At 68.2% G+C, this 338,845-nt stretch carries 271 protein-coding genes, 7 tRNA genes, 3 pseudogenes and 1 riboswitch (1 of these 282 running past the window's edge); of the genes and pseudogenes, 76 read left to right on the plus strand and 205 right to left on the minus strand.

Translation table 11 applies throughout. From position 1 onward, the window contains the following. The 5 genes from B5F23_RS01105 to ileS all read right to left on the minus strand — a co-directional run. Positions 1-609, minus strand: the 5' portion of a protein-coding gene (locus B5F23_RS01105) for an ABC transporter transmembrane domain-containing protein (RefSeq protein WP_087350606.1). It extends 429 nt beyond the left edge of the window; only the first 609 of its 1,038 coding nucleotides appear in the window; its start codon is at positions 607-609; its stop codon lies beyond the left edge, outside the window. A 326-nt stretch (positions 610-935) separates the two neighbouring features. After that, a complete protein-coding gene (locus B5F23_RS01110; RefSeq protein WP_087350609.1) occupies positions 936-2,240 on the minus strand; it encodes a glycosyltransferase family 2 protein in 1,305 nt (434 codons plus the stop codon). Positions 2,241-2,263: 23 nt separating this feature from the next. Continuing rightward, on the minus strand, positions 2,264-3,286 hold the full coding sequence (locus B5F23_RS01115; protein ID WP_087350612.1) for an RluA family pseudouridine synthase: 1,023 nt from the start codon (positions 3,284-3,286) through the stop codon (positions 2,264-2,266). Between the two features lie 313 nt (positions 3,287-3,599). Next, the gene (lspA, locus tag B5F23_RS01120; protein WP_087350616.1) at positions 3,600-4,130 is read right to left on the minus strand and encodes a signal peptidase II; all 531 of its coding nucleotides are present in this window, start codon (positions 4,128-4,130) and stop codon (positions 3,600-3,602) included. A gap of 3 nt (positions 4,131-4,133) precedes the next feature. Beyond that, positions 4,134-6,911 (minus strand): isoleucine--tRNA ligase, encoded by a 2,778-nt coding sequence (gene ileS, locus B5F23_RS01125; protein WP_241145774.1) that lies wholly within the window; start codon positions 6,909-6,911, stop codon positions 4,134-4,136. A 549-nt stretch (positions 6,912-7,460) separates the two neighbouring features. Between ileS and ftsH the strand changes: the two genes are divergently transcribed. Then, positions 7,461-9,368 (plus strand): ATP-dependent zinc metalloprotease FtsH, encoded by a 1,908-nt coding sequence (gene ftsH, locus B5F23_RS01130; RefSeq protein WP_087350620.1) that lies wholly within the window; start codon positions 7,461-7,463, stop codon positions 9,366-9,368. A gap of 176 nt (positions 9,369-9,544) precedes the next feature. Here ftsH and B5F23_RS01135 read toward each other — a convergent pair whose 3' ends face one another. Further along, positions 9,545-10,363 (minus strand): TrmH family RNA methyltransferase, encoded by an 819-nt coding sequence (locus B5F23_RS01135; protein WP_087350622.1) that lies wholly within the window; start codon positions 10,361-10,363, stop codon positions 9,545-9,547. A 135-nt stretch (positions 10,364-10,498) separates the two neighbouring features. On the opposite strand from B5F23_RS01135, the gene B5F23_RS01140 reads away from it, so the two are divergent. After that, entirely contained in the window at positions 10,499-11,947 is a 1,449-nt protein-coding gene (locus B5F23_RS01140; protein WP_158096084.1) for a L,D-transpeptidase family protein, read from the plus strand. A gap of 51 nt (positions 11,948-11,998) precedes the next feature. Here the strand turns inward: B5F23_RS01140 and ffh are convergent, their stop codons facing one another. The 18 genes from ffh to B5F23_RS01230 form a co-directional block, all read right to left on the minus strand. Further along, positions 11,999-13,381 carry a signal recognition particle protein gene (gene ffh, locus B5F23_RS01145; protein WP_087350627.1) on the minus strand — a complete coding sequence of 461 codons (1,383 nt, stop codon included), beginning with the start codon at positions 13,379-13,381 and terminating at the stop codon, positions 11,999-12,001. Positions 13,382-13,383: 2 nt separating this feature from the next. After that, entirely contained in the window at positions 13,384-14,283 is a 900-nt protein-coding gene (gene ftsY / locus B5F23_RS01150; RefSeq protein ID WP_087350630.1) for a signal recognition particle-docking protein FtsY, read from the minus strand. After that, positions 14,284-17,823, minus strand: a complete 3,540-nt coding sequence (gene smc, locus B5F23_RS01155) for a chromosome segregation protein SMC (protein WP_087350633.1) — start codon at positions 17,821-17,823, stop codon at positions 14,284-14,286. Positions 17,824-17,841: 18 nt separating this feature from the next. Next, positions 17,842-18,570: a ribonuclease III gene (gene rnc / locus B5F23_RS01160; protein ID WP_087350636.1), complete on the minus strand. Its 729-nt coding sequence runs from the start codon at positions 18,568-18,570 to the stop codon at positions 17,842-17,844. Positions 18,571-18,586: 16 nt separating this feature from the next. Then, positions 18,587-18,826, minus strand: coding sequence for an acyl carrier protein (locus B5F23_RS01165; RefSeq protein ID WP_087350641.1), 240 nt, complete (start codon positions 18,824-18,826; stop codon positions 18,587-18,589). Positions 18,827-18,911: 85 nt separating this feature from the next. After that, a complete protein-coding gene (gene plsX / locus B5F23_RS01170; protein WP_087350644.1) occupies positions 18,912-19,901 on the minus strand; it encodes a phosphate acyltransferase PlsX in 990 nt (329 codons plus the stop codon). A gap of 233 nt (positions 19,902-20,134) precedes the next feature. Next, on the minus strand, positions 20,135-20,314 hold the full coding sequence (gene rpmF / locus B5F23_RS01175) for a 50S ribosomal protein L32 (protein ID WP_087350647.1): 180 nt from the start codon (positions 20,312-20,314) through the stop codon (positions 20,135-20,137). Between the two features lie 123 nt (positions 20,315-20,437). Then, positions 20,438-21,034, minus strand: coding sequence for a YceD family protein (locus B5F23_RS01180; protein ID WP_087351358.1), 597 nt, complete (start codon positions 21,032-21,034; stop codon positions 20,438-20,440). Positions 21,035-21,038: 4 nt separating this feature from the next. Further along, a complete protein-coding gene (locus B5F23_RS01185) occupies positions 21,039-21,536 on the minus strand; it encodes an ATPase (RefSeq protein ID WP_087350649.1) in 498 nt (165 codons plus the stop codon). 125 nt (positions 21,537-21,661) lie between these two features. Continuing rightward, complete coding sequence (coaD, locus tag B5F23_RS01190) at positions 21,662-22,171, minus strand: pantetheine-phosphate adenylyltransferase (RefSeq protein WP_087350651.1); 510 nt, start codon at positions 22,169-22,171, stop codon at positions 21,662-21,664. After that, entirely contained in the window at positions 22,161-22,754 is a 594-nt protein-coding gene (gene rsmD / locus B5F23_RS01195; RefSeq protein WP_087350653.1) for a 16S rRNA (guanine(966)-N(2))-methyltransferase RsmD, read from the minus strand. The genes coaD and rsmD overlap by 11 nt, the downstream gene beginning before the upstream one ends. Then, entirely contained in the window at positions 22,751-24,874 is a 2,124-nt protein-coding gene (gene recG / locus B5F23_RS01200) for an ATP-dependent DNA helicase RecG (protein ID WP_241145758.1), read from the minus strand. Before recG ends, rsmD begins: the two co-directional genes overlap by 4 nt. Positions 24,875-24,917: 43 nt before the next feature. After that, positions 24,918-26,585: a DAK2 domain-containing protein gene (locus tag B5F23_RS01205; protein WP_087350660.1), complete on the minus strand. Its 1,668-nt coding sequence runs from the start codon at positions 26,583-26,585 to the stop codon at positions 24,918-24,920. 34 nt (positions 26,586-26,619) lie between these two features. Further along, positions 26,620-26,967 (minus strand): Asp23/Gls24 family envelope stress response protein, encoded by a 348-nt coding sequence (locus B5F23_RS01210; protein ID WP_087350663.1) that lies wholly within the window; start codon positions 26,965-26,967, stop codon positions 26,620-26,622. A gap of 93 nt (positions 26,968-27,060) precedes the next feature. Continuing rightward, positions 27,061-27,762 carry a 2,3,4,5-tetrahydropyridine-2,6-dicarboxylate N-acetyltransferase gene (gene dapD, locus B5F23_RS01215; protein WP_087350666.1) on the minus strand — a complete coding sequence of 234 codons (702 nt, stop codon included), beginning with the start codon at positions 27,760-27,762 and terminating at the stop codon, positions 27,061-27,063. Between the two features lie 373 nt (positions 27,763-28,135). Continuing rightward, a complete protein-coding gene (dapB, locus tag B5F23_RS01220; protein WP_087350669.1) occupies positions 28,136-28,855 on the minus strand; it encodes a 4-hydroxy-tetrahydrodipicolinate reductase in 720 nt (239 codons plus the stop codon). Next, positions 28,848-29,738 (minus strand): 4-hydroxy-tetrahydrodipicolinate synthase, encoded by an 891-nt coding sequence (gene dapA, locus B5F23_RS01225; RefSeq protein WP_206392173.1) that lies wholly within the window; start codon positions 29,736-29,738, stop codon positions 28,848-28,850. The genes dapB and dapA overlap by 8 nt, the downstream gene beginning before the upstream one ends. Positions 29,739-29,799: 61 nt before the next feature. Next, positions 29,800-31,086 (minus strand): diaminopimelate decarboxylase family protein, encoded by a 1,287-nt coding sequence (locus B5F23_RS01230; RefSeq protein ID WP_241145759.1) that lies wholly within the window; start codon positions 31,084-31,086, stop codon positions 29,800-29,802. 5 nt (positions 31,087-31,091) lie between these two features. Then, positions 31,092-31,261, minus strand: a riboswitch (Lysine riboswitch). 73 nt (positions 31,262-31,334) lie between these two features. On the opposite strand from B5F23_RS01230, the gene B5F23_RS01235 reads away from it, so the two are divergent. After that, the gene (locus B5F23_RS01235; RefSeq protein WP_087350672.1) at positions 31,335-32,486 is read left to right on the plus strand and encodes an amidohydrolase; all 1,152 of its coding nucleotides are present in this window, start codon (positions 31,335-31,337) and stop codon (positions 32,484-32,486) included. 398 nt (positions 32,487-32,884) lie between these two features. Further along, a complete protein-coding gene (locus tag B5F23_RS01240) occupies positions 32,885-33,841 on the plus strand; it encodes a hypothetical protein (RefSeq protein ID WP_087350675.1) in 957 nt (318 codons plus the stop codon). 256 nt (positions 33,842-34,097) lie between these two features. Here B5F23_RS01240 and rpmB read toward each other — a convergent pair whose 3' ends face one another. Both rpmB and B5F23_RS01250 read right to left on the minus strand, forming a co-directional pair. After that, a complete protein-coding gene (rpmB, locus tag B5F23_RS01245) occupies positions 34,098-34,286 on the minus strand; it encodes a 50S ribosomal protein L28 (RefSeq protein WP_072371255.1) in 189 nt (62 codons plus the stop codon). Positions 34,287-34,424: 138 nt separating this feature from the next. Further along, a complete protein-coding gene (locus B5F23_RS01250) occupies positions 34,425-35,774 on the minus strand; it encodes a thiamine diphosphokinase (RefSeq protein ID WP_087350680.1) in 1,350 nt (449 codons plus the stop codon). 135 nt (positions 35,775-35,909) lie between these two features. On the opposite strand from B5F23_RS01250, the gene B5F23_RS01255 reads away from it, so the two are divergent. After that, positions 35,910-36,137 carry an FmdB family zinc ribbon protein gene (locus B5F23_RS01255; RefSeq protein WP_087350682.1) on the plus strand — a complete coding sequence of 76 codons (228 nt, stop codon included), beginning with the start codon at positions 35,910-35,912 and terminating at the stop codon, positions 36,135-36,137. Between the two features lie 76 nt (positions 36,138-36,213). On the opposite strand, the gene B5F23_RS01260 is transcribed toward B5F23_RS01255, so the two are convergent. From B5F23_RS01260 to B5F23_RS01275, 4 genes are all read right to left on the minus strand, one after another. Continuing rightward, positions 36,214-38,052: an ABC transporter ATP-binding protein gene (locus B5F23_RS01260; RefSeq protein WP_087350685.1), complete on the minus strand. Its 1,839-nt coding sequence runs from the start codon at positions 38,050-38,052 to the stop codon at positions 36,214-36,216. Continuing rightward, positions 38,045-39,817 carry an ABC transporter ATP-binding protein gene (locus tag B5F23_RS01265; protein ID WP_241145760.1) on the minus strand — a complete coding sequence of 591 codons (1,773 nt, stop codon included), beginning with the start codon at positions 39,815-39,817 and terminating at the stop codon, positions 38,045-38,047. Before B5F23_RS01265 ends, B5F23_RS01260 begins: the two co-directional genes overlap by 8 nt. Beyond that, entirely contained in the window at positions 39,814-40,323 is a 510-nt protein-coding gene (locus B5F23_RS01270) for a MarR family winged helix-turn-helix transcriptional regulator (RefSeq protein WP_087350690.1), read from the minus strand. Before B5F23_RS01270 ends, B5F23_RS01265 begins: the two co-directional genes overlap by 4 nt. A gap of 110 nt (positions 40,324-40,433) precedes the next feature. Next, positions 40,434-40,637 (minus strand): cold-shock protein, encoded by a 204-nt coding sequence (locus B5F23_RS01275; RefSeq protein WP_072371401.1) that lies wholly within the window; start codon positions 40,635-40,637, stop codon positions 40,434-40,436. Positions 40,638-40,837: 200 nt separating this feature from the next. On the opposite strand from B5F23_RS01275, the gene B5F23_RS01280 reads away from it, so the two are divergent. Further along, entirely contained in the window at positions 40,838-41,845 is a 1,008-nt protein-coding gene (locus B5F23_RS01280; RefSeq protein WP_158096085.1) for a glycosyltransferase, read from the plus strand. 9 nt (positions 41,846-41,854) lie between these two features. Here the strand turns inward: B5F23_RS01280 and B5F23_RS01285 are convergent, their stop codons facing one another. The 7 genes from B5F23_RS01285 to B5F23_RS09500 form a co-directional block, all read right to left on the minus strand. After that, complete coding sequence (locus B5F23_RS01285; RefSeq protein WP_143786325.1) at positions 41,855-42,868, minus strand: glycosyltransferase family 2 protein; 1,014 nt, start codon at positions 42,866-42,868, stop codon at positions 41,855-41,857. Next, on the minus strand, positions 42,858-43,886 hold the full coding sequence (locus B5F23_RS01290; RefSeq protein WP_158096086.1) for a glycosyltransferase family 2 protein: 1,029 nt from the start codon (positions 43,884-43,886) through the stop codon (positions 42,858-42,860). Before B5F23_RS01290 ends, B5F23_RS01285 begins: the two co-directional genes overlap by 11 nt. 20 nt (positions 43,887-43,906) lie before the next feature. Further along, positions 43,907-45,646 (minus strand): DUF4012 domain-containing protein, encoded by a 1,740-nt coding sequence (locus B5F23_RS01295; RefSeq protein WP_158096087.1) that lies wholly within the window; start codon positions 45,644-45,646, stop codon positions 43,907-43,909. Between the two features lie 412 nt (positions 45,647-46,058). Beyond that, positions 46,059-47,090, minus strand: coding sequence for an acyltransferase (locus B5F23_RS01300; RefSeq protein ID WP_158096088.1), 1,032 nt, complete (start codon positions 47,088-47,090; stop codon positions 46,059-46,061). Positions 47,091-47,154: 64 nt separating this feature from the next. Beyond that, positions 47,155-49,149 (minus strand): cell wall-binding repeat-containing protein, encoded by a 1,995-nt coding sequence (locus B5F23_RS01305; protein WP_087350707.1) that lies wholly within the window; start codon positions 49,147-49,149, stop codon positions 47,155-47,157. A 9-nt stretch (positions 49,150-49,158) separates the two neighbouring features. Beyond that, positions 49,159-50,871: a cell wall-binding repeat-containing protein gene (locus tag B5F23_RS01310; RefSeq protein ID WP_087350709.1), complete on the minus strand. Its 1,713-nt coding sequence runs from the start codon at positions 50,869-50,871 to the stop codon at positions 49,159-49,161. Between the two features lie 27 nt (positions 50,872-50,898). Further along, the gene (locus B5F23_RS09500; RefSeq protein ID WP_143786327.1) at positions 50,899-51,936 is read right to left on the minus strand and encodes a glycosyltransferase family 2 protein; all 1,038 of its coding nucleotides are present in this window, start codon (positions 51,934-51,936) and stop codon (positions 50,899-50,901) included. Positions 51,937-52,034: 98 nt separating this feature from the next. Here B5F23_RS09500 and B5F23_RS01315 point away from each other — a divergent pair, with 98 nt between their 5' ends. After that, complete coding sequence (locus B5F23_RS01315) at positions 52,035-53,210, plus strand: nucleotide sugar dehydrogenase (RefSeq protein ID WP_087350712.1); 1,176 nt, start codon at positions 52,035-52,037, stop codon at positions 53,208-53,210. Positions 53,211-53,297: 87 nt separating this feature from the next. Here the strand turns inward: B5F23_RS01315 and B5F23_RS01320 are convergent, their stop codons facing one another. Next, positions 53,298-56,300: a DUF4422 domain-containing protein gene (locus B5F23_RS01320; protein WP_087350714.1), complete on the minus strand. Its 3,003-nt coding sequence runs from the start codon at positions 56,298-56,300 to the stop codon at positions 53,298-53,300. Between the two features lie 286 nt (positions 56,301-56,586). Beyond that, positions 56,587-58,545, minus strand: a complete 1,959-nt coding sequence (locus B5F23_RS09505) for a DUF7657 domain-containing protein (RefSeq protein WP_143786328.1) — start codon at positions 58,543-58,545, stop codon at positions 56,587-56,589. A gap of 359 nt (positions 58,546-58,904) precedes the next feature. On the opposite strand from B5F23_RS09505, the gene B5F23_RS01325 reads away from it, so the two are divergent. Next, entirely contained in the window at positions 58,905-59,888 is a 984-nt protein-coding gene (locus B5F23_RS01325) for a glycosyltransferase family 2 protein (RefSeq protein ID WP_087350716.1), read from the plus strand. Positions 59,889-59,898: 10 nt separating this feature from the next. On the opposite strand, the gene B5F23_RS01330 is transcribed toward B5F23_RS01325, so the two are convergent. Beyond that, a complete protein-coding gene (locus B5F23_RS01330; RefSeq protein WP_087350719.1) occupies positions 59,899-60,705 on the minus strand; it encodes a glycosyltransferase family A protein in 807 nt (268 codons plus the stop codon). Between the two features lie 171 nt (positions 60,706-60,876). Between B5F23_RS01330 and B5F23_RS09510 the strand changes: the two genes are divergently transcribed. Then, a complete protein-coding gene (locus tag B5F23_RS09510) occupies positions 60,877-62,106 on the plus strand; it encodes a lipopolysaccharide biosynthesis protein (RefSeq protein ID WP_143786329.1) in 1,230 nt (409 codons plus the stop codon). A 123-nt stretch (positions 62,107-62,229) separates the two neighbouring features. Here B5F23_RS09510 and B5F23_RS01335 read toward each other — a convergent pair whose 3' ends face one another. The 5 genes from B5F23_RS01335 to B5F23_RS01355 form a co-directional block, all read right to left on the minus strand. Next, complete coding sequence (locus B5F23_RS01335; protein WP_158096089.1) at positions 62,230-62,583, minus strand: DUF2304 domain-containing protein; 354 nt, start codon at positions 62,581-62,583, stop codon at positions 62,230-62,232. Positions 62,584-62,595: 12 nt separating this feature from the next. Next, a complete protein-coding gene (locus tag B5F23_RS01340; protein ID WP_087350725.1) occupies positions 62,596-63,321 on the minus strand; it encodes a glycosyltransferase family 2 protein in 726 nt (241 codons plus the stop codon). An 87-nt stretch (positions 63,322-63,408) separates the two neighbouring features. Beyond that, on the minus strand, positions 63,409-64,200 hold the full coding sequence (locus B5F23_RS01345; protein WP_087350728.1) for an ABC transporter ATP-binding protein: 792 nt from the start codon (positions 64,198-64,200) through the stop codon (positions 63,409-63,411). Further along, positions 64,190-64,996: an ABC transporter permease gene (locus B5F23_RS01350; protein WP_087350730.1), complete on the minus strand. Its 807-nt coding sequence runs from the start codon at positions 64,994-64,996 to the stop codon at positions 64,190-64,192. The genes B5F23_RS01345 and B5F23_RS01350 overlap by 11 nt, the downstream gene beginning before the upstream one ends. Positions 64,997-65,291: 295 nt before the next feature. Next, entirely contained in the window at positions 65,292-66,095 is an 804-nt protein-coding gene (locus tag B5F23_RS01355; protein ID WP_158096090.1) for an acyltransferase, read from the minus strand. 283 nt (positions 66,096-66,378) lie between these two features. On the opposite strand from B5F23_RS01355, the pseudogene B5F23_RS09900 reads away from it, so the two are divergent. Together B5F23_RS09900 and B5F23_RS09905 are read left to right on the plus strand one after the other, a co-directional pair. Continuing rightward, positions 66,379-67,376: pseudogene (locus B5F23_RS09900) on the plus strand (CDP-glycerol glycerophosphotransferase family protein); the annotation flags it as partial. A 936-nt stretch (positions 67,377-68,312) separates the two neighbouring features. Then, positions 68,313-69,626, plus strand: a complete 1,314-nt coding sequence (locus B5F23_RS09905; protein ID WP_241145775.1) for a CDP-glycerol glycerophosphotransferase family protein — start codon at positions 68,313-68,315, stop codon at positions 69,624-69,626. Between the two features lie 10 nt (positions 69,627-69,636). On the opposite strand, the gene B5F23_RS01370 is transcribed toward B5F23_RS09905, so the two are convergent. The 9 genes from B5F23_RS01370 to B5F23_RS01410 all read right to left on the minus strand — a co-directional run bounded on the left by B5F23_RS01370 (position 69,637) and on the right by B5F23_RS01410 (position 84,676). Then, on the minus strand, positions 69,637-70,878 hold the full coding sequence (locus tag B5F23_RS01370; RefSeq protein WP_087350740.1) for a DHHW family protein: 1,242 nt from the start codon (positions 70,876-70,878) through the stop codon (positions 69,637-69,639). An 8-nt stretch (positions 70,879-70,886) separates the two neighbouring features. Continuing rightward, entirely contained in the window at positions 70,887-72,164 is a 1,278-nt protein-coding gene (locus B5F23_RS01375) for an MBOAT family O-acyltransferase (RefSeq protein ID WP_158096091.1), read from the minus strand. A gap of 275 nt (positions 72,165-72,439) precedes the next feature. Next, the gene (tagD, locus tag B5F23_RS01380) at positions 72,440-72,883 is read right to left on the minus strand and encodes a glycerol-3-phosphate cytidylyltransferase (RefSeq protein WP_342586912.1); all 444 of its coding nucleotides are present in this window, start codon (positions 72,881-72,883) and stop codon (positions 72,440-72,442) included. 115 nt (positions 72,884-72,998) lie between these two features. Beyond that, on the minus strand, positions 72,999-74,306 hold the full coding sequence (locus B5F23_RS01385) for a CDP-glycerol glycerophosphotransferase family protein (protein WP_087350746.1): 1,308 nt from the start codon (positions 74,304-74,306) through the stop codon (positions 72,999-73,001). Continuing rightward, a complete protein-coding gene (locus tag B5F23_RS01390) occupies positions 74,303-75,475 on the minus strand; it encodes a CDP-glycerol glycerophosphotransferase family protein (RefSeq protein ID WP_087350749.1) in 1,173 nt (390 codons plus the stop codon). Before B5F23_RS01390 ends, B5F23_RS01385 begins: the two co-directional genes overlap by 4 nt. A 113-nt stretch (positions 75,476-75,588) precedes the next feature. Next, on the minus strand, positions 75,589-75,981 hold the full coding sequence (locus B5F23_RS01395; RefSeq protein WP_087350752.1) for a hypothetical protein: 393 nt from the start codon (positions 75,979-75,981) through the stop codon (positions 75,589-75,591). Positions 75,982-76,196: 215 nt separating this feature from the next. Further along, on the minus strand, positions 76,197-79,619 hold the full coding sequence (locus B5F23_RS01400) for an FtsX-like permease family protein (protein WP_087350755.1): 3,423 nt from the start codon (positions 79,617-79,619) through the stop codon (positions 76,197-76,199). 35 nt (positions 79,620-79,654) lie between these two features. Beyond that, a complete protein-coding gene (locus B5F23_RS01405) occupies positions 79,655-82,888 on the minus strand; it encodes an ABC transporter ATP-binding protein/permease (RefSeq protein ID WP_087350758.1) in 3,234 nt (1,077 codons plus the stop codon). A 420-nt stretch (positions 82,889-83,308) separates the two neighbouring features. Further along, complete coding sequence (locus tag B5F23_RS01410; protein ID WP_241145761.1) at positions 83,309-84,676, minus strand: FtsX-like permease family protein; 1,368 nt, start codon at positions 84,674-84,676, stop codon at positions 83,309-83,311. A 323-nt stretch (positions 84,677-84,999) separates the two neighbouring features. On the opposite strand from B5F23_RS01410, the gene B5F23_RS01415 reads away from it, so the two are divergent. Next, complete coding sequence (locus B5F23_RS01415) at positions 85,000-85,647, plus strand: M48 family metallopeptidase (protein ID WP_206392174.1); 648 nt, start codon at positions 85,000-85,002, stop codon at positions 85,645-85,647. 103 nt (positions 85,648-85,750) lie between these two features. On the opposite strand, the gene B5F23_RS01420 is transcribed toward B5F23_RS01415, so the two are convergent. After that, positions 85,751-87,565: a carbon starvation CstA family protein gene (locus B5F23_RS01420; RefSeq protein ID WP_087350768.1), complete on the minus strand. Its 1,815-nt coding sequence runs from the start codon at positions 87,563-87,565 to the stop codon at positions 85,751-85,753. Between the two features lie 226 nt (positions 87,566-87,791). Between B5F23_RS01420 and B5F23_RS01425 the strand changes: the two genes are divergently transcribed. From B5F23_RS01425 to B5F23_RS01440, 4 genes are all read left to right on the plus strand, one after another. Further along, complete coding sequence (locus B5F23_RS01425; protein WP_087350771.1) at positions 87,792-88,487, plus strand: response regulator transcription factor; 696 nt, start codon at positions 87,792-87,794, stop codon at positions 88,485-88,487. Beyond that, positions 88,484-89,530: a sensor histidine kinase gene (locus B5F23_RS01430; protein ID WP_241145762.1), complete on the plus strand. Its 1,047-nt coding sequence runs from the start codon at positions 88,484-88,486 to the stop codon at positions 89,528-89,530. Before B5F23_RS01425 ends, B5F23_RS01430 begins: the two co-directional genes overlap by 4 nt. A 480-nt stretch (positions 89,531-90,010) precedes the next feature. After that, positions 90,011-90,691: an ABC transporter ATP-binding protein gene (locus B5F23_RS01435; protein WP_087350774.1), complete on the plus strand. Its 681-nt coding sequence runs from the start codon at positions 90,011-90,013 to the stop codon at positions 90,689-90,691. Between the two features lie 5 nt (positions 90,692-90,696). Next, positions 90,697-93,636: an ABC transporter permease gene (locus tag B5F23_RS01440; RefSeq protein ID WP_143786331.1), complete on the plus strand. Its 2,940-nt coding sequence runs from the start codon at positions 90,697-90,699 to the stop codon at positions 93,634-93,636. A 74-nt stretch (positions 93,637-93,710) separates the two neighbouring features. Here B5F23_RS01440 and B5F23_RS01445 read toward each other — a convergent pair whose 3' ends face one another. Next, complete coding sequence (locus tag B5F23_RS01445; RefSeq protein WP_087350781.1) at positions 93,711-94,649, minus strand: SPFH domain-containing protein; 939 nt, start codon at positions 94,647-94,649, stop codon at positions 93,711-93,713. 98 nt (positions 94,650-94,747) lie between these two features. On the opposite strand from B5F23_RS01445, the gene B5F23_RS01450 reads away from it, so the two are divergent. The 3 genes from B5F23_RS01450 to B5F23_RS01460 all read left to right on the plus strand — a co-directional run bounded on the left by B5F23_RS01450 (position 94,748) and on the right by B5F23_RS01460 (position 98,091). Continuing rightward, positions 94,748-95,818 carry a hypothetical protein gene (locus B5F23_RS01450; RefSeq protein ID WP_087350786.1) on the plus strand — a complete coding sequence of 357 codons (1,071 nt, stop codon included), beginning with the start codon at positions 94,748-94,750 and terminating at the stop codon, positions 95,816-95,818. 72 nt (positions 95,819-95,890) lie between these two features. Further along, entirely contained in the window at positions 95,891-97,036 is a 1,146-nt protein-coding gene (locus B5F23_RS01455; protein WP_087350789.1) for an aldo/keto reductase, read from the plus strand. Between the two features lie 83 nt (positions 97,037-97,119). After that, the gene (locus B5F23_RS01460; protein ID WP_206392176.1) at positions 97,120-98,091 is read left to right on the plus strand and encodes a hypothetical protein; all 972 of its coding nucleotides are present in this window, start codon (positions 97,120-97,122) and stop codon (positions 98,089-98,091) included. A gap of 210 nt (positions 98,092-98,301) precedes the next feature. Here B5F23_RS01460 and B5F23_RS01465 read toward each other — a convergent pair whose 3' ends face one another. The 3 genes from B5F23_RS01465 to B5F23_RS01475 all read right to left on the minus strand — a co-directional run bounded on the left by B5F23_RS01465 (position 98,302) and on the right by B5F23_RS01475 (position 100,636). Then, a complete protein-coding gene (locus tag B5F23_RS01465; protein ID WP_143786332.1) occupies positions 98,302-99,333 on the minus strand; it encodes a hypothetical protein in 1,032 nt (343 codons plus the stop codon). A gap of 367 nt (positions 99,334-99,700) precedes the next feature. Next, entirely contained in the window at positions 99,701-99,922 is a 222-nt protein-coding gene (locus B5F23_RS01470; protein ID WP_087350795.1) for a helix-turn-helix domain-containing protein, read from the minus strand. 9 nt (positions 99,923-99,931) lie between these two features. Next, positions 99,932-100,636: a DUF2975 domain-containing protein gene (locus tag B5F23_RS01475; protein ID WP_087350797.1), complete on the minus strand. Its 705-nt coding sequence runs from the start codon at positions 100,634-100,636 to the stop codon at positions 99,932-99,934. A gap of 161 nt (positions 100,637-100,797) precedes the next feature. On the opposite strand from B5F23_RS01475, the gene B5F23_RS01480 reads away from it, so the two are divergent. The 4 genes from B5F23_RS01480 to B5F23_RS01495 all read left to right on the plus strand — a co-directional run bounded on the left by B5F23_RS01480 (position 100,798) and on the right by B5F23_RS01495 (position 104,266). After that, positions 100,798-101,376 (plus strand): xanthine phosphoribosyltransferase, encoded by a 579-nt coding sequence (locus B5F23_RS01480; RefSeq protein ID WP_087350800.1) that lies wholly within the window; start codon positions 100,798-100,800, stop codon positions 101,374-101,376. Positions 101,377-101,754: 378 nt separating this feature from the next. Beyond that, entirely contained in the window at positions 101,755-102,078 is a 324-nt protein-coding gene (locus tag B5F23_RS01485) for an ArsR/SmtB family transcription factor (protein WP_087350803.1), read from the plus strand. Between the two features lie 46 nt (positions 102,079-102,124). Further along, positions 102,125-102,343: a cation transporter gene (locus tag B5F23_RS01490; protein WP_087350807.1), complete on the plus strand. Its 219-nt coding sequence runs from the start codon at positions 102,125-102,127 to the stop codon at positions 102,341-102,343. 15 nt (positions 102,344-102,358) lie between these two features. Further along, entirely contained in the window at positions 102,359-104,266 is a 1,908-nt protein-coding gene (locus tag B5F23_RS01495) for a heavy metal translocating P-type ATPase (RefSeq protein WP_087350809.1), read from the plus strand. Positions 104,267-104,850: 584 nt separating this feature from the next. Here the strand turns inward: B5F23_RS01495 and B5F23_RS01500 are convergent. From B5F23_RS01500 to B5F23_RS01525, 6 genes are all read right to left on the minus strand, one after another. Then, positions 104,851-106,341 carry a nicotinate phosphoribosyltransferase gene (locus B5F23_RS01500; RefSeq protein WP_087350812.1) on the minus strand — a complete coding sequence of 497 codons (1,491 nt, stop codon included), beginning with the start codon at positions 106,339-106,341 and terminating at the stop codon, positions 104,851-104,853. 9 nt (positions 106,342-106,350) lie between these two features. Continuing rightward, positions 106,351-106,662 (minus strand): hypothetical protein, encoded by a 312-nt coding sequence (locus tag B5F23_RS01505; protein WP_087350815.1) that lies wholly within the window; start codon positions 106,660-106,662, stop codon positions 106,351-106,353. Positions 106,663-106,692: 30 nt separating this feature from the next. Continuing rightward, complete coding sequence (locus tag B5F23_RS01510) at positions 106,693-107,679, minus strand: radical SAM protein (protein WP_241145763.1); 987 nt, start codon at positions 107,677-107,679, stop codon at positions 106,693-106,695. Further along, a complete protein-coding gene (locus B5F23_RS01515) occupies positions 107,676-108,875 on the minus strand; it encodes a glycosyltransferase family 4 protein (protein WP_087350817.1) in 1,200 nt (399 codons plus the stop codon). Before B5F23_RS01515 ends, B5F23_RS01510 begins: the two co-directional genes overlap by 4 nt. An 835-nt stretch (positions 108,876-109,710) precedes the next feature. After that, positions 109,711-109,786: transfer RNA gene (locus tag B5F23_RS01520), tRNA-Ala, on the minus strand. Between the two features lie 84 nt (positions 109,787-109,870). After that, entirely contained in the window at positions 109,871-110,713 is an 843-nt protein-coding gene (locus B5F23_RS01525) for an ABC transporter ATP-binding protein (protein ID WP_087350821.1), read from the minus strand. A gap of 120 nt (positions 110,714-110,833) precedes the next feature. On the opposite strand from B5F23_RS01525, the gene ilvA reads away from it, so the two are divergent. From ilvA to ilvC, 5 genes are all read left to right on the plus strand, one after another. Then, entirely contained in the window at positions 110,834-112,054 is a 1,221-nt protein-coding gene (ilvA, locus tag B5F23_RS01530; RefSeq protein WP_087350824.1) for a threonine ammonia-lyase, read from the plus strand. A 413-nt stretch (positions 112,055-112,467) separates the two neighbouring features. Further along, entirely contained in the window at positions 112,468-114,135 is a 1,668-nt protein-coding gene (gene ilvD, locus B5F23_RS01535; RefSeq protein WP_087350825.1) for a dihydroxy-acid dehydratase, read from the plus strand. Further along, complete coding sequence (ilvB, locus tag B5F23_RS01540; RefSeq protein WP_087350827.1) at positions 114,132-116,015, plus strand: biosynthetic-type acetolactate synthase large subunit; 1,884 nt, start codon at positions 114,132-114,134, stop codon at positions 116,013-116,015. The genes ilvD and ilvB overlap by 4 nt, the downstream gene beginning before the upstream one ends. Next, positions 116,012-116,491: an acetolactate synthase small subunit gene (ilvN, locus tag B5F23_RS01545; RefSeq protein WP_087350830.1), complete on the plus strand. Its 480-nt coding sequence runs from the start codon at positions 116,012-116,014 to the stop codon at positions 116,489-116,491. The genes ilvB and ilvN overlap by 4 nt, the downstream gene beginning before the upstream one ends. Positions 116,492-116,585: 94 nt before the next feature. Beyond that, positions 116,586-117,581: a ketol-acid reductoisomerase gene (gene ilvC / locus B5F23_RS01550; RefSeq protein WP_087350832.1), complete on the plus strand. Its 996-nt coding sequence runs from the start codon at positions 116,586-116,588 to the stop codon at positions 117,579-117,581. 306 nt (positions 117,582-117,887) lie between these two features. Here ilvC and B5F23_RS01555 read toward each other — a convergent pair whose 3' ends face one another. The 6 genes from B5F23_RS01555 to B5F23_RS01580 form a co-directional block, all read right to left on the minus strand. Next, a complete protein-coding gene (locus tag B5F23_RS01555; protein ID WP_087350835.1) occupies positions 117,888-119,024 on the minus strand; it encodes an acyltransferase family protein in 1,137 nt (378 codons plus the stop codon). Between the two features lie 390 nt (positions 119,025-119,414). Beyond that, a complete protein-coding gene (locus B5F23_RS01560; protein ID WP_087350839.1) occupies positions 119,415-120,782 on the minus strand; it encodes a LuxR C-terminal-related transcriptional regulator in 1,368 nt (455 codons plus the stop codon). Between the two features lie 163 nt (positions 120,783-120,945). Beyond that, positions 120,946-121,311, minus strand: coding sequence for a 50S ribosomal protein L20 (gene rplT, locus B5F23_RS01565; RefSeq protein ID WP_087350842.1), 366 nt, complete (start codon positions 121,309-121,311; stop codon positions 120,946-120,948). Between the two features lie 50 nt (positions 121,312-121,361). Further along, the gene (rpmI, locus tag B5F23_RS01570) at positions 121,362-121,559 is read right to left on the minus strand and encodes a 50S ribosomal protein L35 (RefSeq protein WP_087350845.1); all 198 of its coding nucleotides are present in this window, start codon (positions 121,557-121,559) and stop codon (positions 121,362-121,364) included. Between the two features lies 1 nt (position 121,560). Then, entirely contained in the window at positions 121,561-122,133 is a 573-nt protein-coding gene (gene infC, locus B5F23_RS01575) for a translation initiation factor IF-3 (protein WP_164484252.1), read from the minus strand. Between the two features lie 288 nt (positions 122,134-122,421). Beyond that, positions 122,422-122,940, minus strand: a complete 519-nt coding sequence (locus B5F23_RS01580) for a ferritin (protein WP_087350848.1) — start codon at positions 122,938-122,940, stop codon at positions 122,422-122,424. Between the two features lie 171 nt (positions 122,941-123,111). On the opposite strand from B5F23_RS01580, the gene B5F23_RS01585 reads away from it, so the two are divergent. Further along, positions 123,112-123,196, plus strand: a tRNA-Leu gene (locus B5F23_RS01585). A 43-nt stretch (positions 123,197-123,239) separates the two neighbouring features. Here B5F23_RS01585 and B5F23_RS01590 read toward each other — a convergent pair. The 5 genes from B5F23_RS01590 to B5F23_RS01610 form a co-directional block, all read right to left on the minus strand. Next, complete coding sequence (locus B5F23_RS01590; protein ID WP_087350851.1) at positions 123,240-123,875, minus strand: MBL fold metallo-hydrolase; 636 nt, start codon at positions 123,873-123,875, stop codon at positions 123,240-123,242. A 54-nt stretch (positions 123,876-123,929) separates the two neighbouring features. After that, positions 123,930-126,362, minus strand: coding sequence for a RelA/SpoT family protein (locus B5F23_RS01595; RefSeq protein WP_087350854.1), 2,433 nt, complete (start codon positions 126,360-126,362; stop codon positions 123,930-123,932). Positions 126,363-126,383: 21 nt separating this feature from the next. After that, positions 126,384-129,704 carry a single-stranded-DNA-specific exonuclease RecJ gene (gene recJ, locus B5F23_RS01600; protein WP_087350856.1) on the minus strand — a complete coding sequence of 1,107 codons (3,321 nt, stop codon included), beginning with the start codon at positions 129,702-129,704 and terminating at the stop codon, positions 126,384-126,386. A gap of 171 nt (positions 129,705-129,875) precedes the next feature. Beyond that, a complete protein-coding gene (gene tgt / locus B5F23_RS01605) occupies positions 129,876-131,015 on the minus strand; it encodes a tRNA guanosine(34) transglycosylase Tgt (RefSeq protein WP_087350859.1) in 1,140 nt (379 codons plus the stop codon). A 309-nt stretch (positions 131,016-131,324) separates the two neighbouring features. Further along, positions 131,325-131,597 (minus strand): HPr family phosphocarrier protein, encoded by a 273-nt coding sequence (locus B5F23_RS01610; RefSeq protein ID WP_087350862.1) that lies wholly within the window; start codon positions 131,595-131,597, stop codon positions 131,325-131,327. Positions 131,598-131,814: 217 nt separating this feature from the next. Between B5F23_RS01610 and B5F23_RS01615 the strand changes: the two genes are divergently transcribed. Next, a complete protein-coding gene (locus B5F23_RS01615; RefSeq protein WP_087350865.1) occupies positions 131,815-133,029 on the plus strand; it encodes a hypothetical protein in 1,215 nt (404 codons plus the stop codon). 47 nt (positions 133,030-133,076) lie between these two features. Here the strand turns inward: B5F23_RS01615 and queA are convergent, their stop codons facing one another. The 4 genes from queA to B5F23_RS01635 form a co-directional block, all read right to left on the minus strand. Next, positions 133,077-134,243: a tRNA preQ1(34) S-adenosylmethionine ribosyltransferase-isomerase QueA gene (gene queA, locus B5F23_RS01620; protein WP_087350868.1), complete on the minus strand. Its 1,167-nt coding sequence runs from the start codon at positions 134,241-134,243 to the stop codon at positions 133,077-133,079. A gap of 104 nt (positions 134,244-134,347) precedes the next feature. Beyond that, the gene (locus tag B5F23_RS01625; protein WP_087350871.1) at positions 134,348-135,328 is read right to left on the minus strand and encodes a magnesium transporter CorA family protein; all 981 of its coding nucleotides are present in this window, start codon (positions 135,326-135,328) and stop codon (positions 134,348-134,350) included. A gap of 94 nt (positions 135,329-135,422) precedes the next feature. Further along, positions 135,423-136,019, minus strand: a complete 597-nt coding sequence (locus tag B5F23_RS01630; RefSeq protein WP_087350874.1) for an epoxyqueuosine reductase QueH — start codon at positions 136,017-136,019, stop codon at positions 135,423-135,425. 220 nt (positions 136,020-136,239) lie between these two features. Then, entirely contained in the window at positions 136,240-136,800 is a 561-nt protein-coding gene (locus B5F23_RS01635; protein WP_143786333.1) for a metalloprotease family protein, read from the minus strand. A 70-nt stretch (positions 136,801-136,870) separates the two neighbouring features. On the opposite strand from B5F23_RS01635, the gene B5F23_RS01640 reads away from it, so the two are divergent. Then, positions 136,871-138,895, plus strand: a complete 2,025-nt coding sequence (locus B5F23_RS01640; RefSeq protein WP_087350878.1) for a class I tRNA ligase family protein — start codon at positions 136,871-136,873, stop codon at positions 138,893-138,895. Positions 138,896-139,076: 181 nt separating this feature from the next. Next, positions 139,077-140,570 carry an alpha/beta fold hydrolase gene (locus B5F23_RS09655; RefSeq protein WP_158096092.1) on the plus strand — a complete coding sequence of 498 codons (1,494 nt, stop codon included), beginning with the start codon at positions 139,077-139,079 and terminating at the stop codon, positions 140,568-140,570. Positions 140,571-140,650: 80 nt separating this feature from the next. On the opposite strand, the gene B5F23_RS01650 is transcribed toward B5F23_RS09655, so the two are convergent. Continuing rightward, complete coding sequence (locus B5F23_RS01650; RefSeq protein WP_087350880.1) at positions 140,651-141,181, minus strand: DUF3558 domain-containing protein; 531 nt, start codon at positions 141,179-141,181, stop codon at positions 140,651-140,653. Positions 141,182-141,408: 227 nt separating this feature from the next. On the opposite strand from B5F23_RS01650, the gene B5F23_RS01660 reads away from it, so the two are divergent. Continuing rightward, a complete protein-coding gene (locus tag B5F23_RS01660; RefSeq protein ID WP_143786334.1) occupies positions 141,409-141,891 on the plus strand; it encodes a hypothetical protein in 483 nt (160 codons plus the stop codon). Between the two features lie 431 nt (positions 141,892-142,322). Here the strand turns inward: B5F23_RS01660 and B5F23_RS01665 are convergent, their stop codons facing one another. The 8 genes from B5F23_RS01665 to B5F23_RS01700 form a co-directional block, all read right to left on the minus strand. Then, positions 142,323-143,714, minus strand: coding sequence for a sensor histidine kinase (locus B5F23_RS01665; RefSeq protein ID WP_087350886.1), 1,392 nt, complete (start codon positions 143,712-143,714; stop codon positions 142,323-142,325). Positions 143,715-143,733: 19 nt separating this feature from the next. Further along, positions 143,734-144,414: a response regulator transcription factor gene (locus B5F23_RS01670; protein WP_087350888.1), complete on the minus strand. Its 681-nt coding sequence runs from the start codon at positions 144,412-144,414 to the stop codon at positions 143,734-143,736. A gap of 17 nt (positions 144,415-144,431) precedes the next feature. Beyond that, on the minus strand, positions 144,432-145,133 hold the full coding sequence (locus B5F23_RS01675) for a phosphate signaling complex PhoU family protein (RefSeq protein ID WP_087350891.1): 702 nt from the start codon (positions 145,131-145,133) through the stop codon (positions 144,432-144,434). Further along, positions 145,133-145,927: a phosphate ABC transporter ATP-binding protein PstB gene (gene pstB / locus B5F23_RS01680; protein ID WP_087350894.1), complete on the minus strand. Its 795-nt coding sequence runs from the start codon at positions 145,925-145,927 to the stop codon at positions 145,133-145,135. Before pstB ends, B5F23_RS01675 begins: the two co-directional genes overlap by 1 nt. 11 nt (positions 145,928-145,938) lie before the next feature. Next, a complete protein-coding gene (locus tag B5F23_RS01685) occupies positions 145,939-146,739 on the minus strand; it encodes a phosphate ABC transporter ATP-binding protein (RefSeq protein ID WP_087350897.1) in 801 nt (266 codons plus the stop codon). Continuing rightward, complete coding sequence (gene pstA, locus B5F23_RS01690) at positions 146,736-147,662, minus strand: phosphate ABC transporter permease PstA (RefSeq protein ID WP_087350899.1); 927 nt, start codon at positions 147,660-147,662, stop codon at positions 146,736-146,738. The genes B5F23_RS01685 and pstA overlap by 4 nt, the downstream gene beginning before the upstream one ends. Beyond that, complete coding sequence (gene pstC / locus B5F23_RS01695; RefSeq protein WP_087350902.1) at positions 147,655-148,554, minus strand: phosphate ABC transporter permease subunit PstC; 900 nt, start codon at positions 148,552-148,554, stop codon at positions 147,655-147,657. The genes pstA and pstC overlap by 8 nt, the downstream gene beginning before the upstream one ends. A gap of 81 nt (positions 148,555-148,635) precedes the next feature. Next, positions 148,636-149,589 (minus strand): phosphate ABC transporter substrate-binding protein, encoded by a 954-nt coding sequence (locus tag B5F23_RS01700; protein WP_087350905.1) that lies wholly within the window; start codon positions 149,587-149,589, stop codon positions 148,636-148,638. A 416-nt stretch (positions 149,590-150,005) separates the two neighbouring features. On the opposite strand from B5F23_RS01700, the gene B5F23_RS01705 reads away from it, so the two are divergent. The 5 genes from B5F23_RS01705 (at position 150,006) to B5F23_RS01725 (ending at position 158,501) form a co-directional block, all read left to right on the plus strand. Continuing rightward, positions 150,006-151,820, plus strand: coding sequence for an ABC transporter ATP-binding protein (locus tag B5F23_RS01705; protein ID WP_241145764.1), 1,815 nt, complete (start codon positions 150,006-150,008; stop codon positions 151,818-151,820). Continuing rightward, positions 151,820-153,829 carry an ABC transporter ATP-binding protein gene (locus B5F23_RS01710; RefSeq protein ID WP_087350908.1) on the plus strand — a complete coding sequence of 670 codons (2,010 nt, stop codon included), beginning with the start codon at positions 151,820-151,822 and terminating at the stop codon, positions 153,827-153,829. Before B5F23_RS01705 ends, B5F23_RS01710 begins: the two co-directional genes overlap by 1 nt. A 406-nt stretch (positions 153,830-154,235) precedes the next feature. Then, complete coding sequence (locus B5F23_RS01715; protein ID WP_241145765.1) at positions 154,236-154,733, plus strand: MarR family winged helix-turn-helix transcriptional regulator; 498 nt, start codon at positions 154,236-154,238, stop codon at positions 154,731-154,733. Then, complete coding sequence (locus B5F23_RS01720) at positions 154,730-156,580, plus strand: ABC transporter ATP-binding protein (protein WP_087350910.1); 1,851 nt, start codon at positions 154,730-154,732, stop codon at positions 156,578-156,580. Before B5F23_RS01715 ends, B5F23_RS01720 begins: the two co-directional genes overlap by 4 nt. After that, the gene (locus B5F23_RS01725) at positions 156,573-158,501 is read left to right on the plus strand and encodes an ABC transporter ATP-binding protein (RefSeq protein WP_087350913.1); all 1,929 of its coding nucleotides are present in this window, start codon (positions 156,573-156,575) and stop codon (positions 158,499-158,501) included. Before B5F23_RS01720 ends, B5F23_RS01725 begins: the two co-directional genes overlap by 8 nt. A gap of 136 nt (positions 158,502-158,637) precedes the next feature. Here B5F23_RS01725 and B5F23_RS01730 read toward each other — a convergent pair whose 3' ends face one another. The 3 genes from B5F23_RS01730 to B5F23_RS01740 all read right to left on the minus strand — a co-directional run bounded on the left by B5F23_RS01730 (position 158,638) and on the right by B5F23_RS01740 (position 161,668). After that, positions 158,638-159,228 carry an HdeD family acid-resistance protein gene (locus B5F23_RS01730; RefSeq protein WP_087350916.1) on the minus strand — a complete coding sequence of 197 codons (591 nt, stop codon included), beginning with the start codon at positions 159,226-159,228 and terminating at the stop codon, positions 158,638-158,640. A gap of 154 nt (positions 159,229-159,382) precedes the next feature. Continuing rightward, a complete protein-coding gene (locus tag B5F23_RS01735; protein WP_241145766.1) occupies positions 159,383-160,612 on the minus strand; it encodes a glycoside hydrolase family 3 protein in 1,230 nt (409 codons plus the stop codon). Between the two features lie 6 nt (positions 160,613-160,618). Next, positions 160,619-161,668, minus strand: a complete 1,050-nt coding sequence (locus B5F23_RS01740) for a D-alanine--D-alanine ligase family protein (RefSeq protein WP_087350919.1) — start codon at positions 161,666-161,668, stop codon at positions 160,619-160,621. A 174-nt stretch (positions 161,669-161,842) separates the two neighbouring features. Between B5F23_RS01740 and B5F23_RS09660 the strand changes: the two genes are divergently transcribed. Continuing rightward, positions 161,843-161,998, plus strand: a complete 156-nt coding sequence (locus tag B5F23_RS09660; RefSeq protein WP_158096093.1) for a hypothetical protein — start codon at positions 161,843-161,845, stop codon at positions 161,996-161,998. A 58-nt stretch (positions 161,999-162,056) separates the two neighbouring features. On the opposite strand, the gene B5F23_RS01745 is transcribed toward B5F23_RS09660, so the two are convergent. From B5F23_RS01745 to B5F23_RS01760, 4 genes are read right to left on the minus strand one after another with little or no spacing between them, the layout of a single operon-like run. Then, complete coding sequence (locus tag B5F23_RS01745; RefSeq protein ID WP_087350921.1) at positions 162,057-162,593, minus strand: ECF transporter S component; 537 nt, start codon at positions 162,591-162,593, stop codon at positions 162,057-162,059. Further along, the gene (locus B5F23_RS01750; protein ID WP_143786335.1) at positions 162,590-163,315 is read right to left on the minus strand and encodes an energy-coupling factor transporter transmembrane component T family protein; all 726 of its coding nucleotides are present in this window, start codon (positions 163,313-163,315) and stop codon (positions 162,590-162,592) included. Before B5F23_RS01750 ends, B5F23_RS01745 begins: the two co-directional genes overlap by 4 nt. Continuing rightward, on the minus strand, positions 163,312-164,157 hold the full coding sequence (locus B5F23_RS01755) for an ATP-binding cassette domain-containing protein (protein ID WP_087350923.1): 846 nt from the start codon (positions 164,155-164,157) through the stop codon (positions 163,312-163,314). Before B5F23_RS01755 ends, B5F23_RS01750 begins: the two co-directional genes overlap by 4 nt. Beyond that, on the minus strand, positions 164,148-164,972 hold the full coding sequence (locus B5F23_RS01760; protein WP_158096094.1) for an ATP-binding cassette domain-containing protein: 825 nt from the start codon (positions 164,970-164,972) through the stop codon (positions 164,148-164,150). Before B5F23_RS01760 ends, B5F23_RS01755 begins: the two co-directional genes overlap by 10 nt. 180 nt (positions 164,973-165,152) lie before the next feature. On the opposite strand from B5F23_RS01760, the gene B5F23_RS01765 reads away from it, so the two are divergent. The 4 genes from B5F23_RS01765 (at position 165,153) to B5F23_RS01780 (ending at position 172,307) form a co-directional block, all read left to right on the plus strand. After that, a complete protein-coding gene (locus B5F23_RS01765; protein ID WP_158096095.1) occupies positions 165,153-165,950 on the plus strand; it encodes an FAD binding domain-containing protein in 798 nt (265 codons plus the stop codon). 3 nt (positions 165,951-165,953) lie between these two features. Continuing rightward, entirely contained in the window at positions 165,954-168,734 is a 2,781-nt protein-coding gene (locus B5F23_RS01770) for a molybdopterin-dependent oxidoreductase (protein WP_087350931.1), read from the plus strand. Between the two features lie 82 nt (positions 168,735-168,816). Beyond that, positions 168,817-170,547 carry an ABC transporter ATP-binding protein gene (locus tag B5F23_RS01775; RefSeq protein WP_087350934.1) on the plus strand — a complete coding sequence of 577 codons (1,731 nt, stop codon included), beginning with the start codon at positions 168,817-168,819 and terminating at the stop codon, positions 170,545-170,547. Next, positions 170,544-172,307, plus strand: a complete 1,764-nt coding sequence (locus B5F23_RS01780) for an ABC transporter ATP-binding protein (protein ID WP_087350937.1) — start codon at positions 170,544-170,546, stop codon at positions 172,305-172,307. The genes B5F23_RS01775 and B5F23_RS01780 overlap by 4 nt, the downstream gene beginning before the upstream one ends. 14 nt (positions 172,308-172,321) lie before the next feature. Here B5F23_RS01780 and B5F23_RS01785 read toward each other — a convergent pair whose 3' ends face one another. The 3 genes and pseudogenes from B5F23_RS01785 to B5F23_RS01795 all read right to left on the minus strand — a co-directional run. Beyond that, on the minus strand, positions 172,322-172,519 hold the full coding sequence (locus B5F23_RS01785; RefSeq protein WP_087350939.1) for a hypothetical protein: 198 nt from the start codon (positions 172,517-172,519) through the stop codon (positions 172,322-172,324). Next, positions 172,519-172,869 carry a hypothetical protein gene (locus B5F23_RS01790; protein WP_087350941.1) on the minus strand — a complete coding sequence of 117 codons (351 nt, stop codon included), beginning with the start codon at positions 172,867-172,869 and terminating at the stop codon, positions 172,519-172,521. The genes B5F23_RS01785 and B5F23_RS01790 overlap by 1 nt, the downstream gene beginning before the upstream one ends. Before the next feature lie 51 nt (positions 172,870-172,920). Beyond that, positions 172,921-173,226, minus strand: a pseudogene (locus B5F23_RS01795) (peptide chain release factor-like protein); the annotation flags it as partial. A gap of 156 nt (positions 173,227-173,382) precedes the next feature. On the opposite strand from B5F23_RS01795, the gene B5F23_RS01800 reads away from it, so the two are divergent. Both B5F23_RS01800 and B5F23_RS01805 read left to right on the plus strand, forming a co-directional pair. After that, a complete protein-coding gene (locus B5F23_RS01800) occupies positions 173,383-175,500 on the plus strand; it encodes an LTA synthase family protein (RefSeq protein ID WP_087350944.1) in 2,118 nt (705 codons plus the stop codon). 771 nt (positions 175,501-176,271) lie between these two features. Beyond that, positions 176,272-176,346 (plus strand) — tRNA-Val (locus B5F23_RS01805). A gap of 393 nt (positions 176,347-176,739) precedes the next feature. Here B5F23_RS01805 and B5F23_RS01810 read toward each other — a convergent pair. The 32 genes from B5F23_RS01810 to hisI form a co-directional block, all read right to left on the minus strand. Beyond that, the gene (locus B5F23_RS01810) at positions 176,740-178,104 is read right to left on the minus strand and encodes a lysylphosphatidylglycerol synthase transmembrane domain-containing protein (protein ID WP_087350947.1); all 1,365 of its coding nucleotides are present in this window, start codon (positions 178,102-178,104) and stop codon (positions 176,740-176,742) included. A gap of 100 nt (positions 178,105-178,204) precedes the next feature. After that, on the minus strand, positions 178,205-178,684 hold the full coding sequence (locus tag B5F23_RS01815; protein ID WP_087350950.1) for a YbaK/EbsC family protein: 480 nt from the start codon (positions 178,682-178,684) through the stop codon (positions 178,205-178,207). 38 nt (positions 178,685-178,722) lie between these two features. Then, complete coding sequence (gene mnmA / locus B5F23_RS01820; RefSeq protein ID WP_087350953.1) at positions 178,723-179,811, minus strand: tRNA 2-thiouridine(34) synthase MnmA; 1,089 nt, start codon at positions 179,809-179,811, stop codon at positions 178,723-178,725. 1 nt (position 179,812) lies between these two features. Beyond that, a complete protein-coding gene (locus B5F23_RS01825; RefSeq protein ID WP_087350956.1) occupies positions 179,813-181,039 on the minus strand; it encodes a cysteine desulfurase family protein in 1,227 nt (408 codons plus the stop codon). Then, positions 181,036-182,016 carry a putative ABC transporter permease gene (locus tag B5F23_RS01830; protein WP_087350958.1) on the minus strand — a complete coding sequence of 327 codons (981 nt, stop codon included), beginning with the start codon at positions 182,014-182,016 and terminating at the stop codon, positions 181,036-181,038. Before B5F23_RS01830 ends, B5F23_RS01825 begins: the two co-directional genes overlap by 4 nt. Positions 182,017-182,105: 89 nt before the next feature. Next, a tRNA-Gly gene (locus B5F23_RS01835) sits at positions 182,106-182,181 on the minus strand. Between the two features lie 130 nt (positions 182,182-182,311). Continuing rightward, positions 182,312-182,385: transfer RNA gene (locus B5F23_RS01840), tRNA-Cys, on the minus strand. Positions 182,386-182,424: 39 nt separating this feature from the next. Continuing rightward, positions 182,425-182,500, minus strand: a tRNA-Gly gene (locus B5F23_RS01845). A gap of 81 nt (positions 182,501-182,581) precedes the next feature. Continuing rightward, positions 182,582-183,355, minus strand: coding sequence for an anti-sigma factor antagonist (locus tag B5F23_RS01850; protein ID WP_087350961.1), 774 nt, complete (start codon positions 183,353-183,355; stop codon positions 182,582-182,584). A 29-nt stretch (positions 183,356-183,384) separates the two neighbouring features. Then, positions 183,385-185,640, minus strand: a complete 2,256-nt coding sequence (locus tag B5F23_RS01855; protein WP_087350964.1) for a SpoIIE family protein phosphatase — start codon at positions 185,638-185,640, stop codon at positions 183,385-183,387. Positions 185,641-185,741: 101 nt separating this feature from the next. Continuing rightward, a tRNA-Leu gene (locus B5F23_RS01860) sits at positions 185,742-185,832 on the minus strand. A gap of 187 nt (positions 185,833-186,019) precedes the next feature. Beyond that, positions 186,020-186,271 carry a preprotein translocase subunit SecG gene (gene secG / locus B5F23_RS01865; RefSeq protein ID WP_087350967.1) on the minus strand — a complete coding sequence of 84 codons (252 nt, stop codon included), beginning with the start codon at positions 186,269-186,271 and terminating at the stop codon, positions 186,020-186,022. Positions 186,272-186,383: 112 nt separating this feature from the next. Next, on the minus strand, positions 186,384-187,151 hold the full coding sequence (gene tpiA, locus B5F23_RS01870; RefSeq protein WP_087350970.1) for a triose-phosphate isomerase: 768 nt from the start codon (positions 187,149-187,151) through the stop codon (positions 186,384-186,386). Then, on the minus strand, positions 187,144-188,334 hold the full coding sequence (locus tag B5F23_RS01875; RefSeq protein WP_087350972.1) for a phosphoglycerate kinase: 1,191 nt from the start codon (positions 188,332-188,334) through the stop codon (positions 187,144-187,146). The genes tpiA and B5F23_RS01875 overlap by 8 nt, the downstream gene beginning before the upstream one ends. A gap of 105 nt (positions 188,335-188,439) precedes the next feature. Continuing rightward, entirely contained in the window at positions 188,440-189,465 is a 1,026-nt protein-coding gene (gene gap / locus B5F23_RS01880; protein ID WP_087350975.1) for a type I glyceraldehyde-3-phosphate dehydrogenase, read from the minus strand. Between the two features lie 197 nt (positions 189,466-189,662). Beyond that, the gene (whiA, locus tag B5F23_RS01885; protein ID WP_087350978.1) at positions 189,663-190,598 is read right to left on the minus strand and encodes a DNA-binding protein WhiA; all 936 of its coding nucleotides are present in this window, start codon (positions 190,596-190,598) and stop codon (positions 189,663-189,665) included. 1 nt (position 190,599) lies between these two features. After that, positions 190,600-191,526, minus strand: a complete 927-nt coding sequence (gene rapZ / locus B5F23_RS01890; RefSeq protein WP_087350981.1) for an RNase adapter RapZ — start codon at positions 191,524-191,526, stop codon at positions 190,600-190,602. A gap of 24 nt (positions 191,527-191,550) precedes the next feature. Then, positions 191,551-191,985 (minus strand): PTS sugar transporter subunit IIA, encoded by a 435-nt coding sequence (locus B5F23_RS01895; protein ID WP_206392181.1) that lies wholly within the window; start codon positions 191,983-191,985, stop codon positions 191,551-191,553. Positions 191,986-192,050: 65 nt separating this feature from the next. Further along, positions 192,051-192,950, minus strand: coding sequence for a 1-phosphofructokinase (gene pfkB / locus B5F23_RS01900; protein ID WP_087350987.1), 900 nt, complete (start codon positions 192,948-192,950; stop codon positions 192,051-192,053). Continuing rightward, positions 192,947-193,696, minus strand: coding sequence for a DeoR/GlpR family DNA-binding transcription regulator (locus tag B5F23_RS01905; RefSeq protein WP_087350990.1), 750 nt, complete (start codon positions 193,694-193,696; stop codon positions 192,947-192,949). Before B5F23_RS01905 ends, pfkB begins: the two co-directional genes overlap by 4 nt. Position 193,697: 1 nt before the next feature. Then, positions 193,698-194,783, minus strand: a complete 1,086-nt coding sequence (locus B5F23_RS01910; protein ID WP_087350993.1) for a Gfo/Idh/MocA family protein — start codon at positions 194,781-194,783, stop codon at positions 193,698-193,700. Positions 194,784-195,154: 371 nt separating this feature from the next. Then, on the minus strand, positions 195,155-195,841 hold the full coding sequence (locus tag B5F23_RS01915) for an N-acetylmannosamine-6-phosphate 2-epimerase (RefSeq protein WP_087350996.1): 687 nt from the start codon (positions 195,839-195,841) through the stop codon (positions 195,155-195,157). Positions 195,842-195,886: 45 nt separating this feature from the next. Continuing rightward, a complete protein-coding gene (locus tag B5F23_RS01920) occupies positions 195,887-196,846 on the minus strand; it encodes an ROK family protein (protein WP_087350999.1) in 960 nt (319 codons plus the stop codon). Positions 196,847-196,855: 9 nt separating this feature from the next. Then, positions 196,856-197,779 (minus strand): dihydrodipicolinate synthase family protein, encoded by a 924-nt coding sequence (locus tag B5F23_RS01925; RefSeq protein WP_087351001.1) that lies wholly within the window; start codon positions 197,777-197,779, stop codon positions 196,856-196,858. Positions 197,780-197,927: 148 nt separating this feature from the next. Then, entirely contained in the window at positions 197,928-198,752 is an 825-nt protein-coding gene (locus B5F23_RS01930) for an ABC transporter ATP-binding protein (RefSeq protein ID WP_087351004.1), read from the minus strand. Further along, complete coding sequence (locus tag B5F23_RS01935; RefSeq protein WP_087351007.1) at positions 198,753-200,774, minus strand: dipeptide/oligopeptide/nickel ABC transporter permease/ATP-binding protein; 2,022 nt, start codon at positions 200,772-200,774, stop codon at positions 198,753-198,755. Positions 200,775-200,779: 5 nt separating this feature from the next. Next, on the minus strand, positions 200,780-201,745 hold the full coding sequence (locus B5F23_RS01940) for an ABC transporter permease (RefSeq protein ID WP_087351008.1): 966 nt from the start codon (positions 201,743-201,745) through the stop codon (positions 200,780-200,782). Between the two features lie 127 nt (positions 201,746-201,872). Further along, positions 201,873-203,471, minus strand: a complete 1,599-nt coding sequence (locus tag B5F23_RS01945; protein ID WP_087351011.1) for an ABC transporter substrate-binding protein — start codon at positions 203,469-203,471, stop codon at positions 201,873-201,875. A gap of 278 nt (positions 203,472-203,749) precedes the next feature. Further along, positions 203,750-205,684 (minus strand): excinuclease ABC subunit UvrC, encoded by a 1,935-nt coding sequence (gene uvrC, locus B5F23_RS01950; RefSeq protein ID WP_087351013.1) that lies wholly within the window; start codon positions 205,682-205,684, stop codon positions 203,750-203,752. Beyond that, complete coding sequence (locus tag B5F23_RS01955) at positions 205,681-206,949, minus strand: carboxylate--amine ligase (protein ID WP_087351018.1); 1,269 nt, start codon at positions 206,947-206,949, stop codon at positions 205,681-205,683. Before B5F23_RS01955 ends, uvrC begins: the two co-directional genes overlap by 4 nt. 18 nt (positions 206,950-206,967) lie before the next feature. Beyond that, positions 206,968-207,285, minus strand: a complete 318-nt coding sequence (gene hisE, locus B5F23_RS01960) for a phosphoribosyl-ATP diphosphatase (RefSeq protein WP_087351021.1) — start codon at positions 207,283-207,285, stop codon at positions 206,968-206,970. 38 nt (positions 207,286-207,323) lie between these two features. Next, positions 207,324-207,725 carry a phosphoribosyl-AMP cyclohydrolase gene (gene hisI / locus B5F23_RS01965; RefSeq protein ID WP_087351024.1) on the minus strand — a complete coding sequence of 134 codons (402 nt, stop codon included), beginning with the start codon at positions 207,723-207,725 and terminating at the stop codon, positions 207,324-207,326. A 52-nt stretch (positions 207,726-207,777) separates the two neighbouring features. Here hisI and B5F23_RS01970 point away from each other — a divergent pair, with 52 nt between their 5' ends. After that, the gene (locus B5F23_RS01970) at positions 207,778-209,325 is read left to right on the plus strand and encodes an FAD-binding protein (RefSeq protein WP_087351029.1); all 1,548 of its coding nucleotides are present in this window, start codon (positions 207,778-207,780) and stop codon (positions 209,323-209,325) included. Here the strand turns inward: B5F23_RS01970 and B5F23_RS01975 are convergent. The 8 genes from B5F23_RS01975 to hisG all read right to left on the minus strand — a co-directional run bounded on the left by B5F23_RS01975 (position 209,309) and on the right by hisG (position 217,049). Continuing rightward, positions 209,309-209,707, minus strand: coding sequence for an RNA polymerase sigma factor (locus tag B5F23_RS01975; RefSeq protein ID WP_143786336.1), 399 nt, complete (start codon positions 209,705-209,707; stop codon positions 209,309-209,311). The two genes, B5F23_RS01970 and B5F23_RS01975, sit on opposite strands and share 17 nt — an antisense overlap. Positions 209,708-209,900: 193 nt before the next feature. Then, a complete protein-coding gene (gene hisF, locus B5F23_RS01980; RefSeq protein WP_087351036.1) occupies positions 209,901-210,671 on the minus strand; it encodes an imidazole glycerol phosphate synthase subunit HisF in 771 nt (256 codons plus the stop codon). 198 nt (positions 210,672-210,869) lie between these two features. Next, positions 210,870-211,604, minus strand: a complete 735-nt coding sequence (locus B5F23_RS01985; protein ID WP_087351039.1) for a 1-(5-phosphoribosyl)-5-[(5-phosphoribosylamino)methylideneamino]imidazole-4-carboxamide isomerase — start codon at positions 211,602-211,604, stop codon at positions 210,870-210,872. A 2-nt stretch (positions 211,605-211,606) separates the two neighbouring features. Further along, on the minus strand, positions 211,607-212,254 hold the full coding sequence (gene hisH / locus B5F23_RS01990; protein WP_087351042.1) for an imidazole glycerol phosphate synthase subunit HisH: 648 nt from the start codon (positions 212,252-212,254) through the stop codon (positions 211,607-211,609). Next, entirely contained in the window at positions 212,254-212,841 is a 588-nt protein-coding gene (hisB, locus tag B5F23_RS01995) for an imidazoleglycerol-phosphate dehydratase HisB (RefSeq protein ID WP_087351045.1), read from the minus strand. The genes hisH and hisB overlap by 1 nt, the downstream gene beginning before the upstream one ends. Positions 212,842-212,891: 50 nt before the next feature. Then, positions 212,892-213,995 carry a histidinol-phosphate transaminase gene (gene hisC, locus B5F23_RS02000; protein ID WP_087351048.1) on the minus strand — a complete coding sequence of 368 codons (1,104 nt, stop codon included), beginning with the start codon at positions 213,993-213,995 and terminating at the stop codon, positions 212,892-212,894. A 2-nt stretch (positions 213,996-213,997) separates the two neighbouring features. Next, positions 213,998-215,383, minus strand: coding sequence for a histidinol dehydrogenase (gene hisD / locus B5F23_RS02005; RefSeq protein ID WP_087351052.1), 1,386 nt, complete (start codon positions 215,381-215,383; stop codon positions 213,998-214,000). 1 nt (position 215,384) lies between these two features. Beyond that, on the minus strand, positions 215,385-217,049 hold the full coding sequence (gene hisG, locus B5F23_RS02010) for an ATP phosphoribosyltransferase (protein WP_241145767.1): 1,665 nt from the start codon (positions 217,047-217,049) through the stop codon (positions 215,385-215,387). A gap of 340 nt (positions 217,050-217,389) precedes the next feature. On the opposite strand from hisG, the gene B5F23_RS02015 reads away from it, so the two are divergent. Then, entirely contained in the window at positions 217,390-217,875 is a 486-nt protein-coding gene (locus tag B5F23_RS02015) for a hypothetical protein (RefSeq protein WP_087351058.1), read from the plus strand. A gap of 44 nt (positions 217,876-217,919) precedes the next feature. Here the strand turns inward: B5F23_RS02015 and murJ are convergent, their stop codons facing one another. The 5 genes from murJ to B5F23_RS02040 all read right to left on the minus strand — a co-directional run bounded on the left by murJ (position 217,920) and on the right by B5F23_RS02040 (position 225,157). Then, positions 217,920-219,596, minus strand: a complete 1,677-nt coding sequence (gene murJ / locus B5F23_RS02020) for a murein biosynthesis integral membrane protein MurJ (RefSeq protein ID WP_241145768.1) — start codon at positions 219,594-219,596, stop codon at positions 217,920-217,922. Between the two features lie 322 nt (positions 219,597-219,918). Beyond that, the gene (ybaK, locus tag B5F23_RS02025; RefSeq protein ID WP_087351060.1) at positions 219,919-220,416 is read right to left on the minus strand and encodes a Cys-tRNA(Pro) deacylase; all 498 of its coding nucleotides are present in this window, start codon (positions 220,414-220,416) and stop codon (positions 219,919-219,921) included. A gap of 4 nt (positions 220,417-220,420) precedes the next feature. Next, positions 220,421-223,294 carry an excinuclease ABC subunit UvrA gene (gene uvrA, locus B5F23_RS02030; RefSeq protein ID WP_087351063.1) on the minus strand — a complete coding sequence of 958 codons (2,874 nt, stop codon included), beginning with the start codon at positions 223,292-223,294 and terminating at the stop codon, positions 220,421-220,423. A 305-nt stretch (positions 223,295-223,599) separates the two neighbouring features. Further along, positions 223,600-224,706, minus strand: coding sequence for an MBL fold metallo-hydrolase (locus tag B5F23_RS02035; RefSeq protein ID WP_087351065.1), 1,107 nt, complete (start codon positions 224,704-224,706; stop codon positions 223,600-223,602). Continuing rightward, positions 224,699-225,157: a YhcH/YjgK/YiaL family protein gene (locus B5F23_RS02040; protein WP_087351069.1), complete on the minus strand. Its 459-nt coding sequence runs from the start codon at positions 225,155-225,157 to the stop codon at positions 224,699-224,701. The genes B5F23_RS02035 and B5F23_RS02040 overlap by 8 nt, the downstream gene beginning before the upstream one ends. A gap of 135 nt (positions 225,158-225,292) precedes the next feature. Between B5F23_RS02040 and B5F23_RS02045 the strand changes: the two genes are divergently transcribed. From B5F23_RS02045 to B5F23_RS02060, 4 genes are all read left to right on the plus strand, one after another. After that, positions 225,293-226,174, plus strand: a complete 882-nt coding sequence (locus B5F23_RS02045; protein ID WP_087351072.1) for an Mrp/NBP35 family ATP-binding protein — start codon at positions 225,293-225,295, stop codon at positions 226,172-226,174. Position 226,175: 1 nt separating this feature from the next. Beyond that, the gene (locus B5F23_RS02050; protein WP_087351074.1) at positions 226,176-227,372 is read left to right on the plus strand and encodes an NAD(P)/FAD-dependent oxidoreductase; all 1,197 of its coding nucleotides are present in this window, start codon (positions 226,176-226,178) and stop codon (positions 227,370-227,372) included. A gap of 359 nt (positions 227,373-227,731) precedes the next feature. After that, on the plus strand, positions 227,732-229,420 hold the full coding sequence (locus B5F23_RS02055; RefSeq protein WP_087351077.1) for an NAD(P)/FAD-dependent oxidoreductase: 1,689 nt from the start codon (positions 227,732-227,734) through the stop codon (positions 229,418-229,420). Positions 229,421-229,425: 5 nt separating this feature from the next. Next, complete coding sequence (locus tag B5F23_RS02060; RefSeq protein ID WP_087351080.1) at positions 229,426-229,902, plus strand: GNAT family N-acetyltransferase; 477 nt, start codon at positions 229,426-229,428, stop codon at positions 229,900-229,902. A gap of 16 nt (positions 229,903-229,918) precedes the next feature. Here B5F23_RS02060 and B5F23_RS02065 read toward each other — a convergent pair whose 3' ends face one another. Genes B5F23_RS02065 through uvrB form a run of 3 tightly spaced genes read right to left on the minus strand, consistent with a single transcriptional unit; the run spans position 229,919 to position 233,646 of the window. Continuing rightward, a complete protein-coding gene (locus B5F23_RS02065; protein WP_087351082.1) occupies positions 229,919-230,200 on the minus strand; it encodes a PTS galactitol transporter subunit IIB in 282 nt (93 codons plus the stop codon). Between the two features lies 1 nt (position 230,201). Then, the gene (locus tag B5F23_RS02070; protein WP_087351085.1) at positions 230,202-231,410 is read right to left on the minus strand and encodes an Mbeg1-like protein; all 1,209 of its coding nucleotides are present in this window, start codon (positions 231,408-231,410) and stop codon (positions 230,202-230,204) included. A 10-nt stretch (positions 231,411-231,420) separates the two neighbouring features. Further along, the gene (gene uvrB / locus B5F23_RS02075; RefSeq protein ID WP_446723470.1) at positions 231,421-233,646 is read right to left on the minus strand and encodes an excinuclease ABC subunit UvrB; all 2,226 of its coding nucleotides are present in this window, start codon (positions 233,644-233,646) and stop codon (positions 231,421-231,423) included. A gap of 140 nt (positions 233,647-233,786) precedes the next feature. Between uvrB and B5F23_RS02080 the strand changes: the two genes are divergently transcribed. Then, positions 233,787-236,078 carry a tetratricopeptide repeat protein gene (locus B5F23_RS02080; RefSeq protein WP_143786337.1) on the plus strand — a complete coding sequence of 764 codons (2,292 nt, stop codon included), beginning with the start codon at positions 233,787-233,789 and terminating at the stop codon, positions 236,076-236,078. Here B5F23_RS02080 and B5F23_RS02085 read toward each other — a convergent pair. From B5F23_RS02085 to rpsA, 14 genes are all read right to left on the minus strand, one after another. Beyond that, complete coding sequence (locus B5F23_RS02085) at positions 236,068-236,607, minus strand: lytic transglycosylase domain-containing protein (RefSeq protein ID WP_158096096.1); 540 nt, start codon at positions 236,605-236,607, stop codon at positions 236,068-236,070. The genes B5F23_RS02080 and B5F23_RS02085 overlap by 11 nt on opposite strands. A 97-nt stretch (positions 236,608-236,704) precedes the next feature. After that, the gene (coaE, locus tag B5F23_RS02090) at positions 236,705-237,379 is read right to left on the minus strand and encodes a dephospho-CoA kinase (protein ID WP_087351098.1); all 675 of its coding nucleotides are present in this window, start codon (positions 237,377-237,379) and stop codon (positions 236,705-236,707) included. Between the two features lie 30 nt (positions 237,380-237,409). Continuing rightward, positions 237,410-238,066 carry an ATP-binding cassette domain-containing protein gene (locus B5F23_RS02095; RefSeq protein ID WP_087351101.1) on the minus strand — a complete coding sequence of 219 codons (657 nt, stop codon included), beginning with the start codon at positions 238,064-238,066 and terminating at the stop codon, positions 237,410-237,412. Continuing rightward, complete coding sequence (locus B5F23_RS02100; RefSeq protein WP_087351104.1) at positions 238,063-238,857, minus strand: ABC transporter permease; 795 nt, start codon at positions 238,855-238,857, stop codon at positions 238,063-238,065. Before B5F23_RS02100 ends, B5F23_RS02095 begins: the two co-directional genes overlap by 4 nt. Positions 238,858-238,869: 12 nt before the next feature. Then, entirely contained in the window at positions 238,870-239,910 is a 1,041-nt protein-coding gene (locus B5F23_RS02105) for an ABC transporter substrate-binding protein (protein WP_087351107.1), read from the minus strand. A gap of 82 nt (positions 239,911-239,992) precedes the next feature. Continuing rightward, a complete protein-coding gene (locus B5F23_RS02110; protein ID WP_087351109.1) occupies positions 239,993-240,403 on the minus strand; it encodes a hypothetical protein in 411 nt (136 codons plus the stop codon). 142 nt (positions 240,404-240,545) lie between these two features. Continuing rightward, positions 240,546-241,601, minus strand: a complete 1,056-nt coding sequence (locus B5F23_RS02115) for a M20/M25/M40 family metallo-hydrolase (protein WP_087351112.1) — start codon at positions 241,599-241,601, stop codon at positions 240,546-240,548. Between the two features lie 57 nt (positions 241,602-241,658). Beyond that, positions 241,659-242,909: a peptidase T gene (gene pepT, locus B5F23_RS02120; RefSeq protein WP_087351115.1), complete on the minus strand. Its 1,251-nt coding sequence runs from the start codon at positions 242,907-242,909 to the stop codon at positions 241,659-241,661. 44 nt (positions 242,910-242,953) lie between these two features. After that, complete coding sequence (locus tag B5F23_RS02125; RefSeq protein ID WP_275083200.1) at positions 242,954-244,021, minus strand: ABC transporter ATP-binding protein; 1,068 nt, start codon at positions 244,019-244,021, stop codon at positions 242,954-242,956. A gap of 1 nt (position 244,022) precedes the next feature. After that, complete coding sequence (locus B5F23_RS02130) at positions 244,023-245,102, minus strand: ABC transporter ATP-binding protein (RefSeq protein WP_087351119.1); 1,080 nt, start codon at positions 245,100-245,102, stop codon at positions 244,023-244,025. A 15-nt stretch (positions 245,103-245,117) separates the two neighbouring features. Then, positions 245,118-246,080 carry an ABC transporter permease gene (locus B5F23_RS02135; RefSeq protein WP_087351122.1) on the minus strand — a complete coding sequence of 321 codons (963 nt, stop codon included), beginning with the start codon at positions 246,078-246,080 and terminating at the stop codon, positions 245,118-245,120. After that, complete coding sequence (locus tag B5F23_RS02140) at positions 246,080-247,015, minus strand: ABC transporter permease (RefSeq protein WP_087351124.1); 936 nt, start codon at positions 247,013-247,015, stop codon at positions 246,080-246,082. The genes B5F23_RS02135 and B5F23_RS02140 overlap by 1 nt, the downstream gene beginning before the upstream one ends. Before the next feature lie 96 nt (positions 247,016-247,111). Next, the gene (locus B5F23_RS02145; RefSeq protein ID WP_087351127.1) at positions 247,112-248,755 is read right to left on the minus strand and encodes an ABC transporter substrate-binding protein; all 1,644 of its coding nucleotides are present in this window, start codon (positions 248,753-248,755) and stop codon (positions 247,112-247,114) included. Between the two features lie 201 nt (positions 248,756-248,956). Next, positions 248,957-250,144, minus strand: a complete 1,188-nt coding sequence (rpsA, locus tag B5F23_RS02150) for a 30S ribosomal protein S1 (RefSeq protein WP_087351131.1) — start codon at positions 250,142-250,144, stop codon at positions 248,957-248,959. Positions 250,145-250,409: 265 nt separating this feature from the next. Here rpsA and B5F23_RS02155 point away from each other — a divergent pair, with 265 nt between their 5' ends. Then, a complete protein-coding gene (locus tag B5F23_RS02155; protein ID WP_087351133.1) occupies positions 250,410-251,162 on the plus strand; it encodes an HAD family hydrolase in 753 nt (250 codons plus the stop codon). A 202-nt stretch (positions 251,163-251,364) separates the two neighbouring features. Here the strand turns inward: B5F23_RS02155 and B5F23_RS02160 are convergent, their stop codons facing one another. Further along, on the minus strand, positions 251,365-254,220 hold the full coding sequence (locus tag B5F23_RS02160) for a beta-glucosidase (protein ID WP_087351135.1): 2,856 nt from the start codon (positions 254,218-254,220) through the stop codon (positions 251,365-251,367). A 218-nt stretch (positions 254,221-254,438) separates the two neighbouring features. Between B5F23_RS02160 and B5F23_RS02165 the strand changes: the two genes are divergently transcribed. Both B5F23_RS02165 and B5F23_RS02170 read left to right on the plus strand, forming a co-directional pair. After that, positions 254,439-255,155, plus strand: a complete 717-nt coding sequence (locus B5F23_RS02165) for a LytR/AlgR family response regulator transcription factor (protein ID WP_087351138.1) — start codon at positions 254,439-254,441, stop codon at positions 255,153-255,155. Between the two features lies 1 nt (position 255,156). Beyond that, complete coding sequence (locus B5F23_RS02170) at positions 255,157-256,455, plus strand: ATP-binding protein (protein ID WP_087351141.1); 1,299 nt, start codon at positions 255,157-255,159, stop codon at positions 256,453-256,455. Between the two features lie 161 nt (positions 256,456-256,616). On the opposite strand, the gene B5F23_RS02175 is transcribed toward B5F23_RS02170, so the two are convergent. After that, positions 256,617-258,707, minus strand: coding sequence for a glutamine synthetase III family protein (locus B5F23_RS02175; RefSeq protein WP_087351144.1), 2,091 nt, complete (start codon positions 258,705-258,707; stop codon positions 256,617-256,619). A gap of 470 nt (positions 258,708-259,177) precedes the next feature. Here B5F23_RS02175 and polA point away from each other — a divergent pair, with 470 nt between their 5' ends. Beyond that, the gene (gene polA, locus B5F23_RS02180; RefSeq protein WP_087351147.1) at positions 259,178-261,862 is read left to right on the plus strand and encodes a DNA polymerase I; all 2,685 of its coding nucleotides are present in this window, start codon (positions 259,178-259,180) and stop codon (positions 261,860-261,862) included. Positions 261,863-261,912: 50 nt separating this feature from the next. Continuing rightward, positions 261,913-262,389 (plus strand): ribonuclease HI, encoded by a 477-nt coding sequence (gene rnhA, locus B5F23_RS02185; RefSeq protein ID WP_087351394.1) that lies wholly within the window; start codon positions 261,913-261,915, stop codon positions 262,387-262,389. A 376-nt stretch (positions 262,390-262,765) separates the two neighbouring features. Here rnhA and B5F23_RS02190 read toward each other — a convergent pair whose 3' ends face one another. From B5F23_RS02190 to B5F23_RS02205, 4 genes are all read right to left on the minus strand, one after another. Further along, a complete protein-coding gene (locus tag B5F23_RS02190) occupies positions 262,766-263,275 on the minus strand; it encodes a pyridoxamine 5'-phosphate oxidase family protein (protein ID WP_087351150.1) in 510 nt (169 codons plus the stop codon). A gap of 478 nt (positions 263,276-263,753) precedes the next feature. Continuing rightward, positions 263,754-264,830 (minus strand): ABC transporter ATP-binding protein, encoded by a 1,077-nt coding sequence (locus B5F23_RS02195; protein ID WP_087351153.1) that lies wholly within the window; start codon positions 264,828-264,830, stop codon positions 263,754-263,756. Positions 264,831-264,833: 3 nt separating this feature from the next. Continuing rightward, positions 264,834-266,543, minus strand: a complete 1,710-nt coding sequence (locus tag B5F23_RS02200) for an ABC transporter permease (RefSeq protein ID WP_087351156.1) — start codon at positions 266,541-266,543, stop codon at positions 264,834-264,836. A 116-nt stretch (positions 266,544-266,659) separates the two neighbouring features. Next, positions 266,660-267,802 (minus strand): extracellular solute-binding protein, encoded by a 1,143-nt coding sequence (locus tag B5F23_RS02205; protein ID WP_087351159.1) that lies wholly within the window; start codon positions 267,800-267,802, stop codon positions 266,660-266,662. Positions 267,803-268,032: 230 nt separating this feature from the next. Here B5F23_RS02205 and B5F23_RS02210 point away from each other — a divergent pair, with 230 nt between their 5' ends. Next, positions 268,033-268,347, plus strand: coding sequence for a PadR family transcriptional regulator (locus B5F23_RS02210; protein ID WP_206392183.1), 315 nt, complete (start codon positions 268,033-268,035; stop codon positions 268,345-268,347). Positions 268,348-268,516: 169 nt separating this feature from the next. After that, complete coding sequence (locus tag B5F23_RS02215; protein WP_087351162.1) at positions 268,517-269,449, plus strand: zinc dependent phospholipase C family protein; 933 nt, start codon at positions 268,517-268,519, stop codon at positions 269,447-269,449. 22 nt (positions 269,450-269,471) lie between these two features. Here B5F23_RS02215 and B5F23_RS02220 read toward each other — a convergent pair whose 3' ends face one another. The 4 genes from B5F23_RS02220 to B5F23_RS02235 all read right to left on the minus strand — a co-directional run bounded on the left by B5F23_RS02220 (position 269,472) and on the right by B5F23_RS02235 (position 277,526). After that, the gene (locus tag B5F23_RS02220) at positions 269,472-269,657 is read right to left on the minus strand and encodes a hypothetical protein (protein WP_087351164.1); all 186 of its coding nucleotides are present in this window, start codon (positions 269,655-269,657) and stop codon (positions 269,472-269,474) included. 2 nt (positions 269,658-269,659) lie between these two features. Beyond that, positions 269,660-271,132, minus strand: a complete 1,473-nt coding sequence (locus tag B5F23_RS02225) for a glutamate synthase subunit beta (RefSeq protein ID WP_087351167.1) — start codon at positions 271,130-271,132, stop codon at positions 269,660-269,662. Positions 271,133-271,135: 3 nt separating this feature from the next. After that, entirely contained in the window at positions 271,136-275,731 is a 4,596-nt protein-coding gene (gene gltB, locus B5F23_RS02230) for a glutamate synthase large subunit (protein WP_087351170.1), read from the minus strand. Positions 275,732-276,572: 841 nt separating this feature from the next. Further along, complete coding sequence (locus B5F23_RS02235; protein WP_158096097.1) at positions 276,573-277,526, minus strand: CPBP family intramembrane glutamic endopeptidase; 954 nt, start codon at positions 277,524-277,526, stop codon at positions 276,573-276,575. A 124-nt stretch (positions 277,527-277,650) separates the two neighbouring features. Between B5F23_RS02235 and B5F23_RS02240 the strand changes: the two genes are divergently transcribed. Together B5F23_RS02240 and B5F23_RS02245 are read left to right on the plus strand one after the other, a co-directional pair. Further along, a complete protein-coding gene (locus B5F23_RS02240; protein ID WP_087351176.1) occupies positions 277,651-279,612 on the plus strand; it encodes a BMP family ABC transporter substrate-binding protein in 1,962 nt (653 codons plus the stop codon). A 9-nt stretch (positions 279,613-279,621) separates the two neighbouring features. Then, on the plus strand, positions 279,622-280,263 hold the full coding sequence (locus tag B5F23_RS02245) for a metallophosphoesterase family protein (protein ID WP_087351179.1): 642 nt from the start codon (positions 279,622-279,624) through the stop codon (positions 280,261-280,263). Between the two features lie 34 nt (positions 280,264-280,297). On the opposite strand, the gene B5F23_RS02250 is transcribed toward B5F23_RS02245, so the two are convergent. The 5 genes from B5F23_RS02250 to B5F23_RS02270 all read right to left on the minus strand — a co-directional run bounded on the left by B5F23_RS02250 (position 280,298) and on the right by B5F23_RS02270 (position 286,823). After that, on the minus strand, positions 280,298-282,490 hold the full coding sequence (locus B5F23_RS02250) for an alpha-galactosidase (RefSeq protein ID WP_087351182.1): 2,193 nt from the start codon (positions 282,488-282,490) through the stop codon (positions 280,298-280,300). 161 nt (positions 282,491-282,651) lie between these two features. Continuing rightward, positions 282,652-283,509, minus strand: a complete 858-nt coding sequence (locus B5F23_RS02255) for a carbohydrate ABC transporter permease (protein WP_087351185.1) — start codon at positions 283,507-283,509, stop codon at positions 282,652-282,654. Further along, a complete protein-coding gene (locus B5F23_RS02260; protein ID WP_087351188.1) occupies positions 283,509-284,378 on the minus strand; it encodes a carbohydrate ABC transporter permease in 870 nt (289 codons plus the stop codon). Before B5F23_RS02260 ends, B5F23_RS02255 begins: the two co-directional genes overlap by 1 nt. Positions 284,379-284,390: 12 nt before the next feature. Further along, positions 284,391-285,689, minus strand: coding sequence for an ABC transporter substrate-binding protein (locus B5F23_RS02265; RefSeq protein WP_087351191.1), 1,299 nt, complete (start codon positions 285,687-285,689; stop codon positions 284,391-284,393). Positions 285,690-285,707: 18 nt separating this feature from the next. After that, the gene (locus tag B5F23_RS02270) at positions 285,708-286,823 is read right to left on the minus strand and encodes an ABC transporter ATP-binding protein (protein WP_087351194.1); all 1,116 of its coding nucleotides are present in this window, start codon (positions 286,821-286,823) and stop codon (positions 285,708-285,710) included. A 415-nt stretch (positions 286,824-287,238) separates the two neighbouring features. On the opposite strand from B5F23_RS02270, the gene B5F23_RS02275 reads away from it, so the two are divergent. Continuing rightward, on the plus strand, positions 287,239-288,096 hold the full coding sequence (locus B5F23_RS02275; protein ID WP_087351197.1) for an AraC family transcriptional regulator: 858 nt from the start codon (positions 287,239-287,241) through the stop codon (positions 288,094-288,096). 37 nt (positions 288,097-288,133) lie between these two features. On the opposite strand, the gene B5F23_RS02280 is transcribed toward B5F23_RS02275, so the two are convergent. The 4 genes from B5F23_RS02280 to B5F23_RS02295 form a co-directional block, all read right to left on the minus strand. Next, a complete protein-coding gene (locus B5F23_RS02280) occupies positions 288,134-289,825 on the minus strand; it encodes a glycoside hydrolase family 13 protein (RefSeq protein ID WP_087351200.1) in 1,692 nt (563 codons plus the stop codon). Positions 289,826-289,888: 63 nt separating this feature from the next. Next, positions 289,889-292,150: a glycogen/starch/alpha-glucan phosphorylase gene (locus B5F23_RS02285; protein WP_087351203.1), complete on the minus strand. Its 2,262-nt coding sequence runs from the start codon at positions 292,148-292,150 to the stop codon at positions 289,889-289,891. A 51-nt stretch (positions 292,151-292,201) separates the two neighbouring features. Beyond that, positions 292,202-293,722, minus strand: a complete 1,521-nt coding sequence (gene malQ / locus B5F23_RS02290) for a 4-alpha-glucanotransferase (RefSeq protein ID WP_087351206.1) — start codon at positions 293,720-293,722, stop codon at positions 292,202-292,204. Positions 293,723-293,771: 49 nt separating this feature from the next. Then, positions 293,772-294,776 carry a LacI family DNA-binding transcriptional regulator gene (locus B5F23_RS02295; RefSeq protein ID WP_087351210.1) on the minus strand — a complete coding sequence of 335 codons (1,005 nt, stop codon included), beginning with the start codon at positions 294,774-294,776 and terminating at the stop codon, positions 293,772-293,774. A gap of 760 nt (positions 294,777-295,536) precedes the next feature. On the opposite strand from B5F23_RS02295, the gene B5F23_RS02300 reads away from it, so the two are divergent. After that, the gene (locus tag B5F23_RS02300) at positions 295,537-296,385 is read left to right on the plus strand and encodes a histidinol-phosphatase HisJ family protein (RefSeq protein ID WP_087351213.1); all 849 of its coding nucleotides are present in this window, start codon (positions 295,537-295,539) and stop codon (positions 296,383-296,385) included. A 22-nt stretch (positions 296,386-296,407) separates the two neighbouring features. On the opposite strand, the gene B5F23_RS02305 is transcribed toward B5F23_RS02300, so the two are convergent. From B5F23_RS02305 to B5F23_RS02365, 13 genes are all read right to left on the minus strand, one after another. Beyond that, a complete protein-coding gene (locus B5F23_RS02305; RefSeq protein ID WP_087351216.1) occupies positions 296,408-296,818 on the minus strand; it encodes a hypothetical protein in 411 nt (136 codons plus the stop codon). An 8-nt stretch (positions 296,819-296,826) separates the two neighbouring features. Next, positions 296,827-298,983 carry an NAD-dependent DNA ligase LigA gene (gene ligA, locus B5F23_RS02310; RefSeq protein ID WP_087351219.1) on the minus strand — a complete coding sequence of 719 codons (2,157 nt, stop codon included), beginning with the start codon at positions 298,981-298,983 and terminating at the stop codon, positions 296,827-296,829. A gap of 264 nt (positions 298,984-299,247) precedes the next feature. Next, on the minus strand, positions 299,248-300,714 hold the full coding sequence (locus B5F23_RS02315; protein WP_087351222.1) for a HAMP domain-containing sensor histidine kinase: 1,467 nt from the start codon (positions 300,712-300,714) through the stop codon (positions 299,248-299,250). Next, complete coding sequence (locus B5F23_RS02320; RefSeq protein WP_087351225.1) at positions 300,702-301,409, minus strand: response regulator transcription factor; 708 nt, start codon at positions 301,407-301,409, stop codon at positions 300,702-300,704. The genes B5F23_RS02315 and B5F23_RS02320 overlap by 13 nt, the downstream gene beginning before the upstream one ends. Before the next feature lie 141 nt (positions 301,410-301,550). Continuing rightward, a complete protein-coding gene (locus B5F23_RS02325; protein WP_087351227.1) occupies positions 301,551-301,961 on the minus strand; it encodes a hypothetical protein in 411 nt (136 codons plus the stop codon). Next, positions 301,954-302,790: a lantibiotic ABC transporter permease gene (locus tag B5F23_RS02330; protein ID WP_206392184.1), complete on the minus strand. Its 837-nt coding sequence runs from the start codon at positions 302,788-302,790 to the stop codon at positions 301,954-301,956. Before B5F23_RS02330 ends, B5F23_RS02325 begins: the two co-directional genes overlap by 8 nt. Continuing rightward, entirely contained in the window at positions 302,787-303,617 is an 831-nt protein-coding gene (locus B5F23_RS02335) for a hypothetical protein (protein ID WP_241145771.1), read from the minus strand. The genes B5F23_RS02330 and B5F23_RS02335 overlap by 4 nt, the downstream gene beginning before the upstream one ends. Beyond that, positions 303,614-304,324, minus strand: a complete 711-nt coding sequence (locus B5F23_RS02340; protein ID WP_087351230.1) for a lantibiotic protection ABC transporter ATP-binding protein — start codon at positions 304,322-304,324, stop codon at positions 303,614-303,616. Before B5F23_RS02340 ends, B5F23_RS02335 begins: the two co-directional genes overlap by 4 nt. A 186-nt stretch (positions 304,325-304,510) precedes the next feature. Continuing rightward, positions 304,511-305,737, minus strand: coding sequence for an MFS transporter (locus B5F23_RS02345; protein WP_158096098.1), 1,227 nt, complete (start codon positions 305,735-305,737; stop codon positions 304,511-304,513). A gap of 131 nt (positions 305,738-305,868) precedes the next feature. Then, a complete protein-coding gene (locus tag B5F23_RS02350) occupies positions 305,869-307,005 on the minus strand; it encodes an InlB B-repeat-containing protein (RefSeq protein WP_158096099.1) in 1,137 nt (378 codons plus the stop codon). A gap of 141 nt (positions 307,006-307,146) precedes the next feature. Continuing rightward, positions 307,147-308,703, minus strand: a complete 1,557-nt coding sequence (locus tag B5F23_RS02355; RefSeq protein WP_158096100.1) for an InlB B-repeat-containing protein — start codon at positions 308,701-308,703, stop codon at positions 307,147-307,149. A 433-nt stretch (positions 308,704-309,136) separates the two neighbouring features. Next, the gene (locus B5F23_RS02360) at positions 309,137-311,689 is read right to left on the minus strand and encodes a heavy metal translocating P-type ATPase (protein ID WP_087351241.1); all 2,553 of its coding nucleotides are present in this window, start codon (positions 311,687-311,689) and stop codon (positions 309,137-309,139) included. 82 nt (positions 311,690-311,771) lie between these two features. Next, on the minus strand, positions 311,772-312,077 hold the full coding sequence (locus B5F23_RS02365; protein ID WP_087351244.1) for a metal-sensing transcriptional repressor: 306 nt from the start codon (positions 312,075-312,077) through the stop codon (positions 311,772-311,774). Positions 312,078-312,531: 454 nt separating this feature from the next. On the opposite strand from B5F23_RS02365, the gene B5F23_RS02370 reads away from it, so the two are divergent. Beyond that, entirely contained in the window at positions 312,532-313,101 is a 570-nt protein-coding gene (locus B5F23_RS02370; protein ID WP_087351247.1) for a GNAT family N-acetyltransferase, read from the plus strand. Here the strand turns inward: B5F23_RS02370 and B5F23_RS02375 are convergent. Then, positions 313,098-313,295 carry a hypothetical protein gene (locus B5F23_RS02375; protein ID WP_087351250.1) on the minus strand — a complete coding sequence of 66 codons (198 nt, stop codon included), beginning with the start codon at positions 313,293-313,295 and terminating at the stop codon, positions 313,098-313,100. The two genes, B5F23_RS02370 and B5F23_RS02375, sit on opposite strands and share 4 nt — an antisense overlap. A 175-nt stretch (positions 313,296-313,470) precedes the next feature. Between B5F23_RS02375 and B5F23_RS02380 the strand changes: the two genes are divergently transcribed. The 10 genes and pseudogenes from B5F23_RS02380 (at position 313,471) to pflA (ending at position 328,360) form a co-directional block, all read left to right on the plus strand. After that, positions 313,471-314,706: an iron-containing alcohol dehydrogenase gene (locus B5F23_RS02380; RefSeq protein ID WP_087351253.1), complete on the plus strand. Its 1,236-nt coding sequence runs from the start codon at positions 313,471-313,473 to the stop codon at positions 314,704-314,706. A 559-nt stretch (positions 314,707-315,265) separates the two neighbouring features. Next, positions 315,266-319,795: a SpaA isopeptide-forming pilin-related protein gene (locus tag B5F23_RS02385; RefSeq protein ID WP_143786338.1), complete on the plus strand. Its 4,530-nt coding sequence runs from the start codon at positions 315,266-315,268 to the stop codon at positions 319,793-319,795. A 161-nt stretch (positions 319,796-319,956) separates the two neighbouring features. Beyond that, positions 319,957-320,205 (plus strand): annotated as a pseudogene (locus B5F23_RS02390) (type II toxin-antitoxin system HicB family antitoxin); the annotation flags it as partial. A gap of 143 nt (positions 320,206-320,348) precedes the next feature. Continuing rightward, a complete protein-coding gene (locus B5F23_RS02395; protein ID WP_087351262.1) occupies positions 320,349-320,744 on the plus strand; it encodes a hypothetical protein in 396 nt (131 codons plus the stop codon). Next, positions 320,693-321,331, plus strand: a complete 639-nt coding sequence (locus B5F23_RS02400; protein ID WP_087351265.1) for a DedA family protein — start codon at positions 320,693-320,695, stop codon at positions 321,329-321,331. Before B5F23_RS02395 ends, B5F23_RS02400 begins: the two co-directional genes overlap by 52 nt. 218 nt (positions 321,332-321,549) lie before the next feature. Continuing rightward, a complete protein-coding gene (locus B5F23_RS02405; protein WP_087351268.1) occupies positions 321,550-324,036 on the plus strand; it encodes a glycoside hydrolase family 3 C-terminal domain-containing protein in 2,487 nt (828 codons plus the stop codon). A gap of 33 nt (positions 324,037-324,069) precedes the next feature. Next, entirely contained in the window at positions 324,070-324,630 is a 561-nt protein-coding gene (locus B5F23_RS02410; protein WP_087351270.1) for a GtrA family protein, read from the plus strand. Between the two features lie 326 nt (positions 324,631-324,956). Further along, positions 324,957-327,050 carry a formate C-acetyltransferase gene (pflB, locus tag B5F23_RS02415; protein WP_087351273.1) on the plus strand — a complete coding sequence of 698 codons (2,094 nt, stop codon included), beginning with the start codon at positions 324,957-324,959 and terminating at the stop codon, positions 327,048-327,050. 96 nt (positions 327,051-327,146) lie between these two features. Further along, the gene (grcA3, locus tag B5F23_RS02420) at positions 327,147-327,398 is read left to right on the plus strand and encodes an autonomous glycyl radical cofactor GrcA3 (RefSeq protein ID WP_087351276.1); all 252 of its coding nucleotides are present in this window, start codon (positions 327,147-327,149) and stop codon (positions 327,396-327,398) included. Between the two features lie 152 nt (positions 327,399-327,550). Beyond that, positions 327,551-328,360, plus strand: a complete 810-nt coding sequence (gene pflA, locus B5F23_RS02425) for a pyruvate formate-lyase-activating protein (protein WP_087351406.1) — start codon at positions 327,551-327,553, stop codon at positions 328,358-328,360. Positions 328,361-328,422: 62 nt separating this feature from the next. Here the strand turns inward: pflA and B5F23_RS02430 are convergent, their stop codons facing one another. Together B5F23_RS02430 and B5F23_RS02435 are read right to left on the minus strand one after the other, a co-directional pair. Beyond that, complete coding sequence (locus B5F23_RS02430) at positions 328,423-329,379, minus strand: hypothetical protein (RefSeq protein WP_087351279.1); 957 nt, start codon at positions 329,377-329,379, stop codon at positions 328,423-328,425. A 106-nt stretch (positions 329,380-329,485) separates the two neighbouring features. Next, entirely contained in the window at positions 329,486-330,514 is a 1,029-nt protein-coding gene (locus tag B5F23_RS02435; RefSeq protein WP_087351282.1) for a 3-deoxy-7-phosphoheptulonate synthase, read from the minus strand. A gap of 310 nt (positions 330,515-330,824) precedes the next feature. Between B5F23_RS02435 and B5F23_RS02440 the strand changes: the two genes are divergently transcribed. After that, on the plus strand, positions 330,825-332,282 hold the full coding sequence (locus B5F23_RS02440) for a C69 family dipeptidase (RefSeq protein WP_087351284.1): 1,458 nt from the start codon (positions 330,825-330,827) through the stop codon (positions 332,280-332,282). A gap of 185 nt (positions 332,283-332,467) precedes the next feature. On the opposite strand, the gene B5F23_RS10015 is transcribed toward B5F23_RS02440, so the two are convergent. From B5F23_RS10015 to B5F23_RS02470, 6 genes are all read right to left on the minus strand, one after another. After that, a complete protein-coding gene (locus B5F23_RS10015) occupies positions 332,468-333,082 on the minus strand; it encodes a sugar O-acetyltransferase (RefSeq protein ID WP_087351287.1) in 615 nt (204 codons plus the stop codon). A gap of 79 nt (positions 333,083-333,161) precedes the next feature. After that, positions 333,162-333,950, minus strand: coding sequence for an ADP-ribosylglycohydrolase family protein (locus B5F23_RS02450; RefSeq protein WP_087351290.1), 789 nt, complete (start codon positions 333,948-333,950; stop codon positions 333,162-333,164). Continuing rightward, on the minus strand, positions 333,934-334,689 hold the full coding sequence (locus B5F23_RS02455) for an MBL fold metallo-hydrolase (protein ID WP_087351292.1): 756 nt from the start codon (positions 334,687-334,689) through the stop codon (positions 333,934-333,936). The genes B5F23_RS02450 and B5F23_RS02455 overlap by 17 nt, the downstream gene beginning before the upstream one ends. 49 nt (positions 334,690-334,738) lie before the next feature. Next, positions 334,739-334,966 (minus strand): hypothetical protein, encoded by a 228-nt coding sequence (locus tag B5F23_RS02460; protein WP_087351295.1) that lies wholly within the window; start codon positions 334,964-334,966, stop codon positions 334,739-334,741. Between the two features lie 48 nt (positions 334,967-335,014). Beyond that, complete coding sequence (locus tag B5F23_RS02465; protein ID WP_087351298.1) at positions 335,015-335,341, minus strand: HIRAN domain-containing protein; 327 nt, start codon at positions 335,339-335,341, stop codon at positions 335,015-335,017. A gap of 219 nt (positions 335,342-335,560) precedes the next feature. Beyond that, positions 335,561-336,268, minus strand: a complete 708-nt coding sequence (locus B5F23_RS02470) for a metallophosphoesterase family protein (RefSeq protein WP_087351301.1) — start codon at positions 336,266-336,268, stop codon at positions 335,561-335,563. 485 nt (positions 336,269-336,753) lie between these two features. Between B5F23_RS02470 and B5F23_RS02475 the strand changes: the two genes are divergently transcribed. Continuing rightward, positions 336,754-337,206 carry a helix-turn-helix domain-containing protein gene (locus tag B5F23_RS02475; protein WP_087351304.1) on the plus strand — a complete coding sequence of 151 codons (453 nt, stop codon included), beginning with the start codon at positions 336,754-336,756 and terminating at the stop codon, positions 337,204-337,206. A gap of 2 nt (positions 337,207-337,208) precedes the next feature. On the opposite strand, the gene B5F23_RS02480 is transcribed toward B5F23_RS02475, so the two are convergent. The 3 genes from B5F23_RS02480 to B5F23_RS09665 all read right to left on the minus strand — a co-directional run. Beyond that, positions 337,209-337,577 (minus strand): YccF domain-containing protein, encoded by a 369-nt coding sequence (locus B5F23_RS02480; protein WP_241145772.1) that lies wholly within the window; start codon positions 337,575-337,577, stop codon positions 337,209-337,211. Between the two features lie 118 nt (positions 337,578-337,695). Then, complete coding sequence (locus tag B5F23_RS02485) at positions 337,696-338,340, minus strand: vWA domain-containing protein (protein ID WP_087351307.1); 645 nt, start codon at positions 338,338-338,340, stop codon at positions 337,696-337,698. Between the two features lie 104 nt (positions 338,341-338,444). Further along, on the minus strand, positions 338,445-338,845 hold a 401-nt coding region (locus B5F23_RS09665; protein WP_206392186.1), incomplete at its 5' end, for a hypothetical protein.

Here is a 338,845-nt window from a genome sequence, read left to right on the forward strand (position 1 = left end):
CTCCACCAGGCGGCGGGCCTCGTCGAGCCAGGCCTCGCGCATCGGCATCATCCTCGTCTGCAGCCGGTTCGCGGCACGCGACGGAAGCAGGGAGAGCGGAACGTAGACGAGCGCGCAGAGGGCGAGGACGCCCGCAAGCGTCGGGTCGACGAGCACGGCAAAAACGAGCAGGGCGGCGAGCGAGAGCATCGCACCCGGCACGTACGTGCTCGTGGCCACGACGATGCAGCCGTGCGCGAAGGAAGCCATGTTCACGAGGTTGAGGTAGTGGCCGGCCTCGTGCCGCACGAAGGCGCGCTGCGGCATATGGAGCACGAGGTCGATGGCGCGCTCGGAGGAGTCGACCTCACGCCGCAGGTTGGCGCGCTGGGGCAACCAGCCGGTGAGACCGAAGGTGGCGAGCTGCGCCGCCAGCGAGAGCGCGAGATAGCCGAGAAGCGCAGGCGCGGCCGTGGTCGTGCCCAGCGCCCCGGCGGCAACGTCGCTCACGAGCGAGCCCGCGACGAGCGCCGCGGTCGCCGCGAGCACCGTGCCCAGGGCAGACCCGAGCGCGATGAGCGCGTAGCTCGGCCTCAGCTCGAAGACGGGAAACTGCGTGCGGTGCCTCATGGGCCGCTCCTTTCGACGAGGGAGCCGCGCCCCCGTTTTGGGAGGAGGGGGCGCGACGGCCCAATCGTAGGGTCACGCAACCGCGCCGCAGCTCATGGACGCCGACCGTCCGAAGTGCCGTGACCATCCCGCCGAAATTCCGGCGTAACCGCGCACGCCGTGGCATCGCCCGGGCGTCGCGCACGGTTCTTCTCGCCAATGCGTGCGCCTGGCCCGGGGCACCGGGCGGCCAGCAAAAAGCCCCGAGCCTCGCGCACGGAACCTGGTCCTGGAGCGTGCGTTTGGCTCGGGGCAGAAAAGCCGGCCGGCGGCGAGAAGGGCGCGCCCTACGCGGCGCCGCCTCCCACGACGTCGTCAACGTTGACGGCGATGTCGTGCTTGGTGGGAACCCACTCGACCTTCTTGAACAGGGCGGCCACCGTGATGGGGATGTAGGTCATCATGAAGATCGGGAAGGTGAAGATGTTGGTCACGACGCGCCACCTCTTGCGCGCGTGGATCTTCTTGCGCTCGGAGATGGTGGTGATGACGGCCAGGATGAAGAAGACCACGTACATGGAGGCGAAGGTCATGACGAGCGAGCCCACGCACATGGAGAGCTCGCCCTGGGTGGCGATGAAGCCGTGGCTGAGCGAGCCCACGATGAGGTAGGTGGCGTTCACGAAGAAGGAGAGCAGCGTCAAGATCATGCCGGGCGCCACCGTCATGAGCATGTCGTAGCTCGCGAACTGCCCCTTGGAGATTCCCTTGGCAAGGTCGCGCCCGTAGGAGAAGAACACCTGGTAGAAGCCCTTGGTCCAGCGCATGCGCTGCGTCCAGGACGCCTTGAAGGTCACCGGCTGCTCGTCGAAGAACTCGGCGGGGGCGTAGCCGATCTGCACGTTGTTGGCGCAGCAGAACGTGGAGAACTGGATGTCCTCGGTGAGCGTGTGGAAGTCCCAGCCGTGCATGCCGCGCACGATGCGCTCGGAGACCATCCAGCCCGAGCCGGAGATCGCGCAGCTCGTGCCTACCATCATGCGGGCGTTGTTGAGGAACTTCGCCTCGCGCATGAACCACAGCGCGTAGGCCGAGCTGATCCAGCTCGAGTCGAAGTTCTTGGAGTTGCGATATCCCGTGCAGACGAGGTAGCCCGCGTCGAAGGCCTGGTTCATGACGGAGATGAAGTCCTTGGAGACGAGGTTGTCGGCGTCGAGGACCACGAAGGCCTCGTACCTGTCGCCGTACTCGTTGAGGATGCGGTCGAAGCCGTAGTCGAGCGCCCAGCTCTTGCCGCGGCGCGCGAGGTCGTTTCGGTCCCACACGATGGCGCCGGCCTTCTCGGCCTCCTCGTGGGTGTTGTCCGTGCAGGCGTCGCACACCACGAAGACGTCCATGAGCTCGCGCGGGTAGTCCTGCGCCAGGATCGAGCGCACGAGGTTGCCGATGACGACCTCCTCGTTGTGGGCGGAGATGAAGAACGCGTAGCGGTGCTGCTTCTTGGCCTTGGGCAGCCGCACGGTGCCCTTGAGCATGACGCGCACGATGTAGACGATCTGGTAGAAGTACGCCAGCGTGAAGAACAGCCAGATGATCAGGTTGAAGATGACGATCGGCGTGAGGCCGAGCCTGTTGAACTCCATCAGCGGCATGTTCCTACCCCTTGCGTCGTCGCCTATCCCGAGACGCCGAGCCCGGGGCAGATCCTCTCCCCCACCGCAGTGCGTCCCATAGAGCTTTCCTTCAGTGATTCTAGTACATCAAGCAGGTCTTCCGGCAGGCGGTCGGCAAGCTCTATCGTCTCTCCCGTGGCCGGGTGGTCGAACCTGATGTGCCAGGAGTGCAGGAACTGGCGAGAAAGGCCGAGGTTCTGGCGCTCGTCCCCGCGCCCGTAGAGCTGGTCTCCCACGAGCGGGTGGCCGACGTGGCGCATGTGGACGCGGATCTGGTGCGTGCGCCCCGTGTAGAGGTGGCACTCGACGAGCGTGTATCCGTCGTCGCGCCGGCCCGCCTCAAAGCGCTCGAGCACGCGGAAGGTCGTGATGGCCTCGCGCGCGCCGGGGGAGTCCGAGACGGCCATGCGGATGCGGTCGCGCGTGGAGCGGGCGATGCCCGTCTCGATGGTGCCCTCGTCGTGGGCCACGTAGCCGTGCACGAGCGCCACGTAGCGGCGGTCGAGCACGCGCAGGCGGATGAGGTCCTGCAGCGCCTTCTGGGTGGCGTCGTCCTTGGCGGCCACCATGAGCCCGGTGGTGTCCATGTCCAGCCGGTGCACGATGCCGGGGCGCTCCTCGCCCTGCAGCATGCCGAGGTGAGCGTAGCCGCAATGCGCCACGAGGGCGTTTGCCAGCGTGTCGTCCACGTGCCCGGGGCTCGGGTGGCAGACGAGGCCCGCCTGCTTGGAGAGCACGATGAGGTGCTCGTCCTCGAAGCGGACGTCGAGGTCGATGTAGGGGTTCGGCGCGAGCGGGCCGCCCTGGGGCTGCTCCTCCCCCACGAGCGCGCGCACGCGGTCGCCCAGCAGCACGCGCTCGGACTTGGAGGTTGCGGGCGTCTCGTTGATGGTGACGGCGCCCTCCTCCACGAGCCGCGCGCACGCCGAGCGGCTCGGCATGTCGGGGGCGGAGGCGAGAAACGCGTCGAGCCGCATGCCGTCCGACTCCGGCCCCACGAGCAGGTTCACGATGCGGGAGGGCATGGGGTCGGGCTCCTTTCCTGCGACGGGCGCGCGGTTCTTCTCGGCAGGCTATCGTAGCACGGACGCGGGGCGGGCCGTGCGCTAGCCGCCACGCGGCGGCCCCGCTGCCCCACCTCGCCTTCCCTTGTCCGCACAATTCCGGAATTGTGCGGCCGGCGTGCGGGCACTTGAGCGCAAAGCACCAGTTGAGGTCCTTCTCGCGCTTAGAAAAGCGGGGTTGTCCGGGGCGGATTTCGCACAATTCCGAAATTGTGCGGCGAGCTAGAAGGGCGGCTGACGAGCGGGGCGCCGGGCGAGAAGGGCGACGGTCACGTCAGCTCGCCCGGCGGCCGTCCCCCTCCGCGGCGCGCTCGCGCTCGAGGCGGGAGTCCCAGCGCCACCAGAGCACCACGGCGAGAAGAACCCCGCAGGTCACGAAGATGTCCGCCACGTTGAAGACCGCAAAGTCGAAGAGCGTGGTGTCGAAGAAGTCGGTCACGGCCCCCGCGGCCACGCGGTCGATGGCGTTGCCGACGCCGCCGCCCGCCACGGCGGCGATCGTGAGCGCAAGCGACAGCGGGGCCTCGGGGCGGCGCCACGCAAACCACGCGCCGAAGGCAACCACGGCCGCCGCGATGGCGACGAAGACGGGGCCCGCCCCCTCGCCGAGCGAGAAGGCGGCACCCGTGTTGTAGACGAGCGTGAGGTCCATGACGCCCGGGACGAGCGTCACGGGCTCGCCGGGCGTGAGCGCCGCGCGGGCGGCCGCCTTGCTCAGCTGGTCGAGGGCCACCACCGCGACCAGGACCAGGCCAAACAGGGCGAGCCGCCGCGCACCGGCGCGCTCTGCGCTCCGAGCCGACAAGCGCTATCCCTCCAGCGCGGCCACGGCGTGCGAGCAGCGCTCGCACAGGCCGTCGTCGCCCAGCTCGCGGAAGTTCCAGCAGCGCGGGCACTTCTCGCCGTGGGCGGGCTCGACGGAGCAGGCCAGCTCGTCGCCGGCGACGAGCTCGACCTCGGAGCACACGAAGGGCTCGGCGAGGTCGCAGCCGCACTCGCCCGCGAGCAGCGAGAGGACGCCCTCGGGCGCCGTGAGCGTGGCGCGGGCGGCCTGCGGGGTCTTCTCGGCGAGCGTCCCGTCGGCGATGGCGGTCTCGTAGGCCTTGGTGAAGGCGGCGCGGGCCTCGACCATCGCGTCGTAGGCGGCCAGGTACGGCTCGTAGGCCTCGGCCGTCCAGGGCGCCTGGTACCAGTCGAGAAGGGCCGCGAACTCCTGGCCGTCGCGCAGCGAGGCGGGCAGGTAGCCCATGGCCTCGTCGGTGGTGTAGACGAGGATCGGCTGCAGGTCGTGCACCAGCATCGAGAGGATCTGCGCCCAGACGGTGAGCGCGGAGCGGCGCTCGAAGCCGTTCTTCTCGCCGCAGTAGACGCGGTCCTTGGTGGCGTTGAGATAGCCGTTGGAGAGGTCGCCGATCACGTAGTCGTAGAGGGCGCGGAAGACCACGTTGAAGCGGTAGGACTCGTAGGCGGCGGCCACCTGGTCGTGGACCTGGCACATGCGCGCGAGGGCGAGCTTGTCGTAGGGCAGCAGGTCCTCGTAGGCCACGGCGTCGGTGGCCGGGTCGAACTGGCCCTCGATCTCGCCGAGCAGGAAGCGCAGCGTGTTGCGGAAGCGACGGTAGGCCTCGCCCACGTGGTCGAGGATCTGGCCGTCGCAGGGCACGTCGGTGGAGGTGTCGACCGAGGCCACCCACAGGCGCACGATGTCGGCGCCGCGCGTGTCGCACTCGGCGTTGGGGTCGATCACGTTGCCGAGCGACTTGGACATCTTGCGCCCCTGGCCGTCGAGCGTGAAGCCCTGGGAGACCACGGAGCGGTACGGGGCCTTGCCGTAGGCGCCCACGGACGTCATGAGCGAGCTCATGAACCAGCCGCGGTGCTGGTCGGAGCCCTCGAGGTACATGTCGGCCGGGAACTTGAGGTAGTCGCGGTGGCGGCAGACGGCGGTGTGGGAGACGCCGGAGTCCCACCACACGTCGAGGATGTCGCGGTTGGCCTTGAGGTGGTGACCGCCGCACCTGGGGCAGACGCAGGCGTCGCCGAGGTAGCTCGCCGGGTCGTCGGTGAACCAGCAGTCGGAGCCCTTGGTGCGGAAGAGCTCGATCACGGCGTCGAGCGTGTCGTCGTTCATGACGGTCTCGCCGCAGTCGGCGCAGGTGAAGGCCGGGATGGGCACGCCCCAGTTGCGCTGGCGCGAGATGCACCAGTCCGGGCGCCCCTCGACCATCGATCCGATGCGCTTGACGGCGTGGCTCGGGTAGAAGGCGACGTTCTCGAGCTCGGAGAGCGCCTGCTCGCGCAGGCTGGCGCCGCCAGCGAGCGGCTTGTCCATCGAGACGAACCACTGGCTCGTGGCGCGGAAGATCACCGGCTCCTTGCAGCGCCAGCAGTGCGGGTAGCTGTGGTTGATGTCCTCGTGCAGGATCAGCGTGCCGCGCTCGCGCAGCCACTCGATGATCTTGGGGTTGGCCTCGTTGACCTCCATGCCGGACCACGGGCCGCCGGTGCCCATGCCGTCGCCCACGAAGAAGCGGCCGTCGTCGTCAACGGGCATGACCGTGGGGATGCCAAACTTCTGGCCGGCGAGGTAGTCGTCCACGCCGTGGCCGGGAGCGCAGTGGACGATGCCCGTGCCGTCGTCCAGGGTGACGTAGTCGGCGTAGATGAACTCGCCCGTCTCGCCCTGGTCGCCAAAGATCGGCTGCTTGTAGCGGTTGTGCGCGAGCTGCTCGCCGGTGGCGCGCCAGGGCTCGCCGCCCTCGCCGCGCACGAGCTCGAGCTCGCCGTAGCCGAACTTCTCCACGAGGCGCGCGGCGAGCGCCTCGGCCACGATCTCGGCGTGGCCGTCGTGGACGAGCGCCACGTAGGTGGCCTCGGGGTGCAGGATGACGGCGTCGTCGGCCGGCAGCGTCCAGGGCGTCGTGGTCCAGATGTCCACGAAGAGCCTGCCCGCCCAGGCCTCGAGGCCCTCGGGCACGGTGGTCATCTCGAAGCGCACGAAGATGGCGGGGCTGACCTCGTCGGAGTACTCGATCTCGGCCTCGGCGAGGGCGGTGTGGCAGTGGGAGCACCAGTGGACTGGCTTGGAGCCGCGGTAGATCGCGCCCGCGTCGAAGATGGCCTTGAAGATCTCGATGTCGGTGGCGTCGTAGTCGTTGACGTAGGTGAGGTAGGGGTTGTCCCACTCGCCGAGCACGCCGAGGCGCTTGAAGCCCTGGCGCTGGGTGTCGACCTGCTCGACGGCCATCTTGCGGCACAGCTCGCGGATCTTCTCGGTGGGCAGCTGGTTGAACTTCTCGGTGCCGAGCATGGTCTCCACCTTGTGCTCGATGGGCTGGCCGTGGCAGTCCCAGCCGGGCACGTACGGCGTCTGGAAGCCGCGCATGGACCAGTAGCGGTTGATGATGTCCTTGGAGATCTTGTTCTGCGCGTGACCGAGGTGGATGGGGCCGTTGGCGTACGGGGGGCCGTCGTGCAGCACGAACTTGTCGTGGCCCTCGTTCTTCTTGAGCATGAGCTCGTAGACGCCGGCCTCCTCCCAGGCCGCCAGGCGCTTGGGCTCGTTCTGCGCTAGGCTCGCGCGCATGGGAAAGCCCGTGCTCGGGAGGTTGGTCGTCTTCTTGTACTCGTTCTTCGCCACGCTCGTTCCTCTCTTCTCGTCCACCGGAACGCAAGAAGCGCCCCGCCCCACATGCTGGGACGAAGCGCTTTCCTCAGGCACTTCGCTTGTGAACCACCCAGCGAGCGGATCTCCGCCTTACTCGGCTGGCCTGTCTCGGCGGCCACTCCGGCGACGCCTACTCGCGCGGCGAGAAGGACCTGACCTCGCCGGCTTTGGGGCCGCGGCTCCGGGGTGATCTTCGCCCGGACGCGACCGCGGGCTCCCACCGTCCCCGCTCTCTCTTGGCCGCGCGACCCGGGGTACTCTCCCCTTCATCGCCTGTGGTCAGGATGGTAGCACGTCTGGCCGCGTCGGTCACGTCCCGTTCATCTCCTCCGCGCCCGGGCCGCTCGGCCCGGCCGGCGGGTGGATTCTTTGTGCCGTGCACGCGACGCGCTAATCTTGGGTATCTATGGTCCATGGGCGGAAACGCGACCGCCCGCAGACGATCGAACGAAGGGCAACGAAAACACGATGGACATGAACGACAACAAGCGTCGACGCTCGATGCTGCTCTACATCCTCATCGCGATAGTGGCCTACCTCGTGATCAGCCAGGCGCTCGGCAGCGGACTCACCGCGCAGCGGGTGCAGGAGGTCGGCTACAGCCAGTTTGTGGACATGGTCGAGAAGAACGAGGTCACGGCGGCGCAGACCACGGTCGGCAGCTCCGAGATCACCTTCACGACCGGCGAGGGCGACTCCCAGCAGGTCTACACCACGGTCCAGTGGCCCGGCGCGGAGGAGCAGACGAGCCAGCTGCTCGAGGAGCACGACGTCGACACCACCGCCAGCATCCAGGACACCTCGGGCGACCTGTGGCTCATGATGCTCATCTCCTACGGCCTGCCGATCCTGCTGTTCCTCGGCATCGGCTGGTGGCTCAACCGCCGCATGAAGAAGGCGATGGGCGACGACGGCCCCTCCATGAACTTCGGAGGGGGCGGCTTCGGCATGGGAGGCGGCCTCGGCAAGTCCAACGCCAAGGAGATCAAGGGCGAGGACACCGGCGTCACGTTCAAGGACGTGGCCGGCCAGGACGAGGCCAAGGAGTCGCTCGAGGAGATCGTGAGCTTCCTCAAGAACCCCGAGAAGTACAACGAGATCGGCGCGCGCTGCCCGCGCGGCGCGCTGCTCGTGGGCCCTCCGGGCACCGGCAAGACGCTGCTCGCCAAGGCGGTCGCCGGCGAGGCCGGCGTCACCTTCTTCCAGATCGCCGGCTCGGCCTTCGTCGAGATGTTCGTGGGCCGCGGCGCCGCCAAGGTGCGCGACCTCTTCAAGCAGGCCAACGAGAAGGCTCCCTGCATCATCTTCATCGACGAGATCGACGCCGTGGGCAAGCGCCGCGACGCGAACCTCTCCTCCAACGACGAGCGCGAGCAGACCCTGAACCAGCTGCTCTCCGAGATGGACGGCTTCGACAACCACAAGGGCATCGTCGTGCTCGCGGCCACCAACCGCCCCGAGACGCTCGACCAGGCGCTGCTGCGCCCGGGCCGCTTCGACCGACGCATCCCGGTCGAGCTCCCCGACCTGACGGGTCGCGAGGCCATCCTCAAGATCCACGCCAACGACGTCAAGATGGAGCCCGGCATCGACCTGGGGATCGTGGCGCGCTCCACCCCCGGCGCCTCTGGCGCCGACCTCGCCAACATCATCAACGAGGCCGCCCTGCGCGCGGTGCGCTTCGGGCGCAGGCGCGTGACGCAGGAGGACCTGCTCGAGTCCGTCGACGTGGTCATCGCCGGCGAGAAGAAGAAGTCGACGGTCCTCTCCCAGCACGAGAAGGAGGTCGTGGCCTACCACGAGACCGGCCACGCCATCGTCGCTGCCACGCAGAAGGGCTCCGCGCCCGTCTCCAAGATCACCATCGTTCCGCGCACCTCCGGCGCGCTCGGCTTCACGATGCAGGTCGAGGAGGACGAGCACTTCCTGACCACGCGCCAGGAGGCCAAGGACAAGATCGCCGTCCTGTGCGGCGGCCGCGCCGCGGAGGAGCTCATCTTCGGCGAGATGACCACCGGCGCCTCCAACGACATCGAGAAGGCCACCCAGCTCGCCCGCTCCATGGTCACGCAGTACGGCATGTCCGACCGCTTCGGCATGGTGCAGCTCGGCCAGCCCGCGAGCCGCTACCTCGGCGGCGGCGCGCAGCTCACCTGCTCGGAGGGCACCGCCCAGGAGATCGACGCCGAGGTCCAGGCACTCGTCGAGGAGGGCCACCAGGCGGCGCTCAAGACCCTGCGCGAGAACCGCTTCAAGCTGCACGAGATCGCCCACTACCTCCAGAAGAAGGAGACCATCACGGGCGAGGAGTTCATGAACATCCTCACCCGAGACGACGGCTTCGCGCCCAAGATGCCGACGCCGCCCGCCGAGTAGCGACCGCTGCCCGCGAGTTCCAGGCAAGGGACGCCCGCCCTTCTCCCACGCTCACTGCTTCGCAGAAGTCGCGTGGCGAGAAGGGCGGGCGTCCCTTTCTGCCGCTGAGGCATTGCCGCGCGGCGCCAACATCTTGGGCGCGAAGCCGTCGCACGCCGCCCGGCGCGAGGGGGTGGCTAGCGGAAGAGCTGCCAGAAGGCGACGGCGGAGCTCGCGGCAACGTTGAGGGAGTCGACGCCGCGCCCCATCGGGATGACGACGCTGCGGTCGCACGCCTCGATGGTCCTTCTCGCCAGGCCGGTCCCCTCGGTGCCAAAGACGAGCGCCCGACGCTCCGAGGAGAGCAGGGACGCGTCGTCGAGGGGCACCGCGCCCTCCACGAGCGCCATGGCCATGACGTCGAAGCCGCGGCCTCGCAGCCCGGAGAGGGCCGCGGCGGGCCAGTCGCGCGCGTCGAAGCGCGCCCACGGCACCCTGAAGACCGTCCCCATGGACACGCGCACCGACCTGCGCACGAGGGGGTCGGCGCAGCGCGGCGAGAGCAGGACCGCATCTGCTCCGAGAGCGGCGGCCGAGCGGAAGAGGGCGCCCACGTTGGTCACGTCGACGAGGTCCTCCAGGACGGCGACGCGACGCGCGTGGGCGAGCGCCTCGTCCGGCGTGAGGGGGCGCGGACGGCGCAGGGCCGCGAGCAGGCCGCGCGTCACCTGGTAGCCCACGAGGCGCTTCACCTGCTCGTGCGGGAGGACGTAGGCGGCCACGTCGTCCCCGACGCGCTCGAGAAGCCCCTCCGACGCCCCGAGGTCACGCTCGTCGACCAGCAGCGAGAGGACCTCGAGGCCCGAGTCGAGCGCCACCTCCACGACGAGGCGCGACTCGGCCACGACGACGCCCCTCTCGGCGTCGAGGCGGTTTCTCAGCTGGTGGTCGCTCAGGCGCGCGTACACGTCGAGCCTCGCGTCGTCCAGCGATTCGATCCTCGTGACGAGGGCCATGACCTCTCCCCTCCCGCTTTGTCAGGTGTATCATGCTTGCGTACCCAGCGGCATGCGGGCCGCGCGGCGCGCCGCGCGGCAGGAGACGGCCGCCGCCGAGACTGTTTCGCGAGGTAAGAGTATATGCCCAGCCACATGACAAGCAAGCCCGGCACCTCCGCGCCCAAGCGGGGGCGCAGACGCAGGCTCTGGATCGTGCCCGTCGTCCTCGTGGTGCTTCTCGCCGCGGCGTACCTGGGAGGCGTGGCGGCGTTCAACGTCGTCTTCATGCCCGGCACCACCCTTGACGGCACCGACGTCTCGCTGCGCCCCGTCTCCGAGGTCGCGGCCGAGAAGGGCGCGTCGCTCGACGGGCTCGAGACTCACGTCACCGGAGACGGCCTCGACGTTTTGGTGCGCGCCTCGGACATCGACCTCACCTGCGACGGCGAGGCCTACGCGCGCTCCGCCCTCGCGCAGGTGAACGCCTGGGCGTGGCCCTACGAGATCTTCCAGACGCGACAGCCGAGCGCCGAGGCGGGGGCCACGTTCGACCGCGACAAGCTCGTCGCGCTCATCCAGCCCACGATCGACGAGAGCGCCGCGCTCGCCGCCGAGCAGGGCGGGTCGGGCATCTCCTACAACGCCGAGTCCGGCGCGTTCGAGCTCAACGAGGGCACCGTCGCCCGCCACATCAACGTCGACTCCGTCGTGGACGTCCTCGAGCAGGCGTTCTCCGAGCGCAGGGACGAGGTCGTCATCGGCGAGGAGTGCCTCGACGTGGGCGACTCGCTCACCACCGCGCTCGACACCGCCAACTCCTACCTCGCCGCAACGCTCACCCTCAACCTGGGCGGCTCCCACGCCTACGACGTCACCGCCGAGAAGATCGCGGGCTGGGTCGTGATAGCCGACGACCTGAGCGTCTCGCTCGACACGGCCGCCATCGACGAGTGGGGCCACGGGGAGCTCTCCGACAAGCTCGACACCGTGGGAACCGAGCGCACCTACACCCGCCCCGACGGGAAGGCCTGCACCGTGAACGACGGCGCCGCGGCCTTCGGTCGCAGCACCTACGGCTGGATCATCGACGGCGGCGCGACGGCCGAGCAGGTCGCCGCCGCCATCCAGGCCGGCCAGCCCGCCACCATCGAGATCCCCACCCTCCAGACGGCCGCCGCCGTGGCCGACGGCGGGGCGGACTGGGGGACGCGCTGGATCGACGTGGACATCTCCGAGCAGCAGGCCTACCTCTACGACAACGGCGAGCTCCTCTGGAGCGCCCCGATCACGACGGGCCAGCCCAACCTCGGCAACGACACGCCGAGCGGCGTGTGGTACATCAACAACATGCAGTCGGGAGACATCAACCTCCGCGGGCCCGAGACCGAGGACGGGACCCTCGAGTGGGACAGCCACGTGCAGTTCTGGCTCCCGTTCGTGGGCAACATCGTGGGCTTCCACAACGCCCCCTGGCAGTCCGTCTACGGCGGGCAGATCTACCTCTGGAACGGCAGCCACGGCTGCGTGCGCATGAGCTACGACGACGCTCAGGCCCTCTACGCCGTGGCCAAGGTCGGCGACGCGGTGGTCGTGCACAGCTAGCGCGTGGCGGTCGGGACAGCCTGCCCTGTCCCGACCGCCATACGGACCCCCCTAGAAGGGGAAGCCCCCGCGCCCGCCGCCCATGCCGCGCATCATCTGCTGCATGGCGCGACGGCCCTTCTTGCCGCCGCCCTGGGCGGCGAGGCCGCGCATCTTGCCCATCATCTTGTTCATCTCGTCCCACTGCCTGATGAGCTGGTTGAGCTCCTGGACGGAGCGCCCCGAGCCGGCCGCGATGCGCTTGCGGCGCTGGCCGTTGATGATCTTGGGCCGCGCACGCTCCTCCTTGGTCATCGAGCGAATCATCGCCTCGATGCGCGTGAGCTGGGTGTCATCCATGGCACCGGCGGGGATCTGGCCCATCGCGCGCTCCATGCCAGGAAGCATACCCATGATCTTCTGAAGGCCGCCCATCTTGCGGATCTGCTGCATCTGGGCGAGAAGGTCGTCCATGGTGAAGCCCTCGCGCAGCATCCGCTCCGCGTCGGCCATCTGCTGCTCGTCGGCGACCTTCTGCGCCTGCTCGATGATGCCGACCACGTCGCCCATGCCCAGGATGCGCTTGGCCATGCGGTCGGGGTGGAAGACCTCGAGCGAGTCGGGCTTCTCGCCCATCGAGACGAACTTGATCGGCTTGCCGGTGACCTCGCGCACCGAGAGGGCGCCGCCGCCGCGGGCGTCGCCGTCGAGCTTCGACATGATGACGCCGTCGAAGTCCACGCGGTTTGCGAACTCCGTGACCACGTTGACGATGTCCTGGCCCGTCATGGCGTCGACGACCATGAGGATCTGGTCGGGGCGGACGGCCTTCTTGATGGCCACGGCCTCCTGCATCATCTCCTCGTCGATCTGCAGGCGGCCGGCCGTGTCCACGATCACGATGTCGTTGAGGTGGTCGACGGCCTCGCGCACGGCCCCCTCGGCCACGGCCACGGCGTCACGCCCGTCGCCGCGGAAGACCGAGACGCCGATCTCGCCTCCGAGCGTGGCGAGCTGGTCGGCGGCTGCGGGGCGGTGCGTGTCGCAGGCCGCCAGCAGCGGGCTGTGGCCCTGCTGCTTGAGCAGGTAGGCGAGCTTGGCCGCGGCGGTCGTCTTGCCCGAGCCCTGCAGGCCCACGAGCATGATCACGTTGGGGGTGCGGTTCTGCGCGAGCGTGAGCTTGGAGTCGGTGGAGCCGAGAAGGACCGTGAGCTCGTCGAGGACGATCTTGACGACGTTCTGGGCGGGCGTGAGCGACCCGAGGACGTCCGCGCCGAGGCACTTCTCCTTGCAGCGCGCCACGAAGCTCTTGACGACGCGGTAGTTGACGTCCGCCTCGAGCAGCGCCATGCGGATCTCGCGCATGGCGACGTTGATGTCGTCCTCCGTGAGGCGGCCCTTGCCGCGCAGCTTGTCGAAGGTGTCCTGGAGGCGGTCGGAGAGCGAGTTGAACATGGTCACATCCCTTCGCCCACGAGCGCGCTCGTGAACTCGAGCGCGTCGAAGGTCTGGAGGTCGTCGAGGGTCTCGCCCACGCCGATGCGGTAGATGGGCAGGCCCAGCTGGCTGGATATGGCAAGCGCGATGCCGCCCTTGGCGGTGCCGTCGAGCTTGGTCACGATGAGGCCGTCGAGCTCGAGCGCGTCGTTGAACTCGCGCGCCTGGTTGAGCCCGTTCTGGCCGGTGGTCGCGTCGATGACGAGGACGACCGAGACGGGCAGCTTCGAGCGCCTGCGGGTGACGCTCACCACCTTCGCGAGCTCGCGCATGAGGTCGGAGGAGGTGTGCAGGCGGCCCGCCGTGTCGATGAGCACGAGCCTGGCGTCGCGCCGCTCGGCCTCCTCGACCACGTCGTAGCAGACGCTCGCCGGGTCCGCGCCGCGCTCGCGCGTGATCACGTCGACCCCGGCGCGCTCCCCCCAGACCTCGAGCTGCTCGATGGCCGCGGCTCGGAAGGTGTCCGCGCCGCCGATGACGCACGAGACCCCGTCCTCGCGGGCGCGTCCGGCGAGCTTGCCCACCGTCGTCGTCTTGCCCGCCCCGTTGATGCCCACGAACAGCACGCAGCTCGGGAGGTCGCTGAAGGGGTCGCGCGACGCCGTCGGGAACTCCTCGGCGAGCCGGCGCGCGAGCGCGCCCTTGAGCTGCTCGGCGCGCGTCAGGTTCTCGCGGGCGGCCTGCTCGCGCAGGTCGTCGGTCACGCGCATGGCGACCTCGGCGCCCATGTCGCCCATCACGAGCGTGTCCTCGAGGTCCTCCCAGAAGTCCTCGTCGACCTCGCCGCCCATGTAGAAGATCTCGTTGATGGCCTCGCGCGAGCGCTTGAGGCCCGCCTTCAGGCTGTCGAGAAGGCCCATCTATGCATCAACCACCTTTCCTGTGGCACGGTCAAGGCGCTGGGAGACGACGCGGCTCACGCCGTCGGCCTGCATCGAGACGCCGTAGAGCACGTCCGCCTGCTCCATCGTGCGGCGCTGGTGCGAGATCACGATGAGCTGGGTGGTCTCCTTGAGCTGCTCGATGGCGTCGAGGAGCTTGGAGAGGTTGGAGTCGTCGAGCGCCGCCTCGACCTCGTCGAACACGTAGAACGGCACGGTTCGCACCTTGTAGACGGCAAAGAGCAGCGCGAGCGCGGTGAGCGACTTCTCGCCGCCGCTCATGAGCATCATCTTGGAGATGCGCTTGCCCCTCGGCTGCGCCACGATCTCTATGCCGGTGTCCGCGGGGTTGTCCGGGTCGGTCATCTCGATGTGGGCGCGCCCGCCCGGGAACAGCAGCGAGAAGATCTCCGAGAAGTTCCTGTTCACCTTGTCGAAGACGGTGAGGAAGCGGTTGCGCATCTTCCGGTCGATGGCGGCCGTGATCTTCCTCAGCGAGGCGCGGGCGCCCTCGAGGTCGGCGACCTGCTCGTCGATGTAGTCCGCGCGCTCCTTCAGGCGCAGGTACTCGTCCATCGCGACGGCGTTCACCGGGCCGATCGACTCGATCTGGCGCCTCAGCTCGGCCACGCGCCGCTCTGCGGCGTCGCGGTCCTCGGGCTCGGGGATCTCGAGCGCCTCGTCGAGGACGGCGCCGGTGGCCACGATCGCGTTGATGGCGCCCTCGACCTGCACCTCGAGCCTGCCCAGGTCCACCTTGACCTCGGAGGCGGCGGCGCGGGCGCGCTCGAGCTCCTCCGAGGCCTCGCTCACGGCCTTGCGGGCGTCGCCGATCGTGCGCTTGAGCGAGTCGGAGTCCGCCTCGGCGAGCGAGGCGCGGTCCTTGAGGCGGGCGGCCCACTCGAGGGCGCGCGAGCGGATGGCGTCGTAGCGGTCGTGCAGCGGGTCCACGCGCAGGCGCACGACCTCGAGGGCTCGCGAGCCGCGCTCGGTGGCCACGATGCGGTCGTCGAGCTCCCGCACGCGGCGCTCGAGCTCGGAGGCGCGCGTCTCGAGGTTGGCGCGGCGCTCGCTCGCCATGGCGAGCTCGAGGCGTGCGTCGGAGAGCTCGCGGCTCGCCTTCCCCTGCGCCGCGACCGCCTCCTGGTGCGCGTCGCTCTTCTCGGAGAGCTCGGTGGCGAGGGCGTCGGCGCGCTCTCGGGCCGCGCGCGCGGCGGCGCGGTGGTCCTCGATCTGCTCGCGGGCGGCGGCCGCACGCTCGGCGGACGCCTCGCGACGCTTGGTCACCTGGGCACGCTCCGAGCTCGCGGCGGCGAGCTGGGCCTCGAGGCGGCCGCGCTCCGACTGCGCGGAGGAGAGCTCGGCGGAGAGCCGGGCCACCTCGCCCTTGGCGGAGGCCGCCTCGTCGCGGGCGGAGGCGAGGGCCTCCTCGGCGCGCGCGGCCTCGTCGATCGCGGAGGCGAGGGCCTCCTCGAGCGCCTGCATCCCCTCGGAGAGGGCCCTGATGCGGCGCTTCCTCTCGAGCGCGCCGGCCTCGTTGGAGGGCGCCGTTCCCACGTGCACCCTTCCGTCGGGGAGCACGGCCACGCCGTCCTCGGTCACGAACGTGAGCGCTGGCCATCCCTCGTGGGCGCGAAGCGCGTCCGCCGCGCCGCGCACGAGGCGCACGTCGCCCAGAAGCGCCCCGAGCAGGTCGCGCGCGTCGTCTGCCACCCTGAGGCGGTCGACGAGCGCCGTCCCCGGCGCCCCCTGCGCACCCGCGGCCACGCGGGCCGCGCGGCGCGACACGATCGTCGCCCTGCCGCCCGCGTCCGCGAGCTCGAGGGCGCGCGCGGCCACGCCGGCGGCGGCGTCGGCGTCGGCCACGACGAGGGCGGCGAGGTCGTCGCCGAGCAGCTGCTCGACGAGGGCCTCGATCGCGGGGTCCGCGTCGATGAGGTCGGCGAGGCGGCACTCCACGCGCTCGCCCTCCCCCTCGGCGAGGGCCGCCACGAGCGGGCTCGACTTTTCCACGTCCGCGTCGACGGAGCGCAGCGCGTCCAGGGTGGCGCTCGCCGAGGAGAGCCTGAGGCGCGCCTCGGACTCCGCCTCCCGGGCCGAGGTGAGCTCCGCGGTGCTGCGGTTGATCGAGGCGGCTATCTCGTCGGCACGGGAGCGGGCGCCGACGAGCTCCTCCTCGAGGCGCTCGGCGCGCTCGGTGCGCTCCGCGACGGCCTCCTCGGTCGTGCGGATGGACTCGTCGAGCTGCTCGAGGCGCGAGGCGAACATCTGGTCCTCGACCTCGGCGTTGCCGATCTGGTCCTCGAGCTTGGCGTAGGCGAGCGTCTCGCGGTCCGCCTCGGAGCGCGCGGCCCGCTCCGCCGAGCTCACGCGCGAGAGCTCGGCGTCGAGGGCGCGCCGGTTTGCGACAGCGGCGTGCGACGCGCGCGAGAGCTCCTCGACGCTCTCCCTGAGGTCCGCCTCGCGCACGCGCACGTCGGAGAGGTCCCCGGCGAGGCGCTCGTGCTCCCCCGCCGCGTCGGCGCGCTGCTTCTCCATCGCGGAGAGCTGCATGCGCATGTCCGAGAGCCGCGAGACCATGTTCTTGCCCTTCTCCTCGAGAAGGCGCATGTCGGAGTCCATGCGCCCGAGGAGGTCCTGCATGCGGCGGCGCTGCTCGCCGAGGTCGCCCACGAAGAGGCCCTTCTGCTCGAGCAGCGACTGGAGCTTCTCGAGCTCGCGGCTCTTCTCGCCGTGGCGGTACTGGGCGAGCTCGATCGCGGCGTCCGCCTCGCGGCCCCGGTCGGAGAGGCGGCTGTAGCTCTGCTGGAGCCTGCGCAGGTCGTCGACGGCGAGCTGGACCTCGAGCCCCTTGAGCTCCTCCTCGAGCGCGCGGGCGCGCTGGGCCTTGTCGACCTGCCGCTCGAGCGGACGGAGCTGGCGGGCGAGCTCGCGCGAGAGGACCTTCGCGCGGGCGAGGTTCTCGTCCATCGAGGCGAGCTTGCGCTGGCTGCGCTCCTTGCGGCGACGGTGCTTGGAGATGTCGGCCGCCTCCTCGATGAGCGCACGGCGCTCCTCGGGCCGGCTCGAGAGGATCGAGTCGAGCTTGCCCTGGGAGATGATCGAGTGGGTGTCCTTGCCGAGGCCCGAGTCGTGCAGGATGTCCTGCACGTCCATGAGGCGGCTCGGGGCGCCGTTGATGAGGTACTCCGACTCGCCGGAGCGGTACATCCGGCGCGTGATGCCGACCTCGGCGAAGTCGATGGGCAGGGTGTGGTCGGAGTTGTCGAGCACGAGCGTGACCTCGGCCACGCCCACGGCCCCGCGCGCGGAGGACCCCGAGAAGATGACGTCCTCCATCGCCTGGCCGCGCAGCTGCTTGGCGCTCTGCTCGCCGAGCACCCACAGGATGGCGTCGGAGACGTTTGACTTGCCCGAGCCGTTGGGGCCCACCACCACCGTGAGGCCGGGGTCGAAGGCCATCTGCGTGCGGTCGGCGAACGACTTGAATCCCTTGAGTGTGAGCGACTTGAGGTACAAGGCGCGTCTCCTTGGCGTCTAGTTGGTGGTCCCGGCGCCCTCGAAGTCGCCCGTCTCGGCGTAGCCGAGCCGAACGAGCGCGTCGACGGCGGCGGCGCTCTCGGAGGACTTCTTTGAAGACCCCGACCCGCGGCCGATGCGGCGCCCCTCGACCAGCACCACCGAGGTGAAGGTGGGGTCGTGCGCGGGCCCCTCCTCGGAGACGAGCTTGTACTCGGGGCCGCAGCGCATCTCGCGCTGCGTGACCTCCTGGAGGCGCGACTTGGGGCTGATGGGCTTTCTCGCGAGCGCCGGGGAGACCTCGGGGCCGAGCGTGGCCATCACGAAGGCGTGGGTCACGTCGTAGCCGGCGTCGAGGTACAGCGCGCCCACGAGCGCCTCGTAGACGTTCTCGAGGGCCGAGTGCATGCCGCGCGCCCCCGTGCCGAGCTCGGACTCCCCCATCAGGATGAGGGGGCCCACGCCGAGGCGCTCGGCCACGCTCGAGAGCATCTTTCCCGAGACGAGGCTGATCTTGGCCTGCGTAAGCTCGCCCTCGTCCATGTCGGGGAAGCGCGCGAAGAGGTCGCGCGCCACGATGGCGCCCAGGATGGAGTCCCCGAGGAACTCCAGGCGCTCGTAGGACGCGCTGACCCCCCGCCCCTCGGCGGCCGAGGGATGCGTGAGCGCGGAGACGATGAGCTCGCGCCTCTCAAAGTGGTGGCCGCAGATCCTCTCGGCCTCGGCCACCCGATCGTGCATCTTCAACGAACGCGCCCCCAGCTTAGCGGGCGCCCGCGATGGCGTCGACCACCTGGCCGATCGTGGAGATCGAGGCGACGGCATCGTCGGCGAACGTCATGGAGAACTCGTCCTCGAGGGCGGTGACGAGCTCGAGCAGGTCGAACGAGTCGGCACCGAGCTCCTTCAGGTTGGTCTCCTCGTTGAGCTGGACGTCGGAGCCCAGGGAGAGGGTGTCGTCAACGACCTCGATGACCTTGGCGAGAACTGCGTCGCGGTCCATGATTCCTCCTTGCGTGCGGGGGCGTGCCCCGTCTATCCTGACCATCCTTTTGATTCTACCCCTCCGGGAAGGCGGAGCGGGCGCGCTACTCCGATATCTCGCAGGCGTCCGCGATCCGCTCGACGAGGCGCGCCCTCACCGCCGCGGCGGCCGAGAGCGTGCCCCTGCGAACGGCCTGCGCGCTCGTGGCGCCGTGCCCCTTCACCACCGGGGCGCGCAGGCCGAGCAGGACGGCGCCGCCGTACTCGTCGCCGGACATCTCGGCGGCCAGGGACTTGAGCGAGCCGGAGAGCAGGGCCATGCCGATCTTGTTGGTGAGCGACGCCTCCATCGCGGCCTTGAGGCGCCTGATCACGAACTTGCCGGTGCCCTCGATGGACTTGAGCGCGACGTTGCCGGTGAACCCGTCGGCCACGATCACGTCGAAGGTGCCGGCGAGCAGGTCGGTCCCCTCCGCGTTGCCTGCGAACCCGCAGTCCCCCGCCTCGAGGGCGGCATGGTAGGCGAGCGCCATCTCGGAGCCCTTCGTCTCCTCGGAGCCGTTGCACAGAAGCCCCACCCGCGGGCTCTCGACGCCCAGGACCGCGCGGGAGTAGGCACGACCCATCTGCGCGAACTGGACCATCACGTCGGGCTTGACGTCGGCGTTGGCGCCCATGTCGAGAAAGACCGTGGGACGCCCCGAGATGCCCGGGAACGGCAGGCAGAGGGCCGGGCGCTTGACGCCCTTGATTCGGCCCACGCCGAAGGTCGCCGCGGTGAGCACCGCGCCGGTCGAGCCCGCGGAGAAGAGGCCGTCCGCCTCGCCCGCGCGCACGGCGGAGGCGGCGCGCACGATGCTCGCGTCCTTCTTCCTGCGCACGGCGTTGGCCGGGTGCTCGGACATCTCGATGACCTCGGTCGTCACGAGGGGGCGGGCCCGCTCGTGCGAGGCCGCGAAGGGCTCGACGACGTCGGCCGCCCCGGCCACGAGCACCTCCAGGTCGGCATCGTCGGCGAGCGCCGCGGCGACGCCCTCGAGAAGAACGGCGGGCTCCTTGTCCGCGCCCATGACGTCAACGCAGATCGTGGTCATGCTTCCTCCTTAGCCGGCCGCTCGGGCCGTCGTGTCTGCCTCACCCATTATGACGCAAGGTGCAGCCCGACGCCCTTCTCGCCAGCACGCCCCAGCTCCTCGGCGGCGCACGCCGCTGCGAGGGGCCGTCGGAGGGCGCCGGGCGAGAAGGGCCGTCGGGCCGCCCGGCCCCGGGGCACGAAAAAACGGCCGGTCCCGAGGGGCCGGCCGTGACGCTCAATCCGTCCCGAGGGCTACTCGGTGACGATGACCTCGCGGTCCTTGTAGTGGCCGCAGTTGGGGCACACGTGGTGCGGGAGCTTGGGGGCGCCGCACTGCGGGCACACGGAGCGGGCCGGGGCGGCCAGCTTGCTGTTGGCCGAACGGCGGGTGTGGGTGGCGCTGCGGCCCTTCTTTTGCTTGGGTACTGCCATGTCAAACCTCTCTTGTCACGAACCTACGCCCACCGCTCGCGCACGGAGACGTATAAGTGCCAGAATCATGCAAGGCGATACTATAGCACGCCTCCCAGGAAAGTGCACGCAATCAGCAATTCTTCACTCCGTCGGGCCTGTGGGCGCGTCGTCCTCGTCGCCCCCGCCCGTGAGGTCGAGCCCCGCGAGCGCCGAGAAGGGCGAGGACTCCATGCGCTCACGCTCGCGCTCGGCCTCCAGCTCGGCAGCGTGCCCGCAGTCCTCGACGTTGAGGTTGGCGCCGCAGACCGGGCAGAGGCCGCGGCAGTCCTCGCGGCACAGGACCACGAAGGGCGTCTCCATGACGAGGGCGGCGACGAGGGCCCCGGAGAGGTCGATCGTGCGGTCGGCGGAGACGAGCTCGTAGTCCGCCTCGTCCTCGTCCTCCCCGAGGTTCTCGGGCTCCTCGAAGAGGTAGTACTCGTCGACCTCGGAGGCGACGTCGAACTCGGCGCGCTCGAGGCAGCGGTCGCAGGTCCCGACCACGTGCGCGCGGACGAGCCCTGTCGCTAGGATGCCCTCGCCGGCGTTGGTGAGCACGACGTCGTAGTCGATCCCGCCGGGGAGCTCGAAGTCGTGGTCGCCGAGCGAGTAGGAGTGCTCGTCGACGTGGCCGGCCGCCGACCAGGTGTCACCCGGGTTGGCGAGCCGGTCGTCGATGCAGATGACGATGGGGTCCATCATGCTACCAGGGCACGTTGTTGGTGGTGTTGCGCGGGCCGGAGTTCTCGTCGAGGGTCTGGCGCACGCGCGAGACCGAGCTCGTGAGACTCTTGAGGTTCTCCTCGAGGTGGGCGAGCACCGTGTCGGCGTACTCCTCGGCGTTGTAGCGGGTGTCGCGCTCGTACTGGGCCGCCTGGTCGCGCACGGCGTCGGCCTGCTGCTGGGCGAGGCGCACGATCTCCTGGTCGCCCGCGAGGATCATGGCCTGCTGCTGCGCGTCGGCGATGATGGAGCTGGCCTGCTGCTGCGCGCGGTCGAGGGTCTCCTGCTCCTCCTTGATGATGCGGCGCGCGTCCTGGAACTCCTGCGGGAAGACGCGGCGGATCTCGTCAAGGATCTCGTAGACGTCCTGCGCGTCGACGATCTTCTTCTGGCCGTTGTCCATGAGCGGGGACTTGGCCTCGTTCACGATCTGCTCGAGCTCGTCGACCAAGCTCTCGATTTCCTCACCTGGCTGCATCTATGGTTCCTTTCGCGTGACTCATCGGATGCCTGGTTGCCCCGGCCTCTTGTCAGCATGGTAGCAGATTAAGTGGCTTATCACGAAACGCGTCGTTCTGTCAACGAGAAAGACAGCGCGGGGCCCTAGCGGAAGTGCTCGCGCAGCCGCTCGTCGACGTTCGCCGGCACGAGGATGCTCACGTCCGAGCCCATCGAGGCGATCTCGCGCACTATGGACGACGAGACGTAGCCGTACTGGGGGCTCGACATGACGAATATCGACTCGATGTCGGGCGCGAGGTGGCTGTTGAGGTCGGCCTGCTGGAGCTCGTACTCGAAGTCGGTCATCGCCCTGAGGCCCTTGACCACGCCTCCCGCGCCGAGCTCCTTGCAGAAGTTGACGAGTAGGCCCGTGAAGGGCATGACCTCGATGTCGGGCGGCAGGCCCTCGAGCTCGAGCGCGTCGCGGATCATCTCGACGCGCTCGTCGAGCGTGAAGGCGGTGCCGCGCCCGTGCTTGTTGACCGAGGCGGCCACGGCCACGGTCACCCTGGGAAAGAGCCTGCGCGTGCGGCGGATGACGTCGAGGTGCCCGTAGGTCACCGGGTCGAAGGTCCCGGGAACGACGACGTGGGTGATGAGGTCACTGCTCATGCTGGTCCTCCGAGCTCCGTGCGACGAGAAGGTCGACGGTCGTGATTCCGTGTGTCTTTGACTTGGCGAGAAGGACGCCCTCGCAGGCGAGCCCGCCGGCGTCCGAGGCGTGCTCGTAGACGATGACGGCCCCGTCGGCGAGCTGGCCCGACGTGCGGAGCCCCTCGACGAGCCCCGACACGCGAGGCGCCTCGACGGCGTAGGGCGGGTCGAGGAAGACGACGTCGAAGGGGGCCCCGGGCAGGCCGCGGCCCGCGAGGGCGAAGACGTCGCCCGAGAGGGCCGAGAGCTCCTCGGGGCGCGCGCCGAGCGAGGAGGCGCTGCGGCGGATGCGCTGGACGGCGCGCCGGTCGCGGTCGACGAGGGTCGCGTGCGCCGCGCCGCGCGAGAGCAGCTCGAGCGCCATCGCCCCCGATCCCGCGAAGGCGTCGAGAACCGAGTCCCCCGCGAGGTCGAGCCCGCGCGCGGAGAGGATCATCGAGGCGATCTGCTCGCGCGTGCGGTCGGTCGTCGGGCGCGTCACGCCGCGCCCCTCGGGAGCCTCGATCTGCCTGCCCCGCCACTTTCCCCCGACGATCCTCATGCGTGCTCCAGCTCCTCGAAGTAGCCGCCAAACCTGTCCCGCACCTCGATCGCCATGGCCCGGTGCCCCGGCGCGGCCAGGCGCGGGTCCTCGAGCGCGATCTCGCGGGCGTCGGCGTGGGCCGCCTCGACGAGGTCGCGGTCGGCGTCGAGGTCGGAGATCTCGAGCGAGACCCCGCCGCTCTGGCGGTAGCCGAGCACCTCGCCCTCGCGGCGCAGCCTCAGGTCGAGCTCGGCGAGCTCGAAGCCGTCCGAGGTGGCCTCGAGCGCCGCGAGGCGCTCCCGGGCGCGGCTGTCGCGTCTCGCGGCGCAGCAGAGGTAGACCGTCCCCGCCACGTCGCCGCGGCCGACGCGCCCGCGCAGCTGATGCAGGGTCGCGAGGCCGAAGCGGTCGGCGTCGAGCACGACCATCGCGGTCGCGTTGGGGACGTCGACGCCCACCTCGACGACCGTCGTCGCCACGAGCACCTTGGTCCGCCCCGCGCGGAAGCGCTCCATCGCGAGGTCCTTCTCGCCGGGCGCCATGCGCCCCGTGAGCAGGTCGCAGGCAACGCCCGGGAGGACCTGCGAGCGGAGCTCGGAGAGCGTGGAGGTCGCCGAGCGGACGCGCGAGCCGCTCGAGCGCAGCGCCTCGGGCACGTCCTCGAGCTCGTCGCCCTCGTCGGAGTCGTCGACGAGCGGGCAGATCACGTACGCCTGGCGACCGGCCGCCACGGCCTCGCGGACGGCGCCCCATGCCACGTCCAGGCTGTCGGGCGAGATCACGTGCGTGGACACCCCGGCACCCGCGCGCGGGCGTCGGCGGATGCGGGAGAGGTCGACGTCGCCGTAGACGGACAGCGCGAGCGTCCGCGGGATGGGCGTCGCCGTCATGGCGAGCAGGTCCGCCCCAGGGCCCTTGCGGCGCAGCGCCGCTCGCTGGTCCACGCCAAAGCGGTGCTGCTCGTCAATCACCACGAGCGTGAGCGCGGAGAACTCGAGGCCCTCGGAGAGCAGCGCCGTCGTGCCAAAGACCACCGATACCTCGCCGCGCGCGCAGGCCGCCTCGGTGAGCGCGCGCTCGTCGGCGGGCGTCGCGCCGGTGACGAGCGCCCAGCTCACGTGGGCGGCGTCGAGCACGGGACCGAGCTTCTCGGCGTACTGGCGCGCGAGCACCGAGGTGGGGGCCATCATCGCCGCCTGGGTCCCGGTGTCCGCGACGGCCGCGAGCGCCACGGCGGCCACGGCGGTCTTGCCCGTGCCCACGTCGCCGAGCAGCAGGCGGTTCATCACGCGCGGCGCGGCCATGTCCGAGAGGATCTCGTCCACGCAGGCGCGCTGCTCGTCGGTCAGCGAGAAGGGCAGCGCGGCGAGAAGCGCCTCCACGTGCGGGCCGTCGGCCACGTGGCGGGTCGGCTCCACGCCCGCGAGCTCGATGTTGCGCCGGCAGAGCAGGGCGAGCTGCAGGCAGAGCAGCTCGTCGTAGGCCAGGCGGCGCCGGGCCCGCTCCGCGGAGGCGGGCGAGGCCGGGAAGTGGACCTCGCGCAGGGCCCGGGCGAGCGTCATGAGGCCGTGGCGCGCGGCGAGGGACGCCGGGAGCCAGTCGCACACGTCGCCGGCGTCGGCGAGCGCCGCGGACACGATCCGGCGCATCCACGAGGCGCTCAGGCCCTCCCCCACCGGGTGCACCGGGAGCACGCGCGCGTACCCGCCGGCGTCCCCCGGGGCCCCCACGACCTCGTAGAAGGGGGACCTCATCTGCCTGAAGCCGTAGCCGAAGGTCACCTTCCCGGAGAGCGCCACCACGTCTCCGGCCTTGAGCTGCTCGGCGACCCACGGCTGGCGGAAGAACGACGCAACGAGCACGCCCGTCTGGTCGACGACCCAGACCTCGACCACCTGCATGCGCGGCCGCGGACGCTTGAGGCTCACCTTGTCGACCGTGGCGACGACGGTGGCGTCGGAGCCCACGTCGGCCATCGCGATCGGGGTCACGCGCGTGAAGTCGAGGTAGCGGCTCGGGATGTGGAGCAGGAGGTCGCGCACGCGCCTCACGCCCAGCCGCTCGAGCGCGGCCTCGCGCGCGCCGCGCACGTAGCGCAGCCTCGACACAGAGTCGGAGAGGGCGCAGGTTCTCTGCACCCTCTCCGCGGCACTGGCTATGGTCGGGCGGCGCCCCACGGACCTACTCGATCGAGAAGATCACGGGGTAGAGGGGCTGCTCGCCGCGGTGGGCGTCGACCTCGAGGTCGGGCTGCGCCTCCTCGATGCGCCCGAGAAGGGCCTCGAAGGCCTCGTCGTCCATGTCCTGGCCGGCGAGGATCGTGAGCGAGTCGCCCTCCTCCTCGTCCTGCATCTTGGCGATGAGCTCGAGCGTGACGTCTGCCACCGAGCTGCCCACCACGTCGATGGAGTCGTCCTGGATGCCCATGACGTCGCCGGCGTGGATGGGGCTGCCGTCGGCGGCCTGCGAGTCGCGCACCGCCGTGGTGACCTCGCCGCCGCGCACGCCCTGGATGGCCTCGGTCATGGCCTCGACGTTGTCCTCGAGCGAACCCTGCGGGTCCACGGCGAACATCGCGGAGAAGCCCTGGAGCACGGTCTTGGTGGGGACGACGGCGACCTCGACGCCCTCGCAGGCCGTCGCCGCCGCCTCGGCGGCCATGCGGATGTTGCCGTTGCCGGGGAGCACGATGACCCTCTCGGCGTTGGCGCTCTCGATGGCGGCGAGGATGTCGGCGGTGGAGGGGTTCATGGTCTGTCCCCCGGAGACCACCACGTCGACGCCGAGGGACTTCAGGATCTCCTCCTCGCCGGAGCCCGCGGCCACGGCAACGAAGCCGAGCTCCTTCCTCGGCTCGGGGGCCGCGCCGGCCGCCTCGGCCTGGTCGGCCGCGATCTTGGCGGTGCGGTCGTGGGACTCCATGTCCATGTTGTGGATGAAGACCTCGTAGACCTGGCCGAACTGGAGCATGTACTCGAGCACGCGGTTGGGCTCGTTGGAGTGCACGTGGACCTTGAAGTCGGGGTAGGCGCCGACGATGAGCTCGCAGTCGCCCAGCGTGGCCAGGTAGGCGAGCGACTCGTCCACGTCGAAGGGCTTCTCGGCCTTGAAGAGGAACTCGTTGCAGTAGCGGAACTCCGAGCCCTCCCAGTCGTCGTTGAGCTCGATGGCCACCTTGGCGGAGACGTCGGCCTTGGCGTCGACGGTGGTCTTGAAGTCGGTGAGCTCGCCGGCCTTGCCGTTGGCGGCGTTCACGAAGGCCTCCAGGAACGTGGCGAAGCCAAAGGCCCCGGAGTCGACGACGCCGTTCTCCTTGAGGACGGGCAGCAGCTCGGGCGTGCGCGCGACCGACTCGTAGGCCTCGACCACGAGGGCGTCGAGCATGTCGCGCGTGGAGATCTTGGTCTTCTCGAGCTGGTCGGCCTTGGCCGAGACGTCGCGCAGGACCGTCAGGATCGTCCCCTCGACCGGCTTGCGGACCGCCTTGAAGGCGACCTTCACGCCACGGCGCCACGCGTGGGCGACGTCGGCGGGGGTGGGGTGCTCCTGGTTCTTGGCGTCGCACAGGCCCTCGGCGACGCCGCGCAGGATCTGGCTCGTGATGACGCCGGAGTTGCCGCGCGCGCCCATGAGCGAGCCGTGGGTGATCGCCTTGGCGATGTCGTCGATCGTAGCGTCCACCGGAAGGGCCTGGACCTCGCTCACCACGGTGTTGAGGGTGAGCGACATGTTGGTCCCCGTGTCCCCGTCCGGGACCGGGAAGACGTTGAGCTTGTTGATCTCCTCGGCGCGGTCGGCGACGACCTTCGCGGCAGCGGGGAAGCAGGTGCGGACGACGGTGGAAATCATCTTCGGGTACCTCGGTTCTCTAGCTCTGGGATGCCTAGCGCGCGTTGCGAAGGCCCTCGATGTGCACCTTCACGTCCACGTTGTCGAGCTCGGCGATCTGCCTGAGCAGGAACTTGACGGAGCTCGTGAGGTTGCCGACGACGGAGGCCATGTTGACGCCCTGCTCCACGATCACGTGGAGGTCAACCACGACGCGCCCGCCCGAGGCGGCGACGTCGATGCCCTTCCTCAGCCTGAAGGAGGGCAGCAGGCGGGCGACGCCGGCCTGCTCGTCGATCTCGGCCATCCCGACGACGCCGTAGCACTCGAGCGCGGCGTAGCCGGCGAGGTCGGCGATGCAATCGTTGGACACCCTCAGCGTTCCTGGAACGACACCAGACATGCGGTCTCCTCTCGCTGGCAGGAAAAGCGGTCGAATGTATCCCGTAGATTATAGCGCAGGCGAGAAGGACGGCGCTCGGCGGCCGCCCGGACGCTAGAGCCTGCGCAGGGCGTCGACGAGCCCGGTCTTGGCGTCGGTCTTCTCGTCACGCCGCTTGATGACGCGCGCGGGCACGCCGGCCACCACGGCGCCGGCCGGCACGTCCTCCACGCAGACGGCCCCGGCGGCCACCACGGCGCCCTCCCCCACGCGCACGCCCTCGAGCACGACGGCGTTGGCGCCGATCATGACGCCGTCCTCGACGACGACGGGGACGGCGGACGCCGGCTCGACCACGCCGGCGAGCACGGCGCCGGCGCCCACGTGGCAGTTGGCGCCCACCGTGGCCCGCCCGCCGAGCACGGCGCCCATGTCGATCATGGTGCCCGCGCCCACCACGGCACCGATGTTGACGACGGCGCCCATCATGATCACGGCGTTGTCGCCGATCTCGACCTGGTCGCGGATGATGGCGCCCGGCTCGATGCGGGCGTTCACGCCGCGCAGGTCGAGCAGCGGCACGGCGGAGTTGCGCCGGTCGCACTCCACCACGAGGTCGTCGATCTTGTCGGCCTGCCCGGCGAGCGCCGGTCCGAGCGCTCCCCAGTCGCCGAAGGCCACGCGGTCCGCCGCGCCGAAGACGTGCTCGGCGGACGAGAGGTCCACGCTGCAGCCGTCCTTCTCGCGCACGTAGACCCTGACCGGGGTCTTCTTGGGGGCGTTTGCTATGAAGTCGATGATCTGCTGTGCGTCCATGGGCTGTCCGCTCCCTTCGCCGTTCTCCTGCGCATCGGCCCGTGCCCGAACGACCGGACAGCGGGCCGGAGCCTGCCACGGAAGCGGCGCGATTGGGTGTTTGGGGCTGCGCGCGCTTCTCGCCGGGCGGACATCGCCACAACCCGGCTTCCGTTGGGTGGCATCGCTTATATAACATTCACAATCTGACGCCGCTTCTCGCCCTTTTGCCCGAATCAGGGCCCGATTGGGTGGCATCCTTGATGAAACGGAGCCTCCGATATCAAAGATACCACCCAATCGCCCGCGGTTCGCGCGGGACGGGACCTCGCGCCGGCAGGAGGGGCCCCGGGCGAGGGGGACCTCGGCGGCGCGGCGAGAAGGACCTCGGGTCCTACCCAAACATGAGCTCGTCGAAGCCGTAGAAGCCGGGCGGGCGCGCGAGCAGGCGCTCGGCGCACGACACGGCCCCGGTCACGAAGATCTGGCGGCTCGAAGCGCGGTGCGTGAGGCAGACCTCCTCGTCGGTGCCGAAGAAGTGCACCTCGTGCGTGCCGGCGACCGTGCCGCCGCGCAGCGCGTGCATGCCGATCTCTCCGGCCGGGCGCTCCCCCACGATGCCGGAGCGCCCGTCCACCACGCTCCGCTCCCCGCCCGGGTCGACCGCGGCGAGAAGCGCCTTGGCGGTCCCGGACGGCGCGTCGACCTTCCTGTTGTGGTGCGTCTCCACGATCTCCACGTCCCAGCCGGCGAGCGCCTCGGCCACCATCGCCGTCGCGCGGCGCAGCGCGGCCACGCCGAGCGAGTAGTTGGCCGACCAGACGACGCGGTTCTTCTCGCCGAGGGAGCGCAGGTCCGCGAGCTGGCCCTGCGTCAGGCCCGTCACGCCGCTGACCACGGCCGCGCCCGTGCGCCGCGCGTAGGCCACGACGTGCGGCAGCGCGCCCGGGGCGGAGAAGTCCACGACAAGGTCGGCCGCCGGCGCCGCGGCGTCGAGCTCGGCCACGTCGAGCGCGTCGTAGCCGCCCAGCACGTCGAAGCCGCGGCGCGCCAGCTCCTCCGTGACGAGGCGGCCCATGCGCCCGGCGGCGCCCACCACGATCGCGCTAGCCAAGGAGGCCCACCCCCCTCATGGCCGCGACGAGGCGCGCGCGGCCGGCGTCGGAGATCTTCCACAGCGGCAGGCGGTAGACCTCCTCGATCATGCCCATCTCGGCGAGCGCGCACTTGACGGGGATGGGGTTGACCTCGCAGAAGAGCGCGTGGACGAGCTCGAGGTTCTCGAGCTGCGCCTCGCGGGCAGCCGCCACGTCGCCGGCGAGGAAGTCCGCGCACATCTTGTGGACCGTGGCCGGGGCCACGTCGGCCCACACGGAGATGACGCCGCGCGCGCCGAGGCTCATGAGCGGAACCACGATGTCGTCGTTGCCGGAGAACATACGGAAGTTGTCCGTGAGGTAGCGCGCCGCCATGGTGGCGTACTCGATGGAGCCGGAGGCCTCCTTGATGCCCCACGCGTTGGGGTGGGCGGCCAGGCGCGCGAGGTTTCTCTCGCTGATGGAGCAGCCGGTGCGGCCGGGGATGTTGTAGAGGATGCAGGGGACGTCCACCTGGTCGAGGACCGCGGTGAAGTGGCGGTAGATGCCCTCCTCGTTGGACTTGTTGTAGTAGGGCGTGATGAGCAGGAGGCCGTCCACGCCCAGGCGCACGAGGCCGGCGGCCTTGCGCTGGGACTCGAAGGTGGCGTTGGAGCCCGCGCCGCCGATGACCGGCACGCGCCCGGCCACGCGCTCCACCACGCAGCGCGCGACCTCGAGGTCCTCCTCGTCGGTCATCGTGGAGGACTCGCCGGTCGTGCCGAGCACGAGGATGCCGTCGGTGCCGCTAGCCAGGTGGAAGTCCACGAGCCGCTCGAGCGCGGCGAAGTCGACCGAGCCGTCCGCGCAAAACGGCGTGACGAGCGCGACGATAGATCCGGTGAGGTTGGTCATGTCCATGTTCTTCTCGCTTTCGCTTGACGGGGCTGCTAGCTGGTGCGGGTTGGGGCCTGGCCCCGGCTCAGCGTTTTCGGCGGGCGAGGGAGGAGAAGCGCGGGTCGTCGTCGAGGGTGGCGAAGTAGTCGGCCGGCGTCTCGGCGCGGCGGATCTGCTGGACGGTGCCGTCGCGGCGCAGGAGCAGCTCGGCGGAGCGCAGGGCGCCGTTGTAGTTGTAGCCCATCGAGTGCCCGTGCGCGCCGGCGTCGTGAACGAAGAGCAGGTCGCCGACGTGGCACTCCGGCATCGGGCGGTCGCGGGCGAACTGGTCGCTGTTCTCGCAGAGCCTGCCGACCACGTTGTAGCGGTGGTCGCGCGGCGCGTCCTCGGAGCCCATCACCGTGACGTGGTGGTAGGCGTCGTAGATCGCCGGGCGCATGAGGTTTGCCGCGCAGGCGTCGACGCCCAGGTAGTGGCGGTAGGTCCGCTTCTCGTGGATAACGCGCGTCACGAGGGCGCCGGCCGGCGCGAGCATCCAGCGGCCCAGCTCGGCGAAGACCGCAACGTCCCCCATGCCCGCCGGCACGAGCGTCTCCTCGTACGCGCGCCGCACGCCCTCGCCAATGGCGGCCAGGTCGCAGGGTGTGTCCTCGGGTCGGTAGTCGACCCCGATGCCGCCGGAGAGGTCCACGAAGCCCACGTGGACGCCCAGCTCGCGAGAGGCCTGCGCCGCCAGCTCGAAGAGCAGGCGCGCGAGGCGCGGGTAGTAGTCGTTGACCTGCGTGTTGCTGGCGAGAAACGCGTGGATGCCGAACTCGCGCACCCCCAGGTCGCGCAGCCGCGCGAGGGTCTCCAGGAGCTGCGGCACGGTCATGCCGAACTTGGAGTCCTCGGGGCGCCCGATGATGCCGCTCTCCGCCACGAAGCTCCCGCCTGGGTTCACGCGGCAGCAGACGACCTCGGGCACGCGCCCGCCGAGCGCGCGCAGCAGCGTGTCCACCATGTCCGGGGCGTCGAGGTTGATGATGGCCCCGAGCTCGTCGGCGGCACGCAGGTCCTCCTCCGGCGTGTCGCTCGAGGAGAGCATGACGCGCCGGCCCGTGACGCCGACGGCCTCGGCGAGCATGAGCTCGGGGCCGGTGGCGCAGTCGCAGCCGCAGCCGCACTCGGCCAGGACCGAGACGATCCACGGGTTGGGCGTGGCCTTGACGGCGAAGTACTCCCTGAAGCCGGGGTTCCAGGAGAACGCGGCGTTGAGCTCGGCCGCGCGGCGGCGAATCTCGGCCTCGTCGTACAGGTAGAAGGGGGTGGGGTGCTCGGCCGCGATGGCCTCGAGACGCTCGCGCGTGACAAACGGACGCTTCATGCCCATGGCTGCTCCCTGATAGCGCTCCTGCAGGTTACGTGCAGACAGTCCTGCGGGTGTTCCCCGCAGGCCCACCCGTGCGCACGCGCCCGCGCGCCGAGTTCGGCGGGCTCGCCTCCCCGCGGGGTCCACGCCTGCCGGCTCGCCCGCGGATCTTCTCGCCCGCGCCTCTATCGAGTGGGGTCACTCTAGCACACGGGAGCGCCCGCGCGCCGCGCGTTGATATACTCGAAACGATTTTCGAGAGGAGAGCCATGCACGCCGACAAGAACCGCGAGCTCGCCGCGCTCACACGCTGGCGTCGCGACCTCCACCGCATCCCCGAGCTCGACGACGAGCTCCCCGAGACGCTCGCCTACCTGCGCGGCGTGCTCCAGGATCTCCCCTGCGAGGTCCTCGAGCCCTGCCCGGGGGCGCTCTGCGCGTGGTTCGACCTCGGGCGCGACTCAAGCGTGGCGATCAGGGCGGACATGGACGCGCTTCCCGTCCCCGAGCGGACGGGCGCGCCCTACGCGAGCGCGCACCCCGGTCGCATGCACGCCTGCGGGCACGACGGGCACATGGCCATGGCGCTCGCGGCGGCGACGTGGGTGGGCGACGTCGCCCGCGGGCGCGTGGACGGCGTCTGCGCGCAGGAACTTCCGCGCAACGTGCTCGTGGTGTTCCAGCCCGCCGAGGAGACCACCGGCGGCGCGGCGCGCGTCTGCGGAAGCGGCCTCTTCGAGCGCGTGCGAGCCGAGCGCATCTTTGGGTTCCACCTGTGGCCCGAGCTGCCTGCCGGCACGCTGGCCTCGCGGCCGGGGGCACTTCTCGCCCGCTCGAGCGAGGTCACGGCGGAGTTCCTCGGGCGCGCGAGCCACATCGCGCGGTGGCGGGAGGGCCGCGACGCCCTGGCCGCCGCGGCGCGCTTCGTCCCGTCGGCCGAGGCGATGTGCGGGCGGCTCGCGGAGGAGTCCGGCGAGCCCTGCCTGCTGCGCTTCGGGCGCCTCGAGGCGGGCACGGTGAGAAACGCCATCGCGGGCCAGGCCCGCGCCGAGGGCAGCCTGCGCGTCTTCTCGGACGAGATGTTCGAACGCGCCCGCGAGGCCGTGGCCGCGCTCGCCGACAACGCGGCGGCGGCCGAGGGCTGCTCGGTCGAGCTCGGCTTCTCCGAGGGCTACCCGCCCGTCGTGAACGACGCCGACCTCTTCGCCCTCGCGGAGGCGGCGCTGCCCGGCCTCGCGCGCGTGGAGGAGCCCCTGCTCATCGCCGAGGACTTCTCCTTCTACCAGCGTCGCCTGCCCGGGGTCTTCCTGCTGCTCGGGACCGGCACGAACGTCCCGCTGCACGCCGACACCTTCGACTTCGACGAGCGCGTCCTTCTCGCCGGGCTCGACGCGTACCGCAGGCTCCTCCTCATGCCGTAGCGCGCCGTCCCGGACCCCGCTTCGCATCGTGTACAGTCCGCCTGCCCCCTCCCTTGCATCGTGTACACGGCAACGGAATCGAGGTTCTTCTCGCCAGGTCATCTACCTGCGACTTTGCGAGAAGAACCTCGGCTCGAGGGCCGCAGGGGTGTACACGATGCGCGGACGGACCACCCGAGGGTGTACACGATGCGAGGGCGGGGCAGGCCGTCCGGGCGAGCGCAGTGTGTTCGTCCTGTGTTGGCCCGAAAGACCCCGACGCGCCCCAGCTTTCTCCCTCCCGTAAGCTGAGGCTCATCTAGCAGCGCAAACGCGTCGCGGCGCGCGACGCGTCCGAAGATTGCCGGAAGACAGCTGGAAGATTGCCGGAAGGCCGCATCCGTAGAGTCGACGGCACCATGATTACCGTATGCGACATATCCGCACTTGCCCGCTGGAGCGAGAGCGGGCTCATCGACCGGCTGGGACAGCCGCTTCAGAGCCTGCCGGACCGGAGCTGGTCCCTCCCCTCGGCCTCGGAGGTCCATCCGGAGGCGCTCGCACCCGCCCGGCTCGAGGCATCGCCCGCACGCCCCCTCCACGTGCTCGTCAGCGCGCGGGAGGAGCGAGCCCGCTCGGAGCGCATCCGCTGCCACGTGTGGTCCGCACCGCTGCCCGACGGGGCGCTCTACCAGCTCACCGACGAGGTGCTTCTCGCCTCGCCCGGCTTCTGCCTGCGACAGATGACCCCGGGGTCGAGCCTCGCCCGCATAGCGAGCGCCGGCACGGAGCTCTGCGGGTCATACGGACGCTCGCCCGGCGCGCCGCGCGGCTTCTACGCGCGGGAGGCGGTCGCGACGCCGGAGGGGCTCGTCGCGGAGGCCGCGGGCGCGCGAGGATACGGGGCGCGGAGGCTGCGGGAGGCGCTCGCCCACGTCGTCGCCGGGTCGCGCTCGCCGATGGAGACGGTCGTGGTGCTGCTCTTCACCCTGCCGGTCGAGGTGGGTGGCTGCGGCCTGCCGCGCCCAGAGCTCAACTTCCGCCTCGAGATTCCCCCGTCGCTGCAGCTGGCCATCGGGAGCCCCTACGTGCGCGCGGACCTCGCGTGGCCGGAGTGGCTCGTCATCCTGGAGTACGACAGCTACGAGTTCCACGGGACGCCCGGGCAGGTCGACCGCGACAGCGTGCGCAACGAGGGGCTGCGCGACCTGGGGTGGATGGTGCGCTCCGTGACCTCGGGGATGCTGAGGAACGACCGCATGCTGACCGAGCTCGCGGGCAGGGTGGCCGCCCGGATGGGTCGCACGCTGCCGAACGACCCGCACTACCTGCAACTCCGTCACGACCTGGTCCGCGATCTGCTGCGCGGGCCCTGAGCGGCGCCTTCGCCCCCAGAGGGGCACCCTCCGCATCGTGTACACCCCCTCGGTCCTAGGCCTGCGACTCTTCTCGCAAAGTCGCAGGTAGATGACATGACGAGAAGAACCTCGACCCCGCTACGGTGTACACGATGCGACGGGGCGCCCAGCGGGTGTACACGATGCGAGGGGGCCGGCGGACCGCACGCGACGCGCAAACGCAACGAGGGGGCCGCCGAAGCGACCCCCTCGGGCTTCACGATGTTGCGCAGTCCTAGCTGCGGGCGATCTTGCCGGACTTGAGGCAACGAGAGCAGACGTTGGCCTTGCGACGGTGGCCGTCCACGACCACGGTGACGCGCTGGATGTTCGGCTTGAACGTGCGGTTGACCACACGGTGGGAGTGGCTGATGGAATGACCGGCAACGGCGTGCTTGCCGCAGAACTCACAAACCTTCGACATGACTCGTACCTCCTCAGGGGCGCGGCGCTCTCGCGCCCGCATTTACACAGCTGTACGAATATAGCACATGAAATCGCAGACGCAACGGGAAACCCCAAGCAATTGTGGCTTTTTTGTCGCGCGGGACAAGGTGTGGGGTCACGCCCGGTCACGCAGCACGAACGCCACGACGGCCCCCGAGCGACACTCGACCTCCGCGTCCGCGCTCGTGACCACGTTGGAGATCCCCAGGTCGCCGAGAAGGACCATCGGCTTGTCGCAGAGCTCCCAGCGCATGCCCCGCTCGTCGATCCGCGTGTCGGGGGCGACGGCGACCGCGGAGAACGTGCGCCCCACCGCGTCCGGCCCGAGCCTCCACAGGCGCTCCCCGCCCGCCGAGACCACCCTCATCTCGTAGCCGTCCTCAACGATGCGCGCCTGCGCCGCGCCGAGCCCGACGAGCTGCCCCACCACGGCAAGCGCGTGGTCGGGGCGTCCGCCCGACGCGCACGTGAGCGTCACCGAGAGCGGCGCGGAGCGGCGGGACGCCTCGTGCCGGGCGCACTCGAGGGCGAGGGCGAGGTCGGTCGCGTACTTCTCCGTGGGAAAGCCGACGCAGGTCCGGGCCGCCGAGCGGGCCCACTCGACCGCAGGTCCGCTCGCGGAGTCGAAGTCTCCGCAGAAGACGTCGGGCGCCACGCCGGCGGCATGGCAGACGTCCGCGCCCCCGTCCGCGCAGACCACGTAGTCCGCGCCGTCCGCGAGCGCGGAGACGAGCGAGGGGGAGCTCGGCTCCGGGGACCCCGCGACCACGAGCGCCCGCAGCGGGGCGCCCTCGGAGCGCGACGGCCGCTCGTAGTCGGCGAGCAGCGGCAGCGAGAGCTCGGCGAAGCCGTGGCAGAAGACGTCGCACCAGGGTCGCACGTCCTCCTCGCGGCGGCCGTCGTGGTCGTTCATGAGGCCAACGACGGCAAAGCCCGCGCGACGGGCCGAGCGCACGCCGAAGGGCGCGTCCTCGAAGACCCACGTGCCCTCGCGCGGCGTCCCCAGGCGGCGGGCGGCCTCGAGGTAGACGTCCGGGAACTCCTTGTCACGCCCCCCGACGTCCTCGGTGCTCACCACGCCAACGAAGTAGCCCGCGAGGTCGTGGGCCGCGAGCGCGCAGGCGAGCTCGCGCTTGGGGGTGGACGAGGCCACGATCATCGGGACCCCGGCCGCGGCGAGCTCGTCGAGAAACTCCCGCGCGCCGGGCATGATCTTGACGTCGCGCTCGTAGGCCTCGCGGACGTGCGCGCAGAGCGTCTCGTAGACCTCCTCGGACGAGGCGCCCATGCCGTAGCGCTCGTGAAAGAGCCGGCAGGCGTCCGCCAGCGCCATAGGCTCGACCTCGTCGAGCGGCGCGCCCTCGCTCCCGTAGTGGTCGTAGAGCCACTCGTAGGCGTGGTTCCACATGCCCATCGAGTCGACGAGCGTGCCGTCGCAGTCAAAGATCGCGCCAGAGATGTTCATCGCTCCCCCGTCGTCCTTCTCGTCACCAAGCAGATATGATGATAAACGCGCCTGGCGAGAAAAACCGCGCGCTCGCCGACTCGTTTTGGGTAAAGTATCTGGCGTTTGGACATCTTGCGCATCACGGAGGCAACCATGGCACGTTACGACTATCACTGCCCGGACTGCGGCGTCACCTTTGAGGTGGAGCACCCCATGAGTGCGCACCCCAAGGTGAGCTGCCCGAGCTGCGGGCACGCCGCCGAGCGCGTCTTTGACCCCTCGGGCATCGTCTTCAAGGGGTCTGGCTTCTACAACACCGACCAGCGCGGCTCGGGCGCCCCCAAGCCCGAGAAGTGCGAGGGCTGCAAGGCCTGCGACTAGTCGCGATTCCAGAGAGACGAGGGCGCGCCGCCACCCCAGGGTGACGGCGCGCCTCCTTTTTCTGCGACAAGACAGCCTACGCAAACTGGCTGCGGTAGAGCTCCGCGTATGCCCCGCCGGCCTCGAGCAGCTCCGCGTGCGTACCTTGTTCGATGATCGTGCCCTTCTCCATCACGAGGATGAGGTCGGCGTCGACGATCGTGGAGAGGCGGTGCGCGATGACGAAGCTCGTGCGGTTCTCCATGATGGCCTCCATCGCACGCACGATGGCCTGCTCGGTTCGGGTGTCCACGCTCGAGGTGGCCTCGTCGAGGATGAGGATGGCGGGGTCGGTGAGCATGGCGCGAGCGATGGTGAGCAGCTGTCGCTGCCCCTGGGAGATGTTCTCCGCGTCGTTGGAGAGCATCGTGTCGTAGCCGTGCGGCAGCGTGCGCACGAAGAAGTCCACGTGCGCCGCGCGGGCCGCCGCCTCCACCTCCCCGCGCGTAGCACCGGGCTTGCCGTAGGCGATGTTCTCGGCAATCGTTCCCTCGAAGAGCCATGCGTCCTGGAGCACCATCCCGAACCGCCTCCGCAGCTCGGCCCGCGTCAGCTCGCGGGTGTCGACGCCGTCGAGCGTGATGCGTCCCCCGTCCACCTCGTAGAAGCGCATGAGAAGGTTAATGAGGGTCGTCTTCCCGGCGCCCGTTGCGCCGACGATAGCCACCTTCTGGCCCGGCTCGGCCACGAGCGAGACGTCTCGCATGAGCGGGCGGTCCGGCGCGTAGCCAAAGCGGACGTGCTCGAAGGCCACGCGGCCGCGCACGGCCTCGGGAAGCTCGGCGGGCACGCCCGGGTCGGGGACGACCTCGCCCTCGTCGAGCAGCGCGAAGACGCGCTCCGCGGCAGCGAGCGCACCCTGGAGCATGTTGATCGTGAGCGAGAGCTGCGTGAGCGGCTCCGACGCCTGCATCACGTACTGGAAGAAGGCCTGGAACACGCCAACGGAGATCTGGCCCATCACGAGCATGCCGCCGGCGAGAAGCCCCACCGTCACCTGGCACAGGCGCATGAGGAAGCGGATCACCGGGGTGATGGCGTTGGTCACGAAGTCCGCCGTCGCTGACGTCTCGGCGAGCTCCTCGGCAGCAGCCCTGACGTCCTCGAGGCTCGCCTCCTCGCGGCCGAAGGCCTTGATGACGGCGCGTCCGCTGTAGGCCTCCTCGACCCGGCCCGTCAGCCTTCCGAGCGAGGCCTGGCGCGCCGCTGCGACCTTGAGGGTGTAGGCGGTGACGAGCTTGGTCACGACGGAGGCGACGATCCCAAAGGCGACGAAGACGCACGTGAGCATGAGGTCATAGGTCGACATGAGGATGATCGCCCCGCCGACCATGCAGACGGCGATGACGAGCTGGAGCAGGCCTCGCTGCAGCACCTCGGAGATCTTGTCGAGGTCGTTCGTGGCGCGGCTGATGGTGTCGCCGGGCTGGTGTGCGTCGTAGTAGGAGAGCGGAAGGCGCGAGAGCTTCCGGGCGATCTCCTCCCTGAGCCTCAGGTTGAGCCTCTCGGCAAAGCTCGCCATCACGAACACCTGGATCGTGTAGAAGAGCCAGGCTGCGCTCCAGATCCCGAGGAACGTGAGGATCTGGACGCCTCCGTTCTCGAGGGACACGACGAAGGGAGCCCCCGTGGCAAAGGCGGCCTGGATGTTGCCCCAGAGGAGGTCGATGAGGCCGGCGCTGTACGCCGTGGCGCCGAGGCTGCCTGCGACGTAGAGTACGGAGCACAGCGCGGCCACGACGAGGCGCCAGCGCTGGCCCGAGGCGACCGACCACAGGCGGGCGGCGGTGCCGAGGGCGTCGCTCGGAACCTCGGTCTCCTCGACCTCGGCCGACGTCTCCACGAGCTCCTCACCCGTGTTCTTCTCGCTAGTCATTGGTCCCCTCCCCTCGCGTCTGGGAATCGGCGATGGCACGGTAGGTCGGGCAGCCCGCCATCAGCTCGTCGTGGGTGCCCAGGCCCACGACCTCACCGTCCTTGAGGACGACGATCTGGTCGGCGTCGTGGATGGTGCTCACGCGCTGGGCGATGATGAGCGTGGCCGCCCCGGACAGCTCGGGGGCGAGCGCGTGGCGCAGCGCGGCGTCGGTCTTGTAGTCGAGCGCAGAGAACGAGTCGTCGAAGACGTAGAGGTCCGCGTGGCGGACAAGCGCGCGGGCTATGGCGAGACGCTGGCGCTGGCCGCCCGAGAAGTTGGTGCCCCCCTGGGACACGCGCGTCCCCAGGCCGTCCGAGAGGTCACGAACGAAGTGCCCCTGGGCGACCTCGAGGGCGTGCCAGAGCCTCTCGTCGCTGGCCTCGGCGTCCCCGTGACGCAGGTTCTCGGCGATGGTGCCCGAGAAGAGCCAGGCCTTCTGCGGGACGTAGGCGATGCGCGACCTCAGCTCGGACTGGGTGAGCCTGCGGACGTCCACGCCCTCGAACGACAGGCTTCCCCCGGTCACGTCGTTGAAGCGGAGCAGCATCTTGGCGATCGTCGACTTGCCGGAGCCCGTGTTGCCGATGATGGCGGTCGTCTGGCCGCGCCTCAGCGAGAAGCTGATGTCGTGGAGCGTGTCCTCGTCCGCGTCGGGGAAGCGCAGGCTCACGTGGTCGAAGCGGGCCACCTCTTCGCCGGAGCCGTCGGGGGCGCCGAGCGTGGCGGGGGCCGTATCGTCAGAGATCTCGGGACGCACGTCCAGGACGGCGGCCGCGCGCGTCAGGCAGGCGAGCGCGCGGGGAACCTGCAGGATGGCGAACTGCGCCATCATCATGAACATCATGATGAGCATGGCGTACTCGACGAGCGCGGAGATGGAGCCGATCTGCATCGCGTGGGCGCCGACGCGGTCCGCGCCGACCCACATGATCGCCGCCTCGACGGCGTTCATCAGGAAGAAGGTCATCGAGTCGGTGACCGCGAAGACCATGTTCACGCGAATGGCGTTGCTCGCGTAGTCGGTGAAGGTCTCGTCGAGCCGCGCGCGCTCGTGGGACTCCTTGCCAAAGGCGCGGATGACGCGGACGCCCGTGATCGACTCCCGCAGGCGCGTGTTCATGTTGTCGATGAAGCCCTGCAGGCGGGTGAAGATGGGGGCAGACTTTGCCACCGCCACCACCGAGACGAGGATGACCGCGACGGTCACGGCGAGAAGCACCCACCCCATCACCACGTCCGTGGAGAACGCCAGCGCCACCGAGATGACGCACATGAGCGGCACGGGGAAGATCATGAGGATGGACATGAGCAGCGTCTGCTGGATGACGTTGGCGTCCGAGAGGGTGCGCGTGATCATGGAGCCGGTTCCGAACGCGTTGAAGTCCGACCCCGAGAACGCGAGCGAGGCGTCGTAGACACGCAGGCGGAGGTCCCGCCCCACCTTGGCGCACAGCCGAGAGGCGAGAAACACCGAGCAGACGTAGCCCCCCGAGCCGACGAACGCGGCAATGAGCATGGCGACCCCATGGGACATGAGGGCGCTCATGTCGTGCGAGTTCACCGCCACGTTGACCATCGCCGACAGCTGGGTGGGGATGAAGAGCATCCCCATCATGTCGCACACCGACGTCACGCAGATGAGCGCGACGAGCTTCTTGTAGGGCGCCACAAGGCTGAGCAGCAGCCGGGCGGACGTCCGCTTGCTGTAGTCTTTGGTGCTCACAGCGATTCTCTCCCCTCTCTCAGTCTCCTTAGCTCTCCATCAATCGCCCGAGTGTAAAGGCCGACAAGCCGGACAAGCTCCCTGCGCTCGTCCGGGGCAAGGCTCGCGAAGGCGCGATCCTCCGCCTTGATGGCGGGGACGATCCTCTCATCGCAGAAGGCCCTCCCGCCCGAGGTGAGCGAGACGAGCTTCGCCCTGCGCCCGCCTGCGGCAAACGAGAGCTCGACGAGCCCCTTTGCCTCGAGTGACTTGAGGGCGGAGTTGACCGTCTGACGCGAATACGAGAACGCGTCGGCAATCTCGCTCTGCGTGACGGTCCCGCCCGACACTTCCACCGCGTAGAGAATCCAGTAGGCCGTCTCGGAGAGGCCGCAGCCGCGCGCGAACTCGTAGTAGATCTTGTCGCTCTCGCGATACAGAACGTCAAGCTCGCGCGCGCTTATCTCTCCCGCCCTGCCCTCACCTATGTCTAGAGCGGGCGTCCCCGCCGCGCAGTCGTCCGCCATGCCACCTCCCATCCTCGTCGGACCGGCAAGATTAATCCGATTTCGGACCTATGTCAAGGCAAAAAAGGACCCGCCGAAGCGGGTCCCTCAGCTCATCTATGTGAAGGAGATTAGAGCTTGCGGACGTTGGAAGCCTGGAGCTTGCCGTTCTGACCGGTCGTGATGTCAAACTCGACGGCCTGGCCCTCGTCCAGCGTCTTGAAGCCGTCCATCTGAATCTCGGAGTAGTGGACGAACAGGTCGTCGCCATCCTCGCGAGAGATGAAGCCGTAGCCCTTGTCCGGGTTGAACCACTTGACAGTACCCTGTGCCATGTCGTGCCTTTCTTTCTCTGCCCCGCAGGGCAAAAGCTGCGCTTCCGCGCGATACCCGTGGCCGAAAAGCCACGAGGGATATGTTACCCCGAAAAAGCGGCCCCAAACGCGACAATCCGTTTGGGGCCGATAATGTGCCGGTGGGAGCATCGCATACAATAGGAGACGCACGAGAAGCCACTCACCGGGAGCAAGAAAGTATGCCTGCCGACGTCACGGTCATCCTTCCCATATATAACACCGAAAAGTACCTTGAGCAGTGTCTCGAGAGTGTGTGCTCCCAGACGCTCAAGCATCTTGAGATTATCTGCGTAGACGATGGCTCTACTGACAGATCCCCTCAAATCATGGATTCCTTTGCGGCGCGCGACAGCAGGGTCACTGTTGTTCACAAGGCCAACGGCGGGTACGGATCCGCCGTTAACGTCGGACTTTCCAGAGCGAACGGGGACTACATCGCCATCGTCGAGCCTGACGATTACGTTGACGTCACCATGTTCGAGAAGCTCATCACCTGCGCTCGCCAGCATGACAATCCTGACATTGTCAAGGCCTCTTACTGGCGTGTCATTGATGCCGACTCCCCCACAGAGAGGATAGAGCCCGCCCACTATTTGCATCGTGTTCAGCACGTCGACGTAAGATTTACGCTCGACGAGGACGCTGAGTTTCTCTACCATCACCCCAGTATTTGGACGGCAATTTATCGACGCCCCTTCCTGGGTGAACACGACATCAAAATGCATGAGATTCCCGGGGCGGGATGGGCTGATAACCCCTGGCTTATTGAGACGCTCGTCCAGGCTCGCTCCATCGTGTATCTAGACGAGTGCCTCTACTTCTACCGAGAGTTTGCAGCCGGCTCGTCATCAAACGTTCGCGACCCCTCAATCATCTATGACCGCTGGTTCGATATGGATGACATTTTGAAGAGGCTTGGGGTCTCTGCCCCTCGGATCCTCGAGGGGCACTACAACCGCGGGTGTGCCTATATCGACATGCTCGTCAAGGACTTCGATGAAAACGACCCCAACATACGGCAAGCCATCGACCGAATGATGTCACTCATTGACGGCAACGTAGTCAGGACGTCAAAAAAGATTCCCTGGTACTACAAGGAGGCCCACTTCCGCCAGGCAGACGGACCCCACTACATGCTGAAGCATCCCTCAATAGCCTTGCGCCACATTCGCTCAAGGCTTCGTTGATCACGTCGACTAACCTGCAATCTTTCTCTTCAGAAAAACGGCGAGCCTACCCGGAGGCGTGTTGCGAAGCGCGCGACGCACCGCAAACGCTTTCCCCATGCGCTTGAACGCCTCCAGCACAAAGATGTCGGGGGCAGAGGGATCAGCGCTTTTGAGCAAGCCAACGTCAACCGAAGCGCTTGCATGGCACATGGCGGCAAGCACGGCATCGTTATCACTATTGTCGAGACACGCAGAACGCATCTCCCCATCAAGCTGTCCGGCAAGATGTGCATGAAGTACGTCGAGCTTCAGATTCCGTGAAAGATCAAGCAGCTCCTGGATTCCCGCAATGCGATCGAGCACCATCTGGGCGCTCCACGAGCCTTCCATGCGATACGCAACACGATAGGCGTAAACGACGTCTGGAATGGTCGAGAAACGCTCTGCGGCGAGCATGGCGTGAACAAAGAAGACCGGGTCCTCAAATTGCGTGAGCGCTGGGAAATTGACTTCCCTGTCTCTCAACAAATCCAGGCTGTAGATGTAGCGCGTGTAGTCGTAGTCGTACTGGTAGTCGCGATACTCGACGACACCCTCGCTTTCAAAGGAGTCAAGAGAGCTCCCGTGAAGGGAGTCACGATCGAGGACACCTCCCCTATCGATTGCCATCGATCCGCCCGCAATGGATGTTCCCCACCTCTGAGCAGATTCGTACAGCCGCTGGAGAGCAGTTGTCTCCGGAATATAGTCATCGGGATCCAAGAAGAAGACGAACTCACCAGTCGCCTCATGAATCCCGCGATTCCTCGCCAAAGCCGCGCCAGAGTTCTCCTGAGAGAAGACCTTAATCCTTGAGTCTCCGTTCGCCAGTTTGCGCAACTCATCCAAAGAGCCGTCGGTGGAGCCATCGTCAACAAAGACGAGCTCAATCTCCTGGAGTGACTGGCGAAGACAGCTTTCTACGCAGCCGTTCAAAAAGGGGCGCTTGTTATATACAGGGCTAATGACTGAAACAGCCGGGCGCGCCATGTTAGCAGCCACCTCTCATTCGACCGAGCAACTTTGATACGAACGCTGGATACGCAGGAGAAGCCCCTTCATTAAAGCGGGAGACGAAGATCTCGGGCCTCTCTATGAGCACCTGAATCGAACGTCTCTGACTTTTGGTGAGGGGGGCATCCCTCAGCCAGCCACGCTCCATTGCATCAGAGAACTCGCCCGACGCACGTCGAGCGAACTCCACGCGGAGCGAGGGGGCTATACGCCCCAAGTTCCAGACATATGCATCGTACTTACGCCGCTGGGCAATAGACATCAGGCTCAAGTCGGAGACGTCGTCACGAACAAAACGTTCAACCTCTGCATACTCATCGCACACGTAGTATGCCTTACTCTTGTTGTTTATTGAGGAAGCCTCGTTATCTTGGCGATAGTGTAGAAAGGCCTCGTGAAGTAGCATGGCACGCTTGGCAACAGACCAGATTTTGAAACTAAACGAGGTATCTTGGAATGAGGCCCCGGGAGTCTCGAGGAGCCTGAGTCCATTCTTGGCAATAAGCTCCCTCCGAACCAGCATGGACCACAATGCCGGAGGGAAGAAGAAAGGCTCAATATACTCTCGCGGACTAAAGACGCTTCCGCAATGCTCTTGCTGGCAAAACTCCACGAACTCGTTTCGTGGCTCTGGCGAACTCCAATAAAGCCAGTAGTTTGCGCGGACGACATCCAGCCGCTTGCTTTCTGCCACCTCGTAGAGACGCTGGAGCATATCGGACTCGGCAAAGTCATCCGACTCAAGGATCCCCAGGTATTCGCCCGTCGCCAAAGAGATGCCAAGATTGATGGTATGGCCATAGCCCGCATTGGGCTTGTCGACAAGCCTAATCCTGCTATCCCGCTGCGCATGGCGACGAAGAATCTCAGCCGACGAATCGGTCGAGCCATCATTTACGCATATGACCTCAATGTCCTCGAGCGTCTGCGCTTCAACACTGTCCAAGCACTCGTCAAGGTAACGCTCAACGTTGCAGACGGGAATAACAAGAGAAACCTTTGGCACGAAAACCTCCAGAGAAGTGGCTAAGCGCCTTGCTGCCCCATCAGACTCTCCTGAGCAAGCGGCGTCGTACGCACCGACAACGGCTCCGCAGCGTCGGCAGAGACCGTAACCTTGTAGGTGAAGGTGGCCGTCTCGCCCGCGAGCAGATGGGTCCTCATGCGAAGCACCTGAAGGCCACTTAGCGTCTCATCGGCAATGCCATAGTCCTCAAAGAGCGCCCCCTCGCTCACCTGAAAATCGGTGATGGTGCCCCCTGCCGGGGCATAGAAGAACACGAAGTCAAGCATGTCCGAAACATCGCGTTTCGCTCCGTTGGTGCCCGAGATATAGGTTGGGGCGTTGTCAGCCTCCTCGGGGGTAATGGTGTTGGTAAGTGTGGTTGTTACGTCATACGTGGTAGTACCGTCCGCGTTCTTGACGCCCTCCCCCACAACCGTGCTCGAAGATGCATACCAGCTGATCTTGCTGTAGGTGTCGTCGTTAAGATAGACGCCGAGCACGGGCTTCGTGGGATCACTCTCAAGGCGTCCGGAAAGCCCCATGTTCACCATAAGGCTCTGCTCGTCCTCGTTTGCCATCCACACAAGAAGCCTGCCGTCCTTCCCCGACTGCTCGACCACGCCCATGAGGTCAGTCATACCAGCGTTTCCGAGGTTATCCATGATGGTCTCGAAAGCAAGGCCTGCGACGGCGGCAAAGTAGGCGTCCTGGGCGTCGCCGTCATTGCCAAACATCCAGTACGTGTCGCTCAGCAGGACCTTTGCCGCATTGGTGCCGTCAACAGCCGTACCGTCGGGGGCCGTAAAGCCACCTGTGAGAGAGAGCAAGCGCTGGAGGAACACCGGATCGATAGCGACAACTCCGTCAACCGTGCCCAGGCCCTCTTGTGCCCAGTAGTCCCGAGCGAGCTGCCCAACACGGGTGAAGTCTGCGGTGCAGTTGACCTGAGCTGGATCTGTATCCATGTTGGTCGCGATGGCAGCCCTCTCCTCGTCGGTAATCTCAACCTGCAGACCCTCGTCGTGAAGAATGGACTGGAACTCGCCCATCGAGATAACGCCGTCCGTAATAGAAATGGTACCCCAAGAGCCAGGCAGCCCGCCCGTTGCGCGAAGCTCGGAGTTGTTCTGCGCAATAACGAGGTAGGTTCTCGTCTGACCGTCCGCCCCGAGCATCTGGGGAAGCAGGTTGAGAATGGGCTCGATTTGACCAACGAGGCCCTGGGCCTCGCTGACGGGACCCTGCACCTGCTCGAGCACGTCACGGAGCTGGGGGATGTGTGCCTCGGGAAGCGACGAAATGGTATCGACGGAGCTCTGGATGACGGGAATGGCATCGCTTACGGAGCTGGAGACGGTACGGATGAGCTCAACGTTTACCGATCCGTCCTGGAGCAGGCTGGAGAGTCCCGTGCCAGACAAGCTGGTAGCAACGGGAACAAGCGCATCATTGACAAGATCAGAGGCGACCGTGCCCAGCGTCTGCACCGAGCGCACATCCTCGCCGATTACGGGAATCAGCGTCGCGGCCGTCCAGAGCGGAGAGCTCACCTCCGCGTTGATATCGTTTACGTTGCTGACGATTGCGTTGAGAGACGTGGTTAGTCCAGACTCGTCCCCGTTCTTGAGGCTGTCCTTGAGAGTTGAGGCCTGCGCCATAATTACGGATGCGCTATTCTTCACCGACATTGCAGAGCGGTAGAGGAAGACACCGCAAGTTCCCACGGCGACAAGAAGCACCGCAAGGACTACTCCAATCACGATGCCTACGGTACGGCCAGAGCGTCCTCCGCCCGATCCTCCCCGGCGAGCCTTGGAGTAGTAAGCAGCTTCAGAGCGCGAGTAACCGCGTCTGAAGTTTCTAGCATTTCTTTTTTGTCTGCCTTTCGGCGCAAAATGGGAGGCCATAGAGAACTCCTAATACAGCTGAATCTCCTTCATTATGCAACGGATACCATCATAAACAATCTTCTGGACATCCACCCAAAACACAGGGACCCCTTTCAAAACTAACCTTGTCTCGAGCAGGTCTCCCATTCGCCCAATGCGTACCTTGAACCAGCTGGCCCGAACTGTGTCCGACAAGAAATGGAAGCAAGGTGCGTGCGATTGCGCGATCAAATTATAAATGGGCAATTGCCCCTATTGCCGACATGGCGGCACACACAACAACTCAGGTTACCCTACTTGACACTTTCCGGATCTGAGACCAAGCGATTTCGTAGGTAAACGCTGAGCCAACAGAAATCACCCATAACAGCAGGCTAACTATCGGAATGGCTTCAAGAGGTGCTTCGATCAGCCAGTCGATCAGGGGGTGAAAGAAAGAAATCCCTTCCATCATAAGCCGTAGAAATGGGTGAAATAGGTAGATAAACATCCCCCATCTGACCAAGCATCGCAATAGGGGTCCCTCATATTCTCTGGTACAAAATAGACGACAAAGTTGCCACGCACCAATCGCATAGATTGCAATAAAAAGGTTATCGCGGGCAACATAGTATAGATCTGGCCCATTTGCTAAAGCATCGCGGTAATTAAAGGCCACGGCAAGGGTGAGCGAAATCGCCCCTAGGAGAATGGAAATCAATGCGAGTTTTCTGCTAAATGGATGAGCTATGAGCCACGCGCCAAGTAGGTAGTAGAACACGCCCTCCATTCCGGAAGAAAAGAGAATAAAATTATCCATCCAAACCGCCAGAAGAGAGCCCGGTATCATTGCATCTGCCGTGCTGCGTCCTATTACAAAGAAGGCGAGAAGGACCACAGCATAACTCAGAGAATCCAAGTTCCTGCTAACCAGGCGAAGCAGTGGGGTTAGAGCGTATAGCCCAACAAGAACCCAGAGATACCAAATGAAGTATGGGCCGTCCAAAGCGGCGACAATTACGACTTTCCAGCCCTGCCAGCCGTAGACCGTACGCTCGAAGACACAGTACGCAAATGACACAACGAGGGCAAGAACAGCAGCTTTAGGCAGATAGATAGTCAAAATGCGTCGAGTGCTAAGCTCTCGACGAGGGTTGAGCAGAAGAGCACCCGAAGCCATAAAAAAAACGGGGACGGCAAAACGAGTCGCGATCTCATAAATGCTCGTGACCAGCCACCCCTCGTCAGAAGGGGCCATCGCCTGCCAGCCAATAGATGCAATGTGGGTCACAACAACGGCGAAGGCGGAAATCGTTTTTACTACGTCAAGCCACACAAGCCGCTTGCTGGGGTCAGGGTATAGCCCTGGCCCCAGCAAGCGCTCCGCCCGAGCTGAAGCGCTAGCCAGCATAAACGGGGAAGCTGAAGGCCAGCGCACTTCCAAAGGACCGGCCGACGCTCTTATAGCAGCGGTCAATTATGCTTGCAATGCCCGTGCACCACGTTCCAAGACCTGTACAGTATTCGTGTGAGGCAGAGCCCGTCTTTGCAGCTCCCACCACATCCCATTTCATGAGATAAAGCGTGTTCTGCGCGCCCAAAGACCGTCGCAGATAGTTAGCACTAATCCACTGCGCCGCTCCAAGCACAGCGGCCCGGGGGCTTGTCCACCCTTCCTTAACCGCCAAAGCTCGGCCGCCGGAAAGCGCATTGGAATCAACTGCTCCTATGCCGTAGAAGTTATAGTACGTAGTATCTTTATAGTATGGGAAGTGATTCCCGTTGACGACGATCTCACCGTCTGAATCAGGCGTCCAACCAGCAGCGAGATCAGAGCAGCCCCAAGCGCTCTCCCAGATGGCATGAGCAAGAAGGTAGACCTCATTGACCCCATACGCTTGAGCAGCCTCAACAAAGGCGCTACCCAACCCACGCAGAGTGCTAGTCCGCCCATAGGCGCTTTCCTGATACGTGCAATTATTTACCACGTACGAATTTAGGCTATCCCCAGTAATACCCGAGTAGCCACTGGTGAGCACAGCAAATTGATAGAAGCTCGAGGTGCCATACTCGTGCTGGTCAGGATTGAGGGCGGAATAAAAGTCTTCATAGGAGTACCCATTGCCCTCATTACGACTGACCTGAAGCTGAGCCATCTTTGCCCGAGTGATTCCATATGCCGGGAAAGAAGTGTTATTGAGGTAAGGGACATGCAACGTGGTGCAAATCTTCGCCCTCACGTCAGCCGGAACCACAACAGTACTTCCAAAGAACTTGAGAGTTGTCGACACGGAGCCGCCATTACGAGTAATAACGTTTACCGAACTGTAGTTGGTCCCGTCGGCAAGGAGCAGCACGGACTTCTCCTTGCCCTGAACAACACCGCCGCCGAGCGCATCATAAGGACCCTGACCCGACGCGAAGGCGACACCGTCCCACTTGAAGCCAAGATTCTTTACTGCATACTCAGCAATTTGCATACTGGTATCGTAGCGAAGCGTTCCGCCGAGACGAACAGCGCTACCACCGCGGGCCGAGGCCAAATTCCGAAGATAAGTAAGAGTAGAGTCGGCAGTCACCGATGGACTCCCCAACAGAAGGAATTTTTTGGCTGACGTGAGCTCATTCGACAAAACATTGCGTTGATCGGCGGGCAACGTCCTGGACGAATCGCAAAAGAAGACAGGTGCCTTAAGCGCATAGCTTATCGGAGAAGCGGACAGGGCGTCCGCAAACCCAGTGGCAGCCGCAACAATGACCGTGTCTCCCGACCAAAGCCCACGGCTCGCACCATAGCGATATATGGCCATCTGCGTCGCATATCGGTCGGGCCCCCAGATGCGCTCGACCGAACCAAAGCTGCGGAGGCTATTCATGACGGCAGAGCTCGCAACCGTTTCGCTGCCGAGAAGAACGATACGACTAGCTTTGAGCGTCTTAAGAGCGCTATCCGTTACAGAAGGGACGTAGGTAGAGTTGGTTAGAAGAATCGGGCATCCCAAAGCCCCGGCAAGCCCCGCCGCCGCAATGGAATCGGCATAACCTACTCCACTTGCAACAACCACGGTATTTGAACCATTGGGAAAGGCGTAAAGGGCTTCCTTCGCTACAGTCTCATACCGGTCTTCCCCACCCAGGTTTACCACGGAAACGTTCTCCGAAGCCGCCATAAGTTGAATCTCGGACGGCAAATCGTCCAAGGTCAACGCATCATCAGGGAGGAAAGTGTACTCATCCTCGTCGTTTACGCAACTAACTAGCTCTTCGGCCAGTGCGCACTCTGGTTTCGGGCCAACCAAGGTCGAAGCAACGATGCCGAGCCCAAGCGCACATACCGCAGAGGCACTCAGACGAAGCGCGTTACGTCGAGTGACGTTATGAGCCCTTTCCTTCATTATGACCTCCTACGCCTCGGCGATACCTTGAGCAATAGCCTGAGCAACCGCTTCCTTTTTGCCCTGATAAGTACGCATGTCATTCGAGTTATCAATGAAACAAATCTCGAGAAGCACGGAGGGCAGCGGTCCGCTTACCACTGCGAACCACTCATCCAACTCACCGCGGTTCCTCAGTCCAAGCGCTGAAACCAACCTTGTGTGCGTGGAGTGCTGCAGAGCCCTTGACCCAGCGGCGGAATTAGCAGAGTGCACGTAAGATTCCGTGCCGGACCCCCCGCTTGCGTTAAAGTGAATGGAGACAAAGACACTGCAGTCCATCGCTTTTGCCTCTGGATGACGAAGCTTGTAGTCATTGCCCTTAGTGTTGACATATGCGGAGATGCCATAGTTTGACTGTAGGTAGTTTCCCACCTTCTGTGCCAGCTCAGCAGTAAGCTGGTACTCCTTGTACCCGCTTCCACTCGCCCCTGGATCAGAACCGCCGTGGCCAGCATCGACGTACACCCTTAGCCCCTCGATATCGGTGAGCCTATAGCCCGCCTGCAAAGCAAAACGCGTCTTGTACGCACTGGAATAAATTGCCTTATCACCGAAGAACTTCATTGAGGCCGGCTTGGACGGGAAAGGAACGAACGGGGCGTTGTGATAGTCGTCTTCCTCCATCAGAACGATAACAGAATTCTCCTTGCCTTGGACGGGGCCGCCACCCAGTGCATCGTAGGGGGCGCTTCCAGAGGTAATAGCTGCCCCGTTCCAGCTCATTCCAAGGTCGGAAACAGCATATTGGGCAATGGCAAGCGATGTTTTATAGCGATTGGCACCCGCAAGTCGCTTGACGGAGCCACCCAATGACTTAAGGAGACTCTCAACCGAGGGGGACATAACCTTCTCGTCGCCCGTAATGAGAAAGCGCTTCTTCCCACACGCACGCACCGCAGCCTCCTGTGCGGACGGAAGGCGATTGGTTCCATCAACATAAAAAACGGGAGCCTTGTACTTGTAGCTGATGGGAGAAATCGCGAGAGCATCTGCAAAGCCAGTTGCATTGGATACAACAGCGAGATCTCCCGACCACAGCTGATGGCTGACTCCGTACTCGTAGACTGCCATCTGCGTAGCGTAGCGATCAGCGCCCCACAACCGTTCAACAGTCCCACCGACAAGGGAGCGCAGGCTGTCTTCGACCTGCTGAGACGCCACGTCGGTGCTGCCCAGTAGCAAGATGTTTGACGCTCCAATTGACTTAATACAATCAATGGCCGTCTGGCTCAGCTTGTCAGCTTCGGTAAGAATAATGGGACATTCAAGCGCTCCGGCAAGGCCCGCGGCACAGATTGAGTCTGCATAGCCGACACCACTGGCAACAATAGCCCAGCTGCATCCAGAAAATGCCGAAAGGACCTGCGCTTTGTTCGTCTCGTAACGACTCGCGCCCGCAATTGTCTTCACGGCGTAGTCTGTCAGGGCATACGTCGCTACGGGACCGTTCGGAAACTCCGTCATGATCTCGCCCGACTGAATCGCTGCCTCAATCTCCTCGTCAGTTAGAGGAGTCTGGTCGCCTTCGACCGTTGCGTAGGCAGCCTCGGGAGTAAGCAGCGTACCTCCCGCAGCCACAACAGCCCCCAGACCAAGAGCACAAACTGCTGAACCGCTCAACTTAAGAAAGCCGCGTCGTCCCACTACATGCGACCGATTTCTTGCATCCCCATCAGCCATTATTTCCTCACAATCCCCACTAAGTAGTTACGTGGCGTCTTCACAGCGCGGGAAACCTCGTGCGTCCCCCTGCATTTTACGCAGTATATCCTCTTCGTCGGCAAATAGAGAAACATATTCCAAAATCGCAGTAAGCTGAGTATCGTTCCCTCCTTGATAGAGGTTGTTGTCACAGAGCGCCACCTCCTGAGTCCCGGGAATATAGTCGAGAGGACAGTCGGGGACAGGGCAGACAACCTTGGTACCCGCTATTACCGACATAACTTTCAGCCAGAGATCATCGGCGCGTAAGCAGGTCGAGCGTATCCCGTCGGAATCGAAGACATGCTCGTCTAGACAATGTGGTGGATAGAGCACTCCGCCCACCCCCGTCCCAATAACGCTAAAGGAGGGCGAACCAAGGAGAGACCCCAGTTCAAGTGGCCAGGCCTCATAAGGACACAGCCCCTCTCCCTCAGAGAGGATGACTCGAGCACGCCTGGCAACGATCTCCGACTTCCAAACACGATGCATTTTCATAAGGTACTCAATTAGATCATTGGGATAGCGAACATCATCATCCAGCGTTATCACGATGCTTTCCGGAAAAGCCTGCATGGTCCAGAAATACTTGTTATGCGGGCCGAGGTCATCCTCGACAAACCGCGGCTCAACCCGCGCGTCATATAGAGCGCAAACTACGTCTGCAGGGAGATCGTCAACTCCTTTTGGAAAATCTCGCAGCGGAAGCCAGAGGAACGCTCGATCCGGGCGAACGCTCTGCTGACCAAGAGACTCAAGCATGGGTGCTATATGACTAATTCGAGGACCGTACGACGCCACGGAGACGATCACTCCCGGGGAACCTACAAGCGGACTAAGCGCCTCGCTTTTCATTCGACCCCGGAGACCATCCGCACGTAGAGAAGTAAGGACGTTCTTCACTGCAGATAACTCGCCTGAAAGCTGCTCTACCCTATTACTCAATGCACGGTTTTCTGAGAGGAGGAGCTCGACACGACGGTCTAACATCCTCGTTGTCGGCGGAAGAGCACTTTTGAGAACCTCTTTAACCTGCTTATGCATATCCCTTGCGCCTCCAAGTCAAGCTGGTCTAACCAAGCAGGGCAATTCAATCTGTTTGAGTATACTTGACGTGTTTGAGCAAACAAAAAGGAGACCGTATGCGCATCGCAATAGCAGGACTTGGCTACGTAGGCCTTTCACTTGCGTGCCTCCTCTCCGCGCACCACGAAGTTGAGGCCGTAGACATAGATGCCAAGCGCGTGAGCAAAATCAACGCCGGCGCCTCCCCGATCGCAGACCCCCAGATTGAGAGCTATCTCTCCCAAAGGCCCAAAAACCTCCGCGCAACACTCGATGCAACATCCGCGTATGCACACGCTGACTTTGTGGTCGTAGCAACGCCCACCAACTACGACGACGTGACCCACTCCTTTGATACCAGTAGCATCGAGGAAGTTCTCCGACTCGTCAGCAACTCTGGCGGGAGTCCAACAGTCATTATTAAGTCAACGGTTCCTGTCGGATACACTGCCAGCATATCCAAGCGTTTTGATGGACTGCGCGTTCTCTTCTCGCCAGAGTTTCTTCGTGAGGGGCATGCGCTGGATGATAACCTCCATCCCTCACGCATCATAGTGGGCATCACCGGATCCGAAGATAAACAAGTTGCCCACAAGTTCGCCCAGCTCCTGGATGAGGGGTCTGAGGATAGCAACGTCCCCGCCCTCATCATGGGATCAACCGAGGCTGAGGCCATCAAACTCTTTGCAAATACCTATCTGGCGCTCCGCGTCTCCTTCTTCAACGAACTTGATACCTACGCAGAATCAAAGAGCCTTAACACGCGTCAGATTATTGAGGGCGTCTGCCTTGATCCGCGCATTGGCAGCCAGTACAACAATCCCTCGTTTGGTTATGGCGGTTACTGCCTGCCTAAGGACTCAAAGCAGCTGCTAAGCAACTACGCTGATGTCCCCCAGAATCTCATTCGGGCAATTGTGGATTCCAACGAAACGCGCAAGGAGTTCATTGCGGAGCGCGTGCTTTCACGGAACCCAAAATCTGTTGGCGTATACCGGTTAGTCATGAAGGCCGGATCTGACAACTTTCGACAGAGTGCAATGCTGGACGTCATCAAACTCATCTCGTCACGCGGTATTGAAATAGTCATTTTCGAACCCACCCTCTCAGGGGCGGAGGCGCTTGGTCACCCGCTTGTAGACCTTGCTGAGCTTAAGGAGCGCAGTGACGTCATTCTCGCCAACCGCTGGAACAACGACCTCTCAGATGTAGCAGACAAAGTCTACACGCGAGACCTCTGGCAGCGCGACTGACCGCTCCGGACGCGAGTCAATCTGAAAGAGAAGGTGGCACCCCGCCCGGCAGCAGGCGATATCTGGAGAAGCGGGGTGCCATTTTGCCTATCTCCCCCGAACTGCACGCCCTATTGCTTTTGCCAGCTCCCTACGCCGAGATCCCTGCGGAAATACCGGATCAAGGATCTTTCTAACTGGACTATCCTCAGAAACGGCGCGAGCCGGCGCAGCACACAATGGAGTCGGTTTTGTATCCGATGAAAGCATACCGACGAGCTCCTCGTAAAATGGGGTCTGACGAGCGTAGCCCCAATATCGGACCGCCTCATCGCAGTTGGCCATCTTCCAAGGCTTCTCATAGCCGGCGTAATGGACAATCTTGGGATTCTCTCTTGAGGCGAGAAACGCGTCGTACGAGTCAGACGGAGCAAGCGAGAAGAGCCTGCCGATTCTGCCGTCACAGTCAATCATAACGTTCCAAGAGTAGTCAAGGTAGCTCACGCGCCCCTGACAGTGGGAGTTGAGGACATCCTGGTCATCATAGATGTACTCGGAGCCCGAGACAGCCTCAAGCCACTCTTGGACCGAGCAGAGCTTTCTAAGCTCGCGCGTATTCAGCAGAAGTACCCCTGCCTGGAAATACCCCCAAGGATCTTTGAGTCCAAGGACCTCTTCGCTGTACCGCAGGCGCTCGCCGTCTTTCATGCTTAGATTCCCGAGGTAATCAATATCGTGAGCTGCAGCCAGAAGATCATTGCCCAAGTCAGTGGAATAGAGCTCGGACACATCGCCCTCGATAATGAGGTCGGCATCGAGGTAGAGCACCTTGTCATAGAAGGGGAGAATCTCCTGGATGAGGAACCTGTAGTAGGTCTCCACGCCAATGTGCTCGTTGTTTGTTTTAAGGTCGTAACCAGCCACCAAGGGCGCAACGTCGTAGAAGCGAAGAGAGAGATTCTTATACCTAGAAAAAAAGCGCTGCATGATGGCCTTGCGGTCAGAGCCAATGCCTCGCTCAAGGATGAGGACGTCGTAGTGGTACCTGTCCGAGGCGTTGGCCATCACCGACTGCAAGGTTGTGGTGAGCATGGGAACGTACGAGTTGTCTGCAGCAAGCACAATCGGAACAATGGGGAGCCCAGAACGCGGAAAGATTGGGTCCACCTTGTAGATTCGCTCGGGGTTGATGAAGTGTACGCACTGGAGCTGCTTCGTCTTCCAGCCAGACCGAATCCGCATGTGATGGTTGTAATAAATGTTAAGAAGACGCTCTGCCAGGTGGCCCGGGGTTCTTCTCGCCTCACGACTATAGAGGCTCATGTCGGACTCTTCCATGAAACGTTCTAGAATCGAGAAAAGCCAGGAGCAGTAGTCTTGGAAGATGTCCTTCCGCATGATGAACATGTTGCAGAAGCAGCTCTTGTTCCCATGGAGGAACTCGTCGGCATCTTTGACGTAGTCCGGATACATCTCTCCGAGAATGCGCATGCAGAGCTCAAGATCCTCTATGTGCAGCTGGGGTGCATTGTTGTAGTGCTCCCAGGGGGTTGAGTAATCCTCGGGGAATTCCCTCAGGTCCTTGAACTCTGTTGTGATGACGTCATAACTGCGCACGGCCTCGGCAATCCTCTTGTCGTCAAGACAAAACTCTTGCTGGGCCTTGGACCCGATGCGATCATACATAATCTCGCCGAAATCGTTTTCTGCGTGGCGAACCTCGTTGAAGTCAAAGTAGCGGCGATAGTGGCAAAATCCATAGTACTCGGCATCAACGTTCTTCCAGGCCCAGTACTGAGTGGTGAGCTCGCAGTACATGGGGTTGAGCTCAGAGATATTCTCTCCATCGCAATCGCGCAGGGCATGGCCGATGGGAGCGGAAGCTCGGACGGCACCCACCTGAACCGGCTGGAGGATGTCGCTCTGGAACAGCTCGACATCTTTGTGCGTAGAAACAAAGATTCGGATGGTCTGGTCCTTATAGGTCGACCACCGCTCCGTCCGGCGGCAAATCTCCCCAAGGTGCTGAGACGCCTCGAGCTTCATCGACTGATAGCGGTTGCTCTCCACCACCCCCTGGTGAAGGCGCTTCGCCGAGTCAAACCAGTCCTGCAGCGGAGAAGCGCCGTCAAGAGTTCCACCCGAGCACCAGAGCGCGTAGGCGTCATCGCGTACGAAACGCATCAGTTCGATGGAAAGTGCATCCGCCCCGATAATGCTTGCTAGGTCGTTAAGGACGGCAAGCTTGTCTTGGTCCGAAAGGCGGATATGCCAGTCGTTCATGAGGAGTTCGACGAGTTTGTCCGCAGACCCATTGCAGGATTCAGACATCCAGGCACGTGGGGCAGCATACTGTCGGATAGCGTCTATGCATGCCTGGAAATCACGGGCGCTGTTGAGAAACTTCTCTTGAGACATTTTTTTATTCCCATTAATACCACGCCCATAGAAGTAATCGAGAGCAGTGACGTCGTTACACGTTAGCTGAGAACAAGCTAGGCTGGCGATTACAAAGAACTCGTACCCATCCTGAGCCCGGCCCAGCCTGTCTTTTGTCATTCTTGCAAAGGAATCCTTAAGAAGCGAGCTGGAATATACGCGTTGAGTGACACGCCAGTCCTGCAAAAACCCCTTCTCCGCCGAGCACGCATAGTCAAGAATCTCATGGCCGTGCAGAACTCCGCAATCTAGGTTGATGTAATCCTCGAATGCCGTCCGCTCATCTTCACTGACATCAACACCTATTACGTTAATCCCATAGTGAAAAACGTCGTGTTCCGGATTGGTCGAAATAACCTCATGCAATCGCTCGAGCGCTGTGGGAGGAAGCTTATCGTCCGCATCAAGAAGATAGATGAATTCACCCGTTGCCACCTCAACGCCGCTCATGCGAGCACGGTGGGTTCCCTCATTGATAGTTTTATCAATCAGAATAAAGCGAGGGTCCCCCTGGGCATAATCACGAACAATAGCGCTTGAACAATCCGGGCTGCCGTCCACGACAACGACAGCCTCCCAATCCCGGAATGACTGGGACTGAATGCTGTCAAGACAGTCTGGAAGATATGCCTCATTCTTGTAGGCGGGAACCACAATTGAAAAGAAGGGCATGAAAATCCTTTCGGCAGCTTTGAACCCCATTATTGTAGATAATTCTACAAGAGAAAAACCTCGGACTAGCGCGAACAGGTTTTTGTCCCTTGACTCAGATTCCCATATATCAGAAGGCAAACATCAGCACTCCTCATAAGATATAGTCCATGTATTGGGCTGCGGTACAATACGATATGAATACGATTGCCTCCAACCACGGGCCCGCTGCACGCAGATTCTGTCCTCTTTTCATACGTAGGTAACGTCACGGTGCTAAGCAAGCAGGCTATTGAGGCACGGACTGCTACTCATACCCGACTTCATAGATCGAGTACCCCCCGTATGTCCTCAAAAGACTAAACTCGATTCCGCAATCATTGCTGTTTAGATAATTCAAATCGCCTTGCGTCAACACGTAGCCAACGTTTAGCTCTTTCAGATAGCTGACTGGCAGCGTAACTGATATGACATCAGTTCCAGAGAGCTCGATTGAGGGCTCGGCATTTTCAGCGATTGTCAGCGTTATCCGTGGATGAGAGAACCTATTATAGATTTCCTGATTTCTTGCCTCAGGATCGAGCGTCTCCCAAAACTCAAAGTTTGGATAATACTGGGTTGAATTGATTGTTGAAGCTCCAGCAAAGGCAGCAATGTTTTCCGCCCAATCAGTTTGGGTGATCCATTTCTTGTCGGACTCTTGCGCCAGCTCTCGTATATCTCTGATGAGAACGTTATCCTCAACAACAGAAACCCCAACTTGAACCGGATTGACAAGAACGCCAGAAAAGAGCGCAATCGCTATCGAGACGATAGCCATGCCCAAAGCAGAGCGAACAAAAAAGAAGTAAGCGAAACATAGGCAGAATGAGAACGCGATTACAATCTTGACAAAGTCATAGTAGCCAGGCTCGGCAACATAATTCAACAGTGAAAAGACGCCTGCAAGTACAGCGCTGAGGCAAAGTGCTCTTCTCGCGGATTCAATTTCAAACAAAGAGAGCGCTTTGACCATGAGAAGCAAATCTATCAGTTCAATTACAACCGCAGTTCGTTCCGGAATTGTAAAGCTCATCAAAGTCACACGTGCAACAATCTCCGGTAATCCAAAAAGGAAATAAACCGAATAGAACGCCTCAACGGCAAATAGAGCGATGAGCGTCGGGTCGAAACGCCTCTTTTTTACAACCAAATAGGCAGCAAGCAGCATGCCCGTTGGGTATAGACACATAATTGACGAGATGCTGTCAGGACGATCTGTCGACAACCCCTCAACTGAAATCGGGGTGAATAGGCTTGTCAGCGATCTAAATAGATACGCTGGATCCCCTCCTCCAAAATCTGTTCTCGCCCCAGGATATGAAGTTGAGGACAGCAGCGCCATCGCATCGCTTGACAGCGACACAATATGCATGCCAAGAATAACAAGCATGAGAATTCCAGGAACACAGCACAGTAGCTGCTTTCTCGGAGAGAAGCACATCTCCGATTTGTGCTGCACTAGATAGGCAACTCCTAAGCAAAGGAAAAGCAGGGCATAAGGTACTATCCAGGCCGGATACAGCGTAGCAACAAGAGCGCCAAGGAGCCAGAAGAACGTAGCCGACCAACCCATCCAGCCAGCCGTGCTTCGAGATGAAAAGAAACGCACGCCCACAAGATACAAAGCTTCTGAATAAATGAGGATATCAGCCGAGCCCCACCAGCAGACCGCCGAGCTGAATGTGACCAGCGTAGCAATTGGGAATGCAAGCTTCTTTTTTTCGCCCATAAGGCGGAGCGCAACTTCAAATGTTAATAGAAAGAGCGCTACGCAACGTGCGCTCCAATAAAAGGCAAGCCCCCTCGACAATCCGAATAAAATATAACCCCATGAAAACGGCCTGATGATCGCCGCCAAATCGAACACCGGTATTCCCGAGACAAACATGTCGGTCTGGGTTCCACGAAAGACGGTTCCGAAATAGGGGAGATATCCAGAGGGGTCATTAAACTGCGCGAACACCTCTGCCATTGTTGTTGCAAATTCGTCAGTTCGAAACCACCTTGGAGTGCCCAGCACCAAGCCGTCAGAAGAGGCATCCGGAAGAGTCTTTGACCACATCCCGATTGACGAACCTGAGATTTCAAATAGTGTACATAAAACGACAACTATGATTCCGATAACAACGCGCCGCCTGTATAGAATGGGCACAATTTTATCCGCGTACCTCACGAAGCAGTATGTGGCGACCACCGAAAGAACGAACACGAGAAGTCCAGCCACCAGATACTTCCAACTTGAGAGCATCGAAATAATGCAGCTCTCTAGGTCCCCACCCGTTATGAACTGGAGTGTAAGGCCGCGATACAAAACTAGAAATACTAATACTACGACAGCGACAGCCAAACTCGTACATATGGAAGCAGCTCGACCCGGGCCTTTGGCATCTTTACAGAAGCTCATAAATGACATACCGCCTGTCCGATCTTATAACTAGCCAACTTGTTTATTGTTCCACTGTGTGGGGAGTATAGGCAAAACATAACCATTGCTCAATCGACCTCGCTTGCCATCTTCTCCACCATCTTCATCGAAGCTAACTATATACTGTCAGAGTGTATGTCATTCGACCGGGAGGGGTCATGAACCCTACTGTTTCTGTCATAATTCCCGTATATAATGCTTCGCGCTTTATATATCGCTGTCTCGACAGTGTCCTTGCTCAGACAATTAAGGACATTGAATTAGTTTGTGTTAATGATAAGAGTACTGACAATTCATTTGAAATCCTGACCCAGTATGCTGCTGACAATCCCGGCCGCATCACTGTCATTAACAACACGTCAAATATCGGCGGAGGACGGTCGCGCGAAAAAGCGCTGAGAGTCGCGCAAGGTACTTTCGTCACCTTTTTGGACAGCGATGACTATTTTGCCCCAGACTTTGTGGAAACATACCTTCGGGCCATGCATGAAAGTAGCGTGGATGTTGTCGTTGGAGGATTCACCAAAGACTATGGAAATCGACTTGTCAAAGTTCCTGCAACAAGCGGTCCATGGTGTCTCACAACATATTCGATTTCCTGTGCAAAGATGTACAGGAAAGACTTCTTGATTGAAAACGACATCCAATACAGCCCGATTAAATGCGGTGAGGATATCTATTTCGGTCTTGACTTGTTTATTCACAAGGCAAGATATAGGACTATTAATTACACTGGATATCATTATTTCTTTAATGAGCAGTCCACAACAAACACCATGACTGCAGACCGGAACATGGAAAGGAACGTCTCCGACATCTTTCGGCATTTTCTTGCCGCACACCACCTCGAATCTCTTTCCGAGGCAGATCAAGATGTAGTTGAATACACCTATCTTGCAAACATGATTAATGCACTCGTTGTCTACGACAGGGGCTGTGGAATTCGTTCAATGCGAGAAAGAGTTAATTTCTTCATATCAGACCTAAAAGAGCAATTTCCAAATTATAGAAGCAACGAGCACGTTGGTCTGACTAGGCCACAGGGCCAATCTGCGCGAATTCGAATGGCTGTCGGCACACTAATGGGGCTACATAAATTTGGCCTTGACCGACCGCTGTATTATCTTGTCTCTCTCCTGTAGCGAGCAACTTCTACAACGAATTACTTCGCTGACTTGAGGAATACACTTTTACCAAAACATGCGCAATCCACTTTGGCCAAAAGAGGGAAAACATGAAGAAATCTTCCCTACTTCTTGTATCATCTCGAATTAGCGCCGTTGTCTCTGAGCCCTCATGAACGCGATGCGACATGCAGATTGCTGGATCATAGAGAAAAGCGCCCGGAAGTCTAGAAATCCTCTCCCATGCCTGCCAGTCAAGGTCACACTTCAAATCATCCGTAAAGATAGGCGTGGACAGATTAGGTCGAACAAAGGTGACCGACGGGCAGCAAATGGGAGATCCCAGCGAAAGAATCCTTCTACGGACAAATCTCGACCTTCTCAGAGTATTTACCCTAAGCGGAAGCAGCATTGATCTCTTAACACGAAGCAAGCTATTATTATCAACCTCTTCGCCATTTCGCAGCTCAGAGTAATTGCAGAAATAGATGAGGGACTTTTCATCCGAGTTGACCAGGCCGAGCATCCGGTCGACATATTGCGGCTTATACACATCATCCTGATGAGCAATGGTCACAAGAGGCGTCTTAGCCATCTCGAGCCCAAAGCTCCAATCCCTAGCAATGCCACTCTTGTGGTCTCCAACATATAGAGGAACATTGAAGCGGTTGCAGACTGATTCGATATGCTCATTCGGCGTGGAGGTTACCACTATGACGGAGCTCTGCCTGGTCTGGGATAGCAATGAGCCAATGCACTCGTTCAGGTACGGGCTCTTCTTGTATGCGCAGACAACGAATGTGTGGTCATGCGTCCCATACCGTACCGAAGACATCTCATTTGCCCCTGTTCATGAATCAGCTCAAGAATATAGGTCGACTTTATTATTGCCTAGCAAAGCCCATCTTTACAGCTTTTTCCTGAATCTCCAGGTAGACATATTGCCATGGAGAGAGCATGGAATAACCTTGGTTGGAACAGAGCCGTTCGAAGGTGAGAAATGAACTTGCAGCAAACCAAGACTGAGCTTGGGCTCAAGGAGAATATCTTCTGGAATACAGTAGGGTCTGTCTTCTATCAAGGGTGTATGTGGCTACTCACAGTTCTTGTTGTGCGTCTCAGCACTGATTACCAAAACTCAGGGATGCTTGCTTTCGCGATGTCCGTGGGCAACATATATTTTGTTATGGGAACCTATAATATGAGGACATTTCAAGTGTCCGATGTGAATGGGTCTTATAGCACAAGAAACTATGTCGCACTTAGATTCATCACCGTTTTTGGCTCGTATGCCCTCTGTCTGATATATTCAGCCCTCATCTCGCCTAGCCTGCAAACGCTACTCACAGTGATTGTCTTTTTGCTGTTCAAAGCAGACGAAGCTTTCTCCAACGTACTCTACGGAGTAGATCAAGTACACATGCGGCTGGACTATGTTGGAAAATCTCAGCTTGTCAGGGGCATCCTGTGCGTTACGCTCTTTTCGCTTGGAATGATCCTGTTTGATAGCCTGCCCGCTTCACTGCTCCTCATGTTTGCCGGCTGCCTTGCAATAACCATTATCTACGACGTGCAGAAGGCACGGTTGCTGTCCGGCTCCCTTGCCCCAAGCATCACTCGAGAGCAGTGCACAACACTTTTGCGACAGTGCTTTCCAGCTGCCCTCGGTATCCTGATTGGCAACTTTATCATGTCCTCCGCACGCCAATACTTTGGAGTTGCCTATGGAGAGTCCCCACTGGGGATATACGCTTCGGTTGCAACCCCATGCGTAATCATCCAAGTTTTAGCGCAGAATCTGTACACCCCCATGCTGGGTTCCATCGCAAATGAATACAAGACCGGAGAGGTACACAAGGCCCAACGCTCCGCCCTGAAGCTCCTCATTCTCGTTTTGGGAGTTGCTCTTGTTCTTTCTGCCATCTTGCTATTCGTAGGAGAACCGTTGCTCACAGCGCTGTACGGCGAATCCATCAAGCCGTACGTTGGGGTGCTCCCACTTGCTCTCGTCGTCACAGCTGGTGCCGCAGAAACGATTCTGCTCTCCGACTTACTTATCGTCTTCAATGGACTGAAACTTACGCTCGCCATGAACATAATTGCCTTTCTTGCGAACTTGGCACTTATAGTTCCCTGTACGGCAATCTGGTATATGAACGGAATTAACATCTCGCTTATTGGAGCCTACTCAGCTGCAATAGTTTTCGGCGTTGCGTCAGTCCTGAGAGCCAAATAGCGCACGATCTCGACGTTTGATGCCCCGTCTGCGGAAATGAAGCATGCGCGTCATTTCCGCAGACGGAACGCATATTCAGTGCTTTGGATTGATGGATCAGACGGGCGTATCTAGTCGATAAAGCTAGCTCTCAAACTCGGTCCTCTCAAGCTCTTTCTCGAGAAGCGCAAGTCGTTGGGTGAGGTTCTTGTTCGCAACCACCGCCCTGCTCACGGCAACACTCAGAGACAGGGTTATTGCAAGCAGCAAGCCAATGGCAACGAGGAAGATGAAGTTGGACGGAGAGATGAACCCAATAAGGTCGGCTGCCCAATACATGATTTCCGGAAACGCATCACAGACTAGAACGACAAGACACAGCAGAATCCAGAGCAGCGAATACTTCAACAAAAGCTTGTCCTGAGAGACAAGCTTGAGTACGCACATGAGAAAGACAAGGTCAGCGATCGCAACAAGTATCCTCATGATGACCGTCACATCCATAGCCGCCTATCCCCTCTTATGCGACCAGCAGGTTATCCAAATGGCAAGAGAGACTTTAATCATGTAGTAGATTGATGACAACCCACCGATCGAAGACCTGCCTCCCTGACGTTCAAGCATGGACACAGGCGCTTCCCTGACGGAAAGTCCCGCCCTTATCGCATGGGCAATTGAGTCAGGCTCGGGATAATCCATGGGATAGCTCTTGCAGAAAAGCTCGATCGCCCTACGGCCACAGGCCCTGAAACCCGACGTCGGATCGGTCAGGCGCCTACCAGTGAAAAGCTTAATCCAGAAGGAAAGCCACGTAATTCCCACTCGCCTCATGAAGGTCGACTGAAAACCTTCAGTCTCCTCAAGGAACCTAGAGCCAATGGCCAGGTCCGCACCATCCTCAATGAGCTCAACTAGTTTAGGGATGAAGGTGGGGTCATGCTGTCCATCACCGTCGACCTGAACATCAACGTCGTAATCAAAGCGTCTTGCATACTTATGCCCAGCCTGAACAGCGCCCCCGATACCCAAGTTCTGAGGGAGATCAAGAACGTTGAGGTTGTGCTCGCGACAAATTGCGAGGGTGTCGTCTGTCGAACCATCGTTAACTATCACGTAGTCGAGACCACAGGCGCAAATCTTCTCAACTGTAGCCAAGATGGCATCCTGCTCGTTGTAGGCGGGAACGATCACCAGAACGCGCAGGCTCTTTGAGTTTTTCTCGACACAGTCAGGCATCTGGCAGACAGCTCCAATAGTCGGCTACGTAGGCAGCCCACATACTAGCAGACAAGCTCCAAGAAAAGTGACAGCCCTCCCCGCCCCCTACGTGTTCTCGTAGAACTCCACGGCATCGTCGATTCCGCCGGAGAAGAGCGTCTTTCCGTGGGACAGCACGATGCCGCGACTGCAGAACTGCTTCGCCTGCGACGTCGAGTGCGTCACAAAGAGCACAGTGACGCCCTCCTTCTCCATGATTGAGCTCACGCGCTTGCGGCACTTCGCGGCGAACTTGCGGTCGCCCACGGAGAGCGCCTCGTCCACCACCAGGATGTCCGGCCGGATGGACGACGCAAAGGCAAACCCGAGGCGCGCCCGCATGCCGCTCGAGTACGTGCGCATGGGCTGATCGATGTACTTCCCCAGCTCAGAGAACTCGACTATGCCGGGAATGAGCTCCTCGGACTCCCCCTTGGAGAGGCCCCAGAGCTGGCACCGAAGCCGGACGTTCTCCATGCCCGAGAGCCTCATGTCAAAGCCGGCGGAAAGCTCCAGCAGGGCGGAGACGCGCCCATGGACCTCGATGCGCCCCGACGTGGGGAAGCACACGCCCGTGATCATCTTGAGCGCGGTCGACTTGCCGGCGCCGTTGTCGCCCAGCAGCGCGAGCGCCTCGCCGCGCCGGCACTCAAACGTGAGGTCGTCGCTCGCGTTAATAGTGTCGCACTTCACGCGATTGGAGAACGTGGCGAGCAGGCGCTGCCGGTCGTTCTTGTAGAGCTTGTAGGTCTTGCACACGTGATCGAAGCGCACGGCAATCGGGTTGGAGCGGTCCTCGTCGCGCACGACGGAGGCCTCGCCGTAGTCGATAGCCTGCGATGCGACGCTAGAGGACATCGGGCACCTCCTTGTAGAGTCGCTTGAAGTTTCTTAGGGCGAGAAGAACCACCACGGCAAACACGACGAGAAACGGGATGAGCTCGTCGGGGCGCTCCCAGATCCACTCCTTGTAGACGAAGCAGTCGCGCACCGCCTCCACGCACCACGCCACGGGGTTGAACGCCATGACCCTCTGCCCTATCTCTGGCAGCGAGCTCAGCTGGAAAAGGATTCCTGAGAGCCAGAAGAACGGGGTCGAGAGCGTCTTGATGAGGTTCGAGAAGTCCTTCGAGACGGCACCCAGCGGGGACAGCATGATCGACCATGCCACCCAGAACACGAACATGATGACCATAACCAGCGGCAGCTGCAGGAGGTAGCGCGAGAGGTGCACGCCCGTGAGCAGGCAGACGGCAAGGGTGAAGAGCATGGTGCACGCAAAGATGATCATGATCGAGAGCGTGTAGAAGGTGGAGATCACCGAGAGCGGGAACTTGAGGCGGTTCACCAGGTACGGGTAGCGCCGGTAGACGTCACTTCCCGTGTTGATAGCGTCAGACATGAAGAACCACGGGAAGACGCCCGTCGCGAGCCAGAGCAGGAACGGCTGGCCGTTCACGTCGTGCCCACTGCGCATGCCCACAGAGAGCGTGAACCAGTACACGAGGATGTAGACGGCAGGCTTGGTGAACAGCCACACCTTGCCAAGGGCGGCTCCGCGGTACGTCTTGATGAGGTCGATCTTTGCCAGGTCCCAGATCTGATGGCGCCACTGCCAGTTCTCTGACAGAATTTGCTTGAGCGTTGCGAGCACGAAACTGCCTCTCTGCGGACGGATGACACGGCCCTTACATTCTACGTGCCTTCAGCGAGAAGAGCGGCGGAGCACGGTAAAAAAGGAACAAGCAGCATCCGCGAATCGTCCGCTTAGCGAGAACCCCGGAGGCGCCGTCGAACGGCGTAATATGGAGCAGCTGCGTGAACTCGAGATGCTCCGGCGCGATCAGGAGGTCCTTTCTCGCCAGCAAAATGCGTAACCGTCAATCACCGGGAAAGTAAGAACGTCCTTTAGAAAGCCGGTCCGCCTAGCGCAGCCCTCCTTTTCCCACCTACAATCGTGCCCTTCGCCCACGAAAGAGGCCGGTCAAAGTTCCCTCGGAGCGTTCTACAGCCACAGCAAATCGGTCATGATCGACGTCGCCGAGGTGAAGGGCGCCCAGACGCTTGGCGCGCTGTGAGGGAGAGTCGTCCGGAGACAGAATCCCGTCAACCTCGGCCAGGACATCCGCGGCGCTTCTCGATGGCCTGAAGATGTAGTCGCGCTTTCGAAACGTCTCAAAATGCTCCGTACGCTCCGCATCAAACGCGTGCGCAGACTGCTTTGAGAAGAAGACGTCCTCGGAGATCTGACGCGCAGGGTTTCCGGCCCAGCTCGTATTAGACGGAATACGCTTGCCCGCGCACACCGCTCGGGCAGAGACGATGCTCCCCGAGCCCACGACCGTTCCCTTGAGGAGCATTGCCTGCTGGCCGAGCCACACATGGTCCCCCACCACGATGCTCTTGCTCTGATTGATTCTGCGCAGGTCGTGAGCGCTATACACGAGATGCGGGTCGGCCGTCCTCATCCAGACACCAAACGAGATCAGGGCGTCGTCACCGATGAAGATGCTCCTGCGTTCCGACGCAATGGCATGCAGCGGCTCACCGGGATTGATATAGGAGTTTTCACCGAGGAAGAAGGTGGAGTCGTTCCACACAAAGACCTCAGCGCAAATCGAATGCTTCGAAGAGGAGAGATAGACGAGCCCCCCAGAACCGTTGAATACAATCCGGGAATCACGTAGGGTGACGCCCTTCTCGCAGAACAAGACGTTTCCAACCCCATTGAACTCCACGGACGAGCGCGTCATGACAGGCACCTCGCCCATGAACGTGTTGTCTGAGAGAATCCGAAGGTCATCCGGCTTCTGAGCCCTTTCGGACACGCAGCATCACCGCCAAGCTCCCGTCTCAAGATCTGCTTCGCCAGCAGGCTATCGATACAAGTCTGTCACATGATAATATGAGTAAGTTTTAACCGAAGGGAGAAAACAGGCCGTGAGCTTCGCGTCGTTTGCCAAGAGAGTCATCAAGCGCTCCCGTGCGCCCTATGCCGCCTACGTTGCTCAGACCCGAAAGCCAATCCTTCAGAACATGTGCCTCCTAGAAGCCGGCCAAGGTAAGAACATCAATGGCAACATGTTCGCACTTGCGCGTGCCATCGAGACGCTCCCCCAATACGCCCATCTTCGCGCCGCCTTTGTCGTAACCGAGGACACCGAGTCGCAGGCTAGAGACAGGTTCTCCCATTACGGAATCGATGGCGTTGAGCTCGTAGCTAGGAATTCCCTTCGCTACAAGGAGTTGCTCGCACGTGCGCACTATCTCTTCACGGACAACTCGCTGCCCACCTACTTCTTCAAGCGTGACGGGCAGGTCTATGTCAACACCTGGCACGGCACCCCCTCAAGCACCTCGGTCACTCGGACCTTGAGAACGCCATCGCGTCCATGGCAAACGTCCAGAAAAACATGCTTGCGGCCGACTACCTCGTCTTTCCAAACGAACTCACGAAGAGTGTCTTTTGGGATGACTACCAGCTTCGAACGCTCTTCTCGCATCGCGTGCTCATGTGCGACTATCCCCGCAACGATGCGCTTCTCGACCAGGGGGCGGCACAGAGGGTTCGCGAGGCCTACGACTTGGGTGATAAGAACGTCGTCGCCTACATGCCCACATGGCGAGGTGCCAGGCGCTCCGCAGACGTTGAGGGGCAGAAGGCCCAAATCCACGAGCTCCTTAGAGAGATCGACTCCAGGCTTACAGGCCACGACCTCTTCTACGTTAACCTGCATTTTCTCGTGACGGGCGGGATGGACTTCTCCGCCTTCGAGCACGTGCGACCCTTCCCCTCTGAGCTCGAAACCTACGACTTTCTCGCGGCATGCGACACCCTCGTCACCGATTACTCCAGCGTCTTCTTTGACTTTGCCGTAACCAACCGAAAGATCGTCCTGTTCGCCTACGACAAAGACGAGTATCTCAGCACGAAGGGAACCTACCTAGACTACGACGCCCTTCCCTTCCCCATCGCAGAAACGCCCTCCGAGCTCGTCCCGCTCATCTCAACTTCCGAGCACTCCCCCTATAGTGCCTTTCGCGAGGAGTTCTGTCGGCACGCCACCGGACACGCCTGCGAAGACGTGCTTGATGTGGCTCTTGGCGTCGAGGGAGCGCGACTTCAGCCCCTGGACAATCCGAGTGCTCGCGAGCATGTGGGGTACTACGCCTCGAGCACAGGAAACGCCGCCCTGAACGACATAGTCTGCTCTGAGCTCGAGAGACTGCCTGAAAACGATGAGGGCGTGTTCATCTGCGCGGGCAAGTACGGCGACAGTTCGCTGAATCTCCTCAATAACGTCGCTCGAACCATGCCCTATCTCGCTCTTGTTTCGAGTCACGTCCAAACCACCCCTGAGAAGTACGCCCTGTTTCTAGCCTCTCGTTCCAGGCTGGCCCAGCTGCTGTTCTCGCCCCTGCTCCGCGAGCTGGCACATCGTGAGGTCGCCAGGCTTCTGCCAGGAATCAAATTCGGGCGCATCATCGACCTCAACGCAAACGCGTCCTATTTCATGAAGATGCTCTCCTTCTCCTCGATGCAACATGAGGGAATCTTGCGAGACGGCTCGCTGACACGACTTCGGCGCGAGGTCCAAACACGTCGTCTGCTCGGCCGATACCCCACATCTTCTGCCAACGTGGCGTCAGACAGACAGGTGGTCTCCGAGGAAGCCTCCCAGAGCTACTTCACGCCCGGGATGCAAGCGACCCTGCTGACTCGTCACCATAGGAGCGCGGACGACTCCTACCTCATGAGAGGCTTGATCTCCCTTCGCCTCGCACGAGGCGTCGACTTCGGCAACCTTGTCATCGAGTTTGCCGATGGTCGGGGGGTGGGCCATCTTCGCAAGGTTGCCCAACTGGGACATAAAATCCTCTCTAGCTACGAGATTCGGGTCCCCAGATCGATTCTCCCAGACCTGCCCATCCACAATCAAATTTATCTGCGCTGCCACGCTTCCGACGGCATGTCCGGAGGCGTACGCATCCGCTACAACATAAGGGACCGTCACAGAAGCTCAAACCGTGTTTCCGGAATCTGGGTGGACGCAACCCGAGGGACAACCTCGTATTTCAGACAGGCAGCGAAGAACACGCTGTGCTTCAGCACGCGAGATACCGTTTCCATCGACGCCCCAGGCGAGCGACTCAAGATAGCGGTTGCACGCGCCCTTACTCGCGTTGTTCCCATATACAGAAGGACCATCCTGCTTTACGAGAAGAACGCCTCGCGATACGAGGAAAGTGCGTCCGTTGTCTTCGAGCGACTCATTGACGAGGGGCATACGAACGCGCGCTTCATCCTGAGCTCGCATAGTGCGGACTTTGACCTCGTCGACCAAAAGTATCGCCCCTATCTCGTGAGAAAGAACAGCATGCGACACTACATGATGTTCTTCTCGGCCAAGACCTTCATCGGCACCGAGATGTTGGCGCACGCAATCGACCTGCGTCCGGCAAACCGCTGCGTCTCCCGACGCCTGAGCGCAAAGAACATCAACTACGTCTTTCTCCAGCATGGCGTCATGTACATGATCTCCCTCGACAGTGAGTCGCGCACGTTCTTCAAGCCCAAGAAGCTGCGCGGCATCTACCGCATCGTCACCTCAAGCGAGGCGGAGAAGAGTCACTTCGTGGACCGAGGGGGGTATGACCCCTCCACGCTCTATGTGTGCGGTCTCCCCAAGTACGACCGAAACCGCTGGGACGAGGACGCAGACCTCATTGCCATCATGCCCACCTGGCGTCCTTGGGAATACAACTCCGCTCGCGCCCATTTCACCGAGACGAGCTACTACCAGTTCATCGTCACGGCCATCAACGCCGTCCCCGAGCACCTGCGCGAGAAGATCATCGTTCTCCCCCACCCGCTCTTCAAGGAGGCAGCCGAGGGCCAGCACAATCCCCACGAAAGCCTCTTCGAGGATGGGAGCAAGAGCTACGACGCCATCCTTCGCAGGACCCGCCTGCTCATAACTGACTACTCATCCATCGCCTACGACGCCTTCTACCGCGGCGCCAACGTGCTCTTCTTCTGGCAGGACCTCGAAGAGTGCCTTGCGCAGTATGGTGCGGGCACGGAGCTCATGATCGACGATGAGACAGCCTTCGGCAATGTGGTGCGAGACCCCGCCAAGCTCTCGAACGAGGAATTCCTCCGCGCATACGAGGGCCCTCAAAGCGAGGAGCACCTAAGTCGCTATCGTCGCATCGTCAAGTTTCACGATGGGCACAACACGGACCGGCTCATGGAGCTCATGCGCAAGGACGGCCTCATCTAGCCGACAGGGGCTACTTTCCCAGCTGCTCTACGGCCTGCTCCGTTGGAAACACCGTCGACCCCATGAGGAACAGCGTGTCGTCCACCTCATAGCGCTTGAGAAACTCCTCGACGGTGAGGCTAGCGTGGCGCGGATCATATACGTAAACGGTCGCGTAGTTTGCGGCAAAGTACCGGTCGACAACGTTGTCGAACGAGTCGCCGATGATGAGCAGACTTTCCTGCGTTTGCGCGTCTGAGTTCTCGATGCGTATCAGGCCGTAGTCCCCGTGGAAGTACTCAGCGTAGCGGTTGGTAAAGGGGTCCGCCCCCACCTCGCCAAGCTCATAGCTTCCGGACCCATTGAGCACTTCCGAAGCGCGATGCTCTCCGTTGATGGTCACCTCATAGTCAGAGATATCGACCAGGCAATCGACGATGTGGTCCGGTCTATCCGTGAGACACAGGCCCGAACGTGACGTTGAACCGTAGAATGCAACGTTGTCCCAGGTGACACAGTCCACAACCTGCGCCGGCTCGGCACCGGGCATCATCGCGTCAAGCATCTTCGCGTACTCTTCGTACGCGGCCGCGCCATTCCAGTGGTGGTCCGTCCTGAAGAACGCCTCCGCCAAGGCGTCCGTATCCACGAACGATCCCTCGATGCAGGTAATTTGGTCGCCAAGAAGGTCAAAGAAGTGCTCGTCGAGAAACTCAGTGTCCACCGAGGGACCCATGAGATCGTGGGTGGGGCTTCTCGTCGACGAGCTCATGCGGTCGACCTCGTAGAAGTAGCAGCTGAGCTCTGGATGGCGCTCCGCGAACGAGCGGTATGCCTCAGCGGCCCGCTCGTAGGTCTGTACCTGTTCGGCGTTTGCCGGATCAAGAATCTGAATCACCTCATCGCGCGGCGCGTCATACGCGTAGTCGGACCCGTAGAAGGTTGGGTAGACGTCGTAGCCAAACGCCGCAGCGGAAATCCCGATGAGGGAGCGCTGCCACGCCGCGTTGGCAAGAAGTACCCCATCCCTTGCCGGAAAGCGATCGGCCACGAAGCTCTCGACGCCTTCCTGAAACTCCCCCGACTCAAACGACGCAAGCGTCGGCTCCGGGAAGCTGGCGTACGTCTTCCCTTCTAGATACGAGCGGTTCTTCTCGAGCCCCAGCTCCTCGGGAACAGGCACATCAAGTTTGTCGAGGCACCACGCAATTCCAAAGGAGCCTATAACGAGCGCAAAGAAGATCAGGTAGGCAATCTGCCAGGTCCTTCTCATCACTCCCCCTAGAACCCAAAGTAGATGAGCGGGCTGAAGGACCCCGCAACGACGGACATGATGGACAGGGCCATGAGGACGAGCAACACAAGGTCACAGGCTACGCAGAGGATGCGCCAGAGCGCGATGCGCCCACCCTTCGACTCAATCACCTCTTCGTAGCCGGAGCAGTCGCAGAGCAGCTCCGAGCCAACCTCCTTGTAGCCTACCCCATAGTCATCAGAGGAGCGGGGCCTTCCAGCGCACCATGAGAGAGCGCGCGAGCGGACCCATGGCACCAGCGGCGTGCTCGCAACGACGCACACCACGAGCACGGGGACGTATGCCCACGCCTGAAGCTCCCAGGGCTTGCTCGCGCCAAAGGCGCCGTATGCCCCAAAGAGCGCCGCGAGGTAGGTCCCCAGCTCTCCGAGGTCGGAAATCCAGAAGAGGGCCCAGGAGATCATGAAGACGAAGATCACGTAGAGGTGCCGCAGAGCCCCGGGAAGTCGAGACACGGCAGCTCCCCACACGAACTTCTCGCCGAGAAGGACGATGAGGTAGAAGACGCCCCAGAAGATGAAGTTCCACGCCGCACCGTGCCAGACTCCTGTAAGAATCCAGACCACGGAAAGGTTGAGCACGAGGCGCGCATCGGACACGCGGCTCCCGCCCATGGGGATGTAGATGTAGCGCCGGAAGAAGGTGGAGAGGGAGATGTGCCAGCGACGCCAGAACTCGGTGACTGACTTGGAGATATAGGGGTAGTTAAAGTTCTTGCCAATCTCGAAGCCAAGCATCTTGGAGATGCCGATTGCCATATCCGAGTATCCGGAGAAGTCGAAGTACAGCTGCATCGAGTACGCAAGCAGCCCTGACCACGCGCCGACGGCACCGATGCTCGAGCCGCCTCGAGCGAGCATGTCACTTGCAAGGATGGCAACTACGTTTGAGAGCAGCACCTTCTTCGAGAGACCGATCGCAAAGAGGCGAATTCCTGCGACAAAGCGATCCAGGGTCTCCTTGCGCCCGTCAATTTGAGGGGCAAAGTCCGCATAGCGCACGATTGGCCCGGCCGTCATCGCCGGGAAGAAGGAGGCGTACAGGGCAAGGTCGAGCGGATTGCGCCTCGGCTCCGCGTCCCCTCGATAGACGTCAACGACGTACGTGACGAGCTTGAGCGTGTAGTAGGAGATGCCCAGGGGCATGGGAAGGTCCAGGTTGGGGACGCCCACCCCCAGCAGGCCCGAGAGATTCTCCGCGACAAAGCCCTCGTACTTGTAGAAGGCCAGGATTGCGACGTCCACGACAATGGCGCAGGCAAGCATTGCCTTAGAGCGCGGGAATCTCGCAGAGATGCCACGGGCAAAGGCCCAGTTAACGAGAATCGCCAGTACAAGTAGCCAGAGATACGTTGGGTCGCCCCACGCGTAGAACAAGAGCGAGAGGGCGAGAAGCACGAGATTCTTGACCCGGCGTCCCGGCGAGAGATGGTAGAGCACGAGACTGACGGGCAGAAATGCCAAGATGAATACGGCGCTCGAGAACAGCACGCACGCAGCTCCAATTCCCCGTCGTGACCCTACTCCCTAAGCTCGGCCTTCACGTCGGTCGTGGAGATGCCGTCCGTGCGGTCGAGGAAGACGAGGTCGCAGTAGTCCCTGAGGTAGTCGAAGCGCGGGCTGTCCGCCCAGTCGGCACCCATGACGACCGTGTCGATGTGGTAGGTCTGGATGTCGGAGACCTTCTGCTCCCAGCTCTCCTCGGGAATCACGAGGTCAACGTAGCGGATGGCCTCGAGCATCTCCTTGCGCACCCCGTAGGAGTAGAAGCTCTGCTTGCCCTTCGAGGCGTTGAACTCGTCGGTCGAGAGCGCGACCACGAGGTAGTCGCCCAGCGCGGCCGCACGGCGCAGCAGGCGGATGTGACCGTAGTGCAGCAGGTCGAACGTGCCGTAGGTCAGCACGCGACGAATCCCCTTGTAGTCGTCCCCGGACGAGAAGTGCGCGTTAGGTGCGTCGGACATCCAATGACCCCCTGCTCAAAACCTTATCAAACGATAACATGTTACTGACATGAAGCCGACGTGTTCAAGCCTGGGCCGGCCAGCGGCCCGATCGGAGCGACGGCGGGAGCACGGCCTACGCACCCTGGCCCCACACGCGCTCGATCACGCGCTCCGCAGCGTGGCCGTCGTCCTTGGGGCAGAAGCGCCGCACGTACGCGTCGTAGGCGGCCCCGTAGCGCTCCCAGTACCCGTCGAGGTCACGAAGCTCCCCGACGAGCACGTCGGTCCGCACGCAGCACGGACCGGGAATCTCCGAGAGGTCGAAGTAGAATCCCCGGATGTCGCTCGCGTACTTCTCGTAGTCGGGCGCGAAGAGCATGATCGGGCGACGAAGAATCGCGTAGTCGAACATCACGCTCGAGTAGTCCGTGACCAGCGCGTCGGCAGCGATGTAGAGCTCGTTCACGTCGTCCCACGCGGAGACGTCGACGACAAAGCCCTCGTAGGCGGAGAAGTCAAAGTGGTTGGCGATGTAGTAGTGCGGGCGGAACAGGACCACCCACTCCTCCCCCAGCTCGCGGCGCAGCTCGTCGAAGTCGATGAGGTAGTCAAAGGTGTAGCCCACTCCCGCCTGGTACGAGTCATCCCTCCAGGTGGGCGCGTACAGGAGCACCCTCCGTCCCTCGGGCACGCCGAGCAGCGCGCGCAGCTCGGAGCGCCTGCGCTGGGCGGGGTCTGCGGCGGCGAGCGCGAGCTCGTCGTTTCTGGGGTAGCCCTCCTCGACCACCACCTCACCACGACGCTCCTCGGGCAGGCCGAAGGCGTCCGCGAGGTGGCGCGAGCAGTAGGGCGAGGGCGAAAGCAGGTAGGTCCACTTCCGGGCGTCCATGCCAAAGCGGTCGGCGAGCTCGCTGGTGGTGTTGAGCGCGTTGGTGGTCTCTATCTGGACGTCGTAGCCCAGGCGCTTGAGGGGCGTGCCGTGCCAGCACTGCACGAAGACCTGCCCCTCCTTGGGCGTCACGTACTCGGGAAGGCGCGTGTTGAGCACGAGCACCTTGGCCGTGGCGAGGGCGCGGAAGTAGTCCTCGGACCCCCGCTTCACCACGCTCGTTCGCTCGTTGGCGAGAAGGGCCTCGTCCCGTGCGCGCTCGGCTCGCTCGGCACCCTTGAAGCTCCACACGAAGCGGTAGTCGGCAAAGCGCTCCTGCTCGAGCATCTTCAGGTAGATGGCCCGCGGGGAGCACGAGAAGGACCTCCCTCCGAACGACTCGAAGAACACGAGGCGTCCGTCGACGGGGTTCGCCGCGGCCAGGCGGTCGTACTTGCGCCCCTCGTGTGACCAGTACGCCTTGCGCACGGCCAGGCGCGTCCTCGGCAGGTGACGAAGAATCCCCAGACCCGCGGCGCGCACAAGCCCCCTCACGCGTCCGACGGTCCTCACGCCATCTCCTCCCTCGCCTCGACGCGGGAAAGCCCGCGCTCGAGGACGTCGGAGATCCTCTCGATCGCGCCGACGCCCACGCCCTGCGCGCTTCTCGCCATGAAGGACTCGAAGGCTTCTGCGTCATAGGGAGTCGTCCCCGTCACGACCCCGGCAACCCCGGCGGCGTCGACGAAGGAGATCTCCGGCAGCTCGACGAGCGGGTCCACGTTGAGGCCCGGCGAGAGGCGGTACTCGTCGATGTCAGGGACGAAGAACAGGACCCGGCACCCGGCGAAGCCCGCCTCGAAGGCGACCGTGGAGTAGTCGGTCACCACGAAGTCCGCGAGGTGGAGGAGGTCGATCGTGGCCACGCCGCGCAGGCCGACGACAGGCGTGCCGAGGTCGAACGCCCCCTCGGGCAGGTCGTCGAGCGGGTGGCCGGCCACGAGCAACCTGCTCGAGGTGCCGGCGAGCGCGGAGCACAGCGAGGTGACGGCGTGCTCGAGCCACCGGGAGTCGGCGTTGGCCTTGCGAAACGTCGGGGCGTACACGACGGTGCGCCAGCCGTCGCCCGCTGCGCCCACGCGCGAGAAGGCGGCCTCCGCCGCCCGGCCCGCCCTGGCGAAGCGCCGCGAGCGCGTTGGCTCCAGGTCCGGCGAGAGGAGGTAGTCCACGCGGGGAAGCCCCAGCGGGAGGATCTTCTCGGCGGGGATGTCAAAGGCCTCGGAGAAGGACGCAACGGCGCCCGGGAGACCGGCGACGACGAGGTCGTAGCCCCGGTGCATCCTGAGGGTGCGCGCGGCGCGCGAGGAGCGGCCCGCGGGCGTGTCGAGCGACTGGTACCCGAACCTCTTTATCGCGCCGAGCGCATGCCACACCTGCACCACCACGCAGCGGTGGGCGTACGGGGTCGAGACGGCGGGCACGTAGCCGTCGACGAGGCAGAGCTCGGCGGTGGCGACGTGCCAGATCTGGAAGAGCATCAGCGGGAGGCTCATCTCGCCGATGGACGTCACGCACGACCAGACGATCCTGCGGTCGGGAAACCGGCGCGCGAGCTCGGGCTCGAGAAGGACGAAGTCGAGCGGCCGGGCCGACTGCCGGGAGAGCAGGACGATCTTGCGCTGCTGGGGAAACAGGGAGCAGAGGCGAAACACCAGGCGCATCAGACATGCGACCAGCTCCATTGCGCCCCTCTCGCCCTCGACTTCCGTGACCACAGAAGTTTAAGGCTTTCTTACTGCTCCCTAACACTCCCATGACAAAAAAGTCAGAAAGCGGGGCAAAAGACGTACCTCCCCTACGAGAAGAGCTCGGCGTCGAGCGCGGCGAGCTCGGCGGGAGGCTCGGCGGGGTCGCAGCCGAAGGACTCGGCCACGGCGCGCGCCTGAAGGCGGCGGAGGCCGGCCGTGTCCTCGTCGCCGGCGCGGTCGTAGACCGTCGCGAGGCGGTCGAGCGCGTAGCACACGTACGAGGCCACGCTGTCACCCATCCCGGAGAGCACCATCATCGTGACGAGCGAGTCGGGCGAGAGGGCCAGCGCGGTCTGCGGGTCGAGCTCCAGGAGCTCCGCGACCTGACGCTCCACGTCCGCGCGGGCTCCGTCCTCGCCGGCGAGCGCCCTCCTGAGCGCGTCCGAGACGCCGCCCACGAACTCGTCGATGATCTCCAGGATGTAGTCCCTCTGCAGCATGCGCGCTCCTCTCGACGTCCGCAGACAAGCATAGCGCTCCGTCGCGCCCGGGGCGCGGCAGACGTGACGGGAGCGGGGTTTGCTACGCAGTCGACTGGCGGTCAAACTGGCGAGAAGTACGGTCCGCCTGTTCCTTACCTGCGAAAACGTGACCATTCGAACATTTATTAGCCAACCGACTGCGGGTCCAAGGGTGTCGCGCCCGGCGGGTGGCCCTATTCCACCGACTTCAGGCTCTCCACCATGCTCACGCGGTCGAGCTTGCGGCGCATCGCGAGCATGACGAGCCCCGCGAAGACGAGCGTCAGCGCGAAGGCGTAGGCGTAGCTCGCCGGGTGAATCTGGCGCCCGAACATCACGAGGTCGACCTCGGCCGTCACCACGACGAAGCCCTCGAGCCACGTTCCGAGCGCGAGGCCGGCAACGTCGCCGATCAGGGCCAAGATCAAGATCTCGCGGAAGATGTAGGCGTAGACCTCGCCCCTCCTGAAGCCGAGCACCTTGAGCGTGGCGATCTCGCGCACGCGCTCGCTGACGTTGATGTTGGTCAGGTTGTAGAGCACGATGAACGCGAGCGCGGCGGCAGAGACGATGAGGACGGCCACGATCAGGTCCACCGCGGAGAGCATGCTGCGGTACATGTCCACCGTCTCGTCCGTGAAGGTCACCGTGGAGACGAGCCCGGTCGCCTCCAGGCGCTCGGAGAGGGCCTCGCGCGCCGCCGCGTCCGCCCCCACGCTCGCGTAGACCGTCGAGAAGGACGGCTCGGCCGCGCCGGAGACCCCGGCCCGGGAGAGCTCGCCCAGACGTCCCCTGCCGAGGTAGGCCACGTTGCCCACGTAGTTCTCGACGATGCCGGCCACGGTCAGCTCCGCCCCGTCCCCGCTCGCGTTGCCGATGGCGTCCTGCGCGTAGAGCGTCACCGTGTCACCGGGGACCACGCCCAGCTTGCTCGCGGTCTTCTCGGCGAGAAGGACCCCGTCGGCCGGGAGGGGCACCGCCTCCTGCGTCACGCGCTCGCGCAGCGTCACGGCCCGCGCGAGGTCTGACGCGTCCTCCGGGACGACCACCTGCACGGCGAGCGCGCCGTCCGAGGACGCCGACCCCGCCTGGAGGTTCAGCAGCTCGACGTGGGCGAGGTCGGTGGCCCCCGCGGCCCCGAGCTCCGAGGCCACCTCGGAGACGTCTCCCGCCTCGGACCCCTCCCCGAGCGTGACGGTGGCGTTGTAGTGCAGGACCCCTCCGAACTGGTTGTCTATGATGTCCCAGATGGCGTCGTGCAGACCAAAGCCCACGAGCAGCAGGGCCGTGCACCCCGAGATGCCCACGACGGTCATGAACAGGCGCCTCTTGTACCGGAAGAGGTTGCGCGCGGCGACCTTGCGCAGGAAGGACAGGCGGCGCCAGAGCGGCCCGACCCGCTCGAGCAGGATGCGGCGGCCCGCCTTGGGGGCGCGGGGCTGCATGAGCGACGCCGGCGTCTCGCGCACCGCCGAGACCACGGCGGCCCAGGTCGCCACGAGCGTGACGCCCACGCCCAGCCCGCCCGACGAGAGCGCGACCGCCGGGTCCACCGGCAGCGGGAGGGAGGGTAGCGGGACCGCGTAGATGATGCCGTAGGCGGACATAATCACGAGCGGGAGCACCTGCGTGAGCACGAGGGTGCCGAGGGCCGCGCCGGCCGTCGCGGCCGAGGCGGCGTAGGCGAGGTAGCGGCTCGCGATCCTCGCCGTCCCGTACCCGAGCGCCTTGTAGGTGCCGATCTGCCCGCGCTCGTCCTCGACCATGCGCGTCATCGTGGTGAGCGCCACGAGGGCCGCCACCAGGAAGAACATGAAGGGGAAGACCGTCGCGATGGTATCCATGCGCTCGGAGTCCGCCTGGTAGGTCGCCGCGCCCTCGCTCTGCGTGCGGTCGAGCACGTAGAGCTCCCCGGGCTCGATCGCGTCGACCTGGGCCTGCGCCTCGTCGACGCGCGCGGCAGCCTCGTCCAGGCGCGCCTGCGCGTCGGCGCTGGCCGCCTGCCAGGCCGCCTCGCCCTCCTCGAGGGCGGCCTGCGACTCCTCGAGGCGGGCCTCCCCCGACGCGAGCTCCGCCGCGGAGGCGTCGAGGGACGCCTGCGCCTCGGACAGCTGGGACTCCGCCTCAAAGCGGCGCGCCTCGAGCTCCGAGCGTCCCGCGTCGATGTCCGCCTGGGCCTGCGCGGCCTGGGAGCGGGCGGCGTCGTAGGACAGGACGGCGTCGCGCGCCGAGGCGAGCTGGTCCGCCTGCTGGCTCGTCGCGGTGAGTGCCGCCACCCCCTCGTCCAGCTGCGCCGCCTGCGCCCGCGCCGCCTCGAGCTGCGCCCGCTGCTGCTCCGTGATGGTGCCCGCGGCCTCGAGCTGCTCGAGAGGGGCCATGAGGTCCGTGAGCCGGGCGCGGGCGGAGGACGCCTCGTCGAGCGCGGAGGAGAGCGCCGAGCGCGCACCGTCGAGGTCCGACGCCGCAAGGCCCTGCTCACCGAGCGCGGCGAGAAGCTCCGGCACCCCGGCCTCGTATGCGGAGCGCGCCTGCTCGGCCGCGGCCTCCTGCTGGTCGAGCGAGACGACCTGCGCGTCGAGCTCGGCCTGGGCGGCGTCGAGCTGGTCCGCGGCTGCGGAGAGCTGGGCCTGGGCGTCTGCGCGGTGTGCCTCGAGCTGCGCCGCCGCGCCGGCGTAGGCCGTGCGGCCCTCCGCGAGGCGAGCGCGGCTGTCCGCGATCTCCGCGGCAGCGGCGTCGAGTACCGAGCGCGTGTCGGAGAGCTCCGACTCCGCAGCCGTGCGGCTCGCCTCGAGCTCGGCGCGGGCGTCGTCGACCTGTGCCTGGGCCTCGGAGCGCAGATCCTCGGCGCGTGCCGCGGCCAGCGCGCCCGCCTCGCCCTCGAGCGCGGAGCGCACGTCACCCACGACCCGCTCGTACTTCTCGCCGCCGCTCTCGTGCGGGGAGGCGCCGGACACGGTGAGGTAGGCCTCTGTGTAGGGCGCGTCCTCGAAGAACGTCCCCGGGGCAACGAAGGCGTACTGGTCGATCGTCCCGGAGCCGAGCGTCGTTGACCCAAAGCTCACCGTGTAGGGGTACGCGGACGAGCTCACCGTGCCGACCACCGTGAGCTCGTCCACCGCGAGCAGCCCCGATCCACCCGCCTCAGAGAGCACGCCTACGACGTCGCCGGGGCTCGCGGGGAGCGCGGGGTTGTCCGCGGAGACCACGCACTCCCCCGGCGCGCTCGGCCAGCGGCCGCTTCTGAGCTCGAGGCGGTTGACGTCGGGCTCCCCGCCGTGCGCGTACTCCCCGGGCAGCGTCGCGACGCGCACGGCGACCTGCTCCGACCCCACGCGCGCCATCACGTCGACCGAGGTCGACCCGGCCACCGCGCGGACGCCGCCGACCTGCGCCAGGCGCTCGAGGTCCTTCTCGCCCAGACCCTGCGTCGAGACCACGCGCAGGTCCCAGAGCAGGGTGCCGTCGTAGTAGGCGTCCGCGGCGGCGCGCATGTCGGGGCCGCACATGCGCAGGCCCGCGAAGAACCCGCAGCCCAGGGCGACGATTCCCGCGATCGCCAGGAAGCGCCCGAGTGAGGAGCGGACGCTGCGCGCTATCCCCGTCGTGAACGCCCTCATCAGCTCCCCCCTCCCGGCCCCGGAGACCCGACCCGCTACTCGCTCCTCAGCGCCTCGACCGGGTCGCGGCGGCTCGCGGCGGAGCTCGGGATGAGCCCGGCCACGAGCGTGAGCACGACCGAGACGCACACGAGCGCCGCCGCGGACTGCCACGGCAGGCTCATGATGTTCTCGACCGCAAAGCTCTGGGCGACCCAGGCGTTGATCGGCACCGAGACGCCGACCACGGCGGCGATGGCGAAGACGCCCGAGATGAGCCCCTCGATGAAGGTCTCCGCGTTGAAGACGCTGGCGACGTTTCTCTTGGAGGCGCCGATCGCGCGCAGGATGCCGATCTCCTTCTTGCGCTCGAGCACGCTGATGTAGGTGATGATGCCGATCATGATCGAGCTCACCACGAGCGAGATGCTCACGAAGGCGATGAGCACGAGCGAGATCATGTTCACGATGTCGGTGACCGACCCCATGATGATGCCCATGTAGTCGGTGTAGGTGATGACGCCGTCCTCGTTGCCCGCGGCACGCTGCCGCTCGTTGTAGGCGTCGATGGAGGCGAGCACCTGCTCCTTGGCCTCGAAGTCCTTGGGGTAGATCTGGATCGCCGCCGGGTCGTCCTCCGTCGCGTAGCCGAGCGTCTGGAGGTTGTTGTCGTAGGTGAGCTGGCTCGCGTTGGCGTAGCTCTCCATGAGCGAGGTGAGGTCCTCGGCGTCCATGTTGAAGTGGACAGCCGAGGCGAGCGCCTCGGCGTTCACGGAGAAGGCGTCCTGGAGGCCCTGGAGGCCGCCGGCGACCTGCGAGGCATAGGCGGACAGCGCCTGCGAGATGGACGCCTGGAGCTGGGACGATATGGCGTCGCCGATCTGGGTGGACATGCTCTGGAGGAAGGTCTGCAGGTAGGGGGCGAGGTCGTCCGAGACGTAGGCCGAGACGATCTGCTGGACGCGCTCGCGCACCGGCTGGCCGGCGACGGCGTTGATCTGGGCGAGAAGACCCTGGGCCTCCTCGGTCGCCAGGTACTGCTCGAAGTGGTCGACCACCTTCTGCACGAACTCGGGGTCGTCGGGGTCGAGCGCGCCCGCGTTCTCGCCCCACCAGGCGACGAAGCCCTGCGCGAGCTCGCCCCCCAGGCGCGTGGCCTCCTCGAGCTGGTCGAGCGTGAGCGGCGGGTCGGCGAGCTGCTGGTCGAGGATGGACGAGAAGTCCGGGCTCGGCACGCCGGCCACGAGCGACTCCACGTCCACCTGGTCGGCCACGCCCGAGAGGTCGACGCTCACGCCGGAGAGGTCGATCCCGGACGGGTCGAAGGCCGCCTCGAGGCCGCTCGTGTCGAACGAGAAGGCGGAGCGGAGCGCGGCCTCGTCGACCGTGAACAGGCTCTCGAGGTCGACCCCCTTGCGGGCCTCCTCCTGGAGCGTCTCGAAGCTCTTGCCGGTGAAGACGTCGGTCTCGGGGTCGGCGAGCTGCTGCTGCACGATCTCCGAGCTCGCCGCGCGCTCCATCAGGGCCTCGGTGAGGCCGTGGGTGTAGGCGATGCCGGCGGAGAGCGCCTTGGCGTCGCCGCTCTCGTTGGGCCGGACGACGCCCACGACGTGGAGGTCGAGCCCGGAATCGACGGCGGCGCGCATGAAGTCCTCGTCGGAGGACATGTCCGTCCAGCCCCCCGTCTCGGAGTTTCTGCGGTAGGCGTCCGCGGGGCCGATGACCTTGAAGCTGAGGCTGAGGGCGTCGTCGTAGGTGAAGTCGACCTCCTGCTGCTCCACCTCGGTCTCCCCCGCCGTCCCGCTCATGGCGGACGAGACCATCTGCGTGAGCTCGGCGGGGTCGAGGACGCCGATGCCGTAGAGGGTGTAGTCGGAGATGCGCCCGCTCTGCGTGAGGACGAGCACGCACTCGTCCGGCTCGGTCGCCCAGCGGCCGGCCACCACGTCGTACTGGGACTCGAGGAGCGCCTGGTCGTCGATCATCTCGTTGAAGACGCTCATGCCCGAGCTCATGCCCGCGGTTGCCGTGCCCGAAGCCCCGCCGGTCATCGTGGTGGAGAGCGCGTTGGGGCTGAGCTGGGTCACGCCCGACTCGGTGTCGGAGGAGTAGACGAGCGGGGTCAGGCCGTAGTCGTACTGGATCGCGTTGACGTAGCTCTCGATCCCCGACTCGCCCGACTCGAGGTAGCTCTTGAGGCCGGAGAGGTCGTTTGAGCCCACCGAGGCGAACATGTCCGTGAGCATCATGTACTCGGGGATGGAGGTCGAGCCGCCCTCGTCGGCCTCGGAGGAGGACGCGTCGGCCTGCCCCCCGCCCGACGAGGACGGGTCCTCCGAGAGCATCCCCGAGACGTCCATGCTCTGCTTGGTGATCGAGAGCGGGTAGCTCGAGAGCGTGTCCTCCTCCACGCGCGCGATGTACTCGTTCACGCCGTTGGCGAGCGCGAGGATGGCCGCGATGCCGATGATGCCGATCGAGCCGGCGAAGGCCGTCATGATGGTGCGGCCCTTCTTGGTCATGAGGTTGTTGAAGGACAGGCCGAGCGCGGTGAGAAACGACATCGAGGTTCTTCTCGCCTGCTTGGCCTCGCGCCGCGCGGCGTCCCTCGGGTCGAAGGGGTTGGAGTCGGCCGTGACGTGCCCGTCGGCGAGCTCGACGATGCGCGTGGCGTATCTGCGCGCGAGCTCGGGGTTGTGCGTGACCATGACGACGAGCCTGTCGCGCGCGACCTCCTTGAGCAGGTCCATCACCTGGACCGAGGTCACGGAGTCGAGCGCCCCGGTGGGCTCGTCGGCGAGCAGGATCTCGGGGTCGTTGATGAGGGCGCGCGCGATGGCGACGCGCTGCATCTGGCCTCCCGAGAGCTGGCTGGGCCGCTTGTTGACGTGGTCGGCGAGCCCCACGCGCGCCAGGGCGTCGAGCGCTCGCCGGCGACGCTCGGCACGGCCCACGCCCGACAGCGTGAGCGCGAGCTCGACGTTGGCGAGGATGGTCTGGTGCGGGATGAGGTTGTAGCTCTGGAACACGAAGCCGATGCGGTTGTTGCGGTAGGCGTCCCAGTCGCGGTCGCGGTACTTGCGGGTGGAGATGCCGTCAATCACGAGGTCGCCCTCGTCGAAGTGGTCCAGGCCGCCCACGATGTTGAGCATCGTGGTCTTGCCGGAGCCGGAGGGGCCGAGAACGGCCACGAACTCGTTGTCGCGGAAGGCAACCGAGACGTGGTCGAGCGCGACCTGGGTGAACGAGGGCGTGACGTAGCGCTTGCAGATGTCTCTGAGCTCGAGCATGGGGCCTCCGCGGGAGAGCTGACGTGCTGATTCGAATAGCGTACCCAAAGCGCCGTCCCGGGAGACACCAGTATTCGAATTCGATTCAAAACCAAAGCGCCGGGGTTTCTGCCGGGGGTGATGCGTGCAGGTTGTGGACGATTTCCGGGGCCAGACCGACCGGAAACTGCACGCGCGGCAGAGACGTGCAGGTTGCGGACGGTTTGGGAGTCGGAATCGACCGGAAGCTGCACGTACGAGAAGAACGTGCAGGTTGCGGACGGTCCGAGGGCGCAAAGCGACCGCAACCTGCACGTGCGAGCGGTGCGCGCAGGTTGCGGACGGTCTGACACCGCAGAGCGACCGCAAGCCGCACGTTCTTCTCGCCATGGAACCCAGCCGGGGGCGCCGGGCCGCGTGCCGTGACGCGCGGCCCAGCGCCTACCCCAGCAGCACGCGGCGGCACTCGCGAACGCACAGCAGGTAGTACAGGCCGAGAAGCGCGAGCGTGCCACCGAGCGAGAGCGCGGCGATGGCGGCGAACACCCCGTCGGAGACGCCCATCGCGAGCTGGCGCACGAGCAGGAGCCCCACGAGGTCGTGCGCGACCGCCATGGCCGCGGGCAGCGCGAAGGCCGCCCCCACCTGGGAGCGCACCGCGGCGCGCATCTCCTTCGGGTCAGCGCCGAGCTCGGCGAGCGTCGCGTACGCGCGCCGCCCGTCCGCGGCCTGGCTCACCTGCTGCAGCGCAAGCACCGCCGCCGCGGCCACGAGGAACGACTCCCCGTAGAAGATCCCCACGTAGCCAATCGGCGCGAGCGACGCCTCCGCGAGCGCGCCCGGGTCGACCGCGCCGGCCGCGCGCTGCCCCACCGAGAACGCGAGCCCCGCGCAGACCATGCACACCGCGCAGGACAGCAGCACGCACGTGCAGGAGAGCGCCTGGCAGCTCGTCGAGACGTGCCCCTCGAGCTGACGCAGCGCGAAGGCGCGCAGCCCCTCCCAGTAGCGCTCCCGGCGGCGCATGCGCGCCGGCACACGCGAGGCGACCAGGCGAAAGACGAGGGAGGTCGCCACATAGGCCATCCAGCCCATGGGCAGGATGAGGAAGATGAAGAGCCCGGGCTGCACCACGCACGACCCCCACACCACCGCGAGCAGCACCGCCGCGAGCGCGGCCTGCGCCCGCGTGACGCCCCGCCCCGTGAGGACGAGGCGCTCGGGCGCGCGGGAGCGCTCGATAAGGTCAACGAGCGGCCGGCGCAGCACGTCGACCACGCTCAGAAGGACCGCAGCGCCCTCGATTCCGGCAAACCAGCCGCAGGTGGCGAGCGCCGCGTCAGGCGAGAAGGACCACGCGAGCCTCCACGGCACGCCAAAGACGAACGCCGCCACCGCCCCGAACGCCGGGGAGGCCAGCGCGCCCAGCGCGACGCCGGCCGCGAGCGCGGCGACGCCGACGAGCACGCCCTCCGCGGCAACGATGCCCGCGAGCTGGGTCGCTCGCATCCCAAGCAGCCCGTACAGCCCGAACTCCGCGGCGCGCCGCCGGACGATGAAGCGGCTCGCGTAGGCAACGAGCACGGCAAAGACGAGCACCACGAAGGTCGAGAACGCGCCGAGGATGTCGCGCGACTTGCCCAAGACGGCGAGCTGCGCCTCGTTGAGTCCCATCGCCATCAGGTAGTCGCCCGAGGCGTTGAACGAGTACAGCAGGCAGGCGGCAAACGCGAGCGTGGCAAAGTAGACGGAGTAGTCGCGCACGCTGCGGCTCACGTTGCCGAGCGCAAGGCGCAGGGTCACGGGCATGGTCGCTCCCATCGACGAGGCGGTCTGGACTCCCCCATCATGCTTCTCACCGCGGGCGCTCGCCATCGGGCGGGCTTATCGCCAGCTAAGGATTTCGCAAGGAGGAAAGGCGACGCCGGGGGTCCTACCCACGCCCCCCTGGTCGACACGCGAAAAATAACCCACATTTGAAGCATTCCGGCAAAGAGCCAACAGGCAAAACGTCGCCTTCACAAAACCAAATGTGGGTTATTTTTTGCCTAGCCCAAAGAGGCGACGGGACGCAGGCGGCAACGGGCGCAATTCGCTCCAATCCCCGACGCGCAAGCGCTACACTACCCGCCATGGCAGACACGGCGAGAAAAACCACGGTGCTTTTGGCCGGCGGGGCGGGCGGCGTGCCCGTCGAGGCGGAGCGCAGGCGCGTGCGCCGCCTCAACCTGCGCCTGCGCGCGGACGGCTCGGCACACCTCTCCATCCCGCAGCGCTGCACGCTCGCCCAGGCGCAGCGCTTCCTGGACGCGCACGAGGCGTGGCTGCGCGAGCGCCTGCGCCGGCGAGAGGAGCGTGCCGTCGCGGCCGCCGACGGACGGGTGCCGCTCTGGGGGCAGCTCGTAGAGCTGCCCGCGGGCACGACCCCCGACGAGCTCTACCGGCGCGAGCTCGCCGCGCGCCTGCCGGAGGTCGTGGCGCGCATGGAGGCGGCGACCGGGCGGCATGCCATTGGCTGGCAGCTGCGCGCCATGTCCTCGCGCTGGGGCTCCTGCACGCCGGCGACCGGCCGCATCCGCATCAACGTTCGCCTGGCCGCCTACCCGCCCGCCTGCCTGGACTACGTGGTGGCCCACGAGCTCACGCACCTCGCCGAGCCGAGTCACGACGCGCGCTTCCACGAGCTTCTCGCCCGCGCCTACCCCGACGAGCGCGCGGCCCGCGCGCTGCTGAGGCGGGACGCCCGCGAGCTGGCCGAGGAGACGACCCGCGCGCGTTAGCCCGAGGCAAACGCACGGTCCACGCCAGAAAGGCGTGCGCCCGGCTCGGGACAGCGGACCCGAGCCGGGCGCACGCGCGGCGCTCACGCATGAGACGACGGGCCTACTTCTCGGCGGCCTCCGCGCCCCAGCGCTCGCGGCCGAGCTCGGACCACTCCGGCTCCTCGTCGGGCAGCGAGCCGGCCTTCTTGCCGAAGAGCTCCCTCAGGCAGTGGTAGGCGACGAAGACGCCCAGGATCACGATCAGGATCGCAAAGACGAGCTGCAGGCCGGACGTGGCGATGACGGCCGCACCGCCCGCCGCCAGCGCGTTCACGCAGCCGATGATGCTCTGCACGAGGGACGTGAACGTGCACACCAGCAGAAACGCCACGGGTACGTACAGCATCCAGCCCTTGCGGCCGGTGCACTTGCAGAACACGGCGAGCGCGATCATGGTCATGCCGCCGAGCAGCTGGTTGGAGGCGCCGAACAGCGGCCAGATGTTGTTGTAGCCGCCAAAGGCGAGCGCGAATCCCAGCACGAGCGTCACGACGGTGGAGACCCAGGTGTTGGAGCAGACGCGGGCCAGGCCGCCGCGCTCGGGACCGGCGACGGCCGCGTCGCTGCCCTCGGCGAAGAACTCCTGGAACGAGAGGCGCCCGATGCGCGCCACCGCGTCAACCGAGGTCAGCGCGAGCGCGGAGACGCACATCGTCATGAACACCGTGGCGAGCGTGGCGTCGACGCCAAAGGCCGTCATGCCGCGCGCGACGCCCTGCGAGAAGATCTGGAACGGGGTCGCGGCGACGCCGTTGTTGAGCGCGCCCGTCCCGGCGGTGTTGAGGTCGGAGAACATGATGGCGGCCACGACGATGGCGAGCACGCCCACGAACGACTCGGCGACCATGGCGCCGTAGCCCACGGGAAGCATGTCGCGCTCGTCGGAGACCTGCTTGGAGGAGGTGTTGGTGGAGACGAGGCTGTGGAAGCCCGAGAGGGCGCCGCAGGCCACGGAGACGAACAGCAGCGGGAAGATGTAGCTGCCCTTGTCCGCCAGCGCGGCGACGTCGGCGACCATGGGCGCGGTCATCGTCGCCTGGCCGTTGGCGCCCAGGACGAAGATGCCGACCACGGCGCACGCGATCATGACGATCATCATGATGGACGTGAGGTAGTCGCGCGGCTGCTTGAGCGTCTGGATCGGCATGGCCGCGGCAAAGAGCAGGTAGACCGCGATGACGGCGAACCAGCCGAACTTGCTCAGGTACAGCGGGACCTGCATGCCCACGGCAAACATCGCCACGAACAGCACCACGGCGAGCACGAGCTCCTTGGCGCCCGAGAGCCCGAAGCGGCGGTTGACCCAGCCGAAGAGGATGGCCACGAACGTGAACAGGATCGAGATCGTGCCGGCCGCGCCACCCGCGTAGGACTTGGCCACGTCAACGGAGCCGTCGGCGAGGTAGGTGGCCTGGAACGTGCCCGCCACCATGTCCACGAAGGCCGCGATGACGATGATCGTGAACAGCCAGCTGAAGATCAGGAAGAGCTTGCGGCCCGTGCGGCCGATGTACTTCTCGATGAGCTGGGCGAGCGACTTGCCGTTGTTCTTGACGCTCGCGTACAGCGCGCCGAAGTCGTGCACGGCGCCGAAGAAGATGCCGCCCACGAGCACCCACAGCAGCACCGGCAGCCAGCCGAACATCATGGCCGCGATGGTGCCCGTGACGGGGCCCGCGCCGCAGATGGAGCTGAACTGGTGCGAGAAGGCCGTGAAGCACGAGGCCGGCGAGAAGTTCTTGTCGTCCTCGAGGCGCTTGGCGGGGGTGAGGGCGCTCGCGTCGACGCCCCAGCTCTTGGCCAGCCAGCGCCCGTAGAGCACGTAGCCGGCCACGAGCACCACGGCGGCCACGAGCACGATGACGATTCCGTTCATGTGTGTCCTTCCTGAAAGCGTTTTGATGCCCGCCCATGATGCACCCTGCCTCTCCACACATCCCACAAAGTTCCCGACCGCTAACCGGCAGGAAACATGCCGTTCATCCTTCTGGCGAGAAAAACCGCGCGCTCGCCGCCCCTCCGGCAAGGCGCGCGTGACGAAACCGTCACGGCGCGGCCCGGGCGCCGCCGCCTATACTCGGACGAGACGAAAGGAGCTACCCATGCTGCGCATCCTGCTCGCCGAGGACGACCCGCTGATCGTCGAGGGGCTCTCGGAGCTGCTCGCCAACGAGGGCTACGTCGTGGACTCCTCCCCCACCCAGGCCGGCGCCGTCGAGCTGGCCTGCCGCCCGCACGCCGACTACGCGCTCGCCCTCGTGGACCTCACGCTGGCCGAGGGCAACGGCTTCGCCGTGTGCAGCGCCATCAAGAGCGCCACGCCGGACGTCCCGGTGATCTTCCTCACCGCCGCCGACGACGAGCTCAACACCGTGACGGGCCTCTCCATGGGCGCCGACGACTACGTGGCCAAGCCCTTCCGCCCGCGCGAGCTCGTGGCCCGCATCCAGGCCGCCGTCCGCCGCGCCCGCCCCGAGCGCACGGTCCTGCGCCTGGGCCGCGTGCAGATTGACCCCGACCGCGCCCACGTGGAGAAGGACGGCCGCGAGGTCACGCTCTCCGCGCTCGAGTACCGCCTGCTGCTGCTCTTTGCCAAGAACGCCGGCAAGCTCGTCACGCGCGACATGATGCGCGACGCCCTCTGGGACGACGCGGGCGCCTACGTGGAGGAGAACACGCTCTCGGTCTACATCAAGCGCCTGCGCGACAAGCTCGAGGACGACCCGTCCGCCCCCACGCTCATCGTGACCATCCGCGGGCTGGGGTATCGCGCCAACGACCTGAGGGACGCCTCGTGATCTGGCGCAACCGGGAGGTGTTCCGCGCGCTTGCGGCCTTCGCCCTCGTGGCGGCCGCCTGCGCGCTGGCGGCCTGGGCCACGCTCGGCGCGCAGGCGGCGCTGGCCGTGGCGCTCACGGCGGCGGCGCTCGCGGTGGTGTTTCTCGCCAGCACGTGGGCGCGCTACCGGGCGCTGGAGCGCATGGCGGCGCAGGTGGACGACGTGCTGCACGGCGCGCGCGACGTGAGCTTCGAGCGCATGCGCGAGGGCGAGCTCGCCATCCTGGCCTCCGAGCTGGACAAGATGCAGAGCCGCCTCACCCTCGCCAACGAGGCCCTCGAGCGCGAGAAGAACGCCCTGGCGGACTCGCTGGCCGACATATCGCACCAGCTCAAGACGCCGCTCACCTCGCTCGCGCTCATGACGGCGCTGGCGCGGCGCGAGCTTGCGGCCGAGGGCGGCCACGAGGCCCAGGTCGCGCGGCTGCGCACGATGGAGCGCCTCGAGGACCGCGTGGAGTGGCTCGTCTCGTCGCTGCTCAAGCTCGCGCGCATCGACGCCGGCGTGGTGACCTTCGCGCGCACCCGCGTGGACGCCGCCCTTCTGGTCGAGCGCGCCGCCGAGCCGCTGGCCGTGGCCTTCGACCTCGCCGACGTCACGCTCGAGCGCGACGTGGCGCCCGGCTCCGGCTTCGAGGGGGACCTCTCCTGGACCGCCGAGGCCCTGGAGAACGTCCTCAAGAACTGCCTCGAGCACACCCCTGCCGGCGGGCGCGTGCGCGTGAGCTGCTCCGAGGACGCGCTGGCCTTCCGCATGCGTGTGGCCGACACCGGCCCCGGCATCGCGCAGAAGGACCTGCCGCACGTCTTCGAGCGCTTCTACCGCGGCGGCGAGAAGGACCTCGGCACCGCCGGCGGCTCCGAGGTCGAGCCCACCGGCGTCGGCATCGGCCTGGCGCTCGCCAAGAGCCTCGTGACCGCCCAGGGCGGCTCGGTGCGCGCCTCCAACGCGCCCGGGGGCGGCGCCGTCTTCGACATCGTCTTCTTCAAGGCCGTCGTGTAGCGCGCCCGCGCGGCCCTTCTCGCCCGCGCCCCGCTCGCCGCGCCCCGCAGGCTGCCAAGCCTTGCCGGTTGCCAAGCCTCACCGGCTGCCGCCCCCCCACCGGCTGCCACAAAACCCGCCCGATTGGGCGTCCGCCCCGCCGAGCGTCGCCCCGGACGCCTCCCGTGCCGCAAACCACCCGCGATTGGGTGGCATCCTTGATGCGCGGGGCCAGCGGGACGCAGGAATTGCCACGTTTTTCTCGCCGTTGGGTGGATTTCATGGCGAGAAGAACGTGGCAGCATCAAGGATGCCACCCAATCGCCCCGGGTTTGCGCGCCTGCGCGCCCCGGACGTGCCCCGAGCCTGCGCGCGGGCGCTCCCCCGGCCCCCGACCCCGCGCCGGCCCATGTGACGGATTCGTCACGCGCGCGTCACCGCCGCCCAAGCCGTGCGGAGCACCATAGAATCGTCACTGAAAGCAGCCTTCAGGGAGTCAGCATGGACATTCTCCAGGTCGAGCACCTCACCAAGACCTACGGCGCCGGCGACACCGCCGTGCGGGCCCTCGACGACGTGAGCCTCACCGTCGCCGCGGGCGAGTTCGTGGCCATCATCGGGAGCTCGGGGTCGGGCAAGTCGACGCTGCTCCACCTCATCGGCGGCGTCGACCGCCCCACCTCGGGCACCGTGCGCGTGAACGGCGAGGACGTCTTCGACCGCAGCGACGAGGAGCTGGCCGTCTTCCGCCGCCGCGAGGTGGGCCTCGTCTACCAGTTCTACAACCTCGTCCCCGTGCTCGACGTGGTGGAGAACATGTGCCTGCCCGTGCTCATGGACGGCCGCCCCGTCAACCAGGCGCGCCTCGAGAACATGCTCCACGTGCTCGGCCTCGAGGGGCGCGAGCACCACCTCCCCAACCAGCTCTCCGGCGGCCAGCAGCAGCGCGTCGCCATCGGGCGCGCCCTCATGAACGCCCCGGCCGTGGTGCTTGCCGACGAGCCCACCGGCAACCTCGACTCCAAGAACTCCGCCGAGATCATGCACCTGCTGCGCAAGTCGAACCGCGAGCTCGGCCAGACGCTCATCGTCATCACCCACGACGAGGACATCGCCCTCTCGGCAGACCGCGTGATAGCGCTCGAGGACGGCCGCGTGGCCTCCGACACGAGGGCGAGGTGATCGGCGTGACGGGACACGGACCGAGGGGCGCGCGCCGCGCCGGCGGGACGCCCGGGGCCATCTTCACCCGCTTCACCCTGCGCTCGCTCGCCGCCAACCGCATGCGCACCGTCGTCACCGTGGTCGGCATCGCGCTCGCCGCCGGGCTGCTCACCGCGGTCCTCGCGAGCGTCTCCAGCCTGCGCCAGGGCCTGATGGACCGCACGCGCGCCACCGACGGCGTGTACCAGCTCGCCTTCCAGTACACGGACGCCGAGAAGATCGACGAGCTCCGCGCGCAGATGGGCGAGCACCTCGACCGCCTGGCCGTGGAGCGCGACCTCGGCGCCGCCCCGCTGTCCGCCGCCGACGCGGAGAGCCTAGGCACCTTCCTCGGCGTCATGGGCCTCCCCCTGGAGCAGGGCGGCACGGCCCACGCGGCCGGCGACGAGGCGTTTGACGTGACGCGCATGCCCGAGGCCACCGAAGGCCGCCTGCCGGAGGCCCCCGGGGAGATCTGCCTCCCCTCCTACCTGAGGGGGCAGACGCTCACGGGAGGCGCCTCGAGCGTCGGGGACGTGGGCTCGTGCGCCGTAAGCGACGGGGCGATCGAGCTCGGCTCGCGCGTCACGCTCGCGCTCGGCCGCCGGGTTGCGGCGGGCGACCCGTCCTACAGCTTCCGCTCCGGGGCAACCTACTTCGAGGGGGACGAGTCGCTCGTCGACGTGGGCTCCCCGCGCACCTACTCCGTCGTCGGCTTCTACGACCCCTCCTACGCGAGCGGCAACGTGGCGCTCGTGTGCCCCGAGGAGGGCGCCGCCACGGCCTCGGGCGAGGTCGTGAGCACGGCCTACCTCTCGACCACCGGCTACCAGAGCAGCGCCCAGATGAGCGACGAGCTGGCGGCGATCGGCGTCGACTCGTTCCAGTCCAACAGGACGCTGCTCATGTACCAGGGCCTCGAGCGCGAGCTCGGCGTGACCCAGTCCTTCGAGATGATCGCCGCGACCCTCGCCGTCGTTATCATGGTCGCCGCGGTCTCGCTCATCTCCAACTCCTTCGCCATCTCCATCTCGGAGCGCACGCGGCAGTTCGGCCTGCTCTCCTCCCTCGGGGCCTCCCGCCGCCAGCTCAGGCGCACCGTCCTCACCGAGGCGGCGGTGCTCGGGCTCGCCGCCATCCCGGTCGGGGTCTGCCTGGGCCTGGCCGGCGCCGCGGTCGCCTTCGCGCTCACGGCCGAGGGCTGGTCAGCCATGCTCGGCGAGGGCGTCTCCGTCGGGCTCGTCGTGCGTCCGGGGGACCTCGCGCTCGCCGTCGCGCTCTCGGCGGTGACGCTCGTCGTGAGCGCCTGGGCCCCGGCCGCGCGGGCGGGCCGCGTCTCCGCCGTCGACGCCATCCGCTCCGCCCGCGACGTGCGCCCGAGCCGCCGCCTGCAGAGGGCCTTCGCACGCAGGAGGGGCGCGATGGACGACCTCTCCGCGGACGGGAGCCGCCCCCGCGGCCTGGCCGCGCGACTCGGCGGCATGCCGGCGTTTCTCGCCCGGCGCACCCTGGACGTATCCGCGGGCAAGTCGCGGGTCGCGGCCGTCTCCCTCGCCGTGTCCGTTGCGCTGCTCGTCACGGCGGGCCTGATCGGGGACTACCTCGGCGCGTCCACGTCCTACATCGACACCGGGTCGGCCGACCTCAACGTCTACGTGACCCCGGAGGGCGGCTTCACGGGAACCGTCGAGGACGCCCCCGTGGCGCGGATGAACGAGCTCGTCGGGGAGATCTCCAAGGTCGGCGGCATCGAGCGTGCGAGCGCGATCGCCACCGGGACGTCGGGGATCCGCGTGGACCCCGCCTACATGAGCGCAGACGCGCTCGCGACCTTCTCCGAGCGCAGCTCCTACGACCCTTACGGCACGCCCGAGGGCTACGCCCAGGCCATCGTGCACCTGGTGGACGACGCGACCTGGCGAGAGATGGCCTCCGAGCTGGGGGTCGGCGGCAGCGAGGCCGACCCGGCGAACCTCTCCTGCGTGGTCCTGAATGCCGTCGACGTCAACGACGGGAACACCTACGGGACCGTGGCGCCGCTCGAGCCGGGCGTCGAGCGCCTGAGCCTGCTCGCGGAGCCCGAGGCTCTCCCGGACGACCAGTGGGTCGGCACGACCTTCGCCGACGGCCAGGCCGTCTACGGCGTCCTCACGGTGGACGACAGCGAGGGGACCGTCCTGGTGGCGACACCCGAGGAGGCGGGCCTCGGAGAGGTCGAGGTGAGCGTCGCCGCCTGCGTCGACGATCTGGGCGACTCCTTCCCCGCGGGCGCGAGCCTCCTGCGCTCCGCCAACTCGGTCACCGTCCTCATGCCCGAGCGCGCGGTCGCGGCGAGCGAGGCGGCGGGGGCGGTTCGCAACTTCAGCGTGGCCTACTACATGGACGTGGCCGCGGGGGCGGACGACGTCCGGGCGCTCTCCGACGTCGAGGAGACCATCGCCGGTCACGACGACCTCGTCGTCAGCGGCTCGACCAACCTCGCCGAGCTCGCCCGCGAGAGCCGCTCCATGGAGTACACGATCGTCGTGTTCCTCTACTGCTTCACCGCCATCACGATGGCCATCGCCGTCGCGAACGTCTTCAACACCATCGCCTCCGCGCTCATGCTGCGCACGCGCGAGTTCGCCGTGCTGCAGAGCGCGGGCATGGGGAGAAGGAGCTTCCGACGCATGATCGTGCTCGAGTGCGCCGACTTCGCGGCGAAGGGGCTCGTCGGCGGCGTGGCGCTCGCCGCGCTCGTCAACGTGGCGCTCTTCCAGGCCATGAGCCTCTCGATCGGAACGCTCGCCTTCGACATGCCCTGGGGCCACGTCGCGCTGTCCTGCGCCGTGGTGGCGCTCGTCCTCGCCGCGAGCGCGCTCTACGCGCTGAGAAAGACCCACGCCATGAACCTCGTCGAGGCCCTACGGGCCGATGCCCTCTAGCGCCCTCCCACAAGACGCAGCCTCTTGACGCTTTGGCTCGAGAATTCGTCCGCAACCCGCACGTCCTCGAAGGGCTACTTCTCCGTACCGTCCTGCGTCGCCTGGCCGGCGGCGAGCATCTGCTCGAACATGCTCGCGGTCTGCGTGAAGTCGCTCGGGAGCACCACCGTCGAGGCCTTGCCCGTCTTGGCGAACTCCCCCATCATCTCGGTCCACTGCGTGAACATGAACAGCTGGTTGGCCTCCGAGTTGCCCACGCCCGTCTCCTGGATGGTCTCGAGCGACTCCTTGATGCCCGCGGCGATGGCCTTGCGCTGGTTGGCGATGCCCTCGCCGGCCTTCTCCATGGCCTCGGCCTCTGCCACGGCCTCGGTCACGCGGCGGATGCGGTCGGCCTCGGCGAGGTCCTGCGCGGCCGCCTTGGTGCGCTGGGCGGCGTTGATCTGGTTCATCGAGTCCTCGACCTCGGCGGGCAGCGCGATCTTGGTGATGAGCGTCGAGACGAGCGTGAAGCCGTAGGCGTCCATCTGCTCGGAGACGGTGGCGTTGACGTCCTTGGCGATGTCGTCCTTCTTGGCGAAGACCTCGTCGAGCGTGTAGACCGGGATCGACGAGCGCAGGGCGTCGGTGATGAAGTCGCGCATCTGCGCCACGGGCTGCTGGAGCATGTAGTAGCTCTTGTAGACGCCGGACTCCTGCGGGGAGTTGCCGCGCTCGTAGCTCACGTGGTACTGCGCGGAGATCTCGAGGCCGATGGTGACGTTGTCCTCGGTCTTGACGTCGATGTTGAAGCCGTTCTTCATCGTGCGCAGGCTGACCGTGGCCGCCTTGCGGTCCACGAACGGGATCTTGGCGTGGAAGCCCGCGCCGACGATCCTGTGGAACCTGCCGAGCCGCTCGATGATGACGGCGTGCTGCTGCTTGACGACGTAGAAGAGGTTTCCGGTCACGATCCCCACGACCAGGAAGATGACGAGCAGAAGCACGATGAAGCCAACGATTCCCTCGAACATGGGCGCTCCTTAGAACGGTCTGCGTCCGTCTAGCATAGCCGTACAGACCCCCCGGGGCTATACTGAAACCGACAGGCGTGCGTAAGGAAGGGGACCCCGTGTCTGCGCTGAGACTCTCCCGTGCAAGCGAATCCCAGGTCGACCCCTTCAACGCCGGGGAGCCCGAGCTGCCCTGGGACGACCCGGAGCCCCTGGAGGAGGGCGAGGGCGTCTCCTACGCCCCGCACGGGGACCCCGACGGCACGCCGCACAAGTCCGACGACAACTACCAGGCCCCCACGACGGGGGGACACTCCTACGACGCGCCCTCGACGCACGAGCCGCGGCGCCGCCGCAGGGCCGCTCGCCGTGCCGAGGCGCGCGAGGCCGAGGTGCGTGGAGTCGAGCCCCGCGGCCTCGAGGAGAGCCCCGTCTCGGGCACGTCCCGCCTCGCCGCACGCCTCCGCGCGGTCGTCGCCGTGGTCGTGACCATCTCGATCCTGGGCTCGCTCGCCTCGTTCGCCGGCGCGCTCCTGTCCGAGGGAGACGACGACCCCGCGGCGCCCTCCGGGCTCTCGGACGTCTCCTCGACGGTCTCCTCCGTCTCCTACCTCGTCAGCAACGGCGGCGACGACGGCCCCGCCGGGGACGAGGACGCCGGCGCCCTGGCCGCGCGCGAGGCGCTCGGCCGGCGGCTCGAGGAGCTTCTCGCCGACCCGTCCGGCGGAGAGGCGCACGAGCTCCTTGCCGGTTACCTCGACGACAAGCTCCTCTCGCTCACCGGCTACACGTGCTCCGAGCTCGGGGTCGACCCCGACGCGTGGGCCACGTCGACGCTCGAGCGCACGAGCTTCTCGCTTGACTCCGCCTACGTCTACGGCGACGAGGCGACCGCCTACGCCTACCTGAGCGCGCCCGACGCCAACGCCTTCGTCTGGGACTTCTACGGGTCCGTCTCTTCCTACCTCTCCGACAACGGGCTGTGGGGCGACTACGGCTACGGGGAGGTCGCCCTGCCCGACGAGGGCCAGCGCGCGCACCTGGCGTCCGCGTTCGACGAGGCCCTCGGGCGCTCCGAGGCCGGCGAGGGCACGCTCGTGAGCGCGTACCTCACCCGCGGCTCGGACGGGTGGGTCGTGGACGAGCAGGACCTGGCCTCCTCGCTCGAGTCCGCGCTGGGCGCCTACTAGGCCGCGCCCCGCCCCGTCCCGCCCGGCGAGAAGCGTACAATGTCGCCGGTACATCCGAGGGAAGGGGGCCTCATGGGCAGGGACGTCACGACGGGACCGTTCGCGGAGGCGCGCGGCAAGCTGGGCTTTGGCTGCATGCGGCTGCCGCTGGCCGATGACGGGGGCGTCGACGTCGCGTCGTTCTGCGAGCTGGTCGACGCGTTTCTCGACGGCGGCCTCAACTACTTCGACACCGCGCGCCCCTACCACTCCGGAGGCTCCGAGGGCGCGGTGGCGGCCGCCCTCTGCGCGCGCCACGACCGCTCCGAGTTCCTTCTCGCCGACAAGCTCTCCCCGGGCTCCTTCGAGCGTCGCGAGGACGTGCGGCCGCTCATCGAGGACCAGCTGCGCGCCTGCGGCGTCGACCACTTCGACTACTACCTCATGCACTCCCAGGGCATGGGCAACTACGGGAAGTACCGCGAGTGCGGCGCCTACGAGGAGGCCTTCGCGGCGCGCGGCGCCGGGCTCGTGCGGCACGTGGGGCTCTCCTTCCACAGCTCCGCCGCGTTTCTCGACAAGATCCTGACCGAGAACCCCGACGTCGAGTTCGTACAGCTCCAGCTCAACTACCTCGACTACGACTCGGGCGTCATCCAGGGGCGCGCCTGCCGCGAGGTAGCTGCCGCGCACGGCAAGCCCGTGATCGTGATGGAGCCGGTCAAGGGCGGCCGGCTCGTGAACCTGCCGCCCGAGGCCGCGTCCGTGCTCGCCGAGGCGGGGCCGGGCTCGGCGGCGAGCTGGGCGCTGCGCTTCGCCGCCGGCCTCCCCGGGGTCGAGATGGTGCTCTCGGGCATGGGGTCGATGGAGATGGTCCGCGACAACGTCGCGACGTTCAGCCCGCTCGAGCCGCTCGACGGGGCGGGGCTCGCCGCCGTGGAGCGCGTGGCCGAGATCCTGCGCGGGCAGAACACCGTGGGGTGCACCGCCTGCCGCTACTGCGTCGACGGCTGCCCCAAGAAGATCAACATCCCCGACGTCTTCTCCTGCCTCGACGCGCGCCGCGCCTACGGCGAGGGCTCGGCCGGCTTCTACTACCGCTCGGTCCACACCGGAAACGGGCACGGGCTGGCGTCCGAGTGCGTGGGCTGCGGCGCCTGCGAGCGGGCCTGCCCCCAGCACCTCCCGATCCGCGAGCTGCTGCGCGAGGTGGCGGCCGAGTTCGAGACGCAGGGCTAGGCGGCGCGGGGCGAGTGAATAGAGCCGCCCGCAACGGGGAACAAAACTTTGGTCAAACCATCCGCCCGAGCCGAGGAGGCCTCATGAGCGAGCTGAGCACCGAGAAGAACAACGCCTCCGGGCTGGGGATCCACACGGGGATCTTCCCCTCCGGCCAGGCCGGCCACGACCTGGTCCCCGCCGCCGACGGCCCGGCCCCCATCGAGGGGCGCCTCCGCAAGGCCCCGCTGCGCGTGCCGGACAACTACGAGGCGTGCAGCGGCTTCACGCTCTTCGGGCGCCGCATCCGCACCCTGCTCTACTCGACCGACGTCGCCGCCATCCGCAACTCCAACGCCGACGCCATCTTCGCCGTCTACCCCTTCACCGCGCAGCCCGCCATCACGCAGGCCCTGCTCACGGTGGCCGAGGCGCCCCTGTTCGTGGGCGTCGGCGGCGGCACCACGACGGGCCGGCGCGCGGCCGAGCTCGCCGCCGTCTCGGAGATGCAGGGCGCGGCCGGCGTCGTGCTCAACTCCCCCGCCACGCCCGAGATGGTGGCGCAGGTGGTCTCGACCGTGGACATCCCCGTCATCGCCACGATCACCCGCTTCGACAACGAGGCGGCCGAGAAGATCCAGGCGGGGGCGCGCATCGTCAACGTGGCGGCCGGGCGACGGACCGCCGAGGTCATCGCGGAGCTGCGCGCCGCCTTCCCCGCACTGCCGATCATCGCCACCGGAGGGCGCGACGACGCGAGCGCGGCGGCGACCGTCGCCGCCGGCGCCAACGCCCTCATCTGGGCCCCGCCGAGCGTCGTCGAGCTGCAGCGCGACATGATGGTCCGCTACCGCGAGAAGGCCGAGGCCGCCGCCGAGGCGGCGGGCGAGCAGGCGCCCGTTGCGACCGTGGTCCCCGACATCACCGACATGCCCGTCGCCGACGTGCCCACCGGGGTCGTGGAGAGCGTCCCCGCCGACGTCGAGGCCTCCGAGCAGATCGGCGAGGAGGACTTCGTGAGCCCCTACCGCGGCCGCCTGCCCCGCCTCACGTTCTTCAACCGCCGCAGCTGGTAGCGCTGGTCCGAGCCATGCGCACGCTTTTCTCGCCCTGCTGCTCTCCGACTTTGAGGGCTGACCCTCCCAAACCTACGAAATCCCTCCCAAACCGTAGGTCTGGGAGGGATTAAGCATCCTGAACCCTCCCAAACCTTCATTCTGGCGAGAAGAACGTAGTTTTTGGCAGGGCAACGCCCGGAGCACCCGCCCGGCGCGTCCCGACTGAGCTCAGCGCCTCAGCAGCGCGGGCCAGTCGATTGACGGCGCCTCTCCCGTGCTCGCGAGCGGCGAGCCCAGACGTGGCACGCCGTAGAGGTCGAGCTTGCGCACGAGCTCGCTCACGCACGCTGCCTCCTCAAACGTGAAGCGCACCACTGAGACGTCGTATGCCGTGATGAGCCCCTCGCGCTCTCGCTGGTCAACAAGGACCTGCCGCACCGACCTCCCCCCTGACAGACCGGAATCGAGTAGCTTCCTTTTGCCGTCGCACTCACCCACGATCACCCGCCCGTCCGCACGCACCCAGACGAAGTCCACCCGGAACCACCGGCCCGGACGCAGCGGGTCGGGAACCCATGCCTGCAGGTCGGGCAGCATGAATCCCTGCTCGATCATCACGGCGCGCGCGATGGACTCCCCTCCGCTCTCCGCGCGGGCGTCGGCCCATGCGAGCGTCCCTAGCGCGCGGTCGACGCCGTGGCACCTCCCCGCGCGTGCCTGCAGGTAGCTGACCAGCTCCTCCCTGCCACCCGAGGCATGCGCCACCGCATGGTCCGCCACGACCATGCCCTCCCGGAAGCTCAGCGACCGCATGCAGTCGAGCGTCGTGCGCGGCAACGGGGTCACCCTCACGCTCGACCGCACCACCGGTCGGTCCTCCGCGCAGTCGACGGCGTGCCAGGCGATTCGGTCAGAGCGGACGGACCAGCTGCTCCTTGGCGCCGCAACGTGCGTCTTTTCCAGCAGCCCCCAGGAGACGTCCGCCCCGTGCGCCAGCGCCGCCGAGACCCCGCAGAACACCCAGCCCGGATGGAGCCGCTGCAGCCCGCGCATGATCGCGAGCGCCCGGGCATCCGGCCTGAGCCCCTCCCACCAGCTCGCCCGCGCGTACATGCCACGCTCGGGCGAGACGATCCCTCCCGCCCCCATGCGACGACGCAGAGCGGCGCGCACGCGCTCCGTCTCTGGCACGAGGAGCGACCCCGCTCTCTGCGCGCCGTCAAGCATCGCGGATAGCTCGCCTTCCACCTTCTTGCTCATGGCACCACCCCCCATGGCGCGCATTGTCGGGCGAGCGCCACGCATGCGGGCGCGGGACATCTCTCGCACAACGCGACCCACGCCTAAAACACAGGTCCCCACCTGCCAAAGTACCCGACGGGACCATCTCCGTCAGATTCGTGGAAGATTCACTAACGGTCCTGTTTGGCCGGCGAGCGGTATGCGGGGATTGAAGCCGAACCTTGACCCTCCTAAAACCACGTTCTTCTCGTCAAAACGGTGGTTTGAGAGGGCTCAGAAAGCTTAAACCCTCCCAAACCTACGGTGTTGGCTTGATTTCGTAGGTTTAGGAGGGTCGGACGAGAAGGGCCTCGGAGGCGCCGGGCGCAGGGTCGTGAGGGTGGCCTCAGGCGTCGGGCTCGGGGTCGTCCGGGACGTACTCGAGGATGTCGCCGGGCTGGCAGTCGAGCGCGCGGCAGATGGCGTCGAGCGTCGAGAAGCGCACCGCGGAGATCTTGCCGCACTTGATGCGCGAGAGGTTGACCTCGGACAGGCCGATCGTCTCGGCGAGCTCCTTCGAGCGCATCTTGCGGTCCGCGAGCACGCGGTCGAGGCGCAGCACGATCACGTCGTCACCTCACAGCAGCTCGTCATCCTGCTTCTGCAGGATGCAGCCGTACTCGAACATCCGCGCGACGGCCACGAGCAGAAGGCCCGCGGCGCACAGCACGAAGTCCTCCCGCATGACCGGCAGCGACATCGAGTAGCTCAGCCCGAGCGATCGCGTGAGGCCGGTGACGACCGGCCACGCCACGTTGAGCACGAGCGGCGGCAGCACGCCCGCGAGAAGCAGCAGCCACCCGACGGCGCCGAGCTCTCGCGCGCGGCGAGGCGAGAAGACCTCGCCGGTGCGCCGGACGCGCCCGCACAGGAGCGCCGCCAGGGCGAACGCCGCGCCGCTGAGCCCCGCCGAGACCACGCCGCGGGCCGTCAGCTGCAGCGGGTTGCCGCGGAGCGAGACGGTGCCCGCGCCCGTCTGGGCCATCCCGACGACGTTGCCCTCGTCGTCGTGGCGGTACACCGGGTCCTGGGGCTCGGTCTCCGCCAGCACGAAGTCCCCGCTCGCCTCGCTCGTGGTGAGAAACGCCGTCGCGAGGTCGGTGCCACTCGCCTGGGCGGACGACCACGTGATCCACGCCGCCGCGAAGAGCGACCATGCCGCCAGGGCAAGCGCCAGCGTGGCGGCAACCCAGCAGAGCACGGACGCCACCCGGGCCGTGCCGCGGATGCGGCGGTCGGCCTCCCCGCGCGTGAGGACGTCCTCGCCGGTTCTTCTCGTCATCGCGATCGCCTCCGTCCTTCTCGCTTGCTCTTATCGAATATGTACCACTAATTAACGATTATCGTTAATTTAAGACGGACTTTCAGGCGAGCGGGGCACGAGGGGCCGCGAGCGTGCATAATGTACGGGACGCCATCGGACGCACGGGAGGGAGCAGCCGCATGAAGGAGCTTGAGGACCGCATTCGCCAGGACGGGATCGTGCGCGAGGGCAACGTCCTCAAGGTCGACAACTTCCTCAACCACCAGTGCGACGTGGCCCTCTACGATCACATGGGAGCCGAGTGGGCGCGCCTGTTCTCCGGCAAGCGCGTGGACAAGATCCTCACGATCGAGGCCTCAGGCATCGGCATCGCGTGCGTCGCGGCGACGCACTTCGGCGGCGTGCCCGTGGTCTTTGCGCGCAAGACCGAGTCCAAGAACATGGACGGCGACCAGTACCGCACCAACATCAGGAGCTACACCAAGGGCCGCGAGTACCAGGTCATCGTCGCAAAGCGCTTCCTCACGCCCGGCGAGCACGTGCTCGTCATCGACGACTTCATGGCCATGGGCTGCGCCATGAGGGGTCTGCTCGAGATCTGCGACGAGGCGGGCGTCATCGTGGAGGGCATCGGCATCGCCATCGAGAAGGGCTTCCAGCCCGGCGGCGCCGAGCTGCGCGAGCGCGGCTACCAGGTCGAGTCGCTCGCCATCGTGAAGTCCATGGACGCGGCGACCGGCGAGATCGAGTTCGCGTAAGCCCGCCCAGGAGGACCCGACGGCGGGAAATCCGCACCTGAAGGGTCAGCTTTGAGCCCGCCTTTTGGTTGTCAGCGGTTTTTTCGAGAGACCTAAAGTACTACTTCATAGATAGCATTTTTCTACCTGCGGTTTTTCCGAGCCGACCACCGCGCATACTCAGGGGTACCCGCAAAAACCGCTGACAATCGTTTTGACGGTCACCTCACCCCCCAGGGAGGGCCGGCTCCCCTCGTCCCTCAACTCCGCCCTCTTGCAAAAAACCTGTTGACATGTGAGCGCCCGCTCATATAATGAGTGTCGACAAGAACATGTGAGCATTTGTTCATTTGTTCAGGAGGATAGGCCGGGCAGGGGCCCGTCGACGGGAGGCAGCACATGGCAGAGGAGATCGCCATCGGGGAGACGCCGTCGGAGATGCCGGACGAGGAGCTGCTCTACGACCTCGCCGACCTCTTCAAGGTGTTCAGCGACACCACGCGCATCAAGATCCTCTTCGCCCTCATGGGCAGGGAGCTCTGCGTGGCCGACATCGCGGAGGAGACCGGCACCACCCAGAGCGCCGTCTCCCACCAGCTGCGCACGCTCAAGCAGTCGCACCTCGTGAAGTTCCAGCGAGACGGCCGAAACGTGCTCTACTCGCTCGCGGACGACCACGTCTACACGATGCTCAACCAGGGCATGAGCCACATCTGCGAGTAGCCGAGAAGAACGGGGCGAGAAGAACCTCCCCCAGAAGGGACCAACCATGCGCAAGTCATTCAGGCTCGACGAGATCGACTGCGCCAACTGCGCGCTCAAGCTCCAGGACGCGCTCGCCCAGCTCGAGGGCGTCGAGTCCGTCTCCGTCAACTTCCTGACCCAGAAGCTCACGCTGACGGCCGCCGACGACCGCTTCGACGCGGTGCTCGACCAGGTCGTGAAGACCGCGGCCCGGATCGAGCCCGACTGCGAGATTGTCCGCTAACCGCTAGGAGTCACCGTGAACAAGAAGCAGCGCAGGTGGCGCAACAGAATCGTCGCCGCCATCGTCATCTTTGCCGCGATCATGGCCGTGGACGAGGCCGGGCTTCTCGCCAGCGCCTTCGGCCCCACGGGCAGCGTCTACGCGGCCTTCGCCCTCTACCTCATCCCGTACCTCGTCGCAGGCTACGACGTGCTCGCCAAGGCGGCGCGCAACATCCGTGCCGGCGAGGCCTTCGACGAGTGCTTCCTCATGACCGTCGCCACGATCGGCGCCTTTGCGATGGTCGCCTTCCCGGACACCGACCCCCACATGGCCGAGGGCGCGGCCGTCATGCTCTTCTACCAGGTCGGCGAGCTCTTCCAGAGCTACGCGGTGGGCCAGAGCCGCAAGTCCATCGCGCAGATGATGGACATCGCCCCGGAGTACGCCAACGTCGAGCGGGACGGCGAGCTCGTCCAGGTGGACCCGGCCGAGGTGGCCGTGGGCACCGTCGTGGTGGTCAAGCCCGGCGAGCGCGTGCCGCTCGACGGCGTGGTCTGCGACGGGACCTCCCAGCTCGACACCGCCGCGCTCACCGGCGAGTCCGTCCCGCGGCACGTTGAGGGCGGCTCCGAGGTGGTCTCCGGCTGCGTCAACATGACCGGCCTTTTGCACGTGCGCACCACCAAGCCCTACGGCGAGTCCACCGTCGCCCGCATCCTCGAGCTCGTGGAGAACGCCAGCGAGAAGAAGGCGCGCACGGAGAACTTCATCACCCGCTTCGCGCGCGTCTACACGCCGATCGTGGTGTTCGCGGCGCTCGCGCTGGCCGTGGTGCCGCCGCTCGCGGGCATGGGCGCGTGGTCCGACTGGATCCTGCGCGGCCTCACGTTCCTGGTCGTGAGCTGCCCGTGCGCGCTCGTGATCAGCGTGCCGCTCAGCTTCTTCGGCGGCATCGGCGGGGCGTCGCGGCTCGGCATCCTCGTGAAGGGCTCCAACTACCTGGAGCTTCTCGCCAAGGTCGACACCGTGGTCTTTGACAAGACGGGCACCCTCACCTCAGGCACCTTCAGCGTGGTGGCCATCCACCCCGAGGCCGGCGTCGAGGCCGACTACGTGCTCTCCTGCGCCGCGCACGCCGAGGCGTTCTCCGACCACCCGATCGCCGTCTCCGTGCGCGAGGCCTACTCCGGAAGGATCGACCGCGAGCGCATCCGAGAGGTGCGCGAGGAGTCGGGCCACGGCGTCTCTGCCCAGGTGGACGAGCACGTGGTGCTCGTGGGCAACGACCGCCTCATGGAGGAGCACGGCGCGAGCTGGCACGACTGCGACCTCACGGGCACGGTCCTGCACGTCAGCGTCGACGGCGCGTACGTGGGCCACATCGTGATCGCCGACGTGGTCAAGGACGACGCCGAGGCCACGATCCGTGAGCTTCACGAGGCCGGCGTGCGTCGCTGCGTGATGCTCACCGGCGACCGCGCCGACGTCGCAGAGGCCGTCGGCGGGCGCCTGGGCCTCGACGAGGTGCGCGCGCAGCTGCTCCCGCAGGACAAGGTCGCCGAGGTCGAGCGCCTGCTGGCCGAGGAGCCGTCCGGGGCGCACCTCGCCTTCGTGGGCGACGGCATCAACGACGCGCCGGTCCTGACCCGCGCTGACGTGGGCATCGCCATGGGCGCGATGGGCTCCGACGCCGCCATAGAGGCCGCCGACGTCGTCCTCATGGACGACAGGCCCTCCAAGATCGCCTCGGCTATGCGCGTGGCGAGAAAGACCATGCGCATCGTGTGGGAAAACATCGTCTTCGCCATCGGCGTGAAGGTGCTCATCCTCGCGCTCGCGGCGCTGGGCCTGGCCAACATGTGGCTCGCCGTCTTCGGCGACGTGGGCGTGGCGGTCATCGCGATCCTGAACGCCATGCGCGCCATGCGCGTGGAGCGCTAGCGGCTCGCGCCCGACGAGAAGCCCCCAGTCGCGAGCGCGCCGGCGGCGGCAGCTGGTTCAGCCGAGAGCGCGCCCCCTGCCAACTCCCTGCCACGAAACGGCCGCGATTGGGTGGTTGGGCGCTACCGCGTCAAGCGGGGAGCCCCCTTTGCCCCAAACCCCTCGCGGTTGGGTGGCATCCTTGATGCGAGGGGGCCTCCGGACACCCAATCGACACCGTTTCGCGGCCGCGTCCTTCTCGCCACCAGCGCTTTTATCGGCGAGAAGGACGCGAGACATCAAGGATGCCACCCAATCGCAGCCACTTCGCGCGGGACCGGAGACCGGCTGGGCAAGGTGGGCGGCCCCCTCGTCAAGTCACGCAAGGCCCGAGCCAAACGCACGCCTTGGGCGGCCGTTCCGTGCGCGCGACTCGGCGCAACCCCGCACTTCTCGCCAGGCCCGAGCCAAACGCACGCCTTGGGCGGCCGTTCCGTGCGCGCGACTCGGAGCAACCCCGCACTTCTCGCCAGGCCCGAGCCAAACGCACGGACCCGGCCTGGAAACCGTGCGCCCGGCTCGGAGCGCGCGGCGAGAAGAGCGCCCTACCGCGAGGTCGGCCTGCCGCTCTCGGCGCGCTCCTCGCGCGCGAGGCGGCTGCGCAGCTCGGCCAGGCCGCCCTCGAGCCCCACGGGGTAGGTCTGGGGGTTGAGGAAGCGGGCCACCGCGGGGTCGAGCCTCATGAGGGCGTCCTTGCAGCGCTCGCGCGCCGCCTCGATCCCCTCCGGCTCGCCGACGCGCCCGCCGTGCTCGACCATGGCCACGAGCAGCTCCTCCGGCTCGCCGGAGAGGCGGTGCGTGACGTAGGGGTCGAGGATGTCCACCATCTCGCGCGCGACCCCGGGCCGCGCCACCTCGTCGACGACGAGCATGTCCGCCTCGGGGCGCCCGGCCGGGTCGTAGTAGCGCAGGACGTGCTGGACGCCGGGGACGGTGCGCTTGTAGGACTGCTCGGAGAGCTTGATGACGGGCGTCCAGGGCTCGTCCGCGCCGCGGCGGATGGCGGAGAGCTTGTAGACCCCGCCGAGCGAGGGCTGCGGGTCGCAGGTGGCGAGCTTGGTACCCACGCCGAAGGAGTCAATCGGCGCGCCCTGCGCGAAGAGCGACTGGATGGTGTACTCGTCGAGGTCGTTGGAGACCGAGATCTTGACGTAGGGGAGTCCCGCCTCGTCGAAGGCGGCGCGCGCCTCCTTGGAGAGCCTCGCCAGGTCGCCGGAGTCCAGGCGGACCGCCGAGAGCCTCTCGCCGCCTTCCTCCATCTCCTTGGCCACCGTGATGGCGTTTCTGATGCCCTGGTGCACGTCGTAGGTGTCGAGCAGCAGCGTGCAGTTCTTGGGGCTCGACGCGGCGAAGGCGCGGAAGGCCTCGAGCTCGCTCGGGAAGGCCATGACCCACGAGTGGGCGTGGGTGCCGAAGACGGGGATCCCGTAGATCTTGCCCGCCAGCACGTTGGAGGTCGAGCTCGCTCCGGCTATGTAGGAGGCGCGCGCGACCGCGAGGCCGCCGTCGGGCCCCTGGGCGCGGCGCAGACCGAAGTCGGACACCGGGTGCCCCTCGGCCGCGCGCACCACGCGCGCGGTCTTGGTCGCCACGAGCGTCTGGAAGTTCACGAGGTTGAGCAGGGCCGTCTCGATGAGCTGGCAGTCGATGACGGGCCCCTCGACGCGCACCATGGGCTCCCGGCCAAAGATCACCTGTCCCTCGGGGACGGCGTGGATGGTGAGGTCGAGCCGGTGGTCGCGCAGGTACTCCAGGAACCCCGGCTTGAACATCGGGCCGCCCCCGGGCGCCTGCACGCTCGAGAGGAAGGCGATGTCGTCGTCCTCGAAGACGAAGTTCTCCACCAGGTCGGCGATCTGGCCGGTACCGCAGCACACCGCGTAGCCGCCGTCGAAGGGGCAGTCGCGGAAGAACGCGTTGAAGCAGGCCTGCGCGTCGGCGAGCCCCGCCTCCCAGAACCCCTGGGCCATCGTGAGCTCGTAGAGGTCGGTGTTGAGGCACACGTCCGTGGGCTTGGTGCGGTCGGTGAGTGACATCGCGCCCTCCTATCCGAGGACCGTCGCGGCGACAAAGACCACGATGGCCACCGCCACGACGAGGATGACGACCTTCTGGCCGAGCGGCATCCTGAGGTCGTCCTCGTCGGGCTCCATCAGCTTGCGGCCCCGCTCCCGCGCGGCGGCCTCGCGCGCGATCTGGTCGCGCTCCGCCTCGCTGCGGGCCCTCTGCGCGCGCAGGCGCTCGAGCTCCGCGCGCTCGGCCGCGTCGCGGCTCGCCTGCTCGCGGGCTTCCTTCTCGGCGCGCAGCTGCTCGAGCTCGGCGCGCTCCTCGTCGGTGAGGCCTGCGTTGTCTGCCATGGGTCCTCCGTTTGCGTGAGTGGGCAGTGCCTAGATGGTATACCTTTTCGGGCGCGAGGCGCCGCTCTCGAGCTCGGGGCCCTCGACGCCCGTCGCGTCGAAGGCGGGCACGAAGCTCTCCGAGACCGTGCCCCCCTCCTGCCACCAGATTCGCTCGAAGCCCAGGTCGTCGGCATGGCAGAGCACGATCTCGTACTCCTCGTCCGTGACGGCGCGCGCGAGCTCGCCGCCCGCGCGGCGGCAGCGCTCGTTGGGGGTGTACTGGTTCATCACCGAGAGGTCGACCTCGTTTCCGGCAAGCTCCCACACGCGGTCGAGCACGGCGCAGGAGTCGTCCGCGTGCCCGGGCAGCACGAGGTGGCGCACGATGACGCCCCTGAGCATCCTGCCGTCCTCGCCAAGCGCGGACCCTCCCCTGGCGCGCACCCCCTCGACCATGGCGAGAAGCGCCTCGGAGGCGACCTCGGGGTAGTCCGGCGCGCCCGAGAGCTCCCCGGCGAGCGCGGGGCTCGCGTACTTGAAGTCGGTGAGCCACGCGTCCACGACGTCGGCCAGCTCGCGCACCACCTCGGCGCGCTCGTATCCGGAGGTGTTGCACACCACCGGAATCCCCAGGCCCGCGTCGCGGGCGAGAAGGACCGCCTCGCGCACGTGGGGCGCAAAGTGCAGCGGCGTCACGAGGTTGACGTTGAGGGCGCCGGCCGCCTGGAGCTCGAGCATCATCTCGGCGAGGCGCGCGGTCGTGACGACGAGGCCAAAGCCCCCGGACGAGATCTCGTGGTTCTGGCAGAAGACGCAGCCGAGCGGGCAGCCCGAGAAGAAGATCGCCCCCGAGCCCGCGTCGCCAGAGACGGGGGGCTCCTCCCAGAAGTGCAGGGCCGAGCGCGCGACCCTGAGCTCGGCGTCCATGCCGCAGCGCCCACGCCTTCCCGCGGAGCGAGCGACCCCGCAGCGGCGCGGGCAGAGCTCGCAGGCGTCGTAGGCCCCGGGACGGACGAGCGTGCCGGCGCCGCTCACGGGCGCCTCCCGGGACGGAAGTGCCGCTCGTGCTCGTGGATCTTCTCGGCCTCCTCCTCGAAGGCGTCGTCGGCCGGCGTCACGAGCTCGTCGGTGCCCGTGCGCGGGTCGTAGTGGTGCAGCAGCACCGGCTCGAAGAGGTGCAGGTGCCGCGCGAAGAGCATGGAGACGCCGAGCAGCACGCAGAAGATCACGATGCGCGGCATGGTGTCGACCTGGGTCATCACGAGCGAGCCCGCGCACAGAAGCCCCGTCCACGCGTACATGAGCAGGACGGCCTGCCGCTGGTCGAAGCCCTCCTCCATGAGGCGGTGGTGGATGTGGCCGCGGTCGGCGTGGCCGATGCTCACGTGGCCGCGCAGCCTCCGCACGATGGCCGAGAAGGTGTCGATGATCGGAACGGCGGCGATGACGAGCGGCACGATGATCGTCGTGAGGCCCGCGACGCGCGTCACGGAGAGCAGCGAGATGGAGCCGAGGGCGAAGCCGAGCGTGAGCGCCCCGGAGTCGCCCATGAAGATGGACGCCGGGTGGAAGTTGTAGCGCAGAAAGCCCAGGGAGGCCCCCACGACGGCCACGGCCAGCACCGCCGCGTCGAGGCGGCCGGCGAGCACGGAGTGGACGAACATGGTGGCGCCCGCGATGGCCGAGATCCCGGCGGCCAGGCCGTCGAGGCCGTCGATGAGGTTGATGATGTTGGTGTAGGCCACAAGGTAGAGCACCGTGATCGGGTACGCGAGCCAGCCGAGGCTCAGGAAGCCGGGGGCGAACGGGTTGGAGATGTCCCCGATGACGAGCCCGCCCGCGACCGCGAGCGTGGCCGCCAGCACCTGGCCCGCGAGCTTCTGGAGCGGCTTGAGCGAGTAGCGGTCGTCGAGCAGCCCCGTGAAGAAGATGACGAGAAACGCCAGCACGAGCAGCCAGTAGTCGACCTGGAGCTTGGGCGAGGGCACGAGAACCGCGGGCCAGCGGAGGTAGGTGGTCCCGAGGTACTGGACCACGAACGCGGCGACGATGCCGCAGAAGATGGCGATCCCCCCCATGCGCGGGATGGGCTTGCGGTTGATGCGGCGCTTGTTGGGGTAGTCGACGGCGTCGACGGCGACGGCGATCCTTCGCGCGAGCGGGGTCGTTGCCAGGGTGGTGACGAGCGCCGCGGCAAAGAGGCACAGGTATGCAGTCCAGTGCGAAGCCACCTCGTCCGTCCCCGTTCTTCTCGCCAAAGCATTGTCCTGCCCATGATAGCGGAAGAGGGGCCGGACATGCTGAAGGCTCCTTGGGGTCGTGGAGCGGGCGCGTGGGGCGCACGCCTATACCAACTCTTGCCGAGAACGAAGCCCAAGTCAAGACTGGTTTCTTTGCGTGGGTGCTCTATAGTTGAGGTGTCGTTCCCCTGCGGGCAAACTGGGTGAACCGACAAGCGTTACTTGGGAGTCCGATATCTCGTGTTCAGTACGGAGATTCCCCGTTGATGGGAAAGCCGGAACGCGCGATGGGGACACCCACCTTATGAGAGGTGGGTTCATTGACGCACCGCAGGGGACGGCTTTTTTGTGCCGCGAGCCACGCCGCCGGCGCTTCTCGCCGCTCTCGCCTCCTCATCCCTCGCCCCTCTCGCCCGCAGGCGTCCCCTCTCGACCGCATGTGGCCCTTCTCGACCGCAGGCGGGTTTGATTGAGAAGTTTTACGTTCAAACGCTCATAAGCGGTCTCGCGCGACCCCGCGCGTCTCCCGGCCTCCCCCTTTCGCCCAAAACCCGCGGCGATTGGGCGGCATGTTTGATGCACTCGCGCCCGCCAGGGGCGTCACGTGGCGAGAAGGACGAGCCGCCCCGGCGTTTTGCCAGCTCAGGGGACGTCAGGACACCCGGCGTAACGTGCAGGACCGGTCGGGACATAAAGGATGGCACCCAATCGCGCCGCTTTTCGGCGGGAGGCGCCTCGCGCCCACGGGCCGCCGCGACGGGCGGCACCTCCCGTCGCACAAAAAAATCGGACGCCCTCCGCGGAAGGCGTCCGACAACACGTTCTATGGTGGAGACGAGGGGATTCGAACCCCCGGCCTCTGCCTTGCGAAGGCAGCGCTCTCCCAGCTGAGCTACGTCCCCAGGCGCATCGCGCGTTGGCTATTGTGGCAGCACCGCGACCGGCTGTCAAGCGGCAATGGCGAAGTCGCGGCGCAGGGCCCAGGCCTAGCGGCCGTACGCACCGCGCAGCGAGTACCAGCCGCCCGCCTCCCCCACCGCGAGCGGCACGCCGAAGAGCTCGCTCATGACCTCGCTCGTGAGCAGGCGCTCCTTGGGTCCGTCGGCAAAGACCTCGGCGTCCTTGATAAGAAGGACGCGGCGGATGTCCGGGATGATGTCCTCGGGGTAGTGCGTCACGAGCACCACCGAGCGGCCCTCGGCGGCGAGCGTGCGCATGGTCTGGCGCACGTGGTACATGCCCTCGGGGTCGAGCCCCGTGCAGGGCTCGTCGAAGATGAGGACCTGCGGGTCGCGCACGAGCTCGCGCGCCACGAGCACGCGGCGCACCTGGCCGGTGGAGAGCGTCATCACGTCGCGCCCCGCGAGCTCGGGGATGCCCAGGCGCTCGAGCGCGTCCATCGCGAGCGCGCGGTCCCTCTCGCCCACCTCGGCGCGCAGCGGGACCCCGAGCGAGCCGAAGAGGCCGCCCACCACGATGTCCGAGACCGGGAGGTGAACGCGCACCTGGTCGTGCATCGTGGAGCTCACGATGCCGAGCGTGCGCTTGATCTCGGCGAGCTCGGGTCGCGCGGCGCCGCGGAAGAGCACGGGCGGCTCCTCGCGCCAGACGGGGAACACCTCGCGCGTGAGCAGCTGGATGAAGGTGGACTTGCCCGCGCCGTTGGGGCCGAGAAGGGCCACGTGCTCGCCCTCGGCGAGCGAGAAGTCGCCGACGTGCAGGATGGTCTTGCCGCCGCGCACGACGCTCGCCTCGTGGATCTTGAAGAGCGGCGGTCGGGTGCCCGCCGCGGCGCGAGCGTCCTTCTCGCCGTCGCCGTTGGTTTCCATTTGGTGCCCCCTTTCGGCCTCCCGGGACGTCGGCGCCCCGGCGAGGACTACTATAGGCAGATCGGAGTCTCGCCGGCGCGCCGCGTCGCGCGCCGTCACCAACTAGCAAAGGAGCCCGCCATGGCAGAGATGCTCTCCCTCGAGGCCTTCGAGGAGGCCTCCGAGAAGGTCCGCGAGGTCACGCTCGAGACCAAGCTCGTGGAGAGCCCGCACTTCTCGGCCGCCACGGGCAACCGCGTGTGGCTCAAGCCCGAGAACCTCCAGCGCACGGGCGCCTACAAGGTGCGCGGCGCCTACTACAAGATCTCCGGGCTCGCGCCCGAGGAGCTCTCCCGCGGCATCATCACCGCGAGCGCGGGCAACCACGCCCAGGGCGTGGCCTTTGCCGCGACGCGCGCCGGGGCCCGCTCCGTGGTGGTGATGCCCGAGACCACGCCGCTCATCAAGGTGGAGCGGACCAAGCACTACGGCGCCGAGGTCGTGCTCCACGGCGACGTCTACGACGAGGCCTGCGACCACGCCCTCGAGCTCGCCGAGCGCGAGGGCTACACGTTCATCCACCCGTTCAACGACCCGGTGGTCGCCACCGGCCAGGGCACCATCGCCATGGAGGTGGTCCAGGAGCTGCCGCTCGTGGACACGATCCTCGTGCCGGTGGGCGGCGGCGGGCTCGCCTGCGGCGTGGCCACCTTCGCCAAGCTCTACAACCCCAAGATCCGCGTGGTCGGCGTGGAGCCGGCGGGCGCGCCCTCGCTCACGGCGGCGCTCGAGGCGGGGCGCCCGGTGCGCCTGCCCGGGGCGAACACCATCGCCGACGGCACGGCCGTGCTCGAGGTGGGCGACGCCGTCTTCCCCTACCTGCAGGCGAACCTCGACGACGTCATGACCGTGCCCGACGAGGAGCTCATCGTGGCGTTTCTCGACATGGTCGAGAACCACAAGATGATCGTGGAGAACTCCGGCCTGCTCACGGTAGCCGCGCTCAAGCACCTGCCGGCGGAGAACAAGCGCGTGGTGGCGATCCTCTCGGGCGGCAACATGGACGTCATCACGATGAGCTCGGTGGTGCAGCACGGCCTCATCCAGCGCGACCGCATCTTCACCGTGAGCGTGCTCCTGCCCGACCGCCCCGGCATGCTCGTGCGCGTGGCGAGCGTCATCGCCGAGCAGAACGGCAACGTCATCAAGCTCGAGCACAACCAGTTCGTGAGCACCAACCGCAACGCCGCGGTGGAGCTGCGCGTGACGATCGAGGCCTTCGGCACCGACCACAAGGCGCAGATCGTGGACGCCCTCGAGGCCGCGGGCTTCTCGCCGACCCTCACCCAGACTTCGCTGTAAGGCGAAGGGGCGGTCCCCTCGCCCCGCTCACGAAAGGAGACCCCCGTGAACGCCGCCTGCCTCATGGAGCTCATGGACGCCGCGCTCGCCTAGCGCGAGAACCGCCCGCGGGCGAAATCAGGCCGTTCGCGGGCGGTCACGTCCCGGAAACACGCCGCGCGTATCGTACGGCCCACTGAGCAAATGCGACGACAGGGCAAGTACGGGCCGCACCCGTCACACAGCGAGCGGGCAGCGTGAGAACCCGCGGCGGACGGCCCCGAACACTCCCTCGAGCAGCTCGCGAGAACCCTCCGCGCCGCGCGGGACACCCCCGACGGCAGCCGAGAAGTACCGCGCGCCGGAACCCGCCGTCATGGGCATCGAGGCCAGACCTCGCATTTCTCACACACAGCGAGAGGAAGCGAGGAGACATGCAGCAGTTGCGCAGCGATGCCATCAAGCGCGGGCTTGCCCGAGCGCCCCACCGGAGCCTGCTCGCGGCCGACGGCCTCACCGACGAGGAGCTCGACCGCCCGCTCGTGGCCGTGGTCTCGGCACAGAACGAGGTCATCCCCGGCCACCTTCACCTCCAGCAGATCGCCGACGCCGTCAAGGCGGGCGTCCGCATGGCCGGCGGCACGCCGCTGCAGGTCAACACCATCGGCGTGTGCGACGGCATCGCGATGAACCACGAGGGCATGCACTACAGCCTCGTCAGCCGCGAGGTCATCGCCGACAGCGTAGAGTGCGCCGTCCAGGGCCACCAGTTCGACGCCATGGTACTGATCCCATCCTGCGACAAGATCGTGCCCGGCATGCTCATCGCCGCCGCGCGCCTGAACATCCCCACCGTCCTCGTCTCCGGCGGCCCCATGCTCGCCGGTCGCGGGCGCGACGGGTCCCAGACCGACCTCAACTCCCTCTTCGACGCCGTGGGCCAGGTCACCGCCGGCACGATGACCGAGCAGGAGTGCTCCTGGCTCGAGAAGACGGCCTGCCCCACCTGCGGCAGCTGCTCGGGCATGTTCACCGCCAACTCCATCTGCTGCCTGGCCGAGGCCCTCGGCATCGCGCTTCCCGGCAACGGCACCGTGCCGGCCGTCTACTCCGAGCGCATCCGCCTCGCCAAGCGCGCCGGCATGAAGGTCATGGAGCTCGTCGAGAAGAACCTCTGCGCGCGCGACGTCCTCAGCCCCGCCGCCATCCACAACGGCATGGTGCTCGACATGGCCTTCGGCGGCTCGACCAACACGATGCTGCACCTCACGGCCATCGCGCAGGCCGCCGGCTGCCCCGTCACCATGGAGGACTGGGACCGCGCGAGCGCCGAGACGCCCAACATCGTGCGCATCGCGCCGGCGGGCCCGCTGCACATCCAGGACCTGAACGACGTGGGCGGCGTCTCAGCCATCATCGGGGAGCTCGGGCGCACCGGCCACCTCGACCTCTCGGCCGTGACCTGCCACGGCACCATGGCCGAGTGGGTCGCCGAGTGCCCCGAGCCCGACGGGGAGGTCGTGCGCCGCGTCGAGGACGCCTACTCCCCCGACGGCGGCCTCAAGGTCGTCCGCGGCAACCTCGCGCCGGACTGCGGCGTGGTCAAGAAGAGCGCCGTGGACCCGTCCATGTGGCGGCACTCCGGCCCCGCGCGCGTCTTCGACTCCGAGGAGCAGGCCTGCGAGGCCATCTTCGGCGGGGCGATAAACCCGGGCGACGTGGTGGTCATCCGCTACGAGGGCCCGGCGGGCGGCCCCGGCATGCGCGAGATGCTCACCCCCACCTCCGCCATCTGCGGCATGGGGCTCGCCACCTCCGTGGCCCTCATCACCGACGGGCGCTTCTCGGGCGCCTCCAAGGGCCCGTGCATCGGCCACGTCTCCCCCGAGGCCGCGGCCGGCGGTCCGATCGCGCTCGTCCGCGAGGGCGACGTGATCTCCATCGACATCCAGGCAGGCACGCTCACGCTGGAGGTGGCGCAGGGCGAGCTCGAGCGCCGGCGCGCCGCGTGGCAGCCGCCCGCTCCCAAGTACGAGACGGGGGTTCTCTCCCGCTACGCAAGACTGGTCACGAGCGCAGACAAGGGGGCCTACCTCTCATGATTACCACCGAGGAGAAGGTCGCCCGCCGGCGGCGCGCCATAGAGGGGCGCCCGCTCGGCCCGGGCAGCCACACCGAGCACGAGGGCAAGACCATGACCGGGGCGCAGGCGATCATCGCCAGCCTCGAGGCCGAGGGCGTGGACACCATCTTCGGCTACCCCGGCGGCCAGGCCATCAAGATCTACGACGCCCTGTACGACTCCAAGAAGATCCGCCACGTCCTGGCGCGCCACGAGCAGGGCGCCACGCACATGGCCGACGGCTACGCGCGCGCCACGGGCAAGGTCGGCGTGGTGCTGGTCACCTCCGGCCCCGGCGCCACCAACACCGTGACGGGCATCGCGACGGCCTACATGGACTCCGTCCCGCTCGTCGTCATCACCGGCCAGGTCACGCGCGGCGTCATCGGCACGGACGCCTTCCAGGAGTCCGACATCGTGGGCATCACCATGCCGATCGTCAAGCACAGCTTCCTGCTGCAGTCCACCGACGACCTCACGCGCACCTTCCGCGAGGCCTTCTACATCGCCTCCACCGGGCGGCCCGGCCCCGTGCTCATCGACATCCCGAGCGACCTCTCCGGCTCCGAGATGGTCTTCCACTACCCCGACTCCGTGAGCATCGCGAGCTACCGGCCCACCTACAAGGGCAACGCCAAGCAGGTCAAGCAGGCCGCCGCGCTCATCGCCGCGGCGAGGCGCCCTCTCATCATGGCCGGCGGCGGCATCGTCTCCAGCCACGCCTGCCCCGAGCTCACCGAGCTCGCCGAGCGCATGAACATCCCCGTGGTCACCACCCTCATGGGCAAGGGCGCCATGCGCTGCTCCAACCCGCTCAACCTCGGCCCCGTGGGAATGCACGGCTCCAAGTACGCCAACATGGCCGTCACCGAGTGCGACCTGCTCGTGGCCGTGGGCGCGCGCTTCTCGGACCGCGTGACCGGCAAGGTCGACGAGTTCGCCCCGCACGCCCAGATCATCCACATCGACATCGACCCGGCAGAGATCGGCAAGATCGTGAACCCGGCCGTGCCCATCGTCGGCGACGCCAAGTCCGTCCTCGCCTCGCTCAACGAGCGCCTGGCCAAGATGGGCGCCACGCCGGTCTGCGACGAGTGGACCGCCGAGGTCTTCGGCTGGCGCGAGCGCTGGCCCTTCTACACCGCCGACTTCGCCGACTACCCCGACAAGATCGCCCCGGAGGTCGTGCTCTCCAAGCTCTCCGACAAGCTCGACCCCGAGGCCTCCATCGTCACCACCGAGGTCGGCCAGCACCAGATGTGGGCGCACCAGAACATCCACCGCGAGCACGCGCGCACCTTCATCAGCTCCGGCGGCCTCGGCACGATGGGCTTCGGCTTCCCGGCTGCCATCGGCGCCAAGATCGGCTGCCCGGACGAGCAGGTCGTCTGCGTGGCCGGCGACGGCTCGTTCCAGATGAACAGCCAGGAGATGGCCACGGCAAAGATCAACGACGTCCCGGTCAAGGTGCTCGTCATCGACAACCGCGCCCTCGGCATGGTCCACCAGTGGCAGCACCTCTTCTACAACGACCGCTTCTCGTTCACCGAGCTCGCCGACAACCCCGACTTCGTCAAGCTCGCCGACGCCTACGGCTGGCGCGCGGCGCGCATAACGCGGCCCGAGGAGATCGACGCCGCGCTCGACGAGATGCTCGCCTCCGACGAGCCCTACCTGCTCGACGTGATGATCCCGGCCGAGCAGACCGTCTACCCGATGGTCGCCCCCGGCGCCCCCATCGACGACATCATCGGCGCGCTCGACGTGACCCTCGGAGGGGTGCGCGTCAGCGAGAAGGGCTTCGGCGAGGGCGGGCGCCCGCGCGTCAAGCCGTCCCACGAAGGAGTTGATGAGTCATGAACTACCTGCTCTCGGTACTCGTGGAGAACCGGCCCGGCGTGCTCAGCCGCGTCACGGGCCTCATCAGCCGCCGCGGCTTCAACATCGAGTCGCTCACCGTCGCCCCCACCGAGGACGAGAACCTCTCGCGCATGACGATCATCGTCGAGGCGGACGAGGTCGGCTTCGAGCAGATCACCAAGCAGCTCCACAAGCTCGTCTCGGTCTACAAGATCTCCGACCTCACCTACGAGGACGCCGTCGAGCGCGAGCTCGTCCTCTTCAAGGTCCAGTCGACGCCCGAGCGCAGGCACGAGATCATCGAGATCGCCAACGTGTTCCGCGCCAAGGTGGTCGACGTGGGCAAGAACACCCTCACGATCGAGGCCACCGGCGCCGCCAGCAAGCTCGACGCCATGAAGGACCTGCTGCGCGCCTACGGCATCAAGCAGCTCACGCGCACCGGCAAGATCGCCATGGCGCGCGGCTCCCAGTGACGCGAGGGGACGGTCCCCTCGCATCGTCCGGCACCACCCGCCGCCGCGCGCGGCGGTTCACATAGGTACAAGCGGCTCGACTAAGGAGAAGAACATGGCCGTCACCATCTACTACGAGAAGGACGTCGACCCGAGCGTCATCCAGGGCAAGAAGGTCGCCATCATCGGCTACGGCTCCCAGGGCCACGCCCACGCCCTCAACCTCATGGACTCCGGCTGCGACGTCCGCGTCGGCCTGCGCGAGGGCTCCAAGAGCGCCGAGAAGGCCCGCGAGGCCGGCCTGAAGGTCGTGAGCATGGACCAGGCCGCCGAGGAGGCCGACGTCATCATGGTCCTCGTGCCCGACGAGACCCAGCCGGCCGTCTACGAGGAGCACATCAAGGACCACCTCAAGCCCGGCGACACGCTCGCCTTCGCGCACGGCTTCAACATCCACTACGGCTACATCAAGGCCCCCGAGGACGTCAACGTCATCATGTGCGCGCCCAAGGGCCCGGGCCACATCGTGCGCCGCCAGTACACCGAGGGCTCCGGCGTGCCCGACCTCGCGTGCGTAGCGCAGGACGCCACCGGCGACGCCTGGGACATCGTGCTGTCCTACTGCTGGGGCGTCGGCGGCGCCCGCTCCGGCATCATCAAGGCCACCTTCAAGGAGGAGACCGAGGAGGACCTCTTCGGTGAGCAGGCGGTGCTGTGCGGCGGCCTCGTCGAGCTCGTGAAGGCCGGCTTCGAGACCCTGACCGAGGCGGGCTACCCCGAGGAGCTGGCCTACTTCGAGGTCTACCACGAGATGAAGATGATCGTCGACCTCATGTACGAGTCCGGCATCCACTTCATGAACTACTCGATCTCCAACACCGCCGAGTACGGCGAGTACTACGCCGGCCCGCAGGTCATCAACGCCGAGTCCCGCGAGGCCATGAAGCGCATCCTGGCCCGCATCCAGGACGGCAGCTTCGCGCAGGAGTTCGTCGACGACTGCAACAACGGCCACAAGTGGCTGCTCGAGAAGCGCGAGGAGATCAACTCCCACCCGATCGAGAAGACCGGCGAGAAGATCCGCTCCATGTTCAGCTGGATCAAGAAGTAGCCGGATCGGCGAGAAGAGCCCGCATCGACGGTCCCAGGGCCCGGCGCCGCGCGCGTCGGGCCCTTCGCGTGCGTCGGATGCGCCCGGACGGGAGCCCAGACGGAACACGCCCGCACCCGATGCCCGCACTTCTCGCCCGCACTTCTCGCCCGCACCCAGAGAGTGCGGGCCTCGAGATCGCGCCAGCCCGCACTCCCCGCCAAACGTCGGGTACTCGCCCGCACTTCTCGCCCCCGAGGTGCAAAAGCGCCCGCACCTGTTGAGTGCGGGCATCGGGTGCGGGCGCAGGCGAGAAAAACCGCGCGCCTACTCCCCCGCCGGGCGCGCCGCGGCGACGCCAACGCGATGCGACAGACCGATGCTCGGCCGCTCAACGACGCGCCAGAACGCCACGGCAAAGACGAGGCTCGCCGCGAGCGCCACGACGGACTGGGCAAGCGGGGACACGACCCCAAGGCGGGGCAGCAGGGCCTCGAGCCCGCCCACGACCACGGCGTGCGTGAGGTAGAGCGAGAACGAGACGGTGCCGAGGAAGCGCACGGGGCGGACGGAGAGGGCACGCCGCACGAGCCCGTCGGTCACGGCAAGCACCACGAGGGCCGCGCACGCGGCGTTCATGAGCGTCGCGAGCGCCGCGCCGAGAAGCGCGTCGACAGGCCCGAGCAGCCCCGCCGCGTTTGCCTGGGCCAGCTCGACGAGGCACAGGGCCAGCACGAGGCAGCCGACCTCCACGGCCGGGGTCAGGCGCGCCCGGGAGAGCTCGTCGAGGTGGCGGGCGAGAAGGACGCCGAGCCAAAACGTCAGGCACAGCCGCAGCGGGAAGTAGCCGCACCAGTGCGAGACGAAGATGCCTGCGAAGAGCGCCGCGGCCGTGAGGCGCTCGCGGCGAACGCGCGCGAGGCACGCGATCGCGAGCGGAAGCGTGAGCGAGAACCACAGCTCCCAGCACATCGACCACACCGGGGAGTTCACTCGCGACAGCGGGGTGCCGAGGAGCGTCCGGGCATCGTCGGAAACGTTGAAGACGACGTCGAACTGCATGAGGACGTCATGGGTGACGCGCTGCGCCCCGCCGGCGAAGTCGATCGCCGTCGCCGAGCGGCCCGTCGACCCGATGCGCCACGCGACGTAGCCCGCCACGACGCCGAGCGCGACCGCGGCGAAGAGCGGGACGCACAGGCGCACCACGCGACGGGGGTAGTAGGCGATCCAGTCGTAGGGGCGTCCCGCGCGCAGGCGCGAGAGCGGTCCGATCGAGAGGACCACGCCCGAGAGCACGAAGAACACGATCACGGCCGGGGTGCCGGGGATGAGCGAGTACGGCGCACCCGGCCCCCAGAGCTCGAGCATCATGGCAACGTGCAGGACGAGCACGACGACGCTCGCCACGCCGCGCAGGCCGTCGAGCGAGTGAATGCGGGCCGGTTCGGAAGATGCGCTCATGGAGCCCCCGTTTCAGGTTAGAGTCAGCATCCATTGTAGCGGCCTCGCGCACACCGGCGCGCACGCACAGAAAAGGGGCGGCGCCCCATTGCGCCGCCCCGCGTCTTTGTACTTTGGAATCACCCGTGTCAGTGAGGTCGAAGTCCGACGAGACGATTCAATGTCTGGACCCGCCCCTGGCACTTCCTTCATCAGCCCGTTCCGAAATACGTTTCGGAGAACGTTGGCGAGTGCGCTCGCCCCAGCTGTTATAGGGCCTCGGTCGCGCGGTCGGCGGGTCCAAACCCTGCTATCTCTTCTGTGTTCACTGGACTCGCCTCCTCTGCCGGTCGCTTTGTGGGTAGCGACGATGTTCTTAGTTACTCTGTTTGTTCCACCGCGCGCGCTACCCTATTCCGCGTTTTTCTCGCCTTCCGCGAACGGTTCGGATTTGCCGGCGGACGGCACGAACCCCACGTCACGCGCCAGAAGGTCAGCGAGCTCGCGGCTTGAGTGCACGCCAAGCCGCTCGTAGCCCTGTGCTCGGTAGGCGCTCACGGTACCGCGCGCCACGTGCAGGGACTCGCAGATCTCGGGCGTGGCGCGCCCGAGGGCGATCTCGACGAGCACGCGTGCCTGGAGCTCACCCGCACCGCGCCCGCGCAGGTAGAGCACGCAACGCTCCACGTCCAGCGTCTGCGCCACGCGCTCGCGCGGCCACAGCAGATGCGGGGCGAGCAGGGCGAGCGCGATGTCGTAGCCGACCGCGGCGGGCACGCTTGCGCTCACCATGCTCCTCGAGGGGAGCTCGACCCAGATGGGCTGCGACCCACCCGCGCACAGCCCCAGGCCCGCGAGGGCAATCACCACAAGGGCCAGGCGACCGCTCACCTTGCGGTGTCGCAGGCGCATGTTCTGAAGCCTCGCATAGGCGAGAAGAACGATCCAAGGCAGCATCAGCGCCAGTACGGGAAAGGCGAGCACCCCAGCCTGATGATCGAAACTCACAAGCGAGGAGTAGTTCGTCACGTTGTGGACGATCATGCCCGAGAAGAGCGCAAGCGCCATGAGCGGCAGCGACCCCGCGCGCCCCACGTCCAGCTCGGGAGGCTGGGCGGCAGCGCCGCGCGACGGAGGCACGAGCTCGTCGAGCGAGGCGAGCCCGAGCTTCTCGCAGGCGCGAGATCGATAGGTGCTCACGGAGGACGCGCTGATGCCGAGCGCCTCGGCCGCCTGCGCCTGCGTGCTCCCCGAGACGAGGAGCTCGGCGACCTCGCGCTCTCGCTCCGTGAGCGCATCCGCACCGGGACGCCCGTCGATCGGGGACGCGGGCGGCTCGCTGGCCCCGGGGACCGGCATCACCCAGGCCACGAGCACGACGCCCCACAGGCACCAGGCCGCGTAACGCGCAACGCGCTCGAAGAGGGAGATTGACTGACGGAGTACGTAGGAGTCCCCGGCCATCCCAAGATAGTATGCCCCCGCAAGCCCCAGATAGGCCACGAGCGCCACCGCGGCCGCAGCGCAGAGCACCCGCCGCCGGGGCACAACCCGGTCTCGATACGCATACCCGAGCGCGGCGGCTACGAGCGCGAGCGGAATGGCCACGCTCCATGGCACGAAGGACCAGAAGCCCAGGAGGCGCCCCCATCCCTCGGGCACCGACTCCTTATAGCTGAGATAGCCCATCGCGGACGGCACGAGGAGCATCGCCGTCCCCAACATCACCCAGAGCGCCGCTCGCACGACAGCCCACACCGTTCTTCTCGCCTGCGTCATGTCCGCCTCCCTCGTGTTTGCCTTCGAGCAGAATCGTAGGCTCAGGCGGCGCAGACGTCACGTCGCGCCCGATATGCAAACCGCCTCGACAGACGAAAAGGGCCCCGGACCGTAGCCCGGGGCCTGAGGTGATGCGAAGGGGATGTCCCCTTGTCTCCTTGCGCTACTCCGCGTCGGCGATGGCCTTCTTGGCGACCTCGGCGATCTCGGCGAAGGTGGCCTCGTCGCTGTAGGCGATCTCGGCGAGGACCTTGCGGTCGAGCTCGACGCCGGCGAGCTTGAGGCCGTGCATGAACTTGCTGTAGGAGAGGCCGTTCATGCGGGCGGCGGCGTTGATGCGCTGGATCCACAGGGCGCGGAAGTCGCGCTTCTTGTTGCGACGGTCGCGGTAGGCGTACTGGCCGGAGTGCTGGGCCTGCTCCTTCATGCCGCGGAACGTGCGGGAACGGACTCCGTAGTAGCCCTTGGTGCGCTCGACGAGCGTGTTGCGCTTCTTACGGCCGGCGACGGCGCGCTTGACTCGTGCCATATCTGATCAACTCCTTGCTGGAAAACTTCAGTCGAGGGACGCTCGCGCGCCTACTTGGAACCCATGCGCTGGGACACGGTCTTGACGTCCGCGTCCGAGATGACGGTCTCCTGGCGGAAGCCGCGGATGCGCTTGGGGGACTTCTTGGTGAGGATGTGGCTCTTGAACGCCTTGGCGCGCATGATCTTGCCAGAGCCGGTGCGGCGGAAGCGCTTTGCCGTACCCTTGTGCGTCTTCATCTTGGGCATGCTAGTTCTCCTTCTCCGTGGTGACGTCCCCGTCCCCATCAGCCTTCTGGTCGAAGGCGCCCTTGATCGGGACGATGGTCATGTGCATGTTGCGGCCTTCCATGAGCGGCTTCTGCTCGACGGTGGCGACGTCCTTGAGGTCGGCTGCCAGGCGATCGAGGACGAGGCGCCCCTGCTCCGGGTGGGCCATCTCGCGGCCGCGGAACATGATCGTGATCTTGACGCGGGCACCCTTCTTGAGGAAGCGGATGACGTGACCCTTCTTGGTCTCGTAGTCGCCCACGTCGATCTTGGGACGGAACTTCATCTCCTTGATCTCGACCTTGGCCTGGTTCTTGCGAGCGGCCTTGGCCTTGCGGTCCTGCTCGTACTTGAACTTCTTGTAGTCGAGCATCTTGCAGACGGGAGGATCTGCGTTGGGCGCGATCTCCACGAGGTCAAGACCCTGGTCGCCGGCGATGCGCAGGGCATCGCGAACGCCGAACAGGCCCATCTGGGAGCCGTCGACGCCGATCAGGCGACACGTGCGTGAAGTGATCTCCTCGTTGATGCGAGGACCGTCTTTCCTGGCTATCTTCTACACCTTCCTCTCTCCGCGACTCGCGTCGCACAAAAAAGCTCCCGGCACGTGATGGCAGCGTCCGGGAGACATCGCTCGCCTGTGGCGAGAAAGCATTCGTTGTCTGACCAGACAGCAGCCACGCGGCGCCGTTCAGGTGGGGACCCACGTTCGATCCCGCTTCGCAAAAAGCACACTTGGTGAGAATAGCACGCGTCCCGGGCCCCGGCAAGAGGTTTTTCTCGCCAGTGCCCGGGACGCGCGGGCTTCAGGATTTCTCCACGCGAGGCGCGCGGGCCGCGGCTAGAGGTTGAGGGAGGCGGACTGCACGTAGGTGCGCGCCTGGTACTCGCGGTCGAGGTCGTAGAGGCCCTTGGGGTCGCAGCCGAAGAGCTTCATGTTGGTGATCATGTCGCGGGCGTTGGTCTCCTCCTCGCCCTGCTCGGCGACGAACCAGTCGAGGAACTTCATCGTGCGGACGTCGTGGACGGAGTGGGCCACCTCGTAGCAGTGGTGGATGAGGCTCGTGACGTACTCCTCGTGCTCGAGACCCGCCTCGAGGGGGGCGAGGTCGTTGTCAAAGACCTTGTCCGGCTTGGCGATGGCCTCCATCGTGGGCTTGAAGTCGTTGTCGAGCAGGTAGCGACGGATGGCCAGCGCGTGGTCCATCTCCTCCTTGGCCTGGATCTCGTACCAGTTGGCAAAGCCCTTGAGGCCGCGGTCCTCGTAGTAGTCCGCGAAGGTGAGGTAGAGGTAGCTCGAGTACATCTCCTTGTTGATCTGCTCGTTCAGGACGGAGGTGACCTCGGGGGTGAGGGCCATGGCGACTTCCTTTCTCTCGTGCGGCCGTTGACTGCATTCTACCCCATCGACCGGACGCAAAACCGCTTGCCCGGCGCCACGGAGGCCGGGTGGTTGGGCGTTCGGGAGCGCCCGCGGACCGGGTTCTGGTATAGTTGCCCTGCTGGAGCCGGCGCCCACGCGCCCAGGCAGGCCCGAGTGGCGGAATTGGCAGACGCGACGGTCTCAAAAACCGTTGAGGCAACTCGTGCGGGTTCGAGCCCCGCCTCGGGCACCACCCCTTAATCCGCTGGCGAGAAGTACCAGCGGGCCTTGCCCCCCTACCGAAGAAACGGGTTCGTCGCGAGCTCGCGCGCCATCGTGGTTGCCGGGCCGTGCCCGCACAGCAGCGTCGTCTCGGGCGCGATCAGGTCCGCCATGCGCGCGAGCGAGGCCATGATCTGCGCCTCGTCGCCGCCGGAGAGGTCCGTGCGACCGTGGCTGCCCGGGAAGAGGGTGTCTCCCACGAAGGCCACGCCCTCGGCCGAGCCCCCGCCCACGAGCACCACCCCGCCGGGCGTGTGGCCCGGCGTCTCCATCACCGTGAAGGTGGCCGTCCCCACGCGCAGCACGTCGCCCTCGGAGAGCGCGCGGTCGGGCGCGGGCGCGTCCTCGTCGTAGCTGCGGCCCACCTCGCTCATCTGGCCCGCGCGCGCCGCCAGGGACGCGTCCGCCGCGTGAATCGCGAACGGGGCGCCCGTCGCCCGGACGAGGGCCGCCACGCCCCCCACGTGGTCGCCGTGGCCGTGCGTTGCCGCGACGCACGTCACGCGCGCGTCGCGGACGTGCTCGGCGACCTGCGCGCCCGAGCCGCCCGGGTCGACGACCAGGCACTCCCCCTCGCTCACGTACGCGTAGCAGTTGGTTGCGAGCGGCGTCACCTGAAAGCAGCGCAGCTCGTCTCTCTTCTCGGCCATGTCAGATCCTCTCGGACGATGCGGGGTGACTCGGAAGGGGACCGTCCCCTTGAATCACACGCGGCGCTTCATCTGGTTGGCACCCTCGCCGGGCATGATGCGGCGCGCGTCGAAGACGCTCGGCACCCGGCTCACGGCGGAGAGCAGCACGTCGAGCAGGCTCGCGTCAGAGATCGCCACGAGGAAGCGCAGGCGCGCCACGCCCTGGGCGCTCGTCTGCGTGGCGGCGGAGAGGATGTTGGCCCCCGCGTCGCCGATGGCGACCGTCACGTCCTTGAGCAGCCCCATGCGGTCGGTGGCCTCCACCACGATCTCGACCCTGAACTCGGTGGCGCCCGAGGTGTCCCAGGCGACCTCGATCATGCGGGCCGGGTTCCTCATGAGGTCGGCCACGTTGGGGCAGTTGGCCCGGTGGACCGAGACCCCGCGGCCGCGCGTGATGAAGCCCACGATCTCGTCGCCGGCGACGGGGTTGCAGCAGTGCGCCAGGTGCACGAGCAGGTCCGGGTCGCCCTTCACCACGACGCCGCAGTTGCTCCTGCGCCGCTTGCCGCGCGCGGCCTGCGTGAGCGCGTAGGACTTCATGACCGGCGCGCCGGTCGCCATGGCGTGCTCGTGCTCCGCCTGGCGCTCCGCCTCGGCGGCCGCCGCGGCGAGCTGCTCGGGCGAGCCCTCCTCGAGGATCTCCTCGATGCGGTTGGCCGCCTGCTTGAGCGAGATCTTGCCGGTGTGGACGCTCGCGAACAGGTCGTCGGCGCTGCGCAGCTCGAAGCCCTCGCACACGCGCTCGATTGCCTTGACCGTGCGGCGCGTGGAGATGCCGTAGCCGCGCTTGCGCAGCTCGTGGGCGAGCTCGGTGCGGCCGGCCTCGGCGTCGTCGTTTCTGTTCTGGGTCGAGAAGAACTTGCGGATCTTGGCGCGCGTGGACGGCATCGCCACGAGGTTCATCCAGTCGCGGCTCGGCTTGGCGTTCTTGTTGGTGAGCACCTCAACGCGGTCGCCCATCTGGAGCTTGGTGGACAGTGGGACGACCGAGCCGTTGACCTTGGCGCCCACGCAGTGGTTGCCCACCTCGGTGTGCACCGCGTAGGCGAAGTCGAGCGGCGTGGCGTCGCGCCTGAGGCTCATGACCTCGCCCTTGGGCGTGAAGACGAAGATCTCGTGCTCGAAGAGGTCCACGCGCAGGTTGTCGAGGAACTCGTGCGGGTCGTCGATGTCGTCCTCAGTGGCCCAGTCGAGGGTCTTGCGGATCCAGTTGATCGTGGAGTCTATGGCGCGGTCCTCGGCGCTCATGCGGCCGCGCGAGTTGCCCTCCTTCTTGTAGAGCCAGTGGGCCGCGATGCCGTACTCGGAGGCCTCGTGCATCTCGGCCGTGCGGATCTGGATCTCGATCGGCTTGCCGTCGGGGCCCACCACCGTGGTGTGGAGGCTCTGGTAGAGGTTGGCCTTGGGCGTGGCGATGTAGTCCTTGAAGCGTCCCGGCATGGGGTTCCACAGCGAGTGGACCGCGCCGAGCGCGGAGTAGCAGTCCCCCACCGTCTGCGTGATCACGCGCAGCGCGATGAGGTCGTAGATGTCGGAGAACTCGCGCCCCTTGCGCGTCATCTTCTGGTAGATGCTCCAGAGGTGCTTGGGGCGGCCCGTGATCTGGTAGCCCGTGAGGCCGGCGGACTTGAGCTCGTCGTCGAGCGTCTTGATGGCCCGCTCGGTGTCGTCCTCGCGCTGCGCCCTGCTGTCCTGCACCATGCGCGCCACGCGCTGGTACTCCTCGGGCTCGAGCCAGAAGAAGGCGAGGTCCTCGAGCTCCCACTTGACCGACGAGATGCCCAGGCGGTCGGCGAGCGGGGCGTAGACGTCCATGGTCTCGCGCGCCTTGAACAGGCGCCGGTCGGGCGGCAGCGCGGCGAGGGTGCGCATGTTGTGGAGCCGGTCGGCGAGCTTGATGATGACCACGCGAATGTCGCGGCTCATGGCGAGGAACATCTTGCGCAGGTTCCACGCCTGCTTGGCGTCCATGGAGCTCACCTGGATGGAGGTGAGCTTGGTCACGCCGTCCACGAGGTCGGCGACCGTCTGGCCAAAGCGCTCGACGAGCTCGTCCTTGGTCGCCGGGGTGTCCTCCACCGTGTCGTGCAGAAGCGCGGCGCAGATGGTGTCCTCGTCCATGCGCAGGTCGTGCGCGAGGATGAGGGCGACCTCGACGGGGTGGTTGATGTAGGGCTCGCCCGAGCGGCGGCGCTGGTCGCGGTGGTAGTCCGCGGCAAAGCGGTACGCCCGCTCGACCTTCTCGCAGCCCTCCTCGTCGAGGTAGGCCTCGCAGGCGGCCTGCAGCAGGCGGAAGTTCGCGGCCTCGGGGACGCCCTTTTTCGGACGGGCGGCCGGCGCCGCGGCGGGCTCAGGAGCCCTCGCGTCGGCGGCGGGCCCGACCCCGGCGGGCGTGCCCGCGGCGGGCGTTGCGGATGCGTGGTCCTTCTCGTTGGCGCTCATCTCTCTGGCCCCTTCCTCACCTCAGACGATGATACCGAAGTTGGGCGCTATGGGTCGGTTGACGCGGGCGAGAAGATCGTCGGCGGAGGCGTCGAGCACCCAGGAGCTGAACTCGGCGAACGCCTCCTGCAGGTGCAGGCCCTCCAGGTAGCACGCGGACTGCGTGAGCTCCATGCGCGCCGGCGAGGGGGCCATCTCCACCCTGCGGCCGTCGCCGAAGCCCGTGACCGAGCAGAAGCCGAGCTCGGAGAAGACCGAGAGCCCCGAGGCGACCTCGCGGCCGTCGAGCGCGCAGCGCGCGTCGAGGGAGCGAGCGGCCGCGGCGATGCCGTCGTCGTCGAGCGAGACGGCTCCGGAGGCGCGCGAGAGCGACCCGAGCGCCCGGTAGAGCGCGACGAGGTCGGCGCGGGGAGGGGCCGCGGCCGCGAGGATGCGCTCGCCGGCGCGCACGTCGCGGCCGCCGAAGAGCAGGTGCACCGTCGCCGGCGCCCCGTCGCGGCCCGCGCGGCCGCTCATCTGGTTGAACTCGACCTGGCCGAGGGGCAGACCGAAGAGAACCACGTGGCGGATGCCGGGGAGGTTGACCCCCTCCCCGAAGGCGCTCGTCGAGACGATGCAGCTCAGCGCGTCGTCGCGGAAGGCCCGCTCGACGCGGGAGCGCACGCCGCGCGAGAGGCCCGCGTGGTAGAAGGCGAGGCGCGCGGCGAGCTCGGGGACGCGGTGGCGCAGCATCCTCACGAGGGAGACCGCCTGGTCGCGCGAGCTCACGTAGACCACGCACTTCTCGCCGGTCGCGACGATTGAGACGAGGGCGGCCTCGCGGTCCCGCAGGTCGCGGCAGTCGTCCAGGGAGAGGTTGTCGCGGCGCGTTGGGTCGCAGACCACGTCCTGGGGCGCGACGCCGAGCAGGTCGCAGATGCCGCGGGCGACCTCGGGGGCGGCGGTGGCCGTCACGGCGAGCGCAGGGGGACGCCCCAGGTCGGCGAGGACAGACGGAAGCTCCAGGTAGGCCGCGCGGGCGTGCGGCCCGGCAGAGCCCGCGTGGTGCGCCTCGTCGACAACGAGAAACCCCACGCGCCCGGACTCCGCGAAGCGCGTGCGGTGGATGGCGAGGAACTCCGGCGTGGTGAGGACGACGTCTGCCGTCCCGTCTGCGAGCGCCGAGAAGATCCTCGACCGCTCCGCGCCGGGCGTCTCGCCGGTCAGGACCTCGACGGAGAGCCCCAGGGGCGCGAGGGCCTCGCGCAGGTGGTAGGCCTGGTCGGCGACGAGGGCGCGCAGCGGGTAGACGAAGACGCTCGCACGCCCGCGCGCGATGGCCTCGCGGGCGGCGTGGAGGTGGAAGACGAGGGACTTGCCGCGCCCCGTGGCCATGACGGCCAGGCACGAGCGTCCGGCGGCGAGGCGCTCGAGCGCCGCGCGCTGCGCCTCAAGGAGCGGAGCGTCGCCGATCATCTGGCGTCGGAGGGCGTCGGTGAGCTCATCCCCGCCGAGCCGGGCGAGCTCGGAGCGGCGCGCGGCCTCGGGGGCGGGCGCGTCGGGGCGCCCGGGCGAGGGGCGAGAGGCGGCCTCGGCGTCTGCCGCGGCCAGGAGGTCGTCGGCGAGCGAGGGGGCGCCGTCGGCCCCCTCCCCCGTGCGCAGCACGAGGTCCTTGACCATGAGCTTGGGCTTGGTGCGGCCCTGCCAGGTCTCGTTCACCGCCTCGAAGACGACGTCGACGGCCCCCTCCCAGGCGCAGGCGCGCTCGGGGTCGGGGGCCCTGAACATGATGGCGGGAACCGAGCTCACCCCGTCGGTGGCAACGAAGCGCAGGTGGGCGCCGTCGGCGCCGACGAGGGCGCGGTTTCTCGTGGAGACGCCGGTGACCGCGAGCAGGGGGCGCTTGTTGCCCTGCCCGAAGGGCTGGAGGCCCTCGAGCTCGCTCACGGACTCCACCGTGATCTCCCCGAGCCGCACGACCGCGGCAATCTCACCCGTGTCCTCGAACTGCTCGTCCGGGAGCGTGGCGAGGGCGGCCGAGAGCCGCGCGCGGAACTCGTCGACCTTCTCCGCCTCGCACGTCACGCCCACCGCTCCGGCGTGCCCGCCGAAGCGCACGAGCACGTCGGCGCACTGCTCGACGGCGTGGAAGAGGTCGACGGAGCCGACCGAGCGCCCCGACCCGCGCGCGAGGCCGTCCTCGGTGACGCTGAAGACGATCGCGGGGACGTGGTAGCGGTTCACGAGGCGCGAGGCGACGATGCCCTTGACGCCCTCGTGCCAGCCCTCGCCCGCGACGACCACGGCACGGCCGCCGTCGTAGGTGAGCTCGGCCTGGGCGAGCGCGCGCTCGGCGAGGGCGGCCTCGGTCTCGCGGCGCTCGGTGTTGACGGCCTCGAGCCGGCCGGCGAGCTCGGCGGCCTCGGCGGGGTCATCGGTGAGCAGCAGGTCGAGCGCGACGTCGGTCGAGCCCATGCGCCCGGCCGCGTTCAGGCGCGGGATGAGCGAGAAGGGCAGGCCGTCGGCGGCCGCCTCGGCGAGGTCGACCCCCGCCGTGGCCGCGAGCGCCACGAGCCCGGGACGGGTGTGGTGCCGCATGCGCTCCACGCCCTCCGCGACGAGCGCGCGGTTCTCGCCCGCGAGCAGCATCATGTCCGAGAGGGTGCCGAGAGCTGCGACGTCAACGTAGTCGAGCCAGAGGTCGGGCATGCCGCGACGCCGGCCGAGCTCGCAGACGAGCTTGAGCGCCACCCCGGCGCCCGCGAGCTCACGCGAGGGGCAGTCGGGGTCGAGCTTGGGGTCGGTCACGGGAACGCCCTCGGGCACGAGGTCGGCCGGCTCGTGGTGGTCGGTCACCACCACGTCGACGCCGGACTCGGTGAGCCACGCGACCTCGCGCGCCGAGGCGATGCCGTTGTCGACGGTCACCACGAGGTCCGGCGAGCAGCCGCTCCGGACGCGGTCGAGCGCCTCGCGCGACAGCCCGTACCCCTCGCCGAAGCGCCGGGGGATGAAGGGGTGGACGTCGCCGCCGAGACGGCGCAGCGCGAGCGTGAGCAGGCAGGTCGAGGTCATCCCGTCCACGTCGAAGTCGCCGAAGACGGCGATGGTCTCATGCTCGTCGAGGGCGCGCCCCACGCGCTCGACCGCCTCGTCCATCCCGGGGATGACGAGCGGGTCCTCCCAGTCGCGCGCGAGCGACGGTGTGAGGAAGGCCCGCGCGTCCTCTGGGTCAGCATGCCCGCGGGCGACCAGGACCCGCGCCACGAGCGGCGCCACGCCGAGCTCGTCTGCAAGCCGGCGCTCGGCAGACCTGTCGGACGGCAGCACCGCCCAGCGGCGGCTCTCCAGGACGCCGGGCATCAGAGCTCGCCTCCGCCGGTCGGGTGTGCGGGTCGTGGGAGGCCGGCGCCCCGTGCGCCGGCCCGTGAGTCGGTGGTTCTCATGCGTGCCTCTTCGGGTGTGGGCGCCACGCGCCCCGTCTGTTTATCGGACACGATTATACGCCCGTGCCCGGACGGAACGCGGCCGGGGCTACCAGTCCCGGGCGGCCGGCGAGGCCATCCAGTCCTCGACGAAGGAGGCGTAGGTGCCCGCGGCCACCGCCTCGCGCACGCGGCGCATGAGGTCGAGCAGGTAGAAGATGTTGTGCTGCGAGATGAGGATCGAGCCGAGCATCTCCTTCTGCCGCACGAGGTGGTGCAGGTAGGCGCGCGAGAAGCCCCCGGTGCAGGTGGGGCAGGAGCACGCCGGGTCGAGCGGGCCGCGGTCGTGCGCGAAGCGCGCGTGGCGGAAGTTGAGGCGCCCCTCGCTCGAGAAGGCCGATCCCGTGCGCGCGGTGCGCGTGGGCAGCACGCAGTCGAACATGTCAACGCCGCAGGCCACGGCGCGCACGAGCGTGGTGGGGTTGCCCACGCCCATGAGGTAGCGGGGCTTCTCCGCCGGCATGTGCTCGGAGACGAGCGGCGCGAGCGTCTCGAACATCGTCTCGTGGTCCTCGCCCACCGAGTAGCCGCCGATGCCAAAGCCCGGGAAGTCGCCGACCTCGGTGAGGTGACGCAGGCTGCGCAGGCGCAGGTCGAGGTGCATGCCTCCCTGAACGATGCCAAAGAGCGCCTGGTCGGGACGGGTGTGCGCGGCATAGCAGCGCTCCGCCCAGCGGCTCGAGAGCTCCACCGAGCGCTCCACCTTGGACCTCGGCGCCGGGTAGCCCACGCACTGGTCGAGCTGCATCACGACGTCCGCGCCGAGCTTCTGCGCGATGGCCATGTTCTCCTCGGGCGTCCAGGAGACCCACTTTCCGTCGTAGTCCACGGCGCGGAAGCGCACGCCGTCGTCGGAGAGGCGGCAGAACTCCTCGTGGCTGAACACCTGGAAGCCGCCGGAGTCGGTGAGGATGGGGTGGTGCCAGCCCATGAAGTCGTGCAGGCCCCCCATCTCGGCCACGAGGTCGGCTCCGGGGCGCATGGAGAGATGGTAGGTGTTGGCGAGCACGATCTTGGCGCCGAGCGCCTCGAGCGAGGCGGGCGTGAGCCCCTTGACCGTGGCCTTGGTGCCCACGGGCATGAAGATGGGGGTCGGGACGTCGCCGTGCGGGGTGTGCAGGACGCCCGCGCGCGCGTGCGTGCCGGGGTCCTCGGCGAGGACGTCGTAGGTGAAGAGGCTCTGGTCCATGTGACTCCTTCGTGGTCTGCGTGCGGCCCGGCGAGAAGAACCCGCGTACCGCGGGCCAGACGCGCTCCCCGCGGCGCGGCCGGCCGCACAATTCCCGAATTGTGCGGCCCATCCCGGCCACTTGGGCGAGAAGTGCCGGGAAGAGGTTCTTCTCGCCTGCGAAATGACGTCGCGGGCGCCTGCGTCCGCGCACAGTCTGGGAATTGTGCGCGCCGGGGGCAAACGACGTCGCAACACCCCATCCTACACAAAAGGCCCGGCGCCGCGCGGGCGCCGGGCCAAACCGAGTCGGTCGTGCGGTGCCTCTGACTACTCGCCGAAGCCGGAGTCGATGAGGGAGATGAGGGCGTCGAGCGCCTCCTGCTCGTCAGCGCCGTCGCAGGCGACCTCGACCTTGGTGCCGGTGCCGAGGCCGGCGGCGAGGATCATCATGATGGACTTGGCGTTGACAGGGGCAGAGTCCTTGTCGACGTTCTTGATGGTGACGTTGCACTGGTACTTCTTGGCCTCGGTCACGAAGACGGACGCGGGGCGGGCGTGAAGGCCGGTGGCGTTGATGATGCTCGTCTGCTTAGAAACCATGTTGTGGACTCCCTTTCCAGATTTCCCAACAACCGGGGAACCTGTATTCCCCGAAAAACCGCCATCCATCCTATCAAACACGGCGTCGCTTGGCGCGCTCGTTCTCGGCAAGGATGCAAAGAAGGGGGATAAACGGAATGGCGCGCGGGCAAGCGGCCGCTTTTGGGGCACAATGAGGGGACCGGCGCGGAGGGCGCGCACGACGAGAGGAGACGCGATGGCTGACGAGCACGGCGAGCACGAGGACGTCCCCGCGGGCGACGCCGAGGCGCGGGGCGCGGCGGCCCTCGACGCTGCCCGCGGGGCGGCGCAGGGAGCGGCCTCGACGCTGAGAAGCGGGCTCGCGGCCGTGCGCGACGTTCACGCGGCGGCCCGGCGCCACTCCTCCGCCCGGGCGCGCCTGCGCGAGATGGCCGAGGCGCTCGAGGCCGACGAGGCCACGCTCGAGCGCCGCGAGCAGGTCAGCGCCGACTACGACGACATCGTCGCCGAGCAGGGGCGCGTCGTCGCCGAGGCGCGCGCCGAGCTCGAGCGCCAGCAGGCGACCGTGGAGCGGCTCGAGGCGCAGGCCGCCGAGCTCGAGGGTCACCTCGCGCAGCTTCGCGAGGACCACGAGCAGGAGCTGCGCCCCTACCGCCGCATCGCCGAGACCGCGCGCGGGCGCGCCGAGGAGGCGAGCCGTGGCGTGGGCGAGGCCAAGCGCGCCGTGCGCAACGCCGAGGGCCAGGTCAAGGACGCCACCGAGCGGCGCGAGCAGGCCATCTCCTCCGCGATGCGCGCGGTCGACTCCTCGCAGGCCCGCCTCAGGAAGGTCCAGGACGAGCTCGCGCGCGAGCGGGAGGGCCGCGCGGACGCGAAGGCACTGCGGCAGCTCGCCGACGAGGTGACGACCGAGCTCGCGCACGTCGAGTCCGCGCGCGCCGAGGTCAGCGTAGTCACGCGGGACGCGCAGGCCGCCGTCGACGCGGCGCAGACGCACCTCTGGACCCAGAAGCAGTCCCTGGAGGGCGCCCAGCGCGAGGCCGACGCGGCCAAGCGGGAGCACGAGGAGCGCAAGCGCGAGTACGAGGAGCTCCACGCCCGGGCGCAGGCAGCGGAGCGGGAGCTCGAGGAGCGCATAGAGCGCGCGCGGCACGGGGCGGACGACGCCAAGGAGGCGCACGACCAGGCGGCGGAGCGCCACGACGAGGCGCAGGCCCTGATCGACGAGGCGCGCGAGGTGCGCGCGACGCCCGACCAGACCGAGCGCCTGCGCGCGAGCGTCGCCGAGCAGCGCGCCGCCCTCGAAGGGCAGCGCGGCGTGGTGGACGAGCTGGCGGAGGGCGAGCGCAGCCTGCGCACGCGCACGCGCGGCAGCCGCCTGGCGCTCGCCGCCGCGGCGCTGGCGGTCGTGGCCGCCATCGCGCTCGTGGTGTTTCTCGCCACGCGCTAGACGTCCGCCGGGCGGGCCGCCGGCGCACGGCAGGCGACGGCACGAACCTACACGATGAGCATGGCGTCCCCGAAGCTGAGGAAGCGATAGCGCTCCTCGATCGCCGCGGCGTAGGCGTCCATGATCTGCTCTCGGGTGGCAAAGGCCGAGACGAGCATCATGAGCGTGGAGCGCGGCACGTGGAAGTTGGTGATCATGGCGTCCACCACGTGGAAGTCCGAGCCGGGCATGAGGTAGAGGTTGGTGGTCGCGTTCTCGCGCGCCACGATGTCGCCGCTGCCCGCGGCGCCCTCGAAGCGCAGCGCGGACACGGGCGGCTCGCTCGGCGCGGCGCCCTCCTCCCACGCGCTCTCCAGCGAGCGCACCGACGTGGTGCCCACGGCGATCACGCGGTGCCCTGCCGCCTTGGTGGCGTGCACGGCGTCCACGACCCGCTGGCTCACGTGGTAGCGCTCGGTGTGCATGACGTGCTCGGTGGGGTCGTCCTCGGTCACGAGGCGGAAGGTGTCGATGCCCACCTCGAGCTCGACGGTCTCCCAGCGGATGCCCTTCTCGCGGATGCGTCCGATGAGCTCCGGCGTAAAGTGAAGGCCGGCCGTGGGCGCGGCGGCGGAGTGCTCCTCGTCCATGGCGTAGACGGTCTGGTACTTCTCGGGGTCGCCCTCGTAGCTGGTGATGTAGGGCGGCAGCGGCACGTGCCCGGCGGCGTGGATGGCCTCGTCGAGCGTGCGCGGGGCGCCAAGCACGCCCTCCCCCACCGGCGAGAAGCGCACGAGGCGCCCGCCGCGGTTGCCCTCGACGAAGTCGACGATCTCGCCGGTGAGCACCACGGGCGCCGACTCCGGCGCGTGCAGCCCGCCGGCGCGGTACTCGATGACGATGCCCGGCTGGCGCAGGCGCTTGCCGGGGTTGACCAGGCACTCCCACACGCCGCCGAGCGGGTCCACGTCCTCGCGGCGGCGCAGCAGCAGCGTCTCGCACACGCCCCCGGTGCCGCGCTTGCGGCCCACGAGGCGCGCCGGCATGACGCGCGTCTGGTTGGCCACGACGAGGTCGCCCGGCTCCAGGTACTCCACGACGTCCGTGAAGCGGCGGTGCTCCACGCGACCGTCCTCGCGATGCAGCACGAGCAGGCGGCAGGAGTCGCGCGGCTCGGCCGGCGCCTGCGCGATCAGCTCGTCGGGCAGCGGGTAGTCAAAGTCGTCGGTGCGCATGGGGTTCCTCTCGTCGGCGTGTCGGCGCATAACGATAGCACGCGCGCCGCGGGGAGGCCCGCCCCGCCGGACGGGCGCGGCGCCCCGGGCTCTTCTCGCCCGGCCTAGTGCCACATCCCCTTGCGCTTGAAGATCCAGGCGGCCACGAGGCACGCGACGGCGGCCACCGCGATCGGGAACGCCCAGTTGTCGAAGAAGGGGACCCCGTCGAAGGGCAGGTCGACGTTCATGCCGTAGAAGCCGAAGACGATGTTGGGGATCGCCATGACGATCGTGATGACGGAGAGGACCTTCATCACGATGTTGAGGTTGTTGGAGATGATGCTCGCGAAGGCGTCCATCGTGCCCGAGAGCGTGTTCGAGTAGATGTTGGCCATCTCGATGGCCTGGTGGATCTCGACGAGGACGTCCTCGAGCAGGTCCTGGTCCTCCTCGTAGAGCGGGATGATGCGACCCTGCATGATCTTGTTGAGCGTCACCTCGTCGGACTTGAGCGACGTGGAGAAGTAGACGAGCGACTTCTCGAGGTTGAGCATCTGGATGAGCTCCTCGTTTCTGACCGACGCGTGGAGCTTGGCCTCGGTGTTGGACGAGAGGCGGTCAATGCGCCGCAGGTAGACGAGGTAGAGCTGCGAGATGTGCAGGAGCATCTGCAGCAGGAATCGCGTGCGGTATCGCGTGTCGACGCCGCGCACGCGACCGCCGGCGAGGTCCGACACCACCGGGTTCTCCTGGATGCTGATGGTCACGAACATGCTCTTCTCGGGCAAAAAGATCATTGTGAGCGGCATCGTGTCGTAGGCGAGCGCCAGAGAGCTGCGGCTCGTCGAGACGTCGGCCTCGTCGGCGACGGTCGGGTAGTCAACGATCACGAAGATCTGCCGCTCGTCCTCGTCGTAGTCGATGCGTGAGGTCTCCTCCTCGTCGAGCGCCGAGCGCACGAACTCGCCCAGCACGCCGACCTCGGACTCGAGGCGCCGGAGCTCGTCCTCGGTGGGGGCCACGACATTGACCCAGCAGCCCGGACACGGCGCGTCCACTCTCTCCATGGTTCCGTTGGTCCCGGTCAGCAGGCACTCGATCATGTTTCCACCGTCCTCTGCGCGTCTCGCGGCCTCAGATGCGTCATCACGTTATCGCAAGGGGGACGCGCCGCGACGCGGAAAGTCGCCGGACTTGTCAAATCCTTACACGGGCCTCTGCCCTCGTGCGCTTTCGCTCGTCGCGCGCGGCGTGGCGCTCGATGGCGGCCTCGGCTGCGGAGAAGCGGCAGCCGCAGTAGTTCTGCCGGTACATGCCCAGCTCGCGCGACTCGCGCGTGGCCTCGGCGTAGTGCGGGCGGAAGTCGCGCCACACCGGCGTGAGGCCGTTTGCGGACGCGAGCGCGCGCAGGGTCTCGCCGCACGCGTCGAAGAGCTGGTAGGGGGACACGGCAAGCGTCGTGGAGATGTGCGTGAAGCCCAGCTCGCGCGCCACGCGGCACGACTCGGACAGGCGCAGCGCGTAGCAGGCCCGGCAGCGCCGCTCGCGGTCGAAGCCGGCCGGGGCGACCGCGCGCTCCCAGGCGGCGCGGTCGTCGCCCGCCACGACCACGTCGACGTGGGCGACGTTTGCGGCCCAGTCGCGCAGCGTGCTCAGGCGCCGCTCCCACTCGGAGGCGGGCTGTATGTTGGGGTTGGTCCAGCAGATGGTGGGCTCAAAGCCCTCGGCACGCAACAGGCGCACCGGCTCGAGCGAGCACGGGCCGCAGCACGCGTGGAGGAGCAGCGAAATCATGGCCCTCAGACTCCGTTTCGGGCGCCCCTCGCGGCTCCGGGGCCGGCCGAGGCGGTTGTCAGTGGTTTTTTGAAGACACCCCAAGTATAGGGCCGCAGACTGGCGAGAAAGGCGCAGGTCAGAAAATGCCATAAGGGAGGTGATACTTATGGAGACCGAGAAAAAACGCTGACAACCGGATTGCGGGCGCACGGGTGGGCCGCAGGGGACGCCGGGCGGCCTAGTCTCGCGGCGCGGACGTGCCGCGGAGCAGCTCGACCCCGCTCTCGGTGTCGCGCACGTGGGTGCATCCCGGCGTGCGCAGGATCTCACGTGCCATGAGGAGGTCGCCGGCGCAGCCCGAGAGGTGCAGCACGGCGAGAAGAACCGCGAGCGTGGGCATCCCCGCCGCGGCCGCGGCCGCGGCGAGCGCCGCCGTCACCACCACCGCAGGGGCCGCGAGCACCGCCACCATCCGCCCGCGCGTGGTGAGCGCGCCGTCCGTGCGCGTGTAGAGGAAGGCGTCCTTGGCCCCGAAGCTGACCTTGCAGCCGGGGCAGAGCAGCGCGAAGGCCGCCCCGTGCACGAGCTCGTGAACGGGCAGCGCCACGATCGAGGCCACGACCACGGCGATCCACCACGGCGCCGTCATGAGCGCGCCGCCGTCCATCCCCGTGAGCAGGGCCGTCACCGCCGAGACGAGCACGCCCACGGCAAGCGTCGTCTGCGACCAGCGCGTCACGCGCAGCTGCGTGGCCTCGTCCCCCAGCACGTCTATGTCGGCGATCTTCTCCACAGCCACATAGTAGCGCACACGGCCAGGCCCAAAAGTGCGAGAATAGGACGGTTGGAACCGTCACGAAGGAGCGTCCATGCCCTCAACCGAGAACCGCCCCCAGTTCCCCAGGCGCGCCGTCATCACCGGCGGCATGCCGTACGGCAACAAGAACCTGCACTTCGGCCACATCGGCGGCGTCTTCGTGCCCGCGGACTTCTTCGCGCGCTTCCTGCGCGACCGCATCGGACCCGAGAACGTGATCTTCGTCTCCGGCACAGACTGCTACGGCTCGCCCATCGCCGAGGGCTACCGCAAGCGCGTCGAGGCGGGCTACGAGGGCACGATCGAGGACTACGTGCGCGCCAACCACGACGCGCAGAAGGCCGCGCTCGACGCCTACGGCATCTCGCTCGACCTCTTTGCGGGCTCGGGGCTGCCGCCGGCGAAGGACGTCCACGCGCGCCTGTCCACCGAGCTCATCGGCCGCCTGCACGAGCGGGGCTACCTGCACAGGCGCACCACGCGCCAGTTCTACGACGTGGAGGCCGGCACCTTCCTCAACGGCCGCCAGGTGGTCGGGCGCTGCCCGGTGCGCGGCTGCAAGTCCGAGAAGGCCTACGCCGACGAGTGCGACCTCGGCCACCAGTTTGACCCCGAGGAGCTCATCGCGCCCGTCTCGCAGCTCACCGGCACCACGCCCGAGCTGCGCCCGGTCGACAACTGGTACTTCGACCTGCCGGCGTTCCGCGACGAGCTCGAGCGGCTCATGGACGAGTGGGACGCCGACCCGCAGGTGCGCGCCGTGGTCACCAAGACCGTGCGCGAGAGCCTGGTGGACCCGGTCATCTACGTCCAGACCAAGTTCCGCGAGGCCTACGACGCCGTGGCGGACAGGCTGCCCGCGCACACCCTGACGGAGGCCGAGGGCGGCCAGCAGTCCTTCTCGCTCACGTTTGCCGGGTGGGAGGAGCGCGACGCCGCGCGCGAGGTGCTCGAGGCCGGCGGCGTGCGCTTCCGCACGGGCAAGTGCCTGCTGCCGCTGCGCATCACCGGCAACATCGAGTGGGGCGTGCCCGCGCCCGAGCTCGACGGCGCGGGCGGCCTCACCGTGTGGGTGTGGCCGGAGAGCCTGTGGGCGCCCATCAGCTTTACGCAGACGGTGCTCGCCGGCGCCGAGGAGGGCCGCTACTCCTCCGCGGACTGGCACGACTGGTGGTGCAGCGAGGACGCGCGCGTCTACCAGTTCATCGGCCAGGACAACATCTACTTCTACTGCGTGGCGCAGCCGGCCATGTGGGAGGCCCTCGGCTGGGGCCTCACCCAGGACGTGCCGGTTGCCAACTACCACATCCTGTTCATGAACAAGAAGGCCTCGAGCTCCGGCAAGATCGCGCCGCCGATGGCCGCCGAGCTGCTGGACCACTACACCCCCGAGCAGCTGCGCGCGCACTGGCTGAGTCTGGGCCTCGACCAGAAGGCCGTGAGCTTCAACCCCAAGGCCTTCGACACGTCCGTCTCCCACAAGGACAAGGCGACCGGCGAGGACGTCCTCACGCGCGACGACCCGCGCGTGGTGGACCCCGCGCTCAAGGAGTCGGCCTTTCTGACCAACATCTTCAACCGCCTGGCGCGCTCGTGCTTCTACGGCGCGGCCAACGTCTGCGAGGGGCACCTGCCCGCGGTGGCGCCGAGCGAGCAGGCCGTGGAGGCCGCGCGCGAGGCCACGCTCGCCTTCGAGCGGCGCGCCTACGAGTTCGACGCGCACGGCGCGCTCGGGGTGGCCGAGGAGTTTGCCCGCGCGGCCAACAAGCGCTGGGACGAGGCGAGCAAGGCCGCGCGCGGTGACGACGCCGCCTACGAGGCAGCGCTGGCCGACGCCTTCGTGGCGCTGCGTACGACGGCGCTGCTCATGCACCCGGCCGTGCCGGCGGGATGCGAGAGGATCTGCGAGCACATGGGCTTCTCGCCGCGCGAGTTCTTTGACTGGGAGCACGCGCTCGAGGGCCCGCTCGAACTGGCCGCGGCGCGCGGGGAGACGCCCGAGGCCCACGCGATCGTACCGCTGCCGCCGCGCTTCGACTTCTTCGAGAAGCACCCGTCGCAGGTGAAGGGCAGGTAGGCGCCCCCGTCCCGCACTCGACGACCGTAGGAGCAAGGCGACGTTTTTCTCGGTGGAAACGTCGCTTTGCTCCTACGCCCGGCTTCTGTAGGAGCAAAGCGACACTCTGAGCTCTAGAGGTGTCGGCAGGCGCCTACGCTTTGGCGAGAAGGACCACGCGCCCCAACAGGAAGGACCTCACATGTCCGTCGCTCCCCCGCCCGTGCACGTGCCGCGCCCCTACGCGCTGCCCGCGACCCCGCTCGCCGCGCGCGTGGAATGCCCCATGCCCGACGGCGCCTCCATCGTGGCCTGGACCTACGCGCCGGCCGGCGTGATAGACGCGCCGGGCACGCCGTATGGGCTGGACCTCGCGGTGCCGCCGGTGCTCATGCTGCACGGTAACGGCGAGGAGCACGGCATCTTTGGCCCGGTGATCGACGCGGTGTGCGCGAGCGGGCGCGCCGTCGTCGCGGTGGACTCGCGCGCGCAGGGGGCGAGCACCCGCGGCACGGCGATGCCGCTCACCTACGAGCTCATGGCCGCCGACGCCGTCGAGGTGTGCTCGCGGCTCGGCGTGCCGCAGGTCCACGTGCTGGGCTTCTCCGACGGAGGCATCCTGGGCCTGCTGCTCGCGCGGGACTGGGGCGCGCACGTGCTCAGCCTCACCGCGCTCGGCGCCAACCTCACGCCGGCGGGCCTGCCCAGGGAGGACACGGACTGGATGGCCTACGCCGCGGCCGAGAACCGCCGCTGGGCCGCAGAGGGCGTCGAGGGGGCGACGCTCGAGGACGGCACGCCGGTGCCGAGCCCGGCCGATGCGGCCCAGATCGCGGAGCTCCTGCAGCTCATGGTGGAGAACCCGCAGATAGACGCCGCGTCGCTCGCGGGCGTGAGCTGTCCGGTGACCGTGATGGTCGGCGAGTACGACGAGATCCTGCCCGAGGAGACCGACCGCATCGTGGCGGCCATCCCCGGCGCGGTCAAGGTGGTGGAGCCCGGCATCGACCACAACCTGCCCAAGATGGCCCCGGCCGCCGTGGCGCGCGAGCTTCTGGCCTGCGTGGCGAGAAACGACGTGCGTCACCCGGCGCGCGCGGCGGAGCTGCCGGAGGGGCTTGCCGTCTGCCGCATCCCGGTGGAGGGTCTCTGGGCCGAGCGCCTTGACGCGCTGTACGAGCGCGTGGTGGCCGAGCCCGGGACCTCCGGATGGGTGCGCGACGTCTGGCCGCCCACGGGCATGGCGCGCGAGCTGCTCGCCTCCGGCGCCTACTGGGGCGTCTTCGAGGCGGGTGCCGTGAGCGGGGGTGTCCCGCGCGAGGACGCGGCGCTCCTGGGCGCGGTGGCGGTGAACCACGACGCGGACATGGGCGACGGCAGCGCGGGCGGACACGGCTCGGGCCTCGGCGCACCAAGCTGGGAGGCGCTGGGCGAGAAGGACGTGGCGGGCTGGCACCTGCTCGCCGCCGACCCCGCGACGCGCGGGCGCGGCGTGGCCGACGCGCTTCTCGCCGCCGGCGTGCGCGCGAGCCGCGAGCTTGGCGCCCGCGTGGCGCGCCTCAACACCAACGTGGCCAACGTCCCCGGAAACTGCCTCTACGCGAGCCGCGGCTTCACGCGCCACCGGCCGGTGTGGCTCCCCTACCCGGGGTTGCCACTGCCCGGCTGGTCAAACCTGTGGGAGCTTGAGGTCTAGGGGCGCGGCGGACGTGACGTGCCGATTGCGGACGTCTTGCACCCGTTCTTCTCGCCTGAGAAGAACGGGCACGTCGGTGATCAGGACGCCGCCAGGGTGCGGCGCGCCAGCGTGAGCGCCGACTGGCCGCGGACGAGCATGTCGTGGTCCCAGTCGACGTTTTGCCACGTGTTTTCGCTCGGCAGCTCAATCCACGTGCCGTCGGAGAAGTCGTCAAGCGTGGCCGACTTGGTGATGAAGGAGCTCCGCGCGTCAACGGTCCCGTCATCACCCACCACCTCAAGAACCACGGCCCACCAGGTGGCACCGTTGCTCTCACCGATCTCCACGCGCGCCCCGCGATCGAAGGTCCCAAACACGCCCAGGGCGCTCAGCTGGTCCTCGGTAAGCACCTCACAGGTCATTGTGGCCATGACATCCTCGTCGGAGAGTATGGGACCGTCTTGCTCCTGCTCGCCCGTGCCCGTCTCCTCCGAGGAGGTACTGTCCTCGACAACCGGCTGGTCGGAGTTGCCGTCCGACGGCGTGCCCAACGAGTCTCCGGGCGTGCACCCAACCAGCGCAAGCGACGCGCAAACAGCAACGCAGAGGTACCTGAGTTTGGCGTTCATGGTGACTCCCTTCGACTCCCCCGAGGCCGGCGCCCGCAGACAGGATGCTGGGTGCGCCGGCGCCCTTTGGCCTATTTTAAGCGATGCGAGCCGCGGGGCGCTGTCAAAGGCATCAGAATCGCAGGCAAAAAAACAATGGACCCAGCTGACTCGTAAAGCTAGAGTTCATCTTGATCGAGAGGTGTTCCCCGTAGGGACGGAGGAGCCATGCCAGGAGTGCGGCGCCCATGATGGGACCCGGGACGATCGCGACGCCGGGAGGAATGTCGGTGACGGGGTCGCTGGGGGGCATGGTCGTCCTGGCCATTTTTGTCGGGCTTCCGGCCTACGGCCTTCCCTTCGCCCTTCTCTGCGTTCCGTGGACCCTCGCGCGCCGGCGGGAGGGAGACTGGGACGCCGTCCGCGCCGCGCTCAGGTCCGCCACGCTGAGCGTGCCGGTCAGCGTGGCGCTCTGCGTTCCCCTGACCATCCTCTCAAGCTACACCGGCAGCCCCCTCATGCGTGGGGTCGCGCTCGCCTGCCCGCTCGTCGCGGCGGCCGCCCTGTGCTCCTCGCTCGTGTTCAGGTGGGGGCTGCGCACGCCGGAGGCGCTCGCGTCGGCCGCCGGGAAGCCGTCGCCCAGGCCGGACGTGCGGTCGCTTGCGCTCTTCTCGCTGTCGATCTGGACGATTCCCCTCGTGCTTGGACTCGTCGCGGCGATGCGGGCGTAGGCGTCCTTCTCGCCCCCTGCGCGGCGGCCGCCGGCACCCTCCGCGCTGCGAGAAGGGCCGCTTCTGCACCAAACCCCTTCGGATTGGGTGGCATCCTTGATGTCCCGCGCCCCCTTCTGTCCCAAAACGCACCCAACTGGGCGGGTTTTCTGGCAGGGACGGCCCCGGCGCATCAAGGATGCCACCCAATCGCGCGCCGACCGTGACAGAAGCGCCGTTCGGGGATGCGCGCCGACCGTGGCGGAAGCGCCGTTCGGGGATGCGCGCCGACCGTGGCGGAAGCGCCGTTCCGGAAAGCGCGCCGACCGTGACAGAAGCGCCGTTCCGGAAAGCGCGTCGACCGTGGCGGCAACGGCACCCAAAGCGGCGTCGGGGGCGGAGGCAGCTCCGGCGGCGAGAAGGACCCGCGACCCGCGCCCGCCCCGCGCACCCTAAGCCGCGGGCGGGAAGGTCACGGTGATCGTGGTGCCCTTGCCGACCTCGCTCTCGAGCTTGATGTCGGCGCCGTGGTAGGCGGCCGAGTGCTTGACGATGGCAAGCCCCAGGCCCGTCCCGCCCATGTCGCGGCTGCGCCCCTTGTCCACGCGGTAGAAGCGCTCGAAGACCTTGGCCTGGGCCTCCTCGGGGATGCCGATGCCGGTGTCGCTCACGCGCACGCTCGGGCGTCCCTCGGCCGGCAGCACCCAGACGAACACCCTGCCGCCCGGGCGGTTGTAGCGGATCGCGTTGTCCACGAGGTTGCTCACGAGCTCGTCGAGCAGCCGCGGGTTGCCCACGATCTGCATCGAGACGCCGCGCACCGTGACCGTCACGTCTGAGCGCTCCGCCTTCTCGGAGAGGCGCTCCACGGCGTCGCGCGCCACGCTCAGGAGGTCGACCGGCTCGGCCGAGTCGAAGAGCTCGCGGTTGCCGGCGCGCTCGGACTCGTCGAGCTTGGAGAGGGTCAGGATGTCGCTCACGAGCGAGGAGAGGCGGCGCGCGTCGTCGTAGATGCGCCCGGCGAACTCCGGCACGTCCCTCTTCTTTGCGATGCCGTCGCGGATGAGCTCCGCCGCACCCTGGATGGAGGCGATCGGCGTCTTGAGCTCGTGGGTCACGTTGGCCGTGAACTCGCGGCGCAGGTCGGCCGCGTCCTGGATCTCGCTCATGCGGTGCATGAGCTCCTCGTGCTGCTCGTTGAGGCGCCGCACGAGCGGGTCGAGCTCCTCGTAGGGCGCCTCGCCGTCGCCCGAGGACGGGTCGATGGCCAGGATCGGCCGCACGAAGCGCCGGGAGAGCCAGTGCGAGACGAGCCAGCTCACGCCGACCAGCAGCGCCGCGAGCACAACGAGCAGCGCCAGGTCCTGGAAGAGGAACGCGAGCACGCCCGCGCGGTCGACCGAGAGGCGCATGACCTGCCCCGAGTCGAGCCGGACGGCCTCGTAGAGGCTCATGTAGCCCACCGTGTCGCTCGAGCGCTCCGAGGACCCCGCCCCCGACTCGAGCGCGGAGCTCACCTCGGGGCGGTCGGCGTGGTTGGGCATCTCGGACGGGTCGCTCTCGGAGTCGTAGGTGACGGTCCCGTCGGGGTCGATGAGCGTGGCGCGGATGTCGCCGAGGTCGAGCGTGGCGAGAACCGCCTCGTCGTCGTCGGAGGCGTCGAGCAGCGAAGCGAGCGTCCGGCACTCCCCCGCCAGCTGCTCGTGCTCGTCGGACAGGAAGGCCGACTGGTATATGAGGGAGGCCGCCGCGGTAACCGCGACGGCCACGGTGGCGCACGCAACGACGAGCGCCACGAACATCCTGTGAGAGAGCGACCCCTTGCCCCCGGGCTGCCTGACCATCGAGCCTCCTAGCTCCTGTCTAGCCGCGGACGCGATACCCCACGCCGCGGACGGTCTCAATCAGGTCGGACGTCTTCCCGAGCTTGGCACGGATCTGCTGGACGTGCACGTCCACGGTGCGCGAGCCGCCGTCGAAGTCCCAGCCCCACACGCGCTGGAGCAGGGTCTCGCGCGAGAAGACCACGCCCGGCGAGCGCATGAGGAACTCGAGGAGGTCGAACTCGCGCATCGTGAGCTGGACCTCGTTGCCGCCCACGGTGACCTCGCGGCGGTCGGGCCACAGGGTCACGTCGCCCGAGACGAGCGCCACGGGCTTCTCGGCGCTCGGCTGCTCCCTGCCCGCGCGGCGCAGCAGCGCCCGCGTGCGGCTCACGACCTCCATCATGCCGAAGGGCTTGGAGAGGTAGTCGTCGGCGCCGGAGTCGAGCGCGCGCACGGTGTCGAGCTCGGTGTCCTTGGCCGTGAGCATCATGACGGGGACGCTCGAGAGGCCGGGCGTGCGCCTGATGCGCGCCAGGATCTCGAGCCCGTCCGCGTCCGGGAGCATGATGTCGAGAAGGACCGCGTCAGGCGTGCGCTCGGCGCAGGCGCGGCGGAACTCGGCGTCGTCGGCGCAGCCGCGCGCCTCGATGCCGCCCTGCCCGAGCGCGTAGACCGTGAGCTCGCGGATGTTCTTGTCGTCCTCGACGTAGTAGACCAACGCTTCTCGCCCCGTCCCTATGCCTGCGTCTTCTCTTCCGGAATGGCCTGGCTCGCCTTCTCGGCCACGACGTGCTCTCCCGTCACGCGGAACAGCGCCCACGCGGCCACGCGCTTGGCGAGGTCGCCGATGCGCTCGAAGTACTTGGCGACCATGAGCAGCTCGGGCAGGTAGCGCGCGGAGGACTTGCCGTCGCGGATGAGGGCGACGAGCTTGCCCTCCACCTCATCATAGAGGGTGTTGATGCGGTTGTCCTCCTCGACGACGCGCTGGGCCGCCTCGACGTCCTGACCGCTGAAGGCGGCGCCGGCCTGCTCGACCATGCGCGCGGCGCACTCGGACATCTCGTTGAACTCGGCCTCGAGCTTCTTGGCGGCCTTGGCCGGGATCTCCTCGACGAGGAAGACGATGTCGCGCGTCATCGAGTCGATGTGCGTGAGGTCGGAGACGATGCGGAAGGCGCCCGAGACGAAGCGGAGGTCCTCGCCGATGAGCGGCTGCTGGAGCAGCATGACGTCGAGGCAGTTCTCCTCGATGGCGTTGCGCAGGCGGTCCTCGGTCTTGCGGCCCGCCATGACGCCCTCGGCGGCGCCCTTGTCGCCCGTGGCGGCGAGGCCGGCGGCGCGGATGTCGGAGGCCGCCTTCTCGGTGAGGCGATCGAGGTAGCCCTGGATGTCCTCGAGCTGCTTGACGAACTTGGTGCGGGTGCTGATGACCATTAGCTGAACCTCCCTGAGAGATATTCCTGGGTTCGCTTCTCGCGCGGGTTGGCGAAGAACTCGCGGGTGGGCCCGCTCTCGACGAGCTCGCCCAGGTAGAAGAATACCGTCTTGTCGGCCACGCGTGCGGCCTGCTGCATGTTGTGCGTCACGACGACCACGGTGTGGTCCTCGGACAGCTCGCTCATGAGCTCCTCGACCATGCTCGTGGAGATCGGGTCGAGCGCCGAGGTGGGCTCGTCCATGAGCAGGACCGCCGGGTCGGTGGCGAGGGCGCGCGCGATGCACAGGCGCTGCTGCTGGCCGCCCGAGAGCCCAAGTCCGCTCTGGTCGAGCTTGTCCTTGACCTCGTCCCAGAGCGCGGCGCGCGTGAGGCAGCGCTCGACGATCTCGTCGGCCTCGGAGCGCGAGAGGCGCCCCATGCGCCTGGGCCCGTAGAGGATGTTCTCGCGGATGCTCATCGGGAACGGGTTGGGGTGCTGGAAGACCATGCCCACGTAGACGCGCAGGGCGTTGGCGTCCATCTGGAAGATGTCGGTCCCCTTGAACTCGATGGTGCCCTCGGTGCGCACCGACTCCACGAAGTCGCACATGCGGTTGAACGTGCGCAGCAGCGTGGACTTGCCGCAGCCGGACGGGCCGATGAAGGCCGTGGCGCGGTTCTTCGGAATCTCCAGGCTGATGTTCTTGAGGGCCTGGAAGTCCCCGTACCAGAGGTTGAAGTCGCGGATGGAGAGCTCGGTCTCGGCGCCCGCCAGGTCGCGCGCGGCCCCCTCGATGATGTCTGTGTCCATGTTGCCCCCCATTAGCCGAAGCGGCCGGTCAGGTAGTCGACCAGGCGCTGGTCGTGCGGGTCCGAGAAGATCTGCTGGGTGGTGCCCGTCTCGACCATGTCGCCCACGTAGAAGAAGGCGGTGCGGTCGGAGACGCGCGTGGCCTGCTCCATGTTGTGCGTGACGATGATCTCGCAGATGCCGGAGGAGGCGATGTCGCGAATCGTCTCCTCGATGGCGAAGGTGGAGATCGGGTCGAGCGCGGAGCACGGCTCGTCGAAGAGCACCACGTCGGGCTTCATCGCGAGCGTGCGCGCGATGCACAGGCGCTGCTGCTGGCCGCCCGAGAGCGCGTGGGCGCTCTGCTTGAGCTTGTCCTTGACCTCGTCCCACAGCGCCGCTTGGCGAAGCGACGTCTCCACGAGCTCGTCCTCCTCGGCGCGCGTGCGCACGCGGCCGTGCTTCTTGGGCGCGAACAGGATGTTCTCGCGGATGGACTTGCGGAAGGGCGTGGGCTGCTGGAAGACCATGCCGATGGACTTGCGCAGCTCGAAGAGGTTCTCCTTGGGCGTGTTGATGTCGTGGCCGTGGTAGAAGATCTGGCCGCCGACCGAGCACCGGGGAATCTCGCGGTTCATGAGGTTGAGGCAGCGCAGGAACGTGGACTTGCCGCAGCCCGAGGGGCCGATGAGGGCGGTGACCTGGCCGGCCTCGAAGGTGAGGCTCGTCTTGTGCAGGGCCTCGTGCGTGAGGTCGTAGGTGACCGTCACGTCGCGCGTGGTGAGAAGCGAGCCGGCGCCTCCGGCCGTCGCCTGGGTGGTGGTGTCGGTCATTCGGCGGTCAGCCTCCTCGAGAGGAACTTGCCGAGCAGACGGGCAAGCACGTTGAACAGGAGCACGCAGACGAGAAGCACGGTGGCGGTGCCCCAGACGATCTCCGTGGAGCCCTCGGTGGGCTCGGAGGTGAGTCGCCAGATGTAGACGGCCAGCGAGCACGCGGGGCGGAAGATGTTGAAGGGGTTGGTGGGGCTCAGGAGGTTGAGCGAGCCGAAGTTGAGGCGCGCCGGGGCGGAGCCCGCGGTGAAGATCAGCGCCGCCGCCTCGCCGAAGACGCGGCCGGCCGAGAGCACGATGCCGGTGACGATGGCCGGCATGGCGGCGGGGAGAAGGACGTTGATCGTGGTCTCCCAGCGCGTGAGGCCCATGGCGAGCGCCGCGTCGCGCTGGCTGCGCGGGACGTCCTCGAGCGCCTGCTGGATGGTGCGGACGAGGATGGGGATGTTGAACATCGTGAGGGCGCAGGCGCCGGCGATGATCGAGATGCCCCAGCCGAGCGTCACCACGAAGAAGAGCGAGCCGAACATGCCGACGACGATCGAGGGCAGCGAGGACAGCGTCTCGATGGCGGTCTTGGCCGCGGAGGTGACCCAGTTGTCCGGTGCGTACTCGACGAGGAAGATGGCCGCGCCGAGCGAGATGGGCACCGAGATGACGAGGGTGACGAGCAGCAGGTAGAACGAGTCCCACAGCTGGTAGAGGATGCCGGCGGCGACGTCGTCGTTGTAGGGGTTGGTGAGGAACCCCGGGGTGAGGGCGCGACCGGCGCCGCGGACGATGATGTAGGCGATGATGGCCACGACGAGCAGGATCACGAGGCCCACGATGACGGTGAGGACGCCCGTGGCGATCTTGTCCTGCCGGTTGATGCGGCTGACGTGCGCGTCGAGGTTGAGCTGGGAGTCCCTCTCGCTAGCCATTGGCCTTCGCCCCCTTCCGGCCGATGAGGTGGATGATCAGGATAAAGACGAGCGACATGGCGAGCAGCAGCAGGCCGAGCGACCAGAGGGCGTGGTAGTAGACCGAGCCGGAGGTCGCGTTGGAGAGGCCGGCCGTGAGGGCCGCCGTGAGGGTGGACGCCGGGTCGAGAAGGCCGGTGGGCATCGAGCGCTCCACGCCGCCGATGACCATCTGGACGGCGAGCGTCTCGCCGAAGGCGCGGGTCATGCCCAGGATGACCGCCGTCATGAGGGAGGGCAGCGCGCTCTTGAGCACGACGTGCCACACCGTCTGCCAGCGCGTGCATCCCAGGGCGTAGGAGCCCTCGCGGTACTGGTTGGGCACCGCGCGCAGCGCGTCCATGGAGAGCGTGGTGATGGTGGGCAAGATCATGATGGCGAGCACGATGGCGCCCGAGAGGATGCCGGCGCCGGTGGGCGCCGCGTCTCCGAAGATCGCCTTGACGAGCGAGTTCACCACGTAGAGGCCGAGGACGCCGTAGACGACCGAGGGGATGCCAACGAGCAGCTCGATGACGGGCTGGAAGACGCGGCGGCCGAAGGTCGGGGCGACCTCCACGACAAAGATCGCGGAGCCGATGGCGACGGGCAGGGCAAAGAGGGTCGAGAGCAAGGTGACCGCGAAGGAGCCCACGATCATGGGCAGGGCGCCGTAGCGCTCCTGCTCGGGAATCCAGTTCTGGCCGAAGAAGAAGTCGATCGGGTTGATGCCGTCAACGAAGAAGGTCGTGAGGCCCTGCTGGGCCACCATGAAGATCAGCGTGACGACGACGAGCGCCACGAGCGCGACGCAGAAGCCCGTGATCGACAGGCCGATGTTCTCGAGCCTCCGCTTGGGCATGAGGTTTGCCATGGAGGAGCCTTTCTCGTCAGGTCAGGGAAGCGGCGGCGCCCCCGTGTGGGATGCGCCGCCGCAGGGAAGGTGATCTAGGTCCTAGGCAGCGGTGATGTTGCCGTCGGCGTCCTTCTTGACCTGCATGTCGCCCATCGGGATGAAGCCCTGCTCCACCACGGTGGCGGCGAAGTCGTCGGAGAGCATGAACTCGATGAAGGCCTGGGTCAGCGGAGCGGTGTCCTCGGACTCGTCCTCGCGGGTGTACATGTGCTCGTAGGCCCAGATGGTGAAGTCGCCGGACTCGACGTTGGCCTGCGTGGGCTCCACGCCGTCGACGGTGAGGGCCTTGATGCCGTCGCCCTCCATGTAGTTGAAGGCGACGTAGGAGATGGAGCCGTCCGTCGCGGCGACCTGCTCGACGACGGTGCCCGAGGAGTCGACCTCGGCGACCGGGCGGAAGCTGTCCGGAGCGGTCTCGCCGCCGAGGACGGCGGCCTCGAAGGTGGCGCGGGTGCCCGAGCCGGCCTCGCGCTGGATGACCTGGATGGTGCCGGCGGTGCCGCCGACCTCGGACCAGTCGGTGATCTCGCCCAGGAAGATGCCCTTGAGCTGGTCGAGGGTGAGGTCGTCGACGTCGACGCCCGCGTTCACGATCGGGCCCATGCCCACGATGCAGACCTGGTTGTCGACGAGGCCCTCGCACTGGGACGCCTCGAGCTTCTCCTCGGCGTAGACGTCGGAGCGGCCGATCTGCACGGAGCCGTCGGCGATCTGGGAGAGGCCCTGGCCGGAGCCACCGGCGGAGATGGCGATGGAGGTCTCGGGGTTGGCCTCCATGAAGGCGTCGGCGGCAGCCTCGACGAGCGGCTGGAAGGAGGTGGCGCCAGAGCAGGAGATGGAGCCCATGAGGGTGGAGGAGCCGTCCCCGCCGTTGTCGCTGGCGGAGGAGTCGTTGCCGGTGCTGCCGCAGCCGGCGAGGCCGAGGCCGGCGACCGCCGCGGCGGCGCCCATGACGCTCACGAACTGACGACGAGAGAGATCAAACTTGGACATGCGAATCCTTTCCCGTGGATTGCCGGCCTCGGGAGGCACCGGCGTTTCGGCATGAATCCTAGGCGCGTCGGAGGCGTGAGACACCCTTGTTTCGCATGCATTACGGGAGCATGACAGCGGCTTACATCGGCCTTACAAAGCAGCTTACATTTCCCCTTACTTTGTAAGGTCGCAGGTAGATTACTGTGTTTTGAGGCACGTCGGGCAGCGTGGGAGGTCACGCAGGGCCGCGTGTCGCGGGTTCTTCTCGCCGCGCGCTCCCCAGCCGGGGCCTCCGCCAGCCAAATGTTACGGCTCTGCGCAAATTAGCAAGGTACCTTGAAATCTTGCCAACCCGGTCGCAAAATGGGCGGGTTGCATTATGTGAAAGGAGCCGTATGACACAGAAGAAACCAGACGAAGGCAAGAGGGGGGGCATGAGCGGGCGCGACGTGGTCCGCACCCTCGGCAGGAGCGTCCGCGAGTTCAAGGGGGCCTCCGTCGCCACCCCGATCATCGTCACGGGCGAGGTGGTCATGGAGGTCGCCATCCCCTTCGTGACCGCCCAGCTCATCAACGCCATCCAGGCGGGCGCCACGCTTGACGACATGCTCCCCTACGCGGGCGTGCTCGTGCTCATGGCCCTCGCGTCGCTCGCCTTTGGCATCGGCGCCGGCGTCACCTGCAGCCAGGCGTCCTGCGGGCTTGCCATGAACCTGCGCCACGACGTCTTCGCCGCGGTGCAGCGCTTCTCGTTCGCCAACATCGACCAGTTCTCGTCGAGCTCGCTCGTGACGCGCCTCACCACCGACATCACCAACGTCCAGCTCGCCTACATGATGATCATCCGCACGGCCATCCGCTGCCCGCTGCTGCTCGTCGCCGGCATCGTCATGGCCTTCATCATGGCCGGCCCCATGGCCCTGGTCTTCGTGATCATCGTGCCGATCCTGGGATTCGGCCTGTTCAAGGTCGTGCGCACCGTGCACCCGATCTTCCGCGCCGTCTTCCACAAGTACGACGCGCTCAACGAGTCCATCGAGGAGAACGTCACCGGCATGCGCGACGTCAAGAGCTACGTGCGCCAGGACTATGAGAAGGAGAAGTTCGCCCGCGCGGCCCAGGACGTCTGCGCCGACTTCACCCGCGCCGAGAAGATCCTCGCGCTCAACACGCCGATGATGAACTTCGCGGTCTACACGGTCTTCGTGGTGGTCATCCAGTTCGGCAGCTACCTCATCATCTCCAGCCAGGGCACTCTGCTCAACGTGGGCCAGATGTCGGCGCTGACCACCTACGGCTTCATGATCCTCATGGCGCTCATGATGGTCTCCATGGTCTTCGCCATGATCACGATGGCCCAGGAGAGCGCCGAGCGCATCTGCGAGGTCCTCACGACCGAGCCCACGATCGAGAACCCCGAGCACCCGGTGACCGAGATGGCCGACGGGTCCATCGACTTCGACGACGTCACCTTCAAGTACTCCGAGAGGGCCGAGCACCGCGCCCTGGCAGAGATCGACCTGCACATCAGAAGCGGCGAGACGATCGGCGTCATGGGAGGAACGGGCTCGGCCAAGACCTCGCTCGTCAACCTCATCAGCCGCCTGTACGACGTGACCGAGGGCTCCGTCAAGGTGGGCGGCGTCGACGTGCGCGACTACGACCTCGACTTCCTGCGCAACAACGTGGCCGTGGTGCTCCAGAAAAACGTGCTGTTCTCGGGCACCATCAAGGAGAACCTGCGCTGGGGCAACCCGGACGCCACCTACGACGAGCTCGTCGAGGTCTGCAAGCTCGCGCAGGCCGACGAGTTCATCCAGGGCCTGCCCAAGAAGTACGACTACTACATCGAGCAGGGCGGAACCAACGTCTCCGGCGGCCAGAAGCAGCGCCTATGCATCGCGCGCGCCCTGCTCAAGCGCCCGAAGGTGCTCATCCTGGACGACTCCACCTCGGCCGTGGACACCAAGACCGACGCGCTCATCCGCGAGGGACTGAAGTCCTACCTGCCCGACGCCACCAAGATCATCATCGCCCAGCGCGTGAGCTCGGTGCAGGACGCCGACCGCATCCTCGTGCTCGACAACGGCCACGTGGCCGGGCTCGGCACCCACGAGGAGCTCATGGAGAGCTGCCCGTTCTACCGTGACACCTACCTCGCGCAGAACCGCTCCGGGGCGCAGGAGGATGCCGCCGACGAGGACGACCTCGCCGTGGGCGACGTCTCCAGGAAGGGAGGTGAGGCGTAATGGCAGCAAGCAACTCCGCCGAGACCGCCTTCAAGAACGTGACCGGCGTCAACCGCCCGAGCGAGCCCGAGCCCGAGCGCGAGCGCCAGAACGTCGCCGGGCGCCAGAGGCCCGTCGAGCGCCGTCGCGGGGGGCGCGGGCGCACGCTCGCCCGCCTCGTCAAGACGCTCTTCTCGTTCTACCCGGTGATGCTGCCCGTGGTCCTCGCGTGCATCGTGGTCTCCGCCGTGCTCTCGGCGCTCCCGGCCACCTTCATGCAGCGCGCGCTCGAGATCGTGACCGCGCACTGGCAGGAGGGCGACTGGGAGAGCGTGGCCGGCCAGGTCACCACGCTCGTGCTCACGCTCGTCGGCATCTACGTGGTCTCCCTCGCCCTCAGCTTCACCTACACGCGCCTCATGGCCGTCATCACGCAGGGCTCGCTCGAGAAGTTCCGCGAGCGCCTCTTCGACCACATGCAGGACCTGCCCATCAGCTTCTTCGACCAGCACCAGCGCGGCGACATCATGAGCCACTACACCAACGACATCGACGCCCTGCGCCAGATGATCGGCCAGTCGCTGCCCAACATCACGCTCACCATGGTCACGCTCGTCTCGGTCTTCTGCGTGATGATCTACTACAGCGTCTGGATGGCCGCCACCGTCGTCGCCGGCGTGCTGTTCATGGCCTACATGACCAAGGTGCTCGGCAGCCGCTCCGCGCGCAACTTCGTGGCGCAGCAGAAGGAGATCGGCCTCGTCGAGGGCCACGTCGAGGAGGTCATGAACGGCCAGCGCGTGGTCAAGGTCTTCTGCCACGAGCAGGCCGCGCAGGAGGACTTCGACGTGCGCAACCGTCGCCTGTTCGAGGCGAGCCGCGCCGCCAACATGTACACCAACACGCTCGGCCCCATCCTCATGAACCTCGGCAACCTCATGTACGTCATCGTGGCGCTCGTGGGCGGCGTCTTCATCGCCGCGGGCGTGCCCAACCTCGCCATCTCGGGCCTGCCCTTCTCCATCGCCGTGACGGTGCCGTTCCTCAACATGACGCGCCAGTTCTCCGGGCAGATCGGCCAGATCTCCCAGCAGATCAACTCCGTGGTCATGGGCCTCGCGGGCGCCGAGCGCATCTTCGAGCTCATGGACGAGGAGCCCGAGCACGACGAGGGCTACGTCACGCTCGTCAACGTGCGTCGCGGCGCAGACGGCCAGCTCGAGGAGTGCGCCGAGCGCACCGGCGAGTGGGCCTGGAAGCACCCGCACCACAGCGGCACCGTCGAGCTCGTCCCGCTCAGGGGCGACGTGCGCCTCTTCGACGTCGACTTCGCCTACCGCAGGGGCCACACCGTACTCCACGACGTGACCGTCTGGGCCAAGCCGGGCCAGAAGATCGCCTTCGTGGGCGCCACGGGAGCCGGCAAGACCACGATCACCAACCTCATCAACCGCTTCTACGACATCGAGGACGGCAAGATCCGCTACGACGGCATCAACGTCAACAAGATCTGCAAGTCCGACCTAAGGCGCTCCCTCGGCGTGGTCCTGCAGGACGTCAACCTGTTCACCGGCACGGTCATGGACAACATCCGCTTCGGCCGGCTCGACGCCACGGACGCCGAGTGCATGGCCGCAGCGCGCCTCGTGGGCGCCGACGGCTTCATCAAGCGCCTGCCCGAGGGCTACGACACCATGCTCACCGACAACGGCTCCAACCTCTCGCAGGGCCAGCGCCAGCTGCTCTCCATCGCCCGCTGCGCCGTGGCCGACCCGCCCGTCATGATCCTCGACGAGGCCACGAGCTCCATCGACACGCACACCGAGGAGATCGTCCAGCGCGGCATGGACGCCCTCATGAGCGGCCGCACCACCTTCGTCATCGCGCACCGGCTCTCCACCGTGCGCAACTCCGACGCGATCATCGTCCTGGACCACGGCCGCATCATCGAGCGCGGCAGCCACGACGAGCTCATCGCCAAGAGGGGTACGTACTACCAGCTCTACACCGGGGCCTTCGAGCTCGAGTAGCGAGAAGGACGGCCAACCTGGGGCCGGGGCCGGCGTTCCTGAGGGAAGTGCGCTGCGCGGAACTTCTCTCAGGAACGCCGGCCCCGGCCTTGTTCGTCGCACGCGCTTGGGGCGTTGACGTTCTTCTCGCCGCTGTCCCCTGTCCTCCCATCGAGTGCGCGAAATACTGAGTTTTATTTAGTTAACAATCGCCGTCGGCGGTCGGAACCGGCCTGCGAGCGGTCGTTTTTCTCGTTGTGTTTTCAAATGTATAAGGGTAATTTCGCGCACTCGATCGCAAGCGGAGCGGACGGCGAGAAGGACGTGCCGTCGCCGACGCGGGGATTGATCGCAAGGTACCTTGACACCTGCCCGGCGGGCGCTCAGAGTAGGGTACGTACTTACACCAACCTGAAGGGAGGCTGCCGTGCGTGTTTCGGGGGACGTCCCCGGCGAGCAGAGCGTCGAGACGCGCATCATGCGCAACTTCGGCTACTTCGGCTACTACCTCCACGTCCACTGGGGCGGCCGGAACGGCAAGCAGCACATACTCGTCGAGCTTCTCGCCCACGACGGGCGCATGACGCAGCGCGAGCTCCAGGAGGCGTCGTGCATCACCTCCGCCTCGCTCTCCGAGGTCATCGCCAAGCTCGAGGCCGAGGGGCTTCTCGCCCGCGAGCGCTCCGAGACCGACCGGCGCCAGCTCACCGTCACGCTCACCGAGGCGGGCTTCGAGCGCGCCCGCAGGCTCGTCCGCACCCGGGCGGAGTTCGAGGAGCGCGCCTTCGACTTCCTCTCCCCCGCCGAGCGCGCGCGGCTCGCCGAGACCCTCGACCGCGTGGCGCAGCGCTGGCAGGAGATCGAGGCGCAGGAGAAGTGCCGACGTGCCGAGAAGGCCAGGAACGAGAAGGGAGACGAGCGATGAGCCTGCTTCCGAAGAAGCCCGTCATCGATGAGGAGTTCGTCAAGACCGCGTCGCACGTGGGCTACGCCACGGTCGGGCGGAGGCTCCTGGGAAGCGTGCGCCAGTACAAGGCCGCCGCGATCGCCACGCCGCTGCTCGTGCTCGGCGAGGTGGTCTTCGAGATCATGATCCCGCTCTACACCGCCGACCTCATCGACGCCATCAAGGCCGGCGCAGACCTCGGCCAGATCGTCTCCACGGGAGCGGTCCTCGCCCTCATGGCGCTGATCTCGCTCGCATTTGGCGCCGCTGCGGGCCTCACCTGCGCGAAGGCCTCCACCGGCTTTGCCAAGAACCTGCGCAAGGACATGTTCTACAACATCCAGACCTTCTCGTTCGCCGTGATCGACCGCTTCTCGAGCTCCTCGCTCGTGACGCGCATCACCACCGACGTCATGAACGTCCAGATGGCCTACATGATGCTCATCCGGACGGCCATCCGCTCGCCGTTCATGCTCGTGCTCGCCTTCGCCGCCGCCTACAGCATGGCCGGCTGGCTGGCGCTCGTCTTCGTGGTCATCATCCCAGTGCTGGCGGTGGCGCTCTTTGCCGTCATCCGCAAGGTCGTCCCCGTCTTCCGGCGCATCTTCCGCAAGTACGACGCTCTGAACGAGCGCGCCGAGGAGAACCTCGCCGGCATCCGCGTGGTCAAGTCCTACGTCCGCGAGGACTACGAGAAGCAGAAGTACGACCGCGCGGCGTCCGAGGTCCAGGACGACTTCACCTACGCCGAGCGCATCCTGGCCCTCAACGCCCCCATCATGAACTTCTGCGTCTACACCGTGATGGTCTTCGTCATCTACGCCGGCTCCTACGCCATCATCACCACGCAGGGCCAGCAGCTCGACGTGGGCCAGTTCTCGTCGCTCATCACCTACGGCTTCATGATGCTCATGCAGCTCATGATGCTCTCGATGATCTTCGCCCAGGTCGTCATGAGCGAGGAGAACGCGCGGCGCATCTACGAGGTCCTCGACGCCACCACCACGATCGAGCAGCCGGACGACCCGGTCCTCGAGGTGGCGGACGGCTCGATCGACTTCGACCACGTTGGCTTCTCCTACAGCGGCGACAAGAGCCGCGAGGCCCTGAGGGACGTCGACCTGCACATCGCAAGTGGCGAGGTCATCGGCATCATCGGCTCCACGGGCTCGGCAAAGTCCTCGCTCGTGCAGCTCGTGCCGCGCCTCTACGACGTCACGGAGGGCACGGTGCGCGTGGGCGGGCGCGACGTGCGCGAGTACGACCTCGAGACCCTGCGCAACTCCGTGGCGATGGTGCTCCAGAAGAACGTGCTGTTCAGCGGCACCATCAAGGAGAACCTGCGCTGGGGCAAGGCCGACGCGACCGACGACGAGATCCTCGAGGCGGCTCGCCTCGCGCAGGCCGACGAGTTCGTCCAGGGGTTCCCCGACAAGTACGACACCTACATCGAGCAGGGCGGCACCAACGTCTCCGGCGGCCAGAAGCAGCGCCTGTGCATCGCGCGCGCCCTGCTCAAGCACCCCAAGATCCTCATCCTGGACGACTCCACCTCGGCCGTGGACACCAAGACCGACCGCCTCATCCGCGAGGGCCTCAGGAACTACCTGCCCGAGACCACCAAGATCATCATCGCCCAGCGCACCTCCTCCGTGGAGGACGCCGACCGCATCGTGGTCATGGACTCCGGGCGCGTGAACGACGTCGGGACCCACGAGGAGCTGCTGCGCCGCAACGCCATCTACCGCGAGGTCTACCTCTCGCAGAACAAGAAGAGCCACGACGAGCGCGAGCTCGACGAGCTGGAGGTGAGCTCCGATGAGTAGGAACATGCACCGCGGGCGTGCCCCCAAGTCCATGGGCCGGACGGCGGCGCGCGTCATCAGGATGCTGCGCGGCTTCTACCCGGTGATGCTGCCCGCCGTGGCGGCGTGCATCCTCGTGCAGTGCGTCGTCCAGGCCATGCCCAACGTCTTCATGGAGCGAGCCCTCACCGTGGTCGGGCAGTACTGGGAGAGCGGGGACTGGGCGAGCGCCCAGCCGCAGGTCTTCGCCAACGCCGCCATTCTCGCCGTCCTGTACTTCGCGAGCCTGATTTGCAACGCCGTCTGGCAGCAGTGCATGGCAATCATCACCCAGGGCTCGCTCAAGAAGTTCCGCTGCCTCATGTTCGACCACATGCAGGACCTGCCGATCCGCTACTTCGACACCCACCAGCACGGCGACGTCATGAGCTACTACACCAACGACATCGACGCCATGCGCCAGATGATCGCGCAGTCGCTGCCGCAGCTGTTCCTCACGATGCTCATGCTCGTCTCGGTGGGCTGCATCATGCTCTGGTACAGCCTGCCGCTCACCTGCGTGGTCGTGGGCGGCGCCGTGGTCATGGCGCTTCTCGCCAAGGCTCTGGCGGGGCGCTCGGCGAAGAACTTCCTGCGCACGCAGCGCGCCGTGGCCGCCGTGGAGGGCCACGTGGAGGAAATCATGAACGGCGAGAAGGTCGTCAAGGTCTTCTGCCACGAGCCGCAGGTCGAGGAGGCCTTCGACCGGCTCAACGACGAGTACGAGGCGGCGGCGCGCGCAGCGAACTCCTACGCCAACACGCTCATGCCCATCCTCATGAACATGGGCAACCTGCTCTACGTGCTGGTCGCCGTGGCGAGCGGCGTCTTCCTGGTTGTGGGCACGCCCAACCCCTCCATCTCGGGGCTGCCGCTCACCATCGCGGTGGCGGTGCCGTTCCTCAACATGACCAAGCAGTTCGCCAACCAGATCGGCCAGATCTCCAACCAGGTGAACTCCGTGGTCATGGGCCTCGCGGGCGCGGAGCGCATCTTCGAGCTGATCGACGAGCCGATCGAGGAGGACGACGGCTACGTCGAGCTCGTGGCCTGCACGATCGACGCGGACGGCACCGTCCGCGAGTGCGGCCGCCGCGACAGCCAGTGGGCCGGCCGCTGGGCGTGGAAGCACCCGCACCAGGCAGACGGCACCGTCACCTACACGCCGCTCGCCGGCGACGTGCGCCTCTTCGACGTCGACTTTGCCTACGAGCCCGGCCACACGGTGCTCCACGACGTGTCGCTCTACGCCAAGCCCGGGCAGAAGGTGGCCTTCGTGGGCGCCACGGGAGCGGGCAAGACCACGATCACCAACCTGCTCAACCGCTTCTACGACATCGAGGACGGCAAGATCCGCTACGACGGGATCAACATCAACAAGATCAAGAAGCGCGACCTGCGCCACTCCCTCGGCATGGTCCTGCAGGACACGAACCTGTTCACCGGCACGGTCATGGACAACATCCGCTACGGCCGGCTCGACGCGTCCGACGAGGAGTGCGTGGCCGCCGCGCGCCTGGCCGGCGCCGACGACTTCGTCCGCCGCCTGCCCGACGGCTACGACACCATGCTCACCGACAACGGCGCCGCCCTCTCCCAGGGCCAGCGCCAGCTGCTCTCGATCGCGCGCGCCGCGGTGGCGGACCCGCCGGTCATGGTGCTCGACGAGGCCACGAGCTCCATCGACACCCGCACCGAGGCCATCGTCCAGCGCGGCATGGACGCGCTCATGACCGGGCGCACCACGTTCGTGATCGCGCACCGGCTCTCCACCGTGCGCAACTCCGACGTCATCATCGTCCTGGACCACGGCCGCATCATCGAGCGCGGCACGCACGAGGAGCTCATCGAGAAGCGCGGCACGTACTACCAGCTCTACACCGGCGCCTTCGAGCTCGAGTAGCACGGACGAGAAGATCGGCCGCCGTGGGCGAGGGTCGCGCCGCGTGAGGGCGTGACCCTCGCTCTTTTCGAGCGGGGGTCACGCTGGGGTGGGACGGACTTCGGGCGCCGCCCGCGGCGGGCGGCGCGAGGGGAGCCTAGCGCTCGATCGGGCGCATCGCGGCCGCCTCGGCGAGCAGGCTCACGCCGCCCACGAGCAGGTAGCCCGCCAGCACGTAGCCGAGCATGAGGCTCGAGACGGCCGGCATCAGCAGAAACGCCACGCCCGCGACGATGTTGAGGACGCCCGTCGCCGTGGCGAGCCCGGAGCTGGGGACCCCGAAGTAGCGCATCCTGCGGGCGTACGTGATCCGCTCGGCGCCCGCGATGATGAACAGGAAGGCCAGCAGGAAGACGAGGGTCCCCGCCGTGAGGTAGGCCGGCAGCGCGAGCAGCATGACGCCGAGGAGCGCGTTGAGCACGCCCACCACGAGCGTCGTGGGGCTGCGGAAGAGCTCGGGGGTGCGGGCGTAGGACACGACCGCGCCGACGCCGCCTGCGATCAGCAGGGCCGAGACCACGCCCTGGATGGCCGCGTAGATGCCGAGGGGCGCCACCGCGCTGGCGACGCCACCCACCACGAGCAGGGCGCCGAGTACGGCCGTCCAGACGCGGGCGCGGCGGACGTTTGCGTTCCACGTGCTGACGAAGTTGCCCACGTGGTCGAAGTCAGAGTCGTAACGTTGCATTTCTTCTCCTCAGATACGAAAGTGCCCCGAGACCGGGAGCTGGTCTCGGGGCGTCGGATACCTCTGATATGCCCAAAATGTCACTTCTATACTCACAGTTTGCCGCCGCGCGCCGCCGCCACGGGACCCACACAAACGCTCCCCGGGGGTATCGCTAGGCCCCGAGACGCCCGAGCTTGACGGCGAGCACGCGCCGCACGGACGCGTCGACGCGCGCCGCGTCGAGCTCCCCCGACGAGACGGCGTCGAGGACCCCCTGGTACGCAGCCTCGAAGCTCGGCGGCATGAGCACCACGTCGACCCCGGCGAGAAGAGCCTCGACCGCCACGCGCCCCTCGGGCACGGACGAGGTGGCGGCGCCCATCTCCATGGAGTCGGTGATGACGACTCCGCCAAAGCCGAGCTCCTCGCGCAGGATGCCCGTCACGACCTCGTGCGAGAGCGAGGCGGGGGTGTCGCCGCCGGTGACGGACGGGAGCGAGAGGTGCCCCACCATCACGATCGGGACATCCTCGGCGATGGCCGCCTCGAAGGGGACGAGCTCCTCGAGGCGGAGCTCCTCGAGGGTCTTGTCCGAGTAGATGCGCGCGTCGTGCGAGTCCCCGAGGGCCCCGCCGATGCCCGGGAAGTGCTTTGCCGCGCAGAGCACCCCCGCGTCGGCGAACCCGCGCACCTGCGCCGCCACCATCGGCGCCACCTCCTCGGCCGTGGCCCCGAAGGAGCGGCGCCCCATCGTGCCGGAGGGGTTGCTCGCGACGTCGGCGTCCGGGGCAAAGTCCACGTTGAAGCCGAGGTCGGCGAGGTAGGTGCCTACGTGGAGCGCCACGTCGTAGGCCCGCGTCGCGTCCCCCGTCGCCCCGACGTCGCGCATGTCCCCCACGTTCTCCACGCCGAAGCCCTCGCGCCCGCCCACGCGCGAGACGGTGCCGCCCTCCTCGTCCACGCACAGCAGTATCGGAAGGCCGTTCGCCTCCCGGGCGTACGTGGCCGTGTTCGCGAGCATCTCGCGCGTCTGCTCGGCGTCGACCAGGTTGGCGCCGAAGTACACGACTCCACCGACGGGGAACCTGAGAAGCGCGTCGCGCGTGGTCTGCCCCGCCGCCACGACGCGCCCTACGCCGGTCAGGGCCTCGGGGCTCACCACGAACAGCTGGGCCACCCTCTGCTCGAGCGTCATCCCCGCGAGGCGACGCTCCACCTCCGCCTCGAGGTCTCCCTCGGCCGCGGGAGCGCCTCGCGGGAGATCCTCGGCGGCCGGGACGTCGTCGCCCGCTTCGGGGACGCGCGGGGACGCGTCCCCGAGACATCCCGCGAGCGCGAGGGAGAGGCCGGCCCCAGCGGCCGCGAGCGCGGAACGCCGGGTCAGGCCGCCTCCCCTCCCCACGTCCGCCTACTCCCGCTCGAGGAGCTGGCCGACGATTCCCTCGAGCACGTCGCCGAGCTCGTGACCCGCCACGCGCATCATCTGCGGGAAGCGGGAGTAGTAGGTGAGCCCGGGCATCGAGTTGACCTCGTTGAACACGACCTCGCCCTCGGGCGTGACGAAGAGGTCGACGCGCGCCAGGCCCTCGCAGCCGAGTGCCTCGTAGACGCGCATGCCCGCCTCGCGCACGCGCGCGAGCACGTCCTCGGGAAGCTCGGCCGGGCAGCGCAGCTCGGTGTTGGCTCCGGGATCCTTCTCAAGGTGGATGCGGAAGAAGCCGTCGCCGGAGACCATGATCTCGTCGACGGCACCCATCCAGGTGCCGCGCACGCTGTCCCCCACGACCGAGCAGCCGACCTCGACCCCGACGATGGCCTCCTCCACGGCGACCTTCTCGTCCAGCGCAAAGGCTGCGTCGAGCGCCTCGGCGTAGGCCGCCTCGTCGGCGGCGCGGGAGACCCCGATCGAGGAGCCGCCGCGCGCGGGCTTCACGAAGACGGGAAAGCCCCCGCAGGCCTCGACGGCAGCGGAACGCGCCTCGTCCGGGCAGCCGCGCCAGAGCACCTCGCAGCGCGGGGAGCGCACGCCAGCGGCCGAGGCCAGGCGGTGCGCGGCGTCCTTGTCCATGCACACGGCGCTCGCCATGACGCCGCACCCCACGTACGGGACGCCCGCGACCTCGAGCGCGCCCTGGATGGTCCCGTCCTCTCCGCCCTGCCCGTGCAGGACCGGCAGCGCGGCGTCGACGTCGAGCGCGCGGGGCGACCCGTCGGCGAGAAGCTCCACGAGCCCCGACCCCGGCACGATGCCCACGCGCGCGAGGGACTCGTCGGCCTCCCACGCCCCGCCGCGCACGGGCGTCCCAGAGGGTACAAGCACCCAGCGCCCTTCTCGCGTGATGCCAATGAGGACCAGTTCAAAGCGCCCGTCCAGCGCAGAGATCACGTTCTCGGCGGAGGTGCAGGAGATGTCGTGCTCGGTGGAGATGCCACCAAAGATGAGTGCCACCCGCGTCATGGCGCGTCCTTTCTCTCGTGTCGACCGTCCCATTATAGAAAGTGCGGCCCCTTCCGACCCGTGCGATGTATAGCTGCCGCGGCGGATGCGCCGGCGAGAAGTGCCCGCGCACTGCCACTCAGGAAGGGACGCCCATGCCTCACTCCCCCGCCGCGCCCTGCCGCCGCGAGCCGCGTGGCGCCGAGGCGCCTCATCCTTGCGGTGCTCGCGGTCTTTGCCGCAGGGCAGGTGGGCGCGGGCGTGGGCCTCGTCGGCGGCATCGTCGTCGGCGCAGGAGCTCTCTGGTGCGCCACACGGCTGCGCGGGCTTCTCAGGCACGCCAGCACCTAGAGGCAACCAACCGCGTCACGACGCACGGCCCTTCTCGCCGCAGCCCTTCCGACCGTGCCTACTGCTGCGGGTAGCGGGGCGGCACGAGGCCCGCGCGCTCCAGAGAGACCACGATCGGCACCACGACGGCGAGCTGCAGGACGATGCCCGTGATGGACGTGACGAACGACGTGGTCACCCAGGCCTCGAGCGTGTAGGCGCCCGGCGAGAAGATCAGCGCGCTCGCCACTCCCCGGACAGCGCGGCCCGCCAGCATGGCGCCCACGAGCGAGACGTAGAGGTCGCGGCTCGTGGCGCCGGTGCGCACGTGCTCGGAGAGCGCACCCGACACCAGGCCGTACACCACAAGCTCGACGGCCATCTGCGGCAGCATGCCCGTCGCGGGCATGCCGGTGAGCAGGCTCGAGAGCACCGGAGCGAGAAGCCCGGTCACCGCGCCGGACACGGGACCCGCCACAAGGCCGCAGATCATCACGGGGATGTGCATCGGCAGCCAGACGGCACCGGCGTTGGGAATGGCGTGGAACGCCATGGGCAGAACTATGCCGAGCGCGGCGCACACGGCCGCCACCACGATCCTCTTGACCTGACTCACGCTCGTCTCCCCTCTCGCGTGCGCGGGCCGGTCGGCGTGTCGGAGAGCCGGTAGCCGCGCGCCTCCATCGCTGCGGAAAGCTCGTCGGCCCGCCTGAAGGCCGAGACGAATATCGGCACGAGCAGGCGCACATAGCTGACGGCGCGTCGCATAATACCACGAGAAGCGACGTCACCGCAACGCAGGCGCTGGGCCCATATGAGCTGGCGGCTCTCCCGCAGCAGCGTGGGGACAAACTGCACCGTCACCCCCACGGCGAGCGCGGCGGGCTCAACCGGGACGCCGAGGCGCGCGAGCGGAGAGAGGAGCCGGCGCACCCCCTCGACGAGCTCCTGGGGGCGCGTGGTGGCGGTGAGGAGGGCGCCGAGCGCGGCGACGAGCGCCACGCGCGTCGCGACCGTGAGCCCCTGGGCGAGGCCGCGCGGCGTGAGCGCGAGCGGGCCCAGCTCGAGGAGCGCCCCCTCCCGGCTGAGGAGCAGCGCGTTCATGGCGACCACGAGCAGCAGGAACCAGCGCATGCCCCACACGGGCGCGAGGGCGCGGCGCCATCCGACGCGCGAGAGGGCGACGAGGGCGAGAAGGACGAGAAGGGCCGCCGCGAGCGCCGGGCCCTCCGCGAGCGCCACGGCCAGGGAGAGGGCGAGAAGCGCGGCGAGCTTGGCCGACGCCGGCGTGCGGTGCAGCGGCGAGTCGCCCCACACGTATCCGGCCGCCGCCCTCACGAGCGCCCCCTCGCGGCGAGGATCGCCGCGGCGAGCTCGTCGGCCGTGAGCGGGGCGCCCTCGACGGCGACGCCCGCGCGGCGCAGCGCGGAGGCGGCCCTCGACGCGCACGCGGGCTCGAGGCCGTGGGAGCGCATGAGGGGTGCGTCCCCAAGCAGCTCGCGGGCGGGGTCGTCGAGCGTCACGCGCCCCGACTCGAGCACGACCACGCGGTCCGCGACGGCGGCGAGCACGTTGGCGTCGTGGCTCGCCATGACCACCGTGGCGCCCGAGCGCGCCGCGGCGCGAACGGCGTCGACGCAGGCGGAGCGCGAGCGGGGGTCGAGCCCGGCCGTGGGCTCGTCGAGCAGCAGCAGGGAGGGCTCGAGCGCGAGCACCGAGGCGATGGCCACGCGTCGCTGCTGCCCTCCCGACAGCGCGAGCGGGGAGCGCGCGGCGAGCTCGTCGAGCTCGAGCCCCATGAGCGCAAGCGCCTCGCCCGCACGCTCGCGCGCCTCGGCCGCGCCGAGCCCGCGCGAGCGCAGCCCGAAAACGAGCTCGCGCTCCACCGTGGGCTCGAAGAACTGCCGCTCGGGTATCTGGAAGACGAGGCCGACCGCCCCGGCGAGCGCGCGCGACCCCTCCGCACCGCACGCGTCGCGGCCGTCGACGAGCACGCTCCCCTCGTCCGGGCGCAGCATCCCGGCCATGACCTCGAGCAGCGTGGTCTTGCCCGACCCCGTCTGCCCCATGAGGCCGACCACCCCGCCCGAGACCTCGAGCGAGACGTCCTCGAGCGCCCGGGTCCCCTCCCCGGGCGCGCCGTCGAAGGAGAGGCCAACGTGGGAGAGCGTCAGTCGCACAGCGCGCTCACCAGCCCCTCGACCGTGACGGGCGCCGGGCCCGAGACCGCCCCCGCCCGCTCGAGCGCGCGCCAGGTCCGCGTCGCGAGCGGGGGCTCGAGCCCCGCCCGCCCGAGCAGGGCCTCGTCCGCGAGCACGTCACCGGGCGCGCCGACGGCGACTACCTCGCCCCCCGACATGACCACGACGCGGTCGGCGCGCCCTGCGATCTCCATGTCGTGCGTGATCCAGACGACGGTCGTCCCGTGCTCGCGGCGGGCGTCCTCCACCGCGCGCGCGAGCTCGTCGCGGCCGCGCGGGTCGATCATCGAGGTGGCCTCGTCGAGCACGACGAGGCGCGGGCCGCACGCGAGCACGCCCGCGAGCGCGACGCGCTGCTGCTGGCCCCCGGAGAGGCCGTGGACGTCGCGCCGCTCGAACCCGGCGAGCCCCACCGCCTCGAGCGCGCGCCCGGCCGCCCCCGCCGCGTCCTCCTCGGACGCGCCGAAGTTGCGGGGTCCGAAGGCGACGTCCTCGGCCACCACGGAGGAGACGAACTGGTTCTCGGGGTTCTGGAAGACCATCCCGCACGCCCTTCTCAGCTCCCAGACGCACGCCGGGTCCGAGGCGTCGAGCCCCGCCACCGTGAGCGAGCCCGCCTGCAGGGCGATGAGCGCGTTCAGGTGGCGCGCGAGCGTGGTCTTTCCGGAGCCGTTCTCGCCGACCACGGCGACGAGCTCCCCGCCCGCCACGTCCAGGGAGACGTCGCGCAGCGTCGGGCGCCCGGTCACGTAGGCGTGGCTCACGCCGCGCGCCTCCACGATCTTCTCGCCCAAGCGACCTCCCTCCGGGCAGCCTTTGTTGACACGGCGTCGACTATTGTAGCCCCACGGCCCGCCCGGCGAGAAGAACCTCGCCCCCGTTATCCTCCCAAAACGTCAACGCCCCCGCCAAAAGGGCCGACGACCTGCGCTATCCTTGTGTGACCACCCATCACATCCCAGGGAGGAGTACGCGTGCTGCGCTTTGAGAGGTACGTCTGCCCCGACACCCCGCAGGAGGCCTACGACCTGCTGCGCTCAGACAAGGCGGCCGTCGTCATCGGGGGCATGATGTGGCTGCGGCTCGCCGACCGGACCGTGCCGCTCGGCATCGACCTCTCCCGCTGCGGGCTGGACCGGATTGAGGAGACCGAGGAGGGGTTCCGCATCGGGGCCATGGTCACGCTCGGCCAGCTCGAGCGCCACGAGGGCCTCGCGGACGCCACGGGCGGCATCCTCTCCGAGGCGGTCCGCGACATCGTGGGCACCCAGTTCAGGAACCTCGCCACGGTGGGCGGCTCGCTCTGGTCGCGCATGGGCTTCTCGGACGTGACCTGCGCGCTGCTGGCGCTGGACACCGAGGTCGAGCTCGTCGGCGCCGGGCGCGTCCCGATCATCCCGTTCGTCGAGCGCGGGGCCGGCCGCGACGTCCTCACCCACGTGATCGTCCGCAGGCACGCCTACCGCGCCGCCTACTCGTGCGTGCGCGCCGCCGCCACGGACTTCTCGTCGATAAGCGCCGCGGCGGCCTGCTGGAGGGGCTCCTGGCACGTCGCGGTCGGGTCGCGGCCCCAGAAGGCCACGCTCGTCACCGGCGGCGAGCGCATCCCGCTGCGCGAGCGCTTCTCCACGACCGAGCTCGACGCCGCGCTCGACGCCGTATCGAACCTCGCCTTTGGCTCCGACCTGCGCGGGAGCGCCGAGTGGCGCCGCGAGGTCGCGCCCGTGCTCGTCCGCCGCGCCATCGAGGCCGCGTCCGCCAAGGAGGCCTAAAGCATGCTCGTCAACCTCACCCTGAACGGCGCCCGCGTCTCCGAGGACGTGCGCCCCGACGCGACCCTGTTCGACTTCTGCCGCGCCCACGGCGCCAAGTCCGTGAAGTGCGCCTGCGAGACCTCCAACTGCGGCCTGTGCACCGTGCTGCTCGACGGCGAGCCCGTGCTCTCGTGCTCGGTCACGATGGCGCGCGCCGACGGCCGCGAGGTCACCACCCTCGAGGGCATGCGCGACGGCCGCCGCGAGCTGCTGGCCCAGTGCCTCGCCGAGGAGGGCGCCGAGCAGTGCGGCTTCTGCGCCCCCGGCCTCGAGATGGCCGTCCTCGCCCTCGACGCCGCCCACCCGGACGCCGACGACGAGACCGTCCGCCGCTACCTCTCCGGCAACCTCTGCCGCTGCTCCGGCTACGCGGGGCAGATGCGCGCCGTCCGCCGCTTCCTCGCCCGCCACGCAAACGGCGGCGAACTCCCGCCGCGCGAGGTGCCCGCGGACCCCACCAGCGAGTCCGGCGAGGCCCACGCCCAGATCGCGCGGCCCGTGGTCAAGAAGGACGCCGAGGCGCTTCTCGCCGGAAGGCCCGTCTTCACCGCCGACCTCGCGCCCGAGGGAGCCCTCGTGGTGAAGCTCGTGCGCTCGCGCCACGCAAACGCCCTGGTCACGGACATCGACAAGAGCCGAGCGCTCGCGCTGGAGGGCGTGGTGGCCGTCTGGGGCCCCGACGACGTGCCCCACCACCGCTTCACCCTGGCCGGGCAGTCCTTCCCCGAGCCGAGCCCCTACGACACCGTGCTGCTCGACCGCCACGTGCGCTACGTGGGCGACGAGGTGGCCATGGTCGTGGCGGTCGACGAGGAGACCGCGGCGGCGGCGGCCAAGCTCGTGAGGGTCACCTACGAGCAGCTCCCGGCCGTGCTCGACGTCGAGGAGGCGCTCGACAACGCAACCGTGATCCACGACGAGGACGACTGGGCCGCCGGGGGCGACAGGTCCGGCGACGTGCGGCGCAACCTCGTGGCCTCCGGCGAGCGCGTCCACGGCGACCTCGACGCCGCCTTCGCGAGCTCCGACGTGGTGATCGAGCGCACCTACCGCACGCAGGCCACCCAGCAGTCCATGATGGAGACCTTCCGCTCCTTCGCCTACACCGACGCCTTCGGGAGGCTCACCGTGGTGAGCTCCACGCAGGTGCCCTTCCACATCCGCCGCCAGGTTGCCACGGCGCTCGGCATCCCCAAGAGCCAGGTGCGCGTCATCAAGCCGCGCGTGGGCGGCGGCTTCGGCGCCAAGCAGAGCGGCTGCAACGAGGCCTTCGCCGCGCTCGCAGCGCTGCGCACCGGGCGCCCCTGCGTCTGCACCTACACGCGCGAGGAGACCATGTGCTGCTCCAACACGCGCCACGAGATGGTGCTCACCGTGCGCGTGGGGGCCACGGAGGACGGCGAGATCCGCGCCATCGACCTGCACGCCCTCTCCAACGCCGGCGCCTACGGCTACCACGGGACCACCACGGTGACCCTCGTGGGCGGCAAGGCGCTGCCGATCTACAACCACGCCGCGGCGAGCCGCTTCTCCTACGAGGTGGTCTACACCAACACCACCCCGGGCGGGGCGTACCGCGGCTACGGCGCCACGCAGGGCTGCTTCGCCGTGGAGAGCGCCGTCAACGAGCTCGCCGACGAGCTGGGCATGGACCCGTGCGAGCTGCGCCTCAAGAACCTCGTGGGTCCCGGCGAGACCCTCTGGCAGCTGGGCGACGAGCCCCTGCACTCCTGCCGCGCCGACGACTGCCTGCGCCGCGCCATGGAGATGGTGGGCTGGCAGGACCGCCCGCTCTCCGAGGACCTCGGGGACCGCGTGCGCGGCCTCGGCGTGGCCCTCACGATGCAGGGCTCCGGCATCGCCAACGTGGACATCGCCAACGTGGACATCCGCCTCGAGGACGACGGCTTCTACGTGCTCTCCATCGGCGCCACCGACGTGGGCACCGGCGCGGACACGATCCTCGCCCAGATGGCGGCGGAGGTGCTCGGCTGCGACGTCGACCGCGTCGTCACCAAGGGCGTCGACACCGACACCTCCCCCTTCGACACCGGCGCCTACGCCTCCTCGGGCACCTACACCACCGGCGGGGCCGTCGTGCGCGCGGCGGAGGACCTCGTGCGCCAGATCCGCGAGCAGGCGGCGCGCATCTGGGGCGCGGACGAGGGCGACGTGGAGTTCGACGGCGAGTCCGTGCGCTGCGGGGAGCGGCGGATGACGGTCGCCGAGCTCGCCAACAAGATGATCGGCTTCGGCCTCATGCCCGGCATGCTCGAGGGCCACGGGGCCAACTCCCAGCCGAGCTCGCCGCCGCCCTTCATGGCCGGCGTCGCCGAGGTCGAGGTCGACAAGGCCACCGGCCAGGTGCGCGTCACGGACTACGCGGCCGTGGTGGACTGCGGCACCGTGGTCAACCCCTCGCTCGCGCGCGTGCAGGCCGAGGGCGGCATCGCCCAGGGCATCGGCATGGCCCTCACCGAGGACGTCTCGCGCGACGAGAGGGGCCGCCTGCGCACCGGGAGCCTCATGACCTACAAGGTGCCCACGCGCATGGACGTGCCCGAGCCGCGCGTCGAGTTCATGCCGAGCTTCGAGCCCACGGGCCCCTTCGGCGCCAAGTCCATCGGCGAGGTCGTCATCAACACGCCCTCTCCGGCCGTCATGAGCGCCGTGGCCCACGCCACGGGCCGCTACGTGCGCGACCTCCCCATCACCCCGACCAAGGTCCTTCTCGGCGAGTAGCGCCCCGTTCCGCGCGCCGCGGCTCGGAGCGGGCCGCGGCGCGCGGTACAATCGTGCGGTCTCGATTCCCTCCGGAGGCCGCATGTTCAAGCTCAGGCGCTACCTCAGGGGCCACTACGCCCAGTGCGTGCTCGCGCCCCTCTTCAAGATGCTCGAGGCGCTGCTCCAGCTCCTCGTCCCGCTCGTGATGGCCCAGGTCATCGACGTGGGCATCGCCCGGCGCGACGCCGCCTTCGTGCTCGCCCACGGGGCGCTGCTCGTGGGCATGGGCGTCTTCGCCTGGGCCATCTCGGTCACGGCCCAGTACTTCTGCTCCAAGCTCGCCGCTGCCTTCGGCACGGCGCTGCGCGACGACCTCTTCCGCCACGTGCTCTCGCTCTCGCGCGCCGACGTCGAGCGACTCGGCCGCGCGACCCTCGTCACCCGCATCACCAACGACTCCCAGCAGGTGCAGGACGGCCTCAACATGTTCTTCCGCCTCATCCTGCGCTCCCCCTTCGTGACCTTCGGCACCGTGGTCGCGGCCTTCCTCGTCGACGGGGTCGAGGGCGCGGCGCTGCTCGTCGCGGTCATCGCGTCGTTTGCCGTGGTCATGGGCTTCATGCGGGTGACCACGAGGCGCTACCGCGAGATCCAGCGCGGCCTCGACGAGGTGCTGCTGCGCACCACGGAGAACCTCGAGGGCGTCCGCGTCCTGCGCGCCTTCCGCCGCGAGGCGAGCGAGCGGGAGGCCTTCGCCGGGGCGGCCCGCACCGTCCGCGACCGCCAGGTCTCGACCGGCGACCTCTCCGGCCTCGTGAACCCCCTCACCTACGCGGCCATCAACTGCGGCCTCATCGCGCTGCTGTGGCTCGGCGGGGCCCAGGTAAACGTCGGCCACCTCACGCAGGGCCAGCTCGTCGCGCTCGTGAGCTACGTGAGCCAGGCCCTCGTCGAGCTGCTCAAGCTCACCAACCTCATCGTCCTGCTCTCCAAGGCCTCCGCCTGCGCGCGCCGCGTGAACGAGGTCTTCGAGACCGTGCCGTCCATGTCCGACGGCACGCGCGAGGCCTCGCTCGCCCCGGGCGAGCCCGCCGTCGCCTTCGATGACGTGAGCTTCACCTACCCCGGCGGGGCGGGCCGCGCGCTGTCCCACGTAAGCTTCTCGCTCCCGCGCGGCGCGACGCTCGGCGTCATCGGCGGAACGGGCTCGGGCAAGTCAACGCTCGCGAGCCTCGTCATGCGCTTCTACGACGTAACCGAGGGCGCGGTCAGGGTCGGCGGCGCCGACGTCCGCGAGCTCACGCGCGCCAGCCTGCGCAGGGTCGTCGCAATCGTGGAGCAGGGCGCCACGCTCTTCTCGGGGACCATAGCCTCCAACCTGCGCTGGGGAGGCCCGGGCGCGGGCGAGAAGGACCTCTGGTCGGCGCTTGGGACCGCGCAGGCCGCGGGCGTCGTCTCCGGCAAGGACGGCGAGCTCGAGGCCGAGGTCGAGCAGTTCGGGCGCAACTTCTCCGGCGGCCAGCGGCAGCGCCTCGCCGTGGCCCGGGCCCTCGCCCGGCGCTCCGGGGTGCTCGTGCTCGACGACGCCTCCTCGGCGCTCGACTTCGCGACAGACGCCGCGCTGCGGCGCGCCATCGCCCGCGACCGGGCGGACGCCGCCGTCATCACCATCTCGCAGCGCGTGGCGGCGGTGCGCCAGGCCGACCAGATCCTCGTGCTCGACGGCGGCCGCCAGGTGGGCCTCGGGACCCACGAGGAGCTTCTCGCCAGCTGCCCGGTCTACCGGGAGATCTGCGACTCGCAGCTCAGCGCCGAGGAGGTGGTCCGATGAGCGGACGGGGGCGCGCCCGCGGGCGCTCGGACGGAACCGTCAGGCGCATGGTCGGCCTCTTCGCCGGGAGCCGGGCGCGCCTGTGCGCCGCGGGGGCGCTCACCGCGTGCGTGGTCGTGGGGACCCTCTCGCTGCCGGTGCTCTCCGGCCGCGCCGTCGACTGCGTGGTCGGCGCGGGGCAGGTCGACTTCGCGGGCCTCGCGCGCGAGCTCGCCGGCATCGCCGCCGCGCTCGGCGTCACGGCCGCGAGCCAGTGGGCGCTCACGGCCGTGACCAACCGGCTCGCCTTCGACGCGGGCCTCGAGCTTCGCCGCAGGGCCTTCGACCACCTGCAGGAGCTCCCGCTCTCCTACCTCGACTCCCACGGCCACGGCGACCTCGCGAGCCGCATCGTCACCGACGCCGACCAGCTCGTGAACGGCCTCCTCATGGCCTTCCAGCAGCTCCCGACCGGCGTCCTCACCATCGTGGTGACGCTCGCGTTCATGTTTGCGCTCAACCCCGCCATCGCCGCGGTCGTCGCGCTGCTCACCCCCGTCTCGGTCTTCTCGGCTCGCTTCATCGCCACGCGCAGCGCGCGGCACTTCTCGGGCCAGACCCACCTGCGCGGCGAGCTCACCTCCTACGTCGAGGAGATGGTCGGGGGCATCTCCTCGGTCGAGGCCTTCTCCATGGAGGACGAGGTCGCGCGGCGCTTTGCCCGGACCGACGCCGAGCTGGGCCAGGAGAGCTTCAAGGCGGTGTTCTTCTCGTCGCTCGTGAACCCGACGACCCGCTTTGCCAACGCGCTTGTGTACGCGGCGATCGGCATCTTCGGCGCCTTCGTGGCCATGGGCGGAGGCATCACGGTCGGCGGGCTCTCCGCCTTCCTGGGCTACGCCGACCAGTACGCCAAGCCGTTCAACGACATCTCGGGCGTGGCAACCGAGCTCCAGAACTCCGTGGCCTGCGCCCGGAGGCTCTTCGAGCTCCTCGACGTGGAGGCCGAGGAGCCGGACTCCGCACGCGCGGCCGTGCTCGAGGCCCCGCGCGGTGAGGTGGCGCTCGAGCACGTGCGCTTTGGCTACGACGAGAAGAGCCCCGTGCTCAGGGACGTGGACCTCGCCGTGCGACCGGGGACGCGCGTGGCGCTCGTGGGCGAGACGGGCTGCGGGAAGACGACCCTCATCAACCTGCTCATGCGCTTCTACGACGTGGACGGGGGCTCCGTGTCCGTGGACGGGCGCGACGTGCGCGACTGGACGCGCGCGAGCCTGCGCGCGGGCTGGGGCATGGTGCTGCAGGACACCTGGGTGCGCCGCGCGACCGTCCGGGAGAACGTCGCCATGGGCGCGCCGGGCGCCACCCTCGAGGAGGTGCGCGCGGCGTGCCGCGAGGCCTACGCGGACGACTTCGTGATGCGGCTCCCGGAGGGCTACGACACGGTGCTCGACGGCACGGCGTCGCTCTCGGCGGGGCAGCGCCAGCTCCTGTGCATCGCGCGGGTGATCCTCGCGCGGCCGTCGATGCTCATCCTCGACGAGGCGACCTCCAACATCGACACGCGCACGGAGCTGCTGGTCCAGCGCGCGCTCGCCCACCTCATGGAGGGGCGCACGAGCTTCGTGGTGGCGCACCGGCTCTCCACCGTGCGCGACGCCGACCTCATCTGCGTGGTCGCCGACGGGCGGATCGCGGAGCGCGGGACGCACGAGGAGCTGCTCGCCGCCGGCGGTCGCTACCGCCAGATATACGAGGCGCAGTTCGCCCCGACGCTGTAGGCGCGCCGCAGGCGCTACAGGCCGCGCTCGCGCAGGCGGGCGTCGATCTCGCGCAGCGTCACGCGCGCGGCGAAGAGCTGGCGGTAGGTGGCCGTCCTCACCTTGCCCTGGGCGGCGAGCTCGTCCATGCGGGACTTGGTACTCTCGAGCTCGGCGCGCACGCCCACGGCGAAGTCCTCGAACGCCGCGAGGCGCTCCTCGGCCTCGCCCATCAGAGGTTGGCCCCGTTCCAGCCGAAGTCGGTCGAGGTCCCGTAGCGGATGTAGATCCGCGCCGGGTCGACGCCCAGCTCGCGCGCGACGACGGGCGTGACCTCGCGGGTGAAGCGCTCCCACGCCTCGGAGGGCACCTCGGAGCGGGCGAAGGCGCTCACGTCGACGAGGGCCGAGGGCGCCGAGTCGTCGCCGGCGAAGTAGATGGGCACCTCGTCCTCGAACAGGCACATGAGCCAGGCCTCGGACTTGCCGGGGACGGCCTCGATGGCCCGTCCGTAGGCCGCCTTCAGGACCTCGCGGGCGGCGGGGGGCACGGGCTCGGAGCAGTAGGTGTGCACGACGGGCATGGCAGGTCTCCTCTCTCGGCGTGCGCCGGCGTGGCGGGCGGGCCGGCGGCCCTACTCCCCCTCCACGCGTCGGCGCGTCTTCTTGATCTGGGCACGGGCGCGCTTGGCCTCCAGCCGGCGGCGCTTCTGCGCGGCGCTCACGCGCGTCTTCTTGCGGGGACGCGGCGGGCGTGCGCGGCGTCGGCAGACCTCGAGGATCTTCTCGGCGCAGAGCCGGCGGTTCTGGAGCTGGCTGTGCCTCTCGCGCGACACCACCACGATCCCGGTGGGCACGTGGCGCATGCGCACCGCAGAGTCGGTGGTGTTGACGCCCTGCCCTCCGGGCCCCGACGCGCGGAACGCCTCCGCCTCACACTCGCGCGCGATCTGCTCGGGCGTCTGCCGCGCGAAGGCGGCGTAGTCACGGTATGTCAGACCCCTCTCGTCCATGCGCCCATGCTAGCAGACCCGCGGGGAGGGCGTCGGATGCCGTATCATGAGGTGCGTGTAAGCTCCGTGTCAGAAGAGGACCACATGCCCCTCGTCATCCTTCCCGTTGCCTGCCTCGCACTCGTCGCCCTCGCCACCACGCTCGCCGTGCGGCCCTCGCGCGGCGCCCATCGCCCGGACGCCGGCGCGCTCGCCTGGCTCGTTCCCCCCGTCGCCGCGCTCGCGGCGCTCGTCGCCCTGTGCGCGCTCGGGCTCTACGTCGGTGAGGCGGGCGAGCTCGTCGCCTGCTGCCTCGCCGCGCTGCTCGCCGCGGCCGCGGCACTCGCGCGCCCCCGTTCGCTCGCGCTCCTCGACGACGTCGCCGGGCGCGTGGGCCTTAAGCCAAGGGCCGGCCGCGCGGTCGTCGCCGTCCTCGCGCTGCTGCTGTGCACGGCGCTCGGGTTTCTCGCCATAGAGCTCCCCTACAACCCCGCCGCGCTCCAGATAGCCCCCAACTTCGCCCTCATCCAGGGCCTCATCATCCTCGGGGCGCTCACGCTCGGGCTCTTCCTCTTCCAGCGCCACGGCGCCGGCCTCGCGCTCGGCGTGGTGGTCTGCGCGCTCATCGGCGTCGCCCAGTTCTTCGTCAAGAGCTTCAAGGCCTCCGCCATCCTGCCGAACGACCTCTTTGTCCTCGGCACCGCCGCGGCCGTGAGCGGCTCCTACGTCTACAGCGTCGACGGCGCGGTGCTTCTCGGCCTCTCGTGCGCGCTTCTCGCCTGCGCCGCCTGCACCGTCGTGGCACCGCCGAGCGCCGCCGACTCCCGCGCCCTCGTGCGGCGCACGCTCGCCAACCTCGCGTGCGCGCTCGCCGCCTTCGCGGCGCTCTGGGCGGGCGTCACCGTCCCCGACTACTTCGGGCAGCTCGGCGTGGGCATGGAGTACTGGTACACGCTCGACTACTACGAGCGCCAGGGCTTCGTCACCACGTTCGTCGCCGTGGCGCAGGACCTGCCCGTGGACGAGCCCGAGGGCTACTCGGACGAGTCGGCCCGCGAGCTCGAGGCCGCCTACGCCGCCACCTACGACGAGACCCTCGGCGCCACGGAGGCGCGCGCCGCTGCAGCGGAGCAGTTCGCGGAGGAGCAGCCCACCGTCATCTGCGTCATGAACGAGACCTTCGCCGACCTCTCCTCGCTCGAGGGCGCCTCGTGGGGCTACGCGGGACCCGAGCGCTACGCCTCCGTCGACGACGCGCTCATGGGCGGCGAGCTTGCCGTGTCCGTCATCGGGGGCGGCACCTGCAACTCCGAGTTCGAGTTCCTCACCGGGATCCCGCTCGCGTACGTGGGCGACGGCAAGTACCCCTACTCGCTCTACGACCTCTCGGACGCCCCGAGCGTGGCGGAGCAGCTCTCCGCGCTCGGCTACTCGACCACGGCGATTCACCCCAACTACGCCACCAACTGGAACCGCGACCGCGTCTACGAGATGCTCGGCTTCGACCGGTTCCTCACGATCGACGACTTCGCGGGCGCGGAGCAGTTCCACAGCGGCGTCTCCGACGCAGAGACCTACGACAAGGTGCTCGAGCTGCTCGAGGCCGACGACGGCCCGCAGTTCATCTTCGACGTCACGATGCAGAACCACTCGAGCTACGACCAGGGAAACATCGGCGAGGTGGAGCAGTACGCCGTGGACGGCCTGAGCGACTACGACAACGACCGCCTGTCCGAGTACCTGGCCTGCATCGAGGAGTCGGACCGGGCGCTCGCCGAGTTCATGGCCGAGCTCGAGCAGCTGGACCGTCCCGTGGTGCTCGTGTTCTTCGGCGACCACCAGCCCGCGCTCTCATCTATCGTGGCGGACGCGCTCTACCCCGACGAGGACCCGTCCTCGCTCGAGCACAGCCTCCGCACGCACGAGACCACGTACTTCGTCTGGGCGAACTACGACGTTGCCGGCAGCGCCCAGGTGAGCGAGGAGCTGCCCACGAGCCCCGCCTACCTCGCCGCGCTCATGGCCGAGGCGATCGGCGCGCCGCTCAGCGACTACCAAAAGGCACTTCTCGTGGCGCGCGAGGAGATGCCCTGCCTGAGCCTCGTGGGCGCGCAGGGGGCCGACGGCACCTGGTACGAGCTCGAGGACGCAGACGCACTCGGCGCGGCCTACGACGACCTGGCGTCCATCTCCTACCTGGAGTTCGCGAGCAAGCTCGAGTAGGCGGCGGACGCGGCGTAGCCGCCTGCATGGTCTTGCCGTCGGACGCGTAGAGCCCTATGTCCCCCGTGGACTCCCCGTCCAGCTCATCGTAGTAGCAGTACCCCCGCTCACCCGCCTCGCCCACGCACGCAACGAGGTCGAGGCGTCCGGCAAGATACTCGACGTCATAGCCTTTGGTCCCAAAGTACTGGCCTGAATCGTTCAGTCCAAAGAGTTCGGTGCCGTCCTCGGCCCTTGCGACAAAAGGAGCGAGCACCACGTCACGATTGAGGCCCCTGTAGATCTCTGCCGACGGCTGGGGCGCAAGCCCCCTCCCCGCGACCACGCCCACAGCCACGCCCAGAACAAGTCCGACGAGAACCAGCCCAACCTTAACCGCGTAGCCCGAAGAAGATCGACCGCTCGGCTTGCCCACTCGCCTCACCCGCCCCGTTAGTCGCCGACATATGCAGTTGTGCCTTTCAGGAAGGGTGCCGCATTGCCTTCCGCGCGGCCGCCCGCCTGGCACGATCTTCGACGGATGATTTTTTGGGTGACAAGCGGACGGGACCTGTCCCCGGCAACGGTCCTCTTCAGACGCTTCAATTGAGACGTCAGTGGCCCCGCGAGAGGCGCGAGACGGGACGCGGGAGGGCCCTGCGCCCCCAGGAGCGGGCGATCGCATGGCCCTTCGGGCGGGTCCGAAAAAACCCAAAATTGGGGCTTGCGCTCCGGTACGGTTCCTTGCTACTATATCCCTCGCGCTGCGGTCCCCAGCAGTGCATCACATAAGGGCGTTTAGCTCAGGGGGAGAGCGCTTCCCTGACACGGAAGAGGTCACAAGTTCAAATCTTGTAACGCCCACCAAATCTTCGCAGCTCAGAGCATGTCGGCTCTGAGCTGTTTTCGTATGCGTACCGGGCGTCGTTTGCGCTTCTGGGGGATTTGCGGCCAGGTTCGCCGTCCAGGCCGCGCGGTTAGGGCCCTCCGGGCGGTTGTCAGTGGTTTTTGGCGGGACCTACAAGTATCACCGCCCAGGTAGCATTTTGTTACCTGCGCTTTCTTGGTGTCACAGAGCCCCGATACTCGCGGTCGGCGAGAAAAACCACTGACAACCGGGGCTTGCAGGACAAGCCTCAGGCGCCGTGCTCGAGCGGACGAGCGCTCATGGCACCCGCAACGGCAGGGGCCGTCGAGCCAGGCCGCGCAACCGTCGCACCCGGCAGCTCGTGGCCGCCCTCACCCGGATGAGGCCAGGACCTACGCGTCCTTCTCGCCCGCCGCCTTCCTGGCTGCCGCTGCCGCCTTGCCTGCCGCGATGCGTGCCTGCACGTCAGAGCCGGTCGCCTTGCCAGCCGAGGACGCGACCTTCTTCTTGCCCGCGGCGCCCGGCTTCACCGTCACGCCGCCGCGCGCCGCCGCGCGCTTCCCGCCGCTGCCGCGGGCGCCGCCCACGAAGCCCCTCACGCGCTTCCAGGCGCGCTTCACGCGACGGTTGATGGACTCGCCGCTCGTGGAGCGCATGCCCATGCACGGGGCGGCTATGAGCACCGGCAGGAGGTACTCCACGGCACGCCAGATCACGAAGCCCGCGGACAGGTGCGGGCCGTACATCTTTCCGAAGAGGTAGGCAAAGCCCACCTCGGCGCCACCCGTGCCGCCCGGGAGCGGAACCGCGTTGATGAGCAGCTCGAGCATCGCCCCCGAGGCGAGGCACACCAGGAAGTCGGCCTCCTCGCCAAAGGAGCGCAGCACGAACCACGGCAGCGCGTACATGCAGCCCAGCTGCAGCAGCGTCACGAGCATCGTCGCCAGCATCTCGCGGACGTTGGCGGCCGAGCGCTTGAAGGCGGAGGAGAACATGGCCACCTGGGTGTTCACGACCTCGTAGTAGTGGGCGTACTTCTCGTCCTTGAGCCAGCGCCGGCGGTTGGCGAAGCGCAGCGCCCAGTTGCCGATGGCCACGACCGGCCGCGGGAAGAGGCACAGGAAGAGCATGCCGCCCACCTGGACGACCTTGAAGCCAAACAGGAAGATGCCGATGAGCGTCACGTCCCCGAAGGCCTCGTAGAAGTAGCCCCCGCAGAAGACGAGCATGATGGCGGCGAAGACGCCCTCGCCCGCCTCGTAGAGCACCGTGCGGGTGAAGTTGAGCGCGCTCGCCTCCCCCACCGAGAGGCCCGCGCGCGTGAGGCGGTAGATCTGCGCCGGGGGCGCGCCGGCGCTGTTGGGCGTCAGGCGCATGAAGAAGACGCCGGAGGCCTCGACGCTCATGAGGTCGCGGATGCCGACCGGGTTGTCCGGGTCGGCGGCGACGGAGAGCACGTAGGCGAGCACGCCGAAGACGTAGTAGAACAGGAAGCACACCACTCCGGCGACGATCCAGCTCACGTCGACGCCGGCGAGCGACGTGACGAACTCGTCGACCTGCCCGGTGAAGACGAGGTAGAGCGCGTAGGCGACCACGACGAAGCCGAGGAAGACGAGGGTCTTGCGCACCTGGCCGAGCGACTTCTTGTCCGCGGCGCGGTCCTCCGCGGAGACGGAGCGCACGGCGGAGACCTTGAGGGCGACCTTCCTGGCGCCCGACTTGGCCTTCTTGGGGGTGTTCTGCTCTTCTGCCACGCAAGCGCTCCAGACGCCGAGCCGACAAGGACCGTCAGCCTAGTTTAGCGCCACGCGGGGGCGCCATGGAGCCACGAGCGCGGCGAGCGGCAATCTGCGGCTATTCTCCCTCTCTCCAGCCCTTGGCCACGTCTACCCAGCCGCGCGCGCCCGAGAATCGCTCGAGCTCGTCCAGGGTGAGCTCGATCGCGGAGCTGGCGCTGCCGGCCGCGGGCCAGACGGTCTCGAAGCGCCTCAGTGACTCGTCGAGAAACACGTCCACCCCGTCGTTGACGCCGAACGGGCACACCCCGCCCACGGCGTGGCCCACGAGCTCGGCGGCCTGGTCGGCGGAGAGCATCTTCGCCTTGCAGTGGAACGTGGCCTTGAACGCGGGGTTGTTGACGCGCGCGTCGCCGGCGAGAACCACGAGCGTGGGCGTGTCGCCCGCCATGAAGCTGAGCGTCTTGGCGATGCGCGCCGGCTCGGTGCCCACGGCGGCCGCGGCGAGCTCCACCGTCGCGCTCGACTGGTCGAACTCCCGGATGCGCCCCTCGGCGCCGAACTGCGCGAGGTGCGCGCGTGCGCGTTCTATCGACATGGCAACCCCCTGTGACACGAAGGGACGATCCCTTTGCCTCATTCGGACTCAGGTGACACGAAGGGACCGTCCCTTCGTACCACGCCGCCTCCCAGGCAGCGAAGACCATCGTAGACCACCGCGGACTGGCCCGGCGCCACGCGGCGGACGGGCTCGTCAAATCGCAACACTGAGCCGTCGAGAAGCGCCTCCCGCAGCTCGCCGGTGTGACGGGTCCGCACGAGGTAGCGACCGGGCGCCGGGGCGTCCCCGGAGATCCAGCGCACGTCCTCGAGCGTGAGCTCGCGGCAGAAGAGCGCGGGGCTGTCGTGGTCGGCCGTCACGTAGACCACGTTCTCCTCGGTGTCCGTGGAGACGACGTAGCGCGCCGGGCCGCCGCCGAGGTCGAGCCCCTTGCGCTGCCCCACGGTGAAGAGGAAGGCGCCGTCGTGGCGGCCGAGCACGCGGCCGGTCTCCCACTCCACGACGTCGCCGGCGCGCCGCTCGAGCGCGTCGAGCAGGAAGGTGCGGATGCCCACCGGCCCCACGAAGCAGATGCCGTCCGAGTCCGGCTTGGCCTCCACGCCCAGGCCCCGCTCGGCGCACATGCGGCGCACCTCGGCCTTGTCGCGGATCTCCCCGACGGGCAGCAGCGCGCGGGAGAGCGCCTCCTCGCCCACGCGCCACAGGAAGTAGGTCTGGTCCTTGTGCTCGTCGAGCGCGCGCAAGAGGCGCGTGCGCCCGTCGTCCCCGCGCTCGACGCGCCCGTAGTGCCCCGTCGCCACGAGGTCCGCGCCGCGCTCGAGGGCGCGGTCCACGAAGGTGCCGAACTTGATGGTCTGGTTGCACATGACGTCCGGGTTGGGCGTGTAGCCGCGGGCGTAGGCGTCCACGAGGTAGTCGACCACCGTGGCGCGGTACTCATCCTCGCAGTCCCAGACCTCGAGAGGAATGCCCAGCGTCACGGCCACGCGCTCGGCGTCGGCGAGGTCGTCGGCCCACGGGCACCTGAATCCCGGCAGGTCCTGCGACCAGTTGCGCATGTAGACGGCCGTGACGTCGTAGCCCCGCTCGACGAGAAGGGCGCACGCCAGGGCCGAGTCCACGCCGCCGGAGAGCCCGCAGAAGACGCGGGACGCACCGGCCACCTCAGACACCCCCCGCGCCCGCGCCGAGCGCCGCCGCGAGCGCCGCCTGGGACTCGTCGTCGCGCCCGAGCCGCGCCATCTCCGCGCGCACGCAGCGCACGATCGCCGCGGCGGCGTAGTCGACGTCGCCCTCCGTCGTCGGGCGCCCGAGCGTGAGCCGCAGGCTGCCCTCGGCGAGCGGCCGCGGCATGCCGATGGCGTCGAGCACGTGGGAGACGCGCATGCGGCTCGCGGCGCAGGCCGAGCCCGTGCCCACCGAGACGCCCTCGCGCTCGAGCGCGATCACGAGCCGGCGCGCCTCGATCCCGGCGAAGGAGACGTGCAGCAGGCCCGGCAGGCGCCTCTTGGGGTTCCTCGGCCCGCTGACCACGACCCACGGCAGCTCGGACGCCAGGGCCGAGCGCAGGCGCTCGCGCAGGCCGGCCAGGCGGCGGGACTCCTCGGCCCTCCGCTCGCTCGCGAGCTCGAGCGCCCGGGCGAAGCCCACGACGCCGGCAACGTTCTCCGTGCCGGAGCGCACGCCGCCCTCCTGGCCGCCCCCGTAGACGAGCGGGCGCAGCCGCACGTCGTCGGAGGCCCACAGCACGCCCACCTGCTTGGGGCCGTAGACCTTCGCCGCGGAGAGCGTGAGCATGTCCACGCCGAGCGAGCCCACGTTCACGGAGAGCGCGCCGGCCGCCTGGGAGGCGTCCGAGTGCAGGTAGATGGGGGTCTTCTCGCCCGCCTCGAGGCGCCTTGCGCGCTCGGCGGCCACCACGCGCGAGATGTCGCGCACGGGCTGGATGCACCCGACCTCGCCGTTGGCGAGCTCCACCGAGACGAGCTCGGTGTCGGGCCGGATGGCGCGCGCCACCGCCGCTGGGTCGACGAGGCCGTCGGCGCCCACGCGCACAGTGCGGCGGGCGTGCATGCCGGCGCAGGCGAGCACGCTCTCGTGCTCGATCGCGTCGACCACGACGTGCCCGTCGACCGCAGCGAAGGCGAGGTTGTTGGCCTCGGTCGCGCCCGCCGTGAAGACGAGGTTGTCCGGCCTCGCCCCGATGAGGCGCGCGAGCGTGCCGCGGGCGCGCTCGACGTCGTCGCGCACCTCGCGGGCGCGGGCGTAGGGCGCAGACGGGTTCCAGAAGCGCTCGGTGAGGTAGGGCAGCATCACCGCGGCGACCTCGGGGTCGACGGGCGTCGCCGCCGCGTAGTCGAGGTAGACCTCGCGCCCGGCCCCGGCCGTCATCGCGCGCCCCCCTCTGCCTCGGTCAGCGTGTTTCCGTTCTCGTCGTAGATGAGGTTGCCGTTCTCGTCCACCGCGTCGCGCTGGTCCCCGATCTTGAGGTTCTCGAAGCGCCCCGCGATGAACTCGTCGCTGTAGTTGGTGTCGACCCACTGCTCGAAGGCGTTGGCGGGCGGCACGCCGGCGTCGCGCGCGCTCTTGCGGTTGAAGCACACGAGCGTCATCGCGACGTCCGCGACCAGGTACACGGCGACGAGCGTCACGAAGACGGCCTGGCGGCGCGTGGTGGGCATGCCGATCTGGTAGAGCAGGCGCGGCATGACGGCCCTGCACCACGCAAGGCCCAGAAGCCCCCAGAATACCAGGAACCGCCAGGCCACCCACTGTGTGATGCGATCGGGCAGGCCGAGGTAGGTCCAGGACTCCGCGTCGAAGAACGTGGACATGCTCCAGCCCGCGAACTGCTCGAGCAGGCCGCCCACGACTGCGGAGACGAGAAACACCTGCCAGTTCTTGGCCCCCCTGCGGCGCAGGAAGAAGCCCAGCAGGGTGAGTGCCACGGCACCCAGGCCGTAGAGCGGCGAGAAGGGCCCCCACACCAGGCCCACGCGGCTCTCCGTGAGCCCGGCGGTGGCGAGCATCCAGACCTCCTCGATCAGAAGGCCCGCCATCGAGCCCACGAAGAAGATGATGACGACCTGGTACCAACCCAGGTGAAGGTGGTCGAGGTACTCGTCGACGGCCTCGTTCGAGGCGTGCCAGCGGGCGAAGAGCCTCCCCAGGCCGCGCTGGCGCTCCGCACGGGCGAGCTCCCGCTCGAGGACGTCCTCGGACTCCTCCAGGGCCGTCTCCGCGCGCTCGACGTCGTCGGCGTCGAGCTGGTCCCCGCCGGAGAGCCAGTCCCAGAAGAAGACCACCACCCGCACGAAGCCCTGGACCACCAGGAAGAGGAAGACGACGAAGATCAGCGAGAGAAACATCTGCTTCGAGCTCCTAGCGAACGACTTTCCTGCGTCAGGTCCCCAAGCATAGCAAAAGGGCCGGTCAAAGACCGGCCCTCGTCACTTCATGGAGCGGGCTACGGGGTTCGAACCCGCGACCTCCACCTTGGCAAGGTGGCGCGCTACCAACTGCGCTAAGCCCGCGACGCAAGGAGAAATAATACGGGGAGCGCGCCCGGAATGCAAGCCCCAATTTGAGGAAATTCTCGCCCGCGCAAGACGTCCCGGGAGCGGGCAGACGAAAAGGGCGCCCCGAGGGGCGCCCGTCACGTCTTGGAGGCGAAGCCCGGATTCGAACCGGGGGTCAGGGCTTTGCAGGCCCGTGCCTTACCACTTGGCCACTTCGCCGTATGAAAAAGGCCGAACGAGTCCGGCCCGGAGCTCACATGGAGCGGGCTACGGGGTTCGAACCCGCGACCTCCACCTTGGCAAGGTGGCGCGCTACCAACTGCGCTAAGCCCGCAAGAGCAGGGAATACTATACGGGCCAGGGGGCACGAGCGCAAGCGGGAAGTTCGAGGAAGGTGAAGAATCTGTGAAGCGGCTCAGGCGGGGATGCCCGGAGCTGGGGGAACGTCCGCGTCGGCGGTACCGAAGAGCTTCACGAGCCGCACGACCGTCCCCTCCCCCGAGCTCTTGTGCGCGATGCTCACGGAGTCGGCGAGCAGGCGCATGAGCCGGATGCCGCGCCCGCGCTCCGCGCACGGCCCCGTCTCGGGGGGCTCCTCGTCCCCGGCGAGCTCGAAGCCGCACCCGCAGTCGGTCACGTCGATGGTCACGCGGTCGGGGTAGGCGGCCACCGTCGCGAGCACGCCCGTCCCCCCGGTGTGGTCCACCGCGTTGCCGAACGCCTCCCCGGAGGCGAGCGTCATATCAAACACCTCGTCCGGCGAGAAGGGCAGCGTGGCGAGAAGCCCCTCGAGCCGCTCGCGCGCCTCCCCGAGGGCCGACGAGTCCACCCGAAACGTCGTGCGCCAGCGCGGGAGCACCGAGGGGTCGAGAGCCGTCACCTCGCGCCGCACGCCGGCGCGCTCGACGGGCATGTAGTCGAGCATCCGCATCCGGCGTAGCGCCTGGTACACCTGCGGGGACACGTTGACGAGGGAGAGCAGCCCGCCCTGGCGGCGGATGTTTCTCAGCTCGGTGAGGATGAGGCCCATGCCGGCCGAGTCCACGTGCTCCACGCCGGCCATGTTCATGAAGACGCGACGGCACCCCTGCGCGACGAGGCGGTCCATGCGCCGCCTCACGACGGGCACCGTCGTGACGTCAAGGTCGGTGCCGACCGAGACCAGCGCTATGTTGGCCCTCTCAGACATGCTGTAGATATTCCCAAATCGGGCGGGCTCTATCGCGTCGTGCCCTCCCCGTCCCGGGGCGCGGCCACGTCGAAGCGCAGCGCGAGCATGGCAACGTCGTCCTCGAGGTTGCGACCGGTGAAGTCCTCGAGCGTCGCCAGGAGGCGGTCGACGAAGCCCTCGAAGGGCTTGTCGCCCTCCGACTCGCGCATCACCATGTCGCGCAGCCCCTCCTCGCCGAAGAAGGAGCCGGACGAGTCACGCGCCTCCGTCGTTCCGTCGGTGTAGAGCAGCAGCACGTCGTCGCGCTCGAGCCTCACGAGGCCGTCCTGGTAGTTGATGTCGTGGAAGGCCCCCACCACGCCCGACTGCACGTCGAGGATGGACAGCGCCTCCGCCCCCGCGTGGACCAGAATCGCGGGCGGATGCCCCGCCGAGCAGTAGCGCAGCGTGGCCTCCTCGAGGTCGATGATGCCCACGAAGAGCGTCGCGAAGGTCTCGAGGCGCGAGAAGCCCAGGAGGAACTCGTTGAGGGAGCGCACCATCCGTGCCGGGGCGAGCCCCTCCCACGAGTAGGCGCCGAGCGCGGTCTTGACGGCGGCAGAGACCGAGGCGGCCTCGACCCCCTTGCCCGAGACGTCGCCCATGATGACGCAGGCGCGCCGGTCGGGAAGGCGGATGAGGTCGTAGAAGTCCCCTCCCACCGAGGCCGCCTTCGTCGCGGAGCAGTAGACCGCCTGGGCAGTGATGCCCTCCACGTGCTGGAGCTCGTTTCTCATGCCGGTCTGGAGCGCCTGGGAGATGCGCTTGTCCTGCTCGCGCGCCTCCTCGCCGAGGGCGATGTCTCGGACGTCCCCGGCGAGCATGCGCAGGAACTCGAGCTCTATGTCGTCGAGCGGCTCGGCCCCGTCGGGGCGCAGCACGAGGAAGCAGCGGCGCTCCCCCACGAGCTCGCCGAGGTCCACCAGGGCGCCCACGCAGGGCTCCCCCAGGGCGCGCAGCAGCGAGAAGACCTCCGAGTCCGGCGCGACGCTCACCACCGCCACGCCGTCCGAGCGATGGGGCGCCACGAGCTCCTCGAGGTCGATGGGCAGCTCGCGCGGCCCGTTGAGCGGGAGGTCGGCGAGCACGACGCGCTGGCGGTCGTTCTCGCTCACGCGCACGACCGCCGCGTCGAGCTCCTCCCCCGCCTCGGCGAGCGTGTCGCGCAGGATGGAGACGACGCCGTCGCCGCTGCCGTCGGTCGCCGAGGTGAGCAGCTCCTCGCGCAGCTCGGTCGCGAGCGACGCCAGGCGGTCGGCGCGCTGCGCACGGAGCGTGGTGAAGGCCCCCGCGAGCTGGACCGAGAGGTAGTGGGCCACGGAGTCGAGCAGGCGCGCGTCCTCCTTCATGAGCGGGTGGAGGCGCCGCCAGCCCACCTCGATGATCGAGATGACGTGGCCGCCGAACCACACCGGCACGGCGATGAAGCTCGTGAACGGGGGCACCATGGCACTTCTCATCCGCAGGACCTCGTGGGTGTCCTCGTCGACCACGTCGCGCGTCACGAGGCGCCCCTGGCGCAGGGCCTCGCTCGTCGGGGCGCAGACCCGCAGGCGCACGGCACGTCCCTCGCGGACCGCCACGCGCTCCACGCTGCGCCCGAAGGGCATGAAGCGCGCGACCTTCTCGCCGGAGAGGCCGCTCGATATGCCGCGCAGGTGAAAGCCGTCGGACTCGGCGAGGTACACGATCGTCCCGTCCGCCTCCATCGTGTCGGTCACCTCCTCGAGCACGCGCTCGAAGAGGGCGGCCACGTCGGTGGAGTCGATCGTGTCGAGCACGATGTTGAGCGTGCCCGAGAGGCGGTGGTTCGCGCGGCGCAGGTCCTCGATGGCGCGCAGGGCCTCACGGTCCGCAAGGGCGTCCTCGTCGGAGGGCATGGCCACGAGCAGGTAGGTCTCTCCGGGGGCCTGGACGGCCTCGCAGCGAACGCGAACCTGCGCGAGCTTCCCGTCGGCACGCCTCAGCGGGCAGCGCGTCGGGGAGCCGTCCGTGGTGAAGGGAAGCTGCGACACGTCAAAGTCGTCCGTCGACGCCTCTGGCTCGTCGGGAGACGGGAAGAGGGCGCGCACGTCGGCCCCCACGAGGCCCTCCGAGATCCCCAGGAGCTCGGAGGCCTCGTCGTTGGCGAGAAGGACCCTACCGGCCCCGTCGAAGATGAGCACGGCCTCGCACGTGAGCTGCAGGAGGCGCGAGAGGGTCCCGACGAGGCTTCCCTCCCCGATTCCCTCGACCCGCCTGATGCTGAGCCCCGCCTTGGCCATACGAGCCCCCAACCGTCGTCGTCCGCCCTAGCGTAGCACGCCCCGGCAGGGCGCCTCGGCAAGAAAAAAGCGGGCCTCCTTTGGAGGCCCGCGTTCTTTCGTGGTGTCGGAGGCGGGACTTGAACCCGCACGACCTTTTAGTCAGTCACTAGCACCTCAAGCTAGCGCGTCTGCCAATTCCGCCACTCCGACGTGCACTGCGCTTTCGCGCAAGGAGTAGTATGCACCAGTCGCCCAGGCGATGCAAGCCTCATTTTTGAAAAAAGTTGCCGAGTGAGAAAATCTGCCTCCTACCTGCGGGTTCTTCTCGCCGTCTCTGCCTCATACGAGAAAAGGCACCCGCAGGTGCCTTCTCGAAGCTACGTGCTGTTGCGGGCGGCTAGCCCATCGTACCCGTCGGGAACGTGAGGGCCATCACGACCACGCAGACGATGAAGACCGTCGTGGTGATCACGGTGAGGCGGTTGAGGTTCTTCTCGAGCACGCCAGAGCCCGTGCCGGAGTTGTAGAGCGACGAGGCGATCATGTCCGAGACGCCGGTGCCCTTACCCGAGTGCATGAGGACGAGGATGACCGTCAGGAAGCCGGACAGGAAGAGCAGCACGGTGAGGATGATGTTGAGCGGGTTCACGAAACACTCCTTAGGGGGCAGATGCAGTCCAAGGTGAAATGGTAGCACAAAGGGGCCCGGACGCTCGTCCGGGCCCCAGAACACACATCTGCCGAGAAAGGCCTGGCGGCATCTACGCCATGGCGCTCTTGACCATCGCGGCGAAGCTGTCGGCCTTGAGGGAGGCACCGCCGACGAGCGCGCCGTCGACGTCCTCCTTCTCGAGGAAGCCGGCGATGTTCTCGGGCTTGGCGGAGCCGCCGTAGAGCACGCGGATGCCGGCTGCCGTCTCCTCGCCGAAGATCTCGACGAGGGTGGCGCGGATGGCGCCGCAGACCTCCTGGGCGTCGTCGGCCGTGGCGGTCTTGCCGGTGCCGATGGCCCAGATGGGCTCGTAGGCGATCACGTACTTGGACGGGTCGGTGATCTCGAGGCCCTCGGTGTCCTTCTTGATCTGGTCAACGACGAACTCGACGTGCTTGCCGGCCTCGCGGACCTCGAGGGACTCGCCGCAGCAGGAGATGGGGACGATGCCGTGAGCCATGAGGGCCTTGGCCTTCTTGTTCACGTCCTCGTCCGTCTCGCCGAAGTAGTCGCGGCGCTCGGAGTGGCCGATGATGCAGTGGGTGGCGCCCACGGCCTCGAGCATGCTGGGGGCCGTCTCGCCGGTGAAGGCGCCGGACTCCTCCCAGTAGACGTTCTGGCCGCCGAGGGCGAACGGCGCGGAGGTCTGCTCGATGACCTCGGAGACGCCCTTGAGGTCGACGGCAGGCGGGCAGACGACGACGTCAACGTCGCCGGTGCCATCCTTGAGCTCGTCGGCGAGGCCCTGGGCCAGGACGACGCCCTCGCCCCAGGTCTTGTTCATCTTCCAGTTGCCAGCGATCATCCTCTTACGCATCGAGAAGCGCCTCCACTCCAGGAAGGGCCTTGCCCTCGACGAGCTCCATGGACGCGCCACCGCCGGTGGAGATCCAGCTCATCTTGTCGGCAAGGTCGAACTTGTTGATGGCCGCGACGGAGTCGCCGCCGCCAATGATCGAGGTGCAGTCGGAGTCGGCCACCGCGCGGGCGACGGCCTCGGTGCCGGCCGCGAACTGATCCATCTCGAAGACGCCCATCGGGCCGTTCCAGAAGACGGTCTTGGCGCCCTTGATGGCCTCGCAGTAGAGCTCGCGGGTCTTGGGGCCGATGTCCATGCCCATGCGGTCGTCGGGGATGCTGTCGGAGTCGACGACCTCGCCCACGGCGTCCTCGCCAAAGTGGTCGGCGACGACGTTGTCCACGGGCAGCAGGATCTTGACGCCCTTCTCCTCGGCCTTCTTGAGCATCTCGCCGGCGCGCTCGACCCAGTCCTCCTCCTTGAGGGAGGTTCCCACGGTGTAGCCCTTGGCGAGGAAGAAAGTGTAGGCCATGCCGCCGCCGATGATCAGGGTGTCAGCGGAGTCGATGAGGTGATCGAGCACGCCGATCTTGGAGGACACCTTGGAGCCGCCGACGATGGCGACGAAGGGGCGCGCGGGATCGGCGAAGATCGAGGTCAGGGTGTCGACCTCCTTCTCCAGCAGGAAGCCGGCATAGGCCGGAAGATACGCAGCGGGGCCGACCACGGAGCCCTGGGCGCGGTGCGCGGTGCCGAAGGCGTCGAGCACGAAGATGTCGCCGTAGGAGGCGAGGATCTTGGCGATCTCGGGGTCGTTCTTCTTCTCGCGCTTGTCAAAGCGGACGTTCTCGAGGACGAGGATGTCGCCCGGCTCGAGGGCGGCCACGGCGGCGGCGGCCTTCTCGCCGTAGGTGTCGTCGACGAACTTCACATCATAGCCGGTGAGCTCGGCGAGCTTGTCGGCCGCGGGCTTGAGGGAGAAGGCGGGCTCGGGGCCGTCGCCCTTGGGGCGGCCGAGGTGGCTCATGAGGATGATCTTGGCGCCCTGCTCCTTGAGGTACTGGATGGTGGGGATGGCGGCGCGGACGCGGGTGTCGTCGGTGACGACGCCGTCCTTCAGGGGCACGTTGAAGTCAACGCGCATGAGGACGCGCTTGCCCGCGACGTCGGCGTCGCGAACGGTCTTCTTGGTGAAAGCCATGCTCACTCCTTAAGACTGCTGTTTTCCTGCTTACGAGAAGGGGCGCGGCCGCGGCCCTGTGAGCTGCAAACCGCACCCCTCTGCGAAAAGCCTGTGGGACGAGAACTACGCGACGAACTTCTCGAAGTACTTGATGGTGCGGACCATCTGAGAGGTGTAGGAGTTCTCGTTGTCGTACCAAGAGGTGACCTGGACGAGGCTCTGGCCGTTGCCGAGGTCCTGAACCATGGTCTGGGTGGCGTCGAAGATCGAGCCGTGGGTCTCGCCGATGATGTCGGAAGAGACGATGTCGTCCTCGTTGTAGGCGAAGGTCTCGGGGATGGTCTCGGCGTAGGCCTTCATGGCAGCGTTGACCTCGTCGACGGTGACCTTCTTGTCAACGACGCAGTAGAGGTTGGTGATGGAGCCGGTGGGCGTGGGAACGCGCTGAGCGGCACCGATCAGCTTGCCGTTGAGCTCCGGGAGGACCAGGCCGATGGCCTTGGCGGCACCGGTGGAGTTGGGGACGATGTTCTGAGCGCAGGCGCGGGAGCGACGCTTGTTGCCCTTGCGCTGCGGGCCGTCGAGCGGCATCTGGTCGCCGGTGTAGGCGTGGATGGTGGTCATGATGCCGGAGACGATCGGCGCGAAGTCGTTGAGGCCCTTGGCCATCGGGGCGAGGCAGTTGGTGGTGCAGGAGGCGGCGGAGATGATGTTGTCCTCGGCGGTCAGCTGCTCGTGGTTGACGTTGTAGACGATGGTGGGCAGGTCGTTGCCGGCCGGAGCGGAGATGACGACCTTCTTGGCGCCAGCGTCGATGTGGGCCTGGGCCTTGGCCTTGGAGGTGTAGAAGCCGGTGCACTCGAGGACGACGTCAACGCCGAGCTCGCCCCAGGGGAGCTTGGAGGCGTCGGCCTCCTTGTAAATGGTGATCTTCTTGCCGTCGACGGTAATGGAGTCCTCGCCGGCCTCGACCTTGTGGTCGCGGGCGTAGTTGCCCTGCGTGGTGTCGTACTTCAGAAGGTAGGCGAGCATGTCCGGGGAGGTGAGGTCGTTGATGGCGACGATCTCGGAGCCCTCGTGACCGAACATCTGGCGGAACGCCAGACGGCCGATGCGACCAAAGCCGTTGATAGCAACCTTTACTGCCATGCTTTCTCCTTTCACGGGGCCGACGGGGTCCCTCCCCGACGGACCATGCAGACAGGGCTCGATGCCCTAACCAGACGATAGTGTACCCCACAAGCATCGTCTGGTATCGCGCAATCTGAGACACGGGTGAAATTTAAGCGGTGGGCGCTCAGATTCCTCCCGCAGCCGCAGGCCGCGGGGTCCGAAGAGGGTGCGCCTCAGTCCCGCTCGGCCGCCTCCACGAGCTCCTGGAGCCTGAGCACGCGGTGGTACATGGCCGACTTGGACGCGGGCGGGTCGAGCTCGGCGCCGAGCGCCGCGAGGCTGAGCTCGGGGTGGGCCCGGCGCGCGGCGCAAAAGGCGCGCAGCGCGGGCGGCAGCGTGGCGAGCCCGACGCTCCTCTCGGCGCGCTCTATGAGGTCGAGCTGCGAGGCGGCCGCCCCCGTGGAGCGGGCCTGGTTGGCCATCTCGGCGTTGACGCGGCGGTTGACGTCGTTTTTCACCGACTTCTTCGCGCGTGCCACCTCCACGACGCGCGCCATGCGCCGCGCGCCCATCGCGCGCAGCAGCGCGATCACGTCGTCGAAGCTCTTGAGGTAGATGGCGTAGGCGCCGCGCCGGCGGTTGAGGCGCGCCGAGACGCCGAAGGAGTCCACGAGGGCGACGAGCCCGCGTGCGAAGTCCTCCCCCGTCACGGCGATCTCAAGGTGGAAGTCCCCGCGGGGGTCGGCGATGAAGCCGCCTGCCATGAATGCCCCGCGCACGAACGCCTCTCGCGCGGGGCGCGTGCCGAGAAGGGCCTGGGGCACGCCCGTCGCCAGGCCGCGCCCCGGGACCAGGATCCCCAGGCGCACCAGGTCGGCCGCGAGCCCCTCCTGCTCGGGCATCTCTATGAGGTAGTTGCGGGTCTTGTGCAGGACCGAGCGGCGCACCGTGAGCGAGGTGTCCAGGTCGAATATCTTGTGCGTGAGCTTGATGACGGTGCGGGCCACGGCGCCCGTCTCCGTCGCAATGCGGATGGAGTAGCGGCCCGACCCCCGAAACGAGAGCGTCCCGCACACGCGGATGAGCGCCGAGAGCTGGGCCAGCTCGGCGGCCGCCACGGGCGCCTCGACGCGCGAGAGCTCGTCTTTGACCTCGGCGGTGAACGACATGCTAGCTCGTCCTCACGTTGGCGAGCGCGAGGTCGCGGTGCGAGAGGACCACGTGGTACCCGGACCGCTCGAGGTAGGCGGCCGTGGCGTTGGCGATGGCGACGCTGCGGTGCTGGCCGCCCGTGCACCCCACCGCGATGGACAGGCTCGTCTTGCCCTCGGCCACGTAGCCCGGCATCGTCACGTCGAGCAGGCGGTACCACGCGTCGAGGAACTTCTCGGTGGTCGGGTTCTGCAGCACGAAGTCGGCCACCAGGCGGTCGTTGCCGGTGAGGGGGCGCATCTCGGGGTCGTAGAAGGGGTTGGGCAGGAAGCGCACGTCGACCATGAGGTCGGCCTCGACGGGCATGCCGTGCTTGAAGCCGAACGAGAAGACGCTCACCTCCATGAGCTGCTGGTCGGTGAGCTCGGAGAAGGCGCGGGTGAGACGGCTCCTGAGCGCGCTCGTGCGCAGGCGGCTCGTGTCGATGACGAGGTCCGCCGACTCGCGGACGCTGCCGAGCTGGGCGCGCTCGCGGGCGATGGCGCTCGAGACCGCCTCCCCGGGCGCGGCGAGCGGGTGGCGCCGGCGGTTCTCGTCGTAGCGACGGATGAGGACGTCGTCGGAGGTGTCGAGGAACACCACCTTGGCCGAGATCTCGTGCTCGCGCAGCTGGCGCACGGAGTCGGAGAGCTCGTCGAAGAGCCCCTGGGAGCGCAGGTCGCAGGTGACGGCGAGGTGACGCCCCACGCCCGAGTTGATCCCCACGAGCTCGGCGAGCTGAAGCAGCAGCCGCGGGGGCAGGTTGTCGATCGCGAAGTAGCCCATGTCCTCGAAGACGTGCAGGGCCTGGGTGCGGCCCGACCCGCTCATCCCCGTGATGACCACGACGTCGGGCACGCGCGCCGCGCTCTCCGCCGCACGCATCTGCTGGTTGGCGTCTGCCATGGCTCCCCCTTTCGCGACTGGTCTTCAGTCTAGCGCACGGGAGGGCCCGGCGGGCGAGAAGGGCGCCGGTCCCACGAGGGGTGCCTCCTCGCGCCCGTCGACGAGCCGGCGGAACTCCTCGGGCGTGGCCGCGGCGCGCAGGCTCGCGCAGAAGTCCGCGTCGAGCAGCAGCGTGGAGAGGCGCGAGAGCACCTCGAGGTGGGTGTCGGCCTCGCCCTCCGGCGCCGCGATGAGGAAGAGCAGCGTGGCCGGCTCGTCGTCGGCCGAGTCGTAGTCGACGCCCGCGGGCACCGTCATGGCCTCGAGCCCCGGCGCGAAGACGGCCGCGGTCTTGGCGTGCGGGATGGCGATGCCGTCACCCAGGTCGGTGGAGAACTGCGCCTCGCGCTCGCGCACCGCCGCGGCGTACCCCGCGCGGTCGACGACGTTGCCTGTTTTTTCGCAAGGTGGTACCGACACCCCGTCCCCCAACGGGGTGGCATTGCCAGATTTGGATTGGTGCTTGACGGTCCCGGCCGCGCCGGCTAGCCCGCGAGCAGGGCCTCCACCTCGGCACGGGTCGCCAGGTTCTCGGAGAACGCGCTCGCCGAGCCCGTTGCCAGGCCCATGCGGAAGGCCGCCTCGTAGCTTCCGGTCTCGGCGAGGCCGGCCAGGAATCCCGCCACGGAGGAGTCGCCGGCGCCCACGGAGTTGACCACGGTTCCGCGCGCCGCGGGGCTCTCGAAGACCTCGCCCGTCTGCGCTACGAGCACGCCGCCCTCCCCCGCCATCGAGACGAGCACGTTTGCGGCACCCATCTCCTGAAGCCTGCGCGCGTACGGAACGACCTCGTCGCGGCGGCGCAGCGTGACCCCGAAGATGTCTCCGAGCTCGTGGTTGTTGGGCTTCACGAGGAAGGGGTGGTGCGGCAGGGCGCGCGTGAGGAGGTCGCGCTCGGCGTCAACCACCACGCGCACGCCGCGGCCGGCGACGCGCACCATGAGCCGCTCGTACATGTCGGAGGGCAGGCACGCCGGGACCGAGCCGGAGATCACGAGCGTGTCACCCTCCCCCAGGGCGTCCAGGCGCTCGAGAAGCGCCTCCACGTCCGCGGCCGTGATGTTCGGCCCCATGCCGTTGAGCTCGGTCTCCTCGGCGCTCTTGACCTTGACGTTGACGCGCGTCATCCCCTCGGCCACGCGGATAAAGTCGCAGTCCACGCCCGACTCGGCGCACAGGCGCTCGAGCTCCGCCCCGGTGAAGCCGGCGGTGAAGCCGAGCGCGCGGCTCGTGTGCCCGAGGTTGCCGAGCACGATGGAGACGTTCACGCCCTTGCCGCCCGGCAGGACCCTCTCGTAGGTGGTGCGGTTGATGGCGCCCAGGCGCATGTCGTCCACGCGGACGATGTAGTCGAGCGACGGGTTGAAGGTAACGGTGTAGATCATCGGGGCACCTCCACGACGTTTTCGAAGGCCTTGTATCTCTCGGGGACGTCCCCGCAGGTGACGATCGTCGCAGACGAGAAGGGCCCGAACCCCACGAGGCTCGTGCTGTCGAACTTGGAGGCGTCGGCGAGCACGTAGCGCCGGGTGGTGTGCTCCATGGAGAGCTGCTTGATCAGGGCCTCGTTGCTCTCCGGCGAGGTGAAGCCGCTCTCGGGGGTGATGCCGTTCACGCCCCAGAAGCCGATCGTGAAGTGGTAGCGCGAGAGCGTCGCGATGGTGTCGGGGCCGATGAGCGACTCGGTCGCGCTCTTGAGCTCCCCTCCCAGCACGCTCACGTGGAATCCCCTGCCCGCGAGCTTCATCGCGTGCGAGACCGAGTCGGTCACGTAGCGCGCCCGACGCTCGGTGAGGTGCGAGAGCAGCTCCTCGACCGTCGAGCCGGCATCGAGGTACACCAGGTCGTCCGGCCCCACGAGCGGAGCCACGTGGGCGCAGATGGCGCGCTTCTCCTCGGCGTGCAGGCCGTAGCGCTCGGAGAGCGTGAGGTCGCGCGTGAGGTGGGCGGCCTCGAGGGCCGTGGCCCCGCCATGCACCTTGACGAGGCGGTGGGCCTGGTCGAGCTTGTCGAGGTCGCGGCGGATGGTGGACTCGGAGATGTCGAGCGCGGAGGCCAGCTCGGTGACGCTCGCGGTGCCGCGCCGCTCGACCATCTCGACGATGCGGCCCAGGCGCTCCTCGGCGATCATGCTAGCGCTCCTCGGGGTAGACGACGCCCCACTCGGCGCGCAGGCGCGTCATGAGCTCCATGACGTCTGCCGCGTAGCCGAGAAGCGCGCGGCGGGACTCGTCGCCGGCCACGGCGGCCTCGAGGTCGGCCATCTCGTAGCACAGGGCGTAGGCCTCCTCGCCGGCCGTCACGGTCTCGCGGCGGCCGTCGGCGGTCCAGACGATGGTGGCCGTGTCGGCGCGCGGGTACTCCGTGACCTCGACGTAGCACTTGTCGAAGGAGATGACGGCGCGCTTGGGCTGCTTGGAGTGCAGGGTGAGCGAGACCACGCCGAGCTGGCCCTGCTCGTTTCTGCAGACGATGCCGCCCGCCACGTCCACGCCCGTCTCGCAGAGGTTGCCGAGCGAGACCACCTCGTTGGGCTGGGAGGCCATGAACAGGCGCATCAGGCTGAGCGCGTAGACGCCGATGTCGAGCATGGCGCCGCCGGCCAGGTTGGGGTTGTAGAAGCGGTTGGTGAGGTCGCCGTACTCCTTGTAGGAGCCGAAGTTGAGCTGCGCCAGGTTCATGCGGCCGAACTCGCCGGCGTTGGCGCGGCGAAGCAGCTCCTGGTAGAGCGGCATGTGCAGGATCGTCGTGGCGTCCATGAGCACCACGCCGTGGGCGTCGGCGATGGCGCGGGCCTCGTCGAGCTCGGCGGAGTTCAGCGTGATGGACTTCTCGCAGAGCACGTGCTTGCCGGCGGCCAGGGCGTCACGCAGGTAGCGGATGTGCGTGTTGTGCGGAGTGGTGATGTAGATGGCGTCGATCGAGGGGTCGGCGTAGAGCTCCTCGCAGGAGTCGTAGACGCGCTCGACGCCGTACTTCTCGGCAAAGGCGACGGCCTTGTCGCGCGTGCGGTTGACCACGCCGGCCAGGCGGCGGCCCGCGAGCGCGAGAGACGCGGCCATTTGGTTGGCGATGACGCCGCAGCCGATGACGGCCCAGTTGAGCTGCGGGGCGGTGAAGACGTCGTCGGGGAACGGCTTGCCCTGGACGGAGGCGAAGGCCGCGGTGGCGGCGGCTGCCGCGTCGAGCGGGGCGGTGGTCTGGGTGGTGTCTGCCATGGGATGCTCCTGTTCTTCTCGTTCCGTGATTCTCATTTTTGCGCAAGTTCTTCCAAAAGTGCGCATGATTGTGCCGACGACCGGTAAGCGGTCTTGAATCTCCGCCTAACGTCAATTTCACTCAATAGTACGCATTTATGCGCACACATACGAGCAAAACCGCGCAAAGCGTGAGCTCTGTAGGCGCAAAGCGACACTTTCTCCGCCCAAACTGTCGCTTAGCTCCTACACAACCCGGTTGTAGGCACTGAACGACAGTTTTTTCACCCAAACCGTCGCCTAGCGCCCACAAACCAGGGCGCGCCGAGAAGAACGCGGGGCCGCGGCCCAGACGGACCGCGGCCCCGCGCGTTCGAAACTGCGGCGCTCCCCTACTTGATGGCGTCAACGAACCAGCTGGTGATCGACGTGGGGTGCGTGATGGCGGTACCGGACACCACGGCCCAGGCGCCCGCGTCCATGGCGGCGCGCGCGTCGGCCGGGGTGTGGACGTGGCCCTCGCAGATGATGGCGGCGTCCGGGAACTCGCTCACGGCCTGCGTGAGGATCGGGATGTCCGGGCCGTCGTCCATCGTGGTGTCGATGGCAGCCTTGTTGTGCGAGAGCGTGGTGGAGACGAGGTCGCACCCGGCGGCCACGCCGCGGCGGATGTCCTCGATGGTCATGCAGTCGGCCATGATGAGCACGTCGGAGGCGGCGCGGATCGCCTCGACCGTCTCCTCGAAGGTGCGTCCGTCAGGGCGCGGGCGGTCGGTGGCGTCGAGGGCCACCACGTCGGCTCCGGCGTGCACGCACGCCATGGCGTGACGCAGCGTCGGGGTGATGTAGACGCCCTCGTGGCCCTCCTTCCACAGGCCGATGACGGGAATCTCCACGCGGCCCTTGATGGCGGCGATGTCAGAGAGTCCCTGGCAGCGGATGGCCGCGGCGCCGCCCAGCTCGCAGGCGCGCGCCATCTGCGCCATGGTCTCCGGGTGACGCAGGGGCTCGCCCGGGTAGGCCTGGACGCTCACGATGAGCTTGCCGCGCAGGGACTCGACGAGCGGATGATGTGCCATGCTTCCTCCTTTGGATGACTCAAGAGGGGGTCGTCCCCCTTCGAGTCAGTCGGTGACCTCGGCGTAGCCGGAGCTGACGAAGTTCTCCGCCGCGCCGATGAGCGGGGCGTCGCCGCCGAGCTCGCCGCCCACGATAGGCGTGGTGGCAACGGGCGGCATGGCCTGTCCCCTGAAGGCCTCGGACATGGCGTCGGACCAGGCGGGCCCGCACTGGGCCACCGACCCGGAGAGGATCACGCAGTCCGGGTCGAGCATGTTGCACATGCTGCCGAGGACCTCGCCGAGGGCGCGGCCCGCGCGGGCCTCCGCGGCGCAGGCGTTCTCGTCGCCCGCGGCGGCGCGGCGGTCGATCTCCGCGCCGTCCATCGGGGTTCCGTCGGGCAGCTCGGCGTCGCCGCCGAGGCGCACGTACTCCTCGATGATGCCGGGGCCGGCCGCGATGGGCTCGAGGTGGCCGGTGGCTCCGCAGCTGCACGGCACGCCCGCGGCGGCCGGGCAACAGACGTGGCCGATGTGGCCAGCCTCGTCGTGGGCGCCGAGCATGATCTTGCCCCACTCGACGAAGGCGCCGCCGATGCCGGTGCCCACGGCCACGACCAGGCAGCTCTTGGCGTCGCGCCCGCCGCCCCAGCGCGCCTCGCCGAGTGCGTGCGCGTGGACGTCGTTGAGGACGCGGCAGGGCAGCCCGGTGGCGGCGGTGACCTCGGTGCCGAGGCGCGTGCCACCCCAGCCGGGCATGAGCTCGTTGGCGAAGGTGATGTCGCCGTTGCGCGGGTTTACCACGCCGGCTGAGGAGATGCCCACGCCCACGGGCGGCTCGTCGGCGCGCTCGATGGCGGCCTTGATCTGCGCGAGGACCGTGGCGAGGACGTGCTCGCCGCCGGCCATGGCGTCGGTGGGAACCTTCTCCACCTTGGAGATGACGGGCTTCTCGCCGCCCAGGGCGACGAGGCCGCAGGCGATCTTGGTGCCGCCGATGTCGACGGCCACGATGGTCTGGCTCATGGCTCCCCCCTAGAGAAGGCCGGTCTCGGCGAGGACCTTGCGGATGGCCTCGACGTTGTCGCCCTCGAGGGCCTTGACCGGGCGCGGCATGGTGTTGGAGTCAAAGACGCCGAGCAGCATGAGGGCGGTCTTGAAGGCGCCCACGCCCCCCGCGTAGCCCTGGACGCCGCTCGTCACGTCGAAGATGTGGGAGATGTCGTTGAGTCGGTCCTGCTCGGCCTTGACCGTCGCCCAGTCGCCCGCCTCGGCGGCCCTCCACATGCGCACGTAGCCCTCGGGCTCGACGTTGGCCAGGCCAGGGACGGAGCCGTCCGCGCCGGAGAGGTAGGCTCCGTCGACCACGATCTCGTGGCCGGTGAGCAGGCTCAGCGGGTGGCCGGCCTTCTCGTTTGCCTGGCAGAGATAGCGGAAGGAGATGTCGTCGCCGGAGGAGTCCTTGACGCCGGCGAGCACGCCCTCGCTGCCGAGCTTCACGAGCAGCGGCCACGGCAGCTTGGTGTGCACGCACACCGGGATGTCGTAGGCGAAGATGGGCAGGTCGAGCTCGTCGTGCAGGATGCGGAAGTGCTCCTCGACCTCAGCCATGCCGCCGAGCGCGTAGAAGGGCGCGGTGGCGACGAGCGCGTCGGCGCCGAGCTCGGTGGCGACGCGGCCGTGCTCGAGCACGCGCTCGGTCTCGGTGTCGATGATGCCCACGAGGACGGGCACGCGGTGGTCGACGATGCGCACGGCCTCGGAGATGATCTGGCGGCGGCGCTCGTCGGTGGAGAAGACGACCTCGCCGGAGGAGCCGAGGAAGAACAGGCCGTCGACGCCGGCGTCGATCATGCGGTTGATGAGGCGCTCGAACGAGGGGACGTCGAGCTGGTGGTCGGGGGTGTCGGGGACGACGACGGGCGGAACGACGCCCCTGATCTTGAAGTTCTCTGCCATGCTGATCCTTTCTTCGGTGCGGTCGGGGGGACCGCAAACGGGATGGCACGCTCAGATGCTAGCGGCTGGCGGGCGAGAAGTGCCCGCCGCCCGCCGATTTCGCAAAGCGGGCGCGCCCGGAGGCGCGCCCGCGGACGAACGGGTGGGCCTACTGGCCGAGGTTGGGGTGGAGCAGTGACGGCGCAGCCGCGAGGAGCGTCTTGGTGTAGGCGTCCTTGGGGTCCTCGAATATCTGCCTCGCGGGCCCCTCCTCCATGATCTGGCCGTGGTTCATGACGACGATGCGGTCGGAGATGTAGCGCTCCGTCTGGATGTCGTGGCTGATGAAGACCATGGCCAGGCCGAGCTCCTTCTTGAGGTCCGTGAGCAGGTTCAGGATCTGCGCGCGGACCGAGACGTCGAGGGCGGACGTGGGCTCGTCCGCGATGATGACGTCGGGCTGGAGCGAGAGCGCGCGGGCGATGGCGACGCGCTGGCGCTGGCCGCCGGAGAGCTGGCCGGGCAGCGCGTACATCGCCGACGACGGCAGGCCGACGACGCCCAGGAGCTCCTGGACGCGCGCCTCGCGCTCGTCCTCCGAGGCAACCTTGTGGACGACCAGCGGGTCGAGCAGCTGGTCGTGTACGGACATGCGCGGGTTGAGCGCCGTGGCAGGGTTCTGGAACACCACGGAGACCACGCGGCCGATCTTCTTGCGGAGCTCCGCCGTGCGCTTGGTGACGTCGTCACCCTTGAAGTAGACGTGGCCCGAGGTCGGCGACTGGAGGCCGCACATGACGTTGGCCGTCGTGGACTTGCCGCAGCCGGACTCGCCGACGATGCCGATGGTCTCACCGGGCATGAGCTTGAGGGTGAGGCCGTTCACGGCGTGCACGAGGTTGGGGTGGAACAGCGACCCCGTGCGGGACTTGAACGTGACCGAGATGTTGTCGAGGAAGATGATGGGGGTCTGCCCAGAGTTCTTCTCTGCCATCTACCTCACCTCCAGTCGGGAAACGAGACCGTTCTTCGCGAGCTCCTCGTCCGGGATCTCCGAGACGAAGTGGTGCTCGGTTCCGGGGACGAGCTTGAGCACGGGATGGACGTCGAGGCCCACGGTGGGGTGGCTCGAGCGCGGGGCGAAGCGGTCGCCCTTGGGGAAGTCCGCCGGGCTCGGGACGGAGCCGGGCACCTGGTGCAGGCGGCTGCCGTCGTGCGCCTCGATCGAGAGCACGGAGCCGAGGAGGCCCTGGGTGTACTCGTGGACCGGGTTGGTGAGCAGCTCCTTGGTGGGGGCGGACTCGACGACCTGTCCTGCGTACATGACGGTGATCTCGGAGGCGACCTCCGCGACGAGCGCGAGGTCGTGGGACACGAAGATCATCGCGAAGCCGAGCTGCTTCTGGAGGTCGTTCAGGAGCTTGATGACCTGCTTCTGGACCGTCACGTCAAGCGCCGTGGTGGGCTCGTCGCAGATGACGAGCGACGGGTTGCGCGTGAGCGCCATGGCGATGATGACGCGCTGGCACTGGCCACCGGAGAGCTCGTGCGGGTAGGACTCGAGCGTGCGCTTGGGGTCGAGGCCCACGAGCTCGAGCAGCTCCTCGGCGCTGCGGGTGCCGCCGCGGCTCGTGAGCTGCTTCATCTGCGCGGAGATGAGCATCGAGGGGTTGAGCGAGGAGAGCGAGTCCTGATAGACCATCGCGAGCTCGTGGCCCAGCAGCTTGCGGTGCTCCTCCTTGGTGAGCTTGAGCAGGTCCTGGCCCTTGTAGAGCACCTCGCCGGTGATGCGGGCGCTGTCGGGCAGGAGGTTCATGATGGTCTTGGTGGTGATGGACTTGCCGCAGCCGGACTCGCCCACGAGGGCCATGCACTGGCCGGGGCGGACGTCAAAGGAGACGTTGTCGACCACGTTGACGTCACCGTGGCGCGGGAAGCCGATCGAGAGGTTCCTGACCTGCAGCAGCGGCTCCACCGAGTAGTCGGGCACGCGACGGTCCGTGCGCGCGAGCTCCACCTCGCGCAGGGCGCCGAGACGGCGAGACAGGGACTCGGCCTGCTCCTTGTAGGCGCGCACGGGGTCGGCGACGAGAAGGTCGGCCTCGCGGCGGCTCTCGGCGTTCTCGTTGGCCACGGGGGCGGACGGGGCGGCGGCCATGGCGTCGGTCAGGCCCTCGGAGAGGATGTTGAGCGCGAGGCAGGTGACCATGATCGCGATGCCCGGGAACAGCGCCTGCCACCAGCGGCCGAGAAGGACGCCGTCGCGCGCGGAGGACAGGATGTTGCCCCACGTGGCGGTAGGTTCAGCGATGCCGGCGCCAATGAAGGTGAGCGACGCCTCGAAGATGATGGCGTCAGCGACGAGGGTGACCGTGAAGACCATGATCGGCGCGATGCAGTTGCGCAGGACGTGGCGCATGAGAATCCACGGAGCGCGGGCGCCGGAGACGATGACCGCGCGGACGTAGTCCTCCCCGTACTCGGACACCACGTTCGCGCGGACGATGCGCGCAATCTGCGGCGTGTACATGAAGCCGATCGAGAAGATGATGGCCGGAACGGAGTTGCCCAGGATGAGCACCAGGATGGCGGCGAGGGCGATGCCCGGGATGGACATGATGACGTCGAGCACGCGCATGATGACCTCGGAGATGGCCTTGCGCGCGACGGCCGCCACAGCGCCGATGATCGAGCCGAGCACGAGCGCGAGCGCGGTGGCGCCGAAGCCGATCACGAGCGAGTACTGGCCGCCGTAGAGCATGCGGGAGAGGATGTCACGGCCGATGTTGTCCGTGCCAAAGACGAACTCCTGCGAGGGCGGCTGGTAGGCCTGGTAGATGTTGAGCGGATCGTGCGGGGCGATGACCGGGGCGAGAATCGCGGAGAGCGCCACTAGAATGAGAAGGACGAGGGAGATCTTGCTCGACAGGCTCATGTTCTTGAGTCCGCTGAACCTCGCGCCCTTGGCGGCGGCCTGCTCAAGCTTCTTTGTCTTGTTCTCTCTGATCTTAGTCATGGGGCCTACACCGTCCTAATGCGCGGGTTGATCAGCAGGTAGAGCATGTCAACCACGATGTTGATCACAACGAAGGCCAGTGCCACGACCACGACGACGCCCTGGACGAGCATGATCTCGCCGCCGGTGATGCCCTGCTGGATGAGGGTGCCCATGCCGGGGAGCGCAAAGATGACCTCGATGACGACGGCACCTCCCATGAGGTAGCCGATCTTGAGGCCAAGCGTGGTGACCGGGGTGATGAGGGCGTTGCGCAGCACGTTCTTCGCAATGACCACGTTCTCGGGGATGCCCGAGCCGCGGGCCGTCTGCACGTAGTCCTTGTCAAGCTCCTCGACCATGGCCGTGCGCACGATACGCGTCATCTGGCCGATGACCGGGAAGGCCAGGGCGATGGCCGGCATAATCATGCGCCCGAAGTAGCCGGCGGGGCTGGTGAAGAGGTTCGGCAGGGCGCCGGAGGACGGGAACACCCTCGTGAGGCCTGCCATGGTCACGAGAAGTATCAGCAGGACCGCCAGCCAGAAGGACGGCGTTGCGATTCCCGCGATGGATATCACGCGTATCACCTGGTCAGGCCATTTGTCCCGGTAGAGGGCCGATATGACGCCAAGCGTGAACGAGAAGACGGCCGCGATGAGCAGGCCGAAGAAGGTGAGCTGCATCGTGATGGGCAGGGCCGACGCGATGGCGGTGGACACCGGGGTCTGGCGGCTGCCGTAGGTGCCCAGGTCGCCCTGGACGAGACCGCCGATGTAGTCCACGTAGCGAACGGGCCACGGGTCATTCATGCCGTGCTCGTCCATGTACTCCTCGACGGCCTCCGGAGACGCGCCCTCGCCGAGGACGGTTCGTGCCGGAATGGAGGGGTCGGTGAAGGACATGAGGAAGAACACGAGCAGGGTGACGCCCAGGGCCATGATCGGCAGCGCGATGAGACGCCGGCCGATAAGGCGCAGGAGGTTGTTCATACCCTCTCCTCTCTCTTGCCTACCTTGCGAGAAGAGGGGCCCGAGCAGACTCGTGCCCGGGCCCCCCGAACATCCTCGCCCGCCTCGTCACCGTCAGGTCAACGAGGCGAGAAGAACCTCGACGGCCTTACGCGGTGACGGTCTTAGCGCCGAGGAAGTACATGCCGGTCGTGCCGATGCCCTCGAAGCCCTCGATGGCGGTGCCGGTCGGGGACGCGGAGGCGTCAGCCCAGGACGCGGTCACGGTCTGGACGTGGATGAGCGGGTACAGGACGCAGTTCTCGGCGATGAGGTCGTAGACCTGCTTCCAGGTAGCCTGCTGCTCGTCGCCGGACTGGCCGAGGGCGGTGTTCATGAGCTCGCGAATCTGGGCGAACTCCTCGGACTCCGACCACTTGGTGCGGGTGTCCTGCCACGGGGTCACGCCGTACCACCAGTTGAGGAGCAGGTCGGGATCGGCGCCCCAGCAGGACGGGTCGCCCGGGGCGATGAGGATGTCGAAGTCGTCGGACCCGCCGTCGATGGCTGCGTAGGTGGCCTGCGAGGTCTGCTCGTCGATAGTAGCGTTGAAGCCGAGCGCCGAGAGGTCCTGCTGCGCCTGAGTGGCCATCGCGGAGGCCTGGGTGTTGTCCGTGCAGCGAATCTTGAGGTCGCCCGGGGTTACGCCGGCCTCGGAGAGCAGGGACTGGGCCTTCTCCGGGTCGTAGGTGTAGACCGTGGAGGCCTCCTGGTAGTTGGGGAAGTCCTTGGGGATGTAGGACGAGGCGGTGGCGGCCAGGCCGTTGAAGATGTTGGTGACCATCTGGTCGGTGTTGAGGGCGTACATGATCGCCTGGCGGGCGCTCACGTTGTCCCACGGGGCCTTAGCGGTGTTGAACATGATGAAGCGGGTGCCGAAGCCCTGGACGGTGTCAACCTTGCAGCCAGCCCCCTCGATGGTCTCGATGGCGTCTGCGGTGACGGACTCCATGACGAGCGTGGTGCCCTGCTGCTGCGCGGTCATGCGCGCGGTGGCGTCCGTGAGGATGTCGTAGTGCAGGGTGGAGTCCTCGGCGGGCAGCGAGCCGTTGTAGTTGGGGTTGGGGACGAGCTCTACCGCGGTGTCCGTGATGGAGCTGTACATCCACGGGCCGGAGCCGACGGGCGTGTTGGCGAGCTCGTCATCAGTCGTGCCGGCGGGGAAGACGCGAACGAGCGCCAGGCGCTCCTTGAGCAGCGAGAAGTTGGCGATGGCGGTCTTCACCGTGATGGTGGCGTCGTCGGTGGCCTCGAGCGAGTCGATCGGAGTCAGGAACGAGGCGTAGGTGCCGTTGGCCTTGGTGCGGTCGAAGGACTCGACGACGTCGGCGGCGGTCACGGCGTTGCCGTTGGAGAACGCGGCGCCCTCACGCAGCGTGACGGTGAAGGTGGTGTCGTCGACCTGCTCCGGGTCGCCGGTGGCGAGCTCGGGGAAGGTGCTGTAGTCGTGCGGGTCGCACCCGTAGAGGCCCTCGAGGACGTGCCAGTTGGAGCCAAGGCAGAAGGCCGAAGAGGTGGACGTGGGGTTGTAGTCCGAGGGGGCGTACGCGGAGCCCGCGGAGATGATGCCGCCCGTGGCGGTGTCGCCGCCCTGGGTGTCGTCGGTCGTCGTGGTGTCGCCGCCGCACGCGGCGAGACCGAGGGCGCTGACCGCCGCCGCCCCACCGAGGAACGTACGACGAGACACGGCGCTGCTGAGCTTCTTCATGTTCTCTTCCTATCTCCTCCTGCGACCGCCTCTGCGTGGCGGCCGTCCCTATTCGATTACCCTACGGGACGGCGGTCCCCCTCCGGCGCTCAAACCGACAGACGGCATGATTGGTCCCCGCAGACGGTTAACGGAATGTAAACTGGCACACCCCTGGTATGGTGGTCACACTCACTTTGCCAGCCGGACGACGTCCTGGGCCCGCCGCCTCACCCTCGGAGATAGCTGCGTGGCCTCGGGCGTCGGCCCACGGCGTCACACTCTTTAAGCTACTGGTATCAACCAAGTGCCCTAAGCGTCTCGAAGACCGCGTGGGCCACCTCCGCGGGAATCCCCGGCGTGGCCGCGATCTCCTCCTCGCTCGCCGCGCGCAGGCGCTTGAGCGAGCCGAAGCGCTTCAAAAGCGCGCGCTTGCGCTTGGGCCCCACGCCCGGCACCTCGTCGAGGACCGAGACCGTCATGGCCTTGTCGCGGAGCTCCCGGTGGAAGGTGATCGCAAAGCGGTGCGACTCGTCGCGCACCTGCTTGATGAGGTAGAGCGAGGGCGAGCCGGAGGGCAGCACGACCGGCGTGTCGTCCCAGGGGACGAAGATCTCCTCGTCGGACTTGGCGAGGCCGCAGACCGGGATGTCGAGACCGAGCTCGGCGAGCTGGGCCATGGCGGCCGTCAGCTGAGGCTTGCCGCCGTCGACCACGAGCAGGTCGGGGCGCGAGCCAAAGCGCTCGTCGGCCATGCGCTCCGGGGCGTAACGCCGACCCAGGACCTCCTGCATGGAGACGAAGTCGTTCGCCTCGTCGAGCTCGGCGCGCACCTTGAAGCGGCGGTACTGGGACTTGTCCGGCCGCCCGTTCGTGAAGACCACCATCGAGGCCACGGTGAAGCGGCCGTGCAGCGTGGAGATGTCGAAGCACTCTATGCGCAGGGGCGGGGCGTCGAGCGCCAGCGCGCTCTCGAGCTGCAGGAGCGCCTTGTTGGTGCGGTCGTCGGCGTAGCCCGTGCGCACCATGTAGCGCATGAGCGCGTGGCGGGCGTTGGCGGCGGCCATGTCGAGCAGGTGGCGCTTCTCGCCGCGCTGGGGCCGGTGGAGGCGCACGGAGTGCCCGCGCTTCTCGGCGAGCCACCCCGCTATGACCTCCGCGTCCGAGAGCTCCACGTCGAGGTCGACCTCGGAGGGGACGTCGGCCGTCTCGTCGTAGTAGCGCTTGACGAAGCCGGAGACGAGCTCCTCCTCCGAGACATCGAGGCCCTTGTCCAGCACGAACTCCACGGAGCGGACCGTGCGGCCCTCGCGCACGCAGAAGACGCAGGCGCAGCTGATGGTCTCCTCGCGGTAGACGCCCACGAGGTCGAGGCTCACGCTCGACGAGAAGACCACCTGCTGGCGGTCGTCGAGCGCGTCGAGGCTGTCGAGGCGCGCCTTGATGCGGCCGGCGCGCTCGAAGTCCAGGTCGGCGGCGGCCGCGCGCATCTGCTCGGTGAGCTCGCCCACGATCTCGGAGCGGTGCCCCTGCAGGAAGCGCTCCACCTGGTCCACGTGGCGCGCGTACTCGACGGTGTCGATCATGCCGGCGCACACGCCGGGGCCGCGGCCCACGTGATAGTCGAAGCACGGGCGACAGCGCTCGGCGAGCACCATGTTGGCCACGGCCGCCTGGTCGGGGTCGCGCTCGAGCAGGCGCCGCGCGCGCTTCCACTCCGCGCACGTGGCCACGCAGATGGGGACCACCTTGCGCAGCGTGTCGATCGTCTCGCGCGCGGCGCGGGCGTCGGTGTAGGGGCCAAAGTAGCGCGTGCCCTTCCTGTGCTTCTCGCGCGTGTACTTGATGGCCGGGAAGACGTCGGACTCGGTGATGGCGATGAAGGGGTAGCTCTTGTCGTCCTTGTAGTCCACGTTGAAGTAGGGGTGGTACTGCGCGATGAGGTTGCGCTCCAGCACGAGCGCCTCGTGCTCGGAGCCCACCACCACGTAGTCGAAGGACTTGACCACCTGCATCATGAGCGGGATCTTCTCGCGCTCGTCGGCGAGCGTCACGTACTGGCGCATGCGGGCGCGCAGGTTCTTTGCCTTGCCCACGTAGACGACCTCGCCCTTGGCGTCCTTCCACAGGTAGCAGCCCGGGTCCGTGGGGACCTGGGCCACCTGCTCGGCGAGGGTGGGCTCCACGTGGGCGGACGCGGGCTCGGGGGCGGCCGGGCGCCCGGGCTCGCTCACGAGGCGTCCCCGTCCGGCAGGTACCTCTTGAACTTCGAGATCTGGTGGTAGAAGTTGACGTAGGCCCAGAGGCGCTGGGCGAGCGCGTCGCGCCCGCCGCGCCAGTCGAGGGCAAAGCTCGCGCGGCGCTCGCGGAAGGCGGCGAGGATGCGGTCCCTGAGCGCCCCCGCGGGCATGCAGCGCTCGATGACCTGGCGCGGGGCGGCCACGTAGACCCACTCCGCGCTCGGCTCGACGCGCTCCGGGCGGCGCCCCAGGACGACGTCCTCCACCTGCACCCGCGCGAAGTTCACGCCGGCGAGAAGCACGATCCAGGAGCTGCGCCCCGGGCGCGCGTTCATCTCGAGGAACTTGTAGGTGCCCGTGCGCTCGTCCCACTTGGCGTCGAAGGTGCCCATCCCGTGGTAGCCCACGCGCTTCACAAAGCGCGCCGCCGCCTCCTCGAGCTCGGGGTTCTTCTCGCCGGTCATGGCCACGGCGTTGCCGATGGCGCCGGGGGCGTGGTCCTCGAGGCCCACGTGGCCGCAGACGCAGAAGCTCACGTCCGAGTGCTCGTCCGCGTAGAGGTAGACGGCGTGCATGTGGGAGTCCCCGCCGCCCACGTACTCCTGCACGATGAGGCTCTCGTCGTAGCACGAGCGCTTGAGCGCGTCGAAGATGCGCCGCAGCTCGGCGGGCTCGTCGACGTAGAAGACCTTCTTCTTGCCCTCGAACTCGGCGTAGTGGTAGGCGGCCGAGTTGGAGGGCTTGGCGACGAGCGGGTAGGTGAAGCCGGAGTCGTCCGCCTCCGCGGAGGGGTCCGAGCAGTCGAGGAAGCGCGTCCTGGGGTAGGCCACGCCCACCTCGTCGCAGACGCGGTAGAAGTTCTCCTTCTGCGTCACGAGGTCGAGCACGGCAAAGTCAACGACCGGCGTGTAGAACCAGCGCTCGAGCTCCGCCTTGTGCTGGGAGACGATGCGCGCGTAGAAGTCTCCGCAGGTCACGAGGAACGGGAGCCTTCCCGCGGAGCAGAGCTCCTCGCCCATCTCGCGCAGGGTGGCGAGAAGGACCTCGGGCTCGTCGATGCCCTCCACCACGCGGTAGTCGGCGAAGCGCGTGCGCGAGATGGACTTGACGTCGAAGCTCGCGCAGATGATCGGGCGTGCCCCGTAGGCCTCGCGGAAGGCGCGGACGTAGGCGTACGCCGAGTAGTCGGCCCCCAGGATGACGGGCTGGATAACGGACGCAAGGTCCCTCTCGGTGACGTTTTCCGGTCTTGAGGCCATGCGGCTCCTATCTACGAACTACCTGTGGCGTGCGTCGAGCTCGCCCGCGAGCTCCTCTACGGACACACCATAGCGCTCCAACGTGACGAGAAGATGATAGACAAGGTCGGCCGCCTCGTAGCGGATGTGGTCGTGGTCATTGTCCTTGCAGGCCAGCGCGACCTCGGTGGCCTCCTCGGTCACCTTCTTGAGCAGGGTGTCCACCGGGCCTTGAAGCAGGCGGGCGGTGTAGGACTGCTCCGGCGAGGCGTCGCGGCGACCGTGAATGACGGCGGCGAGCCCGCCGAGCGTCTCGCCGATGTCGCCGTCCTGGACGTTTGCGGTTCTCTCCCCCATGGGTCCTCCTTAGGCACGGTTGCCGGGACGAGCCGGCATCACGCGAGCTCGCGGTAGAAGCAGCTGCGGTGGCCGGTGTGGCAGGCGGGTCCGGGCGAGTCCACGACCACGAGCAGCGTGTCCGCGTCGCAGTCCACGAGCACGCGACGCACGCTCTGCACGTTGCCGCTGGTGGCGCCCTTATTCCAGAGCTCCTGCCTGCTGCGGCTCCAGAACCACGTGGTGCCGGTCTCGAGCGTGAGGCGCAGGGACTCCTCGCTCATCCACGCCACCATGAGCACCTCGCCGGTGCCCTCCTGCTGGACCACGCACGGCACGAGGCCGCGCTCGTCAAGGCGGACGCCTGCGGAGGCGAGCGTCACGGGCTCGAGCGGCTCGCCGGCGTAGGCGGGTCGGGATGCGCCAGGCGCGCAGGTATAATCGTCGGGGCTCTTGGACATGATGCCTCCTCTCGCGTGCCAGTGTAGCGCGCCGCAGTGAAGGGAAGGACCGATGCTCGACGCGCGTAACAATGACGTATTCGACGTCCTCGTGGTGGGCGCGGGCATCGCGGGCTGCGAGGCCGCGCTCGCGGCGGCCGGTCGGGGGGCGCGCGTGGCGCTCGCGAGCGCGGGCCCCACGTTCTCCGGATCGAGCTTCTTCGGGGGCACCTGGGGCCTCGGCCTCGTAGGGCCGGACGGCGAGAAGGACGAGGACGACCTCGTGGGCGCGATCTGCGAGGTGGGGCGCGGCGTGGCGGTGCCAGAGCTCGCGCGGGCGCTCGTGCGCGGAATCGCTCCGGCGGTGGGGCGCCTCGAGGCTCGCGGCGTGGAGCTCCTTGGCGCGGACAACCCGGACGAGCGCGACTTCATCCCCTGCTTCGACCGCAAGCGTCGGTGCTGGCACGGGATTGGGCGCGCGTCGTATCGCGCCGCGACCGAGGCGGCGCTTGCGCGGGCGGGCGTGACGCTGCTCCCCCGCCACGAGCTGCTCGACCTCGTCGAGAAGGACGGGCGGGTCTGCGGGGCCGCGCTTCACGACGTGCGGTCGGGCACGGCGCGCGTCGTGGCGGCCGGGGCCGTCGTGCTCGCGACGGGCGGCTTCGGCGGGCTCTTCTCGCGCACGCTCACCATGCCCGACGTCATGGGCACCTCGGCCGCGGTGGCGCTGCGCCATGGCGCGCGGCTCGTGAACGTGGAGTTCATCCAGATCATGCCGGGGCTCGTAGAGCCCGTGGGCGGCGTCGTCTTCAACGAGCGGACCTTCCGCTACGCACGGGTCGAGGGCGTGGACGGACCGGAGGCGGGCGCCCTTCTCGACGAGCGCGGTGGCCACGGGCCCTTCTCGGCGAGCCTGCCAGATCGGGCGGTCGACCTGGCCGTCTCCGCCGCGGGCCCGCGCGGGGCCGCGGTGACCTACGACCTCCCGGAACGCCTGCCCGAGTTCATGCAGACGTACTTCGACTGGTTCGAGGGCGCGTTTGGGAGGAGTCCCGCCGAGGGCGTGCGAATCGCGCCGTACGCGCACGCCTCCAACGGCGGCATCCTCGTCGACGAGCTCGGCTCCACCGGCGTGCCTGGGCTCTTTGCGTGCGGCGAGGCCACGGGCGGGATGCACGGGGCAGACCGCATCGGCGGGCTCTCGAGCGCAAACGCCCTGGTCTTTGGCCACGCCACCGGGCGCGCCGCCGCCGACTGCGCAGCCTCCGTCGCAGCTCTCGACGGCGAGGCGGGGCGGCCCCCTCATGCCAGCCCGGACCTGGGCGACCTGAGGCGCGCCATGGACAGGCTCTGCCTGATCGGGCGCACGGACGAGGGGCTGCGCCAGATGGGCCGCATCCTCGACGAGCTGGACGAGAAGAACGCGCAGGCCGGGTCAGTCCACGCCGCAAACGCGATCCTCTCCGCTCGGGCGCTCGTCACCGCGATGCTGGCCCGCACGGAAAGCCGCGGCGCCCACTTTCGCGCGGACTTTCCCCAGGAGGACCCCGCCCAGGCGCGCCCGCTCGTCGTCTCGCTCGACGAAGGCGGACGCCCCGTGGCCGCTACGCCGTCGGCGTGAGCACGAACTCGCGGACCTCCTCCACCGCAGCCTCGAGGTCCTCGACCACGCCCTCGCTCGCCGCGTCGGAGAACTCCCGCGTGAACCCGTAGGCCTCGCCGCTCGATGTTGTGAAGCCCCACTCGGAGCGCTCCCCCAGTCCGTGGTCGCCAAAGACGCGCTGGAAGAAGCCGCTCGTTGCCACCGCGTAGGCAACGCCCCCGGTGGAGAAGCCCCCGTAGTAGTGCAGAACAAGCGGCACGCGATAGCGCTCCGGGAGGCGCATCACCGCCGTGAACACGCGGACGTGCCCCTCGCTCGGCATTTGCAGCTGGTTTGCGTAGGCCTCGATGTCCTCCACACGCCGCCACGGGCGCCTGAAGAGCGAGCGGCACTCGTTCACGGTCACACGCACGAGCCAGTTGCGCAGGTACGCGTCGGTCTCAAAGCTCTTCTCGCCTGCGTTCTTTGGGCCCTCACCTTGGATGCGCGGCAGGAGCGGGATTGTTTCAGACTTTCTTGGCGGCCGCCGATTCTGGCAAGAAGCGCGCTCTTCTCGCCGTGCCGTCAGCCCGAGCCAGGCGAGAAGAGCGCCGCTAGAAGTCAAGCCGCACGGGGATGCCCTGGCTGGCCATGTACTCCTTGACCTCGCGGATCGTGTAGGTGCCAAAGTGGAAGACGCTCGCGGCGAGAACCGCGTCGGCCTCGCCCTCGACGATGCCCTCGGCAAAGTGCTCGAGCGTGCCTACGCCGCCCGACGCGATCACGGGAATGGGCACGGCGCGCGACACCGCGCGGGTGAGCGCCAGGTCGAAGCCGTCCTTGGTGCCGTCGCGGTCCATACTCGTGAGCAGGATCTCCCCCGCCCCGCGCCGGGCCGCCTCCTCAGCCCACGCAACCGCGTCGATGCCCGTGGCCTGCCGGCCCCCCGCCAGGTAGACCTCCCACTTGTCGCCCGCGCCGGGCACGCGCTTGGCGTCGATGGCGCAGATCACGGCCTGGGAGCCAAAGGCCGTCGCCGCGGCCGTGATGAGCTCGGGGCTGCGCACCGCGGCGGAGTTCACGGACACCTTGTCCGAGCCCGCCGCGATCATCTGCCGACAGCCCGCCACGTCGCGAAAGCCGCCGCCCACCGTGAAGGGGATGCGCAGCTCGGCCGCCGCGCGCGCGGCGAGGTCGATCGTGGTGGCGCGGTCGTCCGAGGTGGCCGTGATGTCGAGGAACACCACCTCGTCGGCGCCCTCCTTGTCGTAGCGGCGCGCGAGCTCCACCGGGTCGCCGGCGTCGCGCAGGTCCACGAAGTTGACGCCCTTCACCACGCGGCCGTCCTTCACGTCCAGGCAGGGTATGACGCGCTTGGTAAGCATGGCCTCTCCTCCAGCCCCGGCGAGCCGTCACCCCTCTTGCCGGGCTCGGCGCTCGCCTCGCTCGCTCACTTCGTGACTCGCCCCGCAAGAGGGGCGACGGCCCGCCCGCTCGCACGGGCCCATGCCGCCAAGCTTACCGCGAGCCGGGACCTCCTGCCCCTCTCGCCGCCAGGTCGTAACACGCGGAGCCGGCCACGCTCACGCGCAGGCCGCCAGGGCCTCCTCCAGCGAGAAGGACCCCTCGTAGAGGGCGCGTCCGCAGATGGCGCCCTCCACCGCGTCCGGCCCGAGCGCCGCGAGCGCCCGCAGGTCGTCCAGGCTCGCGATGCCGCCCGAGGCCACCACGGGAAAGCCCGCAACCTCGGCCACGTGGGCGTAGGCGGCCGCGTCCACGCCGCAGCGCATGCCGTCGCGCGCCACGTCGGTGAAGACGAGGTGGCGATACCCCATCTCCGCGAGGCGCGCCACCAGCTCGTCAGCCGAGAGCGCCGCTCCCTCGCGCCAGCCGTTCACGCGCACCTCGCCGTCTCGCGCGGCCACGTCGGCCACGAGCAGCTCGCCGTAGCGCGCCGCGGCCTCCCGCGCAAAGTCGGGGTCGCGCACGAGCGCCGTCCCGATGGCGATCCGCCTCACGCCCAGCCCCGCCAGCCGCTCGACGGCCGCGAGGTCGCGCACGCCGCCCCCGGCGTCCACGGAGATCCCCTCCACCGCGCACACGGCGCGGATGGCGGCGTCGTTGGCCGCTCGGGCCGCCTCGTCCTCCTCGAGCGTGGCGGAGAGGTCCACCACGTGCACCCAGCTCGCCCCGGCGTCGCGGAACCCCTCGGCCACCGCGGCCGGGTCGTCCGAGTAGACGTCCATCGCGGAGCGCTCCCCGCGCGCGAGGCGCACCACGTGCCCTCCCACCAGGTCGATCGCCGGGAAGAGGATCAACGCTACCGCCCTCCCCTCACGACGTCGACGAAGTTCGCCAGGATGGCCCCGCCGACCGCCGAGCTCTTCTCGGGGTGGAACTGGACCCCGTAGACGTTCTCGCGCCAGACTGCGGAGGCGAAGCTGCGCGCGTAGTGGGTGCGCGCCGCGACCACGCACGGCTCCACGTCGTCCGCGAGCGCGTAGGAGTGCGTGAAGTAGACGTGCGCGCCCTGGGCCACGCCGCGGAAGAGCCGGCAGGTGCGGCCGAGCGGCGTGAGGTCGAGCTGGTCCCAGCCCACGTGCGGCACCTTGAGGCGGGTGGACTCCAGGCGCGTGGCCGAGCCCGACATCACGCCCAGGCCCTCGGCCCACGAGCCGTCGTCCGTCTCGTCGCCTCGCTCGAAGAGCAGCTGCAGGCCCAGGCAGATGCCCAGGAACGGCACGCCCCGGCCGACGGCGTCGAGGACCGCCTCGGCCTCGCCGCTCTCCCGCAGGAAGGCCATCGCGTCCCCAAAGCTCCCCACGCCGGGAAGCACCACGCCAGAGGCCTCGCGGATGGCGGACGCGTCGTCCGAGACGCGCGCCTCGCCGCCCGCCTCGACCAGGCCACGCTCGACCGAGCTGAGGTTGCCCTTGTGGTAGTCGACGACGACGATCGTGCGCGCCATCAGAGGCTCCCCTTGGTGGAGGGCACGCCCTCGACGCGCGGGTCGCTCTCAACAGCCTCGCGCAGGGCGCGCGCCGCGGCCTTGAAGGTTGCCTCGAGGATGTGATGGGCGTTCTCTCCGCAAACGAGCCGCAGGTGAAGGGTCATGCCCGCCTCGCGCGCGAGGCCAACGAAGAACTCGTGGCCGAGCTCGGTGTCGAAGGTGCCCACCTTGTCGGGGCCGATTCTCACGTCCCAGTAGAGCTCGCCGCGGCCGGAGAGGTCGACGGACGCCATGACGAGCGCCTCGTCGAGCGGCACGAGCGCGCTGCCGAAGCGGCGGATGCCGCGCTTCTCGCCGAGCGCCTCGCGCAGGGCCTGGCCGAGCACGATGCCGGTGTCCTCCACGGTGTGGTGGTCGTCGACCTCGGTGTCGCCCTTGGCGCGCACCGTGAGGTCGATCAGCGAGTGGCGCGCCAGCGCGCAGAGCATGTGGTCGAAGAAGGGCACGCCCGTCTCCACGTCGGAGACGCCGGCGCCGTCCAGGTCAACAGAGAGCCCGATGTCCGTCTCGGACGTCGCGCGCACGGCCTTTGCGGTCCTCGTCATGCTTCCTCCCTCGGGTGATACGAAGGGACGCTCCCCTCGTATCGTTGCGTCTATGATGATACGGAGGGACGCTCCCCTCGTATCGCGGCGAGCGCGTCGAGAAGGGCGTCGTTCTCCTCGCGCGTGCCCACGGTGACCCGCAGGCAGTCGTCGAGCCCCGGGGCGGAGCTGAAGTCGCGCACCAGGACCGAGTGCTCGTCGCGCAGGCGCCGGCGCACCTCCGCGGCGTGCGGCACGCGCACGAGCACGAAGTTGGCCGCGCTCGGCCAGACCCGCACGCCGCCCAGCCCCGCGAGCCCCGCCGCCAGGCGCGCCCGCTCGGCGACGACGTCGGCCACCACGGGCGCAAGCGCGTCCCGGCGTTCCACCGCGGCGAGCGCGACGGCCTGCGCGAGCACGTCAACGGAGTATATCTGACGCACGGCCGCGAGCGCGTCGACCACCGACGGGTTTGCCAAGAGGTAACCAACGCGCAACCCGGCGAGCGCGAACGCCTTGGAGAGCGTCCTGAGCACCATGAGGCGACCCTCGTGCTCCACCCACGGCGCCACGCTCGCCTCCTCGCCCGCAAACTCGACGTACGCCTCGTCCACGAGCACGAGGGCGTCCGTCTCGTCGAGGAGGCGCCGCACGAGCGCGCGGTCGACCAGGTCGCCGGTGGGGTTGTTGGGCGAGGTCAGGATCACGAGCGCCGCGCCCTCCGCGGCCGCCACGAGCGCGTCGGCGTCGATCGAGAAGTCGTCCGCGTCGCGCGGCACGCCGCGCACCTCGGTCTCGGTCATCCTGGCGAAGTTGGCGTACTCGGCAAAGTCTGGCGGGCAGGTCACGAGGACGCGCCCCGGCCCGCCGAAGGCGAAGAGCAGGTTGAAGAGGAGCTCGTCGCCGCCGTTTCCCACCACCACGTGCGCGCGGTCGGTGCCGTGGCGGCGCGCGAGCGCGTCGCGCAGGTCGTTGGCCATCGGGTCGGGGTAGCGGTTGAGCGGCGTGGCGAGAAGCGCCGCGGAGATTGCCTCGCGCGCCTCGTCCGGCAGCTCGTGGGTGTTCTCGTTGGCCGAGAGGTTCACGCGGCACGGGGAGAAGGCCGGGTCGTACGGCTCGAAGGAGCGCAGCGCCGGCCGCAGGCGGGCGGCGACGTCGAGGTTCTTCTCGCCCATGGCTATCCCCTCCCGCCGAGGCCCGGGAGCGGCACGCCCGCGGGCGCGGGCAGGTCCTCGGGCCAGGCGACGCGATGCGCGCCCTCGGTCACGGCCTCCCCGCCCTCCGCCAGGCGGCGGCGCAGGCCCACCGAGAGCGCGTGCGCCCAGAGGCCCTCGGCCTGGGCCAGGGTCTGGGTGGCCTCGGCGTCGGCGAGAAGCCCCTCGGGCGTGTAGCAGATCACGCTCGAGCGCTTCTGGAAGTCGTAGACGCCGAGCGGGCTGGAGAAGCGCGCCGTGCCGCCGGTGGGCAGCGTGTGGTTGGGGCCGGCGACGTAGTCACCGAGCGGCTCGGAGCTCCAGGCGCCCACGAAGATGGCGCCGGCGTTCCTGATCCTCCCGACGAGGCCGAGGGCGTCCTCGCAGTGGAGCTCGAGGTGCTCGGGGGCGATGACGTTCACCGCGTCGACGGCGGCCCCGAGGTCCTCGGCGACGACGACCACGCCGCGCTCGTCGAGCGAGGCGCGGGTGACGTCCTCGCGCGGGCTCTGCGCCACGAGGCGCTCCACGGCGCCAAGCACGCGCCCGGGAAGCTCGTCGTCGCAGGTCACGAGGTAGCAGGAGGCCATCGGGTCGTGCTCGGCCTGGGCCATGAGGTCGGCGGCGACCACCACGGGGTCGGCCGTGGCGTCCGCGAGCACGCAGACCTCGGAGGGGCCTGCGACCATGTCGATGCCCACGTCGCCGGAGACGTAGCGCTTCGCCGCGGCCACGTAGGCGTTGCCCGGCCCCACGATCTTCTCGACCGCGGGGATGGTCTCGGTTCCGTAGGCCGCCGCGGCGACGGCCTGGGCGCCGCCCACGGCGTACACCTCGTCCACGCCCGCGAGCGCGGCGGCGGCGAGCGTGTAGGCCGAGAGCGTGCCGTCGCTCTGGGGCGGCGTGAGCATGACGACGCGGCCCACGCCGGCCACCTTGGCCGGGATGGTGTCCATGAGGACGGTGGAGGGGTACTGCGCCCTCCCGCCCGGGACGTACACGGCGGCGGACGCCACGGGCGTCACCTGGACGCCGAGCAGCGTGCCGTCCGCGCGCGTGGTGAACCAGGACTGCTCGCGCTCGCGCTCGTGGAAGGAGCGGATCTGGTCGCGGGCGCGCGTGAGGGCCGCCAGGAACTCGGGCGGCACGAGCTCGAGGGCTCCGGCCACGAGCTCGTCGGGCACGCGAAACGACGTCGGGCAGGCGCGGTCGAAGCGCAGGCAGCACTCGCGCACCGCCGCGTCCCCGCGCTCCCTCACGTCGTCCACGATCTTCTCGGCCGCCGCCATGACCTCCTCGGGCAGGGCGCCGGTGCGGTTGAGGTCGGACTGCGAGAGGCGCCGGCCTGCGCTCAGCGTGACGGTTCTCATCCTAGGGCTCCCTTCCGGCGACCTTGGCGAGACGTGCCGCGAGGTCGCGAATCCTCGAGTCGCAGCGGTAGGCGGCGGGCCCCGCGAAGAAGCGCGCCGAGCAGGACATGACCTCGTCAACGATCACGAGGTCGTTCTCGGCCAGCGTGGTGCCCGTCGCCGTGATGTCCACGATGCGGTCGGCCATGCCCACGATCGGGCCGAGCTCGATGTTGCCGTGCAGGGCCACGATGTCCACCCGCTGCCCGATGGAGTCGTAGTAGAGCTGCGTGACGCGGGGGTACTTGGTCGCCACGCGCACCGACCCGCGCCAGGCGTAGTTGCGCTCGGCCTGGCCCGCGCGCGAGGCGGGCTCGGCGACCACGAAGCGGCACGCCCCGTAGCCGAGGTCGACGAGCTGTAGCAGGTCGAGGTTGGCCTCGACGAGCGAGTCGGTGCCGCAGATGCCGCAGTCGGCGCCGCCGTGGCCCACGAAGGCGGGGGCGTCCTGGGCGCGGACGATGACGTACTCCACGTCGCCCTCGCGGATGACGAGCTTGCGCCCGGGGTCGGAGAGCTCGGAGGTGGGAAGGCCCGCCGCCGCCAGCGCCGCCACCGTGTCGGCAAAGAGCGACCCCTTGGGGACGGCGACGCGCAGCGGGCGCTCGGCCAGGCGGACGCCCGGCGTCACCACGCCCGACTCCCCCGGCTCCCCGAGCACCTCCTGGAGGCGCTCGAGCGAGAGCGCGAATCCGCAGGCGGCGAGCCCGGGGCGCCCGAGGTTGGCGAGGACCGCGTCGTAGCGGCCGCCCGATCCCAGGCTCGCGGCGATGCCCTCGGCGTAGCCCTTGAAGACGATCCCGGTGTAGTAGTCGAAGGAGTTGATGATCGAGAAGTCGAAGGAGAGGCGGCCGTCCTCGAAGAGGTCCTCGAGCACCGCCGCGAGCGCCTCGAGCTCGGCGGTGCCGCGCGACGCTGCCTCGACGCCGGCGGAGGCGAGAAGCGCGTCAAGGCGCCCGATCACCTCCGCCCCGCCGCTCATGCGGCAGACCTCGCGCAGGGCCCGCGCCGCCTCGGGCGGGAGGCCCGGCGTGGACGCGACGAGCTCGTCGAGGGTGACGAGGTCCGAGTCGTGCACGAGCGCGAGCACCCGCTCGCGGAAGTCCGCGGAGGGCGCGCACGTGGCGAGAAGCGCGGTGAGCGGGGTCACCGAGCCGAAGACGATGCGCCAGTCGGGCACCTCGAGGGCCGAGAGCGCCTCGGCGAGCAGGCGGACGACCTCGGTCTCCGCAGCGGCACCGTCCGTCCCCACGAGCTCGACGCCGAGCTGCGTGAACTGGCGGGGCTGGCCGCGCAGGCTCTGCTCCTCGCGCACGACCGGCGCGCTGTAGCGGAAGCGAGCGGGGAGCTCGCCTGCTCCCACGCGCCCAGCCACGAGGCGCGCCACGGGCAGGGTGAGGTCCGGGCGCAGCATGAGCAGGGTGCCGTCCGCGTCGAAGAGCTGGAACGGCGTGTCCTTGATCCGCCCCCCGCGCTCGAGCGCGGCGCGGTCCTCGAGCAGCGGCGTCTCGACGGGAAGGTAGCCGTGCGAGGAGAAGACCCCGCGCACGACGTCCGTAATGCGCTCGCGCGCGAGCGCCTCCGTCGGAAGGATGTCCCTGAAGCCCCGGGGCGTTGCGGTTCTCACGTCGCTCCTCTCCGCCGCGCGGTGGCGGCCCTCGTCGGTCCCGAATACTTTAGCACAGTAAAGTGATTGCGCAAGGGGTGGTGGGAAGCTGGTGTCCGCACGGCCCCGAGCTGCGGTTTCGACGACTCGGTCACGTGCGGTGAGCCCCGCGGCGGCGCGGGCGGGCTCGTCGCGCCGCTCGCCGGGGACTGTACGCCGCCTGCGAAGAACCCCGCGGGCCGAAGGCGGGCGGCCATGCCCGCCCACCTGCGCGTGGAAGGTGCGCGCAAGCCAGGTGGAAGGTCCGCGGAAGGTGCCCCCTGCTACGCTGTCCGCCCGTTTCCGACCGAAAGGAGCAGACATGGCACTGTATTGGCCCGAGGCGAACCTCGTGGTGACCTGCGAGGGGACGGAGCGGCAGGAGGGCGCCTGGCCGGGGAGCGCGCTCGTCATAGCGATGCGTCCCGAGCAGGCGGACGGCGACGCCTTCGTCGAGGCGGTCCGGGAGCTCGTGGTGGACCGGACCCTCGACCGGCGCCGGGCCACGCTCGACTACATCCTCGAGCACGGCGGCGAGATGCCCGAGCCGACCAGCTCGGCCCCGGTCGAGGGGGTCGAGCAGAGCGCCGCCGTCGAGGCCGAGTCGCGCCTGCGCGAGCGCCTCGTGCGGGAGGCTCGCGAGGCGCGCGACGGGGCCGAGGCGGACGCGTGGCCGGATGAGGGGCCCGTGCGCTGGCACGGCTTTCCCGACGTGATGCCGAGCGACCCCCTCGCCCTCGGCCCCCTGGGGGCGCAGGTGGTCTACCTCTCGGTGGAGAACTGCGAGGAGCTCGTGGTGGGACGCTGAGGCGCCGGGCGGGCGGGGCGCGCTGACGTCGGCGCGTCCCGCCGTCAGCGGTGGAGCAGGCGCCCCGCGAGCCGACTGATCATCCCGGCCTCGGGCACGCGCAGCAGCAGGGCGCCGCCGTAGGTCACGAGCAGCGCGGGCACGCCGGCGGCCACGCAGTAGGCGACCGAGCGGAGCATCGACCCCGCGCAGTCGCCAAGCGATGAGTTGAGCAGGGCGAGGAGGGCGGCGCCCACGGCCGCGCCGGCCAGGCCGAGCGCGGCGGAGCGCAGGGCGGCGAGCAGCACGGAGCCCAGGCCGATCCTGCCGAGCGCGGCGCGCAGGCTCCAGAACATGACGACGCACAGCGTCACGAAGAACAGCGTCGAGGAGAGCGCCACGAAGTCCAGCCCGAAGCGCGGGGTCAGCGCGAGGAGGGCGACCACCTGCACCACGGCCGCCACGGCGTTGGCCACGGCGCACAGGGCCATCCTGCGCATCGCCGAGGCGACCTTCTGCAGGTACATGTAGACCGCGTAGGCCGGCAGCGAGACCGCGTAGGCGCCGAGGTAGGACGCCGTCATGGAGAGCGCGTCGGCAGAGAAGCTGCCCGCGGCGAGAACCGAGATGAGCGGCACCGAGAAGACCATGAGGTAGAGCATGAACGGGACGGAGAAGAACAGGATCTGGCTCGTTCCGGAGGCGATGCCGCGCGTGAACGAGCCCCTGTCGCCGCGCGCCCAGCTGTCGGAGAGCTCGGTGAACATCGCCGTGGTGATCGGCACCGTGAGGATGGAGTACGGCAGGGTGTACCACAGGCGCGAGTAGTACGTGATCGACGCCCCCGTCGCCACGACGGAGAGCGCCGAGCTCGACTGCACCGAGGTGGTCACGAACGAGGCAACGACCACGGCGACGGAGGGCACGCCGATCTTGAGCGTCTCCCTGAGCAGCGGGTCCCTCAGGTCAACGCGAAAGCGCAGCCGGATGCCGTGGCGCAGCATCGGGGGTATCTGCAGGGCGACCTGCACGGCCACGCCGAGCGGGTTGCCCAGGGCCAGGACGAGCAGCGCGAGCTCCGGGTTCTTGTCGGCGAGAAACGCGTAGGCGAGGAAGGAGGCCGTGGTCACGAAGTTGTTGAAGATCGGCGCCGCCTGCCCCCAGAAGTAGTCGCGCTCCGCGTTGAGCACGCCGGAGAAGATCGACGAGAGCGCGTAGAGCACGACCTCGATCACGAAGAAGCGGAAGAAGTAGACGGTGAGGTCGAAGTCGAACTCGTCGGTCGCGGTGAAGGACTGCGTGTAGACCATCTGCGACGCGAAGACGAAGCCCAGGACCGTAACCGCGCCCATGACGAGAAGGACGATGGAGACGAGGTTGGAGGTGTACTCGCTCGCCCCCTCGGTGCCTGCCCGCTTCTTGACGGACATGTAGACCGGCAGGAACGCCGTGGTGAGCATGCCCGCGGCGACGAGCTCGTAGAGCTGGTTGGGGAGGTTGTTGGCGATGGAGTAGCAGCTCGCCATGACCGTGACGCCGATGGCGTACGCCTGCCCCCACGTGCGGAGGAACCCCGTGAGGCGGCTCACCACCACGAGCACGCTCATGAGCGCGGCGCTGCGCCCGACCTGCTCCTGGGTGTCGGACTCGCGGGCGGCGCGGGCGTCGATGCGCGTGGTGAGCTCGGCGTCCTCGCCGAGGCGCCTCATGTGCTTTGGCTGGTATGCGGGCGTGCGACTCACCTGTCTGCCTCCTCGCGTCGCGGGCAAAGACCCTTTATCTTCTCACCGCCCCGCCCCGCACGGAGGGCGCCGCGCGGATTTCCCGCCGTTTCCCCACAGTGACGCGCGACGAGCACCGCCCGGATTTCCCGCCGCGCCGCTCCCGTCGGGCCGCACAATTCCGGAATTGTGCGGCCGGGCGGGGCGTGCGGAGGGGGTTCTCCCAGTTGAGGTTCTTCTCGCGCTTAGAGAAGCCGGGTTGTCCCGGTCGCTTCTCGCACAATTCCGGAATTGTGCGGCCGCGGGAGCCGAGGGCCGAGAAGCGCCGCGAAGCCGGGAGCGCCTAGCGCACCAGGTCGGCGTAGGCGGCGCCGCAGAAGCTCGCGAGGTCGTCCGGGGCGAGGACGAGCGAGAGGCCGCGCCGCCCGCCGGAGACGTGGATCTTGTCGAAGAGCTGGGCGGTCTCGTCGATCAGCGTGGGGAAGCGCCGCTTCATGCCCACCGGCGAGCATCCCCCGCGCACGTAGCCCGTCGTCGGCTCGAGGTCGCGGACGTGCATCATCGCGAGGCTCTTCTCGCCCGCCGCTGCCGCCGCCTTCTTGAGGTCGAGCTCGTCGGCCACCGGGATGCAACACACCACGTGCTCCCCTCCCGGCGTCACGCACACGAGCGTCTTGAAGCTCGCGGCCGGGTCCTCCCCCAGCATCTGCGCGATGTGCAGGCCGAGCTCGCTCGAGGTGTCGGACTCGTCCACCTCGTACGTCTCGTACGAGAAGGGCACGCCCGCCGCCTCGAGCTCGCGCATGGCGTTGGTCTTCTGAAGCTTCTCGCGCCGCGCCACGGGGCTACTCCCCCGCGTGCCGCGCGCGGTCGCGCTCGAGCACCTGGCGCAGGAACTGGCCCGTGTAGCTGCCCGGAACCTCGGCGACCTTCTCGGGCGTGCCGTAGGCGACCACCGTGCCGCCCCCGTCGCCGCCCTCCGGGCCCATGTCGAGCACGCGGTCGGCCATCTTGATGACGTCGAGGTTGTGCTCGATCACGAGCACCGTGTTGCCGGCGTCCACGAGCTTCTCGAGCACCTCAACGAGCTGGCGCACGTCCTCGAAGTGCAGGCCCGTGGTGGGCTCGTCGAGGATGTAGAAGGTCTTGCCCGTCTGCTGGCGGTGCAGCTCCTTGGCGAGCTTGACGCGCTGGGCCTCGCCGCCCGAGAGCGTGGTCGAGCTCTGCCCCAGGTGGATGTAGCCGAGGCCCACGTCGTAGAGGGTCTGCAGCTTGTTCTTGATGCGCGGGATGTTGGAGAAGAACGCCAGCGCCTCGTGGACCGTCATGTCGAGCACGTCTGAGATGGACTTGCCGTGGTAGAGCACCTCGAGCGTCTCGCGGTTGTAGCGCCTGCCGTGACAGACCTCGCAGGGCACGTAGACGTCCGGCAGGAAGTTCATCTCGATCTTGATCTGGCCGTCGCCCTTGCAGGCCTCGCAGCGGCCGCCGGGGACGTTGAACGAGAAGCGCCCCGGGCTGTAGCCGCGCGCCCGGCTCTCGGGCAGCGAGGCGAAGAGCGCCCGCAGGTCGTCCCACAGGCCGATGTAGGTGGCCGGGTTGGACCGCGGGGTCCGGCCGATGGGAGACTGGTCGATGTCGATGACCTTGTCGACGAGCTCGACGCCCTCGAGCTTCTTGTAGGGGCCGACGGGGCGCTTGGAGCGGTGGACCGCGTTGGTGAGCGCGGGCGCGATGGTGTCCGTGACCAGCGAGCTCTTGCCCGACCCGGAGACGCCCGTGACCACCGTGAGGGTGCCGAGCTCGATCTTGGCGCTGACGCCGCGCAGGTTGTTTGCCGCGGCGCCGGAAATCTTGATCGCGCCCTTGCGCGGGTTGCGGCGCTTCTCGGGCAGGCGCACCTCGCGCCTGCCGGTGAGGTAGGCGCCCGTGATCGACTCCGGGCACGCCGCGATCTGGTCCGGCGTGCCGGCCGCCACCACGCGCCCGCCCAGCTCGCCGGCGCCCGGGCCCATGTCGATCACGTAGTCGGCGGCGCGGATGGTGTCCTCGTCGTGCTCGACCACGATCACGGTGTTGCCCTGGTCCCTCAGGCGCTTGAGGGTCTCGATGAGGCGGTTGTTGTCGCGCTGGTGCAGGCCGATGGAGGGCTCGTCGAGGATGTAGAGCACGCCCATGAGGCCGGCGCCGATCTGCGTGGCAAGGCGGATGCGCTGCGCCTCGCCGCCCGAGAGCGTGGCGGCCGCGCGGCTGAGCGTGAGGTAGTCGAGGCCCACGTTCACGAGGAAGCGCAGGCGCGCGAGGATCTCCTTGACCACGGGGCCGGCGATGAACTCCTGGCGCTCCGAGAGCTCGAGGCCGTCGAAGAACGCCAGGCACTCCTTGCAGGAGAGCTCGCAGACCTCCCAGATGTTCTTCTCGCCCACCGTGACGGAGAGTATCTCCGGCTTGAGGCGCGCGCCGTGGCACGTGGAGCACGGGACCTCCCGGATGTACTTCTCGTACTTGGCGCGCATGGCCTCGGAGGTGGTCTCCTGGTAGCGGTCGAACAGGATCTTGCGCACGCCGGCGTACGTGGTGAACCAGTGCGTGTTGCGCCCGTCGCGCGTGAGGTAGTCCACGCGGACCTTGGTGGAGCCCAGGCCGTCGAGAAGCGCGGTCTGGACCTTCTTGGGGAGCTCGGACCACGGGGTGTCCTCCGAGACGCCGAGGTGGCGGCAGACGGCGGCGAGCACCTGCGGGTAGTAGTTGGAGTGGCCGAAGAGCCCGCCGAAGACGCCGCCCGCCACGGACAGCGACGGGTCCTCGATCAGGGCCTCCGCGTCGACGACCTTGCGAAAGCCCAGGCCGTCGCAGTCCGGGCACGCGCCGTAGGGGGCGTTGAAGGAGAAGTCGCGCGGCTGGAGGTCGTCCATGGAGTGGCCGTGCTCGGGGCAGGCCAGCGCGAGCGAGTAGCTCAGCAGCTCGCCGGGGAGGCGCTCCGGGTCGTCGCGGTCGGGGAGCAGGTAGAAGCCGACCCTGCCCTGCGCGAGCTTGGTGGCCTGCTCCACGGCCTCGGCGATGCGCCCGAGCGAGCCCTCGCGCACCACGATGCGGTCGACCACGACCTCGACGTTGTGGCGCAGCTTCTTCTCCAGGCGGATCTCCTCGTCGCCGAGCTCGCGCACCTCGCCGTCGATGCGCACGCGGGAGAAGCCCTCGCGGCGCAGGTCTTCGAAGAGCTTGGTGTACTCGCCCTTGCGGTCGAGCACCACCGGGGCGAGCACGAGGGCGCGGCGCCCCTGCGCGCGCTCGAGGACCTTGTCTGCCACCTGGTCGGTGGTCTGCCGCTCGATGACGCGCCCGCACTCCGGGCAGCGCGGCGTGCCCACGCGGGCGAACAGCAGGCGCAGGTAGTCATAGATCTCCGTGACGGTGCCCACCGTGGATCGCGGGTTTCTCGAGGTGGTCTTCTGGTCGATGGAGACGGCCGGGGAGAGGCCGTCGATGCTGTCCAGGTCCGGCTTGTCCATCTGGCCGAGGAACTGGCGCGCGTAGCTGGAGAGGCTCTCCACGTAGCGGCGCTGGCCCTCCGCGTAGATGGTGTCGAACGCGAGGCTCGACTTGCCCGAGCCGGAGAGGCCCGTGATCACGACGAGCTTGTCGCGGGGTATGTCAACGTCCACGTCCGCGAGGTTGTGCTCGCGCGCGCCGCGGATGGAAATGCAGCTCTGGGCCATGTGGGGGCCTCCCGTGTTGCGAGTTTTTAGCCGCTCTAGTGTAGCCGAGCGCCGGCGGCGCGGAGGCCCGTTGCGGCGGCTCCACGGGATATGCAAACACGTGTACGGTCGAGAAGAACGTGAGCGCGCAGGTTATGGACGGTTTGGCGGCCCGAAGCGTCCGGAACCCGCACGTTTCCCCAATAGGTGCAGGTTGTGGACGTTTTTCTCGTCCAAAGCGTCCGGAACCTGCACGTACCCGGAATCCATGCAGGTTGTGGACGGTTCGGGAGGACAAAGCGTCCGGAACCTGCACGTACGCGCGCCTACGACGGGAAGTAGCGGCTCACGCCGTCGGCCCCGCGCTCGCGGCGCGCCGCGCCCGTCGCCACCAGGTGGTCGAGGTGCGCCACGCTCTCGGAGACGAGGAACCACCGCGTGAGCGCCGGCGTCTGCGCCCAGTGGTCGAAGGGCGCGCGCCAGCCGAGTTCGCCCACCAGCTCGAAGCCCGTGCGGCCCGGCTCCGCCTCGATGGCCGCCAGGGCCCGCGCGCTGCGCCGCTCGTGGTGGGCGGCGTTGGCGAGGCAGCGCTCGGAGACGTCCCCCTCCTGGAGCCCGTGGCCCATGAAGGCGTGCTCGATCCCCATGCCCGCGAGGCGCCGCAGCGTCTTGAGCTGCGCCCCGAGCGGGTCCTCGCCCTCGCCCCAGAAGCCTATGCAGGTGGAGCACAGGAACAGGACCGCGTCGCCGAGAAACGCCGTGCGCGAGCGGGGCTCCCAGAGCACGCACTGCCCCTGCGTGTGGCCCGGCGCGGGGACGACCTCGAACGACCAGCGGCCGCAGCCCACCGGGGAGCCGGCCGCCACCGTCTCGAAGGCGACTCTCTCGCGCTCGAAGTTGACCACGTGGTCCCAGATCACGTCCGCCAGCTCGGCGGCCTCGGCGGCGGGGGCGCCCTCCGCGGCGAGGCGGGCGGCCATCTCGTCCCTCCACGCCTCCACGGCGAAGCGGCGCATGTCGGCGAGCACGCCCTCCGGCACGAGCACGCGCGCGCCCGCCTCAGCGAGCTCGCGCGCGAGCCCCACGTGGTCGATGTGGGCGTGGGTGCAGAAGAGCGTCGTGCGCGCAGGGTCCACCCCCAGCCCGAGCAGGGCGCGCATGAGGCGCGTGTCGTTCATGGGGTCGGGCGTGCCCGCGTCCACCACGAGCGCCTCCCCGCCGTCGAGCACCACGAAGGCGTTCACGGAGGGCAGGAACGTGTCGTGCATGAGGAGCTCGACGCGCCAGACCTCGGGCTCGTCGAGAACGCGGGCGCAGGTGAAGCCGTCGCCGTCGAGGGTGAAGCAGTTGGGCCCGCAGCCCCCGCCCCACTCGTCGGCGGCGGGCAGGGACTCCGCGCCGGCGCCGGGCGCGTCGTACTTCTCGCTAGTCAACGAGCACCTTCACGCAGACCTTCTTGAGCGGCGCCGGCTCGCCGGGGCAGCAGCCGGGCTTGTGCGCGTCGCACGGCGGCGTGACCACGAGGTCGCCGGGGCGCAGCGTGGCCCAGGCCTCGCGGTCGCCCGGCACGTACAGGCCGAAGTCGTCAGCCTCGGAGAACTCGCCCACCGGCTCGCACTCCCCCACCGGCGCCACGCCCATCAGCTCCTCGCCGGAGATGACGTAGTGGACGTCGGCGTAGCGGCGGTGCGCCTCGTAGTTCTTCTCGCCAGGGCGGACCGTGGTGAGCTCCTGGACGTTGGCAAAGACCTCGTCGCCCATGATCTCGTGGCGGCCGGGGGCGAGCTCGGCCAGGTCGGGACGCGTGAGGAACTCGAGCGCCTTGGCCATGCGCGCGGAGGTGACGTCGTTGCGGGCGGCGTCTGCGAGGGACGTGAAGATCATGGGGCCTCCATCTCTGTGTCGGCGGGCGGTGTGCCTGGCCCAAGTATGAACCATCCCGGACTCCCCCTTGGGTAGAATCGTCTCGTCGCACAAACGCCGCGCGCCCGACGGCGCGCCAAGGGAGAGGAACCACGCATGGAGAAGAGCGAGCAGGACAGGCTCCGCGAGGAGGTCGACGAGGTCCTGCACGGCAGCAAGGGCGCCGCGCAGCCTCCCCAGGTCGAGGAGCAGAACGCGTGCTCGAACGTGCGCCACGTCATCGGCGTGGTGTCGGGCAAGGGGGGCGTGGGCAAGTCGCTCGTGTGCGGCATCCTCGCCGTGAACCTGGCCCGCCGCGGCGCGCGCGTGGGCATCCTGGACGCCGACATCACCGGCCCCTCGGTCCCGCGCATGATGGGGCTCGCCGGGGAGCGCGCCCGCGCGGTCGACGAGCTGCTCGTCCCCAACCGGACCGCGGGGGGCATCAAGGTCATGAGCGCCAACCTCGTGCTCGAGCACGAGAGCGACCCGGTGCTCTGGCGCGGCCCGGTGGTCGCCGGGGCCATCAAGCAGTTCTGGAGCGAGTGCGCCTGGGGCGAGCTCGACTACCTGCTCGTGGACATGCCCCCGGGAACCGGCGACGTGGCGCTCACGGTCTTCCAGTCGCTGCCCGTGGACGGCGTGGTGATCGTGAGCTCCCCGCAGGACCTCGTGCAGATGGTCGTGGGCAAGGCCGTCAACATGGCAAACCTCATGCAGGTCCCGGTGCTCGGTCTCGTGGAGAACATGGCGTACGTGGAGTGCCCGCACTGCGGGGAGAGGATCTACCCCTACGGGCCGAGCCGCCTGGCCGAGACGGCCGAGGCCTTCGACGTCGAGGCGCTCGGGCAGCTGGGGATCGACCCGGCGCTCGCGGCGGCCTGCGACGACGGCACCTTCGAGCGCGCCCTGCCCGAGGGCCTGCTCGCCGAAGCCACCGACACCGTGGTGCGCGTGGCCGAGTTCGTGGACGCGGTGCGCGGCGGGACCGGCGCGTAGCGTGGCACGTACGGCGAGAAGAACCTCGAGGTCGCGAGCGCGCGAGGAGGCGCTCGCGGCGGCGCGGGCGGTCCGCGTGCCGCGGGCGGCAGACGTCGTGGTGGTGGGTGGCGGCGCCTCCGGGCTCGCCGCGGCCGTCGCCGCCGCGGAGGCCGGCGCGCACGTGGTGGCGCTCGAGCGCGACGTGGCGTTCGGGCGGCGTCTGCTCGCCACGGGCAACGGGCGCTGCAACCTTGCCAACGCGCGGCTCGCGTGGGGGCGCTACAACGACGCGGCCTTCGTGGAGGCGGTCTGCGGGACGCCCGAGGGGTTTCTCGCCGACGTGCTGGCGTTCTTCGAGGGATGCGGGCTCGCGGTGGCCGAGGAGGGCGGCGGGCGCATCTACCCGCTTTCGCGGCAGGCGTCCAGCGTGCGCGAGGTCCTTCTCGCCCGGGCGCGGCGGGCCGGCGTGGTGATGGCTGCCGCCCGCGAGGTGACGGGGATCGCGCAGGGCGAGGTTTCCTTTGACGAGGACGGGCGGCGGATCTCCGTTTCCGCCGGCGCCGTGGTGGTCGCGGCGGGCGGCGGCGAGGGGCTGGTGCGCGGGCTCGGGCTCGCGTGCGCGCCGTACGAGCCGGTGCTCTGCTCGCTCGCGTGCCGCCCCGCCACGCCCGAGGTCGACCTCCGCGCGCTCGACGGGAGGCGCGCGCACGTGGTCGCGCGGCTCCTGCGCGAGGGGGCCGAGGTCGCGCGCGAGGAGGGCGAGGCGCTCTTCAGGACCTACGGGGTCTCGGGGATCGTCGCCTTCGACCTCTCGCGGCACGCCCGCCCCGGCGACGTCGTCTCCCTCGACCTCACCTGCGGAATGGACGAGCGGCGCGCGGGCGAGCTCGTGCGCGCCGCCGGCGGCGCCTGCGGCCTGCTCGACCCCGTCGTCGCCGCCGCCCTCGGCCCTGGCGCGGCGAGAAGGGCCCGCGACCTGCGCCTCGTCGTGTCCGGCCCGGCCGAGCCCGAGCGCGCGCAGGTCACCCGGGGAGGCCTGGTGACGGCGCAGTTCTCGCCCAAGACGCTCGAGGCCAGGGCGGTTCCCGGCCTCTTCGCCTGCGGCGAGGCGCTCGACGTGGACGGCGCCTGCGGCGGCTTCAACCTCGCCTGGGCATGGAAGAGCGGCCTGGTGGCAGGCGCGTCCGCCGCGGCGCGAGCCGTCGCCGGGAGGTAGCGCGGGCATCCCGGGCCGAGGTCCCTCTCGCCGCCGGGCGTGACCCGCCCCGCCACGAAAGCGGACCGATTGGGTGTTTGGCGGTGCGCGCGTCTCCCCAGGGGTCCGTTCTGCCAGAAAAGCACGGTGATTGGGTGGCATCCTTGATGCCCGCAGCCCAGAATCTGCCACAAGGCGCCATTTTGGCTCTCCCCTTGCAGGCACTTTGCTCGCATCCGCGACCCCTGGCGCGATCCAACATCAAGGATGCCACCCAGTCGCGCCCCGTTTGCGGCAGAGCGCGACGCCCGCCAGACGCGGCGCCCCATCACGTATCATTGAGCGGACCCCAAACCGGGGGCGGTCGAGAAAGGACGCACATGATCGAGGTCTCAGGCATCCGCGTTGGGCTTCAGGAGCTCGACGGGTCCGACGCCGCCGAGCTCTCCGCGTGCCGCCGCGCGCTGGCACGCCGCCTGCGCATCGGCGAGAAGGACCTCGCGTCTGTCACGCGCCGGCGCCGCTCGATCGACGCCCGCAAGCGCGGCGAGGTGCATCTCACCTTCACGCTGCGTGCCGAGCTCGCGGGCGGCCAGGACGCCGAGCGGGCGCTCCTGCGTCGCCTCTCCAGGCACCGCGCCGAGAAGAACGTGCGGGTCGTGGACGAGGAGCCGTACGGCTTCCCCGAGGTCGTCCCGAGCGCGCCGGCCCTGCGGCCCGTGGTGGTGGGCGCCGGCTGCGCGGGGCTCTTCTGCGCGCTCTCGCTCGCGCGCGCTGGGCTCGAGCCGCTGCTCGTGGAGCGCGGCGACGACGCCACGCGCCGTGGCGAGGTCGTGCGGCGCCACGACGAGACGGGCGAGCTCGACCCCGAGAGCAACATCCAGTTCGGCGTGGGCGGCGCGGGCACCTTCTCAGACGGCAAGCTCCAGACCGGCACGCGCAGCCCGGCGCACCGGCTCATCTTGGAGGAGTTCGTCGCGGCGGGCGCGCAGCGGGAGATCCTCTGGGACGCCAAGCCTCACGTGGGAAGCGACGTGCTGCCCCGCGTTGTCGACGAGCTCGTGCGCCAGATCGAGGCGGCGGGCGGCGAGGTGCGCTGCCGCTGCAGGATGGTCGACCTCGACGTCACGGGAGGGCGCGTGCGCTCGGTGACGCTCGCGCAGGCCGGGGAGGACGGCTCGGTGCGCGAGGAGCGCGTCTCCGCGAGCTGCGTGGTCATGGCCTGCGGGCACTCGGCGCGCGACGTCTTCGAGCTGCTGCGCGAGCGCGGCGTGGCGATGGAGCGCAAGACCTTCGCCATGGGCGTGCGCATCGAGCACCTGCAGGCAAGCGTCGACCGCGCGCTCTGGGGCAGCGCCGCGGGCCACCCCGCGCTCGGCGCCGCGCCCTACAAGCTCTCCTGCCACCTGCCGTCCGGCCGCAGCGCCTTCTCGTTCTGCATGTGCCCCGGCGGCTACGTGGTCTCCGCCGCGAGCGAGCCGGGCGGCGTCTGCACCAACGGCATGAGCCTCTCGGACCGCGCGGGGACAAACGCCAACTCGGGGCTGCTCGCCAACGTCTTCCCGGACGACCTTCCCGGCGACGACGTGCTCGCCGGCGTGGAGCTGCAGCGGGCCTGCGAGCGCGCCGCCTTCGCCGCGGGCGGCGGCGCCTTCGTCGCCCCCGCGCAGCTCGCGGGCGACTTCCTGGCGGGCGCTCCGTCGAGCGCGGGCGGCGAGGTCGTCCCCACCTACCCGCGCGGCGTCGCCTGGGGCAAGGTGGGCCCCTGCCTACCCGACTACGTGAGCGAGACCCTGCGCGCGGCGATCCCCCAGATGGGCCGGCGCCTGCGCGGCTTTGACGCGGCCGACGCCGTGCTCACGGGCGTGGAGACGCGTTCGAGCTCACCGGTGCGCGTGACGCGGGGCGCCGACGGCCAGAGCGTGAGCGTGAGCGGCCTGTGGCCCGTAGGCGAGGGCGCCGGCTACGCGGGCGGCATCATGAGCGCGGCGACCGACGGCATCCTTGCGGCCGAGAAGATCGTGGCGACGTACGCCTCGCACGGGACGGGCGGCCGCGAGCTGAGGTGAGCGACATGGCAGAAATCCTCCCCATGACCGAAGCGGACCTGGAGGCAAAGGCGCGCCTGCACGTGAGGTGCTGGCACGAGACGTACGAGGGTCTCGTCCCTCAGGCTTGGCTCGACGAGAACATCACCTACGGGCGCATGCTCGCCCGACAGCGCAGGATCGGCTGGGAGCGCGTGCTGCTCGCCTGGGACAGAGGCGTGCCCGTGGGCTTTGCGAGCTGGGAGGACGAGGCGCGCGCCTGGGCGGGGCGCCGGGGCGTCTCCGAGGTCTCCTCCATCTACCTGCTGCGCTCCCATCAGGGACGCGGCGTGGGGAGGGCGCTCATGGAGGCCGCGCTCGAGCGCTGCGCGCACGAGAGCGTGGCGCTCCTCGTCCTCGCGGGAAACGACCGCGCGATCGGCTTCTACGAGCACCTGGGCTTCTCGCTCACCGGGCGAAGCGTTGCGGACGAGCCGCTCACCGAGCTCGAGATGTTGCGGTGATGACGCCGGCGGCGCGTCACGCAAAGCGCAGGACGTCCACCAGCTTGGCGAGCTCTTCCTCCTGGTTCATGCCGGTGAGGAAGGCGACGCCGCTCACCACGGGCACGTCGTAGGTCTTCTCGGTGCTCACGACCGGGACGAAGACGTCCGCGTCGGCGAGCGCGTCGTCGAGCTGGTCGACGCCCACGGCGACGACCTCGGCCTCCACGCCCTCCGCCTCCAGGAGCCGGGTGAGCTTGGCCGCCACCATCTCGGAGGTTGCCACACCGGACCCGCACGCCACCACGATCTTTGCCATCTCAGCCCTCCGAGACCTCGTTGTCCGAACTTTTCCCGTCTCCTGCAATTCTACCCGGCAGGAGCGCCTCCAAGTCGGGCAGGCGCAGGGGCTCGAGCTCCGGCACCTGCGGCAGGCTCACGTCGGGCACGAAGGAGCGTACGAGAAGTGCCAGCGCCCGCGTGATGTGGCCGCGCTGCTCGGGCTCGAGCCGGGCGACCTCGCGCAGCATGGCCGGCACGCTCGTCTGCCAGCGCTCCCCTAGCTCCCCGAAGGTGTCCTCCCCTCCTGCCGCAAAGACCGAGAAGAGCGCGTCGACGAACCCCTCGCGCTCGGCGTGCGTCATGCTCGCGATCCACTGGTTGAGGCTCTCGTCGAGGAAGGAGGCGCCCCGGGCAAGCCCCTCGTGTCGCACGAAGTCAGCCCCCTCGACCACCCACGAGAAGGGGTCGTGCTGGGCGAGGGCCGTCGTCGAGGACTCGACCACGGCGTAGTCCTCCTGGCGCTCGAAGAGCATGCCGATCACGGACGAGTGCGGGACGGTCTTTGAGACGAGGTGCGCGCGCTCGCGCCACGCCTCGTCGGCGAGCGCCTCGGAGGTGAAGCCCGGGCCGTCGTGCGAGAAGACGCGCTCGATGCGCGCCGCCAGCTCGCCCGGGCAGCGCGCCGCGGCGTACACGGCAAGGTTCCCGCCCTTGGAGTGCCCGCCGAGGTAGAGGGGCCCGTCCACGGACGGCGCCACGCGCTCGAGGTAGCGGACGGCGGCGAGCTGGGAGGGCACGCCCGTCTCGAAGGCCATGTTGAAGTCCTCCTTCCACCCCACGAGCGTGTTGTCCGTGCCGCGGAAGGAGACGTAGGCCCCGCCGCCGGGGAGGCGCAGCGTGCAGGCGCTGAACTGCTTCTCCTGGGTCTCGCTGAAGTCGTCCTCGTAGTCGCTCACGCGCAGGCCGCGCAGGCGCGGGCTGGCGACGGCGGCCGCGAGCAGGCGCACGAGCCCCTCCGGGTCCCAGAGGCCCCTCGTCATGGGCTCGAACCACTCGGCGCGGAAGAGCTCTCCGAGCGCCATCCCCTCGTGCGTGCGCGCGCGGCTCGCCTCCTGGGGGAGCCGGTAGTACGAGAGGCACGAGAGCACGAGGCTGTCCACGTCGCCGAGCGGCCGCTCGTCGAGCCCCTCGAACTCGCACGCCAGGTAGCCCCGGATGTTCCTCTCCTCGACGAGATGCCCTGACATGGCCGCCCCCCTACTTCCTGCGCGGGCGGTAGCGGCGGCGCGTGGCGTGGGCGCTCCCCTTGCGAGCCCCCGCCTTGAGCCGGGAGATGACCTCGTCGGCCGAGCCGCCTTCGACGCGCGTGCGGATCTCCACGATCTGGTCGCGCAGACGCGCGGCCGTCTCGAAGTCCATGGCCTCCGACGCGGCGGCCATCTCCTCCTCGAGCGCGTCGACCACGTCGGCGAGCTCGCTCGCGGAAAGCTGCATGAGCTCGTCCGCCACGGACCCCGCGACCTGCTCGGACGGCTCGGCGAGGCTCTCGAACGCGCCGTGGCTGCCCGTGCCGTGGCGGTCGCGCGTCTTGCCCTCAAGCGTGGCCGACGCCTCGGAGATAAACGAGGAGACGTCGGTGATCGACTTCTTGACGGTGCGCGGGACGATACCGTGCTCCTGGTTGAACGCCTCCTGGATCTGGCGACGGCGCGCGGTCTCCCCGATGGCCGCCCGCATGGAGTCCGTGACGGTGTCCGCGTACATGATGACCTCGCCCTGGGCGTTTCTCGCCGCGCGGCCCATGGTCTGGATGAGCGAGCGCCTGTTGCGCAGGAAGCCCTCCTTATCCGCGTCCAGGATCGCCACGAGCGAGACCTCCGGGATGTCCAGGCCCTCGCGCAAGAGGTTGATGCCCACGAGAACGTCGATCTTGCCCTGGCGCAGGTCGCGGATGATGTCCACGCGGTCGAGCGTGGCGGTGTCCGAGTGCATGTAGTTGACGCGCACGCCCTCGTCGAGCAGGTGGTCGGTGAGGTCCTCGGCCATGCGCTTGGTGAGCGTGGTCACGAGCACGCGCTCCTTCTTCGCCACGCGTTCCTTTATCTCCGAGATGAGGTCGTCGATCTGCCCGTGGACGGGCCTGACCTCGACCTTGGGGTCGAGAAGCCCCGTCGGGCGGATGATCTGCTCGACCTGCTGCTGCGTGACGGACTCCTCGTAGTCTCCCGGCGTGGCCGAGACGTAGATGAACTGGGGAACGCGCTCCTCGAACTCGTCGAAGCGCAGCGGGCGGTTGTCGAGCGCGGACGGCAGGCGAAAGCCGTGGTCCACGAGCGTGACCTTGCGCGAGCGGTCCCCCTCGTACATGCCGCGGATCTGGGGCACCGTGACGTGGGACTCGTCGATGATGCAGACCATGTCCTTGGGGAAGTAGTCGATGAGCGTGTAGGGCGGCTCTCCCGCCTTGCGGCCGTCCAGGTGGCGCGAGTAGTTCTCGATGCCGTTGCAGTAGCCCATGGTCTCGAGCATCTCGAGGTCGTAGCCGGTGCGCTGAGCAAGGCGCTGGGCCTCGAGCAGCATGTCGTTCGCCTTGAGCTCGGCCACGCGCCCCTCGAGCTCCTCGGCTATGGTCTTGAGGGCGTGGGTGACCTTGGGCCGCTCGGTGACGTAGTGGGAGGCGGGCCAGATGGGGATGGCGTCGAACTCGCGGACGATCTCCCCGGTGACGTTGTCCACCTCCGCGATGAGCTCCACCTCGTCCCCGAAGAACGAGATGCGCAGGGGGTTCTCCGCGTAGGGCGGGAAGACGTCGACGGTGTCCCCGCGCACGCGGAAGGTCCCGCGGGAGAGGTCGTAGTCGTTGCGGTCGTACTGGATGTCTATGAGGCTGTGGATGAGCTCGTCGCGCTCGAGCGGCTCGTCCTTGCTCACGTTGGGCGCGAGGCCGGCGTAGTCCTGCGGGCTGCCGATGCCGTAGATGCAGGAGACCGACGCCACCACGATGACGTCCCTGCGCGACAGCAGGCTCGAGGTCGCCTGGTGGCGCAGCTTCTCGACCTCCTCGTTGATCGAGGCGTCCTTCTCTATGTAGGTGTCCGTCTGCGGGACGTAGGCCTCGGGCTGGTAGTAGTCGTAGTAGGAGACGAAGTAGACCACCGCGTTGTTGGGGAAGAGCTCCTTCATCTCGCTCGCGACCTGGGCCGCGAGCGTCTTGTTGGGCTCCATGATGAGCGTGGGCCGCCCGAGGCGCTCGATGGTCTTGGCCATGGTGAAGGTCTTGCCCGATCCCGTGACGCCCATGAGCGTCTGGTAGCGAAGCCCGCGCTCCACACCCTCGGCGAGCCTCTCTATGGCCTGCGGCTGGTCGCCCGCCGGCTCGTAGGGCGAGACCACCTCGAGCCGCTCGCCGCCCTTCTCGCGACCAAAGCGCACGAGCTCGGCGCCAAAGCGCTCCTGCCCGCCTGCGGACACCGGTCCTCCCACGGCTCCCCCTTCCGTCGTCTCCCTTGGACCCTAGTTTACCCCAAAATCCCGATTGCAAACACTTGTTCTCATTCAGATTGTGAGATACTGTCATAGCCAACAGGAACCGATGGGCGAGAAGAGCCTCGAGAGGGGGCCCTATGGGCAGAAACGCTGGAGGTGTGCGGCCGCTGCCGCGCTGGTGGGGCGTCGCCGCCGTGGTGCTGGGCGCCGCCTGTCTGCTCGGCGCGCTGGCGCTCGCCGCCGCGCCGGGGGAGACGCCCTGGCGAGACCAGCGCACCGTGACCCGCAGCGCCATCCTCGGGGTGGCCCTGTGCGTCTCCGGCGTCCTCGCCCTCGCCCGCGCCCGCGGCTCGGCCCCCTCCGCCGAAAGGCCGCCCGCACCCGCCGGCGTGACCGGCGCCAGGCCCGCCCCCTCCGGCGCCGTAGGGCTCGAGGGCATGCTCAAGCACAGCGACGACGTCCTCGCCACCCTGCGCGACCTCGTCTCCCACGCACGCCGCGGCGAGGGCCTCGACGACGTGCTCGAGCTCCTGTCGCGCTCCGGCGTCATGGAGTGGGAGGGCGCGCCCGTCGTGCGCGCCAACCGCCTCGGGAGGAACGGCCGCTGGTGGCTCTCGACCCCCGGCGTCGGGCTCGAGCGAGCCGACCTCGAGCGCCTCGTCGGCATCGAGGCGGCGCTCAACGTGGGCGAGGACCTCGCACGCGCCGGGGGCGGCCCGGGAGGGCTCGACGATCGGGTTGAGGAGGCTCTTGTCGGCGTCGCCGGGCTCAGGCCGCTCGCCGACAGGAGCCGCGCCTTCCGCGACGACCTTCTCCAGGGGGCCGAGAAGGACGGCGAGTGGTCGTGCCGGCTGCGCTTCGCGGACGGCGCGGAGGACCTCCCCGCACCCTTCCGCGTGGAGCAGTCGTTCCAGTCCAACGTCGGGGCGGGCCTCGCCTGCGTGGACGTGTGCGCCCCCTCCCCGGCCTGCTTCGCGTGGGCGGGGGGCACGGCCAGGACGCGCGCCGACCTCGCGAGCCGTCACGCCCTCGGGCTCGCGCTCGCCCTCGGGCGCGTGGCGCTCGAGTCCAGCAGGCTCGTGAGGCGCGTCGTGGTCAACTGCCACGACCGTGACGAAGAGCGGACCACCCTGCTCTCGCTCGACCTCACGCGCGAGGCGCTCGAGAGGCTCTCGCACGCGTCGCTTCGCTCCCTTCCGAGCGACGAGGCGCTTGCGGCGCGGGTGGGCGAGGACGGGTGGCTGCTGCCCGTCGAGCCCTTCCTGCGCGCAGACTCCCCCGAGGTATGCCCGCCCGAGCGTGGCCGAGCCGTCGAGCTCGACGACACGGAGTGCGGCGGCGCGCTCGCCTCCGCCTGCGGGGCGCGACGCGTGAGCGACCTCGGCATCATGGAGAAGGCCGGGCGCGAACAGGCCTGGAGGAAGATCGAGGCCAGCCTGCGCGGGACCACGCGCGAGGCCGTCTCCGCGCTCGTGGAGCTACGCGGCTCCACCGACGACCTCACCGTCGCCGAGGCGTGTGGGAGGGTGGCAGAGGCGCTCGTCACGGGCGGCGCCGACGTCTCCGACCACGAGACGCTCGAGCGGCTGTTCGTGGACGGCGGCCCGCTCGCCGACGCCTGCCGACGCGCCTCGAAGGCGCTCGACGGCGAGCCGGTGCGCGAGGAGCTCGAGCAGGCCCTGGCCGAGCTCGAGCGCGCGCTCGCCCCCGCGGAGGAGACGGGCATCTACCTCGACGACGCCGACTCGGTCTATCGCTACTTCTGCTCGACGATCGAGCGGGTCGCCTACAACCTGTCGGCGGACGACGGGGGTCGCGCCGTCCGGCTCGTCCCCGACGAGTACTACGGCGCCCACCTCTACTCCACACGCATCCTCAACCAGCTCGGCCGGCACGACGAGGCCCTTCGCCATGCCGACGAGCTCGTGCGCGTGGCGCCCGCCTGCGCCGACACCGCACTCTCCCGCGTGCGCTGCCTCGAGGAGCAGTCGAGGGTCTTCGAGGCGGCCGACGCGCTCGTCGGCGCGATCAGGGAGGCCGTCACTCCGCGCGAGGTCTCGATCTGCTTCTACCGTCTTGCCTACATGGAGTGGAAGCTCGGCCGCAGCGACCTCGCGGTTGCGTGCTACCAGCGCTCGATGGAACACGACGACGAGATAGCGCAGGCCGCCAGCGCCGAGCTCGACGACCTTCTGGAGTCCGAGGAGGGACTCGAGCGCCTGAGTGACGAGCGCGTCGCCCCCACGCTCGAGGCGGCGGGGATTCCGTCCGCAGACCTCGAGCGGCGGCGCCGACAGACGGCGCTCGCCGCAGCCGCCTGCACCGACGCGGGGCTCTTCTCGGTCGCGCGCCCGCTCGTCGCTGCGCTGCTCACCCACAAGAACGACGACGCGCTCGTCGACGTGCGCAACTCGCTCGTCACCCGGTAATCCCCCCGGGGTAGCTCGAGCGATAGCCCTCGTAGGCGGCGAGCACGCGCTCGAGGTAGGTGCGGGTCTCCTCGTACTCGATCCCCTCGGGAATGGAGCCCCCGTCGGCGATCCAGCCCTGCACGGCGGCGAGGCCGGCGTTGTACGCCGCGATGATCTCCTCTCTGCTCGAGAGGTGCTCCTGCAGGTAGCCGAGATAGGCGCACCCGTACTCGACGTTGGTCGTGGGGTCGGTGAGCTCGGAGGGGTCGTAGGCGGACCCGTCGACGAGCCCCATCTCGGCGAGGCTCTCGGCCGTCGAGGGCATGACCTGCATGAGGCCCACGGCGCCCGCGTGGCTCACCGCGCCGGCGTCCCAGTCGGACTCGCACTTGATGATCGCGCACACGAGGTCGGGGTCGAGCCCGTGACGCTGCGCGGCGTCCTCGACGAGGGCCGCGTGGTCGATGCGGTAGACGAGCCTCCACAGCGGCGAGGTGGGCGTCGCGTAGAGGGCCGCGCCCACGCCGACCAGCAGCGCGCAGGCCACGAGGGCGACGACGATACGCCGAGACGGCCTCGGCCGCCGTGCGCGGGCCCGGGGACGCGCCTGGCGACGCGGCGTCGGGCGGGCGCGGCGGCGCGCGCTACGCCTTGGCAACGCCCGCGCCCCGCTTTGGAACGTTCTCCCAGCCCTGCTCCTCGCGCTCGTGCCACCAGTCGCGGACCTGCTGCGCGAAGACGTCGATCGTTCGGATGTTGTTGAAGACGTGGTTGGAGTGCGCGATGACGTACCTGTCGGAGGGCTGCTGGGCGACCCTGCGCTCGAAGTCGTTGCGGTCGAACCCCTTCTGGAGGGCGCGGGCGCGGCGGGCCGGGAGCGGGCACACCACGCCGACGATCTCGTCGGCCATGTCGAAGGACCCGCGCATGCGGTCGAGCAGCGGGACCTCGACAACGACGACCCGCTCGGGGGCGTCGGGGTTCTCCGAGCGTTCCGCCGCCTCCTCCTCGGCGATCTTGGCGATGTTGGCACGCAGGAGCTCGTCGATGACGGGCAGCTCGATCTCCTCGAGCGTGACCGCGCGCTCGGTGCTCGAGAAGGCGCGCTCGGCGAGCAGGCGGCGCTTCACCGCACCGGTGGGCGTGATGATGTCGTCGCCGAACTCCCTCACGATGTCGGGGATGATGGGCGACCACGGCGAGAGCGCCTGGCGCGAGAGCTCGTCGAGGTCGATGAGGGTGGCCCCGCACTCCTTCATCGTAGCGGCGACCGTTGACTTGCCGGACGCGATGCCGCCGGCCAGATAGATGACGTGCATGTTGCCTCCCCTGTCCTGGCTAACGGTTGTCTATCTTCGCACAAGTCGCCCTCTGGCGGGGCGTACGAGCCCGTCCTCCACACGCCATGCGACGGGGTCGGGAAGCAGGGCCGCCTCTCTGGGGTCGTGCGTCACCCAGACGACGGTGCGCCCCTCGAGCAGCGGCGCCACGTAGGACATCACCCGCCCCACGGTCCCGTCGTCCATGCCCTTAAGCGGCTCGTCGAGCAGGAGCACGTCGGCTGGGGCCAGCACGCAGCGCAGGATGGCCACGCGCCGTCTCTGCCCGCCGGACAGCTCGCGCACCGGCCGCGCGTCCACCGGCAGGCCCACCGCGCGCAGCGCCTCCCGCTCCCGCTCGAGGAACTCCCCGAGGGCGCGCCCGCGCAGGCGGCCGTGCGGGAGGCGGACGTTTGCCGTGGCGGTGAGGCCGTCGAGCAGGCGGTCCTCCTGGAAGGTCATCGCGAGGCGCCCGCGCGGGCGCACGACCTCGCCCGAGTCCGGCTCCTCGAGCCCCGCCACCAGGCGCAGCAGCGTCGTCTTGCCCGCGCCCGACGGCCCCATGACCACGTGGGCGCGGCCCCCCTCGAGGCACGCGGAGGCACCCGCCAGCACGCTCAGCTCCCCATAGCCCTTCTCGACCTCGCGCAGCTCGACGGCGGGCGCGCACGCACCTGGCGCGCTCACGGCCGGGCCTCCCAGCGCTTCACGGCCGCGTCGAGCGCGCGGCCCACGAGGGCCTCAAGGCACACGGAGACCGCCACGACCGCAACCGTCCAGGCGAAGAGGTCGGCGGTGTTGAGGTAGACCTTGGCGTCGTAGAGGTGCTCGCCGACCGTGAGGTCGGGCAGCCCGATGACCTCGGCCGCGACGCCCGCCTTCCAGGACATGCCGAGCGCCAGCGAGAAGCCCGCGCGCAGGTAGGGAAGCACCTGGGAGAGGTAGACGAGGCGCACGCGCTCGAGCGGGCGCACGCCAAAGACCTCGGCCATCTCGAGCAGGGCCGGGTCGGTCTGCCGGATGCCCTCGAGCGCGTTGGTGTAGACGATGGGGAGCGCCATGACGAGCGCGATGACGGTCGAGAGGCCGCGCGAGGGCACCCACAGCAGCACGAGGATCACGAACGAGGCCACGGGCACCGCCTTCGCCGCGCTCATGACCGGGGCGACGAGCTCGCGCACGACCCGCACGCGGCTCGAGAGCGCCGCGAGCGCGACGCCCGCCACGACCCCGGCGGCGAGCCCAGCCAGAACGCGGGCGAGCGAGATGCCCAGGGAGGCCCAGAACTCGCCCGTGAGGGACAGGGAGACGAGGTGCCCCGCCACCTCGAGCGGCCCCACGAGGACGATGCTCGCGTCGATGGCGCGGGCGGCGAGCTCCCAGACCACGAGCCAGAACGCCACGCAGAGCAGCCGGACGGCCCACGTGGGGAGCCGCCCGGCCGGCCCGAGGTCCTTCTCGCCGCGCGAGCGTGCCATCGCGCCCGGCCGCTAGGCGCCGAAGTAGAAGTCGTCGCCGGGCAGCGAGCCGCCCACGGCCTCGGCGTTCTGGTCGGCGAGAACCGCCAGGTAGCCGGAGAGGCGCTCCTTCATGTCCGCGCCCGTGACGCAGACGATGTTGCACTCGGGCAGCGCCTTCTCGGCGACCTCGGCGCTCACGATGTCGTAGCTCCCCACGAGCTGCGCGGCCTCGGCGACGTTGTCGTTGACGAAGTCGACCGACTCGGCGTAGTGGGCGAGAAACGCCTCGACGGCGCCGGGGTTCTCGTCGGCGAACTCCGAACGCACCACCGCGACGCCCGTGATCATGGAGCTCCGCTCGTCGCCGGTCTGCACCGCGTCCCACTCCTCGGTGAGGTCGAGCGCCACGCGGATCTGGTCGTTCTTCGCCTGGGCCGTTGTCACGAAGGGCTGCGGCAGCATCGCCACGCCGTCGGGGTCGGCCATGAGCTGCGCGAGGGCCTCGGAGTGCTCGCTCGCCCACTCGACCTGCACGTCCTCGCCGATCGCAAGGCCGTTCTTCTCCAGGACGTAGGCCAGGCCGTACTCGGGCGTGGAGCCCTTGCCGGAGGCGTAGATGGTCTTGCCCGCGAGGTCGGCCACGCTCTGCACCGAGTCGCCCTGCTCCACGATGTAGAGGACGCCGAGCGTGTTGATGGCGATGACGCGCACGCCGCCCTCAGTCTTGTTGTAGAGCACGCTCGCGAGGTTGGCCGGCACGGCGGCCACGTCCACCTCAGACTTTGCGATCAGCGGCGTGACCTCGTCGGCGGAGGCGTAGATGTCGAAGGAGTAGTCGTTGTCGGCGAGGTTGCCGGCGTCGACCTCGCTCATGAAGCGGACGAGCCCCATGGCCGTGGGCCCCTTGAGCGCGGCGGTGCGCACGGCGACGGGCTCGGCGGACGGCTCCTCGTCCGCGGCGTCGGCCGCGGGCTCGGCGGGCTGCTCGCCGCCCTCGCCCGCGCACGCCGCGAGTGCAAGCGAGGCCGTTCCGGCACCGGCGACCTTCAGAAACCCTCTTCTGCTCAGCATGTTGGACCTCCCTTGCTCAGTGTTCAGACCAAACAACGATAGCACGGGGAGGTCCTTCTCGCCCAAGCGTCCGGTAGGCGGTCTAGGACCTGACCTCGAACTTGGCGCCGCACTTGGGGCAGGTCACGCGGAGTTTGCCCTTGCCGCGCGGCACGCGGACCTTCTGTCGGCACGAGCCGCAGCGGGCGTGCTTGTAGGTGCGCAGCTCGCGCCAGGCGGCGCCGGGGTTCTGCACCCACGGACGCGCCGGGCCAAGCGCCTTCAGGAACGCCGCGTTCTCGCGCGAGCGGGCGCCGAGGTTCTTGGACTGGATGCGAAACATCGCGTAGGCGATGAGCGCCAGCCCCACCCAGCCGAGCCAGCTCGTGTGGGCAAAGACGTTGACGAGCACCGCGACGATGGCGAGGTTGGTGCAGAACACGGCCAGGTCGTCCGGCCCCTGCCGCCCCCTCAGCCACTCGGCCACCTTGCGCTGCCAGTCACCCTTTGCCATGCCCGTCCCCTCGCTCGCGTCCGACGCAACTCTGATACCCGTTTGCCGCCCCGCGAGTCAGCCCGCAGAGGGAATCCCGAAACTTTGGCCTCATCTGATAGGCGCCGGCGCGCCGGGGCGGCCCGAGGGACCAAGACCCCGGCTAGCGACCCTCGCCCATGAGGTAGGCGCGGCAGAGCCTCTCGGTCTCCACCAGCGCGTCCACGTGGCAGCGCTCGCGGCCGTGCGTGTTCAGGCACGCCATGCCAAAGGCACCGGAGCGCAGGTCGTTGGTGTGGGTGTAGGCGGCGTTGGCGTCGGTGGAGTAGTGGAAGCAGACCTGGGTGTTCCAGCGGCCCGGCGTGCACGCCGACTCGGCGCAGGCGATGAGCGTGTTGGTGAGCTCCCAGTCGTAGGGACCCTTGGCGTCGGAGCAGATCACGCCCACGGAGTGCTCGTCGGAGCCGGCGTAGTCGGGGCCGATGAGCGTGATGTCGAGCGCCACGTACTCGCTCACCTCGGCCGGGACCCACGCGCCGCCGTGGCCGATCTCCTCGTAGACGGGGAAGGCGAAGAGCGTGTCGTACGCGGGCTTCTCGCCGCTCTCCGCGAGCCAGCGCAGCACGTCGAGAAGGACCGCGACGCTCGCCTTGTCGTCGATGTGGCGGCTCACCACGTAGCCGTTGTCGAAGGCCTCGAAGTGCGGGTCGATCCCGATGACGGCGCCCTCGGTGACGCCGAGCGCGCGTGCGTCCTCGGCGCTCGCCACGTCGGCCACCAGGCTCACGGACATGGTGTCCTCGGTGCGCGCGTCGGTCTTTGCCTCGGCCCAGACGTGGACCGAGTGGTGGTTGCAGATCACCTGGCCGGCCACCGTGCGGCCGTCGCGGCAGTGGACGAGGCAGGTCTCGCCCTCGATGCTCGCGTAGTTGATGCCGCCGAGCTGGCGGACGCGCAGGGTGCCGTCGTCGTTGATGCCGCGCACCACGAGCCCGATCGTGTCCAGGTGGGCGCCCACGCACACGCACTTCTCGGCGCTCTTGCCCGCCACGCGCACGTAGGCCGTGGCCTTGTTGTCGGTGAACATCTCGTAGCCCATCTCGGCGAGCGTCTCGCGCAGCCAGGCGTGGACCTCGGGGTAGTAGCCCACCGGGCTCTCAACCTCGACGCACTCGTGCAGGGTGTCGATCAGGTACTGCGGGTCGATCTCGTGGCTCACGGCTCCTCCTTCGTCATGACGGGCGCTGGCCCGCCGGGCTCCTCCCGACGCGCTATTCTACGCCTGCGGCCGCGCGTAGCGCCCCACAAGGTCCTGCAGCACGTCCACCATGCGCTCGAGCTCCGCCACGGGGACGAACTCGCGCACGCCGTGGGCGTTGTAGTAGCCGGCGGAGAGGTTGGCGCAGGGGAAGCCGCGGAAGGAGAGCTGCGATCCGTCCGTGCCGCCGCGCATGGGGACGCAGGTCATCTCGACGCCGCAGGCCGCGTAGGCGGCGCGGGCGTTGTCGATGAGATGGGCGTTCTCGGGGAGGCAGACCACGTCGGCGAGGTTGTGGTACTGGTCGTGGATGGCAAGCTCGAGCGTGCCCTCCCCCATCTGCGCGTTCACCAGGGCCGCGGCGGCGCGCATGAGGTCCTTGCGGCGCTCCACCTGGGCCTGGTCGTGGTCGCGGATGATGTAGGCCGCGCTCGCCTCCTCGCAGGAGCCCTCCATGCGCTCGAGGTAGAAGAAGCCGTCGTAGCCCTCCGTGAACTCCGGCCGCTCGGCGGCAGGCAGCAGCTGGTGGAAGCGCATGATCGCCTCGGAGGCGTTTACCATCTTGCCCTTGGCCGTGCCCGTGTGGACCGAGACGCCGTGCGCCGTGAGCTCGGCCTCCGCGGCGTTGAACGTCTCGTAGCAGAACTCCCCGAGGGGTCCTCCGTCGATGGTGTAGCCAAAGTCTGCCCCAAACGCCTCGAGGTCGAGAAGCGCGGCGCCGTGGCCGATCTCCTCGTCCGGGACAAACGCAAGCGCCAGGCGGGGGTGCGGCAGCTCCGGGTTCTCGCGCAGGCGGGCGAGAAGCGCCACGCACTCGGCGACGCCCGCCTTGTCGTCTCCGCCGAGAAGCGACGTGCCGTCGGTGACCACGAGCTCGCCGCCCACCATGCGCTCCAGCTCGGGGTTGACGTCCGGGCTCAGCGTGACCGGACGGCCATCTGGGCCGGTGCCGATCGCGAGCTCGCCGCCCTCGTAGCGCACCACGCGCGGGCGGACCGGGTCGCCCCAGCTCTGCCATGCGGTGTCCAGGTGGCAGCAGAAGCCGAGCGTCGGCAGCTCCTCGGCGCCGACGCTCGCCGGCCAGTGGCAGGTGACGTAGGCGTGCTCGTCCACGCTCACGTCCTCGGCGCCGAGCGCACGCAGGTCCTCGGCCACGACCTCGGCGATCTTGAACTGGCTCTGCGTGGACGGCACGTGGTCGGCCGTCTGCGGATTGGACTGCGAGGGGACCTCGCAGTAGCGCACGAAGCGCTCAAGGACGTCTGACATGTCTCTCTCCCAACGTGCCCCCGAGGGGCGCGGCTCGCTTCTCCTTACGCCCCGGCGAGGGCGGCCTCCGCCTCCGCGAGGGCACGCGCCATCACCGGCTCGCGGTCCCTCTCGCTCAGGCTCTCGTCGTAGAGGTGGCAGGCGCAGCGGTGCCCGGGCACGACCTCGTGCATCTCGGGAGCGCGCTCGCCGCAGACCCTCATGCACCGCGGGCAGCGCGTGTTGAAGACGCAGCCCTGGGGCGGGTTCGTGGGGCTCGGGACGTCGCCCTCGAGGACCTTCTTGTCCTGGATGCGCTCGTGTCGGATGCGCGGGATGACGTCGAGAAGCGCGCGCGTGTAGGGGTGCAGCGGGTTGTCGAAGAGCTCGGTCTTGCTCGCGAGCTCCATCGTGTGGCCCAGGTACATCACCATGACCGTGTCGGAGATGTGCTTGACCACCGAGAGGTCGTGGCTGATGAAGACGTAGGAGAGGCCAAACTGCTCCTGGAGCTCCTCGAGCAGGTTGATGACCTTGGCCTGCACGGAGACGTCGAGCGCCGAGACCGGCTCGTCGCAGACCACGACCTCGGGCTTGAGCACGATGGCGCGCGCGATGCCGATGCGCTGGCGCTGGCCGCCGGAGAACTCGTGCGGGTAGCGGTACTTGAACGCGAGGTCCAGGCCTACGGCCTGCATGATCTTCTCGACGCGCGCGTCACGCTCCGCGCGGGTCTTGTAGGTGCCCGCGATGTCGATCGGCTCGGCGATGATGTCGGCCACGGTCATGCGCGGGTTGAGCGACGAGTAGGGGTCCTGGAAGATGAGCTTCATCTTCTGGCGCGCGCGGGTGAGGTCCTCGCCGGAAAGCGCGGTGAAGTCCTCGCCGTCAAGCGTGACCGTGCCCGCGGTGGGCTCGGTCAGCCGCAGCACGCACTTGCCCGTGGTGGACTTGCCGCAGCCCGACTCGCCCACGATGGCGAAGGTCTCGCCGCGGTGTACCTCGAAGGAGACGTCCTCGAGGGCGTGGACGTAGGCGCTCGCCTTGCCGAAGACGCCCTTCTTGACCGGGTAGCGCTTGGTGAGGTGCTCGACCTTGAGCACGACGTCCGTCATGTCTGCGTTTCTGCCCACGCTACTCACCCCACTTCTCTTTGTCGAACATCCAGCAGGCCACGGTGTGGTTCTCGTCGCCGTCGAGCGGGCGCACGTGCGGGCACTCCTGGCGGCAGACGTCGCGCGCGTAGGGGCAGCGCGGGTGGAACGGGCAGCCCGAGGGCAGCTCGTCGAGCATGGGCACGTTGCCGGGGATGGCGTAGAGCTTCTCCACCGCGTCGTCGAGCGAGGGGATGGAGTTGATGAGGCCGATCGAGTAGGGGTGCTTGGGGTTGGTGAAGAGCTCGGAGGCGAGCGTGTACTCCACGAGGTGCCCCGCGTACATGACGGCCACCCAGTCGGCCATCTCCGAGACCACGCCCATGTCGTGGGTGATGAGCATGACGGCGGTGCCCAGCTCCTCGCGCATGCGGTCGATGAGCTGCAGGATCTGCGCCTGAATCGTCACGTCGAGCGCCGTGGTGGGCTCGTCGCAGATGAGAAGCGCCGGCTGGCACGCGAGCGCCATGGCGATCATCACGCGCTGGCGCATGCCGCCGGAGAGCTCGTGCGGGTAGCTCCTGAAGACCTTCTCGGGCGCCGGGATGCCCACGAGCCTGATCATCTCGAGGGCGCGCGCGTCGGCGTCCTTCTTGGGCATCTTGGGGTTGTGCACGAGGATGCCCTCGCGGATCTGGCGCCCCGCCGTCATGACGGGGTTGAGGGAGGTCATGGGCTCCTGGAAGATCATGCCGATCTTGCTGCCACGCCAGGCGCGCATCTCGTCGCGCGAGAGCTGTGCCAGGTCGGTCCCCTCGAGCACGATCTTGCCGCCCACGATCTTGGCGGGCGGCTGGGGCAGCAGGCCCATGATCGAGAGCGCCGTCATCGACTTGCCGCAGCCCGACTCGCCCACCACGGCGAGCGTCTCGCCTCGGCGCATGACGAGGGAGAGGTTGCGAATGGCCGGCAGCGCGCCGTCCTCGGTGAAGAGCGTGACGGACAGGTCCTCCACGTCGAGAAGGACCTCGGCGCGCGCGGCGGCCGCGAGCTGCTGCTCGGCCACCTCCTCGGCGACGTCGCGCAGCTCGGCGTTGACCGAGACGTTGGTTTCAGACATGTGGCATCCCCCTTCCTAGGAGCGCATCTTGGGGTCGAGGGCGTCACGCAGCGCGTCGCCGAGCAGGTTGAACGCCATGACCGTGACGATGATGGCGATGCCGGGGATGACGCTGTAGTACGTGGACGACTGGATGTAGGGCTGCGCGGCGTCGATCATCTGGCCCCAGCTCGACATCGGGGGCATGACGCCCAGGCCGAGGAACGAGAGGGACGCCTCGCTCATGATGGCCGACGGGATGCCGAGCGTCGTGGTCACGATGAGGGTGGAGACGCAGTTGGGCAGCAGGTGCCTCATGATGATGCGCCAGCTCTTGCCGCCCGAGAGGATGCAGCTCTGGATGTACTCGGAGCCCTTGAGGCGCATGACGTCGCCGCGGATGAGGCGCGCGGTCGACGCCCAGCCGAGCAGGCCGAGCACCACGTAGAGGTTCACGAGGCCCTGGCCGAGGGCGTACATGACGACGATGGCGAACAGCAGGAACGGGAAGCTCGAGAAGACCTGGATCACGAAGGAGATGACCGCGTCGACCTTGCCGCCGAAGTAGCCCGCGCACACGCCGGCAAGAAACCCGATGACGAGCGCGATGGCCTGCGAGACCACGCCGACCGAGAGCGAGACGCGGCAGCCGTAGATCACGCGCGAGAGGATGTCGCGGCCGTACTCGTCGGTGCCGAAGAGGTGGGCGGCCGAGGGCGGCTGGAGCATGTTGGTGAGCTCCTGGGCGTCGGGGTCGTAGGGCGCCAGCAGCGGCGCGAAGATCGCCACCAGGGCGAGAAGGAGCACGACGACGAGGCAGAACATGCCGAGCTTGTTCTTCTTGAAGATGTTCCAGCTCACCGCCCAGTAGCTCGAGGCGCGCCGCTTGGCGGGCCCCCCGGGCTCGCCGGTAGGCATCTGCGCCTCGGAGGCGCGCCTCGCGACGTCCTCGACCTTCTGGACCTTGGGACTGTGCTTGTCGCTCGTGAGAAGGGCCATTACTCAGCCGCCTCCTCTCCAAGTCGGATGCGCGGGTCGACCACGGCGTAGAGGATGTCCACGATGAGGTAGACGACGACGCACACGATCGCGATGTACATGACGCCGCCCTGGATGAGCGGGAGGTCGCGGGCGTTGATGGCGTCGAGCAGGAGCTTGCCCATGCCCGGCATCATGAAGATGGACTCGATCAGGATCGACCCGGTGAGGATCTCGCCGAGCTGGGTGCCCGCGATCGTGATGATCGGGATGAGGGCGTTGCGCAGGCCGTGGCGGATGATGACGGCCCACTTGCGCACGCCCTTGGCCTCGGCGGTGCGCATGAAGTCCTGCGAGAGGACGTCGAGCATGCTCGTGCGCGTGACGCGCGCGATCGAGGCCGCGTAGCGCACGCCGAGCGCGATCACCGGCAGAACGAAGGCCTGCCAGGTCCTGATGCCCGAGAGCGGGAACCACCCCAGGTTGAGCGCGAAGACGATCTGCAGGATGACCGCCACCCAGAAGACGGGTGCCGAGATGCCCAGGATCGAGAGGGCCATGAGGGCACGGTCGATCCAGCGGCCGTGGTTGACGGCGGCCACGACGCCCACGACCAGGCCCATCAGCAGCGCGAAGACGTAGGCGCAGCCCGCGAGGCGGGCGGTCGTGAGAAACGAGCTGCCCATGAGCTCGACGACGGGTTTGCTCTGCGTGTAGGACGTGCCGAAGTCGCCCTGGAGCATGTTGGAGAGCCAGCGCCCGTACTGGACGAGCACCGGGTCGTTGAGGCCCATCTGCTCGCGGATGCGCTCGACCGTGGCGTCGTCCGCCATCTCGCCCACCATGATCCGCACCGGGTCGCCCGGCACGATGTTGAGGACGAAGAACGTGATGGCGGAGATGGCAAGCACCACCCCTATCGCCATCAAGATTCTCTTGACGAGAAACCCTCTCATCCTGATCCTTCCTCTCGGGCGGGCCGCGCCCGGCCCGCGTGCGGGCGCCCCGACGCCGAGAAGCTCGTCGGGGCGCCCGTCCTTCTCGCCTCGCCCTTACGCGGAGTAGTTGGGGTCGGAGGTGTCGATGTCGATGTCGAACATGTGGTAGATGAGGTTGCCGACCTTGGCGTTCTTGACGTAGCTCTTGGCGGCGAAGGCGTTCTTGGGCCAGTAGAGCGGGATCGTGGCGTAGTCGACGCGCGTCACGAGGTTGTCGGCCTGGCGGTAGAGGTCGGCGCGGACGTCCTGGTCCTGCTCCTGGCGCGCCTCGGTGACGAGCTGGTCGAACTCCTCGCTGTCGTAGAAGGACGACTTGCCCGAGGCGTTCTCGCTGTAGAAGTAGGTGTAGAGGTGGTTGTCGCCGTCGGCGTAGAGCGGGAACCAGCCGATCGCGGTGATCTGGCAGTTGCCGTCGGCCCAGTCGGAGGACCAGACGCCGTTGTCCTCGATCGTGAGCTGGAGGTCGACGCCGATCTCGCGCCAGTAGCTCTGGACGACCGTCATGTAGGTCTCGTAGAGGTTGGCGCGGATCTTGGCCTCGAGCGAGAGGCCCTCGGCGCCGGCCTCGGCCAGGAGCTCCCTGGCGCGGTCGGGGTCGTAGGGGATCTCGGCGTCAGGGTCGTGGCCGGGGGTCTGCGGGGCGAGCCAGCCCATGGCGGGCGTGCCGGCGCCGGCGAGGACCGTGTCCACGAGCTCCTGGCGGTTGATGGCGATGGAGAGCGCCTCGCGCACGCGCTCGTCCTCGAGGCCCATGCCGTCCTTGAGGTTGAGGTTCACGAAGTGGACGCCGAGGGTCTCGTACTGGGTGATGCACGGCGAGACGTCCGCGTCCTGCTGGTACTGCTGGAGGAGCGTGGAGTCGATGTCGCACCAGTCGATGTCACCGTTCTTGAAGGCGAGCATCTTGGTGTTGTTGTCGTCGTAGTAGACGATGTGGACCTCGTCGAGGGCGGGCTCGCCGTCGTGGTAGTCGGCAAACTTCTCCATGACGACCTCGGTGGTGTCGTCGTTGGAGACGATCTTGTACTTGCCGGTGCCCACGCAGTTGGTGCCCCAGCCCCACTGGCCGCCGGAGGACTCGACGGCCTCGAGCGCGGCCTGCGGGAAGATGTCTGCGTAGTTGATGCCGAGGTTGTTGATGAACGAGACCATCGGGTACTCGAGGACGAAGGTGAAGTGCGTGTCGTCCTCGACGGTGAGGCCCTCGAGCTCGGTGGCCTCGCCGTTGAGCATGGCCTTGGCGCCGAGGATCATGTCGTACATGTAGGTGGACTTGGCCGCGGTCTCGGGCTTGAACATGCGCTCGAAGGTGAACTTGACGTCGTTGGCCGTGAGCGTCGAGCCGTCGTGGCACTTGATGCCCTCCTTGAGGGTGCAGTGCAGCGTCACGCCGTCGTCCTCGAACGTGGGGACCTCGGTGAGCAGGCACGGGACGAGCTCGTTGTCCTCGGTCCAGCGCAGCGGAGCCTCGAAGATGCAGTCTGCGATCGAGGAGGAGCCGGAGTTCGTGGAGAGCTGCATGTCCAGGCCGAGCTTCGGGTTGGACTGTCCGAAGCGCAGGATCTTCCTGACGGAGCCGTCCTCGTTGGTGGCGGGGGCCTGCTCGCCGTCGCAGCCGGCGAGGCCCGCGGCGACGGTGCTGGCGCCCGCGAGCGCCGCCCCCTTGACGAAGCCGCGGCGCGTGATGGTGTCGCTCATGATCGCTTCCTCCCTTTGTCCCACTTGCGCGGCATGTGCCGCATCCTGTCCCCATTATTGGGACGGGGCCGGGAAAGGGGGCAAATCTCAGGAAGCCTTAACCGATGATTTACTTGGCTAAAGTCTTGTTACGTTTTTGCGCAGGAAAAAGGGGCCGCCCGAAGGCGGCCCCAGAAAAGGCGCGGTTGAGGGTGCGCGAGGCTACTCCTCGGTCTCGGCCTCGGGCTCCTCGTCCTTCTCGGCCGGCTTGTCGCTCTCGGGGAGCGGCTTGACCTCGACCTCGGTGCCGAGGGTCTCGGCGGCGGCCTTCATGGACAGGGAGATGCGACGACGGTCGAGGTCGATCTCCATGACCTTCACCTGGACGGTGTCGCCCACGGCGCAGACCTGGGACGGCTGGTCCACGTGCTGCTTGGCCATCTCGGAGATGTGCACGAGGCCCTCCACGCCCTCGCCGAGGTCGACGAACGCGCCGAAGGTGACGAGCTTGGTGACGGTGCCCTCGACGATGGCGTCGACCGGGTACTTCTTGACGAGCGTGCGCCACGGGTCCTCGGTGGTCTGCTTGAGGCCGAGGGAGATGCGCTCGCGGTTGAGGTCGACGTCGAGCACCTGGACCTCGACCTCCTGGCCGACCTTGACGACCTCGGAGGGGTGGTTGACGTGGTTCCAGGAGAGCTCGGAGATGTGCACGAGGCCGTCGATGCCGCCGAGGTCGACGAAGGCGCCGAAGTCGACGATCGAGGAGACGGTGCCCTTGAGGCGCATGCCGACCTGGAGCTTGGAGAGGATCTCCTGGCGCTCGGCCTTGCGGGCCTCCTCGAGGACCACGCGACGGGAGAGGACGACGTTGTTGCGGTTGCGGTCCATCTCGATGACGCGGGCCTCGATGCGGGTGCCGAGGTAGGCGTTGAGGTCCTTGACACGACGGAGGTCGACGAGGGAGGCGGGCAGGAAGCCGCGCAGGCCGATGTCGAGGATCAGGCCGCCCTTGACGACCTCGATGACCTCGCCCTCGACGGTCTCGCCGGAGTTGAACTTCTCCTCCACGGCGTTCCAGGCGCGCTCGTACTCGGCGCGCTTCTTGGACAGGACGAGTCGACCCTCCTTGTCCTCCTTCTGGAGAACCAGGGCCTCGATCTCGTCGCCCAGGGCCACGACGTCGGCCGGGTTGACGTCCTTGCGGATGGAGAGCTCGCGGGAGGGGATGACGCCCTCGGACTTGTAGCCGATGTCAAGCAGCACCTCGTCGCGCTCGATCTTCACGACGGAGCCGGTGACGAGATCGCCCTCGTCGAAGTCGGTCACGGTGCCGTCGATGAGGTTGTTCATCTCCTCGTCGGAGATGTCGTCCAGCGCGAAGATGGACGAGTTCTGAATCTCACTCAAAGGTGGACCCCTTTCGAACTAACGGGGCCCCGGTCGTCATGGTCGCTGCCTGCAGTGCCTAGAATCGTGGCGTCTACGTGGAAACTTACATGCTCTCGGGGGCCGACAGATACGTTTGTGCGGGCCCTTTGCCCACACGGGGGATAGAGTAACGTTTTTCGCGTGTGTATTTCAAGCGAGACGGATGGGTATTTATTATTTTCTCGTAAGAGAGCCGCCGAGAAGGACGTCCGGTCGCGGACGAGAGCGCGAAGGGAGGGCCGCCATGATCAGGGCCGTGCTGTTCGACCTGGACGACACGCTGCTGCGCCTCAACCTCATGGCCTTCATCGCCCGCTACGTGGCCGGGGCCTCGCGCCTGCTCGCGAGCGCCGCGCGCGTGAGCCCGCTCTCGCTCGCCGCCCCCTTCGCGGGAAGCTTCCTCGCCATAGACGCGCAGGACCGCGCCGACTCCCTCACCAACGAGCAGCTCTTCAACCAGACGTTCTTCTCGGCCTGCGGAATCCCGCTGGACGACCCCGTGATCGCCGACCTCATGGAGTGCTACGAGCGTGAGGTCGTGCCGGGCTACGCGGGCGGCGTCGTGTCGGCGCGCCCCGTGGAGGGCGCGCGCGAGGCCGTTGACGGCGTGTGGAGGGCGGGCCTCGTCTGCGCGCTGGCCACCAACCCCACGTTCTCGCTCGCGTGCGACCGGGCGCGCATGGGGTGGGCCGGGGTGTCCGAGGACGACTTCGCGCTCGTCTCCACGCTCGCCAACTCGAGTCGCTGCAAGCCGTGCGCGCAGTACTACCAGGAGTTCGCCAACCAGCTCGGGGTGCGCCTCGAGGAGTGCCTCATGGTGGGAAACGACGCCACGCGCGACTTCGCGCGCCCCGAGTGCGGGCTGCGCACCGCCTACGTGGGCCACGGCCGGCCCGGGCGCGCCGTCTGGCGCGGGCCCATGTCCGAGCTCGCCCGGCAGCTGCCCGAGCTGGTGGCCCGCCTGAACGAGCAGGGTGCGGGTACGGGCGGCGAGTAGACGTTCTTCTCGGCAGAACCGTCCAGAACTTGCCCGGGCGAGAAGTGCGGGCGGCCTGCGGTCACTTCCCCACCCCAAACCGTCCGGAACTCGCCCGCACGGCCAACGCGGGCGGCTACAGAAAAGGCGAGAAGGACGAGCAGACCCGCCGCTCGTCCTTCTCGCCATCGCAGGGCTTGTGCGCCCTTGCTACGCGTCCTTGCTAAGCGTCGGTCTTGGCGCTCCCCTTTCGGCCGGTGGCGACAAGGACCACGATGCCGATCACGCTTGCCACGCCGAGGGCGCCAAGGCCCAGACGGGCGGGCATGCGCCAGGCGGGCTCCGCGGCCGGGCCCTCGGTGGCGCTGCTGTTGGCCTCGGCGTAGAGGTACTGGTGCGCGGCCTCGCGCAGGTGCTTCATTCCGCTTGCGGTCTGGGCGAGCGTGTTGACGTCGTCCTGCGAGAACATGCCGTTGCAGAGCGTGGAGGACCCGCCGTTCAGGATGGCCACCTCGGTGTCCATGAAGCCGTGCTGCTCGAGGTTGTCCGTCAGGACGCACCCGTTGAAGCCCCACTCGCCGCGCAGCACGCCCTTGAGCAGCGCGGAGCTCGCGCCCGCCCAGGTGGTGCCCAGGTTGTTGTAGGCGCTCATGATGCCGAGCGAGTGCCCGTCCTTGACGGCGACCTCAAACGGAACGAGGTAGATCTCTCGCATGGACTGCTCGCTGGCCCAGGTGCACAGGCCAAAGTGTCGCTGGGTCTCGCGCTCGTTGAGGGCGAAGTGCTTGATGTAGACGATGAGGCCGTTCTCGGTGGCCTTGCCCGTTACGCTCGCGGCCATGGCGCCCGCCAGCGTCGGGTCCTCGGAGTAGTACTCGAAGTTGCGGCCGCAGAAGGGGCTGCGGTGGAGGTTGCCGCCGGGGGCGTACCAGCCGGAGACGTTCCAGGCAGCGGCCTCGCGGGAGATGGCGTCGCCAAAGTCGGTGGCCACGTCCACGTTCCAGGTGGAGGCCAGGACGACCTCGCACGGATAGGTCACGGTCTCGTAGGTGCAGGTCCCAGCAAACGCGTCAAAGACGTAGCTGATCGCGGAGGGGCCGTCCATGTCGTAGGTCTGCGGCTTGCCGATGGCGTCGATGGCCGCGCTGCCCCAGCCGTTGGTGGCGAGGATCGCGTTGAGGTCGTCGACGGTCAGCTGGTCGAGAAGCTCCTCCCACTGCGGGTCGTCGTAGTCCTTGCCCTTGAGGTCCGTGAGCGTGACGCCGTTCTTGGCGCCGGTCGTCGGCATCTCGTCCTCGGGGTTCTCGTAGTCCGGCAGCTCGAGGGCGGAGGAGAAGGTCTCCAGCATCTCGGGCGTGGCCTCCTCGTCGGAGCCGGGCACGATCTCCCAGGTGTCGCGGGTCATGTAGGCAACGTCGCCGGCCACGTCCTCAAAGCGGTTGGTGGCGAGCTCGGCGTCGGAGCTGCGCTTGCCCACGTAGCGCGCGCCCTGCTCGACGCCCGTGGAGGCGTCGGACTCGTTGAAGACGATGGAGGCGTCGATGGCATAGGTGTACTCGTCGACCACGGTGTGGGAGTCGCGGCGCACGGAGATGACGTAGTCGCCCCGCTCCAGCACGTAGGAGCCGTTCTCGCTGTAGTAGCAGCGGTCGTCGTAGGAGGCCATGTCCTCGACGGGGAGCTCGATGGTCACGCTCTGCGTCTCGCCGGGCTCGATGAGCGGGGTCTTGGCAAACCCGCCGAGCACCGCGCCGGGCTTCTGGATGGCGGAGCCGTCGGAGTAGTACGGGGCGGTGTAGTAGAGCTCCACGACGTCCTTGCCGGCCACGTCACCGGTATTGGTCACGTCGACCGTCACCTTGAGGGTGGTTCCCTGGTCGATGGAGCCCTCGGGGGTGACGTCGCTCACCTTCCAGTCGAAGGTGGTGTAGGAGAGGCCGTAGCCAAACGGGTACTGGACCACGTCGTCGTAGCTCGCGCCCGTGACCTTCTCGCCCTCGAGCGTCGTGTAGTCGTAGGACTCGCGCGTCTCGTAGTAGCGATACCCCACGTAGATGCCCTCCTGGTAGTTGATCAGGTAGGCCGGGTGGGAGTCGAACGCCTGGAAGCAGTCGCTCGAGTTGGTGTAGGTGTAGGTGTCGAAGTTGTAGAACGAGGGGGTGGTCTCGACCGCATAGGGGTAGATGTCCGCCGTGCGGCCGGAGGGGTTCACCTCGCCCTTGAGGATGCTCGCGACGGCGCGCGTGCCCACGTCACCGGGGTCGCCGACCCACAGGGCGGCGTCCACGTCGCCGGTCGCGCTCGCGTCGCCCGCGCCACCGTCCTCGACAAAGCCCAGCTCGAGGGCATTGCCGCTGTTAATGAGCACGATCACGCGCTCAAAGGTGCCCTTGGCCTGCTCCACCAGGGAGAGCTCGGCGTCGTTGAGCTCGAGATAGTGCTTGGCCTGGTCGCTCGCCGTCCTGCCGTACTGGGCCATGCTCGTGGGCAGGTCGTTGCCCTCGCCGCCCTTGCGGGAGATCACGATGACGGCGGTGTCGGAGTACTCCCTCATGGCCTCGAAGGAGGCGTCGCCCGTGTACTTGAAGTCAACGCCGTACTCGGCGGCCAGCTCCTCGGTCGCAGGGGCCTCGGGGATGGAGAAGTCCACCTCGAAGGTGTTGGCACCCTCGTCGCCGTCACCCTGGTAGACGGCCGCCGTCGCCGGGTTGACCTCGATGCCGGCATCGGAGAAGGCCGTCACAAAGTCGGTGCGGTTCTCGGTGTAGGAGCTGCCTCCCGAGCCCGTTCCGCCGTACACGGGGTTGTAGGCCCCGTAGCCAAGAAGGTTGATCTTGGTGTTCTCCATCGGGAGGGCGCCGTCGTTCTTGAGCAGCACCGCACCCTCCTCCTCGATCTCCTGCGCAACGGCAAGCCCGTTGTCGTAGGACTCCTGCGTCGACTCGTCCTTCTCGACAGGCGCCGGGAACGCCTTGTCAAGCTGGTCGGAGAAGACCCCGAACATCGCGACCGCGGCGCCCACCGCGATGCACGCGAGCACGGCAAGAAGCCCGATGCCTACCTTTCTTCCTCGTTTCATGACCTTCCTTTCTCCTCTCTCTTGTCGCAGCCGGACGCGACGCCTGGCAGCCGGATGCGACGCCCTACTTTCAGGCGATTCTCAGGCTCTCCCCACAGGCGGCTCAAGGGGGACCGGCACGGTTGGACGGCGCCCCGGCACGGTTGGCACGACGGGAGCAAGCGCTCGCGCGCGAGGCGGGATAGAATTGTCAGGGGAGCTTAAGGTTGGGGAGGAACATGGCTTTTAACGTGGCCATCGTTGAGGACTCGTCAGAGGACCTCGAGGCGCTGAGGGCCCATCTTGCCCGCTTTGTCGCACAGCGCGACGGAGGCGACAAGAGCGGCCTGCGCATCACCGCGTTTGACCGCGCGGAGTCGTTCCTCAAGAGCTACGAGCCGGTCTATGACGTCATTCTCATGGACATCGAGCTGCCCGGCGCCAACGGCATGAGCGCCGCCCGGGCGCTCAGGATCATCGACCCCCGCGCGGTCATCGTCTTTGTCACCAACATCGCGAGCTTCGCCGTAAGCGGCTACGAGGTCGACGCCTTGTCCTACCTGCTCAAACCCGTCTCCTACCCGGCGCTCTCCCTCGCCATGAACAAGGCCCTCAGCGCGGCCGCGCTGCGCCAGGCGCGCCCCTACGTCATCCAGACGGCGGAGGGGATGGTCCGCTTTCCCGTCTCCTCGATTCTCTACGTCGAGGTCGTGCGCCACTCGCTCTTCTTTCACACGACGCAGAGGACACACAAGAAGCGCGGCTCCATGCGCGAGGTCGAGGACGAACTGCGGGGCATGCACTTCTGCCGCTGCCACAACGCCTACCTGGTCAACCTCGAGCACGTCTCGTCCGTGAGCGGCAGCGAGGTCACCGTGGGCACCGACGTCCTTCCCGTCAGCCGACAGCGCAAGCAGGAGTTCATGGACGCGCTCACGCTCTGCCTGGGGGTCTAGCATGGGGGCCGTTGCGTCGCTCGTTTCCTACGACACCTTTGGGTTTGCCGTCGAGCTCCTGTTTGCCGCCGCCTTTCTCATGCTCCGCGAGCCCAGGAGAACGGCGTTTGCGGCGCGCGCCCTCGCCGCGTGCGCGCTCACGCTCGGGGCCGCCCTTCTCGGCGCGGCACTTCTTCATGACGGCTACCTCAACCTGCTGCGCTATGGCATCGTCTTTGCGAGCGTGGTCATGGGGCTCGGCATGTGCTTCGACCTCAGCGCGCAGGAGGCCCTCTTCTTTGGGCTTGCCGCATACAACGTGCAGCACATGGGCTGGAGGGTCGCGGGCCTGCTCACCTTCTACACCGACCTGCAGTCGGGAGGCTTCTACGTCACCCTCGTCACCGTCCCGCTCATGCTCGTGGTCGCCGTCGTCTTCTCTCGCACGCTTCAGGCAAGCCGGGACGCGGCCGTCAACAACGGCCAGCTTCTCGCACTCGTCTCCGTGGTCATCGTGGCCGACCTCGTGCTCAACTACGTGCCCATACTGATGTACGGGCAGACCGCCATGTGGTCGGTCACCGAGAACGCCTACGCCATCATCTGCTGCCTGCTCACCCTTGCCATCCAGTCCGGCATCCTGGCGCGCTCGCGCCTCGAGCGCGAGCAGGCGCTGCTCCAGGAGCTCTGGAGGTCAAAGCGAGAGCAGTACGAGCTGACCAAGCATTCCGTCGACATCATCAACGCACGCAGTCACGACCTCAAGAAGCAGCTCGGGATGCTTCTTGCCCTGTCGCGCGACGACGCGCGCACGAGCGGGGCAATCAGGGAGATCCAGGAGTCCATCGAGGCCTACGACAACAAGGCAAAGACCGGAAACCGGGCGCTCGACGTCCTTCTCACACAAAAGCTCATGCAGGCCCAGACGCAGCAGACCACGCTCGCCTACCTCATCGACGGGGCGGAGTTTGGCTTTCTCGATGAGGTCGACCTCTACGCGCTCTTTGGCAACGTCCTCGACAACGCGCTCGAGGCCGCCGCCCGCATAGAGGACACGTCCAGGAGAATCATCAACCTCCGCGCCGTGCGCAGGGGCCGCCTGCTCGTGCTGCACTGCGAGAACTACTTGGGCGAGGAGCTCGTCATGGGAGCGGACGGACTGCCGAGGACGAGCAAGGAGGACAGGCACGCGCACGGGTTTGGCCTGCGCAGCATAAAGATGGTGGTCGAGAAGTACCACGGGCACATGAAGACCCGCTCGGACGACGGCACCTTCCACGTGCAGATTGTGATTCCGCAGCCGCAGGGGGCGGCGGGCTGACGGCCTGGGTCCGGCGGCATCCCCCGGAGGTGTCTCGGGTCCGCCGGAACCCGCCCGGGCGAGAAGTGCGGGCGGCGCGTGGACGTTCTTCTCGGCAGAACCGCTCGCGGCCCGCCCGTTACGGGAACGGACGGGCCGCGAGCGGACGTTCTTATCGCCGCTTACACCCAGAACAGCATCTCGTTGTAGGTCGGGACCGGCCAGTAGTCGGCGCCGCAGACCTTCTCCATGCCGTCGACGGCGGCGCGCAGGACGCTCATCGCGGGCAGCACCGTGTCGCGGTAGGCGTTGCACTGCTCCTGCGGGTCCTCGATGCGCTGGGCCTCGGCGTTCACGCGCTCGAGCTCGTCGGCGGAGGCGCTGACGGCCGTGATGCCCTCGGTGATCGTGGACACGAGGCCCTTCTCGACCGGGCTCTCGATGCCGATCTCGGCCTTGGTGGCAACGGAGCTCGCGAGGTCGCCGGAGTAGTCCGAGAGCGCCGGCAGGTAGAGGCTGCGGGCCATGTAGACCATGGTGTTGGCCTCGATGTTGAGGAGCTTGGCGTACTGCTCGGCCTTGGAGACGTAGCGCGCGTGGATCTCGGCGGAGTCGAGCACGTGGTACTTCTCGTAGAAGGCGATGTTCTCGGGGCGGATCATGCACGGCAGCGCGTCCGGCGTGCTCTTGAGGTTGGGGAGCCCCCGGCGCGCGGCCTCGGCCTCCCACTCCTCGGAGTAGCCGTTGCCCTCGAAGATGACGCGGTGGTGGTCACGCAGGGTGTGGCGCACCCAGCGCAGCGCCACGGTGGTGAACTCCTCCTCGGGGACGCCCTCGAGCTTGGTGGCGAAGCGGTCGCACTGCTCGGCCACGGCGGTGTTGAGCACCACGTTGGGGTCGGCCAGGTTCTGCTGGCTGCCGCACATGCGGAACTCGAACTTGTTGCCGGTGAAGGCGAAGGGCGAGGTGCGGTTGCGGTCCGTGGAGTCGCGCAGGACGTCCGGCAGCGCCGGGACGCCCAGGTCCATGCGCTCGGCGGCGTGGTCCTCGGGCTCCTCCTTGTTGATGAGGGCCTCGACGATGGCGTCGAGCTCGTCGCCCAGAAAGACGGAGATGATGGCGGGCGGCGCCTCGTTGGCGCCGAGTCGGTGGTCGTTGCCGGCCGAGGCGACGCTCATGCGCAGCAGGTCGGCGTGCTCGTCGACGGCGGCCACGAGCGCGGCGAGAAACACGAGGAACTGCAGGTTCTCGCTCGGCTTGTCACCGGGCTCGAGCAGGTTGCGGCCGTCGGCGCAGATGGACCAGTTGTTGTGCTTGCCGGAGCCGTTGACGTACTCGAAGGGCTTCTCGTGCTCGAGGCAGGCCAGGCCGTGACGCGTGGCCAGCAGCTTGAGCTTCTCCATCGTGAGGAGGTTGTCGTCGATGGCGAGCGACCCCTGCTCGAAGATCGGCGCGAGCTCGTGCTGCGCCGGGGCGACCTCGTTGTGCTTGGTCTTGACGGGCACGCCGAGCTTCCAGAGCTCGTCGTCGACCTCCTTCATGAAGGCGTTGACCGTGGGCCTGATGGCGCCGAAGTAGTGCTCCTCGAGCTCCTGGCCCTTGACCGGCTCGCAGCCGAAGAGCGTGCGGCCGCAGTAGATGAGGTCGGGGCGCTTCTCAAAGTCCTCCTCCTTGACGAGGAAGTACTCCTGCTCGGGGCCGATCGTGGTGAAGACGCGCTTGGGCTCGCGGCCGAAGAGGGCGAGCACGCGCTTGGCCTGCGTCTCGAGGGCGACCTGCGAGCGCAGAAGCGGCGTCTTCTTGTCGAGCGCCTCGCCGGTGTAGGAGACGAAGGCGGTGGGGATGCAGAGGACCTCGTCCTTGATGAAGGCCGGGCTCGTGGGGTCCCAGGCGGTGTAGCCGCGGGCCTCGAAGGTGGCGCGCAGGCCGCCGGAGGGGAAGCTCGAGGCGTCGGGCTCGCCCTGGACGAGCTCCTTGCCCGAGAAGGACATGAGGATCGTGCCGTCGTTGATGGGAGTCAGGAAGCTGTCGTGCTTCTCGGAGGTGATGCCGGTGAGCGGCTGGAACCAGTGCGCGAAGTGCGTGGCGCCCTTCTCGAGCGCCCACTCCTTCATCGCGTGCGCGACCTCGTTGGCGATGTCGAGGTCGAGCGGCTTGCCGTCGTCGATGACCTGGCGAAGCTCCCTGTACGTAGGCTTGGGGAGCCGCTCCTGCATCACGGCGTCCGTGAACAGCAGGCTGCCAAACTCCTGCGTGACCTTGTCCTTGCCCATGTGCGCCCTTTCTGTTGGTGGCGTGCGGGATTGGAATTCCGCCGATTACTCTAACGGCACATTATTTCACGACCGTTGCCGCCGCGTGAAGCTCACGGGGCGACAGCGTTGCGGGCGCGCGGCGACTTCGTGGCGAGAAGGGCAACGGGCCGGGTGCGGGAGGGTGCGGGCGCGACGTGGGGGGACCCGTGGCCGCACCCCCAAGACCCGTGGCCGCACCCCATGACCCGTGGCCGCACAATTCCGGAATTGTGCGGCCGGGCGGGACGTGCGGAGGGAGTTTTCCCAGTTGAGGTTCTTCTCGCGCTTAGTGAAGCCGGGTCGTCCCGGGCGCTTCTCGCACAATTCCGGAATTGTGCGGCGAGAAGGGCGGCGCAGGCGGCGAGAAGGACGTGCGCCCGCGCCTCCCCCGCGGCGAGGCGGGTTCTTCTCGCCTACAATCGAGTGACTACAACGACGAGAGGACACCCATGTCTGACGCTGCCCGCACCATCGCCGTCATCGACGGCAACTCGCTCATGCACCGCGCGTTCCACGCGATCCGCCAGCCGATGAACGCGCCGGACGGTCGCTCCACCAACGCTCTCTTCGGCTTCTTCAACATGTTCATCAAGCTCGTGGAGACCTTCCGCCCCGACGGCGTGATCTGCGCCTTCGACAAGGGCAAGCCGCGCGTGCGCATGGAGATGCTCCCCTCCTACAAGGCCCAGCGCCCGCCGATGGACCCCGCCCTGCACGAGCAGTTCCCCATGGTCAAGGAGCTGCTGCGCGCGCTCGACGTCCCCGTGGCCGAGCTCGAGGGCTGGGAGGGCGACGACATCCTGGGCACTCTGGCGCGCCGCGGCGAGGCGGCCGGCTACGACATGTACCTCTTCACCGGCGACCGCGACATGTACCAGCTCACCACCGAGCACGTGAAGATCGTCTCCACCAAGAAGGGCGTCACGGACGTGGCGATCATGGACCCCACCACGGTGGAGGACCTCTACCACGGCATCACGCCCGAGCTCGTGCCGGACTTCTACGGCCTCAAGGGCGACACCTCCGACAACATCCCCGGCGTGCCGGGCATCGGGCCCAAGAAGGCCGCCGCGCTCATCGTGCAGTACGGCAGCCTCGACGAGGTCATCGCCCACGCCGACGAGGTCAAGGGCAAGATGGGCGAGAACCTGCGCGCCCACATCGACGACGCGCTGGTGAGCCGCCGCGTTGCCACGATCCGCACGGACGCCCCCATCGAGCTGGACCTCTCCGACGCGCGCTTCCCCACCTTCGACCCGGCCGAGGTGGCGCGGGCCTTCTCCGCGCTCGGCTTCACCGGCATGACGGGGCGCCTCGTGCGCCTGGCCGGCGAGGACGCCGTGGCGGCCGCGCGCGCCGCGATGCCCGAGGAGGCCACGGCACCCGCGGCGGTCGCGGAGCTGCCCGCGCCGCTCACGGGCGAGGAGGCGGCCGCGGCCCTCGACGAGGCGGTCTCCGCGGGAGACTGGGTCGGCTGCGCCGTGGACGACGACCGCGCGGACGGCGCCCTCTTCGGGCTCTCCCACGTGCTGTGGGCCTCCGCCGGCGAGAAGATCTGCCGGCTCGAGGGAGACGCCGCCGACGCCGCGCTCGCGCGCCTGCTGCGCGAGGGGCGCGTTGCCGCAGGCGACGTCAAGGCGCTGATCCACGTGCTCTCCCCTGCCGACTCCTCGCTGCCGGAGGCCCTCTCCCCGCGCGAGGTCGAGGCGTCGCGCATCTTTGACGTGGCCGTGGCCGCCTACCTGCTCGAGTCCGAGCGCGGCTCCTTCGGCGTTGCCGAGCTCGCCGAGAGCTACCTTACCGACGCCCTGCCCGAGCCCACCGACGAGCTGCCCGCCGCCGCGATCGGCGCCTGGTGCGCGCGCCGGCTCGTGGGCGTGCTGCGCGAGCGCCTGGAGACCGACGGGTCCTCCCGCCTGTTCGACGAGATGGAGATGCCGCTCCTGCCGGTGCTCGCGCAGATGGAGCGCGAGGGCCTGGCGGTGGACACCTCCGTGCTGGCCGCGCAGTCGGAGGAGCTCGGCGCGGAGATCTCCGGCATGGTCGAGAAGATCCACGCGGCCGCCGGGGAGGAGTTCAACATCGACTCCCCCCAGCAGCTCTCCCACGTGCTCTTCGACGTGCTGGGCCTGCCGACCTATGGCCTCAAGCGCACCAAGCGCGGCTTCTACTCCACCAACGCCAAGGTGCTCGGCGACCTCGCGCGCGACCACGAGATCGTGGCCGAGGTGCTGGAGTACCGCGAGCGCGCCAAGATCAAGAGCACCTACCTCGACGCGCTGCCGGCGCTCGTGGCCGGCGACGGGCGCATCCACACCACGCTCAACCAGACGGTCACGGCCACCGGGCGCCTCTCGAGCTCCGACCCCAACCTGCAGAACATCCCCACGCGCTCCGAGCTCGGCCACCGCGTGCGCCAGGCGTTCACGGTGCCGGAGGGCCACGTGTTTCTCGCCTGCGACTACTCTCAGATCGAGCTGAGGCTGCTGGCCCACCTCTCCGGGGACGAGCACCTCGTCGCCGCGTTCTGCGAGGGCGCGGACTTCCACGCGGCCACGGCGGCGCGCGTCTTTGGCGTGCCGGTCGAGGAGGTCACGCCGCAGCTGCGCAGCCGGGCGAAGGCGGTGAACTTCGGCATCGTCTACGGGCAGCAGGCCTTTGGCCTGGCGAGCTCGCTCAAGATCGGCCGCGCCGAGGCGCAGGAGATGATCGACCGCTACTTCGAGGCCTACCCCGGCGTGCGCGCCTTCCTCGACGAGGCGGTGCGCGTGGCCCACGAGCGCGGCTACGCCGAGACGCTCTACGGGCGCAAGCGCCACATCAAGGAGTTCAGGCAGAAGAACCGCCAGCTCGTGGCCTTTGGCGAGCGCACGGCCATGAACCACCCCATGCAGGGCACCGCTGCCGACATCATCAAGATCGCGATGGTGCGCGTGGCGGCGCGCCTGGCCGAGGAGGGCCTCTCCGCCAAGCTCGTGCTGCAGATCCACGACGAGCTGGACCTCGAGGTGCCCGAGGCCGAGGTCGCAGCCGTGAGCGAGCTCGTGCGCGAGACGATGGAGGGCGTGGTTGAGCTGCGCGTGCCGCTTCTGGCCGAGGTCTCCTACGGCGCCAACTGGGCGGAGGCGAAGTAGTGGCGAGCTGGACGGAGTTTGCGCGAGAGCACGACGGGGGCGCCGTGCGCATGCACGTGGACGCATGGTCGGACGGCTCCTCGCGCGGCAACCCCGGACCGGGCGGCTTCGGCGCGGTGCTGCGCTACACCGGCCCCGACGGCGTCGCGCACGAGCGCGAGCTCTCGGCGGGATACCGCCGCACCACCAACAACCGCATGGAGCTCATGGGCGCGATCGCAGCGCTCGAGGCGCTGCGGCGCCCGTGCGTGGTCACGATGACGACGGACTCCCAGTACGTGGTCAACGCCTTCACCAAGGGGTGGATCGCCGGGTGGCAGCGGCGCGGCTGGAAGACCGCGAGCAAGCAGCCCGTCAAGAACGTGGACCTCTGGCGGCGCCTCATCGCGGCAGCTGCGCCGCACGAGGTCACGTGGGTGTGGGTCAAGGGCCACGCGGGGCATCCCGAGAACGAGCGCTGCGACGAGCTGGCCACGGCCGCGGCGGACGGTCGCGACCTCGCCGACGACGCCGGCTTCGAGGGGTAGCCGCGAGCGCGCGGTTCTTCTCGGCCGCACGTCCTTCTCGGCGGAAGGTGCTCGTCCTTCTCGACGGCAGGCGCTCGTCCTCCTCGGCGTCGCGTTCTTCTCGGCCCCTCTTCTCCCGCCAATCTGCCGGTTGTGTGCAACAACTTTGATATGTCGCCCGCCCTAAGAGCCCGTTTCATCAAAGTTGTTGCACACAACCGCCCGCTTCACGCAAATCTGGCGAGAAAAGCGGCGACGCCCTTGCCGTCACATAAAACGTGTTGCACACAACTGGCGCTTTCCAATGGGTTTGATGCCCGCGCGGCGCACAGCTCCCGCAAATACTCACAACTCCGGTTTTGTCGCAGGGACGACGCGCACGGAGAAGGCCGCGGCTCTAGCGCGCCGGCGGAGTCCAGCGGGACTCGCCGGGGTGCATGTTGTCGCGGCGCTTGCCGGTCATCTGCTCCACGCGCAGGCGCAGGACCGTGGTCGCAGGCACCGTCCGAGGATTGTAGGCAAACTCCTCCGCATGGTAGTGGCGCATGAGGATGTCGAGCCCGCGCACCTTCTCGGCCTCCGGCACCACCTCGAGCCTCCCGCGGCCGATTACGCTGCGGTAGCCCATCGTGCAGCTCATGCGCTCGTCGTAGAAGATGAGCTCGTGGTCGCAGTCCATCTCAAAGGTCGCGCGCGGGTCGCAGGCAAGAAGGTCGAGCTTCTCGCCGCGGTTCGCACAGTGAAAGTAGAGCGTCACCTGGTCGCCCTCCACGTCGACGCCAAAGTTGAGCGGCACCACGTAGGGGTAGCCGTCCGCTCCGTTGAGGCACACGCGGCAGACGTCGCACGCGTCGATGATGGCGAGCTGCGCAGCACGGTCGGTGATCTCGCGGTCCTTGCGAATCATGGGGTTCCCTTCGGTCGCGCGGGCGCCCCGTGGCCCGCGCACGTATTCCCCACCATCTTACGGCTTTTGCATCGTCGCGGGAAAAGCTCAAGAGAGAAGAGCCGTCGGCTCGTGGCGCCCCGCCCACCCCCGCGGGGTCACGCCACCTCCCCCGGACGATGCCAGGGCAGCACGACGTCCGGCACCGCCGCCCGCGGCGCCGGACACGCCACAAAACCGCGATTGTGAGTATTGAAGATCCCCGCGCACGGGAGCTGGCTTCCGCCGCGCGGTTCTTCTCGGTTGTGTGCAACATCTTTTATGAAACGGGGCCTTTCCCATCAAAGGTTTTGCTCACAACCGAGAAGAACGCGCGGCCTGGGGCAACATCCGCCGCCTTCGGGACAGACGTCATCAAAGTTGTTGCACACAACCGCCAACTTCGGGCGATGCGGCGCCGGCCGCGGCTCCGGCCGCATCGCCCTCCGGCGCCGCGCCGCTAGAGCACGTGCACGTCCTCGGGCGTGAACTGGACAAAGGCCTCGTCGCCGACCTCGTAGATCTTGTGGTTCTTGGGGTTGAAGTCGGTGATCTTGACCAGTGTGTCGCCAACCATGACCTGGTAGTTCTGGTAGTTGCCCATGAAGCGCGAGAGCGTCACCTTGCACGGGAGCACGCCCTCGTCGGCGAGCTTGGCCGCCTCGGGACGCAGCACGAGCACGCAGTCGCTGCCCTGCGAGAGGTGCCCCACGCTCGCGACCTCGACCGGGTGCCCCTCGATCGTCGCCACGCCGGACTCGCCGTCCTTCTCGCTGAGCTTGCCGCGCAGGAAGTTGGACTCGCCGATGAAGTCGGCAACAAACTCGTCCACGGGGTGGTAGTAGACCGTGTGCGGGTCGCCGATCTGGTCGACGACGCCCTTCTTCATGACGATGATGTTGTCCGAGAGGGCCATGGCCTCGGACTGGTCGTGCGTGACGTAGATGGCCGTGATACCGGCCGCCTGCTGGATGCGCCTGATCTCGTTTCTCATGTCCACGCGCAGCTTCGCGTCAAGGTTGGAGAGCGGCTCGTCGAACAGCAGGACGCCCGGCTCGATCACCAGGGCGCGCGCGAGCGCGACGCGCTGCTGCTGGCCTCCAGAGAGCTGGTTGGTCATGCGGTCTTCCATGCCCTCCAGCCCCACCAGCGACAAGATCGCGTGGACCTTCTCGGCGATCTGCTCCTTGGGCATCTTGCGCAGCTTGAGGCCGTAGGCCACGTTGTCGAAGATGTTGTAGTGGGGCAGCAGCGCGTAGCTCTGGAAGACCATCGCCGTGTCGCGCTTGTTGGGCGTGAGGGCGTTGATGGGCTCGCCGCCGAGGTAGATCTCGCCCTCGTCGGGGCTCTCGAATCCGGCGATCATGCGCAGGATCGTGGTCTTCCCGCAGCCGGAGGGGCCGAGCAGCGTGACGAACTCGCCCGGGGCGATGTCAATGTTGGCGTCATGAACCGCGTAGAAGTCCTTCTTGGTCTTGGGGTCCTGGTAGATCTTGGAGACGTGCTCGAGGCGCACGCCCTTCTTCTCCTTAGCCATGCTCTAGGCCTCCTCGGTGTACTTGCTGGTCCCAAAGTGCTTGATGACAAGGTTCATGAGCAGAACCGAGCCGTAGGTGATCGCGATCAAGATCGTGGCGAACGCGCACGCGATGCCGTAGGAGCCCTTCTCGGCGAACTCGTTGATCTGAACGGTGATGAGGAAGAACTGAGGCGTCACGAGCAGGATGATTGCCGAGATGGCCGTGATGGAGCGCACGAACGCGGTCACGAGGCCGGAGAGGAACGAGTCCTTGATGAGCGGCAGCGTCACCGTGCGGAAGACCGTGAAGCTGTCCGCGCCCATGTCGTAGGCGCTCTCCTCGATGGACTTGTCGATCTGACGCAGGGCCGAGATGCCCGAGCGCGTGCCCGTGGGCAGGGAGCGCACGATGAAGACGATGACCAGGATGGCAGCCGAGCCGTAGAGCCCCTGGAGGAACCCGGTGCGGAAGACGCCCGCGGAGAAGCCGCGGATGAAGCCGACGCCGAGCACCGTGCCAGGGACCGCCATGGCGAGCATCGAGACGAACTCGATGAAGCCCTTGGTGCGGAAGTTTCGCTTGACCACGAGGTAGGAGATGATCATCGAGAGCAGGGCCGTGAGTGGCGCGGCTATGAGCGAGAGCACGAAGGAGTCGCGGAACGCCTCAAGGCCATGGTAGCGCTCGAAGACCTGGATGAACCACTTGGGCGTGAGCGTGAAGTCGTAGCCCCAGGTCTTGAAGAGGGCGCCGAAGGGCACGCACGCGTACATGACGACCACGAAGACGGCGATGATGGCGCACAGGATGGTGAGCGGCAGCGTCACGGAGCGGTCCGTGATGAGCATGCGCGCCCGCGAGGCCTTGCCGGTGAGCGTGGCCGTGCTCTTCGCCTCGAGGACGTACTTCTGCACGATAAACATGAGCAGCGTGATGCACAGCAGCACCACCGCCATCGCAGCGGCGCCCTCCTTGTCATAGGCCCCGGTTATCTGCAGGTAGATAGTAGTGGCAAGCGTGTCGTACGAACCGCCGATGATCATGGGGTTGGCAAAGTCGGCGATCGACTCGATGAAGGTGACGAGAAACGCGTTGCCCAGGCCGGGAAGGATGAGGGGCAGCGTGACGCTCGTGAAGACCTTCCAGCGGCCGGCGCCCATGTCGCGCGCCGCCTCCTCGAGGGAGGGGTCGATGTTCTTGAGCAGGCCGCGCAGCATCATGTAGCACACGGGGAAGAACGTCAGCGTCTGGACGACGAAGATGCCCCAGAAGCCGTAGACCGAGTTGTCGTAGATGCCGAGCAGGTAGCGCGTGATGATGCCGGACTTTCCGAAGAGCATGATCACGGACAGGGACAGCACGAACGGCGGAGAGACCACGGGCAGCATCGAGACGACCTTGAAGAGGCCCGAGAGGAACCTCGTGCGCAGCTTCACGTACACCTCGACGTAGGCGAACAGCAGCCCCACGAGCGCCGAGGCCACGCTCACCAGCAGGCCGACCGCGAGCGTGTTGGTGATCGCCGTGGTGAAGGTCTGCATCTGAAAGATGCGCTCGAAGACCTCGAGGCTCGGGCCGCGCTCCGTGATGAAGCTGTCGACGAGCAGTATCGCGAGCGGGTACAGGATGAACAGCGTGAGAAACGCGATGAGCACCACGATCGTGGTCATCATGATGGGGTCGGCAAGGAGCTTCTTACGATCGAGCTCCGCGCTCTGTGATCGGGCCATTGTCACTCTCCCTCACTGACTCTGGGACGTACGAGCGCCGGGCGGATGTGGGGATGCATCCGCCCGGCGCAGTCGTGCCTTGGCGAGAAACGCGATGCGGGCACGGGGACGTCAGGCTATGCGTCCTCGGTCTCGAAGCGGTCGTCCCCGCCGCCCAGGGCCTCCATGACCTCGGCGACGTAGGTGTCGGTGTTGTTCTTGGCGTCCTCGAAGTCATAGTCCATGACGTTGTTCGGGTCCAGGCCGAACTCCGTGGCGATCTCGGGCTGCTGGGCGTTGTCGATCACGAGGAACTGGTAGGAGCCGTTCTGCGCGGCGAGCTCGACGCACTCGGGAGAGAGGGCGTACTCGATCCAGAGCTTGGCGGCGTTGGGGTGCTTGGCGCCCTTGAAGATGGCCGTGGCGCCGACCTCGCAGGAGGTGCCGGAGGACGGCACGACGAGCTCGATGTTGCCGTAGCCCTGGTCAACGATCTGGAAGATGCCGTCGTGGAGGAAGCCCAGGCCGATCGTGCACTCGCCGGTTCCGATGTTCTTGGACGGGCCGGAGCCGGACTTGGTGTATACCTCGACGTTCTTGTCGAGGTCCACGAGGTACTGGATGCCCTCGTCATGGCCGTACTTCTGGATCATCGTGTTGATGATGAGCTTGGCGGTGCCGGCGGTGTTGTAGTTGGACGACCAGATGAGGCCCTCGTACTGCGGGTCGGTGAGGTCGGCGAAGTCCTCGGGGGGCTTCACGCCCAGGCGCTCGACCTCGTCCTTGTTGTACATGATGCCGAGCAGTCCGGTGTAGATGCCGTACCAGTTGCCGTCGGCGTCCTGGTACTTGGGGTCGGTGATGTGCGAGGCGTTCGCGGCGGCGTAGGGCTCGAGCAGGCCCTCCCTGGTGACGACGTTGTAGGGGTCGGTCGTCCCGCCGAACCAGACGTCGCCGGAGGGGTTGCCGTTCTCCTCCTCGATCTTGGCCTGGACCTCGCCGGTGGACAGGCGCTGCTGCTCGACCTTGATGCCGTAGAGCTCCTCGAAGTGCTTGCAGGCCGCCGCGAGATAGTCCTCCTCGCAGGACCCGTAGACGACGAGCGTGCCCTCCTCCTGCGCGGCCTTCACGAGGTCCTCGGGTGCCCCGACGCTGTTCTCGGCGACCTGGCCGTCGGATGCCGCCGGGGCGTCGCCGTCGCCGTTGCACGCAACGAGGCCGAGGCCGGCGACCGCGGCGGCGGTGCCGGCGATGAAGTTCCTGCGAGAGATGTTGGCCATGTCAGATACCTTCCTTCCTTTCCCCCCTCCCTGTGCGGAGGGAATCTCCTTACACGGTTTTAACCTTCCTTGCTGTTTGCTTACAGAATGTTTCGCCGAACGGCGCGCGACGCTACGGCAGCGCGGGTCGACGCCGATGCGAGAGGCCCTTCATGAAACACCCATTGACGACTGATACTATGCGTCGTATAGTATCAGCCAACAAAGGGCATGGCCGGAGGGGAGGGACCGTGGACGCGCAGATGAAGCGGGGCTTCGTGGAGGCGTGCGTGCTCGTGGCCGTTTGCGACCAGGAGTCGTACGGCTACCAGATCATCCGCGACGTGCCGGGCGTGCTCGGGCTCACGGAGTCGACGCTCTACCCCGTGCTCAAGCGGCTCGAGGCCGCGGGGCACGTCTGTTCGCGCAGCGCCGAGCACAACGGGCGGCTGCGCAAGTACTACCGCATCACGGACTCGGGACGCGCGCGGCTGGCCCAGGTGGCCGCCGAGCGCGCCGAGGTGGAGCAGATCTACGACTACATCGGGAGGGTTTGCCATGACTAAGCAGGAGTACCTCGCCGAGCTGCGCGCGGCCCCGGCGTCGCCCGCGGCCCCGGCGAGAAGAGCCTCTACGCCATGGTCTCGGTCATTGCCGCGGGGCTCGGCATCTGAGGCCCGGCCGGCCGCCGTTGCGCTACCCTAGTCAGGACAGGGACCCGGCAGAGGAGAGGTCATGCCCGCAGTTATCACGCACCACATCTTCGGAGAGGACATCGCGGCCTCCCTCCCCGCGGGGATGGTCGAGGGCGAGGAGGAGCTTCTCGCCTTCCTGCTCGGCAACCAGGGCCCCGACCCGCTGTTCGCGCGCTTCTCGACGCTGCCGTCGCGCGCCCGGACCTGCCACCGGCTCGCCGGCCTCATCCAGGGCGGGTCGGTCACGCGGGCGCTGCTCGCGCTGCGCGACGGCGTGAGCCACCTGCCCCGCCCCGACGAGCGCATCGGCCGCGCCTTCGCGCTCGGCATGCTCGGGCACTACGCGCTCGACCGCGCGGCGCACCCCTTCGTGATCGCGCAGGAGCGCGCGCTCGGACGCGTCGACCCCGACCTCGCCGCGGCGTCCCGCGAGGTCCACGCCCTCATCGAGTCGGACGTCGATACCTGGATCTTGTGGGAGAAGCGCCGCGCCACCGTAGAGGAGCGGCCCGCGCCGGGCAACCTCATGCGCACGGCGCGCATCGACCGCGTGGGCGGCGCGCTCTTCTCGCAGGTGGCGCTCTCGGTCTTCTCCACGCCCCTCGGCGCGGGCGAGTACGCGGGCTGCACGCGCGACTACGAGGCGGCCCTGCGGCTGGTGGAGCCCGCCGGCTCGACGCGCACGCGCCTCATCGGCGCCGCAGAGCGCCTCGTCCGCGGGCGCTCGCTCGCGGAGGCGACCTCCCACTACGTGCGCCGCACCGACGACTGCCCCGCGGCGAACCTCGACCGGCGCTCCTGGGAGCACCCCTTCACCGGCGAGGTCCGCCACGACAGCTTCGCCGACCTCTTCGACGAAGCGCGGCTCGCCTACCCCGCGCTCGCCGAGGCGTTCGTGCGTGGCGAGAAGGACCTCCTGCGCGAGCTCGTCTCCGGCCTCAACTACGAGGGTCGCCCCGGAACCGACGACTAGGCCCGGGCGCGCAGCGCGCAGGTCAAAGCCAGACGAGCTCGGGCGGCGCGTCGTCGTCGGGCTTGCGGGCCTCGTCCGCGGGCCTCTCGGCCGAGCCCCAGGAGGAGGACTCCTCCAGCCACGGACGGTGCTCCGGGGAGGGCTCGAACGCGCGCTCCTCGCCGTTGACGAGCCAGACCAGGCCGATGCCACCGTCGTCGTCGCCCATGGCTAGACCCCCAGCTCCCCGGCCACCTCTGCCGCGCACGCCATGGCGTCTGCGATGGCGCTCACGACGAGCGACGAGCCGGTTCGGGCGTCCCCGGCCACGAAGACCGGCGTCTCGCCCGACGTAGCGGCACGGTGCGAGCCGGGCGCGGCCACCTCCGGCAGCCCCCGCTCCCCGCGCGCCACGCCGAGCGCGTCGAGCACGCCGCGCTCCGGGCCGGTGAAGCCGCACGCCACGAGCACGAGCTGGGCGGGCATCTCCCGCTCGGAGCCCTCCACGGCCTCGGGGCGTCCGCCGGACCAGTCGAGGTCGACCACGCGCAGTCCGCGCACCGCTCCCCTCTCGTCGAGAAGGACCTCGCGCGTGTCCACCGCCCACTCGCGGCACTCCCCGCCCATGAGCTCGATGGCCTCCGCCTGTCCGTAGTCGGTCTTGAGGGTGGCGGGCCACTCGGGCCAGCGCACGGTGCCCGGGCCCGGCTCCGCCGGGCGCGGCATGAACTCGAGCTGCCGCACCGAGCGCGCGCCCTGGCGCACCGCGGTGCCCATGCAGTCGTTGCCCGTGTCGCCGCCGCCGATCACCACGACGTCGAGGCCCGCCGCGCTCGGGAGCGGCTCGCCGCCGTCGAGAAGCGCGCGCGTGGACGCCGTGAGGTAGTCCACCGCGTACGCCACGCCGCCCGCGGCGAGCCCCTCCTCGAAGCCCGCCGCCGCGAGGCCGCGCGGCGTGCGCGCACCCGCGGCCACCACCACGGCGTCGGAGGCGGCAAGGAGCGCCTCGGCCACGCCGGCGTCAGCCGCGTCGGTGCCCAGGCGAAACTCCACGCCGAGCTCCTCCATGAGCGCCACGCGCCGCTCGACCACGTCCTTCTCGAGCTTCATGCTGGGGATGCCGTACATGAGCAGGCCCCCGGCGCGGTCGGCGCGCTCCACCACGCTGACGCGGCAGCCGCGGCGCGCGAGCTCCCACGCGGCCGCGAGGCCCGCCGGGCCCGAGCCCACCACGGCCACGCGCGGGGCGTCAGGCGCCGCCGGCTCGAAGCGCCTCGGGCCGCCGTGGGCCCACTCCCAGTCCGAGATGGCGCGCTCGTTGTCGTGGATGGTCTCAGGCTCGTCGTCGCGCCCGAGGTTGCAGGCGGCCTCGCACAGCGCCGGGCACACGCGGCTCGTGAACTCCGGCAGCGGCGAGGTGAGCGCCAGGCGGTCGGCCGCCTCGCGCCAGAGCCCCCGGTAGAGCAGGTCGTTCCACTCGGGGATGAGGTTGTGCAGCGGGCAGCCGCTCGGCCGCGCGCCGCCAAAGCCGAGGCCCGCCTGGCAGAACGCCACGCCGCACATCATGCAGCGGCTCGCCTGCTCGCGCTGGGCCTCTGGCGGGAGCTGGCGGTAGAGCTCGCGGTAGTCGCGCGTGCGCTCGCCCACCGCACGCAGCTCGTGGACCACGCGGCCCACCGTGAGAAACGCTCCGGGCTTGCCCATGCTTTATGCCTCCCTCATCGCGTCGAACGCGTAGCTCAGGGCCTCCTCGCGCGTCGCCCCGCGCCCCTCTGCCTCGGCCACGTGCGCCAGGACCCGGGCGTAGTCGCGCGGGATGACCTTCACGAAGTCGCCCCGGATGGACTCGAACTGGTAGAGCATCTTGATGCCGCGCGGGCTGGCCGTGCGCCGCACGTGCTCCTCGATGAGCGCGCGGATTTCCGCGAGCTCCTCGGCGCTCGGTGCCTCGAGGTCCACGAGCTCGGCGTTGCAGCGCCGCGCGAGCGTGCCGAACTGGTCGTACACGTAGGCGACGCCCCCCGACATGCCCGCAGCGAAGTTTGGTCCCACCTCGCCGAGCACGAGCACGCGCCCTCCGGTCATGTACTCGCAGCCGTGGGCGCCCACGCCCTCCACGACCACCGTGGCCCCGGAGTTGCGCACGCAGAAGCGCTGGCCGGCGAGGCCGTTGACGAACCCGCGCCCCCCCGTGGCGCCGTAGAAGGCCACGTTGCCCACGATGACGTTCTCGTCGAACTTGTACGTTGCCCCCTCGCGCGGGCGCACCGAGACCACGCCCCCCGAGAGCCCCTTGCCAAAGTAGTCGTTGGCGTCGCCGGAGATGCTGAGCGTCACGCCCGCCGGCAGGAACGCGCCGAAGCTCTGGCCGCCGGAGCCCTCGCAGTCCACCGTGATCGAGCCCTCGGGCAGCCCCTCGGGGTGCGCCTTGGTCACGCGGCTTCCCAGCAGCGTCCCCACGCAGCGGTTGACGTTGTCGATGTCGGCGTGGAAGCGGACGGGCGTGAGGTGCTCGCGGGCGGCCTCGGTGTAGGGCACGAAGAGCGTGGCGTCGAGGGTCTTCTCCAGCTCAAGGTCGGGGCCCATCTCGGGGAGGAAGTGCCGCCCGTCGGCCCCGGGGATGGCCCGCCCGAACTCGCAGGTCGCGGGGGCGAGAAGGTCCGTGAGGTCGAGCAGGTTGGCCTTCCAGTTGGCCTCCCCCTCCACGCGGACCTGCGTGAGGCAGTCGGAGCGGCCCACCATCTCGTCCACCGTGCGAAATCCCAGCGACGCCATGATCTCGCGCAGCTCCTCGGCGACGAAGGTCATGTAGTTGACCACGTGCTCGGGCCTGCCGGAGAAGCGCCCGCGCAGCGCGCAGTTCTGCGTGGCGATGCCGGCGGGGCAGGTGTCGCGCTGGCAGTCGCGCTGCATGAGGCAGCCGCAGGCGACGAGCGGCATCGTCGCAAAGCCGAACTCCTCGGCGCCGAGAAGCGCGGCGATTGCCACGTCGCGGCCGCTCATGAGCTTGCCGTCGGTCTCGAGCACCACGCGGGAGCGCAGGCCGTTGCGCACGAGCGTCTGCTGCGTCTCGGCGAGGCCGATCTCGAACGGGATGCCTGCGTGGTAGATGGAGTCGCGCGGGGCGGCGCCGGTGCCGCCGTTGTGCCCGGAGACGAGGATCTTGTCGGCCCCTCCCTTTGCCACGCCCGTGGCGATGGTGCCCACGCCCGCCAGCGCGCACAGCTTCACCGAGACGCGCGCGTCGGGGTTGGCGTTCTTGAGGTCGAAGATGAGCTCCGCCAGGTCCTCGATCGAGTAGATGTCGTGGTGCGGCGGTGGCGAGATGAGCCCGACGCCGGGCGTGGACTGGCGCACCTCCGCGATCCACGGGTAGACCTTGCGCCCGGGCAGGTGGCCGCCCTCGCCGGGCTTGGCGCCCTGGGCCATCTTGATCTGGATCTCGACGGCGCTCGTGAGGTAGCGGCTCGTCACGCCGAAGCGCCCCGAGGCCACCTGCTTGATGGCCGAGCGTCGCGAGTCGCCGTTCGGCAGCGCGGTCTCGCGCGCCGGGTCCTCGCCGCCCTCGCCGGTGTTGGAGCGCCCGTGCAGGCGGTTCATGGCGATGGCCAGGCACTCGTGCTGCTCGCGGCTGATCGAGCCGTAGCTCATCGCGCCGGTGTTGAAGCGACGCACGATCTGGCTCGCCGGCTCCACCTCCTCGAGCGGCACGGGCGCGCCGGCCGGCGAGAAGCCCATGAGGTCGCGCAGCGTCACGGCGCGCCCGCCGCGGTGCACCCACGCGGAGAACTCCCTGAAGAGGTCGTAGTCGCCCTCGCGGCAGGCGCGCTGCAGCAGGTAGATGGCCTTGGGGTCGATGAGGTGCTCCTCGCCGCCGACCGGGCGCCACTTGGTGAGGCCGAGGGTGGGGAGCTGCTCGGGCGCGGGGGACTTGGCGAGCGCGAGCGCGTCGTCGTAGCGCTGGTCGAGCTCGCGCTGGAGGTCTGCGACCGTGAGGCCGCCCACGCGCGTGGCCGTGAACGTGAAGTACCTGTCCACGAGCTCGTCGGAGAGGCCCAGAATCTCGAAGATCTGCGCGGAGTGGTAGCCCTGCATCGTGGAGATGCCCATCTTGGACATGATCGAGACGATGCCGGCCGTGACTGCGCGGTCGTAGTTGGCGATCGCCTCATCGGGCGCGAGCGACAGCTCGCCGCGCGCGCAGAGGTCGGCGATGCAGTCGTGGGCCATGTACGGGTAGATGCCGGAGGCCGAGAAGGACACGAGGCACGCGAAGTCGTGCGCCGAGAACGCGTCGCCAGACTCCACCACGAGGTCGGCGCGGGTGCGCAGGCCGCAGCGGATGAGGTGGTTGTGCACGCAGCCCAGGGCCAGCAACGACGGGACGCTCACCTCGCCGGCCGCCGCGCGGTCCGAGATCACCACGATGTTGGCGCCGGCGCGCACGTCCTTCTCGACGCGCGCGGCAAGCTCGTCGAGGGCGTGCTCGAGGGCGCCCGGGCCTCCGGAGCGCGGGTAGGTGGCGCTCACGCGGGCAACGCCAAAGCCCACGCGGTCGATCGCGCAGACGCGGCGGAAGTCCGCCTCGGAGAGCATCGGGCCCGGCAGGAGCACGAGGCGGCAGGTGTCGCGGCAGTCCTCGAGGAGGTTGCCGTGGTTGCCGAGGTAGAGCACCGAGCTCGTGACGAGGCTCTCACGCAGCGCGTCGATCGGCGGGTTGGTGACCTGGGCGAAGAGCTGGTTGAAGTAGTCGAAGAACGAGCGGTGCCTCGTGGAGAGGCACGCGAGCGGGGCGTCGGTGCCCATGGAGGCCAGGGGCACGCCGCCCTTCTCGGCCATGGGGCGCACGACCTCGTCCACGTCGTCGAAGTGGTAGCCGAGGCGCGCCATGCGCGTCACGAGCGGCACGCCCGCGTCGCGCTCCGCCGGCAGGCCCGAGGCGTCCGGCTCGGCGAGGTCGGCGAGGTCGATGGTCTCCTGGTCGAGCCAGTCGCGGTAGGGCTTCTCGGCCGCAAACCGGTCGCGGATCTCGTCGTTCCAGATGACGCGCCCCTGGTCGGGGTCGACCTCGAGCATCTCGCCGGGGCCGAGGCAGCCCGCGCGCAGGACGTTCTCGGGCTCCACGTCGATGGTGCCCACCTCGGAGGAGAGGATCAGGCGCTCGTCGCGAGTGACGTAGTAGCGCGCGGGGCGCAGGCCGTTTCTGTCGAGCGCGGCGCCCACGAGCCGCCCGTCGGTGAAGACGATCGCCGCCGGCCCGTCCCAGGGCTCCATGAGCATGGACTGGTAGGCGTCGTATGCGCGGCGCTTCTCGCTGAGCTCCGCGTTGTGGTCCCACGGCTCGGGCATCATGAGGGTCACGGCGCGGTCGATGGGCCGACCGTTCATCGTGAGAAACTCGAGCACGTTGTCCAGGATCGCGGAGTCCGAGCCCTCGCGGTTGATGATCGGCATGACGCGCTCGAGGTCGGCGCCGAGCTCCGGCGAGTAGAGCATGGGCTCGCGGGCGCGGATCCAGGAGACGTTGCCGCGCAGGGTGTTGATCTCGCCGTTGTGGATGATGAGGCGGTTGGGGTGCGCGCGCTCCCAGCTGGGGGTGGTGTTGGTGGAGTAGCGCGAGTGCACCAGGGCGAGCGCCGTCTCCACCGCGGCGTCGCCGAGGTCGAGGTAGAAGCGGCGCATCTGCGTTGCGACGAGCATGCCCTTGTAGACGATCGTGCGGCTGGACATGGAGCACACGTAGAAGATCTTGCCCGCGAGCGCCGGGGTCGCGTCGGCGGCGCGCTCGATGGTGCGGCGGGTGACGTAGAGGCGCCGCTCGAAGTCGCGACCGCGCGCGACGTCGTCCGGGCGGCGCAGGAACGCCTGATAGATGGTCGGCATGCAGGCGCGCGCCGTGGAGCCGAGGTCGTGCGGGTCGACCGGCACCTCGCGCCAGAACAGCAGCGGCACGCCGCACTCCGCGCACCCGCGCTCGAAGACCTGGCGGGCCGCGGTGACGCCAGCCGGGTCCTCGTGCGGCAGGAAGAGCATGGCGACGCCGTAGTCGCCCTCGTCGGGAAGGAGCTGGCCCTCCTTCTGCGCCTCCTTGCGGAAGAAGCGGTGCGGGACCTGGAAGAGCACGCCCGCGCCGTCTCCGGTGTTCTTCTCGAGACCCTTGCCGCCGCGGTGCTCGAGGTTGACGAGCACCGAGAGCGCGTCGTCGAGCGTCTGGTGGCTGCGCCTGCCCTGCAGGTGCGCGATGGCGCCGATGCCGCAGGCGTCGTGCTCGTACTCGGCGCGGTAGAGGCCGTCTGTGCCCATGTGTCCCCCTTCGTCTGTGTTCAAGGGGCAGTCTACGGCGCGCCCGGGCACGGCGAGAAAAGCGAGACGAACTTGCTACGCGCTCGCCACGAGCGCGTTTCCGAGACGCCATCTGCGCGACGCACGACGGAAACGGGCGGGAAACGTTGGGCCGCGCGCGGCTCCGGCAGTCGCGGGCCGGTGCCGCGCGCCCGGCGCCGTACGCCCGGTATACCCCCCCGCCCGCCGCACAATTCCGGAATTGTGCGCCCGCGGGCGGGCACTGGGGAGCAAAGCGCCTGTTGGGGCCCTTCTCGCGCTTAGAGAACCCGCGTCGTCCCGGGCGCTTTTCGCACAATTCCGGAATTGTGCGGGAGGGGCCCGCATGACCCGGCCTCTCCAAGCGCGAGAAGAGCCTCAGCCGGGAAAACCCCTCCGCGCGCCCCGCCCGGCCGCACAGTTCCGGAACTGTGCGAGGCGGACGGGGCGAGAGGGGCGGCGGGGAGGCGCGGACGCTTAGGAGATCGGGGTTATGGCAGCCGCGGCCTCCGGGGCGCTTAGGAATCCGGGGTTGTCCCGGCCTCGGGAGGGCGAGAGGGACGGCGCGCCGTGCCATAACCCCGGATTGCTAAGCAAAGACACGGGTTCTTCTCGCCATAACGCGGTTTTCCTAAGCGCGCCGAAGGGGGCGGCTGCCATTACCCCGGATCTTTAAGCGCGCCGAGGGCCGCGGCTGCCATAACCCGGAATTCCTAAGCAGGCGAGGCAGTACGCGGGGCGAGGCGGCACACGGTCCGAAGCGGCACGCCGGTCGAGGCGGCAACGCGCGGGGCGAGAAGAACCCCCCCCCCGCACGGAGGCGCTACAGCCCCTCGGGCGGAACGGGGCGTCCGTCGGACGAGCCGGGCGCGGGGACGTCGTCCCCGGCGTCCTCGCGGGCGTCCCAGGCGCCGCCGAAGGGGCCCGGCGCGGGAAGCGGCGCCGTCTCGAGCAGGCGCCAGCCGCGCACCGCGCAGGGCACGTAGAGCGCGGCCGCGATCGCGTACACGACCACGAGCGCAACCCCCATCACGACGGCGAGCGCGTCCCCGCCCTGGTAGACGTAGCTGCCGACGACCTGCTCGCCGCCGCCGAGCACCGCGAGCGGGGCCATGAGCAGAAAGTCCGTCAGCGCGTGCAGAACCGCCACGCCAAGGACGCTGCGCGTCCGGACGTAGACCGCGCAGAGCAGCAGGCCGATGAAGCCGGCCTGCGCCGTCTTGAGGAGCATCTGGGCGACGGCGAGGGGGTCCGTGGAGCCGGCGGCGGAGCTCACGTGCACGGCCCCGAAGACGACCGACGAGACCACGGCGCTTGCGAGCAGGCCGTTTCTGGTGGCGCCGTGACGCGAGAGCATCCCGCCGAACAGGACCACCCTGAACAGGACCTCCTCGAAGACGCCCACGAAGGCACAGAGGAAGGCGACGCCGACAAGGTCGGACGCCCACGACGCGGACAGCGCCGCCGCGCCGCCCGCGGCCGCGAGCTCGACGAGGCTGGAGAGCTCGACGGCGCACAGCGCGCCGGCCACGGCGAGCGGGTAGACGCCCAGCCGAAGCGACGAGCGCACCCCCGCGCCCGTGGGGGCGAGCGAGCGGGCGCCGCCGAGCAGCGCCGCGAAGGCGCAGACGAGCGCCGACAGCAGGACGCGCTGGAGGCCCTGGTCGTAGTAGAACGGCAGCGCCGGGAAGGACGGCACCGCCTCGAGCGCGATCAGGCCCGCGACGAAGAGCGCGAGCGAACAGACGAGCTTGTTGCTTCTCGTGACGTGCGTCATGGGGACCTCCTCGTTCTTCTCGCAGGATACCCGATGTCGACCACCGGCATACCGCACCACGGGGGCGTCCCAAACGCTACCATTGACGCAGGGGGAAACGTCCGCCGCAAGCGAAGGGAGCCTCATGCTCGAGGACTACGCCAAGGCCCGCAAGCTTGGCCTCAAGCAGGTTGAGCGTGACGTCTCGGACGGCCACTACCCCTATCCCCCCGCGCTCGACGACATCCTCAAGAACCAGGGCTACCAGGGCGAGGTGCCCGTCGGCCTCACCGAGGTGGACCTGACGCTCATCGCCGGAACCAAGACGCGCGGGCGCCAGAACATGTTCTCGAGCGACTTCATGCCCATCGCGGAGGCGAGCTCGGAGTTTGCCGCCAAGTGGAGCGACCTCATCGACTCCCAGCGCGCCGAGGGCCTGCGCGACCCGATCGTCGTCTACGAGTACCTGCAGCGCTTCTACGTGCAGGAGGGCAACAAGCGCGTCTCGGTCTCGCGCTACCTCGGCATGCCCACCATCCTCGCCAACATCACGCGCGTGATCCCCATGCCGTCGGACGAGAAGGCCCTGCGCGTCTACCACGAGTTCACGCGCTTCTACCGCGTGGCGCCCATCTACGGCATCATCTCGTCGGAGGAGGGCTTCTACGCGCGGCTCGCGGCGCTGCTCGACCAGGACCTCGACACCCCCTGGCCCGAGGGCGTCGTGCGCGACCTGCGCTCGGTCTTCGACGCCTTCTCGTCGGCGTTTCGCGCGCGGGGCGGCGACTCGCTCAACCTGCAGGTCGGCGACGCACTGCTCACCTACGTGACGATCTTCGGCTTCGAGCACGTGCGCGCCCTCTCCCCCGCCCAGGTCGGCGAGGAGGTCGGCCGCATCTGGGGCGAGTTCGTGGTGACCCAGGGCGAGGGCGCGCGGGCCTACCTCGAGGACCCGAGCCTCGAGCGCACCGCGCCGCTGCCCAAGCTCAAGAACCTCGCCAAGACGGCGGTTCTCGCCAAGCCCTTCCGCGTGGCCTTCGTCTACGACCGCAACCCGCTCTCCTCGGGCTGGATCGCGCTTCACGAGCGCGGCCGCGAGAAGCTCGAGCGGCGCCTCGGGGCGACCGTCTCGACGCTCTCCTTCACCGACCGAAGCTCCGACGCCGCCTTCGACCAGGCCATCGACGAGGCCGTCGAGCGCGGGACGGACCTCGTGATCACCTGCTCCCCCACCCAGATGCGCCAGACGCTGCGCGCCGCGGCCGAGCACCCGGGTCCGGCCTACCTCAACTGCTCGGTGAGCCTCTCGCACAGCGCCGTGCGCGGCTTCTACGGGCGCATGTACGAGGCGAAGTTCCTGCTCGGCGCGCTCGCGGCGAGCCTGGCGGGCCACCACAAGGTGGGATACGTCGCCGAGTCCCCGGTCTTCTCGACCGTGGCGGAGATCAACGCCTTCGCCATCGGGGCCGCCATGGTCGACCCGTACGCGACCGTGCACCTCAAGTGGCTCTCGGCCAAGGACTACGACTGGCGCCGCGAGCTGCGCGAGGAGGGCGTGCACATCATCTCCGGGCGCGACTACGCCAACCCCCTCGCCCCGCGCGAGTCCTGGGGCCTGTACCGCGTGGGCGACAACGGCTCCGAGGAGCACCTCGCCGAGCCCGTCTGGAAGTGGGGCCGCTACTACGAGCTGCTCGTGCGCTCCATCAGAAACGACACCTGGAAGAAGGAGGGCGAGAAGATCCAGGGGCAGTCGCTCAACTACTGGTGGGGCATGTCCGCCGGCGTGCTCGACGTGCGTCTCTCGCCCGAGCTACCGCGCGGCCAGCGCATGCTCGTCGACGTCCTGCGCCAGTCGGTCCTCTCGGGGCGCGTCCACCCGTTCACCGGCGAGCTCGTCGCCCAGGGTGGCGACGTGGTCCAGGGCCCGGACGCAGGGCGCCTCACGAGCGAGCAGATCGTGCGGATGCGCTGGCTCAACGAGAACGTGATCGGGCGCCTCCCGGAGCAGCGCGAGCTCTCCCGCGACGGCCTCGTGGAGGTCGAGGTGGCCGGGGTCATCCCCGTCGACCCCTCGACGGTCCTGCTCAAGGACACGAGCCGCTAGGGGGCGACCATGAGGATCCTCGCCATATCGGACGTGCCGGAGGGCTGGCTCTGGGAGCGCTGGGACCGCGAGCGCGTGGCCGGGGTCGACCTCATCATCTCCTGCGGCGACCTGCCGGCCACCTACCTCGAGCACATCGTCACGCTCGCCAACGTGCCGCTGCTCTACGTCCAGGGCAACCACGACACCGCCTACGACGACCACGCGCCGGAGGGCTGCGTCTCCATAGACGGGCAGCTGCGCGACTTCTGCGGCTTGCGCATCATGGGCCTTGGCGGGTCGATCCGCTACAACGACGAGGTCCACGGCTTCACCGAGGCGGAGATGGCGAGAAAGGCCGCGCGCATGGCACTTCTCGCCAGCGCCACCGGCGGGGTCGACGTCATCGTGACGCACGCGCCCCTGCGCGGCTACGGCGACCTCGACGACCTCCCCCACCGCGGCTTCGAGGCGCTCGGGCGGCTCATCGAGCGCACGCGGCCGCGCTACCTGCTGCACGGCCACGTGCACATGGAATACGGCCGCATCGAGCGCGTGCGCGAGCACCCCTGCGGGACCACGATCGTCAACGCCTGCGGCTCCTACGTGCTCGACATCCCCGACGAGTCGATCGGCGGCCGCAGCGGCCTGTTCGGCGTGGAGGGCGTCTAGGGCCGCCGCGGACGGCTCGCGGCGGCCCGCGCTCCTAGTCCACGCGCTCGAGGCGGTACATGAAGTTCTCGTAGGGCGAGTTCGGCACCGTGAGCGGCAGGCCCATGTCCATGAGGGCGTCGGCCGAGAACTCGGTCCCGTTGCTCACCATGCGATACGTGGCCCCCGGCGTGAGGCCACGCGGCACGACGTAGTTGGCCTTGGCATAGCCGTCCACGCGCGTGACCACGGCGCACACGAGCGCCTCGGAGCCGTCCTCGCTCACGAACTCCCATGCCGCCACGTCGTCAGCCCTGGGATCGCTGAGGCGATAGAACAGCCCCTCGCGCACGAGGTGCTCGATGTCGCGATAGGTCTTGACCTGGGTGCGGATAATCTCGCAGGCGCGGTCGGGCAGGTCCATCAGATCAAGCTCGTAGCCAAAGGCGCCGCCCGCCATGGCCACCGTTCCGCGCGCGCCGAGCGGCACGGTGCGGCCCGTGATCTCGTTGGGGCAGGCCGAGACGTGCGCGCCCACCGCGGAGCACGGGTAGCCAAAGGAGGTGCCGTACTGGATCTCCAGGCGGTTGCGGGCGTCGGTGTTGTCCGACGTCCAGATCTGCGGCGTGTAGTAGAGCATGCCCGCGTCGAAGCGCCCGCCGCCCGCCGAGCACCCCTCGATGAGCAGGTCCGGGTAGCGCGTGCGCACGCGCTCGAGCAGGTCGTAGAGACCGAGCATGTAGTCGTAGAGGACCTTGCCCTGGTCGGTGGCCACGCGGGAGTACACGTCCACGATCGAGCGGTTGTAGTCCCACTTGACGTACTCGATGCCGCCCTGGTCAAGCACGGCGCTGAGCTGCTCGAAGAGGTTGTCGCGCACATCGGCGCGGGAGAGGTCCAGGACCAGCTGGTCGCGACCGAGCACGGGGTCCTTGCCCGGGATGGCAAGCGCCCAGTCTGGATGCTCGCGGAACAGGTCGGAGTCCTCGTTGACCATCTCGGGCTCGACCCAGATGCCGAAGCCCAGGCCGCACTCGTTCACGCGGCGCGCGAGGTCGGCCACGGTCCCCCCGAGCTTGGCCATGTTGGGCACCCAGTCGCCCAGGCCACGATGGTCGTCGGAGCGGGCCCCAAACCAGCCGTCGTCCATGACGAGCATGTCAAGGCCGAGGTCGGCGGCCTTCTTGGCCAGCTCCACGAGCCTGTCGCCCGTGAAGTCAAAGTAGCAGGCCTCCCAGCTGTTGATGAGCACGGGGCGCGGGCTGTCGCGCCAGGGGCCACGGCAGACGCGCTCGCGGATGCAGCGGTGCAGGTTGTGCGAGATGCGCTCGAGGCCGGCCGCCGAGTAGGTCATGATGACCTCGGGCGCCACGATCTGCTCGCCGGGCTCGAGCGGGTAGGAGAAGAGGTCGGAGGCCAGGCCCATCTGCATGCGGGTCTGCTCAAACTGGTCGCGCTCCACCTCGGCAAGGAAGCTGCCGCTGTAGACAAAGCTCATGGACCAGGCGCGGCCGGAGGTCTCGGTGGCGTCGCCGTCACAGAGAACCATCACCGGGTTGTACTGGTTGGAGGACATACCGCGGCGGCTGCCCACGCTAAAGGAGCCGTTGCCCACGGCATGGCGAGAGAGACGGCGCTCCATCGCGTGGCGCCCGTCAAAGGTGATGACGTCAAAGTCACCGGTCACGAAGTCGAGGCAGGCGGTCTGCGCCTTCTCCACGGTGATGCGCCCGGTCCCGACGTTTTTGATGACGGCGGCACGAGTGATGACGTCGTAGGCGGGCATCAGTCCATAGAGGAGCTCCACCTCTAGGCCAAGGCGCTCGTCGGCGAGCGTGATCGAGAGGCTCTGAGCCGCGTCCTGCTGACCCTCGTCGTAGACGGCCGGCAGGCCCGGCAGGCCGTACTTACCGTCGCGCAGCTCGTGGGACTTGTAGCGCAGGTCGCACCCAAAGGTTCCGTCGTCACCGCGAACCATCAACAGGGGGCTCCTCATGTCGCCCTCGCCCTGGAAGGGATACTCCTGCGGAAGGACGTCGAGCGAGTAGGTGCGGTCCGCCACGTCATGCGGGCAGCCGCACATGCCGCTGCGGTCCGCGTAGGTGATGAGATAGGACGTGTTGGCAGACGTCCTGGCGCCATAGTAGAGATGGAGCAGATAGCCGTGCTCGTCGACCCGCATCTGATAGGTGGTCCGCTCGGTAGAGAGCGTGAAGATGCGCTCGGGGGCATCGTACGAAAGGGGCATGTGGCTCCTCACTTTCCTCTCTTTGCCGGAAGTCCGGGCAGAGTGTAGCGCATGAGACGGAACGGTGGATCCAACGAGGGGGACGCCCGGAACCCATCACAAAATGTATGGATTCCGGGCGCCAGGGGGAACGATGCGTTACCCGCTTGGATGTGCGGGGTCTACTTCACGGCACCGTTGGTGACGCCGCCGATGATCTGCTTCTGCGCCACGATGTAGAAGATGATCATCGGGAGCATGGCGAGCAGGTAGGAGGCGAAGGCCAGATTGTAGTTCGTGGCAAACGCCGTCTGGAAGTTCATCTGGGCGAGCGGCAGGGTGTTCACGCCGGTGCCGCCCATGATGACGAGCGGGGTCATGACGTCGTTCCACACGGCCAGGCCCGTGATGACGGCCACGGTGGCGTGCATCGGCTTCATGAGCGGGAAGATGACCTTCCAGTAGGTGGTCCAGGTGGAGGCGCCGTCGACGCGCGCGGCCTCCTCGAGGGCGGTGGGGATGTTACGCAGGTAGCCCGTGTAGAGCATCATGTTCATGGGCATGTAGAAGACCACGTACAGGACCATGACGCCGACCATGTTGTCCAGGTGCAGGACGGCCGTCTGCTTGACGAGCGGCATCATCAGGATGGCGAAGGGCACGTACATGCCGGCCACGATGAAGTAGTAGGACCACTTGAACAGGCGCTTCTTGTCCATGTTGCGCCCGATCGCGTAGGCGGCGAGGCTGTGGACGAGGATCGAGACCACGACCGCCACCACGGTGATGATGAGCGAGTTCATGAACGAGTTGAAGAAGTCGGTGACTTCCATGGCCTCGATGAAGTTGTCGAGGCTCCACGTGGACGGCAGCGACAGGATGCCCGCGATGTCGTTGGTCATCTCGGAGGGGTCCTTGAAGGCGATGACCACGGCCATGTAGAGCGGGAAGATGATGGTGATGAGGCCGATGATGAGCAGGATGGTGATGGGCCAGTTGACCCGCTCCTTGACCTTGGCAGGAACAGTGTTGTTAGCCATTAGAGCTGCTCCTCCTTACTGTTCAGGAACTTGGTCTGGGCGATGGAGATGACGGCGATCACGATGAAGAAGATCACCGCGTTGGCGCACTGGAACCCGAACTGGCTGTTGTTGAGGCCGTTCTGGTAGATGAGGTAGGAGATGGACTCCGTGGACTGCGCCGGGCCGCCGGAGGTCATGGCCACGATCTGGTCGAAGGTCATGAGCATGTCCTTCATGACCAGCACCATGTTGGTGGTGATCGACGGCATGATCAGCGGGAACGTGAGGTAGCGGAACTTGTCCCAGCCGGTCGCGCCGTCGAGCGCGCCCGCCTCGTAGACGTCCTCGGGCACCGACGAGAGGCCGGTGATGTAGATGATCGTGGTCTGCGCGCAGGCCTGCCAGACGAGCACCACCACGATGGCCACCCACGCCCACTCGGTGCTCGCGAGCATGGAGGTGGTCCCGGTGAGGGCCGGAACGATGTAGGTGAAGAAGTAGCTGAACACGTAGCCGACGACCAGGCCGCCGAGGATGCGGGGCACGAAGTAGATGCCGCGCAGCGCGCTCTTGAACTTGATCTTGCTCGAGAGCCCGATGGCCAGCACGAGCGAGATCACGTTGACCAGGATCGTGGAGACCACGGAGATCTTGAACGTGAAGAGGTACGAGTTGCCCACGCGGGCGTCCTGGAACAGGTCGATGTAGTTCTGCAGGCCCACGATCTCGAAGGAGCCGTAGCCCTTGGAGTCGGTGAAGCTGTAGAAGAAGCCGGTGAGCAGCGGGATCGTGTTGAAGGCGATGAACAGGATGAGCACCGGAATCAGGATTGCGAGGAAGGTGCGGTTCCTGTCAGATCCCGCCTTTGATGCGGCGATACTTGCCATGTGGTTCCCTCCTTATCCCTGATTCGCTTCGTACTCGGCGACCTTGCGGATGACGGTCTTGTTGTAGCGCTGCCACAGCTCGTCCCAGTTGGCGAGAAACGCGTCCACGTCCCCGTCCATCAGGAACGCCTGGAGCTGGGCGTCGCAGGCCATGCCCGAGGGGTAGGAGTGGTCGGGGTAGTCGATGACCTTGCCCTCGTCGAGGAACTCCTGGATGTCGTCGAAGAGCGGGTCGAGCGTGAAGTCGCCCTCGATGCAGGGGATGGCCTTCTGGTCGTCGCAGTACATCTGGAGGTTGTCGGGCTCGTTGAGGAAGTCGATGACCTCGTAGATCTGCTCGCGATGGTCCTCGTTGGCCGCGGTCATGTTCCAGCAGAGGTCCACGCCGGAGACCACGATGCGGTCGTCGGGGTTGCTGGAGGCGGGCATGGCAAACAGGCCGATGTTCATGTCGGGGTTGGCCGAGAGGATCTGCGGCACGGCGAACGAGCCGCAGGGGAACATCGCGGACTGCCCGCGCGCGAAGGCGGTGCAGGCGTCCTCGTAGCTGTAGGCCATCGGGCCGTCCTCGCCGTACTCGAGGAGCTTGAGGAGCTTCTCGGCAGGCTCGCGGTAGTAGTCGGCGAACTTTGCCTCGCCGGCGTTGACCTTGCGGATGTGGTCGGACGGCACGAGCTCCACGAGCATGGAGTTCCACGGCGAGAGGATCGTCCAGGTGTCAAGGAAGCCCAGGTAGAGCGGCAGGACCTCGCCCTCGGCCTTGATCTGGTCGCAGAGGTCGCAGAACTCCTCCCACGTGGTCGGGAGCTCCCAGCCCTTCTCGGCGAACATGTCCTTGTTGTAGAGCATGCCCGCGGCGTTGGCGATGTAGGGAACGCCGTAGATCCCGTCCATCGGGACGTAGGTCACGCTCTTCATGATCTCCTGGTAGGCCGGCTGGACCTGCTCCATCCCGGGGTAGCCCGAGACGTCGGCCAGGATGTTGGAGTCGACGAAGTCCGCGTAGGAGGCGTCGCCGCCGATGGCCACGACGTCGGGGTAGTCCTCGCGCACGAAGCGCGTCTTCATGATGGTGACGGCGTCGTTGGGGCTCGTGAAGTTGAGGTAGATGTGGTCGTTGGTCTCGTTGAACTCGGCCATGAGGGCCTCGAAGATGCTCACGGCCTCGCGCTTGTACGAGACGAACTCGATCTCCGTCTTCCCGTCGCTGCGCTCCCCCTCACAGCCCGCGAGCGCGAGCCCCGCGCCCAGCGCCGCCGCGGCGCCGCCGAGGCTGAGGAACGAGCGGCGTGTCAGTGCTCTTTTCTGCATGTGCGGTGCCCCCCTTCCCTAGTGGGCGATGGCGAGCTCGGTCTGCTTGTCGAAGAGGTGGATCTTGGCAAGGTCGACGGAGCAGCGGATCTTGGAGCCGGTGCGGACGGTGCTGCCGGCGGAGAGGTGCGCGGAGATCTGGCCGCCCTCGACGTCGGCGTAGATCATGGCCTCGGAGCCGAGCAGCTCGTAGACCGTGACCTCGGCGGGGAAGGACTCGGAGAGCTCGCGGCCCTCGGCGTACTCGTGCTCCTCGACGACGTCCTCCGGGCGGATGCCCATGACGACGACCTTGCCCACGTAGCCGCCCTTCTTGAGGGCGTCGGCCTTGGGGCCGGTGAGCGTGACGGTGTTGGAGCCGAAGGTGAGCGCCACGCCGTCGCCCTTCTCGGCCACGGACACGTCGATGAAGTTCATCTGCGGGGAGCCGATGAAGCCCGCCACGAACAGGTTGCAGGGCTCGTTGTAGAGCTTGGTGGGGGTGTCGACCTGCTGCATGACGCCGTCCTTCATGACGACGATGCGGGTGCCGAGCGTCATGGCCTCGGTCTGGTCGTGCGTGACGTAGATGATCGTGGCGCCGAGGCGGTCGTGGAGCTTGGAGATCTCCGCGCGCATCTGGACGCGGAGCTTGGCGTCGAGGTTGGAGAGCGGCTCGTCCATCAGGTAGACCTTGGGGTTGCGCACGATGGCGCGGCCCATGGCGACGCGCTGGCGCTGGCCGCCGGAGAGCGCGGAGGGCTTGCGGTCGAGCAGCTTCTCGAGGTCGAGGATGCGCGCGGCCTCGCGCACCGCCTTGTCGATCTCCTCCTTGGCGACCTTGCGGAGCTTGAGGGGGAACGCCATGTTCTCGTAGACGGTCATGTGCGGGTACAGGGCGTAGGTCTGGAAGACCATCGCGATGTCGCGGTCCTTGGGCTCGACGTCGTTGACCACGCGACCGTCGATCTTGAGGGTGCCGGAGGTGATGTCCTCGAGGCCTGCGATCATGCGCAGCGTCGTGGACTTGCCGCAGCCGGACGGGCCGACGAAGATGATGAACTCCTTGTCGGCGATCTCAAGGTTGAAGTCCTTCACCCCCTCGAAGCCGTTCGGGTACTTCTTTCCCACGTGTTCCAGTGTGAGGCTCGCCATGTGCGCAACCTTTCTCCCTGCCGACCGCCGAGCGCGCGGCGGTGCGGCCCCACCTTACGTTGACCTTATTCTAAGCTTGCAAAATGCGCCTTATATATTGCTTAGGGGTATATTACATATCCTAATCTGTGTTTTTGCAGGTAATCGGCTTGATATTTGTTGTTTCAGCTATACCGCACTTTCGACGAGCGGTTTAGTTTTCAGGGCAAACGGTTTTTGCTGTTTCAATAAGCGCAGGTAGATAGGTATATCTGATTCGTATTCACATACGAAGACCTACGAGGGTCAAATAATCGCATATACCGTAATGCGATTATTTGACGCTTTGCGTATATAATAAATAAGCTAAACTATGCCAAATGCGTCATGTCTCTCTAACGAGATACTATCGGCATCGTCGTCGGAAGGAGCCGCCGTGCCAGCCCACGAGTTGGAGTTCTCCACCTTTCCCCACGCTCACTACGTCGACCTCATGCCCTACCAGTACGGGCGCGAGCAGTGCGAGCCCGGGCACGCCTTCGGGCCGGCGCGGCGCAGCCACTACCTGTTCCACTACATCATCTCGGGGCGCGGCCTGCTCATGACGACCGACGGCAGCGGCGCCAAGACCGACCACCGCCTCGGGGAGGGCGAGGGCTTCCTCATCTTCCCGAGCCAGGTCAACACCTACGTCGCCGATCTCGACGAGCCCTGGGAGTACATCTGGGTCGAGTTCGACGGGATCCGCGTCAAGGACGACCTCGAGCGCGCGGGCCTCACCCCCTCCTCCCCCATCTACCGCTCGCAGTCCAGCGAGCTGCGCGGCCGCATGGTCGACGAGATGCGCTACCTCATCTCCAACCGCGACGCCTCGCCGCTGCACCTCATCGGACACACCTACCTCCTCTTTGACTACCTGCTCCGCTCGGCCGCCAACCCCGTGGAGCCCCAGGCCAACCGCCTCCAGGCCTTCTACATCAACGAGGCGCTCGCCTACATCAGGGAGCACTACCAGGGCGACGTCTCGGTCGAGGACATCGCCCACCACGCCGGCCTCAACCGCAGCTACTTCGGCAAGGTCTTCAAGGCCGCCACCGGCAAGTCCCCGCAGCAGTACCTCATCGGCTACCGCATGTCCAAGGCGACCGAGCTGCTCAAGCTCACGGCCCTGCCGGTCAGCGAGGTGGGGCGCGCCGTGGGCTACCCCAACCAGCTGCACTTCTCGCGTGCCTTCAAGGGCGTCTACGGCGTGTCGCCGCGCGAGTGGCGCCGGCAGAACGCCCAGGGCCAGTGACGGGGCGAGGGGGCGCGGCGCCCCCTCGCCGCCTCCCCTAGCGGACCACCCAGGCGGTGGCGTCGGTGGCCAGCGTCCCGTCCTCGGTCGGCGCGCTGGCAAGGACGACCTCCCCGGCCGGCAGGGGCACTCCCTCCTGGCCGAAGTTGGTCACGCACGCGAGCGTGCGGCCGTCCGCGCAGGGGCGCTCGAAGGCGATGACCTGATCGTCGTAGCCGTCTGCCCAGGAGAGCTCCGTGCTGCGCGCGGCCGTGAGCATCTCGGCGCGCAGGGCGAGCGCGCGGCGGTAGAACGAGAGCATCGAGTCGTCGTCCGCCTCCTCGACGTCGACGGCGTGCCCCGCGAACCAGGCAGGCTGCGGCAGGTGGGCCGGCGCGTGGTCGGCCGGGCCGGAGAAGCCGAAGGCACCCGTCTCGTCGAGGGCCTCCCAGGGCAGCGGCACGCGGCAGCCGTCGCGTCCCTTGATGGCGTCGCCGTGGGCGGACATGGCGGCCTCGGGGTCCTCGAGCGCACCCCAGGGGATGTCCGCCACCTCGAAGAGGCCGAGCTCCTCGCCCTGGTAGAGGTAGACTGACCCCGGCAGCGCGAGCTCCATGAGCAGCGCCGCGCGGGCGCGCCTCGTGCCGAGCGCGCGGTCCTCGCGGTAGGTGCGCCCGTCGCGCAGCAGCCAGTCGGTCACGAGCTGGTGGTGCGTCTCGGACTTGACCTGCGGCAGGCCGTAGCGTGTCGCGTGGCGCGGGACGTCGTGGTTGGAGAGCACCCACGTGGTGGTCGATCCGGAGCGCTCGGCGCTCGCGAGGCCGTCCTCGATGGCCAGGCGCAGCTCGTCGGCCATCCAGTTGGCCTTGGCAAGCTCGAAGTTGAAGACCTGCCCGAGCTCGTCGACGGAGGCGTAGCGCCACTGGTGCTCGGGAACGACCCACGCCTCTCCCACCGCAAAGCGCGGCGGCTCGTACTCGTTGAAGACCTCGCGCCACTCGCGGTAGATCTCATGCACCTCCGGGCGGTCCCACAGGGGGTTCTCCTCGCCGGGGTGGCCCTGGTCGGGGTCGTCGGGCCACTCGTCGAGCGGGCGGCTGTCGAGGTCCTTGGCCAGCGCGTGCGCCACGTCGATGCGGAACCCGTCCGCCCCGCGGTCGCTCCAGAAGCGCAGCGTGCGCTTGAAGTCCTCGCGCACCTCGGGGTTCTTCCAGTTGAGGTCGGCCTGCTCGACGGCAAAGAGGTGCAGGTACCAGTCGCCGTCGCCCACCGGCTCCCAGCCGGGGCCGCCGAAGGTGGACTTCCAGCCGTTGGGGGGCAGCTCGCCCGCCTCGCCGCGCCCGCGGCGGAAGATGTAGCGGTCGCGCTCGGGCGAGCCGGGGCCGGCGGCGAGCGCCGCGCGGAACCACTCGTGCTCGGTCGAGGTGTGGTTGGGGACGATGTCCACCACGACCTTGATGCCCGCGCCGTGCGCGGCCGCGACCATGGCGTCGAAGTCCTCGAGCGTCCCGAGGCGCGGGTCGACGTTGCGGTAGTCCGCCACGTCGTAGCCGCCGTCCACGAGCGGCGAGGGGTAGAACGGCGAGAGCCAGATGGCGTCCACGCCGAGCGCGGCGAGGTAGTCCATGCGCTCGGTCACGCCCCGGATGTCGCCCAGCCCGTCCCCGTTGGCGTCGTAGAAGCTCCTCGGGTACACCTGGTAGACGACCGCCTGCTTCCACCAGTCCGCGGCGGCGTTGTTCTTGGTCATTGCTGTCTCCTTTCCCTGGGGCCGCGCGGAGACGGCCCTCGCCAGTCTTTCTGCGTCGCGCGCCTAGAGGTGCCAGACGTCGCGGTTGTACTCGAGGATGGTGCGGTCGGACGAGAAGAACCCCGACTTGGCCACGTTCACGAGCATCTTCTTGCCCCACGCGCCGCGGTCCTCGTAGTCGGCGAGGCAGCGCTCCTTGCACCCCACGTAGTCGCGCGTGTCGAGAAGCGCCATGAAGTAGTCCTTTGCGACGAAGTCCCGGTAGACGCGGGTGAGGCACTCCGCGTCGCCGCACGCCAGGAGCTCCGGCGAGACGATGAAGTCCAGCACCTCGGCAAGCTCGGCGTCGCACCCCCAGACGTCCCAGGGGCGGTAGTCACCGCGGTCGTAGAGGCCGATAACGTCCTCGGAGGAGCGCCCGAAGAGGTAGATGTTCTCGCGTCCCACGAGCTCGGCGATCTCCACGTTGGCGCCGTCGAGGGTGCCGAGCGTCACGGCCCCGTTGGCCATGAACTTCATGTTGGAGGTCCCGCTCGCCTCCTTGGAGGCCAGCGAGATCTGCTCGGAGACGTCCGCCGCGGGGATGAGGCGCTCGGCGGCCGTGACGTTGTAGTTCTCCACGAAGGCGAGCCTCAGCCACGGCGCGACCTGCACGTCGGACGAGACGAGGCGGCCGAGCGCGAGCAAAAGCGCGATGGTGTCCTTGGCGAGCGTGTAGGCCGGGGCGGCCTTGGCCCCGAAGATCATCGTGACCGGGCGGCTGGGAACGTTTCCACGCTTGATCTGGAGGTACTTCCAGATGGCGTAGAGGGCGTTCATCTGCTGGCGCTTGTACTGGTGCATGCGCTTGACCTGCACGTCGAAGACCGAGTCGGGGTCAACCTCGATGCCCTGGCTCGAGCGCAGCCACTCGGCGAGCGCCGCCTTGTTGGCCCGCTTGACGTCGAGCAGGCCGCCCACGAAGGCGTCGTCGTCGCGCAGGTCGAGAAGCCCCTCGAGCTCGCGGGCGTCGCGCTTCCAGCCGTCCCCGATCGCGGAGCTCACGAGCTCGGCGAGCGGGCGGTCGCAGCCCATGAGCCAGCGGCGGAACGTGACGCCGTTGGTCTTGTTGGTGAACTTGTGCGGGTAGAGCTCGGCGAAGGGGCGCATCTCCGAGGTCACGAGGATCTGGGTGTGCAGCGCCGCGACGCCGTTCACCGCGTGGCTGAGGTGCACGTCCATGTTGGCCATGTGCGCCACGTCGGACGCGTCGATCACGGCGACGGCATCGTCCGCGCAGCGCGTGCGCGCGAGCGCGTCGAGGCGTCGGACGATCGGGGCCACGCCGGGGGCCACGCGCTCGATCGTGCCCATCGGCCAGGTCTCGAGGGCCTCGGCGAGGATGGTGTGGTTGGTGTAGGCGCAGGAGCGCTCCACCACGCCCGCCGCCTCCTCGAAGCCCAGGCCGCGCTCCATGAGCAGGCGCACCATCTCGGGGATCACGAGCGAGGGGTGCGTGTCGTTGATGTGGATGGCGACGTGGCGGTCGAGCTCGGCCGGCTCGAACCCGCGCTCGGCGAGCTCGGCCAGGATGAGCTGGGCGCCGGCCGACACCATGAAGTACTGCTGGTAGAGACGCAGGAGCCTCCCCGCCTCGTCGGAGTCGTCGGGGTAGAGGAAGGAGGTCAGGCTGTGGCGCACGTCGCCCTTGTCGAAGTCGATGCCGCGCTCGGGCGCCGGCGCCGGGTCCTCCACGTCAAAGAGGTGCAGCCGGTTGACCGTGCCGTTCTCGTAGCCGGGGACCTCGATGTCGTACATCCTCGCCGTGAGCTCGCCAAAGCCGAAGGGCACCGAGAAGGCGCGGCCGGTGTCGAGCAGCCAGGACTCGGGCTCGATCCAGGGGTTGGGCTCCTCGCGCTGCACGCCCGCGGAGAGGTCCTGGCGGAAGAGCCCGTAGTGGTAGTTGAGGCCAACGCCGTCGCCGGGCAGTCCGAGCGAGGCGATCGAGTCGAGGAAGCACGCGGCGAGCCGGCCCAGCCCGCCGTTGCCGAGCGAGGGCTCGGGCTCGCAGTCCTCGACCTCGGCCAGCGAGGTCCCGTGCGCGGCGAGAAACGCCTCGACCTCGTCCACGAGCCCCAGGTTGATGAGGTTGGCGCGCAGGAGCCGCCCGACGAGGAACTCGGCGGAGAAGTAGTAGAGCTTGCGCTCGCCGGTGGCCGGCCTCATCCCGAGCTCGATGTCGCGCGTGGCGCGCAGCAGGGCGCAGAAGAGCTCGGGGCCGCTCGCGTCGTCGGCGGTGGTCCCGAGGGAGGCGAGCGCCTCGACCACCCGGTCTTCGAAGTTCATGGCACACTCCTTCCTGCGCGCCCGGCACGGGCGCGCGACGGCCGTCCGTACCTACTCGACGTCCTTCTCGCCGTCTTTGCCCGCGGCGGGAAGGCGGTGGTAGAGCTCCATCTGGCGGTGGATCCGCGCGGCGAGCTCGTGAGTGGCAAACCCCGGCTCGGCGCGCCAGCACCAGTTGCCCCCGCCCAGCGTGGAGGGGGTGTTGATGCGGGCCTCGCTGCCGAGCCCCAGGAGGTCCTGCATCTGGACGACGGCGAGGTCGGCCGGGCTCGCCCAGATGCCGCGCATCATGCCCCAGCCCTCCCCCTCCGCCGGGTCGAGGTGCAGGTACTCGCGGGCGAGCGCGACGTCGCCGGCGGGCGCGGTCTCGAGCCAGCCGAGCGCGGTGTCGTTGTCGTGGGTGCCGACGTAGGCCACCGAGCCCGTGGGGTAGGCGAAGGGCAGGTAGGCCTCGCCCGTGCCGTCGCGGCTGTCGAAGGCGAACTCCAGCACGCGCATCCCCGGGAAGCCCGAGTCGGCGAGGAGCTGGCGGACCGAGGGCGTGAGGTAGCCCAGGTCCTCGGCCACGATCGGGCACGGCCCGAGGCGCTGCTCGAGCACGCGGAACAGCTCGATGCCCGGGCCCTTGCGCCAGCGCCCGCCCGCCGCCGTGGAGGCGCCCGCCGGGATGGCGAAGTAGGAGTCGAACCCGCGGAAGTGGTCGATGCGCAGGACGTCGTAGAGGCGCAGCTGGAAGGAGATGCGGTCGCACCACCAGTCGTAGCCGTCCGCCTTCATGCGGTCCCAGGCAAAGAGCGGGTTGCCCCAGAGCTGGCCGATCTCGGAGAAGCTGTCGGGCGGGACGCCGGCGATCTCGCGCGGGCGCAGGCCCTCGTCGAGCTGGAACTGCTCGGAGCGCGACCACACGTCGGCCGAGTCGAGCGCCACGTAGAAGGGCAGGTCGCCCATGATCTTCACGCCGGCGGTGCTCGCGTAGGCGTGGAGGCGGTCCCACTGCCTGAAGAAGAGGCACTGCACGCCCTTCCAGAACAGGACCTCGTCGGCGAGCTCGGCGCGGGCCTCACGGAGCGCCTCGGGGAGCCTCAGGCGAAGGGGCTGCCCCCAGCCGCCCCACGACGCCCCGCCGTGGCTCTGCTTGAGCGCCATGAACAGGGCGTAGTCCTCGAGCCAGGAGCGCTCGCTCGCGCAGAAGCGCTCGAGCTCGGCGGCGTAGTCGCGCGCCAGGCGACGCACGGCGAGTCGCAGGACGTCCAGGCGCTCGCGGTAGAGGGCGCCGTAGTCCACGCGCGTGGGGTCGTCGCCCCAGGGGCGCGACGCGTACTCCTCGGGCTCGAGGAGGCCCTCGGCGGCCAGGTCGTCGAGGTCGATGAGGTAGGGGTTGCCCGCGAAGGTGGAGAAGGACTGGTACGGCGAGTCCCCGTAGCTCGTGGGGACGATCGGCAGGACCTGCCAGACGCACACGCCCGCGCGCACGAGGAAGTCGACGAACGAGCGCGCCGCGCCGCCCATGGTGCCCACGCCCCAGGGCGAGGGCAGCGAGGTGATGGGCATCAGGATGCCGGCACTTCTCATGTGGTCCTTCTTTCTCTTGTCTGTCCGCGGGGCGCGCGGGCCGAGGGGGCTAGATGGTACGGACGCTCTCGCGCTCGACGAGCTCGAAGGGGACGACCTCGTGGGTCGCGGGCGCGCCCTCACGCATAGCGGCGAGCAGGGCGTGCGCGCTCCTGTCGGCGAGCAGGCTCGCGCCCTGGCGCACGGTGGTGATCCTTGGCACGGAGAACTGCGAGAGCGACGTGTCGTCAAAGCCCACGAGCGAGAGGTCGCCCGGGACGGAGAGCCCCTCGTCGGCCGCGGCGCGCAGGGCGCCGAAGGCGATGGCGTCGCCGAGCGCGAAGACGGCGGTGAGGTCGGAGGCGCGCGCGATCAGGCGGCGGGCCGCCTCGTAGCCCGAGGACTCGAGGAAGGGGCACGGCTCGTAGTCGCGCTCGAGGTCGAGCTCCACCCCGCGCTCGCGCAGGGCGCGCTCGGCGCCGCGCAGGCGCTCGGAGCTGATGCCGTTGCTGGCGCGGTTGCCGCCGAGGACGCCGATGCGCCGGTGACCGTGCTCCCAGAGGTGCTCCACGACGCGCGCGGCGGCGGACTCGTTGTCTATGGTCACGCTCGAGAGGTTGGGAAAGCCCAGCTCGGCGGCTGAGTTCGTCACCAGGACGCAGGGCACCTCGATCTCGTGGAAGGACTCGGCGAAGTAGCGCGGCTCGCCGCCGAGGAAGACCATCCCCTTGGGGTGGCGCGCCTGCTGGTAGTCGATCGCGGCGCGGACCTCGAGCGCGTCGTCGTCGAGGTAGGTCACGACGACGTCCTCGCCGGCCTCGGCGAGCCTCGCCTGGAGGGGCCCGAGGATGTCGTCGAAGAGGCGGTTGCCCACGCCCATCACGAAGGCCGCGACGGAGGTCTGCGCGCGCATCTTGAGATAGCGCGCGTTGGAGTTGGGCTCGTAGCCGCACTCCTCCATCACCGCGAGGATGCGCTTGCGCGCGCGGTCGCTCACGTTGGGCTGCCCGTTGATCACGCGGGAGACGGTTCCGACGCCGTACCCGGAGCGCGTCGCGATGTCGCGGATGTCCATGTGCGCCTCGCTTTCGTGTGGGTCCTATCTCGTCCGACGCCTGAGACGACGGTGGTCTTCCGTAGTGGAAACGTTTCCAAGAAGGGGAGGAGAACCAGGAGGGGAGAGCTTGGGACTGGTTGTTGGAAACGTTTCCAGAACGTTGGCATGGAGTATAGCGCGCCTCTCGCCACCGGGCGAGAAGAACCGCAAATTGCCGTCCGCCAGACGTGGACTACCGCTCGCCGGAGCGGGGCGCGACCCGGACCTGGCCCGGGCCCTACCCCGGCCTGGGTCCGCTCCGGCTTGGCCCCAACCCCGACCTGGCCCCAACCCGCTGCTTAACTTTTCCGGGTTATGGCAATCGCCGCCCGTTTCATGCTTAGGAATCCGGGGTTGTGTGGGGAACGCGTCCGCCACACGGCACACCTGGCGAGAAGAACCCCAGCTCAGCGACACGCCCGAGGTTCTTCTCGCCCTGCCGGGACGCCCCGATGCTGCCATAACCCCGAAATCCTAAGCAACCGCGCGACCCGCGCTGCCATAACCCCATTTCTTTAAGCGGCCACGCGTCCCATATTGCCATAACCCCGCATTGCTAAGCGGCCGGGAGTCGCGACCGGGCGAGAGGATCGCCCAAGCAGCCGGGAGCCGCGGCCGGGCGAGAGGTTCTTCTCGGCGCGAGGGCATGGGAGCGGGCGCGGCCGAGAAGAACGTCCGGCTTTGGCCCGCGGGCCCCTATGGGGCGCTACCCTTGGGCCAGCCGCGAGAAGGGACCGACATGCTGGCAGACTATCACGTCCACTCCGGGTTCTCGGACGACTCGAGCTACCCGCTCAGGCAGGTGGCGCTCGACGCCGAGCGCCTCAACCTCGACGAGGTGTGCTTCACCGAGCACGTCGACTACGGCGTCAAGCCCGAGTGGAACCAGCCCGACACGGCGCGCTTCGAGGACGGGAGGCCGGTCACGAACTGCCCCTACATCCCCTACCTCGACGAGCTCGGGCGCGTGCGCGACGAGCTGGAGGGGCGCGTGACGGTCCGTGCCGGGCTCGAGCTGGGCGTCCAGACCACGACGATCCGGGAGAACCACGCCCTGGCGTGCTGCCTCGGCGACAGGCTCGACTTCGTGATCTGCTCGGTCCACCAGGTGGGTGACCTCGAGTTCTGGAACGGGGCCTTCCAGGAGGGGCGCACGCAGGAGGAGATTCACCGCGCGTACTACGAGGAGCTGCTCGGCGTCGTGGAGTGCTTCCGTGACTACAGCGTCCTCGGGCACCTCGACCTCATCCGGCGCTACGACCCCTTTGCGCGCGAGACGGGCCCCTACCCCTTCGGGCGCGTGCGCGACCTCGTGGCGGAGATCCTGCGCCGCGTGATCGAGGACGGCAAGGGCATCGAGGTCAACACGTCCGGGATTCGCTACGGCCTCGGGGACTTCCAGCCCGCCCGCGAGGTGCTCGAGCTCTACCGCGACCTCGGGGGCACGGTGGTGACGGTGGGGTCGGACTCCCACAGGCCCGAGCACCTGGGATCCTACCTGCGGCGAGCCTACCGCGAGCTCGAGGGGCTGGGGTTTGCGGGGGTCTGGACGTTCAGCCGCGGCGCGGGCACGCTCGTCCGGTTCTAGGGGGGCGCCGGGCGGCCGGGCGCTACCGTCCGCTGCCGGAGCAGCCGCCGAGCGCGACGATCCCCTCGTAGTAGGCGAGCCGGCGCGCGAGGTTGGCGTCGAAGTCCTCCACGAAGCAGCGGGCGAAGAGGGCGTCGAGCACGAAGAGCAGCGAGAGGCCCGTGGCGAACGGGGAGACCTTGCGCGCGTGGTCCTCCTGGGGCGAGAGCGCGAGCTTGACCGTGGCGAACTCGTCGAGCGGGGTGGGCTCGGCGGAGGCCACGAGCACGACCGGCACGCCGCGCTCCGCGAGCGAGCGGGCGGCGGGGCGGGCGAGCTGCTTGGCGCCCTCGCCGAGGCAGCGCTCGGGACCCGCAAGGATGACGTCGGCGAGCGAGCGCTCGGACTCGGTGAGGCCGTCGCGCTCGAGGCGCAGCCGGGTGAGGACGTTCACGGTCGCCCCTACTCCGCCGGCGCGGGGGGCTCGCCGGTGGCGAGGACCTCCTCGAGGGCCGCCTCGTCGAGCACGGGGACGCCGAGGCTCTCCGCCTTGGCGAGCTTGGACCCGGCCGCCTCGCCCGCCACCACGTAGCTCGTCTTCTTGGAGACCGAGCCGGTGACCTTGGCGCCGAGGGCGGTGAGCGCGGCCTTGGCCTCGTCGCGCGTGCGGCCGGAGAGCGTGCCCGTGAGCACGAAGGTGAGGCCCGCGAGCGTCTGCGGGCGCTCCGGCTCCGCGCGCTCCTCCTCGAGCACGACCCCCGCCTCGCGCAGGCGCTCCACGACCGCCACGTTCTTCTCGACCGAGAAGAACCCGCGCACGCTGGCCGCGATCTTGGGCCCGACGCCGTCCACGAGGGCGATCTCCTCCTCCGTTGCCGCCGCGAGGGCCTGCATGGACCCGAAGTGGCCGGCGAGCTGGCGGGCGACCGTGGCGCCCACGTGGCGGATACCCAGGCCGAAGAGCACGCGCGCCAGGCCGCGGCCCTTGGACTCCGTGACCTGAGCCATGATCTTTGCCGCGATGACGGGACCGACCACGATGTCGGAGCCGTCGACGGCCTGGCGCCCGGTCCAGACGTCGGCGAGCGCGTCCTCGGTGAGCCTGTCGTAGAAGTCCGCCACGTCGGCGAGAAGCCCCTGCTCCACCATGCGCGAGACGATCTCGTCACCGAGGCCGTCGATGTCCATGGCGCCCCGGCTGCCCCAGTGGATGAGGCGCTCGGTCGCCTGCGCGGGGCAGTCGATGGAGACGCAGCGGTAGGCCACCTCGCCCTCCTCGCGCACGACGGGGCTGCCGCAGGAGGGGCAGGTCGCGGGCATGGAGAACTCGGGCGCGCCGGCCGGGCGCAGCTCGAGCACCGGGCCCACCACCTCGGGGATCACGTCGCCGGCCTTGTGGACCACGATCGTGTCCCCCACGCGCACGTTCTTGCGGGCGATCTCGTCCACGTTGTGCAGGGTTGCGCGCGCGATCGTGGAGCCGGCCACCGTCACCGGGTCGAACTCGGCCACGGGCGTGAGCACGCCGGTGCGGCCCACCTGCACGCGGATCTCCCGCAGGACGGTGCGCTTCTCCTCCGGCGGGAACTTGAACGCGATGGCCCAGCGCGGAGCGCGCGCCGTGAAGCCGAGCGCGTCCTGCTGGGCGAAGGAGTCGACCTTCACGACCACGCCGTCGATGTCGTAGTCCAGCTCGTCGCGGCGGGCCAGGGCGCGCTCGCAGTAGGCGTGCACCTCGGCCGCCGACGAGCAGCGCGCGTAGTGCGGGTTCACGGAGAAGCCGCAGTCCGAGAGCCAGGCGAGGAAGTCGTGCTGGGTGTGGACGTCGATGGGCGCGACGTCGGCCACGGCGTAGATGAAGGTCTCGAGGTCGCGCGTTGCCGTGACCTTGGGGTTCTTCTGGCGAAGGCTCCCCGCCGCCGCGTTTCTGGGGTTGGCGAAGGGGGCGGTCCCGGCGGCGTCCGCGTCCTCGTTGAGGCGGGCGAAGGAGCGCCTCGGCATGTAGACCTCGCCACGAACCTCCACCGAGCGGCCCAGCCCGCCGTCGGCGAGGCGGGAGAGGCCGGCCGGCGCCAGGGCGCGGGGCACGTCGCGCACGGTGAGGACGTTGGCGGTCACGTTCTCCCCGGTGGTGCCGTCGCCGCGGGTGGCGGCGCGCACGAACTGGGCGTCGCGGTAGGTGAGCGCCACGCCGAGGCCGTCGATCTTGAGCTCGCAGGTGTAGGCGGGCGGCTCGTCGGAGACGGCGGCGACGGCCTCCTCGGTGCGCGCGAGCCACTCGTCGAGCTCGGCGAGGTCCATCGCGTCGTCCATCGAGTACATGCGCGCCGCGTGCGTCACCGGCTCGAACTGCTCCGAGACGTAGCCGCCCACGCGCTGGGTGTAGGACTCGGGCGTGACCAGCTCGGGGTGGGCCGCCTCGAGGGCGAGAAGCTCCTGGAGCGTGCGGTCGAACTCGGCGTCGGACATCTCCGGGCGGTCGAGCGCGTAGTAGGCGTAGGCCGCGTGGGAGAGCACGCGGTTGAGCTCGGCGGCGCGAGCGCGCGGGGAGGTCGCGGCAGGAGCCGGGGCGTCGCCGAAGAGCGACGGCTGGACCTGCGGGTTCTTATCGTCTGGCATGGGGTCTCCTCCTGCTGCGCGCGGCTTTTCTCGGCCCTCCATGGTAGCGCAAGGGCGGGCACGGCCCACGTGACGCGGCGTAGGCGCGAAGGACCCGCGGTGTGACGTAGGCGCGGTGTAGGCGCGAAACGACACTTTGGGCGAGCAAAACGTCGGTTGGCGCCTACACGTTCCAAACCGTAGGCGCGAAACGACACTTTTCTTGGTGAAAGTGTCGGTTGGCGCCTACACATGTGTCGGTTGGCGCCTGTGCGCACCCCCCCGCTACGCCAGCGGCAGGCGCAGCGTGGCGACGGCGCCACCCGCCGGGGCGTTGGAGAGCTCGAGGGAGCCGCCGTGCGCGCGGGCGACCTCGTCGGCGATGGCGAGCCCGAGGCCGTAGTGCCCCCGCGCGCCGCCGCGGGAGACGTCGCCGCGCCAGAGCCGCTCGCGGGCGTGCTCGAGCGCCGCCGGCGAGAAGCCCGGCCCGTCGTCGCCCACGGCAACCACCAGCGCGCCGCCCTCCTCGCGAAGCGCGAGGGTGACGCGGCCCGCGGCGTGGTCGCAGGCGTTGCCCACGAGGTTGGAGACCGCGCGCTCGACCGCCGCGACGTCGGCGAGAAGAACCGCGCCCTCGGTCACGTCCCGCTCGACCGCAAGCGAGACGTCCCGGGCCGCGGCCAGCCTCCCGGCCGAGTCCGCAAGCCGCGCCGCGAGGTCGCGCGCGCCGGTACGGAGGCGCCGCACCTCACCCGCCTCGCCGTGCGAGGCCTCCACGAGCAGGCCCACGTAGCCGTCGAGCTGGGCCGCGCCCTCGGCGACGGCACGGGCGGACTCGGCAAGCCCCTCCCCCGCCGCACCGAGCTCGGCGGCCTCCTCGGACAGAAGGTCGGCGTTGGCGCGCACCACCGTGAGCGGCGTCTTGAGGTCGTGCGCGAGCGAGGCCACCTGCTCGCGGGCCGCGCGCTCGGAGCGCCAGCGCGCCTCGAGTGACTCGGCGAGCGAGGCGCGCATCCGCTCCATGGCGGAAAGCACGTCGTCGACCTCGCGCACGTTGCTCCCCTCCACCGCAAAGTCCAGCTCCTCGCGCGCAATCCGCTCGGCCGCCTCGGTGAGCGGGGCCATCTTGCGAGAGATCACGCGGGCGGCGCGGCGCGCCACCAGCGCCACGGCGCCCACGCTGAGCGCGCAGCCCGCAACGAGCATGAGGTCCTGCGGGTTGGGCAGGGCGTCGCGCAGGCCGCGCGTGACGTACTGGGGCATGTACGTGCTCGTGAGCACGCACACGCTGCCGTCCTCCAGCGCAAACACGGAGTAGGTGGTGCCGTCGCGACCGATGGAGCGCACCTCGTCCGTGGCCGCGAGCGAGCCCTCGCCACCCAGCTCCTCGACGGCGTCGATCGCCGCCACGACGCCGTGCTCGTCGCCGTCCGTGGCGATGAGGCTGCCGTCGTCCAGCCAGACGTAGCGGTAGGCGGCCGGCACCAGGCCGTCGTCGACGCGGCCCGCCTCGCGCACGGCGGCGGCCACCTCGTCGTCGTGCGATGGGCCGTAGTTGGCCGGGTAGACGAGCCCCGCGTTCATGGTCATCGAGAAGGCCGTGAACGCCACCACCCACACAAAGGCGAGGGCGACGATCACATAGGCGAAGTAGCGCGCGATGACGAGGGAGAGCGGGGTGGCGCGGCGCCGCTGCGCGCTTCCGGTCCGCGGGCCGAGGTTCTTCTCGCCCCTCTGCGCTAGGCCTGCCACTTGTACCCCATCCCCCAGACGGTGGCTATCGGGTCGGCGCCCGCCGCGGCGAGCTTCCGCCGCGCGCGGCTCACGTGCATGGAGATGGCGGCGTCGTCCGCGGCGCTGCCCCAGCCGAGCACCGACTCGCGGATCTGCTCGCGGCTGAAGACCTGGCCGGGGTGGCGCGCGAGGAACTCGCAGATCTCGTACTCGGTGGGCGTGAGCGGCACGACCTCGCCCGAGACGCTGACCTCGCAGGAGGTGAGGCTGACCCGCACCGCGCCGAAGTCGAGGGCGTGGGTGCGCTCGCGGCGCTCGCGGCGCAGGTGCGCGGCCACCTTGGCGCGCAGCTCGGCGGCCCCGAAGGGCTTGCGCACGTAGTCGTCCGCGCCGAGGCCGTAGCCGGTCACGGCGTCGTCCTCGGCCACGCGCGCGGTCAGGAAGACGATTGGGCCGTCGAAGCGCGGGCGAATCCCGCGAACCAGCTCGAAGCCGTCGGCGCCCGGCATCATGACGTCGCAGAGCACGAGGTCAAAGCCGTCGAGGTCGAGGTCGGGCACCAGAGCAGGGTCGTCGACGCACGTGAGCTCGTGGCCGTCGCGCGCGAGGATGCGCGCGAGCACGTCAAGGATGGCCCGCTCGTCGTCTATGGCCAGGATGTGCGCCGTTTTTCTCGCCCCCTTTGGTTGGCTGCCTTCATTGTGCGGGTCAATTCTAACGAAGCGCTAACGGTCGCCCGCGCGGGCGGCTCCCGGACGGTTTCGCGGCACAGACCGTCCGGAAGTCGCACGTACGGGAAAAGCGGGCGGCGAGAAGAACGTCCGCAAGCCGCAGGTCCTTCTCGCCAAGCGTGGCTAGGGCGCCAGCGCCGCGACGGCCGCATCGGGAACCTCGGCCGCGTCCGCCGGCCAGTAGTGCACCGCCGAGCCGCCGCGCGCCTCGATGCGCAGCCAGCCCTCGCCGCCGGAGCGCGCCCCGAAGCTGATGAGCGTGAGCTCGCGAACCGTCCCGTCGGCCGCGGCCGCCCTGACGCGGTAGACGTAGTTCTCCCCCGCGCCCGTGGCGTCCGCGTAGGACCCGTCGAAGGAGTCCGGCTCGGGCGCGCTCGCCCACATCTGCACGGACGGGATGGGCAGCACGCGGTCCAGCACGGACTGCAGGGCCGGGCCCCAGCCGGAACGCGCGAGCGCACCGGCACACAGGGCCGCCACCACGGCGACCGTGGCGAGAAGTACCGCGACCGCGAGCCTCGGGCTCCTACGCATCGGCCCTCCCCTCCTCGAAGCCGCGAAACCACAGCGCGAGCGCGCACGCGCCGGCCGCGCACAGAAGCGCGCTCGCGGTACCCGTGACCAGCGTCGCGTTGGCAACCTGCGCCGCAAGCCCGGACCGCGGCGCCGCGATCGCCGCCTCCACGCCCAGAGACGCCAGGCGGGCGGGCCACGCAAACGGCACGAGCGCGAAGACGCCTCCCGGCGCGGCCCCGGTGAGCTCGCCGGTCATGAGGCCGTGCGCGAGCCCTCCCACCGAGAAGAACGCGCACAGCAGGCCGACGGCGCCCACCCCGATGGCGGCGTTGCGCCCGAGGCGCAGCGCGAGCGCGAGCAGAAGCGCGTAGAGCGGCGCGCTTGCGAGCACGCAGAGCGCCCAGGACAGCGCGAGCGGGCCCGCGCCCAGCGTGAGGCGCCCCGCGAGCGCAAGGAGCGCGGCGAAGGTGCCCACCGCCAGCGCGAGCGCCGCCGCGCCCATGGCCACGAGCGCGGCCCACTTGGCCAGGATCGCCGAGCCACGCGCCGGGGCGCCCGTGAGGTTGGCCATCCGCCCGGCGCGGCGCTCCTCGTCGACGGCGAGGCCGCACGAGATCCCCGCCATGAGTGGCATCATCGCGCCGAGCAGCTGGACGTAGGCGTCGGCACCGAGCGCGGGGTCCCACGCAGACACCGAGAAGTACGCCCCGCAGACGAAGCCCCCCGCGAGTCCGCAGGCCGCGTGCAGCGCCACGAGCGGCGAGCGACGCAGCCGCAGCGCCTCCGAGCGCAGGGCGCGGCCGAGGCCCATGCGCGGCTCGACGCCGCGCCCGCCCGCGGACCTCACAGCTCCTCCGACCGGTCGAACCACGCGGCCGTCACGGCCGCGAGCAGCACGAACGCGAGCGCCCCCACGGCGATTCCCGCCCAGGCGAGCGTCCCGTCCGACGCGAGCGCGCCTCCGAGCACGGTGTCCGCGGCGAGCGGCTCGCCGCTCGGCAGCACCGGGATGAACGACGTGGGGACCACCACCGTGGCAGACGGCGGGAAGAGCTGCGGCAGCGGGATGAGCGACCACGCAAAGGCGCCGGCAACCTGCACGGCAAGCGGGAGGAAGATCCCGGCGAGAAGACCGGCGCGCGCCGTGAGGAAGAGCCCCGCGGGAATCATCCACGCGCTCGTCAGCGTGACGGCGAGCGCGGCGCAAAGCATCGTGGCGAGCCCCGCGGGCGTGAGCCCTCCCGGCGCGAGGCAGGCGCCGAGGGCGTAGATGGCGCACACGATGAGGTTGGAGAGCGCCGAGAGCCCCAGGCACACGAGCGCCTTGGCCCACCACGCCCGCGAAAGCGACGCGCCCGCGCCCAGAAGCGCCCGGTTTCGCGTGCGCGCGTCCGCCTGCGCCACGCAGCCTGCAACGAGCGCCAGCGTCACCGGCAAAAACAGCGTGTACCAGTAGTTCCACGCCGAGAAGGACTGCCCGTAGGGCCCGGGCATGGCGCCAAGGAGCGGCATCGGCAGCGCCATGACGACGGCCAGGCGCAGCGGCGCGGCGTGGCGGTGCTTGAGCGCCTCCGCGGCGAGCGCCGAGCGCAGGGTCGCGGCGCGCGGGCTCTTCTCGACTGCGGGCGCGGCGCCGGGCGCCCCGGCCGCCCCGAGGTTCTTCTCGCCGGTCATGCCGCACGCCCCTGACGGCACACGTCCATGAAGAGGGACTCGAGGTCCTGACCCTCGGCGAGGGGCGCCTCGTAGGCAAGGCGCCCGCCGTAGATGATGCCCACGGCGTCGGCCATCTGCTGGACCTCGGAGAGGATGTGGCTGGAGACGAGGACCGTCACGCCGCGGGCGGCGAGGCCACGCACGAGCTCGCGCAGCTCCTCGATCCCGAGCGGGTCGAGACCGTTGGTGGGCTCATCGAGGACGAGGAGCTCGGGACGGGCGAGAAGCGCGCACGCGATCCCCAGGCGCTGCTTCATGCCCATCGAGAAGCGCCCGGCGCGCTTGCTGCCGGTGTCGGTGAGGCCGACGACCTCGAGCGCCTCGTCGACGCGGCGCTCGGGCAGCCCCAGCAGCGTGGTGCGCACGCGCAGGTTCTCGCGCGCGGTGAGGTTGGGGTAGAGCGGCGCCTCCTCGATGAGGCTGCCGATCCGGTAGAGGTCCTCGCGGCGCCAGGGCATGCCGTCGAACAGGATCTGCCCGGACGTCGGGCGCAGCATTCCGCAGACCATCTTGAGGAGTGTGGACTTGCCCGCGCCGTTGGGGCCCAGCAGGCCGTACACGGCGCCGCGGCGCAGGTGGACGCTCACGTCGCGGACGGCGTCCTGGGCCTGGGCGCCGCGCCCGAAGCGCCGGGTGAGGTCGCGGGTTTCAAGCAGGTTTGACATTTGGGGCTCGCCTTCCCTTCTCGCTGGGTTGCTGACAGCTCCAAGGATGGCGGCAAGGTGTAACGGAGCCCTAACGGTCGTCCGCGGCGAGAAGGGCGGCGGCTTTGGGGCGGCTGTTGGACCGCGTGACGCGACTCGACGTAGGCGCGAAACGACACTTTTCTCCGCGGAAGTGTCGGTTGGCGCCTACACGTGCCCACAGCTGCGCCGGGCCAGCGCCGCCAGCGCGCGGCCACCCACGACGAGCTGGCACGCCAGCAGCGCCGCCGCGGCAACCCAGAGCGCCTGGTAGCCCGTCGCCGAGAGCAGCCAGCCGCCCACGGCCGACCCCACGCCGCCGCCCGCAAAGACCCCGAGCCCGATGAGCCCGGTGCAGAGCCCCGTCTGCGTGGAGTCCGCGTCCATGGAGAGCGAGACGAGCGTGGGCTGCACGAGGATGTAGCCAAACCCGAGCGCGCCAGCAGCGAGAAGCGCCGGCGGCCAGGCGCCCGTCAGCGTCACGGCAACGAGCGCGACCACGGCGAGAAGCCCGGAGACCTCGCCCACCAGGATGACGGAGCGCGGTCCGCGGGCGGCGCCGATCCTGCCGGAGACCATGCCGCCCACGAGGCACATCACGCCGTAGAGCATCATGATGAGGCCGGCCTGCGTCGAAGTGAGCCCGCAGCGCTCGGAGAGAAACGTCCCCATGAAGCCGTAGACGCCGAGAAACGCGACGCCCGTCGTGCAGGCAACAAAGAAGATGGCGCGGTGGCTTCCGAAGAAGATGCGCGCGGCACGGACGAGGAAGGGGGCGGACGTGCCGGCGGCGGACGGGGCGGCCGGCGCGTGGTCCTTCTCGCCCGGGGCGACCTCGGGCTCGCGCAGGCGCCACAGGAGGACGAGCGCGACCACGGCGAGCGCGCCGAAGCACGCGAAGGCGGCGCGCCAGCTCATGAGGTCGCAGATGATGCCGCCGAGGCCCGACGAGAGGCCCTGCCCAGTGAAGGTGATGCCCATGAGCACGCCCACCGCGGCCCCACGGCGCTCCTGGCCCACCACGTCGCCGACGAAGGCCTGCGACACGGCGATGATGCCCGCCGCAAAGCAGCCCGTCAGCACGCGCGCCGCGACGAGAAGCTCCAGCGTGGGGGCTACGGCGCACAGGAAGGTCCCCACGGCGAGCCCCGTCACGATCACGCGGAGCACGCGCAGCCTGCCGAAGCGGTCCCCGAGCGTCCCGCAGACGGGCTGGAGGAGGCCGTACGGGACGAGGTAGGCCGTGAGCACGATGGCCGTGGCCGAGGCGGCCACGCCGAGGGCGTTGGCGATGGCGGGGAGCGCCGGCGAGACGAACCAGTTGTCGGCCGCGGAGACGAGGCCGCAGAAGCCGAGGGTGTACACGACGCGACGCTGTGCTGGGGTGAGATCCATGCCAGTCCCTCCTTCGAACGTGAAGCCGAACCATTGTAGTTCCGCGGCGGTGCGACGCATCCGACACAAAACGCCCCCGGTCCCGTTGGGTGGACCGGGGGCGCTGCCAAGAGCCTGGCGAGAAGAACGGGCTAGCTGCGACGCCTCAGGAAGACGCCGAGGCCAGCGACGGCCGTGCCGAGCGCGGCGATGCCGGAGACCGCGACGGTGGCGTCACCAGTGTTGGGGATGGCATCCTCGTCTGCGTCGTCGTCGTTGGAGCCGTCGTCGGTGGAGGTGGCGTCACCGGCGGGCTTGGTGGTGTCGTTGCCCTGGTCGGTGGTGTTGTCGCCGGGGTTGGTCGTGTCACCCTGGTCGGTGTTGCCGCCCTGGTCGCCGGAGCCGTCGCCGGGATTCTCCGTGTCGGTGCCGGGCTCCTCGGGGTCAGTGCCGGGGTCGGTCGGATCGGTCGGGTCAGTCGGCTCCTCGTCCTCGACCCACTTGGCGTAGAGCGTGATGTCCTGGGTCACGGGCGTGTCAAAGTCGTAGGCGTTCACGCACTCCGGCTCAGTGTACCAGCCTTCAAAGGTGTAGCCGTCGCACGTGGGTTCAGTGGGCTCGGCAACCGTCTCACCGTCCTCAACCACAACGACAGAGTTTTCGGTGCCATCAACCTGATCGTCAAAGGTGACCTTGTGGGTCTCGGGCACGGGATCATCCGCCTTGTGCTCATAGACGTGAACCAAGTGGTGGCCGTCACCACCAAGCAAGTTTTCCGCATCCACCTCCGGGGCGCCATCGTATGCAGCCCAATACCAAGTGATGCCGTTGCCTGCCTCGCCAAGCTTTTCGACGAACTCGCTAAAGGCAACCTGCTCGCCCACGGGCGTCTCAATCTCAACGCTCTTCTCAGTCCCATCGGCAAAGACGAAGACAACTGTCAGGACCTCCTGCTGCTGCTCGGGCTTGTCGTCACCGCCGGGCTTGCAGTCGTCCTTAATAGGAGCAAGGCAAAGGTCACAGCGGCCGTCGGGCCAGAAAAAGTCAACCTCTGGATGCCAAACTCCCCATGGCCACCAGTTGCCAAGATGCCACTCCTTCGTCCACCAGCTCCATTTCTCTGCAGAGAAGGACTGGGGGTCCACACCCTCGACGGACTGGGTGCTGACGGCCTCAGGAGCGGTCTCGTCGGCGTGAGCGGTGGTCAGCGCGCCGGTAACGGGGCTCAGGGCCAGCACGGCCGTGAGGCCAGCAACCACCGCTATGCTCCTCCTGGTCTTACGATTCATTTCAGTGAATCCTTCCTTCATTATGAGGAGAGTCAACTCATAAATGGATAATTTTTTGTATTAGGAATTGTGTTCTCGGTTGGGTCGGTCCCCGGTCCCGCAAAGGGACCGGGGACAAGGCATCTGACAGACTCAGAGCGCCTAGCGACGACGCCTGATCAGGACGCCAGCACCAGTGAGGGCAGCTCCGACGGCAGCGATGCCGGACACGGCGACGGTGGCATCCCCGGTGTCGGGAACGGCCGAATCGTTGTCCTTCTCGGCCTTGTTGGCGTCCTTCTCGACGTCATCGGTCGTAGTCTCGGTGTCGTCCGTGACGCCGGAGCCGTCAACGTCGTTCCTCAGCCAGCCGGCCCAGAGGGTCATGTCAGAGGTCACGGGCGTGGAGAAGTCCCACTCCTGGGTGAGGTCGGAATCCGTGAACCAGCCGACGAAGGTCCAGCCGTCGTAGGTCGGGGCCTTGATTGCGGAGGAGTCAATCGTCTCGCCCTCGGCGATGGTGATGACCTGGTCCTCCGTGCCCGCGAGACCGTCGTTGAGGGTCACGTTGAAGGTCTTGGTCTCGGGCTCCGGGTCGGGCGTGGGGTCGACGACCGGGGTCCACTTGGCGTAGAGGGTCATGTTGTCCGTCACGGGAGTGGTGAAGTCATAGGCCTTGGTGCAGTCCTTGTCTGTGTACCAGCCGGCGAAGTCGTAGCCCTCGCGGGTCGGATTGGTGGGCTCATCGACCTTCTCGCCATAGCTGACCGTAGAGGAGACGACGTCGTTGCCCTCGACCCCGTCCTCGAAGGTGACGGTGAACTGCTTGGGAGTCCACTTGGCGTAGAGGGTCCTGTGTCCAGCAATCTGAGTTGAGAAGTCGAATGCGTTTGTGCAAGCGGAATCCGTATACCAACCGTCAAAGGTATAGCCATCGCGCTGCGGAACATCAGGCTCGGAAACGGTCTTGCCGACCGCGACCTGTTGCTCGACGTCATCGACGCCCGGCGTGTTGTAGTCGAACGTCACCGTGGCAACGTTGCCCAGGAAGTCAAAGTGCGCAAGAATCGTCGTCTGCAAGGGTGAGGCGTACGTAGTTTTGCCAAACTCGTTATCGGGGTACTCACCCCACGAGTAGTGAGAGAACGTGAAGCCATCCTTGGCGGGGTTCTTGAAGTCGGCCATCGCCTCGAACATGTTGGCGCCCACGACCGTGTTAACGGTGCCGTACACGATGGAGGTGTTGTCCTCGTCCACGACGGTGTAGGAAATCTGCTCCTCCTTGTACGGGTGCAGGTTGTACTCTCTGTCCCCCGCACCATAGCTCGCCTTGTCACCGAGAAGACGGCCGGGATCGTCCCACAGCTGGCTAAGGTCATAGGAGTTGTTGCCCTGCCACGCCTCGACCGTCTGGTAGTCGGGGTGCTCGGTGTAGAGCGCGTCAAGTGCCTCCTGGAAGGTCGGCCTCCCGTCTGGGGTGCCGCCGGAAAGCCAGTTGTTGTCGTACGTATCGGTATAGGTGAAGAACGGCTTGTCCGCGTCATCAGACGCATAGAAGTTCACAGTGACCTTGAGCTCGTTAGCGATTCTAGCTGACGCCTCGGAGCCGCTCGTCTCCTGCGCCAGCGCCGTCACGGCGGGCGCCACGACGGGGCTCAGCGCCAGCACTGCAGCGAGGCCGGCGGTTACCGCCACGCTCCTTCTGCTCTTGCGATCCATCCCAACGTTCCCTTCTCTTGGCAGCATGGAACTCCAGGCGCACCTGCAAAAGGCAGACCAGTGGCCCGGCTACGCGCGATGCTATTTCAGCAAGGAGGGGGGATAGGTTTTTTAATCTAACATGAGGGGGTGCCAAATTCGCAGATAGCACACCATTTTATTGGGAGGGGGTCTGTGGCCCAGCTCTGACCTGCGCGCCCAACCCACCTGCGGCGACTTCGTTCTTCTCGCCAGATTAGGGGCAGGAGGCAGGGGTGGGCCTACAATTTAAGACGACGTCAAGTTTTCGGTAAGCGGCGTTCAGGAGCGGGCGCGACCACAGACGGCGGCCGTAGCCGGCCACGAAGCCTAGCTTGACAAAGGAGGCCCCGCAGGTCAACCGCGGGGCCTCCCGGCCAGTCGCGCGGGGCCGCCGGCCCCGGGTTCTTCTCGCCTACGCGACCTCTGCCTCGTAGCCGGCGTCGACGACGGCCGCCACGAGCACCTCGTCGGTGACATCCTCGGCCGCCTCCACCGTGGCGGTCCCGTCCTCGAGGGAGACGCTCACCGAGCTCACGCCCGCGACGCCCTCGAGCGCCTTGGTCACGTGGGCGACGCAGTGCTGGCACATCATTCCGGTCACGTTGAGGGTCCTGGTCATGGCTGTATCCTTTCTCGCGGACTCTATGTGCACGTCGGCGGGCGCCGGCGCGGACTGCGGCTTGGCGGGCTTCCAGGTGCGCAGGCGAAGGGCGTTGGTCACCACGAAGACCGAGCTGAAGCCCATCGCCGCGGCGCCGATCATCGGGTTCAGGGTCACGCCCCACGGCGAGAGCGCGCCGGCCGCCACGGGGATGCAGATGGCGTTGTAGAAGAGCGCCCAGAAGAGGTTCTGGCGGATGTTTCGCATCGTTGCGCGGGAGAGCTCCATGGCCGTGGCGACGTCGGCGGGGTCAGAGTGCATGAGCACCACGTCGGCCGAGCCGATGGCCACGTCCGTGCCGGCGCCGATGGCAACGCCCACGTCGGCGCGCGCGAGCGCAGGGGCGTCGTTGATGCCGTCGCCGACCATGGCGACCACGTGGCCGGAGCGCTGCAGCTCGCGGACCTTCTCCTCCTTCTGCGCGGGCAGCACGCCTGCGATGACCTCGTCCACGCCAACCTTTCGCGCCACCGCGGCCGCCGTCGCCTCCTGGTCGCCGGTGAGAAGCACGGTGCGCACGCCCATCGCGCGCAGCCGGGAGACGGCAGCCGCGCTCGTGGGCTTGACGGGGTCGGCCACGGCGACCATCCCGAGGGCGCGGCCGTCCAGCGAGAAGAACAGCGCGGTCTTGCCCTCGGCGGCCAGCGCCTCGGCGGAGCCCGCCAGCTCTTCGAGCCTCACGCCGTGCACGGCCATGAGCCGGGCGTTTCCGGCGAGGGCGGGGACGCCGTCGACGGTCGCAGAAAGGCCGCCGCCCGGGACCTGCGCGAAGTCCGCGACCCGCGCCGGGGCGTCCGCGCCGGGATGCCTCTCGTCCACGTAGGCGCAGACGGCCGCGGCAAGCGGGTGCTCGCTCTTGCGCTCGAGGGCGCCAGCCACGCGCGCGAGGTCCTTCTCGCCCACCCCGGACGCGAGGCGCACGTCGGTCACCACGGGCGAGCCGGCCGTCACGGTGCCGGTCTTGTCGAGCACCACGGCGTCCACGCGGCAGGCGGTCTCGAGCGCCTCGGCGGACTTGATGAGGATGCCGTTGGCCGCGCCGCGACCGGTGCCCACCATGATGGCCGTGGGCGTGGCGAGGCCGAGCGCGCACGGGCAGCTGATCACGAGGATGGAGATGGCGTGCGTGAGGGCCGTGGCAAAGTCGCCGGCGACGACCGTCCACGCGACGAGCGTGACGGCCGCGATGGCGATCACCACCGGCACGAAGACTCCGGCGATCCTGTCCGCCGTGCGCTCGATGGGGGCCTTTGAGCTCGTTGCCTCGTCCACGAGGCGGATGATGCCGGCGAGCGTGGTGTCGTCGCCCACGGCGCGCGCCTCCATGACGAACCAGCCGCTGGTGGAGACCGTGGCCCCGGTCACGCGCGCCCCCACGCCCTTCTCGGCGGGCACGCTCTCCCCCGTGATGGCGGACTCGTCCACGGCGGCGGAGCCTTCGACGACCACGCCGTCCACGGGCACCGCCTCCCCGGCGCGCACGACCACCCGCTCGCCGACCGCGACGTCCTCCACGGGGACCACGACCTCTGAGCCGTCGCGCAGGACCGTGGCCGTCTTGGGGGCGAGGTCCATGAGCGCGGTGATGGCGTCGGTCGTGCGCCCCTTGGCGCGCGCCTCGAAGTACTTGCCGAGCGTGATGAGGGTGAGGATCATGCCGGCCGAGTCGAAGTAGAGGTTGTGCGCGGCGGCGTGCACCGCGGCAAGGTCGCCGGAGCCGTAGCCGAGCGCCATGCGGTAGAGCTGCGCCACGCTCCAGACAGCCGAGGCCGCGGACCCCAGCGCGATGAGCGAGTCCATGTTGGGCGCGCGGTGCGCGAGCGTCCTGAAGCCCGTGACGAAGTAGTGGCGGTTTGCCACGAGGATGGGCGCACAGAGCAGGAGCTGCGTGAGCGCGGCGGCCATCATCCCTTGCTCGCCCGCGAGCGCGGGCGGCTGCGGCCAGCCGAACATCGGGCCCATGGCAACGTAAAAGAGTGGCACGGAGAAGATCGCTGAGACGACGAGCTGGTTGCGCTTCTCGGTGATGGCGCGCTCGGCCGCCGCGCCGGGCCGCTCGGCGGGCTCAGCCGCGCGGGTCCCGGACGTGCGCGGCGCGCGGCGACGCGCCCCGTAGCCGGACTTCTCGATGGCCTCGACCACGGCGGCGGCCGTCTCGGGCGCGCCGTCGTAGTCGAGCTCCATCGAGTTCTTGAGCAGGTTGACGTTCGCGCAGGCCACGCCATCTACTCCGGACGCGGCCTTCTGAACGCGCGCGGAACACGCCGCGCAGGTCATGCCCTCTATGTCAAAGGTCTCCTTCATCAGAGCCCCCTCCCGTGACTCGAGGGGCAGTCCCCTCGTGTCGTCGATCGCCGCGTGAGGCAAAGGGACCGTCCCTTTCGTCTCACATGAACTTCTTGAAGAGGTCCATGACCTCGCCGGTGACCTCGGTGTCCCCGGCCTGGATACGCTCGACCACGCAGGTTTCGAGGTGGTCGCGCATGACCTCGCGCGAGATGGCCTTCACGGCGGACTCCACGGCGGCGAGCTGCGTGAGCACGTCCCCGCAGTAGCGGTCCTCCTCCACCATCTGGCGGATGCCGTTGAGCTGACCCACCGCGCGGTTGATGCGCCGCGTGACGTCACGCTTGAGCTCGGGCGAGCGCGGCGTGTGCTTGTGTGCCGCGCGGCAGCAGTCCCTCTCGACCATGTCCCTCCCCTTCGACGGTAGACATACCCCCAGGGGGTGTCGTCTCTGACAGGAGAGTATACCCCTTGGGGGTACCCGTCAACTCGGACGCGTCACTTTTCCACCCAGGAGAGCCTCTGCGCCGCGCAATTTGGCCCTTCAGTCCATGAAATCGCCGACGCAGTGTGCAGTTTGGCCTCTCGGTCCATGACTTTTTGGGGTTCGGCGAGACCGGCGAGAACGTTTGCCCAGTTGGGATGATAAGTAATTGAATCTGTTTGCGTAAACTGGGCCAATAAGCCTGGACTGAGGGGCCAAACTGCACACGCGACCCCCGTTTTCATGGATCGAAGGCGCGAATTGCACGCGGAGCGGACTTCGCGCCCGCCGCGGGACGGCGAGGGGCGGGCGGGCGGCGCGAGTATGCTACGTTTCATGCACCGGGAAAGGCCCTCGACGCGCAGTTTGGAGTCCCATGAAGCCGAAAACGCTTGGCACCGACCGCCTCACCCTGCGCCCCTGGCGCGACGACGACGCGCCTGCGCTCTACCTGCTCGCCCGAGACCCTGAGGTGGGCCCGCGCGCCGGATGGCCCGCCCACGTTGACGAAGCGGACAGCCTGCGCGTCATCCGCGAGGTGCTGAGCATGCCAGAGACCTACGCCCTCGTGCTGCGCAACGGCGACGAGCCCGATGCGCCCGTCGGGGCGATCAGCCTCATGTTCGGGTCCGCCTCCACCCTGGCAAGGGACGCGCGGGAAGCGGAGCTGGGTTACTGGATCGGAAGGCCCTTCTGGGGCCGGGGTCTCGTGCCCGAGGCCGCGCGCGAGCTCATCCGCCACGGCTTCGAGGAGCTGGCGCTGCAGACCATCTGGTGCGGATACTACGAGGGCAACGAGCAGAGCAGGCGCGTGCAGGAGAAGCTCGGCTTTGTTCCCGACCACGTCATCGACTGCGAGCCGCGCCCGCTGCTCGGCGACACGGCACGCACCCACGTGAACGCGCTCACGCGCGAGCGCTGGGAGAGGATGTCTTGGTCGAGCTAGCCGCGACGCGCGACGCACGCGCCGGCGACCGCAACGACGAGGCAGGTCGCCAGTGCGAGCGCGTTACCAAGGGCGGGCTCGAGGGCGAGAAGCGCCGCCGCCGGCAGCGTGCACGCGCCGCAGAGCAAGGCGCTGAGCGCACCCAGCCTACCTAGATACGAGGCCTGCGAGCCGAGAACCCTCTCGCCGAGCATGACGCACCTCCCGCAACGGCTTACCCTACCCTCACGATAGGGCGCCGATGTAAGCTTGACGTAATAGCTGGTAAAGGGTGCTGCAAAGGACACGGCTGCGGCTAGGGGCCAGCGGGTGTGCGAGAAGGGCCGCCAAGCGCTAAGCTCTTCTCGCACACCCGTCGAAAGGACCCCCATGAACGACTTCACGTTCTTCTCCCCCACCCGCTTCGTCTTTGGCCGCGGCGTCACCGACCGCGTGGGAGACGAGCTCGCCTCAGCGGGCTACGCGCACGCGCTCGTGGTCTACGGCCAGGGCTCGGTCGTGCGCACCGGGACCCTCGGCCGCGTGCTCGCCTCGCTTGACGCCGCCGGGATCGCCCACACCGAGCTCGCGGGCGTCCGCCCCAACCCCGAGGTCGGCCTCGTCCGCGAGGGCGTGACGCTCGCCCGGGAGTGCGGCGCTGACCTCGTGCTGGGCGTGGGCGGCGGCTCGGTCATCGACACCGCCAAGGCCATCGCCCTCGGCGTCCCCTACGAGGGCGACGTCTGGGACCTCTTCGTGGGAGCCGCGAGCCCCGTCGCCGAGGGCAAGCTCGACGTGGCGAGCGTGCTCACCATCCCCGCGGCGGGCTCCGAGGCGAGCGCCTCGGCCGTCATCACCAACGACGCGTGTCAGCTCAAGCGCGGCCTCTCGAGCGAGCTGCACCGACCGGTCATTGCCTTCATGGACCCGGAGCTCACCTTCACCCTGCCCCCGTACCAGACCGCCGCGGGCGTCACCGACATGATCGCCCACGTCATGGAGCGCTACTTCTCGAGCGTGGGCCCCGTCCCCGTGACCGACAACATCGCCTGTGCCCTGGTCCGCGCGCTCATGCAGGAGGCGCCGCGGGCACTCGCCGACCCCGAGGACTACGACGCCCGCGCCAACGTCATGTGGGCCGGCACCCTCGCCCACAACGACCTCGCCGGGCTCGGGCGCAACGCCAGCCCCGCCGGTCGAGCAGGCGGCTGGGAGAGCCACGCCCTCGAGCACGAGCTCTCCGCGCACGACGCCTCAATCACGCACGGTGCCGGCCTCGCCGTCATCTTCCCCGCCTGGCTGCGCTACGTCTGGGCCGACCGCCCCGAGCGCATCCTCTCCTTCGGGCGCGACGTCTTTGGCATCGAGCCTGTGGACGCCGAGGCGGACGGCGTCGACGTGACCCCCGAGGAGGCCGTGCGCGACGCCGCGGAGGCCACGATCGACGCCCTCCAGGACTTCTTCGTCTCCATGGGGATGCCGCGCACCCTGGGCGAGCTCGGCGTCACGGCCGAGCAGATCCCGGCGCTTCTCGCCACGCTCGAGCAGAACAAGGGCGCGGAGTTCGGCGACCTCAGGCGCATCACGCTCGACGACGCGCGCGCGATCTACGAGTCCGCACTGTAGCCGCCGGCTGGGGTCCGCCGGAGCGCTTAGCGATCCGGGGTTATGGCAATCGGCGGCGCAGGGCTGCTTAGCAATCCGGGGTTGTGGCAGGCACGACCCCGCCCGCGGCCGACCGGGCGAGAAGAACCACGGCCCTCAACTGGGCTTTCTCTCCGGTCAACGCGGCCGGGGAGCCCTCGGGCCGCCACAACCCCGGATTGCTAAGCAGCCCTGCGCCGCCGATTGCTGCCACAACCCCAAAAACCTAAGCGCCCTGAGTGGCCCGCACGCCGCGTCTGCCTTTCGTGTTGACCGCACCCACGTCGACGCAACCCCCCCCCTCGTGCGAAAAATCACGTCCGGTCACCCTCGGTACCCATCAGACTCTTAACTTGGTCCCCAACGCGCCCGATGGCCGGCTCACCTGTGCCGCTCGCCGGGCGCACACGGAGCCTCCATACCGGGTTTTGCCCCTTGACCTGCACGTGGAAGACACCCGACAGCCACGTGGAAGTCTCCCGGAAGGCTCGTCCTGATACGCTCCCTCCCCCAATCCGCAGCCAGACAGGAGGGAGAGGACATGAGAGAGACACGACCAGCGAGGCCCCGGAGGAGGGCGGGCACGGCGAGAAGGGCCTGGGCCGTGCTGCTCGCCCTAGCGCTTGCGCTCGGGCAGGCACTCGGAGTCGCGGGCAGGGCCGGAGCCGCGGCGGCGAGCCAGGGCACCATGACCGTCACGAGGGTGACCGACATCCAGGACTGGCCCGACATCAACGCACCGTTCAGGAACTTCCACTCCTTCGAGGCCTCCGGAGCGGGCGTCGTCGAGGCGACGGCCTACTGCGGGGACAAGACGATGGCGACGCCGGGGGCGGGCACGACCTTCTCGGGAGGCTACGCGCTGGGCAGCCCCCTGGTCGACTACATCCTCTACCACGGCTACTCCTCGACGCGCACCGAGGGGTACGGCTGCACGCCGGGCAAGTTCTACGTGGCGACGCAGTACGCGCTCTGGCTCGCGCTCCCCGACAAGGCGGGCAGCCACGCCGAGGTGCACGACGAGCTCACGAGGACCTACGCCGCGGTGCGCGACGCCGTCTCACAGATGCTCTCCGAGGCGCAGGCGTACGCCGACGCCGGGGGCGGCGGGCCCGAGGCCGGATGCGCCGTGTACTGGCCGAGCCCGGACGGCGTCCTGCAGGGCATGGTGACCAGGACCAACCCGACCGGCACGCTCGAGCTCGCCAAGACGAGCGCGCGGCCGGCGCTCTCGGGCGGAAACGACCTCTACGACCTCGCGGGCGCCGTCTACGGCGTCTACTCGAGCCCTGAGTGCGACGCAGCCTCCGAGGTGGTGCGCCTCACGACCGACGCGACGGGCCGCGCGGTCGCCGCGGGGCTCCCCGTGGGCACCTACCACGTGCGCGAGATCACCCCCGCGAGCGGCTTTGCGCTCGACTCCCAGACCCACGAGGTCCGCGTGGAGAGCGCCTCGACGACGCGCCTCGACGTGAGCGACGCCCCGCAGGCCGACCCCGTCACCGTGGTCATTGCCAAGGTCGACGCGGAGACCTCGGCCGGCACCGCCCAGGGCGACGCCACGCTCGCGGGCGCCGAGTTCACGGTCCGCTACTACGCGGGCTCCTACGGCTCCGCAGACGAGCTGCCCGGGCAGGCCACGCGCACCTGGGTCGTCGCCACAGGCGCGGACGGGACCGCCTCGCTTGACGCCAACCACCTCGTGAGCGGGGACGCCCTCTACACCAACTCGGCCGGTGACGTGGTCCTGCCGCTCGGCACCGTGACCGTCCAGGAGACCCGTGCGCCGCGCGGCTACCTCGTCACGGACACGTCGCTTCACCTGCAGCGGGTCACGTCCTCCGGCACGCTTGAGACCGTGGAGGCCTTTGTCGCGCCGGCCGTTGCCGACGAGGTGGTCCGCGGAGGCGTCTCCGTGCCCAAGATAGACCACGAGCTCGAGGAGGGCGTCGCCCAGGGAGACGCCACGCTCGCGGGCGCCGCCATCTCGATCGTGAACGCCTCGGCCGCCCCCGTGCTCGTGGACGGCGCCGAGCACGCCCCCGGCGAGGAGGTCATGACCATCGTGACCGGCGCTGACGGCACCGCCTCCACGGGGGCGGACGCCCTGCCCTATGGCACCTATCGACTCGGCGAGAAGAGCGCGCCCGAGGGCTACCGGCTCAACGCCACGTGGTCCGTCACCGTCTCCGTCCAGCAGGACGGCCAGGTGGTCCAGGCGCAGACGCTCGCCGACGAGGTCGTCCGCGGGGCGGCTCAGGTCGCCAAGGCAGACGCTGATCTGGGGGAGAGCAGCGCGCAGGGCGACGCCACGCTCTCCGGGGCAGAGATCTCCATCTACAACCGCTCCGAGTCCGCGGTACTCGTGAACGGCGTGCTCTACCAGCCCGGCGACGTCGTCGCGCGCATCGTGACGGACGCCTCCGGGCAGGCCGCGACCGAGCCGCGGGCGCTCCCCTTTGGCACCTACCAGGCACGCGAGACGGCCGCCCCGGCGGGCTACCTCGTGAACGAGGGCTGGTCCCAGACCTTCCAGGTCCGCGAGGACGGCCAGGTGGTTCGTCTTGAGGGGCTCTCCAACGCCGTGGCGCGGGGCGGGGTCGTGGCGCGCAAGGCAGACCTCGACTGGGGCGCCTCGAGCCCGCAGGGAGACGCCACGCTCGCGGGCGCCGAGCTCACGATCTACAACCAGAGCGCGGCTGCCGTCGTGGTGGGCGGCCACACCTACCAGGTGGGCGAGGCCGTGGCAACCGTCGCCACGGACGAGTCCGGCGAGGCGAGAAGCGCCGCGGACGCCCTGCCCTTTGGCACCTACGAGATTCGCGAGACCGCCGCGCCCGAGGGCTACCTCGTGAACGAGGGGTGGAGCCGCACCTTTGAGATCCGCTCCCACGGGCAGGTGGCCGACCTCACCTCCGAGACCGACGCCGTGGCCGACGACGTCATCCGCGGCGGGGCGGAGCTGCGCAAGGTAGACCGCGAGCTTCTGGGCGCGGGCGCCGAGGACGCCTCCCTGCCGCTGGGGGCGGCCACGCTCGCGGGCGCGCGCATCGAGATCGCCAACGCGTCCGAGCACGCCGTCGTGGTAGACGACGCCACCTTCGAGCCGGGCGAGGTCGTCCTCACGCTCGTGACCGACGAGCGGGGCTCCTGCGCCACCGAGGCAGACGCCCTGCCCTTTGGCACCTACGTGGCGCGCGAGACCGCAGCGCCCGAGGGCTACCTCGTGAACGACGGCTGGTCCCAGACCTTCCAGATTCGCGAGGACGGAGCCGTGACGGACCTCACGGCAGACAAGGACGCGGTCGACGACCAGGTCGTGCGCGGAGACCTCAGCTTCACCAAGGCCGAGGAGGGCACGCAGCGCCGCATGGCCAACGTGGCCTTCCGCCTGACGAGCCAGACGACCGGGGAGTGGCACCTGCTCGTCTCGGACGAGAACGGCATGGTGGACACGAGCGCTTCCTGGAACGGTCGCGAGAGCGGCGTCAACGAGAGCGACGCCGCCCTGCGCGAGGACGGAACCGTCGACGAGACGCTGCTCAGGGCAGCCTCCGGCATATGGTTCTCCGGCCGCACGGACACACGGACCAGCCCCGCGGACAACCTGGGCGCCCTCCCCTACGACACCTACCTCCTCGAGGAGCTCCCCTGCGCCGCCAACGAGGGACACCGCCTCGTCTCGACGCTCGTGACCATAAGCCGCGACGGCGTGAACCTCGACCTGGGAACCCTGGACGACGAGACCCTCCCCGAGCCCGAGCCCCCGGCCGCGGCCACGACCCAGCTCTCCGACGCGACGGCCGACCACGACGCCCCGAGCTACGCCGACTCGACCGTCACCGACACGGTCAGCCTGACGAACCTCTCCGTCGGGGAATCCTACGAGGTGCGCGGGACCCTACGCACCGTGGAGGGCGGCGAGGACGGCGAGAAGGTCGTCGGGCAGGTGCGTGACACCGGGCAGACCTCGTTCGTCGCGGACAATACGAGCATGGAGGTCCAGATCTCCTTTGACCTCGACGCCGACGCCCTCGCCGGGAAGACCGTGAACGCGGCAGAGGAGCTGCTGTGCGAAGGCGAGGTCGTGGCGTCCCACGACGACCTCTCAGACGAGGGCCAGTCCGTGCATCTGCCGAGCGTCACGACTTCGGCTCACGACGACGAGACCGGCAGCCGCGCGAGCGCGGAGACGGGGGCGCGGACCCTGGTCGACACCGTCCGCCTCGAGAACCTCCTCGTGGGAGAGACCTACGTGCTGCGCTCTTCCGCGCACGCGCGGAACGTGGCCGAGGACGGCAGCACCTCCGACGGCGGCGTGCTTCCCTCCCCGGGAGGCGGCGAGGCGACGGCGGAGCGCGAGTTCGTGGCCAACGCGCAGAACATGGAGGTGACGGTGGAGATAGACTACGACGCCTCCGCGCTCGAGGGGCGAGACGTCGTGGCCTTTGAGGAGCTCAGGCGCTCGGGCGTTCTTCTCGCCGTGCACGCGGACGTGGACGACGCCGAGCAGACGCTGCGCGTGCCCTCGGTGGAGACGCAGGCCACGGCCGACGCGACCGGGACGCGGGAGCTGCCCGCCGAGGCGGGCCAGGTCGTGACCGACCTGGCGCACGTGGCGAACCTCGTTGAGGGCGAGACCTACGAGCTCACCGCCACGCTGCACCTCAAGGGGCGCGACGAGGGCGGCCGCGTCGTCGACCTGGGCGAGCTGACGGACGCCGCAGGCGAGCCGCTCACGGCCACCACGACCTTCGTGGCGCAGGCGGGAGAGGCGGACGTCGAGCTCTCCCTGCCCGTGGACGCCGAGGCCCTGGCCGGGGAGGAGGTCGTCTTCTTCGAGCGGCTCTCCTCGCGCGGCGTGACGCTCGCCCTCCACGCGGACATAAACGACGCCGACCAGACGCTCGCCGTGCCCGCACCGGACGAGCCGGCCGCACCCGAGGAGCCTGCGGCCCCCACCGGAGGCGTGCCGGCCACGGGCGAGGCGGCAGGGATCGCGGCTTCGGTTGCCCTCGCGGGACTCGCGGTCGCGGGCGTGGGCGCGCTGCTCGCGGCCAGGCGCCGCTAGCCGGCCTGGCGCGGGGTCGGGACGCCCTCGGGGGCGCCCGGCCCCGCGGGCCAACATCACACGCGCAGCCGGCTGGCTGAGCGCACGCAGAGAGGGGCGGCGATGAAGGGGTTCATGTACCAGGTCGTGCTCTCGCCTGACGAGGGGGTGCCTGGCAGGTCAGCGTCCCCGATCTGCCAGGCTGCTTAACCTGCGGAGACTCCCGCGAGGAGGCCCTGCTCATGGCTGCGGACGCCATGCGGACCTACGTGGCAGCGCTTCTCGCCGACAAGCGGCCCATCCCGGAGAGCACCACGAGACCCTGCCCGCCTGGCGCACAGGACTGCATGGTCTTCTTTGAGACGAACGCGGAGTACCTCACGGAGAACGCTCCCGCGGGGGCAGCCCAGCAGCAAAGCGCACTGGCGTAGCCCCACGGGCCGCCGAGCTCGAGGGCGCCGACAAGTTCCGCGCGGAGGACATCGACGACGGCCACCCCGGCCCCTACAACGACTTCAACGGCATCACCTCCAAGTACGGAGCTCACTTCATCCTGCGCATCGACAAGATCCTCATGAAGGAGCGCTACTACGACGCCGTCGTGAACGGCGTCACCAAGTCGAGCTTCCCGCCCGTGCCGGTTGACTACGGCTACCGCGACTCCACCAACTTCTGGTACACGCGCTTCCCGCGCCTCGCCAAGCCCATCGCCGAGCCCATCCCCGCGGCCAAGGAGGTGGACATCGACTCCATCCGCTACGCCGCCAACCGCGCGGACGACACGGTCAAGTTCATCGACGACGCGCTCAAGAACTTCGTCAAGGTGCCGCAAACTTCTGTGCAATCGCTGGTTTTTGTCGCCCGCCGCCCCGGGACGGCGATAATTGACGGGCCCCGCTGCCAAGACGAAGGAGCCCCATGGAGGCTGCGTTCTTTGACTTCATCAACCAGTTTGGCTACCTCGCGGTAGCCGGCCTCATCCTCTTCGAGAACATCTTCCCGCCCATCCCGAGCGAGCTCATCCTGCCCCTCTCGGGCTTCTTCACCACCACGACGGACATGACGCTGCCGATCACCATCGTCGCGGCCACCGTCGGCTCGGTCGTCGGCGCCTTCCTCCTCTACGGCATCGGGCGCCTGCTCTCGCGCGAGCGCCTCATGCGCTTCTTCGCCACGCGCCCGATGCGCCTGCTCGGCTTCAAGCCCGACGACGTCGCGAGCGCCGTGGACTGGTTCGACCGCAAGGGTCAGATCACCGTCCTCATCTGCCGCTGCGTCCCCATCGTGCGCAGCCTCATCTCCATCCCCGCCGGAACGGCCAAGATGAACCCCGCTCGCTTCGCGCTCTACACCCTCGTCGGCTCCGCCGTCTGGAACACGGTGCTCGTGTCCCTCGGCGCGGCCGCCGGCAGCGCCTGGGCCACCGTCTCCGCCCAGGCCGAGTGGATCTCCGACGTGGTGAAGTACGTCATCTACGCGATCATCGCCGTCATCGTCATCTTCTGGGTCGTCAAGCGCATCGTCCCCGCGATCAGGGAGCAGCGCGCCGAGCACTAGCCCCTCGGGCGACCCCCGCGCAGCTTGCGCCGCATAACCGACCGCTCGTGCCACGCAGGCACCACTCGGCGCCCCCCGGGCTATTCTCGGAGCCGGGGCGCTCCCCCTGCGCGCGTGCCAATCGTGTCCGCATACGGGCCGATTGTGTCAGCGTCGCCGGGGCCTGCCGCCCGCACCGTATCATCAGGGCGAAGACAAGGCCCCAAGAAGGAGCGCAGATGAGACACGCCGACCTTATTGAGAAGATGTCGCTCGCGGAGAAGTGCGCCATGCTCCAGGGAGCGACCACCTTCGGAACCCAGCCCATCGAGCGGCTGGGCATCCCGTCCGTCGAGTTCTCCGACGGACCCTCCGGCGTCCGCCACCAGGCGGGCGCGGCGGACCACCTCGGGCTCAACGCCTCCGAGCCCGCCACCTGCTTCCCCACCGCGGTCACGATGGCGAGCAGCTGGGACGTCGAGCTCGAGGAGCGCGTCGGCGCCGCCATGGGCGAGGAGGCCGTCTCGCAGGGCGTGGGCACGCTGCTCGGCCCCGGCCTGTGCATCAAGCGCAACCCGCTGTGCGGGCGCAACTTCGAGTACTTCTCGGAGGACCCGTACCTCACGGGCAAGATGGCCGCGGCCGCCGTGCGCGGCATCCAGTCCGCGGGCATCGGCGCCTGCCCCAAGCACTTTGCCGTCAACAGCCAGGAGATGCGCCGCCAGGCCTCCGACTCCGTCCTCGACGAGCGCACCCTGCGCGAGATCTACCTCACGGGCTTCGAGGAGGTCGTGCGCGAGTCCGCGCCCAAGACCATCATGACCTCCTACAACCTCGTGAACGGCACCTACGCCAACGAGAACCCCCACCTGCTCAAGGACATCCTGCGCGACGAGTGGGGCTTCGACGGCGCCGTCGTGACCGACTGGGGCGGTTCCAACGACCACGTCGCCGGCGTGGCGTCCGGCTCCACCTACGAGATGCCCAACCCCGGCCTCGGCTCGGCGCGCGAGCTCATGGACGCCGTCGCCGCGGGCACGCTCTCCGAGCACGACATCGACGAGCGCGTCGACGAGGCCATCGAGCTCGCCCTCTCCGTGGGCCCGGCCGTCGCCGCCGCCCCGAGCATCTTCGACGTCGACGCCCACCACGCGCTGGCCCGCGAGGCCGCAGCCGCGGGATGCGTGCTGCTCAAGAACGAGGACTCGCTGCTGCCGCTGCCGGCGCACGCCAAGGTCGCCCTCATCGGTGACTTCGCCAAGACCCCGCGCTACCAGGGCGCGGGCTCCTCCGCCGTCAACTGCACGCGCGTCGACAGCCTGCTCGACCTCATCGGCGAGACGGACCTCGACCTCGTGGGCTACGAGCCCGGCTTCGACCGCAACGGCGGCGAGAACGCCTCCCGCCGCTCCGCCGCGCTCGACCTCGCCCGCCGCGCCGACGTGATCCTGCTCTGCCTCGGCCTCACCGAGATCCAGGAGTCCGAGGGTGCCGACCGGCTCACCATGCGCCTGAACGACAACCAGGTCGAGCTCGCCCACGCCGTCGCCGAGGTCAACCCCAACGTCGTGGTCCTTCTCTCCGCCGGCTCGTGCGTCGAGACCGACTGGATGGCCGACGCCCGCGCCGTGCTCTACTGCGCGCTCGGGGGCCAGGCCGGCGCCGGCGCCGCCCTCGACGTGGTGCGCGGCCTCGTCTGCCCCTCCGGCAAGCTGACCGAGACCTGGCCGGTGCGCCTCTCCGACGTGCCCTCCTCGGCCAACTTCCCCTCCGAGGACAGGAACGCCGAGTACCGCGAGGGAATCTACGTCGGCTACCGCTACTTCCAGACCGCGCACGTCCCCGTTGCCCTGCCGTTTGGCTTTGGCCTCTCCTACACGAGCTTCTCCTACTCCGAGCTCGAGGCGTCGGCCGAGGGCGTCACCTTCACGCTCACCAACGAGGGCACCTGCGCCGGCGCCGAGGTCGCCCAGCTCTACGTGGCCAAGCCCGACCACGAGGTCTTCCGCTCCGAGCAGGAGCTCAAGGGCTTCGCCAAGGTCTACCTCGAGCCCGGCGAGAGCCGTCGCGTGAGCATCCCGCTCGACGAGTCCTCCTTCCGCTACTTCAACGTCAAGACCAACTCCTGGGAGGTCGAGGGCGGCACCTACGAGCTGCGCGTCGGCGCCTCCTCCGAGGACGTCCGCCTCACCGCCTCCGTCACGCTCGACGGCACCGGCGCCCCCAACCCCTACGAGGGCGTCGACGTGGCCCCGTACGAGGTCGCCAACGTCCTCAAGGTCGACGACGGGCACTTCTCGGCGCTTCTCGGCCACCCCATCCCCGACGGCCGCGCGCGGATCGAGCGCAACGTGTGCTTCCGCGACCTCAACCACGGGCGCTCGCTCATCTTCTGGATCGTCTGGGTGGTCCTGCGCACGCTCAAGAACTCCGCCGACCGCAAGGGCCAGCCCAACCTCAACGTCCTGTTCATCTGGAACATGCCGCTGCGCGCCATCGGCAAGATGACCAACGGCATGGCGGACATGGGCGTCGTCGACGCGCTCGTCCGCGAGGTCAAGGGCTTTGGCTGGGGAGGCGTCGTCCTGTTCGCGCTCGCGCTGCTGCTGAACTGTGGCGTCGGGATCGCCATCCTGCTCTGGGTGCTGTGGATCCTCGTCCCCATCCTGCTCGCCTTCGTCATGAACCTCGTCAAGAACGGGCAGACCCGGCGCCTGCTGGGCTAGGCCGTCCCCGCACACGAACCAAGGAGCAAGCACATGAACTTCTGGAACAACTTCGCCGAGAAGCACCCCAAGGCAGCCACGTGGATCCGTGAGGGCGGCCTGTTCGTCATCGTCTCCAACGTGATCACCGTCTTCAAGTACCTCATGCTCACGTTCCTGCCGGCGGCCTTCGCCTTCCTCGGCGACGCCTCCTTCGGCTGGCCGGGCATCCCGGTGACGCTGTTCGGGGAGACCTTCCAGTGGAACATCCTGGGCTACGACCAGGCGCACGGCGGACTCGCCTACTTCTGCGCCTACATGGTCGCCATGGTGATCGGCGAGTGCATCAACTTCCCGATCCAACGCAGCTTCGTCTTCCGCTCCAAGGGCAAGGTCGGCCCGCAGATTGCCTGGTACCTGGTGGCGTTCATCATCATCACCTGCATCGTGAACTCCATCAACTGCGTGTGGGTCGCCGTCGCCGGCATGTTCGTCCCCGACTGGATCTACAACATCGGCACGACGGTCCTGAACGGCGGCATCTCGATGGTCGTCTTCTTCTTCGTGAACAAGAAGATCTTCCCCGAGGGCGAGGCCAAGGCGGCCGAGAAGTAGCGCCCGGACCTCAAGCGAGAAGCGCCTCTCGAGGGGGCGGGCCGGCGGCTGTCCGGCCCGCCCCCTCGCCTTGTGCGCGCCTCCTCCCCAGCCGCCGCGAGCGGTCGGGTTTTCTCGGTGAACGGTCATCCATTTTGCTCGAGAAAAAAGCATCAACCACAAGGAGTATGTCATGTGGTCGTGATGCGACACAATATGTTGTGTTGTTTGCATTACGACAACGTAAGTTAACTTTTCAGCCTCACGAAGGGGCCGAAACTCTGGTACGTTGGAGCGTGCCGTTACCCTACGGCCAACATAACGACGAGCAACAAGGAGCGTGACCAGTGAGTCAGGAAGCATGGCAGGGATTCGTCGGCGGTAACTGGGAGCACGAGATCGACGTCCGCGACTTCATCCAGAAGAACTACACCCCCTATGACGGCGACGAGTCCTTCCTCGCCGGCCCCACCGAGAGCACCAAGACGCTCTGGGACGAGGTCATGGGCCTCTTTGCCAAGGAGCGCGAGGCCGGCGGCGTCCTGGACATGGACACCGACCTCGTCTCCACGATCGTCTCCCACCCCGCCGGCTACATCGACCAGCCGCTCGAGAAGATCGTGGGCCTGCAGACCGAGAAGCCCCTCAAGCGCGCCCTCATGGTCAACGGCGGCATCCGCATGGCCGTGGCCGCCTGCAAGCAGAACGGCTACGAGGTCGACCCCGAGATCGTCAACATCTACACCAACTACCGCAAGACGCACAACGCCGGCGTCTTTGACGTCTACACGCCCGAGATGCGCGCGTGCCGTCACAGCCACATCATCACCGGCCTGCCCGACGCCTACGGCCGTGGCCGCATCATCGGCGACTACCGCCGCGTGGCCCTCTACGGCGTCGACCGCCTCATCGAGGAGAAGAAGGCCGAGCACGCTGGCACCCAGAAGACCATGAACGAGGCCACGATCCGTCACCGCGAGGAGCTCGCGGAGCAGATCCGCGCCCTCCAGGAGCTCAAGCAGCTCGGCAAGATCTACGGCATCGACATCTCCGGCCCGGCCAAGACCTTCCAGGAGGCCGTGCAGTGGCTCTACTTCGGCTACCTCGCCGCGGTCAAGGAGCAGAACGGCGCCGCCATGTCCATCGGCCGCAACTCCACCTTCCTGGACATCTACGCCGAGCGCGACCTCAAGGCCGGCATCATCACCGAGGCCGAGGCGCAGGAGATCATCGACCACCTGGTCATGAAGCTGCGCATGGTCAAGTTCGCCCGCACCCCCGAGTACAACGAGCTGTTCTCCGGCGACCCGCAGTGGGTCACCGAGTCGCTCGGCGGCATGGGCGTCGACGGCCGCTCCATGGTCACCAAGACCGCCTTCCGCTACCTGCACACCCTCGAGAACATGGGCACCAGCCCCGAGCCCAACCTCACGGTGCTCTGGTCCACGCGCCTTCCCGAGGCCTTCAAGCGCTACTGCGCCAAGATCTCCATCACCACGAGCTCCATCCAGTACGAGAACGACGACCTCATGCGCGTCTACCACGGCGACGACTACGCCATCGCGTGCTGCGTCTCCTCGATGCGCATCGGCAAGGAGATGCAGTTCTTCGGCGCCCGCGCCAACCTCGCCAAGTGCCTGCTCTACGCCATCAACGGCGGCCGTGACGAGAAGACCGGAGAGCAGGTCGGCCCGAAGTTCCGCCCGGTCGAGGGCGACTACCTCGACTACGACGACGTGGTCGAGAAGTTCCGTGACATGATGGGCTGGCTCGCCGGCGTCTATGTCAACGCGCTCAACATCATCCACTACATGCACGACAAGTACTGCTACGAGCGCCTGCAGATGGCCCTGCACGACGAGCACGTGCACCGCTGGTTCGCCACGGGCATCGCCGGCCTCTCCGTCGTGGCCGACTCGCTCTCCGCGATCAAGTACGCCAAGGTCAAGGTCGTCCGCGACGAGACCGGCCTCGTGACCGACTACCAGGTCGAGGGCGACTTCCCCAAGTACGGCAACGACGACGACCGCGTCGACCAGATCGCCCACGACGTCGTCGAGGTCTTCATGAAGTTCGTGCGCGAGACCGACACCTACCGCAACTCGGTGCCCACGACCTCCATCCTCACGATCACCTCGAACGTGGTCTACGGCAACGCCACCGGCAACACGCCCGACGGCCGTCGCGCCGGCGAGCCCTTCGCCCCCGGCGCCAACCCGATGCACCGCCGCGACACCCACGGCGCCGTGGCGTCGCTCGCCTCCGTCGCCAAGCTCCCGTTCAAGGACGCCCAGGACGGCATCTCCAACACGTTCTCCATCGTGCCCAACGCGCTCGGCAAGGAGGGCGAGGTCATGTTCGGCGAGCTCGACCTCGACGCCCTGGGCGTTGACGTGGACATCCAGATCGAGAACCCCGCGCCCGACTGCGGCTGCTGCTAGCGACCCCAAGTGACTCAGAGGGGGCCGTCCCCTTCTGAGTCAGACGACCCAAGCGCGGGGAGGGACGCCCCTCCCCGCATCGAGAAAGGAACCGACATGACCACCGCCACCGTTGCTCCCGAGCAGGTCGACAACCTCGTCAACATGATCGACGGCTACGTCGAGGAGGGCGGCCACCACCTCAACGTCAACGTCTTCACCAAGGAGACGCTGCTTGACGCCCAGGCCCACCCCGAGAAGTACCCGCAGCTCACCATCCGCGTCTCCGGCTACGCCGTGAAGTTCAACTCCCTCACCAAGAAGCAGCAGGACGACGTCATCTCCCGCACGTTCCACGAGTCGATGTAGCGTCAACCTGACCTGTTAGTCGGGCCCGCCCGGCGTTCGCACGCAAAGTGCTTCGCGCGTAGCGCTCAGAAACTTTGCTTAGCGAATGCCGGGTGGGCTGTTTCAGCCGAGGGGTCGTTACAGGACGGGAGTGGAACGTGGCGGATGTGACGATGGGTACCGAGGGAGTGGCCCGTGACGGGGACGTCGTGGGGAGGGTGCACTCGATCGAGACGTTCGGGACGGTGGACGGCCCCGGGACGCGCCTGGTGGTCTTCTGCCAGGGCTGCCCGATGCGCTGCCTCTACTGCCACAACCCCGACACCTGGGAGTTCTGCCGCGCAGACGGCTCCGGCCCCGGCACGAGCGTGAGCGTCGCCGAGATTCTCGAGAAGTTCGAGCGCAACCGCCCCTTCTACCGGCGAGGTGGCATCACGGTCACGGGTGGCGAGCCGATGGCGCAGCCCGACTTCGTGGCCGCGCTCTTCCGCGCCGCACACGCCGCGCCCGCCGGGCGCATCCACACCTGCCTGGACACGAGCGGCGCCACGTTCTCCGCCGCCGGAGCCGCGCGCTTCTCGGCGCTGCTCGACGAGTGCGACCTCGTGCTTCTCGACATCAAGACGTCGGACGCGGAGGGGCATGAGCGGCTCTGCGGGCTGCCCGCGAGCCACGCCCGCGAGCTCGGGGACGAGCTGGCGCGCCGGAACGTCCCCACGGTGATCCGCCACGTCGTGGTCCCCGGGATCACGGACGGCGAGGATGAGGTCGCCGAGGTGGGCCGCATCATCGGCGACTGGGACAACGTCGTGGGGCTCGACCTGCTCCCCTACCACACGCTCGGCCGCGCCAAGTACCAGAACCTCGGCATCGAGTACCCCCTCGAGGGGGTGAAGGCGATGGAGCCCGCGCGCGCCAAGGAGCTGCGGCGCGTGGCGCTTCTCGCCCGTGCGAAAAGGCGGGCGGAGCGCGGGGCCAGATAGACGGCGGAGGGGCCGGACAGCCAGCGCGGCTGCCCGGCCCCTCGTCCTTCTCTGCCGCCCTGCTAGGCGGCGGGCGTGAAGGTGTAGCTCGCGGCCTCCTCGCCGCTCGTGGAGAGCTGGCGGCCCTCGAGCGTGATGCTGCTCACCGAGAGCACGTCCACGCCCTCCGGGAGCGCGTAGGACGTCGAGCCGTCCGTGCGCGCGCTCTGCATCAGGCTCGAGCCGGCGGAGGGGTCGCTCGCGTCAAAGACGACCATGTCGGTCCCGTCTGCGAGATGCAGGGTCACGAGGTCGTCGACGAACTGGCCGGACTCCGTGTCGACGCTCGTGCTGAGCGCGAGCCCGAGCGGGCCGAGCGTCGCCGTGGCGGCGTCACCGTCCGTGAAGTGGCGAGCCCCGAGGACCTTGGACGGCACCACGAGCTCGGTCGAGGCCGTGCCGGAGCCGCCTCCCGTGGCGTTCTCGTCATGCCAGAGCAGCTGCCAGCTGAGTCCGCCGACGACCTCGTCGGTCGAGCGGGCGTCGAAGTAGATGGTCCCGGTGAGCGCGTCATCCGTGGAGGCGTCGGCGTCGTAGGTGCAGACCAGGTTGGGACGCCCGTCGGTCGCGGTGCGCATCTGCAGGTCGTCGAGGCCCGCGTCCGTGCCGAGCGCAAGCCTGCCGTCATCTCCGCGCAGGGCGGCGACGGGCCCGCGCAGCGTGTACGCGGCCCTGCCGAAGCCGCCCTCGTCCACGACCAGCGTGTCAATCGTCAGCGTGTAGCCGTCAGCACCCACCGCCGTGCCCACCTCCTCGGTCGCCGCGGAAACGTCGGTCGGGTCGACGAGCTCGGGGGCGGAGGCCGGCGCGTCGCCCTGCTGGCCCACGGCGTCGTCGGCCGGCTGCTCGGCCGCCGGCTGGTCAGCGCCCTCCTGCTGCACGCCGCACCCCGTGAGCGCAACCGTCGCGCCTGACGTGGCGATCAGCGCCGTTGCGGCGAGCGCCCCGAACCGGAGCCATCCCCTAGATGCCCTTGCCACCGCACCCTCCCTCGGACGGGGCCCGCGGCCCGACTTCCCGGACACCCCTATCGTACCCCTTGCGGACACGGCCCGAGGATCTTCTCGCCAGGCGTGCGTGCGCCGCCTACGAGCGCTCCGCGATCTCCAGCACCAGACGCTCGGTCTTCTCCCAGCCGATGCAGGCGTCGGTGATGGACTGGCCGTACGTTCCGCCGCCCACGGGCTGGTTGCCGTCCACGAGGTAGGACTCGACCATGAAGCCGCGCACGAGGCGCCCGATGGCGTCCGAGCGGCGCACCGAGTCCATGACCTCGTGGCAGATCCTGATCTGCTGGAACGGGCGCTTGCCGGAGTTGTCGTGGTTGCAGTCGATGACGACGGCGGGGTTCTCGAAGCTCGCCAAGGTGTACTTCTCTGCCAGGCGCTCAAGGTACTCGTAGTGGTAGTTGGGGTAGTTGATGCCGTCCAGGCCCACGTAGCCGCGCAGCACCGCGTGCGCGAGCGGATTGCCCGTCGTCGAGACCTCCCAGTTGCGGAAGATGAAGGTCTGCGGCTGCTGGGCGGCGTAGATCGAGTTGAGCATGACGTCGGTCGAGCCGCCCGTTGGGTTCTTCATGCCCACCGGCATGGGCACGCCGGAGGCGACGAGGCGGTGCTCCTGGTTCTCGACGGAGCGCGCGCCGACCGCGATGTAGGCCAGCAGGTCGATGAGGTACTGGTAGTTGGTGGGGTAGAGCATCTCGTCGGCGGTGAAGAGGCCCGTCTCCTCCACCACGCGCAGGTGCATGTGGCGAATTGCCTTGACGCCCTCGAGCAGGTCGTCGCCGGCCTCGGGGTTGGGGTTGTGCAGCAGGCCCTTGTAGCCGATGCCCTTGGTGCGCGGCTTGTTGGTGTAGACTCGCGGAACCACGACGAGCTTGTCCGAGACCCGCTCGGCCAGGGCGGCGAGGCGCGTCGCGTAGTCAAGCACGGAGTCCTCGCGGTCGGCGGAGCATGGGCCGATGATGAGCAGGCGCCGGGGGTCCTCGCCGGAGAGCACCGCGGCCACGCGCGCGTCAAACTCCTCCTTGCGCCGAGCCATCTCGTCCGAGAGCGGCATCTCGGCACGGATGTCCTTGGGGATGGGCAGAAGGCGCTTGAACTTCATTGACATGCAGGTTTCCTCCGTCTTACTCGCTGGCGTGCCCGTATAGTATCGCGCGGGGCCGGCCGGGACAACGTCGTGGGTTGGTAGGACTTATTCACGTAACGCAGGGACGACGGACCCCGCGCCCGCGTCACCGACGCATGGCCTCGCGTGCAATTTGCGCCTTCAGTCCATGAGAGCGCGGTGCGCGTGCGCAGTTTGGCCCCTCGTTTCATGGATCGAAGGGGCCAATTGCACAGCGGGGGCACCCGGGTCTGCGCGGCAAGCGGCCGCAAGCGCTACCATGGGACGGACCGGCAACGCACAAGGAGGCACCATGCCCTGCACAACCATTCTCGTAGGCAAGAAGGCGAGCTACGACGGCTCCACGATCGTGGCTCGCAACGAGGACTCGTCCAACGGGGAGTTCTGCCCCAAGCGCTTCGCGGCGCGCCCCGCGCCCGCGGCGGGCTCCGTGTACCGCAGCGTGATCTCCCACCTCGAGATTGAGCTCCCGGATGGTGGCGTCCGCTACACCGCCATGCCCAACGCGGACCTCAAGGAGGGGCTCTGGGAGGAGGCGGGCTTCTCCGCGCACAACGTCGGGATGAGCGCCACGGAGACCATCACCTCCAACGAGCGCGTGCTCGCCGCCGACCCGCTCGTGCGCTACGACGAGAAGACCGGCACGCCCGGAGGCATCGGCGAGGAGGACATGGTCACGCTCGTGCTGCCGTACATGACGAGCGCCCGCGACGGAGTGCTGCGCCTCGGTGCGCTGCTCGAGCGCTACGGCACCTACGAGATGAACGGCATCGCCTTCTCGGACGCGGACGAGATCTGGTGGATGGAGACCGTCGGCGGTCACCACTGGATCGCGCGCCGCGTGCCCGACGACTGCTACGTCACGATGCCCAACCAGCTCGGCATCGACGACTTCGACCTTGACGACGCCTTCGGCGAGCAGGAGGAGAGCCTCTGCTCGGCCGACCTGCGCGAGTGGATGGCCGCTCACCACCTCGACCTGACGATCGGCGTCCGCGGCGGCCACTTCAACCCACGCGAGGCCTTCGGCAGCCACTCGGACTCCGACCACGTCTACAACACGCCGCGCGCCTGGGCCATGCAGCGCTTCCTCAACCCGCACGCGGGCCCCTGGGACAGCGCCGCGCCGGCTGACGACTTTGGCCCCGAGAGCGACTTCCTCCCCTGGTGTCGCGAGCCGGAGCGCAAGGTCACGATCGAGGACGTCAAGTACGCGCTCTCCCTGCACTACCAGGGTACGCCCTACGACCCCTACGGGACGGCCGGCAGCGAGTCGACCCGCGGAAGGTACCGCCCCATCGGCATCAACCGCAACAGCCAGCTCGCCGTGCTGCAGCTGCGGCCCGACGTCGCTCCCGAGCGCGCAGCACTGCAGTGGGTTGCCTACGGCTCCAACGCCTTCAACGCGCTCGTGCCCCTCTATGCCAACGTCGAGCAGACGCCGGCCTACCTCGAGGACACGACCACCCGCGTGACCAGCGAGAACTTCTACTGGGCCAACCGCCTCGTCGCCGCGCTCGCAGACGCCGCCTACGGCGCGTGCCTGCCGCACGTGGAGCGCTACCAGGAGGCGCTCACGAGCCGCTGCGTCGCGCTGGTGCTTGAGTGCGACGAGAAGAACGGCGACCTCGCAGCCTGCAACCAGGCGATCGCCGACGAGTGCCGCCGCCAGACGGACGAGCTGCTCGACAAGGTCCTCTACGAGGCGAGCATGCGCATGAGAAACGGCTTCTCCCGCAGCGACAACTAGCGGGGGCGCGATTCCATCGCACGAGGAGGCGTCCCGTCGGCCCGACACACCGGACCGACGGGACGCCTTCTCTGCAGGCTCTTCTCGGCCGGTGCTAGACCGTCATGCCGCCGTCGACGGCCAGGACCTCGCCGGTCAACGTGATTCGGCAGGCGCATGCAGGCTGACAGGGGCATCCGCGGCTGCTACCGGCCCTCGGCGGCGGCGCGCTCCACCTGTGCGAGCCGCTTCACGAGGTCGTCCTCCCCCACCTCGCGAATCACCCGGCACGGAACGCCCGCCGCGATCACGCCCGCGGGGACGTCCCGCGTGACGACGCTCCCCGCGCCTATCACGCTCCCGTCGCCGATGGTGACGCCGCCGCAGACGGTCACGTTGGCCCCCAGCCAGACGTTGTCGCCGAGCGTGATGGGCGCGGAGGTCTGGATCCCCTCCGAGCGCTGGGCGGGGTGCACGGCATGTCCGGCGCAGGCGAGCACGCACCCCGGGGCGATGAAGGTGCCCACGCCCACGTGGATGGGCGAGGTGTCCAGGAACGCGCAGTTGTAGTTGACGAGCGCGAATCCGTGAAAGTGGATGTTGAAGCCGTAGTCGCAGCGAAACGTCGGCTTGACCGTGGCGCGCGGGTGCCACGTCCCGAAGAGCTCCCCCAGGATGGCGGCGCGCCCCTCGAGGTCGGTCGGGTCGAGCTGGTTGAAGCGCCAGCACAGCCTCTGGGCGCGCGGCTGCAGGTCATTGGGCATGTCGAGGTAGCTCACGGCGTAGGGTGCGTCGGAGCGCATGAGGTCGAGCGCGGTCATACGGGTCCAATCGTCGGGCTCGGGCGGGGTGCCGGGTAGTCGGGCATGATTGTCGCACGTCAGAACGGCCGCGACCGCCCTAGAAAAGGCAGCGCTCGATGATGTCCCTGCCACGCAGGGCCCCCATCCATGCGGCCGGGATGGCGTCCGCCCCGTACACGATGCCGGCGAGCGCCCCGGCCACCGCCGCCGTGGTGTCCGTGTCGTCCCCGAGGTTGACCGCGCGCAGCACGCACTCCTCGTAGGACTCCGAGACCGCAAGGCACCAGAGCGCGGCGCAGTACGTGTCCCGCACGAAGCCCCCGGAGCGGATATCCTTCTCGCTAGCGGCGAGAAGGACCTCGTGGTCCGGGATGGCCTCCTCCGGCGAGGCGCCGGCCGCGAGCGCGCGCATCACGCGCACCATCTCCACGCAGGTCTCGGTTGAGACGGGGTGCGCGTGCGTGACGGCCGAGACCGCGCGGACCTCGTCGTCCGTGGCGTCCGTGAAGGCGAGCGGCGCGATGCGCATGAGCGAGCCGTTGCCGTTGTCGCGCTCGCCCGCGCAGCCCGTGCCGGCGGCGAGCGCGCGGGCCGTGGTGTTGCCGTAGTCAAAGACCACGCCGTCGATGGCGTAGGCGCCGTCGTCGATCCAGGCGCGAAACCGGGAGAGCATATCCGCCGTGTCCACGCGCCCGCAGGCGCGAATGCTGTCGCAGGTGGCGAGCGTCATGCTCGTGTCGTCCGACCAGGTTCCGGCCGGCTGGTCGTGCGTGCCGTGGCCGACCATCCCCGTGCAGGCGAGGCTCCCCCGCGGGCGAAACTCGTACGGCACGCCAAGCGCGTCACCCACAGCAAGGCCGTAGATTGCGTCACGAAGCGTTGGCATGCGCTCCTCCCTCCCCCGGGGCCACCTGCAGCAGCTCGCGTAGGTATCCGACGAACTCGTCCGGACCCTCCGGCGGGCAGTGGCCGATGACGAAGGTCTCTGGTGTCGGGTCCAGGCCCTCTATCGTGGCGAGAAGTGCACGCAGCCGCGCGGGGTCGAGGTAGCAGACGGACGGGTCGTCGCCGGAGTCGTAGTCCTCGCAGAAGCAGTCGCCCACGAAGAGGATGCGCTCCTCGGGGACGTAGACGAGCGTAGAGTCGTTGGTGTGGGGCGCGTCCGTGGCGATCAGGCGGGCCGTCACGCCGCCGAGGTCGATCGCGAGCTCGCCCTCAAACTCTATGTCGGCGGTCACGACGACGGGGTCCTCCCCGGGCGGGAACTCCTCGGCAAAGCCCTGGGCCGAGCGGATGTCAGCGCGGCGCGGGTCATCCGGGTCCGAGAGGATCCCGCGCGCCTCGAGCAGGTGCTCGTTCGTCTCTTTCCGGGCGACCGTGAGGCCGGCGACGGCGCTCATGCCAAAGCTGTGGTCCCAGTGCCAGTGCGTGAGCGCGGTGAGGTCGGGCAGCGGGAGGCCCGCCGAGACGAGCCCGCGGTAGAGGTCCGCGACGTGGCGCGGCGAGTAGCCCGCGTCGACGGCGAGCGCGAGGCGGTCCCCACGCACGAGCGCCAGCACGGGACGGTCAAGCTCCTCGACGTGCGGGAGATAGGATATGCGCTCCGACAGGCGAACGAGCGGCATGGCGCCTCCTTGCGTACTTGCCCGAAGTGGCAGAAACCCCGGGGCGGCTCTAAAGAAGCAGGTCGTAGCTTCCCTGGTCGATGTTGAACCTCATGTTGCCGACGGTCTGCTCAAGACCGAACGAGCCGTTGGGCCGGATGACGCTTTGTATGCCGCCGGGCGAGGGAAGGATCTGCGTCATCTGCCCCGTCGCGAGGTCAAAGCGCATGGTGCCGATCTGATGCTCGAGGTGCGTCGCGCCGTCGGAGCCGATCACGCAGCGAAAGCCGGTGTCCATGGGACCCTCCCGTTCTTCTCGCCTTCCCAGCCGTACGCCGACCGGGCCTCAGCGAGCGTCCGTCACGAAGACGCCGACGCGCACCTGCTTCCAGGGCGCGGCCTCCGGGTCCACCTGCAGCACACGCACCTCGAACGCCGCGGCGTGCCCGTAGAAGCACATCACCGAGAGCACGGCGTTCTCGTCCGATGGAACGTAACCGAGCTTGGTCCCATGGTAGCGCAGCGCAACTGCCTCGGAATCGTGCGGGTTGTCCGGCTCCGGGACAAGCTCGAGCAGCGTGCCCGCCTTGAGCTCCCCGAGCACCAGCGCACCATCCCAGAACTGGAACCCCGCGACGTTGAACGACATCAGCTGACGTGACGGCTCGTACATGTTGGCTCCCCTCTCTCGACTTGAGGGGAGTGTACAAGGGCAACCGGACAATAATTCAAGAGTCATACCGCGGCCAGCTTGTGCGATGAGGGCGTCCATCGAACCTCGCTGTCAGATGAATTGATGAATCAGCCCGGCGAAGCGAGGGAAGCCCTCTCAAATCCGGAGCAGATTCCGGATTTGAGAGGGCTTTCACTTGGCGCATGGGCCACGCCGTCCCTACCCCACCCGAACGATGTCGCGGTAGATCAGGCAATGTCGCTCGTCGAGCCGTTCGTCGGCGTGGTAGTGGCCGAAGTACCACTGGCGATAGCTCAACCGGTCCTCGAGCGCGTCAAACCACTCGTTGAGGCGGTCACGGCCCTCGCGGCCGCCACCAACGCCCGCCGCGCCGAGCGCCGCGGGCAGCATGCGGCTCGAGCAGCAGTGGGAGACCACCAGGTCCACGTCCCAGCCCACGGCGTCCAGGTTCTTCTCGCCACGCTCGAGTTCTTCGAAGCTGGGCAGCTCCTCGGGAAACCAGCTCCAGCCCTCCACGCGCCACTCCTTGTCGTGACTGGAAGCTCCGCCCATGGCAAAGACGCGCAGGTCACCCAGCTGATAGACCTCGCCGCGCATGAGGTGGACGATGCTCGGCCACTCGGGGTAGACCTGCACGCGCCCGCCCCAGCGCTCGGTCACGGGCAGGTCGGCCAGGTACGGGAAGCACTCGTGGTTGCCGTCGACGAAGAGCGTGGTCCACGGGCGCCCGGCGAGCCAGTCCAGCCAGTAGCGCTCCTCGTTGGAGCCGTCCCACGGCATGCCGAAGTCGCCGCACACGACGAGCAGGTCGTCGCGCGTGAGGCCCTTGCCCTCGGGCCACCTGCGACCGGAGAGCTTGCCGATGTCGATGCTGCCGTGCACGTCTCCGGTTACCCATACGGACATGTGACCCCCTTTACCTGCGACGCTATCTCATTTTCGCATGAGGGCGGGACCGAGGGAACTGCGAGGACACGTCAGGACGCCCTCGAGCTGCGGTTGCTTGGGCACCCGCCGTCTGCCCGCCCATGCCGCCCGGCTACCGACAAAAGCTGCAACCAGATGTCCTTCTCGCCCCGCCTAGCTGCGGACGCAGATTCGTGGAAGCCATCGGGAAGACAAGTGAAAGCCCGCCCGTGTTCGCTTCACCCGCATCAAAGCAAGTTTTCCTTCATCCTTCCGTCAGATAGAAAGTATTAATATGGTTAAGAGAAAAGAGGTCATCGATCTACTCAGGAAAGCTGGACTCCATCCCACGGGCGGGACAAGGCACGAGCACTGGACGGATGGGACCCACTTCACGCAAGTCCCGCGCCACCGCGAAATAAGCAACCAGCTATTCGAGAAGATCAAGCGACAGGCGGGGGTCAAATGACGGGAACGGGGCTGCCATGTTTGTTCTAGCTGAGTTCGAGCTGTTTGAGGATGAGGGCATGGTCCTCGCCCTTCCCTTTGAGCTCGAGGGAGGGACCGAGGGCTACGACTTCCAGGACGCCGCGGCCATGGCGGCGGACTGGCTTCGCGCAGAGGCAGAGCACTGGCTCATGAGCGGCACGGAGCCACCCAAGCTGGGACTAAGCCACGCCTCTCGGCACGGGGGGCAGGTCGTCATCATCGGCGTGAGCGTCTCCCTGGAGGCGATCGACACCGTCACCGCAAGCGAGGCGGCGGAGCTCCTTGGCGTGAGCAGGCCTCGCATCACGCAGATGATCAAGGCGGGTAGGCTCGAGGGCTACACGAAGGGGCACGCCACCTTCGTCACACGGGCAAGCGTCGAGGCTCGACTCGTCGAGCGCCCGCGCCCCGGCAGGCCACGCAGGCGGCGGGCGGCAACGGAAGGCTAGCCCTACCGCACCTCGGCGCCGAAGGGCCACAGGGTGAGCTTGGCCATCTTGAAGAGCTGCAGGCCAAACGGGATCCCGACGACGGTCACGCAGTACAGCACGCCCTCTGCCAGGTAGCACAGCGCGGACCACCAGCCGCCCAGTATCAGCCAGACAACGTTCGCCGCCACCGACGGGGCACCGCCGCCGTAGACGATCTCCTTGCCAAACGGCGCCAGGGTCAGGCTCGCCATCTTGAACGCCTGCCGCCCTATGGGGATCCCTATGATCGTGACGTAGCAGAGCACGCCCACGATAAGAAAACCGAGCGCCGTCAGCCAGCCGCCGGTGAGAATCCAGATCAGGTTGAACAGCACGCTCAGACAGCCCATGGCCACCTCCCGCCAGACGAGTCGGACGCAAGAAGTGTACCCACACAAACGGCGAGAAGAACCCGCGGGCAGCAGGTTCTTCTCGCCGGCGCTACCTGGCGGCCTTGGCCTTGCGCGCCTACCGCCTCCGTGCCCGCACGTCCGCGTCGAGCCCCGCGCGCCACGCGTCGCCCATCGCGGCGTTGGGCGGGCACGCGAGCACCTCGGCCACCGCGGACGCCACGGCATCGTAGAGCACCCCGGTCCCGCGGCCGTCCGCCACGTAGTCGGCCGCGCGCTCGGGCGCGATGCCCAGGCTCGCCGCCTCCGCCGCCGCGTCGATGTTGGCCCCGATGAACAGGAACTCCCAGTCCCTCTGCCGACGCTCCTCGATCATGCGCTTGACCTGCGGGTACGTGTAGCGACGACTCGCGTTCTCCTGGCCGTCGGTGGTGATGACGAAGAGCACCCGGTCCGCCTCGTAGCCCTTGGGCTGCACGCTCTGGACCAGGTCAACGTGCCTGATGGCACCGCCCACGGCGTCGAGAAGCGCCGTGCACCCGCAGCACTCGTAGTCGCGCCTCGTGAGCCGCGGCACCTCGCGGATGTCGAGCCGGTCGTGCAGGACGCGCGAGCCGTCGGAGAAGAGCACCGTGGACACCACCGCCTCCCCCGGCTCCTCCCGGTTCTTCTCGATGAGGCTGTTGAAACCGCCGACCGTGTCTGCCTCGAGCCCCGCCATCGAACCGCTCGCGTCCAGGATGAAGACGATCTCCGTGCGCATTGCTGCCCCCCTTGTCGCAGCCAACCTGACGACATCGAGGCTACGCGGAGACGCCGGCGCGGAGGTAAACCGCCGGGCGACATCTGGCGCGCGGGGCGCCGATCCTACTGCGAGCCGAGCAGCGGCTGGTCAAAGGCGAAGAGCGCCTCGTTCACGGCCATGACGTCGTGGACGCCGCGCGCGAGGTAGAACTCGACGATCACGTCGAACTTGCTGCTGCGCGAGAGCGTGAGCCCGGCGTGGGCGAGAAGCTCCTGCGTCTGCGGCAGCGTGAGGCCGAGCGCGAGCGCCAGCGCCAGCGCCGTGGGCTTGCTCGGCCGGTAGTCGGGCTTGGAGCGGATCTTGGAGAAGAGCTGGCGGCTGAGGTTTGCCCGGCGATAGACCTGGGCGTCGGTGAAGCCGCGCTCGTCGATCAGCGCGAGCAGCGCCTCCGAGAAGGACGCATCCAGGTGCTCCAGGCGCTCGGCGAGCTCGTCGGGCGCGGCCGGGGCACTGGGGGTTGGGG

This window comes from Olsenella sp. An188 (assembly GCF_002160255.1).
Lineage (GTDB): Bacteria > Actinomycetota > Coriobacteriia > Coriobacteriales > Atopobiaceae > Thermophilibacter > Thermophilibacter avistercoris.

Bases quoted from the DNA above. Each gene is read 5' to 3' on its own strand.
- B5F23_RS01110 (WP_087350609.1), bottom strand. From the start codon at position 2,240: ATGCCGCTGATGGAGTTCAACAGGCTCGGCCTCACGCCGATCGTCATC.
- B5F23_RS01115 (WP_087350612.1), bottom strand. From the start codon at position 3,286: ATGCCCTCCCGCATCGTGAACCTGCTCGTGGGGCCGGAGTCGGACGGC.
- ileS (WP_241145774.1), bottom strand. From the start codon at position 6,911: ATGCGCGCGAGCCTAGCGCAGAACGAGCCCAAGCGCCTGGCGGCCTGG.
- ftsH (WP_087350620.1), top strand. From the start codon at position 7,461: ATGGACATGAACGACAACAAGCGTCGACGCTCGATGCTGCTCTACATC.
- B5F23_RS01135 (WP_087350622.1), bottom strand. From the start codon at position 10,363: ATGGCCCTCGTCACGAGGATCGAATCGCTGGACGACGCGAGGCTCGAC.
- B5F23_RS01140 (WP_158096084.1), top strand. From the start codon at position 10,499: ATGACAAGCAAGCCCGGCACCTCCGCGCCCAAGCGGGGGCGCAGACGC.
- ffh (WP_087350627.1), bottom strand. From the start codon at position 13,381: ATGTTCAACTCGCTCTCCGACCGCCTCCAGGACACCTTCGACAAGCTG.
- ftsY (WP_087350630.1), bottom strand. From the start codon at position 14,283: ATGGGCCTTCTCGACAGCCTGAAGGCGGGCCTCAAGCGCTCGCGCGAG.
- B5F23_RS01165 (WP_087350641.1), bottom strand. From the start codon at position 18,826: ATGGACCGCGACGCAGTTCTCGCCAAGGTCATCGAGGTCGTTGACGAC.
- plsX (WP_087350644.1), bottom strand. From the start codon at position 19,901: ATGACCACGATCTGCGTTGACGTCATGGGCGCGGACAAGGAGCCCGCC.
- rpmF (WP_087350647.1), bottom strand. From the start codon at position 20,314: ATGGCAGTACCCAAGCAAAAGAAGGGCCGCAGCGCCACCCACACCCGC.
- B5F23_RS01180 (WP_087351358.1), bottom strand. From the start codon at position 21,034: ATGGACCCCATCGTCATCTGCATCGACGACCGGCTCGCCAACCCGGGT.
- B5F23_RS01185 (WP_087350649.1), bottom strand. From the start codon at position 21,536: ATGCAGCCAGGTGAGGAAATCGAGAGCTTGGTCGACGAGCTCGAGCAG.
- coaD (WP_087350651.1), bottom strand. From the start codon at position 22,171: ATGAGCAGTGACCTCATCACCCACGTCGTCGTTCCCGGGACCTTCGAC.
- rsmD (WP_087350653.1), bottom strand. From the start codon at position 22,754: ATGAGGATCGTCGGGGGAAAGTGGCGGGGCAGGCAGATCGAGGCTCCC.
- B5F23_RS01205 (WP_087350660.1), bottom strand. From the start codon at position 26,585: ATGATTTCCACCGTCGTCCGCACCTGCTTCCCCGCTGCCGCGAAGGTC.
- B5F23_RS01210 (WP_087350663.1), bottom strand. From the start codon at position 26,967: ATGTCTGGTGTCGTTCCAGGAACGCTGAGGGTGTCCAACGATTGCATC.
- dapD (WP_087350666.1), bottom strand. From the start codon at position 27,762: ATGGACGCACAGCAGATCATCGACTTCATAGCAAACGCCCCCAAGAAG.
- dapA (WP_206392173.1), bottom strand. From the start codon at position 29,738: ATGGACATGACCAACCTCACCGGATCTATCGTCGCGCTCGTCACGCCG.
- B5F23_RS01230 (WP_241145759.1), bottom strand. From the start codon at position 31,086: ATGGGCATGAAGCGTCCGTTTGTCACGCGCGAGCGTCTCGAGGCCATC.
- B5F23_RS01235 (WP_087350672.1), top strand. From the start codon at position 31,335: ATGCACGCCGACAAGAACCGCGAGCTCGCCGCGCTCACACGCTGGCGT.
- B5F23_RS01240 (WP_087350675.1), top strand. From the start codon at position 32,885: ATGATTACCGTATGCGACATATCCGCACTTGCCCGCTGGAGCGAGAGC.
- rpmB (WP_072371255.1), bottom strand. From the start codon at position 34,286: ATGTCGAAGGTTTGTGAGTTCTGCGGCAAGCACGCCGTTGCCGGTCAT.
- B5F23_RS01250 (WP_087350680.1), bottom strand. From the start codon at position 35,774: ATGAACATCTCTGGCGCGATCTTTGACTGCGACGGCACGCTCGTCGAC.
- B5F23_RS01255 (WP_087350682.1), top strand. From the start codon at position 35,910: ATGGCACGTTACGACTATCACTGCCCGGACTGCGGCGTCACCTTTGAG.
- B5F23_RS01260 (WP_087350685.1), bottom strand. From the start codon at position 38,052: ATGACTAGCGAGAAGAACACGGGTGAGGAGCTCGTGGAGACGTCGGCC.
- B5F23_RS01270 (WP_087350690.1), bottom strand. From the start codon at position 40,323: ATGGCGGACGACTGCGCGGCGGGGACGCCCGCTCTAGACATAGGTGAG.
- B5F23_RS01275 (WP_072371401.1), bottom strand. From the start codon at position 40,637: ATGGCACAGGGTACTGTCAAGTGGTTCAACCCGGACAAGGGCTACGGC.
- B5F23_RS01280 (WP_158096085.1), top strand. From the start codon at position 40,838: ATGCCTGCCGACGTCACGGTCATCCTTCCCATATATAACACCGAAAAG.
- B5F23_RS01305 (WP_087350707.1), bottom strand. From the start codon at position 49,149: ATGAAGGAAAGGGCTCATAACGTCACTCGACGTAACGCGCTTCGTCTG.
- B5F23_RS01310 (WP_087350709.1), bottom strand. From the start codon at position 50,871: ATGGCTGATGGGGATGCAAGAAATCGGTCGCATGTAGTGGGACGACGC.
- B5F23_RS09500 (WP_143786327.1), bottom strand. From the start codon at position 51,936: ATGCATAAGCAGGTTAAAGAGGTTCTCAAAAGTGCTCTTCCGCCGACA.
- B5F23_RS01315 (WP_087350712.1), top strand. From the start codon at position 52,035: ATGCGCATCGCAATAGCAGGACTTGGCTACGTAGGCCTTTCACTTGCG.
- B5F23_RS01320 (WP_087350714.1), bottom strand. From the start codon at position 56,300: ATGCCCTTCTTTTCAATTGTGGTTCCCGCCTACAAGAATGAGGCATAT.
- B5F23_RS01325 (WP_087350716.1), top strand. From the start codon at position 58,905: ATGAACCCTACTGTTTCTGTCATAATTCCCGTATATAATGCTTCGCGC.
- B5F23_RS01330 (WP_087350719.1), bottom strand. From the start codon at position 60,705: ATGTCTTCGGTACGGTATGGGACGCATGACCACACATTCGTTGTCTGC.
- B5F23_RS01340 (WP_087350725.1), bottom strand. From the start codon at position 63,321: ATGCCTGACTGTGTCGAGAAAAACTCAAAGAGCCTGCGCGTTCTGGTG.
- B5F23_RS01345 (WP_087350728.1), bottom strand. From the start codon at position 64,200: ATGTCCTCTAGCGTCGCATCGCAGGCTATCGACTACGGCGAGGCCTCC.
- B5F23_RS01355 (WP_158096090.1), bottom strand. From the start codon at position 66,095: ATGACGCGCTCGTCCGTGGAGTTCAATGGGGTTGGAAACGTCTTGTTC.
- B5F23_RS09905 (WP_241145775.1), top strand. From the start codon at position 68,313: ATGTCCGGAGGCGTACGCATCCGCTACAACATAAGGGACCGTCACAGA.
- B5F23_RS01370 (WP_087350740.1), bottom strand. From the start codon at position 70,878: ATGAGAAGGACCTGGCAGATTGCCTACCTGATCTTCTTTGCGCTCGTT.
- tagD (WP_342586912.1), bottom strand. From the start codon at position 72,883: ATGTCCGACGCACCTAACGCGCACTTCTCGTCCGGGGACGACTACAAG.
- B5F23_RS01390 (WP_087350749.1), bottom strand. From the start codon at position 75,475: ATGGAGCTGGTCGCATGTCTGATGCGCCTGGTGTTTCGCCTCTGCTCC.
- B5F23_RS01395 (WP_087350752.1), bottom strand. From the start codon at position 75,981: ATGCTGCAGAGGGACTACATCCTGGAGATCATCGACGAGTTCGTGGGC.
- B5F23_RS01400 (WP_087350755.1), bottom strand. From the start codon at position 79,619: ATGAGGGCGTTCACGACGGGGATAGCGCGCAGCGTCCGCTCCTCACTC.
- B5F23_RS01405 (WP_087350758.1), bottom strand. From the start codon at position 82,888: ATGCTCGAGCTCAGAGACATCTGCAAGCGCTACGTCACGCCCTCGTTC.
- B5F23_RS01410 (WP_241145761.1), bottom strand. From the start codon at position 84,676: ATGCCCGTGACCCTGCGCCTTGCGCTCGGCAACGTGAGCCGCAGCGTG.
- B5F23_RS01415 (WP_206392174.1), top strand. From the start codon at position 85,000: ATGGCAGACACGGCGAGAAAAACCACGGTGCTTTTGGCCGGCGGGGCG.
- B5F23_RS01420 (WP_087350768.1), bottom strand. From the start codon at position 87,565: ATGAACGGAATCGTCATCGTGCTCGTGGCCGCCGTGGTGCTCGTGGCC.
- B5F23_RS01425 (WP_087350771.1), top strand. From the start codon at position 87,792: ATGCTGCGCATCCTGCTCGCCGAGGACGACCCGCTGATCGTCGAGGGG.
- B5F23_RS01435 (WP_087350774.1), top strand. From the start codon at position 90,011: ATGGACATTCTCCAGGTCGAGCACCTCACCAAGACCTACGGCGCCGGC.
- B5F23_RS01445 (WP_087350781.1), bottom strand. From the start codon at position 94,649: ATGTTCGAGGGAATCGTTGGCTTCATCGTGCTTCTGCTCGTCATCTTC.
- B5F23_RS01455 (WP_087350789.1), top strand. From the start codon at position 95,891: ATGGGCAGGGACGTCACGACGGGACCGTTCGCGGAGGCGCGCGGCAAG.
- B5F23_RS01460 (WP_206392176.1), top strand. From the start codon at position 97,120: ATGAGCGAGCTGAGCACCGAGAAGAACAACGCCTCCGGGCTGGGGATC.
- B5F23_RS01465 (WP_143786332.1), bottom strand. From the start codon at position 99,333: ATGAGCAAGAAGGTGGAAGGCGAGCTATCCGCGATGCTTGACGGCGCG.
- B5F23_RS01475 (WP_087350797.1), bottom strand. From the start codon at position 100,636: ATGACGAGAAGAACCGGCGAGGACGTCCTCACGCGCGGGGAGGCCGAC.
- B5F23_RS01480 (WP_087350800.1), top strand. From the start codon at position 100,798: ATGAAGGAGCTTGAGGACCGCATTCGCCAGGACGGGATCGTGCGCGAG.
- B5F23_RS01485 (WP_087350803.1), top strand. From the start codon at position 101,755: ATGGCAGAGGAGATCGCCATCGGGGAGACGCCGTCGGAGATGCCGGAC.
- B5F23_RS01490 (WP_087350807.1), top strand. From the start codon at position 102,125: ATGCGCAAGTCATTCAGGCTCGACGAGATCGACTGCGCCAACTGCGCG.
- B5F23_RS01500 (WP_087350812.1), bottom strand. From the start codon at position 106,341: ATGTCACTCACCGACCGCACCAAGCCCACGGACGTGTGCCTCAACACC.
- B5F23_RS01505 (WP_087350815.1), bottom strand. From the start codon at position 106,662: ATGGCAGACAACGCAGGCCTCACCGACGAGGAGCGCGCCGAGCTCGAG.
- B5F23_RS01525 (WP_087350821.1), bottom strand. From the start codon at position 110,713: ATGGAAACCAACGGCGACGGCGAGAAGGACGCTCGCGCCGCGGCGGGC.
- ilvA (WP_087350824.1), top strand. From the start codon at position 110,834: ATGGCAGAGATGCTCTCCCTCGAGGCCTTCGAGGAGGCCTCCGAGAAG.
- ilvD (WP_087350825.1), top strand. From the start codon at position 112,468: ATGCAGCAGTTGCGCAGCGATGCCATCAAGCGCGGGCTTGCCCGAGCG.
- ilvB (WP_087350827.1), top strand. From the start codon at position 114,132: ATGATTACCACCGAGGAGAAGGTCGCCCGCCGGCGGCGCGCCATAGAG.
- ilvN (WP_087350830.1), top strand. From the start codon at position 116,012: ATGAACTACCTGCTCTCGGTACTCGTGGAGAACCGGCCCGGCGTGCTC.
- ilvC (WP_087350832.1), top strand. From the start codon at position 116,586: ATGGCCGTCACCATCTACTACGAGAAGGACGTCGACCCGAGCGTCATC.
- B5F23_RS01555 (WP_087350835.1), bottom strand. From the start codon at position 119,024: ATGAGCGCATCTTCCGAACCGGCCCGCATTCACTCGCTCGACGGCCTG.
- B5F23_RS01560 (WP_087350839.1), bottom strand. From the start codon at position 120,782: ATGACGCAGGCGAGAAGAACGGTGTGGGCTGTCGTGCGAGCGGCGCTC.
- rplT (WP_087350842.1), bottom strand. From the start codon at position 121,311: ATGGCACGAGTCAAGCGCGCCGTCGCCGGCCGTAAGAAGCGCAACACG.
- rpmI (WP_087350845.1), bottom strand. From the start codon at position 121,559: ATGCCCAAGATGAAGACGCACAAGGGTACGGCAAAGCGCTTCCGCCGC.
- B5F23_RS01580 (WP_087350848.1), bottom strand. From the start codon at position 122,940: ATGGCCCTCACCCCCGAGGTCACCTCCGTCCTGAACGAGCAGATCAAC.
- B5F23_RS01590 (WP_087350851.1), bottom strand. From the start codon at position 123,875: ATGGCCGAGAAGAGAGACGAGCTGCGCTGCTTTCAGGTGACGCCGCTC.
- B5F23_RS01595 (WP_087350854.1), bottom strand. From the start codon at position 126,362: ATGAGCGCCAACGAGAAGGACCACGCATCCGCAACGCCCGCCGCGGGC.
- recJ (WP_087350856.1), bottom strand. From the start codon at position 129,704: ATGCCCGGCGTCCTGGAGAGCCGCCGCTGGGCGGTGCTGCCGTCCGAC.
- tgt (WP_087350859.1), bottom strand. From the start codon at position 131,015: ATGGACCAGAGCCTCTTCACCTACGACGTCCTCGCCGAGGACCCCGGC.
- B5F23_RS01610 (WP_087350862.1), bottom strand. From the start codon at position 131,597: ATGGTTTCTAAGCAGACGAGCATCATCAACGCCACCGGCCTTCACGCC.
- B5F23_RS01615 (WP_087350865.1), top strand. From the start codon at position 131,815: ATGGCTGACGAGCACGGCGAGCACGAGGACGTCCCCGCGGGCGACGCC.
- queA (WP_087350868.1), bottom strand. From the start codon at position 134,243: ATGCGCACCGACGACTTTGACTACCCGCTGCCCGACGAGCTGATCGCG.
- B5F23_RS01625 (WP_087350871.1), bottom strand. From the start codon at position 135,328: ATGATCGAGTGCCTGCTGACCGGGACCAACGGAACCATGGAGAGAGTG.
- B5F23_RS01630 (WP_087350874.1), bottom strand. From the start codon at position 136,019: ATGATTTCGCTGCTCCTCCACGCGTGCTGCGGCCCGTGCTCGCTCGAG.
- B5F23_RS01640 (WP_087350878.1), top strand. From the start codon at position 136,871: ATGCCCTCAACCGAGAACCGCCCCCAGTTCCCCAGGCGCGCCGTCATC.
- B5F23_RS09655 (WP_158096092.1), top strand. From the start codon at position 139,077: ATGTCCGTCGCTCCCCCGCCCGTGCACGTGCCGCGCCCCTACGCGCTG.
- B5F23_RS01650 (WP_087350880.1), bottom strand. From the start codon at position 141,181: ATGAACGCCAAACTCAGGTACCTCTGCGTTGCTGTTTGCGCGTCGCTT.
- B5F23_RS01660 (WP_143786334.1), top strand. From the start codon at position 141,409: ATGATGGGACCCGGGACGATCGCGACGCCGGGAGGAATGTCGGTGACG.
- B5F23_RS01665 (WP_087350886.1), bottom strand. From the start codon at position 143,714: ATGGTCAGGCAGCCCGGGGGCAAGGGGTCGCTCTCTCACAGGATGTTC.
- B5F23_RS01675 (WP_087350891.1), bottom strand. From the start codon at position 145,133: ATGGTCATCAGCACCCGCACCAAGTTCGTCAAGCAGCTCGAGGACATC.
- pstB (WP_087350894.1), bottom strand. From the start codon at position 145,927: ATGGACACAGACATCATCGAGGGGGCCGCGCGCGACCTGGCGGGCGCC.
- B5F23_RS01685 (WP_087350897.1), bottom strand. From the start codon at position 146,739: ATGACCGACACCACCACCCAGGCGACGGCCGGAGGCGCCGGCTCGCTT.
- pstA (WP_087350899.1), bottom strand. From the start codon at position 147,662: ATGGCTAGCGAGAGGGACTCCCAGCTCAACCTCGACGCGCACGTCAGC.
- pstC (WP_087350902.1), bottom strand. From the start codon at position 148,554: ATGGCAAACCTCATGCCCAAGCGGAGGCTCGAGAACATCGGCCTGTCG.
- B5F23_RS01700 (WP_087350905.1), bottom strand. From the start codon at position 149,589: ATGTCCAAGTTTGATCTCTCTCGTCGTCAGTTCGTGAGCGTCATGGGC.
- B5F23_RS01705 (WP_241145764.1), top strand. From the start codon at position 150,006: ATGAGCGGGCGCGACGTGGTCCGCACCCTCGGCAGGAGCGTCCGCGAG.
- B5F23_RS01710 (WP_087350908.1), top strand. From the start codon at position 151,820: ATGGCAGCAAGCAACTCCGCCGAGACCGCCTTCAAGAACGTGACCGGC.
- B5F23_RS01720 (WP_087350910.1), top strand. From the start codon at position 154,730: ATGAGCCTGCTTCCGAAGAAGCCCGTCATCGATGAGGAGTTCGTCAAG.
- B5F23_RS01725 (WP_087350913.1), top strand. From the start codon at position 156,573: ATGAGTAGGAACATGCACCGCGGGCGTGCCCCCAAGTCCATGGGCCGG.
- B5F23_RS01730 (WP_087350916.1), bottom strand. From the start codon at position 159,228: ATGCAACGTTACGACTCTGACTTCGACCACGTGGGCAACTTCGTCAGC.
- B5F23_RS01740 (WP_087350919.1), bottom strand. From the start codon at position 161,668: ATGACGCGGGTGGCACTCATCTTTGGTGGCATCTCCACCGAGCACGAC.
- B5F23_RS01770 (WP_087350931.1), top strand. From the start codon at position 165,954: ATGCTCGTCAACCTCACCCTGAACGGCGCCCGCGTCTCCGAGGACGTG.
- B5F23_RS01775 (WP_087350934.1), top strand. From the start codon at position 168,817: ATGTTCAAGCTCAGGCGCTACCTCAGGGGCCACTACGCCCAGTGCGTG.
- B5F23_RS01780 (WP_087350937.1), top strand. From the start codon at position 170,544: ATGAGCGGACGGGGGCGCGCCCGCGGGCGCTCGGACGGAACCGTCAGG.
- B5F23_RS01785 (WP_087350939.1), bottom strand. From the start codon at position 172,519: ATGGGCGAGGCCGAGGAGCGCCTCGCGGCGTTCGAGGACTTCGCCGTG.
- B5F23_RS01790 (WP_087350941.1), bottom strand. From the start codon at position 172,869: ATGCCCGTCGTGCACACCTACTGCTCCGAGCCCGTGCCCCCCGCCGCC.
- B5F23_RS01800 (WP_087350944.1), top strand. From the start codon at position 173,383: ATGCCCCTCGTCATCCTTCCCGTTGCCTGCCTCGCACTCGTCGCCCTC.
- B5F23_RS01815 (WP_087350950.1), bottom strand. From the start codon at position 178,684: ATGTCGATAGAACGCGCACGCGCGCACCTCGCGCAGTTCGGCGCCGAG.
- B5F23_RS01825 (WP_087350956.1), bottom strand. From the start codon at position 181,039: ATGACGGCCGGGGCCGGGCGCGAGGTCTACCTCGACTACGCGGCGGCG.
- B5F23_RS01830 (WP_087350958.1), bottom strand. From the start codon at position 182,016: ATGTTTCTCTCGCTGATCTTCGTCGTCTTCCTCTTCCTGGTGGTCCAG.
- B5F23_RS01850 (WP_087350961.1), bottom strand. From the start codon at position 183,355: ATGTCTGAGAGGGCCAACATAGCGCTGGTCTCGGTCGGCACCGACCTT.
- B5F23_RS01855 (WP_087350964.1), bottom strand. From the start codon at position 185,640: ATGGCCAAGGCGGGGCTCAGCATCAGGCGGGTCGAGGGAATCGGGGAG.
- tpiA (WP_087350970.1), bottom strand. From the start codon at position 187,151: ATGCGTAAGAGGATGATCGCTGGCAACTGGAAGATGAACAAGACCTGG.
- B5F23_RS01875 (WP_087350972.1), bottom strand. From the start codon at position 188,334: ATGGCTTTCACCAAGAAGACCGTTCGCGACGCCGACGTCGCGGGCAAG.
- gap (WP_087350975.1), bottom strand. From the start codon at position 189,465: ATGGCAGTAAAGGTTGCTATCAACGGCTTTGGTCGCATCGGCCGTCTG.
- whiA (WP_087350978.1), bottom strand. From the start codon at position 190,598: ATGTCGTTCACCGCCGAGGTCAAAGACGAGCTCTCGCGCGTCGAGGCG.
- rapZ (WP_087350981.1), bottom strand. From the start codon at position 191,526: ATGGCAGACGCCAACCAGCAGATGCGTGCGGCGGAGAGCGCGGCGCGC.
- pfkB (WP_087350987.1), bottom strand. From the start codon at position 192,950: ATGATCTACACCGTTACCTTCAACCCGTCGCTCGACTACATCGTCCGC.
- B5F23_RS01905 (WP_087350990.1), bottom strand. From the start codon at position 193,696: ATGATCGCCGAGGAGCGCCTGGGCCGCATCGTCGAGATGGTCGAGCGG.
- B5F23_RS01910 (WP_087350993.1), bottom strand. From the start codon at position 194,783: ATGGCAGACACCACCCAGACCACCGCCCCGCTCGACGCGGCAGCCGCC.
- B5F23_RS01915 (WP_087350996.1), bottom strand. From the start codon at position 195,841: ATGGCACATCATCCGCTCGTCGAGTCCCTGCGCGGCAAGCTCATCGTG.
- B5F23_RS01920 (WP_087350999.1), bottom strand. From the start codon at position 196,846: ATGAGCCAGACCATCGTGGCCGTCGACATCGGCGGCACCAAGATCGCC.
- B5F23_RS01925 (WP_087351001.1), bottom strand. From the start codon at position 197,779: ATGGCAGAGAACTTCAAGATCAGGGGCGTCGTTCCGCCCGTCGTCGTC.
- B5F23_RS01930 (WP_087351004.1), bottom strand. From the start codon at position 198,752: ATGGCAGAGAAGAACTCTGGGCAGACCCCCATCATCTTCCTCGACAAC.
- B5F23_RS01935 (WP_087351007.1), bottom strand. From the start codon at position 200,774: ATGACTAAGATCAGAGAGAACAAGACAAAGAAGCTTGAGCAGGCCGCC.
- B5F23_RS01940 (WP_087351008.1), bottom strand. From the start codon at position 201,745: ATGAACAACCTCCTGCGCCTTATCGGCCGGCGTCTCATCGCGCTGCCG.
- B5F23_RS01945 (WP_087351011.1), bottom strand. From the start codon at position 203,471: ATGAAGAAGCTCAGCAGCGCCGTGTCTCGTCGTACGTTCCTCGGTGGG.
- B5F23_RS01955 (WP_087351018.1), bottom strand. From the start codon at position 206,949: ATGGCCTCAAGACCGGAAAACGTCACCGAGAGGGACCTTGCGTCCGTT.
- hisE (WP_087351021.1), bottom strand. From the start codon at position 207,285: ATGGGGGAGAGAACCGCAAACGTCCAGGACGGCGACATCGGCGAGACG.
- hisI (WP_087351024.1), bottom strand. From the start codon at position 207,725: ATGTCCAAGAGCCCCGACGATTATACCTGCGCGCCTGGCGCATCCCGA.
- B5F23_RS01970 (WP_087351029.1), top strand. From the start codon at position 207,778: ATGCTCGACGCGCGTAACAATGACGTATTCGACGTCCTCGTGGTGGGC.
- hisF (WP_087351036.1), bottom strand. From the start codon at position 210,671: ATGCTTACCAAGCGCGTCATACCCTGCCTGGACGTGAAGGACGGCCGC.
- hisH (WP_087351042.1), bottom strand. From the start codon at position 212,254: ATGGCGCGCACGATCGTCGTCGTCGACTACCACAAGGGCAACCTCAGC.
- hisB (WP_087351045.1), bottom strand. From the start codon at position 212,841: ATGACGAGGACCGCAAAGGCCGTGCGCGCGACGTCCGAGACGGACATC.
- hisC (WP_087351048.1), bottom strand. From the start codon at position 213,995: ATGGGCGAGAAGAACCTCGACGTCGCCGCCCGCCTGCGGCCGGCGCTG.
- hisD (WP_087351052.1), bottom strand. From the start codon at position 215,383: ATGAGAACCGTCACGCTGAGCGCAGGCCGGCGCCTCTCGCAGTCCGAC.
- B5F23_RS02015 (WP_087351058.1), top strand. From the start codon at position 217,390: ATGGCACTGTATTGGCCCGAGGCGAACCTCGTGGTGACCTGCGAGGGG.
- uvrA (WP_087351063.1), bottom strand. From the start codon at position 223,294: ATGGCCCAGAGCTGCATTTCCATCCGCGGCGCGCGCGAGCACAACCTC.
- B5F23_RS02040 (WP_087351069.1), bottom strand. From the start codon at position 225,157: ATGATCTTCACGTCCCTCGCAGACGCCGCCCGCAACGACGTCACCTCC.
- B5F23_RS02045 (WP_087351072.1), top strand. From the start codon at position 225,293: ATGGAGAAGAGCGAGCAGGACAGGCTCCGCGAGGAGGTCGACGAGGTC.
- B5F23_RS02055 (WP_087351077.1), top strand. From the start codon at position 227,732: ATGATCGAGGTCTCAGGCATCCGCGTTGGGCTTCAGGAGCTCGACGGG.
- B5F23_RS02060 (WP_087351080.1), top strand. From the start codon at position 229,426: ATGGCAGAAATCCTCCCCATGACCGAAGCGGACCTGGAGGCAAAGGCG.
- B5F23_RS02065 (WP_087351082.1), bottom strand. From the start codon at position 230,200: ATGGCAAAGATCGTGGTGGCGTGCGGGTCCGGTGTGGCAACCTCCGAG.
- B5F23_RS02070 (WP_087351085.1), bottom strand. From the start codon at position 231,410: ATGTCAGGGCATCTCGTCGAGGAGAGGAACATCCGGGGCTACCTGGCG.
- B5F23_RS02080 (WP_143786337.1), top strand. From the start codon at position 233,787: ATGGGCAGAAACGCTGGAGGTGTGCGGCCGCTGCCGCGCTGGTGGGGC.
- coaE (WP_087351098.1), bottom strand. From the start codon at position 237,379: ATGCACGTCATCTATCTGGCCGGCGGCATCGCGTCCGGCAAGTCAACG.
- B5F23_RS02100 (WP_087351104.1), bottom strand. From the start codon at position 238,857: ATGGCACGCTCGCGCGGCGAGAAGGACCTCGGGCCGGCCGGGCGGCTC.
- B5F23_RS02105 (WP_087351107.1), bottom strand. From the start codon at position 239,910: ATGCTGAGCAGAAGAGGGTTTCTGAAGGTCGCCGGTGCCGGAACGGCC.
- B5F23_RS02110 (WP_087351109.1), bottom strand. From the start codon at position 240,403: ATGGCAAAGGGTGACTGGCAGCGCAAGGTGGCCGAGTGGCTGAGGGGG.
- pepT (WP_087351115.1), bottom strand. From the start codon at position 242,909: ATGTCAGACGTCCTTGAGCGCTTCGTGCGCTACTGCGAGGTCCCCTCG.
- B5F23_RS02130 (WP_087351119.1), bottom strand. From the start codon at position 245,102: ATGTCTGAAACCAACGTCTCGGTCAACGCCGAGCTGCGCGACGTCGCC.
- B5F23_RS02135 (WP_087351122.1), bottom strand. From the start codon at position 246,080: ATGGCCCTTCTCACGAGCGACAAGCACAGTCCCAAGGTCCAGAAGGTC.
- B5F23_RS02140 (WP_087351124.1), bottom strand. From the start codon at position 247,015: ATGAGAGGGTTTCTCGTCAAGAGAATCTTGATGGCGATAGGGGTGGTG.
- B5F23_RS02145 (WP_087351127.1), bottom strand. From the start codon at position 248,755: ATGAGCGACACCATCACGCGCCGCGGCTTCGTCAAGGGGGCGGCGCTC.
- B5F23_RS02155 (WP_087351133.1), top strand. From the start codon at position 250,410: ATGATCAGGGCCGTGCTGTTCGACCTGGACGACACGCTGCTGCGCCTC.
- B5F23_RS02160 (WP_087351135.1), bottom strand. From the start codon at position 254,220: ATGAAACGAGGAAGAAAGGTAGGCATCGGGCTTCTTGCCGTGCTCGCG.
- B5F23_RS02165 (WP_087351138.1), top strand. From the start codon at position 254,439: ATGGCTTTTAACGTGGCCATCGTTGAGGACTCGTCAGAGGACCTCGAG.
- B5F23_RS02170 (WP_087351141.1), top strand. From the start codon at position 255,157: ATGGGGGCCGTTGCGTCGCTCGTTTCCTACGACACCTTTGGGTTTGCC.
- B5F23_RS02175 (WP_087351144.1), bottom strand. From the start codon at position 258,707: ATGGGCAAGGACAAGGTCACGCAGGAGTTTGGCAGCCTGCTGTTCACG.
- polA (WP_087351147.1), top strand. From the start codon at position 259,178: ATGTCTGACGCTGCCCGCACCATCGCCGTCATCGACGGCAACTCGCTC.
- rnhA (WP_087351394.1), top strand. From the start codon at position 261,913: ATGCACGTGGACGCATGGTCGGACGGCTCCTCGCGCGGCAACCCCGGA.
- B5F23_RS02190 (WP_087351150.1), bottom strand. From the start codon at position 263,275: ATGATTCGCAAGGACCGCGAGATCACCGACCGTGCTGCGCAGCTCGCC.
- B5F23_RS02195 (WP_087351153.1), bottom strand. From the start codon at position 264,830: ATGGCTAAGGAGAAGAAGGGCGTGCGCCTCGAGCACGTCTCCAAGATC.
- B5F23_RS02200 (WP_087351156.1), bottom strand. From the start codon at position 266,543: ATGGCCCGATCACAGAGCGCGGAGCTCGATCGTAAGAAGCTCCTTGCC.
- B5F23_RS02205 (WP_087351159.1), bottom strand. From the start codon at position 267,802: ATGGCCAACATCTCTCGCAGGAACTTCATCGCCGGCACCGCCGCCGCG.
- B5F23_RS02215 (WP_087351162.1), top strand. From the start codon at position 268,517: ATGCCCGCAGTTATCACGCACCACATCTTCGGAGAGGACATCGCGGCC.
- B5F23_RS02220 (WP_087351164.1), bottom strand. From the start codon at position 269,657: ATGGGCGACGACGACGGTGGCATCGGCCTGGTCTGGCTCGTCAACGGC.
- B5F23_RS02225 (WP_087351167.1), bottom strand. From the start codon at position 271,132: ATGGGCAAGCCCGGAGCGTTTCTCACGGTGGGCCGCGTGGTCCACGAG.
- gltB (WP_087351170.1), bottom strand. From the start codon at position 275,731: ATGGGCACAGACGGCCTCTACCGCGCCGAGTACGAGCACGACGCCTGC.
- B5F23_RS02235 (WP_158096097.1), bottom strand. From the start codon at position 277,526: ATGACGCACGTCACGAGAAGCAACAAGCTCGTCTGTTCGCTCGCGCTC.
- B5F23_RS02240 (WP_087351176.1), top strand. From the start codon at position 277,651: ATGCTCGAGGACTACGCCAAGGCCCGCAAGCTTGGCCTCAAGCAGGTT.
- B5F23_RS02245 (WP_087351179.1), top strand. From the start codon at position 279,622: ATGAGGATCCTCGCCATATCGGACGTGCCGGAGGGCTGGCTCTGGGAG.
- B5F23_RS02250 (WP_087351182.1), bottom strand. From the start codon at position 282,490: ATGCCCCTTTCGTACGATGCCCCCGAGCGCATCTTCACGCTCTCTACC.
- B5F23_RS02255 (WP_087351185.1), bottom strand. From the start codon at position 283,509: ATGGCTAACAACACTGTTCCTGCCAAGGTCAAGGAGCGGGTCAACTGG.
- B5F23_RS02260 (WP_087351188.1), bottom strand. From the start codon at position 284,378: ATGGCAAGTATCGCCGCATCAAAGGCGGGATCTGACAGGAACCGCACC.
- B5F23_RS02265 (WP_087351191.1), bottom strand. From the start codon at position 285,689: ATGCAGAAAAGAGCACTGACACGCCGCTCGTTCCTCAGCCTCGGCGGC.
- B5F23_RS02270 (WP_087351194.1), bottom strand. From the start codon at position 286,823: ATGGCGAGCCTCACACTGGAACACGTGGGAAAGAAGTACCCGAACGGC.
- B5F23_RS02280 (WP_087351200.1), bottom strand. From the start codon at position 289,825: ATGACCAAGAACAACGCCGCCGCGGACTGGTGGAAGCAGGCGGTCGTC.
- B5F23_RS02285 (WP_087351203.1), bottom strand. From the start codon at position 292,150: ATGAACTTCGAAGACCGGGTGGTCGAGGCGCTCGCCTCCCTCGGGACC.
- malQ (WP_087351206.1), bottom strand. From the start codon at position 293,722: ATGAGAAGTGCCGGCATCCTGATGCCCATCACCTCGCTGCCCTCGCCC.
- B5F23_RS02295 (WP_087351210.1), bottom strand. From the start codon at position 294,776: ATGGACATCCGCGACATCGCGACGCGCTCCGGGTACGGCGTCGGAACC.
- B5F23_RS02300 (WP_087351213.1), top strand. From the start codon at position 295,537: ATGCTGGCAGACTATCACGTCCACTCCGGGTTCTCGGACGACTCGAGC.
- ligA (WP_087351219.1), bottom strand. From the start codon at position 298,983: ATGCCAGACGATAAGAACCCGCAGGTCCAGCCGTCGCTCTTCGGCGAC.
- B5F23_RS02325 (WP_087351227.1), bottom strand. From the start codon at position 301,961: ATGCGTAGGAGCCCGAGGCTCGCGGTCGCGGTACTTCTCGCCACGGTC.
- B5F23_RS02335 (WP_241145771.1), bottom strand. From the start codon at position 303,617: ATGACCGGCGAGAAGAACCTCGGGGCGGCCGGGGCGCCCGGCGCCGCG.
- B5F23_RS02340 (WP_087351230.1), bottom strand. From the start codon at position 304,324: ATGTCAAACCTGCTTGAAACCCGCGACCTCACCCGGCGCTTCGGGCGC.
- B5F23_RS02345 (WP_158096098.1), bottom strand. From the start codon at position 305,737: ATGGATCTCACCCCAGCACAGCGTCGCGTCGTGTACACCCTCGGCTTC.
- B5F23_RS02350 (WP_158096099.1), bottom strand. From the start codon at position 307,005: ATGAATCGTAAGACCAGGAGGAGCATAGCGGTGGTTGCTGGCCTCACG.
- B5F23_RS02355 (WP_158096100.1), bottom strand. From the start codon at position 308,703: ATGGATCGCAAGAGCAGAAGGAGCGTGGCGGTAACCGCCGGCCTCGCT.
- B5F23_RS02360 (WP_087351241.1), bottom strand. From the start codon at position 311,689: ATGAAGGAGACCTTTGACATAGAGGGCATGACCTGCGCGGCGTGTTCC.
- B5F23_RS02365 (WP_087351244.1), bottom strand. From the start codon at position 312,077: ATGGTCGAGAGGGACTGCTGCCGCGCGGCACACAAGCACACGCCGCGC.
- B5F23_RS02370 (WP_087351247.1), top strand. From the start codon at position 312,532: ATGAAGCCGAAAACGCTTGGCACCGACCGCCTCACCCTGCGCCCCTGG.
- B5F23_RS02375 (WP_087351250.1), bottom strand. From the start codon at position 313,295: ATGCTCGGCGAGAGGGTTCTCGGCTCGCAGGCCTCGTATCTAGGTAGG.
- B5F23_RS02380 (WP_087351253.1), top strand. From the start codon at position 313,471: ATGAACGACTTCACGTTCTTCTCCCCCACCCGCTTCGTCTTTGGCCGC.
- B5F23_RS02385 (WP_143786338.1), top strand. From the start codon at position 315,266: ATGAGAGAGACACGACCAGCGAGGCCCCGGAGGAGGGCGGGCACGGCG.
- B5F23_RS02395 (WP_087351262.1), top strand. From the start codon at position 320,349: ATGAAGGAGCGCTACTACGACGCCGTCGTGAACGGCGTCACCAAGTCG.
- B5F23_RS02400 (WP_087351265.1), top strand. From the start codon at position 320,693: ATGGAGGCTGCGTTCTTTGACTTCATCAACCAGTTTGGCTACCTCGCG.
- B5F23_RS02405 (WP_087351268.1), top strand. From the start codon at position 321,550: ATGAGACACGCCGACCTTATTGAGAAGATGTCGCTCGCGGAGAAGTGC.
- B5F23_RS02410 (WP_087351270.1), top strand. From the start codon at position 324,070: ATGAACTTCTGGAACAACTTCGCCGAGAAGCACCCCAAGGCAGCCACG.
- grcA3 (WP_087351276.1), top strand. From the start codon at position 327,147: ATGACCACCGCCACCGTTGCTCCCGAGCAGGTCGACAACCTCGTCAAC.
- pflA (WP_087351406.1), top strand. From the start codon at position 327,551: ATGGGTACCGAGGGAGTGGCCCGTGACGGGGACGTCGTGGGGAGGGTG.
- B5F23_RS02435 (WP_087351282.1), bottom strand. From the start codon at position 330,514: ATGTCAATGAAGTTCAAGCGCCTTCTGCCCATCCCCAAGGACATCCGT.
- B5F23_RS02440 (WP_087351284.1), top strand. From the start codon at position 330,825: ATGCCCTGCACAACCATTCTCGTAGGCAAGAAGGCGAGCTACGACGGC.
- B5F23_RS10015 (WP_087351287.1), bottom strand. From the start codon at position 333,082: ATGACCGCGCTCGACCTCATGCGCTCCGACGCACCCTACGCCGTGAGC.
- B5F23_RS02450 (WP_087351290.1), bottom strand. From the start codon at position 333,950: ATGCCAACGCTTCGTGACGCAATCTACGGCCTTGCTGTGGGTGACGCG.
- B5F23_RS02455 (WP_087351292.1), bottom strand. From the start codon at position 334,689: ATGCCGCTCGTTCGCCTGTCGGAGCGCATATCCTATCTCCCGCACGTC.
- B5F23_RS02460 (WP_087351295.1), bottom strand. From the start codon at position 334,966: ATGGACACCGGCTTTCGCTGCGTGATCGGCTCCGACGGCGCGACGCAC.
- B5F23_RS02465 (WP_087351298.1), bottom strand. From the start codon at position 335,341: ATGTACGAGCCGTCACGTCAGCTGATGTCGTTCAACGTCGCGGGGTTC.
- B5F23_RS02470 (WP_087351301.1), bottom strand. From the start codon at position 336,268: ATGTCCGTATGGGTAACCGGAGACGTGCACGGCAGCATCGACATCGGC.
- B5F23_RS02475 (WP_087351304.1), top strand. From the start codon at position 336,754: ATGTTTGTTCTAGCTGAGTTCGAGCTGTTTGAGGATGAGGGCATGGTC.
- B5F23_RS02480 (WP_241145772.1), bottom strand. From the start codon at position 337,577: ATGGGCTGTCTGAGCGTGCTGTTCAACCTGATCTGGATTCTCACCGGC.
- B5F23_RS02485 (WP_087351307.1), bottom strand. From the start codon at position 338,340: ATGCGCACGGAGATCGTCTTCATCCTGGACGCGAGCGGTTCGATGGCG.